The 448,115-nt window shown below is 56.3% G+C and carries 466 protein-coding genes, 5 tRNA genes, 2 pseudogenes and 1 other annotated feature (2 of these 474 only partly in view); of the genes and pseudogenes, 294 read left to right on the forward strand and 179 right to left on the reverse strand.

All coding sequences use genetic code 11. From position 1 onward, the window contains the following. Window positions 1-799, forward strand: the 3' portion of a protein-coding gene (locus SE15_RS01120) for a DUF4032 domain-containing protein (protein ID WP_054520266.1). Its footprint begins 170 nt before the window's first position; only the last 799 of its 969 coding nucleotides appear in the window; the start codon falls outside the window, past its left edge; its stop codon occupies window positions 797-799. A gap of 10 nt (window positions 800-809) precedes the next feature. Here the strand turns inward: SE15_RS01120 and SE15_RS01125 are convergent, their stop codons facing one another. Continuing rightward, the gene (locus SE15_RS01125) at window positions 810-1,064 is read right to left on the reverse strand and encodes a hypothetical protein (RefSeq protein WP_054520267.1); all 255 of its coding nucleotides are present in this window, start codon (window positions 1,062-1,064) and stop codon (window positions 810-812) included. Window positions 1,065-1,067: 3 nt separating this feature from the next. Then, window positions 1,068-1,868 (reverse strand): hypothetical protein, encoded by an 801-nt coding sequence (locus SE15_RS01130; protein WP_054520268.1) that lies wholly within the window; start codon window positions 1,866-1,868, stop codon window positions 1,068-1,070. A 176-nt stretch (window positions 1,869-2,044) separates the two neighbouring features. Here SE15_RS01130 and SE15_RS01135 point away from each other — a divergent pair, with 176 nt between their 5' ends. Next, the gene (locus SE15_RS01135) at window positions 2,045-2,953 is read left to right on the forward strand and encodes a lysophospholipid acyltransferase family protein (protein ID WP_054520269.1); all 909 of its coding nucleotides are present in this window, start codon (window positions 2,045-2,047) and stop codon (window positions 2,951-2,953) included. Window positions 2,954-3,101: 148 nt separating this feature from the next. Continuing rightward, window positions 3,102-3,887 carry a CDP-alcohol phosphatidyltransferase family protein gene (locus SE15_RS01140; protein ID WP_054520270.1) on the forward strand — a complete coding sequence of 262 codons (786 nt, stop codon included), beginning with the start codon at window positions 3,102-3,104 and terminating at the stop codon, window positions 3,885-3,887. On the opposite strand, the gene SE15_RS01145 is transcribed toward SE15_RS01140, so the two are convergent. After that, a complete protein-coding gene (locus tag SE15_RS01145) occupies window positions 3,866-5,056 on the reverse strand; it encodes an alpha/beta hydrolase (RefSeq protein WP_054520271.1) in 1,191 nt (396 codons plus the stop codon). The genes SE15_RS01140 and SE15_RS01145 overlap by 22 nt on opposite strands. 177 nt (window positions 5,057-5,233) lie before the next feature. On the opposite strand from SE15_RS01145, the gene rplS reads away from it, so the two are divergent. Together rplS and SE15_RS01155 are read left to right on the forward strand one after the other, a co-directional pair. Then, window positions 5,234-5,581 carry a 50S ribosomal protein L19 gene (rplS, locus tag SE15_RS01150; RefSeq protein ID WP_054520272.1) on the forward strand — a complete coding sequence of 116 codons (348 nt, stop codon included), beginning with the start codon at window positions 5,234-5,236 and terminating at the stop codon, window positions 5,579-5,581. Window positions 5,582-5,720: 139 nt separating this feature from the next. Beyond that, the gene (locus SE15_RS01155; protein ID WP_054520273.1) at window positions 5,721-6,713 is read left to right on the forward strand and encodes a prenyltransferase; all 993 of its coding nucleotides are present in this window, start codon (window positions 5,721-5,723) and stop codon (window positions 6,711-6,713) included. Window positions 6,714-6,832: 119 nt separating this feature from the next. Here the strand turns inward: SE15_RS01155 and SE15_RS01160 are convergent, their stop codons facing one another. After that, entirely contained in the window at window positions 6,833-7,630 is a 798-nt protein-coding gene (locus SE15_RS01160) for a hypothetical protein (RefSeq protein WP_152965499.1), read from the reverse strand. Window positions 7,631-7,639: 9 nt separating this feature from the next. Further along, window positions 7,640-9,889 (reverse strand): HD domain-containing phosphohydrolase, encoded by a 2,250-nt coding sequence (locus SE15_RS13960; protein ID WP_083461609.1) that lies wholly within the window; start codon window positions 9,887-9,889, stop codon window positions 7,640-7,642. 234 nt (window positions 9,890-10,123) lie between these two features. On the opposite strand from SE15_RS13960, the gene SE15_RS01170 reads away from it, so the two are divergent. Then, the gene (locus SE15_RS01170; protein ID WP_054520275.1) at window positions 10,124-11,050 is read left to right on the forward strand and encodes a YitT family protein; all 927 of its coding nucleotides are present in this window, start codon (window positions 10,124-10,126) and stop codon (window positions 11,048-11,050) included. 6 nt (window positions 11,051-11,056) lie between these two features. Here the strand turns inward: SE15_RS01170 and SE15_RS01175 are convergent, their stop codons facing one another. Genes SE15_RS01175 through SE15_RS01205 form a run of 7 tightly spaced genes read right to left on the reverse strand, consistent with a single transcriptional unit; the run spans window position 11,057 to window position 16,876 of the window. Beyond that, window positions 11,057-11,725 carry a lysoplasmalogenase gene (locus SE15_RS01175; RefSeq protein WP_054520276.1) on the reverse strand — a complete coding sequence of 223 codons (669 nt, stop codon included), beginning with the start codon at window positions 11,723-11,725 and terminating at the stop codon, window positions 11,057-11,059. Between the two features lie 19 nt (window positions 11,726-11,744). Further along, a complete protein-coding gene (gene era / locus SE15_RS01180) occupies window positions 11,745-12,665 on the reverse strand; it encodes a GTPase Era (RefSeq protein ID WP_054520277.1) in 921 nt (306 codons plus the stop codon). Window positions 12,666-12,667: 2 nt separating this feature from the next. Next, a complete protein-coding gene (locus SE15_RS01185) occupies window positions 12,668-13,573 on the reverse strand; it encodes a DMT family transporter (protein ID WP_054520278.1) in 906 nt (301 codons plus the stop codon). Beyond that, a complete protein-coding gene (locus SE15_RS01190) occupies window positions 13,551-14,111 on the reverse strand; it encodes a methylated-DNA--[protein]-cysteine S-methyltransferase (protein WP_054520279.1) in 561 nt (186 codons plus the stop codon). Before SE15_RS01190 ends, SE15_RS01185 begins: the two co-directional genes overlap by 23 nt. Window positions 14,112-14,133: 22 nt before the next feature. Then, on the reverse strand, window positions 14,134-14,988 hold the full coding sequence (locus tag SE15_RS01195) for an ABC transporter permease (protein WP_054520280.1): 855 nt from the start codon (window positions 14,986-14,988) through the stop codon (window positions 14,134-14,136). A gap of 24 nt (window positions 14,989-15,012) precedes the next feature. Then, on the reverse strand, window positions 15,013-15,864 hold the full coding sequence (locus SE15_RS01200; RefSeq protein ID WP_236689964.1) for an ABC transporter permease: 852 nt from the start codon (window positions 15,862-15,864) through the stop codon (window positions 15,013-15,015). Continuing rightward, on the reverse strand, window positions 15,824-16,876 hold the full coding sequence (locus tag SE15_RS01205) for an ABC transporter ATP-binding protein (RefSeq protein WP_054521301.1): 1,053 nt from the start codon (window positions 16,874-16,876) through the stop codon (window positions 15,824-15,826). The genes SE15_RS01200 and SE15_RS01205 overlap by 41 nt, the downstream gene beginning before the upstream one ends. A 404-nt stretch (window positions 16,877-17,280) precedes the next feature. Here SE15_RS01205 and SE15_RS01210 point away from each other — a divergent pair, with 404 nt between their 5' ends. Then, a complete protein-coding gene (locus SE15_RS01210) occupies window positions 17,281-19,275 on the forward strand; it encodes an ArnT family glycosyltransferase (protein WP_054520281.1) in 1,995 nt (664 codons plus the stop codon). 21 nt (window positions 19,276-19,296) lie between these two features. On the opposite strand, the gene recR is transcribed toward SE15_RS01210, so the two are convergent. The 5 genes from recR to SE15_RS01235 are packed head-to-tail and all read right to left on the reverse strand — an operon-like array spanning window position 19,297 to window position 22,982. Continuing rightward, window positions 19,297-19,905: a recombination mediator RecR gene (recR, locus tag SE15_RS01215; protein WP_054520282.1), complete on the reverse strand. Its 609-nt coding sequence runs from the start codon at window positions 19,903-19,905 to the stop codon at window positions 19,297-19,299. A gap of 27 nt (window positions 19,906-19,932) precedes the next feature. Continuing rightward, window positions 19,933-20,283 carry a YbaB/EbfC family nucleoid-associated protein gene (locus tag SE15_RS01220; RefSeq protein WP_054520283.1) on the reverse strand — a complete coding sequence of 117 codons (351 nt, stop codon included), beginning with the start codon at window positions 20,281-20,283 and terminating at the stop codon, window positions 19,933-19,935. Between the two features lie 7 nt (window positions 20,284-20,290). After that, window positions 20,291-22,009, reverse strand: a complete 1,719-nt coding sequence (dnaX, locus tag SE15_RS01225; protein WP_054520284.1) for a DNA polymerase III subunit gamma/tau — start codon at window positions 22,007-22,009, stop codon at window positions 20,291-20,293. Then, window positions 21,987-22,442: a DnaJ family domain-containing protein gene (locus tag SE15_RS01230; RefSeq protein ID WP_054520285.1), complete on the reverse strand. Its 456-nt coding sequence runs from the start codon at window positions 22,440-22,442 to the stop codon at window positions 21,987-21,989. The genes dnaX and SE15_RS01230 overlap by 23 nt, the downstream gene beginning before the upstream one ends. A gap of 12 nt (window positions 22,443-22,454) precedes the next feature. Next, window positions 22,455-22,982 carry a lamin tail domain-containing protein gene (locus SE15_RS01235; protein ID WP_054520286.1) on the reverse strand — a complete coding sequence of 176 codons (528 nt, stop codon included), beginning with the start codon at window positions 22,980-22,982 and terminating at the stop codon, window positions 22,455-22,457. 59 nt (window positions 22,983-23,041) lie between these two features. Here SE15_RS01235 and SE15_RS01240 point away from each other — a divergent pair, with 59 nt between their 5' ends. After that, entirely contained in the window at window positions 23,042-23,533 is a 492-nt protein-coding gene (locus SE15_RS01240) for an NYN domain-containing protein (protein ID WP_054520287.1), read from the forward strand. Window positions 23,534-23,617: 84 nt separating this feature from the next. Here SE15_RS01240 and SE15_RS01245 read toward each other — a convergent pair whose 3' ends face one another. The 6 genes from SE15_RS01245 to SE15_RS01270 form a co-directional block, all read right to left on the reverse strand. Next, on the reverse strand, window positions 23,618-24,010 hold the full coding sequence (locus SE15_RS01245; RefSeq protein ID WP_054520288.1) for a hypothetical protein: 393 nt from the start codon (window positions 24,008-24,010) through the stop codon (window positions 23,618-23,620). Between the two features lie 12 nt (window positions 24,011-24,022). Further along, window positions 24,023-24,532, reverse strand: coding sequence for a DUF4405 domain-containing protein (locus SE15_RS01250; protein WP_054520289.1), 510 nt, complete (start codon window positions 24,530-24,532; stop codon window positions 24,023-24,025). A gap of 176 nt (window positions 24,533-24,708) precedes the next feature. Continuing rightward, complete coding sequence (locus SE15_RS01255; protein WP_054520290.1) at window positions 24,709-25,419, reverse strand: hypothetical protein; 711 nt, start codon at window positions 25,417-25,419, stop codon at window positions 24,709-24,711. Window positions 25,420-25,451: 32 nt separating this feature from the next. Then, window positions 25,452-26,681: an ABC transporter permease gene (locus tag SE15_RS01260; protein WP_054520291.1), complete on the reverse strand. Its 1,230-nt coding sequence runs from the start codon at window positions 26,679-26,681 to the stop codon at window positions 25,452-25,454. Next, window positions 26,671-27,453 carry an ABC transporter ATP-binding protein gene (locus SE15_RS01265; protein WP_054520292.1) on the reverse strand — a complete coding sequence of 261 codons (783 nt, stop codon included), beginning with the start codon at window positions 27,451-27,453 and terminating at the stop codon, window positions 26,671-26,673. The genes SE15_RS01260 and SE15_RS01265 overlap by 11 nt, the downstream gene beginning before the upstream one ends. Then, window positions 27,453-28,877, reverse strand: coding sequence for an efflux RND transporter periplasmic adaptor subunit (locus SE15_RS01270; RefSeq protein ID WP_054520293.1), 1,425 nt, complete (start codon window positions 28,875-28,877; stop codon window positions 27,453-27,455). The genes SE15_RS01265 and SE15_RS01270 overlap by 1 nt, the downstream gene beginning before the upstream one ends. 190 nt (window positions 28,878-29,067) lie before the next feature. On the opposite strand from SE15_RS01270, the gene SE15_RS01275 reads away from it, so the two are divergent. The 6 genes from SE15_RS01275 to SE15_RS14570 all read left to right on the forward strand — a co-directional run bounded on the left by SE15_RS01275 (window position 29,068) and on the right by SE15_RS14570 (window position 35,873). Further along, entirely contained in the window at window positions 29,068-29,754 is a 687-nt protein-coding gene (locus SE15_RS01275; RefSeq protein ID WP_054520294.1) for a response regulator transcription factor, read from the forward strand. An 11-nt stretch (window positions 29,755-29,765) separates the two neighbouring features. Next, complete coding sequence (locus tag SE15_RS01280) at window positions 29,766-31,214, forward strand: sensor histidine kinase (RefSeq protein WP_054520295.1); 1,449 nt, start codon at window positions 29,766-29,768, stop codon at window positions 31,212-31,214. 446 nt (window positions 31,215-31,660) lie between these two features. After that, window positions 31,661-32,263, forward strand: a complete 603-nt coding sequence (locus tag SE15_RS01285; protein WP_054520296.1) for a bifunctional nuclease family protein — start codon at window positions 31,661-31,663, stop codon at window positions 32,261-32,263. Between the two features lie 151 nt (window positions 32,264-32,414). Beyond that, window positions 32,415-33,791: a replicative DNA helicase gene (gene dnaB / locus SE15_RS01290; RefSeq protein ID WP_054520297.1), complete on the forward strand. Its 1,377-nt coding sequence runs from the start codon at window positions 32,415-32,417 to the stop codon at window positions 33,789-33,791. Window positions 33,792-33,811: 20 nt separating this feature from the next. Next, on the forward strand, window positions 33,812-34,516 hold the full coding sequence (locus SE15_RS01295) for a DnaD domain-containing protein (RefSeq protein ID WP_054520298.1): 705 nt from the start codon (window positions 33,812-33,814) through the stop codon (window positions 34,514-34,516). Next, the gene (locus SE15_RS14570; RefSeq protein WP_201778034.1) at window positions 34,494-35,873 is read left to right on the forward strand and encodes an ATP-binding protein; all 1,380 of its coding nucleotides are present in this window, start codon (window positions 34,494-34,496) and stop codon (window positions 35,871-35,873) included. The genes SE15_RS01295 and SE15_RS14570 overlap by 23 nt, the downstream gene beginning before the upstream one ends. A gap of 73 nt (window positions 35,874-35,946) precedes the next feature. Here the strand turns inward: SE15_RS14570 and SE15_RS13965 are convergent, their stop codons facing one another. From SE15_RS13965 to dnaG, 5 genes are all read right to left on the reverse strand, one after another. Next, entirely contained in the window at window positions 35,947-36,120 is a 174-nt protein-coding gene (locus tag SE15_RS13965) for a 4Fe-4S binding protein (protein ID WP_083461614.1), read from the reverse strand. Window positions 36,121-36,258: 138 nt separating this feature from the next. After that, window positions 36,259-36,975, reverse strand: a complete 717-nt coding sequence (locus SE15_RS01305; protein WP_054520299.1) for a CPBP family intramembrane glutamic endopeptidase — start codon at window positions 36,973-36,975, stop codon at window positions 36,259-36,261. Beyond that, complete coding sequence (locus SE15_RS01310; protein WP_054520300.1) at window positions 36,972-37,418, reverse strand: bactofilin family protein; 447 nt, start codon at window positions 37,416-37,418, stop codon at window positions 36,972-36,974. Before SE15_RS01310 ends, SE15_RS01305 begins: the two co-directional genes overlap by 4 nt. 55 nt (window positions 37,419-37,473) lie before the next feature. Further along, window positions 37,474-38,484 carry a hypothetical protein gene (locus SE15_RS01315; RefSeq protein ID WP_054520301.1) on the reverse strand — a complete coding sequence of 337 codons (1,011 nt, stop codon included), beginning with the start codon at window positions 38,482-38,484 and terminating at the stop codon, window positions 37,474-37,476. A 5-nt stretch (window positions 38,485-38,489) separates the two neighbouring features. Next, on the reverse strand, window positions 38,490-40,394 hold the full coding sequence (gene dnaG / locus SE15_RS01320) for a DNA primase (RefSeq protein ID WP_054520302.1): 1,905 nt from the start codon (window positions 40,392-40,394) through the stop codon (window positions 38,490-38,492). Between the two features lie 102 nt (window positions 40,395-40,496). Between dnaG and SE15_RS01325 the strand changes: the two genes are divergently transcribed. Beyond that, on the forward strand, window positions 40,497-41,192 hold the full coding sequence (locus tag SE15_RS01325; RefSeq protein ID WP_054520303.1) for an acetyltransferase: 696 nt from the start codon (window positions 40,497-40,499) through the stop codon (window positions 41,190-41,192). A gap of 41 nt (window positions 41,193-41,233) precedes the next feature. On the opposite strand, the gene SE15_RS01330 is transcribed toward SE15_RS01325, so the two are convergent. Further along, window positions 41,234-42,541, reverse strand: coding sequence for a serpin family protein (locus SE15_RS01330; RefSeq protein WP_054520304.1), 1,308 nt, complete (start codon window positions 42,539-42,541; stop codon window positions 41,234-41,236). A 168-nt stretch (window positions 42,542-42,709) separates the two neighbouring features. On the opposite strand from SE15_RS01330, the gene SE15_RS01335 reads away from it, so the two are divergent. Continuing rightward, window positions 42,710-42,785 (forward strand) — tRNA-Glu (locus SE15_RS01335). A 53-nt stretch (window positions 42,786-42,838) separates the two neighbouring features. Here the strand turns inward: SE15_RS01335 and SE15_RS01340 are convergent. Next, the gene (locus SE15_RS01340; protein ID WP_054520305.1) at window positions 42,839-43,816 is read right to left on the reverse strand and encodes an inorganic phosphate transporter; all 978 of its coding nucleotides are present in this window, start codon (window positions 43,814-43,816) and stop codon (window positions 42,839-42,841) included. 7 nt (window positions 43,817-43,823) lie between these two features. Beyond that, a complete protein-coding gene (locus SE15_RS01345) occupies window positions 43,824-44,453 on the reverse strand; it encodes a DUF47 domain-containing protein (RefSeq protein ID WP_054520306.1) in 630 nt (209 codons plus the stop codon). A gap of 204 nt (window positions 44,454-44,657) precedes the next feature. On the opposite strand from SE15_RS01345, the gene SE15_RS01350 reads away from it, so the two are divergent. From SE15_RS01350 to SE15_RS01380, 7 genes are all read left to right on the forward strand, one after another. Further along, entirely contained in the window at window positions 44,658-45,698 is a 1,041-nt protein-coding gene (locus SE15_RS01350) for a LacI family DNA-binding transcriptional regulator (protein ID WP_054520307.1), read from the forward strand. A 109-nt stretch (window positions 45,699-45,807) separates the two neighbouring features. Further along, on the forward strand, window positions 45,808-47,175 hold the full coding sequence (locus SE15_RS01355; RefSeq protein WP_054520308.1) for an ABC transporter substrate-binding protein: 1,368 nt from the start codon (window positions 45,808-45,810) through the stop codon (window positions 47,173-47,175). Window positions 47,176-47,269: 94 nt separating this feature from the next. Then, on the forward strand, window positions 47,270-48,202 hold the full coding sequence (locus tag SE15_RS01360; RefSeq protein ID WP_054520309.1) for a carbohydrate ABC transporter permease: 933 nt from the start codon (window positions 47,270-47,272) through the stop codon (window positions 48,200-48,202). Beyond that, a complete protein-coding gene (locus tag SE15_RS01365; protein WP_054520310.1) occupies window positions 48,199-49,383 on the forward strand; it encodes an ABC transporter permease subunit in 1,185 nt (394 codons plus the stop codon). Before SE15_RS01360 ends, SE15_RS01365 begins: the two co-directional genes overlap by 4 nt. A gap of 25 nt (window positions 49,384-49,408) precedes the next feature. Further along, on the forward strand, window positions 49,409-51,037 hold the full coding sequence (gene treS, locus SE15_RS01370; protein ID WP_054520311.1) for a maltose alpha-D-glucosyltransferase: 1,629 nt from the start codon (window positions 49,409-49,411) through the stop codon (window positions 51,035-51,037). Window positions 51,038-51,247: 210 nt separating this feature from the next. Continuing rightward, on the forward strand, window positions 51,248-54,337 hold the full coding sequence (locus SE15_RS01375; RefSeq protein WP_054520312.1) for a PAS domain S-box protein: 3,090 nt from the start codon (window positions 51,248-51,250) through the stop codon (window positions 54,335-54,337). Window positions 54,338-54,456: 119 nt separating this feature from the next. Further along, window positions 54,457-55,296 carry a universal stress protein gene (locus SE15_RS01380; RefSeq protein ID WP_054520313.1) on the forward strand — a complete coding sequence of 280 codons (840 nt, stop codon included), beginning with the start codon at window positions 54,457-54,459 and terminating at the stop codon, window positions 55,294-55,296. Between the two features lie 4 nt (window positions 55,297-55,300). Here SE15_RS01380 and SE15_RS01385 read toward each other — a convergent pair whose 3' ends face one another. From SE15_RS01385 to rdgB, 3 genes are all read right to left on the reverse strand, one after another. After that, window positions 55,301-56,941: a ribonuclease J gene (locus SE15_RS01385; RefSeq protein ID WP_054520314.1), complete on the reverse strand. Its 1,641-nt coding sequence runs from the start codon at window positions 56,939-56,941 to the stop codon at window positions 55,301-55,303. Window positions 56,942-57,182: 241 nt separating this feature from the next. Beyond that, the gene (locus SE15_RS01390) at window positions 57,183-58,220 is read right to left on the reverse strand and encodes an NAD-dependent epimerase/dehydratase family protein (RefSeq protein WP_054520315.1); all 1,038 of its coding nucleotides are present in this window, start codon (window positions 58,218-58,220) and stop codon (window positions 57,183-57,185) included. Between the two features lie 20 nt (window positions 58,221-58,240). After that, window positions 58,241-58,897: an RdgB/HAM1 family non-canonical purine NTP pyrophosphatase gene (rdgB, locus tag SE15_RS01395; protein WP_054520316.1), complete on the reverse strand. Its 657-nt coding sequence runs from the start codon at window positions 58,895-58,897 to the stop codon at window positions 58,241-58,243. Between the two features lie 105 nt (window positions 58,898-59,002). Here rdgB and SE15_RS01400 point away from each other — a divergent pair, with 105 nt between their 5' ends. Continuing rightward, window positions 59,003-59,485 (forward strand): YceD family protein, encoded by a 483-nt coding sequence (locus SE15_RS01400; RefSeq protein WP_054520317.1) that lies wholly within the window; start codon window positions 59,003-59,005, stop codon window positions 59,483-59,485. Window positions 59,486-59,565: 80 nt separating this feature from the next. Further along, entirely contained in the window at window positions 59,566-60,744 is a 1,179-nt protein-coding gene (locus SE15_RS01405) for a sigma-70 family RNA polymerase sigma factor (RefSeq protein ID WP_054520318.1), read from the forward strand. Between the two features lie 4 nt (window positions 60,745-60,748). Here SE15_RS01405 and SE15_RS01410 read toward each other — a convergent pair whose 3' ends face one another. From SE15_RS01410 to SE15_RS01420, 3 genes are all read right to left on the reverse strand, one after another. Next, window positions 60,749-61,591 carry an alpha/beta fold hydrolase gene (locus SE15_RS01410; protein WP_054520319.1) on the reverse strand — a complete coding sequence of 281 codons (843 nt, stop codon included), beginning with the start codon at window positions 61,589-61,591 and terminating at the stop codon, window positions 60,749-60,751. Window positions 61,592-61,617: 26 nt separating this feature from the next. Further along, entirely contained in the window at window positions 61,618-63,411 is a 1,794-nt protein-coding gene (locus SE15_RS01415; RefSeq protein ID WP_054520320.1) for an ATP-binding protein, read from the reverse strand. A 78-nt stretch (window positions 63,412-63,489) separates the two neighbouring features. Continuing rightward, on the reverse strand, window positions 63,490-64,143 hold the full coding sequence (locus SE15_RS01420; RefSeq protein WP_054520321.1) for a CBS domain-containing protein: 654 nt from the start codon (window positions 64,141-64,143) through the stop codon (window positions 63,490-63,492). Between the two features lie 145 nt (window positions 64,144-64,288). Between SE15_RS01420 and SE15_RS01425 the strand changes: the two genes are divergently transcribed. Together SE15_RS01425 and SE15_RS01430 are read left to right on the forward strand one after the other, a co-directional pair. Next, window positions 64,289-65,527 carry a trans-sulfuration enzyme family protein gene (locus SE15_RS01425; RefSeq protein WP_054520322.1) on the forward strand — a complete coding sequence of 413 codons (1,239 nt, stop codon included), beginning with the start codon at window positions 64,289-64,291 and terminating at the stop codon, window positions 65,525-65,527. Between the two features lie 385 nt (window positions 65,528-65,912). After that, the gene (locus tag SE15_RS01430) at window positions 65,913-66,656 is read left to right on the forward strand and encodes a response regulator transcription factor (protein WP_160316638.1); all 744 of its coding nucleotides are present in this window, start codon (window positions 65,913-65,915) and stop codon (window positions 66,654-66,656) included. An 18-nt stretch (window positions 66,657-66,674) separates the two neighbouring features. Here the strand turns inward: SE15_RS01430 and SE15_RS01435 are convergent, their stop codons facing one another. The 11 genes and pseudogenes from SE15_RS01435 to SE15_RS01480 form a co-directional block, all read right to left on the reverse strand. Beyond that, window positions 66,675-67,796 (reverse strand): sodium ion-translocating decarboxylase subunit beta, encoded by a 1,122-nt coding sequence (locus tag SE15_RS01435; RefSeq protein WP_054520324.1) that lies wholly within the window; start codon window positions 67,794-67,796, stop codon window positions 66,675-66,677. Between the two features lie 10 nt (window positions 67,797-67,806). Beyond that, complete coding sequence (locus SE15_RS01440) at window positions 67,807-68,247, reverse strand: biotin/lipoyl-containing protein (protein WP_054520325.1); 441 nt, start codon at window positions 68,245-68,247, stop codon at window positions 67,807-67,809. Further along, complete coding sequence (locus SE15_RS01445; protein WP_054520326.1) at window positions 68,244-68,621, reverse strand: OadG family transporter subunit; 378 nt, start codon at window positions 68,619-68,621, stop codon at window positions 68,244-68,246. The genes SE15_RS01440 and SE15_RS01445 overlap by 4 nt, the downstream gene beginning before the upstream one ends. Window positions 68,622-68,642: 21 nt before the next feature. Continuing rightward, window positions 68,643-70,193: an acyl-CoA carboxylase subunit beta gene (locus SE15_RS01450; RefSeq protein ID WP_152965500.1), complete on the reverse strand. Its 1,551-nt coding sequence runs from the start codon at window positions 70,191-70,193 to the stop codon at window positions 68,643-68,645. Between the two features lie 181 nt (window positions 70,194-70,374). Beyond that, window positions 70,375-70,872: a YbhB/YbcL family Raf kinase inhibitor-like protein gene (locus tag SE15_RS13970; protein ID WP_330218233.1), complete on the reverse strand. Its 498-nt coding sequence runs from the start codon at window positions 70,870-70,872 to the stop codon at window positions 70,375-70,377. Window positions 70,873-70,924: 52 nt separating this feature from the next. Continuing rightward, window positions 70,925-71,719, reverse strand: a pseudogene (locus SE15_RS01455) (DUF92 domain-containing protein); the annotation flags it as partial. A gap of 74 nt (window positions 71,720-71,793) precedes the next feature. Continuing rightward, window positions 71,794-72,705: a PH domain-containing protein gene (locus SE15_RS01460; RefSeq protein ID WP_054520328.1), complete on the reverse strand. Its 912-nt coding sequence runs from the start codon at window positions 72,703-72,705 to the stop codon at window positions 71,794-71,796. Window positions 72,706-72,710: 5 nt separating this feature from the next. Then, the gene (locus SE15_RS01465; protein ID WP_236689965.1) at window positions 72,711-73,898 is read right to left on the reverse strand and encodes a DegT/DnrJ/EryC1/StrS family aminotransferase; all 1,188 of its coding nucleotides are present in this window, start codon (window positions 73,896-73,898) and stop codon (window positions 72,711-72,713) included. A gap of 70 nt (window positions 73,899-73,968) precedes the next feature. Continuing rightward, on the reverse strand, window positions 73,969-74,784 hold the full coding sequence (locus SE15_RS01470) for a vWA domain-containing protein (RefSeq protein ID WP_236689966.1): 816 nt from the start codon (window positions 74,782-74,784) through the stop codon (window positions 73,969-73,971). Between the two features lie 167 nt (window positions 74,785-74,951). Continuing rightward, on the reverse strand, window positions 74,952-76,052 hold the full coding sequence (locus tag SE15_RS01475; RefSeq protein WP_054520330.1) for an ATP-binding protein: 1,101 nt from the start codon (window positions 76,050-76,052) through the stop codon (window positions 74,952-74,954). 130 nt (window positions 76,053-76,182) lie between these two features. Further along, on the reverse strand, window positions 76,183-76,626 hold the full coding sequence (locus SE15_RS01480) for an arsenate reductase ArsC (RefSeq protein ID WP_201778038.1): 444 nt from the start codon (window positions 76,624-76,626) through the stop codon (window positions 76,183-76,185). Between the two features lie 361 nt (window positions 76,627-76,987). Between SE15_RS01480 and speD (SE15_RS01485) the strand changes: the two genes are divergently transcribed. The 4 genes from speD (SE15_RS01485) (at window position 76,988) to gyrA (ending at window position 81,219) form a co-directional block, all read left to right on the forward strand. Then, window positions 76,988-77,365 (forward strand): adenosylmethionine decarboxylase, encoded by a 378-nt coding sequence (speD, locus tag SE15_RS01485; protein ID WP_160316639.1) that lies wholly within the window; start codon window positions 76,988-76,990, stop codon window positions 77,363-77,365. Then, the gene (gene speD / locus SE15_RS01490; RefSeq protein WP_054520332.1) at window positions 77,362-77,787 is read left to right on the forward strand and encodes an S-adenosylmethionine decarboxylase; all 426 of its coding nucleotides are present in this window, start codon (window positions 77,362-77,364) and stop codon (window positions 77,785-77,787) included. The genes speD (SE15_RS01485) and speD (SE15_RS01490) overlap by 4 nt, the downstream gene beginning before the upstream one ends. Next, window positions 77,780-78,610 (forward strand): polyamine aminopropyltransferase, encoded by an 831-nt coding sequence (gene speE, locus SE15_RS01495; RefSeq protein WP_054520333.1) that lies wholly within the window; start codon window positions 77,780-77,782, stop codon window positions 78,608-78,610. The genes speD (SE15_RS01490) and speE overlap by 8 nt, the downstream gene beginning before the upstream one ends. 152 nt (window positions 78,611-78,762) lie before the next feature. Next, window positions 78,763-81,219, forward strand: a complete 2,457-nt coding sequence (gyrA, locus tag SE15_RS01500; RefSeq protein ID WP_054520334.1) for a DNA gyrase subunit A — start codon at window positions 78,763-78,765, stop codon at window positions 81,217-81,219. Here the strand turns inward: gyrA and SE15_RS01505 are convergent, their stop codons facing one another. Together SE15_RS01505 and SE15_RS01510 are read right to left on the reverse strand one after the other, a co-directional pair. Beyond that, window positions 81,220-81,429 (reverse strand): hypothetical protein, encoded by a 210-nt coding sequence (locus SE15_RS01505; protein WP_054520335.1) that lies wholly within the window; start codon window positions 81,427-81,429, stop codon window positions 81,220-81,222. After that, window positions 81,422-82,234, reverse strand: a complete 813-nt coding sequence (locus SE15_RS01510; RefSeq protein WP_054520336.1) for a biotin--[acetyl-CoA-carboxylase] ligase — start codon at window positions 82,232-82,234, stop codon at window positions 81,422-81,424. The genes SE15_RS01505 and SE15_RS01510 overlap by 8 nt, the downstream gene beginning before the upstream one ends. Before the next feature lie 131 nt (window positions 82,235-82,365). On the opposite strand from SE15_RS01510, the gene SE15_RS01515 reads away from it, so the two are divergent. Both SE15_RS01515 and SE15_RS01520 read left to right on the forward strand, forming a co-directional pair. After that, on the forward strand, window positions 82,366-82,965 hold the full coding sequence (locus SE15_RS01515) for a helix-turn-helix domain-containing protein (protein WP_054520337.1): 600 nt from the start codon (window positions 82,366-82,368) through the stop codon (window positions 82,963-82,965). Window positions 82,966-82,995: 30 nt separating this feature from the next. Beyond that, on the forward strand, window positions 82,996-84,249 hold the full coding sequence (locus tag SE15_RS01520; RefSeq protein WP_054520338.1) for a vWA domain-containing protein: 1,254 nt from the start codon (window positions 82,996-82,998) through the stop codon (window positions 84,247-84,249). A gap of 262 nt (window positions 84,250-84,511) precedes the next feature. On the opposite strand, the gene SE15_RS01525 is transcribed toward SE15_RS01520, so the two are convergent. The 5 genes from SE15_RS01525 to SE15_RS01545 all read right to left on the reverse strand — a co-directional run bounded on the left by SE15_RS01525 (window position 84,512) and on the right by SE15_RS01545 (window position 89,142). Continuing rightward, entirely contained in the window at window positions 84,512-84,931 is a 420-nt protein-coding gene (locus tag SE15_RS01525; RefSeq protein WP_054520339.1) for an Hsp20/alpha crystallin family protein, read from the reverse strand. 189 nt (window positions 84,932-85,120) lie between these two features. Beyond that, window positions 85,121-86,179 carry an ABC transporter ATP-binding protein gene (locus SE15_RS01530; protein ID WP_054520340.1) on the reverse strand — a complete coding sequence of 353 codons (1,059 nt, stop codon included), beginning with the start codon at window positions 86,177-86,179 and terminating at the stop codon, window positions 85,121-85,123. Between the two features lie 21 nt (window positions 86,180-86,200). Continuing rightward, on the reverse strand, window positions 86,201-87,019 hold the full coding sequence (locus tag SE15_RS01535; RefSeq protein WP_054520341.1) for an ABC transporter permease: 819 nt from the start codon (window positions 87,017-87,019) through the stop codon (window positions 86,201-86,203). Window positions 87,020-87,039: 20 nt separating this feature from the next. Beyond that, complete coding sequence (locus tag SE15_RS01540; RefSeq protein WP_054521305.1) at window positions 87,040-87,873, reverse strand: ABC transporter permease; 834 nt, start codon at window positions 87,871-87,873, stop codon at window positions 87,040-87,042. Between the two features lie 129 nt (window positions 87,874-88,002). Beyond that, window positions 88,003-89,142: an ABC transporter substrate-binding protein gene (locus tag SE15_RS01545; protein WP_083461765.1), complete on the reverse strand. Its 1,140-nt coding sequence runs from the start codon at window positions 89,140-89,142 to the stop codon at window positions 88,003-88,005. A gap of 295 nt (window positions 89,143-89,437) precedes the next feature. On the opposite strand from SE15_RS01545, the gene SE15_RS01550 reads away from it, so the two are divergent. Next, window positions 89,438-89,806 carry a DUF309 domain-containing protein gene (locus tag SE15_RS01550; RefSeq protein ID WP_054520343.1) on the forward strand — a complete coding sequence of 123 codons (369 nt, stop codon included), beginning with the start codon at window positions 89,438-89,440 and terminating at the stop codon, window positions 89,804-89,806. 14 nt (window positions 89,807-89,820) lie between these two features. After that, a complete protein-coding gene (gene fabL / locus SE15_RS01555; RefSeq protein ID WP_054520344.1) occupies window positions 89,821-90,600 on the forward strand; it encodes an enoyl-[acyl-carrier-protein] reductase FabL in 780 nt (259 codons plus the stop codon). A 3-nt stretch (window positions 90,601-90,603) separates the two neighbouring features. Here fabL and SE15_RS01560 read toward each other — a convergent pair whose 3' ends face one another. From SE15_RS01560 to SE15_RS01580, 5 genes are all read right to left on the reverse strand, one after another. Further along, a complete protein-coding gene (locus SE15_RS01560; RefSeq protein WP_054520345.1) occupies window positions 90,604-91,086 on the reverse strand; it encodes a hypothetical protein in 483 nt (160 codons plus the stop codon). Then, entirely contained in the window at window positions 91,079-91,630 is a 552-nt protein-coding gene (locus SE15_RS01565) for a helix-turn-helix transcriptional regulator (RefSeq protein ID WP_054520346.1), read from the reverse strand. The genes SE15_RS01560 and SE15_RS01565 overlap by 8 nt, the downstream gene beginning before the upstream one ends. 165 nt (window positions 91,631-91,795) lie before the next feature. Then, the gene (locus tag SE15_RS01570) at window positions 91,796-93,085 is read right to left on the reverse strand and encodes an MFS transporter (protein WP_054520347.1); all 1,290 of its coding nucleotides are present in this window, start codon (window positions 93,083-93,085) and stop codon (window positions 91,796-91,798) included. An 88-nt stretch (window positions 93,086-93,173) separates the two neighbouring features. Continuing rightward, window positions 93,174-93,569 (reverse strand): SHOCT-like domain-containing protein, encoded by a 396-nt coding sequence (locus SE15_RS01575; RefSeq protein WP_054520348.1) that lies wholly within the window; start codon window positions 93,567-93,569, stop codon window positions 93,174-93,176. Between the two features lie 12 nt (window positions 93,570-93,581). Then, window positions 93,582-93,983 carry a DUF2089 domain-containing protein gene (locus tag SE15_RS01580; protein ID WP_054520349.1) on the reverse strand — a complete coding sequence of 134 codons (402 nt, stop codon included), beginning with the start codon at window positions 93,981-93,983 and terminating at the stop codon, window positions 93,582-93,584. Between the two features lie 232 nt (window positions 93,984-94,215). Between SE15_RS01580 and SE15_RS01585 the strand changes: the two genes are divergently transcribed. Together SE15_RS01585 and SE15_RS01590 are read left to right on the forward strand one after the other, a co-directional pair. Further along, window positions 94,216-95,274 (forward strand): GNAT family N-acetyltransferase, encoded by a 1,059-nt coding sequence (locus SE15_RS01585; protein ID WP_160316640.1) that lies wholly within the window; start codon window positions 94,216-94,218, stop codon window positions 95,272-95,274. 7 nt (window positions 95,275-95,281) lie between these two features. Then, complete coding sequence (locus SE15_RS01590; protein WP_054520351.1) at window positions 95,282-96,349, forward strand: Mrp/NBP35 family ATP-binding protein; 1,068 nt, start codon at window positions 95,282-95,284, stop codon at window positions 96,347-96,349. 23 nt (window positions 96,350-96,372) lie between these two features. Here SE15_RS01590 and SE15_RS01595 read toward each other — a convergent pair whose 3' ends face one another. Then, a complete protein-coding gene (locus tag SE15_RS01595; protein ID WP_054520352.1) occupies window positions 96,373-96,711 on the reverse strand; it encodes a tRNA-binding protein in 339 nt (112 codons plus the stop codon). Window positions 96,712-96,735: 24 nt separating this feature from the next. Beyond that, complete coding sequence (locus SE15_RS01600; RefSeq protein WP_054520353.1) at window positions 96,736-97,398, reverse strand: NUDIX hydrolase; 663 nt, start codon at window positions 97,396-97,398, stop codon at window positions 96,736-96,738. Between the two features lie 205 nt (window positions 97,399-97,603). On the opposite strand from SE15_RS01600, the gene SE15_RS01605 reads away from it, so the two are divergent. Next, a complete protein-coding gene (locus SE15_RS01605) occupies window positions 97,604-98,533 on the forward strand; it encodes a sugar-binding protein (protein ID WP_054520354.1) in 930 nt (309 codons plus the stop codon). Window positions 98,534-98,598: 65 nt separating this feature from the next. Here SE15_RS01605 and SE15_RS01610 read toward each other — a convergent pair whose 3' ends face one another. The 6 genes from SE15_RS01610 to SE15_RS01635 all read right to left on the reverse strand — a co-directional run bounded on the left by SE15_RS01610 (window position 98,599) and on the right by SE15_RS01635 (window position 103,467). Continuing rightward, window positions 98,599-99,441, reverse strand: coding sequence for a tetratricopeptide repeat protein (locus tag SE15_RS01610; protein ID WP_054520355.1), 843 nt, complete (start codon window positions 99,439-99,441; stop codon window positions 98,599-98,601). Between the two features lie 96 nt (window positions 99,442-99,537). Beyond that, window positions 99,538-99,960 carry a hypothetical protein gene (locus SE15_RS01615; RefSeq protein WP_054520356.1) on the reverse strand — a complete coding sequence of 141 codons (423 nt, stop codon included), beginning with the start codon at window positions 99,958-99,960 and terminating at the stop codon, window positions 99,538-99,540. Window positions 99,961-99,977: 17 nt separating this feature from the next. Further along, window positions 99,978-100,559 (reverse strand): LURP-one-related/scramblase family protein, encoded by a 582-nt coding sequence (locus SE15_RS01620; RefSeq protein WP_054520357.1) that lies wholly within the window; start codon window positions 100,557-100,559, stop codon window positions 99,978-99,980. A gap of 27 nt (window positions 100,560-100,586) precedes the next feature. Further along, window positions 100,587-101,654 carry a L,D-transpeptidase gene (locus SE15_RS01625; protein WP_054520358.1) on the reverse strand — a complete coding sequence of 356 codons (1,068 nt, stop codon included), beginning with the start codon at window positions 101,652-101,654 and terminating at the stop codon, window positions 100,587-100,589. A gap of 5 nt (window positions 101,655-101,659) precedes the next feature. Further along, a complete protein-coding gene (locus SE15_RS01630) occupies window positions 101,660-102,685 on the reverse strand; it encodes a L,D-transpeptidase (protein WP_054520359.1) in 1,026 nt (341 codons plus the stop codon). Next, complete coding sequence (locus SE15_RS01635; RefSeq protein WP_054520360.1) at window positions 102,682-103,467, reverse strand: N-acetylmuramoyl-L-alanine amidase family protein; 786 nt, start codon at window positions 103,465-103,467, stop codon at window positions 102,682-102,684. Before SE15_RS01635 ends, SE15_RS01630 begins: the two co-directional genes overlap by 4 nt. Before the next feature lie 210 nt (window positions 103,468-103,677). On the opposite strand from SE15_RS01635, the gene SE15_RS01640 reads away from it, so the two are divergent. The 8 genes from SE15_RS01640 (at window position 103,678) to SE15_RS01675 (ending at window position 110,802) form a co-directional block, all read left to right on the forward strand. Then, window positions 103,678-104,163, forward strand: a complete 486-nt coding sequence (locus SE15_RS01640) for a flavin reductase family protein (RefSeq protein WP_054520361.1) — start codon at window positions 103,678-103,680, stop codon at window positions 104,161-104,163. Further along, the gene (gene amrA / locus SE15_RS01645) at window positions 104,160-104,732 is read left to right on the forward strand and encodes an AmmeMemoRadiSam system protein A (protein ID WP_054520362.1); all 573 of its coding nucleotides are present in this window, start codon (window positions 104,160-104,162) and stop codon (window positions 104,730-104,732) included. The genes SE15_RS01640 and amrA overlap by 4 nt, the downstream gene beginning before the upstream one ends. A 127-nt stretch (window positions 104,733-104,859) precedes the next feature. Further along, window positions 104,860-105,597, forward strand: a complete 738-nt coding sequence (locus tag SE15_RS01650) for a GntR family transcriptional regulator (protein ID WP_054520363.1) — start codon at window positions 104,860-104,862, stop codon at window positions 105,595-105,597. Between the two features lie 50 nt (window positions 105,598-105,647). Beyond that, entirely contained in the window at window positions 105,648-106,946 is a 1,299-nt protein-coding gene (locus tag SE15_RS01655) for an ABC transporter substrate-binding protein (protein WP_054520364.1), read from the forward strand. A 62-nt stretch (window positions 106,947-107,008) separates the two neighbouring features. Further along, window positions 107,009-107,938, forward strand: a complete 930-nt coding sequence (locus tag SE15_RS01660; RefSeq protein ID WP_201778039.1) for a carbohydrate ABC transporter permease — start codon at window positions 107,009-107,011, stop codon at window positions 107,936-107,938. Continuing rightward, window positions 107,935-108,795: a carbohydrate ABC transporter permease gene (locus tag SE15_RS01665; protein ID WP_054520366.1), complete on the forward strand. Its 861-nt coding sequence runs from the start codon at window positions 107,935-107,937 to the stop codon at window positions 108,793-108,795. The genes SE15_RS01660 and SE15_RS01665 overlap by 4 nt, the downstream gene beginning before the upstream one ends. Continuing rightward, complete coding sequence (locus tag SE15_RS01670; protein ID WP_054520367.1) at window positions 108,792-109,757, forward strand: ROK family protein; 966 nt, start codon at window positions 108,792-108,794, stop codon at window positions 109,755-109,757. The genes SE15_RS01665 and SE15_RS01670 overlap by 4 nt, the downstream gene beginning before the upstream one ends. Before the next feature lie 7 nt (window positions 109,758-109,764). Next, a complete protein-coding gene (locus SE15_RS01675; RefSeq protein WP_054520368.1) occupies window positions 109,765-110,802 on the forward strand; it encodes an SIS domain-containing protein in 1,038 nt (345 codons plus the stop codon). 11 nt (window positions 110,803-110,813) lie between these two features. On the opposite strand, the gene SE15_RS01680 is transcribed toward SE15_RS01675, so the two are convergent. Continuing rightward, a complete protein-coding gene (locus tag SE15_RS01680) occupies window positions 110,814-111,242 on the reverse strand; it encodes a GNAT family N-acetyltransferase (RefSeq protein ID WP_054520369.1) in 429 nt (142 codons plus the stop codon). 258 nt (window positions 111,243-111,500) lie between these two features. Here SE15_RS01680 and hisD point away from each other — a divergent pair, with 258 nt between their 5' ends. Continuing rightward, window positions 111,501-112,844: a histidinol dehydrogenase gene (hisD, locus tag SE15_RS01685; protein WP_054520370.1), complete on the forward strand. Its 1,344-nt coding sequence runs from the start codon at window positions 111,501-111,503 to the stop codon at window positions 112,842-112,844. Between the two features lie 22 nt (window positions 112,845-112,866). Here hisD and SE15_RS01690 read toward each other — a convergent pair whose 3' ends face one another. Together SE15_RS01690 and SE15_RS01695 are read right to left on the reverse strand one after the other, a co-directional pair. Then, window positions 112,867-113,826, reverse strand: a complete 960-nt coding sequence (locus SE15_RS01690; protein WP_054520371.1) for a hypothetical protein — start codon at window positions 113,824-113,826, stop codon at window positions 112,867-112,869. A gap of 98 nt (window positions 113,827-113,924) precedes the next feature. After that, the gene (locus SE15_RS01695) at window positions 113,925-115,037 is read right to left on the reverse strand and encodes a hypothetical protein (RefSeq protein WP_054520372.1); all 1,113 of its coding nucleotides are present in this window, start codon (window positions 115,035-115,037) and stop codon (window positions 113,925-113,927) included. Window positions 115,038-115,317: 280 nt separating this feature from the next. Between SE15_RS01695 and SE15_RS01700 the strand changes: the two genes are divergently transcribed. The 5 genes from SE15_RS01700 to SE15_RS01720 all read left to right on the forward strand — a co-directional run bounded on the left by SE15_RS01700 (window position 115,318) and on the right by SE15_RS01720 (window position 125,653). After that, window positions 115,318-116,220 carry a GGDEF domain-containing response regulator gene (locus SE15_RS01700; protein WP_054520373.1) on the forward strand — a complete coding sequence of 301 codons (903 nt, stop codon included), beginning with the start codon at window positions 115,318-115,320 and terminating at the stop codon, window positions 116,218-116,220. A gap of 15 nt (window positions 116,221-116,235) precedes the next feature. After that, window positions 116,236-123,081: a GAF domain-containing protein gene (locus SE15_RS01705; protein ID WP_054520374.1), complete on the forward strand. Its 6,846-nt coding sequence runs from the start codon at window positions 116,236-116,238 to the stop codon at window positions 123,079-123,081. 6 nt (window positions 123,082-123,087) lie between these two features. Then, on the forward strand, window positions 123,088-123,474 hold the full coding sequence (locus SE15_RS01710; RefSeq protein ID WP_054520375.1) for a response regulator transcription factor: 387 nt from the start codon (window positions 123,088-123,090) through the stop codon (window positions 123,472-123,474). After that, complete coding sequence (locus SE15_RS01715; RefSeq protein WP_054520376.1) at window positions 123,471-124,256, forward strand: alpha/beta fold hydrolase; 786 nt, start codon at window positions 123,471-123,473, stop codon at window positions 124,254-124,256. Before SE15_RS01710 ends, SE15_RS01715 begins: the two co-directional genes overlap by 4 nt. A gap of 71 nt (window positions 124,257-124,327) precedes the next feature. Further along, complete coding sequence (locus SE15_RS01720) at window positions 124,328-125,653, forward strand: MFS transporter (protein WP_054520377.1); 1,326 nt, start codon at window positions 124,328-124,330, stop codon at window positions 125,651-125,653. A gap of 2 nt (window positions 125,654-125,655) precedes the next feature. Here SE15_RS01720 and SE15_RS01725 read toward each other — a convergent pair whose 3' ends face one another. Continuing rightward, the gene (locus SE15_RS01725; protein WP_054520378.1) at window positions 125,656-126,558 is read right to left on the reverse strand and encodes a histone deacetylase family protein; all 903 of its coding nucleotides are present in this window, start codon (window positions 126,556-126,558) and stop codon (window positions 125,656-125,658) included. Window positions 126,559-126,642: 84 nt separating this feature from the next. Here SE15_RS01725 and SE15_RS01730 point away from each other — a divergent pair, with 84 nt between their 5' ends. Further along, window positions 126,643-126,960: a hypothetical protein gene (locus SE15_RS01730; protein WP_054520379.1), complete on the forward strand. Its 318-nt coding sequence runs from the start codon at window positions 126,643-126,645 to the stop codon at window positions 126,958-126,960. Window positions 126,961-127,009: 49 nt separating this feature from the next. Here the strand turns inward: SE15_RS01730 and SE15_RS01735 are convergent, their stop codons facing one another. The 4 genes from SE15_RS01735 to SE15_RS01750 all read right to left on the reverse strand — a co-directional run bounded on the left by SE15_RS01735 (window position 127,010) and on the right by SE15_RS01750 (window position 130,930). Continuing rightward, window positions 127,010-127,411 carry a bacteriohemerythrin gene (locus tag SE15_RS01735; RefSeq protein WP_054520380.1) on the reverse strand — a complete coding sequence of 134 codons (402 nt, stop codon included), beginning with the start codon at window positions 127,409-127,411 and terminating at the stop codon, window positions 127,010-127,012. Window positions 127,412-127,494: 83 nt separating this feature from the next. Beyond that, window positions 127,495-128,973: a glycerol-3-phosphate acyltransferase gene (locus SE15_RS01740; RefSeq protein ID WP_054520381.1), complete on the reverse strand. Its 1,479-nt coding sequence runs from the start codon at window positions 128,971-128,973 to the stop codon at window positions 127,495-127,497. Next, window positions 128,970-129,404, reverse strand: coding sequence for a hypothetical protein (locus tag SE15_RS01745; protein WP_054520382.1), 435 nt, complete (start codon window positions 129,402-129,404; stop codon window positions 128,970-128,972). The genes SE15_RS01740 and SE15_RS01745 overlap by 4 nt, the downstream gene beginning before the upstream one ends. Beyond that, a complete protein-coding gene (locus SE15_RS01750) occupies window positions 129,401-130,930 on the reverse strand; it encodes a radical SAM protein (RefSeq protein ID WP_054520383.1) in 1,530 nt (509 codons plus the stop codon). The genes SE15_RS01745 and SE15_RS01750 overlap by 4 nt, the downstream gene beginning before the upstream one ends. A 282-nt stretch (window positions 130,931-131,212) precedes the next feature. Here SE15_RS01750 and SE15_RS01755 point away from each other — a divergent pair, with 282 nt between their 5' ends. The 5 genes from SE15_RS01755 to SE15_RS01775 all read left to right on the forward strand — a co-directional run bounded on the left by SE15_RS01755 (window position 131,213) and on the right by SE15_RS01775 (window position 136,680). Continuing rightward, window positions 131,213-131,689, forward strand: a complete 477-nt coding sequence (locus SE15_RS01755; protein ID WP_054520384.1) for a Fur family transcriptional regulator — start codon at window positions 131,213-131,215, stop codon at window positions 131,687-131,689. After that, the gene (locus SE15_RS01760; protein WP_160316641.1) at window positions 131,664-134,066 is read left to right on the forward strand and encodes a heavy metal translocating P-type ATPase; all 2,403 of its coding nucleotides are present in this window, start codon (window positions 131,664-131,666) and stop codon (window positions 134,064-134,066) included. Before SE15_RS01755 ends, SE15_RS01760 begins: the two co-directional genes overlap by 26 nt. Before the next feature lie 162 nt (window positions 134,067-134,228). After that, on the forward strand, window positions 134,229-135,173 hold the full coding sequence (locus SE15_RS01765) for an ABC transporter substrate-binding protein (protein ID WP_054520385.1): 945 nt from the start codon (window positions 134,229-134,231) through the stop codon (window positions 135,171-135,173). Between the two features lie 2 nt (window positions 135,174-135,175). Continuing rightward, window positions 135,176-135,940: an ABC transporter ATP-binding protein gene (locus SE15_RS01770; protein ID WP_083461626.1), complete on the forward strand. Its 765-nt coding sequence runs from the start codon at window positions 135,176-135,178 to the stop codon at window positions 135,938-135,940. Beyond that, window positions 135,937-136,680, forward strand: a complete 744-nt coding sequence (locus SE15_RS01775) for an ABC transporter permease (protein ID WP_054520386.1) — start codon at window positions 135,937-135,939, stop codon at window positions 136,678-136,680. Before SE15_RS01770 ends, SE15_RS01775 begins: the two co-directional genes overlap by 4 nt. 29 nt (window positions 136,681-136,709) lie before the next feature. Here the strand turns inward: SE15_RS01775 and SE15_RS01780 are convergent, their stop codons facing one another. Continuing rightward, window positions 136,710-137,627, reverse strand: coding sequence for a 1,4-dihydroxy-2-naphthoate polyprenyltransferase (locus SE15_RS01780; protein ID WP_054520387.1), 918 nt, complete (start codon window positions 137,625-137,627; stop codon window positions 136,710-136,712). A 73-nt stretch (window positions 137,628-137,700) separates the two neighbouring features. Beyond that, window positions 137,701-139,641, reverse strand: a complete 1,941-nt coding sequence (locus SE15_RS01785; protein ID WP_054520388.1) for a glycosyltransferase family 2 protein — start codon at window positions 139,639-139,641, stop codon at window positions 137,701-137,703. A 443-nt stretch (window positions 139,642-140,084) separates the two neighbouring features. Here SE15_RS01785 and SE15_RS01790 point away from each other — a divergent pair, with 443 nt between their 5' ends. From SE15_RS01790 to SE15_RS01800, 3 genes are all read left to right on the forward strand, one after another. Next, complete coding sequence (locus tag SE15_RS01790) at window positions 140,085-142,892, forward strand: helicase C-terminal domain-containing protein (protein ID WP_083461627.1); 2,808 nt, start codon at window positions 140,085-140,087, stop codon at window positions 142,890-142,892. A 71-nt stretch (window positions 142,893-142,963) separates the two neighbouring features. After that, a complete protein-coding gene (locus SE15_RS01795; protein WP_054520390.1) occupies window positions 142,964-144,280 on the forward strand; it encodes an NYN domain-containing protein in 1,317 nt (438 codons plus the stop codon). Between the two features lie 107 nt (window positions 144,281-144,387). Further along, window positions 144,388-144,786 (forward strand): hypothetical protein, encoded by a 399-nt coding sequence (locus SE15_RS01800; RefSeq protein ID WP_054520391.1) that lies wholly within the window; start codon window positions 144,388-144,390, stop codon window positions 144,784-144,786. A 90-nt stretch (window positions 144,787-144,876) separates the two neighbouring features. Here the strand turns inward: SE15_RS01800 and SE15_RS01805 are convergent, their stop codons facing one another. After that, a complete protein-coding gene (locus SE15_RS01805) occupies window positions 144,877-145,650 on the reverse strand; it encodes a DUF72 domain-containing protein (protein WP_054520392.1) in 774 nt (257 codons plus the stop codon). Between the two features lie 130 nt (window positions 145,651-145,780). Between SE15_RS01805 and SE15_RS01810 the strand changes: the two genes are divergently transcribed. Beyond that, a tRNA-Met gene (locus SE15_RS01810) sits at window positions 145,781-145,852 on the forward strand. Window positions 145,853-145,921: 69 nt separating this feature from the next. Here SE15_RS01810 and SE15_RS01815 read toward each other — a convergent pair. Further along, on the reverse strand, window positions 145,922-146,551 hold the full coding sequence (locus SE15_RS01815; RefSeq protein WP_054520393.1) for an HAD family hydrolase: 630 nt from the start codon (window positions 146,549-146,551) through the stop codon (window positions 145,922-145,924). 259 nt (window positions 146,552-146,810) lie between these two features. Here SE15_RS01815 and SE15_RS01820 point away from each other — a divergent pair, with 259 nt between their 5' ends. The 4 genes from SE15_RS01820 (at window position 146,811) to cyaB (ending at window position 152,170) form a co-directional block, all read left to right on the forward strand. Next, window positions 146,811-148,457 (forward strand): FAD-dependent oxidoreductase, encoded by a 1,647-nt coding sequence (locus SE15_RS01820; RefSeq protein WP_054520394.1) that lies wholly within the window; start codon window positions 146,811-146,813, stop codon window positions 148,455-148,457. A 374-nt stretch (window positions 148,458-148,831) separates the two neighbouring features. After that, entirely contained in the window at window positions 148,832-151,135 is a 2,304-nt protein-coding gene (locus tag SE15_RS01825; protein ID WP_160316642.1) for a glycosyltransferase family 39 protein, read from the forward strand. After that, on the forward strand, window positions 151,132-151,578 hold the full coding sequence (locus tag SE15_RS14265; protein WP_054520395.1) for a hypothetical protein: 447 nt from the start codon (window positions 151,132-151,134) through the stop codon (window positions 151,576-151,578). Before SE15_RS01825 ends, SE15_RS14265 begins: the two co-directional genes overlap by 4 nt. Then, window positions 151,544-152,170 (forward strand): class IV adenylate cyclase, encoded by a 627-nt coding sequence (gene cyaB, locus SE15_RS01835; RefSeq protein ID WP_054520396.1) that lies wholly within the window; start codon window positions 151,544-151,546, stop codon window positions 152,168-152,170. The genes SE15_RS14265 and cyaB overlap by 35 nt, the downstream gene beginning before the upstream one ends. On the opposite strand, the gene SE15_RS01840 is transcribed toward cyaB, so the two are convergent. The 8 genes from SE15_RS01840 to SE15_RS01875 form a co-directional block, all read right to left on the reverse strand. Further along, window positions 152,167-153,027, reverse strand: coding sequence for an alpha/beta fold hydrolase (locus SE15_RS01840; RefSeq protein ID WP_054520397.1), 861 nt, complete (start codon window positions 153,025-153,027; stop codon window positions 152,167-152,169). The two genes, cyaB and SE15_RS01840, sit on opposite strands and share 4 nt — an antisense overlap. A gap of 25 nt (window positions 153,028-153,052) precedes the next feature. Next, the gene (locus SE15_RS01845) at window positions 153,053-154,945 is read right to left on the reverse strand and encodes a lysozyme family protein (RefSeq protein WP_054520398.1); all 1,893 of its coding nucleotides are present in this window, start codon (window positions 154,943-154,945) and stop codon (window positions 153,053-153,055) included. 70 nt (window positions 154,946-155,015) lie between these two features. Then, entirely contained in the window at window positions 155,016-156,512 is a 1,497-nt protein-coding gene (locus SE15_RS01850; protein ID WP_054520399.1) for a M20/M25/M40 family metallo-hydrolase, read from the reverse strand. A gap of 74 nt (window positions 156,513-156,586) precedes the next feature. Continuing rightward, a complete protein-coding gene (gene recO, locus SE15_RS01855; RefSeq protein ID WP_054520400.1) occupies window positions 156,587-157,405 on the reverse strand; it encodes a DNA repair protein RecO in 819 nt (272 codons plus the stop codon). Window positions 157,406-157,435: 30 nt separating this feature from the next. Next, window positions 157,436-157,843 carry a cytidine deaminase gene (cdd, locus tag SE15_RS01860; protein ID WP_054520401.1) on the reverse strand — a complete coding sequence of 136 codons (408 nt, stop codon included), beginning with the start codon at window positions 157,841-157,843 and terminating at the stop codon, window positions 157,436-157,438. Then, window positions 157,794-159,098 (reverse strand): transporter associated domain-containing protein, encoded by a 1,305-nt coding sequence (locus tag SE15_RS01865; protein ID WP_054520402.1) that lies wholly within the window; start codon window positions 159,096-159,098, stop codon window positions 157,794-157,796. Before SE15_RS01865 ends, cdd begins: the two co-directional genes overlap by 50 nt. After that, the gene (locus tag SE15_RS01870; protein WP_054520403.1) at window positions 159,091-160,167 is read right to left on the reverse strand and encodes a bifunctional UDP-N-acetylglucosamine diphosphorylase/glucosamine-1-phosphate N-acetyltransferase GlmU; all 1,077 of its coding nucleotides are present in this window, start codon (window positions 160,165-160,167) and stop codon (window positions 159,091-159,093) included. Before SE15_RS01870 ends, SE15_RS01865 begins: the two co-directional genes overlap by 8 nt. A 139-nt stretch (window positions 160,168-160,306) precedes the next feature. Further along, a tRNA-Gln gene (locus SE15_RS01875) sits at window positions 160,307-160,377 on the reverse strand. A 106-nt stretch (window positions 160,378-160,483) separates the two neighbouring features. Beyond that, window positions 160,484-160,792: a binding site (T-box leader), on the forward strand. A 41-nt stretch (window positions 160,793-160,833) separates the two neighbouring features. Between SE15_RS01875 and trpE the strand changes: the two genes are divergently transcribed. From trpE to SE15_RS01930, 12 genes and pseudogenes are all read left to right on the forward strand, one after another. After that, on the forward strand, window positions 160,834-162,309 hold the full coding sequence (gene trpE, locus SE15_RS01880; protein WP_054520404.1) for an anthranilate synthase component I: 1,476 nt from the start codon (window positions 160,834-160,836) through the stop codon (window positions 162,307-162,309). A 16-nt stretch (window positions 162,310-162,325) separates the two neighbouring features. After that, on the forward strand, window positions 162,326-162,895 hold the full coding sequence (locus SE15_RS01885; RefSeq protein ID WP_054520405.1) for an anthranilate synthase component II: 570 nt from the start codon (window positions 162,326-162,328) through the stop codon (window positions 162,893-162,895). Between the two features lie 19 nt (window positions 162,896-162,914). Continuing rightward, window positions 162,915-163,934 carry an anthranilate phosphoribosyltransferase gene (gene trpD / locus SE15_RS01890; protein ID WP_054520406.1) on the forward strand — a complete coding sequence of 340 codons (1,020 nt, stop codon included), beginning with the start codon at window positions 162,915-162,917 and terminating at the stop codon, window positions 163,932-163,934. Continuing rightward, window positions 163,931-164,731 carry an indole-3-glycerol phosphate synthase TrpC gene (trpC, locus tag SE15_RS01895; protein ID WP_054520407.1) on the forward strand — a complete coding sequence of 267 codons (801 nt, stop codon included), beginning with the start codon at window positions 163,931-163,933 and terminating at the stop codon, window positions 164,729-164,731. The genes trpD and trpC overlap by 4 nt, the downstream gene beginning before the upstream one ends. Beyond that, window positions 164,724-165,392, forward strand: a complete 669-nt coding sequence (locus SE15_RS01900) for a phosphoribosylanthranilate isomerase (protein ID WP_054520408.1) — start codon at window positions 164,724-164,726, stop codon at window positions 165,390-165,392. Before trpC ends, SE15_RS01900 begins: the two co-directional genes overlap by 8 nt. Further along, window positions 165,389-166,573 (forward strand): annotated as a pseudogene (trpB, locus tag SE15_RS14875) (tryptophan synthase subunit beta); the annotation flags it as partial. The gene SE15_RS01900 and the pseudogene trpB, both read left to right, overlap by 4 nt. Before the next feature lie 48 nt (window positions 166,574-166,621). Further along, entirely contained in the window at window positions 166,622-167,470 is an 849-nt protein-coding gene (trpA, locus tag SE15_RS14880; RefSeq protein WP_408033392.1) for a tryptophan synthase subunit alpha, read from the forward strand. A gap of 118 nt (window positions 167,471-167,588) precedes the next feature. Then, the gene (locus SE15_RS01910) at window positions 167,589-168,119 is read left to right on the forward strand and encodes a PadR family transcriptional regulator (protein WP_054520409.1); all 531 of its coding nucleotides are present in this window, start codon (window positions 167,589-167,591) and stop codon (window positions 168,117-168,119) included. Window positions 168,120-168,121: 2 nt separating this feature from the next. Next, window positions 168,122-169,288, forward strand: coding sequence for an ABC transporter substrate-binding protein (locus SE15_RS01915; protein ID WP_054520410.1), 1,167 nt, complete (start codon window positions 168,122-168,124; stop codon window positions 169,286-169,288). Beyond that, window positions 169,285-170,334, forward strand: coding sequence for a FecCD family ABC transporter permease (locus SE15_RS01920; RefSeq protein WP_201778040.1), 1,050 nt, complete (start codon window positions 169,285-169,287; stop codon window positions 170,332-170,334). Before SE15_RS01915 ends, SE15_RS01920 begins: the two co-directional genes overlap by 4 nt. A gap of 6 nt (window positions 170,335-170,340) precedes the next feature. Then, on the forward strand, window positions 170,341-171,117 hold the full coding sequence (locus SE15_RS01925) for an ABC transporter ATP-binding protein (RefSeq protein WP_054520412.1): 777 nt from the start codon (window positions 170,341-170,343) through the stop codon (window positions 171,115-171,117). Then, on the forward strand, window positions 171,089-171,649 hold the full coding sequence (locus tag SE15_RS01930; RefSeq protein ID WP_083461630.1) for a nucleoside-triphosphatase: 561 nt from the start codon (window positions 171,089-171,091) through the stop codon (window positions 171,647-171,649). The genes SE15_RS01925 and SE15_RS01930 overlap by 29 nt, the downstream gene beginning before the upstream one ends. Window positions 171,650-171,662: 13 nt before the next feature. Here the strand turns inward: SE15_RS01930 and SE15_RS01935 are convergent, their stop codons facing one another. Together SE15_RS01935 and SE15_RS01940 are read right to left on the reverse strand one after the other, a co-directional pair. Continuing rightward, on the reverse strand, window positions 171,663-173,381 hold the full coding sequence (locus SE15_RS01935) for a proline--tRNA ligase (protein ID WP_083461631.1): 1,719 nt from the start codon (window positions 173,379-173,381) through the stop codon (window positions 171,663-171,665). Window positions 173,382-173,419: 38 nt separating this feature from the next. Continuing rightward, window positions 173,420-174,319 (reverse strand): cation diffusion facilitator family transporter, encoded by a 900-nt coding sequence (locus SE15_RS01940; protein WP_054520415.1) that lies wholly within the window; start codon window positions 174,317-174,319, stop codon window positions 173,420-173,422. Between the two features lie 474 nt (window positions 174,320-174,793). Between SE15_RS01940 and thrS the strand changes: the two genes are divergently transcribed. Further along, on the forward strand, window positions 174,794-176,587 hold the full coding sequence (gene thrS, locus SE15_RS01945) for a threonine--tRNA ligase (RefSeq protein ID WP_054520416.1): 1,794 nt from the start codon (window positions 174,794-174,796) through the stop codon (window positions 176,585-176,587). A 102-nt stretch (window positions 176,588-176,689) separates the two neighbouring features. On the opposite strand, the gene SE15_RS01950 is transcribed toward thrS, so the two are convergent. The 7 genes from SE15_RS01950 to SE15_RS01980 form a co-directional block, all read right to left on the reverse strand. Beyond that, entirely contained in the window at window positions 176,690-177,892 is a 1,203-nt protein-coding gene (locus SE15_RS01950) for a M23 family metallopeptidase (RefSeq protein ID WP_083461632.1), read from the reverse strand. A 46-nt stretch (window positions 177,893-177,938) separates the two neighbouring features. Then, window positions 177,939-178,454: a hypothetical protein gene (locus tag SE15_RS01955; protein WP_054520418.1), complete on the reverse strand. Its 516-nt coding sequence runs from the start codon at window positions 178,452-178,454 to the stop codon at window positions 177,939-177,941. Window positions 178,455-178,462: 8 nt separating this feature from the next. After that, entirely contained in the window at window positions 178,463-179,593 is a 1,131-nt protein-coding gene (locus tag SE15_RS01960) for a dipeptidase (protein ID WP_054520419.1), read from the reverse strand. Window positions 179,594-179,628: 35 nt separating this feature from the next. Then, window positions 179,629-180,882: a 30S ribosomal protein S1 gene (locus SE15_RS01965; protein ID WP_054520420.1), complete on the reverse strand. Its 1,254-nt coding sequence runs from the start codon at window positions 180,880-180,882 to the stop codon at window positions 179,629-179,631. An 89-nt stretch (window positions 180,883-180,971) separates the two neighbouring features. Continuing rightward, complete coding sequence (locus SE15_RS01970; RefSeq protein ID WP_054520421.1) at window positions 180,972-185,075, reverse strand: preprotein translocase subunit SecA; 4,104 nt, start codon at window positions 185,073-185,075, stop codon at window positions 180,972-180,974. An 88-nt stretch (window positions 185,076-185,163) separates the two neighbouring features. Beyond that, a complete protein-coding gene (locus SE15_RS01975; RefSeq protein WP_054520422.1) occupies window positions 185,164-186,030 on the reverse strand; it encodes an alpha/beta hydrolase in 867 nt (288 codons plus the stop codon). Between the two features lie 47 nt (window positions 186,031-186,077). Further along, window positions 186,078-187,703: an HD domain-containing phosphohydrolase gene (locus tag SE15_RS01980; protein ID WP_236689991.1), complete on the reverse strand. Its 1,626-nt coding sequence runs from the start codon at window positions 187,701-187,703 to the stop codon at window positions 186,078-186,080. A gap of 336 nt (window positions 187,704-188,039) precedes the next feature. On the opposite strand from SE15_RS01980, the gene SE15_RS01985 reads away from it, so the two are divergent. Continuing rightward, window positions 188,040-189,437, forward strand: a complete 1,398-nt coding sequence (locus SE15_RS01985) for an AAA family ATPase (RefSeq protein ID WP_054520424.1) — start codon at window positions 188,040-188,042, stop codon at window positions 189,435-189,437. Further along, on the forward strand, window positions 189,397-190,035 hold the full coding sequence (locus SE15_RS01990) for a histidine phosphatase family protein (protein ID WP_054520425.1): 639 nt from the start codon (window positions 189,397-189,399) through the stop codon (window positions 190,033-190,035). The genes SE15_RS01985 and SE15_RS01990 overlap by 41 nt, the downstream gene beginning before the upstream one ends. Here the strand turns inward: SE15_RS01990 and SE15_RS01995 are convergent. After that, complete coding sequence (locus SE15_RS01995; RefSeq protein ID WP_054520426.1) at window positions 190,002-190,448, reverse strand: thioredoxin family protein; 447 nt, start codon at window positions 190,446-190,448, stop codon at window positions 190,002-190,004. The two genes, SE15_RS01990 and SE15_RS01995, sit on opposite strands and share 34 nt — an antisense overlap. After that, complete coding sequence (locus SE15_RS02000) at window positions 190,445-190,930, reverse strand: DUF4395 domain-containing protein (RefSeq protein WP_083461636.1); 486 nt, start codon at window positions 190,928-190,930, stop codon at window positions 190,445-190,447. The genes SE15_RS01995 and SE15_RS02000 overlap by 4 nt, the downstream gene beginning before the upstream one ends. A 393-nt stretch (window positions 190,931-191,323) precedes the next feature. Here SE15_RS02000 and SE15_RS02005 point away from each other — a divergent pair, with 393 nt between their 5' ends. The 13 genes from SE15_RS02005 (at window position 191,324) to SE15_RS02065 (ending at window position 205,132) form a co-directional block, all read left to right on the forward strand. Continuing rightward, entirely contained in the window at window positions 191,324-192,796 is a 1,473-nt protein-coding gene (locus SE15_RS02005; RefSeq protein WP_054520427.1) for a DUF6056 family protein, read from the forward strand. A gap of 348 nt (window positions 192,797-193,144) precedes the next feature. Then, window positions 193,145-193,633, forward strand: a complete 489-nt coding sequence (locus SE15_RS02010) for a winged helix-turn-helix domain-containing protein (RefSeq protein WP_054520428.1) — start codon at window positions 193,145-193,147, stop codon at window positions 193,631-193,633. Then, window positions 193,623-194,591, forward strand: coding sequence for a GDP-L-fucose synthase family protein (locus tag SE15_RS02015; RefSeq protein ID WP_054520429.1), 969 nt, complete (start codon window positions 193,623-193,625; stop codon window positions 194,589-194,591). The genes SE15_RS02010 and SE15_RS02015 overlap by 11 nt, the downstream gene beginning before the upstream one ends. Window positions 194,592-194,605: 14 nt before the next feature. Then, entirely contained in the window at window positions 194,606-195,445 is an 840-nt protein-coding gene (locus SE15_RS02020) for an ABC transporter permease (protein WP_054520430.1), read from the forward strand. A gap of 23 nt (window positions 195,446-195,468) precedes the next feature. Continuing rightward, window positions 195,469-196,725 carry an ABC transporter ATP-binding protein gene (locus tag SE15_RS02025; RefSeq protein WP_054520431.1) on the forward strand — a complete coding sequence of 419 codons (1,257 nt, stop codon included), beginning with the start codon at window positions 195,469-195,471 and terminating at the stop codon, window positions 196,723-196,725. Between the two features lies 1 nt (window position 196,726). Next, window positions 196,727-198,373: a capsular polysaccharide export protein, LipB/KpsS family gene (locus SE15_RS02030; protein ID WP_054520432.1), complete on the forward strand. Its 1,647-nt coding sequence runs from the start codon at window positions 196,727-196,729 to the stop codon at window positions 198,371-198,373. Beyond that, window positions 198,370-199,227: a class I SAM-dependent methyltransferase gene (locus SE15_RS02035; protein ID WP_054520433.1), complete on the forward strand. Its 858-nt coding sequence runs from the start codon at window positions 198,370-198,372 to the stop codon at window positions 199,225-199,227. The genes SE15_RS02030 and SE15_RS02035 overlap by 4 nt, the downstream gene beginning before the upstream one ends. A 9-nt stretch (window positions 199,228-199,236) precedes the next feature. Then, window positions 199,237-200,244 carry a UDP-N-acetylglucosamine 4,6-dehydratase (inverting) gene (gene pseB, locus SE15_RS02040; RefSeq protein ID WP_054520434.1) on the forward strand — a complete coding sequence of 336 codons (1,008 nt, stop codon included), beginning with the start codon at window positions 199,237-199,239 and terminating at the stop codon, window positions 200,242-200,244. After that, window positions 200,241-201,176: an SDR family oxidoreductase gene (locus tag SE15_RS02045; RefSeq protein WP_054520435.1), complete on the forward strand. Its 936-nt coding sequence runs from the start codon at window positions 200,241-200,243 to the stop codon at window positions 201,174-201,176. Before pseB ends, SE15_RS02045 begins: the two co-directional genes overlap by 4 nt. Before the next feature lie 25 nt (window positions 201,177-201,201). Further along, window positions 201,202-202,269: an N-acetylneuraminate synthase family protein gene (locus SE15_RS02050; RefSeq protein WP_054520436.1), complete on the forward strand. Its 1,068-nt coding sequence runs from the start codon at window positions 201,202-201,204 to the stop codon at window positions 202,267-202,269. Next, window positions 202,270-203,388: a glycosyltransferase family 4 protein gene (locus SE15_RS02055; RefSeq protein ID WP_054520437.1), complete on the forward strand. Its 1,119-nt coding sequence runs from the start codon at window positions 202,270-202,272 to the stop codon at window positions 203,386-203,388. It abuts the gene before it with no gap. Between the two features lie 2 nt (window positions 203,389-203,390). Next, window positions 203,391-204,200, forward strand: coding sequence for a cytidylyltransferase domain-containing protein (locus tag SE15_RS02060; RefSeq protein WP_054520438.1), 810 nt, complete (start codon window positions 203,391-203,393; stop codon window positions 204,198-204,200). Beyond that, window positions 204,197-205,132 carry a hypothetical protein gene (locus SE15_RS02065; protein WP_054520439.1) on the forward strand — a complete coding sequence of 312 codons (936 nt, stop codon included), beginning with the start codon at window positions 204,197-204,199 and terminating at the stop codon, window positions 205,130-205,132. Before SE15_RS02060 ends, SE15_RS02065 begins: the two co-directional genes overlap by 4 nt. A gap of 4 nt (window positions 205,133-205,136) precedes the next feature. Here SE15_RS02065 and SE15_RS02070 read toward each other — a convergent pair whose 3' ends face one another. Further along, window positions 205,137-205,958, reverse strand: a complete 822-nt coding sequence (locus SE15_RS02070; protein WP_054520440.1) for a hypothetical protein — start codon at window positions 205,956-205,958, stop codon at window positions 205,137-205,139. Continuing rightward, window positions 205,955-207,250, reverse strand: coding sequence for an adenylosuccinate synthase (locus SE15_RS02075; RefSeq protein ID WP_054520441.1), 1,296 nt, complete (start codon window positions 207,248-207,250; stop codon window positions 205,955-205,957). Before SE15_RS02075 ends, SE15_RS02070 begins: the two co-directional genes overlap by 4 nt. Before the next feature lie 117 nt (window positions 207,251-207,367). On the opposite strand from SE15_RS02075, the gene SE15_RS02080 reads away from it, so the two are divergent. Continuing rightward, the gene (locus SE15_RS02080; RefSeq protein ID WP_054520442.1) at window positions 207,368-208,141 is read left to right on the forward strand and encodes an SdrD B-like domain and LysM peptidoglycan-binding domain-containing protein; all 774 of its coding nucleotides are present in this window, start codon (window positions 207,368-207,370) and stop codon (window positions 208,139-208,141) included. Here the strand turns inward: SE15_RS02080 and SE15_RS02085 are convergent. After that, a complete protein-coding gene (locus SE15_RS02085) occupies window positions 208,085-209,083 on the reverse strand; it encodes a LysR family transcriptional regulator (protein ID WP_054520443.1) in 999 nt (332 codons plus the stop codon). The two genes, SE15_RS02080 and SE15_RS02085, sit on opposite strands and share 57 nt — an antisense overlap. Before the next feature lie 165 nt (window positions 209,084-209,248). Between SE15_RS02085 and SE15_RS02090 the strand changes: the two genes are divergently transcribed. The 3 genes from SE15_RS02090 to SE15_RS02100 are packed head-to-tail and all read left to right on the forward strand — an operon-like array spanning window position 209,249 to window position 212,359. After that, the gene (locus SE15_RS02090) at window positions 209,249-209,485 is read left to right on the forward strand and encodes a hypothetical protein (protein WP_054520444.1); all 237 of its coding nucleotides are present in this window, start codon (window positions 209,249-209,251) and stop codon (window positions 209,483-209,485) included. Between the two features lie 9 nt (window positions 209,486-209,494). Continuing rightward, window positions 209,495-210,598 (forward strand): multiheme c-type cytochrome, encoded by a 1,104-nt coding sequence (locus tag SE15_RS02095; RefSeq protein ID WP_054520445.1) that lies wholly within the window; start codon window positions 209,495-209,497, stop codon window positions 210,596-210,598. Window positions 210,599-210,625: 27 nt separating this feature from the next. Continuing rightward, entirely contained in the window at window positions 210,626-212,359 is a 1,734-nt protein-coding gene (locus SE15_RS02100; protein ID WP_054520446.1) for a rhodanese-like domain-containing protein, read from the forward strand. Between the two features lie 59 nt (window positions 212,360-212,418). Here the strand turns inward: SE15_RS02100 and SE15_RS02105 are convergent, their stop codons facing one another. Genes SE15_RS02105 through SE15_RS02115 form a run of 3 tightly spaced genes read right to left on the reverse strand, consistent with a single transcriptional unit; the run spans window position 212,419 to window position 219,348 of the window. Continuing rightward, window positions 212,419-214,770 (reverse strand): tetratricopeptide repeat protein, encoded by a 2,352-nt coding sequence (locus SE15_RS02105; protein WP_054520447.1) that lies wholly within the window; start codon window positions 214,768-214,770, stop codon window positions 212,419-212,421. A 42-nt stretch (window positions 214,771-214,812) separates the two neighbouring features. After that, on the reverse strand, window positions 214,813-217,596 hold the full coding sequence (gene polA, locus SE15_RS02110) for a DNA polymerase I (RefSeq protein ID WP_054520448.1): 2,784 nt from the start codon (window positions 217,594-217,596) through the stop codon (window positions 214,813-214,815). A gap of 12 nt (window positions 217,597-217,608) precedes the next feature. Beyond that, window positions 217,609-219,348, reverse strand: a complete 1,740-nt coding sequence (locus tag SE15_RS02115) for a DNA-binding transcriptional response regulator (protein ID WP_054520449.1) — start codon at window positions 219,346-219,348, stop codon at window positions 217,609-217,611. 137 nt (window positions 219,349-219,485) lie between these two features. Between SE15_RS02115 and SE15_RS02120 the strand changes: the two genes are divergently transcribed. The 3 genes from SE15_RS02120 to SE15_RS02130 are packed head-to-tail and all read left to right on the forward strand — an operon-like array spanning window position 219,486 to window position 222,955. Then, a complete protein-coding gene (locus tag SE15_RS02120; RefSeq protein ID WP_054520450.1) occupies window positions 219,486-220,769 on the forward strand; it encodes a nucleotide sugar dehydrogenase in 1,284 nt (427 codons plus the stop codon). Between the two features lie 4 nt (window positions 220,770-220,773). Further along, window positions 220,774-221,931: a non-hydrolyzing UDP-N-acetylglucosamine 2-epimerase gene (gene wecB, locus SE15_RS02125; protein ID WP_054521308.1), complete on the forward strand. Its 1,158-nt coding sequence runs from the start codon at window positions 220,774-220,776 to the stop codon at window positions 221,929-221,931. Then, complete coding sequence (locus tag SE15_RS02130) at window positions 221,924-222,955, forward strand: glycosyltransferase family 4 protein (RefSeq protein ID WP_160316645.1); 1,032 nt, start codon at window positions 221,924-221,926, stop codon at window positions 222,953-222,955. The genes wecB and SE15_RS02130 overlap by 8 nt, the downstream gene beginning before the upstream one ends. Before the next feature lie 13 nt (window positions 222,956-222,968). Here the strand turns inward: SE15_RS02130 and SE15_RS02135 are convergent, their stop codons facing one another. The 4 genes from SE15_RS02135 to hutU form a co-directional block, all read right to left on the reverse strand. Beyond that, on the reverse strand, window positions 222,969-223,490 hold the full coding sequence (locus SE15_RS02135) for a phosphoribosyltransferase (protein WP_054520452.1): 522 nt from the start codon (window positions 223,488-223,490) through the stop codon (window positions 222,969-222,971). Between the two features lie 66 nt (window positions 223,491-223,556). Then, window positions 223,557-224,453 (reverse strand): hypothetical protein, encoded by an 897-nt coding sequence (locus SE15_RS14770; protein WP_054520453.1) that lies wholly within the window; start codon window positions 224,451-224,453, stop codon window positions 223,557-223,559. Further along, complete coding sequence (locus SE15_RS02145) at window positions 224,450-224,809, reverse strand: hypothetical protein (protein WP_054520454.1); 360 nt, start codon at window positions 224,807-224,809, stop codon at window positions 224,450-224,452. The genes SE15_RS14770 and SE15_RS02145 overlap by 4 nt, the downstream gene beginning before the upstream one ends. A 2-nt stretch (window positions 224,810-224,811) precedes the next feature. Continuing rightward, the gene (gene hutU, locus SE15_RS02150) at window positions 224,812-226,473 is read right to left on the reverse strand and encodes a urocanate hydratase (protein WP_054520455.1); all 1,662 of its coding nucleotides are present in this window, start codon (window positions 226,471-226,473) and stop codon (window positions 224,812-224,814) included. Window positions 226,474-226,609: 136 nt separating this feature from the next. On the opposite strand from hutU, the gene SE15_RS02155 reads away from it, so the two are divergent. Genes SE15_RS02155 through SE15_RS02170 form a run of 4 tightly spaced genes read left to right on the forward strand, consistent with a single transcriptional unit; the run spans window position 226,610 to window position 230,862 of the window. Further along, on the forward strand, window positions 226,610-227,716 hold the full coding sequence (locus SE15_RS02155) for a tRNA-ribosyltransferase family protein (protein WP_054521309.1): 1,107 nt from the start codon (window positions 226,610-226,612) through the stop codon (window positions 227,714-227,716). Window position 227,717: 1 nt separating this feature from the next. Next, entirely contained in the window at window positions 227,718-228,542 is an 825-nt protein-coding gene (locus tag SE15_RS02160) for a 16S rRNA methyltransferase (RefSeq protein ID WP_054520456.1), read from the forward strand. Further along, a complete protein-coding gene (locus SE15_RS02165) occupies window positions 228,539-229,360 on the forward strand; it encodes a 16S rRNA methyltransferase (protein WP_054520457.1) in 822 nt (273 codons plus the stop codon). The genes SE15_RS02160 and SE15_RS02165 overlap by 4 nt, the downstream gene beginning before the upstream one ends. After that, window positions 229,357-230,862, forward strand: coding sequence for a hypothetical protein (locus tag SE15_RS02170; protein ID WP_054520458.1), 1,506 nt, complete (start codon window positions 229,357-229,359; stop codon window positions 230,860-230,862). Before SE15_RS02165 ends, SE15_RS02170 begins: the two co-directional genes overlap by 4 nt. Here SE15_RS02170 and SE15_RS02175 read toward each other — a convergent pair. After that, on the reverse strand, window positions 230,859-231,599 hold the full coding sequence (locus SE15_RS02175; RefSeq protein WP_083461641.1) for a 16S rRNA (uracil(1498)-N(3))-methyltransferase: 741 nt from the start codon (window positions 231,597-231,599) through the stop codon (window positions 230,859-230,861). The two genes, SE15_RS02170 and SE15_RS02175, sit on opposite strands and share 4 nt — an antisense overlap. Window positions 231,600-231,699: 100 nt before the next feature. On the opposite strand from SE15_RS02175, the gene SE15_RS02180 reads away from it, so the two are divergent. Then, window positions 231,700-232,428 (forward strand): queuosine precursor transporter, encoded by a 729-nt coding sequence (locus tag SE15_RS02180; protein WP_054520460.1) that lies wholly within the window; start codon window positions 231,700-231,702, stop codon window positions 232,426-232,428. A gap of 17 nt (window positions 232,429-232,445) precedes the next feature. Here SE15_RS02180 and rsmI read toward each other — a convergent pair whose 3' ends face one another. After that, window positions 232,446-233,153 (reverse strand): 16S rRNA (cytidine(1402)-2'-O)-methyltransferase, encoded by a 708-nt coding sequence (gene rsmI / locus SE15_RS02185; protein ID WP_054520461.1) that lies wholly within the window; start codon window positions 233,151-233,153, stop codon window positions 232,446-232,448. A 217-nt stretch (window positions 233,154-233,370) separates the two neighbouring features. Here rsmI and SE15_RS14575 point away from each other — a divergent pair, with 217 nt between their 5' ends. The 4 genes from SE15_RS14575 to SE15_RS02200 all read left to right on the forward strand — a co-directional run bounded on the left by SE15_RS14575 (window position 233,371) and on the right by SE15_RS02200 (window position 235,523). Beyond that, entirely contained in the window at window positions 233,371-233,670 is a 300-nt protein-coding gene (locus SE15_RS14575) for an AzlC family ABC transporter permease (RefSeq protein ID WP_201778043.1), read from the forward strand. Between the two features lie 3 nt (window positions 233,671-233,673). Beyond that, on the forward strand, window positions 233,674-233,976 hold the full coding sequence (locus SE15_RS14580; RefSeq protein WP_201778044.1) for a hypothetical protein: 303 nt from the start codon (window positions 233,674-233,676) through the stop codon (window positions 233,974-233,976). After that, window positions 233,973-234,296 carry an AzlD domain-containing protein gene (locus tag SE15_RS02195; protein WP_083461642.1) on the forward strand — a complete coding sequence of 108 codons (324 nt, stop codon included), beginning with the start codon at window positions 233,973-233,975 and terminating at the stop codon, window positions 234,294-234,296. Before SE15_RS14580 ends, SE15_RS02195 begins: the two co-directional genes overlap by 4 nt. 99 nt (window positions 234,297-234,395) lie before the next feature. Next, window positions 234,396-235,523 carry an aminotransferase class I/II-fold pyridoxal phosphate-dependent enzyme gene (locus SE15_RS02200; RefSeq protein WP_054520463.1) on the forward strand — a complete coding sequence of 376 codons (1,128 nt, stop codon included), beginning with the start codon at window positions 234,396-234,398 and terminating at the stop codon, window positions 235,521-235,523. Here the strand turns inward: SE15_RS02200 and SE15_RS02205 are convergent. After that, the gene (locus SE15_RS02205; protein ID WP_054520464.1) at window positions 235,520-236,896 is read right to left on the reverse strand and encodes a vWA domain-containing protein; all 1,377 of its coding nucleotides are present in this window, start codon (window positions 236,894-236,896) and stop codon (window positions 235,520-235,522) included. The genes SE15_RS02200 and SE15_RS02205 overlap by 4 nt on opposite strands. 38 nt (window positions 236,897-236,934) lie before the next feature. Continuing rightward, the gene (locus SE15_RS02210) at window positions 236,935-237,900 is read right to left on the reverse strand and encodes an AAA family ATPase (protein WP_054520465.1); all 966 of its coding nucleotides are present in this window, start codon (window positions 237,898-237,900) and stop codon (window positions 236,935-236,937) included. 266 nt (window positions 237,901-238,166) lie between these two features. Here SE15_RS02210 and SE15_RS02215 point away from each other — a divergent pair, with 266 nt between their 5' ends. Both SE15_RS02215 and SE15_RS02220 read left to right on the forward strand, forming a co-directional pair. After that, window positions 238,167-239,159: an N-acetylglucosamine kinase gene (locus tag SE15_RS02215; protein WP_054520466.1), complete on the forward strand. Its 993-nt coding sequence runs from the start codon at window positions 238,167-238,169 to the stop codon at window positions 239,157-239,159. Next, complete coding sequence (locus tag SE15_RS02220; RefSeq protein WP_054520467.1) at window positions 239,156-240,472, forward strand: family 4 glycosyl hydrolase; 1,317 nt, start codon at window positions 239,156-239,158, stop codon at window positions 240,470-240,472. The genes SE15_RS02215 and SE15_RS02220 overlap by 4 nt, the downstream gene beginning before the upstream one ends. Window positions 240,473-240,485: 13 nt before the next feature. Here the strand turns inward: SE15_RS02220 and SE15_RS02225 are convergent, their stop codons facing one another. Continuing rightward, window positions 240,486-240,755 carry a hypothetical protein gene (locus SE15_RS02225; RefSeq protein WP_054520468.1) on the reverse strand — a complete coding sequence of 90 codons (270 nt, stop codon included), beginning with the start codon at window positions 240,753-240,755 and terminating at the stop codon, window positions 240,486-240,488. A 188-nt stretch (window positions 240,756-240,943) separates the two neighbouring features. On the opposite strand from SE15_RS02225, the gene SE15_RS02230 reads away from it, so the two are divergent. Genes SE15_RS02230 through mnhG form a run of 7 tightly spaced genes read left to right on the forward strand, consistent with a single transcriptional unit; the run spans window position 240,944 to window position 246,746 of the window. Beyond that, a complete protein-coding gene (locus tag SE15_RS02230; RefSeq protein ID WP_054520469.1) occupies window positions 240,944-243,295 on the forward strand; it encodes a putative monovalent cation/H+ antiporter subunit A in 2,352 nt (783 codons plus the stop codon). Further along, window positions 243,279-243,692, forward strand: a complete 414-nt coding sequence (locus tag SE15_RS02235; protein WP_054520470.1) for a Na+/H+ antiporter subunit B — start codon at window positions 243,279-243,281, stop codon at window positions 243,690-243,692. Before SE15_RS02230 ends, SE15_RS02235 begins: the two co-directional genes overlap by 17 nt. A 1-nt stretch (window position 243,693) precedes the next feature. Further along, on the forward strand, window positions 243,694-244,095 hold the full coding sequence (locus SE15_RS02240; protein ID WP_054520471.1) for a Na+/H+ antiporter subunit C: 402 nt from the start codon (window positions 243,694-243,696) through the stop codon (window positions 244,093-244,095). Beyond that, a complete protein-coding gene (locus SE15_RS02245) occupies window positions 244,095-245,594 on the forward strand; it encodes a Na+/H+ antiporter subunit D (RefSeq protein ID WP_054520472.1) in 1,500 nt (499 codons plus the stop codon). Before SE15_RS02240 ends, SE15_RS02245 begins: the two co-directional genes overlap by 1 nt. Continuing rightward, window positions 245,591-246,070, forward strand: a complete 480-nt coding sequence (locus tag SE15_RS02250) for a Na+/H+ antiporter subunit E (RefSeq protein ID WP_054520473.1) — start codon at window positions 245,591-245,593, stop codon at window positions 246,068-246,070. Before SE15_RS02245 ends, SE15_RS02250 begins: the two co-directional genes overlap by 4 nt. Then, the gene (locus SE15_RS02255; protein WP_054520474.1) at window positions 246,067-246,330 is read left to right on the forward strand and encodes a monovalent cation/H+ antiporter complex subunit F; all 264 of its coding nucleotides are present in this window, start codon (window positions 246,067-246,069) and stop codon (window positions 246,328-246,330) included. The genes SE15_RS02250 and SE15_RS02255 overlap by 4 nt, the downstream gene beginning before the upstream one ends. Then, on the forward strand, window positions 246,330-246,746 hold the full coding sequence (gene mnhG, locus SE15_RS02260; protein ID WP_054520475.1) for a monovalent cation/H(+) antiporter subunit G: 417 nt from the start codon (window positions 246,330-246,332) through the stop codon (window positions 246,744-246,746). The genes SE15_RS02255 and mnhG overlap by 1 nt, the downstream gene beginning before the upstream one ends. A gap of 11 nt (window positions 246,747-246,757) precedes the next feature. Here the strand turns inward: mnhG and SE15_RS02265 are convergent, their stop codons facing one another. Both SE15_RS02265 and SE15_RS02270 read right to left on the reverse strand, forming a co-directional pair. After that, on the reverse strand, window positions 246,758-248,644 hold the full coding sequence (locus SE15_RS02265; RefSeq protein ID WP_054520476.1) for a S9 family peptidase: 1,887 nt from the start codon (window positions 248,642-248,644) through the stop codon (window positions 246,758-246,760). Between the two features lie 30 nt (window positions 248,645-248,674). Beyond that, window positions 248,675-249,004, reverse strand: coding sequence for a thioredoxin family protein (locus SE15_RS02270; protein ID WP_054520477.1), 330 nt, complete (start codon window positions 249,002-249,004; stop codon window positions 248,675-248,677). Window positions 249,005-249,149: 145 nt separating this feature from the next. Here SE15_RS02270 and SE15_RS02275 point away from each other — a divergent pair, with 145 nt between their 5' ends. Beyond that, window positions 249,150-250,103, forward strand: a complete 954-nt coding sequence (locus SE15_RS02275) for a class II fructose-bisphosphate aldolase (RefSeq protein ID WP_054520478.1) — start codon at window positions 249,150-249,152, stop codon at window positions 250,101-250,103. Window positions 250,104-250,196: 93 nt separating this feature from the next. Here SE15_RS02275 and SE15_RS02280 read toward each other — a convergent pair whose 3' ends face one another. Genes SE15_RS02280 through SE15_RS02290 form a run of 3 tightly spaced genes read right to left on the reverse strand, consistent with a single transcriptional unit; the run spans window position 250,197 to window position 253,247 of the window. Continuing rightward, window positions 250,197-251,027 (reverse strand): phosphoenolpyruvate hydrolase family protein, encoded by an 831-nt coding sequence (locus tag SE15_RS02280; protein ID WP_054520479.1) that lies wholly within the window; start codon window positions 251,025-251,027, stop codon window positions 250,197-250,199. A gap of 26 nt (window positions 251,028-251,053) precedes the next feature. Then, complete coding sequence (locus tag SE15_RS02285; protein ID WP_054520480.1) at window positions 251,054-252,277, reverse strand: Tm-1-like ATP-binding domain-containing protein; 1,224 nt, start codon at window positions 252,275-252,277, stop codon at window positions 251,054-251,056. Window positions 252,278-252,314: 37 nt separating this feature from the next. Then, the gene (locus SE15_RS02290) at window positions 252,315-253,247 is read right to left on the reverse strand and encodes a PAS domain-containing protein (RefSeq protein WP_054520481.1); all 933 of its coding nucleotides are present in this window, start codon (window positions 253,245-253,247) and stop codon (window positions 252,315-252,317) included. Window positions 253,248-253,477: 230 nt separating this feature from the next. Between SE15_RS02290 and SE15_RS02295 the strand changes: the two genes are divergently transcribed. From SE15_RS02295 to SE15_RS02360, 14 genes are read left to right on the forward strand one after another with little or no spacing between them, the layout of a single operon-like run. After that, window positions 253,478-253,999, forward strand: coding sequence for a zinc ribbon domain-containing protein (locus tag SE15_RS02295; protein WP_054520482.1), 522 nt, complete (start codon window positions 253,478-253,480; stop codon window positions 253,997-253,999). 36 nt (window positions 254,000-254,035) lie between these two features. Continuing rightward, entirely contained in the window at window positions 254,036-254,887 is an 852-nt protein-coding gene (locus SE15_RS02300) for a PfkB family carbohydrate kinase (protein WP_054520483.1), read from the forward strand. Window positions 254,888-254,904: 17 nt separating this feature from the next. Next, the gene (locus SE15_RS02305; protein ID WP_054520484.1) at window positions 254,905-255,711 is read left to right on the forward strand and encodes a ParA family protein; all 807 of its coding nucleotides are present in this window, start codon (window positions 254,905-254,907) and stop codon (window positions 255,709-255,711) included. Further along, window positions 255,708-256,556 (forward strand): ParB/RepB/Spo0J family partition protein, encoded by an 849-nt coding sequence (locus SE15_RS02310; protein WP_054520485.1) that lies wholly within the window; start codon window positions 255,708-255,710, stop codon window positions 256,554-256,556. The genes SE15_RS02305 and SE15_RS02310 overlap by 4 nt, the downstream gene beginning before the upstream one ends. A gap of 11 nt (window positions 256,557-256,567) precedes the next feature. Further along, window positions 256,568-258,160: an amidohydrolase gene (locus SE15_RS02315; RefSeq protein WP_083461643.1), complete on the forward strand. Its 1,593-nt coding sequence runs from the start codon at window positions 256,568-256,570 to the stop codon at window positions 258,158-258,160. After that, entirely contained in the window at window positions 258,136-259,218 is a 1,083-nt protein-coding gene (locus SE15_RS02320) for a sensor histidine kinase (protein WP_054520487.1), read from the forward strand. Before SE15_RS02315 ends, SE15_RS02320 begins: the two co-directional genes overlap by 25 nt. After that, the gene (locus tag SE15_RS02325; RefSeq protein WP_054520488.1) at window positions 259,205-260,407 is read left to right on the forward strand and encodes a sensor histidine kinase; all 1,203 of its coding nucleotides are present in this window, start codon (window positions 259,205-259,207) and stop codon (window positions 260,405-260,407) included. The genes SE15_RS02320 and SE15_RS02325 overlap by 14 nt, the downstream gene beginning before the upstream one ends. Before the next feature lie 23 nt (window positions 260,408-260,430). Next, window positions 260,431-261,138: a response regulator transcription factor gene (locus SE15_RS02330; RefSeq protein ID WP_054520489.1), complete on the forward strand. Its 708-nt coding sequence runs from the start codon at window positions 260,431-260,433 to the stop codon at window positions 261,136-261,138. Between the two features lie 16 nt (window positions 261,139-261,154). Next, window positions 261,155-261,466, forward strand: coding sequence for a DUF6812 domain-containing protein (locus SE15_RS02335; protein ID WP_054520490.1), 312 nt, complete (start codon window positions 261,155-261,157; stop codon window positions 261,464-261,466). 3 nt (window positions 261,467-261,469) lie between these two features. Further along, the gene (locus tag SE15_RS02340; RefSeq protein WP_054520491.1) at window positions 261,470-262,792 is read left to right on the forward strand and encodes a CpaF family protein; all 1,323 of its coding nucleotides are present in this window, start codon (window positions 261,470-261,472) and stop codon (window positions 262,790-262,792) included. A 28-nt stretch (window positions 262,793-262,820) separates the two neighbouring features. Beyond that, window positions 262,821-263,504 (forward strand): helix-turn-helix transcriptional regulator, encoded by a 684-nt coding sequence (locus SE15_RS02345; RefSeq protein ID WP_054520492.1) that lies wholly within the window; start codon window positions 262,821-262,823, stop codon window positions 263,502-263,504. Between the two features lie 15 nt (window positions 263,505-263,519). After that, the gene (locus SE15_RS02350) at window positions 263,520-264,065 is read left to right on the forward strand and encodes a tetratricopeptide repeat protein (RefSeq protein WP_054520493.1); all 546 of its coding nucleotides are present in this window, start codon (window positions 263,520-263,522) and stop codon (window positions 264,063-264,065) included. Then, entirely contained in the window at window positions 264,066-264,944 is an 879-nt protein-coding gene (locus SE15_RS02355) for a GNAT family N-acetyltransferase (protein ID WP_083461645.1), read from the forward strand. Between the two features lie 22 nt (window positions 264,945-264,966). Beyond that, window positions 264,967-265,674, forward strand: coding sequence for a DsbA family protein (locus tag SE15_RS02360; RefSeq protein WP_054520495.1), 708 nt, complete (start codon window positions 264,967-264,969; stop codon window positions 265,672-265,674). A gap of 20 nt (window positions 265,675-265,694) precedes the next feature. Here the strand turns inward: SE15_RS02360 and SE15_RS02365 are convergent, their stop codons facing one another. The 5 genes from SE15_RS02365 to secG all read right to left on the reverse strand — a co-directional run bounded on the left by SE15_RS02365 (window position 265,695) and on the right by secG (window position 269,687). Then, complete coding sequence (locus SE15_RS02365) at window positions 265,695-266,411, reverse strand: DUF554 domain-containing protein (RefSeq protein WP_054520496.1); 717 nt, start codon at window positions 266,409-266,411, stop codon at window positions 265,695-265,697. A 19-nt stretch (window positions 266,412-266,430) separates the two neighbouring features. Beyond that, window positions 266,431-266,979 carry a cob(I)yrinic acid a,c-diamide adenosyltransferase gene (locus SE15_RS02370; RefSeq protein ID WP_054520497.1) on the reverse strand — a complete coding sequence of 183 codons (549 nt, stop codon included), beginning with the start codon at window positions 266,977-266,979 and terminating at the stop codon, window positions 266,431-266,433. Window positions 266,980-267,003: 24 nt separating this feature from the next. Then, window positions 267,004-267,573: a hypothetical protein gene (locus SE15_RS02375; RefSeq protein WP_054520498.1), complete on the reverse strand. Its 570-nt coding sequence runs from the start codon at window positions 267,571-267,573 to the stop codon at window positions 267,004-267,006. An 89-nt stretch (window positions 267,574-267,662) separates the two neighbouring features. Continuing rightward, the gene (locus SE15_RS02380) at window positions 267,663-269,369 is read right to left on the reverse strand and encodes an ABC transporter substrate-binding protein (RefSeq protein ID WP_054520499.1); all 1,707 of its coding nucleotides are present in this window, start codon (window positions 269,367-269,369) and stop codon (window positions 267,663-267,665) included. Between the two features lie 96 nt (window positions 269,370-269,465). Next, the gene (gene secG / locus SE15_RS02385) at window positions 269,466-269,687 is read right to left on the reverse strand and encodes a preprotein translocase subunit SecG (protein WP_054520500.1); all 222 of its coding nucleotides are present in this window, start codon (window positions 269,685-269,687) and stop codon (window positions 269,466-269,468) included. Window positions 269,688-269,778: 91 nt separating this feature from the next. On the opposite strand from secG, the gene SE15_RS02390 reads away from it, so the two are divergent. Together SE15_RS02390 and SE15_RS02395 are read left to right on the forward strand one after the other, a co-directional pair. Beyond that, entirely contained in the window at window positions 269,779-270,825 is a 1,047-nt protein-coding gene (locus tag SE15_RS02390; RefSeq protein ID WP_236689969.1) for a CehA/McbA family metallohydrolase, read from the forward strand. Between the two features lie 5 nt (window positions 270,826-270,830). Next, a complete protein-coding gene (locus SE15_RS02395) occupies window positions 270,831-271,346 on the forward strand; it encodes a YbaK/EbsC family protein (protein ID WP_054520502.1) in 516 nt (171 codons plus the stop codon). Here SE15_RS02395 and SE15_RS02400 read toward each other — a convergent pair. Both SE15_RS02400 and SE15_RS02405 read right to left on the reverse strand, forming a co-directional pair. Continuing rightward, window positions 271,343-272,794, reverse strand: a complete 1,452-nt coding sequence (locus tag SE15_RS02400; protein ID WP_054520503.1) for an RtcB family protein — start codon at window positions 272,792-272,794, stop codon at window positions 271,343-271,345. The genes SE15_RS02395 and SE15_RS02400 overlap by 4 nt on opposite strands. Before the next feature lie 146 nt (window positions 272,795-272,940). Further along, window positions 272,941-273,357 carry an archease gene (locus SE15_RS02405; RefSeq protein WP_054520504.1) on the reverse strand — a complete coding sequence of 139 codons (417 nt, stop codon included), beginning with the start codon at window positions 273,355-273,357 and terminating at the stop codon, window positions 272,941-272,943. A 62-nt stretch (window positions 273,358-273,419) separates the two neighbouring features. Between SE15_RS02405 and SE15_RS02410 the strand changes: the two genes are divergently transcribed. Genes SE15_RS02410 through SE15_RS02425 form a run of 4 tightly spaced genes read left to right on the forward strand, consistent with a single transcriptional unit; the run spans window position 273,420 to window position 278,098 of the window. After that, the gene (locus SE15_RS02410; protein ID WP_054520505.1) at window positions 273,420-274,172 is read left to right on the forward strand and encodes an FHA domain-containing protein; all 753 of its coding nucleotides are present in this window, start codon (window positions 273,420-273,422) and stop codon (window positions 274,170-274,172) included. Further along, window positions 274,169-274,609 (forward strand): FHA domain-containing protein, encoded by a 441-nt coding sequence (locus SE15_RS02415; protein WP_054520506.1) that lies wholly within the window; start codon window positions 274,169-274,171, stop codon window positions 274,607-274,609. The genes SE15_RS02410 and SE15_RS02415 overlap by 4 nt, the downstream gene beginning before the upstream one ends. 4 nt (window positions 274,610-274,613) lie before the next feature. Further along, the gene (gene mtnP, locus SE15_RS02420) at window positions 274,614-275,483 is read left to right on the forward strand and encodes an S-methyl-5'-thioadenosine phosphorylase (RefSeq protein ID WP_054520507.1); all 870 of its coding nucleotides are present in this window, start codon (window positions 274,614-274,616) and stop codon (window positions 275,481-275,483) included. Then, complete coding sequence (locus tag SE15_RS02425; protein ID WP_054520508.1) at window positions 275,480-278,098, forward strand: FtsW/RodA/SpoVE family cell cycle protein; 2,619 nt, start codon at window positions 275,480-275,482, stop codon at window positions 278,096-278,098. Before mtnP ends, SE15_RS02425 begins: the two co-directional genes overlap by 4 nt. Here the strand turns inward: SE15_RS02425 and SE15_RS02430 are convergent. The 8 genes from SE15_RS02430 to SE15_RS02470 form a co-directional block, all read right to left on the reverse strand. Continuing rightward, window positions 278,095-278,745 carry a metallophosphoesterase family protein gene (locus SE15_RS02430; protein WP_054520509.1) on the reverse strand — a complete coding sequence of 217 codons (651 nt, stop codon included), beginning with the start codon at window positions 278,743-278,745 and terminating at the stop codon, window positions 278,095-278,097. The genes SE15_RS02425 and SE15_RS02430 overlap by 4 nt on opposite strands. A 21-nt stretch (window positions 278,746-278,766) precedes the next feature. Continuing rightward, window positions 278,767-279,387, reverse strand: a complete 621-nt coding sequence (locus tag SE15_RS02435) for an HAD family hydrolase (protein WP_054520510.1) — start codon at window positions 279,385-279,387, stop codon at window positions 278,767-278,769. A 114-nt stretch (window positions 279,388-279,501) separates the two neighbouring features. Continuing rightward, window positions 279,502-280,329 carry an ABC transporter permease gene (locus SE15_RS02440; RefSeq protein WP_054520511.1) on the reverse strand — a complete coding sequence of 276 codons (828 nt, stop codon included), beginning with the start codon at window positions 280,327-280,329 and terminating at the stop codon, window positions 279,502-279,504. After that, complete coding sequence (locus SE15_RS02445) at window positions 280,326-281,207, reverse strand: ABC transporter ATP-binding protein (RefSeq protein ID WP_054520512.1); 882 nt, start codon at window positions 281,205-281,207, stop codon at window positions 280,326-280,328. Before SE15_RS02445 ends, SE15_RS02440 begins: the two co-directional genes overlap by 4 nt. 48 nt (window positions 281,208-281,255) lie before the next feature. After that, entirely contained in the window at window positions 281,256-281,684 is a 429-nt protein-coding gene (locus SE15_RS02450) for a hypothetical protein (protein ID WP_054520513.1), read from the reverse strand. 348 nt (window positions 281,685-282,032) lie between these two features. After that, entirely contained in the window at window positions 282,033-283,220 is a 1,188-nt protein-coding gene (gene hemW, locus SE15_RS02460; RefSeq protein ID WP_054520515.1) for a radical SAM family heme chaperone HemW, read from the reverse strand. Window positions 283,221-283,860: 640 nt separating this feature from the next. Further along, window positions 283,861-284,769 carry a VOC family protein gene (locus SE15_RS02465; RefSeq protein WP_054520516.1) on the reverse strand — a complete coding sequence of 303 codons (909 nt, stop codon included), beginning with the start codon at window positions 284,767-284,769 and terminating at the stop codon, window positions 283,861-283,863. Window positions 284,770-284,838: 69 nt separating this feature from the next. Then, window positions 284,839-285,309 carry an iron chaperone gene (locus SE15_RS02470; protein ID WP_054520517.1) on the reverse strand — a complete coding sequence of 157 codons (471 nt, stop codon included), beginning with the start codon at window positions 285,307-285,309 and terminating at the stop codon, window positions 284,839-284,841. 338 nt (window positions 285,310-285,647) lie between these two features. On the opposite strand from SE15_RS02470, the gene rpoB reads away from it, so the two are divergent. The 40 genes from rpoB (at window position 285,648) to yabN (ending at window position 312,759) form a co-directional block, all read left to right on the forward strand. Next, the gene (rpoB, locus tag SE15_RS02475; RefSeq protein WP_054520518.1) at window positions 285,648-289,583 is read left to right on the forward strand and encodes a DNA-directed RNA polymerase subunit beta; all 3,936 of its coding nucleotides are present in this window, start codon (window positions 285,648-285,650) and stop codon (window positions 289,581-289,583) included. Beyond that, window positions 289,570-289,740, forward strand: coding sequence for a hypothetical protein (locus SE15_RS14435; protein ID WP_160316647.1), 171 nt, complete (start codon window positions 289,570-289,572; stop codon window positions 289,738-289,740). Before rpoB ends, SE15_RS14435 begins: the two co-directional genes overlap by 14 nt. Then, complete coding sequence (gene rpsL / locus SE15_RS02480) at window positions 289,727-290,155, forward strand: 30S ribosomal protein S12 (RefSeq protein WP_054520519.1); 429 nt, start codon at window positions 289,727-289,729, stop codon at window positions 290,153-290,155. The genes SE15_RS14435 and rpsL overlap by 14 nt, the downstream gene beginning before the upstream one ends. 29 nt (window positions 290,156-290,184) lie before the next feature. Further along, window positions 290,185-290,652 carry a 30S ribosomal protein S7 gene (gene rpsG / locus SE15_RS02485; protein WP_054520520.1) on the forward strand — a complete coding sequence of 156 codons (468 nt, stop codon included), beginning with the start codon at window positions 290,185-290,187 and terminating at the stop codon, window positions 290,650-290,652. Between the two features lie 36 nt (window positions 290,653-290,688). After that, entirely contained in the window at window positions 290,689-292,761 is a 2,073-nt protein-coding gene (gene fusA, locus SE15_RS02490; protein WP_054520521.1) for an elongation factor G, read from the forward strand. A 36-nt stretch (window positions 292,762-292,797) separates the two neighbouring features. Then, window positions 292,798-294,000 carry an elongation factor Tu gene (gene tuf / locus SE15_RS02495; RefSeq protein WP_054520123.1) on the forward strand — a complete coding sequence of 401 codons (1,203 nt, stop codon included), beginning with the start codon at window positions 292,798-292,800 and terminating at the stop codon, window positions 293,998-294,000. A gap of 13 nt (window positions 294,001-294,013) precedes the next feature. After that, window positions 294,014-294,322 (forward strand): 30S ribosomal protein S10, encoded by a 309-nt coding sequence (gene rpsJ / locus SE15_RS02500; protein ID WP_054521310.1) that lies wholly within the window; start codon window positions 294,014-294,016, stop codon window positions 294,320-294,322. Between the two features lie 209 nt (window positions 294,323-294,531). Further along, the gene (gene rplC / locus SE15_RS02505) at window positions 294,532-295,173 is read left to right on the forward strand and encodes a 50S ribosomal protein L3 (RefSeq protein WP_054520522.1); all 642 of its coding nucleotides are present in this window, start codon (window positions 294,532-294,534) and stop codon (window positions 295,171-295,173) included. Window positions 295,174-295,204: 31 nt separating this feature from the next. After that, on the forward strand, window positions 295,205-295,834 hold the full coding sequence (gene rplD / locus SE15_RS02510; protein WP_054520523.1) for a 50S ribosomal protein L4: 630 nt from the start codon (window positions 295,205-295,207) through the stop codon (window positions 295,832-295,834). Window positions 295,835-295,844: 10 nt separating this feature from the next. Then, a complete protein-coding gene (gene rplW, locus SE15_RS02515; protein WP_054520524.1) occupies window positions 295,845-296,147 on the forward strand; it encodes a 50S ribosomal protein L23 in 303 nt (100 codons plus the stop codon). Next, on the forward strand, window positions 296,147-296,971 hold the full coding sequence (gene rplB, locus SE15_RS02520; protein ID WP_054520525.1) for a 50S ribosomal protein L2: 825 nt from the start codon (window positions 296,147-296,149) through the stop codon (window positions 296,969-296,971). Before rplW ends, rplB begins: the two co-directional genes overlap by 1 nt. A gap of 43 nt (window positions 296,972-297,014) precedes the next feature. Beyond that, a complete protein-coding gene (gene rpsS, locus SE15_RS02525; RefSeq protein ID WP_054520526.1) occupies window positions 297,015-297,293 on the forward strand; it encodes a 30S ribosomal protein S19 in 279 nt (92 codons plus the stop codon). Window positions 297,294-297,298: 5 nt separating this feature from the next. Then, window positions 297,299-297,640 carry a 50S ribosomal protein L22 gene (rplV, locus tag SE15_RS02530; protein ID WP_054520527.1) on the forward strand — a complete coding sequence of 114 codons (342 nt, stop codon included), beginning with the start codon at window positions 297,299-297,301 and terminating at the stop codon, window positions 297,638-297,640. 60 nt (window positions 297,641-297,700) lie between these two features. Beyond that, window positions 297,701-298,378 (forward strand): 30S ribosomal protein S3, encoded by a 678-nt coding sequence (gene rpsC, locus SE15_RS02535; protein ID WP_054520528.1) that lies wholly within the window; start codon window positions 297,701-297,703, stop codon window positions 298,376-298,378. A gap of 54 nt (window positions 298,379-298,432) precedes the next feature. Beyond that, the gene (rplP, locus tag SE15_RS02540) at window positions 298,433-298,864 is read left to right on the forward strand and encodes a 50S ribosomal protein L16 (protein ID WP_054520529.1); all 432 of its coding nucleotides are present in this window, start codon (window positions 298,433-298,435) and stop codon (window positions 298,862-298,864) included. Beyond that, complete coding sequence (gene rpmC / locus SE15_RS02545) at window positions 298,861-299,088, forward strand: 50S ribosomal protein L29 (protein ID WP_054520530.1); 228 nt, start codon at window positions 298,861-298,863, stop codon at window positions 299,086-299,088. The genes rplP and rpmC overlap by 4 nt, the downstream gene beginning before the upstream one ends. After that, complete coding sequence (gene rpsQ, locus SE15_RS02550) at window positions 299,085-299,372, forward strand: 30S ribosomal protein S17 (RefSeq protein WP_054520531.1); 288 nt, start codon at window positions 299,085-299,087, stop codon at window positions 299,370-299,372. Before rpmC ends, rpsQ begins: the two co-directional genes overlap by 4 nt. A gap of 3 nt (window positions 299,373-299,375) precedes the next feature. Beyond that, on the forward strand, window positions 299,376-299,747 hold the full coding sequence (gene rplN, locus SE15_RS02555; RefSeq protein WP_054520532.1) for a 50S ribosomal protein L14: 372 nt from the start codon (window positions 299,376-299,378) through the stop codon (window positions 299,745-299,747). A gap of 23 nt (window positions 299,748-299,770) precedes the next feature. After that, entirely contained in the window at window positions 299,771-300,106 is a 336-nt protein-coding gene (gene rplX / locus SE15_RS02560; RefSeq protein WP_054520533.1) for a 50S ribosomal protein L24, read from the forward strand. A 19-nt stretch (window positions 300,107-300,125) separates the two neighbouring features. Further along, a complete protein-coding gene (gene rplE, locus SE15_RS02565) occupies window positions 300,126-300,668 on the forward strand; it encodes a 50S ribosomal protein L5 (RefSeq protein ID WP_054520534.1) in 543 nt (180 codons plus the stop codon). Between the two features lies 1 nt (window position 300,669). After that, window positions 300,670-300,852, forward strand: coding sequence for a type Z 30S ribosomal protein S14 (locus SE15_RS13975; protein WP_083461647.1), 183 nt, complete (start codon window positions 300,670-300,672; stop codon window positions 300,850-300,852). Window positions 300,853-300,872: 20 nt separating this feature from the next. Then, window positions 300,873-301,286, forward strand: a complete 414-nt coding sequence (gene rpsH, locus SE15_RS02570; RefSeq protein WP_054520535.1) for a 30S ribosomal protein S8 — start codon at window positions 300,873-300,875, stop codon at window positions 301,284-301,286. Between the two features lie 28 nt (window positions 301,287-301,314). Further along, the gene (rplF, locus tag SE15_RS02575; protein ID WP_054520536.1) at window positions 301,315-301,875 is read left to right on the forward strand and encodes a 50S ribosomal protein L6; all 561 of its coding nucleotides are present in this window, start codon (window positions 301,315-301,317) and stop codon (window positions 301,873-301,875) included. 11 nt (window positions 301,876-301,886) lie between these two features. Beyond that, a complete protein-coding gene (gene rplR, locus SE15_RS02580; RefSeq protein WP_054520537.1) occupies window positions 301,887-302,252 on the forward strand; it encodes a 50S ribosomal protein L18 in 366 nt (121 codons plus the stop codon). A 33-nt stretch (window positions 302,253-302,285) separates the two neighbouring features. Further along, on the forward strand, window positions 302,286-302,819 hold the full coding sequence (gene rpsE / locus SE15_RS02585; RefSeq protein WP_054521311.1) for a 30S ribosomal protein S5: 534 nt from the start codon (window positions 302,286-302,288) through the stop codon (window positions 302,817-302,819). Next, on the forward strand, window positions 302,803-303,015 hold the full coding sequence (gene rpmD, locus SE15_RS02590; protein ID WP_054520538.1) for a 50S ribosomal protein L30: 213 nt from the start codon (window positions 302,803-302,805) through the stop codon (window positions 303,013-303,015). Before rpsE ends, rpmD begins: the two co-directional genes overlap by 17 nt. Beyond that, a complete protein-coding gene (gene rplO / locus SE15_RS02595; RefSeq protein WP_054520539.1) occupies window positions 303,012-303,485 on the forward strand; it encodes a 50S ribosomal protein L15 in 474 nt (157 codons plus the stop codon). The genes rpmD and rplO overlap by 4 nt, the downstream gene beginning before the upstream one ends. Before the next feature lie 12 nt (window positions 303,486-303,497). Then, window positions 303,498-304,850 (forward strand): preprotein translocase subunit SecY, encoded by a 1,353-nt coding sequence (gene secY, locus SE15_RS02600; RefSeq protein WP_054520540.1) that lies wholly within the window; start codon window positions 303,498-303,500, stop codon window positions 304,848-304,850. 8 nt (window positions 304,851-304,858) lie between these two features. Beyond that, window positions 304,859-305,527, forward strand: a complete 669-nt coding sequence (locus tag SE15_RS02605) for an adenylate kinase (RefSeq protein WP_054520541.1) — start codon at window positions 304,859-304,861, stop codon at window positions 305,525-305,527. Then, window positions 305,527-306,339, forward strand: a complete 813-nt coding sequence (gene map / locus SE15_RS02610) for a type I methionyl aminopeptidase (protein WP_054521312.1) — start codon at window positions 305,527-305,529, stop codon at window positions 306,337-306,339. Before SE15_RS02605 ends, map begins: the two co-directional genes overlap by 1 nt. Before the next feature lie 52 nt (window positions 306,340-306,391). Beyond that, the gene (gene rpmJ / locus SE15_RS13980; RefSeq protein WP_083461648.1) at window positions 306,392-306,505 is read left to right on the forward strand and encodes a 50S ribosomal protein L36; all 114 of its coding nucleotides are present in this window, start codon (window positions 306,392-306,394) and stop codon (window positions 306,503-306,505) included. Between the two features lie 6 nt (window positions 306,506-306,511). Next, entirely contained in the window at window positions 306,512-306,901 is a 390-nt protein-coding gene (gene rpsM, locus SE15_RS02615; protein WP_054520542.1) for a 30S ribosomal protein S13, read from the forward strand. A 117-nt stretch (window positions 306,902-307,018) separates the two neighbouring features. Next, window positions 307,019-307,423: a 30S ribosomal protein S11 gene (rpsK, locus tag SE15_RS02620; RefSeq protein ID WP_054520543.1), complete on the forward strand. Its 405-nt coding sequence runs from the start codon at window positions 307,019-307,021 to the stop codon at window positions 307,421-307,423. A gap of 21 nt (window positions 307,424-307,444) precedes the next feature. Continuing rightward, the gene (gene rpsD, locus SE15_RS02625) at window positions 307,445-308,089 is read left to right on the forward strand and encodes a 30S ribosomal protein S4 (protein ID WP_054520544.1); all 645 of its coding nucleotides are present in this window, start codon (window positions 307,445-307,447) and stop codon (window positions 308,087-308,089) included. A 40-nt stretch (window positions 308,090-308,129) separates the two neighbouring features. Continuing rightward, entirely contained in the window at window positions 308,130-309,098 is a 969-nt protein-coding gene (locus SE15_RS02630) for a DNA-directed RNA polymerase subunit alpha (protein WP_152965505.1), read from the forward strand. Window positions 309,099-309,104: 6 nt separating this feature from the next. Continuing rightward, window positions 309,105-309,482: a 50S ribosomal protein L17 gene (gene rplQ / locus SE15_RS02635; RefSeq protein ID WP_054520546.1), complete on the forward strand. Its 378-nt coding sequence runs from the start codon at window positions 309,105-309,107 to the stop codon at window positions 309,480-309,482. 26 nt (window positions 309,483-309,508) lie between these two features. Further along, window positions 309,509-310,315: a tRNA pseudouridine(38-40) synthase TruA gene (gene truA / locus SE15_RS02640; protein ID WP_054520547.1), complete on the forward strand. Its 807-nt coding sequence runs from the start codon at window positions 309,509-309,511 to the stop codon at window positions 310,313-310,315. Beyond that, complete coding sequence (rplM, locus tag SE15_RS02645; RefSeq protein WP_054520548.1) at window positions 310,299-310,733, forward strand: 50S ribosomal protein L13; 435 nt, start codon at window positions 310,299-310,301, stop codon at window positions 310,731-310,733. The genes truA and rplM overlap by 17 nt, the downstream gene beginning before the upstream one ends. Window positions 310,734-310,747: 14 nt before the next feature. Further along, complete coding sequence (gene rpsI / locus SE15_RS02650; RefSeq protein ID WP_054520549.1) at window positions 310,748-311,146, forward strand: 30S ribosomal protein S9; 399 nt, start codon at window positions 310,748-310,750, stop codon at window positions 311,144-311,146. Between the two features lie 125 nt (window positions 311,147-311,271). Continuing rightward, complete coding sequence (gene yabN / locus SE15_RS02655) at window positions 311,272-312,759, forward strand: bifunctional methyltransferase/pyrophosphohydrolase YabN (protein ID WP_054520550.1); 1,488 nt, start codon at window positions 311,272-311,274, stop codon at window positions 312,757-312,759. A 6-nt stretch (window positions 312,760-312,765) separates the two neighbouring features. Here the strand turns inward: yabN and SE15_RS02660 are convergent, their stop codons facing one another. Both SE15_RS02660 and SE15_RS02665 read right to left on the reverse strand, forming a co-directional pair. Beyond that, window positions 312,766-313,203, reverse strand: coding sequence for a DUF3887 domain-containing protein (locus SE15_RS02660; protein WP_054520551.1), 438 nt, complete (start codon window positions 313,201-313,203; stop codon window positions 312,766-312,768). Between the two features lie 74 nt (window positions 313,204-313,277). Next, window positions 313,278-313,350: transfer RNA gene (locus tag SE15_RS02665), tRNA-Phe, on the reverse strand. A gap of 317 nt (window positions 313,351-313,667) precedes the next feature. Between SE15_RS02665 and SE15_RS02670 the strand changes: the two genes are divergently transcribed. The 22 genes from SE15_RS02670 to SE15_RS02775 all read left to right on the forward strand — a co-directional run bounded on the left by SE15_RS02670 (window position 313,668) and on the right by SE15_RS02775 (window position 335,139). Beyond that, the gene (locus tag SE15_RS02670) at window positions 313,668-315,770 is read left to right on the forward strand and encodes a methyl-accepting chemotaxis protein (protein ID WP_054520552.1); all 2,103 of its coding nucleotides are present in this window, start codon (window positions 313,668-313,670) and stop codon (window positions 315,768-315,770) included. 12 nt (window positions 315,771-315,782) lie between these two features. After that, window positions 315,783-316,247 (forward strand): chemotaxis protein CheW, encoded by a 465-nt coding sequence (locus SE15_RS02675; RefSeq protein ID WP_054520553.1) that lies wholly within the window; start codon window positions 315,783-315,785, stop codon window positions 316,245-316,247. Window positions 316,248-316,292: 45 nt separating this feature from the next. Then, complete coding sequence (locus SE15_RS02680; RefSeq protein WP_054520554.1) at window positions 316,293-318,722, forward strand: methyl-accepting chemotaxis protein; 2,430 nt, start codon at window positions 316,293-316,295, stop codon at window positions 318,720-318,722. 344 nt (window positions 318,723-319,066) lie between these two features. Further along, a complete protein-coding gene (locus tag SE15_RS02685; RefSeq protein WP_054520555.1) occupies window positions 319,067-319,948 on the forward strand; it encodes a flagellin in 882 nt (293 codons plus the stop codon). An 89-nt stretch (window positions 319,949-320,037) separates the two neighbouring features. Further along, on the forward strand, window positions 320,038-321,744 hold the full coding sequence (gene fliD, locus SE15_RS02690; protein ID WP_054520556.1) for a flagellar filament capping protein FliD: 1,707 nt from the start codon (window positions 320,038-320,040) through the stop codon (window positions 321,742-321,744). A gap of 64 nt (window positions 321,745-321,808) precedes the next feature. After that, window positions 321,809-322,141 carry a flagellar protein FlaG gene (locus SE15_RS02695; protein ID WP_054520557.1) on the forward strand — a complete coding sequence of 111 codons (333 nt, stop codon included), beginning with the start codon at window positions 321,809-321,811 and terminating at the stop codon, window positions 322,139-322,141. Between the two features lie 215 nt (window positions 322,142-322,356). Then, window positions 322,357-322,734: a flagellar export chaperone FliS gene (locus tag SE15_RS02700; protein ID WP_054520558.1), complete on the forward strand. Its 378-nt coding sequence runs from the start codon at window positions 322,357-322,359 to the stop codon at window positions 322,732-322,734. A gap of 191 nt (window positions 322,735-322,925) precedes the next feature. Next, the gene (gene flgC, locus SE15_RS02705; protein WP_054520559.1) at window positions 322,926-323,378 is read left to right on the forward strand and encodes a flagellar basal body rod protein FlgC; all 453 of its coding nucleotides are present in this window, start codon (window positions 322,926-322,928) and stop codon (window positions 323,376-323,378) included. A gap of 21 nt (window positions 323,379-323,399) precedes the next feature. Continuing rightward, window positions 323,400-323,705 (forward strand): flagellar hook-basal body complex protein FliE, encoded by a 306-nt coding sequence (gene fliE, locus SE15_RS02710; RefSeq protein ID WP_054520560.1) that lies wholly within the window; start codon window positions 323,400-323,402, stop codon window positions 323,703-323,705. A gap of 24 nt (window positions 323,706-323,729) precedes the next feature. Further along, complete coding sequence (gene fliF / locus SE15_RS02715) at window positions 323,730-325,406, forward strand: flagellar basal-body MS-ring/collar protein FliF (protein WP_054520561.1); 1,677 nt, start codon at window positions 323,730-323,732, stop codon at window positions 325,404-325,406. Window positions 325,407-325,408: 2 nt separating this feature from the next. After that, on the forward strand, window positions 325,409-326,431 hold the full coding sequence (gene fliG, locus SE15_RS02720; protein WP_054520562.1) for a flagellar motor switch protein FliG: 1,023 nt from the start codon (window positions 325,409-325,411) through the stop codon (window positions 326,429-326,431). After that, complete coding sequence (locus tag SE15_RS02725; RefSeq protein WP_083461651.1) at window positions 326,415-327,320, forward strand: FliH/SctL family protein; 906 nt, start codon at window positions 326,415-326,417, stop codon at window positions 327,318-327,320. Before fliG ends, SE15_RS02725 begins: the two co-directional genes overlap by 17 nt. Next, complete coding sequence (fliI, locus tag SE15_RS02730) at window positions 327,317-328,657, forward strand: flagellar protein export ATPase FliI (protein ID WP_054520564.1); 1,341 nt, start codon at window positions 327,317-327,319, stop codon at window positions 328,655-328,657. Before SE15_RS02725 ends, fliI begins: the two co-directional genes overlap by 4 nt. Further along, entirely contained in the window at window positions 328,647-329,096 is a 450-nt protein-coding gene (fliJ, locus tag SE15_RS02735; protein WP_054520565.1) for a flagellar export protein FliJ, read from the forward strand. The genes fliI and fliJ overlap by 11 nt, the downstream gene beginning before the upstream one ends. A gap of 3 nt (window positions 329,097-329,099) precedes the next feature. Next, window positions 329,100-329,630: a lytic transglycosylase domain-containing protein gene (locus SE15_RS02740; RefSeq protein WP_083461652.1), complete on the forward strand. Its 531-nt coding sequence runs from the start codon at window positions 329,100-329,102 to the stop codon at window positions 329,628-329,630. Window position 329,631: 1 nt separating this feature from the next. After that, the gene (gene flgB / locus SE15_RS02745) at window positions 329,632-330,039 is read left to right on the forward strand and encodes a flagellar basal body rod protein FlgB (protein WP_054520566.1); all 408 of its coding nucleotides are present in this window, start codon (window positions 329,632-329,634) and stop codon (window positions 330,037-330,039) included. 2 nt (window positions 330,040-330,041) lie between these two features. Then, complete coding sequence (locus SE15_RS02750; RefSeq protein ID WP_054520567.1) at window positions 330,042-331,214, forward strand: flagellar hook-length control protein FliK; 1,173 nt, start codon at window positions 330,042-330,044, stop codon at window positions 331,212-331,214. 10 nt (window positions 331,215-331,224) lie between these two features. After that, complete coding sequence (locus SE15_RS02755) at window positions 331,225-331,671, forward strand: flagellar hook capping FlgD N-terminal domain-containing protein (RefSeq protein WP_054520568.1); 447 nt, start codon at window positions 331,225-331,227, stop codon at window positions 331,669-331,671. Further along, entirely contained in the window at window positions 331,643-332,050 is a 408-nt protein-coding gene (locus SE15_RS02760) for a TIGR02530 family flagellar biosynthesis protein (protein ID WP_054520569.1), read from the forward strand. The genes SE15_RS02755 and SE15_RS02760 overlap by 29 nt, the downstream gene beginning before the upstream one ends. 96 nt (window positions 332,051-332,146) lie before the next feature. Continuing rightward, window positions 332,147-333,373, forward strand: a complete 1,227-nt coding sequence (locus tag SE15_RS02765; protein ID WP_054520570.1) for a flagellar hook protein FlgE — start codon at window positions 332,147-332,149, stop codon at window positions 333,371-333,373. Window positions 333,374-333,443: 70 nt separating this feature from the next. Further along, complete coding sequence (locus SE15_RS02770) at window positions 333,444-334,808, forward strand: hypothetical protein (protein ID WP_152965507.1); 1,365 nt, start codon at window positions 333,444-333,446, stop codon at window positions 334,806-334,808. Window positions 334,809-334,812: 4 nt separating this feature from the next. Next, window positions 334,813-335,139 (forward strand): EscU/YscU/HrcU family type III secretion system export apparatus switch protein, encoded by a 327-nt coding sequence (locus SE15_RS02775; RefSeq protein ID WP_054520572.1) that lies wholly within the window; start codon window positions 334,813-334,815, stop codon window positions 335,137-335,139. A gap of 35 nt (window positions 335,140-335,174) precedes the next feature. Here the strand turns inward: SE15_RS02775 and csrA are convergent, their stop codons facing one another. The 25 genes from csrA to SE15_RS02900 all read right to left on the reverse strand — a co-directional run bounded on the left by csrA (window position 335,175) and on the right by SE15_RS02900 (window position 353,902). Beyond that, window positions 335,175-335,477, reverse strand: coding sequence for a carbon storage regulator CsrA (csrA, locus tag SE15_RS02780; protein ID WP_083461653.1), 303 nt, complete (start codon window positions 335,475-335,477; stop codon window positions 335,175-335,177). 28 nt (window positions 335,478-335,505) lie between these two features. Continuing rightward, window positions 335,506-336,390: a flagellin N-terminal helical domain-containing protein gene (locus tag SE15_RS02785; protein ID WP_054520573.1), complete on the reverse strand. Its 885-nt coding sequence runs from the start codon at window positions 336,388-336,390 to the stop codon at window positions 335,506-335,508. A gap of 18 nt (window positions 336,391-336,408) precedes the next feature. Then, window positions 336,409-337,797, reverse strand: coding sequence for a flagellar hook-associated protein FlgK (gene flgK / locus SE15_RS02790; protein WP_054520574.1), 1,389 nt, complete (start codon window positions 337,795-337,797; stop codon window positions 336,409-336,411). 9 nt (window positions 337,798-337,806) lie between these two features. Then, a complete protein-coding gene (locus SE15_RS02795; RefSeq protein ID WP_054520575.1) occupies window positions 337,807-338,328 on the reverse strand; it encodes a flagellar protein FlgN in 522 nt (173 codons plus the stop codon). A 35-nt stretch (window positions 338,329-338,363) separates the two neighbouring features. Further along, window positions 338,364-338,654, reverse strand: a complete 291-nt coding sequence (flgM, locus tag SE15_RS02800; protein WP_054520576.1) for a flagellar biosynthesis anti-sigma factor FlgM — start codon at window positions 338,652-338,654, stop codon at window positions 338,364-338,366. Window positions 338,655-338,723: 69 nt separating this feature from the next. Beyond that, window positions 338,724-339,461, reverse strand: coding sequence for a flagellar hook-basal body protein (locus SE15_RS02805; protein WP_054520577.1), 738 nt, complete (start codon window positions 339,459-339,461; stop codon window positions 338,724-338,726). Window positions 339,462-339,480: 19 nt separating this feature from the next. Then, complete coding sequence (flgF, locus tag SE15_RS02810; protein ID WP_054520578.1) at window positions 339,481-340,251, reverse strand: flagellar basal-body rod protein FlgF; 771 nt, start codon at window positions 340,249-340,251, stop codon at window positions 339,481-339,483. Next, window positions 340,248-340,655, reverse strand: coding sequence for a hypothetical protein (locus tag SE15_RS02815; protein WP_054520579.1), 408 nt, complete (start codon window positions 340,653-340,655; stop codon window positions 340,248-340,250). Before SE15_RS02815 ends, flgF begins: the two co-directional genes overlap by 4 nt. Before the next feature lie 13 nt (window positions 340,656-340,668). Continuing rightward, window positions 340,669-341,499 (reverse strand): sigma-70 family RNA polymerase sigma factor, encoded by an 831-nt coding sequence (locus tag SE15_RS02820; protein ID WP_054520580.1) that lies wholly within the window; start codon window positions 341,497-341,499, stop codon window positions 340,669-340,671. 10 nt (window positions 341,500-341,509) lie between these two features. Continuing rightward, window positions 341,510-341,863, reverse strand: a complete 354-nt coding sequence (locus SE15_RS02825; protein WP_054520581.1) for a hypothetical protein — start codon at window positions 341,861-341,863, stop codon at window positions 341,510-341,512. Beyond that, window positions 341,860-343,068 carry a flagellar biosynthesis protein FlhF gene (locus tag SE15_RS02830; protein WP_054520582.1) on the reverse strand — a complete coding sequence of 403 codons (1,209 nt, stop codon included), beginning with the start codon at window positions 343,066-343,068 and terminating at the stop codon, window positions 341,860-341,862. The genes SE15_RS02825 and SE15_RS02830 overlap by 4 nt, the downstream gene beginning before the upstream one ends. 3 nt (window positions 343,069-343,071) lie before the next feature. Then, window positions 343,072-345,144 (reverse strand): flagellar biosynthesis protein FlhA, encoded by a 2,073-nt coding sequence (gene flhA, locus SE15_RS02835; protein ID WP_054520583.1) that lies wholly within the window; start codon window positions 345,142-345,144, stop codon window positions 343,072-343,074. Between the two features lie 25 nt (window positions 345,145-345,169). Then, entirely contained in the window at window positions 345,170-346,240 is a 1,071-nt protein-coding gene (gene flhB / locus SE15_RS02840) for a flagellar biosynthesis protein FlhB (RefSeq protein ID WP_054520584.1), read from the reverse strand. Between the two features lie 5 nt (window positions 346,241-346,245). Beyond that, the gene (fliR, locus tag SE15_RS02845) at window positions 346,246-347,010 is read right to left on the reverse strand and encodes a flagellar biosynthetic protein FliR (RefSeq protein ID WP_054520585.1); all 765 of its coding nucleotides are present in this window, start codon (window positions 347,008-347,010) and stop codon (window positions 346,246-346,248) included. 169 nt (window positions 347,011-347,179) lie between these two features. Next, window positions 347,180-347,578 (reverse strand): response regulator, encoded by a 399-nt coding sequence (locus SE15_RS02850; protein ID WP_054520586.1) that lies wholly within the window; start codon window positions 347,576-347,578, stop codon window positions 347,180-347,182. After that, on the reverse strand, window positions 347,575-348,414 hold the full coding sequence (locus SE15_RS02855) for an HDOD domain-containing protein (RefSeq protein WP_054520587.1): 840 nt from the start codon (window positions 348,412-348,414) through the stop codon (window positions 347,575-347,577). Before SE15_RS02855 ends, SE15_RS02850 begins: the two co-directional genes overlap by 4 nt. A 16-nt stretch (window positions 348,415-348,430) precedes the next feature. After that, the gene (gene fliQ, locus SE15_RS02860) at window positions 348,431-348,700 is read right to left on the reverse strand and encodes a flagellar biosynthesis protein FliQ (RefSeq protein ID WP_054520588.1); all 270 of its coding nucleotides are present in this window, start codon (window positions 348,698-348,700) and stop codon (window positions 348,431-348,433) included. 13 nt (window positions 348,701-348,713) lie between these two features. Continuing rightward, window positions 348,714-349,481: a flagellar type III secretion system pore protein FliP gene (gene fliP / locus SE15_RS02865; RefSeq protein WP_054520589.1), complete on the reverse strand. Its 768-nt coding sequence runs from the start codon at window positions 349,479-349,481 to the stop codon at window positions 348,714-348,716. After that, entirely contained in the window at window positions 349,478-350,008 is a 531-nt protein-coding gene (locus SE15_RS02870) for a FliO/MopB family protein (RefSeq protein WP_054520590.1), read from the reverse strand. Before SE15_RS02870 ends, fliP begins: the two co-directional genes overlap by 4 nt. Window positions 350,009-350,010: 2 nt before the next feature. Beyond that, window positions 350,011-350,391: a flagellar motor switch protein FliN gene (gene fliN / locus SE15_RS02875; RefSeq protein WP_054520591.1), complete on the reverse strand. Its 381-nt coding sequence runs from the start codon at window positions 350,389-350,391 to the stop codon at window positions 350,011-350,013. Between the two features lie 33 nt (window positions 350,392-350,424). Beyond that, entirely contained in the window at window positions 350,425-351,453 is a 1,029-nt protein-coding gene (fliM, locus tag SE15_RS02880; protein ID WP_054520592.1) for a flagellar motor switch protein FliM, read from the reverse strand. 10 nt (window positions 351,454-351,463) lie between these two features. After that, the gene (locus SE15_RS02885) at window positions 351,464-352,069 is read right to left on the reverse strand and encodes a flagellar basal body-associated FliL family protein (RefSeq protein WP_054520593.1); all 606 of its coding nucleotides are present in this window, start codon (window positions 352,067-352,069) and stop codon (window positions 351,464-351,466) included. A gap of 9 nt (window positions 352,070-352,078) precedes the next feature. Then, window positions 352,079-352,867 (reverse strand): OmpA family protein, encoded by a 789-nt coding sequence (locus tag SE15_RS02890; RefSeq protein WP_054520594.1) that lies wholly within the window; start codon window positions 352,865-352,867, stop codon window positions 352,079-352,081. Beyond that, on the reverse strand, window positions 352,864-353,688 hold the full coding sequence (locus SE15_RS02895) for a motility protein A (RefSeq protein ID WP_054520595.1): 825 nt from the start codon (window positions 353,686-353,688) through the stop codon (window positions 352,864-352,866). Before SE15_RS02895 ends, SE15_RS02890 begins: the two co-directional genes overlap by 4 nt. Window position 353,689: 1 nt before the next feature. Next, window positions 353,690-353,902, reverse strand: coding sequence for a flagellar FlbD family protein (locus SE15_RS02900; protein WP_054520596.1), 213 nt, complete (start codon window positions 353,900-353,902; stop codon window positions 353,690-353,692). A gap of 253 nt (window positions 353,903-354,155) precedes the next feature. On the opposite strand from SE15_RS02900, the gene SE15_RS02905 reads away from it, so the two are divergent. From SE15_RS02905 to SE15_RS02915, 3 genes are read left to right on the forward strand one after another with little or no spacing between them, the layout of a single operon-like run. Beyond that, the gene (locus SE15_RS02905; RefSeq protein WP_054520597.1) at window positions 354,156-356,963 is read left to right on the forward strand and encodes a PAS domain S-box protein; all 2,808 of its coding nucleotides are present in this window, start codon (window positions 354,156-354,158) and stop codon (window positions 356,961-356,963) included. A gap of 17 nt (window positions 356,964-356,980) precedes the next feature. Then, window positions 356,981-357,790, forward strand: coding sequence for a response regulator transcription factor (locus tag SE15_RS02910; protein ID WP_054520598.1), 810 nt, complete (start codon window positions 356,981-356,983; stop codon window positions 357,788-357,790). A gap of 2 nt (window positions 357,791-357,792) precedes the next feature. Further along, complete coding sequence (locus SE15_RS02915; RefSeq protein WP_054520599.1) at window positions 357,793-359,889, forward strand: ATP-binding protein; 2,097 nt, start codon at window positions 357,793-357,795, stop codon at window positions 359,887-359,889. Window positions 359,890-359,891: 2 nt separating this feature from the next. Here SE15_RS02915 and SE15_RS02920 read toward each other — a convergent pair whose 3' ends face one another. From SE15_RS02920 to SE15_RS02935, 4 genes are all read right to left on the reverse strand, one after another. After that, on the reverse strand, window positions 359,892-360,710 hold the full coding sequence (locus tag SE15_RS02920; RefSeq protein ID WP_054520600.1) for a formylglycine-generating enzyme family protein: 819 nt from the start codon (window positions 360,708-360,710) through the stop codon (window positions 359,892-359,894). Between the two features lie 2 nt (window positions 360,711-360,712). Next, entirely contained in the window at window positions 360,713-361,804 is a 1,092-nt protein-coding gene (locus SE15_RS02925; RefSeq protein WP_054520601.1) for a glycosyltransferase, read from the reverse strand. Beyond that, window positions 361,801-363,477, reverse strand: a complete 1,677-nt coding sequence (locus SE15_RS02930) for a glycosyltransferase (RefSeq protein ID WP_054520602.1) — start codon at window positions 363,475-363,477, stop codon at window positions 361,801-361,803. Before SE15_RS02930 ends, SE15_RS02925 begins: the two co-directional genes overlap by 4 nt. 115 nt (window positions 363,478-363,592) lie before the next feature. Next, window positions 363,593-365,191 carry a tetratricopeptide repeat protein gene (locus tag SE15_RS02935; protein ID WP_160316649.1) on the reverse strand — a complete coding sequence of 533 codons (1,599 nt, stop codon included), beginning with the start codon at window positions 365,189-365,191 and terminating at the stop codon, window positions 363,593-363,595. A 248-nt stretch (window positions 365,192-365,439) separates the two neighbouring features. Here SE15_RS02935 and SE15_RS02940 point away from each other — a divergent pair, with 248 nt between their 5' ends. Genes SE15_RS02940 through SE15_RS02995 form a run of 12 tightly spaced genes read left to right on the forward strand, consistent with a single transcriptional unit; the run spans window position 365,440 to window position 375,377 of the window. Continuing rightward, complete coding sequence (locus SE15_RS02940; protein ID WP_054520604.1) at window positions 365,440-366,090, forward strand: M23 family metallopeptidase; 651 nt, start codon at window positions 365,440-365,442, stop codon at window positions 366,088-366,090. Window positions 366,091-366,120: 30 nt separating this feature from the next. After that, on the forward strand, window positions 366,121-368,361 hold the full coding sequence (locus SE15_RS02945) for a chemotaxis protein CheA (protein ID WP_054520605.1): 2,241 nt from the start codon (window positions 366,121-366,123) through the stop codon (window positions 368,359-368,361). A gap of 12 nt (window positions 368,362-368,373) precedes the next feature. Further along, on the forward strand, window positions 368,374-369,003 hold the full coding sequence (locus SE15_RS02950) for a chemotaxis protein CheC (RefSeq protein ID WP_054520606.1): 630 nt from the start codon (window positions 368,374-368,376) through the stop codon (window positions 369,001-369,003). Further along, window positions 369,000-369,485 carry a chemotaxis protein CheD gene (locus SE15_RS02955; RefSeq protein WP_054520607.1) on the forward strand — a complete coding sequence of 162 codons (486 nt, stop codon included), beginning with the start codon at window positions 369,000-369,002 and terminating at the stop codon, window positions 369,483-369,485. Before SE15_RS02950 ends, SE15_RS02955 begins: the two co-directional genes overlap by 4 nt. A 34-nt stretch (window positions 369,486-369,519) precedes the next feature. Further along, window positions 369,520-369,876, forward strand: coding sequence for a response regulator (locus SE15_RS02960; protein ID WP_054520608.1), 357 nt, complete (start codon window positions 369,520-369,522; stop codon window positions 369,874-369,876). Window positions 369,877-369,889: 13 nt separating this feature from the next. Then, on the forward strand, window positions 369,890-370,996 hold the full coding sequence (locus tag SE15_RS02965; RefSeq protein ID WP_054520609.1) for a protein-glutamate methylesterase/protein-glutamine glutaminase: 1,107 nt from the start codon (window positions 369,890-369,892) through the stop codon (window positions 370,994-370,996). Further along, window positions 370,983-371,783 carry a CheR family methyltransferase gene (locus SE15_RS02970; protein ID WP_054520610.1) on the forward strand — a complete coding sequence of 267 codons (801 nt, stop codon included), beginning with the start codon at window positions 370,983-370,985 and terminating at the stop codon, window positions 371,781-371,783. Before SE15_RS02965 ends, SE15_RS02970 begins: the two co-directional genes overlap by 14 nt. Continuing rightward, complete coding sequence (locus SE15_RS02975) at window positions 371,780-372,640, forward strand: HDOD domain-containing protein (RefSeq protein ID WP_054520611.1); 861 nt, start codon at window positions 371,780-371,782, stop codon at window positions 372,638-372,640. The genes SE15_RS02970 and SE15_RS02975 overlap by 4 nt, the downstream gene beginning before the upstream one ends. 27 nt (window positions 372,641-372,667) lie before the next feature. Next, complete coding sequence (locus SE15_RS02980; protein ID WP_054520612.1) at window positions 372,668-373,186, forward strand: chemotaxis protein CheX; 519 nt, start codon at window positions 372,668-372,670, stop codon at window positions 373,184-373,186. A gap of 21 nt (window positions 373,187-373,207) precedes the next feature. Beyond that, window positions 373,208-373,723 carry a chemotaxis protein CheX gene (locus tag SE15_RS02985; RefSeq protein WP_054520613.1) on the forward strand — a complete coding sequence of 172 codons (516 nt, stop codon included), beginning with the start codon at window positions 373,208-373,210 and terminating at the stop codon, window positions 373,721-373,723. A gap of 20 nt (window positions 373,724-373,743) precedes the next feature. After that, the gene (locus tag SE15_RS02990; protein ID WP_054520614.1) at window positions 373,744-374,529 is read left to right on the forward strand and encodes a ParA family protein; all 786 of its coding nucleotides are present in this window, start codon (window positions 373,744-373,746) and stop codon (window positions 374,527-374,529) included. 11 nt (window positions 374,530-374,540) lie between these two features. Next, window positions 374,541-375,377, forward strand: coding sequence for a chemotaxis protein CheW (locus tag SE15_RS02995; RefSeq protein ID WP_054520615.1), 837 nt, complete (start codon window positions 374,541-374,543; stop codon window positions 375,375-375,377). Here SE15_RS02995 and SE15_RS14270 read toward each other — a convergent pair. Continuing rightward, a complete protein-coding gene (locus SE15_RS14270) occupies window positions 375,323-375,715 on the reverse strand; it encodes a hypothetical protein (RefSeq protein ID WP_152965509.1) in 393 nt (130 codons plus the stop codon). The two genes, SE15_RS02995 and SE15_RS14270, sit on opposite strands and share 55 nt — an antisense overlap. 138 nt (window positions 375,716-375,853) lie before the next feature. Between SE15_RS14270 and SE15_RS03000 the strand changes: the two genes are divergently transcribed. The 63 genes from SE15_RS03000 to SE15_RS03295 all read left to right on the forward strand — a co-directional run bounded on the left by SE15_RS03000 (window position 375,854) and on the right by SE15_RS03295 (window position 419,060). Continuing rightward, window positions 375,854-376,981: a Rossmann-fold NAD(P)-binding domain-containing protein gene (locus SE15_RS03000; protein ID WP_054520616.1), complete on the forward strand. Its 1,128-nt coding sequence runs from the start codon at window positions 375,854-375,856 to the stop codon at window positions 376,979-376,981. A gap of 21 nt (window positions 376,982-377,002) precedes the next feature. Beyond that, window positions 377,003-378,133, forward strand: a complete 1,131-nt coding sequence (locus SE15_RS03005; RefSeq protein WP_054520617.1) for a Rossmann-fold NAD(P)-binding domain-containing protein — start codon at window positions 377,003-377,005, stop codon at window positions 378,131-378,133. A gap of 61 nt (window positions 378,134-378,194) precedes the next feature. After that, window positions 378,195-378,267: transfer RNA gene (locus SE15_RS03010), tRNA-Lys, on the forward strand. Between the two features lie 121 nt (window positions 378,268-378,388). Beyond that, a complete protein-coding gene (locus SE15_RS03015) occupies window positions 378,389-378,568 on the forward strand; it encodes a hypothetical protein (protein ID WP_054520618.1) in 180 nt (59 codons plus the stop codon). Between the two features lie 290 nt (window positions 378,569-378,858). Continuing rightward, window positions 378,859-379,407, forward strand: a complete 549-nt coding sequence (locus SE15_RS14275; protein WP_152965510.1) for a hypothetical protein — start codon at window positions 378,859-378,861, stop codon at window positions 379,405-379,407. A gap of 22 nt (window positions 379,408-379,429) precedes the next feature. Beyond that, window positions 379,430-379,921 (forward strand): ParB N-terminal domain-containing protein, encoded by a 492-nt coding sequence (locus SE15_RS03025; protein ID WP_152965511.1) that lies wholly within the window; start codon window positions 379,430-379,432, stop codon window positions 379,919-379,921. A 1-nt stretch (window position 379,922) separates the two neighbouring features. After that, window positions 379,923-380,396: a hypothetical protein gene (locus SE15_RS03030; RefSeq protein WP_054520621.1), complete on the forward strand. Its 474-nt coding sequence runs from the start codon at window positions 379,923-379,925 to the stop codon at window positions 380,394-380,396. Window positions 380,397-381,287: 891 nt separating this feature from the next. Then, window positions 381,288-381,422, forward strand: coding sequence for a hypothetical protein (locus tag SE15_RS14775; protein ID WP_269082257.1), 135 nt, complete (start codon window positions 381,288-381,290; stop codon window positions 381,420-381,422). A gap of 27 nt (window positions 381,423-381,449) precedes the next feature. Continuing rightward, window positions 381,450-381,833, forward strand: a complete 384-nt coding sequence (locus tag SE15_RS03040; protein ID WP_054520623.1) for a single-stranded DNA-binding protein — start codon at window positions 381,450-381,452, stop codon at window positions 381,831-381,833. 101 nt (window positions 381,834-381,934) lie between these two features. Further along, complete coding sequence (locus SE15_RS14440; protein WP_160316650.1) at window positions 381,935-382,096, forward strand: hypothetical protein; 162 nt, start codon at window positions 381,935-381,937, stop codon at window positions 382,094-382,096. Between the two features lie 3 nt (window positions 382,097-382,099). Then, window positions 382,100-382,372 carry a hypothetical protein gene (locus tag SE15_RS03045; RefSeq protein WP_054520624.1) on the forward strand — a complete coding sequence of 91 codons (273 nt, stop codon included), beginning with the start codon at window positions 382,100-382,102 and terminating at the stop codon, window positions 382,370-382,372. Beyond that, the gene (locus SE15_RS14280; RefSeq protein WP_054520625.1) at window positions 382,353-383,033 is read left to right on the forward strand and encodes a hypothetical protein; all 681 of its coding nucleotides are present in this window, start codon (window positions 382,353-382,355) and stop codon (window positions 383,031-383,033) included. The genes SE15_RS03045 and SE15_RS14280 overlap by 20 nt, the downstream gene beginning before the upstream one ends. Continuing rightward, complete coding sequence (locus SE15_RS03055; RefSeq protein WP_054520626.1) at window positions 383,006-383,989, forward strand: hypothetical protein; 984 nt, start codon at window positions 383,006-383,008, stop codon at window positions 383,987-383,989. Before SE15_RS14280 ends, SE15_RS03055 begins: the two co-directional genes overlap by 28 nt. Next, a complete protein-coding gene (locus tag SE15_RS03060; RefSeq protein ID WP_054520627.1) occupies window positions 383,990-384,343 on the forward strand; it encodes a hypothetical protein in 354 nt (117 codons plus the stop codon). Then, window positions 384,324-384,620, forward strand: coding sequence for a hypothetical protein (locus SE15_RS03065; RefSeq protein ID WP_201778045.1), 297 nt, complete (start codon window positions 384,324-384,326; stop codon window positions 384,618-384,620). The genes SE15_RS03060 and SE15_RS03065 overlap by 20 nt, the downstream gene beginning before the upstream one ends. Then, a complete protein-coding gene (locus SE15_RS14285) occupies window positions 384,580-384,846 on the forward strand; it encodes a hypothetical protein (RefSeq protein WP_054520628.1) in 267 nt (88 codons plus the stop codon). The genes SE15_RS03065 and SE15_RS14285 overlap by 41 nt, the downstream gene beginning before the upstream one ends. Continuing rightward, window positions 384,843-385,619: a ParA family protein gene (locus tag SE15_RS03075; RefSeq protein WP_054520629.1), complete on the forward strand. Its 777-nt coding sequence runs from the start codon at window positions 384,843-384,845 to the stop codon at window positions 385,617-385,619. Before SE15_RS14285 ends, SE15_RS03075 begins: the two co-directional genes overlap by 4 nt. An 11-nt stretch (window positions 385,620-385,630) precedes the next feature. Next, window positions 385,631-386,290: a hypothetical protein gene (locus tag SE15_RS03080; protein ID WP_054520630.1), complete on the forward strand. Its 660-nt coding sequence runs from the start codon at window positions 385,631-385,633 to the stop codon at window positions 386,288-386,290. Window positions 386,291-386,542: 252 nt separating this feature from the next. Continuing rightward, a complete protein-coding gene (locus SE15_RS03090) occupies window positions 386,543-387,598 on the forward strand; it encodes a hypothetical protein (RefSeq protein WP_054520632.1) in 1,056 nt (351 codons plus the stop codon). Then, complete coding sequence (locus SE15_RS03095) at window positions 387,576-388,025, forward strand: GxxExxY protein (RefSeq protein WP_054520633.1); 450 nt, start codon at window positions 387,576-387,578, stop codon at window positions 388,023-388,025. Before SE15_RS03090 ends, SE15_RS03095 begins: the two co-directional genes overlap by 23 nt. Beyond that, entirely contained in the window at window positions 388,022-388,450 is a 429-nt protein-coding gene (locus SE15_RS03100; RefSeq protein WP_054520634.1) for a hypothetical protein, read from the forward strand. Before SE15_RS03095 ends, SE15_RS03100 begins: the two co-directional genes overlap by 4 nt. A 183-nt stretch (window positions 388,451-388,633) precedes the next feature. Continuing rightward, window positions 388,634-389,212, forward strand: a complete 579-nt coding sequence (locus SE15_RS03105) for a hypothetical protein (RefSeq protein WP_054520635.1) — start codon at window positions 388,634-388,636, stop codon at window positions 389,210-389,212. 4 nt (window positions 389,213-389,216) lie between these two features. Further along, window positions 389,217-389,516, forward strand: a complete 300-nt coding sequence (locus tag SE15_RS03110; protein WP_054520636.1) for a hypothetical protein — start codon at window positions 389,217-389,219, stop codon at window positions 389,514-389,516. Window positions 389,517-389,532: 16 nt separating this feature from the next. Next, window positions 389,533-390,405 carry a tyrosine-type recombinase/integrase gene (locus SE15_RS03115; protein WP_054520637.1) on the forward strand — a complete coding sequence of 291 codons (873 nt, stop codon included), beginning with the start codon at window positions 389,533-389,535 and terminating at the stop codon, window positions 390,403-390,405. Between the two features lies 1 nt (window position 390,406). Beyond that, complete coding sequence (locus SE15_RS03120) at window positions 390,407-390,871, forward strand: hypothetical protein (RefSeq protein WP_054520638.1); 465 nt, start codon at window positions 390,407-390,409, stop codon at window positions 390,869-390,871. Between the two features lie 16 nt (window positions 390,872-390,887). Continuing rightward, complete coding sequence (locus SE15_RS03125) at window positions 390,888-391,112, forward strand: WGR domain-containing protein (protein ID WP_054520639.1); 225 nt, start codon at window positions 390,888-390,890, stop codon at window positions 391,110-391,112. A 102-nt stretch (window positions 391,113-391,214) separates the two neighbouring features. Continuing rightward, window positions 391,215-391,949: a hypothetical protein gene (locus tag SE15_RS03130; RefSeq protein ID WP_152965513.1), complete on the forward strand. Its 735-nt coding sequence runs from the start codon at window positions 391,215-391,217 to the stop codon at window positions 391,947-391,949. Window positions 391,950-391,991: 42 nt separating this feature from the next. Beyond that, complete coding sequence (locus tag SE15_RS03135) at window positions 391,992-392,276, forward strand: type II toxin-antitoxin system VapB family antitoxin (RefSeq protein WP_054520641.1); 285 nt, start codon at window positions 391,992-391,994, stop codon at window positions 392,274-392,276. Further along, on the forward strand, window positions 392,258-392,692 hold the full coding sequence (locus tag SE15_RS03140) for a type II toxin-antitoxin system VapC family toxin (RefSeq protein ID WP_054520642.1): 435 nt from the start codon (window positions 392,258-392,260) through the stop codon (window positions 392,690-392,692). Before SE15_RS03135 ends, SE15_RS03140 begins: the two co-directional genes overlap by 19 nt. 1 nt (window position 392,693) lies before the next feature. Beyond that, window positions 392,694-393,278: a hypothetical protein gene (locus tag SE15_RS03145; protein ID WP_054520643.1), complete on the forward strand. Its 585-nt coding sequence runs from the start codon at window positions 392,694-392,696 to the stop codon at window positions 393,276-393,278. Window positions 393,279-393,457: 179 nt separating this feature from the next. Continuing rightward, window positions 393,458-393,988 (forward strand): hypothetical protein, encoded by a 531-nt coding sequence (locus SE15_RS03150; protein WP_054520644.1) that lies wholly within the window; start codon window positions 393,458-393,460, stop codon window positions 393,986-393,988. Further along, window positions 393,985-395,244 carry a hypothetical protein gene (locus tag SE15_RS03155; RefSeq protein WP_054520645.1) on the forward strand — a complete coding sequence of 420 codons (1,260 nt, stop codon included), beginning with the start codon at window positions 393,985-393,987 and terminating at the stop codon, window positions 395,242-395,244. Before SE15_RS03150 ends, SE15_RS03155 begins: the two co-directional genes overlap by 4 nt. Then, complete coding sequence (locus SE15_RS03160; RefSeq protein ID WP_054520646.1) at window positions 395,241-395,453, forward strand: hypothetical protein; 213 nt, start codon at window positions 395,241-395,243, stop codon at window positions 395,451-395,453. Before SE15_RS03155 ends, SE15_RS03160 begins: the two co-directional genes overlap by 4 nt. Continuing rightward, complete coding sequence (locus tag SE15_RS03165; protein ID WP_054520647.1) at window positions 395,450-396,016, forward strand: hypothetical protein; 567 nt, start codon at window positions 395,450-395,452, stop codon at window positions 396,014-396,016. Before SE15_RS03160 ends, SE15_RS03165 begins: the two co-directional genes overlap by 4 nt. 1 nt (window position 396,017) lies before the next feature. Then, a complete protein-coding gene (locus SE15_RS03170; protein ID WP_054520648.1) occupies window positions 396,018-399,302 on the forward strand; it encodes a serine-rich protein in 3,285 nt (1,094 codons plus the stop codon). Continuing rightward, a complete protein-coding gene (locus SE15_RS14445; protein ID WP_160316651.1) occupies window positions 399,299-399,454 on the forward strand; it encodes a hypothetical protein in 156 nt (51 codons plus the stop codon). The genes SE15_RS03170 and SE15_RS14445 overlap by 4 nt, the downstream gene beginning before the upstream one ends. Next, the gene (locus tag SE15_RS03175) at window positions 399,451-399,711 is read left to right on the forward strand and encodes a hypothetical protein (protein ID WP_054520649.1); all 261 of its coding nucleotides are present in this window, start codon (window positions 399,451-399,453) and stop codon (window positions 399,709-399,711) included. The genes SE15_RS14445 and SE15_RS03175 overlap by 4 nt, the downstream gene beginning before the upstream one ends. Window positions 399,712-399,728: 17 nt before the next feature. Further along, entirely contained in the window at window positions 399,729-399,923 is a 195-nt protein-coding gene (locus SE15_RS03180; protein WP_152965514.1) for a hypothetical protein, read from the forward strand. Next, a complete protein-coding gene (gene cpaB / locus SE15_RS03185; protein WP_054520651.1) occupies window positions 399,920-400,759 on the forward strand; it encodes a Flp pilus assembly protein CpaB in 840 nt (279 codons plus the stop codon). The genes SE15_RS03180 and cpaB overlap by 4 nt, the downstream gene beginning before the upstream one ends. Continuing rightward, window positions 400,756-402,057, forward strand: coding sequence for a nucleotide-binding protein (locus SE15_RS03190; protein ID WP_054520652.1), 1,302 nt, complete (start codon window positions 400,756-400,758; stop codon window positions 402,055-402,057). Before cpaB ends, SE15_RS03190 begins: the two co-directional genes overlap by 4 nt. Before the next feature lie 3 nt (window positions 402,058-402,060). Beyond that, window positions 402,061-403,308, forward strand: coding sequence for a type II/IV secretion system ATPase subunit (locus tag SE15_RS03195; protein WP_054520653.1), 1,248 nt, complete (start codon window positions 402,061-402,063; stop codon window positions 403,306-403,308). Window positions 403,309-403,310: 2 nt separating this feature from the next. After that, window positions 403,311-404,255 carry a hypothetical protein gene (locus tag SE15_RS03200; RefSeq protein ID WP_054520654.1) on the forward strand — a complete coding sequence of 315 codons (945 nt, stop codon included), beginning with the start codon at window positions 403,311-403,313 and terminating at the stop codon, window positions 404,253-404,255. 1 nt (window position 404,256) lies between these two features. Further along, entirely contained in the window at window positions 404,257-405,123 is an 867-nt protein-coding gene (locus tag SE15_RS03205) for a type II secretion system F family protein (RefSeq protein ID WP_054520655.1), read from the forward strand. Between the two features lie 18 nt (window positions 405,124-405,141). Further along, window positions 405,142-405,423 (forward strand): hypothetical protein, encoded by a 282-nt coding sequence (locus SE15_RS03210; protein WP_054520656.1) that lies wholly within the window; start codon window positions 405,142-405,144, stop codon window positions 405,421-405,423. Between the two features lie 3 nt (window positions 405,424-405,426). Then, window positions 405,427-405,999, forward strand: coding sequence for a methyltransferase family protein (locus SE15_RS03215; RefSeq protein ID WP_054520657.1), 573 nt, complete (start codon window positions 405,427-405,429; stop codon window positions 405,997-405,999). Window positions 406,000-406,272: 273 nt separating this feature from the next. Further along, complete coding sequence (locus tag SE15_RS03220) at window positions 406,273-406,461, forward strand: hypothetical protein (RefSeq protein ID WP_054520658.1); 189 nt, start codon at window positions 406,273-406,275, stop codon at window positions 406,459-406,461. Further along, complete coding sequence (locus SE15_RS14585) at window positions 406,458-407,786, forward strand: hypothetical protein (RefSeq protein WP_201778046.1); 1,329 nt, start codon at window positions 406,458-406,460, stop codon at window positions 407,784-407,786. Before SE15_RS03220 ends, SE15_RS14585 begins: the two co-directional genes overlap by 4 nt. Then, entirely contained in the window at window positions 407,783-408,334 is a 552-nt protein-coding gene (locus SE15_RS03230; RefSeq protein WP_054520659.1) for a hypothetical protein, read from the forward strand. The genes SE15_RS14585 and SE15_RS03230 overlap by 4 nt, the downstream gene beginning before the upstream one ends. Next, entirely contained in the window at window positions 408,331-408,735 is a 405-nt protein-coding gene (locus SE15_RS03235; protein ID WP_054520660.1) for a prepilin peptidase, read from the forward strand. The genes SE15_RS03230 and SE15_RS03235 overlap by 4 nt, the downstream gene beginning before the upstream one ends. A gap of 2 nt (window positions 408,736-408,737) precedes the next feature. Continuing rightward, window positions 408,738-408,887, forward strand: coding sequence for a Flp family type IVb pilin (locus SE15_RS14450; protein ID WP_160316652.1), 150 nt, complete (start codon window positions 408,738-408,740; stop codon window positions 408,885-408,887). 10 nt (window positions 408,888-408,897) lie between these two features. Continuing rightward, on the forward strand, window positions 408,898-409,302 hold the full coding sequence (locus SE15_RS03240; RefSeq protein ID WP_054520661.1) for a TadE/TadG family type IV pilus assembly protein: 405 nt from the start codon (window positions 408,898-408,900) through the stop codon (window positions 409,300-409,302). Further along, window positions 409,302-409,739 carry a pilus assembly protein TadG-related protein gene (locus SE15_RS03245; protein WP_054520662.1) on the forward strand — a complete coding sequence of 146 codons (438 nt, stop codon included), beginning with the start codon at window positions 409,302-409,304 and terminating at the stop codon, window positions 409,737-409,739. The genes SE15_RS03240 and SE15_RS03245 overlap by 1 nt, the downstream gene beginning before the upstream one ends. Before the next feature lie 83 nt (window positions 409,740-409,822). Then, window positions 409,823-409,957 carry a hypothetical protein gene (locus tag SE15_RS14780; protein WP_269082258.1) on the forward strand — a complete coding sequence of 45 codons (135 nt, stop codon included), beginning with the start codon at window positions 409,823-409,825 and terminating at the stop codon, window positions 409,955-409,957. A gap of 71 nt (window positions 409,958-410,028) precedes the next feature. Next, window positions 410,029-410,472: a hypothetical protein gene (locus SE15_RS03250; protein ID WP_054520663.1), complete on the forward strand. Its 444-nt coding sequence runs from the start codon at window positions 410,029-410,031 to the stop codon at window positions 410,470-410,472. Then, a complete protein-coding gene (locus SE15_RS03255; protein WP_054520664.1) occupies window positions 410,469-411,749 on the forward strand; it encodes a hypothetical protein in 1,281 nt (426 codons plus the stop codon). The genes SE15_RS03250 and SE15_RS03255 overlap by 4 nt, the downstream gene beginning before the upstream one ends. Before the next feature lie 218 nt (window positions 411,750-411,967). Beyond that, window positions 411,968-412,189: a hypothetical protein gene (locus SE15_RS03260; protein ID WP_054520665.1), complete on the forward strand. Its 222-nt coding sequence runs from the start codon at window positions 411,968-411,970 to the stop codon at window positions 412,187-412,189. A gap of 593 nt (window positions 412,190-412,782) precedes the next feature. Continuing rightward, window positions 412,783-413,559, forward strand: coding sequence for a Rad52/Rad22 family DNA repair protein (locus SE15_RS03265; RefSeq protein WP_054520666.1), 777 nt, complete (start codon window positions 412,783-412,785; stop codon window positions 413,557-413,559). 384 nt (window positions 413,560-413,943) lie between these two features. Then, window positions 413,944-414,810 carry a tyrosine-type recombinase/integrase gene (locus tag SE15_RS03270; RefSeq protein ID WP_054520667.1) on the forward strand — a complete coding sequence of 289 codons (867 nt, stop codon included), beginning with the start codon at window positions 413,944-413,946 and terminating at the stop codon, window positions 414,808-414,810. Between the two features lie 1,250 nt (window positions 414,811-416,060). Next, complete coding sequence (locus SE15_RS03280; RefSeq protein ID WP_054520669.1) at window positions 416,061-416,369, forward strand: hypothetical protein; 309 nt, start codon at window positions 416,061-416,063, stop codon at window positions 416,367-416,369. A gap of 9 nt (window positions 416,370-416,378) precedes the next feature. Continuing rightward, the gene (locus SE15_RS14690) at window positions 416,379-416,552 is read left to right on the forward strand and encodes a hypothetical protein (protein ID WP_236689971.1); all 174 of its coding nucleotides are present in this window, start codon (window positions 416,379-416,381) and stop codon (window positions 416,550-416,552) included. A gap of 50 nt (window positions 416,553-416,602) precedes the next feature. Next, window positions 416,603-417,223: a hypothetical protein gene (locus tag SE15_RS03285; protein WP_152965516.1), complete on the forward strand. Its 621-nt coding sequence runs from the start codon at window positions 416,603-416,605 to the stop codon at window positions 417,221-417,223. A gap of 92 nt (window positions 417,224-417,315) precedes the next feature. Beyond that, window positions 417,316-418,011, forward strand: a complete 696-nt coding sequence (locus tag SE15_RS03290; protein WP_054520671.1) for a response regulator — start codon at window positions 417,316-417,318, stop codon at window positions 418,009-418,011. After that, window positions 418,008-419,060 (forward strand): sensor histidine kinase, encoded by a 1,053-nt coding sequence (locus tag SE15_RS03295; protein WP_054520672.1) that lies wholly within the window; start codon window positions 418,008-418,010, stop codon window positions 419,058-419,060. Before SE15_RS03290 ends, SE15_RS03295 begins: the two co-directional genes overlap by 4 nt. 15 nt (window positions 419,061-419,075) lie before the next feature. On the opposite strand, the gene SE15_RS03300 is transcribed toward SE15_RS03295, so the two are convergent. The 4 genes from SE15_RS03300 to SE15_RS14000 are packed head-to-tail and all read right to left on the reverse strand — an operon-like array spanning window position 419,076 to window position 422,404. Next, the gene (locus SE15_RS03300; protein ID WP_160316653.1) at window positions 419,076-420,098 is read right to left on the reverse strand and encodes a c-type cytochrome; all 1,023 of its coding nucleotides are present in this window, start codon (window positions 420,096-420,098) and stop codon (window positions 419,076-419,078) included. A gap of 5 nt (window positions 420,099-420,103) precedes the next feature. Then, window positions 420,104-421,429 (reverse strand): 4Fe-4S binding protein, encoded by a 1,326-nt coding sequence (locus tag SE15_RS03305; protein ID WP_054520674.1) that lies wholly within the window; start codon window positions 421,427-421,429, stop codon window positions 420,104-420,106. Continuing rightward, window positions 421,416-421,928, reverse strand: coding sequence for a cupredoxin domain-containing protein (locus SE15_RS03310; protein WP_054520675.1), 513 nt, complete (start codon window positions 421,926-421,928; stop codon window positions 421,416-421,418). The genes SE15_RS03305 and SE15_RS03310 overlap by 14 nt, the downstream gene beginning before the upstream one ends. A gap of 5 nt (window positions 421,929-421,933) precedes the next feature. Further along, the gene (locus tag SE15_RS14000) at window positions 421,934-422,404 is read right to left on the reverse strand and encodes a PCYCGC motif-containing (lipo)protein (RefSeq protein WP_083461662.1); all 471 of its coding nucleotides are present in this window, start codon (window positions 422,402-422,404) and stop codon (window positions 421,934-421,936) included. 224 nt (window positions 422,405-422,628) lie between these two features. On the opposite strand from SE15_RS14000, the gene SE15_RS03315 reads away from it, so the two are divergent. From SE15_RS03315 to SE15_RS03355, 9 genes are all read left to right on the forward strand, one after another. Then, window positions 422,629-423,417, forward strand: coding sequence for a DeoR/GlpR family DNA-binding transcription regulator (locus SE15_RS03315; protein ID WP_054520676.1), 789 nt, complete (start codon window positions 422,629-422,631; stop codon window positions 423,415-423,417). 94 nt (window positions 423,418-423,511) lie between these two features. Beyond that, complete coding sequence (locus SE15_RS03320) at window positions 423,512-424,471, forward strand: tagatose 1,6-diphosphate aldolase (RefSeq protein ID WP_054520677.1); 960 nt, start codon at window positions 423,512-423,514, stop codon at window positions 424,469-424,471. Window positions 424,472-424,518: 47 nt separating this feature from the next. Then, window positions 424,519-425,649 (forward strand): MFS transporter, encoded by a 1,131-nt coding sequence (locus SE15_RS03325; RefSeq protein WP_054520678.1) that lies wholly within the window; start codon window positions 424,519-424,521, stop codon window positions 425,647-425,649. Then, window positions 425,627-426,577 (forward strand): carbohydrate kinase family protein, encoded by a 951-nt coding sequence (locus tag SE15_RS03330; protein ID WP_054520679.1) that lies wholly within the window; start codon window positions 425,627-425,629, stop codon window positions 426,575-426,577. Before SE15_RS03325 ends, SE15_RS03330 begins: the two co-directional genes overlap by 23 nt. Before the next feature lie 17 nt (window positions 426,578-426,594). Further along, window positions 426,595-427,875: a D-tagatose-bisphosphate aldolase, class II, non-catalytic subunit gene (locus SE15_RS03335; RefSeq protein WP_054520680.1), complete on the forward strand. Its 1,281-nt coding sequence runs from the start codon at window positions 426,595-426,597 to the stop codon at window positions 427,873-427,875. Between the two features lie 249 nt (window positions 427,876-428,124). Continuing rightward, window positions 428,125-429,192 (forward strand): amidohydrolase family protein, encoded by a 1,068-nt coding sequence (locus SE15_RS03340; protein WP_054520681.1) that lies wholly within the window; start codon window positions 428,125-428,127, stop codon window positions 429,190-429,192. A gap of 54 nt (window positions 429,193-429,246) precedes the next feature. Further along, window positions 429,247-430,236 (forward strand): aspartate carbamoyltransferase, encoded by a 990-nt coding sequence (gene pyrB / locus SE15_RS03345; protein WP_083461664.1) that lies wholly within the window; start codon window positions 429,247-429,249, stop codon window positions 430,234-430,236. Beyond that, window positions 430,236-431,663, forward strand: coding sequence for an orotidine-5'-phosphate decarboxylase (gene pyrF, locus SE15_RS03350; RefSeq protein WP_054520682.1), 1,428 nt, complete (start codon window positions 430,236-430,238; stop codon window positions 431,661-431,663). Before pyrB ends, pyrF begins: the two co-directional genes overlap by 1 nt. Beyond that, on the forward strand, window positions 431,660-432,706 hold the full coding sequence (locus tag SE15_RS03355) for a quinone-dependent dihydroorotate dehydrogenase (RefSeq protein WP_054520683.1): 1,047 nt from the start codon (window positions 431,660-431,662) through the stop codon (window positions 432,704-432,706). The genes pyrF and SE15_RS03355 overlap by 4 nt, the downstream gene beginning before the upstream one ends. Window positions 432,707-432,733: 27 nt before the next feature. Here the strand turns inward: SE15_RS03355 and SE15_RS03360 are convergent, their stop codons facing one another. From SE15_RS03360 to SE15_RS03385, 6 genes are all read right to left on the reverse strand, one after another. Next, window positions 432,734-433,738: an ABC transporter ATP-binding protein gene (locus SE15_RS03360; RefSeq protein WP_083461665.1), complete on the reverse strand. Its 1,005-nt coding sequence runs from the start codon at window positions 433,736-433,738 to the stop codon at window positions 432,734-432,736. Next, on the reverse strand, window positions 433,731-434,693 hold the full coding sequence (locus SE15_RS03365; RefSeq protein ID WP_054520684.1) for an ABC transporter ATP-binding protein: 963 nt from the start codon (window positions 434,691-434,693) through the stop codon (window positions 433,731-433,733). Before SE15_RS03365 ends, SE15_RS03360 begins: the two co-directional genes overlap by 8 nt. Window positions 434,694-434,696: 3 nt before the next feature. After that, a complete protein-coding gene (locus SE15_RS03370; RefSeq protein ID WP_054520685.1) occupies window positions 434,697-435,548 on the reverse strand; it encodes an ABC transporter permease in 852 nt (283 codons plus the stop codon). After that, on the reverse strand, window positions 435,545-436,543 hold the full coding sequence (locus SE15_RS03375; protein WP_054520686.1) for an ABC transporter permease: 999 nt from the start codon (window positions 436,541-436,543) through the stop codon (window positions 435,545-435,547). The genes SE15_RS03370 and SE15_RS03375 overlap by 4 nt, the downstream gene beginning before the upstream one ends. 112 nt (window positions 436,544-436,655) lie before the next feature. Next, the gene (locus SE15_RS03380; RefSeq protein WP_083461666.1) at window positions 436,656-438,458 is read right to left on the reverse strand and encodes an ABC transporter substrate-binding protein; all 1,803 of its coding nucleotides are present in this window, start codon (window positions 438,456-438,458) and stop codon (window positions 436,656-436,658) included. Window positions 438,459-438,651: 193 nt separating this feature from the next. After that, window positions 438,652-439,680 (reverse strand): LacI family DNA-binding transcriptional regulator, encoded by a 1,029-nt coding sequence (locus SE15_RS03385; RefSeq protein WP_054520687.1) that lies wholly within the window; start codon window positions 439,678-439,680, stop codon window positions 438,652-438,654. A 426-nt stretch (window positions 439,681-440,106) separates the two neighbouring features. Between SE15_RS03385 and SE15_RS03390 the strand changes: the two genes are divergently transcribed. From SE15_RS03390 to SE15_RS03410, 5 genes are all read left to right on the forward strand, one after another. Further along, on the forward strand, window positions 440,107-441,159 hold the full coding sequence (locus SE15_RS03390) for a LacI family DNA-binding transcriptional regulator (RefSeq protein WP_054520688.1): 1,053 nt from the start codon (window positions 440,107-440,109) through the stop codon (window positions 441,157-441,159). Continuing rightward, window positions 441,156-442,127, forward strand: a complete 972-nt coding sequence (locus tag SE15_RS03395) for a glycoside hydrolase family 130 protein (protein ID WP_054520689.1) — start codon at window positions 441,156-441,158, stop codon at window positions 442,125-442,127. Before SE15_RS03390 ends, SE15_RS03395 begins: the two co-directional genes overlap by 4 nt. A 159-nt stretch (window positions 442,128-442,286) precedes the next feature. Continuing rightward, window positions 442,287-443,222, forward strand: a complete 936-nt coding sequence (locus tag SE15_RS03400; protein WP_054520690.1) for an ATP-binding cassette domain-containing protein — start codon at window positions 442,287-442,289, stop codon at window positions 443,220-443,222. Window positions 443,223-443,233: 11 nt separating this feature from the next. Next, window positions 443,234-444,514, forward strand: a complete 1,281-nt coding sequence (locus SE15_RS03405; protein WP_054520691.1) for an ABC transporter permease — start codon at window positions 443,234-443,236, stop codon at window positions 444,512-444,514. A gap of 13 nt (window positions 444,515-444,527) precedes the next feature. After that, on the forward strand, window positions 444,528-445,724 hold the full coding sequence (locus tag SE15_RS03410) for an ABC transporter permease (RefSeq protein WP_054520692.1): 1,197 nt from the start codon (window positions 444,528-444,530) through the stop codon (window positions 445,722-445,724). A 57-nt stretch (window positions 445,725-445,781) separates the two neighbouring features. Here SE15_RS03410 and SE15_RS03415 read toward each other — a convergent pair whose 3' ends face one another. The 3 genes in view from SE15_RS03415 to ccmA are tightly spaced (at most 19 nt apart) and all read right to left on the reverse strand, a layout consistent with a single transcriptional unit that may run on beyond the window. Further along, window positions 445,782-446,798 (reverse strand): ABC transporter substrate-binding protein, encoded by a 1,017-nt coding sequence (locus tag SE15_RS03415; RefSeq protein ID WP_054520693.1) that lies wholly within the window; start codon window positions 446,796-446,798, stop codon window positions 445,782-445,784. Between the two features lie 19 nt (window positions 446,799-446,817). Next, window positions 446,818-447,576 carry an ABC transporter permease gene (locus SE15_RS03420; RefSeq protein ID WP_054520694.1) on the reverse strand — a complete coding sequence of 253 codons (759 nt, stop codon included), beginning with the start codon at window positions 447,574-447,576 and terminating at the stop codon, window positions 446,818-446,820. Continuing rightward, on the reverse strand, window positions 447,554-448,115 hold the 3' portion of the coding sequence (gene ccmA / locus SE15_RS03425) for a heme ABC exporter ATP-binding protein CcmA (RefSeq protein ID WP_054520695.1). The gene runs 221 nt beyond the window's last position; the window shows 562 of its 783 coding nt (coding positions 222-783); its start codon lies off the right edge, out of view — the gene reads right to left on this strand; its stop codon occupies window positions 447,554-447,556. The genes SE15_RS03420 and ccmA overlap by 23 nt, the downstream gene beginning before the upstream one ends.

The following is a 448,115-nucleotide window of genomic DNA, read 5'->3' on the forward strand; positions in this document are numbered from 1 at the left end:
CCAGCGTTACATCGGTCTGAGAGAAGTCCCCATTGAAAAGATCATCGGCAGTGTGGGGCGTTATCAGGATTTTGACCGGGCTTTTCTGCCACGTCATTCTCGCACAGCCTCGCGCTGGATCAGTATTGACGCGGCTCATCTCCAGGAGATTGACCTCCCGCCAGTGGAACTCTATAAAATTGGCGAGGCGTATTTTGTGAAGGACGGCAATCATCGCGTTTCTGTGGCGCGGGAACGGGGCCAGAAATTCATTGATGCCTACGTCATTGAAATTGACACACCGGTTCCCATTGATGAGCATACCGACATTGATGAGTTGATCACCCTGCATGAGAAGGGAGAATTTTATGCGAAAACCCAATTGGATCAACTCCGTCCCGGCGCTAAAATTGATCTGACACTGCCCGGCCAGTATGCCAAATTATTGGAACACATAGATGTACACCGCTACTTTATGGGCTTAGAGCGTGGGCAGGAAGTGCCGTATGAAGAAGCGGTGACGTCCTGGTATGATGAAGTTTACCTGCCTCTGGCGCGGGTCATTGAGGAGGCCGATTTGCTGAAAGAATTTCCCGGCCGGACGGTGAGTGACCTGTACTTATGGATCATCGAACACTTGTGGTATTTGCGGGAGCAATACCGCCGTGAGGTGACTCCTGAAGAGGCGGCCAATCACTTTCGTGAGCAGTTCGGAGGGGCGAAGTCAGCCACGCCCCTTGGGGTGTTGCGCCGCCTCTTTCAGGGTTTAGCGGTCCATTCGGATCCATCTCCTTCTTCGAAGGGAGATCCAGCGGACTGACCGAGCGCGGCTATCCTTGCATAGATGGAGCAGGGTCACCCAGTTCGAGCAGGCCCAGCCAGAGGTGATTACGGAGCACGCGCCGGTTGGTGCGTACCTCGATTTCGTTGACTTGCATTCGTTCTTGTCCAAGCATGCTGGGATGAACGTAGCACAGGTTGGGGCGAATGCCGTATTTCTTTTGGTAATAGTCCGCCGCGCGGTGGACTTTGGTGCGCAAATCGGCTTTGGGATCATCGTCATACCAGAGCATTCCCATTTTCATGCTTCACCTCATTCGTGCAATTTCGGGCAGCCAGAGATGGATCCATTGGCCCTGGCTGCGTAAACTGAAACAACGTGTTTGGGGTAGAAATTGGCTCAGTGGGTTCTCAGGAACACTAAAATGCTTTTTTTGCGCGGAGCTCAAATCGGCTCCCCAGATGAGGGTTCGAAAGCGACGCAACCATCGCAACAAGTGAGTCTCCGTTTCGGTCGTTGTTGCCACAATGGGCCAGATTTTCTGCGCCGGCCCATAATGGAGCAGGTGCTCAAAGGCCCATATGGCTTCGTGATCGATTTGAAGAATCCATTCTAACTTGTCAATCATGAGGACGACTGAGGGGCCATTCCATCGCCCGTGTTGGCGAGAATCGGAAAGATCGGCGAGTTCGAGTAGCCGGGTTTCTAAATCCCGCTCAAATGGATTTATCACGCGTTCCAGAGGATGAAGCGAGGGGGTTTTAGTATCAGTTGCCCGGAATATCTGCAATGAAAAGGGAGCATTCGCCACCTGTAAAGATTGGCAGATGACGTCTAGCATCTCAGATGAAGTGGAGGTCTGAGCGGCAATGACTAATAATGCCCCCGGTGATGGATTGCGAAGATCAAGCAACAACGGGATACCGTCCTCACATACTCCCAGGAGAGCCGTTTCGTGACTTATAAAGGGCAACCCGGCAAGCACCTCGTGCAGGTTGGGTAGTTGCGCCTGAATCCGATCGGAGGTGAAGGATTGAGGGGGAAGTGGAATCTCTCCGGTTGCAACCATGGAAGAGCCAATTTGATATTTCTGGGTCAGGACGGTCATGGTTTTCTCCTTTTGTCGTATCGAAGCCATTTCTTTATAAAGGGCTATTTCAGTATAACAGAACATTTGTTCTAATACAAGGGGAAAACTGGGTGATTTCTGAAACAAATTTCAATTCACCACAACGAAAAGCGGGTATCATAACCGGGTAAAATCAAAGCGGGAGGCATTGCGGCATGAACCTATTACAATCCTTGCTGTACAGCCGTTTGGCCGTTGTGCTTGGGCTGGGGATCAGCCAGAGCCTGCCCCCGTCGTTGGGATATCGAATTGCCGATTTGGGGGCTGCGTTGGTGGCTGCGCGCTCGCAATCTGCCATTGTGCGGGCGATTTACGTTAACCAGTGGGTTGTGCGTGGGGGGAACCTAACGCATTCGGAAATGCGCAAACTGACGCGCAAAATATTGCGCCTCCACGCCCGGAATTTGTATATTTACTTCCATACTCTTAATCGCCCTCAGGAGGTTCTGGAAAGGGTTTCGTTTTCGCCTGAGTTTCAGGTCCTTTTTGATCGTTTATTGCAGGAAGGGGGACCTGCCCTCATTGTCACTCCCCACCTGAGTAATTTCGATCTGGCAGGACGTGCGTTAGCGTTGCGGGGCTTGCGGTTTCAGGTGCTTTCTTACCCTCAACCTCCTGGAGCATACCGCTGGCAGAATCGCTTGCGTCGCGAAAGCGGTATTGAGGTCACCCCCATTTCGATGAGCGCCCTACAACAAGCCCGCGCACGCTTGCAAAATGGGGGGGTGGTGCTGACGGGGATTGACCGTCCGGTAAGTGAGACGCGCTACTTTCCCCGTTTTTTCGGGCGCCCCGCACCTCTACCGGTTTTTCACGTGCGCCTGGCTTTGCAACTCAATCTGCCCATTATCCTCGTGGCATGTGTGGGTGTCGGAGATGGACGCTATGCGGTTGTTGCACGGCCCCCGGTGCCCATGCAACCGGCAGAAACCCTGGAACGTTCCCTGCTCCAAAATGCCGAGGCTGTTTTGCACGAAGCCGAGGTCTTAATCCGTCAGGTGCCCGATCAGTGGGCCATGTTTTACCCGGTCTGGCCTGAGGTGGCATCCGTGCTACCTTTCTAATGGAGTGGGGTTATATTTTGTGCCGGTTCTCTCCGCTCCGGTTTCAAAATGAGAAGAATGGTTTCATCAGATCTTCAAAATTAGGGGCTGGTTTTTGCCTCGCATTCGTTCTATAATGGGGTTAAACCACCTATCCAGGAGTATGCTTATGGACCAACCCAACTTGAAAGAGCATCAACGTATTAACGATATCCTGCTGGGGCCGCTTGAACGCCCGGCGTTAGCCTGGTTAGCCCGCATCATGCCCGCCTGGGTCACTCCCGATTTATTAACGGCGATTGGGTTTCTTTCCAGTGTGTTGGTTGCTGTGAGTTACGGATTGACCTCCGTGCATCCGGCGTTTCTATGGTTGGCCTCGCTGGGATTTGTTTTGAACTGGTTTGGCGATAGCCTGGATGGAACATTGGCCCGCTACCGCAAGATTGAACGTCCGCATTACGGGTTCTTTATTGACCATTTGGTGGATACGGCCAGTGTGGTCCTGATCTTTATTGGGCTGGGGCTGTCGCCGTATGTGAATCTCACCGTTGCCCTGCTGGGAGCCATCAGTTATCTGCAAACTTCCATTGTCGTGTATCTACTGATGATCACCAAGGGGGTTTTCCGCATCTCGTTCGCTAAAATTGGGCCCACGGAAGTGCGTGCCATGGCCATTCTTGCCAATGCCATCATCTTCTTCATCGGTAATCCGACTTTTACCACTTCCCTGGGCGTAGTGGCCCTTTATGACATCATCGTCGTTTTTGTAGCCACCTTGTTACTGGTGTTCTCGATCATTGTGGCCGTCCAGACAGGCGCCGAACTGGCTCGTCAGGACGATCTGGCGCGCGAGAAGAAGGCCACCGTGCGTAAGGAGCGCCGCCGGACCAAGGTCAAAACGACACGACGTTCAAGCACGGCGCGAGGGGCCATTCACGGCATGCCGCCTGCCTGATCGCCTCCAGGTAATATTTGAGCACCTTTGCGTGGACGTCCGCGCCGTGGTTTTACCGGCGCGGACGTCTCTTTATCTGGGGCTTCCGGGGGGGTAGAGGGCAACACCCCTGAAGCAGGGGGGGTTTGTGCCGGGTGCGGAGGCTCTACTATAGCCGGGTTGGCGAGAGAGAACGCTATTGACTCCGCATGTCTCTTTTGAGCGGTACGTCGCCGCCGAGGGGGTGGGGGTGCTTCTCCAACCGGGGCAGGCTCAATGAGATTGAAAGAGCGCAGAAACGTTTCAATCCGTTCGAAGTAGGCGGCCGGATTTAGCGTGTAGGCCTCTACGTGACCGGCCCCTTCAACAACATGAAGCAGGCATTGTCCTTCAGGGGCAGCATGCCATAATTGCTGAGCGGCTTCCAGCGGAATCAGATCATCGGCACTGCCGTGAATGATCAGGACCGGCGCGTGCAATACAGGCATAACTTCTACAGGGGCCACCTGACGCGGGGAAAATCTGCCGAAGATCCGACACATAACACTGGTCAGGGGATAAAAGGGGAAAAGGGGGAGATGGTAGTCTTTTTGGAGAACCCGCTGAAAGACTTCTTCCAGGCGGGCGTAGGGACTATCGGCAATGACAAAGGACACCCGCGGATCCAGGGCTGCATGCAGCAAACAGGTGGCTGCCCCCAGAGATTCGCCCATCGTCCCGACCTTCCCATTGGGGCCCAGGCGTTCCAGCGCCCAGGTGGTGAGGGCTTTCAGATCATGACGTTCGAAATAGCCATAGGTGCAGGTTGTACCGCCACTGAGTCCGTGCCCTCGTTGATCGAACAGCAGGACATTGAAGCCGAGGCGATGAAAGAAGGGCACAAGTCTGATTCCCCCGAAACGACTGTAGCCGTGCCCGTGAGCGTAAATGAGAGTGTGCCTGGCGTCGGGCTGGGGAAAATAGGTTGCGGCCAGGTAGTAGCCCAGCGGAGAGCGAATTTTAACCTCTTCCTTAGGCCAGGCGCGATACGCCTTCTCATCGAGCCGACCGTGCTCGACTTCAATCTGGTAGGTCTTGAGTAAAGGAATGACGCGCGGATGCAGCGCGCGCCAGCACAGGTAGGCACTGAAAAGCACCAGCGCAAGCAGAAGTGCACTCGCAATTGTTGCCACAACCAAAACAATTGTCAACCCAGCCTCCGTTGGGCGTATCCGAGAAAGGCCGTGCCTCTATTGTACTCGATTTGACCCTACTGCGAGATAAAAAATTTGCACCTTCCCGTGTGCGAAGGTTGTGGTATAATTTGCCTTCGCCTTGACCAGGGGCAACCGGGCACCTGGCAGAGCCTGTGAACTGAGGGTGTTGCGATGAATGATTTGATTAAAGCCATTGAACCCGCGCCTAATCCCAACATTCCGCCTTTGCGGCCGGGCGATCAGGTTTCGGTGCACGTGAAAATCGTGGAAGGTGGGCGCGAACGCATCCAGGAATTTAAGGGTACGGTGCTGGCTGTTCACAATAATGGGGCCGGTTCAACCTTCACCGTGCGCCGTATCGCTAGTAACGGGATTGGGGTAGAGCGCACTTTTCTTTTCACTTCTCCGCGCATTGAAAAGGTGGTTGTGGAGCGCCACAGCAAAGTACGACGCGCCCGTTTGTATTACCTGCGCTCGCGCACCGGCAAGAGCGCGCGGCTCAAGCAGAAGTTTGATTGATACCCAGATAGTGGGTCTTCTTCTCCCCTAAAGGCGCAGATGCGAGGTGGGCTGCGCCTTTTTTTCGTTAACCCAGCCGGATGGAGTATAATACGCGTTGCTTTACCCGAACACTCTGAATTTATGGAGGCGTAGTTCAATGAATGTGCGAATGTGGATACAAGCTTTGCGCGTGATCCCGCGAATCAGCCGTGAAGAATGGCAACGGCTGGATATCATTTCGCGCTGGTTGATATCTACCCGGGCGGCGGTATTGATTATGACCTTTACCTCGGCCGGGATTGCCGGTCTTTTGGCCGCCCACGCCGGAAAGTTTGATCTCCTGCGCTGGTTCTTGCTCACTATTGGGTTGATCTTTGCCCACGCCACTAACAACCTGCTCAATGATTACACCGATTACGCCCGCGGGGTGGATGCCAACAACTACTTCCGCACCCAGTACGGCCCGCAGCCCTTGGAGCAAGGGCTGATGACCAAACGTGAGCATCTGACCTACGCAGCCGTGACCGGCCTGATTGCCCTGGCGGCCGGGGCGTACCTGGTGGCCGTCAACGGCCCGCTGGCGCTGGGGTTGTTGCTGATTGGCGCCTTCTTTGTGCTTTTTTACACCTACCCCCTGAAATACGTGGGTTTGGGCGAACTGGCGGTTCTGCTGGTTTGGGGACCTCTGATGATCGGGGGGGGTTATTATGTCATTACAGGACAGTGGGATTGGAATGTGGCCCTGGCGGGCCTGGTCTATGCCCTGGGACCAACAACCGTGATTTTCGGCAAGCACATTGATAAGCGGGCCGAAGATGCGGCCAAAGGTATCCGCACCCTGCCTGTGATCCTGGGTGAAACAGCCTCGCGCTATGTGGTTCTGGCGATGATGGCGCTGGAGTACCTGGGAGTGATCGCCCTGGTGTTGATGGGGTATTTCTCGCCGGTGATGCTGGTGGTGCTGGGAGCCCTTTACTGGTTGCGCCCGGCGCTGACGGTGTATCGTCGGCCTCGCCCTAGCGAGCCCCCGCGGGAAGAACCGGCGCGCAGTGCCTGGCCGCTCTATTTTGTGGCCGCCTCGTTTTACCAGAGCCGGGCTTACGGCCTGTTCTTCATGCTGGGGTTGATTTTGCAACTGATTGTGCGATAGGTCGCTCGCTTGCCTTCTCGACGCCGGGGTTTGCTCTCTGCGGACCCTGGCGTTTCTTTGGCTGCCTGGCAGGCCAGAGAATACGGATACCAGGTCAATTTCTGTCGGTTTGCGCTTGTTTACATCCTCTCACTCTGCACGCGCACTTCCCGAATCTCCAGCCAGGCCGGTGGGGTGGCTTCTAACCCGAAGCGCAACTCGCCCTGGGGAGTGAAGGCTGCATACTGATTGTCAATCCACATCACCAGCCCCAATCGCCCGCGGGGCGTCACGGAGGTTTCACAAACCGTTATCCCATCAACACTGAAGCGGCTTCTCTCTGCCTGCCAGTATAGAGTGTAATGGTGCCATTCGGTCACGTCTATCTCAAGATGGAGGGCGTCCTGGTGAATCCACAAGCGCAGCAGACGGCGCAGGAGGCGCGCGGTTGGCGGCCAGAGCAAAGCTGGCAGGGCAATGAGAGCGGGAGCAAGCCATGCGGCTGACCAGGTGGGGGCGGAAAACACAGCGGCCAGGAAGCCGTTGGCCGGTTGATCATCTTGCAGACTGAGAAAGTTCCGGGGAGAGGCGTGAAAAAACCAGAGGGCCTGCGGCCATGTGGGCAGATGGCGGGCCGTGCCACGCACCCCTAATGGCATGGCAAACGGATCATTCCACAACCCAAAGCCCCAAGTGCCCGGTAGGGTAGAGGAGGAAACCCGCGCCGCAAGGTCCAGGCGCAGTGGGGGCTGCCAGGGAAAGTAAGAGCGCGGTAAGAGCAGATAGTCATCCAACTGGGCCAGAGCATACGTAGTGGGTGAGGTTGCGGGTAGTTGTAGTAACCAGCCCTCAGGCGCCATTGGTAAGACCTGTCCCCCGCCTGTCTGGCGTGCTTCCAGGTGCAGGGGCCGGGAGCAAGAGAAATGCGGTGTGGACATGCTGGAATCTTATTGTACCTGCGAACCGCCGGCCTGCGCGAGAGGCAGTGCTTCGCCTTCTTCATCCAGTAACTCAAGAAAGGCTTCCACAATCCGGGGGTCGAAGAGAACACCCGCCTGCTCTTGCAGGTAGGCCCGAGCCCGCTCCGGTGACCACGCCGGGCGATAAGGTCGTTCGCTGGTTAGTGCATCCCAGACATCTACCACCGCGAAGATGCGGGCGCCCAGCGGAATTTCCTCGCCCTTCAATCCACGTGGGTAACCACTGCCATCCCAGCGCTCGTGGTGGGCGTAGAGAATCTCCACGGCTCGTTTCAAGAAGGGGATATCCTTGAGCAAGTCGTAGGCAGTTTGTGGGTGCTGGCGCATGATCTGCCATTCCGCTTCGGTTAGGGGTCCGGGCTTGAGCAGGATGTTATCGGGAATGCCGATCTTGCCGATATCGTGCAGCAAGGCCCCATAGCGCAAATCGTCCAAATCCGACCCCTGAATGCCCAGGCGGCGCGCCAGCGCCAGGGTGAGGCGCACCACGCGTTCAGAATGGCCCTGTGTCTCGCGGTCACGCAGTTCTAGGGCGCGTGACCAACCCGAAAGGGTGGCTTCAATGGCCCCTTTCAATTCGCGGTTTAACTGCTCGGTGGTCAAAAGCAGTTGTGCATTTTCCAGGGCAATGGCCGTTTGGAGTGCCAAGGCCTCAAAAAAGGCCCTCCACTCCTCATTGGCAAGCGGGGGAGGGGTTTCACGAATAACCAGCACCAGCATCAGGCCGTAGTCGTGGTCATATGTCCGCAGGGGAGCCAGCCCCACTAGGCGGATGGGCGGAGCGCTTCCATTGCCCAGAAGGGTCGCCAGAACCTCGGGCGAAAACACTTTGGCATGCCCGCGCCTCTGAGCAGCCTGGAGCAAGTCGGTCGGTAACTGCCGGAGCAGGGGTAACACCTCATGCGAGAGACCCTCTGAGAGCACCGGGCCGGGCAATGCCAAGGAGCAGGTCTCCAGAGGAAGCAGAACCACTCCATCCACCGCCAGTGCCTGGCGTATGAGGTTCAAGATGGTGTGCAGTTTGTCCCTCAGGCGAATATCGCTGGCAATGGTTTGGTCAATCTGGTGCAGTACGCTGAGTCGCTCCAGGCTGGCCTGAGTGATTGCCAGGCTGCGCTGCAGGCTGCGGTTACTTTCCTGCAGGGAAAAGTGGGATACGGCTAAATCGCGGGTGAGATCATTGATGGTGCTGGCTAGGATGCCAATTTCATCCTGGCCATTAACTTCCAGCTGCCGGTTGAGGTTCCCCTCGTGCCGAATAGCGGCGACGCCTTCCATTAGTCGCTGTAAGCGTCGGCCGTAGCGCATCTGGAGCAAGGCCAGGATTGCCCCACCCAGGAGAGCCTCGAAAAGCACCAACAATCCCCCCAGAACACGCAGGCTGGAAACGCCTTGCAGATAAACCTGGCGGGGGTGAATGACTTTGAGCACCAGGATCGGTTGTTCCCACACATCCTTTAGGATCAAGTAGCCCCACAATTCTGCCGGGGGGTGAAGCAGACCTCTTGAGGGAGCCAGATGAACGTGGGGTTGGTCGGAAACCTCCGGATCGGTCAGCATGGTGCGCACATCGGCAGGGAGGGGATCGTAGACCGACCAATGGTCAAAATGCTGACCGCTCCATACGGCGATGCGTTCCCATTCGCGGTCATCCAGCCAGAGCCCGGTAATGTAAGTGCCCGCCACTGGCCCCGTGCGGTCGCTACGTAAAATGTGGCGCGCCGAGATGATGAGCGCACCCGCTTCGGTGAGCACAATTCCTTGCACTTCCGAGAGGGGGTCGTGGGGGGAAAGGCGGTAACGCACACTGCCGATGCGTTCCAGGGCATTTGCGCTTAATGGGACTTCAGTCCCTGGCTCTAAATCCACTGCGCGTGCCAGAACCAGGCGGTCCTGAGCGTCGTAGAAGAGCATGAGGTTGATCTGAAGACCTTGGAACGATTCGGGGGCCAGGTTTGCTTCAACGTACTCGGGAAATTCCCCCCGAACAAAGGCATACGTGTCGTTCCAGTAAGCCCAGTCGGCCGTGGAGGCGTTGAGGCGGTTCTGCTCAGCGGCCAATGCCCCCACCACCCGATCCAGGCGTTGGTGAAGATATTCATGATCGAGCCGGTCAAATTGGGGTAGAAAAACGGCATAAGAAAGACCGAAAGCCGTGCCTGCGGTGAGAATCAGAACTGCCAGGAGGATGTGGAAAACACGTCGGCTCAGAGTCACAGGGGCTCTTCCCGGAGAGTCAAAGCCTTTGCATGCACCCGGTTAGTCTACTTGAAAAGTCGGTTTTGCGGGTTTAGAGTTACTTAACAATTTTGTAAGAAAATCGTTAGAGAAATTGTTGGGGTTGAAGATACCCGGGTTACAAACTCCCATGGGGTTGTTGAGTGGCTACCCAATCCCCCATGAGTTCCGTATAATTGGCTGGCATTGTCATTTTTTGCAGGAGGTTATGGGATGAATACCCAACGATCACCCTGGTTACCCCTTCCGCCGGGTTGGACGCTGCAGACCTGGGTAAGGGGTCTGGATTTTTCTTGGAAGACGATTCAGGAACATGCCTTTATCATTCTAGGTGGGCTGGTGCAGGCTTTCGCCATGCGCCTCTTTTTAGTTCCTGCGCAATTGGTTAGCGGTGGGGTTAGCGGCGCCGCGCAGATCATTAACCACTTCACCCAATGGCCGATTGGCTTGATGGTCTTTATAGGCAATGTTCCTTTGTTCATCCTAGGCTGGCGCTATCTGGGCGGGATGCGCTTTGCCTGGCGCACGGCGCTGGCCATCGTGTCTTTTTCGTTCTTCACCGATTTTCTGGTCCTTTTCATCCCCCCCGAAGGCGTCACCCAGGACCTGGTGCTGGATTCCCTGTATGGGGGAATTCTGTTGGGGATCGGTCTGGGCATGGTCTACCGTGGGCAGGGCACCAGTGGGGGAAGTGACATTCTGGGGCGCATTCTCAACCATCGGTTGGGCATTTCGATTTCCCAGGCTTACTTAATCACCGATACTCTGGTTGTGCTGGGGGGTGGCCTGGCCTTCAATTGGGAACGGGCTTTATACGGCTTGCTGGTTATCTACGTCAGTGGGCTGGCCGCCGAGGCGGTTTCGGAAGGCTCGGGGGTCTTCCGCATGGCGCTCATTGTCACCAATCAGCCAGAGGCAATCACGCAGCGCATTATGACCGTCCTGGAGCGTGGGGTGACCATTCTGCCCGGCACGGGTGGGTATACGGGTGCGCCGCGCCCAGTCCTCTATTGTGTCATCACCCGCTCGGAAGTGAACCAGTTAAAGGAATTGGTGCGGGAGGTAGATCCGCGCGCCTTCATGGTTATTGGGCAGGCCCATGATGCTCTGGGGGAGGGTTTTCGCCCGTTGGTGCAATGAGGGGGTTCAGAGCAGGCCGGCCTGGCGAAGCACGCCTGCGATGAACAGCGCCTGGCCGAGGTGGTAAGTGACGATGACAATGATCCCCCCATGTCTGACCGGGGCGATCAGGCGGTGATTGGCGAGGGTGAAGTCGGAGATGAAAAAGAGGGTGGCCCCCAGGCCCACCAGCAAGGCGGCCGGGGACGGCCAGTTGGGACGCCAGAGCGTCAGCCACGCGGAGAGGGTCATGATACCGATGGCCAGGGTGTACACAAGAACCGCCGGCAGTAGTAGGGTGGTTTCGGGACGCTGGCTCAGCCGACGGGAGAGGTGGCGGAAGCCCAGCGCGGTGATGGCGGCCAGGGCGGCAGTGGTCATCAGCGTTTCGGCCTGCGCCGGGGGTGGGGTGGGGTTGAGTCCGATTATATAGGCAATGTGAGTTAGCAGGAAAGCCAGCAAACCCATCAGGAAGTAACGGCGCGGTAGAAGCAGCGCAACATCCCCGATCAGTGAGAATAGCAGGCCAATCCCAAACCAGCGGGTGTCGGCCTTCCAACCTCCCAGCGTGCTGAATGCCAGGATCAGCGCCAGCAGAGCGCCGGGTTTGGCAAAGTAGCGCACCTTCAGACGCTCGTGGCTGACTGCCCACCAATCCATAACGGCCAGTACGGCCATCACGCCAAACCAGATCATTGCCTACCCTCCTTTCGGCTCAGCGTCGCCCCAGGGAATAACCCAGCCAGCGCAGTGCCTCGGGTTGGTTGCGCCAATTTTTGTTGACTTTGACGTGCAGATCCAGGAAGACCTTGCGCCCGCTCATGGCCTCGATTTCCATGCGCGCGGTTGTGCCGATCTTCTTAAGCATCTCGCCTCCCTTGCCGATGACGATGGGCTTCTGGCTCTCTTTTTCCACGAACAGGGTGGCGTGAATGTAGGCTGTGTTCTCGTCGCGCTCTTCATACTCATCAATACGAACTGCAACAGCGTGGGGCACTTCGTCGCGCAAGTGCAGCAGGGCTGCCTCGCGGATCAATTCAGCGGCAATATCGCGCTCGTAATAATCGGTGATCTGGTCGGGGTCGTAATAGGGCGGGTGCGCGGGCAGAAAATCCAGAATGGCCTGGAGTAAGTCCTCGCGCCCCTGGCCGGTGGTGGCCGAAAGCAAGATCGTCCGCGCCGCCTGCGGCGCCAGTTCGGCGTAGGCGGCTTGCTGACCCGGTAACGCTTTGGCGCTGACCAGGTCAACTTTGTTGAGCGCCAAAATCAGGGGGGGAGCATTGCGCAATTGCTGCAGGCGCTGGGCGATGAGACGGTCTTCTTCGCCGGGTAGGCGGTGGGCCTCGACCAGCCAGACCAGAACGTCGGCGTCTTCCAGGGTTTCTTCGGCCACGCGATTCATGTACTCGCCCAGTTTGTGCACCGGGATGTGAAGGCCGGGCGTGTCCATGAAGATGATCTGTGCATTTTCCAGGGTGAGGATGCCCAATTGCCTTCTGCGGGTGGTCTGGGGTTTGGGCGAGACGGCGGCAATCTTTTGCCCCAGGTAGGCGTTCATTAAGGTAGATTTACCCACGTTGGGGCGCCCGATTAAAGCGACGAAACCGGCTTTGTAGGAGGATGGGTCTGGTTTCATTTTCAGGTCTTCTCTCCGATTTCTGCAAGGTTACGCGTGTTGGGGCGCAGCAGGTTGACCACGGCTACACCGCTGATAATCAGTGCTCCTCCAACCAGGAGGTGCCAATCCGGGCGTTCGTGCAAAAAGAGGACTCCCAGGATCACCCCAACGAGCGGAAAAATGTAGGTGACCAGGGTGGTGCGGGTGGGGCCGATGGACTGCAACAGAGAATAATAAAGCAGGGTTGCCACGCAAGAACCCATCAGACCCAACCAGAGGACGGAGACCCATGTGAGGGGATGTTGGGGGAATGTGAAGGGGCTTTCCAGGCCGAACGCCAAAGGGAGCATGACCAGGGTTGCCATCAGGGATTGTCCCAACGACTGTACCTCAGGAGTCAGGCCGCGTACCTTGCGGCGAGCGTACACGGCCGCCGCGGCGTACGAGATGGCAGCCAACAGCATAGTGAATTGCCCAATTTTGAGGCGGGTCAAATCCCCCTGTACCTGGTTTGACATGAGCACCACCACCCCCAGGAAGCCGACTAGCAGTCCCATTCCCTTGGGCAAGGTCCAGGGGTCATCCGATAAAAAGAGTGGGGCCATTAAGAGGGTAAACAGCGGTACGGTGCTGTTGAGAATGGCGGCCATACCGGAGGAGATGTATTGCTCGCTCCAGGAAATAAGGACGAAAGGCAGGGCCATGTTGAGTACTCCCAAGACGATGAAAGCAGGGAGGACCTGCCGCCAGGGCATGGAGGCCCGGCGCAAGCGTGCAATGAGCCATAAACCCAACGTGGCAAAGAAGACGCGCAGAGTCACCAAGGTGAAGGGACCCAGTTCCTGCACACCAATTTTGATCCACAGGAAGGACGAGCCCCAGATCAGCCCGAGCAGAATAAACTTAAGCCACTCTCTGATTGACAATTTGATGTCCCTCTAATTGTAAGAGCCAGACTTTGGTGGGAAGTCCCTCGCCCGCACCATAACCGTGCAGTGTGCGGTCACTACCGATCACACGGTGGCAGGGAATAATCAGAGGAATAGGGTTGTGCGCCATGGCACTGCCGACTGCCCGCGCTGCTTTGGGCCTGCCCAGGTGGGCGGCAATCTCGCCGTAGGTACGTACTTCCCCAAAGGGAATTGTGTAGGTGTATTCCAAAATGGGGCGCGAGGATGGGGAAACTACCAGCCAGTCCAGAGGCACCCGAAATTGACGCAATTGGCCGGCCAGGTAGGCGGCCACCTCATCCAGGGCCTGGTGGAGGATGCTGCGAGCTTTTTTGAGGCCAGTGCCCTCAGAAGAGATCTCGATAATTGAACCCCCAATGGTCAGACGGATGACACCATTTGGGGTCGCCCAGATGCTAATTGGCCCGATGGGAGAGTTTGGGAGATGCCCCACGACCAGGGCCATTTTGGGATCCGCTAGAATGGGCATGGGCTTCCACGAATCTTTTGACATTTTGCGCGCTCCTCTTTTGGAATCAGTAATTTGAGGTGTAGTCAATGAGCCCACGCTCGCGAGCCAGCCGCTCACACCAGCGAAAGACGACCAGACTGATGATTCCCAATGCCAGGGTCATCAAGGCCAGCAGTGCCAGCAGTTGCCCGTCGCTCAGGGCACTGAAAGTGGGGAAAGCCTGAGCCACCCGTCCTACCAGGGCGCGTCGCATCAATTCCAACCAGTAAGTAATGGGCAGGGCATAGCCAATCGGGCGCAGGTAGGCCGGCAGAACCTCTAATGGGAAAATGGCGCCGGTAAAGAGGAATAGCGCGCCGGCAACGGCATCTCCAATGTAGTAAGAATGGCGGGCGGTAAGCAGGGTGATCCCCGCCAGGATCAACCCCACCAGTCCGAGCATCAAGGTACCCAGGACCAGGCTGACGATCAACAAAGGCCATTGGATGGTGGAGAGGGCCAGGGGCATCTTCAGGAACCCAACCCCGAAGAGGATAATGATCAGCACGGCAAAGGAAGTGGTGAGGAAGCGTGCTACCCCACGCCCGAAAAGATAGAGGGGAATGTTCAACGGCGCCACGTAGATGTACTTGAGGGTGCGGTAGTGTTCACGATCATCAATGACCGCCCAGGAGACCCCGGTGGTGACGGCGCTAACATATTGATAAAAGGCATTCCCTAGGTAAAGGTAGGCAAACATGGGGGTATCAAAGGCTTGCTGGGTGACCACACGGTACATTACGACCAGGATGCCTGCTGCGGCCAGGGGTTTAATGATGGAGTAGATGGCAAACAGGAACGGGTCCGTCCAGTTGGACTCGATTTGCCAGCCCAACCAGGCAGCCATGCGGAACGAGCGAAATGCGGGAGATCGGAGCATGCGAGGTTTCCCTAATCAAGGAGGTTAGCGTCGGTTTTCGGTCAGGCGGGCTTCTTCGCGCGCCAGACGTTCCAGCGTCTTGAGCAGCCAGCGGGCCGCTACCAAAAAAACAACCGAGAGAACGGATAGGATGCCGATTTCGAGCGGGACGCTCAAGAAGCCCAGACTGGGGCCACTGCGAAAAGCCAGCTGGCGCATGGCGTCCAGCCCCAGGGAGAGGGGGATGATTGAGGCCCCCAGGGCTACCCAGAAGCCCAGATTCTTGAGCGGGAAGTAGAACCCCGAAAGCAGGTAAACCGGTTCCATGGCCAGGTTGACGTAATGCCATGCTTCTCGGCTAAAGAGCAGAAAGACCGAGGCGGTCATCATTCCCAAACCATAAAGGGCAACCATGGTCAGCACAAAGACAGCCAGCAATTGCCATGGGTTCATCACAACATACTGGACATTGAAAAGCCATGTGCCCAGGGCGATGATAGCACCGGCACGGAGCAAGGTGGCAATCATGCCGCCAACGGCCATGCCCAGTAAAATGGCCATGAGGGGTGCTGGAGAGATGATATATAACGCCAGATTGCCCTGCTCCTTCTCCCAGTAGAGCTGGCTGGACATGCTCCACAGCACATTCATCCAGAAGGCGATCATAGCGCCGCCAATCACCACAAACCCCACATAGTCTTCCGGCGCGCCAATGGCCCGATAAACGTAAACATAGGCGGCCACGTTGATCAGAGGCAACAGCACCTCGAAAAACATCCATGATTTCTCCCGCTGCTGTCCGATCACGCGCGGATAGGCGCGACCGATGACGGTTTGCAGGAAGAGGCGCCAGCCGCTATTCTTGCGTATTGGGGTGGTAGCCGTTACCACGCTCACGTTCGACCTCCTCCATGCGCAAGCCCACCAGTTGCACAAAGACATCCTCCAACGAGGGCTGGCGTTTTTGCAGGCTGCGCAAGTGCGCCTGCTGGCGTTCCAGTTCCCCGATCACCAGGGGTAGGACCCCCTCTTCGGCCAGGGAGATTTCGAGTTGCAACCCGCCGTTCATCCATTGGTGATGCAAGCGCAGCACCCCCGGCAGATTTTCAAGCGCAAGTGAGTTGAGAGGTTGCTCGGTTTCAACCAGGAGCTGGAAAATGGCCTCGTGCTGGACCTCCTGCTTCAGATGGTCGGGGGTGTCGCAGGCCAGGATGCGCCCCTCGTGGATGATGGCAACACGGTCGCACAGTTCTTCTGCTTCCTGCATGTAATGGGTGGTCAGCAGGATGGTGCGGCTGGGATTCTCGTCCATCCAGCGACGAATGAAAGCGCGCACCTCACGGGCGGCTTGTACATCCAGCCCCAGGGTGGGTTCATCCAAGAAGAGCACCTCCGGGTCGGTCATAAACCCCCGTACAATGTTCATTTTCTGGCGCAAGCCAGTGGAAAGATCGGAGGATTTCGTATTGGCACGGTCGGCCAGGCCAATCATTTCCAGGAGTGTTTGAATGCGCTGATGAGCCTGGCGACTGGGAATGCCGTAGAATTGAGCGAACATCCACAGATTTTCGCGGACAGTCAGCAATCCATAGCCAGAAGTTTCACCGCCTGATACCATGTTGATCCGCGGGCGCACCTTATCACTTTCGCGCACCACGTCAAAACCGGCCACCCAGGCACGGCCACGGGTGGGGGAGAGCAGGGTGGTCAGAATTTTGATCAGGGTGGTTTTGCCGGCGCCATTGGGCCCAAGCAAGCCAAACAATTCGCCGCGTGGGATGCTGAGGTTTATGTCTTCCAGGGCCACGCGCTCGCGCATTTCGCCTTTCTTAGCGCCGCGAATCTTGTAAATGCGACTCAGGGCTTCAGTTTTGATGGCCAGATCATCGAGATGGGTTTCAGTGGTCACAGCAATCAAAGCCTCCGCGGTTGATTGTAGAAGGAATGTTCAATATCGTCAATGCCCAATTGAGAACTCCAGGCAACCAGGTTTGTTAGATGATGGGTATAGTAAAGTTGCCTCTTCTGTGCGAAGATCCGTGCACTGTCAGGCGATTGTAAGGTGAGCGTAGGGTAAGCGTAGGTTTTGCGTCAAGAAAGGCGATCTGATTTGTGCTAATATACAGGCAAGGGCGACTTCTCTTCTTCTCCTCCTTAAATAGCGAGCCGGGGTCGGCGTCTCCGGCTCGCTACGATTTAACTCCCGTTTTCCCCTTCTTCCAAAAGTCCGAATCCACGGTCCAATCTCAACCCGGTTTTGGGAAGTATCCCCTATAATTATGGCGTTGCACTGACCCCTTGGGGGAAGGGAGCATGTCCACACGCCAGCGACAGATCCTTGGGCTTGTTGTCATTGTAATATGGGTGCTGATGGGGTTGGGGTTATATTACCTGACTCACAAGCCAATCACCCCCCCGATGGCGGCCAGCCTGCTTCTGGCACTGGGACGGCTGAGCGGCGTAACTCTCTTGGTGGCCTGGCTGGGTGGGCTGGGGCGACGCTTCTTCAACCCGGTTGAAGTCTCACCACTCGAACGACTTGCCTTACAGGTGGCCGTGGGAGGCGGTGTTCTGGCGCTGGCAACATTGGCAGTAGGGGCAACACTGGGGTTGAAGGGCGGCTTTCTGGTAGCGGTGGGTCTGGGGCTTGGATTGGTTTTACACCGGGAGATCATCGCTTGGTTACGGGATTGGAAGGCCCTGTATGGGCTTTGGGCGCAGGCCACGCGACCCGGTCAGGCACTGGCTTTGGCCAGCGCGTTGTTGTTGATTCTGGCGCTGTTCATGGCCCTGGCTCCACCGCTCAAGTGGGATGCGCTGGTTTATCACCTGCTACTACCTCGGGTGTACCTGGCAGAGGGGCGTATTGGCGATCTGGCCTGGCTGGTGCGCAGTGGTCACCCGCAAAACGGTGAGATGCTTTACATTTGGGCCATGGCCTGGGGAGGAGCGGAAGCCGCCACAACCCTGGGCTGGGCATTGAGCCTCGTAGCCGTGGTGGGACTGCTCGGCTGGCTGAGTCGCACTTTAGATGCTCGTGCGGCCTGGATCGGGGTCAGTGCACTGCTGGTGGGCCAAAGCGTGTGGGAAGCTACAGCCTGGGGATATGTGGATTGGCTAACGCTTTTCTATGGGGTGGCTTTCTTGATCGCCCTTTATACCTGGCAGGAAGAAAACGATCCCAAATGGCTCGGGCTGGCAGGGCTCATGGTAGGGCTGGGTTTTGGCGTTAAGTACACGGCGGGCATTCTGGGAATTAGTGGAGGGGTGCTTATTCTGGTTCATGCGCGCCGCCGTGGAAATTCGCCCTGGCCGGCACTGGGACGCTTTGTGGGGCCAGCGTTTTTGGCGGGTTTGCCGTGGCTGCTTAAAAACTACCTTCTGGTAGGCAATCCGGTTTATCCATTGCTCTTCCCCTCCGGAGCCATGACATCGTTTCGCCTGCGCCTTTTCCAGTATGGTCCCATTTTCGGCCATCCGGTATTAGATACTTTGTTCATGCCGCTCCGGGCAACGTACCTAGGTTTGGAAGGCGCAGAGGGTTACGGAGCCGATATCGGTCCGCTGTTGCTGCTATTAAGCGGGCTGGCTGGGCTGGCCTGGCGCCGGGGTTCTCCCGCAATCCGAAGGCTGTTAACAACCCTGGGACTCACGTTTTTGAGTGGCTGGCTGGTTTGGGCTGTGGGTGGGCGTCTCTCGGGCTTGTTACAGCAAACGCGTCTTTATTTCTGCCTGCTCCCGGCCTGGGCTGGACTGGCGGCTCTGGGGGAGTGGGGTAGTCGTTCGGAGGTGTGGTTGGGGGTGCGTCTGCGCCGCCTTGTGATGGCTGGATTGGGCGTGGGCATGGGTCTGGGGCTCTTTCAGGCACTCTCTACGGCTTTGGAGAGCCGGGTGATGGAGGCCCTTTCAGGTCAAATCCCCGAAGCGGCCTACCTTGTTCATCATCTGGGGGGCTTTGGGGAAGCCATGCAGGCAGTGTGGGTTTTGCCGGAAGAGAGCCAGGTTTTGATGATTTACGAACCACGTGGCCTCTATTGCTGGCCACGCTGCCTGCCTGATGAGGCCATTGACCGTTGGCCGGTAGATTGGCAAACCTACGGCAGCCCAGAGGCGGTACTACGCGCCTGGCGCGCCGCTGGCTTCACGCATGTGCTTGTCAACCAGGACGGCGTTGCCTTCTTGCACCAGGACGGCGTGCGGCCTTATCCGTTAACGGTTTTGGAGGGGTTGGAGCAGACGCTGGCCGATTTGGTCCTGGTGCAGGATTTTGGCACCCATGCCCTTTACTATTTGCCGGCCCAACCGTAGGAGTTTTTCAAAGGCTGTCGGTCAGTCCATTTCCTGGCGGCCTGCCAGGGCGCGTAATAAGGTGTTTTGATCGGCGTATTCCAGGTCGCCACCTACCGGCAACCCCCGGGCCAGTCGTGTCACCCGCACCCCGAGCGGCAAGAGTTGCTGGCGCAAATAAAGGGCAGTGGCGTCCCCTTCCAGACTGGGATTGGTGGCCAGGATGATCTCGCGTACCCCGCCCCGCCGCACGCGATCCAGGAGCGGCCGAATTTTCAGGTCCTCTGGGCCGATACCTTCGATGGGTGAAAGCACCCCATGCAGCACGTGATACCGCCCCTTGAACGCCGCCGTGCGCTCAATAGCCAAAGCATCCAGAGGCTCCTCGACGACGCAGATCAGGCTCTCATCGCGCTCGGGATCGGAGCAGATCTCACAAAGGGATTGGCCGGCACGGGTGATGTTGAAACAATTTTCGCACAAGGCCGTTTGGCTCTTAAGGGCCAGTAACGCCTCGGCTAACTGGCGTGAGACCTCTTCGGGTGCGCGTAGCAGGTAAAAGGTGAGACGCGCGGCTGTTTTAGGGCCAATTCCCGGCAGACGTTCAAATGCTACGGCCAGGTTTTGTACCGGTTCGGGCAGAACTGCCATGAAAAACCTTCCATTTGCGAGGATTTCTTAAAGCCCTAAGTTACCCAGGGCGGCGCTCAAAGGCCCCAGGCGCTCTTCAGCCAGTTTGCGCGATTGTTCCAGTGCCAGGTTGATCCCGCTGACCAGCAGGTCTTGTAACATCTCCACATCGGCTTCCTTGAGCAGGTCGGGGTCAATCTCGATTCCCCGGCATACCTGGGCGCCCGTCATGGTGACCTTGACCGCGCCCCCACCCACCGAGGCTGTCACCGTCTCTTCGGCCAGTTGGGCCTGAAGGGCTTCCATTTGCTCCTGTAAACGCTTGATTTGGGCCATCATGCTGCCTCCTTGGGAGGGGAGGCCGCTAATGCCGCGCGGGATGCCTTTACCTTTTGCCATGCTTCATTCACTCCTGATCATGAGTGGGGTTTATTTCTTTCTTGACAATTTTTGCCCCCAGGCTGAGGGCTGTGCTGACCATGCCATCGGGTTCGATTCCGAAATCCTCAGGTAAGGCAGTGGCCTTACTGCCCACCACGGTACATATAACGGGCAAATCGACTCCCAAGACTTGCCGAACGGCGGCACGGGTAAGAGATATGTTTTCCCCGGCTTCCATTTTGGATTTGAGTAACTCCGTGGCAAATCCCAGTACCAGCATCCCATTGTGCACCTGAACCACCTTGCAGGAATTCAGCAGGGCCTCAGTCTGGGTGCGACGGCTCTTGACCAGCGCGCGGATCCGCGCCCAATTTTGCAGTACCTTGCGCGTATCCGGCAGGTTCTCTGCCGGGGGGGCCGGGGAGGTCGAGTCTGAGGGGGGAGCCTCAGAGGAGGCTGCAGTAGGAGCCGGGGCGGGGGTCGCAGGTGCACGGGTTGGTTGGGAGGAGGCGACGCTGGGACCGCCAGGGGGAGTTGGGGCGGCGGTCATCTGCTCCGCTGCTCGTCTGGGGCTGGGAGCAGGGGATGGGGAGGATGCGGTTGGGGTTGCCCCAAGGGGCGTGGGGCTGACTGAGCCCGGGAGTGGGGTGGTGGAATGTCCCTGGGGTTCAAACGCCAGGGTTTGAGCCAGAGCCAGTTCCAAAAGCAAGGTCGGGTGCCAGGTCGAGCGCGCCTCGGTGGCTGCCTGATTGAACCGCTGTATGGCTTCCATCAAGTAGGGTAGCGTGAACCGGCGCGCGTGGTTGGCCATCTGACTGCGTTGCTCTGGGGTGGCTTCGATCTGGTCGGCACTGCCCATGGCGATCAGCATCAAGTTGCGCAAATAGTCTACAACCTGGCGGGCAAACTGTCGGGCGTCCACGCCGCTCTCCAGGGCCTGGTGGATGCATTGGAGACCGCGGGCAGATTCGCGCTGTAAAAGGGCTTCGATCAAATCCATGACGCGCTGATCCGTGGCGGTTCCTAGCAGGGCTTGCGCTGCGGCCAGGGTGAGGGCCTGACCGCTGGCTGCCAGTTGATCAAAAAGCGAAATGGCATCTCGCAAACTGCCGGTTGCCTGGCGGGCGATCAGAGAGAGAGCTTCGTCTTCGGCCTCAACGCCTTCTTGCTGTGCCAGTGATTTAAGGTGATTCACAATTTGGGGCAGGGGAATACGGCGAAACTCAAAGCGCTGGCAGCGCGAGAGCACAGTAGGCGGGATCTTGTGGATCTCGGTAGTCGCCAGGATGAAGATGGCATGGGGTGGGGGCTCTTCCAGTGTCTTGAGCAGGGCGTTGAAGGCAGCGGTTGAAAGCATGTGCACTTCGTCGATGATATAGACCTTATAGCGCCCTTCTCCTGGTGCCAGGTTGATCTTGTCTCGCAGGTCACGCACATCATCCACGCTCGTATTGGAGGCCGCGTCTATTTCAATCAGATCTAGAAAGCGCCCTTCATTCACTGCCTGGCACGGGCCACACTGATCGCAGGGACGTTGAGCCGGATCGGGATGCAGACAGTTGAGGGCTTTGGCCAGCAGTCGCGCGGTAGTGGTTTTGCCGGTGCCGCGTGGACCAGCGAAAAGGTAGGCGTGGGCGATGCGCTCGCTGCGTACGGCATTGCGCAGGGTTTGCACGACGTGTTCTTGCCCAATCACCTGTTCCCACAGGCGGGGCCGCCATTTACGGTAAAGTGCTTGGGCCATGTTTTTCCTCATCCGGCGGGTTCGGAAGATGGGCTAGCCGGCGTATCCGCTCAATTTCCTCGTCAGGGTTCAGGAGCGGACGCTGAAACCGATCCACCGGGACTTGTAAATTGTAATTGAAAATGCGCTTGTTCAAGGTGGTTAAGCGCGTTGAAAATTTATGTTGTGCTACCTCCCAATGGGGCTGACCCACAGCCTGTGCCAGTTCTGCCCGGGCCGCATTAAGTTCGGTTTCGATTTCGCGACGGAGTTCAAGCCAGGGCAGGGTCAACCCATTGGAACGCAAGAGGTGAAACGCCAGGCGCCACTCGTCCGGTTCGTGAGGATTTTCAGGCAGGTGAAGAGGCTGACCGCGTCCGGGCAGGTTATCAAAAGCCCCCGCCTCTATGGCGGCACGGATCTTCTCTTCGGCCAGGCGTTCCAGGATATCCATAAGTAACCTCTCTCAAGGAATCACATATTCGGCCCGTAAATTGCCCTCGGGGTCTAGCAAGCGCACCTTATCACCGCGGCGCCATGCCGCTGTTTCCAGACCCCAGTAAAGTTCGATTACCGTGTTGTTGCCGCGCCGGGTGTAGATACGAATGGAGCCGTTCTTACTCAGGGTTAAGTTGGGAAACTCAAAACTCTGCCCGCGCGGGGTGAGCAGGCGCCAGCCCATTAGCCACAGGTCGCCATCTCCCAGGCGTTTGAGCAAGATGGCTTCGTGCTCCAGGTCGCCGGGGGCCAGCACCTCGGCAATGGTAATCCAGGCCCGGTCTAGGGATGGGAGCGTCGGCGTAGCAGAAGGGAGCATAGCCATGGAAGTTTGGAGTTCCAGCACGGCCTCCGGGGTTGCCGAGGCCAAAGAAGCCGGGTTCTGGCCGATGAGAGCCGGGCGTTGGGCCCGATCCCACAGGCTGAGCACAATCAGAGTGGTCAGTGCCGAGACCAGAATATTGAGGAGGATGTAGGGTAATAAGCGCTTGAGCATAGAGTCTTCTGTGCTGAATAATAGCATAAATTGGGCTAAAATGCAGAGGGGAGGGTCATATGGCATATTTAATTGATGGTCACAATTTGATCCCCAAGATCCCCGGCTTGAGCCTCTCGGCGCCGGACGATGAAGAGCGCTTGATCGAAATGATCCAGCGCTTCTGTCAGCGTCAGCGCAAGAAAGCCGAGGTGTTTTTCGATCAGGCGCCCCCGGGCTTTGCTGGCGCTCGACATATTGGCCTGGTATTGGTGCATTTTGTCCGTCAGGGGTTGACCGCAGATGAGGCGATTGCGCGTCGGTTGGAGTCTTTGGGAGGCGAAGCGCGGAATTGGACGGTGGTGACCTCCGATCATCGGGTTCAGCACGAGGCGCGCGTTCGCCGGGCGCGAGTGGTGTCCTCCGAAACATTTGCCCGGTGGTTGCAGGAGATCAACCAATCGCGTACTTCCGAGCCATCGCCTCGGGAGACTCCCCTTTCCCCCGAAGAGGTGGATTACTGGCTGCAAGTGTTTAAGAAAGGGAAACGCGACCGGAACTCTCCGAAGTAGGAAAAAGTAGCCCTCCTCGGCGTACGTTATGACAGGGGAGGACTAAGGAGGAGAGAGACATTTATCAGCAGTGAGGCAGGGGGCTCAAGCCCGCTGGCGATGAAGGTGACGTGAAGCCACTCGTATCAGCAACTGAAACATCACGACTGCGGCTGTGATTAGGAGGATCCAGACGAGGCTACGTCCCATTTCATCCACCCCTCGGGCTAAGGAGATTCGGCCGCGAAACTCACGTCCTTCAAAAGCCTCTGGATCCCCGAACTCACGCGTGAACGGGGCTGTGCTGGTCTCTGAGCCCCGAAAGCGGGACGCATCAAAGCGCCTTTCAAATCCAGATTCACCCTCGCGATTCACTGTAATCACCGAACGAAAGGCCAGTGGGGACAACCAGCCTGCGTTCACGGCATGATAGAAGAGTAAGGCGATGCTGGTCGCCGTGGCTAGAATAAGCAGTGTGCGCCAGAGAATTTTGACCATGGCAGAACCTCTTCATTGGGGTGTGGAAGAGCGGGGATTCTCTTTGATTGCGGCGGCTTTGCTTGTCTGAAAGGCCCGTATGATGGGGTTTAGGGCATACCTTCGGAACATACCAACCACCCATTCCCAGTTGAGGGCAAAATGTAGCCCTACCAGGGACAGGGTCAGGTTGGCTGTGAGGTCATGCAAACCTCGCCAGAGTGGACTTCGGGTACTTTGAATCCCCAGGGTTGGAAGAACACTTCGAGAAATCAGCAGACCGCTCGTCATTGTAAGGGTAAAGGCAACGAACAGCAGCACATCTACAACAAATTTCAGCCGGGAGTGATGGAAAATCTTCCTGAAGAAGGTTGCTCCAATCCGCACGATCCATTCCCAATGGAGGAGGAGATGGAGGATAATTGCGGCCGTAAGGCCTATGGCCAGCCATTCGTGCCACGGAACACCGGTCAAGGAGGGGGACATAATCATTAGAAAGGTGATCAACAGCATGAAATCGAGTAGCAAATTTCTTTTATGCATAGGCGTTTCCTCTCGATTTGTACGTTTCAAGATGAGATATTTTTACAAGACGACCATTAATATTCAATTTAGAAGGTGTGAGTTTATTAAGAATTCTGCGGGTTAGAGGTGCTTAAACCAATCCGGAAGGCAAAGATCACTGCCTCCCGGCGGAATATATTGGGATCGGATGGAATTTATTGGGCTGCTTTCTTTTCCAGCATTTGGATCAGAGGATCCAGGAAGAGGCGACTCAACCCCAGGTTACGACGCACAGCCATTTGGGTGGGATCGGGGGTACGCTGGGTAGTGGTGTCCTCAACCGGAGGTGCAAAACCCGGTTCCCCTCCGGGTCCTCCACCGGGCGCCATTCCTGGTCCACCAGCGGGCACCCCCTCGGCAGAACGTTGCGCCTGGAATTGAGCGATGCGTGTGGCACGTTCTGATTCGGAGAGATTCTGCCCGCTGCCGTTTCTCTCACCAAAAGAGTCCTGAATACCCAAAGATTGCATCATATCTTGCAGGTCGGTACCCGTCATTTGCAATTCCTCAATGTACTTGCGCTGGTCGGCAGTAAGTGTCTCTTCGATTTGACGGTAAAGGGCACTTAGTTCCTCGGCTGAGGCCGTTGTGCTGGTAGATAGTGTTTTGACAGCTTTCCACAGCGGCAGCAAGGCTTTGGCTTGTTCCGAAGTGATGGCCAGGGAAGTCTCCTCCATTTTCAAGATTCCGATGGCTAATTTGCTTTCCGGGGACTGGTTGGCAAAGTTGAAAAGTTGGGGCGTGCCTTGGGATGCGGCGACCCGACCATTGGCTGCATTCGCAGTGGTATTGCCGCCAGTACAAGCACTTAACATCCAGACAGCCATGGTTAGAACCAAGAAAAGCCAAAAGATGGGCTTTTTCATCATTGTTCTCCTTCCTGTTCGTTGTGATAAATTTATTCGTAACGCAGAGCCACGATTGGATCCAGACGGGCGGCCCGCCGCGCAGGTAAATAGCCAAAGAGAATCCCCACCAATGCGGCCGACGTGAAGGAGATTCCGATGGCGGAGGGCACGATGACGGTGCGCATTCCACTAAGGGTGCCAAAGAGATGGGAGCCCGCAATACCCACGCCAATGCCTATGACACCGCCCAGCAGGCTGAGTACAAGCGCTTCGACCAGAAATTGGATCTGGATATCTTCGGGGGTGGCGCCGACGGCCTGGCGCAACCCAATTTCTCGTGTGCGCTCGGTAACGCTCACCAGCATGATGTTCATGATCCCGATACCGCCTACCAGTAGAGAGACACTTGCTACCCAGATGAGCAGGTTGCGAAAAGTGGCTGTGGTGGATTCGCGAGCCTTGATGATATCGGCCTGGGTGCGGATGCTGAAATCCGGACTATCCAGACTGACGTTGTGACGATTGGCCAGGAGAAGGGAAATTTGCTCTACCACCGTGTCAATGTTGGCCTTGGGATCAACGGCGACCGTGATTTGACGCACCCGATCCCCCATGAAACGGGCAAATTGCGAAGGGGTAAACTTTTGGAAGACAACTTTGATGGGAGTGTAAATGAGTTGATCAAAGTCGGTGCCAGCAACCAGGCCTTTCTCCGCTAAAACGCCGATGACGGTTAACTGGGTTTTATTGACGGTAATGGTTTGCCCGATAGGGTCCTCTTCTCCGAAGAGTTTTTCGGCGATTGTTTTCCCCAAGACGGCCACTTTCTGCGCCCGCTCAACCTCGGTCGAAGTGAAGTAACGGCCTGTAGCGACGCTCAGTCCGCGCACAATAGGGTAGTCGGGCGTGGTTCCCATGAGCATGACGCCGTCAAGGGTGATGTCTCCACGGCGCACTGTGACACTGGCTTGTTGATCCACGGTGACCCCAGTGACCCCCTTGATTTTTTCGCGGATGGCTGCCACGTCGTCATAAACCAATCCACCTGCATTTTGAGGACGTTCGCCCGGGCCAACCCGGCTGAAGGTGGATGAAATGAAGATAAGATTTGAACCCAGGCTGTAAATCGATTCAGAGATGGCTGCCTCGGTACCGGCGCTGATGGCCATCATGACGATGACGGCAGCAACGCCAATGATGACTCCCAGAGTGGTGAGTAGAGAGCGCAATTTGTTGGCGCGCAGGCTGCGCCAGGCTTCCTTGGCTATCTCAGTGATCATGGTGCACCTCCAGGGTTGTGCTGGCAGGCGAAGATGAGAGCGCATTGGAAGGGGGCGTTGAACGGGTGCGTCCGTTCGACTGGTCTGAGATCAGGTGTCCATCGCGAATTAACAAGATGCGCTCCGTATGCGCAGCGACCTCGGGGTCGTGAGTGACCAGAACAATGGTGCGCCCTTGCGCGTGGAGGCGTTGTAAGAGGTCCAGGATTTCCTGCGAGGCGTGGGAGTCCAGGTTTCCGGTGGGTTCATCGGCCAAGATGATCGCCGGGTCATTCACCAGGGCGCGGGCAATCGCCACACGCTGTTGCTGCCCACCGGAGAGCTGATTGGGGTAGTGATGCGCGCGGTCGCCCAGTCCCACACTTTCTAGCGCCGCAAGGGCGTGCTGACGGGCGGCTTCAGCAGGAAGGCGCTGTTCACGGCGGTAGAAGATGGGCAGTAGCACGTTTTCCAGCGCGGTCAGTCGGGGTAGCAGGTTGTAAGACTGAAACACCATGCCAATTTTGCGTCCGCGGATCAGAGCCAGATCGCGGCGTTGGTACTGACTCACGTCAATGCCATCCAGGTAATAACTGCCCTCGCTTGGGCGGTCCAGGCAAGCCAGGATGTTGAGTAAGGTGCTTTTTCCTGAGCCACTTGGTCCCATGATAGCGACAAACTCTCCTTGTCGGATGGTCAGGTTGATTCCTGCCAGAGCGATGACCTGGGCTTCCCCTGAGCCGTACACCTTCTTTAAGTTTTCGGTGCGGATGATGATGGGTTCGTTTTCCATTATTGCGTCTCCACATTACCGGTAGTTACCACATCACCCGGGTTGAGGCCCGACTTAATCTCGGCGTAGGTGCTATCTTTCAGTCCCACTTCGACCACCGTCAGGCGGGGCTGACCGTCGGCCCCAACCACGAAGACACCGTATTGTCCATCGCCAAGATCCCGCAGGGCTTCGATGGGCACGATCAGTACGTTCTCGGCTCGTCCGGCAATGAGCGTGACAGTAGCGCTCAACCCCTCTAGGAGCGTTTCGTTCTCATGGCCGCTCATATCCAACTGGATGGCGCCTTTGAGCACGGAATAGCCATTGGCTGTTTCCAGGCTTGGGTTCAAGCGAATGACGATACCTTTGAAAGTGCGATCTGGGATGGCGTCAAAAGTGATTTCGGCTTCAGCCCCAATGACGGCCTTGTCTATGTCGGTCTCATCAATGGCAAATTCCACGATGGGATGGAAAAGGTCTGCCAGCGTTATAAATGTGGCCCCTGCGTTCACCGAATCACCTGCCTGACCATTGATAGCCGTCACTACGCCAGTGAACGGAGCCTTAATTACCGCCCCTTCCAGGTTCTGCCTGGCTTTTTCCAGGGCTAGTTTGGCGTTTTGTAGTTTGCTCTGGGCCTGGGCCAGGGCGACCGGATCTATCCCATTGTTTTTCTCCAACAAATCTACCTTGGCCTGAGCCTGCTTAAGGGTGGCTTCCGCTACGGCCAGGTTGGCTTGTGAAGTTTCAATCTCGTACTCGGTGTACCCCAGGCAATAGGCGTAGTTGGCGTAGGCAGTGGCGACTTGATTTTTTAGCGGCAGAATGCGGGTGAGGTAAAAGTCGGAATCGTACTGACCACTGAACGAATCGAGTTTTTCTTTCAGGCGGGTGTATTGGTCATAATAGGCCTGAATGGTATCCTTGTCGCAGCGTGTCCAACCCTGCTGCTTGAGTTGGGATTTCGCGGTGTCATAAGCCTTCTGAGCATTGGCCAGGGCCAATTTGGCGTCAGCAAGGCTGGCTGCCGCGTTATCATAAAGGGCTTGTAATTCATTTTCTGCCACGGTCACCTGTAACTCGGCATCGGCAACAGCGACCTGGAGCGAGGTTGTATCCGCCAGTTCGGCCAGGCTCTGCCCTTCAGTTACTTTGTCTCCCACCTGCACCAGGACCTTAGCTACCTTTCCGGAAACCGGAAAGGATAACTGGACTTTCTGTCCGGCGGTCAGGGTGCCGCTACCGGTAGCCGAAAGCACAATGTTGCCGCGGCGCACAATGGCGGTTTTGTACCCGGCTTCAGAGGTGGCAGTAGGGCGAGCGGCCTGACTTCGCATCACAAAACCAAGGCCGATGATCAGGATCAGCGCCAGGGCAAGGATGGGAAGGTGGATTTTTCTGGAGAATTTGATTTTGGAGAAGAATTTTGATTTTGTATCCATGGGGCACTCCTTACAAGTGACGGTTGATCCATTGCTTAATCCTAGCCCGGTGGTATTTAGTTTTGATTTAGAGGGCATAAATTTTGCTCTAATCCGTTTTCCGCCCTTGAAGGAATTTGGCACCTTGCTAAATCAGATTTAAATCATTCTGTGTTACGCTATAAGCAGCCACGTGTGGAGGAAAACTGGAATGACAACGACCATTCTGGTAGTAGATGATCAGGCCAGTGTGCGCCAGTTATTGCGTGAGTATTTGAGCGAGCATGGATTCAAGGTTATTACGGCAGCAGATGGTCAGAGTGCGCTTTACACCGCGCGTCATGAAAACCCCGACCTGATTTTGCTCGATCTGATGATGCCGCGCATGGATGGATACCAGTTTATCAAGCAATTTCGCCAGGAACGTCAGACCCCGATCATTATCATCACCGCACGTGAGGAGGAGTCTGATGCAGTTCTGGGGCTTGAGTTGGGGGCGGATGATTATGTGGTTAAGCCCTTCCGTCTGCGTGAACTGGTGGCGCGTATTCGGGCCACTTTGCGTCGGATTTCGGGGGCGGATCAGCGCATGGAAATTCTGCATGTTGGAGATGTGTGGGTGGATTTGCAATCCCGTGTGGTTAAGGTACGTGGAAAGGAGGTCTATTTGACCCCATTGGAATTTGATCTCCTGGTAACCCTCATGCGGGCGCCTGGACGGGTTTTCAGGCGTGAGGAACTGGCCAACCATCTGGCAGAGAGTGGTTTTGCGGGGCTCAACAGCACATTGAACGTGCATGTCCGCAACTTGCGCTGTAAGATCGAGAAAGATCCCGCCCATCCAGAATGGATTGAAACGGTATTTGGAGTGGGGTATCGTTTTCACAGGTTAGAGTGAGGGGGAGATCCATGCGTCAATCTTTGTACTGGAAAATTACCTTTGCATTCATCCTGGTGGCGTTCACCTCTGCGGCCCTGGTCACTCTGGTTATTCGCGCCAGCAGTCCCGACCGCTTAAGCCGTTTGATCATTGATCAACAGAAAGAGACCCTCAAGCAGCTCTTAGTGGATTACTATGAAAGCCATGGCTCCTGGGCGGGGATCGAACAGGCCTGGTGGCGTTTGGAGGGTCGAATGGTGGCAACTCCTGGGGTTTCGGTTACCCCTTCGTTTCCCCTGCCCCTTGGCGAGCCCGGTGAGGGGATGGGGTTTGAGCGTGATCGGCGCAATCTCTTTGGGTTAACGGATGCGCAGGGTCGTGTGCTGGTGAGCGCAGATCCCATCTATCCGGTCAACAGTGTGGTTCCCCCCGATGTTCTTCAGCGTGATGGTACGGCGTTAAGCGTGAACGGTACACCGGTAGGTTATTTAATCAGAGTTCCCCGCGCTCCTAATTTCAATCCTGCTGAGATGCTCTTCCTGCGGCGCACTTACCAGGCGTTGGCAATGGCGTTAGGAGGGGCTTTAATCGTGGCAGTTTTAATAGGGCTGTGGTTGGCACGGCGATTGACGCTTCCGTTGCAGGCCTTGACGGAAGCAGCGAAGAGGATCGCCCAGGGGAACCTGGAACAGGAGGTTGCCGTGGTGTCGGGGGATGAACTTGGGCAGTTAGCGCGGGCGTTCAACCAGATGAGCCGTGCTGTAGCGCAGGCCAACCAGATGCGACGCCAGATGACGGCGGATATTGCCCACGATCTCCGTACCCCCCTGACCGTCATTGCTGGCTATATCGAGTCTATGCGGGATGGGATCCTGAGCCCCACACCGGAGCGTTTTACCATGATCTACACCGAGATCGAACGCTTACAGAAGATGGTGGAGGACTTGCGCATCCTCTCTCAGGCGGATGCGGGCGAGTTGCCGCTTAACTGCCAGGCTGTACCTCCCGCAGCCATCCTGGAACGAACCGCGGCCATCTTCCAGCACCGCGCCGAGCAAAAAGGGGTGATCTTGCGGGTGCAAAAAGAGGAGAATCTGCCGCCAGTATGGATGGATGAAGATCGCATGATGCAGGTCATGGATAATTTGTTGAGCAATGCCCTGCGCTACACCCCGCCGGGAGGCGAGGTCTTCCTACAGGTCCGCTCCTCCGAGGCGGGAATTGAATTTGTGGTCCGTGATACCGGGGAGGGTATTCCCCCGGAGGAGATTCCCAAAATTTTCGAACGCTTTTACCGGGCCGACAAATCGCGCCATGCAGAAGCGGGTGAGAGCGGATTGGGTTTGACCATTGTAAAGGCCATTGTAGAAGCCCATGGGGGTCGGGTTTGGGCGGTTTCGGCGCCGGGTGATGGCTTGGCCGTCCACATCCAAATGCCGGCTGTTCCCGAAGAGCAGAAAAAGACGGAAAATTCTTAGGCAATTTTAATGCAATCTTGACAAAAATGGTGTATATTATCCATAGACACCGCAAAAGAATTTACTGGTAGTTGGTGTCCCACCAGAACTGCAAGCCAGCGTGTCCCCCCCACGCTGGGAAAAAAAGGTAGATGGTGGCATTCCCTCCCTGAAGGGCGTCAGGCATGTCCCCCCCATGCCTGACTGCTCTTTTTAATGGCGTTTGCGTTGACTGGGGTGATCATACATGGTCTGGCTGTTTTTGCTGGGGTGATCGCCTGGGTGTAGAAATCTGCGCAACCTCCGGCATGAGTGGTCGCGGGTTGGGTCTGTGCGTCTGATCAGCCTGGGAATATGCGCGCGGAAATAAACCCAAAAGCAGCATAGCATTTGCATCCTCCTGATCACCGTGTTAAAATAGGTACAACGGTGGTTCATCCGGGTTACCCAACGTGTAGAGGTCTGGTATGCCCAAAATGGTAGAAGTTGTTATTGATAGCGTTCGCGTCAGCCTGACCAACCAACAGCGCATTGTGGTGTTACGTGAGATTAACGCAGAGCGCTATTTACCCATCTGGATTGGTCCGTACGAAGCTGAAGCAATCACCATTGCCCTGCAGGAAATTGAAGTAGCGCGCCCTCAGACTCATGATCTGCTCAAAAATGTGTTGAGTTCTCTTAACGCGCGACTCTTACGAGTTGAGGTGGTGGCTCTGCGCGATGATGTGTTCTACGGCAATCTGGTCGTGGAGCACAATGGGGAAGTCCTCAACATTGATTCCCGGCCCTCCGATGCACTGGCTTTGGCCGTGCGCGCCCATGTGCCGATCCTGGTTGCTCGTGAGGTCATGGATGCTGCCAGCATCACTCCGGAGAAAGACCTGCAAACCCCTGAAGAGCCTCGCGAGGCAGTGTCCAAGCCGGAGGTGCTTGATGAAGAGGCGGATGAACGGCTTTCCGTCTTTGAGGACTTTCTGCAAAAATTGAACATCGGCGATTTGGATGAATCCGAGGGTGGCGAAGAGGGTGATGAAGAGAACCCCGACGAAGAACCTCCCAAGAAACGCTAAAAAGAAAGAAAGGGACCTGCCCGGGGTCATTGAGACCCCGGTTTTTTATCCAAAATCTCGTTAGGTGCACCCGTTGTTGTGCGGGGACGATTCGGAGTATCATTATTACGAGCGTGGCTTTTAATGGCGGTTTCAGGAGTGTAGCAGGACGATGAGCGAATTACCCCCGGTAATTGAAACAAGCACTTCCTCATTTGAGCAGGTTCATCCCCATAACCGAGAAGCCGAGGAGGCGGTGCTGGGGGCTGTGCTGATCAATCCGGAGGTGTATTTTGACCTGGCGCAGATCCTGCGCCCGGAGGATTTTTACATTGCGCGTAACCGTTGGGTATGGGAGGCGTTCGTTCACCTGACCGAGCACCGCATTCCGATAGATTACCTCACCGTAAGTCAGGTGTTAGAGGAAAAAGGGCATCTAACCGAGATAGGGGGGCAGGCTTACCTGCTGGCGCTGATCAACCAAACCCCGACCTCGCTTCATGCGGAAGCCTACGCCCGCCTGGTGCAGGAAAGCGCCATCCGCCGGCGGATGCTGGCGGCGGCCAATGAACTGGCGCGCCTGGCTTATGATCCCCGTCGTTCAGTAGATGTCATCATTGACGAGGCCGAGAAAACGGTCTTCAGTTTGAGTGAGCGCCGTCTGCAACGTGATATTCAACACATTCAGACGGTACTCAGCAGTTACTACGACCGCATTGATCAGCTTTCCCAACGCAGTGATGAAATTTACGGCGTGCCCACCGGCCTGATTGACCTGGATCGTCTGCTGGGTGGGATGCAGCGCTCCGATTTGTTAATCGTGGCCGGGCGCCCTGGCTCTGGTAAAACTGGTTTTCTGCTTTCGGTGGCAAAAAATGCTGCTCAGCGTCATCGCAAGCACGTGGCCATCTTTTCGCTGGAAATGTCGGCTGAGCAATTGGTGCAGCGCTTGATCGCCCAGGAAACAGGTATTGACACACAGCGACTACGCACAGGCAAACTGACCGATGAGGAATGGCCCCTCTTCACCCACGCCATTGAGGTGCTTAGCGATACCCAGATCTGGTTAGATGATACCCCGGCCATTACCCCACTTCAACTGCGCACAAAATGCCGTCGTCTGCACCTGGAATACCCCCTCGACCTGATCATCGTGGACTATTTGCAGTTGATGGCGGGGGATACCCGGGCGGAAAACCGGGTTCAGGAGGTTTCTTACATTTCGCGTAATCTCAAAATTCTGGCCCGCGAGTTGAATGTGCCGGTCCTGGCGGCAGCGCAACTTTCGCGTGCGGTTGAACAGCGCGCCGATAAGCGGCCCATGCTCTCCGATTTGCGGGAGTCGGGCAGCCTGGAGCAGGATGCCGATGTGGTGATGTTCATCCATCGTCCCGAAGGTCTGGAGAAGGATAGCCCCCGCCGTAACCTGGCTGAGATCATCGTGGCTAAGCATCGTAACGGCCCCACCCATGGGGGGATTGAGGTGGTCTTCCTCAACAATCTGGCTCGTTTTGACAATGCGGCAACTGTGCGCACGTCGGGTTACTAAAGGGGGCAGGAGTGACTAAAATGGCAAGTTTTGCGGGTTTTCCGGCGGGCAAGGTTGGGATGACACGCATCCCCAATCCCTTCTTTACCGATTTGCTGCCCGAAATTGACCACCTTGGCGAACTAAAAGTGACTCTCTATGCCTTCTGGTTTCTGGAGCACCTGGAAGGGACGATCCGCTATCTTTCGTATGAGGATTTCGCAGGAGACCGGCGATTGCTTGAGGGCCTGGGCGAAGATGACGAACGTGCCCGTGAGGCACTCCGGGAGGCTCTGGAACGAGCCGTGCAGCGGGGTACCTTTCTGCAGGTACGTTATAAGGATCGCGAACGGGAGACTACGCTGTATTTCCTGAATACACCGCGCGGGCGAGCCGCTGTTGAAGCCTTGCAACGTGGGGAGTGGCAACCGGAGCATCTCAGCCATCCGGAAGTAGCACTGGATCTAGAGCGCCCTAATATCTTTCGCTTGTATGAACAGAACATCGGCCCTTTGACGCCGATGCTGGCCGAGGCGCTACGTGACGCTGAACGGACCTACCCAATGGCGTGGATTGAAGAAGCCATCCGGATTGCGGTTGAGAACAACGTGCGTCGCTGGCGTTATGTTGAAGCCATTCTACGAGCGCGTATGGAGCGGGAAGGTTATGGAGCCAATCGGAGAGACGCTGAAACGAATCGCCGCAAATATATCGAAGGCGAGTATGGACAATACGTCCAGCACTGAAAGCCCGGCACCGCGGCAATCCGGGTTCCCGGGCGACCCAAACTGCCCCATTTGTCACGGTGTGGGGTTTGTGCGCCAGGATTTGCCGGTTGGACATCCGGATTTCGGTAAGTTGCAATTGTGCGTGTGTCGGCAGAAAGAGGCCTTGCGTAGCGAGCGCGAAGCCCTCTATCGCTTGAGCAATCTGGAAGCCTTCCGCAACATGCGTTTTGAGACTTTTCAGACCCAAGGGCGATATGGATTGGGGGATCGTCAAGTGCGGTCCCTGGAGCAGGCCTACAACCTCAGCCTCCATTTTGCCCAGACCTTGCAGGGGTGGCTGCTGTTGATGGGCGGTTATGGCTGTGGCAAAACCCACCTGGCTGCGGCAGTGGCGAATTTTGCGGTTGAGCAAGGGGTGCCCGTGCTCTTCTTGACCGTGCCCGATCTCCTGGACTGGTTGCGTTTTGCCTTTGAAAGCCCAGATGAGAACTTCGAAGCGCGGTTTGACGAAATTCGCAACATTCGTTTGCTGGTTTTGGATGACCTGGGCACCCAGAACACAACCCCCTGGGCGGCAGAAAAACTCTATCAGATCATCAATTACCGTTATACCCTGCGCCTGCCTACTGTGATCACGACCAACCTGGGTCTGGACGATCTGGATGGACGCATTCGCTCGCGCTTGCTGGATGCCGAGCTGGTCACCCGGGTGGAGATACAAGCGCCGGACTACCGCGTCCCACTAAGCGAGGAGACGCTTTCCCCGCTTTCTTCACTGGATGTGCTGGCTGATCGCACGTTTGGTAATTTCAGCCTGCGCGAAAATGAGGCCCTTTCCCCGGAGGCGCTGGAAAGTCTGCAAAAAGCCTACGAAGCCGCCATGGAATTTGCCGAAGCACCCCAGGGCTGGCTGGTGTTAATGGGGGATTATGGGTGCGGCAAAACCCATCTGGCCGCCGCTATCGGTAATTATCGCAAGGGCTTGGGAGAGGATCCTCTCTTCGTGGTCGTACCCGATTTGCTGGATCACCTGCGGGCAACCTTTGGCCCCTCCAGCACAATTTCATACGACCGGCTGTTTGAGCAGGTGCGCAATGCTCCCTTGCTGATCCTGGATGACCTGGGCACTCAGAGTGCGACGCCCTGGGCACGGGAGAAACTCTACCAGATCTTCAACCACCGTTACAATGCTCGTCTGCCCACGGTTATCACCACTTCCAGCACCTTGGACGACCTCGATCCCCGGATTCGTAGCCGCATGCTGGATCTGCGCTTATGCCGTATTCACGCCATTCTGGCACCGGCCTATCGAGTGGTACCGGCAGCGCCTCCCTCAAAGAGTGGGAAGGCCCAGCGACGCCCTCGCCACACTTGAGAACCCTGTCCAAAGCGCTTAAAGACACTCGCCCCCATTACGGGGGCGAGAACTTTGGTTTCAGCTACACAAATTAGCCCTGGTGAATGGCGCCGTTGGGGCACACCTCAGCGCAGTTGCCGCAATCCTGGCATTTGGCAGGATCAATCACGTACACGCCGTCTTTCTCGAAAATTGCGCCGTGTTCGCACTCGGTTTCGCATGCCCCACAGGCAATGCAATCATCTGCGTTGATCACGTAAGCCATGGCACAGTCTCCTTCAAATTGGGATTAATCCGATTAATTTTCGCAATCACTGTGTGAAGGATAGCACAAAGACGAAGCCCTTGTCAATCAGGAGACATGGGCCAATTGTCATAAAAATCAACCTGAAAATGTCACCATTTAGAGCAGGCGTAACCAATCTGAGAATCCCCGATAAAGCGCTGGGGCCAGGACGTGATCACTCTTCTGCATGATCCATCCCAGGAGAAGACCCTGGAGAAGGGCAACCCCGAGTGCAGGCCAGAGCACATTAGGCGCAGTGTTGAGCACCCACGGCAACCGCCAGAGGGCAAAGGCCAATCCATTGATCAACCACCCCGTCCGCGGACCCAACCACGCCGACCAGCGGGGGAGCAGGTAACCTCGAAAGATGCTTTCTTCCCCTGAGGCCAGGAGTAGACTCAGCAGCAGGGCCTGGCCTTGCTCGGGTGGAATGCCTGCCAGCAGGCGCGAAAACTGACCGCGCAAGAATAGCGTGATGAAAATCAACCCCAGACCCAGTTGAAGGGCGGGAAAGAGCGTGGCCCGTCCCCACCCCGCACTACGCAGAGGCTGCCCACGCGCGACCAAAGCCCCCAGGTAAAGCAACAGCGCCATGCCCATCAGGTTGATTTGCCCGGTGAGCGGTGCTGAGACCGCTACCCTGGTGGTATGCAGGTACAGAAACGATCCGATCAGGGTCAAACCGAAAAGTGAAAGAGCGATTCCACCCTCACGGCGTGGGTAGCGAAAGACCAACGGGGCATGGCGGAATCGCGGACTGAGGGTGAGCAGCAGCGTGACTGCTACCACCCCCATGACCTCAATGAGCAGAAGTAAAGCGTCCCGGAGGCTCATGCCGAGGAGGGACTTCTCTCCTCAGGGGGATTTTCAGCCGCAGTTGGAGATTCGGGCGCCTCTAGTTGCAGGTCCACTTTTTCTTCCATGCGTACCTGTCCACGGAGAAAGGCCCCTTCTTCAGTGGTGAACGTTACCACGGTCACATCTCCCCAAACCCTGCCGGTGCTGCGAATCTCCAATTTTTCGGCCAGGATGTTGCCATAAAGGGTTCCGGCGACAACCACCGTATTGGCCCGCAGGGTTTCACAGGTGACTCGACCGCTTTCGCCAATGACGACCAGGCCGCGCACGTGAATCTCACCTTCAAAAATACCTTCAATGCGCACACCGCCGCTGCCGCGCAGGCTCCCCGACCAGGTCAGGCCGGGACCGAGCACCGAGGTGACGCGTTCGGTGGGGGTGATCCCCGTTGTGGGAGGGGGAGAGGGTTTGCGAAACATGGCTTTCGACCTCCGTCTTTACCAGCACGATGAGCCGGATAAACGCATTATACCCTTAAGGAACCTGGTTGGGGTCGGCAACGTACTGCCACCAGTTATAAGCGATTCCATCCCGCTGGCCAGTGATATGGGGGAACAGGCTTAACCACCACAGATGATGAAGACGCATGTCGCCATTTCCCCATTCGCTGCAATCCACCCATTGAGGTGGGCCGGAGAGGTCGGGGAAGTTGCGCCAATTGCGGCAACGGCTGAGCACGGGGGTGGGATTGCCCCAGTCGTAGTCAGTGCGGCTGTTGGGTGCATAGTGAACGGTTCCGCATTCTGCCTGGCCAGGGTGGGCCTTTTCGTAGCGGGTGAAGCGCTCCCATAGATTGGCTTCTCCATAGGTGCGCTGGAAGACGCGCGAGAGGATGAACTCGGCACGGTGGGCAAAGGCTTCCAGCATTTCGCCAACGCCACGTTGATAATTGAACCCCATGATCAAAAAGCGCCGGCCTGCCTCCTGAGTGTTCGGCAGGGGCGGGGCATTGCAGAAGAAGGCGTTGGGACCGGCCATGACGGACTCATAAAACCCAAAGTAGGGCCCACCAAAACACCACACTTCGTCAATCTGTCGGCCGCGCACTTTATCCAGAATGCGGAATGTGGTGAGCAGGCGGGTATAGTCCACCGTATCTGGTTGGTGACCCTGACCACGCTGGAGAGCCTCCAGGTAGGCTTCGGGGGTGTAGATAAACCCATCTATCTTGGCAGGCAAACCATCCACCACAATTCGTTCAGCGATTTGATAAGTGAGATAACCGTAACTGACAGATTGAATGTCGCTGATAAAGGCGCTGGCCAGGTTTTCGGGTGGGTTCCAATTGAGTAACTCGGTAAGGCGCTGTCCGCCCTGGGCTGGAAACTGGGGGTTGAAGGTGATCATTAGGACACGCCGGCGCACTGGCGCTGGAATGCCTCCCACAGGTTCAGGGGGCGTCGGAGGCAGCGGGGGAGTCGGTGGCGGTGCCGAGGGGCGGAAAAGGGTACGCAGGAGTTCGAGAAGGGCTCTGAAGAAATCCATGGCGATTAATCCGGTTGCAAGGGTTGGGCCAGGGCCTTTTCCAGCCGAGCGCGCAGTTGGATGTACTGGGGGATGAGAGCCGCAATCTCATCGGCTGGACCGCTGGCTTCGTTTTGGGTCTGCTCGTGTAAAAAGCGGTATTGTTGAAGTGTGGCGTTGACGCGGGCCAGGCGAATTTTTATCAAGGTCCGTGCAATATCTTCCAATTGTTGTTCGGGAGTGGGTTCCCCGTGAGGGAGAGGGGCAAGAAGCGCTTGAAGCAGGTCTTGGAGGGCTTCATCGGCATGGTGTTGAAGGTACTGTAAGGGCTCCATATCGTCCTGCTCCAGCGCCTGAAGCAGCCATTGTATCAGCGCCTGGTGTGAACCCTGTTCAAAATCTTGGGGCGTCAGGCGGGTAAGGTTGGCTTGCTGCAAGATGCGGTTGAGCAGATAGAGATTTTCGGGGTGACGCAGGAGCAGGCGCAGGCAGTGCGTTTCCATTTCGTGTAGGGGGGGCTGGTTGCTCAGCAACGTGGGGGTTGCTTGTGCCGGGGGCGTTGCCGGCCTACGGCCCGGCCGCGGACGCGGCCGGGCGGGAGTGGTCTGGAGCAGTGCCCGTTCATCCACACGCAGCAGGCGCGCCAGACGCTGGCGGTAATCTTCACGCTCGACGGCATCAGGCACTTCTTCAATCAGGGGCAGTACCTGGGCCGCAATTTCCCGCTTAACCTTGGGGTCGTTCAGGTCTCGCTCGGCGGCGAGTGTTTCCATGACGTGGACTACAATCGGTTTAGCCGCCGCAATCAGGTTGGCCCAGCGTTGAGGATCGGCCAATACCACTTCGTCCGGATCCTGGCCCGGAGGGAGAGTGGTCACACGCAGATCGGCTTGCAAGCGAGCCTCGAAATGCAGCAGGCCGCGGGCATCAAAAACGAGTTCCTCAGTGTGGTCCATGGCCTGGCGGGCAACCTCCAGGCCGCGCAGGGTGGCCTTTTGTCCAGCAGCATCTGCATCGAGCGCCAGCACGATGTGACGGGTGAAGCGCTTGAGCAGGCGCAATTGTTCTTCGGTAAGAGCGGTGCCCATTGGCGAGACCACATTAGTGAACCCGGCCTGGTGCAAGGCAATGACATCCAGGTAACCTTCCACGATAACCACCTGGTCCTGGGCACGGATGGCCTTGCGTGCCTGATCCAGGGCATACAAGAGTTTCCCTTTGTCAAAGAGGGGGGTCTGTGGGGTGTTGATGAATTTGGGGAGGTCTTCTGGGTTGAGCACTCGCGCGCCAAAGCCGGCCATGCGCCCCTGGGGATCGCGAATGGGAAAGGTGATGCGATGGCGGAAGCGATCGTAAAACCCCTGCCCGTCCTCGCGCTGAACGACCAGGCCGGCTTGCAATAAGTCGTCGGGGCTATAGCCCTTGTCCAGGAAGTAATTTAAGAGCGCATCCCAGCGGTTGGGAGCATAGCCTAGCCCAAACTGCAAGATGGCCTCATCGCGTAATCCCCGCTTATGCAGGTAATCCAGGGCCTGGCGGCCTTCTGGGGTTTGGGTGAGATAATGCTGATAAAAAGTGACGGCGTTTTCAAGCAGATCGCGCAGTCGTTCCAGTGCCTGCTCTTTCTCAGGCGGGGTGGTTTCGATCGCGCGCAGGGTGACGCCAGCGCGTTCGGCCAGGTAACGCAGGGCCTCGTTGAAATCCCAGTTTTCTTTCTTCATCACGAAACGGAAGATGTCACCCCCCTCGTTGCACTGCCCAAAGCAGCGCCAGGTGCCCGTTTCGGGAAAGACGACAAAGGAAGGTGTGCGGGTGTTGGGGTGGAATGGGCAAAAACCGATGTAGTTTTTACCCGTGCGGCGCAGTTTGACCGTCTCGCCGACCAGATCAACGATATCAAGGCGTGCTTTAATTTCATCAATGACTGACATACGTCTTTACCCCCGCGAGTGAGCCCTGGGGTGAAAGAGGGATTTTTCTCTGTGCCTCAAATATAACATACCGATTTGGCTTTTGTGATATAAAAAAGTAGCATGGATTACGCGAATCTGCCCGACTTGAACTGGGAATTTGATCCCACAGCCATCATTCTTTACGGTGGGGGAGGGCACGGCAAGGTGCTGATTGAATTGATCCGAGCCTTGGGGTCTTATCACCTGGCAGGTGTGGTGGATGACGGCCTGGCGGTGGGTGGGGAGGTGTTGGGTTTGCCGGTGCTGGGGGGCGCAGAGATCCTGCCTGAACTTTATCGTCGGGGGGTGCGGCTGGCGGTCAATGGCGTGGGAGGTATCGGTCGGCCAGAAACGCGCTGGCGGGTCTTTGAGGTTCTGGCTCGGGCGGGTTTTCTATGCCCGGCGCTGGTTCACCCTGCGGCTTATGTGGAGCGCAGCGCGCATCTGGAGGGCGGTGTGCAGGTCCTTCCCCAGGCGTACATCAGCAGTGCGGTTAAGGTGGGGTTTGGTACGGTCATCAATGCGGGCGTGGTTGTCTCGCATGATTGTGTGCTGGGGCGCTGTGTCAACCTTTCGCCTGGGGCGCTACTGGCCGGAGGTGTGCGGGTGGAGGATTTTGCTCAAATCGGCATGGGGGCTACCATCAACATTGGCATTACCATAGGACGCGGAGCGCGGGTTGGCAATGGGGCTACCGTCAAAGCCGATGTACCACCCGGTGGTGTGGTGCGTGCGGGGACCATCTGGCCGCCCCCCGCGCTCTCGCAGGGAGGGTAAGGGCCAACCCTCCCTGCGCGTATTGCGGTGAGGAACAAAACTCAGGGCTGCAGCACCCGTCCGATGAAGAGGATACTTCCGCTCTGGTGATCGCGGATGAGGAAGATGAATGGGCGATCAACCCGTAGGGTGGCGGATTGTGCCGGTAATGAGGTACGTTCCATGATCACGGCGGTTGCGGCGGCGGCCTCCGTTCCGGCCTCGTCCACCGCCACAAAGCCCTTGTGCAGGACATTACCGATATACAGGCCGGGCATCTCGCTCATGGCGGTGAAGTCGGCGCGTTCCGGATCAAAGGCAATTTCCATGCCCATTTTAGGGAGCGCCTCTTTGAGGCTCAGGCGTGCCTCATAACGGAAGCGGGGCAAAGTGAGATCTAGGTGGACCGGTGTGAGCCGCTCCAGGATTTCATTCAGACGTTGCAGGCTCAGATTTTGCTCAAAACTCGCGAACTGCCCGGCGTTTGGCACCAACAATACCATTTCATAGTCGCCACCGGCGTAGGGCAGTGCTGCCGCCTGGTAGCCCTCACCCTCGGCATAAGCCAGTTCTCGGTTGAGGTGCATCATTGGTACACGCACCTTTTGCCCGTTCAGCAGGATGAAATCTCCCTCCCGGGTCTCCTCGACTTTGAATGGATAGCGCCAGGCGGCTTTGAAGTAGATAGCATTGGTCAGCACCAGGCGGGTTTGGCGAGTAATATCCCCTTTTTGCAGCAGATCACGGATTTTCTCCCGCGTTTGTTCTGCAACCCAGGCATTGATGCGCTGGCGCGCCCTTTCAGGGTCGCTGTGGAAGTCCAGGGTCTGCATGCCAGCCGCATAATTTTCGGCCAGCACGTCCAGGAAGGCGGAACGAAAGGGCTCGCCTTTCTGTCCCCACAGGGCATTGGCGATATGGAGTTCGAAGGGAGGTTCCTCGGGGTTGGCAGGAGCACCGGGGGTGGTCAGGCGCTGGCTCAGCCCGTTGAGTGCCGGGTGAAGGCGTTCGGGGGGCAGGGTGAAATGAAGGGTTTTGGCCATTGCCTCGGCGGTTGACCCAGCAGCGCCGGCATAGGTCATGGCCAGGGCTAGTGAGATGCTGTAAGGTGAAAAGAACAGATTACCTTCTTCCCCCCGAATGTGTTGGTAGAGGTCGAGAGCGAAGGCTGTGTTGCCTTCCACCAAGCTCTGCAAATCGGCTTCGGGAATGCTAATCGGAGTACGATAGGGCTTATTTGAGCGTACGGGGATGATGTCTCCAGATGCCGGTGGGATTGTGGGTGTGGGTCGGGGCGTTTCCGGCGCACAGGCACTTAATAACAGGGTGAGCATGATCAACCCAAGCAAGCCTGTTTTCCAGACGGACATGGCGATTCCTCCTTGAAGGGGTAATTTGACATTGTGTTATCCTTAAGACGTCCACCGATAAAAGAGGGTTCCTCTTTGAGGTAAGTCTCCGAACCGCAAGGTCGTTTTCGTTGACAAACCCCTCGCACACATGATAAAATTTGAAGCGCTTTAGCGCGAAATGCACAGGCCCCCATCGTCTAGCGGCCTAGGACGTGGCCCTCTCAAGGCCAAAACGGGGATTCGAATTCCCCTGGGGGCACCAGATGGATAAGCCGCCGTCAGAAAAGACGGCGGCTTATTATTTGAGACCTCGCTTCAGAGGTGCATGAAGCCCAGGTAGAGCCCGGCGGCCAGCAGCGCTGTGACCGGGATCGTTAACACCCAGGCTAGGGCGATTTGTCCGGCCACGTTCCAGCGCACTTTGCTCACCCGGTGAGCCGAGCCCACGCCCAGGATGGTTGCGCTCACCACCTGGGTGGTGCTCAGGGGCCCCCCTAGCAGGGCGGCCCCGAGGATTACGATCGTTGAAGCAACCTGAGCGCAGAAGCCATCTACGGGACGGATCTTGTAAAAGCGTCGTCCCAGGGTGCGGATCAGACGCCATCCGCCGATGGAGGTGCCTAGCGCCATAACGCCTGCACTGGCTGCCACCACCCACAAAGGCACTTCAAAGCGGGTTAGGCTACCATGAGCCAGTAATCCCAGGACGATGACCCCCATGGTCTTTTGCGCATCGTTGGTGCCATGACTAAGTGCCAATCCAACGCCGGTCAGGATTTGGGCATTCTTAAAGAGCCAGTTGATGCGCAGAGGAGCGTTGCGTGCCAGGAAGAAGACCAGGCGGGTAATCAGGTATCCGCCTACCAGCCCGATTATTGGAGCAAGGAAGAGTGCCAAAAGGATCTTGATCAGACCGGCATTGCGAATGGCATACACCCCAGCTGCCACGAGCGTGGCCCCAACCAGACCGCCGATTAGAGCGTGAGAAGAACTGCTGGGAATGCCGAAATACCAGGTAATTAGATTCCACAGAATGCCGGCCAGCAGTGCGGCGGCGAGTACCTGAGGATTTATTGCCTCAGCCTGAATGACATCGGCGCCGATGGTCCTGGCAACCGCAACCCCAAACAGAAAGGGACCGCTGAATTCCGCCAATGCGGTTAGCAAGAGCACCCAGCGCGGCCCCATTACCCGCGAAAAGATGATGGTCGCCACGACATTGCTTGAGTCGTGGAAGCCGTTAAGAAAGCCGAAGATCAACGCTAAGACGATAAGAAGGGTTAGCCAGTCCATAGGCAGGTCAGGAGATCTTCATGATCACATCGGCGATGACGTTGGCTGCAGCATCTTCACGGTCAGCAGCATTACTCAGGTGACGGTAAATTTCGCGTACCTTTAGGATGGTCATCATTTGTTTGAGGTTTTTGGGTTCGCGGAACAGGCTAGCGAGAGCCTCACGATAAACGGTCTCTACCCGGTTTTCTAATGCCTTGGCCCGCTGGGCATGATCGCTGGCTACGCCGTAGTGACGCGTGCTCAGGCGCTGCATAGCAAGGTCAATCTCCTGGGCTGCGTCGTGGAGCAGGGAGACCATACGGATCATGTAAGGCGTGGTGGGCACATCCAGGATTTCCATTTCGTCCACGGTGGTATAGGCGTAGTCCAGGACATCGTCAATTTCACGCGAGAGGGCAAAGATGTCCTCCCGGTCAAGGGGAGTGATGAAGGTACGCATCAGTTCCTCAATGAGGATGCGGCGCACCTCGTCGGCTTCTTTCTCCACTTCAGCAACCTTGCGGGCCAGTTCGGTATTCCGTTTTTCCATGTAATTGCGGAGAAACAACAACCCCTTGACCGTGAGTTCGGTTTGGGTCATCAGCAGTTGTAAAAATTTATCGGGTTTGGGGGTGAAAATTTTACGCAGATTCATGCTCTCATGATCCTGGCAGAAGGTGTTTTATGCGCTGATGATGCGAACGAGGTGGCTTGATTATAGCAGAGTTTAACAAATGGTTAACACGCCCCTTTGCTACGAATTCGGCAAACTTTGTTTCCGAAAGTGGCTCTTGACTTTGGGATGAAATTTTTGTATTATCAAACTGCTAACACGTGTTAGCAACCATTTGGAGGCGCAATGGCCACGCGAAAACGGGTGACGGCGCAAGATGTAGCCAGGTTGGCGGGGGTTTCACGGACCACAGTTTCCTTTGTGTTGAACAATATCACCGATATGCGCATCAGTGAGGAAACGCGCCAGAAGGTGCTTGAGGCCGCCCGTCAGTTGAACTACCATCCCGATGTCGTGGCGCGGCGTATGGTCACGGGGAGGACCCGCGTGCTTGGATTTGTGTTGCGCCAAAGCCCCGAACAAGCCTTTGCAGATCTTTTCTTGCCCCAAGTGCTCAATGGCCTGAGCCAGGCGGCGGCCCGTCAGGGGTATCAGGTGCTATTTGAACCCATTGCACCGGGTCATCCCAACACCATGTATGCGCGCCTGGTTAACGAGCGGCATGTAGACGGCATCATCCTCTCGGGTCCGCGGTTTGATGACGAAGACCTGCTGCGTCTGCATCGCGAGGGCGCGGCAGTGGTGTTAATTGGACGCCTACCAGATGTGGAGATCCCCTATGTGGACGTGGATAACGTCGGGGGGGCTCGCATGGCCACAGAGTATCTCATTGGCCTTGGGCACCGTCGAATTGGTTTGGTCACCAATGCGCCACTTTTTTACACTGCCAGTGCGGAGCGTCTGTCTGGTTATCGGCAGGCCCTGGAGGCGGCCGGCCTTTCGTTTGAGGAGGGCTTGGTGCGTTACGGCGATTTCACGCCTCAAAGTGGGTACCAGGCGATGATGAGCCTGCTTCAGGTGCGCCCGTTGCCCACGGCAGTTTTTGTGGCCTCGGATACGGTGGCGTTGGGAGCCTTACAGGCGATTCGTCATGCTGGCTTGCGTATTCCTGATGATATTTCGCTGATTGGCTTTGATGATATCCCTCTGGCCGGCTTTCTCGACCCGCCCCTGACCACCATCCACCTGCCCGCCTTTAACCTGGGATGGGAAGCGGCTGAAATGCTTTTAAGTCGCTTGCACGGTGAGGAAATTCCCTCACCGGCGGCCCGGTTGCTGGCTACGCACCTGGTCGAGCGCGAGTCGTGTGCGCACGCTAGGAGATGACCTGTGGTTTCCCATGAAAGGAGGTGGTGTTTAGGCCATTTTTTGTCGTTCCCTTTCTTTATTACCCAACTACCACTCTTAAGTTCCCCAAAACCACTAGGAGGAAGAGATGTCTAAGCGTTTGTGGAAAGTCATTGTCGTGTTGGCAGGGCTGGCGCTGTTGATCGCCGCCTGTGCCCCGGCGGCAACCCCCACGCAGGCGCCCACTCAACCACCCGCCGAGCCGACCCAACCGCCTGCCCAACCCACTCAACCGCCTGCGGAACCGACTCAGCCCCCGGCGAGTGGGATTGACTGCATGGGTGCCAAGCCGGGCGATGAACTGACCATGCTTTACCAATGGTCGGGCCAGGAAGAAGCGCGCCTGAATGAGATCCTCAAGCCCCTTGTGGATGCCTGTGGGATTGTGATCAAACCCGAATCCACACGAGATCAGGCATTGCTGGATACCAAGGTGCAGGCAGGCACGCCACCGGATATTGCTTTCTGGAATGTGGCTCAGTTGGTGCAGTACCAGGATAAACTGGTGCCCATGGATGTGCTGGGTGCTCATCGCGAGAACTATGCGGATTTCTTTGTCCAACCCGGCACCATCAACGGCAAGTGGCTGGGCCTACCGGTCAAGGCCGATATCAAGACCATCATCTGGTACAGTCCGGCTGTCTTCAAGGCCAAGGGCTACACCGTTCCGACCACCTGGGAGGAACTGGATGCCCTGGTGGAGAAAATGGTGGCCAACGGCGATGTGCCCTGGAGCATGGGCTTTGAATCGGGCGATGCCACCGGTTGGACCGGCTCCGACTTCATCCAGGACATCTTGCTGGTCAAGCAGGGACCCCAGTACGTCCTGGACATCATTGATGGCAAGGTGCCCTACAACGATGCTGGCGTGAAGGAAGCCTACGAGATTTACGGCAAGTGGGCAAAGGATCCCAAATACACTGTCGGTGGTGCCCAGGGCACGCTCTCCACGGGCTTCCTGGATGCCATTTACAAGGTCTTCTCCGATCCGCCCGAGGCGATGATGGTGCGCCAGTCTGGCTTCGCGGGTGGCGAGATTGCCCGCAAGTACCCGGATCTGGTTTACGGCGAAGATTATGACTTCTTCATGGTGCCGGGAGCCAAAGGCCTGCAGGGTGGTGCGGACTGGATGATGGCCTTCCGCGATACTCCGGCTGTGCGTGCGCTGGTGGCCTACCTCTCCTCGGATCTGGGTGGGGCAAATTGGGCCAAAGCCGGCTTTGACCTCTCCCCCAACAAGGGCGCGACCGGCAACTACACCGATCCTTCATTGCTCAAGAAGGGTGAAATGCTGGCCAACACTCAGGGCTTCACTCCTGACATTGGCGATACCATCCCCGGCGGTTTTGGTAAGGCCGAGTGGACGGGTATCATCGAATTCATCAACGGCACCAAGGACCTGGATACCGTCCTGGCGGAGATTGCCAGAGTTCAGGCAGAGGCTTTGGGTAAGTAAACCCGGTGGCAACATAACAATCGGATGAGTTTGAGATCCCCGTGGCCCCTCACACCTGTGGGGGGCCCGGGGAGGTTGCCAGAGCGAGGTGGACATGGCAAAAGAGGCGGCGTATGTCCCCAATATTCTTCGGCAGGGGCGTTGGGTGCCCTGGCTCTACCTGGGACCGGCCCTCATCTTGATGAGCATTTTCATCCTTTATCCCGGTCTCAATACGCTTTATCTTAGTTTTCGCAATCAGAACGGGAGCGATTGGGCTTATACCACCTGTCTGGCCGGACAACCATGCTGGGGGATTTTCGAAAACTATCGCTACGCTCTGACTTCCTCCATCATGCGTACGGCCTTTGGCAATAATCTCAAGTGGATTCTTTTCATGGTCAGTGGTACGGTCTTGCTGGGGTTGCTCATTGCAACCTTGGCGGATCGGGTGCGTTACGAAGCCCTGGCCAAGGCCATCATCTTCATGCCCATGGCCATTTCGTTTGTCGGCGCTGGTGTCATCTGGAAGTTTGTCTATGATTACGGTTCCAGCCAGGTGCAAATTGGTTTGCTCAATGCCTTGATCACCTCGTTAGGGGGGCGGCCGGTTTCCTGGCTTACCGAGCCCCAAATTAACACGCTGGCATTGATCGTGGTGGGGATCTGGATGTGGACGGGGTTCTGTATGACCGTGCTCTCAGCGGCCATTAAGGGCGTGCCAGCGGAATTGCTGGAGGCGGCACGCGTGGATGGTGCCAACGAGTGGACGGTTTTCTGGCAGATCCGGGTGCCGCTGATTTTACCCACCATTGCGGTGGTCATTACCACCATGATTATCAATGTACTAAAAATCTTCGATATTGTGTATGTGATGACGGGTGGCAATTACGGCACGGAGGTCATTGCCAACCGCTTGTATATCGAAATGTACACCAGTTACAACACCGGCCGCGCGGCTGCCATTGCGATGGTGCTCACAGTGATCATCATCCCGGCCATTATCTTCAACATCCGCCGCTTTCGGGCTCAGGAGGCGATGCGATGAATCTGGAACATTTCAAACGTTGGCTGGGAAATCTGCCCGTCCATGTGGTCTTGTTGGGCCTGTGTTTCATCTGGCTCCTGCCCACACTGGGTTTATTAGTGACCTCCTTTCGACCCTTTCAAGATGTCAATGAAACTGGCTGGTGGCAGGTGCTTGATCCCCCCAGGGGGGCCAGGGAATATCAGCAGTTTTGCGCCGCCTGCCATGGGGGGAGAGGGGATGCAATCCCGAACGCGGATTTGAGCAACCCTGACCTGGTCCAGCGCTATCGGCGCTCGTTCACCCTGATGGCCGCCCTGACCCAAGAGTTCAATGGGCAGCCCCATATGGGAGAGGTGCCCCTTCCCAATGAGAATCAGGCGGCTTTGATTGCCACTTACCTGCGTCGCCTTTCGGGTCTGGAGGTGCGCCCACGTTTCACACTGGACAATTACATTGACGCAATCGTGGGCTACCGCGGCACCCGCAACTACCGTACCGATTGTGCCGAAGGGGTGCAATCGGTGGATCTTTTCTGCGATTGGCGCGATCTGGGCAACCCACGGGGAATGGGACGGGCCTTGATCAACAGCCTCATTGTGACCATCCCGGCAACGATTTTCCCCATCCTGGTGGCCGCCTTTGCGGCCTATGCGTTCTCGTGGATGGAGTTTCCTGGCCGGCAGTGGCTTTTTGCATTGCTGGTCGGTGTGCAGATTGTGCCTTTGCAGATGGCACTCATCCCCGTTTCGCGTCTTTATGCTCAGGTGGGCTTAAACGGCACGTTCCCGGGTATCTGGATGTTCCATACCGGCTTCGGACTGCCTTACGCGATCTTCCTGACGCGTAACTTTATGGGCTCCCTGCCGCGCGAGTTGTTTGAATCAGCGTTTCTGGAAGGGGCTTCGCACTGGACGGCTTTCACCCGTTTGGCCATTCCATTGACAGTGCCGGCCATTGCCTCACTGGCGATTTTCCAGTTTCTGTGGGTTTGGAACGACCTGTTGGTGGCGCTGGTTTTCCTGGGCGGGACCAAGCCGGTGCTGACCTACCAAATCAGCAACCTGGTGACCTCACTGGGGGGCGGCTGGCACTTGCTTACGGCAGCGGCTTTCATCTCAATGATTTTGCCCATGATGGTCTTCTTTGCCTTCCAGCGTTACTTCATCCGCGGACTGCTGGCGGGCTCCATCAAAGGTTAATCCTATTCATTTCATTGAGGACTACATGACGGCGACCTACTGGTATAAAAATGCGATTTTCTACGAGGTATATATTCGTGCGTTTGCCGATGGTAATGGCGATGGTCATGGTGATTTCATCGGCCTGACCCAACGGCTTGATTATTTCCATGAATTGGGAGTGGATTGCCTGTGGCTTTTGCCGATGTATCCTTCGCCACTCAAAGACGATGGATACGACATTGCGGATTATTACAACATCCATCCCGATTACGGCACCCTGGAGGATCTTAAGGTTTTTCTGCGTGAGGCTCACGCACGGGGGCTACGCGTTATCGCTGATCTGGTGGTCAACCATACTTCTGATCAGCATCCCTGGTTCCAGGCTGCTCGCGCAGATCGCAATTCGCCCTATCGTGATTACTACGTTTGGAGCGATACCGATCAAAAATACCAGGGCACGCGCATTATCTTCCTGGATACCGAGCGTTCAAACTGGACCTGGGATGAGCAGGCCGGGCAATACTATTGGCATCGCTTTTATGCGCATCAGCCCGATTTGAACTATGATAACCCCGCCGTCCAGGAGGAAATGCTCAATGTCATGCGCTTCTGGCTGGACCTGGGGCTGGATGGCTTCCGGGTGGATGCAGTGCCCTACTTGTTTGAGCGCGAAGGCACCAACTGCGAAAACTTGCCGGAGACGCATGCTTACCTCAAGCGAATGCGCCGCTTTGTTGAGGAACATTATCCGGATGCAATACTCCTGGCGGAAGCCAACCAGTGGCCGCACGATTTGCGCCCCTATTTCGGCGATGGGGATGAGTTTCACCTGGCGTTTCACTTTCCGCTCATGCCTCGCCTCTACCTGGCGCTGGCCCGACGCGAAGCAGCCCCCATTGTGAACATCCTGGCGCAAACACCTCCCATCCCCGAAAACTGTCAGTGGTGCACCTTCTTGCGTAATCACGACGAACTGACCCTGGAAATGGTGACCGAGGAGGAACGTGAATTTTTGTGGAATTACTACGCTCCGCATCCTCGCATGCGCCTGAACCTGGGCATTCGCCGTCGCCTGGCGCCTTTACTGGATGGCGATACCCGGAAAATCGCCTTGCTTCATTCTTTGCTGTTCAGCCTGCCGGGCTCACCCGTGCTTTATTACGGTGATGAAATTGGAATGGGGGATAATATCTGGTTGCCTGACCGCAACGGCGTGCGCACGCCCATGCAGTGGGATGCCAGTCCAGGGGCTGGCTTCTCGTCGGCGCCTCCGGAGCGATTTTATGCGCCGTTGATCCAGGAAGGTGAGTTTGATTATCGGAGGGTCAACCTGGCGGCCCAGAAAGCCGACCCAAATTCTCTCTGGCATACCTTGCGCCACATGATTGCCATTCGAAAGGCACACCCTGCTTTGGGTGCGGGAGACTACCGGCTGCTATATCTGGACAGACTGCCGGCATTCCTGGGGGTGCTGCGCCAGGATGGCCAGGAAACGCTATTGGCCCTGCATAACCTTAGCGAGCATTCCCTGGAATTTGATCTGCCGCTCCCGGGGTTGAGTGGACGGCAGTGGGTGGGCTTGCTCGGCGCAGGGGAAAGTAGGCAGGTGGAAGGGGGTTCTTTGCGGGTTTGTCTGGGGCCCTACCAGTATTGTTGGCTAAAATTGATGTAAGCCGAACCCTGGGGAGATGCCTGAGTGGCATCTTGCAATATCATCTTACAAGAACCTTACAGATTTGCAAGCTGTCGAGTTTTCAAGAGGGTTTCCCGCCCCAATCATGTACAATCAAGCATGTACTGGTGGGCTTTACTGAGGATTTAAGGGTGCTAAAAGGAAAAATTAGGGGTGAGGTTGAACAAACGATCCGTGATTGAGGCGGACATGACCCAGATATTACCGGGGTGGACACAGGCACTGTGGGAAGCATCGCCGTTAGCGGTAGTGGTCTGGCAAGAGGGGGATGGGATGGGCCGGGTTGTGGCATGGAACCGGGCGGCGGAGCATCTTTTTGGCTGGGAGCGCGAGGCTGTACAAGGACAGTCGGTATATGCTCATCTGCTGGCCTCGGAAGACGATGCCACCCGCCTGCGCGAGGCCGTTCAGCACCTGGCAGAGGGCCCGGGCACAACCCTTGCGCTGGCCTGCCGGAGTAAACTCGGACGCACCTTGTGGACGAACTGGTCCCTGAGCCTGCTGCCCGCGGCAGGTTCATCTGCGCCGCTCTTATGTCTGGCTTATATCGAGGAGAAAACGGAGCCCCATGTGCTGGCTGAGGCACTACAGCACAGTGAGGCCACGTTTGAAAGCCTTCTGGCTAATCTGGAAGATGGGGTGACCATCTTGCGTTATGGGCGGATTATTGTGGCCAACCCGGCCATGGCCAGGTTGCTGGGAGTTTCTACGTCGCAAGCCCTGCTCGGTAAGGACTGGCTGGCATATCTGACTCCCGATTCGCGCGCGCAGGTTGAGCGCGAACTTCCCCGCTGGCGCGAAGCCACTCGCACCAGCCACCGCCTCGAACTAACCTTCCAGCGCGCTGATGGACAGCAAGTAGTCACTGAAAGTACCTTCCTTAACGTGCCCTTTGCCGGGCGTCCTCACACCATTGCCATTCATCGGGATATCACCGAGCGTAAGCAGTGGGAAACGCAACTGCGAGCCAGTGAAGCGCGTTATCGCACCCTTTTTGAGTCAATGCTGGATGGTTTTGCTCTGCACGAGATCATCCTGAATGAGCAGGGTGAGCCGGTGGATTACCGCTTCCTCCAGGTCAACCCGGCCTTTGAACGGTTGACCGGTTTGCAGGCGGACCAGGTCATCGGGCGCACGGTGCGGGAGGTCTTTCCGCATCTGGAACCCCACTGGCTGCAGGTTTACGGGCGGGTGGCATTGAGCGGCCAGCCAGCCCATTTTGAAGAGCACAGCCGTGACCTGGGACGCTGGTTTGAAGTCACGGCTATTAGCCCGCGCCATGGCCAGTTTGCGACCTTTTTCAACGACATTACCGCCCGGGTGCAGGGAGAGGCCATGCAGCGCCTGCTTAACCGGGCCTTAGAACAGGCCGACGTGGTGCTGATGCTTGCAGACCTGGAAGGCAATTTGGCCTGGGCGAACCCGGCATTCACCCGTCTAACGGGGTACAGCCTTGAGGAGGCACTGGGCACCCCGCTTCTGCGCTACTGCGGTCAGCCCGCGCAGATGGAGGCGATTTTCAATCAGGTAAAGCAGACGGGGGAAGCCTGGGATGGAGAGTGCAGTGGATTACGCAAAGGGGGAGAGCCTTTTGTGGCCCGGATAAGCGTTTCGCCAGTGGATGAACCCCGTGGCGACCTGACCCATCTGGCCATTGTGGCCTGGGAGATCACCGAGCAGAAGCAACATGAACAACAGCGCGAGGCCTTGTTGGCTCTGGCCGAGGCCCTGAGGGGCACTGAAGTATTGGAAACCATGCTCCCCGTCATCGGTGAGACCATTGGCCGTGCCATGGATGCCTCTGCGCTGACCATTTCCCTGTATGACTCTGAACAGGATGCTTTGGTGGTGCAGTATGCCCACGGGTTGTGGAGTAACCTGGCGGGTCAGGCCATTCGGGCAAGCCAGGGAATCACTGGTTATGCTTTCAGCCAGGGCAAGCCTTACGTACAAAATCAGGTGTTAGAAGACCCTAACCGGTTATGGGATGGGCGGGTGCGCTACCCCTCCTGTATGGTGGTAGTGCCCCTGGTGGTGGGCGAACGTCGCCTGGGCGCAATTACCCTCGGGCGCGAGCGCCCCATTCGCCCCCCGGATACCATGATGCTGATCAGCCTGAGCGAGTTTGCGGCCAATGCGTTGCATCGGGCCATCCATTATCGGGCGCTGCAGCAGGCGCTGGGGCGCCTGAATGCCCTGCGCCAAATTGACCTGGCCATTTTGAAACAAGGCCTCAACCCCGAGTCCATGCACGTCCTGGCACGCGAAACTCGTGAGCACCTGGAGGTAGATGCTGTCAGCATCTGGATTTACTGGCCAACCGAGGGAGTCCTGCGTTTGAGTGCGGGAAGCGGTTTTCGTTCTATGCTACCGCTGGGCCTGGTTTGCCGCCCGGGTGAAGGTCTGGCGGGGGCAGTGGTTGAACAACGTGCTCCTTTGTGGATTCGTGAAGGCTTGCATAAGAAGCCGTACGCTGTAGATTATCCCTTCCCTGAACGCGAGGAGGGGTTTGAAGCCTATTATGCATTACCTCTGTTGGTGCAGGGAGAGCCCAAAGGCGTGCTCGAGATTTTTCAGCGCGCTCCGCTGACGTTGAATGCTGATCAGGCTGAATTCTTGTTCATGCTGGGCCAGCAGGGGGCCATTGCAATTGAAAACGTGCATATTCTGCGCGAATTGCACGGGGTGAATCAGCAACTACGTCAGGCTTACGATCAGACGTTGGAGAGCCTGATCGGTTTGCTCGAACTACGCGATGATGAAACCGAAGGGCATAGTCGCCGGGTAGCTGAGTTTACTTTGCGTATCGCGCGCGAGATGGGCTTGAGCGAAGAAAGCCTGGTGCACATCCGACGCGGGGCGCTGCTGCATGATATCGGTAAAGTGGGGGTTCCGGATGCCATCTTGCTCAAAAAAGGACCCCTCACGGCCGAAGAATGGGCGATCATGCAGCGCCATCCGGTCATGGCGTTTGAGATTCTCTCGAAAATTCCCTTCTTGCGTCCGGCATTAGATATTCCCTATTGCCATCATGAGCGCTGGGATGGGAGTGGCTATCCACGAGGGCTCAGAGGGGAGCAGATTCCACTGGCGGCACGCATCTTTGCGGTCGTGGATGTGTGGGATGCTTTACTTTCTCAGCGCCCTTACCGTCCCCCTTGGGAACGCGAACGGGTACGCGCCTACATCCGTGAGCAGGCCGGCAAACTTTTTGATCCTGCGGTGGTGGAGGTTTTTCTGCGTCTTGAAGCAGAATTTGCTCATCCTCAGGGAGCATGACTCTTTTTGAGATTGGAGTCTCAAAAAATTTTTCCATCCGGTCGGGGCGTTGGGAGCGTTGCGCGATTGCGCTACGGGGTGCGCTATGATAGGATTTAACTCAGGAAGCCCGAGGCCCCATGGAAAAGGCTCGTCTGCTGATTGCCGTGGAAAGCCAGGCGCCGACCTACCCGGCGCTGGAATTAGGTCTCCTGCTGGCCGAACTTCTACGTTGGCCGGTAGATCTGCTGGGTGTGGGTCGGGCATCGGTGGATGCGACTTTAGCCCGACGGATCGAGGAAGCCACCGAGCAGTTGGGGGCAGCAGGGCTGATGGGAGATGTCCTCTGGGAACGTGGACCGTTCGTACCGGCCGTTTTGCGTCACCCCCGGGCTCGGCCAGATACGTTGCTGGTATTCAGCGATGCCCATCGCCCACGCTGGCGACGCCTGGCGCACTCGGGACGTTTTCGGCAATTACAAGCCGCGTGGCCAGGGCCATTGCTGAGAGTACGAACCCTACGCTGGCCTTTGCGGCGCCTGCTGGTATGTAGTGGCGGGCTTGATTACACCCTCCCTCTTGAAGCCTTCATGCTGGATTTGAGCCAGATCACAGGGGCACACCTGACCGTTCTCCATGTGATTGAACCGGTTACCCTGGATTATCCTCTGGCGTATAATGTGCAGCGTCACTGGTCGCACCTGCTTGAAACAGACACTCCCCAAGCGCAGCATTTTCGGGCCTTGCTGGCACGGGCTGAGCACACCGGGGTGCCTTGTGAATTAAAGGTGCGCCATGGGCCTGTAGTGCATGAGATACTGACTGAGGTGCGCACAGGCGGGTATGATTTGATTGGCATGGGATCTCCATTTAGTGCGCATAGTTTACGACGGCTCTTCCGCCCTGAAGTCACCACTCTGGTGAGTGCCGGGGCAGAAGAGCCGCTCTTGATTCTACGTTACATGCCAGATCCGCCGTAGGCGCTTACTCGCGCGCCGAGGTCACGTAGATCAAGGGACGGCGGCGGGTTTCGTTGAAGAGGAAGTTGCTTAGCGCTTGTTCAACATCGCGATTGAGGTTGCCGTTGGCGCGGGCAGCTACCTCGGCCACCCGTTTGCGAGCGCGCGCCAGCACTTCGTCTGCGTCCCCTGCAGTCAAGAAACCGCGGCTGGTGATCACTGGCTCACGGCGCAAACTGCCGCTATAGCGGTCCAGCACCAGGTGCACCATCACGATGCCATCTCGGGCCAGCGCTTCGCGTTCGCGCAGCACTTCTTCGTCTACCTCGCCCACGCCCGAGCCATCCACAAAGACATAGGAGGTGGGGACTCGTTCACCCAGGCGCATTTGCCCGTTGATGAATTCCAGTACCTGGCCGTTTTCCAGGATGGCTACGTTCTCGCGCGGGATGCCCATCTGCTGGGCGAGGATGGCATGCCGGTAAAGATGGCGCGGTTCACCGTGGATGGGAACGAGGTACTTGGGCCGGGTCAGGTGGATCAGCAACTTCATCTCTTCCTGGCTGGCGTGCCCCGAGACGTGAACTGGGGCAATGGCTTCGTAAATCACATTGGCGCCGAGCTGGAAGAGTCGGTTGATGGTTTCATAGACATTCTCTTCATTCCCGGGGATGGGGTGGGAGGAAAGCACAACCGTATCGCCTGGGATGATATCAAACTGGCGGTTGGTGCCGCGTGAGAGTCGGCCCATGATCGAGGTGGGTTCTCCCTGCGAACCGGTGCACATGATAACTACTCGCTCCGGGGGCAGTGCCAGCGCCTGTTCCAGGCTGATCACAAGGTCATCCGGCAGGTTCAGGTAGCCCAGTTTGCGCGCCATGCGCATGTTATCCACCATGCTGGTGCCCACAAAGGTCAGTTTGCGGTTGTGGCGCTGGGCAGCATTGGCGACCTGCTGCATGCGTGAGATAAGCGAGGCAAAACTGGCGAGAATGATGCGCCCGGGGGCTTCTGCGAATACCTGGTCCAGAGCCGCGTCCACAACCCGTTCAGAGGGGGTCCAGCCGGGGCGCTCCACGTTAGTGGAGTCGGCCAGTAACGCCAGCACGCCGCGCTGAGAAAACTCGGCAAGCGTGGCGTAATCGGTTGGCCAGTTATCCACGGGCGTCTGATCAAATTTGTAATCGCTGGCGTGTACAATTAGCCCGACCGGTGTCTCGATTCCCAGTCCCACGGCATCGGGGATCGAGTGACAAACATGGTAGAACTTGACCTTGAAGGGGCCAATTTGCACCGTTTCGCCTGCCTGGACGGTGTGCAGTTCACTGCGCTGCAACAGCCCTCCCTTGGCCAATTTGACCTCAAGCAGGCCGCGGGTCAGGGGGGTGGCATAAACGGGGGCCTGAATGTTTTCCAGGACATGGCGGATGGCGCCGGTGTGGTCCTCATGGCCGTGGGTGATGATGATGCCCTTGACCCAGTCTCGCTTATCGAGCAAGTAGGTGATATCAGGAATGATGTAATCAATCCCCAACATATCGTCGTTAGGGAACATCAAGCCTGTGTCCACGATGAGGATCGAGCGTTCGTACTCGTAAACCATCATATTCCGCCCGACCTCACCGAGACCGCCGAGGGGAATGATACGCAACTTAGAATGTTTCATTGCTAAACCGTACTCCAATTTCTTTCCAAAAGATTTTTTCAAAACGCCAAAAGAGCGTCTTAGATTCAAACGAAAACCCCGGCAACCGTTTCACCGGGGCCCAATGAGGGTGGGCTGTGCTGCTGCAGGGCAGCCTGACCTCCGCACACCCCCATGTGTGGCCGGAAGACCGGCGAATTCCTCAAAATTCATTGATTGAATTTTAGCATAACCTCCCGGATTTGTCAAAACAAATGGGTGTTCAAAAAAGCCACTTTACCCAGCCGAGGGCTTTTTGCTGCCAGGGTACGCGGTGGGTCACTCCGGCTTTTCCACTGAAGCGTTCTTTGTTGGCCAGGTACCAGCGAAAGTTGCGCACCAAAGCCTCGCGGTTAGAGTAGCGAGGTTGGAATCCCAGGCGTTGTTGGGCTTTTTCGATGGAGACAAACGAATCCCGTGCCGCGGTTTCGTAAATCCAGGGGTACAGCGGGGAAAGGCGGAGCGCTTCCAGGACTTTAAGCGCCAGGATGGCTGGACCGGCTGGGAAGGGGATGATGCGCTTACCAAAGCCCGCTTCATCCATTACGGCCTGAAAATCCTCGCGCATGGTGCTGAACTCAGCCGCCCCGATATTGAACGTATCGTTCACCCTTTCTTTATCCAGGGTCATACACGCCAGGATGGCCTGGCATAGGTCTTCAACATCCAGTAACTGGTAGCGGTTTTTCCCCGAACCAATCATTGGGAAGTTGCGGCCCTCACTGGCCCACTCATAGAGGATGGCAAAGACCCCTAGGCGCTCGGGCCCCACAAAAGATTTGGGGCGTAAAATGGGTACGCACATGCCGCGCTGGCGGAATTCTTGACAAACCGCCTCGGCCTGTACCTTGGCCTGTCCGTAAGGGCCCACGCCATTCAGGGGATCATCTTCATAAATGGGATGGTGGTCAGGGACTCCGTAGACCGCTGTGCTGGAAATATGGATGAAGCGTTCCACTCCGAGGGCTTGTGCTTCTTCCAGGAGCAAGCGGGTACCCACTACATCGGTACTGAAAATATCCTCGGGGGAATAAAGCGGGAGGGCTGCGGCGGTATGGACCACGATGTGAGCGCCTTCCATGCTCCGCCGCACGGCCTCGGGATCACGAATATCTCCCTGGAAAAATTGGACCTGGGGCCGTTCGGGATAGGTAAAATCCACCAGGTCTATCCCGGCTATGTCGGTATAGCCGTGCTGAAGCAGGTAACGCACCAGGTTGATACCCAGAAAGCCGCTTATTCCGGTGATGTAGATGCGCATGATTCACCTCGGAGTGCGGATCAGGTATGTTCAAGATGGGAGGAGGGAGGATCTCCCGAGGGCGACCCCAGGAGACGCTGGAGCAGGGGGCGCGCAGCCTGCAGGGCCCGGGCGCGATGACTGATGCGGTTTTTGACCTCAGGAGGCAATTCGGCCATGGTTTGGTCGTACTCAGGCAGGTAGAAAATGGGATCGTAACCGAACCCGTGCTGGCCGCGTTCCTGCGTGATAATGTAGCCGGGGCAGGTACCTTCGGTCAGGTAGATCTCGCCGGTGGGTAGTGCCAGGGCTACCACGCAACGAAAACGAGCTGGCCATCCCGGCATTCCATCGGGAATGGGGTGTGAACGCAGGCGTTCGAGCAAGTAGGCTCGGCGGTCGGCATCGGTGGCGTTGGGTATTGGTGCGTAGCGGGCTGAACGTACCCCGGGTTCTCCACCCAGGGCTTCTACTTCCAGCCCTGAATCATCCGCCAGGCTGGGCAGCCCGCTGGCGCGGCTGAAAGCCAGGGCTTTAAGCACTGCATTTTCCTGGTAGGAACCTCCAGTTTCTTCAACCTCGAGATTTAACCCCGCCTCCGCGGGGAGCACCAGGGTGAGCGGTAAATCGGCCAGGATAGCCTGGATTTCAATACGCTTGCCAGGATTGTTGGTGGCGATGAGAAGAGAGGTCGGCATGGGTTTTTATCAATTTTATCATATTAATGAAGATAACTTGACTTGCCTGTATGAGGGTGCTATAATCAATTTGTCCTAAAATTATAGCATTATTAAGCAGCCACCGTGACCTACCCACGCTTCCCTCTCCGCATTAATGTTGGTTTTCTCATTCACCAGTCGGTTGGGACAAATCGTGATTTTACGTTCGATTTCCCGCTGATTCAATTGGGCGCGGATTTTGAGCTGACCACCTTTCAGGGGACGGCGCACATCAGCCGTACCCAGCAGGGACTCCTGGTTGAATCGGAATTTAGCGGGTTTGTGGCATTAGAGTGTGTGCGTTGTCTGGAGATCTATCCCCAGCCGCTATCCACGCACTTCTCGGAACTCTATTCATTCCGTCATCGGCGCAATGCCCCGACGGATCTCTTTGTTCCCGATGATGGTTACATTGATCTCACGCCCCTGGTTCGGGATTACCTGATTCTGGAATTGCCGATCAAGCCAATCTGCCGCCCGGACTGTCGTGGGTTGTGCATGTATTGTGGGACTAATCTTAACCTGGCTACCTGTGAGCATCAAATGCAGGTCATGTTGGATGGATAGGCGTCATCTGTTGGAAGGGGGCGTTTGAGATCCGCTTTTTGGATTCACCCCAAGCCCATACAAAGGCAGGAGGGAAACGAGTGTTAAACACGGGCAGGCCAAAGCACAGCGTAGAAATTTTGGATTTGCTATTGGAAAAGGCCGAAGTCCAGGGATTTTTGACCACCGAAGATCTGCTTGAGGTATGTCCGGAACTGGAACAGGATGCTGATCGGTTTGAAAATTTGCTAACCCTGCTCCGCCGTCAAGGTATCGAATTCTTTGATCGAGAGAACGAAGCCCTGGAGGGGGAGATGCTCTTCGATGGTGAGGCAGAAAGCGAACTCCCTCTGGAGATGGATTGGATTACCAACGACGATACGGTGGGGCTTTACCTCAAGGAAATGGCTCGCGTACCGTTGCTGACGGCGGAAGAAGAGCGTGAATTGGCCCAGCGGATCGAGCGTGGGCGACAGGCGCGCCGCATCCTCGAACACCTTAACGGGCAGGCTACCCCCCAACAACGGCAGGAACTGGAACAGCAGGTGCTGGAGGGGCTGCAGGCGCGTGAGCACTTGATCAAAGCCAACACACGCCTGGTGGTTTCAATTGCCAAGCGCTATATCGGGCGTGGAGTGCCCTTCCTTGACCTTATCCAGGAGGGCAACCTGGGGCTGATGAAGGCTGTGGAGAAGTACGAGTATCAGCGAGGTTTCCGCTTCTCCACATACGCGACGTGGTGGATTCGCCAGACTATCACCCGCGCCATTGCCGATCAGGGGCGGACGATTCGCGTGCCAGTGCATATGGTGGATCGGATTCGTAATTTGTACCGGGTGGCCCACGAATTGGAACAGCGCCTTGGACGTGCCCCCACCCAGGCCGAACTGGCTGAAGCACTCAACGTTTCGCCAGACAAGGTGGATTGGATGCTGCGAGTCTCATGGTTGCCGCTATCCCTGGATAGTCCGGTGGAAGAGGACGAGGAAGATACCGAACTGGCGATGTTCGTGGAGGACCAGAGCACGCCCTCCCCCATGCAGAGCGCTTATGATAAGCTCCTGCGCGAAAAGGTGGAAGCCGTGTTGGATACGCTGCCCCCACGTGAGGCGCGTATCTTGCGCCTGCGTTTTGGTCTGGAAAACGGCCACACCTACACACTGGAAGAGGTGGGGCAGAAGTTTGGTCTGACCCGCGAACGCATTCGCCAGATCGAGAGCAAAGCCCTGCACCGCCTGCGTCATCCCCGGCGATCACGTCAGTTGAAAGAGTATTTGTAGCCGCTCACGTGCTTTCTTCACGAGAATCGAGCGCTTCAGCGTCCTTAGGATAAGGTAGCCACGTGGGCGTCTCAGATGGGGTCATGGCCCGAGCCAGAAAAGCGCGTAAACGGCGACTGACCATCCCTGGCTGTTCCAGCCACACCCAGTGGCCAGAATCGGGCACAATTTCCACCTGTAGCCAGCCAGGTGCGCTACGACGAAGTTGCCGTACCAGAGCAGAGGGGACCAGAGGGTCATGGGCGCCGAAGATGGCCCATGTGGGTACACGGAGAGTGCTCAAGCGCTCACGTACGTCAAAACGTGCCAGGGCTTTCCAATCGGCACTTCGCACCTCCGGGCGTTGATGCGCCAGGGTCTGGAGAACCAGGTGGGCGATTGAGCGGGGCGTCGTGGCGAGCAAGAGATGACCCTCCAGGCTGCGCAGAGCTTCGGCCCGCAGCAGGGGGCTTTCAAGCGCTTCAAGCCATGGGGCGGGCAGTGAAACACAAGGGCCGCTGCTGATGAGCCCTACGGCTCGAACCAGGCCCGGATACTCTAACCCCAGGTATAGAGCGACGGCACCGCCCAATGAGGTGCCCACCAGGCAGGCGCGAGATAGCCTCATGGTAGCCATAAATTCCGTGATGACTTGCGCATAAGTCTCTACGGAGTGCAGTCCTGTGCCGGGTGAACGCCCATGGCCGGGCAGATCCACAGCAAAGACTCTGTACCCCTCTAAACGACGCAACATAGGTGGCCAGAGGCTGGCTTCCTGGCCATTGCCGTGAATCAGGATCACCGGTATGGGATGGATGGGATTGCCCCCTTCAAAGTACAAGTAGTGAAGTGAACTTTGCAGGGGCATGCCTCCTTCCGTGTGAAAAGGGGATCTCAGGCGCGCTCGCGAGTGCCGATCAGGCCGCGGTGGAGTCGCTCGGCTGCCGAATCGGTCAGCGGGATCACAATATATACCCGGGTGCCCTTACCGGGGGCAGAATCAATGTAAAGCAAGCCGTTGAGAAGTTCCGTCCGCTCGCGCAGGTTGACCATGCCCAGGCTGCCGCGGTGTTCGTAGTTCGTCTCAACTTCCTTGGGATCAAATCCCTTACCGTTGTCAGCGACCTCGACAAAGGCGATTTCCTGCTCGCGGGGCAGGAAGCGAATGCGCACTCGAATTTCACTTGCTTCAGCGTGTTTGCGGGCATTATTGACGGCTTCTTCAATAATGTAGAAGATGACCGTTTGGCGATTGGGGTCCAGGCGCTTGACAACATCAGGGTCGGCATCCAGGGTCACTTTTTGCTGGTACAACGCCCACATTTTCTCGCACATAACCTGCAGGGCAGGGATCAGGCCCTCCGATTCCAGGATCAACGGGCGCAGGGTAAAGAGCATGTGCCGGATTTCCTCGGTGGTGCGCCGGGCCAGGGCTTCGATTTGCTTGAGCTCCTCGGTAACCTGGCCGTTGGTGGCGCCGCTCTCCAGCCGCTTGCGTAGAATGCTTAGCCGCATGGCAATTGCCGAGATGGATTGTGTGGGACCGTCGTGGAGGTCACGGGCCAGTTTTTTGTGCGCTTCCTCGGTCGTTTCGATGAGGCGTTGACGCTCCTCTTCAAGTTGCTGGAACAGGCGGGCATTCTGAAGGGCTATGGTGACCTGGTGGCCAATGATCTCGAGCAGTTCACAGCGGTCGGGGGTGAAAAAGTCGGGGTCGGGATGGGCAAATAGCATGGCACCGAAAATCTGCATTCCGCGTACCAGGGGCAGGCAATATGCCGAACGGCAGTTTTGCAGGGCTACCAGACGATTTAATTCGGGGTCCTGCCCCAACTGTGTCAGGATCTGGGGCTCACCGCGCTGGAGGATCTCGGCCAAGACACCCTCGCGAGCCCGTAAGATGACTCCCTGATCAGCAGGGGGCAGGCCGCGCGCTGTCCCGATGACCAGCCCTTCTTCGCGGAAAACCAACACCAGGCTGACTAGGGGTTGGATATCGGCCTCTTCGCTCAATGCGGCCAGGCTCAGATCCAGCGCAGCATCCAGGACAACCTGATGGTTGAGGGTGCCGCCCAACGTTTCGACCATGTCGTAGAAAGTTTGAATGCGCCGCCGCTCCCTTTGCTGGGCCTTACGCTCGGCCTCGCGGCGCAGTGCCAGTTGGGCTTGATACCGCTTGCGCACTGCACCGATCAGACGGGTGCTCAATGCGCCCAACAAGCCCCCTGTGAGCAGATTGAAGGCGAGGGTGCGCCCTAAGGGCAGAAATGATTCCAAGACAAGCGTGCCCCCCGTGCGGGTATAGAATGCTCCCCCTTGCAGCAGACTCAGAGCCAGTGCAACGCCCAGGCTGCCTCGCCACTCATAGTAGATGGCGCCGGAGAGCAGGGCCAGCAGACCAATCCAGAATAGCGGCCCGCTTTCACTCCCGCTAGCCAGGAACATGCCTATACTGATCAGGAAGTCTATCAGCACATTTATGGGGCGGTGGAAGACTAAGCGGCGATTGTTGATCGCCAGCGAGGAGGAAGCCAGATTCCACCCAGCACCAAGTGCAAGAAGAAAAATGAAAGGCCAGGTGGCACCTGTGCTCAAGGCCAGCACCAGGGTGGCAGTGATCAGCATCACCCACCGCAGCAGGATGGCAATCCAATCGGCCAGGTAAGGAAACTCAGATTGACGCACCACCTGAAAATATACCCCAAAAATGGGATTTCGCCCGGCACCTGTAAGGTAACTGCAAGGCGCCGGGCGGGAAGGACAGCACTAGACCCCTTTCATCTCGCGAATATCCACCACCTTCTCAACAACAGGCTGGACGGCTTTTTGCAGGTCGTCCAGGCTGACACCACTGACTTTGACCGTCACGCGGCGGGTCTCAGTAGATTCACCCAGAAATGTGCCCAGGGCAATAATATTGCCACCAGTGCTCTGGATGGCGCCGGTCAGCTCATGCAGTTTGCCCGGCATTTCCCTTAGTTCCACCGTTAGGCGCACACCGGGCATGCGCGCTCCCAGCATCTCCAGGAAGATGCGGAAAAGATCCGTCTCGGTGATGATCCCTACCAACCGGTCGCCGCGCATCACGGGTAGCCCACCAATTTTATTATCGGCCATAATGCGCGCCGCTTCTTCCAGCGGCGTATCCTCGGTTATGGTAATTACATTGGTGGTCATGACCTGTTCAACGGTGATTTTGCTGAGCAGGTAGTTGATCTCCCAGACGCTCAAGGTGGTGGCTTTCGAAGGAGAAGCGTTCATCAGGTCCAGTTTGGAGACGATGCCTACCAGTTTGCCCCGTGAATTGACCACCGGATAGCGGCTGACACGATCACGGCGCATTTGAGCCAGGGCATCCTGAACGGGCATGTTGGGCGGAACGGTAATGACCGGGTGGGACATGCGTTCACCGACTAACATCGCCATACCTCCTCATCAATTTTCCTAATTGTACAACAGGCCTTGTAAACTCATTTTAGCGAGGTTATGTCAATTTTGTGTTTGAGACCTACAGGTAGGTCAAATGTGTTTATAATCGAGATAACTTTCACAAAGAGGAGCAATCATGACGAGTCGGGCGCAGTACTTGGGGATCAACACGTTGGTCAATCATCTTGGCGAACACGCGGATGGCTGGGGAGCACATGTGCTTCCCATTTATCAAACATCCACTTTCCGTTTTCCAGATGTGGATACCGGCGCGGCCTTGTTTAAGGGTGAGACCCGAGGGCACATCTACACGCGGTTGAGCAACCCCAACCACGACCTTTTGGCTCAGAAGTACGCCGCCCTGGAGGGACTCGATTTGCTCCGGGCTGCCCCTGAGCACCCGCTTGAGGAGACGGTTGCGGCGCAGGTCTTTTCCTCGGGAATGGCCGCGGTTACCACGGCCATTTTGGCATGTGCCCGGCAGGGAGATGTGGTAATTGCCCAGAGGACGCTCTACTCGGCGACTTATACATTTTTACAGCAATTTGCTCCGCAGTGGGGGATTGAGGTCGTATGGATAGAAGATCCGCGCCCTGAGGGCTGGGAAGCCGCTTTCCGTGCTCATCCTCATGCCCGCCTGGCTTATGCCGAAACCCCCGCTAACCCCACCCTCTTGCTGGTGGATTTGCGGGCTGTGGCCGAAATTGCTCATCGTTATGGGGCCTGGCTGTTGGTGGATAACACCTTTGCAACACCCTACTGCCAGCGGCCACTGACCCTGGGGGCCGATGTGGTTATTCACTCCACGACCAAGTATCTGGGTGGACACGGGGTCGTTGTAGGGGGTACGGTGATCAGCCCCCATGTGGACTGGGTGCGGGGTGATTTGCATCGCCTCTACACCTGGTTGGGAGCAGTGCCTTCGCCTTTTGATGCCTGGTTAGCCGATTTGGGATTGCGCACCTTTGCCCTGCGCATGGAGCGCCATTGCCAAAACGCCATGACCCTGGCCCGCTACCTGGAACAGCATCCCAAAGTGGCCCGGGTGTACTACCCGGGCTTACCCTCGCATCCGGATCATGCATTGGCGCAGAAGCAGATGTCGGCTTTTGGGGGGATGATCGCCTTTGAACTGGCAGGCGGATTCGAGGCCGGCAAGACCCTGATGAACAACCTGCGGGTGATGACCCTGGCAGTGAGTCTGGGAAGTGTGGACACGCTGATCCAGCATCCTGCTAGCATGACTCACGCAGCCATGTCACCGGAAGATCGCCGAAAGAGCGGTATCAGTGATGGTCTGGTGCGGCTTTCAGTGGGCATTGAAGAAGTAGAAGACCTCATGGCCGACCTGGATCAGGCATTGGCTTTGCTTTAAGTCCCGAAACTCAGGGTCTTAAAAAGTAGCGCGATTCTTGACTCTTGGTATAATAAACCCGCACCGATTGTTAAAAAGCCCACCCACACTGCCTTAAGGATGATATAGAAAGAACAGCATGACGTAAGGGGTGGGACTTTCCGGGTAACGCCGGTTGAAAGGCATACGACTCATATTGGAGTTAAGGCCTGGAACACGATGAGGCGCTTTACCAAGGATTTATTTTTTATTCTGTTGATCGGTCGGCAGGCTGGTTTCCAAAGGTGGGGAAGCCATGTGGATGACATCGGCAAGGAACCCCAGTTTTACCCAAATCACCAGCCTGGGCAATTGTTGCTTTCATCGGTAGCGTAAGTCATCCAACGCTTGAGAGATGATGGTGGTGATGTCGTCAAGCGAAGTCAGGATTTTGTTAATAGAAGGAAAACGCTCGGATCGAGCTTCTTTTGCGGGTGGATTGACCAGGAAGAAGTTCCTGGTTGATTGCGTGGCCAATGGCTCGGCGGCGCTTTCGTATCTGGCGAAAAATTTACCGCACCTGATCATTGTGGATGCGGCCTCTATGCGCACCAGCGGGCGGCGAATCTGCGCTACCCTGCGCAAGAATGCTCCGGAAGTCCCGATTGTGCTAATTGTAGAAGAGAAGGCTTCTGACAACCCCGTTCCCGAAGCCAACGTCATTCTTAAGTTGCCCTTTACCTTGCAAAAACTGATCAATCGTATCCGGCCTTTTTTGCCCCATGAACCCCGCAAAGTTTTACAGGCCGGGCCGATCATGCTCGATTTGGAAAAGCGTCTGGTACGATGTGAAGATCGTCAGGCTTCCTTGACCCCGCGCCTGGTCACATTATTGCGTTTGCTCATGGAGCATCCGGGGCAGGTGGTAGATCGGGAGACCCTGTTCACTCAAGCCTGGGAGACCCAGTACATGGGAGATACGCGCACCCTAGATGTGCACATTTCCTGGCTGCGCCGCGCCATCGAAACCGATCCACGCCACCCACGGTACCTGAAGACGATTCGGGGGATCGGGTACCGGCTGGATATTGAGCCGGATACGCGCCCGCTGGATGTAATGGGTGTCATTCAGGCGGATGGCCAAGTTTCTGGCCAGCGCAATGCGGCTTGAGGAAGGCAAACCGCCCGTTTAGTGCAGAATTCCCAATGTCAATGCCAGGAGCAGGCCGCCAGCGATGACACTACCCAGCTGTCCGGCGGTATTGGCCCCCATGGCATGCATTAGAATAAAATTGTCAAAGTCCTCTTCTTTTGCCACCTGAGCCGCCAGTCGGCCGGCCATTGGAAAAGCGCTGATACCGCAGGCACCGATTAATGGATTGATTTTGCCACGGGTGATCAGGGCCATCAGTTTTCCAAAAAACAAACCTGCCACGGTATCCAGCACAAACGCCAGGAAACCCAGTCCGAGGATCATCAATGTGCGAATGTTAAGGAAAGATTGGGCCGTCATCGTGGCGCCAATGGTCAACCCCAGAAAGAGAGTGGCTATGTTGATGATTTCATTCTGGGCGGCTTTACTCAATCGTTCAACCACTCCGCTTTCGCGGAGCAGATTGCCTAGCATTAACGTGGCAATGAGAGGGGCTGCATCCGGGGCAATCAGGCTGATGGCGATGGTCACCGCAATAGGAAAGGCAATGACCACACTGCGCGGGACCGGCCGAGGGGCATATTCCATGCGGATCAAGCGTTCCCGGCGGGTGGTGAGCAGTTTCATTACCGGCACCTGGATAATGGGTATCAGGCTCATGTAAGAATAGGCAGCCACTGCCACTGGAGCGAGAATCTCCGGGGCCAGTTTCGTGGTCACAAAGATTGCTGTTGGACCGTCAATGGCACCGATCACCCCAATAGAGGCCGCCTGATTGAGGGGAAAGCCCAGAAGCAGCGCCAGGAGCAGGGTGCCATAGATGCCGAATTGCCCGGCGGCCCCCAGCAGGGCCATTTGGGGCATGGCCAGCAATGGGCGAAAATCAATCATCGCCCCGACCCCGATGAAAATTAAGAGGGGAAAAAGTTCTGAGGCGATGCCAGCCTCATAAAGCACTTTGAAAATGCCGTGCTGGGTGGACATGCCCACATTGGCCAGTACACACCCAAACCCAATCGGCAGTAACAAAACTGGCTCGTATTCCTTTATGACCGCCAGTGCCATCAGGCCAAGGCCGGCCAGGATCATAATGGCGTTACCCCAGGTAAAGCCGGCAAAGCCGCGCGTGATTTGGGTGACCAGTTCGCTGAAATCCATGGTTATCCTCTCAGTCGGCGAATTCCAGCAAGACCTGTCCGTGCTGGACTTGCTCACCCACCTGAACATGCACGGCCGCGATGGTACCGGCACGCGTGGCGCGGATGGCGTTTTTCATTTTCATGGCTTCAAGGGTAAGTAGTTCTTGTCCGTATTGGACCTGGTCACCTGCGCGTACGGCAACGGCGGTAATCACGCCCGGCAAAGGTGCCTTGACGCAGTGTTTACCAGCCTGGTTAGAGGGGGCGGGTGTCGGTGAGGGGGCGCAAGGTGCCGTAATGGGGGGCGGTGGGGGAACGGGAAGGGAGACGGACGTCGGGATGTTTTCAGTTTCTTCTTCGGGCCAGACTTCAAAGACCTCACCGTCTACCGTCACGCGAATGGGGCGAGCGGTAAGGTCTCCCACCTCTACCGTGAAGATTTGATCGTCTATTTTGATGCGCAGTTTCATCGGGCAGTACCTCGGGGTTTGCGTAAATGGGGTTGTCCGGTCGGAGCGCAGCGGCTCAAGCGATCCGCCAATTGCCAGGGGCTGGGAGTGGATGAATAGGGGGAAAGGGGTGCGCGTGCACGTTGGTGGGGCTGGAGGCTCAGGGCAACGCTCACGGCAGCTACTGCCGCTCGACGGCGGCGCTCTCTGAGAACTTCCGCAGTTTCAAGTGGTGTGGCTTCCGTTTGGACCTCTTCTGGTGCGGATGTTTGCTTTGACCTAGAGAACATGCGTACCATAACATCCATAAGCAGCCACATTAAGAGCAAGGCCAGAAAGACTAAGCCCATGCCCACCAGGGTAATCAACAAGCCTTGAGTTATCGGCGTTTCCATACGCACAACCTATTCTCGTGTTTAAAGTGGCAGGTTGCCGTGCTTGCGCACCGGGGTGGTGCTTTTCTCACGCAAGGCGTGCAGGGCTGCGATCAGTTTAGGACGTGTCTCGCGCGGTTCGATCACATCGTCAATGTAGCCGGCGCTGGCAGCAGCATAGGGGGTCAGGAAGCGTTTCCGGTACTCCTCGACCAGGCGCACTCGCTCCTGTGCAGGGTCTTCAGCCCCTTCGATTTGCTTACGGAAGAGGATATTGACCGCCCCTTCCGGGCCCATAACAGCGATCTCGGCGCTTGGCCAGGCGAAAGCCAGGTCGCCGCCCATGAACTTGCTGCTTAAGACCACGTAGGCGCCGCCGTAGGCCTTGCGGGTGATGACGCTGATCTTGGGTACAGTGGCGACGGAGTAAGCATAGAGCACCTTAGCACCATGGCGGATGACCCCGCGATGCTCCTGGTCTGTGCCGGGCAGGAAACCCGGCGAATCCACAAACGTGATCAGGGGAATGTTAAACGCATCGCAGAAGCGCACAAAGCGGGCAATTTTATCTGAGGAGTCAATATCCAGCACGCCCGCCATGATGGAGGGCTCCTGCGCCACTATTCCGACTACGTACCCGCCCAGGCGCGCCAGGCCGATGATGGCGTTTTGGGCAAAGGTGGGTTGCAACTCAATAAAGGTACCCCGGTCCATAACACGCGCGATCACTTCGTGCATGCTGTAAGGCACCGTGGGATCCAACGGCACCAGCGCATTGAGGGCTTCGTCCATGCGTTCCGGATCATCTTCCGGTTGGGTGTAAGGTGGATTTTCCATGCTGTTGGCGGGCAAGTAAGTGAGCAGGCGGCGGCAGAGGGCAATGGCTTCCTGGTCATTAGGGGCCTTGAGGTGTGCCAGTCCGCTAATACCAAGATGAACGTCAGCGCCACCCAGGGTTTCAAAGTCTACCACCTCGCCCGTTACTGCCTTAATCACGTCCGGGCCGGTGAGGAACATGTAGGACTGCTTTTCAACCATGATGATCAAGTCGGTTACGGCGGGAGAGTACGAGGCACCACCCGCACAAGGTCCCATTATCAGGCTAATTTGCGGGATCACCCCCGAATAGCGAGCATTGCGCAGAAAGACCTGCGCGTAGCCGCCGAGACTGCGCACGCCCTCCTGAATGCGGGCGCCGCCGGAGTCAATCAGACCCACAATGGGCGCGCCACTGGCTACCGCCAGATCCATCACGCGGGCAATCTTTTGCCCGTGCATTTCGCCCAATGAGCCGCCCTGGACGGTGAAATCCTGGGCGTAGGCATAGACCACGCGCCCCTCTATCTGGCCGAAACCGGTGATCACTCCATCACCAAATGTTTTATCGGCCTGTCCTGTCAGCACATCATCGCGCTGCTGGACGTAGGGCTCCAGTTCGTGAAATGTGCCGGGATCGAAGAGCAATTCAATTCGCTCGCGCGCAGTTAGCTTGCCGCGGGCATGCTGGCGGGCGATGCGCTCTTCGCCGCCAGCCAGGCGCACCTTCTCGCGCATGGCGCGCAGTTCGAGAATTCGAGGATCTTCTTCGGGCATCGCAGTCCTCTCAACCGGAAATGGGGATGGCAAGATTATTATACGGGGGGTTGTCTCTCCCCGTTAGTGAAGAAGATAGAGGGATAATCCCTGAACGGGGTGACGTTTATAAGGAATCTGAGCCGGGTATGAAGTGACAAATAACCTGTAGTGGTATGATGTTTGTCATGTCAGCAGAACGCTACCTGCCGTATTGCCCCTCCAGGGTCGCTGAAAACAGAATGCGATCCTTGATGGCACGGAGCAGGGAGGTTCTGTCCAGCCCCTTGGGTAAGGTAGCGGGGAGATTCAGCCCGTAGAGGATAAAGCGATAGCGATGGGGTGGCCCTGGGGGTGGGCATGGGCCGCCGTAGCCGAATCGGCCAAAGTCGTTGCGTCCCTGCACACCGATCCCGGGCAGGGTTTCCTGCGCGGGGAGTCCTTCTGGCAATGACTGACGCTCAGGGGGAATGTTGTAGAGCACCCAGTGAGTGAACGTGCCCAGCGGCGCATCGGGATCCTCCATGATCAGAGCGTAACTGGTTACCTCTGGCACTGCATCCCAGGATAACGCGGGTGAGAGATCTTTGCCATCGCAGGTGTAGCGAACGGGAATGGTATTCCCCTGAGCAAAGGCAGGGCTGCTCAGAAGGAGGCCGCCGGGTTTGAGGGGGATGAGCGCTCCTGAAGGGTAACGCAGGAGTTACGTGCAGAGAGAGTCCGATTACCCCTGCCAGCAACGCTGCGCTGAGAGTGCACATTGCGTTGACGCCATCATTGCTCAGCCAGCGCCAACCGCGCAGGTAGGTGGTCTGCTCACCGCAGCCATGATGTGGATGGCGCTCAGTTTCCTTGCGGCAGGCGGGGCAATAGTACATGGCTTGCACGCTGGCGCCGAGCAGTGAGTCCACCAGACTGCCGAACAGGCCGCTCAGCGTGATGAGGAACAGCGTTACCGGGGTGGGGAGTTGAAATTTCAAAAGGGGTGGGGGAAAGAGAACCGCCAGCAATGCAATCCACATGGCACCGCCCAAAGCAGCCAATGTGCCCAGCAGGGTGATGCCGCCAGCACTGCCCGGTTCAACGCGCTGTCCACCCAGAATGCGGCGGGGAGGCGCGGACGAAAGTACGCCTAACTCTGTGGCCCAGGTATCCGCATTAGCGGCTGCCAGGGCGGCTGCACCCGCCAGCCAGGGCCAGAGTGATGCGGGTTGCCAGGCGTGGAGGATCACGGCCAGCCCGGCGATCCCGCCATTCGCCAGCACCTGCCAGGCATCTCGTCGGTCACCTTTGGCATATTTTTCCCCCAAGGTGGCTTTGCGGGCGCGGGCCAGGCGCGAGAAGAAGGTGGAGGTAGTGAAGAACCCCAGGAGCAATACGGCCCATGACAGGCCTCCCAGGCCAAAATTGAGCCCCCCGAGCAATGTGGCCGCAAGGGCGCCGCTTCCGCTGAGTGCGCGAAGACGGTAGGCCAGCAGGCTGATGATCAAGGCCAGGCCGAGTCCCAGGCCTATTTGTAAGGGGTTGAATATAAACATCTTGGGCATAGGGACGTTCTTTCGGAATTCATTTTCTCGTATGGTATGGCAGGCGGATATTTGGTAAATTGGCGCAAAATATCTTATGCCCAAATGGTCAGGGCACAGGTGATCAGCAAAAGAGTCAGGGTCACGATTCCACCCCCCCACAACAGATAGGCTTTAGCCCGTCCCTCTTCCTGGCGGTAGAAGTAAAGCCCCAGGGCAAAGCCGCTGCCATAAGTGAGGGCGCCCAAGATGGGCAGCAGCATCAGGCGTTGGGCAGGCACCGGAGGTAGGGGTTGGCCTTGAGGGGTGTATCCCAAGCTGATGGTGAGGCGAGAGGCGGCCAATAAACTGGCAAGGGTGAGCAACCCCACGAGGAGCATGAGACCTGCGATGATGAGCAGACGTGCTCGGGCATCTTGCCACAAATGTCCGAGAAAGGCAGCCGGGCGGGCAGAATAAGGGGCTAAGGGGCTAAGGCTACCCATTTCCAGAGCCTGGCGGAAGGCACGCATAAAAGCCCGCGGGTCGGCAGGAGAGATGGCCAGCACCCGCTGAGGGGTTGCAATGAGCAATAAGGTGTCTGTTTCGGAGGCCAGAAATTCTACTTCCCCCAGTTCAGGTACCTTTCGACTGCCAAGGATGGCCCCGGGCCAGGCAAAGAATGGCAAGGGCAGGGCAAAGCCCAGTTCGCTACCAGGGCGAATCCACTCCACCTCTTCGAGGGGAAGGTGCTCAACACGCAATCCCCACCGCAGGCGGAGACCATCGCGTTCAATGTGGTAGGTGGCTCGCCAGAGGGCTCCTAAGCGGTAGCCGAACCACAGGCTTCCCAGTCCCCCCGTCGTGGCCAGGATCAGCCAAACCAACCAGCGTGGGCCAGGGCGTTGCTCCACCAACTGGCTGAGGGCAAGGCCCACGAGCACGAGGCTGAGCACGAATGCCAGGCCGTGGATCCAGGTACCACGCTGACGGGGAGGATGAAAAACCCAGAAGTCGCTTTCGTTCATGGCGCCTATAACACTTGTCGTAATGCATCACAGACATAATCCACCTGGTCTTCCGACATTACGCCGGAGAAGGGCAGCGCCAGGCCGCGTTCGCCCAGGTCTTCGGTCACCGGAAAATCTCCCTGCCGGTAGCCAAAACGGGTCTGCATGTAAGGCTGCAGGTGGATGGGCAGGAAATAGGGACGCACCGGTATACCTCGTTCGGCCAGACGGCTGGCTACCCCGGCGCGGTCAATGCCGGGAGCCAAGCGGATCACATAAACAAACCAGGACATGCGAGTCGTCTGGGAGGCAATATAGGGGATTTCAACGCCCGGGATGTTTTGCAGGCGCTGGTTATACCAGGCAGCCACCTGCTCGCGCCTGCGAAGAAGTTCTTCCAGACGTTGCATTTGAGCCAATCCCAGGGCGGCGCTGAGTTCATCCAGGCGGTAGTTGTATCCCAGATAAGTGTGCTGCAACCAGGTGTCGCCAGGAGCACGCCCCTGGTTGCGCAGTGCGCGCATCAGCGAGGCTCCTTCGTCGTCGTTGGTCACAATCATTCCGCCTTCACCGGTGGTGATTTGCTTATTGGGGTAGAAGCCAAAAGTGCCGTAATCACCTAACAGCCCGACTTTCCGCCCCTTATACTCGGCTCCCAAGGCTTCACAAGAATCTTCGATCAATTTAAGCCCGTAAGGAGCAGCCAAAGCCCGTAAGGTGTCCCAATCGGCGGGTTGCCCGAACACATCAATCCCCAAAATGGCTTTCAACTGCCCTTTTCGTCGTCCCACTCCCCGGCGAGGTAGCCAACGTCGGGCTGCGGTTCCCCCTTCGATGAGATCTTGGATGGCCTGAGCGGCTTGCGTGAGATCAATGTTACCAGTGGTTGGCTCTACATCCACGAATATAGGGAGGGCGTTGACATAAAGGATTACGTTTGTGGAAGCCACGAAGGAGAAAGGTGTGGTGAGCACCCAATCGTCGGGACCAATGCCGGCTGCTAAGAGGCACAAGTGGAGCGCGGCGGTGCCGGAATTGACTCCGATGGCATGTTTGGCCCCCAAGTAGCGACAAAACGCTGCTTCGAAGGCCTCAATTTGTTCCCCCATGCTCAAGGTGGGGGTATGCAGCACCTGCATGACGGCCTGTCGTTCCAGGTCGCTCAAGTCAGGTGAGGACATGGGAACGCGAATCATGGGAGAGGTCTTCATACTCCCAATTCTACCCCGAATGGGCCGCCGTTGATTCTACTACGGGCTTGGAAGGGCCAAAAAACTCTCCTTAGCGTCGGTCTTCCAGGGTGGCGGGAGGGGTGCGGGCGTTTAGTTCCTGCCGTACGGTGTAGTAGAGGTTTTCGGCGCGCATCTCCCCGGCAGTGTAGCAGGGGGCTTTGAGGTGATCGGCCAGGGCTTGTGCCAGCCCCTGGTCGAAGGCCATGTGTTCCATGTTGATCACAATGCTGTGCACACCTTCTCGGGCGATCTCATCGGCGTATAAATAGGCTTCCTCAAGCGGCGGAAGGTGGCTGATGGAGACGTTACCCGCACCATCGGTCAGGACAATTAACAGGGGCATCACATCGGGGTGGCGCAAGCGCTCGCGCTGGAGCACTTCCAGGGCCAGTTTCAAGCCGGCGGAGAGGGGGGTTTTTCCACCCACCGGGATATCGGCCAGCGCGGTTTGCGCCAGCGTCACGGAGTTGGTAGGGGGGAGAACCAAAGTTGCGCGGTCCTTCTGAAAGACAATTAAGCCCACACGGTCACGCCGTTGGTAGGCATCATTAAGCAGGGAAAGGATCGCGCCTTTGGTGGCTTGCATACGCTCAGCCACTGCCATGGACCACGAGGCATCTACCACAAAAAGGATCAGGTTGGCAGCGCGGCGCACGCGAATTTTGCGCATCAGATCACTGCGGTGGATCGAGAAGGCCACCTGCTTGCGTTCCTCACTACGTTCTTTCTGAAAAGGGGCGGCGGCGCGGAGCGTGGCATCAAATGCCAGGTCATCGATGGGGCCATTAGCGGGGCGGGCTTGAATGTAACGCCCACGCTTGCGTTCGGTGCGGGTGCGCGAACGGCGTCCGGCGAAGCGACGCATCATCTTATCCAGTGGGGTATCCAGACGCCGTGGTTCAAAGGGTTGCGCGGCCCGGACGACCTGGCCGCCATCCCACCATATGGCGCTATCCTGACGAAAGATATCCTCTCGTTGCGTCGGTTGCGGTGGGGCCTGTTCCTGCGTTTCTTGCCCCAGGGTCTGGTCAGTTAAGTTTTTTTTTGCCGGGCAGCCTCTTCTTCACGCGTGGGCATTGGCTCGGTGTGTTTGCCGGTGCTGCTCGCGCCTTGCAGTTGCTCGATGCGATCTTGCAATTCTTCCATGGTCATTTCGGCTTGCTGGAAGGGCGCTCGCTTGAGGCGATGCGGCAGGGCCAGTTCGGCGGCTAAGGCAATATCGCGGCCGCTCACGCTGGTGCGGCCCTCGAAGGCAGCATGAGCCCGGGCGGCTTTGAGAATGACCATATCGGCGCGATGACCATCCACGTTGAGAGAGGCCGTGAGGGAGGCAATGGCCAGCAGGTCACGCGACGTGTAGGTGACTCGATTAAGCAGTTGCCTGGCTTGCTCAATCTGGCGTGAGAGTTCCTGTTCTTTGGGTAACCACTCCTGGCGGAAGCCCTCCGGGTTGGCTTCGAAAGCCAGATTGCGTTCGATGATCAACACCCGCTCGCGGGGGTCACGGATACCACGGATTTCGACCGAAAGTGCAAAGCGATCCAGTAACTGCGGGCGCAGTTCTCCCTCTTCCGGGTTCATCGTTCCCACCAGGATAAAACGCGCGGGGTGACTGAAGGAAATCCCCTCACGTTCGATAATGTTGACCCCCATGGCCGCCGAATCGAGCAGGATATCCACTACGTGGTCATCAAGCAGATTGACTTCGTCAATATAGAGCAAGCCGCGATTGGCGGCAGCCAGCACCCCCGGTTCGAAATGTCGTTCCCCTTTCTGAATGGCTTTCTCGATATCAAGCGTTCCCACCACACGGTCTTCCGTGGCCGAAATGGGCAGATTCACGAAAGGAATGGGCCGTGTAGTTACCGGAAGTTCCTCGCCTCGGGCGGCGCGTTCGCGGCATTCCGTGCACCAGGTGGCGGGGGTGTCCGGATCACAGCCAAAGCGGCAGTCTGCGATCACTTTGATGTGCGGGAGCAATGCCGCCAGTGCACGCGCGGCAGTGGACTTGGCCGTGCCACGCTCACCCCGGATGAGAACGCCCCCAATGCGCGGATCAATGGCGTTTAGGATCAGGGCGCGTTTCATTTGCTCCTGACCCACAATGGCAGTAAACGGATAAATCACGGGCATGGGTGATCGCCTCTCTTGCTACCAGTAGACTTCAGCAGAGTAAGTTTACCACGTTTTGGCAGCCTGAGGCGAGCCTGTCCATTCTTCCTAAGGGTATTGGAGCGGGCACGAAACGCAGAGAGAAAAAACTTTATCCGGGTGTGTTGGTCAAAAGGCCCAGTTCATCCAGCCAGGCGCGGATACGTGCCGCAATCTGGTCTCGGACCTGGCGAAATTTCTGTAGTCGGACCTCTTCACTGCCCTCGCACGCGGCTGGGTCTTCAAACGGCCAGTGCAGGCGCACCCCCTGGCCGGGAAAATACGGGCAATTCCTCTCAGCATCTGCACAGACGGTGATCAGGTAATCGAAGGCTAATTTCCCTTGATATACTTGCAAGGATTTGGAGGTCTGCTGGCTGGCGTCAATGCCCAATTCAGCCAGGACTTTCAAAGTCATGGGGTGGATGCCCTTGGGCTCAATCCCGGCGCTGTAAACCTCGAACCAGTCCCCAGCATAATGGCGCAGCAGGGCTTCTGCCATCTGACTGCGGGCAGAATTGCCGGTGCACAAAAATAGAACGCGTTTCACGCTCATGGGGCAAATCTCATTGGAATTTTTTTTGATTTTAACGATTTCTGGTTAAGAAAAATCAAATAAAAGGTTAGGGTCAGGTTAATTCCGTGAAAAAATGGCCCCAAAATATTGACATTTTAGGCAATATCGTTGAAAATAAACCTCCGACTGCAGACGATAAGGGGTGATTTCACCTCACTGCTGCCCACTCCCCGCTCGGGCAGCGGCGGGGCAAGGGGAAGGGGTTTTGGTGGGTTTCCTACCTGCTGAGGCCCCCTCTATCTTTTATCCGCCTTCCTGAGCGAGCGGGAGGAAGCCTGCTGGCTGACCACCCCGGACGTTGCAGCCAATCTATTCCAAAAAGAAGGAGGTTTATGGACAGTTGGACGGGCAGCTGCGCTTGGGGGAACACTATATTTGTGATCTCTCAAACTGCAACCGAGAACTGCTCTACGATAGCGAGCGTTCCCGCGATTTGTTCTTCCAGGCAGTGAGAGATAGTGGGTTAACCATTATCAGCGAGGGCTACTATCCTTTCAGCCCGCATGGTTTCACGTGTTTTCTCTTGTTGGCCGAGTCCCATGCGAGTTTGCATGCGTGGCCGGAATATGGTTACTGCGCTATCGACCTGTTCACCTGTAACCTGGACCTTGATGTCAAGCCGTTGGTGGACAAACTGATTAGCCTGTTCGGTGCTCAAGACGCTCAGATCAAAGTGGTCAGCCGCTCTGCGGTCTGCCGGGAGGAGTGCCCAGCATGAACGCCTCGCTGGAATCCCCAATCCTGGTCCGCTACATCATGGAAGAGCCGGGGGTGCCGGCTACGGGCGAAAAGCCGTGGGGATGGCACCTGGTGCTTAACCTCTACGAATGCGATCCAGAGCGCATCACCTCAGCGGAGGTCATCCGTCAGTTCGTCATTGACCTTTGCGACTTGATTCACATGCGCCGTTTTGGCGAGCCGTTGATTGTTAATTTTGGTGAAGACCCGCGTGTGACCGGGTATTCCCTGGTTCAACTCATTGAAACCAGCAATATCACTGGGCACTTCGCCAATCAGTCCAATGCTGCTTACCTTGATATCTTCTCGTGCAAAGAGTTCGATCCCGAAGTGGCCACACGCTTCTGTGTGGAGACCTTCCGAGCCAGAAAATTCAGCGGAGTGTTCATCAACCGTGGCTGAGACCTGGATTACCGAGCAACTCCATTCCTTCTACCGCCAGTCGTTGCATGTGAAGAAGGTGCTGGTGGACGAGCAAACGCCCTACCAGCACCTCCAACTGGTGGAAGCCGAATTCTTTGGCAAGGTGCTGATCCTGGATGGGATCATTCAGCTCACCGAGTATGACAACGCTGGCTACCACGAGATGATCACGCACGTACCCATGCTGGCGGTTGAGGATCCGCGCACGGTGTTGATCGTCGGCGGTGGAGATGGCGGCAGCCTGCAGCAGGTTTTGCGTTACCCTTCGGTGGAGCGCGCGGTCGTGTGTGAATTGGACCGGCGGGTGGTGGAGGTCTCACGTGAGCACTTCCCTGGCTTTGGCGATCCCTTCAGTGATCCGCGGGCAGAGGTGGTCTTTCAGGATGCCTTCACCTACCTGGAGAATCCCCCTCACACATTTGATGTGATCGTCTCAGATACCACCGACCCGATCGGACCTGCGGAGAGGCTCTTTAGCCCGGATTTCTTCCGTCGGCTGGCGGCAGCACTTAATCCGGGCGGGGCGATTGCCATTCAAAGCGAGCAAATGTTTTTCGACCAGGCGCTGATCCGCGATATTTACCGCTTTGCCAAGACGTTATTCCGCTCCCCCGCCTACTACTACACCCTGGTGCCCACCTACCCGGGTGGTGGGATTGGGTTTATGTATATGTCGGATGTGCCCTGGACGAACGGGCTCAACAAACCCTACCCGCCTGGCCAGATGAACTATCTCAATCCGGAGGTGCACCGCGCGGCCTTTGCTTTACCCGAGTTTTTCCGGCGGATTCTGGAGGGCTAGGCACGGTTCACATTGAGGGTGGCCCTTTCGGTGGTAAGGAACGCGTCTCTCGCAGGTGCCCCCTGCGAGAGATTTTTTCTCTCGCGCACCGGGTGCGGTATAATCCTAATGTTGCCTAAAAACAGGTTTATTTTTTGGAATGAGAGAAAACGATGGAAGTAGGCACGGTTTTCCCGGTAGATATTGATGAACAGATGCGCTCGGCGTATCTGGATTATGCAATGAGCGTGATCGTAGCCCGGGCATTGCCCGATGCGCGCGATGGTCTCAAGCCGGTGCATCGGCGCATTCTTTATGCCATGCACGAATTGGGTTTGCGCTCGAACGCTCCCTATAAGAAGTCTGCGCGTATTGTGGGTGAGGTATTGGGTAAGTATCACCCCCACGGGGACATGGCCGTCTATGATGCCATGGCGCGCATGGCACAGGATTTTTCCATGCGCTACCCGCTGGTGGATGGGCAGGGCAACTTCGGTTCGGTTGATGGCGACGCCCCTGCAGCCATGCGTTACACGGAAGCCCGCCTGAATGCCCTGGCTGAGGAGATGCTGGCGGACATTGACAAAGACACTGTGGATTTTACCGATAACTTTGATGGCTCACTCAAAGAGCCGGTTGTTCTGCCTGCCCGCTTGCCCAATCTGCTGCTCAATGGTGCTTCGGGAATTGCGGTTGGAATGGCAACGAACATCCCGCCGCATAACCTGAACGAACTCAGCGCCGCCATTGCGTATGTCATTGATCACTACGATCAGATTGATGAGATAACCGTAGATGACCTGATGAAATTCCTGCCCGGCCCGGATTTTCCCACCGGGGGGGTGATTGTGGGGCAAGAGGCCATTCGTCAGATGTATTCCACCGGGCGAGCCCGTCTGACGGTGCGCGGGCAAGCGCACATTGAAGAGATCCGAGGTGGGCGCTTTGCCATTATCATCACCGAAATACCCTTCCAGGTCAATAAGGCCAGTTTGATTGAGCGGATTGCCGAGCTGGTGCGTGAAGGACGCATTGACACCATCTCCGATTTGCGAGACGAATCGGATCGGCGCGGTATGAGCATTGTGATCGAACTTAAGCGCGGCGCGCAACCGCGGAAAGTGCTCAACCAGTTATATAAATTCACACCCTTGCAGATCACCTTCGGGGCGCATTTGCTGGCCCTGGTGGAGAATGAACCGCGCGTACTCTCGCTAAAACGTGCTCTGCAAATCTACATCGAGCACCGGCGCGAAGTCATTGTCCGCCGCTCACGCTTTGAACTGGAAAAGGCGCGTCAGCGTGCGCATATCCTTGAGGGTTTGCTCATTGCTCTGGCCAATCTGGATGAGGTGATTCAACTCATTCGCCAATCCTCGGATGCGGATGTGGCGCGCAAGCGTTTGATGGCGCGATTTAAACTCAGCGAAGCCCAGGCACAGGCTATCCTCGAAATGCCCTTGCGCCGCCTGGCGGCCCTGGAGCGCAAGAAGATTGAGGAGGAGCACAAAGCCCTGCTTAAGCAGATTGCTACGCTGGAGGAATTGCTGGCCTCACCCAAGAAGGTGCTCAAAGCGATCAAAGCCGATTTGCAGGAATTAACGGAGAAATACGGCGATCAGCGCCGTACGCGCATCGTGGTCGGTGAGAAAGAGGATTTTGAAGAGGAAGATTTGGTCCAGGATGAGCCTGTGTTGATCATCCTGACGCAGAAGAACTACATAAAGCGCGTCTCTCCCCTGGCCTTCCGTACTCAAAATCGGGGTGGGCGAGGCGTTACCGGCCAGGCCCTGAAGGAAGAAGATGAAACCCTGATGCTTCTAGCGGCCCGCACGTTGCACACCGTGCTTTTCTTCTCCGATCGGGGCAAGGTGTATGCTGAAAAGGTGTACCAGATCCCAGATGCCGGGCGTACCGACCGCGGTTTGCCAATTACCAACGTGCTTTCGCTGGAGAGCGGTGAGCGCATCACCGCTGCTGTGGCGGTGCCGGACTTCTCGGCTGCTCAGTACTGCACAATGACCACGGTGCGCGGCAAGATCAAGCGGGTAGCGCTGGATGAATTTACCAATGTGAGGGCTTCTGGGTTGATTGCCATTACGCTGGAAGAGGGGGATGAACTGGGGTGGGTCCATCTGACCAGCGGGAAGGACGAACTCATCATCCTCACGGCTCAGGGGCAGGCTCTGCGTTTTCGAGAGGAAGAAGTGCGTCCGATGGGTCGTCCGGCGGCGGGCGTGATTGCCATGAAACTGCAACCCGGGGATCGCGTGGCCTCTATGGACGTGGTACGCCCGGATGCTGACCTGCTCATTGTGACCGAAAAGGGCTTTGGAAAGCGCACTGCACTCAAGGATTTTCCGCGTCACTCGCGAGCCAAATCGGGGGTGGCTGCATTGCCTTCAGCCTCAATGAAAACCAGTGGTCCTGTGGCTGCTGCCCGGGTGGTGCAGGAAGAGGATGAAGTTACCTTGATCTCTGCTGGCGGGGTGATGCTGCGGTTGAAGGTCAAGGACATCCGCCGAATGACGCGTACCGCGCGCGGGGTGCGTCTGATGGAGCTGGATAAAGGCGATACTGTGGCCTCCCTGGCCCGAATTGCGGCTGCCGATTTGCGCGCGGGCGGATGATCAGAATAACATCATCCGCCCGGTGACCACCAGACACAGCATGCCCAGCACTACGGTCATCAGGAAAAGCAGGAGCGAAAGGACAAAGCGCTGGGCAGCCGTCATTCCTAAGAACTGGCCTCTGCGCCGCCGGCGGCGCGTTGAAGGGGGAGTGGGTTCCTCTTCTTCAGAAAACGAAAAGTCAATCGAACTGCGTAAATCGTCAAGCATCCTCACCTCCTGAGGATTCGGCGAATGATGACTCGAGTGGACGAATCTCACCGGCGGTCACCCAGTGATCACGCCCATCTTCCAGGTGCAGGTGCAGGTGTCCAGCGGGGCTCAATCCTACCAGGCGCCCGATCAGCGGTGGGTTCAGCCCATCTTCAATCTGCACCCACTCATTCCGAAATGCCAACCGGTTTTCCCAGGCGCTCATAAATTCGGGGGAAGCCAGATGTGCGCGCCAGGCAAGGTAAGCCTCGAGTACCTGGCGCAGTACCTCCCAGCGCGAAATCGGACGCCCCAGGGCTTCTTCCAGGCTGGTGGCAGGGTAGCGGAGCAAATGGCTAGGCGGGACGGCGGCACGTCCTACATTAATCCCAATCCCCAAAACGGCCCCCTGCAAGCGATCATCGGCCCAGGCCAGTTCAACCAGAATGCCGCAGACCTTACGTCCGGTAATCAGGACGTCGTTGGGCCATTTGATTTGTGCATTCAAGCCGTACCCCCTTTCAAGGGCTTGGACCACTGCCAGGGTCCCCAATGCCGTCAGACGCTCCGGTGGCAGGGGAGATCCTGCGTCAGGGCGTAAGATCAAGGTGAAAGCCAGCCCTGCTTCAGGAACGGTGACCCAGGTACGCCCCAGCCGGCCACGTCCCTGCGTCTGAGAACCCGCGATCACCAATGCCCCATCCGGCGCACCGCCTTCCAACCAGGCCAGAGCAACATCATTGGTGGATCCTACTTCCTCATAGTAATGCCAGGCGGGCAGGTTGAGATCCGCAAGCATTTGCTGAATTATGGGATCTTCCATGCAAGTAATTATATACCCTTTGCGTTTGAGATCGGCCTTGCTGGCTGAGCAGGAGAGTGTATTAGCGGTTTATTGGGATAACCAGGAGACACCTTTACATTATTACGTAATACTGATATAATATAATTGATATGGAAAACCCGTCTCTCACTTCCAAAAAGCGCTATTTGATTCACGAACTGGCGGAAATTAGTGGGGTGACTCCGCGCACCATTCGTTACTACACCGATGTGGGGTTATTGCCTCCACCCTATACAACAGAAGGACGTTATGCCCTCTATGGCGAAGAACATCTGGAACGTTTGGAGGTGATACGGCGGTTAAAGGAGGCCTTTCTTCCACTGCGCGAAATTCACGTACTGCTCAATACCCTCAACGCCGAGCAACTGCGTGAATTTCTTGACCAGATTGAACAAACTCGACAGGAGACTCCATCAAAGCCAGGAGAGAGCGCACTTCGCTACATTGATGCGATTCGAAAGGGGGAGGTGCCTATCGAAGAGCCTGCAGAAGAACCATTTTATGACCCAAGAGACAAGATTCGTGTCCAACGCCTGCTATACCGTCTGCGGGAGGAGACCAGCGACCCCGATACAGCCTCGCCGAATTGTTGGGAGCGCATTGTGGTGACCCCCGATGTCGAGGTCCACATTCGGGTAGGGAGTGATCCCCTGCTAAGGAGCAAGGTTAATCGGCTGATCGAGTTCATTCACCGTTTGTTCAGGTCCTAAGTCTTGTAAATTTTCATAAGGAGGTGTCGCATGAGTGCTTCTGCGCTGCACCTGCGCGTAGCAGGTGATGGGTATCGAATTGCCCGTGAGGCCCCTACTCAACGCATCCTTGAAATCGAGATCACGGCCCCTGCATCATCAGCCGCAAAGGACGAACGTCCAGCGCTCAATTTGACCCTGGTTATTGACCGCAGCGGTTCGATGAGCGGTGGGAAGTTAGCATATGTCAAACGTACGGTTATCAATCTGCTGGATTTGCTAAAGCCTACAGATCGTCTCGGGCTGGTGATTTACGATGACGAGGTTGAGACTCTTAGCAAGAACGAATTCCTCACCAGTCGCCACCGCCTTTTCCTGGGCGAGCAGATCCGCAGAATCACGAGCGGGGGAATGACCAATCTGGCTGGTGGATGGCTGACGGGGTGCGAGCGTGTCGCCGAGGCAGCCAGTGACAATGCCATCAATCGCGTGCTGCTGTTGACCGATGGTCTGGCCAATGTGGGGATGACCGATCCTGAGGAACTTGCCCATCACGCGGCTCAGTTGGCGCAACGGGGGGTATCCACGTCTACCTTTGGAGTTGGCGAGGATTTTAACGAGCACCTCCTGGAACGCATGGCCACACAAGGGGATGGGAACTTTTATTACATTGACTCCCCCGAAAATACTCAGAAGATATTTGAACAAGAATTTGGTGAGTTGCTGACCATCACAGCCAAGAACCTCGCCCTTCAGATGACTTTGCCCAAAGAGGTTACCTTTAAGGTCTTTGGAGGATGGCGTCTTTACGAAGAACAAGGCGGCTATCGGCTTGCCTTGGGGAATCTAGCGGCAGGGCGCTCACTGCGGTTGTATGTGCAATTGCAATTTCCACCGGCTGGGAATGAAACTGCACTTGCGATGTCGTTTAAAGTGCATGCCGCCTCCTGGGACGATCGGCCCCTCGAATCAGCAGCGGGTTTAACGTTCTACTATGCGAGCCAGGCGGAGGTGGTGGCAGACCCGATTAATCGGGGGGTGATGGAGCGCTATGCCCGTGTCCGATTGGCAGATGTCAGTCTGGAGGCGTTAGCACTGGAACGAGATGGCAGGTATGAAGAAGCGAGCCGCTTACTAACAGGAGTGTATCGTGAACTGGCGAAATATTTGCCGGCTGAGGAGAGATCCCACTACGAACACCTTATCCAGCGCATGTCTCACGGAATGCAGGCGATGGAACGAAAAGTGCTTGCCCGCGGAGCCAATCTCCTACGCCGCTCTCGTGAAGACCTTTTCGACAAATGATAGATGGTTTAGAGGTGCTTGTTTTCTTGTCTGATATCCGCTGTGCCGGCGTTTAGGGGGAAGCCGTTGCATTGTACCCGACGGGGTAAGGTTCAGGCAATGACCTTGCCCCGTCGGGCGATTTTGTCTCTGCGAGTCCGGTGTTACTTTGTCATCAAGACCGGTGGCTTGTCTCCATTGTGAGTTGGAACCTTTCCGCGTCGCAAGCCTCAATAATAAAAAATACAACTCCCACACTTAGGTGGGAGTCAGGAGGGGAGGGTTATCGGCTCACAACTTTAATCGTACGTGGGCGGGCAGCCGCGGCTTTGGGCACGCGTAGTGTCAGCACCCCGTCTTTGAGGCTGGCTTCAGCAGAGGCAGCATCCAGTTCATCCGGCAGGTGGATCACTCGCATGAAGCGACCTTGAGGGCGTTCCCGCAGGATGTAAGTTGCCTTTTCGTCGGCTTCGGTCTTGAGCTCACCCTGTAATGTGACCGTATTATCCTGAATCTGGATTTGGATGTCTTCGGCTTTCACGCCGGGTAGGAGAGCGGTGATCTCATAGCCGTTATCATCTGCACGCACATCCACCGGCACCCATACCGTTGGGGATTCCTCAGGCCATTCCTCGTTCAGAGCACGATCCAGCCAGCGCCGCATCATCCAGCGACCATAAGGCATGCGCATGTACATCATCATAATCTACCTCCTTTACTTTTTCCCATTGACTTATTGGGCTTGTTCCTTTGCCCAATCTTGCTCTGATCATAGGGGAGAACTGTTGGAATTTGGCTAATGAAACATAAACGTTCTATATGAATCTTCTAGATAAACGAAAACGCCCGGTTGGGCTACCAGGCGTTCGGCAGTTTGGATTTTATGTGGGGATCAAGCCTCGCTAATAATCCAGCAGGCATGTGGAGGAAAGTTGATTATGACCTGGTCACCGGGGCGAGGCAAAGCCAATTGGCGCTCATTGAATAAATCGGCCAAAACCTCGCGTCCTTGCAGGTCTACGCGTACCCGCACAATGGCACCCAGGAACATGACATCCAACACCCGGCCCTCAACGTGATTACGCCCCTCGATATGTCCCAGGTTCATCTCTTCTGGGCGCAGTGCCAGGGTCACGGTTTGCCCGCGATTCAGGTGGGGGGCGGGATCAACCTGGAGGAGCGAATTGCCAAAGCGAACCAGTCCGCGCTTGGGATCTTCGACAGTAACCGGGATGAGGTTGAGTTGCCCGATAAACGAGGCCACAAAGCGGGTCTGGGGGTAGTTATAGACCTCAAAGGGTGTTCCCACCTGCTCAATTTTGCCTTCGTACATGACGACAACGCGATCCGAAAGCGAGAGAGCCTCTTCTTGGTCGTGGGTCACGTAAATGGCAGTGATTCCCAGCGTCTGTTGAATGCGACGGATCTCCGAGCGCAATTCCACCCGGATTTTGGCATCCAGGGCCGAAAGCGGCTCATCCAGCAGTAGCACCCGTGGCTGGATGGCTAGCGCCCGCGCCAGCGCCACCCGTTGCTGTTGCCCACCCGAAAGCTGGTAGGGATAGCGATTTTCAAAGCCGCTCAAGCGAATCAGGTCGAGCATCTCCCCCACCGTTTTGCGGATCTCCTCCGGGGGGCGTTTGGCGACCTTAAGCCCAAAGGCGATGTTATCGGCTACGGTCAGGTTGGGGAAAAGTGCATAGGATTGAAAGACCATGCCGATGTGGCGGCGGTTCGGGGGTAAGAAAGTGATGTCCACGCCATCCAGAATGATGCTGCCACTGCTGGGGGTTTCAAAACCGGCAATCATCCGCAAGGTGGTGGTCTTACCGCAACCGCTGGGGCCGAGGAATGAGACAAATTCTCCCCGCTCGACCTCCAGGTTGAAATCCCGGACGGCCAGGGTTTGACCGAAGCGTTTGGAGAGATTGCGAATGCTCAGATATGCCATATCCCCTTCACCGAAAAGGATTTAACGTGCGCCAAAGGCCTGGTCGCCACCCAGGGCACGCCGGCCCACGAACTGGAAAAGCATGGTAAACGCCCAGGTGAGGGCGAAACTGATCACTGCCAGCGCTGCGCCTTCGTAGGCGCGATTTTGCCCAACCTGAGACATATATGGCCCAAAGGCTCTTAACCCAACCAGGAAACTGGCCATGGTTAATTCGCCCATCACAATGGTAATGGTCAGGAAGGCGCCGCTGAGGATGGCGCTGCGCAGGTTGGGGAAGATAATCTGGGTGATGATCACCCACCAGCCGGCACCCAGGCTCTGCGCGGCTTCGGTCAGGGTGCGGATGTCAATGGCTTGCAGGCCCGTATCCACAGCCCGGTAGAGATAAGGCAGCACCAGCACCACGTACCCGGCTACCAGCAAAATCTGTGTGCCGGTGAAGGAGTTGGTGAGCAGCAGAGGGGGGCGGCTAAAGACACGTATCAAGCCGAAGACCAGCACAATCGCCGGCACGACAAACGGCATCAGGGTAATAAATTCCACTACCGGGCGCAGTTGGGGGAGGCGCAGGCGAATCCAATACGCAGTGGGTACCACGAGGATCACACCCACCACCACCGTTAGCAATGCCATTTCCAGCGAGAACGTAAATGCGCTGGCAAAGCGGGGATCACTGAGCACGCGCTGGTAGGCCAGGGCACTGAGCACGCCTTTGCGTGCTCGCAATGAGAAATCAATGGTGGCAATGAGCGGTACAAAGAAGTAAAGACCACCTAAGAAGAGGATGAACCATGAAACCAGGCGCTGGCGCAAGGGGGCACGCTGATTTTGATCCATAGAAGCCTCCTAATCCCTCATCAGCGGCGCAGCCAGCGCTCGCTTCGCCGACGTAAGACGTAATAAATGGCCATGTTGATCGCCATGATCACAATCATTCCGAAGGACAACGCATAGCCCAGCCCAGGGTTGTAGAGCACATCTCCCATGATTTGCGCACCAATGAGGATGGTGATCAAGTTAATTAGACCGCCAGTCAATGAGAGGGCTGTGGCATAAGCACCAAATGCATTACCGAAGAGCAGAATGATAGCTCCAAGGATGGAGGGGGTGAGGATGGGCAGGGCGACCATACGCCAGTAATCCCAGGTGCTGGCTCCCAGGTTCTCTGCCGCTTCGCGCCATTCGCGTTTTAGCCCTTCCAGGGCAGGGGCAATGATGAGCACCATAAGCGGAAATTGAAAGTACATGTAGGTAAGGCTTAGGCCCCAGAAGGAGTACAGATTGAAACCAATCTCATAGATATCCACTCCCAGCGTTTTGAGCAGTACGGTGACCATTCCCAGGCGGCCCAGCGTAGCCACAAACGCAAAAGCCAGGGGCACGCCGGCGAAGTTTGAAGCCACCCCGGAAAAGGTGAGCAGGGCATCACGTGCCCAACGGGGTAGCCCGCCCAGAGTAACCGCATAGGCCAGGAGAAAACCAAATAGCCCGCCCCCCAGCGCGGTAGTCAGGCTAATGCGAATGCTGATCGAGTAGGCGCTCAAAATGGAGGGGGTGAACAGACTGCGGATGTTATCCAGGGTGAAGTGTCCCTGGGTGTCGCGGAAAGAGCCTACCAGGAGCGAGAAAGAGGGCAGTAGCATGAACAGGGCGGCGAAGATGAAGAAAGGGGCTACCCCTATCCACACCATTAGCCCGCTGCCGGGGCGGGGGCGGGGTGGAGAGAATTCTGGGGAGGGCTGCACAGTGGCAGCCCTCCCTCCGGAAGACGTTGGGACGGCAGGGGATGAAGGCGAGAGACCACTCATGGTGGTTTAATTTTACTTCACTTCGGCTCCAACGACCTTGTCCCAATTTTCAGCAATGTAGGTCTTTGCCGCATTCAGTTGCTCGATGGTGGGGAATACGGCTTTGGCATATAACTCGGCAGGTGGGAGCTCCGCTAGAAGGTCCGCCGGGATGACATTGCGCTTGAGCATGTCGTCAAAGCGGATGGGGTGGCAGCCGCCTTTGAGCCAGATCAATTGACCCTCATCTGAGTAGAGGAACTCCATCCACAATTTCGCGGCATTCGGATGCGGGGCGTAAGCGCTGATGGCCTGGATGTAAACCCCTGCAATGACACCGCTCTGAGGAATGACGACCTCAATTTCGGGGTTGCCTTCCAGAGCTTTCTTATCGGCCAAGGCGTTGTAATCCCAGCGGAAGACCACCGGGGTCTCGCCTTTGGCGATGGTGGACTGTTTGGCAATCACCGGGACAAAGTTGCCCACCTCGTTTAACTTCTTGAAATATTCCAAACCGGGCTGAACGTTATCCAGTGAACCCCCATTGGCCAGGGCGGCGGCATAAACGCTCATCTGCGCCTGAGCCGAGAGACGCGGATCCCCTGCCAGCGCCACCTGATTCTTGTACTCTGGCTTCAACAGGTCTGCCCAATCCTGGGGGACATTCTTGACCACATCTTTGTTGACCTCGAAAGCCATCACGCCGTAGTAATCGCCGTACCAGTAACCATCGGGGTGCTTGAGATTCTCGGGGATGGTGTCCCAGGTTGAGACCTTGTAGGGCATGGCCAGTTGTTCGTCCACTAACTGGGGGCCGAAGGCATAACCGACATCAATGACATCTGGGGCTTGAGGGCCTTTGCTCTCTTTATTGGCCTTAATGGCTTCAATTTCCTCGGCCGAACTGGCATCGGGGTTCAGTTCGTTTACTTGAATGCCGTACTTGCTCTTGAAGGTTTCGATGGCTTCGCCGTAGTTGCACCAATCGTGCGGCAGGGCAATGGTGGTGAGCATGCCTTCCTTTTTCGCTGCAGCGACCAAGTCGGCCAGGGGACCGCTCTCACCACCGGTGGTTGGGGGTTGGGTTGGAGCGGCGGTCGGCGTACCCGCGCAGGCGGCCAGGAAGGCCACCAAGACAAGCAGGCTCACCCAGCGGAAGAGACGAGACAGCATGGGGGCTTTCATATTCTTTTCCTCCTTTTTGGGGGTTTGGGTATGGGGAATACATTCATTTTATACCAGATTGTGCGGCTGGATTTTAGATATACCTGGTCAAATCTCGGTTAAGATTGGTTAAAAGAGCGGTTGTTAGGTTGTTAAAGTTCCTGAAATCCAGGTTTGGAATAGCCTGCATACTGCCTGAGAGGCTGTGCTATAATCGCCTCGATCTCAATTCTGGGATTTGGTCATGTGCTTTGACTTTTCTTCCTTCTCCCTACCCTCTGAACCCGACCCATGTCGGGGGGACATGCACCCTCAAGCCCGGTTGGGGCTAGACTACTTTGATGCGGGGCAGTACTTTGAGGCTCATGAGGCTTTAGAGACAGCCTGGCGCGAAACGCCAGGCCCACAGCGCGCCCTTTACCAGGGAATTTTGCAGGTGGGAGTGGCTTATTACCACATCTTGAATGGGAATTTTCCTGGAGCGCTCAAAATGCTGGCCCGCGCCCAGGAAAACCTGGAGCCTTTTAGTGGTCCCTGCCTGGGCATTGACGTGCCCCAATTACGGGAAGATGCCCGGCGGGTCGAGCAACTGGTGCGTGCCCTGGGCGAAACTCGCTTGCATGAGTTCAACCGGGCGTGGTTAAAGCCCATCCCCTATCATTCTCGTTCTTGATGAGGTGGCTAGCGATGGTGGTACAAACGCCGTTTGAAGATAAAGTGGTTCTGGTGACCGGGGCTGGACGGGGAATTGGGCGGGCTATTGCCCTTTATTTCGCTGCCCGGGGCGCGGATGTGGTGATCAACTATGTACGCAACCAGGGTCCGGCTGAAGAGGTAGCGGCCCAGGTGGAGGCTCTGGGACGGCGAGCACTGCTCGTCCGGGCTAATGTGGGATACCTGGAAGAGATTGAAAAACTTTTTACCCGCATTGCCGAGACCTTTGGTGGTCTGGATATTTTTATAAGTAATGCTGCTACCGGCTTCAATCGGCCTGCCTTGCAGCAGAAGGTAAGCGGTTGGGACTACACAATGAATGTCAACGCCCGTGCCTTTCTTTTTGCGGCGCAGCAGGCGGTGCCCCTGATGGAAAAGCGCGGAGGCGGTCATATGGTGGCCATCACCAGCCCGGGGTCTCAGCGCGTTTTGCCGGATTACGTTGCCGTAGGCGCGAGCAAGGCTGCTTTGGAAGCCCTCACACGCTACCTGGCTGTGGAACTGGCACCCAAAAATATTATTGTCAATGCCGTGGCTCCCGGAATTGTGCTGACAGATGCACTTAAGCATTTTTCGGCGCTCAGCGACCCGCGTGTGATCGAGCGCGCCATTGCCAATACCCCTGCCGGGCGTCTGGTGACACCCGAGGATGTGGCCGGAGTGGTGGGTTTTCTTTGTTCGCCAGAGGCGGCGATGATCCGCGGTCAGGTGATCACGGTGGATGGGGGGTACACCCTGATCACGCCTGCCTGAGGGTTAAAACTGCAAACCGAAGAGACGCAACCACGGGCGCCCATGGGCAAAGAAGGGCCATGGGATGGCTGCCAGGGTGAGGAGTAGTGCCAACCCAAATCCCAATGCAGCACGGCGGTGTTTCTGGAGCGACGTGGGCGCTTTTCGACTCAGAGTGCGTCCCATGTGGGCAATGCCGAGTGCAACCAACATAAGAAAAATGTGCTCTAAGGCAAAGAAGCGGAGGGCGGGTTCGCGCATGGCGGCACCAAAATCACCGAGTAGTACCCCGCCCCAGCCGCGGGTCAGGTATAAGATCAGCCCAAGCAGAATCTGCACATCAAATGCAATTGTAAAGAGCGCCCCGATGCGGGCATCGGCGGGGGTGAAATCGGTTTGCTTCACCCAGCCGCGGGCAGCGCGTATTAACGCCACCCCTCCCAAAAGCAACACGACCCAGCGGGTCAGGTTGTGCAGGGTGAGTAGAACCAGATTGAAACTAGCCATGGGATTCCTCCGTGAGACAAAATTGGGTGGATAGGCGTTCCAGTAGATGTTCTAACCATTGTGCCTCAGCAGCCAGATGGTAGCGTTGATGCTCCAAGGCCAATGCCGCTGTGCCTGGATGCACAGGGGCATTTTGCAACGCCCGTTGCCTGGCCCTTACCTGTTCCAGGCGACTTTGGAGCAGAGAGCGCGCCTCATCCGGTGAGAGAACATCTAGAAAACTTAAGCCCACATCACCAGCAAAGTAAACGGGCTGGTGGGTGCTCAGGTTTTTTCGCAACAGATGCCAAAAGGCTATCTCGCCTTCCGGCGTCAGGTGGTAAATGCGTCGCTGGGGGCCGCGGCTTCTTTGATCTTCATCCCAAGTAACCCAGCCCCGATGTGTCATTTTGTTTAGTAAATAGTATGCAGTGGGCTTCTTCAACGCGGTGCAGGCTTCCCAATTGTGGGCGATCCAGGTGTTCAGCGCATAACCATGCATTGGCCCATGGCGCAGGATCCCGAGTAAGAGCAATTCATGGGCTTCATCTTCAGGCAGGGGCATGCAAGATCCTCTCACTTTTATTGGATTAGTCAAAATTGACTATTGGAATTGTACAAGAACGAAAAAGTATGTACCAGTATGATTCCGGCCTCACCCCGGATGAATGCGGGGTCATCCGGGGTGAGGAATGGAGATACAGGGATGCGGTAATTGGTGTGTAGGGGCTCAAGCCGAGGAGTCGGCTGAGACCATGTGGGGAGTGGACTGTGTTTCCAGGTTGGCGGTGAGCGGCCAGCTCAGGGCAATGATACTCATCAGGACACATCCCGCGCCGCCAATAATGTACCAGGTCTGTAATCCCAACCACTCGGCGACTGGCCCGGCAATAAGCATTCCCACCGGGGTCATGGCGGCGGCCAGGCTATGGATCACGGTGAAGACGCGTCCTTGTATCTCCGGGGCTACCCGCGATTGCACCAGAGCGAAGAGAGGCCCATTCGTTATTGGATTTGCCACACCCAACCCAAACATCAGTCCCAGGGCGAGAGGGTAAGCCGAGGAGGGTAATAGCCCCATACCGATAGCGCTGGTTCCCAGGAGGAATAGGCCACTCATGGAAGTCCACAATTTGCGTCGGAAACCGCCCCAGATGCTTAAAATCACCCCTCCCAGGACTACACCGATCCCGTAACCTGACTCTAGCCATCCCAGATGGAGGGCCCCTCCGTGGAAGTGGCGGGTCACCAGCAGGGGTAAGAGGGCAAAGGCAGGGTTAAGCAAGAAGTTAATCAGCGTGGCCATGAGCAGGATGGCCAGCATACCCGGCCAGCCCACCAGATAACGTAGCCCCTCATGCACATCTTGGAAAACTACCCGGGGGGTTAGTGTTGTCTGCGTATCGGTGCGCTTGGGCTGAGGAATTTGAACCAGTCCAAGCAGGCCCACTGCAATGAGGGCGGTGACAATATCAATGGCAAGGACGCTTTGGAGCGGAAGCACGTCTAAAAGGAGTGCCCCAACTGGTGGTGCTGCGATGTTGATCAAGCCATTGAGGGCTTGGTTGGCGCCTGCCACACGTGCAAGGTGGCGTTCGGGCACCAGCAAGGTAGTGGAAGCCTGCAGAGCGGGCCAGTGGAACGCGCCTCCCAGACTGCGCAGGAAGAGGATGAGATAAACGTGCCAGGGCTGTGCCAGGCCTAGCGCGAAAAGAAGCACCAGCCCCAGCGTAGCCAGCGCGATCCCGCTGTCGGACAGCATCATCACCCGGCGGCGATTCCAGCGATCTACCAGCGCACCTGCAAATGGACCCAGGACGACCTGAGGCAGAAACCCAACCAGGGAGGCGGTTGCCAACACCACTGCCGAGCCCGTTGTTTGAGTCAGCCACCAGATGAGGGAAAAGTGGACCAGTCCACTGCCAAAAAGGGAGAAAACCTGTCCGATCCAGATGGGAGCAAAGCGACGCAACCAGCGGGGATCTTCTGCAGGGGTAAGCGGTGGGGGAGTGGGATTCATAGGAGACCTCGAAAAGGCAAAAAAATCCTCTCCCAGGCTCACAATGAGCCGGGCGTTTGTCGGAGAAGCGGATAAGGAAGATCAGGCGCTACTCGATAAATACTTCGACGTGTTCGCCGTCTTCTTCGTCAAAAACATCCACCAGGGTGCCGGTCTCACCGGAGCGAATGAAGTCCATCAGGCGGTTTACGTCTAACCCCTCGACCTCTGGGGTGAAGCGCATGCCCATTTTGATGCCGGCAGAGACCAGGTTCAGGGGCAGGCGGATGTTGGCGCGCACTTTTCCGGTATCGGTATCGGTGATGCGCACGCGCAACCAACGTCCGCTCCCGCCTGGCGGGGAGGTGGGTGGCGGTGGTGGGGGCGGTGTCTTAGGGCCGGGAGCAGCCTCCAGCGCTTCCAATAAACGGGCCGCTTCCTCAGCCGTTATCTTGCCCTCTTGCAGCATTTCTAAAACTTTTAGCCGTTCTTCCCGCGAGATCATACAAATCTGCTCCTAAGTTGTTTCTTCACGTTTGCCCAACAGGCGGCGGCGCGCCTCCTCGGGTGTGATGAGCCCCTGGGCCAGTTCATCCAGGATGCGCAGGCGCTCTTCGCTTCCGGGGCGGGGTGGGGGCTCCTCGCGCCCGGGCTCAAAGCCCAGGGCTCGAATGACTTCGTTGAGGCGATTGCGCAGAGTGGGATAAGAAAGGTTGAGCTCTTCCTCCATGCGCGTGAAGCGTCCCTCACAGCGGATGAACGTAAGCAGAAATTGAATCTGCTCTGGGGTTAATGCAGCAAAGGGATTGCTGGTGGGGTAAAAGCTTCCCTCAATGGTGGTTTGACAATTGGGACAATGTAAGCGGGTGACGACCAACTCGCTGCGACAGACCGGGCAGCGTTCCAAAGTGGGGTTCATAATGCGCTCCTGCGGACGCACATCCGAGCCATGGTGGCCAGGATGATCAGTCTATCTTGTAACTATATTGTAATAAAACTTTTAATTTTGTCAAGTGGTTGTTTAATAAATCAAAAGTACAATTAAGAAATATTGAAATGTCTGGCGTTGTAGAGTCGTGTAGGGCAGGTATGACAAAAAGTGCTTTGCCTCTGACTTGTGGAGTATAATGCGCAAGGTTGAGGTATTGGCGATGAAGTGGATATTGCACACACAATTTCCCGAATATCTTAAAGATGCCTGGAACACGCTTCTGGAAGAAGCGATCACCAATGTGCCGTTTCTGCGCTATGAATATCTGGCTGCCTGGTGGGAGACGCGGGGAGGGGGCGAATGGCCACGGGCGCAACTGGCGTTGGTAACCGCCCACGAGCAGGAGCGTTTGATTGGGGTGGCCCCTCTGTTTTTTGTCCCCGAGCCTCAGGGACGCCCGACTTTGCTATTTTTAGGCAGTGTCGAGATCTCAGATTATCTGGATTTCATTGTGCGGCCAGCCGATTTAGAGCGCTTTGTGGATGGACTCTGGGTTTTCTTGACGCAGGAATTGCCCTTTGAGTGGCAAGCCCTGGATCTTTACAACCTCATTGAAACTTCGCCCACCCTTTCGGTTTTGAATACGTGGAGCCCACAACATCATTTGACCCTGCAAGTCGAGCGCCTGCAGCCTTCGCCTTATATTCCCTTGCCAGGAGACTGGGAGGCTTACCTGGCCAGCCTGGATAAAAAGCAGCGTCACGAGATTCGTCGGAAGCTGCGCCGTGCCGAAGGACATACTTCGATGGTGTGCTGGTACTGTGCCGGGGAGAACGTGGAAGCGGAAGTAGAGGCTTTCCTGGACCTGATGGCACAGGATGAGGACAAGGCGGCTTTTCTAACTCCTGTGATGCGCCAGACGCTGCGCCGAATTGCGCTGGCCGCGGCGGCTCATGGCTACTTGCAACTGGCTTTCTTGGAGATTGGAAAAGAGAAGGCTGCCGCCTATTTCAATTTTGATTACCACGGTCGCGTTTACGTCTATAATACCGGTTTTAATCGTCGCTTCAACGATCTTTCTCCCGGTTGGGTGCTCCTCTCCTACCTCTTGCAATGGGCAAATCAGAACGGACGGAAAGAATTTGATTTTATGCGCGGGGACGAGGCGTACAAATATCGCTTTGGGGCCATTAATCGGTATGTGGTGCGGGTAACTTTGTTGCGCCAGCCCGCTTCTGCCAGCGCCCTTGGTGCGGCTTCTACCTCTGTCCAGGAGTGATACCGGAATGCTGAATGAAACCATTTTGCGCGAGGTTCTACGCCAGGTTATTGACCCTGAACTGGATCGCAATATTGTGGATTTGGGTATGGTGCGTGATTTAACCTGGGAGGCAGCCAGTGGGCGGGTGCGCTTTACCCTGGCCTTAACTACGGCAGCATGCCCACTGCGTCACCGCCTGGCCGATGAAGCACGCACAGCCCTTCTGCGCCTGCCGGGGGTTAGCGAGGTGGAGGTGGTGCTGGGGGTAATGAGTGACGAAGAGCGGCAGGCGATGTTGGGAGGATCTCATGCCCAGGCACCGAAACTGGCCGGATTCAACCGCATCGGTCAGGTGATTGCAGTGGTGAGTGGTAAAGGGGGCGTGGGCAAGTCGTCGCTGACAGCCCTGTTGGCCGTTGCTCTCGGCCGCCAGGGGCAGAAAGTGGGTGTGTTGGATGCCGATATTACCGGTCCAAGCATTCCTAAGTTATTCGGACTGCCTGCGGGTGGGCTGCGCGGCAATGAGGCGGGGATTCTGCCTGCCATCACCCGCACCGGGATTCGCGTGGTCTCTGCCAACCTGATGCTTCCCGAGGAGGATGCAGCCGTTGCCTGGCGAGGGCCGCTCATCACCGGTTTGATTCAGCAATTCTGGGGGCAGGTCCTGTGGGGTAAACTGGATACCCTGTTGGTGGACCTTCCCCCCGGGACTTCTGACCCGTTATTAACGGTAGTGCGTCAAATGCCGCTAAGAGGGGCCGTGCTGGTCACTTCTCCTCAGCAATTGGCGGCACTGGTGGTGCGTAAGGCGGTCAATTTACTGAAGACCCTGAACGTCCCCGTATTGGGTGTGGTTGAGAATCTGGCGTATTATCCCTGTCCCCAGAGCGGAGAACACCATGAGGTGTTCGGGCCCAGCCATGCCTACGAGGTAGCAGTGGCGGCGGGGTGTGACCTGCTGGTACGTCTGCCAATTGATCCTTCCCTGACCCAATTGGGAGATGCAGGGCGGATCGAAGAGGCCGAATTGCCCGAACTGGCGCCTCTGGTCGCGCGATTATTGGGAGTTGTCACCCAGCGCGCACAGGCGTGAGATTTAGGGAAGTGTCATCATATTCAACCGATTGGCCAGCCGAGGGGGACGGGTTGGTCGGGTTGTAGCAAGACCACATCGTTGTCGGGGCCCATGGCACCCAGGACGAGCACCTCGGAGACGAAATCAGCAATTTGGCGTGGGGGGAAGTTGACCACGGCAACCACGAGGCGCCCCTCCAGGTCTTCTTTGCGGTAGCGCCGGGTCAGTTGGGCGCTGGAGGTCTTGATCCCCAGCGGTCCAAAGTCTATCCACAACTTATAAGCGGGTTTACGGGCTTTGGGGTGGTCCTCTACGCGGATAACTTTCCCGATACGCATGTCCACTTTGGCGAAATCATCGTAGGTGATTGAGGGGCTCATTGCATATCTCCGTAGGGGTGGCATTTAGGGAAATAAGCGGCGTGCTTTGATCTCGGCGATTGCATCCGGGCGGTAGCGGTAGAGGCGTGCAGGGCGCCCTTCGCCACTGCGCACATGTGGTGTGGGTTCAATCACGCCCGCCTGGAGCAGTCGGCGACGGAAGTTCCGTTTATCCAGGCGCTCCCCCAGGATGAGTTCGTAGGTGTGCTGTATCTCGCTGAGAGTGAATAATTCGGGCAGTAATTCGAATCCCACGGCGGTATATTCCAGTTTGTAGCGCAAGCGGCGCAGGGCATAGGCCAGGATGCTGGCATGATCCAGGATGAGCGGGGGCAAGCGGGTGAGGGGGAACCAGGCGCCAGTTGGGGTGGTGGGAGCAAGGCGGGCAATTGCGTCCATGGCAATCAGAGCAAAGTAGGCTACCGAAATCAGACAATCATGAGGATGTCGGTCGGGCTCACCGTAGGTGTATAGTTGCTCTAAATAGGCTTCGCGCAGTCCCAAGCAGGTTTCCAGGCATTGGTAAGCGGTTTGCTCCAGCGAGCACCCGCCCTCGAACGGTTTTGCGGGTAGCGCCCACTGGCCCTCTGCATGCGCTTCATGACAGGGTTGCAGCCAGACTTGTAGAGCCTCATCTTTGAGGGTGAAGATGACCAGCAGGACTTCTAGATTGATGGTATGGCTCATTTGTTTGTAACCTTGCTTACCGCCTCAGGTTAGGCACCGGCATCTTATGATATTATATATTTGGAGCCTGAAGCGCGGCTTGGGACATGTGATTTGTAGGGGTTTGCCGTGGTGAGGGGGAACTTCGATGGCAAGTGCAGCGTCTATTACCCAGGCCACCTGATTGGGCTTATGCAGTGGAATTCCGAGTGAGGAGGAGAAACCGATGAACCGCAAGCGTTCCCTCTATGTGGGTTTTATCATCATTGGGTTGGTGGCATTGGCGTGTAATCTGCCCGTAGGCGGAGGGGGACCCACCGCTGTACCCACCCCCAATGCAACTTTGACCGCCCTGTTTGCACTGCTGACGCCTCAGGCCACTACGCCCCCGCCGGTGATCGCCAGTCCCACATTACCGCCCCCCACAGCCGTTCCGCCCACCCCGACGACCGCGGCGGCCTCACCCACAGCAGTGCTGCCCACACCTACTCTGACTGCCACACCCCTTTTGCGCACCGGGGGCAGTTTTAAGGCCGTCTATTTCAGCCAGCCCCCCAAACTGGATGGCATTTGGGATGAGTGGCCGGGCAGTGCATATTCCTGCGAAAACGTGGTCTTTGGCGCCAAAGAACGCAAGAATCGAGAGGACCTCGGGTGTTCATTCCGTGTGGGTTGGGATGGCAATTACCTCTACGTGGCTTATAAGATTTATGATGATGTCTACGTGCAGAATGCCAGTGGCGCGGATCTTTATAAGGGGGACAGTGTGGAGATCCTTTTCGATGCCGATCTTTATGGCGACTGGGGTTCACAGGTGCTCAGCGGGGATGATTACCAATTGGGCATCTCGTTGGGTCGTCCTGACCCGGAAGGCGCCAAGGATGTCTATCTGTGGTTCCCGCGCAGTAAAGCCGGTGCACGGGATGATGTGAAGGTAGCCGTGGCCGCCCAGGATGGCCTTTATCGCGTTGAGGTGGCGGTACCGTGGAGCCTGTTTGGCATCAAGCCGGCTTCAGGACAGCAGTACGGGTTTGCCGTTTCTGTATCGGATAATGATAAGCCGGGGGAAAACGTCCAGCAAAGTATGGTCTCCAGCGCGCCGTTCCGCCGCCTGACCGATCCAACCACCTGGGGCATTCTGACCCTGACGCGCTAAGTAAGTAAAAAAGGGCAACGGGGGCCTGGGTGCCTCCCGTTGCCCTTGACACTCCTCTCTGACTTTCAGAACAGGATCAGCGCCAGTTCATTGCGGTACTGGCGGGTGAGCGGGTTTTCTTCACCCAGGATTTCCAACAGGCTTAAAACGACCTGGCGCGCCTGATCGTCGCGGTAGCGCTTGTCCTGGCGCAAGATATCCAACAGACCATCCAGCGCAGCCAGGATGTTGCCTCGGCTGGCAAGGCGAATGGCATTCCAGTAGGCAGCGGCCAATTCGTCCTCTTCCTCATCTACACGGTGCTGGCGTAGTTCGACCAGGGCATGGGCGTAGGGCTTGAGTAGCATTGCCCGAGTAAACTCGCGGCTGGCGGGGAATGCCTCCAGGATGGCCAGGGCCTCATAGCCTTTACCCTGTGCCAGCAGAGACTTGACCAATCCCAGCAGCGCGCGCGGATCTTCGCCTTCTTCCCCCAGCACCTCACGGAAGAGGGTCTCAGCCTCTGCCCATTCGCCATCTGTCAGCAGGCTTTCAGCCTTCTCCAGTTTCAGCGCAGTAGGGCTGGGGGGTTGCAGGCGTTCCAGAAACTCGCGCAGGCGGGCTTCAGGGATGGCACCAACGAATTCTGCTACCACCTGACCATTGACAAAAGCCTTTACTGTGGGAAGGCTGCGCACTCCGTATCGCAGAGCAAGGTTGGGGTTTTCATCTACATTCACCCGTGCCAGACGAAAGCGTCCTTGTGCTTCACCCGCTAAACGCACCAATAGGGCTCCCAGGTCGCGGCAAGGCCGGCACCACGCGGCCCAGAAGTCCACCACGACCGGAATATTCTGCGAGTAAGCCAGTACCTCGTATTCAAAATCGGCTTCACTTACATCGACAATGTAATCCGGGCTCATCATCATTAACTCCTCATCACCCAGTGACTCAAACGCATCGTCGTTTTTACTGTATTGTACCCGTGCTTTGTTAATTTTTTGTCGGAACGCGGGGGTGTAGTCTCACTCTTCGTCTTCATCACTGACCACCCCCGGTTGCTCTACGCGGAGTACCTCCCCGTGCAGGTTAATCACGACCCGAAAGCCCATCATACCCAGGTAGGCACGTCCTTCTTCGGGTATACCGGTTTGCAAGAGTTGTTCAAATTGTTTATCCAGGTTGCGCAGTTGTGTGTAAATTATGGCGCGGGAGAAGGGATCTTCCTGCCCCAGCATTTTGGCGGTTTGTTCACTCAATAGGTCTTCGTGCCCTTCAATCTGCTGGCGCATGATTTCTAAGACCTGGCGATCAACCTGCTCAGAAGGAATGTGGCGTCGAAATCCCCGGTCATTGACCACATAGCAGGGTTCATCGCCCACGTAAGCCACTTCAACGGGTTGTTCATTCTCATCTACGACTAAACCAGCAAACAGAGGTTGGCGCATTGCGAATCTCCTCACACCTAACTGCTTTGTTTACCTTTGATGATGGCGAAAAGGATGGCGGCAGCCAGCCCCAGGCGGCGATCCAATTGTCGGTTGGGGTCTGCTGAAAAGTCAATTTCCATTTCATAACGGAACAGGTGAAAACGCTGACGAAAGTCGGCCACTTTTACGGTGCCGAGAGTGGCCTCGTAGTGCTGGGGCAGCCATGCTCCCAGCAGAAAGCGGCGCAACAGAGCGCGTCCCAATGTGTCTTCCTGAATGAGGCCGATCGGTGTGTCATCTGCGGAGAGAATCTGCCACTCATCACGTGCCAGGGATTGCCATCCGCGGCGACGTAGTGCTCCTACCTTGTGACCGCTGAGGCTATCTACCACGTCATAGGCGGCTGAGAAATCCAGGACTTGCCGGGCACGAATTTGCAAGATTTCCTGGCTCATTTCTTCATCCCGATAGACGCGGATATCCTTTTTCAGGCGGAACATGCGCTGGCGGGAATAAAGCAACATTTCGCCCTGGGGATTGTAAATCCGCACAATTCCTGTCAGGGCCAGAATCTGACGTTTGAGGCGGTATTGAGAGTAACCGAAAAGCGGATTCATGCGGGCTCCTTGATTTTGTCTCTACTGTTATTCTACAACGATCACGAGGGTTCCGGTATCAGCAACAAAATAGGGGAAGTCTAACGGCACAGTGGGATGGGTCCAGCGGTAGATCCACAGGGCATCTTGTGGGCTCAGGTTGATGCAACCGTGGCTGCGCGGGCGCCCGAAATCGTTGTGCCAGTAGGTGCCGTGGAAGGAAATGCCGTTGTCCATCAGATAACTGACCCAGGGCACGCCGGGTAAATCATAGGAATTAGGGGCTGCGCGATCACCCGCTGCCATATGCCGCGAAGGGCGCTTTCGGTGAGTCTGGTAGCGACCTGGCGGGGTGCGGTAATCGCCATCATGGAAGCGCGCCCCGGTTGCAGCACGCGCAGCAAACACAGGGCGTTCTCCTTCCCAGGCAATTACCACCTGATCTGCCAGGCGGACCTCAATGCGTTTTTGCTCTGCTGGGACCTGAGGTGAAAGCGGTGCTACGGCTTCAGGCGATACGGCGCGCAGGTGAGGGGCTCGCACGAAATAAGATACGGGCCATTTGTCGTCGGCAATGCGGTACCACCATTGCCCTTTGTCATCCTGCAGTACCTGGGTGACCCAAAATGTGCAGCCGTAGTAAAGGCGGTAGGCCAGACTCCAGGTCAGGCGAGGATTCCACAGAGCATCGGTATAGGGAACGCTGACCTCAAACAGGCGCCCCTGAGGGGGGATCTCCGTTTCTACGGGCTGGGGCATTAACGCCACGGGCTGGACTTCTCCTGAATGCACGTAGGCTTCGTCATTAAGCAGGTACCAGATGCGATTGTGGCTGGAGGTATCATCTCCCAGGGTAACGCCCGTGATGGGAAGGACCAAGTCGCGCCAGTAGGTTTTGCGGATGTTGCCGGAGAATGAAGGTCGGTCAAACCCCTCGGTTTTTGGGGGGATGATGCGGCCAAGGGAAAGGTTGAAATCCTGGGGGGCGAAGACCTTTCCCGGATGGGCTGGCAAGCGCCACCAGGGCCAACTCACCAGTGCCAGCAGCCCTCCTGCGCACCAACGCAGGAATTCGCGACGTGTGAGTGGAGGCAAGTCGAGGCCGGGCATGAACATAGCAGTTAATCATGAATGTTGACCAGTGTACCCACTGAGGCCCAGTTAAACAACCAGGCGGCGTCCTCGGTGCGCAGATTGATGCAGCCGTGGCTCATGGGCGTGCCAAAATTGTTGTGCCAGTAGGTGCCGTGCAAACCATAGCCCTTGTAAAAGTACATCACGTAGGGCACGTCGGGGAGGTAGTAACCCGGACCGCGCATATCGGCGTAGCGGTATTTGACGTAGATCCGATATTGCCCGGTCACTGTTGGGTAGCGCCAGGTGCCGGTGGAGACCAGGAATTGGTTCACCAGCGTTTGCCCCTCATAAGCGTAAACCATTTGCTCACTGAGGTCCACATCAATCCAGCGCTCGTCACCCTCCACCTCGGGCCAGGTAAAGACATCTGCGCGAGGTGGCGTGGTGGGAGTGTGGGTTGGAAGGGGAGTGGGCGTCTCAGTCGGTGAGGGTGTCGGGCTGGGGGTGAGGGTGGGTTTGAGCAGAGCATTCGCCGGGCGCGCCAATGAGGGACTACGGGCAAAGGCAATCTGCCATTCGGGTACCAGGAACCAGGCCGTTAGAGCCAGCCCTGCCATCAGGGAAAGCAAAATCGGCACCCAAAGCCAGGCGTGGAGCTGTGTAGTACGGCGGGCCGAAGCCGTTGTTGTGATGGATGAGGCCGTGGTCGTGGGGCGAGGCTGGCGGATTGGTACAGGCTGGGTCTGGGCTAATGCCTCAGCCCTTTGTAGGTCAAGCGCGTGTGGTGCTTTGGGAGCGGCCTGGCTCTGGCGCAAACGGCGCACAGCCCAGTGCATCCCGCGGCGGGCAGCGCGGCTCTGGGGATTGATGGCTAAAGCACGTTCCAGGTAGGCGATGCTCTGACGGGGTTCCGCTAGAGCCGCCAAAACCAACCATGGGGTTTCCTGATCAGGGTGCTCCCGAGTTGCGGCTTCGGCCAGGTGCCGCGCTTCATCAAGACGCCCTTGTTGCAGTGCCTGGCGGATGTGGCTCAACCAATTGGGGGGGAGACCCTGTACGACTGAGGTCATGGTGCGTTTTCGCTTTGGCCAATAGGTTCATTACGCAAGAAGCACACAATGCCGTCGGCCACCCCTTGTGCGACGCGATCCGGTTCTTCGGTGAGAATACGGCGGTCTAAGTTTAGAAAGCCGGTTTCAATGATGGCAGCTGTGGTTTCACTATTGATCTCGCTAAATGTGTGGTATTCGGTCATGTCGCGGGTAATGGTGTTGGGGTGATAGCGCAGTCCGGTGGCTTTCGCATAACGATCTACCAGGCAGGCGGTAAGACGTTCGGCTTTTTCGGGGAAGCGGCTGGAGGAGGCGGCGGCGACTTTGAAGCCAGTAGCCTCGTCGTTGATAAAATTGCACGAGTCATTATGAATGGAAACCAGGACCTGTGCCTGATAACCCGCCAAACGTTCATCAAATTCGTTCAGTAAATCCACCTGGTAGCCCAGCGCAAGCAGGCGCTGTTGCACTCGCAGGGCAATTTCCAGGTTGACCTGGGCTTCGGTGAGGCCGTCCGGGCAAACCGCCCCCGAGTCGTTACCGGCATGCCCTGCGACAATGCCCACCCGTGGCATGGGACGGGGCGTGGGAGTTGGGTAAGTGAGTGCCGGATTGGACTGAAGCGCTCGAAACATGGCTTCTAGTGAGCGATTGGAAAACAGACTGGTAGGTGTGAACAGCGTCAGCAGGGTGGCCATGATCAGGCCCACGCTGATCACGGTCCAGATCATTGAAAGCGGAGCGGGCAACGGGGAAGGCGTAGAGGTTTCGGGGGTCTCGTCAAATGCGTTCTCATCCATAGAGAGCCAAGTGCCTTATCCAGAGTTAAAAAGATTATATCCGTAAAAGGGGCATTTTATCTCCTGATTGGAGAAGGAAGTTCATTCCCAGCGATTGTAGAATGCCTCAAACCGAAATCCATCTTGACGTCGTTTCCGCAAACAGGTATAACCGGGGCTGCCAACATGGGTTGGCCTATTTTACGGGTTGGTGCGGAGGTTGCAACAAAGATGCCAGTCTCAGCCGAAATGCTTCGTCAGGCCATGCGCAATTGGACCACGGGTGTGAGTGTAGTAACTAGTTGTGCTAATGGCGTGTGCCATGGGATGACGGTGAATTCCTTTACTTCAGTTTCGCTGGATCCCCCGCTGGTCACTGTGACGTTAAATCGGAATACACGCACCCAGGCGCTGGTCGCCCAATCTGGGGTGTTTGGTGTTACAATATTACGAGAAGGGCAGGAAGCCATCTCCAAGCGATTTGCCGGCCACTCTACCGAGGCGGTGGATCGGTTGGCAGGGTTGGAGACTTTTCATCTGGTAACCGGGGTGCCATTGCTTAAAGATGGGTTGGTGGCGCTGGATTGCCGGGTGGTTTATGAGTATCCTCTGCCGAATTCAGTGCTGTATATCGCCGAAGTGCTGGCCATTCAATCGGGGGAACCAGGGCAGCCCCTGGTGTATCATAATCGGACGTATCATAAATTGGTGCGATGACCGACGAGAGATTGAGTGAGGAAGAGAAGCGCATTCTACTGCGCCTGGCACGTGAAGCCATTGAGGCGGCAGTGAATCGCCGTCCGTTGCCTCCTCTGAATTGGGAAGCATTGCCACCGCGTTTGCGGGAGCCGGGAGCCACATTTGTCACGTTGACGCGACGGGGACAGTTGCGTGGTTGCATTGGTGCGCTGGAGGCCTATCAACCCTTAGCGGAGGATGTGCGCGAACATGCTGTGGCCGCTGCCCTAGAAGATTATCGCTTCCCACCTGTGCGCCCCGAAGAACTACCTGAATTGAAGATTGAAATCTCTTACCTGACCCCTTTGCAACCACTGGAGTATGAAACCCCGGAGGACCTTCTGCGTAAGTTGCGCCCGGGCGTGGATGGAGTGGTCATCCGAGATGGATTCCGGCGGGCCACTTTTTTGCCCCAGGTGTGGGAGAAACTCCCCGATCCGGCGCGTTTCCTGGACAATTTGTGCATGAAGATGGGTGCGCCGCGCAATTTGTGGCGCACCAAGCCCCTGGGTGTCTTTACCTACCAAGTGGAAGAGTTTCACGAATAAGGGTTATGTCCCATTGGGGGAGAACTTGAAGAAAATCCCGTAGGCGGGTAAAAAACGCTTCGGGGTGTTGTAATTCGCTTGTTATGTTGTTATAATGATTGCAAGACTTCTTATATCGAGGGCGACGATGGTCATTCCGCATCCTCAACCTTTTACTCCCCTTTATTACCAGATCGAGCAACAAATTCTTGAGGAAATTCATCAGGGGCGGCTGAAACCGGGTGACCGTTTGCCATCGGAGCCCGAGTTATCACGTCGTTTTGGGGTGAGTCGTATCACGATTCGGCGTGCGCTCAAAGATTTAAGCCAGCAAGGGATCATTTACTCGCGCCAGGGCAAGGGTACCTTTGTGGCACAAGCCCGCATCCGTGAAATTTCGGGATTTCGCTCGTTCAGCGATGATATTCGCGCGCGCGGCCTGACCCCGAGTTCCAAGGTGGTGGAGTTCACCCGGCTGTCGGCAGATGAGGTAGTAGCGCAGCGCCTGAATGTGGAGGTGGGTGAACCGGTGTACTGTCTTCAGCGGGTGCGTCTGGCGAACGACCAGCCTGTGGCCTTTGAAATTGCCTACCTGCCGGTGCGGTTGTGCCCCGATTTGGAGCGTTTTGATTTCAACACCACCTCGCTGTATGCGGTGTTGCGCGAGCACTATCGTGTTTTCCCCACCTGGGCTGAGGCAGAGATTGAAGCCAGCGCGGCTTCACCAGAAGTTGCCCACCATTTGGGAATGAAGATTGGTGAGCCAGTGCTGACGGCTTACCGTCAGACCTATACCGAGCGTTTCGAGGTCATTGAATTCGTAAAATCCATTTATTGCGGGAAGCGCTTCACTTTCTATGTGGGTCGCCAGTACATTGGCAATTGATCTTGTGTCTCATCAACCCTATCCCAAATTTCAGTTCCTGGAGGTGTTGTATGCGTGGCTTGAGTCGTCTTCTCGTATTTGTGGTGTTGGTAGCACTGCTGCTAGCGGGCTGTGGGGGGCAGGCTGCGGCGGGTCCTAAGGTAGTCAAGGTACTGGCGATGCAGCAGGCTGGCCCGACCCCCGAAGAAATGAACGCCATTGTGGCCGAATTCAACGAAAAGAATCCAAACGTCAAAGTAGAAATTGAATACGTTTCCTATGATGCGTTGCACGATAAGATCGTTACCGCCATGGCCACGACCCCGCCTTCATACGACGTGATCCTGGTGGATGACATCTGGTACGCCGAGTTTGCTAAGGCGGGTTATCTGTGGGATGTCACGGATCGGGTGGATGCCCAGACCAAGGAGAAGGTCTTTGCAGCAGCCTGGGATATCACCACGGTCAACGGACGCATCTACGGCATGCCATGGTTGCTAGATGCCAAGTACTTCTACTATAACGAGAAGATCCTCAAAGAGGCCGGTTTTGATCACCCGCCTGCTACCTGGGAGGAACTGGTGGAACAGGCACGTGTGATCAAGGAAAAGGGGCTGGTTGAATACCCGATTGCCTGGTCGTGGGCACAAGCCGAAGCCGCCATCTGCGATTTCGTGGCCCTGCTGTATGGCAACGGTGGTCGCTTTGTGGATGATCAAGGCAAGCCAGCGTTCAATGACGAGAAAGGCGTCCAGGTGTTGGAGTGGATGGTCAAAACCATTGATGAGGGGATCTCCAACCCGGCTTCGGTCTCCTACGTTGAAGAGGATGTGCGGAATGTCTTCTCCCAGGGGAAGGCGGCTTTTGCACTCAACTGGCTCTACATGTATGACCTGGCCGCGCTCGATGAGAAAGAATCTCAGGTTGTGGGGCAGGTCAAGATGAGCCTGGTGCCGGTTTTCGAAGCCATGGCCAAGCAAGGGCTCAAGAGTGCGACCATCAATGGTTCGATGGGCTTCTCGGTGGTGGACAAATCACCCAATCGCGAAGCCGCCTGGGAGTACGTCAAATACCTGACGAGCGAGGACGTACAGAAACGCTATGCGGCCCACCTGTTGCCGATCTGGAGCGCCAATTACGAGGGAGAGGCGCTGGAAGCCCTAAAGGCGCTCAACCCGGCCACGCCGGTCACGGTGCCGATGTTCAAAGAGCAGTTCCCCTATGCGCATGTACGTCCTAAGGTGCCGTACTACCTGGAAGGCTCTAAGGCGCTTCAATTGGCTCTTCAGGAAGCCCTGACCAAGCAGAAAACGCCGGCGCAGGCTCTTAATGATGCCGCGGCCAAGTGGGTGGAACTACAGTCCAAGTGATGGGTTTATGCTCATTTTAGCCTGGCAGGGGGGTCTCCCCCTGCCAGGGTTTATAAGGTTGTGTGATTGCCATAACTCAAGCGACTATGCGCTCGCCCAAAACGATTTCGCTTTTACAGCATGAGATTCGCGAGGGGGTGCTATTTCTGCTACCGGCAATGGTGCTCATCTTCGGGATCACGCTATTCCCGATCTTATTCACGTTCGTGCTCAGTTTTACCGATACGCCGCTTTCAAATCCTTCGCCACAGAATTTTGTGGGGTTGAGCAATTATCTGAGTTTTCTGCGTAGCACGCAGTTCTGGCAAGCCATTTGGCGTACGCTTTATTTCACAGTAGTTTCGGTGGGGGTAGAACTGTTATTGGGGCTTGGAATTGCCCTGCTTATTCACGCTCGTCCGCCAGGTTGGGCTTTTTTGCGTACCAGTCTGATCATTCCCTGGGCCGTTCCGACCATTGTCAACGGCGCGCTGTGGCGCTGGATTTATAACGCCGATTACGGGGCTTTGAATGGCTTGTTGTATAGCCTGGGGATAATAGATAAGTATCGCCCCTGGCTCACTGAACCCATGCGAGCGCTCAATTTAGTCATCGTCGCGGATATCTGGCACAGCGTTCCCTTTATTGCTTTGATTCTGCAGGCAGCTCTGGCCACTCTACCGCTGGAACTGGATGAGGCCGCTGCGGTGGACGGGGCGAATGCCTGGCAACGCTTCTGGCTCATCCGGTTGCCATTGCTCCGTCCGGCAATCCTGGTGGCACTGGTCATCCGCACGGTGGAGGCGTTCCGCGTGTTCGATATTATCTACGTGATTACCCAGGGGGGACCGGCGTTTGGTACTGTCACCATTTCTTATCTTACCTACCTAGAGTCGTTTTCATATGGGCATCTGGGCAGCGGTGCAGCGCTTTCGTTCTTGATCACCCTCTTCACACTGGCGATGGCGCTGATTTATGTACGTTTACTTTATCGGCCGGAGGTGCAAGGATGAAGCACTGGCGGCGTCGTTTGTCCACCCTGCTGATGATGGGGTTAATGGGATTGGTGTTGCTCTTTATCTATGCACCAATTGTCTGGCTGGTCCTTTCCTCGATCTCCACGCGGGCCGAGTTGCTGGCGGTGCCTCCTCACTGGATTCCTCAGCATCCCACCTTGAAAAACTATCGCGATATCCTGGTCCCGGGTACCGCGGTTTCGGAAGTGGCGCGCACCTTCAAGGTGACCTTGCGCAACTCTTTCATCGTGGCTGCCTCGACAACACTGATTTGCCTGGTGGCCGGATCGCTGGCGGGGTATGCGCTGGCGCGCTTGCGATTACCGTTTCGCAATGCTCTCTTCATGAGCATTCTGGGGGTACGTATGGTGCCCGAGATCTCGTTGGTGGTGCCTCTGTATATCCTAGCGGCGCGACTGGCACTGCTCAACAAACCCATTGTTCTGATCATCACTTATCTGTCTTTTGCGCTTCCCTTTGCCATCTGGATGTTAAGCACCTTCTTTGAAAGTGTGCCACGCGAATTAGAGGACGCAGCGCTGATTGATGGTAGTTCGCGCCTGGGGACGTTGTTCCGGGTGGTGCTTCCAGTAGCCGCACCGGGGATTGTATCAACGGCCCTGTTTACCTTCTTGCTGGCCTGGGACGAATTTTTCTTTGCTCTGATTTTTACCAGCACCATTGCGGCCAAGACGGTGCCGGTGGCTATTGCCGAGTTCACCGGACGTTACGCGGTGGACATTACGGCAATGATGACCGGCGGTGTGCTGGCGGCCCTGCCGCCCGTTCTTTTGGCTCTGGTGTTCCAGCGCTATATTGTCAGTGGGTTGTCAGCGGGAGCAATCAAAGGATGAGCGCGAGTGTGCTGGTTGGCATTGATCTGGGGGGAACCAATGTGCGCGTAGGGGCGGTTGATTGCCAGGGGCAAGTGCTGGCCTGGGCAGAGGCCCCCATTGAAGCCTCGCGCGGTCCGCAGGCCGGATTGGAGCGTATCGTCGGGTTGATTGAGCAGGTGCTGGCAAAGACGGAGGGAAAGCCCCTCAAGGCAATTGGGATGGGAGCGACCGGACCCGTTGATCGTCAGCGGGGGAGCATTCAAAACCCCTATACCCTGCCAACTTGGGAGGATGTTCCCATTGTCCAACCTTTGCGTGAGCGGTTTGGTGTGCCAGTTGCTCTTGAAAACGATGCCGACGCGGCGGCCCTGGGAGAAGCCTGGGTGGGAGCCGGATGTGGACGTGAGCGTGTGCTCATGGTGACGGTAGGCACGGGGATCGGGAGTGCTTTTATCTACCGGGGCGAGGTGTATCGCGGAATCGGCGGTGCGCACCCTGAGGCAGGACACCTGGTCCTCGATGTGAACGGTCCCCCATGCTACTGTGGCGCACGGGGCTGTTGGGAAAGCCTGGCAGCAGGTCCTGCGATTGCTCGGCGCGCCCAAGCCCTGGCCCAGGGAGCGCATACCCGGATGCTGGATCTGGCCCAGGGTGATTTGAGGGCCATTGACGCGCGGATCGTCGTAGCCGCTGCCCAGGCCGGTGATGCGCTAGCCCAGCACGTGGTTGAGGAGACGGCTACTTACCTGGCTTTGGGGCTGGTGAACCTGCTCATCGCCTTTCTCCCCGATGTGGTGATCCTGGGGGGAGGAGTGATGCGAGCCTATCCGGTTTTTGCTCCTTACCTCCACGCTTTCATCCAGCAGCACAGTGTGGTGGCTCCCCTTGGCGCAGTGCCCCTGGAAGTGGCTCGTCTAGGCACTCAAGCGGGTGTGGTGGGCGCGGCTTATGCGGCCTTAAAACTTATTGAGGGAGGATGATTCTCAAATGCCGGTGCCATATATTGACGACATTCTTTCTCAAGCCGAGGGCCTTAAGGAGGCTCTGGAGGAATTTGATCCCCAGCCTCTGGAAACAGTTTGTCGCTTCATCGAGATGGGAAAGTATGACCGGGTGATTCTAACTGGCATGGGAGCGTCCTTTTACGGTGCCTACCCTGCCTGGTTGAAGTTGTGCGGGCTCGGCCTGCCGGTCATTTTGTGGGATACAGCAGAACTACTTCATTATGCCCTGCCCCAAGTCGGTTCTCGCACCTTACTCTGGGTGATCTCCCAGTCGGGAGAAAGTGCCGAAATTCACCGCCTCCTGGAACGATTAACGGCGCCCCGTCCGGGGTTGTTGCTCGGCGTTACCAACAATCCCACCAGCACCCTGGCACGCGCCGCGGAGGTCGTTTTGCCCCTCCATGCCGGAAATGAGCACATGGTCTCAACGCGCACTTACATCAACACGATTGCGGTGACACTGCTGGCAGCAGCAGCACTATCGGGGGAGTCCGTCTCGGCCTGGAAGGAAATCCTCTGGCAGGGTCAGGCGGGGATGGAAGCCTACCTGAACGCCTGGCCGCAGCATTTGGCGGCGTTGCGTGAACAGGCTGGAAAATTGAACCGCCTCTTTCTTCTAGGGCGCGGACCTTCCCTTGCCAGTGCGCAGGAAGGGGCGCTCGTGCTTAAGGAAGCCGCCAAGTTCCCCGCAGAGGGGATGGGGGCGGCACAGTTCCGGCATGGCCCGTTGGAGATTGTTGAACCGGGTATTGCGGTGTGGCTTTTCGGCGGCGCCCAGGCTACCTACGAGTTGAACCGTGGGCTTGGCCTGGAGATTCAGGGCTATGGTGGGCAGGTCACCTGGCTCAGCCCCACCTCTGTGGAAGGGTTGCCCTGGTTGTCGTTGCCAGCAGTACCTGAAGCCGCTCTGCCGTTAGTAGAGATTCTGCCGGTTCAAGCCCTTTCGGTTGCACTGGCGGAAGCAAGTGCGCGTGAACCGGGTCAGTTTCGGTATATAGGCAAGATCACCGACCAAGAGTGAGAGGTAAGCGGTCAGAGCGTGTAGCGGTACAGGTTGGTCTCGCGGCGCACAAAGCCAATTTTCTGGTAAAGGCGGTTTGCGGCTTCACGCGAAGGGCGTGAAGTCAGATCTACTGTCTTGACGCCCAACCGGGCAGCATGGTCGAGGGCGGCGCGCGTCAGGGCTTCGCCGATGCCGCGCCCGCGTGCGGCTTCATCCACTACCACATCCTCGATCCACGCGCGGAGACCTGTGGGAATGCGAAAGACCACCAGAGTCAGAGTACCCACGATTTGTCCATCATCATCTCGCGCCAGAAAGAGAATGCTGGCATCGGAATTGACCATCTCTTGCAGTTCTTCGTGTGTGGGGGGCAGGCTGGAATTGGAAAGCTGGGGAATAAGGCGGGCAAAGGCTTCCACTATTTCCTTAGTGACAGTCCGAGCAATTTCAATCTGCATATTTCTCTCCCAAGATCAGAGTGTGACTCTGCTTGAATTTTACCTCAGAGCCGTCAAAAACTTGACGTTCGGAATTTGCCGTGCTAGACTTGGGCCATGCCGTTCAAAATGTTCTTTCACCGCCATCATGCTCATCATGAACCGGCCCGTAAGTTGCGGGTGGCGGCGCCAGGCATTCTCTGACGGCAGGTGAACTTCCCCAAACTTTTAGCCCCCGCAACGCGAGGGGCTTTTTATTAATTTTCTCTGGGAGGACCTATGAATCTGCGAATTTATGACCCTGATGCGGCGCGCCAAACCCTTTTATGTCGGCAGCCCCCAGATGTGCAAACCGTTCCCCCAAGTGTGAGGGAGCGCATTCAGGTGCTCTTTGGCGAGCCGCTGACCCCGGCGCAAGCAGTGGCACGCATCCTTGCCGAAGTGCGGGAGCGGGGAGACGCAGCATTGCGCCAGTGGAGCCAGCGGCTGGATGGATGGTCGGCTGAATCCTTTCGCCTGCCCCCAGAGGCATTGCAGAATGCGTTTGAACGCCTGCCTGTGGATCTTCGTCAGGCCCTTCAGGTGGCTGCCAGCCGCATTGAGGCTTTTCACCGGCGCCAGCCCTTGACTTCGTGGATTGCTCAGGATTTGGGCGGAACGCTTGGGCAGTTAGTGCGTCCCATTCGCAGGGTGGGGATTTATGTGCCAGGAGGCTCAGCACCACTGCCCTCGACTGTGCTGATGAGCGCGATTCCCGCGCGAGTGGCCGGGGTGCGTGAAATTGCGCTGGTGACACCACCTCAGCGCGAGAGTGCTCTCCCAGCGGATGTGATCCTGGCGGCGGCAGCCATCGCGGGCGTGGATGAGGTTTACGTTCTGGGTGGGGCTCAGGCGATCGCGGCGCTGGCATACGGCACGGAGACCATCCCACGCGTGGATAAAATTGTGGGTCCCGGTAATCTGTTTGTGACGCTGGCCAAGCAGCAGGTGTATGGGGTGGTGGGCATTGACGGATTGGCTGGCCCCACCGAAACGGTCATCATCGCAGATGACACGGCCCGACCCGAGTGGGTGGCAGCAGATTTACTGGCTCAGGCCGAGCATGATGTGCTGGCAGCCGCGATCTTGCTAACCCCCAGCCCCACCCTGGCGCACCAGGTGCAACAGGCGGTGGCCCGTCAGGCAGAAACGCTGCCACGGCGTGAGATTTTGGCGCTTTCGCTGGTTGAGCGTTCGGGCATTGTGCTGACCCGTGATCTGGAAGAAGCGATAACCCTTTCTAATGCGTATGCCCCCGAACATCTGAATCTGGTGGTGGCTGACCCGTGGCGCTGGGTAGAGAAGATCGAATCCGCTGGCGGGATTTTTGTTGGTGAGCGCTCCTACGAAGTGTTGGGGGATTACGCGGCGGGCCCCAGTCACGTCATGCCGACCGGTGGTTCAGCCCGTTTTGCTTCCCCCTTGAACGTTTGGGATTTTGTGCGCTTGATCAGTCTGGTGGCGCTGGATCCGCAGACGGCTGAGGAGGTGGGGCGAGTTTCGGCCTGCCTGGCGCGCGCCGAGGGCCTGGAAGCCCATGCTCGGGCAGCCGATTTGCGTTCGAGCGAGGTATGTGCTGGATAAAAGATCGTCAGCCGCAGGATTTTCAGTACCAGATACGGTACCAGGTCTGAGCCTCGGCTTCCTGGCCCAGCACCTGAACCTTAACTTTCAGGGTGATGACGGTTTGGGGGGCAAAGCGCCCGGCAAAGAAAGATAAATGCGTGATCCCGTCTGTGTTTGTCTCGGTAGCGCGGTAGGTAAGGCGTAGCCCCTCAGGCCCAAGCAGGGTCACTGAGACACTGGCGTTAGAGATGGGGCGACCGTATTGATCCCGCACGATCACATACAAGGTTTGCTGGTCACCCGATGGAATGAGCGCTTGAGCGACGAAGGCCTGGGCTTGGGGAATGATCTGAGCGATGATGGCGTTGGGTGGGACCTCAGGGCGGGTCAATTCGGGATCGCGCACGACTAGGTCAAAGTGGCGCTTGCCCAGGTCTGTCAGCACAACGCGCTCACCCGGTGGGTTTTCGGGCCACCACTCGAAGCGCGCTCGCTCAAAATACTGCACGTAGCGCCGTTCGGCTATCTCTAGATCGGAGATAGGCAGGCCAAAGTTGGTCAATCCATCATTGGCTTCGTAAAACTGACGAAAGGCGTAACAAACCGCCTTGCCATTCTCAAAGCGGCGGCAGGCCAGTGGGTCAGTAGGGACGGGCGCCAGCGGGCCAGGTCCTGGGTACAGCAGGCTGCCCAAGTTAGCGATTTCGATCCGCTCGCGCCCGCTGGGGTCAGTAACCAGATCAAAACGTGCGCGCTGGAAGTACTGCACCGTTACCCACCCGTGTTCGGTGAGCATTTGAAATTCGCCGGTAATGGGATATCCGTACAGACGCAGGGGATCTGCCACGCTGTGATACTGTTCTAGAAAAGCACCACGTACCCCATGGCCGTTGATATACTCAAACCCCGGAGTGGGGGCCTGGGCATACCCGCTGCTGATGAATACTGTCAGGCAGAGCAGAAAGATCAGGGCAGTGGCGTAGCGTGAAACTCCCCGCATACTTTACATTATAGTGAATTTAACGATAGGTGCAACCCCCAACCGACCGGCTTTTACGCAGTTTTTACAGCATTTTTAGCCCCAGGTTGGCAAAAATCCTACCAAATTTGCCAACGGATATCGGTTATCCAGCGCAGGATTGGCTGGTAGGTCAGCGGATCGGCATTTAATGCGTTGCGAAGTTGCGTCCAGCCTGCCTCGGGTGTGTTGTTGATGCCATTGCACCCTCCCCGTTGCTGGCAGGCCTGGTACTGGGTCATTACCCCGGCAAATTCCATGGGCCAGCCCAGGTAGAGGGCACCGTAGCGGCTGATGGCCTGCCACTGTTGGGCATTGACACCGCTGGTGGCGTAGATTTCCGGCAGCGGCCAGGCAGGCTGGACCCCATAGGAGACCCTATACACGTCATACTGTGTCCATGGGTTAGCAGAAGAATAAACCCAACCGGGATTAGGACTGGTGGGACAGCCCACGCAGGCGCCAAAGTTGTAGTAGATGGCCTGATTGTTATCCCAATCGTTAAAGCCGTTGACCCACCCGTAGGTGACATAGGGGGTGTTCCAACCCGTTAGCTGCGCATCCCATTCAATATCAATAGCCCCCGCCACGCTGACCTGACGGCCGTAACCGTTACTCCACACCCACTGCAAAAGACGCACGACCATTTGCGCCCAGGCTTTGCCATGGGCATAAGCATAGGTACGTCGCGTGTCCTGATTGGTGGAATTTGAACCATAACTTCCATAGTTGTTGGTGCCCACGGCTACCATGACCTGAGACGTTTGATCCTCGGCACTGCAGACCCAATACCCCTGGATATAGGCTTTGACCGCCGTTTCAATGGCGCTGATGGGCATGTAGTGCCAGTAAGGGCTAAAAGCGCCAGCGCCGGGTCGGGAAAGATCACCGCCTTCGAACCAGCCCTGGCCAAAGTTAAGCACCACCAGGCTATCTTGCGCGCCGGGGTTCTGACGGTCGCGTGTGCCCAGGGCACACCCTAAATCATACAGGCGGGCAGGAGTCTCATCTTGAATGTAATAACTGGTGGCATACAGTGGGAGAGGTTGGTAATCGCGGTAGATCACGGGCAAAAAAAGCCGCTGCGAGGCGCTAGCGCTTTGGGCCCACGAGGGAGGTGGTTGCACCAGAATCAGAGACCCCCACCAAGCGATCAGGAATAGAAGCAGGGCCAGCCTCTGAATTCGTTTCATCGTGTCCTAGGAGAGAGGAAATGGCGCATTTGAAAATTTGAGGTTGCAAGAAGAAGGCCAGGGTGCTGGGCAGGGATCGCTTTGGGGTGGGAGCATTATAACACGGTTGGCTTACCATTTTGTAAACTCAAGCGGGCCTCTCAAGGGCAGAATACCTATTGCCAGAATGCCTCCTTTCACATAAGATTTAAGCAACCGGTTCAGGCACTGTGAACGGCAGGTGGGAGAGGGCGTCCACAGTGTGGTTGTGACTGGGAGCATGCACCCTTAAGGAGGCCGAATGAGCAAAGCCCGTTTACTTATTGTGGAAGATGATGTGGATATTGCTAATATGCTCCGGCTCTTTTTCAAGAGCCAGGGATACGAGGTAGAGGTGGCCATGCGCGGGAGCGAAGCCCTGGAAAAAACGCGCCAGGGGCTGCCTCATCTGCTCGTGCTGGATATCATGCTACCGGACATTGATGGGTATGAAGTGTGCCGTGCTTTGCGCACCAACACCCGCACCAGTCACATCCCTATTCTCTTTTTGACCCAGAAGGACGAGCGCAGTGATAAACTCAAGGGGTTGGAACTGGGGGCTGACGATTACATTACCAAGCCCTTTGATATCGAAGAACTCAAATTGCGCGTCCAAAATGCTCTGGCCCGGGCAGAGCGCGAGAGTCTGACCGATCCCCAATCTGGCCTGCCATCTGGGCGCCTGATTGAGGACCAATTACGCAAGATCATTCGCCAGTCAGACTGGGCTTTTATGGATATTCGGATAAATTATTTTGATGCCTTCCGCGATGTTTATGGGTTAATTGCGGCGAATGATGTGGTGCGGTTCACGGCCATGCTGCTGAGCGAAGTTGTGGATGAAGTTGGTACACCCTCTGATTTTATCGGGCACGCAGGCGGGGATAATTTTGTCATTTTCACTACCAGCCAGGCTGCTCCGCGTCTAAAAGAACGCCTTAAACAACGTTTCGCTGAAGCAGTGCTCAGCCATTACAATTTCATTGACCGTCAGCAGGGCTTCATTCTGGCGCCGGGGCGCGGTGGAGAAATGATTAAAACACCGTTTATGAGTCTGGCCATCGGTTATGTCACCCCGGCCATGCAGCCCTTTACCGATATTCGGGAGATCACAGAAGTCGCGGCTGAAGAGCGTCGTCGCGATGCTCTGCTTGCCGCCGGGTAGGCGGTTAGGCGGGTTATGTCGCTTGTGCCTTTCGTGTGGGGTTTGCTCTTTATCCTCCTGGGTGGTGTCGCCTGGATAGCGGCGCGCTGGTTGTTACGAGCCTTTCCGCGCACCCGCGTGGCGGAAGTTTCGATGTGGGCGCCGGAAAACGGCCCCATGCACTCTGAGGCTGTTCTCGTCATCCACCCGGGCGGACGTGTAGTCTGGTTGAATGAGCGCGCGCGGGCGCTTTTTGAACTCCCACGCGAGGCTACCGCGAATCTTGAGGCTTTGGCGCGCAAAGTGCGTCCTTCCGAGCTCTTCCTGGGGCTGTGTGCCAGCGGTGGGCAGGATTTGCTGACCCTGGGGGGGCGTACAGTGGAGGTACGCGTATTTCCGACGCCTTTGGATGGCCAGGTGTACCGTTTGCTCTGGCTGCGCGAAGCCAACCTGGCTGGGGAACTGACCCATGAGGCGGCCATGCCAGCCCAAACCCTGCAGACATTCTTGCAACTTACCCAGGCAATAGCCGCCAGCCTGGACCTCAATGAGACGCTCCAGGCTGTGCTGGATAGCCTGGAGCGTTTATTGCCTGCGGATATCTGGGAAGTGACGATTTGGGATGCCGAAGCCGGGGTGCTGTGGCCTTATCGGCGATTGGCGGGGCACCGCCTAGAACGGGTCCCGCGGGGGTATGCGCTGGATGAAGGTTATTCGGGCTATCTGGCACGCACGCGGCGGCCTCTCCTGCTCGCGCGTGTGGAAGAGCGCTCGGATCTCCATCAGGCTATTGACCGCCAGACGTATCCCCTGCGCTCATACATGGGGGTGCCGTTAATGGTTGGGAAGGAATTGATTGGAACGCTGGAAGTGGGTTCGCTGACGGCGGATCATTTCCAGGCTTCTGATTTGGAACTCTTGCGCCTGATTTCGGGGCAGGCGGCCATTGCCATTCATCATGCCCTGCTTTATCGCCAGGAACAGCGACGAGCCATGGAACTGGCCGGCCTGGCGCAACTGGCGCAGGCGTTCAGTTCGGTGCGTGATTCGCGGGAGCTTTATGATCGTCTGGTCAACAGCATTTTGCCCTTGGTCCAGGTCAATGTGCTGGGGTTCCTGATTTTCAACGAGAACACGCGCCGACTGGAGGCTCAGGCTCCATTTATCGGATTGCCTCCTGAATTTTTGGAGATGTATCGCGTGCCAGTGGGAGCGAATTCCCCTCTGGAACGCGCACTGCTGGAACAGGATGTGTTAATCACCGAAAACGCTGCCGAGGATGTCCGTTGGCGTGAATTGGGCTTGCATAATCTGGCTGTTGCAGCCGGCCTTCGCGAGACCGTACTGGTGCCACTGGCTTCGGTCGGGCGGGTGCTGGGTTACATGCAGGTTTCCAATCGGATTAACGGGGGGACGTTCACCCAGGACGAAATTCGCCTGCTAATGATCATTGCTAATCAGGCAGCGCCGATCATTGAGAATGCAACCCTGGTGCAGCAAACCCGACAGCGTGCTCAACGAGCCGAGGCCTTGCGCCGCATTGCCAGCCTGGCCGGTTCGGCGGCCACACTGGATGAGATCCTGAAGTATTCATTGCAGGAATTGGTACGGCTTCTACATGCCGATTGTGCGGCCGTTTTTCTGCTGAATTCCAGCCGTACCGCTCTGGAGCTTCATCCCCCCTCTTATTTTGGCGAGAAAATCCAGGAAACCGGCTTTACCCCACGTTTGCTGGTGGATGATCCCCAATTTCCTTTTACCGTAACGGGCGGCCAGGATGCTTTATACAGTGGTCAGTTATCGCTTGAAACTGCACTGATTCCCTTTTACCAGCAATTACGGCAAGCCTGGGGGGTGGAGTCGGCCATTGCAGTGCCTCTGGTGGTGCGCAATGAGGGAATTGGCGAGATTTGGGTGGGAAGCCGGCGCAGCGATCAGTTTGATCATGCCGACTTACAACTGATGTTCACGGCTGCCGGACAGCTGGCCGGAGTCGTTGAGCAGGCCTCTCTGGCTGCTCAAACCGATGAAACGTTGCGCCAGAGGCTGGAACAATTGACGGCGCTCAACCGAATCACGCGTGAACTGAGCGCCTCTCTTGATCTTGAACATTTGATGGAAATTGTGTATGAGGAGGCGTTGCGCATTACACGCGCGGAGTGTGGCAGCCTGTTGCTCTTTGATTTGCAGCACATGTCCCGTCCTGGCACGGCGCCGGTGCGACTGATTTTGGGCGAGCCGATGCCCACCGAATTGAATGCGCTTGAGCAACGGGTGCTGCAGAGCGGTGTGCCTGCAAATATTGCCGAAGTACCTCCAGATCTTGCGACTACGCTTCACGAAGGGGTGGGCTCGCTCCTGATCGTGCCAATATTCTATCGCCAGTATCCGGCGGGACTGATCCACCTACATGCACGTCACCCCAATCACTTTGGGCCAACGGTTGTTGAAATCGTGCAGTCCCTGGCGGCGCAGGCCAGTGTGGTGCTGGGCAATGCATTACAGTACGAGGAACAGGTCCAGCGCAGTGAATTGGTGCGGCGGCAACTGGAAACTTTTGCCGAGCTTTATCGGGTTTCGTCCTTCCTGTGGCCCGATCAGTCCCTCGAAGAGGCGCTGGCAGCCATTGCCCGTGCAATTACTCAGGCGACCCCGTTCCGGGCTGTGTTGATCAGCGTGTATGATCCCCAAACGGAGTGTCTGATTCGCACTGTGAGCCGTGGCTTGACGCCGGAGCAATGGGAAGAGTTGCGTCAGCGCTCACTCCCCTGGTCAGCGCTGGAGACCTTGCTGCGGCCCGAGTTTCGTCTGGATTCTCTTTATTACATTCCGGCAGATCGCACACCGGTGTTGCCTGAGTCCCTGCACTCGGTCAACGTATTGCATTCTGAGGATGAATTACCCGCCGAAGGAGACCTCTGGCACCCTGATGATTTGCTGCTGGCGCCCCTTTATGATGCTTCGGGGCGTCCGTTGGGGCTGATTAGTGTGGATGATCCGAGCGATGGTCGGCGCCCGGATCGGGCTACCCTGGATTCCTTGGGACTTTTTGCATCTCAGGCTGCGCTGGCGATAGCCCGTCATCGCTACCTGCAATCTCTGCAACAGCGTTTGGCTCACTTTGAATCTTTGCAGAGTGAAGCGAATCGTCAGCGCGAGGCCTTGCGGTGGCAACGTGTGCGCGAGGGTTTTGCTATTGTGGAGCAGGCTTCGCAACAGCAGGATGTCATGGGGGTATTGCGAAGTGTAGCCACGCAATGGTTGGAGCGGTTAGGTGGACGGGCGGCGCTAATTGCAGAGCAGAGTCCGCAGGGGCCTCGCCTGTTGGAGATTGTTGGTGTGCTCCCTTCGGATCTCAACCCACAAGCGTTGCTGGGACAACGGAATCCCCTGCTGCAGGCTCTTAATGAAGGTGCGCCCCTCGCGGTTGCGGATCTTCGAGAGACACCTGTTTGGCAGAATAATCCGCTTTTGCAGGGCTGGGAGGCGCAAGCATTCATGGCTCTGGTGTTTGAGCGCGCCGCCGGGCAGCGGGTTGGAGTATTGGTCCTGGTGGATCATCCTCTACCACCTTTTGATGCTGAAGATCTGGTTTTCTACGCTCAGCTCTCGCGGCAGATCAGTATTAGCCTGCAAAACCTCGATCTGTTGGAGACAACGCGTCGCCGCTTGCGAGAGGTCAACCTGCTCCTGGAGTACAGCCGCAAGTTGGGCAGCCTGAGTGAAGTGGATTTGTTGCGTGCCTTATGTGAGACCGTCCTTGAGGTCATTCCAGAAGCAGAAGCCGCCTGGGTCGCACTTTTGGATCCGCGCGAAGGAAAGTTGGTACCCCGTGCTGCGCGGGGATACTCCGATTGGGCGTCTCTGGTTGCGGTGCGCTTTGCCGTTGACCCGGAGGTTCAGTCCATTCCAGCGCGGGTTTTCCACCAGGGGCAGGTGGTGAATATAGCCGAGGTCAACTTCGTGCGGGATTATGCCCTGATGGGTGAGGATTTGCTTCACTATCGCCGCGCGCAGCAAGGGCGACTGCCATTAGCGGCACTGGCTGTGCCGCTGGGAGGCGGCGAGCGAATCTCGGGAGTCTTGGTGGTTGAAAATTTCAGCCAGAGCGGTGTCTTCGGTCCTGAGCATCAGCGTCTGGCTCATTCGCTGGCTCAGCAGACGGTACTGGCTCTGGAGAATGCGCGCTTGTTCCATGCTGCTGGTCAACGGTTGGCGCAACTGCAGGCACTCACGCAAGCATCCGCACGTTTGGCGGCAGGTCTAACACGTGAGGACGTTCTCTCAACGCTGATGCATGCATTAGGCGAGGTCATTTCATTTGATACTGCCGTGCTTTGGTTGCGTGACGGCGAAACGTTGCGCCTGACAGCCGCCCAGGGGTTTGCGGATAGCGATCAGCGGGTGGGCCTGGAGGTTCACCTGGAGGATAGTCGCCTCTTCCAGGCCATGCGTGAGCATGGGCAGCCCATTCTGGTTGCGGATGTGCGCCAGGATGAGCGCTTCCCTACCTTCATAGAACCGGAACGCTTGTGCTGGTTAGGCTTACCGCTGATGGTGCAGGCGGACTTAATCGGCGTGCTGGCGCTGGAGAAAACCGAAGCAGGCTATTACACCTCAGAGGATGTACAGGTGGCGGCAACATTTGCCAGCCAGGCAGCCCTGGCGCTGGAGAAGGCTCGCCTCCTGGAAGATAGTCAACAACGCGCGGTTGAACTTGACCAGCGCTCGGAGCGCCTGGCTTTGCTCTATAACCTCTCCAATGAGTTAGGAGCCTCGTTAGATACCCAATATATTCTGGATCTTACCTTGCGGCGTTTACAAGAAGCGCTGAAGGGCAATGCAGTTGCCCTGCTGATGTGGGAGGAGGGCCAAGCAAGATTGGCACGGGTTTCACCAGAAGGGGAGGCGACCTTACCTCAGGCGTTGCCGGACTTCCCCCTTTTGGATCGCTTGCAGGAAACGCAGGGCGTCTATATTGCCGGGGATCTCCGGGGCGATGCAGAGATGGCCCCACTGGTTCAGGTCTGGCCGTTTTTGATAACGATGCGCTCGCTCTTGTTGGTTCCGCTGGCCAGCGCACAGACACTGCATGGATGGATAGCCCTGGCATACGCCGATGAGCGCCGCCTGGCATCTGCCGAGATTGAACTGGCCCGGACGATCTGTAACCAGGCTGCTACGGCGCTTCAGAATGCGCGCTTGTATGCCGAAACACATGCGCTAAAGGAAGACCTCGAGCAACGTGTGGCCTTGCGCACGGCTGAATTGCGTCAGGCCAACCTGGAGACGCAAACGCTTTTGCGGGTGATCACGGAACTCTCGGCTAGCCTGGATCTCCATCAGGTGTTAACCCGGGCACTTGAGGTGCTCAACCAAGCGCTTGATGTGGAAGCCAGTCTGGTGCTTTTGACCCAGGGAGAGAGTTACCTGCGCACGGTTTCCGGTTTTGAGGTGGACGCGAAAGCATTAATCGAAGCGGCTGTACCGCTTCACCGTCAGGTCATGGCGCAACGTGCTCCGGTCGTGGTCGGGATGAATGCACAGGATGCGGGTAAAGAGACAGAGGCCTTGCTTGCCCATGGGGTCAGAACAATTCTGGCGGTGCCGCTTATCCTTGGGGAGGAAGTCCTGGGCTCGCTCGTATTGCTGCATCGTCAACCCGGGCATTTCCAATCCACCCATGTCAACCTGGCCCAGGCCGTTGCCCGTCAAATGAGCATAACCCTGAGCAATGCCGAGTTCTTTGGATTGATTCGCGATCAGGCTGAGAGCCTGGGGCAGATGGTGCGTGAACAGCAGATCGAAGCCAGTCGCTCGCGGGCCATCCTCGAGGCAGTTGCCGAAGGGGTTATGGTAACGGATGCGGATCTCCGCATCACCCTGTTCAATGCCTCAGCAGAGCGAATTTTGGGTCTGCGGGCTGATTTGGTGCTTAATCAATCCCTGGAGCGTTTCAGCGGCCTCTTCGGTGAGGCTGGCCATGCCTGGGTGCAAACCATCCAACGCTGGTCGGAGCAGGCTGAGGCGGCGGATGCCAGTGAGACCTTTGCGGGTCAGATGGTCTTAGAGGATCAGCGGGTTGTGGCCATCCATGTGGCACCTGTATTCTGGCGCGATCACTTCCTGGGCACGGTCTCGATCTTCCGAGATGTGACCTATCAGGTGCAGGTGGATCGTTTAAAATCGGAATTCCTGGCGAACGTCAGTCATGAACTGCGAACCCCTCTCACGGCGATCAAAGGTTATGTAGACGTGATACTGATGGGCGCCGCCGGCACGATCACCGAATCTCAGCAGCGCTTCTTGCGCATCGTTAAGGAAAATGCCGAACGTCTGATTCGCCTGGTGAATGACTTACTGGATGTCTCGCGCATTGAGGCCGGACGAGTGGAACTCAATCGTGTAGCGTTCGATCTCGCCGAGGTGGCACGCGAAGGCATGAAGGACCTGCAGACGCGCGCACGCGAGGAGGCTCGTAGTTTGGAGTTTCGGCTTGATCTTGTGCCGGATCTACCCTTGGTTTACGGGGATCGTGAACGTGTACGGCAAATTGTGGATAGTCTGCTCTCGAACAGTTATCATTACACACCCGATCAAGGGTGCATCACTCTGAGCGTGCATCCCTCAGGCGAAGGTGAGGTGCAGGTGGATGTTCGGGACACAGGGATTGGTATTCCCCTGGAAGATCAGCCACGCATTTTTGAGCGTTTTTATCGCGGGAACAATCCCCTGGTCATGGCAAAGGCTGGCACGGGGTTGGGGCTGGCGCTGGCCAAGATTTTGGTGGAGATGCAGGGCGGTCGCATCTGGTTCCAGAGCAGTGGCATCCCTGGGGAAGGAAGCGTTTTCTCGTTCACATTACCTATTGCGGAGCGTTGAAAGCCCATGACTCATATCCTGATCGCTGAAGATGAACGTGATATTCGTGAGTTGATTGCTTTTACCCTGCGTTTTGCGGGTTACGAGGTTACGATGGTTAGCAACGGTGAGGAGGCGGTTCAAGTGGCTTCGCAGATTCGCCCCGCGCTGATCCTGATGGACGTACGCATGCCGCGCATGGATGGCTATCAGGCTTGCCAGGCTCTCAAAGCGAACCCTGATCTGAAGGACATCCCGGTTGTTTTCCTATCGGCAAAGGGGCAGGAATCTGAAATTCAGGCTGGTTTGGCGGCGGGAGCCACGGATTATCTGCTTAAGCCGTTTGCACCGGATGAACTTACCCGGCGAGTGCGCGAACTTCTGGAGAAACATTCTTCAGCGCCTGAGACATGAGTGCCGTTTTACTGGAAGATGCCATTGTTCATTATGAGGTACTGGGGAGGGGCCGCCCGGTAATCTTCTTGCATGGCTGGGTGGGCTCATGGCGCTATTGGATTCCGATGATGCAGGCGATTTCCTTGAATTACCGTGCCTATGCATTGGATTTGTGGGGATTTGGAGATACGGCAAAGAACCGGCGCTACCGCCTGGATGACCAGGTGGCCCTGTTGGCTGCCTTTATAGAAAAGATTGGTATTCTCAAAATGGCGCTCATTGGGCACGGACTGGGCGCGCTGGTTGGCTTGCGCTTTGCCACCCGTTACCCAGAGGCGGTAGATCGGTTGATGGCAGTGAGCCTACCGCTTGGCCGCGATCAGGTTAGCGGTCGTCTGCGCACCGCCAGCCCCGATGACCTGGCACATGGGTTACTTAGCGGCTCGCCACTCACCGAGCCAGTGCTAACAGATGCCATTAAAACCGATCCTCAGGCCGTGTTGGCCTCACTGGAGGATCTGCGAGAGCTAAATTTGACGGCTTTGTGGCAAGTATTCAATTTGCCTTGCTTGCTGGTCTATGGTCTGGATGACCCTCTGATTGAACCGGCTTCTGCCGAGCAGGTCTCCAACATGCCTGAGAGCATGCACCTAATTTACTTTGAGGAGGCAGGGCACTTTCCAATGCTGGATGACAGCAGCAAATTCAATCGCCTGATGCACGATTTTCTAGCGCTCCCGTCCGGGGAGAGCCCACGTCAGTTACAACTTAAGGAGGAGTGGAAGCGCCGGGTGCGCTGAAGCCGAATTTTTTGTTGATGGGTGGGTCATCCTATAATCCGCAAGCATGTCATCACAAGTAGGAAGCCACCATGTCCATTACGGCTTTGCAAGGGCGCAAGTATTTGAGGTGGTTTCTTAATCGCACTTTCCGGGCATTACGCCATCGAAACTATCGCCTCTGGTTCGTGGGCCAATCCATCTCCCTGATCGGTACCTGGATGCAGGCGGTGGCTCAGCAGGTCCTGGTCTACCGGCTGACTGGCTCGGCGGCTGCATTGGGGATGGTCAATTTTGTGGCACTGATCCCGCTGATGCCGTTTTCTCTGTGGGGTGGAGCCGTTGCGGATCGTTTGCCCAAGCGTCAGGTGGTGTTGATGGCTCAGGTGGTCATGATGGTTCAGGCGTTTGTGCTGGCCGGATTGACCTGGAGTGGCCAGGTGCGCATAGGGCATATCTATGTACTCGCTTTTATCCTGGGGGCTGCCAATGCAGTGGATATGCCCGCACGTCAGGCCATGACGGTTGAACTGGTAGAGGGCAAAGAGGATCTGACTAATGCCATTGGGTTGAATTCTGCCATGTTCAACCTGGCGCGGGCTGTTGGGCCTGCGGTGGCTGGTGGGTTGGTGGCAACGGTGGGTGAGGCTGTGGCTTTTTTCATCAATGCGCTGACCTTTCTGGCTGTCATTGCCAGCCTGCTGGCCATGCGTAATCTGCCTTATGTTTATAACGGCTCGATAGAAACCCGGGATGGCGCTTATCTTTGGCAAGGATTACGCTTTGCTCTGGGGCAGGAAATCCCGCGGCTTCTTGTTGCTCTGGTGGCTTTGAGCGCTTTGTTATCTATGCCCTATTCCACCTTGATGCCGGTATTTGCACAGGATATTTTGCTGAAGAGCGCACGTCCGGTTGTGGCAGCATTGTGTGAAGGCCCTTTGGAGGTGTTCTCTTGCCGTGCGCCAGAAGCCCTTCCGCTCGGATTGCTCTTGACTGCTGTCGGGGTGGGTGCGGTGCTGGCCGCCCTGACGGTTTCGTCTTTCTCTTCCCGTACACAGCGGGGTGCCTGGCTCACGTTAGGTAGCCTGGGGTTTCCGGCCACACTGATCGCTTTTGCGTTTTCGCGCTCGTTTCTACTTTCGCTGGGTTTGATGTTCTTGGTGGGGTGGTTCTTTGTGTTGCAGAATGCCCTGGCAAACACGCTCTTGCAGTTGCACACCCCGGATGCATTTCGGGGGCGCGTCATGGCGGTCTACACAATGACCGTTCAGGGGATGATGCGTTTAGGCGGCTTGCAGGCCGGACTGATGGCAGATTGGCTGGGAGCCCCGCTGGCCATTGGATTGGGGGCTTTGGTATCGTTGACTTTTAGTGCACTTGTTGCGTTCCGACGCCCTGTTCTGCGGTCTTTAGGGTGATCCTACGGGCTTCCCAGGATTTCACGTGCCAGCATGTAGGTCTGAAGATGGGCTTCTACCGTGAGTTCAATGGGTTTGGCGTAACCGCCGGCCATGACCAGCACGATGGGAATATCATGGGCGGCGCAGGCTTTCAGCACCATGCGGTCGCGTTGCTCCAGGCCCGCCAGGCTTAGGTCCAGGCGTCCCAGGCGATCGGCTGCCAGAGGATCGGCTCCGGCAAGATAAAGCACCATCTGCGGGCGGAAGGCCAGGACGGCGGTCAGGGCCTCTCTCAGGGCCGCCAGATAGGTTTCGTCGTCGCAGTGATCGGGCAGGCCAATATCAAGGGTGGAAGGAACTTTACGGAATGGGTAATTCTTCTCACCGTGCAGGCTAAGGGTGAAGACTTCGGGGCGTGCCGCCAGGATCGCGGCTGTGCCATTTCCCTGGTGTACGTCCAAATCCACAATGGCGAGGCGTTGCACCCACCCAGCTTCAAGCAAGGCGAGCGCAGTCACTGCAACATCGTTAAAAATGCAAAACCCCATTCCCTGATCGGCTAAGGCATGATGCGTTCCGCCGGCCAGATTGCCGCCAATGCCCTCACGCAGAGCCACCTGGGCGGCCTGCCAGGTGCCCCCTACACTCAACAGAGAACGCCGGGCTAATTCTGGGCTCCACGGCAATCCGATCTGCCGTTCGATCTGAGGGGGGAGATGCCCATCCAGAACGGCTTGTATATAAGCACGTGTGTGGGCCAGGGCAAGCACTTCCAGAGGCACAGGATCGGCCGGGTGGAGTTCATAAGGGGCAAGCACTCCACGATGCAACAATGCCTCGCGCAGGAGGCGGTATTTCTCCGCTGGAAAGCGATGCCCTGGAGGCAGAGGAAAGGGACAGTGATCGGAGTAGAAAACTTGCATCGGGACTCTTGGCAAATTGGGCTGAGAAGGATTATAGTTAATCCCGGAAAGCCTGTCTATCCCTAAAATGGAGGTGTAAAACCCTTGGAAAAGCGCTTTGGGGCTTTACGCGTAATTGGCATCATCTTCAAAGTTTTGGGAGTCATTGTGTTCTTTGGTGCGCTGATTGTGGCCGTAGCCATGTTTGTGGGGGGAGCAGCGCGAATGTTCGGTCCGGGAGAGTGGCGCTTTATGATGCGTGGTTTGGGGGTGCTCAGTGGCTTATGGGTGCTCCTATGGGGAGCGATTAGCGCTGTTTTTCTTTACGGCGCAGGGGAAGTTTTAGATCTCTTGATTGCTGTGGAAGAGAATACCCGCGCCACTCGTCTATTGCTGGAACGCGAACGTGGGGATAGGTCATAATCCCTGTCGGGTGAGTTGAAAAGGAGGGAAAAATAAAGGTGTGCGTTTCTTACCGCACACCTTTTTGATTTAAGTATTGGCCGTAACGTTTATCGCTCTCGTAAATGTGGTTGCGCAGCCAGTCTTTGAGAAAATTCATGACCGGGATGGATAGAGCAATTTGCCCATTGTGGTACTTATCACGTAACTCGAGGACTTGCCGGGTCAGGTCCTCATGCTGTAAACGATGAGCCTCGTAATCCGGGTAGGCATAGCGCACCATGAGTGCTTCCTCGGAAGCAAAATGGGTGCGGGTGTATTCAATCAGTTCGTCAAAAATTTCGTTCAGTACCGCCCGTCCCTGGCCAGCACTCATGGCATCGTAGAGTTTCTGGGCAATGGCAAATAGGCGCTTATGTTGCTCATCGTATTGTTCTACACCGATGCTATAGATGGGACTCCACGCAAACACGGGAACACCCCTGGCTCAGAATTTCTATAATAGAGTGTGCCACAGAAAGCCTTCCCGTGCTATAAAACGGGCGTTAATTTGGCTCATTCGTCGCTCAACCACCAGGCAGCGCCCAAAACACCCGGCCCGGCATGGGCACCGATGACGGGGGTCAGTTCGGTTAAGTAGTGTTCACGGGGTTGAAGCAACTCCACCAGGCGCTGATAAAGGGCTTGACCTTCTTCAGGGGCGTCGGCGTGGAAGCAAATCAGAGCGGTGATCTTCCCGCCCAGGTGTTTTTGCAGCCACTCAACCATACGCTCAACGGCTTTCCTGCGTGTCCGTTCGACGCCTTCCAGGCGGATATGGCCCTGGTGGAGCGAGAGAACAGGGTGCAGACGTAGCGCAGACCCCAGGAGTGAATTGATGGCATTGACGCGTCCGCTATGAGCAATGAAACTTAGGGTGTCCAACACCCCCACAATTCCAATACGAGGAATCAGTGCCGGAAGTGCCTCAATGATTTGCTCAGCACTGGCACCGCCTGCCGCCAGACGAGCCACCGCCAATGCCAGCAATCCCTGGGCTGGTCCGGCCAGACGCGTATCTACTACGCGGGCCTGGAGACCCTCTTCGGCTGCCATTTGAGCGGCCAGGTTGGCGCTGAAGAAGCACTGGGTCAGTTCCGCCGGGGGGGTTAGAATAAGTGCTACCTGGTCGGGTGCCACCAATCGGCGAATGGCTTGCAGGTATTCGCCTGGTGCGGGAGCGGAGGTTTTGGGCAATAATCCATCGCTGCGCAAGCGTTGATAGTACTCGCGGGTGTCAATGCCCATCCCATCCTGCACCACGCCTTGGGGCAGAATCAGGGCCATGGGGAGCAAGTGAATACCTTCGCGCTGGCACAGTTCTGGGGGCAAGGAGGCAACGCTGTCGGTTATGACCACGGTGGTCACCTTGGGTACGGCGGTCACCCGGGGGTGAAGCAGATCAAAGAGCAAGCGCCGGGCATCGCGCGTTTTCTGCCAGCGCGCCAAAACTTCGGGTAGGGAGCATACAGCGGTGGTGAACGCCAGAATGAGCGGTGCGGCGACAATCCAGGCATCGTAGCCATCCCAGTAGATGAGTAGCATCAACACCGGAAAGGCGAGCAGAGTGGCCAGGATGCCACTTCCCCCGCTCCCCAGGTAGATCATTCCGTACAAGGGTAAGGCCATGAGCATCTGCCGTGGGACCAGGGCCAGCAGAGCCCCCAAGGTTGTGGCCAGCCCCCGTCCTCCGCGGAAGCGGAAGTAAAGGGGGAAGCGGTGTCCCAGCATCGCCGCCATGCCGGCCAGCACCATGCAGGCTTCGGGGGCTGAGAGTGCGCGGGCAACCAGAATGGCGATCCCGCCTTTGGCGATATCTACAATGGCTACCAGAGCCGCTGGTTTGATGCCCAGGTGGCGGGCCACATTTGCAGTGCCGGCGTTCGCGTCTCCCAACGTGCGGATATCGCGTCCGCTCCACCAACGGCTGATCGGGATAGCAGCAGAAAGCGAGCCGATCAGATAACCAGCAAGGATTACCCACACGCAGGTCATGGCCCCTCTCCTTCTGATGCAGGTGGGATGGAACCAGGCTTTAGCCGCACTCCAATTCTACTGCGGGGGTGATACCACAGATCGCCTCCCGCATCCCTTTCTAAATTATAGCCGTTGAGGCGCAAGTGCGATTGAACCCGTGCCAGGTCAGTCACCTCAAAGGTTAATTCTATTTCTGGGAATGATGGATTAGGCTCAGAAAGACTGGCTTCTTGTAAGGTAAGGTACAGATTATCACCAAGACAAAAGGTGACTTGCTTCTCCTTAAGTGGGGGTAGCAAGGGTAGTCCCAGGGCTTCGTGAAAGAGGGCGCGTTGCAACGGCAGGTTTTCCACCCGCAGGCAGATTTGGCGCAACTGCCCACGGGTGGGGTTTGCCGAATTTCCGAGTAAGCGACGCAACCAACGGTAGCCCAGAAAACCGGGTGTCATGGGGCCGATTTCACCTCCGATGAGGCGAATTCAGGGGTCAGGTTGTCTGAAACCTCGGCAGGACCCCCTTCCACGTAGGTGCGCTGCCAGACGACATCTGCCAGGCGTTGGAAGGACTGGGCGTAGTTTATCAATCCCTCGGCGTAGGAAGGGTCCAGCAACGCAGCGCGGGCGTTTTCGTCACTGGGTTCGGGCTCGTGCTCCTTGATGAGTGTGCGTAGCACATCGTGGTGGTCACGGATCAGACACGGGGCGAGCAGGTTCTGATGCTGATAACTCGTTTGCCAGCGCCGGATTCCCGCGAAGAAAGGCTCGCGATAGACATCGTTGAGATTGCCCCCGCGGGCATAGACCTCTTTGATGTTGATGGCGGTGTAGGGCACAAACACACAAGGACTGACGTTTCCATTCCAGTCAATGTAGAAATAACCTCCCTTGCCATAACCGCCCGCCGAGATACATCCGCCTACCAGCGTTCCGTGGTTCCAGAAGTCGGCCAGAATGATCCGCTTCTGGCGAATGAGGTACCATGACTGTCGCCACATCCACAGGCGCTGTTGAGGCGTGGGCATCAGATCCAGGGTGAAGGCACGCCCGATGGGCATGTACTGGAAAATCCAACCATACAGGGCATGTCGTTCAAAGAACAGAAAGTCAATGAATTCCTCTGAGAGAATGGTCTGGACGTTATGACGCGTGGCGGTGAGGGAAACGCCAAAAGGTACACCTGCCTGATAAAGGCGATCCATGGCCGCCATCACCTTGTCAAAGACTCCAGGGCCGCGGCGCTGATCGGTCTGCTCGCGCCATCCTTCCAGGGAGATGGCTGGCGTGAGGTTGCCCAATTCGCTTAAGCGTTGGGCCACAGCCTCTGTGATCAGGGTGCCGTTGGTGTACATCAGGAAGAATGTATTGGGATGATTGGCCGCCAGATCCAGGATGGTCTTGCCCTGGGAACGATAGGCCAGGGGTTCACCACCGCTGATCACCATGAACTGAGCGCCCCATAAAGTTTCTGCCTCAGTGACCAGGCGATCTACAATGTCCCAATCCAGTTTCTGGGTATTGGCTCCGGAGTCGGCGTAGCACCCAATGCAGCGCAGGTTGCACCCTTTGAAGGGACTGATGGTGAGAAAAGAGGGTTGATCGTATCCGTATTGGGCGCGAAAGGTTTCGGCGGCTTCGCGACGACGTTTCTTTTCGATAAACAGGTCGCGCATTAGAATGGAAAACAACCCGCGCAGCCAGGGTTTGGACAGATGATATTCGGTTAGGGCGCGTTCACCCACGCGGAGCAGGGCCAGGGCAAAAGCCTCTTGATCGGCGATTAGACCGGGGAGTTCCTGGCCTGCTTTACGCTGTAATTCAGCCTGCTCGTGGATGCGATGTTCCAGAGTATGCACAATCCAGCGGCGCGTGTTCTGGCTGCGGGCCAGGAGCGGGGCCAGTTCGACCATGCGTTCCACCAACAGTGTCAAATAGCGTGGGGAATTTGCTGGCAAAGCCGGTTGGGCGTTGGTTATCATAGAGCACCTCCAAGGCTGAGTAGAATGGCAACGGTTGTGTAATCTGCTACATAAAAAGATACTCTTGATGAAGTGAGGCGTCTTGCATCGAAAGTGTTATTTGGGTGTTAAGTCGGACTGACCTTGGAAGGCTGAATTTATTAGCCAAGGAAGTTGTTGGAGAGGAGCGCGGATACCCAACGTAAAGATTCATCAGAAGGGGGCTTGACAATCTTCCCGATTTGTTTAAAATGATTACAAGGTAATAATTGATATAAAATTAGAATGATTACAGGGAAGAAGATGACCGAGAAAGCAATTTTGTTAGATTCGTTACGCAAGGCAGGCCTGCGACTCACACCACAGCGACAGGCCATTTGTGAATTGTTGGCAGAGAGTCGTGAGCATCCCACCGCAGCGATGATTTATGAAACTCTAAAGCCGCGCTTCCCATCATTGAGCCTGGCTACGGTGTATAACACACTCGAAGTGCTGGTGCGCTTAGGAGCGGTTAACGTTTTGGGTAATGCCGGGGATGGGATGGCCCATTATGACGCCGATACCGATCCTCACATTAACCTGGCCTGCGTTTCGTGTCATAAAATTGTAGATTTTCCCAGCCAGTACGTGCAGTTCCTGGATGAGGAAATCAGCGCTACCTCAGGGTACCGCGTCTTGGGAGCGCGGGTGTTGTATTACGGGTTATGCCCCGAATGTCAGCAGAAGACATCCATTGCACGGAAGGAGCCTGATTATGACCACCGCGGAAACAACGCCTGAACGATCCTTTCCCAATCTGCCTGTTTCGGGCTTACGATGCACCGATGTCTTTGCCGATACCCTGCAAGGGTATGCCGGAATTAAAGCCGTTCACTACGATTATCATGCAGAACGCCTGCGCCTGGTGTACGATCCTGAGATCATTTCCCCCGAACGGGCTCTTCTGCTTGTGAACGAAGCGGGCAAAGTGGCGGCTGGACGAAGCGCACAATGTGCAGCCCGCCGTGAAATGGGAGGCGCTGCCTGTGCAATTTGCGCGCTGCAATTGGGCCAGGCTTTGGGGCTGGATCCCTCACGGGTGACCTTTCAGGGAGACGCTCTTGAAATAGGATGGGGTGAGGTTACGCGGCCCGCTGCTGATGTCGAGGAAGTTTCGGCACCTCCTGCCGGTCTTGAATCTCCAACTTCTCCTCGATACGATGAGCAAAAGGTTCAAATTCTCTTTACCATTCTCACGGCTTTCTTCACACTGGCAGCGTTGTTGCTCGAACGCTTAGGGGCTGCACCGATGGTGAGCGCGGGGTTGTTTGCTCTGGCGTATGTTACCGGTGGATGGTTTGGGGTGCAAGCCAGTCTGGAAGCATTACGCGAGAAAACCCTCAATGTGGATTTGTTGATGATCCTGGCGGCGCTGGGAGCGGCCGTCATTGGTTCGCCCGCAGAAGGGGCGGCCTTGCTTTTCCTGTTTTCTCTTTCGAACACGCTCCAAGCCTACGCCATGGATCGTAGCCGTAAAGCCATTGAAAAATTGCTAGACCTGCGCCCCAAGGTGGCCACAGTGCGACGGGGATCGCGTCTGGTGACCGTGCCGGTGGAAAAGTTGATCCCGGGGGATATCATCGTGGTGCGTCCGGGGGAGCGTTTCCCCATTGATGGGGAGGTGATCAGCGGAACCTCGGAGGTCAATCAGGCCACAATCACTGGGGAGTCCATGCCGGTAAGCAAACAAGTGGGTGATGCGGTTTTTGCGGGCACCGTCAACGGCAATGGCAGTTTGGAAGTACGGGTGACGCGCCTGGCAAAGGACACTACCCTGGCACGCATTGTTCAAATGGTGGAGGAAGCCCAGGCCAGTAAAGCGAAAACCCAGCGTATGCTGGATACATTTGAGCAGTATTATGCCTTTTTTGTCCTGGGGATGGCGGTTTTGCTCATCCTTATCCCCTATTTTGTCTTGGGTCAGCCTTTCTATCCCACCTTTTATCGTGCGATGACGTGGCTGGTGGTGGCTTCTCCATGTGCTCTGGTCATTTCAACCCCTGCCAGCATTCTCTCGGCGATCGCAAATGGAGCGCGTAATGGCGTGCTTTTTAAGGGTGGGGTGCACCTTGAGAAAGCCGCTGCGCTCAAGGTGGTGGCTTTTGATAAGACCGGTACTTTAACCCATGGCGTGCCTCAATTAACTGGCATTTACCCCCTGGCCGATCTGGATGAGACCACCCTCCTGCAACAAGTGGCGGCTGTGGAAGCGCGTTCTGAGCATCCGATTGGGGCGGCCATTGTGCGCGCGGCTCAGGAACGTGGCCTGGTTCTGCCAAGTGCGCGGGAATTCCGGGCCTACCCGGGGCATGGGATTGAGGCGCAAGTAGATGGATACCGTTGGCTGGTTGGGAATGTGCGCCTGTTCGCCGAGCGAAATATGGCTCTCCCCGAGTCGCTCCAGGTGCGGATTCGGCAATTGGAAGATGAGGGCCAGACTGTGATGCTGGCCTACGCTGAGCCACTGGATGGTCATGAGGCGGGGCAGGGGCATTTTGTGGGCTTGCTGGCGGTGGCGGATGCTCTGCGGCCTGAAGCCGCTCTTGTAGTTAAGGCGCTCAAGCGAGTTGGGGTTGAGCGTGTGGTCATGCTAACCGGCGATAACGAGCGTGTAGCAGCGCGCATTGCTGCCCACACGGGTGTGGACGCGTACTATGCCAATCTGCTGCCCCAGGACAAGGTTCGTGTTTTGCGTGAGTTGCGTGAAACTTACGGGGCGGTTGCTATGGTAGGCGATGGAGTTAACGATGCGCCCTCTCTGGCCGCGGCCGACCTGGGGATTGCGATGGGAGGCGCCGGTACCGATGTGGCCATTGAAACAGCGGACGTAATTTTGATGTCGGATGATTTGCAAAAAATTCCTTTTGCGTTGGGTTTGGCGCGACAAGCGCGTCGGGTCGTATGGCAGAATCTAACCTTTGCCCTGGCGATGATTGTTGTGCTGGTTGTTACAACCTTTGGGGCAACTCTCCCCCTGCCATTGGGAGTATTGGGACATGAGGGGAGCACCGTCATTGTTGTGCTGAATGGACTGCGCTTGTTGGGATATCGTGGGTTTTCCGGGGTGGCGCTTCACCCCAAGGTTCCTTCGCGGTTACTTCGTCAATTTTCTTCCTGATCCACAACCAGTTTCTCCCGGGGTAATCAATCGCCTGCCGAATTGATGAATGGCAGGCGATTGATTCTGCCATGGGGGTTATAATCTTGCCATTCTTCCTTGTTCACCTGCGTTATACTTACACCATACTCAACCCAGTTTCGTTTTTTGGAGATGCGACTGATGAAAAAACATCTCGCTTTTTGGTGGCTTGCTTTGATTCTCGTTACTGGTTGTACACTGGCAACCCCCGCCGAGAAAATAACCATTCGGGTGGCGCTGCTTCCCATTCTGGATGGTTTGCCTATTGTGGTGGCTCAGCAGGAGGGCTTGTTTAAGAAGTACAATGTGCAGGTGGAGTTGATCCCGGTGGGCTCAGCCCCAGAGCGCGATCAGTTAATTGCCGCCGGCCAGGCAGATGCAATGATTAATGAATTGACTTCCGTCATGTTTCTCAATAAGGAGACTCCTCAGGTGCAGGCGGTGCGTTTTGCGAGAACGGCTACGACGGATCAGGCGCTTTTTCGGATTTTGGCTGCTAAAGGAGCGGGCATTCAGGGGGTCAGTGATTTGAAAGGTATCGCCGTCGGTGTTTCTCAGGCTACGGTGATTGAATACCTGACCCAACGTCTATTGGAGCAACAGGGCTTCCAGGCGGGGGAGATCCAGATGGTCTCAGTTCCCAAGATCCCTGACCGCATGGCCCTGTTGGCAAGTGGGGAACTCAAAGCCGCCATGCTTCCGGAGCCATTTTCCACCCTGGCGGAACAACAGGGCGCCATTCCGATTCTGGATGACACTGTAGCACCGGAATATTCTTTCAGCCTCATCTCTTTTCGTAAAGCCGTGATTGATCAGCACCCCCAGGTGGTCAAGGGCTTTCTGGCGGCGGTAGAAGAGGCTACCCAGCGAATTAATGCCGACCCCCAAAAATACAGCACACTGATGGTGGATCAGAAAATGGTTCCCGCGCCACTGGCGGAGAGTTTTCGTGTACCCACTTACCCCTTGAAGGGTGTGCCTACTGCCGACCAGTTTGCCGATGCTCTGGCGTGGGCCCAATCTAAAGGGTACTTAAAAGTGGACCTGGTTTATAGTGATTGCGTAAACCCCAATCTGCTGCCCTGAGGATGATGATTGAGGTTGAGGGGATCACCTTTGCTTATACGCCCGGCAAGCCCATTTTTGAGGATTTTACCTGGACCGCCGGGCGCAACGAAGCCTGGGTTATCTTGGGGCCCTCGGGCTGTGGCAAAAGCACCTTGCTCTCGCTTCTGGCGGGGTTGGTGCGCCCCCAGCGCGGGGTGATTCGGGTTGACGGCCAGCTTCTGACGCGCCCCCGCCCGCAGACGGGATTGATCATTCAGGATTATGGACTGCTACCCTGGGCCACAGTGCGCGAGAACGTGCGTCTGGGCTTGCGCATCCGCAATTTCTATGGTGCAGATGGCATCCATGCTCCGCGTGACTATCAGCCCACGTTGGAGGTCGAGCCCTGGCTTGAGCGTTTGGGCTTGTTATCAGTAGCCGAGCACTTCCCAGGGCAAATCTCCGGCGGCCAGCGTCAACGCACAGCCATTGCCCGCACGCTGGTTTTGAACCCGGATATTTTGCTCATGGATGAGCCGTTTGCTTCGTTAGATGCGCCTACCCGCGATAGCCTGCAACGTCTGGTGCTGGATTTGTGGGTGGAACGGGGGCTGACCCTGATTATCGTCACACATGTCATTGAAGAGGCGGCCCTGCTGGGGCAAAAGATCCTGCTCTTGGGGCATCCACCTAATCAGACGGCCCATGTCATTGAAAATCCTGATTTTTTGCACCCTGAGTACCGGGATTCACCGGCCTACCGGGACTTGTGCCGTGAGTTGCGTTCGCGCCTGGAGGCGTTATGAGTCGCCGAAACCTGCTTCTGGCCGGATTGGCGTTATTACTCTTCTGGCAGGGCATTGCTATGATAATCCGGCAGCCCATTCTGCCCCCGCCCTCAAGAGTGGGAGTGGTATTGTGGGAGGAGATCACGCGGGGGGCGCTGGGGGTGCATTTTCTGGCCAGCCTGTGGCGGGTGGTGGCGAGCACGCTGTTGGCCATTTTAACCGCCGCACCGGCTGGTTTGGTGCTGGGTCAATCCAAGCGCTTAAACGCCCTTTTCTCTCCGCTGATTTACCTGCTCTACCCCATTCCCAAGGTGGTTTTTGTGCCGGTTGTGTTGCTGTTTCTCGGCATCGGCGACCTTTCGAAAATCACCGTGATCTTCTTGATCCTCTTTTTCCAGATTCTGGTCCTGGTACGGGATCAGGCCATGGGGCTTCGCCCTGAATTGGTGCTCAGTGTGCGCAGTTTAGGGGCCGGACGTCTGGCATTATTTCGTTTTGTGTATCTCCCGGCGAGTTTGCCGGCTGTTCTCACCGCTCTGCGTCAGTCCATCGGGACGGCTGTGGCAGTGCTTTATGTGGCTGAGCTCTTTGCAACGCAGAAGGGGCTGGGATATTACATCTACCTCAATGGGAGCGCGTTGTTTAACTACCCCGCCATGTACGCAGGTGTTGTGGCGATGAGCCTGCTGGGACTTGGGCTGTATTTTCTGGTGGATGGGTTGGAAAAGCGGTGGTGCCGTTGGCAGATAGTTTCTTGAGGCAATGTCGAGTTGGACCGGAACGAGGCTCACCCGAACAGCCACTTTTCGATCACGATCCCAAGTGAGAACAACAGGCTGAAGGCCAGCGCCAGTTGGGCGCTGCCTGCTAAGCAGCGATTCAACGCACGGCCTTGGAGGTGCCAGATCTCCTGGGTTAATCGAATGGCCAGAGGCAAGGAGAGCATAGATAAAAGCCCTCCTTTAGGTAACCAGCCAAGGAGAACCGTCCCCAGAGTGATCAAGTAGGTCAGGACTGCAAGGACCAGGTACTCGCGCCGCGCCCAGGCTTCGCCAAAGCGGGCAGCCAGAGTGTACTTGCCGGAAGCACGGTCGGTGGGAATATCTCGCAAATTGTTGACTACCAGGATGTTGACGATCAGCAGACCAATGGGGATGGCAGTGACCACCGCTGAGAGGCTGATCTGCCGGGCCTGAACGTAATATGTGCCAACCACTGCCGCCAGGCCAAAGAACAGGAACACGGCTACCTCGCCCCATCCGCGGTAGCCATAGGGGCGCGGTCCCCCGGTGTAGGCGAGCGCTGCGAGGATGGAAGCCAGGCCGATTAGCGCTACCGGCCAGCCGGCAATGGTTAACAGGTAGAATCCCAGCAAGCCGGCCAGGCCGAAGACAACCCCCGCGCCAGTAAGCACCTGGCGCGGGGTCAACAATCCGGCCTGAGTGACCCGCAAAGGCCCCAAGCGCTCAGGGGTATCGGCTCCCTTTTGATAGTCAAAGTAATCATTGGCTAGGTTAGCGCCAATTTGCAGCAGAAGGGCGCCCAGCAGAGCCGCCAGCGCAGCATCTAAACGGAACACCCTTTCGGCCCAGGCCAGCGCAGTTGCCATGATAACTGGCGAAGCGGCGGCTGGAAGCGTCCTTGGACGTGCGGCCAGCACCCAGGCCTGCCAGGTGGAAACTTGTGGGGGGTGATTGCCTTCCATCGTAAATCGGGCTGAATTATAACCCGATCGTTTCTCCCGTTGCCAGTGTTGTGCTGGATATAGAAGGCCAGCTTCATGGAGCTTCTTTTGAGGAGGCGGCCATGTTTTGCAAGGGTACGCCGGAAACCGCCTGCGGGGCTGATTGGAGAAGCATGTTGGCGAAAATTTCTCCCGGGCGGTATACAAACAAGTATTCTAAAAGTCGGTCGCGCTCGGCCAATTCTAACTCATCAAAGGCAGCCCCTCCCTCCAGCCAGCCTTTTGCGTCGGCGCGCCGGAACACAATGGACTTGAGGGGCACCCGAATGCAAGGATGATAAGGGGTGCTGAAAGTCAACCAACTGCCTGTGAGTCTGGTGTTCGCTTGCAGAGAGATGGGTGCCCGTAAACCCGCTCCACTGAGGGAGAGATTTTCAATTTGGACCGGGAAGGTCTGTTCACCTGTTGCCAAGTAACCGCTGAGATTCACCGGGAAGCGGTAATGACGGCGCTCATGGCGGCGGCTGAGTACTTCCCGCACACCCATGTAGATCACACTGGCGTTATACAGCCCCCAGAACAAAACAATCCAGAAGGCTTCGCGGCTTAAACCGGCCGCTCCCCATACCAGGAGGCGAAAACTACCGAACAACAGCGCCCCGATCATTGCACCCAGCAGAGCAAAATGCAGACGCAAAGCACTACGTTCTTTCTCGTAAACCGAGCGATCCACAGACTTGGGGGTGACCCGGAATTTGAGAGGCTTGTTGATCGCCAGCACCAGCAGGGATTGGATGAAGACCACCATGCGCAGGAAAGCGTAGATCTCGCTTTTGAAGTAGCGAAAGTACCCACGCCCTCCAAACTGGTTGGCCAGGATATTCAAGATAAAGTAGGGGGTCCAGAAGAACAGGAAGCGTGGCAGCTCAACCCGCATGGGTAATACATTCAGCAGAAGTATCGCTACCGGCATCATCAGAAAGATGAATTTCTGCACCGACTCTATGTAGGCCAGAAAACTCGCCAAGTAAGAAAGCCGCTGAGAGAGAGTCAGCCCCCGAATCCAGAGCGGGCTTTCCTTACTGCGATAGAGTTGCATGGTTCCCTGGGCCCAACGCAGACGCTGCAATAAATATGCGGTGATGGTCTGGGGGGCAATGCCAAAAGCCAGGGATTCATTGACAAAGAGCGATTTCCACCCCCGGCTATGCAAACGCACCGAGGTGTGGATGTCCTCAGTGATCGTTTCGGTGGCGACACCTCCCACTTCTTCCAGGGCTTTACGTCGTATCACGGAGGGACTTCCACACCAGAAAGCGCTGTTGCTGTAATTTTTACCCGGCTGAATAACGTGGAAGAAAAGAGATTGCTCGTGCCAGGTGGGTTTGCTCTGGTCGTGTTGCACAGAATCCAGGTTGTAAAATTCTTGGGGTAATTGAACGAAAGCCAGCCGCTCATCTTCGAAATAGCCCAGCGTGCGCTCCAGGAAATTGGGCTGGGGAACCATGTCGGCATCCAGGACCACAATAAACTCTCCGTTGGTCTGCTTCAGTGCGTGGTTGAGGTTACCGGCCTTGGCATGACGGTTATTCGGGCGGGTGATATAGCCTACCCCAAAACGCTCGGCCAGTTTGCGTACTTCTTCGCGTCGCCCATCGTCCAGCAAGTAGGTGCGGTGCGGGTAGGTCATTAAGCGGCAGCCGGTCAGCGTGGCTTCCAGAATCTCAATGTCTTCGTTATAGGTCGGGATGAAAACATCTACATTCAGCCCGGGGCGCGGTGGTCGGTAGGGTACGGGTGGATCAATGCGGCGGGTCATCCACGAGAAAAGGAGGTAATTGACCACGCTGAAGGCTTCGGCTCCCCACAGCAGCCAGGAGAGGACGGGCACCTGTGGGTTAATGGTCTCAAGCGCGCGCCAGATCAGATAGAACACCATGTAGGCGCTGACCAGCGAGGGGATCCACACATGCCAGTCAATCCGTTGTGCAAAGCGTCTTAGGTGCGTAAGCCATTCACTAGAAAAGCCCAACATAACTTGATACTTATCTCCCGCTGAATTTAACTGTAAATGTAATAGTTGAGGCTCATAATAAAAAAGGAGTTAGAGAGTTATAAATATAATATAAAATTTTCGAATTACGGTCAAAATACGGTATTGAACTGGTTGTTGATTAGTGTGCCCTTTGAGTCGTTGGTTGGGCTATATTTTTCAATTGAGGGGCAAACCCGGTAGAATCCCTTGGTCATACATGCGCTGAAACAATGGGCCGTTCACGGATGGTGGGTCAGGGTGGATTGAGGTGACACCTTGGTGGGTTTTGCGCTTTCGTTAGAATGTAATGTTGTAAAAGGGTGCGCCGGCTTTTTTAGTAACGAGCCATCCCACGCCCCGGACATATGTGGGACCTGGTAGTCTGTGGACGGCGCACCTATTCTCTCGCCCTGATCAAGGAGCCCAAGATGGTATAATCATCAATGATGACCTCGCTTGTTGCTCTTGATCTGGAGACTACCGGAACTGATCCAACGCGCGACGCAATCATAGAGATTGGCGTCGTGCGTTTTAATGGTCCTCGGGTGGAGGAAACGTGGAGCACGTTGGTCAATCCGGGGCGTCCCATTCCGCCTGCGATTACCCAGTTGACCGGGATTAACGATTTAATGGTGCGCGATGCGCCTCCCATTCATGCGGTCTTGCCGCGCCTGGAAAGTTTTGTGGGGGACTCTGTGGTCGTCGGCCACAACATTGGCTTTGATCTCGGCTTCCTGCGTCGTCAGCGGGCACTGACCCTGGTAGAAGCCGTGGATACCTACGAACTGGCGGCAATCCTGATGCCCTCGGCCAGCCGTTATAACCTGGGATCGTTGGGACAATTGTTGGGTATTCCTTTGCCCAATTCCCATCGCGCCTTAGATGACGCTCGTCTGACGCATGCGGTTTATCACCGGCTTTACGAGAAAGCCCTGAGTCTGCCTATTGAAATTGTTCAGGAACTGGTGGGCTTGAGCGAGTCTTTGGATTGGATGGGGTATTGGTTTTTCAGCGAGGTCCTCCGTCAGCGGGCTCGGGAAGGCATCCAGGCTCGTCAAGTCCCCCGCCCATCACGCGGGTGGTTTCAGACCGCGGACTCGGAATGGATGGCCCGCCCGTTGGAGCTACGCACTCCTGCGCCCGTGGCACTGGATATTGACGAGGCGGCGGCGTTGTTGGAACCCGGTGGCGTCTTCTCGCAGTACATGAGCGGCTTTGAATATCGTTCTGAGCAAGTGGCGATGCTTCGCGCCGTGGCACAGGCCCTTTCAGAGGGTTACCACCTGTTGGTTGAGGCAGGCACCGGCACAGGGAAGTCTTTTGCCTACCTAATCCCCGCGGCCTTGTGGGCATGGAAGAATGGTCGTCGTGTGGTAATCTCGACGAACACGATTACCCTGCAGGAACAGTTGATCAAAAAAGACATTCCCGATCTGCTGGCGGCGCTGGGTTTGGAGATTCGCGCTACGGTAATGAAAGGGCGAGGTAATTATTTGTGCCCACGCCGTCTGGAGGCTCTGCGTCAACGTGGACCTCAGAGTGTGGAAGAGTTGCGCATTTTGGGCAAGATTTTAGTCTGGCTGTGGGAAGGGGGGAGCGGTGACCGCAACGAGATCACTTTGCACGGACCAGTGGAACGTGAGGTGTGGCAGCGGCTTTCCGCAGAAGACGAGGAGTGCAAAGCGGAAACCTGTCTCAAACGAACCGGAGGTGCTTGTCCTTTTTATCGTTCTCGTCAGGCTGCTCTGGCTTCGCATTTAGTGGTGGTCAATCATGCTCTGCTCCTGGCCGATGTCGTTGCTGGGAATCGGGTGATTCCCGATTACGAGGCTTTGATTGTGGATGAGGCGCATCACCTGGAAGAAGCTACCACCAATGCCCTCAGTTATCGGGTTACACGCGAGGACCTGGCGCGTATGCTGCGGGAATTGGGAGGGACATCCAGCGGAATTTTGGGGCATTTGCTGGTGCAGTTGCGCGGCATATTGCGCCCTTCCGATTTTGCGGCAGTGAATCGAGAAATGCAAGTGCTCACCGACCTGGCGTTTCAGGTTGAGCAGGGGTTGGTACAGTTTTTCAATGCCCTGGAAATGTTCCTAGAATATGAACGGGAAGGGCAGCCGGTGGGGATGTACGGACAGCAGGTGCGTTTGTTGCCGGCCAATCGCCATCAACCTGCCTGGGAGGCGGTCGAACTGGCCTGGGGAGCCGTGCATGAACGACTGGTCGCCTTGCTGGCGCGGAGCGAGCAACTTACCCGGGCACTGGGTGAGGTGTTGGGGTTAACCCCCGAAGAACTGGAAGATGCGCTGGGAACACTCAATGGCGTATTGCGGCGTTTAAATGAGGCTGATCATTACCTCACCACCCTGGTTAGTCAGCCCGACCCCGCCTACGTCTATTGGGTAGAGACTACGGGGAGCAATATTAGCCGTGTAGCCCTACAGATTGCCCCAATTCATATTGGGACGTTGATGGAGAAATATTTGTGGAATGAGAAGCGCAGTGTGGTGCTCACCTCTGCAACGCTGACCACGCAGGGTAATTTTGACTATCTGCGCAGTCGTTTGAATGCCTACACCGCGGATGAACTGGCGCTCGATTCGCCCTTTGATTACCAGAACTCGACTTTACTCTATGTGGTTAATGATATTCCCGAACCCAACGGGGGTGGGGATTATCAGCGCAAGGTGGAGCAAACCCTGGTGCGATTGGCCAAGGCCACGGGTGGGCGTATGCTGGTGCTTTTCACATCCTACGCTCAGTTGCGCCGCACCTCCGAAGCCATCACCGCGCGCCTGCTAGAAGCCGATATTCAGGTTTATGAGCAGGGAGAGGGTGCTTCGTCCAACCTGCTCTTAGAATCGTTCCGCGAGAGCGAGCGTGCGGTTTTACTGGGCACACGAGCCTTTTGGGAAGGAGTGGACATCCCCGGGGAAGCGCTCTCGGTATTGGTGATCGTGCGCCTGCCTTTTGATGTTCCTTCCGACCCTATCGTGGCGGCGCGGGCAGAAACGTTTGATGATCCCTTTAACGAGTATCAACTGCCCGAGGCTATCCTGCGCTTTCGGCAGGGATTTGGCCGGCTAATCCGGACCCAAACGGATCGCGGGGCGGTAGTCATTTTGGATCGGCGCGTTATCACGAAAGGGTATGGAAAGGCATTCCTGGATTCCTTGCCGCAATGCACCATGCGGATAGCGTCCATGCAGGAACTGCCGGCGGCAGTAGTGCGCTGGTTGAATTTGTAAAAATGAAGGGGGCTTGAGCACAAGATGTGCTTTTGCCTTTTTCGAAGTGATTGGAGGATTTTGTGAACAACATGGGGTTTAATACGGCCGTTTTTTACGACATTGAAAATCTGCTTAAGGGGTATAGCTTCTCTCAGCAGATGGTGGCGAACCTGTCTCTGAAGGATATTTTGGAGACTGTACGCCAAACTGGCAAAATTGGGCAGATAGCCTTGCAACGGGCTTATGCAAATTGGAGTGATCCACGCCTGGCGATCATGCGTGGCGAGATTAATGAACTGGGGATTGATCCGATTCAGGTCTTTGGTTTCTCGCGAGATCAGAAAAAGAATGCGGCTGACATTCAACTGGCGATTGATGCTATTGATCTGGCTCACGTGCGCCCTTCTCTGGAGGTCTTTGTGATTGTTTCCGGGGATGGGGGATTTGCAGCCCTGGCGAAGAAACTCCATGAGTATGGTAAAGTGGTAGTGGGGTGCGCGTATCGCACAGCCACAAACAAGACTTTTCAGGCGGTGTGTGACGCCTTTGTCTGGATTAATGACCCGGACGAGGGTGAAGAGGAACGGCCGCAACGGGCAGCCGCCTCCGCTCCCTCTGGGGTTTCTTCTATGGTAGAAGTCTATGACCCCCGTAATGTACGGCTGGCCCAGCGGATCAAGCCGCTAAAGACGCTTACACCGGATGGAATTGTGGCCAAGACCCGTGAAATCCTGGAGTGGTACGCGCGCGATCCTACCTCACAGACGGATCTGACGCGAAGCGGGATTTACCTTTCGGTCATCCAGGAAGCGATCAAATACGCGGTGCCCGGCTTTCAGCCAATTCGCCTGGGCTTCGCCAAGTTCATCGAGTACATGCAGTATGTCTGCAAGGGGACCGATTTTTGCATAGCGCGTCCTCTGAATTCGCAGGCCGTGCTTGCCCTGCGCAGTGCAGTGCAGAAGGGCGTGGAAATCCTGCCTGATGTGGACAGGCGTGAGGTTCACACTCCGGAGACCTATCGCAGTATCTTGGCCACGGGGAGCCCCATCTTTCGACTGCCGTCGGCAAGTGACTTTTACGCCGTCGTTTCCTGGCTGGCCCAGCATCCTGTGCAGCAGAGTGATATTGGTTCGGCCATTGAAGCCATTGTGGCAGGCCTGGATGGTGAGATTTCTTCAGAGGCGGTTAAACTCGCCTTGCTAAGCCTGGTTTCGGCTAACGTGTTCCTGCGCGAGCCGGAGGGAGTTTCTCTCTCCGAGCAACGGCTGTCTCTGCCGTTGGAGAATCGCTCGGCTGCCGTCATCCTGGATAAGGTGCGCAAAGCGGCGCGTCAAAAATTGACCGGTGTGCTGGGCGAGGTTCGGGAGGAGGTTCTACAAGGCCTTATTCCTGAAATAGGTTGAGATTGGGGGGAGTTTCGGGCGATACTTACCTCCCTTATATGATATGATAAAGACAAAAGGGGGATCATTCTTTCATCCCTGGAGCGAATCCTAGAAAAGGAGAACCTATGTTCGCCACAACCCTAATGGACCAAATTGCTGCCCACCTAGACTTCTTGGGCTACGAAACGTCGTGGGGTGAGGACCGGGTGCTTTTCGCTCGCCATCCTCGTCACTTTAACCTGATTGTGAAAGATTATGCGTTTGGGGTGTTGTTTACTACGTTCTTCAAGGTCAATGACAAGGGATTTACACATCGCAATGAGGTTCATCAGGCCGTCAACACCTATAACCGGCTGGCCCGAGTTTGTCGGGGGTATCTGGATAAGGACTTTGATTTGGTAGTGGAGGCGTACTTTCCCAATTACTACGATAAGGGTGTTTTCGGCTCATTCATGGATACTTTGAATGAGGATCTACGTGCGCTGGCTGATGAAGGGGTGGGATTGCGTCAGTTTGTGCTTTAACTCCTTGGAAAATTTTGTAGCCTCTTGGGCAACCCCCGAAGATTTTGGTGATTAGGATTGGACTGGAGGCAGAACAAAGGTACAGCGCGGTTACTGGACCAGGTTGGGTGCTATCTCAGCCTCGCCCAGGATTCTTCTCAGAGCGAGTGCGTTATAAGGAGCAAATGCCTCGAAATCGTTATTGAAGAACACATAGACGGTTTGTGCTCCCTGCTGGATGGCGCGACGGATCCAGTCAGCGATTTCGCTTAATTCCTCTTGCGTATAGTTGTGGTAGTACCAGTGACTGCGTCCGTGGAGGCGGAAGTAAGCCACAGGGGCTGTTACCCAGCCCAGAGGACGGCTCTTGGGTGAATCTGCCTCACAAAATGCAGCCCCCAGGTCGGCGAGTAGAGCCCGTGTCTCCTCGGTGAGCCAGCGGGGATGGCGAAACTCAACGGCAACCCGGGAAGGATTGCCAAACGCCAGCAAGGCGCGGTGCAGGCGGGGCGGATCGTAGGGGGTGCCGGGAGCCAGCTGAAGCAGGATAACTCCCAGTTTATCTTCGAGATGCCTGGCGGAAGCACAGAATGCCCGAATATCTTCTTCTACGTCTTCAAGGTATTTGCGGTGGGTGATGGTTTTAGGGGCTTTGACCACATAGCGAAAGCCCCCAGGGGCTTGGGCGGCCCATTTCATATAAGTTGGCTCTTTAAATGCGCGGTAGAATGTGGCGTTGATCTCCACCGCGTTGAAGTGCCGGGCATAAAAGGCAAAGCGCTGGCTGGAAGGCAAGTCGGGAGGGTAAAAACGTCCTCGCCAGTGGGGGTAGGCCCAGCCAGAAGTGCCGATATAAAATTGAGGTGCACACGCAGGCAAGGTCATCTGAGGATTCAGGGAACCAGACGGTTAAACTTAGTATAGCCCTTAACCGGTCTTTATGTACATGGTCATGTCGCGATGTCGCGCGAACGCTTGACGAACCGACAAGTCCTCATTATAATAATGGTCGCGCTGCGGGGTAGAGCAGTGGCAGCTCGTCGGGCTCATAACCCGGAGGTCGGTGGTTCGAATCCACCCCCCGCTACCTGAACAAAAAAGAACCAGGGTGTTGAGATGCCCTGGTTCTTTGGCTTAATTCGGTGAGAGGATTGTTTCATTCTAACCCTATGCCCATCCGACGCAGGGTTTTCTTCAACTGTTCGGGTGACCTGAAAAGGACGACCCGGAAACCCAATCCTCTGGCCACGGCGATATTCTCTTCGTTATCATCAATATACACACACTCTTGGGCAGGACGTCCGATCCGCTTCAATAGCAATTCAAAGATGGCGTGCTCGGGTTTGATCAATCTCACCTCTCCGGAAATGACCAGATCGTCGAACCAGGCAAAAAACGGATATATTTGGCGTACAATTGCAAATTTCTCCGCCGGCCAGTTGCTCAGTCCGTAGAGCGGATAGCCCTGCTCCTTCAGCGCTCGCAGAATCTCCACCACCGGCTGTATAGGCCCACCGATGGTCTCCAGGTAGCGTTGGTCATAAGCCAGGATCAAATCACGGTATTCTGGGAAGCGGTTTGCCAGTTCGGCTGTGCCCTGTGCCAGCGTGCGCCCCCGGTCGTTTTCCCGATTCCACTCGGCAAAATTCACTGCCTGCAAGAACCGTCGGGTTGCCTCCGGATCTTCTCCCAGAAAGTGGCGGTAAAGATAATACGGATTCCAGTCTATTAACACCCCACCAAAGTCAAAAACAATGGCTGGTTTTTTGCTTTCGTTTGTGTTCATAAGCCCGTCTGAATTTTTGGGTAGTTTTTACATGCCGGGAGGCATTTTATCATAAACGGGCGTTTGCCATTGGATTCTGGGGGCATAGCGTGGAAGGGACTTCTCAATGGTTCCCACTGGCCCATTTCTCCGTGCTGGGGGAAGAAATGGGTAAGGTGTTGGCTGAATCGAGGATACAAGTAGTGCGGAGTAAATTGACATCTCTTGTGTTGTTTGTAATATATAATCAGTTGTACAAAACCCAGACACAGGTGAAACCATGATAAGCGATTCCTCAAAAACTGTGGTCGTTGTAGGTTCCGGGGCTGCTGGGTTGACCGCTGCACTGGCGGCCAAAGAAGCGGGCCTGGAACCGCTGGTGGTAGAGAGCATGGACCGGGTAGGGGGCTCCTCGGGCATGTCGGGTGGGGGCATGTGGATCCCCAATAACCCGCTAATGCTCAGGGCGGGTGTGCATGATTCCTTCGAAGAAGCGCGCCTCTACATGGATACTGTGATTGGGGATGTCGGGCCGGCCAGTTCACCAGAGAGGCGGGAGACTTATCTTCGTGAAGGCCCCCGCATGGTTGAATGGTTGGCGCATCTCGGTTTTCGCTTTTACTACGCTCCGGGCTATGCGGATTATTATCCTGAACTTCCTGGGGGAAGCGTGCAGGGACGTTGCGTCGAACCGGACTTCTTCGATCTCAACAAATTGGGCACATGGAAAGACCGGGTGAACGGAGCTCTTCCCCTTGCCATGCACACCCTGGATGGTGCGCGGATTGCTCTCTCCATGCGCACCTTGCCCACTTTTCTCCACACGGCCAACTTGATCGGCATCCGGAGTATCGGAAGCCGGTTGCTCGGAAAATCGCTCACGGGTCTGGGAGGCGCACTGATTGGTCAGTTACTTCTGCTGGTTTTGCAGCGCGCCATCCCCATATGGCTCGACAGCCCGATGGTTGAACTCATTTACAATGCGGGCAAGGTCCAGGGGGTAGTGGTTGAGAAAGAGGGTCGGCGGACTGTGGTTGCGGCCAAAGCAGTCATCCTGGCGGCGGGGGGTTTTGCCCATAACCATGAGATGCGGCAAAAGTATCATCCTCACCCCATCACAACCGATTGGACGGTGGCCAGTCCCGGTGATTTGGGTGGTGCCATCCAGGCGGGAATGGCAATTGGAGCAGCAACGGCGCTTATGGATGACGCCTGGTGGGGACCGGTGTTCATTGATCATCAGGGAAGATCGCGGTTCATGCTCTGGGAGCGTTCGTTCCCATTCGGGTTCATCGTGGATAGTTCGGGCAAGCGCTTTATGAACGAGTCCGCCTCCTATGTGGATTGTGGGCACTGGCAATACGAGCGCAATAAAGTGGTGCCCGCGATCCCGGCTTTTCTCATCATTGATGCACGCCACCGCAAATATTACCCATTTGGGACCTTGTTGCCAGGTGTTACCCCCAAAGCAGTCTTTGAGTCGGGAATGATGGTTAGGGCAAACTCCTTGCCGGAACTGGCCCGTGCTTGTGGCATAGACGCCGAGAATCTGGTGGAAACTGCCCGACGATTCAACCACTTTGCACAGACCGGCAAGGACCTGGATTTTCACCGCGGCGAAAGTGCGTACGATCGGGTTTACAGCGACCCAAAGGTTAAGCCAAATCCGAATCTCGGCCCAGTTGAGCAACCGCCGTTTTATGCTGTCCGTGTGTGGCCGGGTGACCTGGGGACCAAAGGTGGTCTATTAACGGATCAGTTTGCCCGTGTTTTGCGAGAAAATGGCGAGCCAATTGAAGGGCTGTACGCGGCTGGAAATACCACGGCTTCGGTGATGGGGCGCACGTACCCGGGTCCAGGCTCTACCCTTGGCCCTGCGATGGTATTTGGAATGATTGCCGGGCGCCATGCTGCTACTCTGGGATGAACCTTTCTGTGGTGCTCAAATCCATTGAGATTGAAAGGAATTCAGAAATTGGTGAGAGAGATTGAAGCGCGAAGAAAGTGTCTCCTCATAATGGCGCGTGATGAAAGTTGAATCGGGTAAACCGGGCGCGAAAGATGGGTCCTAATCGCCTGTACGGTGGCTTTGCCAGGCCCCTCAGTTGGGTCTCGCTCATACCCAGAGGTGCTTAGAGACTACTTGGGCGGGTCTGGTCAGGGTTTTCAGGTAAGGGCCCTTGCGTTGGCGTGGATTCAGACGCAGGTAAAGACGTTTTGGTGAGCATGGGCTGGTGGTGGTCACCTGTGGTGTGGCATTGTGTTCATCGTCCAGCCCCGTGCTATAATCAGCCCAGAGCCATGGCTGACACCGAACCTCTGCCTGAGGCTTCTCCATCTTTACGGGGGCGCTCGACCCTGCGTGAGGTCAATCTGCGCCTGGTTCTTCGCCCGGGTGAGCACTATTATCTTCACATCACAACCCTCACTCCGGAAGGCGAGCCCCTTGAGACGCGAACTCTCTCGCTGAGCAACCCGCCCGCAGAAGCAGAGGCGCTTCCCCTTCCAACCTGGCTGGAAGAAACCGAGCCCCGGCCGCTCATCCGTTTCTGGCAGCGCCTGAGAGTGCGCTGGCAAACTTACCCCTGGGTCGGGATCTTGACCGCCCTGGCTCTTCTGTTTTACGCCCTGACCCGCCTGATCGGGTTGGCGCAGTTCCCTATTTATTTTTTCAGTGATGAAGCAGTCCAAACGCTTTTGGCGGCTGACTTTCTGCGCGATGGTTTGCGGAACTACGATGGGGAGTTCCTGCCCACATACTTTGAGAACGGTGGCCAATATAACCTGAGCCTCTCCGTGTACCTCCAGGTGGTGCCTTACTTGCTCTTTGGTCGCTCGGTAGTGGTGACCCGGGCAACTTCGGTGTTAATCACCAGTCTGTCGGCCTTGTGGGTTGCCCTACTTCTACGCCGCGCTTTCGGGAGTCGCTTTCCCTGGCTGGCTACGCTTGTCCTGATGGTCACCCCTACCTGGTTTCTGCATTCTCGAACCGCGTTCGAAACGGCTTTGGCAACCAGTTTCTATGCGGGTTTTCTCTACTACTACCTGCGTTATCGCTTGGAGCAACCCCACTATTTGTTTCATGCGGTCTTGTTAGCCGCGTTCACTTTTTACAGTTATAGCCCGGCCCAAATGATCATTGCGGTGAGTGTTATTCTTTTGGCAGCGGTAGATGCTCCTTACCACTGGCAACAGCGTCGTACGGTGATGCGCGCTTTAGGATTGGGGCTCCTGTGTCTCTTACCGTATATCCGCTTTCAACTCACTTATCCGGGGGAAACGCTACGCCATCTGGAGATCTTGCGTTCGTACTGGCTGCAGCCCATGCCGCTGAGTGAAAAACTCGGCTTGTTTTTCCAGGAGTACCTGCGCGGTCTCAATCTCCTTTATTGGTTCCGCCCTGATCCCCCCGATTTGATTCGACATGTGATGAAGAATTACGGGCATCTCTGGCGCCCCGGCCTTTTGTTTACGCTACTTGGGGTGGCTTTGGCGCTACGGCATATTCGGCAGCCGAGTTATCGCACGATGCTGATTGCAGTATTGGCCGCACCGAGTGGGGCCGCGCTGGTGGGGTTAGGCGTGACACGCGCACTGGTGATGGTGATTCCCGCGACTCTTCTGACAGCGTTGGGTCTGGAATGGGCAATGACCCGCCTGAGCCAGGTGCTGGCGGGTTGGATTCCTTCGCGCATTTCTCTCAACGCACTAGGGGCGCTTGCTTTTGCCGGCCTGAGTCTTCAAGGAGGGACGATGCTTCAAGATGCGTTGCAAAACGCGCCCCTTTGGTATCGCAATTACGGGCTGAACGGGATGCAGTATGGGGCTCGAGAGATCTTTGAGGCGGTTCAGACCTACCTGCAAGCCCATCCCGAGGCCAAAATCCTGGTCTCGCCAACGTGGGCCAACGGTACAGACAATCTAGCGCGCTTTTTCGCTGGAGATCCGGTTCCCTTTGCATTAGGCAATATAGACGCTTTCATGGATGAATATCATCCCGAATTGGAAAACCTGGTGCTGGTCATGACGCCTGAGGAGTATGAGCGGGCGCGCAATAGTCCCAAGTTCACCGACATCCACGTGGAGCAAACGCTGCCCTATCCGGACGGTCGCCCGGGGTTCTACTTTGTGCGCCTGCGCTATGTGGAGAACATTGAGGCGATTCTGGAGGCTGAGCGCCAGCAGCGGCGTGCCCTGGTTCAAGGCCAGATAACCCTACCCGATGGTACTCTGGCGCAGGTGGCTTACTCTTATTTGGACATGGGCGAAATCCAGCATGCTTTCGATGGTGATCCCACCACACTGATCCGCACATATGAAGCCAACCCGTTGCGTGTCAACTTATTCCTTGCTACCCCTAAGGTGGTGAGCCGGCTGATTCTACGTGTGGGCGGCACACCGACACGGGTCACGGCGCGCTTGTGGTCACCAGAGGCAACCGAGCCAATGGAGGTCAGTCAGGAGGTGGGTGAGACCCCCTTGCCCCGCGATGTCACGCTGGATCTTCCGGCTCCGTTAGAGGTCGTGCGCATGGAGATCGAAGTGTTCAGCATGCGTGATGGCGAGCCGGCGCACGTCCACTTGTGGGAGGTGCGTTGGCAGTGAGTTCCTCGATTGTGCGTTCGCGGCGCGGCAGGTGGGGATGGGTGTTGCTTCTGGGGCTATTCTGGTTGACTTTAACCCAGGTGTTGCGCTTTCTTCAAGCAATCATATTATGGGATTGGTTAGCGCGAATTGGGGTGTGGCCTGGGCCGGCTTATCTGGCGCTGACCGGGTTGGTGTTTGCCTTATTAGGTGGTGTTGCCGTGCTGGGGGTATGGCGACGGCGTGTCTGGGGATTGTATCTAAGCGGAATCACCCTGGTGGGTTGGAGTGCATGGAATTGGGCAGATCGCCTCTGGGTGGCGGTATCTCCAACTGCCCTGGAAAACTGGCCTTTTTCACTGGGGCTTAATGGGTTATTGCTGGTGGCCTTTTTCTTCATCCTTCACCATGAGAGTGCATCAGGTGCTTATGAAAAACACACTTCATCTCGAAGAAGAAATTGAAGTTAAGTTTTACCTAAGTCGGCCTGCGCGCCTGCATCAACGGCTTCAGGCTTTGGGGGCTCGGCAGGTTGAACCCCGTCAATATGAACTCAACCTGCGTTTCGATTTTCCAGATCGGCATCTGACCCGTGAGCATCGGGTGTTGCGGTTGCGCCAGGCCCATCAGGCTACGCTGACTTATAAGGGGCCGACCCAACCCGATGCGCCGGTTAGTATGCGCCAGGAAATTGAGGTGGGGGTCAGCGATTTTGAAACCACGCGCCATTTATTAGAAGCGCTGGGTCTGGAGGTTAGCATCATTTACGAAAAATGGCGCACTACTTATCAACTGGGGCAGGTGGAGATTGTGGTGGACGAGATGCCCTATGGCGTTTTTTGCGAAATCGAAGGTCCGGATGCGGCTACCATTGAAACAACGGCTCATCAACTGGGTCTCGACTGGACCGCGCGAGTGCGTCAAAGTTATCTGGCATTGTTTGAGACCCTCAAACAACGCCTGGGCTTGAGTGCCCCTCACCTGACGTTTGAGGCTTTAGGCGGGGTTTGTGTTAGTGCTGCCGATCTGGGGGTACGTCCGGCCGATGTTGACTAGTTCGATTGAGATTCTGCCAAAAACATGCCCAACACCCGGCAAAAGGTGACCGGCTCTTCACGCTGGGGCCAATGCCCACAACGGGGTATGATCGCCAGGCGAGATCCGGGCAGGCGCTGGTGAGCTTCGCGTGCCGCCGCCAGCGGCACCAGGGGATCGTGCTCGCCGTGGATGAACAGGGTGGGCACGGAAATCTCCCCCAAACGCTCCAGGTAAACTGTTCGCAGACCTGTTTTGAGCACTTCGTGGCGCTGAAACGAACGAAAGGCCCGGCCAGCATGGGGTTTACGAACTTCCTGCAAAACGGCCTCTAGCAGGGCATGGTCTATTTTATGGGGATCGTAAAAAATCTGCTGGAGAGATACTCGCACTAAGAAGCGGCTACGTGCCATCAGCCACCAGGTGAAGCGATTTAACGTTTCCAGACGCACAAACCAGTAGGACCAGCGATGGCCCGGAGCCTGGCGTTGCAACCCGTAAGAATCCACGGGCACCAGGCGCTGCACACGCTCGGGATGAGCCAGGGTCAACCCAATGGCAATCCCGCCGCCCATGGAGATACCCACCAGGGAAGCCCGTTCCAGGCCAAGCGCATCCAGGAGTTTGGCCACGAAGTTAATGTAAAACTCCATAGTGTAGGGGATGTCTGGACGGGCGCTTTCGCCGTACCCGGGCAGATCTGGGGCCAAAACATGGTGCCTTTCGGCCAGGTCAAGGAGGATGGGCTGCCACGAGAGCCAGGCTGAGTCGGTACCTCCGCCATGTAATAGCAGGATAGTGTCTTTGCCCGATCCAGCGCGGAGCGTGTGAATGGGCAAACCTTCTACTTCGACCCACTGATGCGTTAGTTCGATCATGAAGCCCTCCTGGTGGGCTCGGAGTTCACGGTCCCGGGTACCCTGAACCGGGAGTACTTGTGAAGCCGGGTTCGGGATATCCGCCTGGCTGAGTGGGTCCCGGGATGATGGGAGGATAGTAACCTGGTGCAGGGGTTGTTGTAGGACCGCCGGGTGTGGGAGTGCGATCTGGGGTGGGTGCTGAGATAGCCGTTGGGGCAACCACCAGTGGGGGTGAGGGAGGCGTCTGACCGGGATAGACCCATGAAGTGGGGGTGGGCTGGATCCCGCTCAGGCGTTCGCTAATGTCGCGAACATAGTCAATGGCGCCCTGACAAGCCGGCTCAAGGTGGGCAGCCACATGCTCCCAGTCAAGTGGATCACCTGCGCTGTAGGCCCCACGCAAGGCGCGCAACAGGCAGCCCGGTCCGGCATTGTAATTGACCAGGGTGAAGCGCCAAAGGTCGGTATAGGAACTGACCTCGCCGGCCATGCGTCCGGTCAAGTTGCTGATCAGCCGCCCCACCTGCTCACAATTTGCTTTTAGCCCCTCGGCAAAAACGTGTACACTGTACCGGGTTTGGGTTAGATCAATCCCGGCAGGACAGTCTGGGCAACTGGCGTTGACCTGGCGCACCAATGCTCCTCGTAACATGGCCTGTTCCTCGGCCTTGAGATTGCCAAACCCCAGGTCACAGCGGGACTGATGAAGCACCAGCGGGCAAAATTGGGCAAAGAAGGTGGGATTCCACAGCAAGAGCGTATCGGCGCCGTTCTCGGTCAACTGTCCCAATCCGGCCTCACGGTAGGTACGGTAAATGCCGGGCCAGAACTGGCTTTCACGGGTGAAGATGTTCTTGAGCAACTGGGCCGGAACGCCACTTTCCTGGGCGACACGCCAGATCTCCTCATCAAAGCGATTTTGCCACTCCAGAACAAGATCATAGGCACGCTGCATCCCACAGGTGTTTGCCACCAGTGGTTCTTGCAGCCCTCCAGCGGGACAATCGCTGGCGTCCACTTCCCCCCGGCTGATTAGAATGCCCGCCAGGTAGTAAAGGGTCAGGGAGGAGTACAATCCCTGAGGATCATTGGGGGTGCTTAGCCAGGGGGGTGGGCCGCCCGGTTCAGGAAACGATTGCCATGTCTCGGCACAACTGGCCTGCGTGCCCCCGCGCCACTGCGAACTCAGAATGTCAACATAATAGTAGGGGGTTTGGTCTGTGCGCCCTTCTGGCGCCATAAAATCGCCTCGTGGGAGTACACGCACCAGGGCTGTGTAGCGAGGGCTGGAATCCCCATAAGAAGAGTCTGCCCAAAACTCCAGTGTTTCCCCTTGCAGGCCGGTTGGGCGCAAGGGTACGATGCAGGTGGAACCGCGGCAGGCAAAGGGCTCGTCCCCCAAAATGCCGTTGATGGCGATGATCATTTCATTGGGTAAGGGTTCCTCGGCCTCCAGGCGCAGTAGAGGCAAACGGTCACACTGGCCGGGTGGCAGATCCGCAGTGCAGCCATCCAGGCTTAGCCACACGCTGGGAAGGGGCAGTTCCACCTCTACCTCGCGGCTGGCCTGCCACTGCTCGGCCAGGTGCAGGTAGTAACCCGGGCAGGTTGTCAACGGCTGATCGGGGGTGGCAAGGACGCAGGGCTGAGTATTGCGCCAGAGATTGTACACGTGGGATGCGCACCAGGTCCGTATCTCGTCGGGGAAAGGCAACCCCTCATGCTCGATCACCAGTTCACAGGCGATCCAATTGGTGCGCCATTCGACGACCCACCAGCGGTAAGCGGTGTAATCGTAGGTCAGTGTAGTGCGGCGGGCATACGGTTCCGGGGTAGGGGTGGGATCCTCAGCCTGGACGGCTCTGAGGGGCAGTATAATCAGCCATATTAGCGCTATTAACCCTATTCCCCCGCTCCAGGTTAATTTGCGTATCATGTCCAACCTTGCCCTTCTAATCCGTCTCTCCAGGCCTCCCATGGGTAAAGTTTACCATATCACTGGGATATCAAGGGACGTCCCCTTCCTCCCCCGACTCAAGCCTGGCCTGTCCCCATGTGCGCATAAGAGCCGCGTAGAATTGGATCATTTTTCCCAGCGTTTCAATAGAGAGGTGTTCATTGACACCATGGATGCCCTCGATTTCCAACGGGGTCAGGTAATAGGGGGCAAAACGGTAAACGTGGGGACATATCTGGGCGTAGTAACGTGAATCCGAAGCCATCACCATGAGATAGGGGGCAACGAGGGCCTGAGGGTAAACACTGGTGATAATTCGCTGTAAAGTGGCGTAGGCCGGGGTGCGAATTGAGGCCAGCGGGGAGGGGGCCCAAGCGGCTCCCGGTACAATCTCCACTTGTACTCGCGGATCTCCCAGCACCTGGCGGATATGTTCCAGTACCTCCGTCAGGCTTTCGCCTGGCAAGATGCGCACATTAAGCCAGGCTTCAGCCCTGGGCGGCAGCACGTTTTCTTTCAGGCCGCCGCGGATCAGCGTGGGGGTGATGGTGGTGCGAATGAGAGCATTGGTACGCGGATCGGCGCTCAGTCGGCGGGCAATCCAACCACCGAAGAGCCAGCTATTGGCAAGCACAAACTGTAGCCCGGGGCGGGCCGCGCTCCCCACTGCCGCATACAGGTTTTGCACATGCTCAAGATGGGCCGGCAGAGGATGGGCAGCCAAGCGGGTCAGGGCACGCGCCAGAATCGAGATAGCGTTTTCCTGAGGGGGTAGGGCGGCATGACCTTCGTCCCCCTCGACGCTCACATGGAGGACCGCAAAGCCTTTTTCGGCAATCCCCACCAATGCAAGGGGTCCTTGGATTCCACGAATCATTCCCTCTACGACGGCCCCTCCCTCATCGAGCACGGCCATGGGCTGGATGCCCTGCTCGGCTAACCAGGTTGCAATTCGAGCCGCACCCTGGTGTCCCCCACTCTCTTCATCCTCACCCAAGGCCACCAAAATCGAACGTTGGGGGTGATACCCCTCACGCAAGAGCATTTCCATGGCTTCAAAAATGGCAATCAGGGGTCCTTTCATGTCCAGGGCGCCACGTCCCCATATGGCTCCCTCGGCAATGAGGCCATCAAAGGGCGGGAAGCGCCAGCCACCGGATGATCCTTCTTCGGCTGGTACAACATCCTGATGGGCTGAAAATAAAACTGGAGCAGGATTCGGATTGCTCCCGTGCCAAATGTAGAGCAGACTGTGATTTCCAAAGCGCAGGCATTCCAGTTTGGCGTGCACCCTGGGGTAATGGCGTTCCAGCAACCCGTGTAGCGCAATAAATGCAGCCGGATCGGGGCTTGCTTGCCCCGCCAGGGTAAGTGTACGGCAACGCAGAGCCTCGGCCAGATGCTCCGTGGCCACTTCCGGCTCACATTCGGGCAGGGGAAGGGGAGGGTGAATGGCTGGTGGGCGCATGAACAGCGCGGTACGCACCAGCATTACCGCCACGATCAGGAGCAGAACGGCCAGCACCAGCGCTAGGGGTAGCGGCATGATTTAGCCCCCGGTCATCATAAGGAGGTTCAGATGAAATTATTATAGATCACCCATATAGAGAGTGGGCACGTCTAAAGGGGGGATTCTGAGGAAGAGGTGGGAGGAAGATGATTTGCGGGATTGAGGGGCTGACGCACCTGACGCAAGAATTCGGGGCTGTTGAGACGTGTTTCCAAAATGTAACTCAGGTAGTCCTGAAGCAGGCGTTCCATCTCACCAGCGACGGTGGGAGCCGGGCGAGCGCGACGAGCCTCTGCGTAAGTGCTGCGCTGCAGATGACGCAGATAACGCAAAGCGTTCATGGAAACCGGACGCGCGGAGGGTTCCAACTTGCCGCAGGTTGGGCAGAGCACACCCCCCAGTGCGGACGAGAAATATTGATCTTCGGGCTGGATCGGCCGACGACAGGTAACGCACTCCTTCAATTCAGGGCGAAACCCGGCCAGGTCAAGCAGATGGAGTTCAAAATAGCGCAAGATCAGGGCAGGTGGGTCAAGGTTTTCATCCAGGTGGCGCAGGGTTTCGACCAGTAAGCGGTAAAGATCCGGATTGGGCCCCTCCTCATAGGTCAATCGCTCCAGGAGTTCAACCACATAACTGGCGTAGCCGATACCTTCCAGGTCGCCGTGCAGGGCCAGGTTGGCTTCCAGGGTTTCGGCCTGGGTAACAATCCACAGATCGCGCCCTCGGGCTAACACCAGTGCCACACGGGTAAAGGGTTCCAAGTGGCCGGCTTTGCGCGAGCGGATACGGCGCACCCCCTTGGCCACGGCTCGCAATCGTCCGTGCTCACGGGTGAAAAGGGAGAGCAAGCGATCTGCCTCTCCCCATTCATGGTGCTCTAGCACCACGGCTTCAACTTTGAGAATGCGCTCCTGAGTCAAGTTCATGGCCGTGGCGTTCCAGTCGTAAGCATCCCCTTAATCCAGCAGGTGTTTGGGCCCGAAGGGGCGGGGGAGTAGGTCCTCTACGCTGGCTTCTTGGAGGATTTCGCCGTCGGTATTGGCGATGATCACTCGGGTGTCCAGACCAAATTCGCTGAGCACCTGACGGCAGGAGCCGCACGGAAACCCTCCGTTTTGGCTGACCACTGCGATGGCGACAAACTCACGCTCCCCTTCAGAGATCGCCTTGAAGACGGCCACCCGTTCGGCGCATATGCCATCGGGATATGCGGCGTTCTCCACATTGACGCCATCGTAAATCTTGCCTGAAGCCGTGAGCAGAGCGGCTCCGACAGCGTAGCCGGAGTAAGGGACGTAAGCCCACTGCCGGGCTTCAAGCGCTGCGGCTACCAACTGCTGGCGTGTCGTGTCGTCGAGTGTCATTCACATCCTCCTCGGTATTGGCTTGCGGGGCTCGGCGGATGGCGCGAACGCGCCGAATGCGCCTTCCGCTAACCTGTTCTACAATAAGTTCCCAATCGCCCACCTGGATCTGTTCACCTTCCACCGGCACTTTGCCCACTACGCTGAAAATATACCCCCCTAATGTATCCGCAACATCGGTATTCAGGTTCAAGTCGAGCAAGTCGTTGACGTCATCCAGCGAAAGGCGGCCATGGAGTATGTACTCATCTGGGCCGATTTTCTGATAAGGCAGTTCCTCACTCTGGTCGTATTCGTCCCGTATCTCACCAACGATTTCCTCGACAATGTCTTCTAGCGTGACCAGACCTGCTGTGCCCCCGTATTCATCCACTACAATTGCCATGTGAATGCTTCGCATCTGCATTTCTCGCAGCAGGTCGTCCACCTTCTTGGATTCGGGGACGAAGTAAGCCGGGCGCAGGAAGGGGCGAATATCGGGGGGGATTTCGGCATCCAGTTGAATGCGCAACAGATCTTTAGCATAGAGCAAGCCGATGATGTTATCAATGGTTTCTTCATACACCGGCACCCGGGAGTGCCCGGATTGGGTGAAAGCGCGGATGGCTTCTTCTACCGTTGTGCTGGCTTCCAGAGCCAGGATGTCAATCCGTGGCACCATGATTTCACGAGCCAGAGTGTCTCCGAACTGAAAAATCGAGTAGATCATCTCACGCTCGCCCTTTTCCAGGCTGCCGGGGGTGTCCTCATTTTTGACCCAGGCGCGTAATTCATCTTCGGTGACCGGATGAGGCGAGGTCTCCAAAGCAACCCGCCCACCCCGCAGGGCAATAAGTAGGGCGGCCAGGGGATGGAGCAGGAAGGCTAATAGACGATACAAGCCATAAAGACTCAGCACCCAGGATTCGGCGTGGGCAACCACGGCGCCCTCAAGAGCATGCTCCAGTGCCAGCACCAATCCCCCGGCCAAAAGGATCCACAGCCAGTTGGCGGCTGAGGAGGGACTTAAGGCAAATAGCACCTGCCAGAGTACCCAGCCCAGGATCAGGTGCAGTAGAGACAAGGCAAAGCGCAGCCCCACCCGCAGGTGGGTGTCCTCTAGCAGACGCACGGCGCGCTCAGTTTCTCGCTCGCGCCCTTCGGCGCGCAGTAACAAACGCCCTCGCTGGGCATTGAGTAAGGCGGCACGTAGCAGGGCAATGCCCCCATCCAAAAGCAGTAAGCCAGCGAGTCCAATCCCGAGGGCGCTACTCATAGTGGGGGGATAAATCTTCAGATGGCGGGGTGGCAGAGGAGGGGCTGGCTGCACTTATCGGCCAGGTGAACATGGCTCCCCCCGCAGGCAAAAAGGAGGTTCCGGGCTCCAGGTGCATACCTTGCAGAGCGCACCCGACCAGATGACAATCGGGTCCTGCGGTTACGTCCTGGAGCAGGGTGAAGGGACCAATGCGGCAGTTCGGCCCAATGCGAGTTGTCCCGCGCAAGGAGGTGAAGGGGTAAATAACGGTATCAGGCCCGATTTGCACATCAATTTCAATGTAAGTGCTGGCAGGATCTACGATGGTCACCCCATTTTCCATCCAGGTTGTGGTAATGCGGTGGCGCATCACGGCTTCGGCTTCGGCCAGATGAACGCGGGTGTTGATCCCCAGGGCTTCTTGTGGATCATCCAGCACCAGAGCCTGCACGTTCTGCCCCTCTTGGACGGCAAGGCCGACGACGTCGGTCAGGTAGTACTCCCCTTTCGGGGATAGGGGAACACGCCGCAAAGCTCCCCATATCCAGTTAGCATCGAAGCAGTAGACGCTGGCATTGAGCTCCCGGATGGCTAATTGTTCGGGTGTTGCCTGGGCTTCTTCCACAATGCCCTGGACGTTGCCGTCGGGCCCGCGCAGGATGCGCCCAAAGCCATATGAATTTTCACTGATCAGGGTAACGAGACTCAGGGGGCCCGGGTTAGCGGCTTGCAGGGCGATTAACCGGCGAAAAGTGGTTGGCGTTAGCAAGGGCATATCCCCTGTGACAACCAGTATCAAGTCGGTTTGACCAGCCAGCAGGGGCTCTGCCATTTGCAGGGCGTGCGCGGTACCCAGCTGCTCGGCCTGATAGGCGAAGCGTACCCCGTCACTAATCGCCCGGCGCACCTGTTCTGCGCCGTGACCGATCACCACCACAGGCGGTTCGGTGGAAACGGCCCGCACGGCGCGCAGCACATGATGAATGATGGGCAGGCCGGCCAGGGGATGAAGCACCTTAGGCAGGCTGGATTTCATTCGCTTGCCATGGCCGGCGGCTAAGATGACAGGGGTCAGACGTACGTCCATCAATGCAACGAACCTCCTGAAAACAAACGAGTCTTGCCAGGCGTTGCCCTAGCGGCAAGACTCATGAAATAAGCGGAGACGCGGTCTACTGGGAAATAAAAAGGCGGGTCTTGGGCTTCGTTCATTGCCGACCAATAGGCTGGGGCGCCTGGATTCGAACCAAGATCCACGGATCCAAAGTCCGGTGTGCTGCCATTGCACCACGCCCCAGAGTTTTTACGCGAGCGCTCTCTATTTTAATCGCAAATTGGAGCGCTGGCAATGCCCTTGACAGAATCAGCGTTCGTTGTAGAATTACCCCCAATCTGCTCAATGTGTAAAGGCGTTGAGGGGAAAGAGTAAGCATCAAAACGGCAGTCCAGAGAGCAGGGGAAAGGTGCGAGCCCTGTCTGTACGCTGGTGCTGAATGGTTCCCGGAGCCGCAGGGCGAACGGCAAAAAGCCCAGTAGCCCGTGCCGGAGGTGCCACCGTTATCAGGGCAAAGAGTATATCCGGTTGAATCCGGCGTACTCGCAAGAGTGAGGCTGGCCTTTTCTATCCCGTCGCATCACCGACGGGATTTTTGATAAATGGGCCTGCCTAAGCAGGGTGGCACCACGGGAAACAGTCCCCTCCCGTCCCTGAGGCGGAGGGGACTGCGCGTTTTATCTAAACGGAGGTGTACCGATGGTCTCCCTGCGTCATTTCCCGTTGGTGATCCTTGCCGATGGCACTCGGATATGTGAGTTGCCGGCTGATATCGAGACCCCAGTCTCGGCCTTTCTTAAAGTCGCTCACCAAGGTCCGGCGTTTTTGCTGGAAAGCGTTGTTGGGGGCGAGCGTATAGGGCGCTACTCGTTCATCGGTGTGTTACCGGACCGAATCTGGTCCTTGCACTCGGCGGAGTGGAAGGTGCATGTAGCGGGTGGTTTGTCGCAACGGCTTTCCCTGGCCGATGGTGACCCGTTGGCCGTTTTGCATCCCTATCTTCAAGCCAGACACTCTAACCCCCTCACTCCTCTTAACTTACCCCGCTTTACCGGGGGATGGGTGGGTTATCTGGGTTATGAACTGGCGCGCTACTTTGAGCCTACCCTTGATCTGACTCCTGATCCTGCCTTGCCCGAGGCCATTCTGTTGGAAACGAGTACATTGATCGTTTTTGACCATGCGTACAACAAAATGCTTTTAATTTCTCGCCCCGGGATATTGGGAGAGAGCGAGGCAGAGGAACGGTTGAGTGAGATCATCGCCCGCTTGCACCAGCCCTGTGCGGTTTCGTTGCCTTCTTCCACCGATCATGGTGTAAGTGCGGAGGTGCGTTCTACGTTCCCACGTGCTGAGTTCCTCGCTGCCGTGGTCCAGACCAAAGAAGCGATTGCAGCCGGGGAAATCTTCCAGGCAGTACTTTCGCAGCGTTTGCTTCGTCCGGCTCGAGTGCATCCTTTTCAGATCTATCGTGCATTACGCCGGCTCAACCCATCTCCCTACATGTTTTACTTTGATTTCGGCGAAGTGGCTGGTGAGCCATTCTATCTCATAGGGGCTTCGCCAGAACTGCATGTGCGGTTGGAGGGTGGAAAGGCTATGATGCGTCCCATTGCTGGGACGCGGCCACGTGGCACCACTCCGGATATGGACCATGCCTATGAAGCCGACTTGTTGCACGATCCCAAAGAGTGTGCTGAACACATTATGCTGGTGGACCTGGCAAGGAATGATCTGGGACGCGTGTGCAAGTACGGGAGCGTAGAGGTGACCGAACGGTTGGTGGTTGAGCGTTACTCTCATGTCATGCACATTGTTTCTCAGGTTGAGGGGCTTCTGCAGCCGGACGTGAATGCGTTGGACTTGCTGCGCGCCACCTTCCCAGCTGGCACAGTCAGTGGTGCCCCAAAAATCCGCGCCATGCAGATCATCCATGAACTGGAACCTCATCCTCGTGGTCCCTATGCAGGAGTCACTGGTTATGTGGGTTGGGATGGGAACATGGATACATGTATCACTATTCGTACGCTGTTTTATCGCGGAGATCAGTTGATCGTTCAGGCCGGAGCAGGGATTGTGGCGGATTCCCAGCCAGAGCGGGAATATGAGGAAACCCTGAACAAGGCTCGAGCGTTGTTAGTAGCGGTGGATATGGCAGAAACGCAATTTCAATAGATACGGAGGATGGATGATGATTGTGGTGATTGATAACTACGATTCATTCACTTATAACCTGGTGCAATATCTGGGGGCATTAGGGTCGGAGATCCTGGTCTTGCGCAATGACGCCGTAACCTGTGCCGATTTACAGGAACTTTCGCCTTCTCATATTGTGATCTCGCCGGGTCCGGGTTCGCCAGAGGACGCAGGGATTTCGGTGGCGCTGATCCGTGAATTAGGACCGCACGTGCCGGTATTGGGGGTGTGTTTGGGGCATCAATGTATTGCAGCGGCTTTTGGGGGTCAGGTCGTGCGAGCCGGGCGTTTGATGCATGGGAAGACCTCGCTTATCCATCACGATGGTAGCCACCTTTATATAGGATTGCCTAATCCATTTGAGGCTACCCGCTACCATTCTTTGATAGTTGATCCGCTCTTACCCCCGGAGATCGAGATTACAGCCTGGACAGAGGAGGGAGAAATAATGGGCATTCGCCATCGAAATTTTCCCATCTTTGGCGTGCAATTTCATCCCGAATCCATTCTTACGCAAGAAGGAAAGCGGTTGTTACAAAATTTTCTGAGCATCCGTCCAAGATGAGGTAGTAAGGAGGTACGAAATGCTTAAACCCTATATTGCCCAACTGGTCAAATTTCAAAGTCTGAGCGAAACCCAAGCGGAGGAGGCCATGAACCTGATCATGCAGGGCGAGGCCACCCCCGCCCAGATCGGGGCTTATCTGATTGCCCTGCGCATGAAGGGTGAAACCCCTGAAGAAATTTTGGGTAGTGCGCGGGCGATGCGTGCTCACGCAACCCCAGTACCCCTGACTCAATCAGGCCCACTGCTGGATACCGCCGGCACAGGTGGTGATGGGCGTCACACCTTTAACATCTCCACCGCAGCCGCCTTTGTCGTGGCTGGAACTGGGCGGCGGGTTGCCAAGCATGGGAACCGGGCTGCTTCTTCGCAATGTGGAAGCGCAGATGTTCTGGCGGCCTTGGGGGTGAACCTGGATTTGACCCCCGAGCAGGTAGCGCGCTGCATTGAAGAGGTGGGGATTGGATTTCTTTTTGCACCCCGCTTCCATCCAGCGATGAAACATGCGGTGGGTCCACGCCGAGAAATTGGACAGCGCACGGTATTCAATTTGCTGGGACCCCTAACCAACCCTGCAGGGGCCACCCATCAGTTAATTGGAGTGGCGGAAGCCCAATGGACCCAGGTTCTCGCGGAAGTATTGGCAGCCCTGGGGGGCAAGTCGGCGCTGGTGGTTCATGGATACGGAGGTGTGGATGAGTTGACCACCCTGGGCCCAAACCGAGTCAGTCACTTGAAGAATGGGCGGGTGGAGACCTACGATCTGGATGCACGTGATCTTGGATTGCGCCCGGCGAGCCTGGCCGACCTGCGGGGTGGTTCTCCGGAAGAAAATGCGCGGTTACTACGGGCAATCCTGGTGGGCGAGGATCGTTCTCCTCGCCGGGACGTGGTTCTGCTCAATGCGGCGGCCGCACTAGCAACAGAGAACGGTGATCTGGCAGCAGCATTGCACGAGGCCGAGGAAGCCCTAGAAAGCGGAGCCGCGTTACACCGACTGGAGGCTTTGGTTGCTTACTCTCATGAGGTGGTGGTATGAGTCGCCTGCATGAAATTTTTGCTACTCGAGCCCGAGATCTGGAGATTGTAAAACTCCAACGTCCACTTGCTGTGGTGCGCCGGGAGGCAGAAGAGGCGCCCTTGCCTCGTGATTTTTTGGCCGCGCTGCGCTCGACGCAAAACAAACCAGCCATCATTGCCGAGATCAAACGTGCCTCACCTTCGCGTGGGGTTCTATATGCAGACTTGGATGCCTTAACCCAGGCGCGGCGGTATATGGAGGGCGGTGCTGTAGCGCTGAGTGTACTTACCGAGCCGCGCTTTTTCCAGGGCAACCTAGCCGATCTGCTCGCCGTAGCAGGAACAATTCCTTTACCAGTACTGCGAAAAGATTTTATCCTGGACCCATATCAGATTTATGAGGCACGTGCTGCTGGTGCAGATGCGGTGCTTCTAATTGCGTCATACCTGGAGGAGCCCCGGCTTCGTGATCTCATGGCATTGACCGATACCTTAGGCATGGTGGCTCTGGTAGAGGTGCATACACTCGAAGATCTGGAACGAGCATGGCGGGCCGGTTCACCCCGGCTCATTGGGATTAATAACCGTGATTTGCACGATTTCTCGGTAGATCTGAAAGTTACACTAACGCTGCGCCCTTGTATCCCCCCGGAGATTCAAGTAGTAGCCGAAAGCGGTATTCATACATCTCAAGACCTACGACGCCTGCGTGCGGCGGGAATTACCGCCTTTCTGATTGGGGAAGCACTGGTGCGTGCCGAGGATCCGATTGCTCTGTTGCGCGATTTGTGCTCAGGAGGACCGGAAAATGATTAAGATCTGCGGGATCACAACGTTAGAAGATGCGCTTGAAGCCTTGGCGGCGGGGGCAGACATTTTGGGTTTCAACTTTTACCCCCATAGCCCGCGCTACATCTCTCCAACGGTGTGCCAGGCTGTTGTGCGTGCAGTCCGTGAAGCCCATCCTTGGGCGATATTGGTGGGGGTGTTTGTGAATGCCCCGGCTGCGCAAGTTCTCGACACACTGGATACGTGCGGGCTTGATCTGGCTCAATTGAGCGGGGATGAACCTCCTGAAATATTGGAGCAGTTGGGTGAGCGTGCTTTCAAGGCCTTCCGGCCGCGCTCGCAAGACGAATTGGAGTCGCTACTTCGCGTCTATCCCTTACGCCGCGAAGGGCCAGCCGCTCTGGTGGACGCGATGAAACCCGGGCTTTACGGGGGCAGTGGACAGATGGCGGATTGGCGAGCGGCAGCCTGGTTGGCCCAGCGTGCCCCTATCTTGTTGGCTGGGGGCTTAACGCCCGAAAACGTGGCCATGGCAATTGCTCAGGTTCAGCCTTGGGGAGTAGATGTGGCTTCAGGGGTGGAAGCGGCTCCGGGGCGCAAGGATAAAATACGCCTGCGGGCGTTTGTGCAGCAGGTTCGTAAGGCTTATGTGGCACTTTCCACCATCAATCAGGGAGATGAATTATGACCGTATCGTCGTTATCACCCCGTTTTGGTCCCTTTGGTGGTCAGTACGTTCCCGAAACCCTCATTCCACCGCTCCGGGAATTGGAACTTGCTTTCGAGGAGGCGCTTCGGGATCCTGGATTTCAGCGTACGTTGAGGTATTGGTTGGAAACGTATGTGGGTCGCCCGACGCCGTTGACGCACGTCCGCCGTCTGAGCGAGGCCTTAGGTGGGGCTCAGATTTACCTAAAGCGTGAGGATTTGGCACACTCCGGAGCGCATAAGATCAACAACGCATTAGGACAGGCGTTGTTGGCTCAGCGGATGGGTAAACGGCGGGTGGTGGCCGAAACCGGTGCCGGTCAGCATGGGGTGGCTACGGCGACAGCATGTGCTCTGCTGGGATTGAAGTGCGTGATTTACATGGGAGAGGTGGATATGGCGCGCCAGCAGCCTAATGTCCTGCGCATGCAGTTGTTGGGTGCTGAGGTGCGTCCGGTAGCGAGTGGCAGTCGTACCCTGAAAGACGCAGTCAATGAAGCGATCCGGGATTGGGGCACGCATGTCAGGGACACCTATTATTTAATGGGATCGGCTCTGGGACCGCACCCTTACCCACATATTGTGCGGGAGTTCCAGGCAGTCATTGGCCGAGAAGCCCGCGCACAGGTGTTGGAGCGGTGTGGGCGCTTGCCGGATGTGGCCATTGCTTGTGTTGGGGGTGGATCTAATGCTATTGGCTTGTTTTCTGCTTTTCTAGAGGACCCTGATGTACGCCTGATTGGGGTGGAGGCCGGTGGCTTAGGGTTGGCTAGCGGGCAACATGCCGCCCGGTTAGCGAGTGGAGCAGGAGCACGCCCTGGCGTGTTACATGGTAATCTCACTTATCTACTTCAGGATGGGGATGGACAGGTATTGGAAACCCATTCAATCTCGGCAGGACTGGATTATCCCGCAGTAGGACCAGAACATGCTTGGCTACGTCAGCAAGGACGCGTGGAGTATACCATAGCGACTGATGAGGAAGCATTGAGGGCTTTTCAGGATTTAGCACGCCTGGAAGGCATCTTGCCGGCATTGGAATCCGCCCATGCTTTGGCCGAGGCCATCCGCCTAGCCCCTCGTTACCCGCGAGAGGCTATCTTCCTGGTCAATCTCTCTGGGCGGGGAGACAAGGACCTTGAAAACGTGACCAGGGCTCTTACTACCCAGGATCGGGGTGTAGAAGAAGCAGCCTCCTCAACCCTCTTTGTGCCTCCCCCTCATTTAGCATTCCCTGAGCAACGCGAAATACCTCCTGGCCGGGAGCGCATCGCCGCAGCTTTTGCACAGGCTCGGGCCGCTCAGCGTCCGGCGTTTATTCCCTATTTCCCTCTGGGATACCCCACTCTTGCAGATTCGCTGGCGGTGATCAAGGCATTGGCGCAGGTTGGGGCGGATCTTATCGAGCTGGGTATTCCGTTTTCGGATCCCCTCGCGGATGGGCCAACCATTCAACAGGCCACTCAGGTGGCCCTGGCTCAAGGGATGAATGTCCCCAAGGCCCTGGAGATGGCTTGGGCGTTACGTCGCCAGGGGGTCACTCAACCGTGTCTCTTCATGGGGTATCTCAACCCGTTGCTCGCTTATGGCCTGGAAACCTTTGTGCGTGATGCGAGTCGGGTAGGCGTGGATGGATTGATTGTGCCAGATTTGCCGTTTGAGGAAGCCACATATTTACGGCATATGTGTCGCGAACAAGGACTGGCTCTGATCCCATTGATTCCACCCAACCTCCCCCTTGAGCGAATCACCCAAATTGCACAAGAGGCCGAGGGCTTTCTTTACCTGGTCTCGGTCACAGGAGTAACAGGGGTGCGGGATTCTTTTCCTGAAGAGACCGAGACATTTATCCGCTGTGTGCGTCAAATTACTCACTTGCCCCTCGCAATTGGCTTTGGCATTGCTTCGCCCCAACAGGTTCGGGCTCTTTATCCTCTGGCAGATGGGGTGATTGTGGGCTCGGCGCTGATTCGAGTCGTGGCCCAGGCCAGCGAACCGGCTGAGGCAGCGGCGGTTTTTCTGCGAGCACTGGGGCAGCCGTTTGCGGTAAGCCCTTAAGACCGTCTTTGGATCGGGGCAGAGAGGTGTGACAAATGTCACTTGCCTTTTTGCAGGGTTCACAAGTATAATACTCACCGAGTGAGTATTGAGTTCCGATCTTCTGGCTCGGGCCCCTATGCGCCGATCACCTTCCCCTGAATATCCTCTGCTAGCACTTTTGTTAGCACGCCCAATGCATGGTTATGAAGTACACCGCGTTTTCAGCCAGGATTTGGGGCAAATCTGGCACATCAGCCAGAGCCAGTTATACGCCTCACTGGCACGCCTGGAAGCCCGTGGATGGGTGCAAGGGGTGGAAGAGCCGGCGGAGCGGGGTTTGTCACGTCGAGTTTTTGCCTTAACGCCTCAAGGGCGGGTCGAGGCAGAAACCTGGTTGCAAACTCCCAGCCGTTGTAGTGTGCAGATCATTCGCCTGGAATTGCCCACTCGACTCTATCTCTTAGAGCAGGTAGCCCCCCGGGCAATTCCGGAGTTTCTCACCCGCCAGCGCGCCGAGATAGTCCGAGGGTTAGCCCGTTTGCGCGCCCAGTGCGAGACCATTCCACCCAACCAGGTTTACAACCGCATGGCCTGTACCCTGCGCATTCACCAGGTAGCGTCCCTGTTGGAGTGGTTTGATCAAACCTTTACCAGTCTTGGAGGCTAAGCATGAAAATCCGTCTCAACCTTACTGCTCTGTTCTTTTGTTTCACTTTGGTGCTGGCATCCTGTGCAGCCCCCATGTCGGTTCCGACTTCGGTTTTACCTTCCGCCACCCCTGATACTTCGGCGGTCACGGCAACGCTCGTAGAACTTCCTACACCTACCTCAACCTATGCCCCCATAACTTTTACCGATGCCCTGGGGCGCAAGGTCATTTTACCCGCGATCCCCCAGCGTGTGGTCATTGCCGGGCGCGCTGTATCTATGCTGGCGGATGCCGCCTACCTTTTCCCTGAGGCTGTCGAGAGGGTGGTGGGGCTTTCGAGCACCAATCAGGGGCAGGGAGATTTTCTGACCCTTGTGGATGCCGCTTTGGAACAGAAGATCGCCTTTGAGACGAATGTGGGAGCCGAGCAAGTGGTTACCACCCAGCCTGATGTGGTTATTATGAAGACATATATGGCCGAGTCGCTGGGAAAACCCCTTGAAATCCTGGGCATTCCGGTGGTCTATCTTTCCCTGGAGACCCCCGAAGAATATCAGCGAGATATTCGCATTTTGGGGCAAATTTTCCAGAATCCCCAGCGCGCCGAAGAGGTGGCGAATTTCTTTGTCGAACAGGTGCAGGCAATCACCCAACCTCTTCAAGACCTTACGCCTGAGCAAAAACCGCGAGCACTGCTGCTCTATTACTCTGAGCGAGATGGTCAGGTTGCGTTTAACGTGGCGCCCCAAACCTGGATTCAAACGATGATGACGGAAATGGCCGGTGGTCGCCCCGTCTGGACGGATATTGATCTGGGTAATGGATGGACTCGCGTCAACCTGGAGCAAGTTGCGGCCTGGGATGCAGATGTTATTGCGATTATTGCTTATACGGCTGATCCCGAAGCGGTGGTAGCACGGCTCCAGGATGATCCTCAGTGGCAGGCCATGCGAGCCGTACGCGAGGGTCGCCTGTATGCATTCCCCAAAGATTTCTACTCCTGGGATCAACCCGATGTCCGTTGGGTGCTAGGACTGCGCTGGCTGGCCTGGCGCTTGCATCCTGAGGTTTATCCTGAGCTAAATATGGTAGCCGAGGCACAGTCCTTCTTTGAACGCTTATATGGGATTGACGCGGCGACTTTCGAATCCCGCCTGCTACCACTTCTGAAAGGGGATCTGCGGTGAGTGTAGCACCGTGCACCCGCTCCATGGATCTGACAGCGCAGGTGCCCATCTGGCTTGAAAACCGGGTGCGGGCTCGGCGGCGCCTGCTCTGGATGAGCGTGCTGTTGGTTGCTGTGGTTGGGGTTTCGGTATTTCTGGGGCGGTATCCCCAGGTAGGGTTGATCTCACCCACCCAGGTGCTGGAGGACCCTCTGGCCCAGCGCCTGATTCTGAATTTGCGTCTGCCACGCCTCCTGGCTGCCGTGCTGGTAGGGATGAGCCTGGCAGTGGCGGGCCTGGTGCTTCAAATGGTTTTCAGCAATCCCCTGGTCGAGCCGGGCTTTCTGGGTGTTTCGCAAGCGGCTGCTTTCGGCGCCGCTTTGGCGATTGTCCTCTTCGGCGGCATAGCCTGGCGAGTTCAAATAAGTGCGATTCTTTTTGGAATGGGCGGATTGGCACTTTCTTATCTTTTGGCGCGGAGGGTGCGTTATGGTGGCTGGGTGCTGCGTCTCCTGCTTTCTGGAATTGCCGTCTCGGCCTTTTTTGCTGCGGGGGTAGGATTGATCAAGTACCTGGCCGATCCCCTGCGTCAATTGCCAGAAATCACGTTTTGGCTATTGGGTGGGTTGTGGAGCGTAACCTGGAAGCCCTTGCTTTCGGCCTTGCCCTTAATAATAGGGGGGTTGTTGATCCTGTTCCTGATGCGCTGGCGGTTAAATCTGCTCGGGCTGGAAGATGAAGTGGCCTTTTCATTGGGCGTAGCGGTTTGGCGTGAGCGTTTGCTAGCGCTCTTTGCGGCTGTCATGGTCACGGCGGCTTCGATCTCCATCGGGGGGCTGATCGGCTGGGTGGGATTAATCATTCCCCAACTGGCGCGCCGATTGAGTGGGGCTGATGCGCGCGATACTCTGCCCACCACCCTGCTTTTGGGAGGAGCATTTGGGGTGGTTTGTGATGACCTGGCACGCGTGGTGAGCGCAGGCGAAATCCCGCTTGGCGTGCTGACCTCCATTTTAGGTGCGGTAGGCTTTCTGGTTTTAATGACTCGGCCCACGATCAGGGTGTAGAGAGAGATGGATGCGCCGATTCTCCGCTTTGAAGCTGTGGCGTTTCGCTACCCCGAAACCCCTGCAGACGCCTTGCAAGGACTGACGCTGGAGGTGCCTCGTGGGCAGGTCACGGCCATCCTTGGACCAAATGGTGCCGGGAAAACCACCTTGCTTCGTCTGGCCTACGGGCGCTATCTTCCGCGGCGAGGACAGGTTTGGCTGGATGGACGTTTGTTAACATCATATACCCGCCAAGAAATCGGTCGCATTGTAGCGCTGGTACCTCAGCGGGAGGCCAATCCTTTTGCCTACTCCTTGCTCGAATATGTGCTTCTGGGGCGCGCGCCTTACCTGCCGCCCTTACAGATGCCCACCCCTTCGGATGTAGCCATTGCCTGGGAGGCCCTGGAACGGGTGGGCCTACAGCACTTAGCCCGACGTTCGGTGCAGGCGTTGAGCGGAGGGGAGTACCAGTTGCTCCTGGTGGCGCGAGCACTGGCTCAACAGCCGCGGCTATTGCTTTTGGATGAACCCACCTCCCACCTTGATCTGGCCAATAAAAAACATCTGATCGAATGTTTACGAGGTCTGCTCGCGGAAGGGGTCACCATTTTGATGACCTCCCACGAGCCCGAGGTGGTTGCAAGGCTGGCTCAGCAAGTGGTGCTCATGCGTGAAGGGCGGGTGTTGAATCAGGGGTCGCTAGAGGCGCTGTGGAAGGCCGAGATCTTGAGCGCAACCTATAATATTCCCTTGAGGGTGTGGGAATTTGATGGACACCGACTTGTGGCTTGGGAGTAAGGTTAGGAAGCGCCAGATTCCACGCTTGTGGGTGTTCACCGGGGAGGTAGGTGCCGGCAAAACTCTGACTTGTCAGCATCTGGTGGAGGAGGCGCGTGAGCAGGGATGGAATGTGGCGGGGATTCTCAGCCCAGGGGTTTATCAGGAAGGATATAAGGTTGCAATTGAGGCCGTGGATCTGCGCCGTGGTGAACGCCGCCTGCTGGCTCGGCGGCGCAAAACCGGCGAAGTCGCTGGCGTGCATACCCGTGAGTGGTGGTTCGATCCTGCCGCCCTGGCTTGGGGAAATACAGTTTTTGAAACGGCTGTGCCCTGCGACCTTCTGGTAGTGGATGAGGTTGGTCCTCTGGAACTGGAATACGGCCAGGGCTGGGTAGCGGCACTGGCGGCGCTGGCTTCTCGCGCTTATCGCCTTGGGGTGGTCGTCCTGCGTCCGTCGCTGCTACCGTTGGCAGCGCGTTGGGCACCAGTGCACGTCCTGGCGATCCGCCAACCCAACCCCGCCCTGAGGTTGCCGGATTTAATGGGGTGATTCCAAGGAGTACTCAGCCGGTGAACTCGTGGGGCTGGGGCAGGGTGCTGCGTTCGGCCAACCCGCGGCGCACCCATTCAAGCACTGTGGCCAGAGGAAGGGTCTGGCTTTCGGCTTCCTCGCGCCATTTTACTTCGACGGCTGCGGCCTCTAACGTGCGAGGGCTCAGGGTAAGGCGTAGGGGCAGACCGATCAGGTCGGCATCGTTGAATTTGACCCCGGGGCTGACATCGCGATCATCGTAGAGCACGCTCACTCCCGCGGCTTGCAGCAACCCGTAGAGCCGCTCGCCTTCTTCGAGCACCTGCGGTGCCTTGCGTCCGCCCAAAACGATTAGATGGATGGCGTAAGGGGCAAGCACGACAGGCCATTTTAAGCCGTGGGCATTGTGATGTTGTTCAGCCAGCGCCAACAAGGCAGCATCCAGGCTCAGGCGCGAGTAAACCCCGTAGGAGGTGTGAGACCGACCCTCCTCATCCAGGAAAGTTATCATTTCCAGCGCGCCTAGCGCGGCCACCCATGCTATGGCGAACCCCATCTGTCTCTCCAGTGGGGCCTGGCAGTACGGGCACGGATCACCTGCCTCGGCCAGGCTCAAATCGGTCACCTGATCGGCACTAAAATCGCGTCCAAAATTGACATGGCGCATATGCGTATCGAGACGGTTAGCGCCAGCAACCAGGTTGGGAGAGCGCGGAATCCAATCATCTACGAGGATACGTACCCCTTCCTTCAGACCGATGGGTGAGGCGTAGCCGGGTACAGCGCCAATGGCCGTGATGGCTTCAGGGGGTGCGGGGCGCAGGTGGTGTGCCCCCAATGCCGTCGCCAATTTGGCTTCACTGAGGGCGCGATCACCCCGCACCAAAGCCAGAACAAGGATTTCTTCTCCCTCTATCTGGGCCAGGTAGAAAAGGGCTTTGGCGAGGCGCGCTTCCGGGAGTTTAAGGAAGTCGGCCAGATCGCGGATGGTCTGTACGCCAGGGGTCGGGATGGGTTCCAGGGGGAGCGGCGGTTCTGGGGTCGGCTCGGACTTGGTGAAGGTCGCAAAGGCTTCCAGGGCAGCGTAATCGCTGTGTGGGCACGAAAGAACGGCCAGATCTCCTTGGGGATGGGGTACCCACAACATTTGCGGCGCGGGCGGCGTTGGGGGGCCCGCCAGGGCCACACGCACAGGTACGCCCAGGCGGTGAAGCACGTTCCAGAGCGCCTGGAGATGGCGGCGATGTGCGCCCTCCAGGGCTGCGGGGGCACCGGCTAGCGTGAAAGATTCCAGCACAAGGCCTTGGGTAAGGCGTAGCGGAGCCAGGCGTTCCCAGGGGGTGGTTGTCAGGTATGCGTAGGTATAAAGCGTGCAAGGCAATTGGCGATAAGTCTGGAGATCGCGCTGGGCAAGTGTCTGAATGGTCTTGAAGTGGGTCGGCGCAAGAGAGGTCTCATTCTCGGTTGAGTTCCAAGCGCAAGTCAGTCCTTTCCAAGGAATGAGGGGAGCGCTCAAGGAGACATCGGCCCCAAGTGGGGGAAGAATGACCTGTTGGGCTCCCAAGCGGCCCATCTCTTCGTCCACAAGGCGCTGGAAAGATGCCAGGACGCGTTGCCCCAGCGGGAGATAGGCCGTTTTGCCTTCCACAGAGCGCAGGTATCCGGCACGGACCAGCCAGGCCTGGCCAGTTGAGATGGTGTTGGCCGGCATCTCACGTCCGGTGGGAGGGAAGAGGTTCGATAGACGCATGGTGTCCGGGGTGATTTAGAAAGTTGAAAGATAAGGTTTCAGTCCGTCCAGTCGTCGGGCTCGATGTGCACGTAGGCGCGGTCCACCTCAGGGATGGCCTCGACGCGGGCGATGACCTCATCGCAAATGCGATGGCTTTCCACCAGGGGTGTGGAGCCATCTACGTTGATATGCAGATCGGCCACCAGGCGAGGCCCGGCGTAATCGGTCATCAGGTGATGGACGCGCAGAACGCCCGGTACGGACTGAGCGGCTTCAACGATTCTGTGGCGCAGTTCTTCGGAGGCTCCTGCGCCAGTGAGATAGTTCAGATTCTCGCGCCCAGCGCGGAAGGCAGCCCGAAAGATCCACAATGCAACCAAAAAGCCGGCAATTGGGTCAAGGAGTGGGTGAACTAACTTAGATCCCGCCGCCCCCACAAATGCGGCGGTGGAAGTGAGGACGTCGCTAAGATTATCTTGCGCGGTGGTCTGCAAGGTGGGGCTATGGAGTTTAACCGCCAGGTGTGTAATGGCCAGGTACATTCCGGCTTTGACCCCAGCACTAAAAAGGAGTACCAGGGTGGGCAGACCGGGTTCAATCGCCAAACCACCGATCAGGAAGCGCTGCAAAGAAGCGCGTGCGGCTTCAAAACCAGCGAAGGTCATAGAGAGGGTGACCATCAGCCCCACCAGGGGTTCAAAGCGACTGTGTCCTTGTGGATGCGTGAGATCAGGAGGTCGTTGGGCTAACCACAAGCCGAAGACCATAAGTAATGAATAAACCACGTCTGAAGCGGAGTTGGCTGCATCGGCGTAAAGAGCCACGCTCCCCGAAAGATAGGCTGCCAGGGCCTTGATGGTGACCAGAAAAATATTTCCCCCCAGCGTGATCCAGAGCGCTTGACGGTACCACGCCTGCACTTGGGGTTGAGGTTTATAATCGCGTACCCATCGCATCAGGTTTATGTTGCTCCAAATCAGAATCCTTTCAGCGCATAGTTTACCATAAAGCATTGTCAGTGCAGACGGATGTTGAACCTTAGCCAGCGGCGAGGAGAAACTGATGATTCGAGATAGGTTTTTCTCTTGCTTTTCTGCGCTTTCGCCTATATAATTTGTGACACTTCATATCCAAAACGCGCTGACCAGGACGAGTAGCCGCAGTGCGTGCCGACAGAGAAGGGGCATCATGGGCTGAGAGTGCCCTGCGGACAGGCAGCGGTGAAAACCCCCTGCGAGCGGAAGCCTGAACGGGAACGACTCCCCAGTAAGGTGAACGGTTGACCCCGTTATCGGTCGTAATGAGATGGTCGGTGATGACACCGGCTAATCTGGGTGGAACCGCGAGCGCCGAACGCTTGCCCCAGAAGGGGCAGGCGTTCTTCGTTCTAAGGGTTTTGAGAACCAAGCCGATAAAAAAGGAGGTTGATCATGGCGCAGGAGAAAGTGAAAGAGCGTTACGAGGATTCATGGCTTTACCGGATTCGCCACTCAGCGGCGCACATCATGGCGCAGGCCGTATTGGAGATGTTTCCTAATGGGAAGATCGCCATTGGGCCGCCTATTGAGGATGGGTTCTATTACGATTTTGATCTGCCGCGCCCTCTGACCCCTGAGGATCTTGAAAAAATTGAGCAACGTATGCGTGAGATCATCCGGGGTGATTATCCGTTTATCAAGAAAGTGGTGACGGCTGAGGAGGCGCGCCAGATTTTCCGTGATCAGCCCTATAAACTGGAGTTAATTGACGGGCTGGAGGCTGGCGGGATGGATGAAGACGGAAACCCGCTCACTGAAAAGCCGGAAATCTCCATCTATGCCCATGATAAGTTTGTGGATTTGTGCCGTGGGCCGCATGTTGAGCGTACCGGTCAGATCAATCCGGAGGCCATTAAACTTCTCAACGTGGCAGGAGCCTACTGGCGTGGCGATGAGCGGCGCCCCATGCTTCAACGCATCTACGGCACGGCCTGGGAAACACCCGAACAACTTCAGCAATACCTGTGGAAACTTGAAGAAGCCAAGAAACGAGATCACCGTAAACTGGGAAGAGATCTGGACCTCTTCAGCATCAATCCAGATGTTGGGGCTGGGTTGATCCTCTGGCACCCCAAGGGGGGAATGATCCGCCACCTGGCCGAACAGTATTGTAAAGAGGAACATCTCAAGCACGGTTATGTGCCGGTTTACACCCCGCATATTGGGCGCAGTACGTTATGGGAAATCAGTGGCCACTTGCACTGGTACCGTGAGAACATGTATCCGGCCATGCAGGTGGAGAATGAAGAGTATCTCCTTAAACCCATGAACTGCCCCTTCCACATCATGGTTTACAAGAGCCAGATTCGGAGTTACCGCGATCTGCCGATCCGCATGGCGGAATGGGGTACGGTCTATCGTTACGAGCGCAGTGGGGTCTTGCACGGCTTATTGCGGGTGCGGGGTTTCACTCAGGACGATGCGCACATTTTCTGTCGCCCGGACCAAATGCCGCAGGAGATTGACAATACCCTGCAGTTCTGCCTGCACATTTTACGCCGCTTTGGTATGGCTAACTTTCACGCCTATCTCTCCACCCGCGATCCAGAGAAGTTTGCCGGGCAGGTTGAGGATTGGGACAAAGCCACCGCGGCGCTGCGTCAGGCCCTGGAGCGTGCCGGCCTGGATTACGACATTGATGAGGGTGGGGCAGCTTTCTATGGTCCCAAAATTGATCTAAAGATGATTGATGCGCTTGGACGGGAGTGGCAGTTAAGCACCATTCAATTCGATTTCAATCTGCCGGAGCGCTTTGAATTGGAGTACATCGGCGAAGATGGCCAGCCGCACCGTCCCCTCATGATTCACCGGGCGTTGTTAGGTTCCATGGAGCGTTTCATGGGGGTCTTGATTGAGCACTATGCAGGGGCTTTCCCTGTCTGGCTTGCGCCAGTTCAGGCTGTGCTCATTCCGATTGCCGATCGCCATCTTCCCTATGCGCGCGAAGTGGCCGAGAAACTGCGTGCCCAGGGACTGCGAGTAGAGGTGGACGAACGCCCTGAACGCATGAATGCCAAAATTCGGGATGCACAATTGCAGAAGGTGCCTTACATGCTGGTTGTAGGGGATAAAGAGGCAGCGGATGGGAAAGTGGCGCTGCGCCTGCGCAACGGCGAGAACCCGGGCCCCATGCCGCTGGAAACCTTCATTGCGCGCGCACAGCAAGACATCGCGGAAGGGGCTTAGCCTGCTTTTGGCTCCTGGTGGGGGGTATTAAACCGGTCAGGCGCCTTGGGTCATGCGACTCAGGCGCCTGACGGCTTCTCCTCCTCGCTATAAGCCAGGCGTTTAGGGTAAGAAGTCGTGAGGATTGACTTTCCCGTAAACGTCGTGGCGCATTTCAAAGTGCAAATGGGGGCCGCTGGAGCGCCCAGTGCTACCCATTAACCCGATCAGGTCACCCTGGTAAACACTTTGTCCACATACGACATTGATCTGGCTGAGGTGGGCATAGAGGGTTTGCCAGCCGTTGCCGTGATCAATCACAATGACGTTTCCGTATCCCCAGTCATTCCATCCGGCATAGACAATGACCCCATTATCGGCTGCGTAGATGGCTACCCCAATGGCTCCCCCAATGTCAATCCCATAATGGTTGGTTGAAGGCGAGTAATCGTAGCCCGAAATCCATTTAGAGGGGGTTGGCCAAATGAAGGCCCCGGTTCCCACGGCTCCCTCGGTAATCACCCCACAAGCGCCTGGCCCCATGATCTTTGCTACCCCCGGGTTTTGGCGGGTGATGCGAGGAGCGCTCCAGGTCACGAATTCACGCCGACCGCCGGGCACAAAGATGCGGGTGCCGGCCTGGATGTTGGGGCGCGAGTAATCACCCAAGGTAGCGGGATCCAGATGATTCCCTGGCCAGTTGACAATGTCCTCGGGCTTGACCTTGAAGAACTCCGCCACTTTGTTGAGGCTGTCTCCCTCATGCCAGGTGTAGAGCAGTCCGTCGGTGGGTAGGATGTTGAGCACCTGACCGGGTTGCAGAAAATGGGGGTTATCGAATAGCGTATCGTAGTTGCCCCAGAGAATGGTTTCAGGCTTAAGGCCAAACTTCTCGGCGATTCCAAAAATGGTATCGCCCTTCTGAACTTCGTACTGGGTGATTTCAAAGCGAGGACGGCTGGGCAGAAGGGTCTTCAATTGTGCATGACGTACCACCCCTGTAATGGCCGCAGCGGGTTCGGGGAGAGTAAATGCAGGCATGGCCACGGTTGGGGTGGCGGTTGGCAAAGCAGCCGCCTGGGCAGCCACGCCAACTGCAGGGCTTGCCGTCTGGATGGACAGGTTGCCCATCAGTGCCACGACGATCAGGATTAAAACGAGTGAGGCCATCCCGGAGGCTACTCGCAGGGTCACCTCGCCCAGTCCCATCTGGGTCAGGCGGTCCCACCAATCAGGCAATGATCTATGTGAAGTTGAGGGTTTCGGGGTATTCTCCCCGTCTATGTCCGAATCTGAAATGTCAGGTTTGTCGGGTAAAGGATGCATGCCATGCACCTCGCAGTGTCAATATAACACAAAAATTGGAGGGTCGTCAAGCGCCACCCTCGTGGGCTGACTCCTCCTTCGATTTGCCATAGGGGATCAGCAGTAGAAATCCCAAGGCGATGATGGCTTGTCCGATTTCCACACCACGAGCCTGCCAGGGGCCAAAGTAGGGCACTCCCGGTAGAGGATGACTCCCAATGCCGAAGACATCTGCCATTCCGGCGAAGACGGCAATCACATAGCCAGTGCTGACCAGGCGCACACCAATATCGGCGGCGATGCTGGGCTGTCGCTTCTTCCACAGCGCCATCAGGGCGATGTAGCCACCCAGGCAAACAATGGCTAACCCGATCAGGAAGACAGCGATCTGCACGAAGCCGATCACCGGGCTGCGATCCAGACCGAACAAACTCGGACGCGCACCGATCAGGAAGATCAGGAAGCCGATCAGAGTCAGCGAGAGTCCCAAGCGAATCCGCCGCCGCGAGTAAGGAAGTGGACCGGTCGGGGGCTCCTGACCAGCGGCTAAACCATCACGAGGGGTAAGAAGCGATTCGGACATGTGCAAGATCACTCCGGCAAGACCTTCTCAAGGATGCGCTGCCAATTGGCGTGGAAGATTGCAGCGATGTCCGCAGGGGTGTAGCCACGCTGGTGCAGACCCTCGGCTAACCGGGGTAAATCGGCAATGGTGTTGATCTCCAGAGGGACCGCCGGATAGCCGAATCCCCCATCAAAGTCGGTACCCAGGGCCACGTGGCGGGCATTGCCCGCCACTTGACAAATTGTGTCAATGTGGGCAATTAAATGCTCAAGGCGCACCTGTTCGCGCGGATCGCTATTTTTCCATTCAGGGCGTAGGTAGCGATTGAAAGGCAGCACGCCGATCAAGCCATCTCGCTCGATCAACAGACGGATTTGGAGCGGAGAGAGGTGACGCTCGTGGGGGTCTTCGGAAAGCAGCGTGCGCACATTGCTATGGGATGCTACCACTACTCCCTCGTAGCGTTCTAGCGCCACCAGTGCGGCGGCCTCGCTCATGTGGGTAATGTCTAGAATGAAGCCTGTCTCCGCCAGGGCTGCGAGCCAACCCTGGCCTTCACGGCTCAAACCATTGCGCTGGTACATCCCACCGCATCGCTCATCACCCGCCCAGACCATCCCCACCAGACGCACCCCCGCCTCGTACCATGCGGGCAGTTGGGCCGGGTCGGTCATCCACTCGATGCCTTCCAGAGTCAGCACCAGCCCAACCGGGTGAGTGACTTCGGGGTAGATGGCAGGTTGCTGGAACCAGGGAGTCAGCACGGCATCAAGGTCCTTGCGTGTGGATACCGGTCGGAAAAGATCCGGATCGCGCTCAAATAATTGACGGTACCAGGCCAGTTGTGCTTCCGCAAGGCGATGCCCTTCTTCCGGCATGGTGTAAGCCTGAGTTTCCCATTCCCCCGCTTTGTACCGGGCGGGGGTGAGGAAGATCGTAGCAAAGATCAATCCTACCTGGGCTTGCTGATACTCAGGCCAGCCCAGCAGGGTCTCACCGGTCACCCGTGGGATCCAGGTATTGGCCTCGCGCTGGCGAGTTTCCAGCACCGAACGGCGCACATCTCGACCGAACGTCAGGGCGTTATAGGCGATATCTTGATGACCATCTATGATTAATGTCATGGGGAATTGTGCCTGGATGTGAGGAGCGCACATACGCCGTGTGCGCTCCTCCATTTTGGCGGAATTCTTCAGGCCTCAGCGGTTTCGTCGTGAGCCTGGTCTTCGCTTTCGGTGTCCACTTCCTCAATGACTTCTTCCAGAGCCGACCAATCCATGTCAGCGTAGGCCAGCGAATCCACGCGGCGCAGGCTCAGGCCAATACGATGGTTCTCGGGATCAATGCGGATGATGCGCAAGGTCACAACCTCGCCCTCTTTCAGCACCTCTTTGGGATGCTCCACCCGCTTCTCACTCAGTTCAGAGATGTGGATTAACCCTTCCAAGTCTTCCTGATCCTCAATCTGGGCAAAAGCACCAAATTTGGTCAGGCGGGTGATCTTTGCTTCGACCAATTGTCCTACTTTATACTTGGAGACGCGCTGCAACCAGGGATCCTCCTGGAGTTGGCGGATCGAAAGGCCAATGCGCTTCTTCTCACGGTCAATGGAGATGACCTTAACCTGAACCTCATCTCCCACTTTGAGCACTTCGCTGGGGTGGTTAATCTTCTCCCAGGAGATTTCCGAGAGGTGGACCAATCCATCTGCACCGCTGATGTTAACGAAGGCACCAAAATCGGCCAGGCTGGTCACCCGACCAGTGACAACTTGCCCTTCCTCCAGTTCCTCGATCACGCGTTCTTTGATAGATTCGCGGGTCTCGGTGCTGGCGGCGCGTTCTGAGACGATCAAACGGCGGCGCTCACGATCTACCTCGATCACGACCACATCAATTTCCTGGCCAATCATCTTGCTCCAACGCTCTTCAGGTGTATCCCCGGCCGCCATTGCGCGACGGGAAAGGCTGACCTGAGAAGCAGGCAGAAAACCACGCAAGCCACTCACCGGAACGATCAGACCGCCTTTGTTGTACCCCACAATTTTGGAGCGAACCGGCTTTTTAGAACGCAGCAATTCCTCAGCCTCACGCCAGGCGACCTCGTCACGGGCGCGGGTGTAAGAAAGGACGACATTCCCATTCTGATCTTCCGGATCGAGGACATAGACGGGAATGCGTTGGCCCACCTGGAGCTGTGCCAGTTCATCATGGGGGATTTGCTCGAATTCGCGCCCGCTGATGACACCCTCGGATTTGGTGCCAACGCTGACCAGAATCTGCTTCTGCTCTGGGTTAATGCTGGCTATGATGCCTTCGCGAATCTCCCCGCGTTTGGGAAAATCTATTGCCAGGCCTTGCTCAAGGAGGGAGGCCATATTGTTATTTTCGTTTGAAGGGGTCTCGGGGTTTACCCCCTGCTCCGGTGAGGTCTCATGGTAGTTCATACGATTCCAATACTCCGCCTGAAAAGATTGCATCCATTATAAAGGTGAATAACGTGATTGGCAACCCTCGCAATGCGATTTTAGCCGCATTAATGGCGGCGGCGCTTCTTGCGTGGGATGGCGTTCTCGGCCCTTGAATCCGTTTGGCCGGGAGCATTGGGCAGCGCCGCCTCGGCCCGTTCGCGCTCTACAGTGGCCGTCATGTTGCGGGTGGGTTGGGCGGTGAACATGCGTGTGACCACACCAGCGCGAATCTCGCCAAGCAGTTCTTCAAACATCTCCGAAGCCCGGCTCTTGTACTGCACCAGCGGATCACGCTGAGCGTAAGCCTCCAGTCCGATGGAGACGCGTAAGGCTTCGATGCGCGTCAGGTAATCCACCCACATCTGGGAGATAACGCTGAGCAGGAGCTCCCGGTAAATTTCGTTTTGCAAGCGCCATCCCAATGCTTCGATGACAGCCTCGCGCTCTTCCTCGCTCAAAGCCTCCAGGGGCTGGTCGCGCAGTTGTTCCAGATACGCATCTCCCTGCCGGTCACCCAAGCGCCGCAGCACACGTTCATCGAGTTGCCCAACCGTGGCGCCACTTTGTGCCAGGCGGTTGAATTCGAAGCGTCCCCAAATCCGTCGCAAGACCTCTTGAGCGGTTTCCAAGTGGTGCAGGATTTTCTCGGTAAGTTCCTGAGGGGATTGGTCGGTTAGCAGCCGGGCGGCATAGTAAATGTAAGTAAAGCGCAGGTAGCGCATCTGTCCGCGGCGGTGCGTGCGTCGGTCGAACGCCAGCCGAGTGCCCTGCATCATGAAAAGCAGCAAGCCCATCAGGCTGCGCTCGTCTAGGATAATATTGCCATCCACTTTTTCAAAAGCCGCGTTCAAATCGCGCAGAATTTGCCCATCTTCCCCCACCAGCAGGTTCAGACGCTGATCGAAGGCCGCCTCAAGTGCTTCCAACACCTGATGGCGAATCTCGTCCCAGGTCAGGCCCAGCACGTCGGGGGTGCGCAGATTCCAGTTCTCTACGCGCTGCTGCAACGCTCCCAGCAAGCGGTTCAGGGCAGTACTCTGCAGGTGGGTTTCGATTTGTTCACGCAGAACGATTTCAATGTCTTCGCGTCCATCTTCTCCGGTAATCAGGCGGCGTTGCTGCTCGGGGCTTAGGCGCAGGGGGGTACGCACCAGGGCTTGCAACTCGTCCAATAGAGCCTGAGGGCGGAGAGGGGCTTCACTCTCGGCCAAACGATCTTCCAGCCCTTCCAGATAAGTCTCCAGGGTTTCGAGGCGCTCGCGAAGTTGTGCGTCAAAGGTCTCCTCCGCCCGTTCTAAGAGCGTTTCCACAATGCGGCGCAGGTGATCGTGCTCAGCCTCCAACGCCCGGCGCGCTACACCCAATAACTCGGTGATGAGTTGATCGCGGCTCACTGCCCCTTCGGGCAGGCGTTGACGTAGATCATCCAGCACGAGGCGTAAGGTGTAAGAGGGGTGATACAAACCATCCACATCAATAGGGGGTTGTATCTCTTCCAAGTAGGCCAGCAAACGCCAAGGGCCCTCTTCATCACGCAAGGCGGCTGGAACCCGAGCCTGGATCTCATTACGTAGCATGTCGGTGACATCATCGCTCAGGTCTTCTTTGCTGAAAACGCGGTCTCGCTGCGCGTAGATGCGTTTGCGCTGCAGGTTCAGCACATCATCGTATTCCAGCAGGTGCTTGCGCACATCAAAGTTCATCCCCTCGACGCGCGTCTGAGATTGCTCCACAATGCGCGAGACCAGGCCGTGCTCAATGGGCAGGCTCTCGTCAAAATTGAAACGGCGCAGCATGGCCTCTACCTGCTCACCTCCGAAAAGGCGCATCAATTCATCTTCCAGAGAGAGGTAAAACCGCGAGGAGCCAGGGTCACCCTGACGGGCAGCGCGCCCGCGTAACTGGTTGTCAATGCGGCGCGCTTCGTGCCGTTCAGATCCGATCACGTGGAGACCGCCCAAAGCGCGCACCTTTTCCATTTCATCCATATACTTCAAAAAGGTGTGCACTGCTTCGGCATAGATGCCGTATTGCTCTTCGCGCAGGCTCTGCAGCGCCTGGCGGCGTTCTTCATTGCTCATTTCATAAGCGTTGGTAAAACCATTGCGTCGCAGCACGCGCACCACGTCACGAATGATCTCCTCGCGCAATTCACCGCCCAGTTTGATGTCTACGCCGCGCCCTGCCATGTTGGTGGCAATGGTCACGGCGCCGTAGGCCCCCGCACGGGCAATGATCTGAGATTCCTCGTCGTGCTTGCGGGCATTGAGAACCTGGTGCGGTACTCCGCCTTGTAAAGCGCGGATCAGACGGGGGCGATCTTCTTCACGCACTTCCAGCAACTGCATCAGGCGTTCTAAGTTGGCGCCCTCTTCCGGATTAAGGGAGGTCACACCCACACCCCGTGCAAACTGGCGCAGTTCGCTAACGTTCAATTCGGGCAATGGCTTATTGAGGAACTGCAACTCGGGAATGGCAGTCTCACCCTCCTGACGATTGTGCTTTTCCAGCCACGCCTGACGCACCAGCAGTACTTGCATCAGGCGGCGCAAAAGTTCCGGCTGCAGGCGCTGAGAGAGGCGTTCGGAATGTTCTACCGAGGTTGTGCCCACCAGAAGAGGGCGTCCTAGCACATGATAGCGCAAGATCTCCAGCGTAATGGCACGGAGTTTGGCCTCCTCTGTGCGATAAACGATATCTGGATAATCTTTGCGCTTCCAATAGACAGGCTGCTTGAGAGGGTCATCCCGGCGCGCGTAGTAGGTGTATTTGTACCCATCTGCGTCTTTCGCCGTCACCTCCACGAGCGGGGAGTCGGGTTGCATGGCCTGATACTCCAGGTTCGTGGGAATGGGTACAACTTCCAGTTTGTAGATCTTGCTGAATTCTTCGGCTTCCGTCAGCGCCGTGCCGCTCATTCCCGCCAGTTTCTGATACATGCGGAAGTAGTTCTGAATGGTGATAGTGGCGTAGGTGACGTTCTCGGGTTCAACACGGACCCCCTCTTTGGCCTCCACGGCCTGGTGCAAGCCCTCTGACCAGCGTCGTCCGGGCATCAGCCGCCCGGTGAACTCATCCACAATAATAACCTTGCCGCCCTGAACAATGTAGTCTTTGTTGCGCTTGAAAAGGAATTGGGCCTTGAGAGCCTGTTCCAGGTAACCCAGGATGCGCGCTTGTTCGGGTGTGATGTCCTCAGGGCGGTCGGGATCACCCAGAGCCATATCCAGAAGCGCCTCCACATGGGCTTTACCCACCTCCGTCAGGGTGACTGTACGATCGCGCTCGTTGATTTCGTAGTCCTCTTCGCGCAACTGACGCACCACCTGTGCCATGCGAACGTACCATTCGGTTTCTTCAGCCGCCGGCCCGGAGATAATGAGCGGGGTACGGGCTTCGTCAATAAGGATGTTATCCACCTCATCCACAATGGCGTAATAGTGCCCGCGCTGCACCCGATCTTCCAGGCGCATCGCCAGGTTGTCGCGCAGGTAGTCAAATCCAAACTCGCTGTTGGTACCGTAAACAATGTCTGCGCGGTAAGCCTCTGCGCGATCAACCATGCGCAGTTGATGCTGGTCCTCAAACGGCGAGGATTTCTCCAGGTCTACCAGAAAGGCTTTTTTGCCATTCTCGGTGCGGGCGGCCATTTGTAGCACACCCACCTTGAGCCCCAGCAGATCATAGATGGGAGCCATCCAGCGGGCATCGCGCCGCGCCAGGTAGTCATTGACGGTTACCAAATGCACGCCACGGCCGGTGAGAGCGTTGAGGTAAAGCGGAAGCGTGGCCACCAATGTCTTGCCCTCGCCCGTGCGCATCTCGGCGATTTTGCCCTCATGGAGCACAATTCCACCCATGAGTTGTACATCGTAGGGGCGCAACCCCAGGGTGCGTTTGGCGGCTTCGCGTACCACGGCAAAGGCTTCGGGCAGGAGTTCATTCAACGCCACCTGCTCGGCCTGGTAACGCTCCTGCTCATCTTCAATCCCGGCGGTGGCTTCACGCAGCCGCTGACGGAATTCCTCGGTCTTGTCGCGTAGCGCCTCGTCGCTGTAGGTTTCGAAAGTTTTTTCCAGTTCGTTAATGCGCTCCACCAGACGCATCAACCGATTAAGTTCGCGCCGGGTTGGATCGCCACTTAGCACACGAATAAGATTCTTAAACATACGCCCTCAGTTCTTTTCTTAAAAGACTTTCTGAGGGGAGATTATAGCACATACTGAAATTGGCTTCTGGCACCAGCCGAAGACTGCGTCAAGGGGGTGAGGTTTGCCATTGAGCCGCGTACCACCTCAAGTAATCTTCGAGGTGTGCCTGCCAATAAGCCGCATTATGCTCGCCATCGTTAAGGTGCCATTCGTAGGGGAGCCCCAGGCTCTCCAGGCGATCCACAAATGCCTGAGCGGCCTTGAGATAGCGGTCATACTTTCCACTATCCAGGTAAAAGCGCGGCCATTGGTCGGAGGGGATCTCAGATGCCCGGTAATACAGGCGCAAGTCGTCACCCCAGAAAGGCGCCGGACTGTGGGCGCCGATGGCAATGAACTGATCGCTATGCTGTATGCCCAGATGGAGCGCCCATCCGGCACCACGCGAGATGCCCCCAAGCGCCCGACATCCTCGTTCGCGGCAGACGGGGAAATATTCTTCGATCCAGGGGATGAGAACTTCCATCAGCGTTTGCCCGAAGGCCGATTCCTGAGGGTCGCGGAGAGCGTATTCCTCATAAGGCATGACGACCAGGAAGGGCTTCACCTGACCGGTTTGTATGAGTCTATCCAGCAGGCTGGGTAAACCCAGGGTGAGCCACAGACTTTCATCACTGCCCTGGCCGTGCAGGAGGAAGAGGACGGGGTAACCCGGCTTGGCTTGAGGATTGTAGCAGGGGGGCAGATAGACCTGGAAGCGCAGGGGTTTACCAATGGGAGTGGGTTCGATAATGTGGGACTCCACTTGCGCGGCCCCACAGGGAGTGGGGGTAGGAGTGGGAGGAGATGTGGGGGTTAAAGGAGGTTGATGGGATGTGGCTGTAAGTGTGGCGGAGGGCATTATCTGTGTGGGGAGCACTGAGGAAGTCTGCGGGTTGCAAGCGACCAACATTCCGATCAGCCCCAGGCTCATCCAACCCCAAAGCGACCGGTGTGGAAATCCCCTAGTACCCTTTTCCCTCATAATTCTGATTTCGAAGTGAACAGAATACCTTTGGCTTTGAGCAGATCAAGGAAAACGCTCACCACATGCGGGTCGAATAAACGACCACTTTCGCGGCGCAGATACTCGGCAATGGAATGATCATCCCAGGCCGGACGGTAGACACGCGGGGTTTGCAAAGCATCCCATACGTCTACCACCGCAAAGATGCGTGCGGCCAGGGGGATCTGCTCGCCCTTTAACCCTTCCGGATAACCGCTACCATCCCAGCGCTCGTGATGGTAGTAGGGGATATCCAGCGCAGGTTTGAGAAAATCCACCGCTTCTAGAAATTGCCTGGCATATTCGGGATGGCGTTTCATGATCTCCCACTCCTCGGAGGAGAGATCATCTTCTTTCTGAAGGATGGGGTCCGGGATGGCCATTTTGCCAATATCGTGGAGCAAGGCGCCGTAACGGATATATGTTAACTCTTCGTCTTTAAGTCCCAATGCCCTGGCAAGTTCGACGCTCAACTCGGCTACCCGGCGGGAGTGCCCGCTCAGGCTGCCATCCCGTAATTCCAGTGCCGCCGCCCAACCTTCAATGGTGGCCTGGTAAGCCTGAGTGAGGCGAAGATTAGCCTGTTCGAGTGCCTGAAACAGGCGAACGTGCTCCATGGCCACCGCAGTTTGAGTACTCAGGTTTTCGAAAAAAGAGAGCCAGTCAGGGGGAGTTGGTAATGGAGCACGATGGTAGAGTTCAAATACACCATGGGTCTCTCCCCGCGCAACCAGAGGGGCTACCAAGTAGGCCTGAAATCCCTCGGCGGTACATAGCGCGTAGGTTTCAGGGGAAAGCGAGGCCTGATCGAGGCTTGAGCGTTGCACAACCCGACGGGTCAGGATGGCCTCATATGCACACTCTTCCGGCGTGAGGAGGCGCCGAGGAGATGGAAAAGCATGTTGGAAGCCCTCAGTAGCGATCAGATTCAGGGATTGGCGGCTTTCATCCAGAAGCCAGACAGCGGCTGCATCTACCGGGATAGCGTTGCGAGTCTGCTCCACGATTATTTCCAGGAGGGTTGCCGTTTCCGAGTTGTTGATAATGGCCGCATCAATTGCACGCAGGGCAGCCATCTGGCGTAGTTTCTCGTTGATATAGATCTCGGCTTCCTGGCGTTCGGTGATATCGGAGAACATCACCAGAATTGCGGGTTGAGCCTCCCAGGTAATACGTTCGGCATGCAGGAGGAGCCAACGGGTGGCGCCGCGCATTGTGATCACCCGTAACGTATAACGCGGGGGTGGATTCTCACCGCGCAAACGGGCAGCATAGCGTGCCATGACCTGAGCGCGATCTTCCGGGTGGATCAAGGTTGCAACAGGGATACCTTCCAACGTGACCAGAGGCTGACCCAAAATTTCTGCCGCCATGGGATTGGCAAAAACGATGCGTCCCTCTTGACCTGCGATGACCAGAATGCCCTCAGTGGCGTTTTCCACCAGGGTACGGTAGCGGGCTTCGCTATTACGCAGCGCAGCCGTTTGTTGCCGCAGGCGATGCCGTAACCCGAGCAGCGCGACCAGACTAATTGCTAAAAGTACGGCCAGTAGACCGGCCGCATAAATGTAGGGCTTTAGAGTCTCCCAATTGGATAACACCAGTTCCAATCTGGAGTAATCCTGTAGGAATACCTGGAAGAATGCACTTCTACTTTCCCCCGCAAAAAGTAAACTCCTCAGCAGATGTGTGCTGTGTAACAGGGCAGTAAAAAGGGGAGAAGTATCCATCGAGTAACCCGTCACCACTGCTAAAATCATCATGTAGCCGCAAAGGTGTGCTTATACTCCCTCTGTCTAAATTTGAATGAAATTTTTGAACAAGCCCGTCCGTTTCAATGGCTGCCTGTTAAGATATCGTTTCACGCGACTCTTCTATTTTATACCCGTATCTCTTAAGTGCTCTCTATTACGCATATGTTAAAATGGAAGGTAGGTATGGATTTATTCGAACACGCCATGGAGCAGGAAATGGCCTCAGAGGCGCCTTTGGCAATGCGCATGCGCCCGCGCACCCTGGATGAGATTGTGGGGCAGGACCACATCATCGGCCCGGGCCGCCTGTTGCGCCGGGCTATCGAGGCTGATCATCTGATGACCTCTATCATCCTGTATGGGCCGCCGGGAAGTGGTAAGACCACTCTGGCACAAGTGATAGCCCATCACACAAAAGCGCATTTCGAGCGCATCTCGGCGGTGCTGGCTGGGGTGGCGGATCTGCGACGGATCATTGAAGAGGCCACTGAACGGCGAAAACTTTACCGTCAGCGCACCATTCTCTTTATTGACGAAGTGCATCGCTGGAACAAAGCTCAGCAGGATGCTTTGCTCCCCCATGTGGAGAGTGGATTAATCACCCTAATCGGGGCAACCACTCAGAATCCTTATTTTGATGTGATCCCGGCATTAGTGTCACGCTCACGTATCTTTGAATTGCGCCCATTGAGCGAGGACGATTTGAACGTGGTGCTGGAACGTGCGTTGCGCGATCCAGAGCGCGGATATGGGCAGCGTGCTGTTCTGATTGAACCAGAAGCCCGCGCTTTGTGGTTGCGTGCGGCGGGGGGCGATGCGCGCAACCTGCTTAATGCGCTGGAACTGGCCGTTGAAACCACTCCTGCAGATGCAGAAGGAGTGATTCGCATCACCCGTGAGATTGCCGAAGAGGCTATTCAGCAACGTGCCATTCATTATGGGCGTCAGGGGGATGCCCATTACGATACGATTTCTGCCTTCATCAAATCAGTGCGCGGCTCTGATCCGGATGCCGCCCTCTACTGGCTGGCCACCATGCTTACTGCCGGCGAGGACCCTCGCTTCATTCTGCGGCGTCTGATTATCCTGGCTGGTGAAGACATTGGCCTGGCCGATCCGCGCGGATTGTTGGTAGCCACAGCAGCGGCGTATGCCTTTGAGTACATCGGAATGCCCGAAGGAATTTACCCGATTGTCGAAGCCACCCTCTACCTGGCGACTGCGCCAAAATCAAACACCGCAACCACCTTCTTTGAAGTGCAGCGCCTGGTGGAGACGGAAGGCCCCGGTGCTGTGCCGCGCCATCTTATGGATAGCAGTCGCGATGCTAAGGGATTTGGACACGGGCAGGGATATCAGTATCCCCACGGCTTTCCTGAGCATTTCATTCCCCAGCAATATCTGCCTGATCACCTGTTGGGGCGGGTATTTTACCATCCTTCGGATCAGGGATACGAAGCGGAAATTGCGGCTCGCCTGGCGCAGTGGCGGGCGGCTCAGGCCGCGGGTCTTCAATCCCAACCGGACACCGGAGACACCGATGCCCAAGGTACTACTTCTGATACGCCACGCCGAGAATGATGTCATGTACCGTCGTTTGGCGGGTCGACTGCCGGGTGTCCATTTAAATCGCCGTGGGCAACAGCAGGCATTGGCGGTAGCCCGAATGTTGTTGGGTGCTCCCGTGCAGGCACTTTATAGTAGTCCCCTGGAACGTGCTCTGGAAACCGCCGAGCCTCTGGCACGCGCTTTGGGTTTGCAGATCGAGGTTCGTTCGGGTTTGAATGAAGTGGACTTTGGGCGCTGGCAGGGACGCTCTTACAGGCAACTGCAACGTACTCGGCTCTGGAAACTGCTGCAAACGGCGCCCGCGCAGGTGCGTTTCCCGGATGGGGAATCGCTGGCAGAGGCGCAGCAGCGTGTGGTGAGTGAACTGGAAAACCTGGCGCTGGAGGGCATGATCGCCTGCGTGACCCATGCCGACGTGATTCGTCTGGCGTTGCTCCATTACCTCAACATGTGCCTCGATGATCTTCACCGCTTGGTGATTACACCGGCATCTATCTCCATAGTTATGCTGGGGGAAAGACCGCAGGTGCTCACCATTAATCGGACGTGTGAGTTTGAATGGGGTGGGTTATCGGCTCAGGGGGCTGCGCCGGGTAGTCCCTCCGCTTGACCCTGATACACCTGTGCAATCTGTGCTAGGAGTTGCTCCGCATGTGCCACTCCCCGATTGACAAAGCGCGGATACCCCTTTACATCCAGGATGAAGGTGGTGGGAATGCTAAAGACACCCCACTGATCGGCGAGTTGGGGGTGTTCGTAAGCGTTGATCTCGATGATTTGGAGAGCCTCTCCCGCCTGCTCCCGCACGCGTCGTAGCGCCGGACCTTGCAATGTCTTGCAGGGCACGCATTCCGGCGTAGTGAAGTAGAGGATGGCAGGACGACCGGGGCGGAAGCCCGGAGGCAAGGACTGGCTACGTCCGGCCCGCCACAATAGCCAGCGATTGACCAGGGTGAAGGCGATACCCCCCATCCCCAGGATAAGCAACGCCAGCAACAAACGGGTCAGAACATCGGAGGTCATAGAGCCTGCCGCGGAGGACGGAAACCAGGGCGTGTACCCGGCGGGGGAGCCTGATTGAAGCCAGGTACTCCCAGGCGATTGAGGAGATAATAGACTGCGCATCCCGCGCAGAAACCAAGAAACAGGTTAAGTGCGGCCAGCCCAACTACCAGCCAGGCCAATACCCATCCCAGGGTTGGAGCACCAGCCAGGAGAGCCAGGGTGGCGGCGGCAACGACCGTACCACCAAATCCCTGGGCGAAGCGGTGGGGGGTGGGATTGTCATGCAAGATTTCGGGCTTGAGCCAACCCAGGGGTTTGAGAATTTTATGATACAGCCAACCAAAGCCCGGTTGCCCAACCAGGGTGCCGCCGAGCATAAATAGGGCGACGACGCCAACCAGAAGGGGCTGGTCGAAGACAAATCCCAAAACCAGCAACAAGATGATGACGGCTTGGTTGGTGCGTAAAGCAGTGTGATCAACAGGTTTCAGTGCAGTCATGGATACAAAACCTCCAGAGAAGGAATCAAACGAGCGGTTGCTTTTATTTAGGTTAGGTAGCAACCGCTCGTAGCAGGCCCATGGAACGTCCAAATACTAAACCGGCGGTTGCCACCTCCACGGCTTACACAAACACATATTCCCCATTTGCTTCTGCGATCTTATCATGATAAAAATTATATAATATGTCGCTATAAATGCAAGGGGTGATTTCGGGGGAAAATAAATTTTGAAATCTGAAAGTTTCGGCTTGACGAAACTTAATGAGCATGCTAATGTTTTCTCTAGCCTAAGGTTTGGTTTGTTCAGCCCATTTGATTGTCGCCGGAAGGTGGTCATTCCGAAAGTAGAGTTTGTATAGTATCTTTTCACTGATTAAGGTTGGGAAAGGATGTGAAAAAAGTTCATCTATACACTCTCTCCATTGGACTGGGAGTTCTTGCATTTTCGATTCCCCTAATTGCGTATGGGGTTAATGGGGCATTTATGCGTTATAGCGGAGATGATTATTGCTATGCTGCCGTGCTCTCTGAGTATGGCTTCTGGGAGGCTCAGCGGCGCTCTTACTTTGAAGTGACCACATATCATGGGAATCGTTATTCCCTGACCCTCTTCTCCCACCTTGCCGACTTATTTGGTCCTAAAGCCAATGGTTGGTTGCCAGGTCTAGCGCTAATCCTTTGGGTGGGTTCCTTGTATTTCGTGTTTCGCAAAGCTGCTCAACTGTTGAATCGGCCTATTAGGGCTATTGAGGCCATGTTGCTTGCCGAGGCCGTTGTGTTTCTGGTGCTACATAGAACACCGGATATTGCTCAATCTCTATATTGGCGATCTGGTATGTTGCCTTATTTGATGCCTTTGGTGTTCAATGCTATCCTCCTGGGAGCGTTTCTCTCGATTTGTGGGCAAAGTGGGCGCCCATTATTACTTTATGGGGGGATATTATTCTCTCTTGCTGTTTTGGGGGGCGGGTTTTCGGAAACAGGGGTGGCTTTTCAGGGAGGGTTCTGGACTTTGATAGTATTGGGTTCTTATATCTTTGCCCATAGAAGTTCCTGGCGCTTTCGTGCTCCTCTATTCTTAAGCGCTGTGATTTGGTTGGGAACCCTCGTGGCTCTGGTTTTATTGGCTTTTTCACCAGTAGTAAAAGCAAGATTGATGGATCTCCCTTCCCCTCCTAATCTCTTGGCTTTGCTCGAAATGTGTTTTCGTTATGCTGCGATATTTACATTAAAGACGATGAAGCAGGTATATGAAAACGTAGTGATTTTAGCATTTTTCTTCTTTTTTGGTTTTTATAGTGCTACTCATCACCCCTTAAGAGTTACAACTTTGCGCTTGCTACCTTGGAAATTATTTCTCGTTGTAGGAAGTGGAATATTACTATTGCTTTGCTGTATGGCTCCCTCTGCTTATGCTGAGTCAAGTTATCCAGAGTTAAGGGCTCTCATTTTGGCTCGATTTGTTGTTGTGGTTATTATGGGGATTGCGGCTTGGGTTGTGGGGGAGATGGTTGGGTCGTTATCGGTACGCTTGTCGCAACCCTCTCGCTTTTCTGCGATGGCTCTTTTATTTCTTAGCATATTGTATGTGTATCCTATATTTCATATTACTGAAATACGGACTAACACTCCCTTGTATCAGAAATGGGCTCGGTTTTGGGATGCACGAGATCAGAGGATTAGAGAACTTAAGCAGCAGGGTTTTTCAGAGATCCATGTCATGGAGATAGATCACGTTATTCCTAATGTTATGGAACTTTCCCGAGACGCAGCACATTGGTATACCAACTGTGCGGAAGTCTACTATGGTGTTCGTGCCATCTATGCTGATCAGCCTGGCTGGGATGAGAAGGTACCACCCTAGAAAATAAAAGGAGTCCTGCTTGCTGGAGTAAATGATTCCTGTAACCAGGGTAACTTCGTTTAGATATGGCAAACATAATGAGATACTACGGCTAAAACATTGCCAACCTTGCACCAAATGCACTGCTAAGAAAAATTAACCAGATTTCCTGGGGTTTTGGTTGTGCTTAGTGGGTTTGCCTTCCATCTTGGCAACTCTATGCACTTGGTGCCCTCGGCTCTCTGCTAATAGGTAATAGGAATCTATATAAGGCAGCCCCAACCTCACGCTAACTTGGTACGAAAAGCCGGGCTTGACCGATCTGGGGGGCTGTTTTATAATTCAGCCGTTGAATATTAGCAGGTGTTTATGCCGCTTTCTTCTGAATCTACGCGTGATCTGATCATCCTGGAGCAAATTGAGCAAGACCCGGATGCTACCCAGGCCTCACTGGCAACGCGGCTGGGCGTGGCGGTGGGGACGGTAAACTGGCACCTCAAGCGTCTGATAGCCAAGGGCTATATTAAAGTGCGGCGTGTAGAGCGCCGCAAACTGCGTTATCTGATCACCCCTGAGGGGGTGGCTTTGCGCACTCGCCTCACCCTGGATTATATCCGCGATTCCTTCCACCTTTACCGTAAGGTGCGTGCTCAGGCACTGGGGATTATCGAAAAGGTGCGACAAGATGGTTATCAGGCGGTGCGCCTGGAAGGCGAGGGCGAGGTGGCAGAAGTTTGTCGTTTAACGTGCCTGGAACAAGGGTTAACGCTGGTGGATAACGGTCGTGCGCCGGTGATCCACGTGCGGCATCTCACCATTCAACTCGAATTCCCGAACGAGGCTGCTGATGAACACTGATTCGTTTTGGAAGAAGCGTTTTTGCGTCACAGGTGGCGCGGGTTTTCTGGGCTCATTCGTGGTGGAGAAATTGCGCCAGCGCGGCGCCACCGATATCTTTGTCCCTCGTAAACGCGATTATGATCTGGTGGATCCTCAGGCGATCCGCCGGATGCTGGAAGATGCCCGTCCGGATATCATCATCCACTTGGCGGCGCATGTGGGGGGCATTGGCGCCAACCGGATGCACCCGGCTGAATTCTTTTATGACAACCTGATGATGGGCGTCCAACTCATGCATCAGGCCTGGCAGCGTGGGGTGGAAAAGTTTGTCGCCATCGGCACCGTCTGCGCATATCCAAAATACACGCCGGTGCCGTTTAAAGAGGATGACCTGTGGAATGGCTATCCTGAGGAGACAAATGCGCCTTATGGTCTGGCCAAGAAGATGTTGTTGGTACAGGCGCAGGCTTATCGTCAGCAATACGGTTTCAATGCCATTTACCTGCTGCCGGTTAACCTCTATGGACCACGGGACAACTTTGATCTGGAAACATCTCATGTCATTCCGGCCCTGATCCGTAAGTGCATTGAGGCTCAAGAGCAGGGCTTACCAGAGGTCGTGGTGTGGGGAGATGGCTCGCCCACGCGCGAGTTCCTGTATGTGGAGGACGCGGCTGAGGGCATTGTCCTGGCTACGGAAAAATACAACGGTCCCGAACCTGTCAACTTGGGCTCTGGCATGGAGATCCGCATTCGGGATCTGGCTGAGATGATCCGTCGCCTGACGGGTTTCAAGGGGCGCCTGGTGTGGGATACGTCGCGACCCAACGGCCAACCACGGCGCGCCCTGGATACGACGCGGGCTGAGCGCTACTTCGGCTTTAAAGCCCAAACGCCTTTTGAGGAAGGGCTGAGGCGAACGATTGCCTGGTACCGCGAAAATCGTCAGGCGGCGCGAGGTGTGGCATCGGCCTGAAATGGGATGAGCCTATGGCATTACGTGAACAAACCGCTGTCACCATCATTCGCCCCTCCCGCGGGTGGGCTGCATTAGACCTGCGCGATCTGTGGCTTTATCGCGAACTGGTTTATTTTCTCACCTGGCGTGATCTGAAAGTTCGCTACAAACAAACTCTTCTGGGGGCTGCGTGGGCTATCTTGCAGCCTTTTCTAACCATGGTGGTTTTTACCATTTTCTTTGGCAATTTTGCCAAAGTCTCTTCCGAAGGCCTGCCTTACCCGGTTTTTTCTTACACGGCTTTGCTCCCTTGGGGGTTGTTCGCCAAAGCGCTAAATGATGCCAGCCGTTCACTGGTGGGTAACAGCCACATGCTCACCAAAATCTATTTCCCGCGGTTAATTCTCCCTCTGGCATCCGTGCTCAGCGGTGTGGTGGATTTTGGAATCGCATTTCTCTTCCTCTTGGGAATGATGGCCTACTATGGCATTTACCCCACCTGGGGCATTCTGATCTTGCCTGTGCTTTTATTGCTGGCGCTGGTAACGGCGCTTGGGGTGGGGTTGTGGCTCTCGGCTTTGAATGTTCTCTACCGGGATGTGGGATATGCCCTTCCTTTTCTAACCCAATTGTGGATGTTCGTCTCGCCGATCATTTATTCCATCAATACGGTCCCTGAGCAGTGGCGGTTGCTTTATGCCCTTAACCCTATGACGGGTGTGGTCCAGGGTTTTCGTTGGGCGCTCTTGGGCAGCCAGACGGAGCAGTTGGGTCTGATTCTCGCCATCTCTAGTGGAATGGCGCTGTTCATTTTGATCAGCGGGTTGTTCTATTTTCGGCGCATGGAGCGCCTGTTTGCAGATCGTGTCTAATTTAGGTTGGTGGAAAAACCAGCATGAGCCGTTACGCTATACAAGTCCGAGACCTAGGTAAGCAATATCGTATTGGGGCTGTTGTGACCCGTTATCCCACATTGCGCGAGGCCATGGCAGATCGGGTGCAGTCCATCTTTCGCCGCAACCATCATCCGGCTGAAACCATCTGGGCACTGAGGCATGTTTCCTTCGAGGTGGAACACGGGAAAGTACTGGGAGTGATTGGGCGTAACGGGGCCGGGAAGAGCACGCTGCTCAAAATATTATCCCGCGTTACCGAACCCACCGAGGGAGAGGCGGAAATCCGCGGACGGGTGGGTTCGCTGTTGGAGGTGGGCACGGGCTTTCATCCCGAGTTGACCGGGCGCGAAAACATCTACCTCAACGGAGCCATTCTAGGGATGAAGCGGGCAGAAATTGACCGCAAATTTGATGAGATTGTGGCTTTTGCCGAGGTAGAACCCTTCATTGATACGCCAGTGAAACGGTATTCCAGTGGGATGTATTTGCGCCTGGCATTTGCTGTGGCGGCGCACCTTGAGCCTGAGATTTTGGTGGTGGATGAAGTGCTGGCAGTGGGCGATGCCGAGTTTCAGCGCAAATGCCTGGGCAAGATGGGTGAGGTTGCGCGTGAAGGACGCACGGTGCTATTTGTCAGCCACAACATGTCTGCCATTCTGCGTCTGACCGAGGAGACGTTGGTGCTGGACAAAGGGCGCCTGGTTATGCGAGCCCCAACCCCAGAGGCAGTGGATTTCTACCTCTCGCAGGGGTTTTCGCAGACTGGTGAACGGATCTGGCACCCAGATGAAGTGCCCGCCTCAGCGGTACCTTTCCGCCCGATTGCCCTGCGCATCCGCAATGCACAGGGACAGGTGGTGGATACCATTCGCTCGGTAGAACCCAGTGCGATCGAGATCGAATATGAGCTGAGCGCGCCCATTCCCGGATTGCGAGTTGGCCTTTACCTAATGAGCACACGCGGCGAGTACGTCTTCACCTCATTCGATACGGACGATCCAGAGCGCTATGAGCAGTTTGCGGTGCGTCCGGCTGGACGTTATGTGAGCCGCTGTTTGTTGCCGGCTAACCTCTTGAACGAAGGCCGCTTCGTGGTGGGTGTGAATGCCAGTGCTTATCGCGTGCGACGTTACTTCCAGGATGAGCAAGCATTGACCTTTACGGTGGACGCCACCGGTGCGCCGGGCACCCAATGGCCCGAGCCGCGCTTAGGCGCTGTGCGTCCCCGTTTGGAATGGCAAGTTGAGGTTGCTTGAGATGAAAACCAATGGCAAAGAACTGTTAAAAGAGGTATTGGGGAGTCTGCCTTTTGCGGCAGAGCTGTACTGGATGGTGCGCCAAGGGGGGAACAAACCGATCCAGAGCCGTTTTGTGCTACGCAACTTGCAGAATGCCTTGCCCCAAATGGTGGCACAGGCTCAGGTACTGCGCGAAAAGGCGTCTCCGGGGCGGGAGGTCTTCATCTTTGCTACCCTGCATTACTGGATTGAGCATGCGGCTTTGCTGGCCATTTCGTTAGCCGCGCAGGGGCATCGAGTTACTCTGGCTTTTCTGCCCTACGGGGACTGGTACACGCCGATTAACCGGTTTGACCTGCGTCGTCAGAACGCCTATGCACGCAAGGTTCTTTCGGGTGCAGAGGGGCTAATTAATGTGGTCTCCTTTGTGTCCCTGCGTGCGCCCTATACGCATCTTCCCCCTGAACTTGAGGAGGCCGTGCGCCAGGTCTCGGTCTTTGATACGCAGTACACTCTCCAGGTTGAGGAAGTAGATCTGGAGAGCGATCTTTACCGTTTGCGTTACCTGCGTAATAAGGATGCTGCGCAGGCTGCGCTGGCCTGGTTGAAGCAGCATCGTCCGGATGTGGCCATCATTCCGAACGGCACGATCCAGGAACTGGGGGTCGTTTACCGGGTTGCACGCTATTTGAAGATCCCTACCGTGACCTATGAATTTGGCGATCAGCGTCAGCGCATCTGGCTGGCACAGAATGCCGAGGTCATGCGCCAGGAAACGGATGCACTGTGGCAAGCGCGTAAGGATATTCCTCTGACCGATGATGAACTGGAACGTATGCGTGCGCTCCTGATGGCACGTCGCCGTGCAACGCGTTGGGAGAACTTTGCCCGCTTGTGGCAGGGTGTGCCGGCTCAAGGCGGGATGCAGGCGCGGGCAGCGCTTGGGTTGGATGAGCGTCCGGTGGTCTTGCTGGCCACAAACGTCTTGGGTGATAGCCTGACCCTGGGGCGCCAGATTTTTAGCAAGACCATGACAGAATGGATTAGCCGTACGGTGCAGTACTTCATCGGCCGCCCGGATGTCCAGCTGGTCATTCGGGTACATCCCGGTGAGGTGCTGACCCGGGGGCAGTCCATGGCGGATATCATTCACCATCTCCTACCCCGCCTTCCTGAGCACATTCGGCTCATCCGCCCCAAGGATCCCATTAATACATATGATCTGGTAGAAGTGGCAGATTTGGGGCTGGTCTACACCACTACGGTGGGGCTGGAGATGGCCATGCATGGCTTACCGGTCATTGTGACTGGCCAGACGCACTATCGGCAACGCGGCTTTACCTATGATCCCGATTCGTGGGTCAGTTATTTCAAATTGCTGGGGCAGATCCTGGAAAACCCGGCTGCCTACCGTCTAAACCGCGAGCAGATTCAGCTTGCCTGGCAGTATGCCTACCGGTTTTTCTTTGAATATCCCCAGCCCTTCCCCTGGCACTTGGTGCGCATGTGGGAAGATTATCAGACGCGGCCCCTGGCCAGCGTGTTAGAGGGTGAAGAATATGACCTCTATGCGCCAACCTTCCGCTACCTAATCGGTGAACCGATTGAGTGGACCGTCTCGCCTCAGATGGTGGCTTACAACGCGCGTGAGGGTGCCAATGCATGAACGTGCCTGACTCGGTTAAGCAGCAGGTACAGCAATTCTACGATCAGATAGGTTGGCAGCAGGTAGCCGAGGGGGTCTATCAAAACATGCGCTACGAAGACCTGCGGCCAGTTTCGGCCGAGTACCGGCGGCGCTGTCACCTGCGTGTCGGGCGCCATCTGGCGCCACGGGGGCGCTTTTTGCTTGATGCGGGGTCGGGTCCAGTCCAGTATCCAGAGTATTTGACTTACTCCCAAGGCTATACCTTTCGGGTGTGTGCCGATATTTCGTTGGTGGCGCTCAAAGAGGCTCGACGGCGCCTGGGTGAGCATGGGCTGTATGTGGTGGCGGATGTGGCCGACCTGCCCTTCTGCGCCAGTGCATTTGAAGGAGCTGTGTCTCTGCACACCTTTCATCACCTCCCCCTGGATGAGCAGGAGAAGGCTTACCACGAACTCTACCGCGTCTTGAAACCGGGTGCCAGTGGGGTGGTTGTCAATGGATGGACTGAATCCCCCCTGATGCGACGGCTTGAAGGGGTAATGCGGTTAGCAGAAACCTTGAAAGGCCGTTTGCGGCGTTCTTTGTCTCCATCGGTTACTCAGTCCCCTTCGGCGCAGGAGGATGTTACTCCCGCGGGTACCTATGTGGAGAAGATGACCCCCGAGTGGCTGAAAGCCCGCATTGGTACGCAAATACCCCTGGAAATTCGGGTCTGGCGCAGTGTGAGCGTGCGGTTTCTCCGCGCGGTGATTCACGAACGTTTGCTGGGGCGCTTCTGGTTGCGGCTGTTATACGCGCTGGAAGAGCGTTTTCCACGTTACTTTGGTGAAAAAGGACAATATCCTTTAATCATCCTACGTAAACCCTATTGAGGAGCCTGCATGAACTGGTCGGATAAAGTGGTGTTGGTTACCGGAGGAACGGGATCCTTTGGACGCAAATTTGTCCAGGTGATGCTGGAGGAGTACCATCCAGCCAAAATCATCGTTTTCAGCCGGGATGAACTCAAGCAGCATGAAATGCGTGTGAGCGGATTTGATCACCCCTCACTGCGCTATTTTATTGGCGATGTGCGCGATTTACAGCGTTTGCGCCGTGCCTTTGAGGGTGTGCACATTGTAGTACATGCCGCGGCGCTTAAGCAGGTGCCAGCGTGTGAATACAACCCGATGGAGGCGATCAAGACCAATATCCTGGGGAGCAGCAATGTCATTGAGGCGGCCCTGGATGCTGGTGTGGAGCGCGTGATTGCTCTGAGCACAGATAAGGCCGTCAACCCGGTTAATCTCTATGGGGCTACCAAACTGGCGGCAGAGAAACTATTCGTGCAGAGCAATGCTTATGCGGGTGGAAAAGCAACCCGCTTTAGTTGCGTGCGCTATGGGAATGTGGTGGGCAGCCGTGGTAGCGTGGTGCCGGTGTTCTTGCGCCAGCGTGAGAGCGGTGTGCTCACCATTACCGATGAGCGCATGACGCGCTTCTGGATTTCGCTGGATCAGGGTGTTCGCTTCGTCATCCATTGCCTGGAACAGATGATGGGTGGTGAGGTGTTTGTGCCCAAAATCCCAAGCATGCGGGTGATGGACCTGGCACGGGCCATTGCTCCTGAAGCGCGACTGGAAATCATCGGAATTCGGCCCGGCGAGAAATTGCACGAGGTGCTGATTTCAGAAGATGAAGCCCGTTCGACGGTCGAACTTGAGCACATGTATGTGGTGCAGCCCGTAGAGGCTTTCTGGTTTGGTCGCAAATGGGAAGGGCGGGGTAAGTCCTTACCGGATGGCTTTCGTTACGCCAGCAATACCAATGAGGCATGGCTGACGATTGAGGAATTGCGGCAGATGATTGCCCCCATTGAGGCGGAATACTTGCAGGGTAAACTGCTATGAAACACTGGTTGGTCACCGGGGCGAGTGGGTTATTGGGCTTGAACTTTGCCCTGCATTTTGCCTCGCGCTTTCATATCACTGGTGTGGTCAATCACCATCCCTTACGTCATCCCCCTTTTGAGGTGGTTTCGGCGGATTTGACTCGCCCGGAGGCGGTAGAACGTTTGATTGAAGAAACCAAACCCGAAGTTGTGTTGCACACAGCTGCGCTGGCTAATCTGGATGTATGCGAGCAGCATCCCGAACTGGCCTGGCGCCTGAATGCCGAAGTGCCAGCCGAACTGGCGCGGGTTTGCGCTCAAAAGGGGATTCGGTTGGTGCATATATCAACCGATGCGGTCTTTGATGGGCAACGGGGCAACTACACCGAAGAGGATGTGCCTAATCCGCTGAGCACTTATGCGCGGAGCAAATTGGCCGCCGAGCAGTATGTGCTGCAAACCTATCCCCAAGCCCTGGTTGCGCGGGTAAATTTTTACGGGTGGAGTCTGCAGGGACGTCGGAGCCTGGCTGAGTTTTTCTTTTATAATTTGAGTCAGGGACACCGTGTAAACGGATTTGTAGATGTGATTTTCTGCCCACTGGAAGCAACCCAACTAAGCGAAATTCTGGTAACCCTGGTGGAACGCGATTGTCAGGGGCTGTATCACGTAGTCAGTCGTGAGTGTTTGAGCAAATATGCTTTTGGTTGTGCCCTGGCAGAGCGTTTTGGGCTGGATGCCAGCCTGATTACCCCCATCTCGGTTAATGACAGTCAACTCCGTGCACCACGCGCTCCGAATCTGACCCTTTCCACCGCCAAGTTGCAGGCAGTGGTGGGCGAAGTGCCAGGGCAGCGTGAGGGCCTGGAGCGGTTTTATCAGCATTATCGAGAGGGACGCGCCGCCTATCTAAGGGCGATGGCGCTTGATTTGGAACACCCACAGGCTTGATCCCTTTATGAAAGGAGTTGCTGCTATGGATATTCGGATTGGTCAGCGTTGGATCGGGGATAATCATCCCACCTACTTTGTGGCGGATATTGCTGCTAACCATGATGGAAGCCTTGAGCGCGCCAAGGATCTGATTCGCCTGGCAAAAGAAGCCGGTGCCGATGCAGCGAAGTTTCAAAACTTCCATGCTCCTAAGATTGTCTCGGATTATGGCTTCCGCGCGTTGGGTTCTCAGCGATCCCATCAGGCGAAGTGGAAGAAATCCGTCTTTGAGGTCTATCAAGATGCTTCCATTCCACTGGAATGGACATACGAGTTAAAAGCCGTCTGCGATGAGGTGGGGATTGATTATTTCTCCGCCCCCTATGACTTTGAGTCAATTGACTTCCTGGAGCCCTTTATGCCGGTGTACAAAATTGGTTCCGGCGAGATTGATTGGCTGGAGGCGCTTGAACGGATTGCCAAAAAGGGGAAACCGGTCATGCTAGCAACAGGTGCAGCCAATATTGGGGAAGTCCAACGGGCGGTGCATACCATTCTGAAATACAATTCGCAATTGGTGTTAATGCAGTGTAATACGAACTATACCGGTAGCCGCGAGAATTTCAAGTACGTTAATTTGAATGTCTTGAAGACCTATCGGGTGATGTTCCCAGAGGTGGTTTTGGGGCTTTCTGATCACACGCCGGGCCATGCGGCCGTATTGGGCGCAGTAGCGTTGGGGGCACGGGTGATTGAGAAGCATTTTACTGATGATAATACCCGCGAGGGCCCAGACCATCCGTTCTCATTGACTCCCGCAACTTGGCGTGAGATGGTGGAGCGCACGCGTGAACTGGAGTGGGCACTGGGATCAGCGGATAAGGTGGTCACCGAAAACGAACGCGAGACGGTCATCCTGCAGCGCCGCTGCCTGCGTGCCGCTCGCGACATCAAAGCCGGCGAAGTCATCACCCGCGAAATGATTGATGTGCTACGGCCGGCTACGCCGGGTGCTATTCTGCCTCCGGAGATTGATCGCGTGATTGGAACGCGCGCGCTGGTGGATATTCCTTACGGTAAAGAACTGCGCTGGACGGATCTGGGAAGTTAAGTGGCTCGCGTTCTCTACTTTAGCCGTGATTATACGCCGCACGACCATCGCTTCCTCTCGGCGCTGGCTTCCACTTCCCATCAAATTTACTACCTGCGTCTGGAGCGGGGGCCGCGCCAGTTGGAGGAACGGCCATTGCCGGAGGGTGTTACCTATGTTCAGTGGGCGGGTGGGCTGCAGCCTTTCACCTGGATGAGTCTACCCCGGCTTCTACGTGAGTTCCGGCGTGTCCTAGACGAGGTTAAGCCGGATCTGGTTCATGCTGGTCCTATACAATCTGCGGCTTTCCTGGCGGCGCTGAGCGGTTTCCAGCCTCTGGTAATAATGTCGTGGGGCTCTGATTTGCTGCGGGATGCCAACCGCAATCGTTGGTGGCGCTGGGTCACGGCAGCTGCGCTGCGCCGTGCTACCGTTCTGGTGGGAGATTGCCGTGCCGTTCAGGTAGCGGCTCAGGCTTTTGGCGTGCCTGCCGAACGCATCATCCTTTTTCCCTGGGGGGTGGACTTAACCCATTTTAGTCCCGGGGAGGATGGTGGGCTGCGTGCACGCCGTGGCTGGCAAGAGGCTTTCACCTTGCTTTCGTTGCGCTCCTGGGAACCCATTTACGGGGTGGATGTTGTGGTGCGGGCTTTTGCGGAAGCCGCACGAGAACTGCCCGACCTGCGCCTCTTTCTACTGGGCGGGGGTTCGCAGGCTCCATTGATCCAAAAACTGCTTTATGAGAATGATCTTCTGGATCGAGTTTACCTGGGAGGCCAGGTGGGATACGAGCGCCTGCCGTCCTTCTATCGGGCAGCGGATGTGTATATCAGCGCTTCACACAGCGATGGTTCTTCGGTTTCGCTGTTAGAGGCCCTGGCCTGCGGTCTGCCCGCGCTGGTTTCAGATATTCCAGGTAACCGTGAGTGGATCGTGCCTGGGGTGCATGGGTGGCTCTTCCCAGATGGAGATGTGCATGCGCTAGCCGAAACCATCCGTCAGGTGTATGCCCAACGGGAGGCCCTGGCGGAAATTCGCCGTCAGGCACGTTTTCTGGCCGAGGAGCGGGCCAATTGGAATAAAAACTTTGCCCGATTGCTCCAGGCTTATGATCTGGCCTGGCAGATTGCAGCGAGGTGAGAATGTCGGATGAGGCGGCTTTCAACGTTGTGGCCATCCTTCAGGCGCGCATGAGCTCCAGCCGCCTGCCGGGTAAAGTGTTGATGGATCTGGTTGGGCGGCCAATATTGGTCTGGGGGGTGGAACGCACCCGACGGGCGCGCCGGGTCAACCAAGTCGTTGTAGCCACCACGGTGGACCCTGCGGATGAACCGATCGTCTTTTTATGCCAGGAACGGGGCTATCCGTGGTGGCGCGGGCATCCTTACGATGTGCTGGATCGTTTCTACCAGGCGGCACGTCATTTTAAGGCGGATATCGTTGTGCGGGTGACGGCGGATTGCCCATTAATTGATCCGGGTTTGATTGATGCGACAGTAGAGGCCTTGCTGCGGGAAAAGGCAGACTTCGCGGCTAATCGCCTGCCCCCGCCGTGGCAGCGTACCTATCCGATTGGTTTGGATGTAGAAGTTTGCACCTTTGCTGTCCTGGAGCGCGCCTGGCGCGAAGCTCAGGCACCACATCATCGTGAACATGTCATGCCTTACCTCTATGAGGTCCCTGGACGTTTCCGTACGGTGGTCCTGGATGCGGACGCCGATTATGGCCAGGTGCGCTGGACAGTAGATACCCCCCAGGACCTGGAAGCGGTGCGCCAATTGGTGATATTACTGGGTGGGCGGGATGATTTCACCTGGCGCGAAGCCCTGGCCGTCTGGCAGGCTCACCCCGAATTAGCAGCACTGAATGCGCGGGTCAACCACCATTCTTACAAGGATGTAGATGCTCGCTTTAATTCCGGACGTGCGTCCCAGGGGGACAATTCGCTGTGACTTACCTCACCCTTTTCACTACCCCCAAACCATTCACAGACCCGCACATTGCTCGGATTCAGCGCAATGCAATTCGTTCCTGGATGGCGCTGGGGGATGAGGTGGACGTGATTCTGGTCGGAGATGAGGTTGGAGTGGCAGAGGTTGCTCGTGAACTCGGGGTGAGGCATGTTCCAGAGGTTGCGCGTAATTCCTACGGCACGCCCTTAATTCCGGCCATTTTTGAGCAGGCGCGCCTTCACAGCCACTCCCCGGTGCTGGCGTATGTTAATGCGGATATTCTGCTTACCCCCAGTTTTCTGCAAGGGGCGCGTGTTGTGCACAACGTCATGCCGCGATTTCTTATCGTGGGACAGCGCTGGGATCTGGAAGTCCAGGATGATCTTGTGATTGAGGCGGGGTGGGAAGAAGCTCTGCGCCAGCAAGTGCAAATGCACGGGCGGCGACACCCGCCAGGGGGAAGTGATTATTTTATCTTCCCACGCGAGTGCTTTCAAAACTTGCCCCCTATGGCAGTTGGTCGTGCTGGCTGGGATAACTGGATGATCTACTTTGCCCGCCAGCAGGGTTGGCCTGTGGTGGATGCATCACGCTCAATCTTTATCGTTCACCAGAATCATGACTATCGGCATCTTCCGGGGGGTCAGCCCCACTATCGCCTTCCGGAGACGGAGGAAAATGTTCGCCTGGGAGGTGGGCGGCGCACGATTTTTACTCTCCTGGATGCTACGCACGTGCTATGTGAAGAGGGCCTGCGGCGTGCGCCGCTTACCTGGAAAAAATTCTGGCGCGAGGTTGAAATTTTTCCATTAATCAGCCTGCACTCACGTGTGCTGGGGTGGTTGACCTTTGCTCTTTTTCATCCCCGCAAGGCCTATTATGAGACCTATGCCTGGTTGGCGGCTGTCACACGCCCCTGGCGGAGGCGCTGAGCATTTAGCGGCCTGGTGTAAGCGTGGGCGAAGGGGTTGGCGTGGAAGTGGGCAATAAGGCTGGGTCAATTGCGTAGATTCTCAATCGGCGGAAGCTGACCGAGAGAGCGGAGTCACCAGCGGCACGTGCAAAAACACCCACCCGACCGCTGGCGAAAACCGGGTCGCGCAGGCTGAGTTCTTCGAACCCATTGACGAACAAGCGCAGACGGTCTTGATACATCCAGACCCCCAATCGTGTTTCCACCAAAGGGTTAACTTGAACCTCACCCAGGGTAATCCACTCGCTCAGAGGCAGGCTGCGCCCGTCCTGGAGGCGCTCCAGGCGCATTTGCCCCTGGCAAGTTATGACCCAGCGATAAGCGTTTTGCTCATTGAGGGCACGCAATAGCAACCCAAAAGCATCCTGTCCCTGACACAGGTTGGGTTGGAGGGCTAAATCCAGAAAGGCATTGTCTATTTCGGGAGTGCTTCGCAGGCTGGTTAGGTACCCTTTGGAAGCAATGACTGCCAGGGTTAATTGGTTTTGCTCGTAAGCCGCACTGCCGGTGGGGTTGCGGTAGATTTGCCACGCACCTGGGGTATCGAAATCTTCGCGTAGTAATTCACTCCCTAACCCCAGGGCAGGAGTTGGTGTGGGGGAGATGGCCTGGGTGGGCAACGGTGTGGGAGTGGCGGTAGGAGGAAACCACACTGGCGAGGGGGTAAAGGTGGCCGTTGGGGGTGAGAGGGTAGGGGTTTCCGCCACCGGGGTTATAGAGGGGACGCATCCAGCCCATAAGACGACAAGGGCTGTGAATAGCAGAGCATAACCCCAGCCCTTCATGGAGCCACTTGGACCACCTGGCTACGCTCTGGGCCAACCGAAACGCGGCGCACAGGCACGCCGCACAGGTCTTCAATTCGGCGCACGTAGTCACGCGCGGCAGTGGGTAAATCCTCCCAACGACGTACCGAAGTCACATCTTCCATCCAGCCGGGCAGTTCTTCATAAATCGGTTCAAAGGGCTCCAAGTGCGCTGGACCTAGCGGTAAATCCTGAAGCGTTTGCCCGTTGTAACGATAGGCCACACACAAACGCAGTGTAGAAAGCCCACTGAGGATGTCCATTTTGGTGATCATTAACTCGGTGACCCCGTTGACCCGCACCGCGTAACGCAGGAGAACTCCATCCAACCACCCTACCCGGCGTGGGCGTCCGGTGGTCGTGCCAAACTCGTCCCAGGGGTTCTTGCCTGTGCCCCGCAGCCGTTCAGCGGTTTTGCCAAAGACCTCGGTTGGGAAGGGGCCAGCACCTACTCGGGTTTGGAAGGCTTTGGTGACCCCAATAACGGCGCGGACAGGAACGATGCCCAGCCCCAACCCTAATAAGGCGCCGGCGGCGGTAGGAGTGGAACTGGTTACATAAGGATAGGTGCCCAGGTCAAGATCGAGGAGGGTGCCTTGTGCGCCTTCCGCCAACACTTGCTTGCCCAGGAGCAGTGCCTGATGAAGTTCTTTGCCCACGTCGGCGATGAAAGGTTGGAGCAAGGTGGCGTAATGGGTGTATTCACGAACCACGGCCTGGACGTCCAGAGGATCGGCTTCGTAGATGCGTGTCAGCCAGTTATTGACCGTGTGGACATGGTGTTCGAGTTTCTCGCGAAAGGTGTCCAGGTCAAGCATGTCTTCCATGCGCAGTCCGTGACGTGCTGCCTTATCGGTATAAGCCGGGCCAATTCCACGGCCGGTGGTGCCAATTTGTCCGCTACCTCGGGCGCGTTCCTGGGCTTGATCCAATGCCCGGTGGGCGGGGGTGATCAGATGCGCTGCGTAAGAGATGCGCAGTCGTTCTGGCGTAACGCTGACTCCCGCGGCTTTCAGGTTCTCAATCTCCTGAATCAGCGTGGCGGGGTTAATGACCATGCCATTGCCCAATACCCCAATCGTGTGGGGATGAATAATGCCCGAAGGGATAAGATGAAGGCGAAATGTGTGCCCTCCTACATTGACGGTGTGCCCGGCATTATCGCCTCCATTGTAGCGAGCCACCAGATCGGCTTGTGCAGCCAGCAAATCCACAATACGTCCTTTGCCTTCATCCCCCCATTGGGTTCCAATGACGATATCCAAAGGCATCTCCCAGCCCTCCTCAAAAGCGAGAAGACCATCCCCCGCTTTTTGTTTAATTATACCCTGCCCAGCTCTTGGTAAGGCAGGTGGATGGCATATGTTATAATTTGCCTGAGTTCATCTATGAAGCGTCTTGCCTGGTTATTTCTCAGTGTTGTTTCGTTTTTTCTAATGGCGGCACTCTGGCCGTTGCCCTCGGCACGCCCATGGGCACAGGTGAGTTACGCTACCCCGACGGCTTTGCCCGATGGGCGTATTTTGTATGTTGTTCAACCTCAGGATACTTGCATTCGAATTTCACTGCTCACCGGGGTATCTATTGATGATCTGCGTTTGTTAAACGGGTTGGATGCGAACTGCACCCTGCGCGAGGGGCAAAGCCTTTTGCTGGGTACGGTTGCGCCCACCCCCACACCCTTTGGGCCCACAGAAACGCCCACACCCCTTTTGCCTTCTCCTACTCCTTTCCAGGGGAATGGACGGATTTGTGTTTTCCTTTTCAATGACATTAACGGGAACGCCTTGGTGGAGGAGGGGGAGTCGGGAATTGCCGGGGGGGCAATTAGCGTCACCGATCGCCTGGGAAGGATCTCCCGTGAGGGGGTTAGCCAGAGCGGAACCGACCCGGTGTGTTTCGAGGATCTTCCCGAGGGAGACTACAATATCAGCGTGGCCGTGCCGGAAGACTATAACCCAACGACCCGCATGAACTACGCTCTGACCTTGCGTGCAGGTGATACCTCTACTCTGGACTTCGGGGCCCAGTTGAGCTCGCGTGCGCAACCCTCAGATGTTGCGGGGACGCAGCGCTCCCCGCTCCTTGCCATCCTAGGGGCCGTGCTACTGCTTTTCGGGGTAGGACTGGGGCTCTACGCGCGTTTCATAATGCGCCGTTGAACGTTCCTCACACAACCCTCTTGCGGGAATTTGATCGTTTAGCATTTCGGGAGTGATTTGGGCCAGGAAATTCCAGAAAGCCTCCTGAGCGCTGCCAAGAGGATGGAGACGGTGGCGGCAGAAGAAAATCTCTTCCACTAAATCCACGTCGCGGATACGTACAATAGCGACTTTTCCTTTTCCGACGTGGTCCACTGCAGATTGGGGGACAAAGCCCACACCAATTCCTTTCTCCACCGCAATCACAATGGCTTCAGAATTCCCCAGGGTCAGTACGATTCGGAGGTCATGGATGTTAAGCCCTCGCTTCGCCAGAGCATTGTGGACAACCCGGTAGGTACCTGCACTTTCTTCGCGCATGATAAAACACTCGCCCAGCAGGTCGTCCAGGGAAACCTCACGTTGTGCTGCCCAGGGATGATCAAGGGGGGCAATAAGTAGCACGGGTTCGTGGTAGAACGGGCGAAATTCGATATGGCGGTCCAATTCATCAAAACTGCTTGAAAAGGAAAAATCCACCTCGCCTTTGCGTAGCATTTCCAGCGCCATGGCACGAGGAGTAACGTGAACAGTGGCTTGAACGCGGGGATGCTGAGCCATGAAACGCCCCAGGATTATGGGCAACATGTATTTACCTGGGGTAGTACTGCATCCAATGGTCAGGTGGCCAATAATCTCGCCGCGCAGGCTTTGCATGAGTTCCTCGGCGCGCGAGTGGACGAGCAGAATTTGCCGTGCCAGTGGCACCAAGGCCATCCCGGCTTCGCTCAGGGCCATTTTGCGCCCTTTACGGATAAACAGGGGAACCCCCAGTCGGCTTTCGAGTTGGTGGATGTGTTGGGTAATTGAAGGCTGGGAAAGTCCGAGTTTCTCAGCAGCGCGCGAGAAGTTAAGAGTCTCGGCAGCGGTCAGAAAAACCTGAAGTTGATAGGGATTCAGCATTGGCTTGCCTCCATATCGTATTTTCTTCTCAATAATTTTTTCTAATTATAAACCATAACCAAGTCGTTGGCGTATTTGTGATAAAAGGCACTAATTGTTTCGAGGATGATTCCCTAAAATAGGGAGAGTGGAAATGAGAATTTGATTGAACCAGGAGAATAGATTATGCGGCGGGTAGGGATGCTTTTGCTTATCCTTGGTGTGGGTGTGTTCCTGGGAGCGTGTGCTTCGCAGGGGATATCCACGCCCACCCCGGTGCCGACGGCACCTTTGCCAGAGGCGGTGCTAACGCCTTTGAGTCAAACTGATTACTGCGTCCAATGCCATACAGACAAGGAGGCGCTCATTGAAACGGCAAAACCAGAGGAGAAAGCTCCTAGTGAATCTGAAGGGGTGGGTTGAGGGGGCGAGGTGGCTCCGTTGGAGCCTTGGGAGAAAGTGCTGATCAGTGCTGATTTCACTCAGAGCATTCATGGGCGTGCCGGCTGTGTTGCCTGTCATCGCGGCCAGCAATCCCCTGATAAGGACACGGCGCATGTAGGATTGATCCCTGATCCCAGCCAGGATGCACAGCGCGTTTGTGGAGTTTGCCACGGCGAAATTGTGGATGGGTTTGGCACCAGTCTGCATGCCTCATTGCAGGGCTATCGCACGATTGTGTACTCACGCAGTGTCCCCGAAAATCATCCGGCATTGGACACCGCCATGCAGAATCACTGTTTGTCGTGTCATACCACATGTGGTGATTGCCATATCAGTCAGCCCAAGCCAGTGGGTGGGGGGTTGTTAAACGGCCATAACGTGGAGAAGACGCCCTCAATGACGCGAGTTTGTACGGCGTGTCATGGTAGCCGTGTTGGTGCGGAGTACTTGGGTAAGCATGAGGGAATCCCTGGAGATGTGCATTTCCGGGAAGGGCGCATGAATTGTATGGCTTGCCATGCGGGTACCGATTTACATGCAGCCGAGGGGGATGCGGCAAAGCATCGCTACTGGGGGGATCAGCAGCCTGCTTGCAAGGATTGCCATGCTCAGGTTGGGCGGGCGGATGACCCTATTCCACAGCATACCATCCACGGAAATAAACTGGCCTGCCAGGTCTGTCACGCCGTGGAATACACCAGTTGTGATGGGTGTCATGTTGCCATCAGCGAGAAGACAGGCAATCCATTCTTCAAGACTGAAGCCACTTACCTCTCGTTTGTAATTGGTCATAATCCCTGGCCGAGTCGTGAACGTCCATATGAGTATGTGGTTTTACGCCACGCGCCGGTTGCTCCTACCACGTTTGAGTATTATGGTGAAAATTTGTTGCCCAATTTTGGGCTTTTGCCGACCTGGACCTATGCCACCCCGCACAACATCCAACGCCAAACGCCTCAAAACCGTTCTTGCAATACCTGTCATGGTAATGCAGCCCTCTTCCTGACCGCCGATAAGGTCAAATCTGAAGAATTGGAGGCCAATCGCCGAGTGATTGTTGAGAACATTCCTGCTGCAATTCCAATTCCCTAAAACTCTTAAAGTCACGGAGGAAAAGAAATGGTACAAAGTAAGCGAACACAATTCCTGATCCTGTTGGTTCTTCTCAGCCTGTTGCTGAATGCGTGTGCCACCGCCGCGCCCACGCTTGCGCCAACAAACGAACCTGCTACAGCGCCAACACAGGTGCCTACAGCACTGCCTTCACCGACGGTTGAAGCCCAACCAGATGTTGTAAGCCTGTGGACTCAGTTAATTGCCGATTTACCGGCCGAAAAGGGTTTTGGCACGGTCAGCGCTGCCAAATTGAATGAGGAACTGGCTGACAAACCCCCTTTCTTGCTGGATGTGCGTGAAGCCGCAGAGATCGAGAAGGATGGTTATATTGAAGATGCGGTGCATATCCCGGTACGTGACGTTCTCAAGAACCTGGACAAACTTCCGGCACAGGACCAGCCCATTGTGATTTATTGTGCCTCGGGTCATCGGGGGGCGCTGGTTCAGGCTGCGCTGAAATTGCTAGGTTATTCCAATGTGCGTAACCTGGGAGGCGGTTTGGGGGCATGGAAGAAAGCCAATTTGCCTGTGGTTACCGGAAGCATGCCACCAGCACCAGCGGCTGGTACAGCCCCTGAGATTAAGGACCAGGCTCTCTACACTCTACTGGACGGCTTTCTAAGCAACCTGCCCGAGGGGTTCTATGCCATCAAGGCGGATAAATTGAACACCGACCTGATTGAAGGCAAAAAACTGGTGCTGGTAGATGTGCGCACGGCTAAAGAGTACGAAAATGACGGGCGTATTGCTGGTGCCATTAACCTGCCATTCAATGAGTTTATGTCCCATTTGGGAGAATTGCCCAAAGATGTGCCACTAGTCATTTATTGCGCATCAGGCCATCGGGGCGCCATCCTCATGATGGGCCTGCGTTTGTTGGGCTATGATGCGCTCAATCTGGCAGGCGGTTTGAATGCGTGGAAAGCTGCTCAATTGCCAGTTGAAGGCTGGGTGGATTGGAACGCCACCTGGAAAGATTTTCTGAGCAATTTGCCCAAGGATTTCTACACCATCTCGGCTGCCGATCTTAATGCGGCTTTGGCTGACAAACCGCCTTTCTTACTGGATGTACGCGAGACTGCAGAGTTAGAGAAAGAAGGGTATATCAAGGGGGCAGTTCATATTCCGGTGCGTGAGGTGCTCAAAAATCTGGACAAACTCCCAGCCCAAAATCAGCCCATTGTGATTTACTGCGCTTCCGGGCATCGCGGGGCTTTGGTGATGGCTGCGCTGCGTCTGTTGGGTTACAGTGAGGTGCGTAATCTTGGGGGTGGTCTGGGGGCGTGGAAGAAGGCAAATCTACCGGTGGAAACAGGCAGCCTGCCCGAACCACCCGTGCCCGGCACGGCTCCAGAGATCAAGAATCAGACTCTCTTCAAGGGATTGGATGACTTCTTGAGTAATCTGCCCGACAACTTCTATACCATCAAGGCCGCTGATTTGCAGGTGGCTCTGGGTGAAGCCAGTAAACCTTTCCTCTTGGATGTGCGCACAGCCGAGGAGTTGAAGACAGATGGTTACATCGAGGGCTCAGTCCATATCCCGGTCAACGAGCTTTTCACCCGCCTGAATGAGTTGCCTCAGGATAAGGCCACACCCATTGTTGTGCTGTGCAAATCAGGACACCGCGGCGCTCTGGCGCTCATGGCTCTGCGCATGATTGGTTACAGCAATGTATCCAATCTGGCTGGCGGATTGAATGCCTGGGTGGCTGCGCAATTCCCCGTCGTCAAGTAATGACTCATAAAATAGCGTAGAGGTGGCCGGGTGGGAGGTGATCCTCACCCGGCCAATTTTTAAGAGGATGTGGGGGGAGGCAGTTCTCGTAACAGCTTTTGTAGGGCTAACTCGTATTCGGCTTTGTTGGGAGGATTGAGGGCAATGATTTCACGAACCATTCGAATGGCCTGAGGGGTTTCACCAAGTTCGATGTAGGTATCTGCAAGTGCATCAAGTTCTGCCACAGCGTGCTCAATTTGTTGAAGCTGGCGATACAGGTGAGCCAGGCGATAGCGTAGCAGTAACTTTTTCTGGGGATGTTCAAGAATCAGGTCGTGCAGGAATTGAACTGCTTCGTCAATACGATTAGCGCTGATCAGAAAGTGGATGTAGTTGTCTATTTCATTAAGGGCGGCTGTTTCCTGACCCAGGCGGAAGTGAAGTTCGATAATGCGTCCGCGCAGGTCACGGTCGTCCGGTTGTAATGTGCGCATTTGCTCGTACGTGCTCACGGCTTGTCGCCAGTCCAGGCGCTGCTGATCAATGTCTGCTACTTTGCCTAAAATGAGCAGCGCCCAGCGTCGGTACTCGCGAGAAGACTGGGCAATGTGGAGCGCTTCTAAATACGTTTGGCGAGCCTTGTCCAATTCGGCTAGGTGGTAGTGCGTATCGGCCAGGGCGATGCTTTCCTGGACGGCCTCGTCGGTGCGTCCCTGGTTTAGTAACAGTTCAATTAATTGATGGCGAATAGGGAGTTCCATCGGCGCCATTTGAGCACTACGCTGTAACAGGTTTACAGCTTGGCTCGTTTCGCCTCGCAAGTGATACAGTTGAGCCACCAGGCGGTACTTATTAACCGCTTCCTGGGTCATGCCCTTCTGCATCATCAGGTCGCCAATTTGGATGTGCAAAGGCAGGTAAGTAGGTGCGAAACTCAGGGCGCGAAAGGCTTCTTCCATGGCCGAGTAGAGCATGTGGCGGGCAGCCAGTTGCCGAACCTGCTCAAGGGCTTCAATCACCCGCGCACTGCGGGTCTCAAGCAGCATTTCGGCCAGCAAGGGTGGGGGGGTGTTCTCGCTCACTTGCTGCTGCAATTGCTGGCGCGCCTTTCTCAGAAGGTCTCGCCAGTTGGGTTGGGCAATTTGGTGTTCGATGCTCTCACAGAGGGCCTGCAACTTTTGAGGATCTTTTTCATTACGCTGAGCCTCGATAATTGACTCATAGGCCTGATTAATTCCCTCTACCTGAGGCGGAGGAACAGTCTGGGCGTCGGCCAGGCGCAAGGCCTGGAGGTAAGCCGTGGCTGCTTCGCCGTAGTTGCCTAATCGGGCAGCGATGCGCCCAATCAAAAGGAAGGCAGCCAGGGCAAAATCGGGGTGAGCCGCCGCCCGGTAGAGGTACTGTAAGGCGCGGGCCGGATCTCGCTCGGCGAGTAACAATCCCAGATTGTAGGAGAGCGCGGGGTGAACGAGTCCCAGTTTTTCTGCGCGTTCCAGTTCCTGCAGCGCCTGAGTGTCATCGCCGTGGGTTTGGGATTCAATGGCCTGGTTGAGATGAAGTAGCAACCGGGTTAAATCGGCCTGGTTTGTGGGCAGGAGCGTTCCTGTGCCGCGGGCCAGGGCGCTCAATCCCCGGCGTGAGGAGGAAGGTGCTGAGGGATTGGCGACGTGCTCGGCCTGATCAAAGAGCAAAGTGGCCAGTTGCACCAGCGCCTGCTGGCGCGCCTCAGCGATGGGATCAAGGGGCTGACGATCTTGGTCTTCGGTGTCGGTTTGGAGAATTTCGGCCAGGCGCACTGGACCAGTGCCGCCACGTGGTCGGGTGGGTTTAGGTAGGGGGGTGCCGTTGCGCAGAGCCTGTAAAGCCTGGGTGGCTTCGGCGCTTCCGGGCAAGAGTTCCAATGCATGCTGGACCGTCTGGATGGCTTTGGAAACCTGGTTGTTTTGTTGCAAAAGGCTGGCTACGGCCAGATAGGCTTCTACGGCTTCGGCTTTACGTCCCAAACGTTCGTAGATAAGGGCCAGCCGGCTGTGGGCCGTCAGGTTTTCGGGTTGCAGACTCAGGACCCGCATGAGACTGGCAATTGTTTTCTCAACATCACGGTTCTTGAGGTACAGATCAGCCGCCTGTAGTCCAAGCCGGACGGCATCTTTTAGCCGCCCCAGCCGTTCGTAAATGCGTGCCATCTTCTCATATGCCAGGGGATCCTCCGGCTGTAAAGCAGCCAGGCGCTGATAGATTGAAAGGGCTTCGTTAAACTGCTGTAACTCAAATAGGGCCAAACCAAGGTTACTTAGTGCCTGCGGATCATCCGGAAACTCTTCTAGAGCGCGCCGATAATGTTGCGCAGCCAGTTCCCAGTTCTGATCCCAGGCCGCCGAATGTCCCTCGTTCATGGCTTGTTGATAGAGCTCGCGATTCCCGGCCACGTTTCCCTCGTTCTATCCTGGAGTGGGCATACCTTGAAAAAGTTAGGAGGAGGTTTCATCAAAGGGGGTCATTTCACCCCAATTCAAGCCCCAACGGGCCTCAGTCAGGAGGGGCACGACCAGTTGGTAAGCATTCTCCATCACATTCTTTACCACTTGGGCGGTGGCGACTTTCTCTGCTTCCGGGCATTCCAGGACCAGTTCGTCATGCACCTGAAGCAGCAGGCGGGCCGAAAGACCTGCTGATTCCAGCGCTGTTGGCAGACGCACCATGGCAATTTTCATAATATCCGCCGCTGTGCCCTGGATGGGGGCATTTATGGCTTCGCGCTCTTCGCGTTGGCGAACGGCAGGGTTGGGGGGATTCTTGAGGTTGGGGAAGTAACGTCGGCGCCCTAACAGGGTTTCCACGTATCCCTGGCGAGCAGCCAGGGCGCGGGTATTCTCAATGTAATCCTTGACACGAGGAAACTGACGGAAATAAGCCTGCACAAAATTCTCTGCCTCAGCCAGGGTTAAATCGGTGGTGCGAGTAAGCCCAAATGGGCTCATGCCGTAGATCAGGCCGAAGTTGATGGCTTTGGCGTGTCGGCGTTGTTCTTTGGTGACCTGCTCGAGAGGTACGCCGTAAATGGCCGCGGCCGTAGCGGCGTGAATGTCCTGGCCTGCCAGGAAAGCGTTGATCATGGCTTCATCGCCAGAGATGTGAGCCACGATGCGCAGTTCAATCTGAGAATAATCCACCGAAATGAGCACCATTTCGGGTGCGGCAATAAAGGCGCGCCGCACCAGGCGGCCTGTTTCAGTGCGGGTGGGAATGTTCTGCAAGTTGGGGTCCGAGGAAGCCAGACGCCCGGTAACTGAGCCGGTTTGATTGAACGATGTGTGTACCCGCCCTGTCTTGGGATTGACCTGCTCGGGCAGTGCGTCTACATAGGTGGATTTGAGTTTGGAGAGCTCCCGGTATTCCAGAATCATCTCAATAATGGGGTGTGCAGAGCGCATTTCTTCCAGCACTTCGGCTGAAGTGGAGTAGTGCCCGCTACTGGTGCGCTTGCGCCGATCCGGGGGTTCTAAACGCAGGGTTTCGAAGAGGGCTTTTGAAAGTTGCTGAGTTGAGTTGAGGTTAAAGGGATACCCCACTATCTCAAAGATCTTAGATTCAATCTCGGCCAGCCGCTGGCTCAATTCACGTGACATTTGGCGTAAGAAGGGTACATCTAATGCGATACCGGCTTGCTCCATGCGTGCCAAAACCGGCACCAGTGGCATCTCCACCTCATTAAATAAGCGCAGGGCGTTGACTTCTCTCAGACGTTCTTCGAGTAGGGGCTTTAAGCGCAAACAAATCTCCGCATCGGCGGCTGCATACGCAGCAACAGTTTCAATCGGCACCTCAGCCATGGAGCGCTGTTTTTTACCTTTGCCGATGAGTTCTTCGATGTGGGTCATCTGGACGCCCAGGTAGGCCTCGGCCAATCCTTTGAGGTTGAGGTTGTAGCCTTCAGGATTAAGCAGCCAGGCAGCGATCATGGTATCAAAACTTAAGGGAGAAACCCAGATTCCCTGCTCGGCCAGGACCAGCAGGTCGTACTTGAGGTTATGGCCTACCTTGCGCCGTTGAGGGTGGTTCAGGTAGGGTTGCAGACGTTCACGCACCAGTGCCCAGGGCAATTGGGTTTCCCCGGTGGTGTGTCCAAGTGGGATGTAGTACCCCTCACCTGGTTCAACAGCCAGGGAAATACCCACCAGGTCGGCTCGAAGAGGATCCAGGCTGGTTGTTTCGGTATCGAGCGCAAACTCGTCTGCGCGCTCCAGCCGTTCGCAGAGTTCATCGAGCGCCTGGGAGGTGTTCACAATATGATAGCGGGTTTCAGGTGCTTCGGGACTACCCACTTGAGTGAACGGCAACCCAAAGAGGGGAAGTTGTGTGGTCGCCGGGGGCGTTTTCTGTTGCAGGGCTTTGAGGCGTGGGATCAAACTGCGGAATTCGAGTTCCTGGAAAAAACGTTCTGCCGCATCAAAATTCAGGTTACGGGTGCGTGCCCGTTCCAGGTCAAGGGTGATTGGAACGTCGGTGCGAATGCGTGCCAGATCACGGCTAAGGTAAGCCGACTCGCGCCCCTTCTCCAGCAATGTGCGCAGGCGTGGGGGCAATTCATCCAAATGCGCATAGATTTCATCCAGGGTGGGGTATTGGCTTAGCAATGTAACAGCAGTTTTCTCGCCGATACCTGGCACACCTGGAATGTTGTCAGAAGTATCACCCACCAGAGCCTTGTAATCCACAATTTGCCACGGGCGAATCCCCAGCAGGGCGACCACATCTTGAGGGCCATAGTCTTTGGCCTCAGAGAGTTTGTTACCAGCCAGGTTTACGATCACACGCTCGTTTACCAGTTGAAGCAAATCGCGATCCCCAGTGATGATCTTAACCCCCAGCCCATTCTCAAGGGCTTGGTGAGTAATGCTGCCCAGAACGTCATCGGCCTCGTAGCCCTCTTTTTCCAAAATTGGCAAGCCAAAGGCCTCCACCATTTCGTGCAGACGATCAATTTGGGGGCGCAGTTCATCCGGCATTTTGGCCCGTGTGGCTTTGTAATCTGCAAACAAATCGTTACGAAAAGTTCGCCCGGTATCAAATGCCACTGCCAGGAATTCGGGCTGTTCTTGATCCAGCAGGCGCAACAACACACTGGTAAAACCGTAAATGCCCGTGGTAATCTCGCCCTTCGTGGTCATCAGGTGCTGACCACCCTTAAGGATGGCAAAGTAGGTACGGTAAGCCAGGGCATGACCATCAATCAGATATAACGTTGGAGGCATGGACGGTTAACCTCAGGAAGCGGCACGATTTTGAGCGATCAGGGCTTCGATTTCTGCATTGCTTGGAGGAGTCTCATCGGCGATCGCCAGATGCATGGGGGCCCAAAAAGAATCTGGGGCCAGGTCGGCCAGGGCCTCAGGTACTCGATGAAAGAGCCTCCAGGCGCTGTGATGTCGTACAATGTGCACCATGTGGCGAGGGGTAACAGAGGAAGGAATGGCAATTGTCCATAGGAGATAGTTCGAGGTGACGACCAGGCGCTTAAGCGTCCATCCCAGGCGCTGGCACCAGTGCGGCATCCAACGTGTCAGTTCCATGGTCACCTTGGGGTTTTGCAGGGCTTCCGGGAGCGTGGTGACCAGGACGGCTGTGTAGGTGAGATAAAGGGGTTTCTCCGCGGCAGGCTGGTTGAGGGCGTCCAGGGTCAACGGTTGGGTGTCTTCTACAGAAAGAGTAGGTGAAGAACTTTCAAGGTCTACAGGGTGTTCAGAAGGAAACCCTCCGGTGGCCACTGCTAAGGCCTCAAAGAAATCCGGGGGTGGCTCAAACGCACCCTCATGTGCTTCTTCGGGAGGCTGAACATCTACCTCGCCGGGTTCAAACGTCCAGACTTCCGACCGGATTTCTCCCCTCTCAGATGGACCTGCCTCGGCCATCAAAGTTTCCTCTAACGCAGGGGGTTCAGAAGAAGACACTTCGGGAGTAAACGCTACTTCGGGCAACCAGTCCGCCTGAAAATCCGGCATTTCCGCACGAACGGACTGTTCCGGATCAGGAGGTGGGGCTTCGGCCAGCCATTGTTCCAGTAGACTCAGATCCGGAAGGGAAATGCTTTCGTCTTCCCCCTCATCCTCGGGGGTTTTCCATCCATCTGCTTCCATCATCCAGACCAGGGACTCCGCTTCCGGGGTCGGGGGTTCGGTTTCGCCAGTGCTTTCTTCAGGGGGGCTGGCCGGGGAGGTGGCGGATGCTTCGGCGAGCAAGAGTTCGGAAGTCAGCCAGGGGGAGGCTTCGAGAGATTCTGCTAATGCTCGACCTTGTTGCCGTGCCCGGCTCAGGAGTGTGGAAGCAGCGAAGAAGACCAACAATAGCGTATGGGAAGCGAGGGGGTGGGCGTAGAGCAGAATTGGCTTGCTTTGTCCCAAAGGTGTCACATATCGCAGCCATTCACCGTCTCTCAAAAGGCGCTGCTCGCGCTGTTGCACCCAGGCTTCCAGGTACTCATGAAGCGAGGTTTCGAGGTCTCCGGTTTGGACAAGCACGCGTCCGGCGCTGTAAATCCAGGTCGCTTGTGCGTCGCTTTGACTCAGGAAGGTAGTCAAGTGCTGGTGAAGTGCTTCCAAGGGCTGAGGCATTTGGGGCGGGGGCGGGAGGATCTTTTCGCCTCGACAAAGGGTCTCCACGGCGAGTAACAAATCGGGCAGGTAAAAAGGTTTGGACAGATAGGCCCAGGCAAGGATCGCAGAGGCTTCAGGATGATAAGGGTCGTTCTCCGGTGGAAAGAGTAGGAGGGGAACATGAGGAAACTGATGTGAAAAAGCCTCCAGGTGTTCCCGCAGCAGGGTATCACCGGTAGGAAAATCTGCGATCAGCAGGTCAACCGGTTCTTGGGCAAGGCGGTCAAAGATATCCGCCGGAGAGGCACATAGGATGACCCGGTAGCGTCCGGTTTCCTCCAGGCTGAGACGCAGCCATTCGGCAAATTGGGCTTGAGGGCTGAAAACCAGGAGATTCTTCACGTCGTTGACCATGTTTTTAAGTCTATCACGGCTAATAAGGCTGAGCAAGCACAATGGTGGCTAAGTTCGCTTGAAGTCTTGGCAACCCTTGGCGGATATGGGATAATTCTGGGCTGGCTCGGCATTTTTCGAAGGTGAGGGAAAACTGCGTGAAATTCAAAAAAGTATGTGTTTTGGGTTTGGGCTATATTGGTCTACCTACCGCCAGCACACTGGCCACGCATGGATTACAGGTCGTGGGGGTGGATGTAAACCCCCACATTGTGCATGGCTTGCAAAACGGCAGGCTTCACCTTTATGAGCCTGGACTGCGCACACTGGTCCAGGCGGCTTTGCGCTCGGGTAATCTCGTGGTGCGCAGCGAACCGGAGCCTGCAGATGCGTTTATCATTGCCGTACAGACCCCCTTCCTGGAAGATAAACGAGCAGATTTGCGATATGTACGGGCAGCCAGTGAAGCCGTTGTTCCTCATTTGAGGACGGGAAACCTGGTCATCCTTGAATCCACTTCTCCGCCCTTGACCACCCGAGAGGTGGTAGCACCCATCCTGGAACGTTCAGGATTGAAGGCTGGAAAGGATTTTCATCTGGTTTATTCACCGGAACGCGTTTTACCGGGGCAAATACTGCGTGAATTGATCGAAAATGCACGCGTCGTTGGGGGCATTGATCGGGCTTCGGCCGAGGCTGCTCGTGATCTGTATGCCACGTTTGTGCGGGGTGAGATTGTGCTGACCGATTGCACCACCGCCGAGATGGTCAAGTTGATGGAAAACACCTTCCGCGATGTTAACATTGCGCTGGCAAACGAATTTGCCCGATTGGCAGACCGTCTGGGCATTGATGTGTGGGAGGCCATTGCGCTGGCGAATCGCCATCCTCGGGTCAATATTCTGCGCCCTGGTCCTGGGGTGGGGGGCCATTGTATCAGCGTGGATCCCTGGTTCCTGGTTGAAGCGGCGCCTGATCTGACACGCCTGATTCGTTCTGCCCGCGATGTCAATGACTCTCAGCCCGATTTTGTGGTGGAATGGGTGGAGCGCAACCTGGGGCGCCTGGAAGGACGGCGTCTAGCCGTTTTGGGCCTGGCTTATAAGCCCGACGTGGATGACTTGCGCGAAAGCCCGGCCATTGAGGTGGTTCATCGCCTGGTCCAAGCCGGAGCGCACGTGTGCGCTTACGAACCGTTCAAACCTGAAGCCCAGATTTCAGGCGTGCCGACCGTAACCACGTTGTCGGAGGCGCTTAAGGATGCTGAGGCGTTGGTGCTGCTGGTGGGCCATTCCAGCCTGCGCGAGATTAATCCACATGAGATTCAGACCCAGACCCCGGCGCGCCTGGCTTTTGACGCGGTAAATGGTTGGGATAAGACAGCCTGGCAGGCGGCTGGTTTTCGGGTCCTGCGATTGGGGGATGGACGCGGGGATGCCTGAACGGTTGCGCGTGGTTTCTATCTTCGGCACTCGCCCGGAAGCAGTAAAGATGGCGCCCGTGGTGCAGGCGCTGGCGGCTTGTCCGGACATCGAATCACGAGTTGTGGTAACCGCCCAGCACCGCCAGATGTTGGATCAGGTGCTTGCCGTTTTCAATATCCAGCCAGATTTCGATTTAAATCTTATGCAGCCCGACCAGTCCCTGGCCTCGCTGACGGCTAACATCTTAATCCATCTTGATCCGGTGTTGGAAAAGTTGCGTCCGGATTGGGTGTTGGTCCAGGGAGATACCACCACTGTCATGGCCACGGCATTATTGTGTTATTACCACCGTATCCGTGTGGGTCATGTGGAGGCGGGTTTACGTACGGGGGATAAGTGGCAGCCCTTCCCGGAAGAGGTCAACCGACGTATTGCAGGGGTGGTGGCCGATTTACATTTTGCTCCCACCGAGCACAGCCGACGCAATTTACTGGCAGAGGGGGTGCCAGATTGGCGGATCGTTGTCACCGGGAATCCGGTCATTGATGCTCTTCATCAAATTGTGCGTCAGCCGATGCCGGAAGAGGTCAAGGCTTTGCTGGCGCGTCATGGCATTGGGCCAGGCGGCAAGCGCTTGATCCTGGTGACCGCCCATCGGCGTGAAAATTTTGGACGTCCTCTTGAAACCATCTGTCAGGCATTGCGCCAGATTGCCGAGGCGTTTGCCGATTCGGTGCACCTAATCTACCCGGTACACCTTAATCCCAACGTGCAAAAACCCGTATATGCCCATCTTTCTGGTGTTCCGAACATTACCCTCATTCCTCCTTTGGACTATTTGCCGATGGTACACTTGATGCGTCAGGCTACGCTGGTGCTCACCGATTCGGGGGGCATACAAGAGGAAGCCAGCAGTTTGGGCATTCCCACACTAGTGCTTCGGGAAGTGACCGAGCGCCCTGAAGGCGTAGAAGCGGGCATTTTGAAACTGGTGGGCACCGATGCCGAGGTAATCGTGAGGGAGACGGTGCGTCTGTTGGAAGATGAGCAGGCTTATGCTGCCATGGCTCAGGCAGCAAACCCCTTTGGGGATGGACATGCAGCCGAACGTATCGTGGGGGCTTTACTGGCTTTTCGCGAGCCCGGCATGGGCCGGACCGATGGGGGAAAGCGTGGTTAGGAACATTTGCATCTGGCCGAAACTGGACAACCTGGGAGGACCGACTTCGTTTCAGCGTCGCCTGATGGCGGGTTTGCGGGCTCAGGGCGTGGTTGTGCATCACGATCCTGAGGATCCGGGTTGCCAGGCGATTCTGCTCATTGGAGGGACGCGCCATGTGGGTGTGTTGTGGCGAGCCCGCCAGCGGGGTCTCCGTATTCTGCAGCGGCTGGATGGAATGAACTGGATCCATCGGCGACGTTTTCAAGGGCTGCGTCATGCTCTACGCGCCGAGTATGCCAATCTAAATCTGGCCTTCATTCGTCGTTTCTTGGCCGATGGGGTGGTGTATCAGAGCCGGTTTGCCCGTACCTGGTGGCAACGGGTTTACGGGCAGGGGGAGAAGTGGGAAACTGTAATTTACAACGGCGTGGACCTGGATCAGTTTGCTCCCTTTGGTATGCATGAGCGTCCCGCCGAACGCTGGCGGGTTCTGGTGGTTGAAGGCCACTTGCGCGGTGGAAGTGTGCTGGGCCTGGAAAGTGCTGTGCGCCTGACGCGTGCCCTACAGGAGAAGGCCCCCCGTCCGGTGGAGTTATGGGTGGTGGGAGAAGTCCCGGCAGCGGAGCAGGCCTTCATTTCATCCTTGGCCAAAGATGTGACGCTAAACTGGGTCGGAGTAGTTTCACCGGAACGGATTGCCTATCTGGATCGTTCGTCGCACTTGCTCTTTTCGGCGGAATTGCATCCCGCCTGCCCAAATGCCGTGATCGAGGCCCTGGCGTGCGGTCTACCGGTTGCAGGTTTTGATACCGGAGCACTGGGTGAAATTGTGACCCCGCTGGCCGGGCGGGTGGTTCCATATGGCGCTGACCCCTGGCGCTTGCAACCCCCGCAAATCGAGCCGCTGGTAGATGCCAGCCTGGAAATCCTGGCTAATTGGGATGCCTTCTCGCAGGGGGCGCGGCAGCGCGCAGAAGCAGCCTTTGGGCTGGAGAGGATGACGGCTCAATATCTTGAAGCGCTCCGGGCGATCCTGGGTTAACCTGCCAGAGACCTCATAGCCCACCCAGGATTAGCCCTTGAGTGCCGCGACTGATCTCCCACGGGTAGACAATGTACGCATCGGTAATAGCGGCGTAGTAATCCGGACGCGCTGTACCGAAGAGATTGCGGTAGGGGTTGAAGTGCAAGACGCAGGTATAGGGGATTCCCCCTGCGCCGGTGATGCGATTTTTTACCGCAGTGATGGTGCGTCCAGACCCCCAAACATCATCTACAACCAAAATACGGCGGTTGCGCAACAGGTGATCTTCCGGGAATTGCAGAAATTTGGGCCAGGCCAGCAAGCGGGATTTATCTTTCTCTTTTTCCTTGAGGCTCTCGTATTCTAACTCGGCGGGGAAATCCACCGAAGCCGTAAGGATAATGCTCATTTTCAACGCTTCGGCCAGCAGACCCCCAGGAATAATGCCGCCATGGGTGATCATCACCATGGCGTCAAACTCTACTTCGAACTGAGGAATAAGGTGGTCAATTAACTGTTCAACATCATTCCAGGTCAAAACCTCACGCCGCATGCCTGGCTCCTGGTCCGTATTTAAGGTTGGTCATTTCTCAATTATACTCGCCGCCATCTTTCCCGGCTAAGGCTGGGCGAATTCCAATCGCCATCCGCCGATAAAAGTTTGACCGTCCGGCGCCTTGCATTGAGGGGGTTGGAGACCTCGCACGGTTTCACCCACATCGCCAGGTCGAACATCGTAGGTGAGATTGGGATCCAGCAGGGCATCCGCATAACCGGGACTGATGGCGGGGTAAAGCCCAGTGTAGAAGACGTTTTGCCCACCGCTCCAAAACAATGTAATTGGAACTCCGGCCAGGGGCTGCCCGGCGTTATCGGTCAGGTAAATCTGGAGCAGGCCTGCGGGTACTCCATTTTCGCATAATGGACGTTGGTCAACCAGTTTAAAGGGTGCTTGTAGCGCCGGGCGCTGAGTAGGTGAAGGCCGGGGGGTAAACGTAGGCCAGGGAGTTAGCGTGGGGGTGGGGGAGGGTGTGGAGGTGGGTGTGGCAATGGCCTGGCCGAGACCGAGGGTTGGTAAGGAGACTGTAGAAACCAGAGATCCGGAAGCCGGCGTAGGGGGTGCCGGTGATGAAGACGGTGGGGTGGGCTGGGCGAGAGCGGCTACCAATTCGGCCAATGCCCGCGCCGCCTCGAGGTTATTCCCTTCGGCCAGCCATTGCTGAGCCTGACTGGCCAGGGCTTGTGGCGCGAGGTCACCATCAAGCAGGTGCAAGCGCAGGCGGGCGCGTTCGAGATTGCCGTTGGACTGGTAGGCCTGGGCGATTAACAGGCGGTAGGTCGCCTTGTAAGATTCGCTCAGCATGGCGGGAGCGGTATCCATATAGCGTAGAGGGCTGAGCACCCGTGCAATGAACAACCCAAGCAGGAGCCCCAGTACCAGGCCGGTGAGCAGGTACAAAGGCGGTTGCGAAGAGGATGCTTCGTCAGGATAGTTGTCCAGGTCGTCGGGAGTCATGGCGCTACTGTGGGTTGAATTTGAGGCTGGGTCTGGAGGGCCTGGAAAAGACGCGCCAGGGTTTCAACATCCTCGCGTGCGTATCCCAGTTGCTGGGCGGTTAAGATGGCTTCCTGCACTTTACGCAAAGGCGATTCTCCGAGCAAGGCCAGGCGCTGGGCGGCGGCGTTCACATCCCCTTCATGTTGATAAATCTCGGCCACCATCAGGACATAATCGGCCTGGTAGTCGGCCCGCAGGGTGTCGGGCGTTGTGTTTTGGGGTTGGGCAGCCATGATGCCCCATCCCAGGTAGAGTCCCAGCCCCAGTCCTACTGCCAGGGTGAAGAGGAACCCCAAAATGCGCCAGAGCCGCACGGCTAGGGTGTCTCCTTAAGCATGGGGATACGTAGGCCGTGGCGACGGGCCGCAGCAATGGCTTCTGGGTAGCCTGCGTCAGCGTGGCGCACAATGCCCATGCCGGGGTCGGCGGTGAGAACACGTTCCAATCGTCGGGCCGCCTCGGGTGTGCCGTCGGCCACAACCACCATTCCGGCGTGCTGGCTAAAGCCAATCCCAACGCCACCCCCATGGTGAAAAGCAACCCAGGTTGCGCCAGCGGCTGTATTAACCAAGGCGTTCAAAATGGGCCAGTCAGAGATAGCATCGCTCCCGTCGCGCATTCCTTCCGTCTCGCGGTTGGGGGAGGCAACTGAACCGGCATCCAGGTGATCCCGTCCAATGACAATGGGGGCTTTAAGGATGCCCTGAGCCACCATCTCGTTGAATTTCAGCCCGGCTTTTGCACGCTCGCCGTAACCCAGCCAGCAAATGCGGGCGGGTAACCCCTGGAAGGGGACTTTCTCGCGTGCCATGCGCAGCCAGCGATGTAAGTGCTCGTCTTCGGGGAAGAGTTCCATGATGGCTTCATCGGTGCGATAAATGTCCTCGGGGTCGCCTGAAAGGGCCACCCAGCGGAAGGGGCCTTTACCCTCGCAGAAGAGGGGGCGGATGTAGGCAGGTACGAAGCCGGGGAAGTTAAAAGCATCTTTGACGCCAGCATCGTAGGCGCGCTGGCGCAGATTATTTCCATAATCGAAGACCTCGGCCCCGCGGCGCTGAAATTCGAGCATGGCTTGCACGTGCCGGGCCATGGACGCCATGGCGCGGTGCTCGTACTCAGCGGGGTCTGTAGTGCGCAGGACGGCCGCTTCTTCAACGCTTAGCCCGCTAGGGATGTACATAAGCACATCGTGTGCGGGCGTTTGATCAGTGACCACGTCGGGGGTAATCCCACGTATCACCAATTCCGGGTAGATGTCTGCTGCATTGGCGATTAGCCCGATTGAGCGTGGAATGCCTTTATCCAGGCATTCTTCCACCCGTACCATCGCCTCTTCAAGGTCGTTCACCACTTCATCAACATATCCAATTTCCAGGCGGCGGCGAGCGCGTGCGGGATCCACTTCTACGATCAACCCCACGCCTTCATTCATGGTGATCGCAAGGGGCTGGGCACCTCCCATCCCGCCCAGGCCTGCCGTGAGTACGAACTTCCCTTTCAACGACGGCCAGCCGCGTTTGCGCGCCACGGCTGCCAGGGTTTCATAAGTGCCTTGAAGGATGCCCTGGGTGCCTATGTAAATCCACGAACCGGCGGTCATCTGGCCAAACATCATTAAGCCCTTAGCGACCAGTTCATCAAAGTGCTTCTGGGTTGCCCAGTGTGGTACAAGATTGGAATTGGCAATCAGGACACGCGGTGCATCCGGATGGGTCTTGAAGATGGCCACCGGCTTGCCCGATTGCACCAGCAACGTTTCATCATTTTCCAGTTCACGCAGGCACTCTAGAATCGCCTCAAACGCTTCCCAATTACGGGCTGCTTGGCCGCGCCCGCCATATACTACCAGATCTTGGGGGCGTTCGGCAACTTCAGGGTCCAGGTTGTTCTGAATCATGCGATAGGCGGCTTCGGTCTGCCACGATTTGCAGGTGAGTTGGTTGCCGCGAGGGGCGCGAACAACGCGCAGTTGAGCCATAACCTTCCCTCCAGAATCTAGCCAAGAAATTACCCGCGGTGGAATCACCAGGACATTTTTCATTTTACATCAGAAATGGACAATGAAGATGGAGTGAACCTTGCTCTTTGGCGGCTCTCAGGGCATAATCCAGACAATGAACACTGCATGTTCCCAAGCCCTGAACCTTCCTCATGGGCACCTGACCTTTCCTGCCTTTCTCCCCGATGCCACGTGGGGTGTGGTGCGCAGCGTGGATGCGACCGACTTGTTAGCCATTGAGATACCAGCGCTGATGATGAATACATTTCATCTGGTGCAGAAGCCCGGCGCCATGGTGGTGGAGGCGCTAGGTGGGTTGCATCGAATGAGCGGGTGGCAGCGCCCCATTTTTACCGATTCGGGGGGCTTCCAGGCTTATTCGCTCATCCAGCAACAACCTCAGCGGGGGAAAATTAACCCACAGGGCATTCACTACCAGCCCGAAGGACGGCAGCGGAAGTTTCTTCTTACTCCCGAAAAGGTCATTGAATGGCAATTGCGGTTTGACAGTGACGTGCTCTTTTGCCTGGACGTGTGCACCCATGTGGATGCGCCTCTGGCTGCTCAGCGCGAGGCGGTGGATTTGACAATTGCCTGGGCCCGCCGCAGCAAAGTGGCTTACCTGCGCTGGCTCGATCAACATCCGCCGGAGGATGGCAGGCGCCCGCTGATTTTTGCGGTCATTCAGGGAGGCGGATCTTTGGAATTGCGCCGCCTGTGTGCTGAGGCACTACTGGAGATTGGATTTGATGGCTTTGGCTTCGGGGGCTGGCCGTTAGATCGTCAGGGACATTTGCTCACCGACATTCTGGCATGGGTGCGCGAATGTGTTCCACCGGAATACCCGCTGCATGCTTTGGGGATCGGTCATCCGCAGAACTTGGTCAGCGGTTATCACCTGGGGTATGGGCTTTTTGATTGCGCCATGCCCACCCGAGATGCCCGGCATGGGCGGCTTTACCGGTTCACCACCTGGCCGCCCCGCCCTCAACCCGAGGACGAATCCTGGTGGGAATTTGTGCATATGGAGAGTGAACGCCTGACTCGCCAGGAGGCACCCATTTCTCCCTATTGTGATGCAATTTGCTGTCGCCACTACAGCGCAGGTTACCTGCGTCATCTCTATTTGCTGGGGGATAGTCTCTACCTGCGACTGGCGACACTGCATAACCTGCGCTTTATGCAGCAACTGAGTATGTCCTTACGCCATGGGGGAGTATAGCGTGAACGAAGAAATGCATTTAGAAGCAGTGGTTCGTCAGGTTTTGGCCCATCCTCGCTATCAGCATCTGGAGCGAGGGTTGGTACAGGCGTTGGCACGACAGGAACTGGCAAAAGGACGCACTTCCCGCGAGGCTGTTAAGGCCGTGCGTAGCAAACTGCACCAGGTAGCCGCCTCCTATCTTGAACGTCCCATTGACTATTCAGCCTGGCTGGAACGTTTGCACACGTTACCTCGAGATCGGCAGCACCCGCAGGTCAAAGCATTTTGCCTGGAGATGATGCGTTTGCACACTTCGACGCGCGAACGCCTGCCTTACCTGGAGGCTTTCTACCAGCAGGCTTTGACGCCGGTGGGTCCGATTCATTCGCTGTTGGACCTGGCCAGCGGATTGAATCCCCTGGCGATTCCCTGGCTGCCCCTGGCACCCGATGCACAGATAGTGGCCTGGGAAATTTTTGCCGATATGGTAGATTTTCTCAACCACTTTTTCACGCATCTGGAAATAACGGGACAGGCGGAACTACGTGACTTAAGCACGACCCTGCCCACGCAACCGTTTCAAGTGGTCTTTTTGCTGAAGACCCTTCCCTGCCTGGAGCAACTCGACAAAACGCTCAGTCGCCGACTGGTGGAATCTATTCCGGCAGATTACCTTCTTGTTTCGTTTCCCACTTATAGCCTGGGGGGACGAGGGAAGGGTATGCGTGTTAACTATGCCCAGCGCTTTGAACAACTGGTTGCCGATAAGCCCTGGACCATCTGGCGCTTTGATTTTCCGACTGAACTGGCCTTCCTGGTGCATAAAGGGGGATGCGGAGGATGAAGCCCGGAGCCGGAGAAAATCCTTGGGTGGAGCGGTTTATTTACCAGGTGCGTCAGTCTGCCAAATACCGCCATCTGGATCTGCCGGAGCCCCTGTTGCGCGATGTGATCATTCGCGCCCTGGCCCGTTATGAAAAACCGGCCCAGGCCATGGCAGCCGCGCGGCGGGTGTTGCATCAGGTTGTTGCCCCTTACCTGGGGGATCCAGATTACACCTGGGCCCTTCAGGCGCTGGAGGCTTCGGCTAATAAGGGGTTGGATGCAGTACGCCAAGTGTGTCTTGAGTTGCTTCGTTCGCATGCCTCTACCCGCGAGCGTTTACCCTTCCTTGAGACCTTCTTCCAGCGTTTATTTGAGATAACCGGGACACCGAGTACCGTTCTGGATCTGGCGTGTGGGCTTAACCCTCTGGCCTGGCCCTGGATGGGCTTACCGCCGACGACGCGCTACCTGGCTTTTGATATTCACCGCCCTCGCGTTGCTTTGATCAATGCATTCTTTCAGCGGTTGGGAATTGAGGGAGAGGCTTTTCACCAGGACATTTTGGTACAACCTCCCCAAACTCCGGCAGAGGTGGCTTTCTTTTTCAAAGAAATTCATCGCTTTGAAGAACGGCAACCCGGTTGTGCCCGCCCGTTCCTGGAAGCCATACCGGCACGCTGGGTGATGATCTCGCTCCCCACACGGAGTCTGAGCCAGCGGCGCGATCTTTTATCCCTCCATCAGCGTCTCATGACCAGGATTCTGGAAGGCCTGGAATGGGAAGTGAGGGAGATCGGCTTTGAGAACGAAGTGGTCTTTTGTGTGCGTAAGACATGAGTCGTGTTCGGTCGTCTTCCCCGTCTGCCGCAGAGCGTGCCCTAGAAGAGGCGCTGGCACGCTTTCGCCCGTTGCTTTCGGCTGAGGAGTGGCAGGCGCTGCTGGAGGAATTGAAGCGCCCACTTGCGCCTGCCCTGCGTCTGAATCCCCTTAAGGCGAGTCCCTCCGATGTGCAGACCTGGGCAGAGTGGTATGGTTGGCGCCTGCAGCCGGTACCTTTCTGCCCAACCGGTTGGTGGGTTTGTGAAGCAACTTACCCGGTCAGTCAGACGATTGAACATCGTCTGGGGTATTACTATATCCAGGAAGCGGCCTCCATGTTGCCAGTGGAGTTGTTTGATTTCTCTCCCAACGCACGTCCATTGATCCTGGATATGGCTGCTTCACCCGGGGGTAAAACCACGCACTTGGTAGCGCGTACCAGCGACCGGGGGTTGATCATTGCCAACGACTCTTCGCGTGAACGGCTCACCGCCCTACGCTTGGTTTTACAAACCTGGGGGGCCATCAACCTGGCTGTAACGGGATTCCCGGGTGAACGGTGGGGCGGATGGTATCCAGAAACATTTGATGCTGTCCTGTTAGATGCCCCTTGCAGCATGCAATCCTTGCGGCCACTGGAAAGCCACCCGATGCGCCCGATTAGTCCTGGGGAGCAGCAGCGACTGGCACAGCGCCAGGTGGCGCTGTTGATCAGCGGACTGCGCGCGCTCAAGGTGGGGGGGCAAATGGTTTATGCCACCTGCACCCTGGCACCAGAGGAAAACGAGGCCGTGCTGGAAGCGGCTTTACAGCGCTATCCCGGAGTATTTGAGATTGAACCGGTAGACGACCGCTTGCCTGCTCCTGCCCCGGCTTTGGAAGCAACTCCCGACCACTCCTTCCCCCCACAGGTGCGTCATGCAGTCCGCCTCTGGCCTCATCGTTTCCACACGGCAGGATTTTTTGCCGCCCGCTTGCGTAAGGTGGCCTCGTTCCCCTCGGAGTTGGTCACTACCCCACCGCCTAAGGTAAGGATGCCCCTGGCCTGGTTGAAGCCAACCGAGGTACGAGAGTTGTATGAAGCCTTAAAGCGTGACTATGGGTTGGATTTGCAGCCCCTGCTCGAAATTCAAGCCGCGGGGTTGCTTCGGCGGCAGAGTTATCTTTACGCCATCCCTCGGGCTTTTGAAATCCATTTTGGTAATTTACCGGTTGTGACGTTGGGGTTGGCTCTTCTGGAGTCCACTCCTGAGGGCTGGACGCTGACCCATGAGGGTATGGCGCGTTTTGGGCGGCATTGCGAACGGGGGCGGGTGGTGCTCCCGGAGGAAATGGTGCCCGCATGGCTGCGGGGGGAGGATGTGCCTCTGGTTGTCCCGCCCCCCTGGCCGGCATCGCGGGTGGTGGTGGTCACCGATGCGCGTGGGCGCATCCTGGGACGGGGGCGCGTGCAGCGGGCTCAATTGAAAAACCTGCTCCCGCGGCGGGTTGTGCTGCAGCGCGCGCCTTTGACATCCTAGAAATCATTCAACTCATAAAGGATGAATGCAGCGCCAAGAATGGCAGCGGTTTCCATGCGCAAGATGCGTGCCCCCAGGGAACAGGTTAGCCATCCGGCTTGCTGTGCCCGAGCAACTTCTTCTGGGCTTAACCCTCCTTCTGGCCCAATTATCAGAGCCACCTGGTGCGGAGGTGTACTCAGGTTGTGGATGGCCTCTCGCAAGGAGCGCTGATTTTCACCTTCCCAGGCCATGAGACAAAGGGAGCCAGTGGCTTGGGCGTGCTCGAGTGCCTGCCCCAGTTCGAGAGGAAAATGAATGTCGGGGATGCGCCCTCGGCCGCATTGTTCGGCGGCTTCCTGGACAATGCGCTGCCAGCGGGGGTGCTTTTCTCGAGCAAGGGTGGCATCCCGGACCAGGGTGCGCTGGGTGATTAGAGGGACAAAGGCGGTTATCCCCACTTCGGTTCCTTTTTGCAAGACCCATTCGAATTTTTCCCGCTGGGTCAAGCCCAAATAAAGCGTCAGGCGGGTGCGGGGTTCGCTGGTGATGGGCAGGGTTTCCAGAATGACTCCCGTAACTGCGGAGGGGCGGATGTTTTCCAAACGCACCCGAAAAGCCATCCCGGTATTGTCGAGGACGATAACTTCCTGGCCGATTCTCATCCGCAGGACCGCGTGGATTTGATGGGCGGTTTCGGGCGGAAAATTCACTTGTGTGCCGTGTATACAATCCGGGGAAACAAAAAATCGGTGCATGGGTATGGGGTGAGAAAAGGCGTTGTGGAATTTGCGTTAATTGGATTATACTTGGGGCGCGGTTTTTGGAGGCCGCCTCTGAGCCTTGTGGGAATAAAGGATGAATCAGCAACGGACTTCGGAACGTTCCTACCGCTATCTCGACCTCATTACGGCGCTTTTTGTCACCGTACTGATCGTGAGCAATATTGCTTCCTCTGCCAAGATTGTAGATTGGGGAGTTTCTATTTTAGGAGTTCGTCTGGCATTTGACGCCGGTACTTTGCTTTTTCCCATCAGTTACATTTTTGGCGATGTGCTGACCGAGGTTTACGGCTTTCGCCGTTCGCGCCGTGTCATCTGGACGGGCTTTGCCATGCTGGGGCTGAGCGCGCTGATTTTTTGGGTAGTGCGTGGCTTGCCGGGAGAGGCTACTTGGCAGCAATATGCTGGTCAGCAGGCCTATGATGCCATCCTGGGTGGCATGTTTACCGGGGGGATCGTCATTGCCAGCCTGGTGGCTTACCTGGCAGGTGAGTTCAGCAATTCTATTGTGTTGGCGCGAATGAAAGTCTTGACGCGCGGGCGCTGGTTGTGGACGCGTACCATTGGGAGTACACTGGTAGGTGAGGGGGTGGATACGGCTGTGTTTATTCTGGTCGCCTCACTGACGGGGGTTTTCCCCTGGTCTCTCTTCGGCACGTTGGTACTGACAAACTACCTCTTTAAGGTTGGGGTGGAAGTGGTCATGACACCGTTGACCTACCAGGTGGTTTATGCCCTCAAGCGGGCCGAAAACGAAGATTACTACGACGTCCATACACGCTTTAACCCCTTTGCCCTAACCTGAGGTTGAGGGAAGGGGACTTAATCCGCTTCCTCGCTCAAAGCAGAGTCGGTAGCCCCCGTGTAGCCCTTACCGGCGATCACCACTACGTATTCCCCTCTTAGGGGTTCGCTTTCAAAGCGTGCTCTTAATTCGGCGAGGCTGCCGCGGTAAATGGTTTCGAACATCTTGGTCAGGTCGTTGGCAATAGCAGCGGGGCGGTCGCCATAGACTTCGAGGGCATCTGCAAGAAACTCGCGAAGGCGATAGGGGCTCTCATAAAAAATCAAGGTATGGGGACTTTCGCGATCCACTTCCAAAAAGCGGCGGCGTGCGCCAGGTTTGCGGGGCGGGAAGCCGCGGAAGGTGAAAGAATGTACGGGCAGACCGGAGAGGATGAGAGCCGGGATAAGCGCGGTTGGGCCAGGAATGGCGGTTAATGGGATTCCGGCGGCGATGGCGGCGCGCACCAGCACATAGCCAGGATCGGAAATGCCCGGAGTGCCCGCATCGGTCACCAGCGCCAGGGACTTGCCCTCCTGAAGCAGTCGTATCAAGCGCGGTAGTACTTTCCTCTCGTTCTCCTCACGGAACGAAATTTGGGGTTTATGAATATCGTAGTGCTTCAGGAGAATCCCCGTATGGCGGGTATCCTCGCTGACAACGTAATTCACCTGGCGCAAGATCTCCAGGGCTCGCTGAGAAATATCACCCAGATTACCAATGGGGGTAGAAACCAGATAGAGCATTCTGAACCTTTGATTAAGAATTGGCGCTTCTAATTGTATCCCAAACGCCTGAGCCTGCTGGAAGGCAATGGTTATATAATACACGCCAATATGGGCTTTGCCCCTATGAGCAAGCCGGAGAGAGCAGCATAATGAGCAAAAAGGGTTCCTGGAAACGTTTTTGGGAAGGGGTTCGGAATGAGGTGCCATTTTGCTAATGGGAGTGGCACCTTTTGGCATGATCTACGGTGTTATTGCCCTGGAAGCCGGGTTATCTCCGCTCCGGGCACAGGCGATGTCGGCGATTGTGTTTACCGGATCGGCGCAGTTTTTGACTGTTCAGCTCCTGGCAAACCTGACCCCGGCTCTAGTAGTGATCTTGACAGGTTTTGTGGTCAATTTGCGTCATTTGCTTTACAGCGCGTCGGTAGCGCCGTGGTTGCAGGGGCTCTCCGGCCCCTGGAAAGCGCTCCTCTCATACCTGTTAACGGATGAGGCCTATGCTGTGACCATTATCAATTATCGGCAAAATGGCTAGCGGGTGGGTGAACATTGGTTCTTTCTTGGTGCTGGCCTGGCGCTGTGGACGACCTGGCAGGTCAGTACGGCGGTTGGCATCCTGCTGAGGACACTGGTACCAGCCTCGTGGGGACTGGATTTTGCTTTACCACTCACTTTTATTGCCTTGGTGGTTCCCAGCCTGCGCCATGCGGCAGATGGGGTAACGGCTATAGTGGCAGGTGGGCTGGCCATTGTGTTGGCGGGATTGCCTTACAAACTCGGCCTGATACTGGCCAGCCTGGTAGCCATTGCAGTCGGTCTGGGATGGGAGAGGCGGCGATGACAACCTGGTGGATCATCCTGGGATTAGGCGGGTTGACTTATCTTATTCGCCTGTCTTTCATTGCATTGTGGAAATACCTGCACATGCCCGATTGGGTACAGCGGGCTCTCTATTTTGTCCCCGTGGCGGTTCTCAGCGCCATTATTGGGCCTGAACTGGTAATGGTGGATCAACGCATCAACCTTACCCTGGCGAACCCACGCCTGCTGGTGGGCGTTGTGGCCATTGGGGTGGCTTACCGCACACGTAACGTTTTCATCACCATTCTGGTAGGGCTGGCGACATTTTGGCTACTCCGTTTTAACCTGGCGGGAATGTAAAAAACGGCCGTAATCAGAGGGTGATGTGTAGACCTATCAAGAAGGCTTATACTTATCAGTGGAGCAAAGTACTGAGCTATTTGTTCATCGAGGATGCTTATGAAATTATCGCCTTTCAAACTCGAACGCTTTTTTGCTCGCTATGAATTCAATGTGCGCCATGTGTTGTGCGCCTCGGACTGCGAAACGTTTAGCGTGCGAGATCTTCTGGCGTTGGAGCCCGAGGCTGAAGCCCGTTTGCTAGACCTGCGTCTGGGCTATACCGAATCCGCAGGTGCACCGAGTTTGCGTCAGGCCATTGCCGGGCTCTATTCCACGATAGAACCGGATGAGGTCCTGGTGCACAGTGGCGCAGAAGAGGCTATTTTCGCCTTCATGACAGCCGTTCTCAAACCCGGCGATCACGTCATTGTCCACAGTCCGTGTTATCAATCGCTGGCCGAGGTAGCACGCGCGCTGGGCTGTCAGGTTTCTTTGTGGCAAGCCGATGAATCTCAGGGGTGGGGATTGGATCCTCAGGACCTGCGACGTCTGATTCGACCCTACACACGGGTGGTGGTGATCAATGTTCCTCATAATCCCACCGGCTATCTGATGCCTCGCGAGGTGTTCGATGAAATTCATCGCCTCACCCAAAAACATGGCCTGATTTTATTCTCCGATGAAGTTTATCGCGAACTCGAATACGATCCGGCACAGCGTCTGCCGGCCGCCTGTGATGTGAGTCCGAATGCCGTGTCATTGGGTGTCATGTCAAAGGCTTACGGCTTGCCGGGCCTGCGGATTGGGTGGGTTGCCACGCACCGTCAAGACCTCCTGCAAGCGATGGCAGTGGTCAAGGATTACCTCACAATTTGTAACAGCGCTCCTGCGGAAGTGCTCGCTGAGGTGGCCTTGAGGCATCGGGAGACGTTGCTGGAGCGCAACCGGGCCATCCTGAGTCAGAATCTGGAGCATTTGCATCAGTTCTTTCAGCGTCACTCCGAACACCTAACCTGGGTGCTGCCTCGGGCTGGTTCGGTGGCTTTTCCGCGTTTGTTGGAGGGAGATGTGGAAGCGTTTTGCGAGGCGCTGGTGGTTAAGACCGGCGTTTTACTGGCACCTGGGCCGCTCTTTGACGACCCGGGGAATCATTTTCGCCTTGGGTTGGGGAGGCGAAATCTACCTGAGGCGCTGGGCCTGTTGGATGCTTTTCTGGAGGAATGGCGGGCATTACCCACCCTTTAGGGCATAAGCAGGCGGTCCACGGCTGCTGCGAGTTGGGCCAGGCTGGCAACTTGAAAGATGTGGGTGCAGAGGGGTGCATAGAGCAGCATATCTGAATCACCACTGCCCCATAACCAAGGCGGTTCGGGGTTGAGCCAGATCACCTTGCGAGCGCGGCGCGCGAACGCTTCCAGCAGGTCGGTACGCGGGTCGTTGTAATTGTTGCGCCCATCCCCCACCAGAATCAGGGTCGTGCGCCGATCTAAGGTGCTCAGGTAACGCTGTTGAAACTCGGCTAGGGCCCGACCAAGATTCGTGTTGTAGTAACCAGGGGGCATGCGTTGCAAAACCTGGTGAATGGCTGCTTCTACTGAGAGATGCTCAAAATCCGGCGATATGTATTCCAGGTGGTCAATGAAGGCAAATGCATGAGTATGCCCGAGTTGATCCTGAAGAGCGTAGAGCAGGCTCAGCATGAGTTCAGAGCAAAAGCGCATGGAGGTGCTGATGTCGCAGATTGCTACCAGTTTGGGCTTTAGGGTGTGGTCTTTGCGACGCAGTTCAAGCGGTATCAGCCCGTATTTAAGACTGGCGCGCAAGGTGGCTTTAGGGTCGAGTTGCCCATTGCGGGCGCGATGCATGCGGAGGGCAAGGCGGGTACGTAACGCTGCTGCCAGACGGCGCACCTCGCGACGCAGCCGATGCATTTCATCGGGGGTGAGGTGCTGCAGGGGGCGCTGAAGCAAGCCGTCTGCTGTGGGTGAACGCGGGGCTTCGGCCATGGCCTGAAGAATGCGCTCACCAGCATGCTGGCGGAGTTGCTCTTGCCAGGCACTTAAGTTCTCCTGAAGGGTACGGCGCACCTGGGCGATTTTATGGCGATTAAGCCCCATCTCCTGCAGGTGTTGAAACAGGGCTTCAAGAGCCTCGCGGACTTCGCGGAAGCGCAAGGCTTGCTCAAACTGCCGTGTCAACCAGTTTTGCAAACGCGGGTCGAGCGGGGTCGCTTGATTAAAAAGGTCATCCAGGTAGGCTAGTTCCTCAGGAGACAAAGGCTGCCCTTCCAGCAATTTTTTAAGCATTTCTTGCAGATATTGCGAGAACTGGCGTAGGGCTTCGGCTAATTGGCGGGCTTCCTGAGGGGTTAGCCCAGACAGCGCGTTTTGTAAAGGAGGGGGTTCCTGAGCCTGGAAGAAGAGCGGGAAGAGCCTTTCAAAAATCGGGATGTCGCGGGCATCTTTGATCAACGTGGCACGGAGGCTCAACCGGAAGCGTTCACGGTCTTGCACCCCCAGGCGCTCAATGGCCTGAAATGCATCAGCGCTTTCAGCCAGGCTAATGCGCACGCCACTGGTACGCAAAGCGGAGATAAACTGAGCAATTCGCCGTTCCATCAGATACCCTCAACTGAAAAAGTCCGAACGAAGGGAGATTAGTTCTGCCAGCGGGGACGGGGCGCCGGGGGATGTGTGGGGTGAGTGGTGTCGTCATCGTCAGGATGGAGAAGCATTCGGCGGGCACGCTGGAGATCAGCCTCGTGCTTGAGCAGGACGCTTAGCGTGGTTTCCAGGGTGTGCGCGTCCAGCGCTGTGGCGTTGAGCGAAACCAGGGCTTTGGCCCAGTCTAGCGTCTCACTGATGCTGGGAGATTTACGCAGGTCGAGATGGCGCAGACGCTGTACCAGTTCCACTGCCTGGCGAGCCAGTTTGGGCGCCAGTTCAGGGACTTTGAGGCGTACCACGGCTAATTCCTGTTCCAGGCTTGGGTAATCAATGAAAAGGTACAGGCAGCGCCGCTTAAGGGCTTCGCTCAACTCACGGGTATTATTGCTGGTCAGCACGACCAGGGGATGGTGACGGGCTGTCAGGGTGCCGATTTCGGGGATGCTGACCTGAAAATCGCTCAGGATTTCAAGGAGGAAGGCCTCAAATTCGGCGTCAGCGCGATCAATTTCATCAATAAGGAGAACGGTGGGGGTTTCAGATAGAATGGCTTTGAGCAAGGGACGGGGCAGCAGGAAACGTAAGGAGAAAAAGACGTCTTCTTCCTGGGCCAGTCGGTCGGCGGCCTCGCGCAGACTTTCGCTGGCTGCCAGAAGGTCCTGCAATTTATCCCGCAGCAACTGGGTGTAGAGCATCTGTTTAGCATACTCCCACTCGTAGAGGGCCTTTGTTTCATCCAGGCCCTCGTAACATTGCAGGCGGATGAGTGGGTAGCCAGTGGCACCGGCCAGGGCCTTTGCCAGTTCAGTTTTACCAACACCAGCGGGCCCTTCTGTGAGAATGGGTTTTCCGAGCGCCTGGCTGAGGTAGAGAACAGTGGCAATCTCGTCGCTGGCAATGTAATTCTGGGCGCGTAACGCTTCTTTCAGGGTTTGTGGGGAGTCGAAGAGGGACATGGGGTTACCTCTAAAAGCACGAACCAAACGGAACCACACCGGTTAACAGGGGCTTTAATGATTGTTTGTGGGCACGTGAGTGTAGGGGCCGAGATGATGAGGCAGTTCAAAGATGTCTAAATCATACCATATTCCACCAAATATATCTTTATTTGTAAAGGGGTAGCCGCGAGCAGCTGGAGAGAGTGGAATGCCGACTGCAAGGGCAAAATCGAAACCAACCACAATGGTGAAGATTTGTTACAATCCACACGGAGCAAAAGGTTATGGAAGATTATTTCCTGGGCGTAGATGTGGGGAGCAGTAAAACCCATGCCCTGATTGCAGATGGGGAAGGTCATATTTTGGCCCTTGGGCGGGCGGGAGGCGGCAACCCTGATGTGGTTGGTTACGCTGAACTTCGGCATGTGGTAAGTCGAGCAGTTCACCAGGCGTTGGAAGCCGCCTCTCTATCTGTTGGTCACCTGCGGGCGGCTGGTTTTGGCGTGGCTGGCTATGACTGGCCCTCACAACGCGAGGGGTTGCTCAGTGTGCTCAAAGAGACCCTGCAACAAGAGTTGCCAATGGAGGCCGTGAACGATGCCGTGCTGGGATTGCTGGCCAGCCCACGCGGCTGGGGCATTTCTCTGGTTTCAGGCACTGGTTGTAATTGCTGGGGACGCAGCCCCCAGGGGGAATATGCCCATATGACCGGTTACGGGGCTCTGATGGGGGAATACGCTGGGGCTACGGAATTGGTTGAGCGCGCTGTTCATTGCGTGGCTTACGAGTGGACAGGACGGGGACAACCGACTGCACTCAGTCGTGTTTTCATTCAGAAGGTGAAGGCCAAAGGGTTGGAAGATTTGATTGAGGGCTTGTGCCGGGGCTACTACACCTTGGGCCCGGAGGCGGCGCCTCTGGTCTTTGAATGTGCAGCACAAGGAGACAAGGTGGCGCTGGACCTGCTGGCCTGGGCGGGTAGTGAACTGGGGGCCATGGTCAAAACGATAGCACGACGGTTGCGGATTATGCATCTGGCGCCGGATATCATTTTGATAGGAAGCCTGTTCCGAGGACATCCCTCTCTTCAGAAATGGGTGGAGGAGGCGGTCTTGCCGGAGATTCCGGGGGCGCGCTTTGTGCCGATTCAGACCTTGCCGGTCATCGGTGCTGTGGTGCTGGCCATGGAACAACTCCACTGGCCGCGTGAGCGCATCCGGCAGGCTTTGGAAAGAATGAATTCTCAAGCAGCAGTTTGGCAGGAGGGTGAGCGATGAAAATCACGATTATTGGTGGTGGGTCAACTTACACCCCGGAACTGGTCAGTGGTTTCCTGGAGCGGTTGGATGTATTGCCGTTGCGCGAATTGTGGTTGATGGACATTGACGCGGAACGCCTGGCCATTGTGGGTGGTTTCGTCCAGCGTATGGTGGAAGCGCGTGGCCGACCCTTTCGGGTTATTCTGTCCACCCACCAGCGCGAAGCGATTGGCGGCGCTTCATATGTCTGTACGCAACTGCGGGTGGGTCAAATGCAAGCCCGCCGTGAGGATGAATATCTGGGCTGGCGGCATGGTCTTATTGGACAGGAAACTACGGGAGTTGGCGGCATGGCAAAGGCTCTCCGCACCATCCCGGTTTTGCTGAATATCGCTAAGGACATGCGCGAAACCGCTCCCGGGGCTTTGCTGATCAACTTTACTAACCCTGCCGGGCTGATTGTAGAAGCGCTGAGCCGTTACGCGCCGGATGTGCCCGCGGTAGGGGTGTGTAATGTGCCCATCACCACCAAAATGCGCTTTCTGGAATGGCTAAAGGAAAGCACTGGGCAGGCGATTGCGCCAGAGCGGGCAGAGTTGAAAACCCTGGGTTTAAATCATCTTTCCTGGCACTATGGGCTTACGGTGGATGGGAAAGATGTATGGCCACAGGTGCTGGCGATGGCTATTCGGCAGGCAAAACAGCAAGCGCATCCTGATTGGGAACCGCGTTTTCTGGAAAGCACGCGAATGATTCCCAATTATTACTTGCAGTACTATTACTACACTGAGGAGAAATTGCGCGAGCAGCGCCAATGGCCACCCTCACGTGCCGAGCAAGTGATGCGGATTGAGGCAGAACTTTTGCGCCAGTATGCCGACCCCGCCTTGGTAGATTTGCCTGTGGGGCTCATGCAACGTGGGGGAGCGTATTATTCCACAGTAGCGACTCAGTTGATAACGGCACATTACAACGATCTGGGAGAGACTCACATCGTTAATATCCCCCATGGTGGGGCGGTAAAGTCGTGGGATGCACGGTGGGTTCTGGAAATGCCAGCACGGGTATCGCGCCACGGAATCACCCCGCTTCCGGCGGATCCCCTGCCACCATTTGCGTTTGGTCTGCTGGCTGCGGTCAAGTCTTACGAAATACTCACCGCTCGTGCAGCGGCTGAGGGGGATTTAGAAGCGGCTTATCAAGCCCTTCTGGTTCATCCGCTGGGACCTGGCCTGAGGAAGGTGCAGGCCGTTCTGGAGGATATGCTGGCCACTAACTGGCCGTATCTCCCCCAGTTCCATGGGTGGGTCTCTCCGCCAAAAGCCAGGTGAATGGACGTACTAACTAAGGGGCGTGGGAACACGGGGTTGAGAAAGGGGTATCAAAGTGGTACAGGTTGGCGATCAGGTAAACCGGCCAGTACACCATGGTGAAGGCAAGGGAAATTGCGGGTGAGAAAACCTCCGGTTCAACCCATTCACCTTGAGCAAGGCGCGCCTCCCGGCAGGCGGTGGCCTCTATTTTCCACCCCGCATAGAAGCCTATTCCCAGGGTTGCGTAGATCAGCCCGCCGATGAGAAGCAGGCGAAGGAAGGTAGAAAACAATTTTGGCACGGGCACCTCACTAAATGTGCTAACCGCTCAGGTCTCATTTTACATTAAATTTTATGCCTGGGATGCAATTTCCCCCCTGAAACATTCTTAATAGAAAACCGAGCAATGTCCTTGACAGGGTGGCAATCTTCCTGTAATTTTATGCAACCCGTTGCGTGTAGAAAAACATTGAACGGAAAGGAGGGAGAATGCTGGTCATTATCCTGTCGGGGTTCATCTTTGCTGTTTTCATCCCGTGGCTTTATCGGCGCTTTGGCGCCCGCAGTGGGTGGTTGTTTGCATTGCTACCCTTAGGCTGGCTGTTCTATTTAGCCGGCCAGGCGCCTCTCGTCTTGGGGCAGGGGCAAGCGATTGAGGAGCATATCCCCTGGGTGCCTTCGTTGGGTGTGGAATTGGCTTTTCGCCTGGATGGGTTGGGGATGCTCTTTGCCCTTCTTGTTACCGGAATTGGGGCGTTGGTCATCATTTATGGGGGCGGATATCTGTCCGGGCACCCTTATCAGGGGCGCTTCTTCCTCCTCATCACTCTGTTCATGGTGGCTATGCTGGGGGTGGTGCTCAGTGATCACCTGCTTCTGCTCTTCGTTTTCTGGGAATTGACCAGCATTACCTCATTCCTCCTGATCGGTTTTGAGCATCAGCGTTACGGTGCACGTGCTGCTGCCTGGCAGGCTCTGTTAGTCACCGCGGGGGGCGGTCTGGCCCTTCTGGCAGGATTGGTGCTTCTCAGCCAGGTGGCGGGGAGCGGGCTGATCAGCGTCATCAATCAGAACGGGGCGGCGATTCGTAGCAGTTCGCTTTACACAGCCGCTTTACTTCTGATCCTGATCGGCGCTTTCACCAAGTCGGCTCAGTTTCCGTTCCATTTCTGGTTGCCCAATGCGATGGTCGCACCTACGCCGGTGAGCGCCTATCTGCACTCGGCAACCATGGTGAAGGCGGGGGTATTCTTGCTGGCCCGGCTGACCCCGGCTCTGGCTGGAACTTCGCTGTGGCAGGCACTGGTGAGTAGTGTGGGTTTTATGACGCTGTTGGTCGGGGCTCTGTTGGCACTGGGGCAACGGGATTTGAAGCGTCTGCTGGCCTACACCACCGTTGGAGCCCTGGGCACGATGACCTTTCTGCTGGGGCTGGGGGGAGATCTGGCTATCAAGGCTGCGGTAGTGTATATTCTGGCCCACGCGTTTTATAAGGGAGCCCTGTTCCTGGTGGCCGGGGCGGTTGATCACAGCACCGGAACCCGAGATATCGAACGATTGGGAAATCTGGCCTCCATTTTGCCTTGGGTTACCCTGGCAGCACTACTGGCCGGGATCTCAATGGCCGGTTTACCGCCGGCGTTGGGGTTCCTGGCTAAGGAACTCTTCTTTGAGAGCCTGATGGAAAGCACCTGGCCGCATTACCTCAGCCTGGGGGGCGCTATCCTTGCTGGGGCCATCACCTTTGTTGTGGCGGCGCTGGTCGCGTTCAAGCCGTTCTGGGGGCGCACGCAGGATGTTCCTCATCCTCCCCACCCGGTTTCAGTTGAATTCTGGCTGGGGCCCGTGATCTTAAGCGGTTTGGGGCTGGTGGTCGGTATTATGCCCGCTCTGGCAACTCCGCTTATTCAGGGCGCCGTCCAGAGCATTCTCCAATCTTCTCTCAAGGTCAAACTGGCGCTCTGGCATGGGATCACGCCGGTATTAGGGTTTAGCCTTCTAACTTTGGGATTAGGTGGACTGGGTTGGGCCTTTTATCGGAGGCTGTGGCAAGGAGGAGAGATCTGGCGCAAATTGGCTCCTTGGGGTCCGGCTCGTTTGTATGAGGTGGGACTTAATGGACTGCGCCGTTTTGCGGCCTGGCAGACGCGCGTTCTGCAGAATGGGTACTTACGTTTTTATGTAATGACCATTGTCCTGACCACAGTCCTGCTGACCGGCTTCACCCTGCTTAGCCGCCTGGCTTGGTTGGGAGTGGGAGGATGGGGCGATATACGCTTTTACGAATTTGTGGTGGTCGTACTTATGATTGCGGCGGCGGTTGTCATCCCGCGCTTGCGCTCGCGCCTGGCAACAGTGGCAACGATGGGCATGATTGGTTATGGCCTGGTGCTGATCTATCTAATATATAGCGCACCTGATCTGGCCATGGTGCAATTTGCGATTGAGACCCTGACGGTCATCCTATTTGTGCTGGCGGTTTATCGCCTGCCTAAATTTACGCGTCTGACCCCCTCACCGACACGCTTTCTTGACCTGCTGGTTGCCATTGGAGGGGGAATGTTAATGACTGCGCTGGTGCTGATCGTAACGGCACGACCGCTTGTACCGCATATCTCTGATTATTTTGCACAAAACAGTCTGCTCCTGGCTAATGGGCGCAACGTGGTAAATGTCATTCTTGTGGATTTCCGTGGGCTGGATACCCTGGGCGAGATCACAGTGCTTGCCCTGGCTGGGATTGGGGTCTATGCTCTGGTGCGTCTGACGCTGGGCCGTTTGATGGTTTACTTCGAAGGATTAGAGGAAGAAGAGGAGGCAGAACATGAGAGGGCGCTCTGAGATCCTGGCTACGGCGGCACGTTACCTGATGCCACTGCTGATTGTTTTTTCTGTTTTCCTCCTTTTGCGAGGTCACAATGAGATTGGGGGGGGCTTTGTGGGTGGTTTGGTGGCTTCGGTGGCGGTTGTGCTCTACATGATCGCGGAAGGGGTACAAGCCGCTCGCGACCTGCTCAAAATTGAACCTCGTCTTTTGATTGCCACGGGGCTTCTGATTGCACTTAGCAGTGCTGTATTTGCCTGGGTGGTCAATCGGCCGTTTATGACCGGCTTATGGTGGAAGTATCCTCTGCCGGTGTTGGGAAAAGTCGGTACTCCCCTGCTTTTTGATGTGGGAGTTTACCTGGCTGTCATGGGAACAACATTGATGATTCTTTTTACGTTAGCGGAGGATTGAGATGACACTGGCTTTAGCCCTTTTGATTGGGGTGCTGTTTACCGTTGCTTTATATCTAATGATGCGCCGCAATCTGGTCAAAGTGCTCATCGGGCTGATTATCCTGAGCAATGCCATCAATCTCTTCATCTTCACATTGGGGCGTCTGGTACGCGGGCGCCCGCCGTTGATTCCAGCAGGAGAAACGGCCCTGCAGCCTCCCTATGCCGATCCCTTACCCCAGGCGCTCATCCTGACTGCGATTGTTATTAGTTTTGGGGTCACAGCATTTGCCGTTGCGCTGATGCGTCAGGCTTATCAGGTTCTGGGTACAAGTGATTTGAACGAATTACGAGATACCGACATTCAGCCGCGCTATCATCCTGATCATTACCATGCCGAAGACGAAGCGGAGGGTCATTAATGGGCGATTATCTGGTGTTGTTTCCCCTCATCGTGCCGCTTTTCTTTGCGATTCTTTCGCTGTTTGCCTGGCGGGCGATTACCTGGCAGCGGGGATTGGCCGTGGTGGGGACTCTGATCCTCTTTTCCAGCGGCATTGCCCTGCTGGATGTTGTTATCCATGAGGGGATTCGCACCGTCCAGATTGGCAATTGGCCGCCTCCCTATGGCATTTCGCTGGTGGTGGATGCATTTAGTGCGTTTATGGTCGTTATTGCGGGAGGATTGGCTTTTCTCATCGCTGTGTTCTCCCTTGGCAGTATGGATGAAGCCCGCTTACGGTACGGGTTTTATCCGCTCTTTTTTGTACTACTGATGGGTGTGTGCGGGGCGTTCATCACTGGCGATATCTTCAACCTCTATGTGTGGTTTGAGGTGATGCTGATGGCCTCGTTCGTGCTGATGGCTCTGGGAGGCGAACGCGCCCAATTAGAAGGGGCGTTGAAATATGTGATATTAAACCTCCTATCCTCGGCTCTGTTTCTCTCGGCTACTGCGGTCCTTTACAGCCTGACCGGTACGCTCAACATGGCGGATTTGTCTATTCGTCTGCGCACCACAATCGCACCTGATCTGGTCACCACGGTTGCGGTCATGTATTTGATCGCATTTAGCATTAAGGCCGCGGTATTCCCCTTGTTCTTCTGGTTGCCGGCCTCGTATCATACCCCACCCGTGACAGTAACGGCGTTGTTTTCGGGTTTGCTGACCAAGGTTGGGGTGTATGCGCTCATCCGGGTTTTTACACTGCTTTTCCTAGCAGATGTGGCCTTCACGCACACTCTTATCCTGGCGTTGGGGGGCTTCACCATGGTAACCGGTGTGTTGGGGGCGGCTGCCCAGTATGATATCCGGCGCTTGCTTTCCTTCCACATCATTAGCCAGATTGGCTACTTACTCATGGGGCTTGGCCTTTTTACCCAGTCGGCTCTAGCCGCAACGCTCTATTTCATGGTCCACGTGATCATTGCCAAGGCTGTTTTATTCCTGATTGCCGAGCTCTTGTATCGCATGGGGGGCTCGTTTGACCTGCGCCATTTGGGTGGGTTTTATCGTGCATACCCCTGGTTGGCTTTGGGTTTTCTGCTGCCGGCTCTTTCGCTGGCGGGTGTTCCACCGCTCTCAGGCTTTTTTGGAAAACTGGCTTTAGTACAGGCGGGTTTGGTGGAGGGACAGTTCGTAATTGTGGGCGTTTCGTTGGCGGTCAGCCTGCTCACGCTGTTTTCAATGACCAAGATTTGGAATGAAGCGTTCTGGAAGCCGGCTTCAAAAGAATTGCGATCCCTGTCTGGTTCGACTGGACAGCGTATGGCGCTGATTCTACCGATTGTCCTGATGGGGCTAATTACGCTGGGTTTGGGGTTGGGGGCGGAGCCGGTTTACGCCCTGGCCCAGCAAGCAGCAGCCCAGTTGTTGGATCCCGGTGCTTATGTGGCGGCGGTCTTTGGAGGGTTGCCATGAACCTGCTCTTGTTGAACGTATTGCTAGCCCTGGCCTGGGCTGCCCTCATGGGGCAATTTGACCTTTCCAATCTGATCTTCGGGTTTGTGTTGGGGTACTTTGCACTGTGGCTGACGGCCCGGCACATTGGTCCCAATTATTTTCGCAAAGTGCCTTTAGCCCTGTTGTTCCTGGGGTTTTATCTACGGGAACTGGTGTTGGCAAACCTGCGAGTGGCGCGAATGATCCTTTCACGGGATCTCAAGCGGCTTTTACGCCCGGCCATTGTGGCGGTGCCTCTGGATTTACACAACCGTTCTGCGGTGGTGTTTCTTGCGAACATGCTTACCCTGACGCCGGGGACCCTTTCTGTGGATGTCTCCAATGATTTGAGAACCCTTTTTCTGCACACACTGGCCCTTGAAAGCCCCGAGATTACACGTCGCGAGATTAAAGAGGGGTATGAACGCCGTATCAAGGAGTTATTTGAGTCATGAGCCTGACACTGGTTGCACTGATTATCCTCTCGGTTTTGACCGCTGGCATGATCTTTACCTTCATCCGTCTGCTGCGCGGCCCCAGTCTTCCAGATCGCATTGTGGCTCTGGACCTGCTGGTGACGCTTCTTATCGGCGTCATTGCCACCTACGCCATTCTCAATGATCAGTCAGCCTTTCTAGATGTGGCAATCATCCTGGCGCTGGTTTCGTTTTTAGGAACGGTGGCCTTTGCCTATTACATTGAGCGGAGGGTGTGATGGCGCGTGAGGTTCTTGTTGATGTGCTAATGGTGGGGGGAGCGGTGTTCATGTTTCTGGCCAGCCTGGGGATTCTACGCATGCCTGACCTCTACACGCGTATGTCAGCCACCTCTAAGGCTGCCACTTTGGGCAGTGGCCTGGTCATGTTGGCCGCTGCCGTTTACTTCAATGAATTCAGCATCACAGTGCGAGTGCTGGCTATCATCGTTTTTCTGCTTCTCACTGTGCCGGTGGCGGCACACATGATTGCCCGCGCCGCCTATTTTGACGGTGTGCCCTTGTGGGAAGGCACGGTGATGGACGAACTGCGCGGGCACTACAGCCGGGTGGATCACCGTTTGGAAAGTGAAGTGGTGCCCTCGACCGAAGCAGTTGTCCCCGAAGGGGAAGAAGGGGATGATTTTACCGCTTGAGGAGCGCTTGATCAGGCACTGAAGAGGACATGCTCTTTGAGAAAGGCTTCTACGGTTTGTAGATAATCGCTCAGCGTTTCGGCTTTTCGAAAACCGTGTCCCTCGCCTGGATAGAGGCGATAAATGCAGGGCACCCCACGACGCCGTAGCGCTTCGACAATGGTTTCAGATTGATTAGGAGGCACAACGCGATCTTCAGCCCCCTGGAAGACGGCCAGCGGGCGTTTTATTTGATCGGCGTAGTAGATGGGGGAACGCTCGCGGTAGGCCTGCGCGGCCTGAGGCAGGGGGCCAACCAGGCCATCCGTGTAGCGGGATTCGAACTTGTGAGTTTCCATGGCCAGCGTGAAAAGGTTGCTTACACCGTACAGGCAAATCCCTGCGCGGTAGCATTCGGGGTAACGGGCCAGGACGTTGAGCACGGTGTACCCTCCGGCACTCCCGCCGCGAATCACCAGGCGCTGGCCATCCGCCAGCCCTTCTTCGTCAAGCCGTTGGGCCAGTGCCACGGCATCCTCGACATCGCTCACGCCCCATTTGCCGTTTAGCGCAGATTGATACGTACGGCCAAAGCCGCTACTTCCTCGGTAATTGAGTTCCACCCAGGCATAACCGCGCGAGGTGAAGTAGGCGATCTCAGGATTGTAACGGACGTAGGCCACTGAGGTTGGGCCTCCGTGAACATTGACAATAGCAGGAGGCCGACCTTCGCCCCGGACTTGCGGATGAGTAGGAGGGTAGTACCATGCGTGCACGGTCAAGCCATCTTCGGCCTGCCAGGTCAGGGGCTGGGGTCGCGCCAGGTAGAAAGGAGGCAGGTGCTCACTGTCGCTGTGGGCTACGATGTGCCATGATTCCCCATCCCAGCGGAGGATGCGATCGGGAGTATCGGGGGCGGAAGCCAGCACAGCAACTTCCTCACGAGAAGGGGAGACCGCAAGTTGTGCCAGCCAGGTGTAGGGGGAGGTCTCTACAAGGTGAGCGTGTCCGCTGGGTACCTCTACCCACCATAAAGTTGCCTGACCGCCATAATTGCGCAGATAGTACACGCGCTGCCCGCCAGGGCTCCACCCCACCGAGCGCATACCCTGAACCCAGGCCGGGTAACGCAGGAGCACCCCCTCGCCTTCGACCAGTACTCGGCGCTGGTGCGTTTCCAGGTCCAGAAGAATTAATTGATCCCAATCTCCTTGATTGGTGATATAAGTCAGAAAGCGCCCGTCTGGCGAGAATTGTGGATGAGTCACGGTCACCTGGCCGTCGCCTGCCAAGATCTCCTCGCGTTTCAATTGGGGAGGGTTGCCTTCCAGAGTGCCGATTTTCAGCCAGGTGGCTTCCCAGGGCATGTTGGGATGATACCATTCCACCCAGGCCAGCATTTGACCACTGGGGTGCCAGGTGGGCTGCATATAAAAATCAGCCCCCTGGATTAGTTTTATTGGCCACAGATTGCCTTTCAAGTCAACCAGGGCGAGAAGATCGGTTTGGTGATCTGTCCACACATAGACAACCCACTGCCCATCGGGGGAGATGGCTGGTGCAGCCGCATACCCAAAAGCAGGGGTAAGGGGTTGTGGAGCCTGATGATGCAGACCACAGCGATAGAGGCGTCCTTGTTTTTCTGCAAAGACAATCTGGTCTTTCCAGGTGGTGAACTCGCCTCCGCCATAGCCCACCCCGCCACGTACCCACTGTTCCGTGGTCAAATCGCGTCTGGCTCCTCCCGGGGTGGTGGTCACCAAAACACCCTGGCCGTTGGGGCGTCCTTCCAGCCAGATCAGGTGCTCTCCATCCCCGCTCCATTGCACATCGTCCAGGCGTAAGCGGTGGGCAAGAAAAGAGCCGGTTACCGGGCTGGGCCATAATCCGAAAGGTAGGATGGGCGATGTTTCGGTCATATTGCCTCCACAAAGAATGGGGAGTTGGGATCAGCTGTCGAAGTAGGGTGAGAAAATCTCCAGTAATCTGGGATAGGGCTGATACCCGTTGATGCGGCCCCGCGGTTCGCCATTTTGAAAGAGAATTACCGTGGGCACGCTAAGAATCTGGTAGCGGAAGGCCAGGTCGGGGTTATCATCTACGTCCACTTTATAGCACTGCACGCGATTACCAAGCATTTTGGCAAGTTTATCCAGTTCGGGCTCCAGGCGTCGGCATGGCCCACACCAGACGGCGCTGAATTCAACTAGCACTGGCAGTGAGGCGTTTAGGACTTTCTCGTCAAAGTCGGCCTCAGAAAGAGGGGGGAACTCACTCATAACGGGTAGACTCCACGCATAAAGAATAAGAGATATTAAGTATAGCGCATTCCTCGGATTGTGCGCAGATTGGATATAATTAGAGCAATTCCTTGTCAATACAATTTTTGATCCTCAAATTTTCGCTCAGGAAGGAGAGAAAAACATGATCGTCACAACCAAGAAATTGTTTGAGGCCGCTTATGGCAAATATGCAATTGGTGCTTACAACATTAATAACCTTGAACAAGCCATGGGACTTTTCCGCGGGAATGTTGAGAGCCAGGCTCCGTTTATTATTCAGATCAGCAAGGGGGCACGGTCTTACACCCACAAGTCCATGTTGGAAGCCATTATTCGCGCCGCTGATGCGCTCTTCCCAGAAGCCGTATTTGCTGTGCACCTGGATCATGGGGATGAAGAAACCTGCTACGATGCGATCAACAGCGGTTTTTACTCCTCGGTGATGATTGATGCCAGCCATGAGGATTTTGAAACCAACGTGGCCATTACCCGCCGTGTAGTGGAAGCCGCACATGCCAAGGGGGTGGTGGTCGAGGCGGAGTTGGGCCAGTTGGGAGGCGTGGAGGAGCATGTGGCCGTGGATGAGGCCGGTGCCAAACTGACCGATCCCGATAAGGCAAAAGAATTTGTGGAGCGCACCGGATGCGATTCCCTGGCCGTGGCCATCGGAACCAGTCATGGGGCGTATAAATTCTCGGGAGCACAAACGTTGCGCCTGGATGTGCTGGCCGAAATTCAGAAACGCTTGCCGGGCTTCCCGCTGGTGCTCCATGGCGCCAGTTCGATCCCTCAGGAGGAGGTGGAGCGGATCAACGCTGCGGGTGGTAACCTCAAGGGCGCCAAGGGTGTGGATGAGAATCTCTTCAAGCGAGCCGCTGAGTTGGGGGTGACCAAAGTTAATATCGACACCGATGGGCGTTTGGTGTGGGTGCGTGTGCATCGCGAATACTTGAAAGAGCATCCCGAGGTGGTGGATTTCCGCCCGATTGGGAAGATCTTCATGGCGGAATACGCGAAAATGATCGCCCATAAGAACGAGAAACTGGGCAGTGCCGGACGGCTACCGGAAATTCGCAAATTGTTGGGTCTGGATTGACCTCCGGGCAAGCCGCAGTATACGCCAAGAATGAGCCATGGCAGGCATTATTGCCTGCCATGGCTCATCGCTATTTTGGGACTAAGGGGCACTTCAGGCCAGGCTAAGCGATTTGAAGGCTTCGACCTGAGAGCGGATGGCGCGTTCGACCGGCAGGCGCTCAATGCTGGAAGCACCGAAGAAGCCAACCACGCCGGGCATGCGCTTGAGAGCCACCCCGACGTTGTCGGGTTCATCGAACGGGCCGCCGTGGCAGATCACCATGATGTCCTTGCGCACTTTGCGCCCGGCCTCGGCCATGCGCATGGTGCGGTCAATGGCTTCATCCAGGCTTAGCGCCACACCAGCCCCAATGCTGCCCGAGGTGGTCAATCCTACGTGGGCTACCAAAATATCCGCACCAACTTCGGCCATGGCTTTGGCCTGGTCTTCGTCAAAAACGTACGGTGAGGTGAAGAGATCCATCTCATGGGCCAGTTTAATCATCGCAATTTCTTTGTCGTAGCCCATGCCGGTAGCCTCCAGGTTGGCGCGGAAGTTGCCGTCAATCAGACCCACGGTGGGGAAGTTCTGCACGCCCGAAAAACCAATTTCCTTCAACTGCTTAAGGAAGACCGGCATCAGGCGGAAGGGATCGGTGCCACAAACGCCGGCCAGGACGGGCGTGTTCTTGACCACCGGGAGCACTTCTGAGGCCATCTCCACGACAATGGCGTTGGCGTCCCCGTAGGGCATCAGGCCAGCCAGCGAACCCCGCCCTGCCATGCGGTAGCGCCCTGAGTTGTAGATGATGATCAGGTCGGCACCTCCCGCCTCGGCAAATTTGGCGGAGATGCCAGTGCCGGCACCGCACCCCACAATGGGGCGCCCCGCTTTGACCTGGGCTTCCAGACGATTCAGAATTTCCTGACGTGTGAATGCCATAAACCACAACCCTCCCTTCTTTGGAATTATTGAGATGATTGTTTGCGCAGCATCTCCAGCAGAGTTTCTGCAACTTTACCGGAGAATTCAGGATCGTTAATGTTGTAATCAAGTTCTAGGTAGGGGATGTCGGGGCGCAGATTGCGTTTGATGGCGTCAAAGCAAGCGCGATCGGCTTCCGGATCCCAGAATGCACCGCCAGGGCTATCCAGCATGGAAACGCCCTTGAGCGGAACTAATACTGCCACCGGCCCTTTGGATTCATTAGCCGCGCGAGCGATCATTTCGCCTATCTTGATGTTTTCCTCCACGTTGGTCCGCAGTAGAGTGACATTGGGGTTCCACTGGTAGAGTTTGCGGTTGCGGTATTTTTCGGGCACGGTGTCCATGCCCCAGAAATTGGCCATATCTACACAGCCGGGCACCAGAACCGTCGGAATGCCGGCGCGTGCTGCTGCCAGGCAGCGCTCCGGCCCAGCACTCAATACGCCGCCGCAGACCTCATCAGCCAGTTCAGTGGTGGTAATATCCAGCGACCCTACGGCGTAACCATCGGTGATCAGGGATTCCATCACCCGTCCACCTGTGCCGGTCGCATGGAAGACTAGAACCTCATATCCCTCTGCTTCCAAGATGCTCTTGGCATGGTTGACAGCAGGGGTGGTATTGCCAAACATGGAAGCCACGATGATGGGCTTGGCCTCGGCCGCTGAAGGTCGCTCCATTTTGACCATTCCGGCGATAGCGCCAGCGGCATTTGCATAGATGACACGGCTGATGCGGTTTAGACCGGCAACGTCTACAATTGAGGGCATGAAGGTAATATCTTTCGTGCCGGCATAGGCCGAGACATCTCCACCTCCGACCGTGGAGACCATGACCTTGGGGACCCCAATGGGCAGTGCACGCATGGCTGTTGTGGCGATGGAGGTGCCACCACTCCCCCCCATGCTGATGATGCCATCCAATTTGCCTTCGTCGTAGAGACGACGCACCACCACTGCCAACCCCTCAGCCATGATGCGCATGGCTTCGTCTTTATGTTCGCCCGTGGCAAGGTAGGCAATGTCGCCTCCACCGGCTTTGGCGACCTCGGCCCGGGTGATGTCAGGCGGGAAGGCGGGTTCGCCCATGACCCCGAAATCAACTACCAGGGTGTTAACACCCTCTCGTTCAATTAATTCTTTCAAATAGGCAAAGTCTGCCCCTTTGGTATCCAGGGCACCGGCAATAACAACGGTTTTGGCCATAAACACCTCCTTCCTGTTTTCTGTTTTTGTGGGTGGGTTACGACGGGCTTTTTGCTAATGCCCGTTGTGTTTGATCGGGTTTAAGGTAACTCACCAGGTGGCAAGATACGGCAATCAGGAAGTTCGCGAAGGGCAATTTCAGGACAATGATAAGAGGTGATTTCGTCTGAAGCAACGTTATCAGGTTTGAGTATTTGGTTAGATCAAACCACTCTCCTTCATTTTCAATGCTTCCTGCAGGTTGGGCGCGGACAACACAGCCCTGCTGCCCTCGAACTAAGATGATAGTGGCCATCTGATGAGGAACAATTCGTTGGATTTCGGCCAAAATACGATCCAGTACCTCATTCAGGTTAAGGGTGCTGTTCAGAGTAGCCGAAATGTCTCTCAAGGCTTCAGCGAAGGCGCGCTGTTCGCGTTCGGCAGCCGTTCGTTCTTGGACGCGAATCTCTAGTTCTTCGCGTGCTTTTCGTAACTCTTCTTCTTTCAATTTGAGTTCGGTAATATCCTCGTACGTTCCCAGAACTCCTACGACATTTCCTTCGGGGTCATGGAGCGGGATTTTGTTAGTGACAACCCAGGTGAGTTGACCGTCCGCATGTGTTTGCGTCTCATAGAGTTGGTAAATAGGAGTGTCGGTTTCCATGACCTGTTGGTCAATTTTGCGATACCATTCCGCTTCTTCACGTGTCCAAGGCAGGTCAAAATCTGTTTTCCCAGACACTTCTTCCGGATCCTCGTAACCGGCATCATTCGCGAAATTGCGATTGCACCATACATAAACAGAATTCCGATCCTTCCAAAATATGGCCTGTGGGATGTTATCCATGATGAGACGTAAAAGTTGGACAGCGGGATGTGCCAATCCATCCTGCCAATCAATGTCTTGCATCATCAATCCCAAAGCCACAGGGTCAATGGATGAATGGGGTCTACCAGAGCGTCGTTCAAGGATTGCCTTGCGTGCCATCGCCTTGGCCTCCTGCTCTTTTTTACGCTGGACAAGGGGGTTAGGGGTGAACGAGTAAGATAACTTCCTTAGGGTCGCTCCTCTAATTCGCCTTTCGCCCTCCTTTTATGATTATAGGCAAATTCTAAGCCGGTTCAATTCAAATTCATTATGCGCTACAATTTTCACACGATCATCTTTCTGTAGATCGCTTTGTCCCATGCTATAATCATCCCAAGGGAGTCCCTCTTATGCTAGAGCCAGGTATTTTGAGCAACCTTGTCCTGATTCTGACCGGCTTTGCAGCGGCGTTTGTGGCCGCTCTCTGGCTCAGCCTGATTTTTTGGACCTACCGCGATATTCGCCAACGCACGCGTGATCCCCTGGTGCACATTCTGGCAACGTTGGTGGCGGCGGTTCTATTTCTGCCGGGCGTGCTGATTTACCTGATTTTGCGTCCCACCCGTACTCTGGAAGAGGAGTATCAGCGCAGTCTGGAGGAAGAGGCTCTGCTCCAAACCCTCGAAGAGGTTCCCCAGTGCCCGGGGTGCGGGCGCAAAGTGGCTGCCGATTGGTTGGTCTGCCCGAGTTGCTATACCCGTCTGCGCAAACGGTGCCACCAGTGTGGGCGCCTGATGGAATTGGCCTGGAACATCTGCCCCTATTGCGGGACAGCGGTTCCCGGCGCGCGCCGGGAGAACATAACCCTGGACGAGGCTTTGCAGACCTCAATGGCGAGTGATGAGGCCTCCTCGATTGAGTCGTCCCTTTAGAACCTTCTTTTCATTATAATCGTTATAATTACCGCCATGCGTTATACCCTTTTTGTTCAACCCGTTGATTATCTGGTTATTGGGCACGTGACCCAGGATCTCAGCCCGGCAGGGCCGGTTTTGGGTGGAACGGCGGCTTATGCCGCGCTTACCGCACGGGCAATGGGCCTGCGTGTAGGGGTGGTAACGGCTTGCCATCCGGAGACTGATCTAAGCCCCCTGAGTGAGGTTCAGGTATTGGCCTGGCCTGCGGACTACACGACGACGTTTGAGAACCTCTCGCTCCCGGAGGGGCGGGTGCAATATTTGCATCGTGTAGCGGCACCGTTGCAATTGAACATGATCCCGGAGGCTTGGCGTAAGGCCCCTATTGTGCACCTGGCACCGGTCGCGCAGGAGGTAGATCCCAAGCTGGTGCGCGCATTTCCCGATTCGTTCGTTGGGTTGACTCCTCAGGGCTGGTTGCGGGGTTGGGATGCTCAAGGCCGGGTGCATTTCACCGAATGGCCTGAGGCTCGTTATGTGCTTGAGGCAGCCAATGCCGCCGTGCTGAGCGTGGAGGATGTGGGTGGGAACGAGGCCATCATTGAGGAGATGCTGGCTTCCATCCGCGTTCTGGTGGTGACCGAAGGGGCGGCAGGTGCGCGCCTGTACTGGAACGGGGATCTGCGGTATTTCCGCCCTCCCGCAGTGCAAGAAGTGGATGCCACCGGCGCTGGAGATGTGTTTGCAGCAGCGTTTTTCATCCGCCTGCACCAGACCCGTGATCCCTGGGAGGCGGCACGGTACGCTACTCAACTGGCGGCCATTTCGGTGACGCGGCCGGGATTGGCGGGGGTGCCCACAGCGGCCGAAGCCCGGGAAAAACTGGTCGAAATTATTCCCTGAGTCGGGGTGGTTGAAAGATGGGTCGAATTTATACGTTTGTTAATCAGAAAGGTGGGGTGGGTAAAACAACCTCTGCAATTTCCCTGGGGGCTTACCTGGGTTACTACGGGCAGCGTGTCTTGCTGGTGGATCTGGACCCACAAGCCAATGCTACTTCATCGCTTGGGATTGATAAACGTTCCGTGCGCAGTGGCACTTATGAAGTGCTGTTGGGACTCCAGCCAGCCGGGGCAAACATCCTGCACAATCCGCGCTTTAAGCTCTCAATATTACCCTCTTCACCAGCGCTGGCTGGGGCTGAGGTTGAATTGATCGAAGTCAACAAACGCGAGCACCGATTGAGCCAGGCTTTACAGCCTCTGGTGGAGCGTTATGATTACATTCTGATTGACTGTCCGCCCTCCCTGGGGCTACTCACTGTGAATGGAATTGTAGCGGCACGGGATGGCGTGATTATCCCGGTACAATGTGAATACCTTGCACTGGAGGGACTGGGGCAATTGATGCAAACCATCCAGCGTGTGCGCGCTTCAATTTTTCCTGATTTGAGTGTGCGCGGGGTTATCCTCACCATGTTTGATGGACGCACCCGCTTGGCATTAGATGTGGTCAATGAAGTGCGACGCTTTTTCCCCACCCAGGTTTTTCAGACCCTCATTCCACGCAGTATTCGTCTGGCCGAGGCCCCTTCCTACGGAATGCCCATTTCGGTCTATGCACCCGATTCCACGGCTGCCAGGGCGTATGCGGCACTGGCACGGGAATTGCTCCAGGGAGATGGGATCACAATTCCGATTTTTGAGACGCAACAAGGAGCAGCATGACGCGTAAGGGCGGCTTGGGCAAAGGGTTGGAAGCACTCATCCCCGGCGGACCAGGGACGTCCCCCGAGGGTGGCATCCTGTATGTGCCGATTGATCAAATTGTGCCTAATCCGCTTCAGCCCCGTGGTAGCCTGGATGCTGAGGGACTGGATGAATTGGCGGCCTCGATTCGCGAGCATGGGGTTTTACAACCGCTTCTGGTTAGCCCGGAGGGGGAAGGACGGTATGTGCTGATTGCCGGGGAACGGCGCTGGCGTGCTGCACGCCAGGCGGGTTTAGAAATGGTACCAGTGCTGATTCGACCAGCCAGTGACGTGCAACGTCTGGCATTGGCGCTTATTGAAAATCTGCAGCGCGCTGATCTCACCCCTTTGGAAATGGCCGAGGCCTACCATCAGTTGCACGAGTATTTTGGTCTCTCGCATGAGGAGATTGCGCGCCAGGTGGGGAAGAGCCGTGTTGCTGTGACCAACACCTTGCGTTTGCTCAAATTACCGCCTCCGGTGCGCGAAGCGCTGGCGGCGGGAAAGATCAGTGAAGGACATGCGCGGGCACTTTTGGGCCTGCCAACCGCGCAGGCGCAGGTGGCGGTTTTGAGAGTTGTACTTGGTCAAAACCTTAGCGTTCGCCAAACTGAGATGCTGGTGCAGCGCTATCAGGGGCAGCGCCCGGTTGCTAAGGAACGGAGCCCATCGCCACCGGAGGTACGCGAACTGGAAGCCCGTCTGGAAGAACGCCTTGGCACGCGCGTGATGCTGCGCCGGGGTCGGAAAGGGGGTAGCCTGGTGATCCGCTTTTACTCGGATGAAGAGTTGGAAACTTTGCTGAAAGTACTTTTGGGTTGAGAGAGGAGACGGTGCTGATTCTACACAACGCCCGCATCTACACATTGGATCCTCAGCAGCCAATCGCGACGGCGCTGGCTATCGAGCAGGATCGTATTATTGCAGTTGGTGAGACCCCTGATATCATGGCGTTAGCGCGTTCTGGATCCGTCATTCAGGACATGGCAGGAAAGGTCATCTTGCCGGGGTTGGTAGATGCTCACATTCACCTGCAGCATTTTGCCCTCAACCTTCAGCGAGTAGATTGTGAAACACCTACGCGGGCAGAGTGTTTGCGGCGGGTGGCAGAACGTGTCGCCCAAACGCCGCCAGGCCAATGGATTCTGGGGCATGGCTGGAACCAAAACGAATGGCCTGAGGGCTTTGGCTCTGCGCAAGATCTGGATGCGCTGACCTCAGCTCACCCAATTTTTCTTACGGCCAAATCACTGCACGCGGCCTGGGTGAATTCCACCGCCTTACATCTGGCTGGGATTGATGCTCATACACCTGATCCCCCGGATGGTCGGATCCAACGCGATGCGCGCGGTCAGCCAACCGGCATTCTTTTTGAAGCGGCAGTGGAGTTGGTGCAACGCTGTATCCCCCAGCCAGGGGTTCAGGAGGTGGCACAGGCGATCCAACAGGCTCAATCTACCTTGTGGCGTATGGGCTTAACCGGGGTGCATGATTTCGATCAGCGCACGTGTTTCCTGGCCTTGCAAGCCCTGCGCCGCGAAGGTCGTCTCATGCTTCGGGTGCTCAAAAGCATTCCTGCTGAGTTGTTGGACGAAGCAATTGCTCTGGGGCTGGGCAGTGACTTCGGAGATGCCTGGTTGCGTATTGGCGGAGTGAAATTGTTTTCGGATGGCGCGCTGGGGCCCCAAACCGCCGCCATGTTTGAGCCGTATCTGGGACGCGAAGACCGGGGGGTGCTCTTCCTGGATGCGGATCAAATTTATGAGATGGGATGCAAGGCGGGTGAGGTGGGATTGAGCCTGGCCATCCATGCCATCGGGGATCGCGCGAATGCGGAGGTGCTGACAGGGCTGGAACGCTTACGAGCCTGGGAAACCTCTTTGGGTAAGCCTCACCTGCGTCATCGAATTGAGCATGTTCAACTTCTGCGCCACCAGGATTTAGGGCGCCTCGCGCAGGCGGAAATCATTGCCTCTGTTCAACCCATTCATGCCACATCGGATATGTACATGGCCGATCGCCACTGGGGGGAACGAGCCCGTTATGCTTATGCATATCAATCGCTGTTAGCCCACGGAACTCGTCTGGCGTTTGGTTCAGATGCGCCTGTGGAGTCCCCTAACCCATTCTGGGGCATTCATGCTGCCGTGACGCGGCAGCGCCCGGATGGCCAGCCGGGGCCGGAAGGGTGGTACCCTCAGGAACGGCTCACCCTACAGCAGGCACTAGAAGGCTACACCCTTGGCCCGGCTTATGCAGCGGGTTTAGAGTGTTGTCTAGGGCGCTTACGTGAGGGCTATTATGCTGACCTCATCGTCCTGGAAGAGGATCCGTGGAAGATGCTGGCTGACTTGCTCTATCAACTTCAGCCATGGGCTACCATGGTGGGAGGAAAGTGGGTATGGATCGAGGGGGAAACCGCGTGAATGTAGCGCCTACGCCGCTTACACCGGAAATCCTGGTCCCCCGTTTGGGGGATTACCTGGTTGAACGGGGATTTCTCTCTCCCGAAGACCTGGAGGCGGTGCTTAACTATCAGGCTGTTTTGCGTGAGCAGGGGCAGGAGGTGCCACTGTTGGGGCAGCTCCTGGTCCGGCTGGGCAAAATCAGCCAAAGCCTGTTGGATCATGCGATCACGGAGTATGTGCTTCAATTGCGCACGGCCCTGGAGGAGAGCAACCAGCAGCTAGAGCAACGGGTGCAGCAACGTACGGCGGAACTGGAGCGGGCGCTACAAAAACTGTCCGAACTTAACCAGTTAAAAGCTAATTTTGTGGCCAACATCTCACATGAACTGCGCACTCCCTTAACTCATTTGAAGGGATATCACGAGCTCTTGATGTCGGGGGATTTAGGCGCACTGAACGAGACGCAACTGCATGCCTTGCGCACCATGCAAAGAGCCATTGAGCGTTTGGAGCGTCTAATTGAAGATTTGATCCTCTTCTCCACTACCGAACGGGGCAATCTGCCGGTTACGATTCAGCCGATTGATTTATGTGTGCTATGTCGCAATCTGGTCGAACAGGTTTCCCCGCGAGCCCGTGATCAACGTTTATACCTAGAACTGCGTTGCCCGATAGAAAGTGAGCTGTTTGTATATGGGGACTGGGAAAAAATTGGCTGGGTGATTCATCAGTTATTAGATAACGCGATCAAATTTACCCCGGCGGGAGGGCAAATCGTCCTTGCGATAGATCTCATGAACGAGCACGTAGAAGTGAGTGTGACCGATACGGGCATCGGCATTCCGGCAAATCGTATCCAAGAACTATTTGAACCCTTTCACCAGTTGGATGGTTCTTCCAAGCGTCGTTACGGAGGTACGGGCTTGGGGCTTTCGCTGGCACAGAAGATCATTGAGGCCCATAACTCGGTGATTTCAGTGACCTCGGAATTGGGGCGCGGCAGCCGTTTTTCCTTCTTGCTGCGGCGCGTTCTCCCTCAGGATAGACCGGAATGGGGTGGGCATGCCAACCAGTGAGTCATCCTCCTCATGGCTTCCCATTGAGGTCATTTTCACCCTTAGCCGTCTGTTTTGGCAGGCTTCTTCCTGGCGCCAGGCGATGGATGAGGTAATCCAGGTCGTGCGCCCTCATTTTGTGTTCGATAATCTGGTGGTGTATGGGCTGGATCCCGATACCCTTAACCTGGAGGTCGGTTATGCGCGAGCGACCGGGCGCGGGAAATCCGCTGAGGCCGATGTGGCCTGGGGAGAGGCGTTGAGCAATCAGGTCGTGGAACAGCGGCGGCTGATGCTTCAGGAACCGCCGCAGACGGAAGAAGATCGGCTACAGCGGCCCTATATGTTAGGAATTCCGCTCCAGATGGGGGAGACCCTGTTGGGAGCGATGATTTTTATCCGCTTTGGGGGGCCGCCTTTTGATCCGGAAACTTTCCCTTTTGTGGAATTTCTGAGCCAGCAACTTGCCCAGGCCATTTTGCGGGAGCGACTGGCTCATGAGGTCTCACGGTTAGAAGTCCAGTACAGCGGACTGCAAGCACAAGAAGATTTCATTTCAGCCCTATCTCACGAATTCCGTACTCCGTTGGGATTTATCAAAGGTTATACCACCACCTTGCTTCGCCCAGACACTCATTGGGATGCAGCCACACAGCGCGAGTTTCTGAACATTATTGACCAGGAAACCGACCGCATGCAGGAATTAATTGATAACCTGCTAGATTCAGCGCGATTACAGACCGGGCGAATTAAGATGAATTTTCAGCCGGTGCGACTGGACTCCTTACTCAATGATGTGGTTGCGCGCATGCAATTGCGTCATCCCGAGTTGGAAGTAAACCTTCAACTTGATCAGCCACTCAACCCTTTGCTAGCCGATCCCCAACGTCTGGCGCAAGTATTTGAAAACCTGCTCTCCAACGCAGTGAAATATGCACCGAATTCTCCGGTTTCCATTACAATAGCCCCAGATGCCGAGGGTGTCCATTTGATGTTTGCGGACCGTGGTCCCGGCATTCCAGAGAAATATCGTCAGAAGATTTTTGAGCGATTCTTCCGCGTGCCGGATGTTCAACCCTCCATTCATGGGACCGGACTGGGACTGTTTATTTGCAAGCAGATTATTCAGGCGCATCAGGGCCAGATTTGGGTGGAATCGCAACTGGGACAGGGGACAACCTTTCACATCCGTTTGCCCTGGAAACCTTGAGAAAGGAGGGCGGCGTCTCAGATATGGGTACAAAAATCCTAGTGGTGGATGATGAACAGCGCTACCGTCATCTTCTGCGCGTCAATCTGGAGTCTGAGGGTTATGAGGTGTATGTCGCGCGGGATGGCATGGAGGCCATTGAGCAGGTGGCGAGCAAACAACCTGACCTGGTCATTATGGATGTCATGATGCCAGGCATGGATGGATTCACAACTTGTGAGCGCATCCGCCAGTTTTCGGATGTGCCGATAATTATTCTGACGGCACGTGGGGAGGAACAGGACCGCGTCAAAGGGTTAAATGTGGGGGCGGATGACTACGTGGTGAAGCCCTTTTCGGCGATGGAGTTAGTTGCGCGGGTGCGTGCGGTCTTGCGCCGGGCAAAGACCTCCCAACAGGGCGTGAGCAAACGCTATTTTGTGCACGGAGACCTTAAGATTGACCTGGCCCGGGCGGAGGTGTGGAAAGGGGATCGTCCGATATTTCTTTCGGCGACCGAGTACCGGCTGTTGATCCATTTTGCTCAGCATGCCGGGGTTGTGCTCAGTGCGGAAGAACTACTGGCCGCAGTGTGGGGTGATTCCTATCGGGAGGACAAGGAAATCCTATGGGTCAGTATTGCGCGTTTGCGTCAAAAACTGGAAGATGATCCGCATAACCCCCAGCATATTATTACCCGCCCGGGGCTGGGTTATCTGATGCCGGCTGAAGAAGCGGGTGCCTCGGGGTAAAATAGGGAGCAATGGCATGGTGACCCAATTTGATGAGAAGGGCAAGTTTTTTACCCGCGTTATCACCAAACGCCCGGTGAGCGTGGTTATTCAGACGCCAACGCACCGTATTTGCGGGCAGGTGCATGTCCGTCCAGATGAGCGTCTTAAGGATGAACTGGATCAAACCAGTGCGTTTCTGGCAGTTACCGAAGCCACTGTTTATGACGTAACGGGTAGCGAAGTGCTCCTGCATACCCATTTCCTGGCTGTGCAGGCTCAGCAGATTGTGTGGATTACTCCCTTAGAGGAAATAACCGAATCTCTTGCCGAGTCGAAGAGCGATTAAGTTATGGCAGTCGGTGGAAACGTGTCACCCTCCTCCTTGCATCCTGATCTGCTTCGGCTCAAAAGCCATCTGGTCAACGCCGTCGCGCGAGAGTTGGAGGGCAAAGACTATATTCAGGGGGAGCAGCGCCGGGAAGCGGTTCTCCAGGCGCTACAGCAGATTTATAACGGTTTGAGGATTAACCTGGCAACTCCGGTGCGTGAGCAACTCTTCCGAGATGTTCTGGATGAGTTGCTTGGGTTTGGGCCGCTACAACCCTTAATTGATGACCCCGAGATCAGTGAGATCATGGTCAATGGCCCGAAAAAGGTGTATATTGAGCGACAAGGTAAAATTATCAGGACCAATATCACTTTTGCCAATGACGAGCAGGTTATTCGTTTGATTGAAAAAATTGTATTGCCACTAGGCCGGCGCATTGATGCGGATAGCCCAACCGTAGATGCACGGTTGCCCGATGGTTCGCGAGTCAATGCGGTCATCCCGCCGGTAGCTATTGACGGTCCTACGATCACAATTCGTAAGTTTCAAAAGGATAAACTGACGGTAGACCAATTGATCGCCTTGGGTTCGCTGACACCGGGAATGGCCGAATTCATTCGCGCCTGCGTGGTTGCCCGTTTCAATATCATCATTTCTGGCGGGACGGGCTCTGGCAAAACCACCTTGCTCAACGTGCTTTCGTCCTTCATTCCCGCAGATGAGCGGATCATAACCATTGAGGATGCTGCCGAATTAAAACTGCAGCAAGAACATGTGGTGCGTTTGGAGACCAAGCCCCCCGATTCTGAGGGAAAGGGGGCCATTACCGTGCGCGATTTGGTGCGCAACGCTCTGCGCATGCGCCCCGACCGGATTGTGGTGGGCGAAGTGCGTGGAGGTGAGGCATTGGACATGCTGCAAGCGATGAATACCGGGCATGACGGTTCCCTGACGACGCTACATGCAAATTCTCCTCGCGATGCCATCTCACGCCTGGAAACGATGTGTTTAATGGCTGGAATGGATTTGCCGATCCGAGTGATCCGCCAGCAAATTGCCTCGGCCATTGATTTGATCATCCATCAATCCCGATTGAAAGATGGAAGCCGAAAAGTCACTTCGATTACCGAGGTGGTGGGGATGGAGGGTGACACGGTGGTGATGAACGAGATCTTTCGTTTTGAGCAGACCGGCATCAATGCGGATGGGCGTGTGTTGGGAGAGATCAAACCCACCGGCATTCGCCCGATGTTCACGCCACGCCTGGAAGCGGCAGGTTTTAAATTAGGCCCTGAAGTATTTGGGGCAAACCTGAGTGAGATGCTCTCGAGTCGCAGGCGGTAGCAGATGAGGATGCGGTCCTGGAGGAGCCATGAATACGCTTTTTGAACAGAGAACACGTCTGCGTACAAAGAAATTGGGCTTGCTCTTAAAAGATGCCCGCTTGGCGCGGCATCGTTCAACGAGTTCGTGTGCCCAGGCAATGGGATGTTCGGTGGAAGAATATGAGGCCATGGAGGCTGGGCAACAGGCACCCTCGTTGCCCCAATTAGAAGCACTGGCCTACTATCTGGATGTACCGTTGGAGCATTTCTGGGAAAGCCGGGCCCTTTCTGAAACAGAACCTCCGATGCCGCTTGAGAATGTGCAGACCCTTTTAGGGTTGCGCCAGCGCATGATCGGCACTCATCTGCGCTTGGCCCGCCAGCAGCGCAACTTAACCCAAAGCGAATTAGCGCGTCGGGTTGGGCTGGATGAGAGCACGCTTGAACAGTACGAGACGGGGATGCGCCCAATTCCCTTGCCTGAGTTGGAATTGCTTGCCAATGCCCTGGATCTGCGATTGGAAGATCTCTTTGATCAGCGCGGGCCGGTAGGCGAGTGGCGCTTGCGTCATCAGGCGATACAGCAATTCCTGGAGTTGCCGGAAGAACTGCAGGCGTTTATTCGCAAGCCGGTTAATCGTCCTTACCTCGAACTGGCCATGCGCCTGAGCGAACTTTCGGCGGATAAATTACGAGCGGTGGCGGAGTCTTTGTTGGAAATCACCTATTGATTGAGGTGAACCGATATGGCAGCAACAACCGATCCTGTGCGCTGGGAAAAAGAAGCTCAAACCGCCTATGCCCAGGGGGCATATGAGGCCGCCGCTCAGGCATTTGAGAATGCGGCGTTGGCTTATGAGGAGAGCGGAGAGACACTAAAAGCGGCTGAAATGCGTAACAATGCCAGTGTGGCCTGGTTGCAGGCCGAACATCCTGAGGCGGCTTTGCGCTGCGTGGAAGGCACGCCGGAACTCTTTGCACGGGCCGGCGATGAGCGGCGGCAGGCGCTGGCGCTAGGAAACCAGGCTGCTGCGCTGGAGGCTTTGGGGCAGGCAGAGACGGCTTTGAATCTCTACCGTCAGGCTGCAGATGGTTTGAAAGCAGTGGGGGAGATGGAGAATTATGCGTTGGTCATGCGGCGGATCTCCGCATTGCAGGTACAAACTGGGCGGCGGGTAGATGCACTGCTCAGCATGCAGGCAGCACTGGAACACCAGCCCCGTTTATCTCCACGGGAACGAGTGTTAAAATCGCTTATTGGTACGGTTCAGCGTCTTATGGGTATCAAGTAGATGAGCAGCCTAAACCCCGGTTCAGCCATGATCATTGAGCATCAACTCCGCCAGGCTATCCCAGAAGATTTGGCACGTTTGCGACAACTGCTTCGGGATGGAAAGTATGTCCACCGTCATCTGGATTGGCGTTCCCCTCTGGATTGGTTGGGGTACCAGCCGTTTTGGTTGCTGCTGAGCGGTGAGCGGGTGGAAGCCGCTCTGGCCTGTCCGCCTGATCCTCCGGGAGTAGCCTGGGTGCGCCTCTTCGCCTGCTCAGAGCAAGAACGCCCAAGTGATGCGTGGCATGCGCTTTTCCCGCATGTGTTGGATGGGCTGGGGCATACTGGCGTGGTAGCGGCGATTGCCTTGCGCCCCTGGTTTGCCAATCTGCTGGAGCATGAGCATTTCACTCTGCATCAACGTGTTGTCACCCTGTGGCGCAGTCTGGATCTACCACCCGGTGAATTCCTGGCATCAGGCCGAGCAGGGGAATTGATCCGTCCGATGCAGTTGGATGATCTGGAGGCTGTGGAGCAGGTAGATGCCAGAGCATTTGGGTGGCTCTGGCACAATAGTAGAGGGGATATTCACCGTTCATGGCAACAAGCCGCCTACGCTAGTGTGGCGGTGGTTGGCAGTGAAATTGTGGGCTTTCAATTCAGCACGCTGAGCCCCACCAATGCTCATCTGGCCCGCCTGGCGGTTCACCCTTCCTGGCAACAGCGGGGCATTGGGTGGGCTTTGCTCAACGACGTTATTCGCTATTTCCGCGCTCATCGCGTTTCACAACTGACCGTCAATACCCAACACGATAATCATGCCTCACTTGCCCTTTACCGAAAGGCGGGCTTCCGTTTGACTGGTGAGGACTATCTGGTTTACCTGTATACCCATTAATGTCGTCTCTAAGGAGGTCTTAATGTCAACATCCCAGAATCCTTCAAAGTCTCCAAAAAGCAAGAAAATTTCCTATCGTGAATTACAGCAGCAACGCCAGCGCCGCAAACGGATTACGTTGGCGGTTCTGATTGCTTTGGCGGCCATCGCTGTGGTTGTCGTCCTGATCTTGAGCAACCGCCCAGTGGAGTTTACGCGCCCAGAGCCACTCCCTCGCTCATTGGTGAGCGGCAATTCCGTGGGTGATCCCAATGCCCCTGTCAAGGTGGAAGAGTTTTCGGATTTTCGTTGTGTGCATTGTGCGGCTTTCTGGCGCGAGTCGGAGCCACGCTTGATTAAAGATTACGTGGCTACCGGGAAGGTTTACTTTACATACACGCCCTTCTCGTTTATCAGTGATGAATCCTTCCTGGCGGCTGAGGCGGCTTATTGTGCAATGGATCAGGGCAAGTTCTGGGAGTTTCATGACTACATCTTTGCTAATTACGACTTGCCCATCACCCAGAAATTACTGCGGGCCTTTGCTCAGGATTTGAAACTTGACCTGAATCAGTATGATAATTGTATGGCCAGCGGAAAATATCGGCAGAAAACCCAGGAAGATGGCCAGTATGCGCGCAGCAAAGGTGTGACGGGCACGCCAACTTTTGATGTCAACGGCACACTGGTAGGGCAAACAGATCTTTTTGCCACGATTGACAAGGCGCTGGCTGGGAGCACACAGCCCTGAAGACTGGTTGATGAGCCACCTTAGTACAGACCGAAGCGGCTCATCAACCATACCAACGGGGGAGCGACAAAGAGGGCGGGGAGCAGGTTACCTGCCCGGATGGGGCGAATTTCCAGCAGTGAGCCGATGGCAATTGCCATCAAAATGACCCCGCCAGTGGCGTTCATTTCGGTCATCATCGGAGCACTGATGATCTGCTGTATTTGAGCAGCCAATAGTGTCAGACTGCCCTGGTAAACCAGAATCACCAGGGAGGAGAAAAGAACGCCCACGCCCAGACTAGAAGCAAATGCCAGGGAGGCAAACCCATCCAGCACCGACTTAATGGCCAGGGTCTGATAATTGCCGCTCAAACCATCTTGAATTGAGCCCAAAATCGTCATAGGACCTACACAAAACACCAGCGAGGCCGTCAAAAAACCGCGCACAAAGCGCTGGCTTCCGGCGGGGCTTTCCTGACGTGCAAAACGGCTTTCCAGCCACCGACCCAGGCCTTGCAAGCCATCTTCTACTCGCCACCATTCTCCCAATAGGGCCCCAATTAAAACGCTCCCAAGCGCTACCAGGGAGTTTTGGGTGGTAAGGAACATTTTTAACGCGTAGGCCAGGGTAAATAATCCCAGGCCAGCCACAACGGTCTGGCGCAGGCGTTCAGGCAGCCGCCCACCCAGCCAAAGTCCGAGCGATCCACCAATCAGTACAGTGGCCACATTAAGCAGTGTTCCGACACCTACCATAATTTTCCCTCACAAGGTCTTACGTGGTTTTAGCCAGTGTGGGTTTATCCAGCCCGCTTGCCTGATAGGCATACAATTCCAGAACGAAGCAGAGCGAAGAAAGGCGGTTGAGATAACGCAGTAGTGCGTCGTTTTCCAGAGCCTTTTGGTGAAACAAAGCGGCTACGCGTCGTTCGGCCCGACGAATGATCGTTCGGGCCAGGGATAGGGCGGCCCCGGCCGGTGTATCACCGGGGAGGATGAACTCTCCGGGCAGAGTTATATGCTGGCCGAATGCATCGGTTCGTGCCTCGAGCCAGGCGACCGAAGCCGAATTAATCTGACGAAAACGAGCGGCGTTTTCAGGGGTGGCTGCCACTTCAGCCATGAGCAGATAAAGATCGCGCTGAATCTGTAAGATAGTTTGTTTGATATCCTCATTTTGAAGAAGACTACGGGCCAACCCCAAAGCGGCAGTGGCCTCGTCCAGCGTGCCCAAGGCTTCAATGCGGGCTTCCTCCTTGGGGACACGTCCCTCACCAAGGAGACCGGTGAATCCATCGTCGCCGTTGCGGGTATAAAAAGTCATTGGGCGCTCCTCTGTTATTATGTATTAGGGCAGAACGTAAAGGAACCAAAAGGTTTCTGGGGGAAAGGCCACCTGGATCTCTGCTTCCCACAGGAATCCGTTCAAGGGGCGCGCTGAGCGCAGGCGCTGATCCAGCGCTGCCAGAGCCTCGGTGTAAGGAGTGGCATTTGCCGGTACCTCACCAAAGAGGAAGTGTAGGATGGCACGGTGTCGTACCTGGTAGGCCCAGGTGGATGGTGAAAGGTTAGTCGGAGCTTCCAGAATCTCCTCCACGGCATGTTTCCACAGGTTCAAGCGGCTTGGAATTTCCTGAGTGGCTTTCTTTTGCCAATTTGCCCGCCAGCGTTCGCGTACCTGTTGAATCTCCCGAGTGAGGTTGGATAAAGTGACCTGTTGGGCTTCCGGCCAGGGAAACGCCTTCAGGCGGGCCTGGGTCAGGAGCAAATTACCCAATGTCAGGCGGGTAAGGTCCTCGGGAATGGGGTAGCCCGTACGCAGGTTAAGGGGCCAGAAAAGCACGGGGGATAGCAAATAATCCTCAAGTTCGGGGACAGCGGCTTGTAAAAAGACCCAATCTTTTTCCAAAGCGTTCACATTAGCCTCACGAGAAAACATCCATATTTACGACAACCCGTCGGGCGCATAGGCCGACGGGTTGCCCATTTTACGAAAGGATACGAAAGTTAGGGTGCGGCAGGAGTTGGTGTGGCATCGGTGCGTTGTAGGCGCGCGGTCAAAAGATGCCACTCCAGGATGGTGGCAAACCGGTCTGCGGTATCAAAGAGGGGGCCAATGCGCACACCCTGGATTAGCCGACTTACACCGTAATTATAAACCGGATAGAAAAGCGGTAGGGCGGGTAGTTCCTCGGCAAAGATGACCTGAAAGTTGCGATAGAGCCGCGTGCGCTCGGCAATATCTGGGGTAATGCGGGCTTTCTCCAGATATTCACTGGCTAGTTTGTGGTCCCATTGGGTGTAGTTCTGTCCACCCGTTGCCTGTACTTGGTCCCAGAACGGATAGGGGTCAGGATCGGGTGAACGGGAGAGATTCAGGTCCACCAGGGCCGCCTGGTAGGCGCGGTCGGCCAAACGTTGTTGCACCAGGACATCGTACGGTACCGCTTCGATTTGAACGGCAATGTTGAGTTTTGACCAATCTGCCTGGATGGCTTCGGCCAGAGCGCGGTGTTGGGGGGTATCGGGGTAAAGGAGGGTGAAACGCAATGCTAGCCCGTCTTTGTTGGTGCGGATGGGTTCCCCTTCGGCTGGTAAGGTGTACCCGGCTTCTCGGAGGAGGTTCTGGGCTTCATCTAGGTTGTAATCCATGTGGGGGGTCCCTTCGTAGTATGCCCAGGTGCCGGGAAAGATGGGACCATCTGCCAGGATGGCTTGGCCTTGGAGGAGGCGGTCCACCAGGTATTGGCGATTAATCGCTGCATAAAGGGCGCGACGGACAGTAGCATCCTGGAAGAAGGGCACGTCCGGATTTTTGAGGTTGAATAAAATCAGGCTGAGTTCAGGACGGCGCGCTGTGTAGAGGGCCAAATTGGGTTCGGCCAGGGCCTCGGGCAACACATCCGCAGTAATCTGGCTGATACCTTGCACCTGCCCATCCCGAAACGCCTGCAGGGCCGAACCCGAATCGGGGTAGTATCGGAAGATAATCTGCTCAATGTAGGGTGGGTGAATGTAGTAATCTGGGTTGGCGTTTAACACAACGCCTGTAATTTGCCCGTTTTCTACAATCAGGCGGTCAAAACGGTAAGGCCCGGTGCCCACGGGTCGGAGATTGAAATCGGCGTTTACTATCTCATCGAAGGTTTTACCTTCAAGGAGATGTTTGGGCACTACTCCAAATGTCAGATAATCCAGGAAGGGAGCGAAAGGTTCGGGTAAACGGAACTGGATGGCCGTATCGCTGAGCGCTTTAACCTCAACGGCTTTCCAAAATTCTTGTAAATCGGTTGGGATGGCGGAGCCCCCTTCGCGAAGTTTTTCAATAGTGAATACCACATCCGCGCTGGTCAATGGCTTCCCATCATGCCACTTGATATTAGAGCGCAGTGTGAAATTGTAAACAGTGCCATCCTGCGAAATTCCCCAAGATTCGGCTAAATCGGCTTGGGGGAGGCCGCGCTCATCAAAGCGCAGCAGGGCACTATAAAGCAAACGATCCACATCGCGATCAGCCGGGTTATAGAAATCCAAGAGGGGGTTAAGGCGTTTGAACTGGCCGATGAGTGCCTCTGTGTAGGCCCCTCCACGGCGTGGCTCGGGTGTCTGAAAGATTGAGGATGGAGTGGGACGTTCGCTCAGTAGCAGAATACCGACCACCAGGCCGGTGAGAAAGATAATGAGAAGTTGCCAGCGAAAATTTTTCATGGGCATACAAAAGCAAGCAGGGGCACTTCCCGTCTAGCGGGTGGTTTGCCCCCGAATTTTAATTTCTGGGTTCTATCCTTTGCGGGCACGGTAGCCGGATATTTACCGCAAAGCAATGGTCAGGATGGTAAGGATGAAAAAGATGACGCTCAGGGCAATGGTAATGTTAAAGAGCGTTTTTTCAAGGCCACGGCGCGCGCTGAAAACCTGCGTGCTGTCGGCCCCGGTCAGTCCACCCAGGCCTACCCCTTTGTTTTGCAGGATAACGCTAGCGGTCAGTGCAAGCGAGATTATAATCAATGCGATGTCAAGGTAAGTGGTCACGTTTTCCTCCTTTTGGAAGCAACGCCAGGATTATAACGTCTAAATTCGGGAATCGTCAACCGCCATGGAAGAAGTGGTCATAAATCTCCATATGCACACGCGTTATTCGGATGGAAGTGGGTTGCATCGAGATATTGTCGAGGCTGCGGCGCGAGCCGGCCTGGACGGGGTCATAGTCACTGATCATAATGTGTGGGTACAAGGGCTGGAAGGATATCGGGAAGCCCATGGTCGGCGCATCTTATTACTGGTGGGCGAAGAGATTCACGACCGCATGCGTAATCCCCAGAAAAATCATTTGCTGGTGATTGGGGCTAATCGTGAACTAGCACCGTTGGCAGACTCTCCTCAGAAGGTGATTGATGTAGCGCGCCAGGCGGGTGCACTCACGTTTATCGCCCACCCGGTGGATCCCGCTTTGCCCCTGTTTGGTGAGGAGGATATTTCATGGGAAGATTGGAAGGTGTATGGGTTTACCGGATTGGAACTCTGGAATGGGTTTAGCGAACTAAAAAACGTCATTCGTTCACGCCTTCAGGCTTTCTTCTTTGCATTCTTTCCCCAGTTTGTTGCTCACGCACCGTTGCCAGCCGCCTTGCGACGGTGGGATGCCCTGCTCCGTGGGGGCGCCCCAGTGGTCGCTGTGGGGGGCTCTGATGCGCATGCTCTGAATTTGCGCGCTGGTCCTCTTCGCAGGACGGTTTTCCCCTATGAGTTTCACTTTCGCGCCATTAATACCCACCTTTTGCTCCCTGAGGGGTTGAGCGGGGAATTCATGGCCGACAGGCAGCAGGTACTGGCGGCGCTCCGCGCGGGTCATTGCTTTATCGGATACGATTTACCTGCTCCTACCCGGGGCTTTCGCTTTACTGCGCAGGGGCGTAATCGTACGGTCATCATGGGAGATTCTCTGGAGGTTAATGGCGGTGTGACGCTTCAGATTCGTTTGCCCCGACCTGCGGAATGTCGTCTGATTAAAGATGGGCAGGTGATCAAAATATGGAGGCGGCAGGAAGTCTGTGCCTGGATCACTCAAGAGCCGGGGGTCTATCGGGTAGAGTGCTATTTGCCATACCTGGGGCAGCAAAGAGGGTGGATTTTCAGCAATCCGATTTATTTGAAGGCCGCGCAGGGGTAAAAAGAATGGCTGCAACCAATAACGTGATTCGGTTGCTCAAATCTCGTAAGATCCCCTTTGAGGCGTATGAACTGCCTCCCCAGAAATTAGGGGCTTTAGAAACAGCACGTCGTTTAGGGGTTCCACCCGAGCGGGTTTTCAAGACCATTGTGGTAGTGCGAGAGCAGGGTGGCAAACCCATTCTGGCGGTTGTTCCAGGGACCTGTGCAGTGGATTTGAAAGCCCTGGCAACTTACCTGGGTGAGAAAAAACTACGCCTGCCCACACAACGCGAAGCAGAGCAGTTAACCGGCTTGCAGGCCGGTGGCATTTCTGCACTGGCGCTACTCAACCGGGGCTTTCAGGTCGTTGTGGATGAAAGTGCTTTGCATGAGCCCATGTTTCATGTTTCGGGAGGACAGCGCGGTCTTAATATTCGCTTGCCCGTGCAGGCTTTCCTAGCGCTTACAAATGCGCGTACGGCTGCCATTGGCAGACCCCTGGCCGAAGGCGAGGACACGGAAGCCGATACTGACTTTTAGCCCTTGATCACCGCCACAGGGCGCAAGCGGGCTACTTTGCGCGCAATTCCCGCGCCGGCGACTGTCTCCACTACCTCATCTACGTCCTTATATGCCTGGGGGGCTTCTTCGGCCAGGCCCGACATTGATCCTGCGCGCACATGGATACCACGCCGTTCTAATTCATCCCGCAGCCGTTCGCCGCGAATTTCTTTTTTGGCCTTATGACGGCTGAGCACCCTTCCTGCCCCATGGCAGGTGGAACCCCATGAGCGTTGCATGCTGGTCTCAGTGCCGATGAGCACCCAGGAGGCTGTACCCATACTGCCGGGAACCAGAACTGGCTGACCCAGGGGGCGGTACTCTTCCGGCAATTCGGTGAACCCGGGTCCAAAGGCGCGGGTGGCTCCTTTGCGATGTACACAAACCTTGAGCGGTTTGCCGTTAACCAAGTGGGTCTCTATCTTCCCCATGTTATGGGCGATGTCGTACACCTGGTGTAAGTGCCAGTTACGCACCTTGCCGGCGAAGACCTCTTCGAATGCACGGCGGGCGGCATGGGCGAGAAGTTGGCGATTGCAGAATGCGTAGTTGGCAGCTGCACGCATGGCGGCAAGGTAGTTGCGCCCTTCGGGTGAGTCTATAGGCGCGCAGACCAGCTCGCGATCGGGGAGACGAATGCCGTATTTCTTAACCGCGCTTTGCAGGTCTTGGACGTAATCGGTGCAGATCTGATGCCCAAAACCACGGGAACCACAATGGATCAAAAGAGCCAGATTCCCTTCCTGTAAGCCCATCGCTTGTGCGGCTTCGGGATCAAATATCTGTTCGATGAGATCTACCTCCAGGAAGTGGTTACCAGCCCCTAAGGTGCCCAGTTGGGTGCGCCCGCGTTCTTTGGCTTTGTGACTCACCCTGGTAGGATCTGCATCTTCCAGACATCCTCCTTCTTCTGTGCGGCGCAAATCCTCCTCACTGGCCAATCCGCGCTTGAGCGCCCAGCGTGCCCCCAACCGGCAGACCTGGTCCAATTCCTCATGACTCAAGCGGTATTCACCCTCAGTGCCCACGCCGCTAGGACAATAACGATTTAATGCAGTCGCCAAGTCATCCAGGTAAGGTTCGGCCTGTTCATAAGGAATTTGCGAGGCCAGCAAACGTACCCCACAGTTAATGTCGTAGCCGATAGCCCCAGGCGAGACAACGCCATCCGAGACGCGCGTGGCTGCCACCCCACCGATTGGGAACCCGTACCCCTGATGCATGTCAGGCATTACTACCACGGGGTCCACCACACCAGGCAAGGTGGCGGCATTGATCGCCTGCTCCAGGGAAAGGTCTTCCAGGGAAGCTTCCAGCAAGCGGCGGGTGACAAAGAGGCGTACTGAGGCGCGCATATCCTCCCGGTACGTTGCGGGGATTTCCCACTCGTAATCATTAATCTTGCGAATATCCTGCAGGCGAACCATACGAATACCTCCATTAGTAGTTAATCCCGGGGTGACAATGGCTGCGAGGGCGAGAGAAGGGCTGAGAGGGTGGAACTCACAGCACCGGCAGAAGAAAATTGGGCGACGGGACGAAATTGCTGGTGGTTTTTAGCGGTGAAGCCTCGCTAGACATCGAACGTGAGTGTTGTCTCAAGGCCTTGCGAGGTGGTGCGAATGCTCAGATTGTGAAAAGTGACGGCTTTAATTGCCTTATTAAGGTGATTAATGGGCCCTCCCTGTGCTTTGACGTCCAACGAATGATCCTTGATTACGCACTGGAAGGTGTCAAATGCCAGCCGCTCAGTCTCCTGCAGGTAAAGCAACTCATTTAAGAAGGCCACCAGCAGACTTTCTGCATCCTCACCATTGACGCTGATCTGGCGCTCAACACGAGGCGTTGGGGCAATTTCTACGCCTTCGAGCCGGTACATCCCCTGGGCGGCCTGGGTAAAAAGGGTAGATAAATCAGGCGCCCATACACGCAGGGCCCAATCGGCTGTGTGACGTATCTCTTCAAACCCGGACAAAGATTTTTCATTCATGAGAGGTTGCTTCTGATGGCTTCCCTATGGGCCAGACGTTGTGCCTTATAATATTATAACGTATGGGTTTTCGCCTTGAGAAACTGGAAAGCCGCTTGCGCGCCCTGGTCGAGGATTACCTGGGGCGTGTACCCTGGCGCGGGCGCGAAGAAGATTGGTCGCGACGTCTGTACGTGGCTTTGCAAACGGCTTTGTTAAACCAACCTACCGGCCGACCTCTGCCAGACCTTTGTGTAATTGAGGTGTCTCCTTCACTTTACGCGACCTGGCATCAGCAGACGGATTGGCAGGCGCCTTTGATACAGGCTCTGAAGGATGTAGCCAATGAGGTGGGGTTCACTTTCTTGGGAAATCCTCAAATTCTATTGCGCGCCTGCGCAGACCTGGGTGAGGACGAAATCCGGGTCCATTGGAAGTGGGGGGAGGAGATAATGGGCGAAACCGCGGTGTTGGACTTCAACGAGCCGAGTCATGCCCACGCGCAGCCTCCAAGACGCGCTTTCCTCATTGTGCAGGGAAAAGATGTCTTTCCACTGGAACAAAGTGTGATCAGTATCGGGCGACACAGTGATAACATGCTGGTCCTGCCCGATCTCAGGGTCTCGCGCCACCATGCCCAGATTCGTTGTGTGGGCGAGCGGTATGTTCTTTTTGATCTTAATTCTACGGGTGGTACCTACGTCAATGGTGAGCGAGTGACGCGATGGGAGTTGCAACCGGGGGATGTCATCTCACTGGCTGGTGTTTCTCTCATCTATGGTGAGGAAAACCAACCGGATGCGGCTGCCGAAACCCGTCCAATGGACAGCGAATGATCACTGGAATTCTTGTTCTCGTTTTGCGCATTCTCCTGGCCGTTGCCCTTTATGCCTTTCTAGGCTGGGCATTATGGGTTCTCTGGCGCGAGTTGAATTTGCATCTACAGCAGGTTTCTCGCGAGCAGGTGCCCCCGATTGTGTTGGAAGTGGTGTCTGAACAAGAGAGTGAAGAGCGGCGCTACCAATTTAACGAACGGGAGGTTCTGCTCGGTAGGCACCCTTCATGTCAGATTGTGCTGAATGATGAGACTGTCTCAACGCGACATGCTCGTTTACGTTATCGTGATCATCAGTGGTGGGTTGAAGATCTGCATTCAACAAACGGTACCTTTCTGAATGACGAGCGGGTGATGACCCCAACCGTTGTGGTCTCTGGGGATATAGTGCGCTGCGGTCAAGCCCTGCTGCGCATTCAAATCCAATCTCAGGAGTGAAACCATGAGCGAAAAACCCATTCTCGGTGTCATAGGTGGCTCGGGGTTGTATCGGTTTGGTGCCCTGAAGGACGTGGAAACCCTGGAGGTTGATACGCCTTTTGGCCCGCCCAGTTCACCGATTGTGTTGGGGACGTTGGAGGGAAAGCGGATTGCCTTCCTGGCGCGGCATGGTCTGGGACATTTCATCCTCCCCAGCGAAGTCAACTATCGGGCTAACATCTACGCGCTGAAACAGCTGGGAGTGGAATACGTCGTTGGGGTGAGTGCGTGCGGTTCACTTCGCGATGACTACCGCCCAGGTCATTTTGTGGTTCCGGATCAACTTTTTGATTTCACCCGTTCCCGCCAGCGCTCGTTTTTCGGTGAGGGGTTAGTTGCCCACATTGGGGTTGCCGACCCGTTTTGTCCCAACCTCTCTGGCCTGCTCTATCGCGCTGCCACCAGTAGCGGGGCTACAGTCCACCATGGGGGGACGTTTATCACCATTGAAGGGCCGCGCTTTTCTACTCGGGCTGAATCCAACCTCTATCGAGCCTGGGGCATGTCCATCATCGGGATGACGACTTGCCCAGAGGCGTTTCTGGCGCGCGAAGCCGAATTATGCTATGCAGTGCTGGCCCATGTGACCGACTACGATGTCTGGCATACCAGTGAGGAGCCGGTCAGTGTAGAGATGGTCATTCGCACACTGAGCGAGAATGTTCAGGCAGCGCAGGAGGTCATTCGCCACCTGGTAGGATTGCTGGATGGCGTGCGCACCTGCGAGTGCCCTCAGGCACTTTCCAAAGCCCTGATCACAGCGCCGGAGCGCATTCCTCCGGAGACGCGACGCAAGTTAAGCCTGTTGGTGGATAAGTATCTTCCTTCGTGAAGCGTTTTTTGGGTGCTCATTCCCTTCCTAATACTATCAAGGAAAGCCGCTTGCTATATCTGGCGGCGGCTTTCCTTTTCTTCTACGCGCTGATCCTGACTCTGGCACCAGCGGTGCGGGTGCATTCTTTCGAGACGACACTCAACTGGCAGCACTGGGTGGGGGTTGGGGTATGGGCTGTGGGGGTAGTGTGGGTGCGTCGCACCCTCCAGGTGTGGCTTGGGGAGCATGATCCCTATTTTTTGCCAGTAGCGGCGTTATTGAGCGGCTGGGGTTTGCTGACCATATGGCGGTTGGATACGGTGTTGGGGTGGCGGCAGACGTTCTGGCTGGGGCTGGGATGGTTGATTCTAGGCCTGGGAGCACGTTGGCCAGAGGTGTTGTTGTGGCTGCGGCGCTATAAATACCTGTGGCTAGTACTGGGATTGTTGCTGGTGGCACTGACGCTCTTCTTTGGCACCTATCCAGGAGGCGAGGGACCGGGATTGTGGTTGGGCTGTTGTGGCCTTTACTTTCAACCCGCTGAACCGCTTAAGATCCTTTTACTGATCTACTTGGCTGCATACCTGGCCGAACGTATTCCCTTCTCGCTTAGCCTGGCATCTTTGATTGCACCCACTCTGGTTGTTATCGGGGTGACAATTGCATTACTGGTAATCCAACGGGATTTGGGCACTGCCTCTTTACTCTTTATGCTCTACGCTCTGGTGCTTTACCTGGCTACAGGGCGGCGCAGAGTGTTGCTTTTGACTGCGGGCGGTTTACTGCTAGCGGCCTGGATCGGGAATACTATGTTCATCCTGATCCACCAGCGCCTTCTGGCCTGGTGGCAACCCTGGTCACAGGCGGATGGGGTGGGGTATCAAATCATCCAATCCCTGATTGCCATTGCCGAAGGGGGCCTCTTTGGAACGGGGCCCGGCCTGGGTAGTCCGGGTTTGGTGCCGGTTGCCCACTCCGACTTCATTACCGTGGCGATTGCGGAAGAAACTGGCCTGGTGGGGCTAGGGGGGCTTCTGGGATTGGTTGGCGTGCTGTTTCTTCGCAGTATGATTGTGGCGATTCGCGCCCCTAATCTGTATCGGCGTCTGCTGGCTGCCGGTCTGGGGATTTATCTGGGTGGACAATCGGTATTAATCATTGGAGGGAACTTGCGTTTGTTCCCATTAACCGGGGTAACACTGCCTTTTGTCTCTTACGGTGGCTCCTCGCTGGTGGTTTCGTTTGCGGCTCTTCTGCTTTTACTTCGGATGAGCGCTTCGGAGGAGACCCCCCCCGTCTCTTTAGCAAATGAAGCGCCTTTCCAGGTGCTGGGAGGGGGGTTCTTAGCCGTTCTGGCTTTGCTGGCTGGGTTGGGAGGATGGTGGGGGATTGTTCGGAGCGAGGCATTGCGCAGCCGCCCTGACAATTTACGTTGGGTAGTGGCCGAACGGTTTGTGCAGCGCGGGCGTCTGCTCGACCGTCAGGAGCAGGTGCTGGTTCAAAGTGAGGGGAGGCCGGGGAGTTACCGTCGGGTTACCCTCTACCCGCCCCTGGCATCCACGCTGGGTTTTATCCATCCCCGGTTTGGCAAGGCCGGTTTGGAGGCTGGGCTGGATAGTTATCTGCGTGGATTAGCGGGACAGCCCGCATGGGAGATTCTTCTGGCTCGCCTGCTCTTCGCACAGCCTCCGCAGGGTCTGGATGTGCGCCTGACGCTGAGTCTAGATATCCAGCGTGTGGCAGATGCAGCCATGGAAGGGGAGCAGGGGGCGCTGATTTTGCTCAATGCCCAGAATGGGGAAATTCTAGCGATGGCCTCGCAGCCAACTTTTGATCCTAATCGCCTGGATGAGGCGTGGGAGGAGTGGAAGACCGATCCACATTCTCCATTGCTTAATCGGGTAACTCAGGGACAATACCCACCCGGGACGGCACTCACGCCTTTTCTATGGGCTACTCAGTCCATGCCGACGGAACAGTGGGGGCATTTCCCTCAGAGTCTGGTTTTGCAGACTGCTGGCGGGCGGCTACCTTGTGCCAATGTCCCTTCCTTGCCGATAACCTGGGAAAGCGCGGCTCAGGCGGGATGCCCCTGGGTGACTGTAGCGCTGGCCCAGAATCTTGGGAAAGAGCGCCTGGAAGCCCTTTGGCCGGCGTTGGGGTTTGGAACCCTGGTTAATCTGCCCTTGCCCATGGGGGGCATCGCCGTACCCCCACCCGAGGCAAGCCTGGAAACTCTGCTTACCGGAGAAAGCACGTGGTATCTTTCGCCCCTGCAAATGGCACAGGCAATAGCCATTTTGCAGCAGGGGCAGCGTCCTGATATCCACCTGGTCAATGCCATTAGAGTCCCTGTTCAGGGTTGGGTTGTTTTGTCAGTTGATCCTCCAGCAGAGGTTGAGATCGCAGGGCGCACGCCAGACCGCCTGGCGGATTGGGCACGCGGTGATTTACCCATCTGGATGGCGTTTGGGCGGGGGCAGAACGGCCAAAAGACGGTCTTGTGGGTTTTGGCTGGTACGGTACCCGATTGGCAAGGTTCCCCTTTGGTGTTAGTGCTCGCGCTAGAGTCCGGAACGGCTGAGCAGGGAGAGCAGATCGCGCGCGCGGTACTGCAGGCAGCCTTGCGCTAAGGAACGCTCAGGGTTGCCCATTGGCGTCCTTTGCGCGGTACTGTGGGAAGATGGTGGATTGTCGCGCGGACTTGAGCAGGACCATCGATTTGAAGAACGCCGAAGGAGGGTGATTGATCAGGCTGCACTCCCGAACTGGCGGAGCCGGGGTTTAAGAACAAGCGACCCTGGTGCCATTCCACAGCGGGCCGATGGGTGTGCCCGAAAATTACCACCTGGGCTTCTGGAGCGAGATCAAGTACGCGTTGGCGGTAACGTTCGAGTTGATAGCCGTTGAGGAGATACTGCCATTTGTCCAGAAGGTAGGCTGGCCATGAACCGTGACCATGCAACAGGGCAATTCTTACTCCCCCTAGAATGAAATCCCGCTTCCAGGGCAGGGAGCCCCGAAATGCCCAATCCCGATTTCCCCGCACAGCCACGACGGGCGCAAGGGTTGCCAGTCTGTTTAGCACATCGGGGACACAGATGTCGCCAGCATGTAAGATGAGATCGGGGGTATGACTCTCCAATGCGGATAGAAGCATGGGGTGGAGGCGCTCAAAGCGATCGGGTACGTGTGTGTCAGCCAACACGACCACACTGAGCGGCACACGGTGAGTAAATTCTTCGGGGGGTGACCACGCAAAAGAGGGGGTGGATGACATAAGGAAAGCAGGGCGAAGGTGTTAGGCCATCTCTACTTTGTGGTGTGCCAGGATTTCCTGGAGCGTATTCAGCACGGTCTTGGGATCCCTGAAGAGAATGGCATGGATCCCCAGGGCCCGTGCGGCTTCTACATTGGGCAGTAAATCATCCACGAAAATGGCTTCTTGCGGCTTGACCTCCAGGCGGCTCAGAATGTGGTGGAAGATGCCCGCTTCCGGCTTACGCATACCCACTTCCGCCGAGAAAATGACCACATCGAAAACATCCAGAAAGTCATAACGTTGAAGGACCACATGGCGGGTATTCGACCAGGCGTTACTTAGCAGAGCGGTTTTGAGACGGGGGCGCAAGGAGCGTAGGAAGGCAATCAAATGGGTGTCCAGGCGGTCACCTGCCCAAAATTGATCTTGAAATTGCTGGCAGGCTGAGGGGGGAAGTCCCAGATGAGCACAGACCCAAGCCCAATGCGCTTCTTCGGGAATCTGGCCGCGTTCAGCCAAGATAGAGGATTCACTACTGAAAACCAGGTGTTCGAGTTCCCTGAGTGTTACCCCCAATTGGGCCGCCAATCTGGCACGTGGCGTAAGGTCTTCGGTGCGAAGTAACACCCCCCCCATATCAAAGATCACGGCTTTAATCACTTTGAGCCCTCCTGCGGGAATGTGATTCAAAGTATAACACGAACGCCTTGGGTTGATCCGAAAAACGGCACCGAGGGTACCCTCAGTGCCGTTCGAAGTGGGTGGTAAATACTTTTAGCCATTGCGGTGCAACTTTCCGGTGCGCTTGGCATAATACTCGGCTTGCTGGAAGATCCACAGCCCCAGGGGAATAAGGAAAGCTCCCATGAGGAGCGCTGGCCAGATTTGCGGCCAAAGCATGGGCACCGAAGCCCCTTCCAGGACCGCCATCCGTGCGCCACGCAGGACGTAGGTAGCGGGGCTATAAACTGCTAGCATCCGCAAGAAACCGGGGAGCACCTCTACCGGGTAGTACACGCCGGAGATCAGCAGCATCAGAGCGATGAACACATGGGTCATTTGCGAACCGCGTTCAGGGAAAAGCAACGGGAGCACAGAGGCCATCACGCCGATACCCACGAAAGAGACGCTGCCTGCCAGAAGCATCACCGTGGCGCTAAACAGGTTGGCGTGGCTCAGGTCAATATCAAAGACCAGTGAGATTACCACGAGGATGACGCCAGTGAAGATCAGGCTGTAGACCAGCGAGAAGGCGGTTTGACCGGCCATGTGAGTGAGGCGCCGAATGGGAGCCATCAGGGTGTATTCAATGGTGCCTTCCCAGCGCTCGATGCTGATCAGGTCGGTGATCCAGTAGAAAATGGTGGAAAGGAAGCGCCACACCAGTGTGCCGATGAGCAAGTAAAGCACAAGGTATTGGGTGTTAACAGACGCTGCGCCGCCGATACGTTCCATTCCCAGACCGATGAACGAGACGGCCATGCTGTCGGTAATGGAGTACACCAGCCAGACCAGTTCCCAGGACCAGTAACGCTTAATCAGGTTGAAGTTGCGCTCCACAAATGCAAAAGAAGCACGCATTTGGTAACTCAATGTACTCATAACGATTCGTCCTCCTCTTCTTCGGGGTTGCGAAGTTGTTTACCGGTCAACTCCAGGAAGACCTCTTCAAGGGTGGGTTGGCGTTCCGTGGTACCACGGACCCGATTTTTCAACCCTTCGGGTGTATCCAGGGCTACCACCCGTCCACTGTCCATGATGGCAATGCGATCGCACAGGGTCTCGGCCTCAATCATGTCATGGGTGGTGAGCAATATGGTTGTGCCGTGAACCTCGCGCAGTTCGCGCACTACGGCCTGCACCTCTCGTTTGGAACGCGGATCCAGCCCTGTGGTCGGCTCATCCAGCAGGAGCAGGCGTGGGCGGGAGAGCAGAGCGCGGGCAATAGCGACCTTTTGCTGCATGCCGCGCGACATCTCCTCCATGGGGTGATAGATATCGCGCTCTTTAAGCCCCAACCGCAAGAGAATCTCAACCACTTGCTTGCGGGTCTGTTTAGCCGAAAGGCCGTACAGGCGCGCCCCGTACATGAGGTTTTCCATGGGGGAGAGTTTCTTGAAGAACGAAGCCTCCACGCTTACCCGGTTGATCAACTGCTGCACCTGTAAGGGTTGACGCACGACATCGTAGCCGAAGACACTGATTTTGCCCTTATCCGGGAGCAAGAGGGTGGCAATCAGGCGAATGAGGGTGGACTTTCCACCGCCATTGGGTCCAAGGATGCCGAAAATCTCCCCTTCTTCGACTGTGAAAGAAACGTGATCAACTGCCACGATGATTTGGACAGAGCCTTGCGGCGAATGGGCGGTGTGCTTTCCATTGCCGTTATTCGAGCGCGGGTTGAAAAGCGCTTTCCAGAATGGTCCCTCGTTTTTGCCAAATTGTTTATATACATCATTGACAACAACCGCGTACGACATAAATCAAACCTCCATGACGTGGAATTACTTTGGCACACGTGAGGAATCTCAGGAAAAGAGGAGCACCTGTGCCAGGTTGTGAGCAGGAACATACCACTCAATGTGGGCATGTCGGCGTTGAAAGGCTTGCCAGTCCTCAAGGAGTGCTGTTCTGTCCCGGAAAAAGCGCGGATTGGCGACCAGGATGCGCTGGATGAAACCGCGAGCCAGATCCTGTTTCATTTGAGTGTAAGCGGGTGGCAACTCGGTTTGCCGAGGGGTGACATCCACATACACAACGGCCAGGTGGTTGACCGGCCAGGCGCGCAAGATCAGACACAGGCCCACCATGAGCGCTTGTTTGGCTTCCCGGCTGTAAGGTTGGCGAGGGTGCAATGTGCCGCTTACGTAGAGCCCAACTCCCTCGGGGAGAGGAAAGCGTGGATCGGCAAAATAATCAATGCGGAATGTATTCAGTTGGGTCAAGATTTCAAACATCGCGCATGCCTCCAAAAAAGAATCGGCCACCTGGGAACTCCCGTGGCCGTGGGGCACAATAGCGTGTTTAAAGAATTCGGCCACGGGATCGGAGTGCACCCGTGGCCGTTGCTGACGCGCTAACCGAATTCTATCCGCAAACAGGCGCACTCCGAGAAGGTGCGGCAACCCCGCCGCTGCTCTCGCGCAGGGCGGTGGTGCTGAGGGTGATGCTCGTGAACTCTACCATCTCTGAGTGCGTCCTTTCCTTGAAACTGATTATAATCCAGTCTATCCGCCTTGTTTTGTTCTGTCAAGGAGTTCGCGGCTCTTTTAGAATTTTTTAAGGTTGGGGACGGCATTGGGCAATCAAGGTGCAGAAATGTCCACAAATTCCATGAAAACGCGGTTTCCCAAAAGCCGTCCGCGTTGGGTAAGACACAAGCGTTCTCCGCGCCATTCCAACAATCCCAGATTCACCAGAGAAGCAATGGTGGGTCCAAATACTTCTTCAATTGAGCGGTGAAAGCGCTGCTCAAAACGTTGGCGAGAGACTCCCTCTTGCGTCAGACGTAAACCCATCATCATGGTTTCTTGCATCTCGGTCAGTGGATCAATGGTCTGAGTCTGTTCAGTGGCTGGGGTAAGCGGAAAGGGGAGTTGCGCAGGAGTTTGCAGGCGCTCAATATAAGCCCTGATGCTGCGAACATTTGCGGTACGCAGGTGTTCGACGAAGCCATGGGCACCGGCTCCAAATCCCAGATATGGTTCGTTGAGCCAGTATTGCAGATTGTGCTGACAAACCCATAATCTTCCCTCCCGTCGAATCGCCCAGTTGGAGATCTCGTATTGGAGGTAGCCGCTCTGAGTCAGCATGGCGTCGGCTTTTTCGTACATCTCGGCTGCCACATCATCATCTGGTGGGGGCAGCAAGCCGCGTGCCACCCAATGGTAGAACGGGGTAGCATGCTCGATGCTTAGCGCATAGAGCGAGAGGTGTTCGGGGAACATGCCCAATGCTCGTTCCAACGTGGCTTCCCAGCGGGCCAATGTTTGGAAGGGGATGCCATAGATCAAATCAAGATTGATGTTTTCGAAGCCGGCTCGACGCGCCCAACGGACCGTCTGACTCACGTCAAAGAAATCATGCTGGCGTTCCAATAGACGTAAATCCTCCGGGTGTGCCGATTGCATCCCCAGGCTAAGCCGATTGACCCCCAGGCGGCGAATGGTTTGCAGCCATTCCAGGGTCAGCGTGCCGGGATTGGCTTCCAGGCTAATCTCGGCATCAGGAAGGACCTCAAAGGAAGCACGACAGGTTTCCAGAATGAGCCCAATGGCTTCGGCTGGCAGGAGTGAGGGGGTTCCGCCCCCGAAGTAGAGGGTATGCACGGGCAAGCGGTTGGGGGCTGTCCGGCCTACCTGACGGATTTCGTTGCACAAGGCCTCTACGTAAGCGGGGATCAGGTCTTCCTGGCCGCTGTACGTGTTGAAATCGCAGTAGGCGCAACGGTGGCGGCAGAACGGGATATGCAGGTAGAGGCTAAAAACGGTCATCCTGGGTCTAGGGGTGGAGGGTATCGAAGATGCCTGCCTCTACATAATACCATTGTTCACCCCGCTGTGCGAAAAAGGCGACCATGGCAAATGCCCGGCGAGGGTTTAGTTTGGCTGCACTACAGCAGTTGTAGTGAGGCACTTCATTATAACCCAAAGCAATTTCTTGGTCCTGGTAAGAAATTCCGATCTTACCTGACTTGCTGAAAAAAATAAAAAGGCTGGTTATTCAACCACTCATGGCTTGCTCAAAGTCGCGAAATTCCTGTGGTCAGCGGGGCAAAAGCCCGGTTGAGATGACCGTCGAACCATCTGCCAGCCCGAGCAGTGTTTCGAAAACCAGCCCTCTTGATCAAGGCGAGGATTACGTTATGAGGGGAAGGAATCGGGGGGTAACAGGCACTCACCCCAATGATTAGGCTGCCCAAGGGGGCTAGAGCGAAAAATCGGGGCGTAGACTTTCGCCTCAATTTCGATTTTAACACAGTGAGGTGTGGGGTAATCCAAAGAATAATCCTCCTGCCTCTGGAACGACCAAAGGCAGGAGGCGGATGGGAGAGAGGACGGCAGGCTAGAAGACGTTAATCAAGACCTCGGTGGCTACATTGGAAACACCCCCTAACCTTGTTGGCGCGGAAATTTACCCTGTACCCTCATAAGCGCTGTGTAATGTGGCAATGTCCAGTTTTTTCATCTGAAGGATGGCTTGTGTTACGCGCGCCTGTCCTTCAAGATGGGGACTTTGCATGATCGTATCCATGAGCGCAGGTACAATTTGCCAGGAGAGACCGTAGCGGTCCTTGAGCCAGCCGCATTGCTCCGCTTCTGGCTCAGCAGAAAGCCTCTCCCAGTAGCCATCAATCTCTGCTTGCGTCTCGCATTTGACCGTAAAAGACATGGCCTCGTTAAAGCCAAAACCGTGATCCAGTGCACTATCCATGGCGGCGATCCAGGTTTCTCCGAGGCGGAAGTCAGAAAACATCACCATTTTTCCGCAGTTGGGCTCTGTGTGCTCCGGGTAGAAGCGGAGTTGCCCGGCTTGCGAGTCGGCAAATACCGAACGGTAGAACGCCCCCGCTTCTTCGGCCTTACCGCAAACCCGTCCTGTGAAAAGTAATGCCGGGGTGATGAACGGCCGTGGATCGCCCTCTGGGTTGGAGAGGATCAGTTGCCAGGAGAGGCCATAGCGATCCTGGACCCACCCATAACGCTGACTGAAAAAGTATTCCTCCAGTGGCATCAGCACCTGGCCGCCTTCGCTTAACGCATGCCATAAAGCATCCAGATGCTCTCGAGCCCGAGGATCTTGAGCAGGATCAAAGTTGACAATGAAGGAAATTGATGGGTTGAATTTGAACGGAGACCCTGCACTAAAAGCCTGGAAAGGCTGCCCGGCCAATTGGAAACTCACGATATCTACCACGCCAGAGGGGGTATCGTGCAGCATAGCCGTATATCGAATGCCCGAGTTGGGGAATAATGCGGTATAGAATTCAACCGCCGCACGGGCTTCTGTGTCAAACCACAGGGTGGGCACAATCTTGGTCATGTTGTGTCTCCTGATAACCGACATTGTTGAGGTCTTTATGCGCAATATTTTGATTGAGGCCGGAGGAGTTTAGACCGTGCTTGCTGCCCTCTTCACCAGCGCACTGATCCTTGACTCTTCAACGGGGCCCAATTCCTTCAGCGCAAAGGCAACCGGCCACATGGCTTCCTCATCGAGTTTGGCCGCATCCGTAAAGCCTAACGTAGCATAGCGGGTACCGAACTTCTGTGCCGCCTGGAAAAAGCAAACAACCTTGCCCTCCTGATTAGCATAGGCGGGCATTCCATACCATGTTTTGGGTGAAAGGGTGGGAGCGCTGGCTTTGATAATCGCATGTAGCCGTTCAGCCATGGAACGGTCAGGTTCCTGCATCTCAGCAATCTTTTTTAGTACGGTGCTTTCACCGTCTGTTTTGTCCATGCGTGAGCCTCGCCGTGTTGCCTTAAGTTCGCGGGCACGTTCCCGCATGGCAGCGCGTTCTGCATCCGTGAATCCCTCGGTTGTCTGGTCACTCTTGGAAGGGTTTTGGCTTTTGCTCATCGGGTCTCCTTGGGAATTGCTAGAAATTGGGGGGACCTAAAAGGCGAAATGCGCCATTCGCCAAATTTTCCCCTCAAAGATAACAAGGTGGGTTGAATATATCCATAATAGATTAGAACATCTGTTCCGTCAAGGGTGATTCGAGGTAAGAAACTCAGCCTTGATATAGATTTTGTTTCGGGGTATACTATGGCCGATCGCTGGGGACTTTGAAAATCAAGCAAAAATTTAGCAGGCTTTTCCTTGACGATACTTAATAGTGCGGCTTATAATAAACCTTTGCGTATTCCGCTTTTACGGCAAACGGTTTGGTCAGGTATTTAAGTCAGGAGTGAGTGATGCTTTCGATTCCAACGGTTAAATCTTACGCCCGCATCCCGGTTGTTTTTGATTTGCCCAATCTGATTGAGGTACAAATCGAGTCCTTTAAGCGCCTCAAAAGCGAAGGATTGGCCGAACTGTTCGACGAAATCACCCCCATCGAGTCCTACAACAAGGGAATGAAACTTTACTTCCCCAGCCGGACTCCTGAAGCACAACAGTGGGGGTTGAAGTATTGGTTCGGCGAGCCCAAGCATAGCATTGAGGAATGCGTTGAGCGCGATTTAACCTACGCGCGCCCGCTTTACGTCTCGGTGCTTTTGGCAGGTCCGGATGTGCCCGAACCCATAAAGCAGGACATCTTCTTGGGGGATTTCCCCGAGATGACCGAAAAGGGCACTTTCATTATTAACGGTACTGAGCGGGTGGTGGTATCGCAGCTGATCCGTTCGCCGGGTGTGTATTTCGAGGCGCCAGTGGATCGTGCTACCGGGCACCGCATGGCAATGGCCAAATTGATCCCGGACCGCGGCGCCTGGATGGAATTTGAGACGCGCAAAAATGACTATATTATCCTCAAGTTTAACCGTAAGCGCACCGTCCCCATAACCATCTTCCTGCGTGCCCTGGCGGCAGTCAATGATGGTCTGCCCGACTCACCCATTAAAGAGGGGACTGACGAGGAATTGATCGCGCTCTTCCGTGATGTGGATAACAATCCGGAGCGTCTCTTTATTGCTTCCTCTTTCCATCAGGAGCCCCAGTGGGATCTTTCGGGTGGCCTGACCATTGCCGAGGCGGCTCTGATCGAGTTCTTCAAGCGGATGCGCCCGGGCGATCCGGCCACTTTGGAGAACGCTCGACAGTTCTTGGAAGAGCAACTATTTGATCAGCGCCATTACGACCTGGAACGGGTGGGGCGCTATAAACTAAACCAGAAGCTGGATCTGATGGAGCATGTTCCCATCACGCACCGCACGGTGACGCGTTGGGATATTGTGGCGATCATCCGCCGCATGATCCTGATCAATAATGAGCGCGAAGACAAGGACGACATTGACCACCTAGGTAATCGGCGGGTCAAGACGGTAGGGGAGTTGATTCAGAACAAACTGCGCATCGGGTTGCGCCGGATGGAGCGTGTGATCAAAGAGCGCATGTCCATTCGGGACCAGGATCAGCTCTCGCCAGTGAGCCTGGTCAATATTCGACCGGTGGTGGCGGCGTTGCGAGAATTTTTCGGTTCCAGCCAGCTCTCCCAGTTTATGGATCAGACCAACCCGCTGGCCGAACTGCGTCATAAGCGTACACTCTCGGCTTTGGGGCCGGGTGGGTTGCGGCGCGAGCGTGCGGGCTTTGATGTGCGCGATGTGCATCACTCCCACTATGGGCGTATTTGCCCCATTGAAACCCCTGAAGGTCCCAATATTGGTCTGATCGGGCGTCTGGCAACTTATGCGCGGGTTAACGAATACGGGTTCATCGAAACCCCTTACCGCCGTGTGATTAAGGTTATGTCCACGGATGACCCGAACCTGGTGGGGCGGGCAGTTAACGAAACCTTGACCGATCCAGATACGGGGGAAGTCTTCCTCAAGCCGGGTGAGCGCATTCAGGCCGAGCATCTGCCCCTTATTAAGAAACTGGATCGGCGCACAATCTTTGTGGTGCCGTTTGTGTCCAATGAGGTGGAATATCTCTCGGCGGATGCGGAAGATAAATTCGTCATTGCGCAGGCTAACACCCCGCTGAATGAGTACAACGAATTCGCTTCGAACCGGGTCACCTGCCGTTTCCATTCCGACTTCCGGGTAGTGGCGCCGGATAGTGTCAACTACATGGATGTGGCCCCACACCAGGTTGTGGGTATCAGCGCTTCGTTGATCCCCTTCCTGGAGCATGATGATGCGAACCGCGCGCTGATGGGTTCAAACATGCAGGTGCAGGCGGTACCGTTGGTGCGCCCGGATGTACCTATTGTCTCGACTGGCATGGAGGCCCATGCGGCCATTGATTCGGGCCAGGTGCTTGTTGCCGAAGAGGATGGCGAGGTGGTCTCGGTGACCGGGCGTGAGATTGTGGTGCGCGGCGCCAATGGATTGCGTCGCTATGCACTCAAGAAGTATCAGCGTTCCAATCAGTCCACCTGCATTGACCAACGCCCGGCGGTCTTTAAAGGCCAGCGTGTGCGTAAGGGCGATGTATTGGCGGATTCGTCATCTACCGTCAATGGCAACCTGGCGCTGGGTCAGAATGTGGTGGTGGCTTTCCTCTCTTGGGAAGGCGGTAACTTTGAGGATGCGATTCTCATCTCTGAGCGTCTGGTGCGGGACGATTACTACACCTCAGTGCACATTGAGCAGTACGAGGTGGAAGCCCGCGATACCAAACTGGGACCAGAAGAAATCACCCGCGACATTCCAAACGTGGGCGAAGACGCCATCAAAGATCTGGATGAGCGTGGGATCATTCGTATCGGCGCTGAGGTGGGTCCCAATGACATTCTGGTTGGTAAGATTACGCCCAAGGGTGAGAAGGAGTTGACCCCTGAAGAGCGCTTGTTGCGCGCTATCTTTGGTGAGAAATCCCGCGATGTCAAAGACACCTCGCTCCGTATGCCCCACGGTGAGCGCGGGAAAGTGGTGGATGTCAAGGTCTTCACCCGCGAGGACAACAGCGATCTCCCGGCGGGTGTGGATATGATGGTGCGCGTCTTTGTTGCCCAGCGCCGCAAGATCACTGCGGGCGATAAAATGGCCGGGCGCCATGGGAATAAAGGCGTGGTCTCTCGCGTGGTGCCCATCGAGGATATGCCTTTCCTGGAGGATGGGACACCAGTGGATATCATTCTTAATCCGCTCGGTGTGCCGGGCCGTATGAACATTGGGCAGGTTTTGGAGACCCATTTAGGCTGGGCGGCGCATCGCCTGGGTTTCCGGGCCATCACGCCGGTCTTTGATGGGGCTTCGGAGCGCGAGATTGAGGCTGAACTGGCGCGGGCCTGGCTGATGGATGAGGCCTGGAAGGACGCTATGAAGGCGGCCTGGGCCTGGATCAAAGAGCAGCCCGATTATGACCCTGAGTACTTCCGGGATGATGATGAGGTGCGGCTGGTTTATCTGGAACACTGGTTGGCGGATAAGGGCTATGATGTTTCGCGTCTGGCTTATGACTATAACTATGCCCGCTATGCCAATCTAGAGGCCTGGTTGCGAGAGCAGGGTTATGACCCGAATGATCTCATGGTCTATGAAAGCGTGATTGCCAACGACAAGCGTCAGCCGGAGAAAGACCAGCGTGCCATTGAAGCCTGTCTGCGTTTGTGGCTTGCCCGGCAGGGTGAGGATGTAACTCAGGTCTCGGATGAACAGATTCGCCAGACTGCAGAAGACTACATGGCGCGGACGGGTTTGCCAATGCCTATCATCGGCAAACAAATCCTGCGCGACGGCAAGACCGGCATGCCTTATGATCAACCGGTAACGGTGGGTGTGATGAGTGTGATGAAATTACACCACCTGGTGGAGGACAAAGTCCACGCACGCTCGACGGGTCCGTACTCGCTGGTCACCCAGCAACCTTTGGGTGGTAAAGCCCAGTTTGGTGGTCAGCGCTTTGGTGAAATGGAAGTGTGGGCTCTGGAGGCCTATGGAGCGGCTTACACCTTGCAGGAGATGCTGACGGTCAAGTCTGATGATGTGCAAGGGCGTGTAGCGACCTATGAGGCCATTGTCAAGGGTGAACCCATTGAAGAGCCCGGTTTACCGGCTTCATTCCGGGTGTTGGTCAAGGAATTGCAGAGCCTGGGGCTGGCGGTAGAGGCCTACATGGATAACGGCGAGGTCATTCGCTTCGGTAAAGATGAAGAGCGTGTGCGACCGCCGCGTTTGGAGACCGGCCTGTTAAGCATTGGTGAAATACCAGAGGAGACCTCTCAACTTGACGGTTCATAACCCCCATGATATAATCAGCCGCCGTGCCCTTGCCCACTGCACTGCTGTGGACGCGGGCGAAGGCGAGGCCATCGGCCTGCTAGCGATGGCCTCGGTTGTTGAGATGAGCATTCAAAGTACTACGATTTTTTGGAGGCGAGGACGTGCCAACGATTAATCAACTAGTTCGTAAGGGACGCGAGGTCAAAAAGGAAAAGAGTAAAGCGCCGGCCTTGCAATTTATTTTGAACACGATGCGCCAGCGGCGTATCCGCGTTGATAAGGGCGCGCCCCAGAAGCGCGGCGTATGCACAGTGGTGCGTACCATGACGCCGAAAAAGCCAAACTCGGCGCTGCGTAAAATTGCCCGTGTGCGCTTGACCAATGGCATTGAGGTAACGGCCTACATCCCGGGCGAGGGGCACCAGTTGCAGGAGCACTCGGTGGTGCTGGTGCGCGGTGGCCGTGTGAAAGACCTGCCGGGTGTGCGTTACCACATTGTGCGTGGTACGCTGGACGCTACTGGTGTGGCCAAGCGGATGCAAGGGCGTTCGAAATACGGCACGAAGAAGCCCAAAGAGGCGAAGAAATAATCAGGTCCTGAGGACGGAGAGGATAAAGCATGCGGCGCGGAAAACCTGAACGACGCGAATTACCTCCGGACGTGCGTTACGGCAACGTCCTGGTGCAGAAGTTCATCAACCACGTGATGCGACGGGGTAAGAAAAGCCTGGCGATGCGGATCGTTTACGATTCCTTTGAGGTGATCCGTGAGAAGACCGGACGGAATCCCGTGGAGGTCTTTGAGCAGGCTATTCGCAACGTGGGTCCCATCATGGAAGTGCGCCCACGACGTGTAGGTGGTGCCACTTATCAGGTACCTATGGAGGTGCCGGACTATCGCCGCACGACGCTGGCTATGCGGTGGATCTTAGAGGCCGCAAAGGCGCGAGCGGGCAAATCTATGGTGGAAAAACTCTCGGCAGAATTGCTGGATGCGGCCAGTGGTCAGGGCGCGGCAATTCGTAAGCGCGATGAGACCCACAAGATGGCCGAAGCCAACCGGGCTTTCTCCCACTATCGCGTCTAAACGGCCGGGCGAAAGGGTGATTAGAGGTAAGCGGTTATGCCACGCAATTTTCCGTTGGAGAAGTGTCGCAATATCGGGATCATTGCCCACATTGATGCGGGCAAGACCACCACTACTGAGCGCATCCTGTTCTACACCGGGCGCACGTATCGCCTGGGGTCGGTGGATGAGGGCACAACCGTCACCGACTGGATGGAGCAGGAGCGCGAGCGTGGCATAACCATTGTCTCGGCAGCGGTGACCGCGGAGTGGAAGGGCTATCAAATCAACCTGATTGACACGCCCGGTCACATTGACTTCACCGCCGAGGTGCAGCGTTCGTTGCGTGTGTTGGATGGGGGGATTGTGGTTTTTGATGCGGTTCAGGGGGTGGAGCCGCAGAGTGAAACGGTTTGGCGCCAGGCGGATCGTTACAATGTGCCGCGGATTTGCTTCGCTAATAAAATGGACCGGGTGGGAGCGTCCTTTGAGCGCACGATTGAATCCATCCGCCAGCGTCTAGGTGCCAATCCCATCCCCATGCAGTTGCCAATTGGTAGCGAGGCGTCTTTCCGGGGGGTCATTGATCTGCTCACCATGCAGGCCATTTACTGGGAAGATGAACTGGGGCGTGAGCCGGTTTATGCGCCCATCCCGGATGATATGCGCGCGCAGGCCGAGGAGTGGCGTGCGGCTATTGTTGAGCGCATTGCTGAGTTTGAGGATGAACTGATCATCAAGTACCTGGATGGGGAAGAGATCAGCGTTGAGGAGCTTAAGAGCGCGCTGCGTAAGGCGGTCATTGCCAACAAGGCGACCCCAGTCTTCTGTGGCTCGGCGCTGCGCAATCGGGGAATCCAACCGTTACTAGACGCTGTCATTGATTATCTGCCTTCGCCGGTTGATATCCCGCCTGTGAAAGGTACTGACCCGGATAACCCGGATGTGATTATTGAGCGTCGCCCCTCGGATGATGAGCCAATGTGCGCGCTGGTCTTTAAGATTGTGGCCGATCCCTATGTGGGGCGGCTGGCTTATTTTCGGGTTTATTCCGGTAAGGTAACACAGGGGGAGATGGTGCTCAATTCCTCGCGGCGGCGCAAGGAGCGCATTGGGCGAATTGTGCGGATGTACGCTGACCGCCGAGAAGATGTAAGCGAGATTTGTGCTGGTGATATTGGCGCTGTTTTGGGGTTAAAGGAGACATTTACTGGCGACACATTGTGCGATATCAGGCACCCCATTCTCCTGGAAAGCATTACTTTCCCCGAACCGGTTATTTCGGTGGCTGTTGAGCCGAAAACCACGGCCGATCAGGATCGTATGGCAGAGGCGTTACGCCGCCTAGCCGAAGAAGACCCCACCTTTAAGGTGCGCTTCGATGAGAATACTGGGCAGACGATTATTTCGGGCATGGGGGAACTGCACCTGGATATTATCGTGGATCGCATGATGCGCGAATTTCGGGTTCAGGCGAATGTGGGGCGCCCGCGAGTCTCCTACCGCGAGACGATCAGCCGCCCAGTGCCCGAGGTCAATTATCGCTATGTCAAGCAGACAGGCGGTCGTGGGCAATATGGCCATGTCATTATCTCTCTTGAACCCCTGGAGCGGGGGAATGGGATTAAATTTATTGATAAAACCGTTGGGGGCGTGATCCCCAAAGAGTACATCCCGGCCATTGAGAAGGGCATCCTCGAAGCCGCCGAAGCGGGTGTGCTGGCGGGCTACCCGGTAACGGATGTACAGGTGACCTTGCTGGGTGGTTCTTATCATGAAGTGGATTCCAGCGACATGGCGTTCAAGGTCGCTGCCTCGTTCGCTTTCAAAGAGGGCGTACAACGAGGAGCGCCGGTCCTTCTCGAACCCATTATGAAAGTGGAGGTGTTGGTACCGGAGGTTAATCTTGGGGATGTCTTAGGTCAGTTGAATGCTCGGCGCGCGGAAATTCAGGGCATGGAACCGCGTCCGGGTGGAATGCAGGCTGTTCGGGCCTTGGTGCCCCTGGCAGAAATGTTTGGGTACGCAACCGAACTGCGCTCGGCAACGCAAGGGCGTGGCATTTATACGATGGAATTTGATCACTATGCCCCGGTGCCCGAGTCGGTTCGCGTCAAAATTCTTGGATAAATCTAAACTGCCATTTGATCAGGAGGAATGTGATACATGGCTAAGCAAAAGTTTGAGCGGACGAAGCCGCACATGAATGTAGGGACGATGGGTCACATTGACCATGGGAAGACGACCCTGACGGCGGCGATCACGAAGTACTGCAACTTGTTAGGGCGAGCGGAATTCAAGGCGTACGATCAGATTGACAATGCGCCGGAAGAGAAAGCGCGTGGGATCACGATCAACATAGCGCATGTTGAGTATGAGAGTGAAAAGCGGCACTACGCGCATGTAGACATGCCGGGGCATCGTGACTACATCAAGAACATGATTACGGGGGCGGCGCAGGTAGACGGAGCGATCCTGGTGGTAGCGGCGCCGGAGGGGCCGATGCCGCAGACGCGGGAGCACGTGCTACTGGCGCGGCAGGTAGAAGTGCCGTATATCATTGTGTTTTTGAACAAGATCGATCAGATGGATGACCCGGAGTTATTGGAGTTGGTGGAATTAGAGTTGCGGGAGATGCTGAAGGAGTACGGGTATCCTGGGGATGAGACGCCGATTATACGCGGGAGTGCGCTGAAGGCGTTGGAGAGTCCGTCGAAGGATCCGAACGCGCCGGAGTATGCGTGCATCAAGGAATTGTTGGAGACGATGGACAGTTACTTCCCGGAGCCGCAGCGGGATGTAGACAAGCCGTTCATGATGCCGATTGAGGATGTGTTCTCGATCAAAGGGCGTGGGACGGTGGTGACGGGGCGGATTGAGCGTGGCCGGGTGAAGGTAGGGGATCCGGTGGAGATTGTAGGGTTGCGGGATCGCAGCCTGAGTTCGGTGGTGACCGGGGTAGAGATGTTCCACAAGACGCTGGATGAAGGGATTGCGGGGGACAACGTTGGGTTGTTGCTGCGCGGGATTGAGCGGACGGATGTGGAACGTGGGATGGTGGTAGCGAAACCCGGGAGCATCACGCCGCACAAGCGGTTCATGGCGGAAGTGTACGTGTTGCGGAAAGAAGAGGGGGGGCGGCACAAGCCGTTCTTCAGTGGGTATCGGCCGCAGTTTTACATTCGGACGATGGACGTGACGGGGACGATCAAGTTACCGGAAGGGGTGGAGATGGTGATGCCGGGCGACAACGTGAACATGGAAGTGGAGTTGATCGTACCGGTAGCGTTGGAGCAGGGGTCGAAGTTTGCGATCCGCGAAGGTGGCTTGACCGTGGGTGCCGGCGTCATCACCAAGATTCTGGATTAGGTGGCTGATTATGGTGGCGAAACAACGCATTCGCATCCGTCTTAAAGCGTACGATCATCGTGTATTGGATCAATCAGCGCGACGCATTGTCGAGACTGCGGAGCGAAGCGGTGCGCGGGTGGTAGGGCCTGTGCCCCTACCCACCCGCATCGAGCGCTTCACGGTTCGCCGTTCAACCTTCATTGACAAGGATTCACACGAGCACTTTGAAATTCGTACGCATAAGCGCTTGATTGATATTCTGGACCCGGACTCTAAAACGATTGACATGCTCATGCGCCTGAATTTACCGGCGGGCGTAGACATCGAAATCAAGATTTAGGGTCTGGTCAAAAGCGCAAAGTTGCGGTAAAATAGAGCGGTTTTTCGGGGAAGACCCGAGAAGGCGATGCAAGAGTAGCCGGGTGGGCGCCCGCACAGACGAGATGAGGTGACGCAGCCCGCTACTGACTGCACCGCGGTCAGAGATGATGCGGCCTAGCCCAGGCTGACAGTCTCGGAAAAACTAAAACGGTAAGGAGAACAACAGAGATGTTCAAGGGGCTGATTGGTAAGAAAATCGGCATGACCCAGATTTTCGATGAGCAGGGTGCGGCCATCCCGGTTACTGTCATCGAGGCTGGGCCATGCTATGTTACCCAGGTGCGTTTGCCGGATCGAGATGGTTACTCGGCGGTGCAACTGGGTTACCAGGAAGTCAAGCCCAAGCGCCTGACGGCGGGTGAACTCGGGCACCTGAAACGCAATGGTCTGAATCTTCCTCCATTGCGCTTTTTGCGTGAGTTTCGGGTGAAAACGCCGGAGGTCAACGAGGGCGATAAGGTCACTGTTGAGGTTTTCTCGGTGGGCGAGCGAGTGGATGTGATTGGCACCAGCAAGGGGCGTGGCTTCCAGGGTGGTGTCAAGCGTTACCACTTCCGGGGTGGCCCCAAGACCCATGGTCAATCAGATCGGCATCGCGCGCCGGGTTCACGCAGTTCCGGTACCACGCCGGGACGCGTCTATAAGGGATCGCGTGGGCCAGGGCACATGGGCAACCAGCGTGTCACGGCTCAGAATCTCAAAGTTGTCCTGGTAGATGCTGAGCGCAATCTGATTGGTGTTTGTGGTTCGGTTCCGGGTCCGCGTGGTGGCCTGGTAATGATCCGCGAAGCGCGGAAACAAAAGCGGTGAGTATGACCGGGACTGAGGGAGCAGTGGAACTATGTTAGCCGATGTTTACAATCTCTCGGGCCAGAAGGTAGGACAGGTGGATCTGCCTGATTCCATCTTCAATGCCCCCATTAATGTGAGTTTGATGCATCAGGCGTATGTGCGTCAGATGGCGAATGCACGCCTGGGCACCCATGATACCAAGACGCGTCATGAGGTCTCTGGCGGTGGGCGTAAGCCCTGGCGGCAAAAGGGCACGGGGCGAGCACGTCAGGGGTCCATCCGCGCTGCCCAATGGAAGGGTGGTGGCCGGGTGCACACACCGCATCCGCATAAATACACGCTGGCCATGCCGCGCAAAATGCGCCGGGCGGCTTTGCGGTCGGCCCTCTCGGTAAAGGCGGCGGAGCAGGCGATTGTGTTGGTGGATGAGTTGGCGCTGCCTGAGCCGCGCACACGGCTGATGGCGCAAGCCCTGAACGCTCTGGTGGGTGATGCCAGTACCCTGATTCTCTTGCCGCAGAAGGCCTCTTACGAGAACGTTATTCTCTCAACGCGTAATTTGCCAGATACCAAGACTCTGCTGGCGAGCTATCTAAACATCCGCGACTTGCTCACCTTTGATAAGGTAATCATGCCGGTGGCGGCGCTGGATGTCATTACCAGTTACCTGGGAAGGTAGGAGGACGAGAATGTTGACGATTTACGATATTCTCCGCCGCCCCATTATCACTGAAAAGTCGCATTTTCAGATGGCGAAACTGCATCAGTACGTCTTTGAGGTGGCTGAAGAGGCTAACAAAGACATGGTGAAAAAAGCCGTTGAGGAGCTGTTCAATGTCCGTGTGTTGCGGGTGAACATCGTCAACGTGCCAGCCAAGCGAACGCGTCGGGCGCGCAGCCGCCGCTGGGTGGTTCGCAATCCGGGCTACAAGAAGGCGATTGTCACGCTGGCGCCCGAGGATCGCATACCACTGTTGGAAGGGGTTGAGTGATGGGCATCAAGGTTTATAAACCGGTAACCCCCGGTCTGCGCGGCATGACCGGATATACCTTTGAAGAGATCACCAAGACCGAGCCGGAACGCTCGCTCATCGTTGTGCGCAAAGTGCATGCCGGTCGCAACATGTACGGGCGTGTCACGGTGCGCCATCGTGGGGGTGGGGTGCGCCGCTACATTCGCCTGGTGGATTTCAAGCGCGATAAGCGGGGCATTCCGGCCAAAGTAGCGGCGATTGAATACGACCCCAACCGCACGGCGCGTCTGGCGCTATTGCACTACGCAGATGGTGAAAAGCGCTACATCATTGCTCCGCTGGGGCTCAAGGTTGGGGATACAGTGATGGCGGGCCCGAGTGTGGATATTCGCCCCGGGAATGCACTGCCCATCGCCAATATTCCGGTCGGCACCATGATCCACAACATCGAGCTCTATGAGGGCCGGGGTGGGCAGTTGGTGCGTTCGGCGGGTGCGGCGGCGCAGTTGCTGGCCAAGGAAGGTGATTACGCTCAAATCCGCCTTCCCTCGGGCGAGGTGCGCCTGGTGCGGCAGACCTGCTATGCCACGATTGGTCAGGTAGGGAATCTGGAGCACAGCAACATCAAACTTGGAAAGGCCGGACGCAAGCGCTACCTGGGAATTCGCCCGACCGTGCGTGGCACAGCGATGTCACCGCGTGATCACCCGCATGGAGGTGGTGAGGGGCGCCAGCCCATTGGCATGCCCGGTCCGAAGTCGCCGTGGGGCAAACCTACTCGTGGCTACAAGACCCGTCGCAATAAACAGACGGACAAGTACATTGTCAAGCGGCGAAAGTAGTCGCTGTGAGCATGATGGTTGAACGAAGAAGAGGGACGAGCGTATGTCACGTTCATTGAAAAAAGGACCTTATGTTGACCCGAAGTTGCTCAAACGCATCGAGGAGATGAATCTCCGCGGTGAAAAGAAGGTGATCCGGACATGGAGCCGCGCGAGCGTCATCTTCCCGCAGATGGTTGGGCACACCATTGCTGTGCATGATGGCCGCCGCCATGTGCCAATCTACATCACCGAAAACATGGTGGGGCATCGTCTGGGTGAGTTTGCGCCGACGCGCACTTTCCGCGGCCACGTGGCTGAAAAATCCTCGAAGAAGAGGTGAGCGCTATGGCTACCGATGTTCGTGCGCAGTTGCGTTATTGTCCGATCTCTGCCCAGAAAGTGCGCCTGGTGATTGACCTGGTGCGCGGAAAGCCAGCCGTCGAGGCGCTGGATATCCTTAAGTTTGTCCCGAAGGGTGCGGCACGCCCGGTGCGCAAACTGCTGGCTTCGGCAGTGGCAAACGCGGAAGAGAACTTTGGCATTAGCCGCGAGAACCTGTATATCTACCGCATCACGGCCGATGAGGCCCCGACGCGGAAGTGGCGCCGTTTTGGTGCCCGGGGACGTTTTCGACCGATCCTGCGCCGTTCGTCGCATGTGACGGTCGTCCTGCGGGAACGCGAGTAGGAGAGCATCCAGGTGGTTGGAATCAACCTTCTGGCGAGAGATTGGTAATCAGGAGCGTATATGGGTCGCAAAGTTCATCCGATTGGATTTCGCTTAGGTATCATCAAGCCCTGGCAGGCGCGTTGGTATGCTGAGGGGCAGGAATACACTGAGCAGTTGCACCAGGATTTTGAGATTCGCCGCCTGATCATGGCAGAGGCTGAAAAGGCGGGTGTGGCGAAGGTGGAGGTGGAACGCTTCCCGGGCAAGCTTAAAGTCATCGTCCACACCGCCAAGCCAGGGATCTTGATTGGGCGCAAGGGCGAATCGGTCAAAAAGATCCGCCAGGACCTGGAGGCATTGACCGGTAAGAAGATTGATCTGGAGATCAAGGAGGTCAAAAACCCAGACCTGGATGCTTATCTGGTAGCAACAAATATTGCCAGCCAAATTGAACGCCGGGTGGCCTACCGCCGCGCTATGAAACGTGCCATTCAGCAGGCCATGCGTCAGGGCGCACAGGGAATCAAAATTGAAGTGGCTGGGCGCTTGAGCGGTGCCGAAATGGCCCGCAGTGTCTGGCTGCGAGAAGGTCGTGTGCCCCTGCAGACCATTCGCGCAGATGTTGACTTTGCGCGAGCCACTGCTCAGACCACTTATGGTGTGATCGGTGTCAAGGTTTGGGTCTACAAGGGTGATGTGTTGCCTGGCGCGGAAGAGAAGGTGGAAGCCACCGAAGGTGTTTACGTCAGCGAATAAGATTCGCGGTTGGATTGAGTGTAGGACCATCCGCAGAGAGAGAGGTAGTGAATTATGTTGATGCCGAAACGTGTCAAGTGGCGCAAACAGCAGCGTGGTCGCATGAAGGGGAAGGCCACTCGCGGCGCAGAACTGGTGTACGGTGAGTTTGGGTTGCAGGCGTTGGAGCCGGCCTGGATCACGGCGCGCCAGATTGAAGCTGCCCGCCGCACCATTGTGCGGGCAATGCGTCGCCGTGGCAAGATGTGGATTCGTATTTTCCCGGATAAGCCCTACACGCGCAAACCCCCTGAGACCCGCATGGGCAAAGGGAAGGGCAATGTGGAATATTGGGTGGCCGTTGTACGCCCAGGACGTATCATGTTTGAGGTGAGCGGTTTGCCGGCCGATGTGGCCGTAGAAGCCTTACGTCAGGCTGCGTACAAGCTACCCATTAAGACCAAGATTGTGGCGTACGAAGAAGTGGTAGCAGGAGAATCGGCATGAAACCGGAACAGATTCGACTGATGACTACCGAAGAAATAAAGGCCAGGCTCGCTGATGCGCGGCAGGAATTGATGAATCTGCGTTTTCAGTTGACAACCGGGCAATTGACCGACACCAGTCGGCTCAAGCAGACCCGTCGTCTGATTGCGCGTTATCTGACTATCCTGCGCGAGCGTGAGCTGGCTGAGGCCAAAGAGAAAGGTGCAGGGAAGGGTGCCCGATGAACAAGCGACGACGTTTAACCGGTGTGGTCACCAGTAACAAAATGATGAAGACCGTGGTGGTCGAAATCTCGCGCACCTATCGTCACCCCTTGTATAAGAAGGTGGTGCATTCCTCCAAGCGCGTCAAAGCGCACGATACGCTGGGGTGCCAGATAGGCGACGAGGTCGTGATTGTGGAAAGTCGCCCGCTTTCCCGTGAAAAGCGCTGGGTGGTGGAAGCCATCCTCAAGCGTGAGGGAAAGCCGGTGGTTGAGATTCAGGATGCCGCTGGTGAAGGAGTGTAAGCCATGATCCAGCATGAATCGCGGTTAAAAGTAGCCGATAACACAGGGGCCAAGGAGTTGCTTGTCATCCATGTGATGGGTGGCTCAACCCGCAAATATGGCCATGTGGGGGATGTGGTTGTGGCAACGGTGAAGTCGGCCAGCCCTCAAGGGGCGGTGAAGAAGAGCGAGATCGTCAAGGCCGTCATTGTGCGCTGTGCCAAGGAATGGCGCCGCGAGGATGGTTCGACCATTCGTTTTGATGATAATGCGGCCGTGATTCTCGACACCGATGGGCACAACCCGAAGGGAACACGCATCTTTGGGCCGGTGGCGCGCGAATTGCGCGAGAAGGGCTTCATGAAGATCGTTTCCCTGGCCCCTGAGGTCATCTAAATCGGGTGTGCAGGAGTGATGCCATGAAGGTCAAGATTCGCAAAGGGGACACGGTTGAAGTCATCAGCGGGCGCCGAGAAGACAAGGGAAAGCGCGGTGAGGTGATCCGCGTGCTGCCCAAAGAGGCCCGCGTGGTGGTTCAGGGTGTCAACATCCGCACTAAACATCAGCGGCAAGTTCAGGCACAGGGCCGCACCATTTCACCCGGCCGGGTGCGCTTTGAGGCCCCCGTGCACATTTCGAACGTGATGCTGGTTTGCCCGAAATGCGGCAAGGCCACACGGGTGGGTATCTCGCGCGGCGAAGATGGCAAAGCGCGCCGGGTGTGCAAGAAGTGCCAGGCTCTCATTGATGAATAGGCCGCGGAGGAACGTGAGCATGAATGTGTTAAGAGAACGTTATCAAAAAGAAGTGGTGCCGGCCTTGATGAAGGAGTTCAGTTTCACGAACCCCTTGCAGGTGCCGCGCATTCGCAAGGTTGTGATCAATATTGGGTTGGGTGAAGCCTTGGATAACCCCAAGGCGCTGGAGGCGGCTGCATCGGACTTGAGCAAGATCACCGGGCAGAAGCCGGTCATCACCAAGGCGCGCAAGAGCATTGCCGCATTCAAACTGCGTGAAGGTCGCCAGATTGGCGTCATGGTCACTCTGCGGGGCGAGCGCATGTGGGCCTTCCTGGATCGTCTGATCAACATTGCGCTGCCTCGTGTGCGCGATTTCCGAGGCGTTTCGCGCAATTCTTTTGATGGCCGCGGCAATTACACCCTGGGCTTGCGCGAGCAGATCATCTTCCCGGAGATTGAGTACGATAAGATCGATAAGGTGCGAGGGATGGAAGTGACCATCGTCACCGATGCCGGGAGCGATGACAAGGCGGCGAAATTGTTGGAACTTTTAGGAATGCCTTTCAGGAAGGGTTGATATGACCAGAAAGTGCTTAGTTTACCGAGAACTCCGGCGGAAATACCCGGTCCAGGTGCGCAATCGCTGCCGTATTTGCGGACGACCGCGCGGATACATCCGTCGCTTTGGGCTGTGCCGTATTTGCTTCCGCGAACTGGCGCTAGAGGGGAAAATCCCCGGCGTTAAGAAAGCCTCCTGGTAAGGCCAGGTTGGAGGTCAAGCATGAGTGTTAATGATCCGATTGCCGATATGTTAACCCGCATTCGCAATGCCATTATGGCCGGACACGCGAGTGTGAGCATGCCCAGTTCCAAAATCAAGGTGGAGATTGCTCGCATCTTGAAGGAAGAGGGCTATATTGAAGGCTATGAGGTGGTTGAGGGCGCCAAGCCCCATGAGCGTGTTCTGCGCATTCAGTTGAAGTACGTGGGAGAGCGCCGTCATCGCCGCCCGGTTATCAGCGGGTTGGAGCGTGTCAGCCGGCCGGGACGCCGCATTTATACGCGCAAGCGTGATATTCCGTGGGTACTCTCCGGAATGGGGATTACCATTCTTTCCACCCCCAAAGGGATTATGACCGGACAGCGCGCTCGCCAACTCAACGTGGGTGGTGAGATCTTGTGCAAAGTCTGGTGAGCGAATCATCGGTTGAAGGAGGTTGAGCGTGTCGCGTATAGGTCGTTTACCGGTGGTTGTTCCGGCAGGGGTGCAGGTGAATATCCAGGGAACCCGGGTGCACGTCAAGGGGCCAAAGGGTGAGCTTTCCTGGGAGTTTTCGCCGCGGCTGGCGGTTTCGTTTGAGAACGGGCAGATCATTGTGACTCGGTCTTCCGACGAGCCCCAGGTGCGGGCCCTGCATGGTACAACCCGTGCTTTGATCCAGAATATGGTCACCGGGGTGAGCCAGGGCTTTACCAAGGTGCTGGAAATTGAAGGTGTGGGTTACCGCGCCGAGATGGAAGGCAGCAATCTGAAGCTGTTTCTGGGCTACTCTCACCCCATTGTAGTGACTCCGCCAGCGGGTATTACATTTGATGTGGATGCCCGCGCGCGGCAAATCAAGGTGATGGGTTATGATAAGGCGCTGGTGGGGCAGGTGGCTGCCAACATCCGTGAATTGCGTCCGCCAGAGCCCTATCATGGCAAAGGCATTCACTATCTGGGTGAGAAAATCCGCCGCAAAGCCGGTAAAGGTGGTAAGGCCGGCAAGGGCGGCAAGAAGTAGGTGGAGCGCATATGAGCAGATTATCGCGAGCAGAAGCCCGAATTCGTCGGCATCGTCGTGTGCGGAAAAAGGTCTTCGGTACCCCCGAACGGCCGCGCCTGTGTGTCTTTCGTAGCCTGAAGGAGATTTACGCGCAGGTGATTGATGATGAGGCGGGCCATACCCTGGCTGCAGCATCTTCGATTGATCATGAATTGCGTGAGAAGCTCCAGGGGCTTTCAAAGACGGAGAAGGCGCGCCTGGTGGGCGAGCTGGTGGGCCGTCGGGCCGTTGAAAAGGGTATTCGACAGGTCGTGTTTGACCGCGGCGGCTTTAAATATATTGGCCGGGTAAAAGCCTTAGCCGATGGCGCCCGAGCCGCCGGCCTGGAATTCTAGGCCAATCATAACGTGAGGGCCTGAACTATGGATATGATGGATTATCAACCGATTGAACAGCAATACGATGAACGGGTGATTGAGATTCGCCGCGTCGCCAAGGTGGTGAAGGGAGGTCGGCGTTTCCAGTTCCGTGTCACCGTGGTGGCTGGAGATAACCGTGGCAATGTGGGCCTGGGCGTTGGTAAGGCCAATGCCGTACCGGATGCAATGCGCAAGGCCTCAGACCGTGCTCATAAGAACATGCGGCCCATTGTGATGGTGGGAACGACCATCCCGCACGAGGTCAAGGCACGCGTGGGCGGCTCTGAAGTCTTGCTGAAACCCGCCTCTCCGGGAACCGGGGTCATTGCCGCAGGTGGTGTGCGCGCTGTGCTGGAAGCCGCTGGCATTCATGATATTTTGACCAAATCTCTGGGCAGTTCCAACGTTCTAAACGTGGTAAAAGCCACCTTCAAGGCGTTAGAGCAACTCAAATCCCCAGAGGAAGAGGCGAAGCGGCGCGGCAAACCCCTGCAAGAGGTGTTACCTTTCTGGGAGCGGAGGAAACATGGCCGCGAATCCTGAGAAACCCAAGGTCTTACGGATCACCTGGGTTAAGAGCGCCATTGGGTATTCCGAGCGCCAAAAGGCAACCATCCGTGCGCTGGGACTGCGGCGCCTGAACCAGACTGTGATCCATGAAGATACTCCCGCTATTCGTGGAATGCTGCGGAAGGTTAATCATCTGGTCAAAGTTGAGGAAGAGCAGGTAGAGCCATGAAGTTGCATGATCTTGTACCGGATGAAGGTGCGAAAAAGAAACGCAAACGCGTGGGTCGTGGTATTGCGGCAGGTCAGGGTAAAACGGCCGGTCGCGGTACTAAGGGCCAGGGCGCGCGCTCGGGCGAAGAGGGGCATCTCTATCGCCAGGGTGGTAACTTGCCGTTCTACCGCCGCTTGCCTTTCATGCGTGGTGTGGGCTTTACCCCGCCCAACCGGGTAGAGTATAACGAGGTCAATATTCGCCAGTTGGTAGAAAAGTTTGCCCCCAACAGTGAGGTTACCCCCGAGGCGCTGGCGGAGAAGAATCTTCTCCATAAGCCTAAGAATCCGGTGGTTGTCCTGGGCAAGGGCGAGATTGACTTCCCGCTGGTGGTGCGCGTGCACCGGATCAGCGCAGGGGCTAAAGCCAAAATTGAAGCGGCAGGCGGCCGTGTGGAGTTAATTGCGGCCGAGAATGTGGAATCCTAAGGAGACCTGTTTATGAAGCGGTCACCCTGGCGTTACCTTTGGAAGTCGGAAGACATTCGCCGCAAATTGCTAATCACCTTCCTGATTCTAGCGATCTACCGCCTGGCTGCGCATGTGCCCGTGCCAGGCGTAGATCGTGAGGTGATCCGCAACATCGTCCAAACCCCAGGTGCTGCCGGGACCCTCTTTGGACTGCTGGATTTGCTTTCCGGTGGTACGATCACTAACTTCTCCATTCTGGCGATGGGGGTGTACCCCTACATTACGGCACAGATTGTCTTGCAATTGCTGGTGCCGATTATCCCGGCGCTGGAGCGAAAACTCAAAGAGAATCCGCGCGAAGGCCAGCGTTGGATGGAGAAGTGGACGATCATCCTGGCTGTGCCCATGGCCTTTCTCTCCGCCATTGGACAGATTAACATCTTTAACCAGTATGCCCGTAATATTGGGGCTTCAATTCTGACGTACCAATTTGGGTTTAGCGGAGCCGATTTGCTGCCCACGCTGACTACTCTGTTCAGCATGATGGCGGGGACCATGTTTGGCATCTGGCTGGGACAGTTGATATCGGAATATGGTATCCCCAACCAGGGCCTTTCGTTGATCATCTTTGCGGGTATTGTCTCCCGTATTCCGGCCAACTTGATCTCTCTGTGGAGTGACCGCCAGAACGCCTGGTGGATGACTTTGCTGATCCTGGTCATCCTCGTTCTGGTCATCTTTGCGATTGTCTTCGTCCAACAGGGGCGCCGTAATGTGCCGGTGCTTTTCCCGGGGCGACGGGTAGGCAACCGTATGTCCATGCCGGTGCGCAGCAACCTGCCGTTGATGGTCAATATGGCCGGGATGATCCCGCTGATCTTCGCCCAGTCCATTCTGCTCTTGCCGGCATTGGTGGCGGGGCTGTTCTTAAATGTGCAAACCGAGTGGGTGCGCAACCTGGCGACCGGGATTTATAATACCTTTAGCGGAAACTCGGGGTTATATGCGCTATTCTACTTCTTGATGGTGGTGCTGTTCACCTTCTTCTATACCGATGTGCTCTTCACCCAGCAGAACTACGGGGAAGCACTTAAGCGCCAGGGGGCCCAAATTCCCGGTGTGCTGCGGGGTGAACCTACCCAGAAGTACCTGACCAAGGTGCAGCGCCGTATTACCCTGCCGGGAGCCCTCTTCTTGGGGTTGGTGGCCGTGCTTCCTTATATCCTGAATGTTTTCCTGCCGACTTCGGCACGCCAGGCTGGGCTTTTCCTGGTTTCTTCGGCGGGCTTGCTGATCGTAGTGGGTGTGGTACGCGACACCTTCACGATCATTGAAACCGAATTGAAACTGCACGGCTACGAAGAACGATTGATTAAAGGGTAGGCCTGCCTATGGGTGATTTCATCGTTCTGCTCGGTCCTCCCGGTGCCGGAAAAGGCACGCAAGCCCAGCGCCTGGCGCAGTCTCTGGGCATGGCGCACATTTCCTCGGGCGATTTGTTCCGCGAGCATCTTAAAGCACAAACGGAACTGGGAAAGTTGGCTCAATCTTACATGAACCGCGGGGAATTGGTGCCGGATGACGTGACCATCGCTATGGTGCGCGAGCGGGTCGGCCGCCCAGATTGTGCCCGTGGGGCTATTCTGGATGGTTTCCCGCGCACACCGGCTCAGGCTGCGGCTCTGGATGAGATGCTGGCGGAACTGAGTGGTCGAGTTGTCAGCGTGCCTCTGATCCAGGTGCCGGCAGAGGTTTTGATTGAGCGATTAGGAGGACGTTGGACTTGCCGGGCGCAGGGACACGTGTACCATGCGAAGTACAACCCGCCGCGTGTGCCGGGTGTATGTGATATAGATGGCTCTGAACTTTACCAGCGTGAGGACGACTTGCCGGCGACGGTAGCCCGGCGCATTCAGGTCTACTTAGAGCAGACGGCCCCCCTGGTGGATTATTATCGTCAGAAGGGGCTGCTGGTGGAGATTGATGGTACCCAGCCCATTGAAGAAGTGAGTGCCAGGTTGCTGGAAGCCGTGGAAAAGGCCAGGAAAGCGCAGTCATGATGAGTTGGGAGCGTCACATCACGATCAAGAGCCCCAAAGAGATTGAGATCATGCGCATTGCCGGGCGCATCAACGCCGAAGCGCTGCAGGCGGCCTGCGATATTGCCCGCCCAGGCGTTACCACGGCGGATTTGAACGCAGCAGCAGAAGAGGTGCTTAAGAAATACGGGGTTTATTCACCGTTCAAGAATTATCCTGGGCCCTACCCGTATCCTGCCAGCACGACGGTAAGCGTCAATGACGAACTGGTGCATGGCATCCCTGGAAGCCGTAAGTTGAAAGAAGGCGATATTGTCTCGATTGACTGCGGCACGGTATATGAAGGTTTTGTGGCCGATTCGGCAGTAACCATTGCAATTGGCGAGGTCTCACCCGAAATTCAGCGTTTGCTTGAAGTAACCGAGCAGGCACTCTATGCAGGGATTGCCAAAATGCTGCCCGGGAATCGGGTGGGTGATGTATCCGCCGCCATTCAGCAATTTGTGGAAAGTCGAGGCTTTTTTGTCACCCGCGAGTATACCGGGCACGGCGTTGGTCGCCAGATGCACGAGGGGCCGCAGGTTCCCAATTACGGTGTGCCGGGGCGGGGGATGGTGCTCCGTCCGGGGATGACGATTGCGCTGGAGCCGATGGTGCTCATTGGTTCGCCGTACACGCGCGTGCTCGAGGATCAGTGGACTGTGGCATCGCAAAATGGTTTGCCCACGGCTCATTTTGAGCACACGGTTGCTGTTACCGAGCACGGGCCGCTCATCCTGACTTTGCTTGAGGATGGCAGTACGCCTGGACGAAATCATCGGAAGCCGGTATAATTTTAAATTCGGCTGCTAAGATGAAGTTATCTTGTGACAGGAGAACGCGATCATGAAAGTATCACCTTCTATTCGTAAACGATGTGCGAAGTGCAAAATCGTGCGGCGCAGGGGACGCCTGTACGTGATTTGTGAGAATCCAAAGCATAAACAGCGACAGGGGTAAAACGGCATGGCGAGAATTGAAGGTGTTGATCTTCCGCGCAACAAGCGGGTTGAAGTAGCCCTGACCTACATTTACGGAATTGGGCCGAGCCGCGCTAAAGAGATCCTTGCGGCGACGAAAGTGAACCCTGATACGCGGGTTAAGGACCTGACCGAGGCTGAGGTTAACGCTCTGCGCGATTACATTGCTCAGCACTACAAGGTCGAGGGTGATCTGCGCCGCGAGGTGCAGATGAATATCAAGCGTCTGATTGAGATTGGTTGCTACCGGGGTTTGCGCCATCGCCGTGGCTTGCCGGTGCGGGGTCAGCGCACGCGTACCAATGCCCGCACGCGCAAGGGCCCGCGCAAGACGGTGGCTGGGCGGGGTCGCCGCCGAGGTGCAGCGAAGAAATAGGCCTGGGCATCGCTGGCTCAGTGTTGGGAGCGCCTTCCCTCCCCTGCGGCTGCCTGAGCGGCGATTGGCCGGGATCTATGTGGAAAATGCATTCTTATGGAGTGAGAGCGAGGAAACATGGCTCAAAGTGTACGATCTGCGCGCCGGTCTGGCGCTACGCGAAAAGTCAAGCGCACGTTATCATCTGCGAAGGTGTACATCAACGCGTCGTTTAATAATACGATCGTGACCGTCACCGATCAGCAGGGAAATGTGGTCTGCTGGGCCAGTTCGGGGTCGGCCGGATTTAAGGGTTCGCGCAAGAGCACCCCGTTTGCGGCGCGCCTGGCTGCCGAACAGGCAATCAAGGCGGCGCAGGCAATGGGCGTTCAGGAAGTGGACCTGATTGTCAAGGGCCCGGGCCCTGGGCGCGAATCGGCGATTCGAGCAATTCAGGCGATGGGCGTCACCGTGCGCTCCATTGCGGATGCAACGCCGATTCCCCACAATGGGTGTCGGCCGCCCAAGAAGCGCCGTGTCTAATCGGATGAAGTGAGGGACGATATGGCGAGATATACCGGACCGGTTTGTAAATTGTGTCGGCGTGAAGGGATGAAACTGTTCCTCAAAGGGGAACGCTGTTTCTCTCCCAAATGCGCCTTTGAACGTCGAGGTTATGCCCCTGGTGAGCACGGTCGTATGGGGAGTGCCCGTGGGGGCATGGAGCGCCTCTCAGACTATGCCAAGCAGTTGCGGGCCAAGCAACGCGCGCGCCGCATTTACGGTGTGCTGGAGCGTCAGTTCCGCCGTTATTTCACAGTGGCGCTGCGCAAGCGCGGTCTGACGGGTCTCAACCTGTTGCAGACCCTTGAGATGCGCCTGGATAATGTGATTTACCGTTTGGGGTTTGCTGCCAATCGTGCGCAGGCACGCCAATTGGTCACCCACGGTCATTTCACTGTGAACGGCCGCAAGACGGATGTGCCTTCAATGTTGCTGCGACCTGGCGATGTAGTGGCCGTGCGCGAGGGTTCACGGCGGCGCACATTCTTCCGCGAGTTGCCCGATATTGCCGAAAAGCGTCCATGCAGCCCGTGGTTGGAGCGCGATTTGCAACAGCTTTCGGGGCGCGTGCTGCGCCTGCCCGAACGGGCGGAGATTGATGGCGCTTTGAACGAACAGTTGATTGTCGAGTACTACTCGCGCTAATGAATGAGATCCGGGTTCGTTCAGCGGAAAGAGGTGGACCTTGAGTGCTGTAAGTAGCATGGTTAAACCCAGAATAGAGCAAGATGTCCAGGCGCGTAATTATGGGCGCTTTGTGATCAGCCCGTTGGAGCGTGGTTACGGGGTCACCCTGGGCAATGCTCTGCGGCGTGTGTTGCTCTCCTCGCTGGAAGGTGCGGCCGTGACTTCTATCCGGATCACGGATGTGCTGCACGAGTTCAGCGATATTCCCGGCGTCCGCGAGGATGTGATCCAGGTGATGTTGCAGATCAAGCAGTTGCGCCTGATTCTGCACGATGTGGATACTGCCACCTTGCAGTTGGAGGTGCGAGGTGAGGGGCCGGTCACCGCGGCAGATATTCAAACCCCTGCCGAGGTAGAAATTGTCAACCCGGAACTTTACCTCTTCACCGTGGATGATCCCAACACTCGCCTGGATATCGAGATGGTGGTGGAGCGAGGCCGCGGGTATTCTCCAGCCAGTGACCGTAGTGGGCGGCTTCCCATCGGTGAGTTACCCGTGGATGCCATTTTTAGCCCGGTTAAGCGGGTCAACTACAACGTGGAAGCCACGCGCGTGGGGCAGAGCACGAATTACGAGCGCCTGACGTTGGAAATCTGGACGGATGGTACCATGTCGCCTGAAAAGGCACTGGTTGAGGCTTCGCGGATCCTCATTGATCACTTCCGCCTGGTAGCGGGGGTGGGTGAGGAGGCGATGGCATTGGCGGCTGAGAAAGAGCCGACCGGCATTCGCCTGAGCAGTGAAGCCGCCGATACCCCAATTGAAAATCTGGATCTTTCGGTGCGCGTATTCAATTCCTTGAAGCGCACTGGGATCACCACGGTTGGGGATGTGCTGGAACTGCTGGAGAAGGGCAATGACGCGGTGATGTCCATCCGGAATTTTGGCGAGAAGAGCCTTGAGGAATTGCGCCAGAAGATGCGCGAGAAGGGGTTCTTGCCACCCGAAACAAAGGAGGCGGAGTAAGGACCTATGCGACACAAGGTTGCAGGTTATAAATTAGGGCGATCCACCGGGCAGCGGAATGCCTTGCGCCGCACGCTTTTGCGCCAGTTTTTTGCTCACGAGCGGATTCGCACGACGCGTGCCAAGGCAATGGCAATTCGTGGCGAAGCCGAGCGTATCATCACGATTGCCCGCAACAGTCAGCAAGGGAGTGATGTGGATAAAGTAAATGCACGGCGACTGGTGGCGGCGCGGTTGGGAGACCCCCAACTGGTCAAGAAGCTGTTCGATGAGATCGGACCTCGTTACGCTAATCGCAATGGCGGTTATACGCGCATGTTCAAGCTAGGCCCTCGGTTGGGCGATGCCGCCGAGATGGTCTTGCTGGAACTGGTTGAGTCGTAAGCCATCCGGACCTTTGCCGGATTGGAATGGCACGTTACCAGGTGATCATAGCCTACGACGGCACCTGCTTCCAGGGGTTTCAACGGCAGGGAGGCCGGGCGCGGACGGTGCAGGCAGAGGTGGAGGCGGCGTTGAGTCGCCTGGGCTGGCAAGGGTCGGCCATCCTCTATGCTGGCCGGACGGATGCGGGCGTCCACGCAGCAGGCCAGGTGGTCGCGTTTGATCTGGAGTGGCCTCACTCCCCCGAAGCCCTGGGCCGGGCGTTGAACGCGTACCTGCCCGAGGACATCGCGGTCAAGGCAGTGCGTGAGGTTGCGCCGGATTTTCATCCTCGCTATCATGCCGTGGGTCGGGCCTACACTTACCGTCTCTACGTTGCTCAGGAACGAGATCCACTGCGTGACCGCTTTGCCTGGCGCGTCTGGCCTGAGGTGGACTTGGCCCGCATGATGGCGGCGGCAGGTTGGATCGAGGGTTGCCATGACTTTGCGGCTTTCGGTACGCCGATGAAGCCCGGACGTTCCACCATCCGTCACGTGTACCATGCCTCCTGGGAAGTCCTGGAAGATGCCTCGCTTCGCTTTCGCATCCTCGCCAATGCATTTCTTTACCACATGGTGCGCAGGCTGGTTTACGTTCAGGTGCTGGTTGGTCAGGCAAAACTCGAGCCGGAAGCCATTGGGGCCGCCCTGCAGGGGCAAGGTAACCTTCCTCCCGGTTTGGCGGCGGCACGAGGCCTGGTGCTCGAGCGGGTATACTACCCTGAAGATGGGCAAGGATTTGAACCTCTGGGAGAATCCTTAATAGCAAGTGGAGATGAGGACTGTGGATAAGACATACGTAATCAAAGGAAAACCCGAAACACAATGGCTGCTGGTTGACGCCACAGACCAGAATTTAGGGCGCCTGGCTACGAAGATTGCGGCCTACCTTTTGGGTAAGCACAAGCCCACTTACACCCCGGGAGTACCAATGGGGGATTATGTGGTGGTCATTAATGCCAGCCGCGTTCGTGTTCACGAATCGCGCCCTGAGACCAAGATTTACTACCGACATTCAATGTATCCCGGGGGTCTGAAAGCAATTTCCTTGCGGGATATGCTTCAAAAACACCCCGATCGGGTGATCCGGCAAGCAGTGTGGGGCATGCTTCCTAAGAACAAACTCGGACGGCGTTTGATCAAGCGCCTCAAGATATATGCCGGGCAGGAGCATCCTCACCAGGCTCAAAATCCGCAACCGGTAGCCTAAAGGAGTAAGGGTATATGATGGCTGTGCAATATTACGAAGGTGTTGGGCGCCGCAAAGAGGCGACAGCGCGTGTGCGCGTGATGAGTGGATCCGGGCGCTTTGTGATCAACGAAAAGCCCCTCGAGGTGTATTTCCCGCGCTTAGGGGATGTGGATTCCATTCTGCGCCCACTGGCCGTGACCGGTTATGACCGGGCTGGTTTTGACATCACGGTTAAGGTGGAAGGTGGTGGCGTGACCGGGCAGGCTGACGCTGTGCGCTTGGGCTTGGCGCGGGCACTGGCTAAGATGAACCCCGAGTTGGTTCAGATGTTGCGCCGCGAGGGCCTGCTGACCCGAGATCCACGGGTTAAGGAACGCAAGAAGCCCGGACTTAAGCGCGCGCGCAAGGCGCCTACTTACACCAAGCGTTAAGTCGCTTTTTACTGGGCAGTTGTTTGGCCGTATGATGGGCCTGAGGGAGGATTTCGCATCCTCCCCTCAGGCTTTTTGCTAAAACAAAGGCAGGTCAGCTCCAAGCGTGTTGTAGAGGTGATGCCATGACAGAAGCCGGTGGTGTGGTGCTCTTAGGGTTAGGACCAGGTGAAGGGCGTCTGTTGACCCGTGAAGCCTGGGAATGGTTGCAAGCGGTGCCCGAAATCTATGTGCGCACCGAGTTGCACCCGGTGGTGCAGGAATTGCCCCCGAGTGTACGAGTTCACGCCTTCGATTGGCTTTACCGCCAGGGAAGTTCATTTGAGCAGGTCTATGCCACTATTGTGGAAAAGATCCTCGATCTGGCTCGGCGTCCGGAAGGTGTGACCTACGCGGTGCCGGGTCATCCATTGGTAGCCGAAGCAACAGGTCCTGAAATCCTACGCCGGGCCCGCGCTGAAGGTCTGCCCGTGCGTGTTATCGAGGGGGTCTCCTTTCTGGAGCCCACTTTTACCGCGCTGGGGATTGACCCTTTCCCGCGCTTGGTCTTGGTGGATGCGTTGGAATTGGGTACCTGGCACGTTCCCTCTTTTCCGCCGGATGCACCGGTGCTGATCGCCCAGATTTACGACCGGATGAGCGCCTCTGAGGTCAAACTAACCTTGAACGCTTTTTATCCGGATGAGCATCCGGTTGTACTGGTGCATGCCGCGGGTACTTCCCGCCAGCAGGTAGAGCACCTCCACCTTTATGAGATAGATCGCAGTCCCCACCTGGGGCTGATGAGTGCGCTGTATGTGCCTCCGTTGGGCCCCGCCACATCCATGGAGGCGTTTCTGGAAATCGTGGCGCACCTGCGGGCACCAGATGGCTGTCCCTGGGATCGGCAACAGACCCATCAGTCATTGCGCAGTCATCTTTTGGAAGAGGCGTACGAGGTGCTTGCGGCGATTGATGCCAATGATGCGGCGGCCCTCCAGGAGGAATTGGGGGATCTGCTGCTCCAGGTGGCTTTACATGCCCAGATTGCCAATGAAGAGGGTACATTTAACTTCACCGATGTTGTGCACGGGATTCATCAGAAAATTGTGCGCCGTCATCCGCACGTTTTTGGCGCTCTTCAGGTGGAAGGGGTTGAGGGAGTACTCCGCAATTGGGAGCGGTTGAAGCAGGCGGAGCGCGAAGCCAATGGGCAGGAAACCCGCAGTTTGCTGGCGGGCGTGCCTCTGGCTCTGCCGGCTCTAACGCAGGCCCAAGAGTTGCAAGACCGTGCCGCGCGAGTGGGCTTTGACTGGCCGGAAATTGCACCGGTGTGGGAAAAAGTGCGCGAGGAGCTTGAGGAAGTGCGGACTGCCCCGGATGATGAGGCGCGGGAGAAAGAACTGGGGGATTTACTGTTTGCGGTGGTTAACCTGGCGCGCTGGTACAAGGTAGATGCAGAGAGTGCGCTGCGTGCGACGAATCATCGCTTCCGGCAGCGCTTTGCCCATATCGAACGGCGTGCCCGGGAGGCAGGACGAGTGCTGGGTGAGATGAGTCTGGCTGAAATGGATGCGCTGTGGGAAGAGGCCAAAGACAACGAAAAGGGGAATCCATCCGCTGCCGAAGCGTGATCCCCTTTAGCGCTTGCGCAGTTCTTTGGAGTCAAACCACAGGCCGCTTACCAGATGGGGCTCAGTCTTGGTCAGCACCAGACGCATGGTGACATTATCGTCCTTCTCAAAGCGCAGGCGGTATACCACGATGAAGTAATTGCCACTTTCAAGCACGGCATTGATCTCACGGGACTGGAAAGCCCCCAGGTGCGTTTCCAAGGTGCTACGCAGGTCGGCGAAAGCCTTCTCATCCAGCCCTTTGCGCATGGACTCATCAAAGTCCGTGGCAAAAGCGGTGTAATCTCCGGCTAACAGGCCATCCAGCAGGGTAGTCGTCATGGGCTCGGCATAAGCCAGCACTGCATCTTTTTCACTGCCTGCCAGCGTACGTGCGCCGCTACTACAGGCGCTCAGCATGATGCCAATGCTCAAGAGAATGATCAACCATTTGGATGTTTGCATGATGCCCTCCCGCGAGCATCATACCATAAGGGGTAGGGTTAAAGCAAGGCGCCCTTCCAAAGAAGGGCGCCGTGTGCCGAGAGCCAGAATCGAACTGGCGACACCGCAGTTTTCAGCCGCGTGCTCTACCAACTGAGCTATCTCGGCGCAATCAGAATTTTAACGGCAGGCAGGGGGATTGTCAAGCGCGAGCAGCCCATTTTTCATCTTTCTGGGGCCTCAGGCACAAACTCATTTCTTTTTTATTGTGTTTTTATCTGTCTTTTATGTGCCTGGGCTGCCGGTATCCGTAAATTGAGAAGGAAAATGCGGTTCTATCCTGCGGTACTTCCAACAACAGAAGCGGAAGGCGTTATTGTATCGGGCAGCCACGCCCGGTGGAGAATTATGTACTTCCTTCCGCCCCGGGTGGTTTTTGTGAGCTTTACTATTTCCCAATCCATCCCATTTGCAAGGAGAGCCCAATGAGAGTAAACCCCCTTAATCGTCTGCGCATTCTGACCAAACTAAGCCTGGGCTTTGCCCTAATTGGATTGTTCTCTCTGATACTGGCCTTGGTCGCCTACTGGAGCCTGGATCGTCTTAATCGCCAATCCAACCAGCTTTATGCGCAGAATTTGACGCCAGCGTTGGAGGTCGGGCGAGCGCGTACGATGTTGTATCAAATTCGGGGTTCCCTCTTCAATATCTTTCTGTTGCCCGATGATACGCTGAAACTGGAATCGGAGATTAACCAGAACATTGCCGGGATCACGGCAATTGTGCGTAAGGTCCGCGAAGCCAACATTCAGGATGCGGAGGCGGCGTTGGTGGCTTTTGAGACCGCCTGGCAAGATTATGTTAGCAAGTTAGATGACACATTACAGCAAATTCGTGCCGGGAATCGCAGCGCGGCCATGGCGCGTGCCACCGTGGGGGATCTGGCGATGGCGCGCCAGACCGCCGATGCCACCATGGAATCTTTGCTTACCATCGTGCAGCGCGCCGCAGATCAGGCCCACGCCCAGAGCGAGGCTACTTTCGAGCGAATGCGTTGGATCCTCATGCTCATTACCTGCCTGGCACTGGTCATCTCGGGCGGACTCTCTGTGCTCATCACCCGCAACTTGAACCAGCCTATTCAAGTCATGGTTGGTGCGCTGAGCAATCTCTCTCAGGGGGATCTCAACCGCCACATCCCTATCGAGGTCAAAGAGTCCATTGCCAGTCGAGAGGATGAATTAGGGGCTCTAGGGCGGGCGCTTAAGGCTGCGGAAGACTATATCGTTGCAATGGCCGAATTGGCGGATCGCATTGCGGGTGGGGACCTCAGCCTGATGGTAACACCACGCAGCGAGAAGGACGAACTCGGCCAGGCGTTTGCGCGTATGGTGGCAGGGTTGCGCCACCAGGTGCAGGAAATTACTGAAGCGGCGGGGCGACTGAATGTGATTGCCCAGGAGATTCGCCATGCCGCTGCCCAGAGTGGCGAGGCCAGTCAGCAGATGGCACAGACGTTGCAGCAGGTGGCTCGAGGCATTACCGAGCAATCTGAAAGTGTCAATCGCACGGCGGCCTCGATCAACGAGGTGGCCCGCGCCATTGAGGGGATTGCTCGCGGTGCGCAGGAGCAATCGCAGGCGGTAGCAAATGCTTCACGGCTGACGGCAACAATCAGCGACCACGTAGCGCAGATGGCCGAGAACGTGCAAACCGTCTTCCGCGATGCTTCGGGGGCGGCCCAACTGGCCCAGCAGGGGGTGCAGGCGGTTCAGCAGACCATCGAAGGCATTGAAAACATTCGCACACGCTTTGGTTTTTCGGCCACGCGTGTGGAGGAAATGGGGGTGCGTTCGCGCGAGATTGGAGCCATTCTGGAAACCATCCAGGATATTGCCTCGCAAACCAATTTGCTGGCGCTCAATGCGGCTATTGAAGCCGCGCGGGCTGGCGAGCACGGCAAAGGCTTTGCTGTGGTGGCCGATGAAGTGCGCAAACTGGCCGAGCGCGCCGCAGCCGCAACTAAAGAAATCGGCCATTTGGTGCGCGGCATCCAGCAAACTGTGGAAGAGGCCGTCAATGCCATGCGCGCCGGGAATGACGATGTCCAGCGGGGCGTGGAACTGGCGAATCAGGCCGGTCAGGCCCTGGCTTTCATTCATGAGGTGAGCGAGGCCGTTCGGCAGCAGGCTGAGTTGACGGCAAACGCTGCGGTGCGAGTGCGTGATGCGGTGGATCAACTGGTCGGAGCGGTGGACAGCGTTTCTGCCGTGGTGGAAGAGAATACGGCTTCAACTGAGGAAATGACGGCTAGTGTGGGTGAAGTTAATCAGGCCATTGAAACAATAGCCAGCGTTTCGGAGGAAAACAGCGCGGCCATTGAAGAAGTGAGTGCCTCGGCAGAGGAGGTTAGCGCGCAGGTTGCCGAGGTGGCTTCTGCGGTGGGCGGGCTGGCCCAAATGGCACATACCCTGGAGGCGCTGGTGGCCCATTTCAAACTGGCGCAGGAGGCTGCCCCGGTAGCGGCGCCCTCCCCCGCGCAGGAGGCCCTTCCCCAACTGGCTGAAACCACAATCCCCGGTTCATGAAAGGAGCGTTTTATGGAGCAACAGTTTGTGGTTTTTCAGGTGGCCGGTGAACAATATGGGGTCACCATCGAGCAGGTCGAGAGCATTGTTAAGATGCAGCCGATCACCGTGGTTCCCCAGGCACCGGCCTTTGTTGAGGGCATCACCAACCTTCGCGGCATGGTGCTCCCCGTACTGTCGCTGCGCAGGCGCTTTGGGTTGCCCTCGGTGGAGGCGGATCGCGAGACCCGCATTGTGGTCGTGATGCACGGTGCCCACCCCATTGGGATCATTGTGGACAGTGTATTGGAGGTGTTGCGTCTGCCTGAGGAAACCATTGAACCGCCACCTCCCATGGTCACTAGCGAACGCACGCGTTTCATCACCGGCATTGCCAAGGTGGGCGAGCGATTGATCCTGCTGCTTGACCTGGCGCGGGTACTTTCGATTGAAGAAGAGGCCCAACTGACGACCCTACGCGAGGCAGTAGGAGCGTGAATGAAACAACAACCCAATCCGCTTTTCTTTTGGAGGACAAGATTCATGAACAATTTCTTCAATAACGTATTCCGGAAAGGACAGGGTTCAGGGGGGAGAGGGCGACGTTCCATTCGAACACAACTGTTAGCCTACTCGTTAGCCCTGGCGCTGGTCCCATTGATGGTGCTGTTTGCGTTGAGTTATGTACAGGCCCGGGGGGCATTAAGCCAAAGCACGCGGGAGACTCTGAGCAACTTGGCCGATATGACGGTAGATCAGGTTCAGGAGTGGCTGGCGGCTCGCCAAACCGAAATTGAAATCATGGCCAACGCGGCTGAAATTGTTTCCATGGAACCGGTGCGGGCCATGCGGGCTTTGACGTTTTACCGTGAAAAGTGGGGCGATCATTACGAGACACTGGTAGTGATCCAGCCAGATGGGGTGGCGCTGGCTTCTACCGACGGCCAGCGCAATAATATGAGTGATCGAGAGTACTTCAAGCAGGCCATGGCGGGTCGAACGGTGATCTCTGAGCCTCTCATCTCAAAGGGTAGCCTCCATGTGGTTGTGGTCATAGCAACCCCCATTCGGTCGCTGGGACAGGTTGTGGGGGTGATGGCGGCGGTGGTGCCCACCACTGCTATTGAAGGTGTGCTGGCGAAAGCCCGACTGGGTAACACTGGCGATGCGTATCTGATTGACCAGCGGGGGGTGTTCATCACTCCTTCGCGGTTTGAAAATCAACTCAAGGCCGAAAACCGCATTAGGGAACGCAGTGCGCTGGAGTTGCGCATTGACACCGAGGCTGCACGTGCGGTGCTCTCTGGGCAGGACGGCGTGGGGGAGTACCAGGGCTATCGCTTCAAGCCAGTGGTGGGCGCGTATCGCCATTTGGCGGGTATGAACTGGGGGCTCATTGTCGAGCAAGATGCCAGCGAAGCACTGGCTGCCGTAAACGGGCTGGCACGGATTTTGATCATCGGCGCGCTTGTGATGGCGGGGCTGGTGGTCCTGGCGGCTTATGCTTTCTCCGGGCAAATTGCTGCTCCGATCCTACTTGTTTCGGCGGCGCTGAATCGCCTGGCGCAGGGCGACTTGTTGAGAGATGCTGAAGAAATTAGGGAGAAGTCTATACTGAACCGGCGAGATGAGATCGGGCAGATGGGGCAGGCCTTGCAAAGTGTGGTGGGTTATATGTCGGAGATGGCGATGACCGCCGAAGCCATCGCTGCCGGTGATCTCACTCGTGAGGTTAAGCCGCGTTCGGAGCAGGATGTTCTGGGCCACGCCTTTGCGCGGATGATTAGCGGCCTGCGCCAGATTGTGCAGGGGGTTGCGCAGAATGCCCAAGCCCTGGAAGCCGCGGCCACCGAACTGGCCGAGGCGGCCGGCCAGGCGGGCCAGGTAACCGGGCAGATTGCCACCACCATCCAGCAGGTGGCAAAAGGTGCTTCGCAACAGTCTGAGGCGGCCAGCCGCACGGCGGCATCGGTTGAGCAGATGACCCGTGCCATCCAGGGGGTGGCCAAAGGAGCGCAGGAGCAGGCAGTGGCGGTGAACAAGATGTCGGCACTGATCAACCAGCTCTCGGCGGCCATCCAGCAGGTGCAGACGGGCGCGCAAGGTGCGGCTCAGGTGGCTCACTCGGCGGTTGAGACGGCCCGCCAGGGATCCCATACTGTGGAATCCACCCTGAAAGGCATGGTGACCATCCGCGAGAAAGTGGGGTTCTCGGCAGAAAAGGTTCAGGCCATGGGGCAGCGTTCCGCGCAGATCGGCGCTATCGTGGAAACCATCCAGGACATTGCCTCGCAAACCAATTTGCTGGCGCTCAATGCGGCTATTGAAGCCGCGCGGGCTGGCGAGCACGGTAAGGGCTTCGCCGTGGTGGCCGATGAGGTGCGCAAACTGGCCGAACGTTCGGCGGCGGCAACGCGAGAGATTGGCGGTCTGGTGCGCGAGATACAGCAAACCGTGGAAGAGGCCGTGCACGCCATGCAGGAGAGCGCCGCCGAAGTGGAGAGAGGCGTCCAGCAGGCTAATCTGTCGGGTGGTGCGTTGTCGGATATCATGGACGGGATCAAGGCCATGCGCGAGGGGGCAGAAGAGAGCCTCCGCGCGGCCCAGCACATGGCAACACTGGCCGAATCACTGGTGGCGGCGGCGGATGAAGTCTCTGCCATTGCTGAGGAGAACACGGCGGCCACGGAGGAGATGAGTGCCGGTGCGCAGGAAATTGCCCAGGCGGTTGAGGCCATTGCCAGCGTGAGCGAGGAAAACAGCGCCGCGGTGGAAGAAGTTTCGGCTTCAGCAGAGGAGATGTCGGCTGAGGTGGAAGAGGTGGCGGCCTCGGCGCAGTTCGTACAGGGCACGGCCCAGGCGCTCAAGGAGGCCGTGGCGCAGTTCCGCTGGAGCGAAGCCGAGGTGGTCGGCGAACGCTCTGGTGTTGCGTCCTCAGGCAATGGACGGGGGGTCTTGCTCAAAGTTCATTAGTTTGCTCGTCATTTCAAGCGTTGAATCGGGCGCCCCGTTTTTCACAACGGGGCGCCAGCGTCTAGGAAGGAGGAAATTTATGCCGAATTTACGCGCTGGGGCTAAGGTTTGCCGGGAGGTGGTCGTTAAGGAAGATAGAACACCATCCCAAAAGACCCGATGAGGAGGTTAGGAGAAACCGGAACCCATCAACAACATTCAATTCCAGTGTCCACCACTCGGGGAACGGGGCTTGACCCCGAGTGGCTCCCACAGAAGAAAGCCCGCTCCTTTTTCAGTTGTTCATTTCAAAATCTAAATTCTCAGGGGAAGGATCCCCGCCAAAATTCACAAGGAGGTGTGAAATGCCTACAGTAGATTACACTCGAATTGCTGGTAACATCGGTGCGCTCAATGCGCTCAACTCGTTGCAACTGATCAACAATGAACTGGCCATTCATCAGACCCGCCTGGCGACTGGTAAGCGCATCAACGAGGCGGCTGATGATCCGGCGGGCTTGAGCCTGGCGACTACCTTTGATATCCGCCGCCAGGGGCTGAAGACGGTGCTCAACGGCATTGGCGACGCCAAGAACCTGCTCTCCACGGCGGAAGGTGGTCTGCGCAAAATCCAGGATATTCTGGTCAAGATGAAGAACAAGGCCCTGGAAGCCCAGAGCGGCACCATCGGGGATAAAGAGAAGGAAGCCATTGCGGCTCAGTTAAATGCCTACGCGGCAGAAATTGACTCGATCGTGGAACAGACCCAGTGGAACGGCAACATGCTGATCGGTCAGAGCGGTTCGGCAGGAGGCGCCTCGGCCACGCAGAACTTCTTGACCTCCCTGGGTACCGCGGCTGATCCTACCGCTGTCACCTCAGAATTCAAGTTCTCCGGTAATCAGGGTTTTGGCGCCTACGGCACGGATACGGATGGTCTGGGGTTGAGCTCGGAATACACCACGGCGAATTTGAGCACTGCGCTTTCGGATATTGACGCGGCCATTGAGAAAGTCAAGAAAGGCATCAGCGAAGTGGGTGCGTTCAGTGCCCGTCTATCCTTCAAGGAAGAGGCGATTACCGTTCAGTACACCAACACCGAAGCGGCTTATAACCGGATCATGAACGCCAACATGGCTGAAGAGCAGGTCAATGCCAGCAAGTTGCTCATCCTGCAGCAGACGGCAACCGCCATGCTGGCTCAGGCCAACACTGCACCACAGTTCCTGCTCACCCTCTTCCGTTAATCGTCAACTCCTCATCGGTATCGGGATAGCGGGGAGCGCTCAGGGCGCTCCCCGTCCAACCATCCCCCCAGAGGTTTTGTGAGGTTTCCATGGTTGATGCGTTGAACACCACCCTCTCCAGTTATTTTACCAACCTGGTCAGCAACCTGATGAGCCTTGAACGGCAGCCTCTGAGCCGCTTGACACAGCAGCGGGATACACTCACGGTTCAGCGTGGGGTTTATCTGGACCTGCGATCGCACTTAAATGACCTCAAGGAACAGGTTCAGGCACTAATGAGCAGCAGCCCGTTTTTCGCCCTGGAGAGCGGACGAGCCATTACGGTCACCGATCCATCGGTGAGCGGGGCAACGGTGTTGAGCGCCACAGCCAGCAGCACGGCCATGGTGGGGGAGTACCGGGTGCAGGTAAGTCAACTGGCGCGGGCCGAGCAGTGGGTTTCGGCAGAGCAGTCTTCCACCGATCGCCCTTTGGGTAAGCGCGGGGTTTTCTACCTGGGAGGGATGGGAACGGCGGCGGCTTCTTTGCCGGCGAGCAGTCCCGGTGTGAATGCGGTGAGCGTGGGAATGGTAGGAAGTGGACTGCGCGAGTTGGGCACGGGCACTCAGGCCGAGGGGACGGCTTATGTACTGGAGATACGCCAGTCTGAGGCAGGGTATGAATTCCGCCTGCGTGCCGCAGATGGTTTAGCAGTGGCAATTTACGACAAAGCCAGGGCAGATGGCAGCCTGACCAGTGATTGGCAATCCCTCACGCCGGGCGAGACCTATGATACCCATCGGGGATTGGTCATTACGTTTAGTGATACTCCGCAAGCGGGTGCGGTTGCAATTGACTACCAGGCTGCGGGTGTAACGGTTGATGTGGTCGAGAGTGATAGCCTGGCGGATGTGGTGACCAAGATCAACGCGGCCCTCCAACCCGAAGGGCGTGATCTAACAGCTTCCATGGTGGGGGCTCATCTGGTTTTCACCGCGCGCCAAACTGGGGTTGTCCATCGTATGGTGGTGCAGTATGTCGCTGAGGTGGGGGGGGACTGGGGAAGTACACCGCCGCCCGAAGCCGGTGCCTGGGACGCCCAGGATGCCCAATTCACGGTTAACGGGATTCCCTTTACCCGTGCGCACAATACGAACCTGAGGGATGTGATTTACGGGGTTTCTCTAAACCTAGCCGGTGACGCGGTGGGAAAATCTGCAACCCTTAAGGTCGAGGCCGATTACAGCCGGGCACGTAGCGCGGTTGAGGCCTTTGCCAAAAAGTTTAACGAGGTGGTAGAGTACCTTGAAGATAAAACTGCCATTACCAAACAGGGAGATACCTACACCCGGGGAGCACTGGCGAACGATACGGTGTTCGGTGAATTGCGTTATAAATTACTTTCCCTGGTGATGCAGCGCCATGAGAGCCTCAGCGGTTATAAAAGCCTTAGCGAGGTGGGGGTGACCCTGGATAGCAACCTGCGTCTCTCGCTGACGGATCCATCCCGCTTTGAGACGGCCATGCGCCAGAATCCCCAGGCGGTGAGGGAAGTGTTCGATGCCGTCATGGGGGCCGTTTCTGCAGAACTGGACCGCTTCAACGGAAGCAGTGGCTACCTGACCCAAAGCCTGAGCCTGCTGGATCGCCAAATCGGAGATCTTGGCAGTGACATTACCCGCTTTCAAACCTATCTGGCTGATCGGGAGGCCATGCTGAACCAGCAGTATGCTGAAATCCAGGCACAGTTGATTAGTCTGGCGTATGCCCAGCAAACCTGGGCAAGCATTTATGGGAGTGTAAACCGCCTGTTCTAGGGGGGCGAATAGGTAGAGAATGGTCCGCAATAGGGAGGTTGGCGGAACGGAAAGGATGGAACCTATGCAAGGGGAAGCCAAACTTCAAGTCGTGGGACCGGTTACGGCCGAAATTGGGGGCCGTGTCCCGGTGGAGAGCGGGGCTAGCCCGCAGAAGCCGCTTACGGTGGAAGCACACAACGAGGCGCGTTCCGAGGATGTGCCGGCTCGTGGCTCGGGTACCTTTTCTCCGGCCCGGAGTAGCGCCGAAATTGCTCTGCGTTTTCAGGTGGATCCGCAGACGCGCCAGGTGACCGTATTCGTCCTCGATAAAACTCATCGCCACGTGATTCGCACCATTCCTCCGGAGGAGATGGCCCGGTTGCGCGCCGGCGAGATCATTGATCTTTTTGTCTAGGGCAAGGTTGCGGATATAAAAAGTCTCACCTGGCTATCCACCCGGGTAGGTGGGCTTTTTGCGTTTTAGGGCATTCCCGGGGCGGTGGGTAATGGGAGGAAAAGTCGAGATTTACGAGATTTTTATCCCCAGGGGCTTAAGTTCCCGAGGTTTCATCCGAAGATAGAAGCAGAACACGGAACCCAGACCTGAATGCAACCGAGAAGGAGGACGAGGTGTACCAGAGCCATTATTTTACCCAGGAGTATCGCACGCAGGATGTGATGAGTGCCAGTCCGGTTCGTCTGGTCATCATGGCCTATGATGTGGCAATCCGCGCTTGCCAGCAACAGGATTTTGAGCGTGCCACGCGAGCCATCACCCTTCTGCGTGATGCCCTAAATTTTGATTACGCTGAGGTTGCCACAGGCTTGTTCCGTCTTTACCAGTGGTGCCTGGAGTGCCTGCGGGCTGGGGATTATCAATCGGCGCTCAATGTGCTGGTAGAACTGCGCGAGGCTTGGGCCGAGGCTGAGAAGAAGATGAGCGCGGCCCCTGCGCCGGGAGATCCGCTCATGGTGCGTACGATGGTGCCCCAATACGCCAGCGCCTGATCTTTTTTCTTCAATAGCCCATAACCTGTTCCTCTGGCTTGCCGGTGAGAGGCTCGCTTCTCACCGGCTTTATTTTAATTCACGCAATTTTTATCCCTCCTTCATTTAGGGTTTATAGCCATGCGAGGGGGAGAGGATTAAGATGCAATTGTAACTTCCACACGCACATCCTCTGCCGGAGGAGGTTGGTTATGGGATTTTGGAACGTCTTGCGAATAGGTGCCTCAGGGTTAGCGGCACAACGCTTGCGCCTGGATGTCATTGCTCACAATATCGCCAATGCTGAGACCACACGCACCCCAGAGGGTGGCCCCTACAAGCGCAAGGATGTGGTATTCATGCCTGAGGGACAATCTCCGTTTTTACCCCCTTTTCTGGCTGTACGTCAGGGGGCGGGGCGTTTTCAGGGCGCGCTGAAGGGAGTGCAGGTCACCCAAATTTTGACCGACAATACACCCGGCACACGAGTCTACGATCCTACCCACCCGGATGCAGATGCAGAGGGCTATGTCGAGTATCCCAATGTGAATCCGGTGGTCGAGATGACCAATATGCTTTCTGCCAGTCGCTCCTATGAGGCCAATTTGGCGGTGATTGATACGGCAAAGCAGATGGCACTGCGGGCTCTGGATATCGGTAAGTAAGCGAAATAGGGAGGTCGAGAAATGGAAGTGAACCCATCCTCACTTAATCGTGTTCTGGGCACTCAATCTCCCCTTTCTAGCGCCTCAGCGGAACGCAAGCAGGCCACGGAGGGGGTGGGAAAGTCCTTTGCCGAGGTGCTAAATGCGTTGAGCCGATCTGAAAATCAAAGCAATGCTTTGATCCAGCAACTGGCAGCAGGCGAAGATGTGGAAATTCACCAGGTTATGATGGCGGTGGAGGAGACGGACATCAACTTCCGCATCGCCATGGCCATTCGAGATCGCCTGGTGGATGCTTATCGCGAAGTCATGCGCATGTCGGTGTAACCGAGATAAGCGAGGGTCAATACAATGCTGGCTAACCTGGGTCAACAATTGGGGTCATTCTGGCAACACCAATCGCGCTCACGGCGCATCTCGCTGGTGGTGATCAGCCTGGCGGTGATCGTGGTGGTTGTTGTCTTCTTAGTGTGGGCCAGCACGCCCACGTATGCCGTGGCCTATCGCGGGCTGAGCGAAAGTGACGCGGGGGAGATTGTTCAGAAACTGGAGGAAGCCAAAATCCCCTATCGGCTCAAAGATACCGGCACCATCCTGGTGCCGAGTGATAAGGTGTACGAAGTGCGCTTGAAAATGGCGCGCGAGGGCCTTCCAAAGACCAGTCAGGTGGGGTTTGAACTGTTCAGCAACAACACTCTGGGTATGACCGAATTCACCCAGCGGGTCAACTACCAGCGCGCTTTGGAGGGAGAACTGGAGCGCACCATCAGCAACCTGGAGGCGGTGGAGATGGTACGTGTCCATCTGGTGCTCCCCGAGAAATCTCTGCTGGCGCGGGATCAGGTACCTCCCACGGCTTCGGTGGTGATCAAGGAAAAACCGGGCAAATACCTGGATAAGGCACAGGTGCGTGCCATTACGCATCTGGTGGCTAGCAGTGTGGAAGGCCTAACGCCGGAGAACGTGGTGATTGTAGATGCGGAAGGCAACCTGTTGGCCTCGGGCAGTCAGGATGAAACTACAACTGCCGTGCAGGCAGACACCTTCCGTAATGCCGAGCAAGCGGCTGCGGCGGAAATTCAGCGCAGTGTCCAGAATTTGCTTAACTCCGTTCTTGGCCCTAACCGATCTGTGGTCCAGGCGCAGGTGGTGATGGACTGGACGCAGCGTGAATTAACTTCGCAAACGTTCAATCCCACGCCCGCGGCCATTCGCTCTTCCCAAAAAATTACCGAGAGTTACACCGGTGGTGCTGAGGCAATGGGGGGAGTGCCCGGAGCAGCCAGTAATTTACCCACCCCAGTGCCGGTGACTCAGGGGGGAACTCAGACGGTTACTTATCAGCGCACTGAAGAAACTGTCAATTATGAGATCACCCAGGTGCAGACGCATGAGATTCAAGCGCCTGGACAAATCAAGCGTATCTCGCTTTCAGTGCTGGTAGATGGAGTGGACTCGCCCGAGCAACTCCAGGTGTTGCGGAGCGCTATTGCTGCCGCTGCCGGGATTGATGAAACGCGGGGTGACATGCTGGCAGTGGAGTCCATGGCCTTTGATCGCACTTATTATGAAGAACAGGCCAAGGAGATGCAGAAGAGCCAGCAGACAGATCTTTACTTCCGCATTGGTGAAATTGTTCTGGCCGTGTTATTAGTGGTCGGTCTGGCGATTTATTTGCAGCGTGTCTTCAGAAATCTGCGTTTGGCATCCGGTGAAGCCTGGATTACGATCATGAAGCCGGTTTCTGAGGCTGCATTGCCGACGGGGGCTGGGGCAGGGGCTATGGCCGGTGCTGGGGCTCGTCCGAGCCTGAGTGAAAATCTGGCCAGTGTGATGGGAATGTTAGAGCAGAATCAGCAGGCGGCGCTTCAAGCCGGGGCGGCGCCCGAAGGTGTGCCGGGACGCCCCAAGGCGCGTACCTCACAGGAGGATGAACAGTTGCAGAGGGCCCTGGCCCGTCTGGCAGAGGAATCGCCAGCCACAGTGGCTGAGGTAATCCAAATCTGGCTCAACGAGAGTGGGAAGTAGCCATGACGGACGATTTCGCCTCCAAGATCAGCGGACTGGAGAAAGCATCAGTGCTTCTGATGTGTCTGGGCGTGGATGTATCGTCCAAGGTCTTGCAATATCTGAGCGAGAGCGAGATCGAACGTGTTTTGCTGGCGCTGAGTCGTACCACCGTTGTGCCCCCAGAAGTGCGCCATGTGGTGCTGGAAGAGGCTCACGAACTAACCAGCGAGGGGGTGGGGGTTGTGGCAAATGGTATTGATTACAGCCGTCAGTTACTTTCCCGCGCGGTTGGGCCACGACGGGGCGCCGAGATTCTGGAGCGCATTTCAGCGCATCAGCAGCTCTCATCGTTTGAGATGCTTAAGAATGCAGATCCAGCGCAGGTGGCCAATCTACTTCAGGATGAATTGCCCCAGACCATTGCTCTGGTGCTGTCTTACCTGGAAGCCAAGGTTGCGGCAGATATTCTGACCAACTTTCCCAAGGAATTGCAGATTGAGGTGACGTTACGCCTGGCCACCATGGACCGGGTTTCGCCTCAGGTGGTACAAGTCGTCGAACGCGATCTGAAAAACAAACTTTCGGGTGTGTTGAGCGAGGCCGACTTCCGCGCCACGGGTGGGGTCTCGTTCCTGGTCAAGATGCTCAATCAAGTGGATCGTGGCGTGCAGAAGACCATCCTGGAGGCGCTCGAAGCCACTAACCCCAAACTAGTGGAAGAAATTCGCGCCAACATGTTCACCTTTGATGATTTGATCAAGTTGGATGACCGTACCATGCAGCGTGTGTTGCGTGATGTTAATAAATCCGACCTGGCACTGGCGCTCAAGGCGGCTCCAGAGCGCCTCAAAGAAGCGGTCTTCCGCAACCTTTCCGAGCGGGCACGCGAGAACCTCAAGGAGGAGATCGAGATTTTGGGTCCGCAACTGGCCAAAAACGTTTATGCGGCTCAGCGGCGCATTGTAGAAGCGGTGCGTGCGCTGGAAGAAGCCGGTGAGATTGTCATCGCGGGTGGTGGAGCGGAGTATGAGATTATCCAGTAGTCCCGGTCAGCCTCAGATGCGGAATGAGGTTCATCCCTGGCAGCCCCCTGTTTTGATCGCCGAGGAAACCCCGGTTCAGGTGGATAAACTCGCCAAGCAGGTCTTATCCATCTTTACCCCCACAACAGTTCCGGATGCTACCTATCAGCTGCGTACTAACGGTCATCGTTTGCGGGCGAAAGTACAGGCCTGGGCACCTGCTGATCTGTTGGTACCTCCTGAAATCAGTCCCCGCTCGAATGAGATGTCAGATCAAGAGGAGGAGCCCTCTGCTTCTTCTGAGTCGGTTGACATGGTTGTGGATCTGGAAGCCGTCCAAGCGCAGGCTACTGCGCTTCTGGCTGAGGCAGAGGCTCAGGCCGAGGCGCTACTTCGGCAAGCCCGTGAAGAGGCTGAGCAAGTTCGGCAACAGGCTTATCTGACCGGGCGGGCACAGGCTGAGTCTGAATTGCGTGACCTGATTGAGACCGTAAAAACCATTGTCCAGGACATTCAGGCCTGGCGTGAGAGACTATTTTCGCAGAGCGAGTCATTTGTCCTGGAGATGGTAGCTGCCATTGCACGTGCCCTTTTCACGGAGGGATTTGTCCTAGATGCTGAAACCTTACAGCAGACTTATAACCGGGTCTTGGAGCATTCTCAAGCCCTGGGTGACCTGCGAATTTACGTCAACCCAGAGGACGCGCAGTTGCTGGATCCATATTGGAAGGAAGCCCAGGCTGCTCTGCGTGATCAGCAGATCAAACTCATTCCCAGTGATGCCATTCGGCGGGGTGGTTGCTATGTCGAAGGCCGGTACGGATCCGTAGATGGACGGATTGAGGTTCGCTTAGAGCGGTTGTTGAGTAGCCTGCTCTCGGAAACCGGTGGAGAAGGGGGGAGTGTATGAGCGCGGCGACCACCTTACCCAACCCACAACGCTACCTTGAGGCTTTGCGACGCACCAACCCTTTCCAGGTTTCTGGACGCATTGTGCAGGTAGTCGGTCTTACCATTGAGGCGGTAGGCATTGATTGCCAAATTGGGGAAATCTGTGAAATGCGGGCTCAAGGGACTGAGCCGGTTCTGGCGGAGGTGGTGGGTTTTCGGGATGAACGCATCCTGCTTATGCCCCTGGGGACAATGGAGGGGATTCAGCCAGGAAGTGAAGTGTATCCCGTTTCAAAGTCATTCCGTGTTCCAGTGGGCATGGCGCTTTTGGGGCGGGTGCTAGATGGATTGGGACGTCCCATTGATGGCGGACCGGCGCTTACCCTTACGGAGACAATGCCCACCAATCGAGCAGCGCCTAACCCGATGCAGCGTCGCCCCATTACCGAGCCTCTGGTCACGGGTGTGCGTGCCATTGATGGTTTGCTGACCATGGGCAAGGGTCAGCGTATGGGCATTTTTGCGGGGAGCGGTGTCGGCAAGAGCACGTTGCTGGGAACGCTAGCGCGCCGTGCACGAGCGGATGTGAGCGTAATTGCGTTGGTGGGCGAGCGTGGGCGCGAAGTGCGTGAATTTCTGGATCGTGATTTGGGGCCAGAGGGTTTGCAGCGGGCGGTAGTGGTGGTTTCGACTTCTGATCAGCCAGCCCTGGTACGTCTCAAGGCCGCGTTTGTGGCCATGACCATTGCCGAATTTTTCCGTGATCTGGGCCTGGATGTTATTTTCTTGATGGACTCGGTGACGCGTTTTGCCATGGCTCAACGTGAGGTAGGGTTGGCGATTGGCGAACCGCCAACAAGCAAGGGGTACACGCCCTCGGTGTTTGCTCTCTTACCTCGCCTGCTAGAACGAGCAGGGTGCGGCGATCGGGGCACGATCACCGGGTTTTTCACGGTGCTGGTAGAAGGTGATGATTTTAACGAGCCCATTTGTGATGCGGTGCGTGGCATCCTGGATGGGCACATCATTCTCAGCCGTGTTCTGGCGGCGCGCAACCACTATCCCGCCATTGATGTCTTGAACTCGATCAGCAGGCTCATGCCCTCGATCACAACGCCTGAGCACCGAGCCTTTGCGGCCCAAATGCGTAAGCACCTGGCGGTGTATGAAAAAGCGCGTGATTTGATCAACATCGGCGCCTATGTGCAGGGCTCTGACCCGGAAATAGATGCGGCTATCGCCGTGATGCCGATATTGGAACGTTTCCTCCAGCAAGAGGTGGAGGAGTTTACTCCCTTTGAAGCAACCTTGAACCAGATGGCACTCATGGTGCAGGGGGTGAACCATGCCGCCTAAGTTCTCCTTGCAGACCGTTCTGGATGTGCGCCAGAGGCGCGTGGAAGCCCTGGAGATTGAATTGGGGCGCTTGCTTCAGGAACAACGCAAGGGGGAAGAATTGCTGGAGCAATTGCAGGGACTCGAAACCTTCCTCTTCGCTCGCATTGAACGCCAGCAGGTCGGCGAGGTGGATGTGTTTGCCCTGGAACGACTTCATCATGAGTTGATGCGCGTGCAGGATCGTATTGAGCAGGCTCGTGAAGCCTTGGAGATATGGCGGCAACGCGTGGCCGCCAAGCGTCAGGAACTTGTGCAGGCCCGTCAGGATGTGGAGGTTCTAGAAGCGTTGCGTGAAAAAGAACTGGCGCGTTACCGGGAGGAGATGGCTCAGGTCGAGAGTCGCCTATTGGATGATCTTTACATCAGCCGGGCATTCCGTCGGCAAAGGGAGTGGTGATTCATGGATATGAGTTTTCTAAGCGCTGCCTTTGAGAGCACTCTCTATCGTTTGCTCTTCCAGTTGCTGGGTCAAGATGGCATTACCACGGTATCCGAAGCGACAAAACCCGCGAATGAAGGTTCTCAGGATAATGCTTCAACTTCATTTGAGACCTTCATTCAGCAAGCAGCCCAACGCTATGGGGTTGACCCGGCGCTGGTACGCTCAGTAATTCGAGCCGAATCGAATTACAACCCACAGGCTGTTTCACGGGCAGGTGCGATGGGGCTAATGCAACTGATGCCGGGAACAGCACGCAGTCTGGGGGTTGAGGATCCTTTCGACCCGGCCCAAAACATTGAGGGGGGAGTGCGCTTGTTGCGCCGCTTGTTGGATCGCTATGATGGCAATGTGGCGTTGGCACTGGCGGCTTACAACGCCGGACCTGGAGCGGTGGATCGCTATCAGGGTATCCCTCCTTACCGTGAAACTCAGGTCTATGTGAATCGCGTCCTGGATTATTACCGCCAGGAAAGCGGATGGAGGGCTTAGGATGAGTGAAAACCCGATGATTAACGACCCAACGTTCAACATCCTGCGTATGGCGCTGGATGGTCTCTCCCTGCGGCAGCAAATGATTGGACGTAATATTGCCAATGTGGACACGCCCGGCTATCAGGCGCAAAGTGTGGATTTTGAAACCGCGGTAAAGCGGGCCCTGGCGCGCCAGAAAACGGTGAGTCTGCAGCGTACTCAACCCGGGCATCTGTCCGCCCCGGCGGAAAGTTCCTCGTTCACGGTTTTACAACGCCCGGGAGGAAGCACACGCGCTGATCAGAACAATGTAGACATTGATGTTGAGTTGATGGATATGACGGAGACGGCTTTGCGCTTTCAAGCGCTTAGTCAGGCGGCTAGCAAGAAATTGCTGCTGCTTAAAAATCTTGCATCCGGGAGGTAACTATGAACTCTGAGTTGTTCTCGGGGCTCCAAATGAACGCCCCACCGCTAGACCAAGTTCCGCGTACCTCGACTCCGACGAAAGGAAAGGCAATAGGCGCGGAGAATGAGGCGGTGAAGACTGCGCCCTCTTTTCAGTCCGTTCTGGCTGAGCAGCATAACCGAAGTGGGGAAACCCAGGCGCAAGATCAGTCAGGAGAGTCGGTGATTGAAGAGGAAATTTCTGAGCCAGTGACAGCGCAAGCCCCTGGTTCCTCCGAGATTGCTGCAGTGGAAACACTTTCTCCTCTCTCGGTGCTGCTTCCACTTCTTTTCCAGCCAGATCAGACAAACCTGCCTGGGAAACTTCCTGGAGAGGTAGGTGGAGAGGCGGGAGAACATGTGACGCAGGATCTCTCTGTGATCACGCCAGGAGCAGGGATCAACTGGGCAGCGCTCAATCTGCCCGGCACGGGAAAATCTCAACCGCTCCCCACAGAAGCCGGGACGGGAATTGCTGCGAACCTGCCACTAAATACAGGGCCGCTGGGTACCGAGCCTCCCCGCGATTCCGGGGTGTCTGTTCAGGCCCCCCTAAGGTTAAAGGCTTCTCAAGGATTACCTGCTGAGGGGCTACAGTCTGAAGAAACCAGCCAACCCCAGATGACAAAGTCGGCAGATCTTTCTCCAATCCCTCTAGAGATGGGGACGTCCCGATCGGTTTCTTTTGGAGCCCTCGTGGAGCGGGCACTAAGCCTGGCAAGAACTGCCTCAGGCACTGCTCTGAGCCATCCGGTTCATCAAGTCGTGCGGGCTGTGGATTTGATGGTGCGTTTGGATCAATCAAACCTGAACCTGCAACTTTACCCCGAATCGCTGGGACGCATTGAGATTCGCATCGCGCATGGGGCCGAAGGCACCCGTGTGTGGATGGTGGCGGATCATCCCCAGACCGAGCGGTTACTCCAGGCAGGATTGAACGATCTGCGCCAGTCTTTGACCCAATCGGGTATCCAGCTGGCTGATGTGGCCGTGGGACAGCAAAATGCTCAGGAGCATCTCTTTCGCCAATCTCATGGTAGCCCGGTGCGGTTTCATCTGCCACTTGAAACTCTCTTGCCAGGAGATAGCCCCCAAGAGGTGGTGAGCCTGAAAGTTTGGAGGGGCGATTCTTATGTAGTTGATTGCCGGATCTAAGGAGGCTGGTATGACAGCGGTCAATTCGGTGATGAACTATCCCTCATTGGCTTCGAGTGGCGAGGCTCTCAATCGCCTGAGCGGGCTCTCCGCAGATGATTTTGTAACCCTGCTCATGGCTCAATTGCGCAATCAGAACCCTCTAGAGCCGCTTCAAGACAAAGATCTGATGGCGCAATTTGCTCAATTGAATTCTCTCGAAACCCTCAAACAGATCAAGGAGAACATGGAAGCCCTCTTACAAGTCAACCTCTCAAACCTGGCTTCTTCTCTGATTGGAAAGCAGGTGATGACCACACAAGCCGATGGGCAGGTCTTGCAAGGGGTGGTTAAGGGGTATGAGATTCGCGGCAGTGTGTACTACGTGCAGGTAGGGGACGCATGGTGGCCTCTCCGCGAGATTACTCAGGTTTATGAAGGAGGTGAACATGAGTCTCTCAGCCAGGCCAGTCTCTGAATCTCTAAATCATTCAACGACCCCTGCTTCGCGTGCACCGGAAGCGTGCAATGGAGAAGATTTTGCCGTCTGTCTGGCGCAGAACCTGCGCTTTTCGAATCACGCACAAAAACGCCTGCAGAGCCGTCAGATAGATTTGAGCCCCGATGACCTGCTGCGCCTCTCTCAGGCGGTAGAAAAAGCCGCTCAACGTGGAGGTCGTGAATCCTTAGTGCTGGTAGATGATCTGGCTTTCCTGGTCAACGTACGCGAGCGTGTGGTGATTACCGCCATTGATCCCGAACACCGCGGCGAGGGTGTTTTCACCCAGGTGGATAGTGTGGTGTTTGCTGCTCCTTACTCATCCGCACCTCTAAGCACTCTGGAGACAAAGATTTAGTAATCACGGGCTGGCCCTCTCGGAGGAGGCCTGTGAACATCTAACCCATATTTGTGAACATCTAACCCATATTTAGATTAGAAAGGAGAACAACCCATGTTACGTTCAATGTTCACAGCCATTAGTGCCCTCAACGCCAATCAAGCGTTTCTGGATGTGGTTGCAGATAACTTGGCTAACGCGAATACCCCAGGCTTTAAAGCCAGCAAGGTGTTGTTCCAGGACCAGTTTTCTCAGTTATTGAGCCCTGGCTCTGCACCCACCAACGAGTTGGGTGGGATCAATCCTACTCAAATTGGCTTGGGCATCAAAATCGGTTATATCACCCCCATTTTTTCACAAGGAATGCTCCAGGCAACCGGGCGCAATTCCGATTTGGCCTTGCAAGGTGATGGCTTCTTCATCTACCGCAAGGGTGGTGAGCTCTTTTACTCACGAGAAGCCTCCTTGCACATTGACGCTCAGGGTTACCTGGTCAATAGCTCCACGGGTCATCGCATTCAGGGCTGGCAAAACCCGATTGGCAGTCAGGGTCCCATCAACACCAACAACCCAATTGGCGATCTTTCGGTGCCGCTAGACCTTACTCTGGCCAAGGCGACTTCAAGCATGATCATTGGCGGTAACCTGAGTTCAGATCTGAGCATCGGTCAGAGTTATCCGGTGACATTGGGGGTGTACGACTCACTGGGGCAATCTCACAGCCTGACCGTAACATTCACCCGTACCGGGGATAACACTTGGTCGTGGCAGGTGAGTAGCCCGGCGACGGCTCAAGGCAATGGCACCATCACTTTTGACACGAACGGGAATGTGACCAATGCGCAGGTACTCAATAATATCCGTATTCCCGGAACCAACGGCGCAGCGGACGTGGTGATTACAAATCTGGATATGACGCAGGTTACTATGCTGGCTACGGAAAGCAGTATCGCCGTGACCAGTCAGGATGGCCTGGCAGCGGGGAATGTGACCGATGTAAGCATTGAACCGAATTCGGGGCGCATCCACGTTCTATTCTCCAACGGCCTTAAGCAATTGATCGGTCAACTGGCTATTGCCAAATTCACTAACCCCTCGGGCTTAATCCGCGATGGTCAAAACCTGTACCGGGCGGGGTTGAATTCGGGTGAACCGAACATCGGCACTGCAGGGTCAGGAGGCCGTGGGGTCATTGCCTCGGGGTATCTGGAGGCTTCCAATGTGGACATGGCCACCGAATTCACCAATTTGATTATTGCCCAGCGGGGATTTCAGGCTTCGTCTCGCCTCATCTCGGCTTCGGATGAGATCCTTGCCGAACTGGTCAACCTGAAGCGTTAGTGCTCTGCTAAAGGGGTAGCCCGACGTTGTTAAGGTCGGGCTACCCCTACTACTTTTAGGATCGTCGGTGATGAACGTTAGTGGTCCACTCCCGGCTGCTCCACTGCCACGTCCAGATGAGAACGCTGGTCTCATGTTGCGTTTAAACCAGCGTTTCAACGCTGAAGTGCTGCAGGTTTCCGGTGAAACGGTGGTTCTCTCGATCCAGGGGGTGCGTGTGGTGGCACGATTGGTCTCACCAGAGCAAGGCATGGCTCTGATGAATCAGCGTCAGGCCCAATTTGTGGTGCGTGAGATTACCTCTCATGCAGTTTTGATACAACACTTAGGCGCAGAAACCGGCCTGACAGAGGTTGCGAGCCATCAGCCGGATGCCGTGAGTGTCTTACTGGAGGGAGCCGCATTACCTTCTACACCTGCAAATCAGGAGGTTGTGCGATTACTTCTGGCTCGTGGTGTGGTGGTCACCCCGGACTTGCTCCAGACATTGGCCCAATTACGGTCACAGGGCATTTCGGCTCGGCGTTTAGAGCGCATCCTGGACTTGATCGCCCAGGGGGTCCCGCTCTCTCCCTCTGTTCTGAACCTGGTGGGAGAAGAGGCGCCGCCGGGTTTGGTTTTGTGGGAGGCTTTACGTCGGGGATTACGAGAGTGGTTGGCTCAAGATGACCTGGAAGAGACCCTCCGTGCCCAGGGGCAGTATTTGTTAAGTCTGTTAGAGGGGCTGTGGGTGACTGAGAAAGGGGATGAAAAGGCTGCACTATCTGAACGCCTGATGCAATGGGTCAATTGGTTCGGGCGCTCCCTGGAAAGGGCCCTGAGCCTGTTAAATCGGCACGCTCCTCAGGAGGAGTTGGATTCAGCCTTGGAGACCAGTTTGGTGGGTTGGTTGTGGCGATTTCAACGGGCGGCTGGGGAGCACATGCCGGCTGAACTGCGCGACGTAATAAACCGGCTTATGACCCAGATCCGATATGAGCACATGCTTAGTGGACCTTCTCCAGAAGGAGCAGGATGGGGGGAATGGTTATCCTTTTCGTTCCCGGTCACCTTTGCGTCGGGGGAAGGTGGGCAGCCTGAATGGCAGATGGCTCACTTGCGGGTAGCCACGCGTCATACTTCACAGGAGCGGCGGGTGGACCCCGCCTATACTCGTCTGGTGCTGGATGTTGTTTTGACGCCAGGTTACATAGTTCGAGTGGATGTTTCGATTGTACGACAGGTGGTAGGAACGCGCGTTGAGGTTTCTACACCAGATCTGGCTCGGGCGGCTGAGACCGAGTTACCGGGCTTGCGCAGGCAACTGGAAGCGTTGGGCTATGTCCTGCAACGGGCGGAGGTGCGTGTCATCCCCCCGGCTAATTCGGAGGCGCAGGAGCGTTCAATGGTGGCCTGGCACCTGAAAACCGAGGTACCGTTTAACGTGGAGGTGTAGAGCGATGACGCCCTATCGTATTTGGGCAGCAGAGAGGGAGCGGGGAAGAACAGAACGACCCGTAGCAGCGGCGCTGGGATATGACCCGGAGCAGGATGTTGCTCCGCGGGTGCTGGCAATTGGAGAGGGCAAGGTGGCAGAACAAATTCTTGCCCTGGCGCAAGAGTACGAAATTCCAGTGGTGGAAGACAAAGCCTTGGCAGCGGCTCTAGCCACTTTGGATATTGGAGCCATGATCCCAGTTGAGCTCTACGCCGTGGTGGCAGAGATACTGGTTTACGTATATCGTCTGCGGGGGCATCTGCCTGAGGCGCTCAAATCACGGGATTAGCGTTCATCTGGCAGAGGTCGGTTAGCCAAATGATCTCAGACCTCTGCCTCGGATGAAGTAGAGTGGGAAGATGGAGCAGATTTTTCCTCGGGTACATCCAGCTCCATGATCAATCGTCGCAAGGCTTCGATCGTCTCTGGGGAAGGGGATTTGCTTAGTTCGCTGGCCAGTTGCTCTTGCTCACGTATGGCATCCTGTAGTTCCTTACGCAAGATGGGCACTTCGCGGGGTGCCTCAATCCCCAGTTTGACTTTATCTCCCTCAATGCTCAAAATGGTGATCACAATGTTTTCTGCGATCACCACACTTTCGTCAACTTTACGGGTCAAAACAAGCATTGGTTCTCTCAGAAGATAAGAAATCGACTCAGCGCAACAAGTCAAACAGGCTTGTCACCGAGATGGCACGTCGGGTTACCTCCAGGGTGGCCTGGTAGGTAGCTTCCTGATTGCGCAACAAACTGATTGCTTCTGCTATATTAGCATCTTCTTTTTGAGAAAGCAATGCTTTAAGTTCGTTCTGGGCCCGGGTTAAAAAATTCATTTGTGCTCGTACCTCACGTTGCCGTGCACCATTAACCGAACGGGCCGTTTTGATGTTGTCGAGTTGGGTTGAAAGGTTACCGATAGCATTCGTCAGTCGAATTCGATCAAAGGGCTCACTCTGCAAGGCATTCCTGAGTTCAATCAGGGCTTCCATAAACGGTTTCAAAGCCCCCCCATCAATGTTCAGGGTCAGACTGGTATCGGGTGAAGTTTTGACCTGGATTTTCTCCTCATCTCCATTGTAGACGATCGTATTGGCATCCACCAGAATGAAGGGCCGCGTAAGGATGCGATGGCCGCTGAACAGGTAGTTATCTTTGTGGCTGGAGTTGCCCAGATCCACTGCCTCCTGTATCAAGGCATTGACTTCATCTGCGAAAGTGCGGCGCTCTTGATCCCCTTGGGTGTCTGAAATGCCATTGTACCCCAGAGTAAGGGCTCGACTACCTAATGAAATCAATTGGGAGAGAGCCAACTCATTTGCGGAAAGCCAATCATCTGCCGCCTGAGTGATTTCCAGGTAGGTTTGGGTCATGCTTGTTTGAGAGCGGAGCAACATGGATTGCGTGGCTGCACTGGGATTGTCTGAAACAACCTGATATTGCTTACCAGAAGCGATTTGGGTTTGAAGGTCCGCCATTCGTTCGCGGTTGGCGTTTAGATGACGGATAGCATTTTGGGTCATCATCTGATTGGTAATGCGCATTGAGGTATTCCCTCCTCATTAACGACCCGCATAACCCAGGCCGTTGATAATTCGGTCTAGCATTTCATCTGCCACGTTCATCAGCCGGGCTGCAGCCTGAAAGGCGCGCTGAAAGCGCACCAGATTGGCTGCTTCTTCGTCCAAAGAAACCCCTGAGACGGATTCGCGCTGAGTGTTCAGGGATTCGGCAACGGTAGCGTAATCTTTAGCACGTGTCTGAGCCGTTTGGATAGAGAGCCCCAAACTGGCAACTTGGGCGGTGTAGAACTGACCATAAGTGGCACTTCCATTGCTCATGCGCATAGCCGAGTAACCTGCCGCAATCTGCAGGGCGGCGGTATTATCACCGGGGGCGTCAGGCCGACCGGCAACGCCCAGGAACGCCGGATCGGTGATAGTGGGGTTAAGGGCAATGGTGTGTGCATCTTGCCCAACAAACAGAGGACGCCCAGTCTGACTGTCTAACCCGTAAGCATGGGTGTGAATGGCATTGACAAAATTGATGATGTCGCTTGCAAGGGTGTTCAATCCGTCAATAAGTGTCTGTATATCCCCATCCCGTACTGAAAGAATGCCTTGAATCTCACCATCTGCGGCGTTGTAGGGTTGGCCGTCTTCCCAGATAGGGGTTTTAGTACTTGGGTCTAATGTCAGACGGTAGGAGGTGGGCCCAAAGACCAACACATGCCCGCCCACCGAAACAGTCACTTCGCCGTTCTCTCGGCGGTAGGAAATTGCACCACTGAGTTCGGCCAGCCGGTCTAGAATGCGGTCGCGCTCATCCAGGAGATCGTTGGGCTGGTCGCCTACTGAGTAAATACGGGTTATCTCCTGGTTCAATTTTGCAATACGCGAGGCCAGGGCGTTAATTTCATCGACTTTTTGTTGGAGCGCAGTTTCTTGGTCGGCGCGCACGGTTTCCAAGCGATTAATACGGCGATTGAAAGCCTCGGCCAGGTTGCGCGTACGTTCAAGCAAGTCGGCACGCAGAGCCATATTCGTAGGATCACTGCTGAGCAGAAGCCATCCGTTCCAGAAGGCATCCAGTCGGTTCAAAAGACTGTTATCTGAGGTTTCTCCGAGGGCGATTTCGACCTGTTTCAGAAGGTCGCTCCGAGTCTCCCAGGTTTTGGCGCGCGCAATTTCGTTGCGATAGCGTTTATCGAAAAAATCCAGGCTATAGCGGCGAATCATTTCCACTTGTACGCCGCTTCCTACCTGACCGCTTCCTCCACCAAACTTGAAGAGGTTAGGGCTGGTGGGAGTGGCAGCGCTGAGTACGGCCTCTTGTCGGCGGTAACCGGGCGTGTTTGCGTTGGCCACGTTGTGTTCAATGACTTCAATCGCCCGTTGATGACTTAGCAAGGCGCTCAGTGCAATGCTCAGATTTGAAAACAACGTGGACATACAGCACCTCTAAACGGCTCTCTCAACGTCGCCTTTCAAAGGCTCAGAAGCAGCCCGCTGACCCGTTGGGGAATACCCCTCGGGTTGGGTGTAAAGACTGAGGACGAATTCTTGGGTGGCGTTCACCCATTCGATTGCATTAGTGATCAGCAAAGCATTATGCTCGTTGGTTTGACGCACCTGAGTCGCAAGGGAGAGAATTCCCTCACTCAGGCGCTGAAGTCGTTCGGCACGGGGTGAGGGGACATGAGGGAGTATTTGATGCAAAGAGGGTGCGTCACCAATCCCCGTCTGGAGGTACTGGCTCAAACGTTCGGTGTGCATGCGGCGCTGATCCTCGAGCAGGACAATCTGATCGAGCAGGGCTTCTTTGCGTTCAACCAGCGGCATTAGAAGCACAGCGTCGTTGCGGTAAAGCGCATCTCGTTCGGCTTGGGTCAGGCCAAGCAATTCCTGGAGCAGGTTAAACTGACGTACCATAACTTGTTCGAGGGTCTCAAGTGCGGCTTGAAATTGAGGGTTGGTGTCCATGGCTCACTCGCGGCATCAGGAAGGAAGTATGGAGGTTACTTGAGGCGTTTCAACAATTGATTGGCCAGGGCTTCGAGAGGGATTTTATAGGTGCCATCCTCGATTTGCTGACGCAGTTGCTCAATGCGTTCATTGCGAACCGCTGGTGCCTCGTTTAAGGCATTGCGCGCTTTCGCCAGCATGCGCGCCTGTTCTGAGAGCTCTGCACGGTCTCTAGTTGTGGATGGGGGGGTAGCTTCGTTCGAATGTGCGGTATGACCTGCAGCGGAGGTGTTTTGTGCCCTTGAGGATGCCAGCGAGTGGATGGAATTGTTTTCGATCTTCATGCGCCTACTCCTTAATTTGCTCGAGATGCTCTGACCTTACCTTTAGTATCGGTCGGGTGGAGCAAAACTTTAGGCCTTGCGCAGGTGAATTGCCTGACTGATCATTTGATCGGTTTGCTGGAAGGCGCGTACCGACATTTGGAAGTTGCGTTGCAGGGAGATGAGGTGTGCCATTTCTTCAGCCAGGTTGACGTTAGATTGTTCTAGGGCCCGGGACACAATTTGCCCAAAACGTGCATTCCCTGCCGTGCCGTTCTGGGCCGGCCCAGAAGTGGGTGTTTCCAGCCACACGTTGCTGCCGAATTCCTGCAGGGCACTCGGGTTGATAAACCGGCTCAGTCCAATTCGACCGGCCACATTCCAGGCTTGACCCTGTTGAATGCGCACGGTGCCGTCACGGTCAATCTCGATGGCGGTGGCGTCAGTGGGGATTTGCCCTTCCCAGATGAGAGGGTAACCGGCTGCTGTGACCAAACGTCCTTGAGCATCCAGGCTAAACTGTCCATCACGGGTGTAGCCGGTTCGTCCATCCGGTAAACGTACGGCGAAAAAGCCCTCGCCTTGAATGGCCAGATCGAGCACGCGCCCGGTTTGTTTGAGGGCTCCTTGGGCGTTTAGAATCTGGGTTGCGGCGATCCAGGCACCGCTCTTGGTAGCGTTCTCCAGCAATTCCTGGAAGTTGGTACGTGAGCGCTTAAACCCGATGGTATTAATATTGGCCAGATTGTGGCTGGTGAGATCCAAATCGTCCAGGCGTGCCATCATGTCCTGACGAGAGATGTGGAGCACGTGATAGAGAGAGGCCATGGTTTTGTCCTCCGGTAAATTAGATACGTCCCAAGGTGCGGATTACCTGGCCCAGCAGTTCATCTTGCAGTTGGGCCATTTGCTGGGCTGCCTCGTAAGAGCGTGCAATCATGACCATTTGGGCCATAAGTTGCGAGGGATTGACATTCGACATTTCCAGGGCGCCTTGATGGATAAGCCCACGCGAGGCCTGGGGATTATTCGAAGGGGGGACCAGCGCCCGGAAAGTGTTGTATGAATCGCGTTCAAGCTGGTTTTGGGGATCATCGAAGAGGGCTAGGCCAATCTGGGCGATTACCTGCCCATTCGCGCGTAGGGTTCCGTCGGTACTAACCTCAGGAGTGACGTCTTCGGGCAGAACGATTGGCTGACCGTTCTGATCCAGCACCTTAAAGCCATTTACATTGACTAAGTTGCCTTGCGCGTCGAGCAAGAAGCGTCCATCACGGGTGTAGCGTTCGCCCTCAGGGGTCTGAAGGCGAAAGAATCCCTCACCCTGAATGGCGAAATCGAGTTTGTTTCCGGTGGTTTTGAGTGCCCCTGCTGCGAAATTGGTCACCTCAGGATTGAGTTCGACACCTAAGCCCAAATTGCCCACAGCACGGAGGGTGGATGACCGGGTGATGTTGCCAGGCGAGAAAACCACCGGGGTGTGGGTGAATTCATCCAGCGAATTCAGGATCTGCTTAAAGCCCGGGGTATCCAGATTAGCGAGGTTGTGGGCCAGGGTTTCCTGCCGGGCAGCACCCGCCACCATGGCCGAGATAGCAGCATAAAATCCTTTGATCATTGGGCTCCCTCCGCAGGATAAGATGGGCGGCGCTGTGCAATTTGGATCAGGGTGCGCACTTCCTCAAGGGTCATCCCCAGGTGTCGGGCGATCTCAGTTTCGCTTGTGTTGGCTGCTGCCATGGCTAGTACCATCTGATATCGTTCCTGAGGGCCTCCTCCGGCATTTAGAGCAGGAGCGGTGCGCGTGGCAACAGACAAAAGTGTTTGAAAATCCTGCCCAGCCAGGGCTCCGGTGGGTTGGGCAGAGCCGGGTTCACGGCTCTGGATGACCAGATTGCGCAGCTCGTTGACCACCGGAGAGAGACGTTCGGCCCGCTCTGCATGCCCTTGAGCCAGTGCAGTTTCTCGCGCCAGTTGAAGCAGGTGGTAGGTATCCAGAAGGAGGTTTTCGCTGATTTTCATACCTTCTCCTCCTTTAGATCTGAAGAGTTCTGTTGGCTAGGGTCTGGGTGGAATCGAGTCCCTGTGCGGTTATTGGGGAGACCAGATGCCCAGCCGCTGAAAGCGCAGCACGCAGGCTAAATATCGCTCTGGCGTGAATTTGGCATACTCGTGACTCTGAAATGCCAAGTACAGCCCCAATCTCTTTGAGCGTCAGACCCTCGTAATAATACAGAGCCAGAATTTGCTGTTCCCGAGGTGGGAGATGCTGCAATGCTTCAATCAAGCAGGCGTGCAGTTCCTCTTCATCCACCTTTTCAGTGGGTGAGAGCTGATTCTCATCGCTCAGAATCTCATGGAGCGATTGCACCTCACTTTCGCTTTCGTTTTCGAGGGGGCTATCTAGGGAAAGGATCAGGCGGCTCGAGTCCACCAGTGCTTGCTGAACCTGAGACACACTCAAGTTGAGGTAGTCAGCCAGTTCCTCCTCGCTGGGCATGCGCTGGAGTTTGCCCCACAGGTCGGAGATGGCTTTTTGAACCAATCGTGCACGTTGCCGCCCTACCCGGCTCAGCCAATCCTGGCTGCGCAGGTAGTCCAAAATCTTGCCCCGAATGCGCAGCACAGCGTAAGTGCTGAACTGCGCTCCGTGTTGTGGAGAATAACGATCTATTGCATCAATTAACCCCAACAGTCCCTGGCTAACAAGGTCCTCGTAATCGGCGCCGATATCGGCAAATATCCCCATGCGTCCCAGGGTGTAATGTACCAGCGAAACATGGCGCAAAATCAACGTCTCACGCAGGGCCGGATCGCGAGTCCTCAAATATTCTTCCAAGAGATGCCGATTCTCTGAAGCATCCATAACTTATAACTCAGGCGTTGATCTCTCGAGTGCTCTGGGGTGGTTCAGACGGAGTGACCTGGCACTTCTGGAGGGCAATCTGGGCTTCCAGCAGTGCACGAACAAGATTATCAGAAAGGTACCATACCAGGAAGCCCAGAATTAACATGACCCCAGCAGTGCGAGCAAGGGCAAGTAACCAGGGCGCGTGATTAAGCAGAGAGACGACCAAGACAAGAACCCCGCTCAGACTAATCCACAGCCATCCAAGGCTTAATGTCAGTTCCACCAGAGGCGGTGTGGCCGTGAGGCGAGGTGGTTGGGCAGTTGTTGTAGAGGGGGGTCGAGGGGTTGATGGTTCGGTTGGGGTTTTCTTGGGGCTCATAAGCGTACCTCCCCAATCAGGGATTTGACCAGGCGGCTGGCAATTGCAGGATGCAGATCATCAAGCACGCGCCGCCCCTGCATGAAAAAGGCAATTGGAATCTGGGTCTTCCAGGCAAGGTTGTAGAGATTTCCGAGGGTGAGCGTTTCATCTAATTTCGTGAAAACCAGGCCCTGCACGCGAAACGGGGTAAGAACATTAATCAGATGATGCAGGTCGCTTTCCTTAGCCGTGGCTGGCAAGGTCAGATACAGCTTGCGTCTGGGAGCCTCACTTAGGAAAGATGCCAGCCAGAGCAACCCTTCCTCGCTTTGGGGATTGAGCGCGGGGGTATCTACCAGGAGCAGGTCATAATTGCCTGTATCGCCTTGAAGGTGCTGGCGAAACTCCTCTGGGGTATACGCAATTTGCAGGGGAACGCCCAGCAACTCGGCAAAGGTGCGGGCTTCGTTCAGCGCGGCGGTGCGTACGGTATCAAGGGTGACCCAGGCAACCCGGCGCTGAAGCACCCGCATGGCGTAGGCAGCCAGACGTGCGCACAGGCTGGTTTTTCCGCTACCACTGAGTCCGCTGATAAAAATGAGCCCTTGTAATTGCTCAAGGGGCGGAGGAGCCACCCGGATGCCTCCTTCTAAATGGCGCAAAATGAAAAAACGCACTTTGGCTTCATCTTCCAAAGCCTCTGGTGGCAGGCCGAGACGTGCTGCATTTAGAGACCACTGGATGATGGCTTCGTCTATCCCCTGATCCTCCAAGTGCTGGCGGATTTTGGAGAGGGCAGTGGGCAGGGTTTCGGTCTGGGTAAGGGGTTTTGTGTGAGTTTGTGAAGAAGGTGGAGGGGCTTCACGGCTGATTTGAAGAAGGATATCGAGCGGGCTTGCCCCGGGTGCTTTCTGGGGAACGTGGGATGGTGGGAAGTCATTCCCTTCTGCCGCGGTGGAGCTTTCTGCTCTTTCGACCACTTGCCTTTCGCGCTGGGGTGGGGCCGCTTGATTGGGAATTGCATCATTGAGGGAGGTGGCAGATGGGTTCTTCATAGCCACCACCTCAAAGATGGGTTTACGCCAGATTTGCCAGGGGGCACCTCCCGGAACTTCGCGCATGGAAACCACAATGGCATCTGCCCCAAATTCCCGTTGAACCTGTTGCAGGGCGCTCAGCATGTCGTGTCCGCGGAATGTCTTGGTGATCGGAGGGTTTCTCATGGGTTACTCCACCATGCCGTGGGACTGCACGCGCGTACCTGGGCTAACCTCAGAAAACGCCAGGACGATCAGGTTGGGCAACACTGGATGGACCAAACGGCGAAAAGCCAGACGCAACTCGCGGGGACAGAGCAGGATGGGGTAGTGTCCGGCCTGCGCCAGTTTTTCCATTTGCTCTGCAGTGCCTTTGAGGATGCGCTGGGCCAGAGCGGCATCAATCTGAAAGTTGAGGCCATTGGTTGAATTATTCAATGCCTCGCGAAGTGTTGTTTCTAACTGCGGGGAAAGGGTAAAAACATGTAAGCAGTTGTTCTCATCCCGATAAGGGCTGGAGATAGCACCAGCCATTGCCTGGCGGATTGCTTCGGCCAGGATGTCTGGATCTCGGGTGGTGTTGATGTGGGTGGTGATCACTTCTAGAATACCGGCTAGGTTGCGGATGGGAACGCGCTCGCTGAGCAGGTTGCGGAGCACGGCCTGTAACTCGCCCAGGCTAATGAGATCCGGCACAACCCCTTCCACGGCGGCTGGTGAGCGGGCTTTGAGATGGTTGATCATCTCCTGCACCATTTGGCGATCCAGTAATTCGGGAGCGTGTTGTCGGAAGAGTTCGGCTAAATGGGTGCTCAATACGGAGAGCGGTGTGACGACGGTGTAACCAAGCAGTTCGGCGCGTCCGCTCTCTGCCTCGCTGATCCAGACAGCCGGCAACCCAAACGCGGGTTCGGTGGTAGGAATGCCCTTGAGGGTTTCGGTGCTGGTGGAGGTGGGGATGGCTAACATGTGATCCAACAACAGTTCACCTCGTGCAACCTCCTGCCCGCGAATTTTGACCCGGTAGGCCTGTGGCGGAAGGCGCAGATTATCCCGAATGCGCACAATTGGGAGAATAAGTCCGAGTTCTGTGGCCAGTTGACGACGCAAGGTGGTAATACGTCTAAGCAAGTTATCTGGGGCGGCCTCATCAATCAAGGGGATCAAGCCGTAGCCAATCTCCAGTTCCACCGGATCTACCACCACAACTTCCAGCATGTCGGAGGGGCTTTCGGCTTCAGGTTTGGGAGCAGTGGCTTCCTCAATGACGGTCGTGGCGGCTTTCTGCTGAGCCTGATGGACCCAGTAGGCGGCTCCTCCCAATGAACCTGCCAGCAAGAGGAAAGGTAGTTTAGGAAAACCAGGAATGAGGGCAATTAGCCCCATTATGGCAGCACCAGCCACAAGGGCATTGAAATTGGAAAATTGACCCAAGATCTCATGGCCCAAGGAGCGCTCAGAAGCATTGCGCGTGACAACCAGGCCCGAGGCGGAAGAAATGAGCAGAGCGGGTACCTGGATGGCAAGGCCGGCCCCGATGGTGAGTAGTGTGTAAGATTGGAGGGCGTCCATGAGGGATAAGCCGCGCTGAAGCACCCCAATGGCAAAACCGCCCAGGATGTTAACCACCATGATGATCAGCGCGGCTATCGAGTCGCCTTTGACAAACTTACTGGCACCGTCCATCGAACCGTAGAAGTCGGCTTCCAATTCGATCAGACGACGGCGTCGGCGGGCCTCTTCTTCATCAATCAGTCCTGCGTTAAGGTCGGCATCAATGGCCAGTTGTTTACCGGGCATGGCGTCAAGGGTAAACCGGGCGGCTACCTCTGCCACGCGTCCAGCACCGTTGTTGATAACCACAAACTGGATGATCATCAGCATCAGGAAGATCACCACGCCGACCACATAGTTGTTGCCCAGGATGAGATTGCCGAAAGTTTCCACCATTTTCCCGGCGTGACCCTGAACCAGAATAAGCCGGCTAATGGCAATGTTGATACCCAAACGGAAGAGAGTGACCAATAAGAGCAGCGTTGGAAATACTGAGAAGTCCATTGGCTGGCCAATGTAAAGGGTGAGGAGCAAAATGCCGATGGAGAGAGCCAGGTTCGCTGCTAACAAGACATCCACAACGACCGGGGGCAGTGGTAGAAGTAACAGTAAGACGATGACCACGACCCCCACAGCCAGTGCATAATCGCTGGAGCCCAGAAGGTGTGAGATTTTGAGGGTTGGGAAGGGACGCGTCTCTGTGGTCATACGTTCAAATCCTGGAAGTAAAATCTCATGTTGCCACGGGCTGGGAAAGACTTCCATTCAAGCGGTAAACGTAAGCTAGTACTTCGGCAACGGCGGTGTAAAGCTCGGGGGGGATCTCCTGATCCAGGTCTACCGTCTGGTAGAGGACACGTGCTAATGGTGGATTTTCAACAATTGTGATACGGTTGGCACGGGCGATCTCCTTAATGCGCTGGGCCAGCAGATTGGTGCCTTTGGCGATTACCTTGGGAGCCCGCATGGTGGCCGGTTGGTATTCGAGGGCCACTGCTACGTGAGTCGGGTTGGTAATCACGACAGTGGCCTTAGGGACATTTGCCATCATGCGGGTACGGGCAAGGCGTTGCTGGTAGGAGCGGATGCGACTGCGCAGGAGAGGATCTCCTTCGGTCTGTTTCAGTTCCTCTTTTACTTCTTCGCGCGTCATGCGCAGTGAGCGCATATAATTCCAACGCTGATAGCCATAATCAAGGATCGCCAGGATCAGATAGAGAATGGCAATCTGGAAAGCCAGACCCAGCGCCAAATCGAACCACAGGGTAATACCGCTGACAAAGTCGTTCTGATTCAACCCCAGGAGAATGGGTAGGCGAGGTCGTAGATAGGCATAGCCTACTCCCCCGATTAACCCCAGTTTGAGTAGGGCTTTACCCAGTTCAATCAGACCGTGCAGGGAAAATAGGCGTTTTAATCCTTTGAGTGGATTCAGTCGATCCAGGTGAAAACCCAGACGCTTGGTAGACCACAGAAAGCCGGTCTGGGCCAGATTAGCGGCGATGGCAGTGAGCAGCAACCCACCGAGGTTTACTCCCAGCCATGGCATCCATAAACTTGCATGGATGGTAAGGTTACTGGGAAGGTGGCCTGGGGTGGCCGGAAAGTTTTCGGGTAACGCGATGATCAGGGCTTTGATCCATTCTCCCATGCCATTGACCAGCTGGCGTCCCACCGTCCGCACGAGCAAAAGCCCCACTAGCAGGATAGCGGCGGCGCTCAGTTCGTGGCTGCGCGCCACATTGCCTTCCAGGCGGGCTTCACGGATGCGTTTGGGTGTGGGTTGCTCAGTACGCTCGCTCATTGGGGTTATCCTCCAAGTAGACGAAGCATACGGGGCCCCGCCTGTTCCAGAAGGGAGATCAGACCAGGTAAGGTGTAAGCGAGGCTCATTCCCAACACCAAAAGCCCGGCGCCGATTTTGAGGGGCAGACCCAGGAAGAAGACCTGAATCTGGGGCGCTGTGCGAGCCAATAACCCCAGTCCAAGATCAGCAAGCAGGAGAGCGCCGTAGACGGGCAAAGCAATCTGAATGCCGTTGAGGATGAGGATGGCGCTCGTGTGAAGAATCTCTTCCAGAGACAGACTGCTCAAACTGGTGTTGAGGGGGAGCACTTCAAAGGTCTGAGCGAGAGCAGCAATCACCTTAAGATGCCCGTTGATGATCAGGAAGATCAGCATAGCCAGCATGACGAAGAACTGATCCAGCACGGATCCGGAATCCCCCATTAGTGGGTTTAGATAGCGTCCGGCAGCAAACCCACTACCCAGGCCGATCAATTCCCCGGCGGCTTGTAGTGCCCCAAAGGTGAGATCCAGGGCTAAACCAGCAGTTAGACCAATAATGAGTTCGCGTAAGATGGCAACGGTAAAAGGAAACAGCGAAAGTGCCGGGGCATCTTTGGCAATGGACTGCCAGGGGAAAATCAGGGTGGTGAGGAGAATGCCTAGGCCGATGCGCACCGAGGTGGGGATGGTTTGCCCCCCCAGTACCGGAAGGCGGGCGAGCAGAGCCAGGACCCGCGTGAGGGCCAGAAAGAAAAATTGGGCCTGGGCAACCGAAACCATAATCATAGTGAGGATTACCTCCGCTTCTGAGCATACCTCAAGCCCATGAAGGCTGCAGTAAAGCCAGGATGAAGCAGGGATAAAGTTTGCGTAAATTCCTGGGTGGGGCCTAAATATGGGGTATAACCGGGCGTTAATGAAAGTTTTGCAGGCGATGAATTTTTGCCCTTCGTTTCTACCCAAGCCGACGTTGCACGCGTGCCAGCAATTCCTCGGTATCCACAGGCTTGATCAGGAAGTCTTGTACTCCCAATGCCGCTGCTTCAGCCACGACTTCAGGAAAGCCTAGCGAGGTAATGATAATCACCTGCGTGTGTATCAGCCGATCTTCTTGCTTCAACCGTCGAATCAAGTCCAATCCATTGAGATGGGGCAGCCATATATCGGTGATCAAGAGATCGGGAGGTTGCTGATAGCACAGAGTGAGGGCTTCATCCCCTTCGGCAGCGGTTACAACCTTCAGGTTTAGTCGTTTCAGGGCAGTTGCCAGCAGGTCGCGCACCAAAGCATCCCGTTCAGCCAGGATAACCACGGGACGACGAGAAGCAGATGAAAATTCGGCGGTTTCGTTCATGGCGAGGACTGGTTGACCAGATAACGATAGGCTTGCTCGCGGAGGCGCTCAAATCCCTCTGCGGTCAAATGCAGGGTTGCCAGGGCTTCGGGGTGAGGGACGTCCCCATAGGGGTCGGTAACTCCGATTGCGTCGCGGGTGGCAATAGCACTGGCCAGGTTGACAATGGAAGCTAGGCGAGGATGCTCAAACGAAAGTGAGGGGGCATGGTGATAACGAATGGCTTCCACCAGTACCGGGGGGAACGACCACTTCTCTGCCATGAGACCTCCCACTTGGGCATGATTTAGGCCGATTAATGCCTCTTCGGCTTGCCAGAGCAGGCTCTTTTTGTTTTGTATCATTTCAAGGAAGGTCTGATAATCCAGAAGCAGATACTGGTCCAGGAGTAACTTTCCTATGTCATGCAGCAATCCCCCAATGTAAGCCTCTTCAGGATTGGGGTAGCCAAAGTGGTGAGCCAGCCACTGAGCGACGGTTGCCGAGGCAACGGCGTGGTTCCAGAGTTGACCCGGCCCGAGGCGGTAGCCTGGTAGTCCTCGGCTTAGTTGGTTGGAAACCGCCGCTCCCATGATTAGGGTCTTGATACGTTTGAAACCCAGGCGCATAATAGCGGTGCTGAGGGTTGTGCACTCGGGTCCATATCCGAGGGAGGCTGCATTGGCCATGTGGAGGATTTGTGAGGCCAGCGCTTGGTCTAACCCGATCAGTTCTGCCAGTAATGCAGCCGTGGTGTCCGGCTCATCCAGGGCGCGTAGTATACGAGTCACATTCCCCGGCAGTGGGTGAAGCCGATCAATGGCTTGAAGCAGTTGGGTGAGTCGCGCTGAGCGCATAGGTGGCCTTGGGGTCTTAGTGGATAAGATTGGGGAGACCTTGGAAGAGATTAACCGTAAACTGGACCAGTTGTTGTAACATCCACGCACCAAGGAGGAGAAAGACCAGGGCAATGCCAATGATTTTGGGAATGAATGTCAGGGTGACCTCGTTGATTTGTGTGGCAGCCTGAATCAGACTAACCAGGCTCCCGATGATCAGGCTGATGATGAGCACGGGACCGGCCAATATTAGAGCAATCATCAGAGCGTTTTGGGCCAGAGATAGCACAAAAGTTTCGCTCATAAGGACTCCTCGCTTACTGAATGAAACTCAGGGTCAGGGAACGAGTGATGAGATACCAGCCGTCTACCATGACAAAAAGCAGCAACTTAAACGGTAGGGAAACTAGTGAGGGTGGCAGCATCATCATTCCCATTGAGAGCAAAATACTGGAAACAACCATGTCAATCACCAGGAAGGGAATATACAGTACAAATCCCATGGTGAAGGCGGTCCGCAATTCACTGATCACGAATGCGGGTAGGAGCACAGCAGTGGGAATGTCATCCAGCGAGTTGGGCTGAGGACTGCCGTTAATTTCGAGAAATAATTGGAGGTCTTTCTCGCGCGTCTGTTTGAACATGAACTGGCGTAGTGGTTCAACGCCACGCTGGAAAGCCGTTTTCTGATCAATCTCCTGCTTCAGGTAGGGCTGAATGGCTTGTTGGTCAATCTGAGCGTAGACCGGTGTCATGATAAAGAAAGTAAGCACCAGTGACAACCCAATGATGACCTGGTTAGGGGGAATGGTAGGAGTGCCGATGGCATTGCGCAACATAGAGAGAACGATGACAATGCGCGTGAAGGAAGTGGCCAGGACTAGGATTGAGGGTGCCAGGCTCAGCACGGTTAGGAGCACAAGCAGTTGTACTCCTGCACTCATTTGCTGGGGGGAGGTAGCAGGCTCCACGCTCAGGGTCACACCCGGGGCATTGATTTCCGAACCGCTCATACACCCACTGAGAAGGAGAGTGGTTCCCAGTGCAATCAACCCCAAAAGCAGAAAACGTCGTGTTCTGATCATCGCCCGACCTCACCAAATCGAGATCTTGAAAAGGGGGCAGGTGAGTCGAAAGAGCCATTGAGGTGCTCGGCCAGAAGGTTAGTGAAGGAGGGAGGGACTGCTTTGTCCGTATCGGCGGGTTGTTGGGAGGAGAGTATTGTGTCGGGGGGTAAGACACTGATCAGGGTGATCTGGTGCTCGGTAGCCCCAATGAGATACTGTTGCTCGCCAATGCGTATCAGGTGCAGAGCGCGGCGCGGCCCAAGTGAGAGGGTTTCTTGAATAGTCATCTGGTGGGTAGAAGCCCGGGAGAAAATCCCTTTCCAGCGTTTCAACCCCTGCACGCTCAAATAGAGTACTCCCAGGATGACAGTTAGAGCAAGCAGGGTGCGCCCGAGCAGGTAGGCGGTGCTATCCCGAGAAGCAGCGGATTCACTGCCCAGGGCAGTGCCAATCAGAAAAAGCAATCCTGCTCCCAGCCAAGGCCAGGTGGACCGCTTTTGTAGAAGGGCTGACAAGCGGCTCAAGATTTGCTGCGGTTTGAGCATGGCTAGCCCTCTTTATCCCGTTTCTGTGAGATCAACTCACTAATTCGCACGCCGAATTTATCATCCACAACGACTACCTCGCCCCGTGCGAACAGGCGGTCATTAACGTAAATGTCCACCAAGTCGCCAGCCAGGCGATCCAGTTCGACAACCGAACCGTTTTGCAAGTCCAACACCTGTCGTAGAGACATCTGCGTGCGCCCCAGTTCCACCGTGACCCGGAGCAAGATATCATACAGCATGTCCAGGTTGGCTTTGCCATCTGTTGCCCCGACGCTTTTGGGGGGGACGGAGGATGGCACACGCTCAATGGGTGGAGTGACCTCGGATGGGCGTTCTTCGGGCTTCCGTTCGGGGATGGCGTTAGAGATATTTTCTTCCATGACTCGGGTTCCTCTGGCTCTAAATAGTATGGGTCAGGCAGGCTCATTGATCTTTCCAGTGATTTGAACGGCCAAGTGTTTACCTACTTTGCCGATGCGGGCATAGAACTTATCTTTATGGGCTACTTGGACGGTCAGATCTTGTTGAATGTTGGTATCCAGGACAATCACGTCCCCCACTTGTAGGTTGAGTACTTCACGTAAGCGCATTTGACAACTTCCCAGCCACACGTTGACCGGCAGGTAGACCTTATGCAGGTTCTCCAGAGCGATTTGTCGTGCAATCGGGTCAATTTGCTTTTCCTTGCGTCCTGAAATCCAAACGTGGGGATTGAGATCGTTGGCAATGGGTTTGAGGGTGCTAAATGGGATGTAAATGCTCATGGTGCCGGTGGTGTTCTGGATTGTCATTTCAAATGTGAGGCACATTACCCGCTCATTGCCCATGAACATTTGCACCCAGTGCTGATTAATCGTGCTGTCTTCCAGGGTAGGTTCGATTGAGACCACTTTGCTCCAAGCGGCTTTGATGTCGTTGAGCATGTTTTCTACCAGGTCGCGAAGGAGCGATTGGTCAATATCGGTGAGGGGGCGGTCTTTGCGATTCAAGTTGGAAAGTTTTCCGCCCAACAACTGTTCTAGCATGATTCGATCAATGTTCGGGCTGAAGGTCAGGACGATGCGTCCGGGCAGAGGCGCCAGGATAATCATGTGATACAGACTGTTGGGGGGCATGTCCTTAAGAAAATCATGGAAGCGCCCCTGCTCGGTGTGGACCATGCGGGGTTTCAGGTTGGTGCGCAGGATGGTAGGCAGAGAGGTCGCCAGGCGTTCGGCTAAGTCCTCGTGCACCAGTTCCACCGCTCGCATTTGCTCTTTCGAGAAGCGGTCCGGTGACCAGAAGTTGTAGGTGCTGATATTGCGCCCTTTCTCAGTTTTCTCGCGCGGCGCTGCAGGAGTCTGGCCCATTAACTCGGCGAGGTTGATGCTTCCCCCGTCCCCGGACTTTTCCAGTTCGATGGCACCGCTTAGCAAGGCGTCAATCTCAGCCTGCGTGAGCATGGCTCAATCCTCACTCAACAACGAATTCTGAAAAATAAACGGCAATGACCTGATGTTCGGGAATGCGGGTGTTGATGCCGTTCATGATGTCCTGGCGCAGTTGTTCTTTGCCCTCGGCGGTATAAAGCATGTCAAAAGTCTTCGTAGAGATGAGAGTGATGATAACATCGTTGATCAGGGGCAGTTTCTGATTAATGTCGTCTTTAAGGCTCTGATTGGGGTCGGTTGGTTGGGATTCACCTTTGGCCTTGGTGCTTTGGGTCTCGGGTAAAGCCTCTGGGCGGAATTCCAACACCACGTTAATGCGGATATAGCGCCTTCCGGTGGGGTCTGCCAGATTGATGATCTTGGCACCTGTATCTATCATGACCCCTTGCCCTGGCAGGATGTGGGGGGTGGGGGTGGGTAGAGCAAGGGTGGGGGCTTCGCTGGCGATGGGAGCACCATCGTTGCGCGCCTGACCAGGGTAGGAGTAGCTGAGGTAAAAGGGCTTAGGAAGATCGTCTGGAGCAAAGACGATGTAAGCGACTGCCAGGCTCAACAAATTACCAGTCAGGAGGGTCAACACAACAGCGACTTTCAAAACAATACTCAGAATGTTTGTGACCTTGGCCATAGGCGCTCCTCAATTGCCAGAAGATGAACTTAACCCCGTTTCAGAGCCTAAGAGCGGCGTGATGATGTTGGATTCAACACGGTAAATAATGATGATATCGGCGCGGCTGTTAAGGGCACGGTGTTCAGGGGTGTCATTGGGAAAGATGGGTTGGAACTCACCACGCCCAGCAACGGTGATGCGTTTAGGATCTATCCCGGCATTTAAGAGGTAATTTGCGATGACCATGGCTCGCGCGATCGAAAGCTCCCAATTGTTGGTATAGCGGGGATCCAGTGGCGGGCTATTATCGGTATGCCCGACAATGCGGATGTTATTGTCAATGGGTTTAAGCATTTGGGCAATTACGTCCAGTACTGGATAGGCAGTGGGTTGCAGTTCGGCGGTACCTGGGGTGAACAGCAGTTGCTGGCTAAGTGAGATCAGGACTCCTTCAATGTTATTCTGGACGCTTACTTCGCGTCCCATGTTGTATTGAGATAATAACTGAGTCAGTTGTCCTGCAACTTCCTGTGACTCAGGAGGTTTGCGAGGAATACCGGGGATGATGATGGGATTGGGGGAACCATCTGGGTTTTTGCCCCCACCCTGATTGATGGTAGGGTCAACAATGCGTACCGCCCCACCCAAGGAAAAGGCTGCTCGCAGGCTCTCGGCCAGTTGCTTGTATTTCTCAACATCAATCTGGCCCATGGAGTAGAGCACTACGAAAAGCACCATGAGCAGGGTGATGAAATCGGCGTAACTAACCAACCAGCGCTCGCTGCCGCCATCACCCTCGCCGCCACCGTGACTCATGCTTCTGCCCTCGCTTTCTTGGATTCTGCTGGCGCATTAGCGCCCTGAGGCTGTTTTTCAGCACTTGCCGCGTATTTAGGGGGTAAGAAAGCCATCAGTTTCTCACGCACAATCCGCGGGTTTTCCCCCGCTTGAATGGCTAAAATCCCTTCCATGATCATGTAACGGTATTGCACCTCTTCCTCGCTGCGCGATTTTAGTTTCGCGGCAATTGGGAGGTAGATAAGGTTCGCCATCAGCAATCCCCAGAGGGTGGCCAGGAAGGCCGAGGCGATGGAACGTGCCAATTGGTTGGGGTCATCCAGTTGTTTGAGCACGCTGATCAACCCCATGACGGTACCGATAATACCGAATGTGGGCGAGAAGCCACCTGCCGCGGCGAACAGTCCGGCTCCTCGGCGGTGACGGTTCTCCATGTGGTGGATACTGCTTTCTAGAATCTCACGCACCTGATGGGGGTCAACGCCATCAACGACCATCATGATCCCTTTTTGTAAAAAGGGTTCTTTTATCTTCTTGGCTTCATCCTCCAGGGCTAGCAGTCCTTCACGGCGGGCTTTGTCAGCCATGCGGGTGATTAGTTCGATGATTTCAAGTGGCTCGAAGTGGTTCTGGGTGATGGCCAAGATGATGAGTTTGGGCAGTTTGAGCACTTCTCTAAGCGGTGAAGAGATTGTGGTTGCTGCTAATGACCCTCCGACGATGAGCAGAATAGGAGCGGGGTGAGCAATAAGTTCAACCGGTGAACCCCCGTCCAGGATCAAGACGGTAATCAAAATCACCACACCTGCAATAAAACCAACGATTGTGGCCAGATCCATACTATGCTCCTGCGGAGTGAGGTTCGTAACGCCCTGCCAGCAAGGCGCGGCGATATTCAATAACCCGGCGGGCAACTTCCTGGGGTGTTTCTTGCACCATGACCTTGGACTCGTCTACCAGGGTAATAACGGTATCGGGCGTGGCCTCTACGCTTTTGATTAATTCAGCGTTGAGGTAAAAGGGGGTGCCTTTGAAATGGGTCAAACAGATCACTGCAAACCTCATTCGGTCTCGGGTAAACGCTTGGTAAGCCATATGTCGCGCGCTTTCTTTTTAGCACACCTGGGGGTGAAGAGCCGTAAATTGGCCGTGAAGGTGAAGTTAACCTTCCCTAAAAAATGGCTAAATCTATAAATTGAGATTTTTGTAAGGATAGTGTTAATTCCATGAGGCCTCACGCGGCTTATAATCTGCTACAGACCTGTGCAATTTGTGCGTGAATATCCGGATGAATGGAGGCAAGTTGGTGCAAACCTATCGGTTGATCGTGCTGGATGACGATCTTGCCCAGGGGGAAATGATCAAGGCCTATCTTGAACTCGTCAGCCAATATCAGGTGGATATCACCACCCACACGGAGGCTTTCTGGGAGCAGATCAACCGAACGCCCTACGATCTGGTCTTGCTGGATTACAAGTTGGAAGAAACCAATGGCCTGGAAGTATTGTCTCAAATGAAACAACGCGGGGTGCGCCTCCCGGTTATCATGATCACCGGTGAGGGAGATGAGCGCGTTGCTGTGCGGGCTATCCAGGAGGGCGCCAGCGATTACTTGGTTAAAGGCAGTGATTACCTCCCCTCTCTTCCCGGCCTGATTCAGCGAGCGGTACGTATGTTTGAGTTACAGACACTGGCAGAGCGCTCCATGGAGGAGGCGCGCTACCAGGCGCTGATGCTTGACAACATACGTGATGCCGTAGTGGTTTGGGACCTGGAAGGGAAAATCACCTATTGGAATTTTGCGGCTGAGAAGTTGTTTGGTTGGAAGGCCGTTGAGCGGTTAGGGGAATCGGCAGAAGAATGCTATTTCAATTTATTTGATCCCCCCATCCGTATGCCTGGCCCTGAGGATACAGCGGGGTTGGAGGTCGAGCGCGCCTGTGTTAACCGTCATGGTCGGCATTTGTGGATCAGTTCGCGGGTTATGCCGCTAAGGCAGTATTCACCTGAGGCTCGTTTGCTGGGCTTTATGGATGTTTCGCGTGACGTGACGCGGCGTCGCCAGGAACGTGAGATGTTGCGCCAGAGCCAGCATTTCATTACGCGCATCTTGGAGACCTCGCCGAGTATGTTATATCTTTATGACCTGAGCGAGGATCGGCTTGTTTATGTCAATCATCGCATTAAGGATGTGCTTGGAGTGCCCGCGGGTTCCTGGCTGGGTAAAGAGGGGGATCTCCTTTTCAGAACTATTCACCCGGAGGATGCCCCGCTGCTACAACAATTCCGTCAGACGCTCAAGCAGGCACGCGATGGCGAAGTGTTGGAAGCCGAGTTTCGGATTCGCGACGGGGGTGGGGGGTGGCGCTGGGTTTACACCCGGGAGACAATTTTTCAGCGAAGCGCGGAGGGCGAACCGGTACAGATTCTGGGTGCCGCGCAAGATATCTCAGCACGACGGCGAATCGAGGAAGACTTAAAGCGACGCATTAAGAATGAGCGGTTGTTGGCTGAGATTTCCTCTCGTTTTATCCATCTTGACCAAATCCATTTAGAAAGTGAGATCAGCGCAAGCCTGCGTCTCCTGGGTGATACAATCGGTGCTAGCCGCGTATATCTCTATCTATTGCCCCCTGGTGAGGAAGCCCTCCACTTGTATGTGTTCTGGGAAAGCGCGGAGGTCTTTCGTCGTTTTTCTCACGGATTAAACAAACAGGTGGTTCTAGAGGATATTCCGGAGCTGTGGGGGATGCTTCAAAGTGGACGCAGTGTGCGCTGGATTGAGCAAGATGAACAGGGTGCTGTGGCTCTGTGGCAAGAATATCAATCCTTACAGCCCGAGAGGGTGGGGGCATTCTTGCTGCTCCCATTACTCCATAATCAGCGTATTTACGGGGTGCTGGGGTGTGAGAGTCTTTCGGATAGGCTATCAGGCCACGAAGGTGATTTATCGCTCGTTCAAGAGGTTGGACGTATCCTGACCAATGTCATAGTGCAGGCGGATTTCAATCGAGCCCTGCGGGAGAGTGAAGCACGCTACCGCGCCATTGTAGAGGACCATCAGACCGAACTCATTTGTCGTTTCGACCCCCATGGAAACCTGACATTCGTCAATGAAACTTTCTGTCGTTATTTTGGACGTGAGCGGGAGGCCCTTTTGGGGGTTTCTATTCTGGAACTGGTGCATTCCTCTGACCGGATGGATGTGGAGGAGGGCATTGCCAAACTTACTCCCTCTGCCCCGGTCAGTACTTATGAAGCCCGCCTTTTTGGTGGGGACGAACAAGAGATATGGATTGAGTGGACCAGCCGTGCGATTTTTGAGCAAGGGGGAGATTGCCTTATTGAAGTTCAATCCATTGGTCGTGATATTACCGAACGGAAGCGTCTTGAAGCCCAGGTAGAAGCCACCCGCGTACAATTGGCTGAGGCCAACCGTCTGGCCTCAATTGGGTTGCTGGCTGCCAGCGTGGCTCATCTCATCAACAACCCGTTGACTGCTATTATTGCAGAGGCTCAATTGCTGCTGCATCAGTCCGGTCATCAGGCGCGCATCCGCGAATCGGCAGAGGCCATTGAAAAAGCCGGCTGGCGGGCGCAGCAGGTGGTACAAAAATTGCTCGGTTTCTCCAGCCGTGCTTCCGAGCCCCATACGCTGGTGGACGTCAATCAGACAGTGCGCCAGGCATTGGAACTGTTGAGTGACCCTCTGAACGAGGCTTCATTGCATCTGGAGTTATCTCTTCAGGAACCCTTACCTGGGGTGTGGGGAAATGCTGGTCAACTGGTTGATCTGTGGTTAAATCTGCTTTGGTTGGCTCTGGATGGAATTGCTTTAACTAGACCCGCACATCCTCGTATAGTCCTCAGGACCCGCAGTCTGGGTGGGCAAGTGATGGTTGAGATTATGGATAATGGCAAAGTTATTCCACCCGAGGCGATGAGAGTCATATTTGAGCCACAGGTGGTTTCGCCAAGTGAGGGGCGAGGGACGGGAATTGAGTTTACCCTGTGCCGTGAACTGGCACGCCAGAATCAGGGCGTGATCGAGGTGGAGAGTCAACCTGATCAAACGTGTTTTCGAGTCTTATTTCCTGGAATCAATCATAATTAGAAAGAGGTAAGAGGGGTATGGAACCGGCTAACATTTTAGTTATTGAAGACGATACCATCGTAGCGCGCACTATTGAACGTTGTTTGCGGGGTGAAGAATTTCGTGTGACGGTTGCCAATAGCGGCATTGAGGGCTTAAAAGCGGCCCGTCGGCATGTCCCAGATCTGGTGATTCTGGACGTCATTATGCCAGGAATGGATGGGTATACTGTCTGCAAGGAAATGCGTAATGATCCTCTCTTGGCGGATGTCCCCATTCTTTTTCTTACCGCCAAGGTAAAGGATGAGGATCGGATTGCGGGTTTTCGTGCCGGAGCAGATGACTATCTAGGTAAGCCGTTCAATTTGGATGAGTTGATTTTGCGAGTACGCGCTATTCTTAAGCGTACACGATATCGTACAAAAAGCGGCAGCGAGGAAGAAACTTCTGGGCGGGCTTCTCCATTAGGACAGTTGATTCCAGGGATTTTTCAGAGCAAACGAAGCACGGAAAAGACACCCGAGTCAACGCGTCTTATCTCGTTACGGGGGTACACTCTGGATACGCAGACCTTTGAGGTCATTACGCCTCACGCAGGACGCATTCGTCTTACCCCGGTGCAATATGATCTCTTATATCATCTGATGACCCATCCGGGAGAAATCTTTTCCCCTCAGCGCCTGCTGGATGAGGTTTGGGACTATCCCTCAGATGCCGGAAGTCCGGATTTGGTCCGGGTGCATATTAAAAACTTGCGAGAACGCATCGAGCGTGACCCCAAAGCGCCAAGTTTCATTGAAACTGTGCCAGGCTATGGCTATACCATCCGCAAAGAAGAGACTGCCTGAGCATGGATGCCCGTTCGTTGTTGCCCCTTTCTCCTTCACTCCCTCTTGGGCTTGAGGTGGTTGAACGCCTCAATGATCTGCTTTGGATGCATGCCAATCTGGCTGAAGCACTGAGGGGGGCGCTGGAATTCATTTGTTCGGCTCTGAAATTCAAGGGGGGCGAGATCTTTGTGCAAAACCGACAGGAGGAGCAACCCTACCTTCACCTGAACCTGCGCGGTCCTGAGGCGTGGGCTCAGCCAAAGGGGCGTGAGCACTTGAACGCACTGGTAAGGCAAATTATTCTGGAAGAGCGGATGCTCCATGGCCAGCCTGATCTGGAGGTGGGGGTTGCCCTGCCGCTGGTCTCGCCCCAGGGTGTGCAGGGAGCATTGGTGCTGGCCGGAGAGCCTTTGAGTAACACCGATGCAGAAGCAATCACTTGGTTAGGCCGAAGCATAGGACGACGGATCGCGGTTGAGCGCACCTGGACCGGTTTGGCAGGGGGACGGCGGGGCTTACAGAAGGCCTTGACGGCTATCAACGCGGCTCACTCGGCGTTTCATGACCTGGAAACCGTTGAAACCCTGCTGGCCCAGGCAGTGAGTGAATTGCTGGGGGCTCAGCAAGTGGTCCTTTATCTTTTAGAGGATACGGGAAGTAACCTGGCCATTCGCAAGACCATGGGGCGTTTGGGGGAGTGGCGCTCTATCACTTCCTTGCGTTTAGAGCGTGGTTTAGTGGCCGAGAGTGCACGCCTGAAAATTCCCGTTATGATTTCCTGTGTTTCCGAGGACGCGCGTTTTGACCCGCAATACGACGGTGCACCCGGAGGGACGGATGCTGCCATGGTTGTTTTCCCCGCCATTGCCGATCAGCGTGTGCAGGGAATTATCGTGGTATATCACCCGGTAGGGCGCATGGTATCGGATGAAGAAAAGCGTTGGTTAAGCGTGCTGGGCGGGGCGTGGGCCTATGCCATTCACAACACCCGCTTGATCAACTCTTTGCGAGTCCTCAATGCCAATCTAGAAGTAAGCCGTTGGCAGTTGATTAATTCACGGAATACGTTACGTGCCCTTTTTGATAGCCTACCAAACAGCATTTACATTGTGGATCGCCAATACACTCTGATGGCGGTGAATAAGAGTCGTGTCTCGCGTTTGGGTCTGCACCCCAGTCAGGTAGTGGGAAAGGCATGTTTTGCTGCGCTTTACGGATACACCCAACCATGCGCTGGCTGTAAAGTCATGGAAACCTTTATGAGTGCTCAGGTCCTGGTCCGTTCCCTGAGCGAGCAGGCTGAAGATGGCTCACTTCGAGAGTGGGAGATCACCACTTATCCTATTCAAGGGGAAGAGGGGGCGACTTTGCAGGTGATTGTCATCGAGAATGATGTCACCGAGCGTCGGCGCATGGAGGCGCGGGTCATCCAATCCGAAAAACTGGCTGCAGTGGGGCAGCTGGCAGCCGGCGTTGCCCATGAGATCAACAATCCACTATCGGCCATTCTGGCGAATGCGCAGTTGCTGCGGCGGGATTTACGTAGCGAAGATGAAGAGGTCGAAGAGTCTCTACGATTGATCGAGATTGCTTCAACTCGCGCTGTGCGAGTGGTGCAGAATCTGCTCTCATTTGCCCGAAAGGATAATGGTGAACTGGCCTGGGTCTCCCTGAACCAAATTTTGGAAAAAGCCCTGGCTCTGCTCAATCACGAGATTGTGGCCCGAGGTGTACGTATTGAGACGCACCTGGCCGAGGATTTACCAGAAATCTTTGGTAGTCCTGAAAACCTGGAAAGTGTGTGGATCAACCTGATCTTGAACGCGATGGATGCCATGCCCCCTGGGGAAGGATATTTGATTATCCGCTCCTGGAAGGAGAATGATGAGACGCTTTGTGTGAGCATACGCGATAACGGACATGGGATTAGCCCGGAGCACCTCCCCCATATTTTTGAGCCATTCTTTACTACAAAGGGGCCCGGAAAGGGCACAGGGTTAGGGTTGTCCCTGTGTTACCAGATTGTGCGTCAGCACGGGGGTGACATTCAGGTCAGTAGCCAACCGGGTGATGGTACCGAGTTTATAATCAGGTTGCCCCTAAAATTGGCGCGCTGAGCTCAGGGAGAAAGGGCCAGTCGAAAGCCCAGAGCCGGGGACGTGTAGGTAGCGATGACGCCTTCGCGCACCGTACAACGCGCCAGTTTACGGCTGTAATACCACGAACCGCCCCGAACCACGTACTTCTCGTTGTCGTTAGGAACTTCTCGTCCATCTATAGCCGAGTACGGATAGGGGCGGAAGAGGCTGCTGGTCCACTCCCATACATTTCCAACCATATCGGCAACACCGTAAGGGCTGTCTCCTGAGGGTGAGTAACTCCCCACCGGGGTGGTGGAAAACTTGCCTCCCTCTTTGGTGTTGCACCGCCAGAGCCCAAACTCATCTCCCCATGGGTAAATTCGGGCGTCCATGTCCCCGCGGGCTGCCTTTTCCCATTCGGCTTCTGTGGGGAGGCGGTACTTTAGTCCAGTCTGTTGGTTTAACCACTCAATGTAAGCCAGCACATCATGACGTGAGACCCCTGTCACGGGATGATCATCGGTGCCGTCGGGGTAATAAAATCCATTCCAGGTGCGTGGCATACGATAGCCAGTTTGCCAGACGAAGGCAAAATAATCGGCGTTGGTCACGGGGTATTGGGCAATATAGAATTCTGGCACATATACAATGTGTTGGGGTTGTTCAACCATGAAGAGGTCGTTGTCGTACCATTCCTGCCATTCCTCGGCCCAATCCTCACTGCGCAACAAGAATAGCACCTGCTCGTCGCTCAGACCCATGGTGAAAGGCCCCTCCGGAATACGAATCATCCGGAAGGAGCGAACCTGATAACTTTTACTGCGCGTTAGAAAGGAGGTGTGACCTTTTTTAGGCATAATCAACCCTGTAGGAAATGAGTGCTCCGAATGTGAGCATAGGTATTCAAAATGGTGTTCACATTTTCTTGAATTCCCTGGCTCAGAGCGAACAGGTAAGGCTCCCGTTCTGCGTGTTCTTTATAATCCCCAAGGTGGTCAATCAATTCCAACAAAGCGTTTTCCCATGCATAGGGATCATTGCGAACCAGCGTTCCGAAATCCTTGAGGTCTTCGTAAGGAGCACCCTGGCTGGCAACCCAAGGTACTTTCATAATCATATATTCGAGTACCTTAATCCAGGAACGACGCTGGTCATAGGCTCCCTGCAAGGGGGCGATGCCGATATCGAACATGCTCAGGTATTGAGGCCACTTGTCCGGATCTGTCCAGGGAAGGAAAAATTTTTGCGATTGAGAGACATTGAGGGCTTGAAAAATGCGTTCGTCGCCGCAGATCAAAATGCGTACTTGAGGGCGGCGAAGGCAGACGCGCCGTAAGGCCTTGAGAACCCCGCTTTCGGTAAACGAGTGGAGGTGCGAGAGGCTGCCACCCCACCCGATGACAATTCCCTCATGGGGGGTGGGGCGCAGGTTCAAATAGCGGGGCAGGTCGAGGTAGTTGGGGACATAGTGGATGGGGGTGTGAGTTTGCCAATCCGATGCCAACAAACGGGAAGGGACGGTGGCGGCATGGGCCAGTTGGAGCCCCCATTGGAATTGGGTCAGTGGCGGTGGCTGGATGGTGGTGTGGAAAGGCTTACCATTAGGATCGGTCTGGGTGAGGCGTCCTTCCGCCCAGAAGGTGTAGTTTTTGGCCTGTGGTGGAATTAAGTGATAGGCATCATCAAAATCGAGGATGATGGTCTTATCGCGGGCTTTCCAGTATTGCATTGCCTGCAGAACTGGCCCGAAAGCATTGCGTTGCACCACAATCACCTCGGCTTCTTCGCAGGCGGATTGCACTTCAGGTGTATGATAGGCAAAGTGGTCAATGCGTATCAAGGTAGCACTATGGCGCCCAGTGGCTTGAATGGCACGGGCTGGGATGACACACCGCCATTCGGCGGAGTTCCATTCTTCGGTAGAATCAGCCACTACATACACGATCTTCATGTTAATCCCAATGCAACCGGATTGGGTGTAGCGGGCAAGGAGGTTTTTGTGCGATTTGGGGCCAGAAGTAGATTTCCGATCAGGGCTTTCCATAAAACAGCAAGGTGCCGACTCTCACGCAGGGCGGCCTGAGCCGCGCCAGCGCGTCCCAACTGGCGTCGTACTTCGGCTTCGACAATGAGTTGACGGAGATAAGTATGCCATTCCTCCGCGGTTGAAGCGATAAACCCACCTGCACCCCACTCCAGGTAAGCGGGGAGGGGAGAAGCGACCCATGGGATGCCTCTAACCCCGGCGTGAATCAACAGGCGCTCTGAGAGGGATTGGTTGAAGGGAATATTTCGATGCGGAAGGAGCAGGATATCTACCAACCCCAATTGATACGGTAGATCTTCTACAGAAGTAGCGGGTAGATACAGGCAGCGTTCAGGCGGTAACCCACTGAAAAGGGTGTAGGCTTCGGGGTTATCAATCAAGACCAGGCGCGTCTGAGGGAATTCGCGCAAAACTCTGAGGACAATGCGACGGATGGTGGCTAGATCTTCCACATCCGAACAACTGCCCACCCATCCCAAATGAATGGTAGGGCGTGGAAGGGGCTTTTTCTTCCACATCGGATTTTGATCGGACCAGCCTTCCGGCATCACTTCGATGCGCCGCCCCGTTCCCTCCAGGGCCATGGCATGCGCCTCAGATGTTACAGTAATGACATCGGCCAGCCACAGACTGGCGTTATACGCGCGCGCCGCTTCCAACGTACCTAATCCCAGAGTTGTGTAGTATGGATGTTTTAAGGGGATCTGCTCTACGTTGCAGGTCAGGTCGAGTACCACCGGACGCCGGGCACCTGCGCAAAGGGCGAGGTTGACCATGGCGGATGTAGAAGTGTAGGGGTTTATGGCGATCACGGCATCAATGCTCTCAAGGTTGGCTGCAGAGATCTCACCATTGACCTGGATCTGGAATCCTCCGGCTTCCAGAGCGCTCCGAATTACCTGGGCACGCTCCTGGGTCGGTGGGTTTGCAGAGGCCAGCAGCAGAATGCGCACTTGCGAAGAGAATGGGGGATCGGCCTCGGCTCCGGTTGGGGCAATGAGCGAAGTCACGTTCTGGCGCAAACCTTCAAGCGCATTCGCCAGTTCGATTTTCCCTTCCTGGCGCGCTTGCTGCAGATTCAACTCAATCAGTGCTGGAAGTAATTGCTCGATTTCATCTAAATGCTCGGCAACGGTTTTGGCCGGTTGCTCGCTTTGCAGCACCGCACGGAGCAGGCCTGCAGCCTTCTGAGCAGTGGGTTCGTCCACGGGGTGAGGTTTGCCGGTAAGGCGGTTAAGCAGCCGGCGCAATGTGGCCGGATGGGTGGGGGGATCAGCGGGAAAATTTGGGGCAGAGTCTGGTTCGTTCTGCACCAACTGAAGGCGACGAAGAATCTCAGGATGATCTGGTTGTACTTTTTCAGCTCGTTGATAGAGATGGTAAGCGACATTCACCTCTTCAGCGGCCAGGTACAAATCGCCCAGAATGAGCAGCGATTCCCAATCCTCGGGATGGTTTTGCACGATTTCGGCCAGCAGGCTCACACCTTCCTCAAGACGGTTAGCGCTGAGGTAGGCGCGAGCCATGCTCTTTTGGATATTTAGCGGGCTGGGGAAGCGATTGGAAACCGTGTCCATCCGTAGACGTCCGACTTCGTGCGGGTTTTGTATTAAGCATAAAAAGAAAGTTTGTTAGTACGCGTAAAAGGGCAATGAAAGCCCCGTAAAAGGCGGCTTAATGTGAGCAGCGAATTTAGAGTGTTTCCAGCAGCGTTTTCCAGAGTCCGATCACCTCCCGATTGCGTTCTTCACTCTTCTTGTGACCGACGGTTCCCAGTTGCTGACGTAAGGCGGGATCCTGAATCAGGGTGCTAATTGCATCGGCCCAGGATGAGGGTGTTTCAGCGAAGATCCCGCCACTTTCCCAGGCGCAATAAGCAGGTAAAGGAGAGGCCACCCACGGCAAACGACGGGCTCCGGCCTCTACCAATTTGATATCAGACTTGGCCTGGTTAAAGCGCGTATTGGCAAGCGGGGCAAGCAAGATGTCAAATTGAGCCAGGAGAAGCGGATATTCCGCATGGGCACAGAATGGTAGAAACCATCTTTGTCGTTCGGGTAGCGATCTAAACATCTCGAGGATCTGCGGGTCACCCCCGATGACCAAAGTAACCTCTGGGTGGTGACGAAGAAAATAGAGCAGTTCGTTTCGAATAAAGTGAAGATCTTCCCAGTGAGTGCTTGTTCCTGCCCACCCCAGGTGGATGCCGGTGTGGGGGGGAGCGGGCTTTTCCCAGTTGGGGTTTTCATCGTCCCAGCCGTTGGGTATGACTTGTACCCGGCGTGCAAGAGGAGCGTAACGCTCACCCAGGATGGGCGTTGATACCACCAGCACTGAGGCGGCACCAATTGCCAGTTCAAGTGCCCGCAGGATGTTAGGATTCCCAGGCCCGCAGAGGTAATAGCCGGGATGATGGACCGGGAGGTTATGAAAGTCATCATCAATGTCTACAATGATTGTTTTTCCCTGGCGCACACATTCAGCCAGGGCTTGCATGTTCTCACGGCGAATGTGAGGGCGAAGAAAGATCACGATGTCGGCGCCGGATAGATCATGCGGGCTCGGATTAAGAACGTAAGTGGTGTTCGCTCCGGCTTTTCTTAACCAGCGCGCGGGCAGGTACATACGGAAATCGGAGACCTCGCCACTTCCACAGAAGAGAATTTGTTTTGGGATAGGTGGCAATGATTGGGGCTTTTGGGGGGCGGGGGGCGAGGATGTTGGCATTTTGTCCAGTGAGCGCAAGGCATCTCTGGTCTGAGGGTGATCGGGGTAGTTGCGAAGGATCTCGGTGTATAAGCGCCTTGCAGCCTGCGGGTTGCCAAGTTTCGTGTAGCATTGTCCCAACCAGAGGCGTAGTTCGACCTCGTCTGGAAGTTCAAGGAGCAATGCATCCAGTATCTGGGCGGCATGGGTATAGTCCCCGGTTTGCAAAAAGATTAGCGCCAGGTGCTTTCGTGCCAGGAGGTTTTCATGATCAAGTGCAATGGCCTGCTCAAAAGCAGCTTGCGCTTCCTCGAGGGCGCCATCCATGAGCAAGGCTACTCCCAGGTTGTTGTAAGCCTCAGCGGAGGCGGGTTGAGATTTCACCAGCGTCTCCAGGGTTTCGCGGGCTTCTTTTGCCATCCCCAGTTGTAGAAAACACACGCCCAATATGGAGAGTATGGCGGGGTGATCGGGTTGAACTTGCTGCGCCTGTTGTAGCGCCTCCAGCGCTTCGGCCCAGTTTTGGGCCTGGAGGGCTTCCTCGGCCTGGTGCAACCAGGCATCCACTAGAATTACCTCACCCATAGAAAACCCCTTGAGCAGAATAGAGCCACCGAATTGGATTATAGGGAAAGGATGGTAAATTCCCATAAAGGGAGGTTGAAAAGGCCGTAAATTCTGCATGAAGGGTTTTCTGACCCAATAGAATGCTCACGCTCTCCTTACCTATAAGGGAGTGAAAGATTTTTATGCCGCTTATATCCCGGTCAGGCCTAAGATTTATAAAGGATTTATGGCAGGTTGGTGATCCCCTCACTAAAATGGGGATGCCTATGATTATCAACGATTTCTTCCCATTGCTGATTCAGCGCCTGTTCCAATCCGCGGGGGCCGTATCTGCTCTTTCCTCACGGGAGGAGGGCAACGAATTTGCCCAGGTGCTGCAGGGCTGGTTAGCCTCTTCCCTTTTAACCCTCCCATCAGTCTCCGGGCAGAGTGTTGGCTTTCGGTCGCTGGTGTCGTGGAGCACATTGTTAGAAATGGTGATTCGCCAGAACATGAATCGCGGGGTGGAAGAGGAAGCCCCGGCCTTTACTGCTTTTACTGATGGGGGGGTGCCATGGTCCACTGCCCGGCCAGTGCAGGGCCGCCTGACCCAGGACTTTCACCCAGGGCACCGCGGGATAGATATTGGGGTGCCAGTAGGAACGCCGGTCAGGACAACGCTGAGCGGGCAGGTGGTCTATGCGGGTTGGAATACACAGGGGTATGGCAATCTGGTGATTGTGGAAAACGGTCGCTGGCGCACCTACTATGCTCACCTTTCGGAGATCCCGGTTCAGGTAGGGCAGTGGGTGCAGGCCGGTGACATTATCGGCCTTTCCGGTAATACAGGTAATTCTACAGGCCCTCACTTGCATTATGAGGTGCGGCGCAATGGTGTACCCGTCCATCCAGACGAACTGCACGTTCTTCAATCATAGGTCCACGCAGTGCGAGGCGGTTGATCCTCTATGAGCCTTCAATTTGATCTGAGCCCCGATGAATTGCCGATTTTTCTTGCCGAGACGGATGAGCACCTTCAAGTTTTAGATGAGGGTTTGGTGCGCCTTGAGCGAAACGATTATGATGAAGGCTTAATCCAGGCGCTCTTTCGGGCCGCCCACACCCTTAAGGGATCGGCAGGCCTGATCGGACATCGCCGTTTGGTGGATTTAACTCATGCCCTGGAGACGGTGTTTGATGCATTGCGAAAACACACCCTTCAGGTGACCCCTGGGCTCATTGATTTGTGCTTGCAAGGGGTGGATGCATTGCGCTGGCTACGGGATGAAGTGGTGTCACTGCAACCCAGTCCAGTTGATGTTGTCCCTTTAGTTCAGCAGTTTCTGGCCCAGATTTCATCTTCGCCCGGGGGCGTTGTCTCTCCGGTTGTTTCTTCGCAGGTGGAGCCTGCACCGGTTCGTCCCGAAGAGCCCGTCTCAGGGCAAGGTGAGTTGCAGGTGTGGGTGCAAATCTCATCTGAGAGCGTGGCTTCTGCGGCGCGAGCGTTACAAGTACTGCTGGTACTGCAAGAATTGGGTGAGTTGCTCGAGTCCCGCCCCACCCAGGCTGAGATTGAAACTGCAGCCCCAGTCCATCAACTAACGGTGAGGGTGCGCACTACACAACCAGTTTCGGAGGTGAGGCGTCGCCTGGAGCAAATCAGCGAATTGGAGCGGGTAGAAGTCCAAGCACCTTCAGCGGAAATCTCCCCGTCTACTTCTGCTTTTTCCCAGGCGGAAACACCAGAAACTGAGGGAGAGGAGCCGGAGCGGCTGGGGGATTATCTGATTCGTAAAGGATGGATCACGGCGACCCAGTTGAAGCTGGCGCTGGAGGAGCAAAAACGTCGTCCGCGTGGGACTTTATTGGGCAGCGTGCTGGTTCAAATGGGGTTCATCTCGCAAGCCACATTGGATCGGGCACTGGCAGATTTACTACAGGAGCATCGCCGAGCGCTGGCAGCCATGCAGGCTACAATGGCGGAGCAGCGGGCGCGTGAGACGGGGGTAGATAAAACCGTACGCACCAGTGTCGAACGTCTAGATGCGCTCATGAATTTGATCGGGGAATTGATTACCGATCGAAATCGGCTTTACCAGATCCGCAATCAGTTTCAGTCCACCTTTCAGGGGCATGAACATGTGATGGCCCTGGCCGATACGATTATGCACCTGAGCCGTATCACGGATCAATTGCAAGAAGAGGTGATGCGGATTCGCATGGTGCCGATTTCGAGCGTGTTTAGCAAGTTTCCACGCATGATGCGTGATTTAGCGCGTAAAGCCAACAAGGAGGTTGATCTGATCATTCATGGCGAGGATACCGAACTTGACCGCTCGGTGATTGACGAGATCCACGATCCGCTCATTCATTTGGTGCGCAATGCGATTGATCACGGCATTGAGCCGCCAGCAGAGCGGATGAGAGTTGGAAAACCTTCACGTGGACAGGTGGTTTTGACCGCACGCCACGAGCAAGGACGGATTGTCCTGACCGTAGAGGACGATGGGCGGGGAATTGATGTTGAGCGATTGAAAGCAGCTGCGGTCCAGAAAGGGCTGCTCCGCGAAAGCGAGGCGGCGACCTTGCCGCGCGAAAAAGCCATTGAGTTGATCTTCGCTTCCGGCCTCTCAACGGCCAAGCAGGTAACCGAGATCTCTGGCCGGGGGGTGGGAATGGATATTGTTCGCAATAACATTGAGCGCATTAACGGTTCTATTCTGGTTGAAACCACCCCGGGGCAAGGGACGCGCTTTCAGATCATTTTACCGTTGACACTGGCGATTGTGCCGACCTTGCTGGTACGTGTAGAGGACACCGTGTTTGCCCTTCCTCTCACCGCTGTGACGGAGGTTTTGAGGATCACTCCGCAGGAAATTCGCTCGGTAGGCCAGCGCCCGGTTTTTGTTTTACGCGATCAGGTACTCCCTTTGCTGCGCCTTCGCCATGTCTTTGATTTTGCGCCTGCGCCGGCCACTAATGGTTATGAACATGTGGTCGTTGTGCGGGCTAATCAAAGAAGTGCAGGGCTCATTATTGACGAATTAATCGGGGAGGAGGAGGTTGTTGTCAAGTCACTGGGTGGGCTGATCGGAGAAGTACCAGGTATTGCCAGTGCCGCAATTCTGGGTGATGGACGGGTCAGTCTTATTGTGGATGTGGCCGGCTTGCTCGGCTTGGTAGAGGCGGAGATGGCAATTTCAGGGTAAGGGAGTAAAGCGATGAGCAAATTCCAACCAGACGCGCATTTTGATGAACAGTTGTTAAAAGCGATGCGTCGAATCGCGGATGAGGGCGTGGCGCATGCCGCCCGTGGTTTTTCGGATATGGTGGGGGAAACGCTAAGCATGATCCGCCCTCATGCGCTGCTCGTACCGGTTTCGCAACTTCCTCATATCTTTGGTTCTCCCGAGGATGAGGCGGTTGGAATTTACTTGCGCACTGAAGGCACCCTGGCTTGCCAGATTATGTTAGTTGTCCCGCTCAACAAAGCGCTGGAATTAGTGGATATGGTCATGGGGTTGCCTGCTGGGACAACTCGGGTTTTGGACCGATTGGAGCGCTCGGCGCTGGCCGAGGTCGGTAACTTGACGGCTTCTTTCTTCATTAATCGGGTGGCTGAACTAACTGGACACGAGGCGCGTCCCACCCCACCTGCGGTGATTGTGGATATGTTAGGAGCGATTGTGGATATTGTGGTGGCAACCACAGGTGGTTTTGGTGAACATTTGTTATTGATCCGAGCGGGTTTCACATGTGGTCAGCGAACGGTGAACGCCGATTTCTGGGTGGTTCCAGACCCGGCAACCCTGAATATATTCCATTGGAATGAATCCTCGTTGCCGTTATGAGCCAGATACTGAGCGTTGGATTGGGTGAGGCGGTTGTGTGCAAAGACCCTCGAGCGGTCCTGGTGGCTTATGGTCTGGGCTCATGTTTGGGAGTCGCCATGTACGATCCGGTGAATCGTCTGGCGGGTTTATTGCACGCCGTCTTACCAACCAGCGGAAACGGCTACCAGGATAATCCTTACAAATATGTGGATAGTGGAATTCAAGCCTTGGTGCAAGCCATGGAAGCGGCCGGTGCACAGCGTCGCTATTTGATTGTGAAATTGGTGGGCGGAGCAAATATGCTTTTGAGTTCGGCGCTCTCGCATACATTTGAGATTGGAACGCGCAATGTTCAAGCAGCCTATTCTATCTTGGAGGCCATGGGTTTGAAGGTTGCAGGTGTTGAGGTAGGAGGTAACGTCGGTCGAACGGTTAAGTTGTTTGTCGAATCGGGAAAACTGGTTGTACGTCGCATTGGAGGCGTGGAACAGACGCTTTGACAGCAAATCACTTTCTGATCAAAGAGGAGTGGCTATGGCAACTGTGCTTGTGGTGGATGATGCTGAATTTCTCAGGGTACGCATCTCAAAGATGCTGGTGGCCGAAGGCTATCAGGTCATCGAAGCCGAGAATGGGGCGGCAGCCGTTGAGAAATACAAGGCGGAACGGCCAGATGTGGTGTTAATGGATATCACCATGCCAGAGATGGATGGCCTCACCGCGCTCAAAAACATTCGGGCTTTTGATCCGCAGGCGAAAGTGGTGATGCTAACTGCCCTGGGGCAAGAGTCGGTGGTGTTGGAGGCCGTGAAATCGGGAGCACGTGATTTTGTTGTTAAACCCTTTAACCAGGAACGGGTGCTAAGTGCATTGCAAAAACTCCTAGGGTGATCTCGAGGGGTCTATGGCATCTGGGGCGGAAGCAAATAGCCCAATTCGGGTTCTGGTGGTGGATGATTCGGCCTATATGCGCTTCACCATCACCCGCTATCTGAGTGAAGTGCCAGATATTCAGGTGGTGGGGGTGGCGCGAGACGGTGAAGAGGCGCTGGAGATGATTCCCCGCTTGAACCCGCAGGTGGTCACCCTGGATGTCGAGATGCCGCGCATGGACGGTCTGAGCACTTTGCAGGAGATCATGCGCACTCAACCTCGACCGGTAATCATGCTGAGCAGTTTGACAAAGGAGGGGGCGCAGGAAACGGTACGGGCTTTGACGTTGGGGGCTGTGGATTTTGTTGCTAAACCGGAGAGCAAAGCCAATATCCAGACAGTACTGGATGAGGTGGTGCAAAAAATTCGACGCGCGGCCCAGGTGCAAGTGCGTGCCCTCCCGTGGGCTACTCGGCAGGAGGTCACCGCAAGTGGGCATAGCGCCGTTGTTAAAGAAACGCGCCCCTGGCGAGATGAGGATGTTCTTGTTGTTATTGGGGCCTCAACGGGCGGCCCGCGGGCACTCAACGAGCTGGTGCCAGCCCTGCCTGCAGATATGCGTGCGGCGCTTCTGATCGTGCAGCACATGCCTGCGGGATTCACACGCTCGCTGGCACAACGTCTGGATGCCCTCTCCAATTTCAAGATCAAAGAAGCGGCCCCGGGTGATCGCCTGGAGGTGGGGTTAGGACTGGTAGCACCAGGTGGCTTTCACCTCACTCTGGATGCAAACGGGGTCGTTAATTTGAACCAGAATCCGCCAGTCCACGGGGTACGGCCGGCCGTGGATGTCACTCTGCTCTCGGTAGCGCAGAATTTTGCTTCTCGGACGTTGGGGGTGATTCTGACCGGGATGGGCAATGACGGCGCAAACGGTGCTGCTTTAATCCATGCTTCGGGTGGATATGTGATCGCTGAGGACGAATCCACAGCAGTGGTATGGGGGATGCCGCGCAGTGTCATCGAGGCACGGGCAGCAGATGCGGTATTACCTCTGCATGCCATCCCTGCTGCAATCGAACAGCTGGTTCGCCAGCGCAGGAATGGGTGGAGAGGGGGGATCCATGGAACGGCTTGAGTACGAACGGGTTAAAGTCTCAATCAAGACCCTGCTGGGGATTGACCTCTCGTACTACAAGGACGAGCAGATGCGTCGCCGTCTGGATTCGTGGCTGGCGCGTTCTAATAAGGCATCCTGGGATGAGTATTTTGCCTGGATAAGACGAGATGAGCAGGAACGGCAGCGGTTGCGTGATTACCTTACGATCAATGTAAGCGAATTTTTCCGTGATCCCGAACGCTGGCAACTCCTGCGCACAAACATTATGCCGCGTTTGCTTCAGGAACAACGTCAGGCCCGACGCCCTCGCCTGCGTATCTGGAGTGCGGGTTGCTCTACGGGTCAGGAAGCCTACTCGCTGGCAATGTTGTGTGATGAGATGGGAATACGTCCGACGCCTTACATACTGGCTACTGATCTGGATCGGGGAGCTCTAAAGAAGGCCGTTGCGCGTGGCCCTTACATCGCGGAGGAAGTTCGGCACGTTTCTCCTCCTTTACTGCAACGCTACTTTGAGCCTGGCGGTCCTCCCTATTTTGTGCGTGAAGGCCTGGCGCAGAAGGTGCTCTTTCATGAGCAAAATTTGTTGGCAGATCCATTTGAGGAGGATTTCGATCTAATCATCTGCCGCAACGTGGTTATTTATTTCACCAATGAAGCCAAGGAGACTCTCTATAAGAAATTCAATCAAGCGTTGCGTCCGGGAGGATTTTTGTTCCTGGGCGGAACGGAAATCATTTCTCATCCTCAGGCCTATGGATTCACCAGTTTTCAGATCTCTTTTTACATGAAGAAGGTGGTATGACCTCACCCCGATTCAATCTCGAGGTTCTTTTACGACGCATTGGCGACCTGCCTCCTCTTTCGCAGGCGGTCAATAAGGCTCTGGAATTAATCCGCAATCCCAAGTCCAATCTGGCCGAGGTCGCGAATGTGTTAGCACTGGATCAATCTATGGCCAGTTTGATCTTGCGCTGGGCGAATTCGGCTTATTACAGCCCTCTCCAGCCCATTAAGACGGTGCATCAGGCGGTGGCCTACCTGGGGCAAAATGCAGTGCAAAGCCTGATTCTTACTGCCTCAGTCGCTGCATTGATGGACCGCCCGGTACCGGGATATCGTCTGGATCGCGGGGAGTTGTGGAAACACGCTGTGGGTGTGGCCGGAGGGGCGCGTCTGGCAGTGCAGCATTTGGGTCCTCGGGTTGCTGAGGAAGCTTATCACGCTGGCTTGCTGTGTGATATTGGGAAACTAGCCTTTGAGGTGCTATTGCGGACGTTAGATCCTTTTGAGGGCACTTGGGAGCAGATGCCGTTTGACTACTTGGAGCGTCATTACTTTGGTGTTGATCATGCAACCTTAGGCGGCGAACTGGCACGGCGCTGGAATTTGCCCTCCCCATTGCCAGAGGCAATTGCGTTTCACCATCGGCCCAGCCTGGCCGGAGATGGGGTTGTCCTGGCGGCCGCGGTGCATGTTGCGGATGCCGCCATGATGATGTTTGGGATTGGCCTAGGATGTGATGGTTTGCAATATCAGTTGGATTTGCGTGCGTTCCAGATTTTAGGTTTGGATGAGGGGTTCTTTGAATATATGCTCCCGCGTGTAAGTGCTTTGATCGAAGAGGCGGAGCATTATATCGGTTTAATGCGGCGGGGCTAAGTTTCATCTTCAGAAAGGAATCTGGTTATGAATGTTAACTTCCTAAATCCTTTCGTAGAAGCCGCAAACGAGGTGTTAATGGCAGAGATGAACGTGAGCACCTCGCGAGGGCCGCTTTCTTTGCACAAATCTGCTTTGACCACCGATGATGTGACGGTACTCATCAGTCTGGTAGATCAACTGCAAGGGGTGGTTCTCTACGGCCTTTCGTATGATACGGCGCTCAAATTCGTTTCGCTCATGATGGGGCAGGAGTTTCGGGAATTTGACAATCTTGCCCAAAGCGGTATTGCGGAATTGGGCAATGTGATTACGGGTCGGGCTACGATCAAACTGGCTGAGGCGGGGTATCGGACGAACATTTCACCGCCTACCCTGGTCTCTGGGCGAGGGGTTCAAATCTCCACACTGGACTTTCCACGTTTGGTTGTTCCCTTACAAACAAGCCTGGGCGATTTAACCGTGCATCTGGCGGTGCGTGAAGCCTCGCCGGATACGCGAGGGGGAAACTTTATTCCTCTGGCTGTCAACGGCGCTGGCCAGTGATTAGCGAAAGGAAGGATGATGATGAATGTTAAATTTCTCAATCCATTCGTTGAGGCTGCCTTTGAAGTGTTGAAGGCGGAGACCGGCTTTAGCCTGAGGCGGGGGGATTTAGGGCTGGAAAAGGGCGTTTATGTTACCGAGGATTTGACGGTCATCCTCTCCCTGGTGGGCCAGGTGGAGGGGACTGTGTTTTATTCCATGGGGATGCCGACAGCATTGGCTTTGGTCTCACAAATGATGGCTTCTGAAGTCGCATCCCTGGATCCTTTGGCCCAAAGTGCGGTGGCAGAACTGGGAAATGTCATCACCGGACGAGCCAGCGTGAAACTCTCCCACGCAGGGTATGAGTCGGTGATTTCGCCGCCGACCTTGCTTCTGGGGGCCGGTGCGCGTATCTCGACCCTGGACTTTCCGCGTCTAATCGTGCCGCTAGAGTTTGGGGGCGGGCAGGTGACGATTCATCTTGCTTTACGCGAGGGGAGGGGCAATGTTGTGCGAAGCGGGCAATTGCCTACTCCACCACGCCCAGAAGTTTGAAATTGGGGAGAGCCGAATCAATGGGCCGCACTATAGCGATTGTCAACCAAAAAGGTGGCGTTGCAAAAACAACCACATGTCTTTCGCTTGGCGCGTGTCTGGCAGAACAAGGACACCGGGTATTGCTGATAGACTTAGACCCACAAATGAACTTGAGCGTTTGCGCGGGTGTACGGGATCCTTTGGAAGATGGGAGCGTCGTGGATTGGCTGGCACATGGGCTGGATCCTCATGATGATAATTCCCGTTTCACCGTGATTGCTTTGCCGCCGGATGGGTTGACCTTACTTCCTGGCGATCCTGGTTTGGTAAGCCTTGAGCGACGGCTTGTTGAAGTGCCCGGTTATGAATTTGGATTGCGGAATGCAATAAATTCGGTTGCCAGTGATTATGAGTACATCCTAATTGACTGTTCACCTTCTCTGGGACCGCTGACACTAATGGCGCTAACGGCAGCCCAGCATGTTGTTGTCCCTGTGCCTGCGGATTACCTGGCGGCTTGGGGGCTCATGCAACTCATTACTACCATTGAAGCGGTCAAAGAGCGCACAAACCCTGTTTTGGATTACTCCTTGTTGTGCGTGATGTTTGACCGTCGAAATAGTATTAGCCATTCGATGCTGGAGCGTCTGCGGGCCTCCTTCGCGGACCGACTGTGGCAGACAGTGATCGGGTTAGATACTCGCCTGCGTGAGGCAGCCGCAGCGGGGGAGCCCATCCTGCGCTATGCGCCTAAATCGCGAGCGGCTCAGCACTACCGACAATGGGCACGAGAAATATTGGCGTTCTTTGAGGAACTGAAATAGGAGGACCGATTATGGGACGACGGGATAAACTCAGCCAGGCTCTGGATCAGCTTTTCTCCGCTGGGTTAAAGAAAGTCCCCAAGGTAGACACTGGAGACGTTGTTCTATTCCCAGATGTTGCCCAATCAGATAGCCTGAAAGGAAATGATAGGGGTGATGGGGACCTGCCAGGATTGGAGCAAAAGGTCACGGAGGTTTCTGAGGTATCTTGCTCTGAACCCCCTTTGCCTTCTCAAGATAGAGGTGCTGTTGAAACTGGTCCTGCTGGGGCGGGTATGCTTGAAGTGCAGGTGAAACCCGCGGTGGGCGAGCAAGCGCATGCCTCTCAGGTTGAATCTGCTCCTCAGGCAGATGAGCAAATGGTGATTTTTGCTCTTGGCGAAGTGGCTTATGGGTTGCGGGTGGAGGCGGTGGAGGCCATTATTAAGATGCAGCCAATTACCCGAGTGCCCAAGACCCCTGCATATATTCGGGGGGTTACCAATCTGCGTGGGGCTGTTTTGCCGGTTGTTGATCTGAACCGACGGCTGGGGCGATCTCAGGCCCCGGAAAATTCAGAGACACGGATCATTGTGGTGCGTAGCCCGATTGGGTTGGCTGGGCTGGTGGTAGATCGCGTAGATTCGGTACGCCAGGTACCTGCCAGCCTGATTGAGCCACCCCCACCAATAGCGCGAACCGATAATACGGCTTACTTAAGAGGCGTGGCACGGCTTGAGGAGGGGCTGGTGCTTTTGCTGGATTTAGAACGCCTGCTGCAAAATCTAGGAGCGCGGGCCCAGGGGAAGTCGTTTTACGGCACAATACCCGCACAGGCTACCTTATCGGCCGGGAACTCTGCGCGCTGAGATTTCCACACCCGCCCATTGAGGACGATCTGGCATTCCAAATCTCCGTAGCCGGAGGGGTTAGCGGCGGTCAGGAATACCTCGTCCCCTTGGGAGAAGGTAGTTTCTAGTTTCCAGGGGGTTGCCACAGAGTGCTGTTTGTAAATCATTTTGTCCCCAATGCGATAGTCAATCTGAGCGAAGCCCCCTGAGGCCCTGATAAGCAACGTAGCTCGTCGTTCGGTTTGAGGGGGGGTGAAGACCCCTAATGAATAGAGCAACCAGAAAGTTCCAAGGCATAGACTCAACACGATTAAGACTTCGAGAATCATGCGGAGGCGTCGTGTGCGTTTTTCCACAATCCCATCTCTGGCATGAAGAAGGTTTATCAAAAGTTTAGCATACTCGGGCGAGAATTCAAAGTCGGGGAGATTTTGAGTTCAGGGCAACACTTGATAAACTATACAGAGATGCAATCTATTGGGAGGTAAAAACGGGTGAAAAAACCGACCTTTGGATTACCGCGCATGTATGCCGAGCGGGGGGAGGTACGTGCTTTTCTACCCGAACTGGTCGCTCACATTGAACGCTGGGGTGGTGAGGTGGTGTTAGAGCACGGGTATGGCTCGGGCATGGGCTTAAGCGAATCTGATTATCTTCGGGCAGCACCGGGGATTCGCTTTGCGGATTTGCGAACCGTATATGCTCAGGATTATGTGCTGGTGTTGCGTTATCCACAAGAGGAGTTTCTGCAATGGATGCGTCGGGGAGCATGTCTGATCTCGATGATCCATTATCCGACCCGACCGGCGCGGGTGCAATTCTTACGCAATCTGGGGCTTGAGGCCATTTCTTTAGACTCACTCAAAGACGATACTGGGCGACGCCTGGTTGAAAATCTGCGCATGGTGGCATGGAACGGAGTGCGAACGGCGTTTGAGGTCTTGCGGCGCATTTATCCAGACCCGCCCGGTTTTGAACATCCGCGTCGTCCCCCTATTTATGTCAGCGTGTTAGGGGCAGGAATGGTGGGAATGCATGTGCTGCCGGCGGCCGTTCGCTATGGGGATGAAACTTACTGGCGGCGGTTGGCATCTGCGGGTGTGCTGGGTGTTCAGGCAACGGTGTTGGATTATGATCTCACGTCCCATCAGGCGGTGATGATCGAACTATTACGGCGCACGGATATTCTGGTGGATGCTACTCAGCGATCTGATCCTTCTAAGCCGGTGGTCCCGAATGAGTGGCTGGCCTTCCTACCGCTCCATGCTGTGGTTCTGGATCTTTCAGTTGACCCCTATGAACGTGAGGGGCAGAACATCAGTGTTAAGGCGATTGAGGGGATTCCTCATGGTAATTTGGATCAGTATGTGTTTGCTCCCGATGATCCGGCATTTGAGCGATTGCCTGAGTGGGTCAATACGAAGAACCGACGCCACGTGGTCTCGTGCTATTCGTGGCCGGGGCTGACGCCGGTTGAGTGTATGGACGTTTATGGTAAACAATTAGCACCTATTTTACGGACTTTGATACAGGCTGGGAGCGTACACCAAATTGATCCCAAAGGGACATTCTTTGAACGGGCCATTTCCAGAGCCATGCTCTCTCGCTGGCAATCACACTGAAAGAAAGGAGAGGTTTTTAAGATGAAGATCCACAGTGTTGGGTTTCCCCGAATGCGAAAGGAAGCCGGTGAGCGACGAGTCTTTCTACCTGAATTTATCCAATTTCTGGCTGATATGGGGTTGAAGATAGTGCTTGAGGATGGATATGGCTCACGTTCGGGTTTCACTTTCGATGATTATCAACAAGGGCATATCAATGTGACGCGGGGGAGCCGGGAAGAAGCATTTCAGCAGGATTTGGTAATTGTATTGCGTTCTCCTAAAGAGGAAGAATTCCCTCTTATCCGGCGAGGAGCGATTTTACTCTCAATGCTTCATTACCCCACCCGCCCCAATCGGGTAAAAATCTTGCATGAACTGGGGATACGAGCCATCTCGATGGATGGCATTGTAGATGATAACAATGAGCGTTTGGTCGAGAATATGCGTGCAGTGGCCTGGAATGGTCTGGAAGTAGCGTTTGATGTTCTTGAAAAGCGTTGGCCCGGCTTGCAAAAACCCGATGGGGTCCCTATTCGGGTGCTCATTTTAGGTGCGGGAGCCGTGGGAAAGCATGCTGTCGAAGCAGCCACCAAACTTGGGAATATCGAACGCAACGAGGAACATATCCAAGCCGGGGGGCCGGGTGCAGTGGCCTGGGTGGTGGGGCGGAACGTAACCCGTCAGCCCGGGCAGATGCAGCAATTGATGCAAGAAGCGGACATGTTGGTGGATGCCACCCAACGACGTGATACCAGCCGTCCGGTAGTTCCCAATGCGTGGATCGGGTGGTTGCCTGAACACGCTGTGGTAGTGGATTTGGCGGTAGATCCTTATTTGCCAAATGCGGTTCCCCCGGTTGTGCGGGGAATTGAAGGGATTCCGCAGGGGAATCTGGATAAATATGTGTTTTATCCTGAAGACCCTGACTGGACATTAACCATCCCAGAGGGTATCCCTACCCAACAGCGACGGGTGACCGTGACCTGCTATTCATGGCCAGGGATCCATCCTGAGGCCTGTATGCGGCATTATGCCAAGCAATTGCAACCGCTGCTTGAGGTTCTGGTTGAGAAGGGATATGAAGGGCTTTCGCCCCATGGGGGGTACTTTGAGCGCGCACTATATCGAGCGACACTGGATGGCTGGCTTCAGGCGACGGGCAGTGTTTAAAGGTGCGAACGCGGAGCGTTGACGCATCCGCTCTGCCGTGATAGAATTTGAAGTGCAGAAAGGGCGTGTAGCTCAACAGGCAGAGCAGTGGCCTTTTAAGCCATTGGTTCAGGGTTCGAATCCCTGCACGCTCACTCCCGCAGGGATTCCATCCCTGTCCCCCGCAAAGCGCCTGATGGATCCCCTGGGCGCTTTGCGTGTATCTGGATTAAAGATTCAGTCCCGGGCGGTTACCGGGACTGAAGAAAGGAAATTATGAAAATCGAAAATCTTGCAACGGTTGCAATTGTAATAGCAGGTGCAGTAATTGGTCAAGCTTTTTTGGATCGTTTTCCGGTTCTTTCCCAGTCGCCGTTGATTGCTTTGGCGATTGGGATTGGAGTTTCAGCCGTTTTAGGCGTTGTCCTGTCTTTTTTGCTGAAAAGCAAATCGTAGCACATTAAAAAGCAACCCGGAGACCCACCCGGTCTCCGGTTGCCAAAGCCTGATCGTGCAGACTACCCGTCTGCCGTCCGTGTCCTCCCTCAGCCTACCCCGGCTGATGCTGCTTGGGGACGTCAGGCCCGCGCGGCAGATTGTTTTGAGGCAACCCGGGACCGGGGGATGACCTGTCGAGGATCCGCCCCGACTACCCGTTGGGGCTGCGCGCCGACCGGTGATCCTCGCCCGCGGAGAGGGTCGTTGTTCCCCGGCTCCGGGATACCTCGCATGAGAAGGTGCATATCATGATTGCTCTTTCCACATTTTTACCACTATCCGAAGCCGCCCGCAAGTCATTTTTGGCTGCTTTCGGTGAAGTCCCGGCGGTAGCGCTGATAGATGTCAAGAACGTCATCGGGTATGGCGGGCCAAAAAAGAAAGAGGGCGCGGTCTATGTCGTCGGGAATGGGAGCGATGATTTCAGAGAGCTGCTGCCGAAACGGATCGGTATCCTTGCTTTGCCACCAGAACCACAGGACGAAGCCAACCCCGTAATCGCGTCCGTATTTCCAGCGGGGGTCGTCTGGCGGAAAGGGGAGGTGGTTGAAGAAGAAATCCCGATTCAGCAACAAATTGCGAACGGAAGAAAAGGTGAGCGGAAGGCCGAGCTGTGCGGCGGCACAGTAGGCAAAAGAGAGCAAATCTCTGGGATTGACGCTGCCGCGATCGGAGGTATCGAAGTAGCGGGCACGCCAAAACCAGTCCCTGATGGAAGGGAAGTTCGCCAAAGTCAAATCAAGCCACAAATGTCCAATCATGTAAAGGTAGTGGACCATCTTGAGACGGTCAAGTGATTCTTCAGAAGATTCAGGTGTCATGACAAATCTCCAACGAGGATGGAATTGGGTTTCGGTAGATTGGTTGTATCGCTGGATGATCAGGACGCACCCGATCAACAATCGCTGTGTGCGATTGAATGGCAACGACGGAAACTGTCTGAACTGCCCGGCGGCATATCGGCGAGGGGACATGATCATCTGGCTGGTGGATGGCCTGAAACGGGCGCTGGTATCGGAGGAGAACACCTTTCGAGTGGAGCTGACGAAATTCGAGAAACAAGCGGGCTTTGAGCGCTTGCGAGATTATGTGATACGTTATCCTGCGGAGCAGGTGACCACACTCTTGGACGGAACGAAAGTGGACGAAAAAGATGTTGCTTGCTTGCAGCCAATTGACGTGCTGATGAGAATGGAACCGATCAAGGTTGTGGTAGAAGATGGGCGACCGTACATCACCGATGGCCGTCACAGGGTATGTGCGGCCTATCAGTTTGGTGTTGCTGATTTGCCGGTGTGGGTTGAGGTGTAGCATGGTCACTCTACCTGTTTTTATACCTCTTTCCGAAGCCGCCCGCAAGTACGGGCTGGATGAAGCCCGCTTGCGTGACCTGGTTGAGAAGGGTAAAATCAGGGCAGGTGTACTCCCCGGTTCGGATGAGGTGCTCGTGAGCGAGGATGAGGTACAAAAACGGGCTGAGAAGGAACAGGACTCTGGCGTGCGCAAAGAGGATTTGCCGGAGTATCAGAAGCATGCACATTTGAAGGGGATAGGTATTGGAATAGCCGAAGCATCTAGAAAGTATAAAATCCCTTTTTCCACTGTCCACCGATGGGTAAAGTTGGGTTATGTAAAGCAAATTGGAGTTAATGGTCAAAAGTCTCTTATTGATGAAGCGGACATCGCATATTGCAACGAGGTTTATAAAAAGCGCAAGGGATCAAGGGGAAAATGGTTATTCAAAAGGGATGGAACGCCATATAATCCAAAAAAGCTTGTCGCATAATCTGGCAAAACTCTCAAGAGTATAAAGCGGCCAAAAAGGCCGTTTTTCGTTTCGACAACATATCAAAGTTTATATTGACAAAACTTTGATATGTTGCTAAAATGTGATCAAGCACCTTTCCAAGCCGCCTGCTAACTGCCCCGACAAAACAACGCCCCGCCGGGCGTTGTGCGCCCGACAGGGCGCTCCGTGAGCCGTGTGGTCAGCACGCTCACGGTCGAGGCAAGCAGTGTGCGCTGCTCACCTCATCTGCGATTGTAGCATGAGATGACCGCCCTCTGCAAGCCTCACAACGATAGGTAGATGCGCAGAGGGCTTTGTGTTTCCAAGCGGCGCATGACGCACCTCCGTTCAGGCGGCAGGCGCTTTTGGCGGGTTCGAGTCCCGCCCGCCTGAATTCCGGAATTGCCGCGCTAACGTCGGCCGAGTAGGGAGGTGGGTGCGGGGCTGAGTCATCAGCACCTGGCGGGGTAGGGGGAGAGGCCCCTGCCTGACGGGCGGACGGCGCGACCACAGGAAGCCGTCCGGGGGACGTGACAGCCGGGAGAGACCGGCGCGCTCAGCACCTTACCAGGTGATTAGCGGTAGTTCGATCCGGTCGCACAGGGGCGGAAGGGCTGTGCCACTTCCGCGGTGGGTGCAAGTCCCACCCGGCCGGACCGGGGCGCAGGCGCTGCGGTTGCCGATACGCCGCCCGCGGGCAGGCCACCCGCATGGTGATGGCGGGGTCTCGCCGTGGCGAGATCGCAAGACCGGCAGGCCAGGGAAATGCCGAGAGGGCAACAGTGGCGGTCAGAGCGGGACGGCGGCCCTGCGCCCACCATGAGCAGGTGGATTGGGATGAACTACCCGGCGAAGGCGAGGCAGACCCTCATCTCGCTGAGGTGAAAGATGAGAGATACCTTCTTCAGTCTCAAAGAAAAGACGTTTCAAATCAAACTCGGTCGTTTTCTTCTTGTTGTCTGGAAGACCAATTCCCGCTGGCGCTTTGCGTTCTACATCGGCCACCGCCGATGGGCTAACTAATCCTCATTTTCTCCCAAGGAGTGAAGCATGCTCGAAGTGCAACTGATCGGGAATTTAGGGCAAGACCCTGAAGCGCGCTACACGGCAGAGGGGACGTTGGTGGTGTCGTTCCCGGTGGCGGCGACACGGCGCTGGACGGATCGGGACGGGCAGAAGCACGAAGAGACGACCTGGGTGGACGTGACGACCTGGGGCGGGCTGGCGGAAGTGTGCCACCAGCACCTCACGAAGGGGCGGCAGGTGTTCGTGCGCGGGCGTCCCGACGTGCGTGCGTTCACGCGCAAGAACGGCGAGGTGGGCGCGGCGCTGCGGGTGACGGCGGAGGAGGTGATCTTCCTGGGCGGCAAGCCCGGGGAGAAGGCGGCGCAGGTAGAAGCCGCCGGTGGGAGCGAGGACGATATTCCCTTCTAGGGCTTTCATCCGGGCAGGCCGATCCGCTTGCGGCCTGCCCGTTTCACATTCGGCTACTATGACGGACTCTGACGTGATGTCGGAAGGGCGGAGCGTGGGCGATGGACGAATTGACGCCTGAGGAACTGGATGCCTTGATCGTGTTTGAGGCGGAGAAGCGCGAGCAGGAAGAGCGCAAGTGGGAAATTCTCTACCGGCTGGAAGGGCTGCCGGCCGATGATCCGCTGTGGGTGGAACTGGCGGAGCGGTTGGGGGTGAGGTGAGGCATGGCCGTGCGCCAATGGCAGCCGCCGCCGGGATATTACTGGAAGGTAGTGGTGGATCCGACCCGCACAGGGGAAGAGCCGGGCATGTTCTACGGGGGGCACTTTCGCTGGAGCGACATTGTGCTGCCGAGCGGGTGTCATCGGGAGGCGCGGCGGATTCCTTGTCCCTGGCCGCATGGGACGGTGTTCGAGAACGTCAAGACGGGTGAGCGGGTGGTGATCAAGCGTGGGAAGGTGGTGAGGGAGAAACGCCATGGACAGCGTGCGTCATGAGACTGCCGTCCGGGTGCCGCGTCTAAAAGAGGTCATCGGGGCCTTGCCGGTGCTGACCCATGAGACCGCGGTGCTGGGGCTAGATGAGGACGGCGTGCCTGTGTTGTGGAATCTGCAAGACCCGGCGGTTGGTGCGCTGCTGGTGGTCGGCGAGACATTGGGTCAGGCGCAACAGCCGCTTTGGGTGATGCGGGAGTCGCTTTTGGCGGGGAACACACCGGCGACCGTGCGCATGCTCTGGGTGGGCGAGGGGCAGGGCGATGCCCTGACCGAGGTGATCTCACCCTACACGCGGGCGCTGGAAGAGACGATCAAGCGTCTGGGTGATCTGGTGGAGAGTCGGGCGCACGGCAGACTGCGGGGTGAGTCGGTGGTGCTGTATCTGAGCGACCTGGTGCAGGCGCTTCAGGTGGATTGGGACGCCTACTACCTGTTGGAGTATCTGGTGCAGCGGGGTGCAGGGCAGAAGGTGTGGGTCGTGGCGGCGCTGGAGGCCGGGCGCGCCGATGAGCGGGTGTGGCGCTGGGTGGGGCGGTTTCGCACGCACCTGGTGGGGCCGCTGAGAGACACGGCCGTGCGCCGGCGTTTGGGTGTTCCCGAAAGCGAATTCTGGCAGGTGAGGACAAAGGGACGATGGGTCTCGCTCGTGTTGCCGCGGTGATGATGCTGGGACTGGTGCCGGTGGCCTGTGCGCCGTCGGGCTACTACGCGCCGGCGGATCCGGCGGCCTTGCGCTTGACCGCCCAAGCAGCCGAAGCGCTGGCCGGGCGGGTGGAAGAGAGCCTGGCGTCCACCCGCGCGGCGCAGGAAGAGCTCTTGCGGCAGACGGCAGAGGCGGTGGCGCTCCAGGCCACCCAGCGCTACGAAGCCGAACAGCAGTTCTTCTCGACCGCCACGGCCAAGGCGGTGCAGGAGTCCATGCGCCTGACCGAGATGGCGCGGAGCGCACAGGCGTTTCAGGGCACGGCGACCGCACAGGCGGTCATCCAGGAGCAGGAGCGGAGCGAGCGGCAGAAGCGTCTGGATGAAATCACGGCGATTGTGGTGCGGATACTGGGGGTGCTGGCGCTGATGAGCATGCTGGGAGTGTTGATCGGGCTGATGTGGCAGGCGGGTAAAGAGTGGGTCCGCTGGCAGAGTCAGCGCTGGCGTCTGGTGGAGAGCCGGGCGGGGACGCTGGTGATCCTGCCCGAGGGAGCGCCGCGGGTGCAGGTAGCGGTGGTGCGGGCAGATATGCTGCCGCCGCAAGGGGATGAAGATGAATTCGGCACGGAGTTGGCGGAGATCCCGTATTCGGTGAACGGTGAGGTGGTGGGCGCAATCCGCGCCGACTGGCGGGAAGAGCCACAGCGGCGGCTGGTCTTGCGGCTGCTGCGGGAAGCGATGCGGGTAGCCGGGCCGGGGAGCACACGGCTACCGGGCTGGCGGGAACTGGGCTGGAGCGCAGAGATGTGGAGTCGGGCCGTGGAGACGATCCGACCCTACGTGGAGACCAGCAGCGGGCGCTATGGGGGCACGTATCTGGTGGGGGGCTACACCTTGCATCGTCTGTATCAGGATGTTGGAGCGCGTAAGATTGCCCTCACCCCCTCCCCTGCCCCGAATGAGGAGGCGTAAATGTTCTGTCGAACGAACGAAGAACGAACCGGAACAAAGCAGAACGTTGGCGAACGAAAGGAAAGCGGTGGCATGAACGAAAACAACTTGACCCAAGACATTCGCTTCAACCCGTATCGGGTGCGGCGGTTTGGGCTGTCGAGCACACAGGAAGCCAAGGCACTGTTGTATTTGGAACGCCATGGCGACACACCGCGGAAGGCTCTGTCGCGGGTATTCGACCTGCGCCTGGTGGAACGCCTGGCGGCGCTGGGACTGGTGGCTCAACGCGGCGATACCTACTGCCTTACCGAGAGTGGGAAAGCCGTGCTCCAAGGCTGCCTGGGAGAGGAACATGGGCGGGGTGTGGCGTAGGCGGATGCGGTTGTTTTTGCTCATCCGAAACGAAGACGTGTCGGGCGTCTCGGGTACCGGGATTGTGGCCGAGGGGGTGGAGTTTTCGGATGGGACGGTGGCGATGCGCTGGCTGCGGCGTCCGTTCAGCGTGGCGTTTTACGGGTCAATCCGCGATGTTGTCGCGGTGCACGGACATGGCGGGCGGACGCAGGTGAAGTGGTTGGGTGAAAATCATCACGAGCGAGGCGCGTGCTATGGACAGGAAGAAGCTCACATGGCGCGTCTATCGGATTGAGAGTGAGGAGGATCTCAAGCGGGCTCTGGCACAATACCACACGGTTACCGGGACGAACCCCGTGCGAGTGCGGATAAGTGAGCGGGTGTCGGGTGACCTGTTGAAGTGGGTAGAGCGGTTGGGGATTGAGGTCGTCAGAGCGAAGGATGTCCTACCGTGGGACGTATGGCTGACGGACGGGGCGGTGGTGACGGAGCAGTTGGCGTTGTTTGGAGGGATGCGATGACGAAAGTGATCACGATAGCCAACCAGAAAGGCGGTGCGGGCAAGACAACCACCGTGCTCAACCTGGCGCATGGATTGGCGTTGAAGGGCAAGGAAGTGCTGATCCTCGATTTTGACCCGCAGGGTCAGAGTGCGAGTTACCTGGGACTGAAGCAGGAACCCGGGATTTTCTTTCTGCTGATGTCCTCGATCAAGCCGCTGGAAAAGAACGAGTTGATCCTGCTGCGCCAGCAAGTGCGTAGCACGGGCCGCCCACGCTTGTGGATCATCCCGGGCAGTCAAGAAACAGCAGTGGCACAGAATTCCCTGGCAGCGCTAGACAAGCCGGTTTCATACATTCGGGACGCGATCCAGATTTTTATGCGCAACGGGTTGGACTACATCGTGATGGATACCAGTCCCTCGCTGGGTGGACTGCAAGAGCGGGCAATCTGGGCAGCCGATTTTGTCATTGTGCCGGTTGCAATGGAATTCGGCTCACTGGAAGGACTAGACAAGACCTTAGGCATTATGAGGAATTTGAAAGAGAACAAGGGCTGGCGTGGGTCGCTGGCGGGGGTGTTGCCTACGTTCTATGATGACGTAACACGCGAAACGAAGAAGATCGAAGAAGATCTCAAGGCCGGGTTTGGTGATTTGGTGCTTTCACCGATTCATCGTGCCACGCTGTTTCGAGAGTGTATTGCAGAAGGACAAACGATATTTGAGAAAGCACCTGGAAGTCGCGCGGCTCAGGAATATGCGCGGCTAGTGGATCAAGTCTTGAAATGGTAGGGAGAACACCCATGGCAGAGCGGAGAACGTTCTGGGCTGGAAAAGAGAGTGCACATCCCGAAACGAGTGACCAGGCTGCGCTTGAAGTGTCCATACCGCGGATCAACATGGTTGATCTGATGAGGGGGCCGAAAAAACGGCGCAATCGCACCTGGGAAAAGGCACATCGAGCCAAGACCTTTCGCAGTGTGCCCGAGGAGGTGAGCGTCAAGGTAGTGGCGATTGCCGACCAATTGGGTGTGACGGCGGATGAGGTTGCGCGGGCGTTTCTGGAATACGGGCTCTACTGCATGGAGCGGGAGACCTTGACGTTGCAGCCCAAGATCAAAGGGACGCGCATGACGCTTTACCCGCTGGACAGCGGGTGGACGAAGCAGCATGGTTGGTTAGAAGAAGGATGGAACCCAGTCCCGAAGGTAGTGTCGAGCGAGAAACGCAAGCGCAAGCAGAAGGGGGAAGAGCCGCGGTTGTGGGATTCTCGGGTAGCCTATCGGTTGCCCGATGAGTTAGTCAAGCGGCTGAAAGAGAAAGCCGACAGGCACAATGTTCCTGTTGGGGAACTGGTTGGATTGCTGCTCAAACACAGCGCAAACCGCTACGAACAGGGTATTCTACGGTTGATTCCCTATCCCAAGCAGGATGCACAGGCAAGGTGGGAGGAGAGGCAGTAAAACATGGTCGAGAAAATTGCAATGAATTTTAGAGCCTCAAAAAGCAACGTCAGCGGTTTTGCTGACGTTCCGCTGACTTCCCGCTTACGTTCCGCTGACGTTGACGCTGACAATGACGCTGACGTAGGCTTGCGTAGAAGCGCTACAAGCCCTCTGTTTTGGATGGGTGGCTATGTTTATATCCCCCTGGGAAAAAGCCCGCTCAGAATGCGTCTAGAGCGGTTGTTATAACAAGTCATGAGGAGGTGGATTGTGAACCCTGAAACCAACCCGCACGATGACTTTGGCCCGATCCTGGATGGGGTCAGCATACCCGACACGATCATCCTGCCGCCGGAGGTGGTGCAGTTGCTGCCCTGGATGAGCCTGGCCGAACTGAAAGTGGTCATTGCCGCCATTGCCCGCCTGATGCAGGTGGGAGCCGGGGAACCGATCACCCTATCGGAGTTTCAGCAGATGACCGGGCTGGATCGCAAATCCGTGCTGTCCGGCATTGAGCGGGCGATGAGGCGTGGGCTGCTCATCCGCTACGAGATCACCGGCTACCGCGGCCACATCATGCATGTTTACGAACTCAAGCCGCGGTTTATCGGTGGAAAAACTCCCGATTTTATCGGTGGAATTTTTCCACCGATTGCGCCTATTAAAGCAAAGCAAAGCAAAGATGATGTTGTTGTTAATCTAGATTCAGAATCAACAACAAGCTTTGCTTTGCTTAACTTAAGCGCGGGCGCAAAAAATTCGCAAAAAACGCCCGAAAATGCGTCAAAAAACGGGCTTTTTTTGCGTTTGCGCAAAATCGGAATTTACACCAAAACGGCGCAGTTTTTGTTAGAGCACTATCCCGCGGAGCGGATTGAAAAGTTTCTCGAAATCTACCCGTTGGCCGTGCGGGTAGGGCGGGCCGACGGCGTGGGTTGGTTGGTCAAGGCAATCAGCGATCCGACCTGGGACCCGGACCTGGAGCGTGAAGACCTGGAACAGCGACAGGCACAGCGTGACGGCGATTCTGAGCAGCATGAACCTGAATTACGGGCAAACAACAAGCACCCACTGCCCAAGCGTGTGCTGGATGCCTTACGGGAGATCGGCTGGAACGGGAGCACGGCAGAGTTGGAGGGGTATTACCGCACCAACCGGCGGCAGTTCAACGCCTGGCTGGCCTGGGCGAAGCAACAGCCCCGCGAGTATGCCGCGGCGCGTTTGCTCAACGGCTTGCGCTCCGGGATGAACGCACCCAAGACGCAGGGAGATGGCGATCCACATCGCTACCTGGAGGGGCCGTATGGCGAATTCATTCAGCACTAGTCCTGACCTGACCTCTGCCGAACGCAAACTGCTGGATCGGCTGATCCTGGTGGCGCGGATCGTCCTGCGGCACTTGGGGCCGGGACATCCCGAAAGCGCCTATCACCTGGCGCTGGTGCAAGCGCTCCAGCGGGGCAAGTTTCGCTTTCGAAGCAAACCCGAACTGCACCTGCGTTACCAAGGGCAGGTGGTGGCCACCTACGTGCCCGACTTCATCGTGTGGCAGGGCGAGGCGGCGGTGATCGTGGAGTGCAAGGCGGCCGAGGACTTTGCCCAGGCCGACTTTGACCAGGTGCGCAACTATCTCTCGCTCTACCACGGGCGGGCGGTGGGCTTGCTACTGGGCTTTGGCGGCAAACGCCTGGCCTTTCGGCGGGTAACAATGGCGCGTAAGCGGCAGATGATCAAGCGTGAGGAGGTGGGATGAGATACGGCAATCAGGTGATCCTGGACGGGCAGGTGAGCCTGAGGCGGGTGTATGGCCTGGAAGGGGCGATAGCCCTGGAACTGACGATCACCACCGACCTGGCGGCGCTGGGGGGTGTGCACCGGGTGGTGGTGACACAGGAGCGGCTGGCGCTGGAAGCGCTGGCGTTCCTGCTGGTGGCATATGCCCACGGCGAGGGACTGCACGCCACGATCTACGGCTGGCTGTATTCGGGCGTAGATCAGGCGCACGTGGTGGCCTCGCAGATGGCGTTTCATGTGACGCCGCCGCACAGAGAGCAGGCGGTGAGCGTCCTGCGGGCGTTGGAGACGGGGTACCGGGCGCAGGGCGTGCTCCCGGCGGTGGTGGCGGTGAACGGGTACCGGGTGCGGGTGAGCGAGGTGGTGGGGGATGCGGCGGCCTAGCGGCCTTGGGGATGGCCTAGCGGCCCGGCGCGGCGGCACAGAGCGCCTTGCGCCCCGTCACCGCTTGACGCCTAGCGGCGTCTGCGCTCTTGGCCTAGCGGCCGGCGTTCGGGGGCGCTGCGGCGCAGGGGTGCCTTGGAGCGGGCGTAGCCGCCCGCAGAAACTTGGACTGCGGAGGTGAGAATGCCTGAGTGGTGGGAAGGCTTGCGGTTTGACGACCTGGAAGACGAGTTAGACCTGGTGCGGATGACGCGGGAAGAGGTGCTGAAGCGCTACGGCGTCCTGGAAATGCACTACCGCGCCAAACTCATCCGCGAACGGGTGCTGACGCCGGAGGTGCTGAAAGACATGATTACCCGGCTCTTGGCCATGCCTGACGGCGTAAGAGGCGGGCGGTTGGTGTGGGACAAACTGGTGGCGCTGGTGCCGTTTGAAGGGCATGGGTTTGATCGCTTTGACGTGCAGAACGCGGCGTTGGAAAACCTGCGGGACGAGACGTGGCGGTATGAGTTTATGAGTTCGGCCTGGTGGTGGCGTCTGCGCTGTGTGCACGGGATCGAGGATCCGACGGCGTGGATCGCGGCGCAGAAAGCACGGGGCGAAAGGGGCTGGGGCAGGCGGGTGCTGACGATGGCGTTCGGCAGGACGGATCTGCCGTTGGTGAATGCGTATCGGCTTGCGGCCAAGTGTGAGCGGGTACTGCAAGAGCGGGAGCGGCAGAAACTTGGACGAGATCGTGATACTGAACAAACCGAGGAGTGAGATCATGAGCGAAACCGGTATGACGACCACAACCAACCGCGCCGGCGTTGTGAGCCTGATCCTGGCGGCGCTGGCGGGTGCATTTGTTTGCTTGACGAGTGTTGCGATAGGCCCGGGCATGGTGCTGCTGCTTGACCTGCCCGCCCTGCTGATGAGCCTGGGAGCGGTGATCGCAGGGGTCTTGGGCTTGCGCCAACCCACACGCCGCTGGATGGCGATTGTCGGTCTGATCTTGGGCGGCCTGTTGTTCCTGGGCGCTCTGTGCACGGCAGCCGCCGTGCCGCTGGTGTTGACACAAAGTTGACATGGGGAGGTGAAGCATGTTTGACGCATTTGCGGCATGGCTACGGGAACAGGATCGCAGTGCGGTGACGATCCGCGGGTACCTGAGCGACCTGGCGCGGTTTGCGGCGTGGTTTCGGCTGACGCACGGGCAAGACCTCGCGCCGGGGGAGATCACGCCGGCGGATGTGCGGGAGTATCGGGGATGGCTGCAGGCGGTGCAGAAGGCAAGCGCGGCCACGGTGCGGCGCCGCCTGATGGCGCTGCGCGCCTACTGCCGCTGGGCGGTGCAGGCGGGGTATCTGGCCGCCGACCCGACCGCGGCGGTCAAGGCGCCGCGGGAGACCGAACTTTCGCCGCGCTGGCTGACGAAGCAGGAGCAGTGGCGGCTGGTGCGGGAAGCCGAGCGCGGGATGAACGCGGCGGATACACCGACCCGGCGCTACCAGGCGGTGCGGGACTGGGCGCTGCTGGTTATGCTTCTGCACACGGGACTGCGGGTGAGCGAGGCGGCGGCGTTGGAGGTGGGGGACGTGCAGATGGGGGAGCGATCGGGGTGGTTGCTGGTGCGTGGGGGGAAGGGGAGCAAGAACCGCAAAGTGCCGTTGAACGCCGAGGCGCGGCAGGCGCTGACGGCCTGGCTGGGCGTGCGCGGGGAGCAGGGGGGCGCGCTGTTTGGGCTGTCGGCGCGGCGGATGCAGGGGGTGATGGCGGCGCTGGGACGGCGGGCGGGGGTGGCGGTGCACCCGCATACCCTGCGGCACACACTGGCGAAGAACCTGGTGGACGCGGGGGTGGGCTTGCATGAGGTGGCGGCGCTGTTAGGGCACAGCAGTCTGAACACCACGCGGGTGTATGTGACGCCCGGCGAGCGGGATTTGGAGCAGGCGGTGAAGCGGTTGGAGGGGTGAGATGATCATGGCGTTTCGCAAACACGACTACGATCTGGACGACTTTGAGCGGTGTGAAGAGCACGGTTGTCCGCTGGTGCAGGTGGCGGAGAATGTCGAACCGGAGTGCCTGGTCGAATGGGTGGCCGAACGGGTGGCGGGGCGGCGGGTGGTGGACGTGGTTCCGCCGAGCACAGATCCTGCCGATTACCCGCACCCGGCGCTGGTGCTGGAAGGGGGGATGATCTTACCGGTGGTCAAGGCGCTGGACACGGGGACGGGCAAGGCGGCGGAGATGAATTTGTCCCTCACGGGTTGGGCGGTGAACGAGGTGGCTTACGTGGTGAGCGAGGGGCCGGGCGGGCGTATGGAATACGTCACGGTGGTGATTGCAGATGGTCAGCATGCGCCGATCCTGGCCGGGCTGAACCTGGACATCCTGATCTACCTGCTGGAAGATGCGCAGTTTCGGCGCATTGAGCCGTGAGGGGTGATAGCAGGGTATGCGGCTTATTCGCGTTGATCCTGCCCGAAACATCCACCGCTGGTATGTGGTGGGGGTGCAGGCGACCCTGCTGGACACGTGGGCGGTGGTGTGCGGATGGGGCAGTTTGCGCACGCGCTACGAACGCTGGCGGATCATCCCGTGCGCGGATGAACATCACGCGCGGCGGTTGGCAGAGCAGATCACGGCCCGCAAAAGGCGGCGCGGGTACCGGGTGGGATAGGACGAAAAAATTTATGCGTAATATTGTGCCTGCGGTGAATAAATAGGGTTGCACAAGAATATTACGGATAAGATTTTGTGAAATTAGCTGCATGGCGTGCTTATGGAGCGGGTAAGGGCGATTCGGATCGAGTTATGGCGGCGGATGGAAACCGCCGTGCAAATTTTGGCGGAGGGGGTTTGTCTGAGAGCAGAACTGCAATACCGAATGGGAATCTACGGCGGAGCAATTCAGCGGTTGCTGGACATACTGCTCGAACAAGACCTGATCGAGCAGCGTTTTTTCGGCAGCGGTCAAACTCGCTACGCCGTCTTGCGCTTGACGGATCGCGGGATGGTGTTTGCCGCCGAGTTGGGCTGTCCCATTTGTCCGTCAGAGTGGGACATACTTGTTCAGCGTCATAACGCCGAAGAACACCCGAAACACGCCTTTGCCATTTTGCTGTTTGCCTTTCAGGCCCGCAGACGAGGCTGGCAGGTGGAGGTGTGCCCGCAGGTGGACAATCCGCTGGTTGAGCCGGATGTCCTGGTCGAGAAGGACGGTGAGCGGATTTACGTTGAGGTGGAAACCCTGCGAAACCCCCGCAAGCGCCGGGACGGGGCCGACAACACTTGGGTGCGCAAGTGGAACAACCAGTATGCCTTTCAGCGGCAGGTGGCCGTGTGCACCTTGACGCCTAAACGGATGCAGGGCATTCTGCGCTATCTCAAAGCCTATTTCCCCGGCGTGGCCACCGAACTCACGACCCTGGCCAAGCACCCGGAAAGCGACCTGTGGCTGGAGCGCTGGACATGGCCGAATGAGATTTCAAGGCGCGGGTATGCAATGGGGTATTGACACAGTGGTGTAATTGTGTTACGCTGTGGTTGGAGGTGAACCATGAAGCGCAGTCAGGTGATTCTGGACGATGACAATGATCGGCGCTTGCGGGAATTGGCGTCACGCGAGGGTAAGAGCATCTCCGAGATCGTGCGCCAAATCCTGGATGAATACTTTGCCGAGCGGGAACGTAAGGCACGTGAAAAAGCGCTTGAGGTGTTGCGTGCCCTGGATCAAATCCGCGAGCAGACTGCCCGCTGCGGTGTTTACGAAGGCGATCCGGTCAACGAAGCCCGTGATGAGCGGGATGCCGAGATCGAGGACGTATGGCGGCAGTGGTCATAGATGCTAACCTTGCCATAGGGCTGGTGCGGCAAATGCCTTTTTCGGACGCTTTTCGCCGTCTGCTGGCACGGTGGATCGTTGACGGGGTAGAGGTTGCCGCACCGGGATTGTGGGATTACGAGGTGGCAACGGCCATGCGCAAACTTTGGCAACAGCAAGCCCTCAGTCGCGAGCAAGCCTTTGCCGGTTTGGAGCAGATCATGGCGTTGCCCATCGTGCGCTATCCCGCGGAACGCAAGTTGCTCCTTTCTGCCCTGCGCTGGGCGGAGCGGCTGGGGCAGAGCAAGGCGTATGACGCGCAGTACGTGGCACTGGCCGAGAGTCTGAACGCCGACCTGTGGAGTGCCGATGAGCGCTTAGTCAATGCCCTCAGGGCGCAGGGAGCAACCTGGGCGCACTGGATCGGGGAGGTGTGAGATGTCGGTGGTGACAGCCAAAGGACTGAAAAAAGCCGCCAGCAATCTCTTCTGGCTGCCCTTTCGGGCCGCCTTGGTGTTTTTCGAGTGGCTGACCAAAATCCTGGTCGCGGCGGTGCTGGTGGGTCTGGTGGGTGTGCTGGCGCTGGGTGCGTATTTTTATTTCGTCAAATCCAACCAGCCCATGCAGATTGACCCGCGCTATGCCCGCAGTCTGCCGCCCGAAGGCTTGACCTTCCGCGAACTGTGGCAGGATCGGTTTGCGGGGTGGACGAAGTTGGAGGAGCAGAACTACCAATCGGGGAAATGGAAACTCAGGTATGCTTGCCGACTTGGAGTGCTCTATTGGTTTGTGCCCTATCAGATTGTTGCACCGACTCTGCGTATTTACTATGCACGTTTTAGACCAGGCACACCAATGGCGGAGATTGCTGTCCATGGTTTCAAGGGAATGATTGCCCCTGACAATCTGAACTTGATAGATGCGCTGTGGTGGCAATTCGAAAACGAGACTTGGTATTACTGGGTTGAAGATCCGCTCTGTGATCTCCCACCGCCCAAGCGTCCGGCGCAGGCCTCACCCTGACCTAACAGCGGCCTAACAATTTTGCAAGGTGGCTTGACAGGCGAATCGCGACTTGATTAAACTCATACGCGAGCGGGGCAGGTGGCCCCCGGGCGAAAGCCCAAAGCGTGAGAGCGCTGTTGGCATTTAACCGGCTCTCCCAAGCGGGAGAGCCGATTTTGTTTAACCGGAGGTGTCGCGTGGAGATCAAACTCTCAACCCTGGGCAAAATCCTCGGCGTTTTGGCGGTGATCGTCCTCGTCCTCGGCGGCGGCTGGTGGGGCGTGCGCACGTTCCTGACGCTGCCCACACCCACGCCCACACCCACGCCGATCCCGGACGGACGGGAGACGGCGGTGGCCGCCCTGACCGCCTTCCTGTCCATGGACGTGAGCGAGGGACAGGACGCCTGGGTGGCGCGGCTGTGCGACCTGGCGGGCGGCGAGGACACCAACGGCTGCGCCTATGCCCACCTCATGGCCGAGGTGTATTGGCCGAACGTCCTGCGGGACAAGAAGCGCCTGGGCTATGAGGCGCAGGAAGCCGTCCTGGTGCGCGACTTCGGGGATGGGCGGCAGGTGTGGAAGGTGAGCGGGACGGCCAAAGACCTGAACACGGGCGAGACCAAACCCGGCGAGTTTCACGTAGCCGTGGTGCGCGAGGGCGACGCCTGGCGCTTTGACCACGTGCTTCTGCCGCAGGAAGTCGAGGCGTTGGAGGCGAACCCATGAGAAAGGCGCTGTTTGTTTTGATCCTGATGGTTGTGCTGTGCGTTGGGCTGGTCAAGCCGGCCCAAGCCGGTTGGGGCGATTTCTTTGACGAGAACGGCAATCTAAAGCCCGGCGTGGTGGACTTGGGCGTCCAGAAGGTACCGGTGGACTGGATGCCCGATCTGCCGTTTGTGGACGGGACGGCCACGTATCACATGTATGCCCTGCCGAACGGGGAGACCGTGCTGATGCCGAGCGCCACCACGCTGTTTTTCATGGCGGTCAATCCCTATGAGTCGGGCTTGTTGGATGCGTCCAGCCGCTTGTCGCTGATGGAAGGCGACAAGTTAGTCGTCTTGGGCGGTATGGCGGGCGGACACATTACGCCGGCGGAGTTTATCGGCACGATTTTTCGCGGTTTGGGACTGGAGAAATACTTCACCACGGAGATCGCCGATGCCATTCTGAAGGGCGACAAAAGCGCTATCGGATCGGTGTTAGCGGGTGGCGATGCCTTTCGCATTTTCCAAATCCTCTGGAACGCGATGAAGAACGACAAAGCGCTCTATCTGACGTTCCTGCTCTACGGCAACTGCGCCAATTCCCCGGTGGGCTGTCCGCCGGAGTTGCTGGCGCTGACGCGTCCCACGCCGCAGCCGCCGGGCAGTCCGTCCTGTGCGGCGCCCACGGTTACCCGCGGCGCGATCAGCGCCAAAGCCGCGCTGGTAGCGCCGGCCAAGGTGCTGGTGGTGGGACAAGACCCGGAGAAGCGCGGCGCGGACTTGCGCTTTGAACTGACGATTGGGCCGACCATTGTGACCTACGAGGAACTCGAACAGACGGGCACAGAGCAATACTGCGACCTCAAAGGCTACACCACCCGCAACTGCCCGAAGGGACACCTCAAAGAGCGCCCGATCTACGAGTGCGTGCAGCACACGCTCTCATACTGCGAACCGCCGACCTGGGTGATGGCGGAGGCGACCCTGCGGCAGTCCTCGCGGGACTGGATTTTGGGCGACTTGCAGTGGTATTACCCCGGCGCCTACCTGCACAAACCCGACTGGTCATGGCGCGGCGGGAGCGGCGGGTGCGATGGCTCGAACACCTACCGCTGGACGCTGAATGTCCAGAAGGCGCAGATCGAGGATCCGGGCTGGTATGACCTGAAAGTGCGCGGGGCAACGGCGGGAACGCCGGTGACCGGCGGGCGTTCGTTTGTCGAGACCGGCGGCGCGTTCGATGCCTGGCTGATGATGACCACGGTGATCCGATGAGCGAGAGCGAGAGCGAAGTCCTGCACATTCCACACGTTGGGCGCTGGCTGGCGGTATGTCAGTCCTGCTGGGCGCTGGTACCGGTGGGCGTGATGCTCCCGGACGTCTGCCCGCAGTGCGGCGGGAGCGGTGCGCACCTCTACGTCCTGCCGGAGGGCCTGCGGGATGACCTCATGAACCGCCTGCGCGAACGGGAGGGATCGGCATGAACGTCCTGGATGCGCTGCTTCTGCCGTTCGTGTGGGTGCTCAACGGGTTTTTAGCGGTGGTGTATGTGGCGGTGGAGCACCTGGCGGTGGTGGCGCTGGTGCCGCTTTTGGCGCTGCTCTACGGGCAGATGGGAGCGCTGGCGTCCGCGCAGGCGCAGCGCCTGCGGGCGGTGCTGGTGGGTGCGGGTGTGCTGGCGCTGATGGCGGCGCTTCTTGCGCCTCAGCCTGTGCCCTACCTCACGGCGGCGCTGGCCGGGGTGGGGGTGGTGGCGGTGCGCCTGGAGCGCTACCGCCCGGACGAGACGGCCTGGGAGGTGATCCAGAATCTGATCCTGTATGCGCTGGTGGGACTGGGCGCGCGGGTCTTGACCTGGGTGCTGGAACACCAGGCCGATGGGCTGTTTGCGGGCGGGGTGAACTACCTGGCGGTGCTGGTGGGGTTTGCGCTGTGGGGGATGCCGGTGGCGCAGGGAGCGCTTCTGCTCAAGAACCTGCTGGCGCATGCCCCCACGGGCGGCGATCCGCGCACGATCCTGACGCGTGCGCGGGAGCGGAGGTTGTGAGATGCGCATTCTGGACAACGGGCTGACCACGGTGAACGGACACTTTCACGCCGCCTGGTGCGAGGTGGAGGATCAAGGGCGGCGCTACTACCGCGCGGCGGTGCTGCGGGAGTTGGCGGTGCTGACGGATGACCCGCAGAGCCGGGTGCGGGGAAGCGAGGACGGGATTCTGGGCAAGATGTGGGGAGCGGTGAGCGGGCTGTATAACGCCGGGGTGAACCTGGTGTATGCTGCCTGCGGGATTTACCGCCCGGAACATATCGGCGTGGTGCAGTTATACGGCGCGGCGGCCACGGCGGAGACCAAGGCGCAGGCGATAGCGCGGGCGGAGCGGGACTTTGCGGCGGTGGCGGCGACCCTGGCCGGGTTTGCACAGTCGAAGCTAGAACCGCCGGCGCTGGACGTGGTGCGCTGGTATGTGGAGTTTCTCTCGGCGGCGCGCAAACCGCTGTTGCTGTTGGGTCATCCCGACCCGCGGGTGAAGCGGCGGGCGCACGGGCGGGACGGGGCGCTGCCGGAAGAGGCCGATGACCTTTCGGCGGAGCAGAACGAGATATTGTTCCGCGGTTTGGCGAAACTGCGGGAGAACTTTGTCTTCCAGGTGGTGAGCGACCACGTGCCGCGGGGGGAACTGGTGCGGTACCTGGAAGACATGGCGCGGCTGGCGAGCAATTTCGCCTCGCGCCGGCGGGGGAGCAAGAGCGTGGGCTTGTCGGTGAGTTTGCCGGTGTTCAACGCCCTGGCGCACGGGTATTCGGGCGGGGGCGGGCAGGCGGTAACGCGGGCGCACGGGACGGCGGACGGCGTAACGCAGGGCTGGGGCGAATCCGAGACGCACTCACGCGCGCATTCGGTAACGAACGGCACGTCCGTGAGCGATGGCGTAACCGAGGTGCAGAGCGCGGCGCAAACCCTGTCGCGGGCGCATACCGAGAGCGCGGCGCAGACGATCAGCTACGCGGTGAGCGACGGCACGAGCACGACCAGGTCGAGCGGCGGGAGCACGACCGAAAGTTTCGGCCACGGCGTCAATCAATCCCTGACGCAGGGCGGATCGGCGGGGCTGGATTTCTCCGCCGGGATCGGGATCATCAACGCCGGGGCGAAGTTCGGCGCAAACCGCGCCATGACCACGGGCGAGAGCACGAATTGGGGCGTGGCTAACACCAGCAGTTGGGGTGTCGCCAATTCCGTCAGCCACGTTGAGACCCACGGCGAGGCGACCACGCACGGCCAGGCCGACACCACCGGCGAGGCGACCACCAGCGGGACGAGCGTAGCCCACAGCCGCGTGGTGACGAGCATGCACGCCGAGACCGAGAGCACGGGCTACGCGCGCAGTCAGTCGCAGTCCTGGGGACGCGGGCATACCGAGAGCGAGGTGCAGGGTAGCGGGCGGAGCGTGATGGGCGGCGAGACGCTGGGCGCGGGGCTGACCCTGGGGGTAGCGCCGGGGATCAGCGTCAACCGCACCTACCAGGTGGAGGACGACCTGGCGGATCGGCTGACGGAGGTGATGCGCGGATTTGAGGGCCTGCTCAACGCCGCGAGCCACGGCGGGGGCTTCATCACCAGCGCCTACCTGATCACGGAGAGCGAACCGGGCGCGCAGGCCGCGGCGGCGCTGGTGAGCGAGGCGTTCTACGGCGAAGCCACGCCGACGCCGGTGATGACGGTGGTACCAGCGGAGGACGAGCAAGAGGCGGTGATGGAGGCGGCGCGGGCGCTGGTGCCGTATGCCCAACCCGCGGGCGACCCTGCCGATCCCTTTGACGGATGGCTGTTCTGGAAGGGGGCGACTTTGCTTCCGGCCGACAAGGTGGCGGGGTATGTCGCGCCGGCGGTCATGCGCGAGGGGACGCTGAAGGTGATCGCGCCGATCCCGGAGGGGATGGGCTTCTACCCGCAGATGCCGGGCGAGGCAGTGCTGGGGCACCAATACAGCCCGGAGACGGGCGACCTGACCACGGCCCCGGTGCGGCTGGACAAGCCGCGGCTGATGCACACGCTCTTTGCGGGCGATACCGGGTGGGGCAAGAGCGTGGGAACGATGCGGATGGTGTATGAGATGGCGGTGAAGTGGGGGATGCGGGTGGTGGTGCTGGACTTTGGCTTTGCCTGGCGCATGCTGCTCAACGCGCCGGGGCTGGAAGGGCGGGTGGACATCCGCCAGTTGCGCCCGGACGGGGTGCGGCCACTGCGCTGGAATCCCTTGCAGATCGGGCGCTACATCAACCCGGAGACGCAGCTCAAGGCGTTCGTGGACATATTCGGCGCGGTGGCGCAGTTAGGGCAGAAGCAACAACAGCACCGGTTGCTGGACGCCCTGCGGCAGGTGTATGTCAAGGCGGGGGTGATGGTGGACGATCCCGAAGTGCGCGCCTCGCCGCAGTGGGGGCGCGTCACGGCGCTGGAAGCGCACGCCTTGGGCTTGGCGGCGGACACGCCATTGGGCAATTTGAGCGCGGACGAGAGGCAGAGGTTAGCGGTGCACCGCAGCCGCGCGGTAGGTCTGGACGATCTGTATCGGGAGATCGAGCGGCAGTATGAAGCGCTGCCGCCGCGCGACCAGGTGGGGCGGAGCGTGCTGGAAGGTATCTTGTGGCGCTTGAAGAGCCTGGTGCGCGGCGCGCCGGCGGCGCAGTTTGCCGCCGGGCCGGATGCCGAGGTGGTGGAAGACCTGGGGCGTCCCAACGGCGTGGTGGTGCTGGAAGGCGGGAAGTTCCTGGACAACTTTGCCAAGGCGTGGCTGTTGGGCTGGGCGGGGTGGCTGATCTACTCGGACATGGTGGCGCGGCGGGAGCGGCAGATCAACCGCGGCGAAGCGGATTTGTTCATGGTGTTCGAAGAGGCGAACATCATCTTCACCGGGCTGGACGGCGGCGATCCCGAAGCACGGCTGGGGCCGAGCGTGAGCGAGCAGTATGCCAACATGTTCAGGGACTCGCGCAAATACGGGGCGTATTTCGGCGTGGTGACGCAGAGTCCCTCACTCATTCCGGCGGGCATTATTTCATCCTGCAACAACCTGATGGTGGGGTTTTTGAAGACGCCGAAGGACAAAGACCTGGTGATCTCGGCGCTGGCGCGGAGCGAAAAGGGCTTTGTGGACGAACCCTGGCGGCGGTTTCTGGACGACCAGCCGATTGGGATGGTGATCGGGCGCTTCCCGTATGTGCACAAGCGCGAGTTGCAGTTGCCGTTTCTGTTCCGTCCGCTGATGCTGGACGTGCCGGAGCCGAGCGATGAGGAAATCGAAGCCAAACTGGGGAGGATCACGCTGTGAAACGCAGGACGATCCGCGATGAGAGCAAGACGATCCCACTGCGAGAGTGGGAAGTGGGTGAGCCGGCGAGCTTGACCTGGGCGTTCCTGGGCGGCGTGCTGGTGATCACCCTGCTGGTGGTGGCATTGTCGTTCCTGGGAGGCGGCGGATGAAAGGGCTGGGTGTGGGCGTGGTGGTGTTTGGGCTGGTGATGCTGGTCATCCTGGCCGGGTGGCTGGTGGGCGGCCTGCAAGCGGCGCAGGCCACGCCGACGCCGTGGGCGCAGCCGACCCTGGCGGCGGCCACCGCGACCGCGACGGCTGAACCGGGCTGGTGGGCGACTCTGCCCACGCCGCTGGTGCTACCGACCTTGACGCCGACCTTGACCCCCAAGATCACTCCAACCCCAACGAACGGAGGGCGCAAGTGAACGACCCGGAGACCCTGGTGCACGCGTTGAACCATGCCCTGGCGCAAGCGCAGCCGCGCTATGTGCTGGTGATCGTAACCGAGCGTCAGGGCGATCAGGCGCAGGTGGTGTATGCCGAATGGCGCGAATATGCCGAGGCGCTGGCGCTGTATGACGGCGCGCGGCGCTTGGCGGAGAAAACTAACCTTGCTCACGGAGAGGACAAGGCATGATCAAGAAAGTGCTTCCGTATCTACTGGCCGTATTGGTGTTTTTCGTGGCGCTGGCGCTTTTGCGCCCGGCCCCGCAAACGCAGGTGGTGGTGGCCGCCGCCGACCTGCCCGCCGGCCACACGCTGGCGGAGGGCGACCTAGCGCTCAAGCCAATGCCGCAAGACCTGCTCCCGACCGAGGGCGTCTTGACGGACGTGGCGCAGGCCGTGGGTCAGACCCTGCGGGTGGAGCGCACGGCGGGCGATGTGATCTTGCAGTCGCACCTGGGCGGCGAGGCGGTCAACCTGGCTTCGGACGAGCGGGCGGTGGCGGTGGAGGTGAACGACAGCGCCGGCCTGGCGGGCTTGCTCAAGCCCGGCGACCGCGTGGGCGTGACGGCGATCCTGACCGCGGGCGACCTCACCACGCAGGGCGTGTTCAGCAAGGCGGTGGTGGAAAACCTGCGCGTGCTCTACATCCAGCCCTCGTTTGTGGCCGAAGAGCCGGGATCAAGCGCCGCGGTGGTAACGCCCGACCCGCTGACGGGGATCGCCTTGCAGCGTCAGCGCGAGAAGCAGGGCGTGGTGATCCTGGCCGTGCCGGTGAAGGCGCAGGCGGTGGTGTATGACTTCCCGTCCGTGGGCAGTCCGGCCACGGCGGCGGTGCGCCTGGTGAACGCCGTGGAACTGCTCACGGCGCTGGATCAGGCGGATAACGTGAAGTTGTCCCTGTATCTCATGCCCAAAGACCCACAACCGATGACATCCAGCGGTTTGTGGTTGCCCGATCTCGTGGTGCGGGACGTGACGCCGACGCCGACACCCACACCCATTGGCATGGTGGGAGGTGGGCGATGATGTGGGGCAGTCCTCAACCACAGGGCAACCAGGATGCGGTAACCCTGCTTTTGGCCGGTCCCCCGGCGCGGCTGACGGCCTGGTCGCAGGCGTTCCAGATGGACAGCCGTTTCCGGGTGGTGACGCTGGCGACCGACCCGCAGGACTTGCAGGCGAAACTGTCGTATAACCCGGAGGCGATCCTGCTGGACGCGGCGATCTTCAGCGGGCCGGAGCCGCTGGTGCAGTTCCTGACCCGCGTGCAGGGCGCGGCGTATATCGTGCTTCCGCCGGGGGTGCCCGACGAGGTAGCGCGACCGATCCGCGAGTTGACCAGCGTCAAGGGCGTGTATATCGGGGACGTGAACCTGCCCGATCTCACGGCGCGGATGCTCGGCGACATCCAGGCGCTGCGCCTGCAAGCGCCGGCGGCGGTGGGACGCCCGGCCTGGGCGCAGAGCCAAACGGCCATCGGCGGACTGCGGGTGGTGGCGGTGTGGAGCCGTCAGGGTGGGAGCGGTAAGAGCACCCTGGCGGCGGCGTTGGCGCTGGACGCAGCCCAGCGCGGCTACAAGACCTTGCTGGTGGGTCTCTCCACACCCGACATCAGTTTGCCCACCTTCCTGAACCTGAAAACCACGCCCAACCTGTCGCTGTGGCTCTCCCGTCCGACCTTTGCGGACGGCATTCAGCCGGCGGTGCAGTCAGTTGGCAACCTGGACGTGCTGGTGGGCTTGCAGGATAGTTTGCGCGAGAAAGACCTGCTCTTGCGGCCCGAAGAGCAGGCGAGCGTGAACAACCTGGCGATTGCCGCGACCTACGGCGGCTACGCCGTGATCGTGTTCGATGCGCCGGTGAGCGGGTGCTACCCGGCGGCGATCAGCGCGAGCAACACGCTGGTCTTGGTGGCAACGCCCACGGTGGACGGCGCGGTGCTGACGGCCGAAGCCTACCGCGTGGTGTTCCAGAAACTTGCCGGCCAACATCGGGTGGGCGCAAGCAATGTGTTCATCGCCCTCAACCGCAGTCGAAGCGGGCTACTCGGCATGAACGAGTGGCACGAGGCGGCGCGGACGTTTGCGCAGTCGGTGGGCGTGCAGGGCTTCCCGCCGGTGGCGGCGGTGATCCCGGAGGTGCCCGAGGTGGCGCTGGCGGCCAACGCCGGGCGGAGCGTGCTGACGGCGGGCGAGGCGTTTGCGCGCCCGGTGCACAAACTGGGCGACATGCTCTTTGGGCAGGGTGTGGGCAGCGCCGACGGGTTCAAATCCGCCGAGGGCAGCGTGCTCAAACTCGGCCCGATCCGCATTCGCAAAGGGTAGCCTATGGCGTGGGACTTCTTTGAGCAGGCGGCGCTGTCCGCCGAAGAGCAGGAACAGATCGTGAGCGATGCCGCCGAACGGCTGGCGAATTCGCTGTCCTTCCGCCAAATGGTGGACATGGACGGGCTGGCGGCGCGGGCATTGGGCGCGGTGGGCGAGGTGCTGGCGCAGCGGCGGCTGGACGTAGCCCGCGACCAGATGCTGGCGCTGGCCGAGCGGGTCACGGGACGTGTCAACGGCCTGGGCGTGCTCTTGCCATTACTGCGCCGGGATGACCTTTCGGAGATCACGATCACGCCGGAAGGGCGGGTGTTTGTGCTCAAGAAGGGCGCGGTGAACTTCACGCCGGTGGACGGGATGAACCTGGATGCGCAGGGCTGTCAGCGCATGGTAGAAGCACTCCTGCGTCCCACCGGACGCGGGATCAGCGAGGCGATGCCGACCGTGAGCGCCAAACTGCCGCGGATTGAATCGCTCCCTGGGCTGAAGGGCGGGGCGCGTGTTCACATCCTGCACCCGGCGATTGTGCCCTCGCGGGCGGGCATGTATTCGATCAACATCCGCCTGTTTGAACCCGCGCCGGTGAAACCGGAGAAACTCATCGAGTGGCAGATGGCACCGGAGAACGTCATCGCCGACCTGCTCGCGGCAGTGAGCCGTGGTGTGCGTCTGCTGGTGATCGGTGGAACCGCCAGCGGCAAGACCACGTTCCTCTCGGCCATGTGCACGGCGATCCCGAAGGACGCGCGGGTGGTGAAGATCGAAGACCCGGAGGAAATCTGGATGGATCATCCGCACGTGGTAACGATTGAGGCGCGCAAAGCGCCGCTGGGGTCAACCAGCGTGCAGGACTACACCCTGCGCCACGGGGTAGATGACGCCATGCGCATGTCGCCGAAGTGGCTGATCGTGGGCGAGGTGCGCACGGGGGACGCGGCGGCGGCGCTCTTCCGGGCGCAGATGAGCGATCACCCTGGTTTGAGCACTTTCCACGCCGAGGGGCCGGACGCGGCGGTGAAGCGCATGGCGCTGATCATGGGCGTGGATGCCAAGATTGACCGCATGAACGCCAAAGAGTTGTTCGCCGCGGGCGTGGAGGTGGTGGCGCAGGTGGGCGTGCCCAAGAGCGGCGACAAGCGCCGCCTGATCGGGGTGTGGGAAGTCCAGCCCGACCTCAAAGGCGGAGACGTGGTCTTTGAACGGCTCTACGCCTACGGCGAAAGCAACATGAAGACGATCAGTCGGAGGTGAGGATGGAACTGACGGGCGTGCTGAACCAGGTCTTACCGCTAGTAGGCGCGGGAGCGCTGGGCTACGTGGGCTACCGCCTGGGCTTGACCCTAGCCAATGCCCGCGTGGGTGCGTCCAGGCGCGTGGCGGAACTGGCCGGGCTGGACGCGGCCAAAGCCGCCACCGGCGAGGGCGTGGAATTCGGTTCGGAGGCGCACAAAGTGCGATTGGCGTTCCAGCGCCTGGGGTTGAACGTGGCCGGGTGGGAAGGCGCAGCGGTCACCCTGGCGCGGGTGGTGAGCGCCGTGGTCATCTTCCTGCTCTTGCGTATCCTCGGCATGCCGCCGCTGACGGCGGTGCTGGGGCTTGTGGCCGGCCCGATCCTGGTCAGCGGCTTTCTCACGGACGCCTGGAACAACGTGCAGAAGGACATCGAGCGGGAGATACCGCTGTTTTTGAGCGGTCTCTCGTCCACGGTGCAGGTCACGCCCAACGTCCTGCAAGCGGTGGAGGATGAGGCGCAGGCGCTGCGCGCCGGCAGTCCCTTGCAGACGTGGCTTCTCAAAGTCTTTCTCCCGCGCTGTCAGCGCGAGGGCTTTGAGGCGTTAGAGGCGCTGACGCGGGAAGCGGCGGCCTTGTCCTCGTCCCTGGGGATCGTGGTCTTCCTGATTGGGCGCATGTGGCAGACCGGCGGGGCGGAGTGGCGCAAGGCGTTCGAGACCGCCGCGGGCAACCTGGAAGGGGTGCTGGATGCGCGGGTGCTGGGACAGAGCATCGGCACCACGGCCAAGGGCAGCGTGAAACTGATTGCGGTGATCACGCTGGGGATCATTGTCATGATCGTGCGCACGCCGGCGCTGGCTAAGGTGGTGCAGCAGCCGGTGGTGCAGATCGCCTACGCGGCGATTGTGATCGCCATGGTGTTCGGCTTGCAGTTCATGAACAAACTGATTGACGAGGCATTCTGACATGGATGCGTATCAGATCCGGCAGATTGGGGCACTGATCTTTGCGCTGGTGGTGGCATTCCTGACCTATCGCCTGGCGCGCACGATTCGCATTGAGCGCGGCGCGGCGGCGCGGGTGAGCGGGATGATCGCCGGCGAGGAAAAGTCGCTTTTCGACCGCTACGGCGAAGCGTATATCAAGGCGCGTCCGGTGAGCCTGGCGGACAACCTGCGCCTGGCGCAGTTAGCAGGGCGCTACGTGGGCTGGACGGTGGGCGGGATCCTTGCCCGCAGTCTGGTTTACGGCGGTGTAGCGCTGGCCTACCTGCTTCTCACCCGTCCCGGTTTGGTCTTTTGGCTACTCGTGCCCTTGGCGGCGTATTACCCGCTCATGCGCGTCAACGGCGCGGCGGATGACGCGCGGCGGATGATCCAGCGCTCGCTACCCGAGGCGGCTACGGTGCTGGCCTCGGAGATGGCGGCAGGCGCAAGCCCGGAGCAGGCGCTGGTGCGGGCGGCGCAGATACCGGGGCCGCTGGGCACGATCCTGAGCCATGCGGTAGCCGAAACGCGCCGTTCGGCGCGTCCTGCCTTCAGCCGCGGGACGGCGGAGGGCGTGGTGCTGGACGTGCTCTCGCAATACAACCTGCCCTCGCTCACCCGTTTTGCCTTGCAGTTAGATCGCGTAGCAGGTAAGGGCGTGGAAGCGCCGCGGGTGATCGGCGAGGTGGCGCGGGGCTTTGCGCGGGAGTATCGGGCGCAGGTGCAGCAGGCGGCGGCAAGTTTGGACAACCAGTTGCTTGCGCCGATGACGCTGTTTTTCTTCTTCCCGTTCCTGGTAGCCATGCTTCTGCCGCTGATGCTGGCGCTGTTCGGAGCCTTTCAGTAGTGCAAAGGGGAGGATGCGATGAATCGGATTGAACGGACGGGTAGAAACGCAGAACGTATCGAGGAATTACGCCGCCTGTCGCCGCTGGGGTTCTGCCCGAACTGCCACATGGTGATGGGGATCGAAGAAGCGTTTGTGAGTAATTCTCATCTCCGCTGTGGTAATTGCGGCAACGTAGAGAATATTCGCCGCGTGACGCCCGAAGAGGCCTACGTCATCCTGGATACCGACCTGCTGGCCATGTTTTCGACCAGCCTTAAGATCCAGGAGATCGGGGAACCGCCTTACATGTGGGAGTAGCCGATGATGGGACGCTGGCGCGTGGGTGATGTGATCGGTGCGGTAGTCTTTGGGCTTTTGGCGGGGGCGCGCCTGCGGCAGGCGCTGGCCGGTGAGGCGGCGCTGGTGGTGCTGGTGGCGCAGGCCGGGCTGGCGGCGTTCCTGATGCTGGCTCGGCGTCCCGAAAAGAGCACGGCGTCCCTCTCACAGCGGCTAACCGCCTGGGGCGCGGTGCTACTGCCTTTTGGTCTGCAGATCGCGGACGTGCCGCCGGCGGCGCTGTGGCTGTCCGTCCTGGGCGTGGCGTTCTCGGTGTGGGGACTTTTGAGCCTGGGGCGGAGTTTCGGCATTGCGCCGGCGGATCGCGGGCTGGTGACCCGCGGAGCCTACCGGATCGTGCGTCATCCCATGTATCTGGGCGAGATGGCGTCTTACCTTGCGCTGGGACTGGCGCGGGTAAGCCTGTGGAACGTCCTCTTGCTGGCGCTGATCCTGGCGCTGTTTGTGGTGCGGATACGCTGGGAAGAGGCGCTGATCGCGGGCTACGAGACCTACCGATCACAGGTGCGCTGGCGTCTTTTGCCCGGCGTGTGGTGAGGGAGGTGGTGTGTGATTCAGTTGTGCGTCATGTTTTTTGGGGCTTACGGGGCCGAAAATGCGCAGTTGTGCGTCAAAAACGGGGTGTTTATGACGCACAAGAGTAGTTGTGCGTCATGTTTGGGAGGGCAAAAATGACCGCTTTCGCCGCCTTCGTTCAGGGCATTCTTCTGATCCTCGGCGGCTTGACCCTCATTGACTTGGCCCACCGGTGTCCCGTGTGGGCTTATCAGCGTGCCCGGAAACGACAAAAAACGCGTAGGAGGTAGCCGTATGATGGCGTTCATGATCGGCCCGTGTGGCGAGGAATTACCGCTGGCCGCTGGAATACTGGTGATCTTGCTTGCCTTGACCCAACTCCCGCTGCCCACGATCTGGAAGATTGTGATTGTCATCCTGCTGACCGTGATCGCCGCGGTTGGCATTGTCATCTCGACCAGACCTGATCGGGATAAATCATGAACCTGCGGCTTTTTCGTCTGCTCTTATCCCTGCTTCTTGCGCTGATCCTGATCCTGGTCTGGCCGGGCGGTGTGCGTTCGGCAGCGCCGCTTCCGCCCGGGCGCACGCTCAGCGTGGACGGGCACAACAACGGCTACATTGACTGGGCGGGGCCGGTCAGCGTTCAGAGCCACTACCATGCGGACGCGATCTGTCCCACGGGATGCACGGAGACGGTGACCCGCCTGGAGCCGGGCGGGGTGGTCAGCGGCGCGCTTGCACCTTATCCCATTGCCATGTTCCGCGTGGGTGTGTCGCAGTCCTACGATCCCGGCGTAGGGATCGCCACGCTCACGGCGTGCACGGCCACGGCCAGCATGGATTTGTTCCTGCCCGGCGGCGGTGGTTCGGACGGGTATATCAACATCTATCTGCCCGTGCCCGCCGGGTGCACCACCTGGACGCTCACGGCCAGCCGCGGCTACGTTTACTTTCGCCATGTGGACGTGACCTATGCGCCGACCCCCACGCCGGCAGCACCGACCCCGACGTTCACCTTCACACCGGTTCCACCCACGCCCACGTTTACGCCGACCTTCACACCCACGTTCACGGCAACCTACACACCGACCTTCACGCCTACGTTCACGGCAACTTTCACGCCCACGTTTACGCCGACGTACACACCTACGTTTACCCCAACCCCCACGGACACCCCGACCCCAACGCCAACCGATACCCCTACGCCAACACCGACCGACACGCCGACACCAACGCCTACGGACACCCCGACGCCGACCCCCACGGACACCCCCACGCCAACGCCGACCGATACACCCACGCCCACAGCGACCTTCACGGCCACGCCAACAGATACGCCGACACCCACGGCGACTTTCACGGCTACCCCGACTGCCACGGCAACGGCGACCTTTACGGCTACGCCGACTGCCGCGGCAACGGCGACCTTCACACCGACTGCTATGGCCACGGCGGTGGTTGCGCCGCCCGCGCCGCTGAGGCGTGCAGTGACCACGGCCACAACCTCGGCCACTCCAACGGCAACCGCTACGGATACCTCAACGCCGACCTCAACGGCTACGAGGGTTGCGGTCACACCAACACCCGTCCAGCCCACGCCCACGTTTTCACCCACGCCCACACCGGTCAGGGTGCAGGTGCAGCAGATCGTGCGCTCGGCGCGCTTGTTCTGGCAGTTCCTGACCCTGCTGGGCCTGGCGCTGGCGCTGGGCGTAGCGGCGGTGCGGGATCAGCGTCCGAAGATCATCCGCCGCCTGGCACGGCGGTTTGACGAGATCATTCGTTTGGAGAAGGAGGACAGATGATTGACGTTTTGGGCATTGCGACACTGGCCGCGGTCTTGCTGTTGGGCGCAATCCTGACCCTGTATAACTCGCGCCAAGCCTCTGCCCTGCGCGAAATGGAGCAGGTGCTTTCGGATTGGTATCTCATGCAGGTGGCCGAACGGCGCGAGAGGAAGCGACAGGCGATCCACGTGGATGACCCGCTGGCCTGGCTGAGCCAACAGGCCGGGGTCAAGGTGGTCTCTGCCGAGCGGCGGCTGGATCAACCGCCGGCGGCGGCGTTCCTGACCGAGAGCGCCGTGCGCCTGGTGGTCTCGCCGCTCCCGCCGGAGCGCCTCAAAGCGGCCTTGAAGCCGCTGGAAGCCAAAAACGGCAAGGTGGCTCATCTGGTGGATCCGCTTTTGGGTCGGAACATGCGGCGGGTCGAGGTGATCGAGCGCTCGATCCTGAACGCGGGCGAGTGGTTTGACGTGGAAGCCGGGCAGGCGCTCCAAGGGCTGGATTTGCCCTGGGGTGAACCCAAGCGCCTGTATTTCTACCGGGTACCACTGGTGGAGAAGAAGGCATGATCCTACCCGGGCTGATCGTCCTGTGGCTGGTGGGGTGCGCCTGGTCAGACCTGCGTCGCCGGCAGGTCGGCAACCCCCTCACCCTGCCCGTCCTGGGCGCGGCGCTGGTGGCCGCGGTTGTGCAGGGCGGTGAGGCGCTCTTGCGCCTGGGACTGGTCGGTCTGGTGCTGGGCGTGCTGTGGCAGAAAGGAGGGATGGGCGGCGCAGATGTCAAAATCCTGCTGGCGCTGGCGGGCTTGTGGCCGGCGGGCCTGCTGGGGGCGCTCGCGGCTCTGCTGATCGCCGGCCTGGTGCGGATGCTCCGCCGTCAGGGACGGGTGCGCTACGCGGCGGTACCCGCCATGGCGGTGGGCAGTTTGCTGACCCTTTCAATCCAAATTCTGGTTCAAGGAGGTTTTTAGCCATGTTCAAGTTCTTGCGCGATACCGAAGGTTCCAACATGGGTGAGTATGTCGTGATCGGCGCGCTGGTGCTCTTGGTGGCGCTGGTGGGCTTTCAAGCCCTGGGTGTGAACATCCTGGGCACGGTGCTCAAAGTGGCCGGTTCGATCTAGGGAGGTGGGTATGCGCTTTGCCCGGCGTGAACGCGGGAATGCGATGGCCGAGACCGCGGTGGTGCTGCCGGTGGTGCTGGTGCTCACCTTTGCCCTGGTCAACTTTGCCATTGCCGGGTATGCGTCCGTGGCGGCGGCGAACGCCGCCAACTACGGCGCGCGGGCCGGCTCGGTGGCGCAGCAGGGGGCGGCAGGGGTGGCGGCCTCTGCCGCCAACGCCGCGCTGGCCAAGACGATGATCGGGGAGTATGCGGTGGCCGCCTACGGCGGCGGGCGTCCCGGCGCGCAGGTCGTGGTGGTGGTCAACTGGCGTGCGCCCAACTTCATCGGCTCGATGCTGTCGCTACTCGGCGGCGGTGGGAACGTGGAGTTCAAGGGACAGGCGCGGAGCACCTTCCGACAGGAGGGCTGGTGATGACGCACAGGCGACTGGAACGCGGTCAGGTCTTGCCGTATGTGGCGGTGTTCCTGGCGCTGGTGGTGGTGCCGCTGGCGGTTTTGGCGGTGGACGTGGTGCGGGCGCTGTATGTGCGCACACACCTGCAAACCGCCACCGATGCCGCCTGTGAAGCCGCGGCGCAGGCGATTGACGCCGCGGCGTTCCGTAGCAGTGGCGCGGAGCGGATCAACCTGGGCTTGGGAGCCGGCTACGCCCAACGCGAGTTTGCCGCCACGGTGGCCGACCAGGGCATTGTCGGCTACGGCCCGGCGCTGACGGCGATCTGGCTTCAGTCGCCCACGGTGGTGGCGTGCCGTGCTACGGCTTCGGTGCACCTGCTCATCCCGGCCTCGCCGGTGGCGCTGAACGTCAGCGCCGTGTCGGTGTCGGAGATGCGGGTGCGGCGGCGCTAGGACTGGCCGATGGCGCGCGGGTCGGTCAGGCGCACCGGCGCACGGAGACCGCCCCAATCCGAGCGAAAGGAGGTCTCCCCGCCATGCGCAGCGCCGTAGCCACCCTGTGGCTCTACCTGATCCAGGTCGGAGCCGCCCTGGTGGTGGGCAACCTGCTGGCGAAGCGGTTGGCGCTGTCCCTGAACTTGCTTCTGTGGCAGTTGAACCGCTTCTTCTAGGCCGCGGGCACGGCGGCGGTGGCACTGGCTACCTGCCGCCGCCCACCCACGGGTGACGCGAAAGGAGGCTCATGGAGATCGAGGTTGACCTGAACGGACTGAAAATATCCAATCTGGCAGTCATAGCGCTGGTGGTAGTGCTGGTGATCCTGGGTATGGTGGGCTACCGGGTCACGCCGGAGGGCAACCGCATCCTGACCTGGGAGGACTGGCAGGTGCAGAAGGCGCACCTGGCATACCGCCGCGAGGTCGGCGTGTTGCAGAGCGCGCTTGACCGCCTGGCGCAGGTGATGAACCGCACGCCGGATCCTCTGCGGGCGCAGATGACGGCGGATCGCGTCCTGCGCGATCTGGACGAGGTGCGCCTGGCGGTGCTGGAGCCGGCCAAGGGTGCGGTGAGCGAGGCGGCGCTGGCGGTGCGCGCCTGGGCGCTGGGCGGCGAACGGGACGCGGCGGTGCAGGCCGTTGCCCGCGCCGTGGAGGTTGTTCAGCAGGTCGCGGAGGAGGTGAAGTGAGCGAGGTCTATCGCGAGCGAGCGCTTGCCGATCTCATTGCCGCCGAGCGCGACCTGCGGGAGAGCGCCGAGCGCCTGGCGCGGGACTACCGCGCGCTGGTGCTGGAACTGGCGCAGCGCCTGGCCGGTGAGGCGCTGGAAGCGCGGCGGCGGGAAGACCCTTCTGTGCCGCAGGGCTGGACGCCGGCGGAGTGGCGGGCGTTTTTCCTGACTGCTCTGCCCGGTACCGGCCAAAGCGGTTGGACAGCGTCCAACAACGGCCACCATGCGGCGCTGGAACGCAAGATCGAGCAGTTGGAGAAAGAGGTGGCGGGACTGCGCGAACGGCTGAACCAGGCGCAGATGGCGCTGACCAGGGTCGAGCGCGAGCGGGATCATGCCCAACGGGAAGCCGAGCGCTGGAAGGCCAAGGCAGAAGAGAAGCCCAAGGCGCAAGGCTCCGAGACGGCGGTGCAGCGCCGCCTGCCCACGCTGGATGACCTGCCCGACCTCTACCGAACGCTGGCGCGCGATTTGGAGCAGATGATCATCCCGCAAGCGCCTGGGCGTTTTGAGCAGGCGCTGCGGCCCGAAGACGGCATCCGCTACCGCCGCAAGGTGCTGATCTTGAAGGCGATCTCGGCCATGGGCTTGTGCGCGCGGTTGGAGATTGACCGCGTGATCAGCGTGGTGGAAGGGATTTCGCCGCGCACCAACTCCGTGCGCCGCCCGGCGGAGGAACTGGTGGAGAGCGGCCTCTTGATCGGGGATAGTTTGCGCATCGAGCATCCGATCACCACGGGGCTGGCGGTGTATCGGCTGAGCGAGGACGGCAGGGCGCTGTGCCGAGAGTGGGGTTGGGCGGTGGTGGAAAACGAATGGGAGCGGGTGCTGCGCCTGCACCAGGGCGAGGCGCAGGAAGCGCACACGGTGATGATCTTGGCGTTTGCGCTGCATGCGCGCCTGCGGGGGTGGAACGCGGTGGTCTTGCCGGAGGTCGAGGGCACGAACGCTGCGCCGGATGTGCTGGTGGAGCGGGGCGAGGAACGCTGGTATGTGGAGGTGGAGCGCGGCGATGGCAGCCGCAGGAAGTGGAAGAACCTGGCCGGGCTGAACGGCGGGCAGGTGGCGCTGTGTGCGGCGGACGGCATGGGACGGGCGCGGCTGGTGCGCGACTGCAAGGCGGAAGGGTTGAGCGGCGTGGCTACGGACTTGGAAGGCTTGATCTTTGAGGATGGTGCGCCGCGCGACCTGGTGGAGATCACGCCGTCCGAACCGCTGTGGATCGAGCGCTGGTAGCCTGGCCGGGGTGGTGAACGGGTGTTCACGATCCCGGTCAGGGGATCAGCCCGATCCTGATCCTCTGACGGCACCTTACCACGGCGTGGTGCAGCTCTCTGACCCGTTGGGTGGGCGCCGGCTGCCTTCACTCCGCAAGGGCGTGTGGGGGACATGCCTTTGCGGAGGGCAGCCGGCTAGGCTACCCGCCGAAACCCACTCACGAAAGGAGAGCCGCCATGAAACGAACGCTGATTGCGCTGATCGCCGGGGCACTGCTGTATGTCTTGTTTGGGGTTGACCTCGAAACGCTGTTCAACCTCAACGGGGACGCGGTGCTGTTGGGGGTGGCCGGGGCACTTGCCCTGGGCTTCCTCGGGTACCTCGTCTGGGCAGCGATCTACCTGGTGCGGGACTATCCGATTGATCGGCGCTTGAACGAGTATGTGCGCCGTGGCTAGGGCCGGCCAAAGCCCGCCTGTTACCCCCCGCAGGCGGGCTTTGCAATTTTGAAAGGTGGCTTGCGTGTTGGGCAAAACGCGCATACAATACGCATAGACGACCTACCCGGTTGTCGGAGTGATTGTGGCAACGCGTAGGCTGACCCGCCGAGGCTATCGGCGGGTTTTTGTATTTTGGCGGCTGTCGGTGAAAGCCGGCGGTGCGGTGCAAGTCCCACCGGTCGCAGTGAGAGCGTAGGCTGACCCGCCGAGGCTCTTGGAACCTTGACAGATGAGGCTGAAGCCACTGGGCGGACGCCGCGGATGGGTTCCCTTGTCCTCTCCGTGAGACAGGCCTACCCGGTCTGTCTCAATCCGCCACCCCGCAGAGTGCTTGAGGCGGTGCAAGTCCGCCGGGGTGATGTCCCGCAAGGGCAGAACTTTAACAACCGCATAGGCGGAAAGGGACGGGTACACCTCCTGGTCTCACGGTCTCCCTCTGCTGCTTACCGCTCGGTAGGCGGTAGAGCGAGACCGTGAGGCTCACCCTGCCGTACCAGGGCAATACACCCAATATTGCCCCGGGTACGGACGGGGCAAAAAGGAGGTTTACCATGTCTCAGTTTGATTTCTCTCAAATCCTGGAGGCGCTCTCTGAGCCGTTCCCCTCACACGAGGTGGAGTTCAAGCCAGGCGCGACCAACCGTGAGAAGACCAAAGCGCTTGCGCTGGCCTACGTAGACAGCAGGCCATATATCCAACGGCTAAACCTGGTGTGTCCTGACTGGCAGGACGAGTACCAGGTGATGATGCTGCCGGATCGGGTGGTGGTGCTGTGCCGCTTGACCATCGCCGGGGTGACCCGTACGGGAGACGGTGAGTGCCTGCTGAGCGGCGGCGAGGAAGGCGAGCGGACAGAGCCCAATGCGGTTACGACCGCATCGGCGCAGGCCTTTAAGCGCGCGTGCGTGAAGTTTGGCTTGGGAGCGTACTTGTATGCTCTGCCGCAGGTGTGGTGTGACTACGATGCCCAAAAGCGCAAGATCGTCAACCCGCCGCAACTGCCCGAATGGGCGCTGCCGCCTGCGGAACGTCTGGAGAAAGCCACCAGCCGCGCCATCGAGCGCGAGGTGGAGGAGCACGGTGCCCAGCCACCTGAACCTGAGCCTGCCGCAGAGGAACTGCCGGAGCCCGGGGCATACAAACTGCCCTTCGGCAAACATAGCGGACGCACTCTGGCGGAACTATGGCAGAGCAAGGACGGGCAAGGCTATGTGCGCTGGCTGGCTGCGATGGATGGCAAGGGCTTTCAGCCCCGTAATCCCACTGACCAACATGCTCAGCGCATGGCGCGCGCCTTCCTGACCTTGCAATCCGCCTATGCGGGCTAACCCCCTGCGGGAACAGAGCCGGACTACCCAGTCCGGCTCTTTCCTTTCCTGTCAAGAGCGCCCAGTTGCCGAAAAAGAGGGCTTACCCAGCCCTCTTTTCTTTTTTTGCGCAAAACTTGATTTTTTCCGAGATAACTGCTATGATAAAAGCGCTTCGACAGAGCATCCGTGAACTACGGAACACAAGAGAGGGCAGAAAAGCCCTCTCTTGTGTTTTTGCCGCAACGCGCCTTCACCGCGTTGCCTTCTCAGTCCCGCCGGTCTCCGCGGCGGGGCTGATTTGTCTTTGGGTATTAGTATAGCAAATTTTTTAACTTTCAGAGCCGTTTTGAGGTGGGAGAATCGCTCCTCGATACCAAAACTTACATCGTCGAGGAGGTAAATATGATTACAAACAAAACCCCCACTGTCAAAGAATTGGTTGACGTATTTTTGGAGTCACAAAAGGGTTTTATTTCAGATTCTACGCTGAGATGGTATGTCTTCTATCTGCGTCCCCTTGTGGCTCATCTTGGAGACAGAGAAACAAATTCTATAACTACAAGCGACCTTATCAATCTGTTTCATTTGATGAGAACAGATGATCGTGAGCCTTATACCCTTTTTAATTTTATTAGAGGATGGAAAAGGCTGTTTCGCTGGGCAGTTGATGAGGGATACATTGCTATGAATCCAGCAAAAAAATTGAGGCGTCCGCCTCTTCCCCAGAAATCCCCGGCAGGAATTCAAGCAGAGGATTTATCAAAAATGTTAGATGCGGCATCAAAAACAGGAACGCCGGAAAGGGATTTAGCGTTGGTTTTATTTGTAGCAGACACGGGTGTAAGATTAGGCGGTGTAGCCGGTCTCACCGTAGATCGCTTGGATATAAATAAGCGGCGTGCTATCGTGTTAGAAAAAGGGAGGGGAGGGCAAAAAGAGCGTGTGGTTTTCTTTTCTTCTCGCACTGCGATTGCCCTGGAGAACTGGTTAGAAAAGAGAGGGGAAACGGAAGATCAACGTGTCTTCTTGTTGAAGCCAAACGGAATTTACCAGTTGTTCAAACGATTGGCTCGCAAATCGGAAATAACTGGAAAATGGAACCCGCATTCTTTTCGTCACGCCTATGCCCGCAAATTGCTTAAGCAAGGTGTCAGTATCGGCGTGGTGAGTCATCTCATGGGACATTCCAATGTTCAGGTTACGATTGACTTCTACGGACGTTTTTCTCACGATGAACTTCAGGAAATCTACGATAAGATCATGAACTAACCGATTTTATCAAGCTGCCTCTTCCTTTACTGGAAGAGGCGGCCTTTTAAGCCATTGGTTCAGGGTTCGAGTCCCTGCACGCTCACAATTTTTCCCCGGCATAGGCCGGTTTTTTTTATTCTTACATGGAATGGGGGATTAGGGATGAGTGCACGCGGGGCTTTTACTGGCATAGGCTGAAATGCTTATAACCAATGGGGAGTTTTATCGCTTGAGCCTTGGTTCTCACCCGACTATATTAGGAAATGGTCAGAAATCATGAGTTCTCTAACCCCTTTTTTAATTTTGCATCTTCCTTACTCCCAGGTGCGTGCATGGGTAGCGGAGTGTTTAAGTGCAGCGGGTCTGAATTTGGTCAGAACTTTTGATCTTCAAATGGCCCGTCGGGATTCAATCCATTGTCTTTGTTCTCACGGCAAAACCCAAGATTGTGATTGTCAAATGGCGGTTTTCCTCGTTTGGCAAGGGAGTAATCCAGGAATAACTTTGATCATTCATGGTTGGAGCAATTGTGCTTTTCTATCCCTGGCTTATCCAGGCCGGGAAAATGAAAACCCTTATTTGGCTTCCTTTATCCAGGATCTTCTAAGGCACCGTCTCACATCTTACCTTGAAGTGAGTTGATTTGGAATTAACTAATCGTTGATAATGAGTTCAGTATGTCGAAAGGAGGTATTCAATGAGAAATAATTTGAAGTGGGTGATTGCAATAGGAACTGTAATTGCCTTCATCGTGCTGATGTTTGGATTGACGGTGTATTGGGGGTGGAGGTCATGGGGTTGTTGTGGCTGGGGAGGATGGGGGCCATGGGGAATCATGGGTCATGGCATGATGATGACCTGGGGTTGGTGGGTAATGTTTCTGGTTTTAGGGCTTCCTTTGTTGATAGCGATTGGAGGAGCTCTATTGATACAGCGATTAATCAGCACACCTGGTTCCGCTAAAGCAATCCATTGCCCTAATTGTCAACGATCAGTACAGGTGGATTGGAGACACTGTCCTCATTGTGGGACGATTCTAAGGCAGTAAGCCTTTGAGATGGGCAGGTGGGCTGTGTGAACCATGATGGATATTTTGGCAGGGTTATATAAATTCATGAGCCCTAGCCCGTCAAAGGTGTTTCTGATGGGGAAAGCCTGTAAGTAGCTGATGCCAGAATCATGCCATCGGGCCTTTGTTTGCCCAATCGTTGATGAAATGTCCTGGAACTCAGTTTGCCCATTTGAGTTAAAGCTCGTGAGGAACCCCTATGAGCCCAAGACAACACAAACGGAAATACCCGCAACATGGAAAGGGAAGGAATAAACCAAGTTACGTTTATCTTATTATCGTCGGAGGAGGGATCATCCTTCTTTTGGCGATTGCTGGGTGGTTTGTTCAGAATGCATCGGTAAAAATAGAGGGGACTCCTTCCATTGCCGTAGATCCATCCCAAATCAATTTTGGGGATGTGAAATTAGGCACCCCCTTGAGTTTTACTATCAAGGTGACTAATAGGGGCAACGGGATTTTAAAGTTCGAGGAAAAACCTTACATTGAGGTTTTGGAGGGATGTTGACCGCCCGGATTGACCATCGGTTCGATGGTCCTTAAGCCAGGCGAAAGCACCACGATTCGCTCTGCCGTGTTCATGATGCATGAAGGGATGGCAGGTCCGCATGACTTTGCTGTTCACTTGATCACGAACGATCCTCAGCAGCCTAAACTTGTTGTCCATGTCCTCTCGAACTGGGTGCCCTAGATTGACTCTCTGGGAATCGGCTCTGGTGCGTTAGAGGATATGAAACACGTATGATGAGACAATGGCGTCATTGGATTCCTTGGCTGCTTATGATGGGCTATAGTGTATGGGTCTTTGCCCCATTCCTGGCTCCGGTATTCATCGGGATTGACTGGTTAACGGCAGCTAGAGGGATTTACTTCGTTTATTCTTTTTTCTGCCACCAATTGCCTGAACGCTCCTTTTTTCTTTTTGGTGAGAAGGCAATGTATTCACTGGCTGAGACTCAGGCTGTTTGGGAGTATACAACCGATTCCCTTGGACTGCGTCAATTTTTGGGAACCCCCATGGGATGGAAAGCGGCCTGGTCAGATCGGATGGTGGCTTTCTATGCCAGCGTCTGGTTCTTTATGCTCTGGCGTTGGGGGGTGCGTAACAGAAAGACTTTGCGGGTTAATCCTAAAATGCTGATATTCTTATTGCCAATGGCGCTGGATGGAGCCTCCCATTTGCTCAGTGATCTGGAAAGTTTTGAACAGGGGTTTCGGGAGACCAACCAGCGGTTGGTCTTTTTAACCGGAAACACCTTGCCCTTCTGGTTTTATGAGGGAAACGCTTTGGGCTCGTTTAACTCGTGGATGCGCCTTGGTGAGTGGTGTAGCCAGCAGCCTGGGGAGTTGTGGAATTCTTAAGGTCTTACCGGTTCTCTCTGAGTCAAACTTTCTTTTCAAAAGATTCCGAATTGGGTCTAGATGGACTATAATCAAAACATGGGTTTGTCGTTATGGTAGCACGAATTTCTAAGCAGACCAGAATCCAAGTGCTCTTGGCGGATGATCATCGTGTTGTGCGAGCCGGTATTCGCCAAATATTGGAAAGAGAAGCAGATATTCGGGTGATTGCTGAGGCCGAAGATGGTGAAGAGGCCCTGACGCTGATCGAAAAGCATAAACCCGATGTGGTCGTACTGGATATTCAGATGCCCAAGATAAGCGGGATTGAGGTGACACATCGGGCGCGCATTCGTTTCCCAGAAGTGGGAATTCTGATCCTGACCGCTTATGATGATACTCCCTATATCTTGGCCGTGCTACAAGCGGGGGCTAATGGCTACGTGCTGAAGACTGCCGATGCAAAAGAACTTGTTCAGGCTGTTCGAGATGTGTATGAAGGAAAGTCGGTGTTGGATCCGACCATTGCTCGAAAAATTATGCCTGCCCTTTTTCAGCGTAGTGAACGTTTGATTGCTCCTCTGACCGAGAGGGAACTAGAGGTTTTACGACTTGCGGCCAAGGGCTTTACCAATAAAGCCATCGGTGTGCAGTTGGGGATCAGCGACCGCACAGTGCAGGGACATTTGGGGCATATCTTTGCCAAATTACAAGTCAATAGTCGGACTGAAGCCGTCATGCGTGCCATTGCATTAGGATTAATTCCCCAGCCGGCAGGTTTCCTGGGAGAAGACACCCCTTCATCATGAAAAAGAGCACCACACTTCTCAGTGCTTCAAGTTTCCAGGCTCTGTTTTGGTTGGTATTGCCGATAACTCTGGTCTTGGTTTTGGTAGTTATTGGTAGCCTGGCTCTACACGAACAAGCAATGCGGCAACGTCTGCCTGAAGAGACCTGGGAGGCTGCCACGGATCCTGCTCTTGAACTCACATTAGTGGCACCATTGCTCCTGCTTGTGCCTTTAGCAGTGGCAGGGGCAGCCTTTTGGTTTGGTACCAAGCAGATTATTCGCCCCTTGCAGGCTTTGGAAAAACAGGCAACTGCTTTGGCTTGGGGGGATTTTGAATCAATCCGGCAACCGGTAGGGGGGATTGTGGAGATTCAGAACCTTCAGCAAGGGCTGGCTGAAATGGCCCGTAAAGTTCAGGCGTCGCAAGAAGGGTTACGTGATTACATTAACGCAATCACTACTGCCCAGGAGGAGGAACGTCGTCGCCTGGCCCGTGAACTCCACGATGATACTATTCAGTCTCTAATTGCGCTCAAACATCGCGTTCAGTTTGCTCTTGATTCGGTCCGCGATCCGAGGAGCAGAAGGGTGCTCCAGGAACTTGGGGAGTTAGCGGAGAACACCATTGAAAACTTGCGTCGTTTGACGCGTGCCCTCCGCCCCATTTATCTTGAAGATTTGGGGCTTGTGACAGCGTTGGAAATGTTATCTCGTGAAATTGAGCATGCCAGTGGTATTCGGGTTGGGTTTCAATGCATTGGGACGGAAAAACGCCTTGATCCACGCATCGAACTGTCCCTTTACCGCATCGCTCAGGAGGCTTTGAACAATGTGCTGCGGCATTCGCGGGCGCAAGAAGCCCTCTTGACGATTGAATTTGGCGATCAGATCTGCCTGGAGATTCGAGATAATGGGGTTGGCTTTCAGTTGCCTGCCAGCCTGACCGATTTTGCCACACGGGGACATTTTGGCCTTCTTGGCATGCGCGAACGCGCTGAACTAATTGGCGCCCGGCTTGAGGTGTTTTCGGCCCCGGGTGAAGGCACCCGAGTGCGGGTGAGGATATAACCCTTAATTTCAGAACTAATGAGAGGAGGGGACAGTGGGGGGATGGAATGAACTGTTCCACGCGAAGTGATAAATATAGGCGATTAAAGCCTCAATCTGTTCTTGGGTAAAAATGGGGCCCCAATAAGGCATGCCTGTCCCCATACCGCCACGAATGATTTTTCCTTCGAGAAGGGCTGGGCTTGCCCCCAGCAGATAGCGGGGATTGCTAAAATCGGGCGGTCTGGTCCTCGTGCCAGAGAGGTGACTCTCGTGGGTGTACGCCGGAAGGCCACGCATCATCACACCATCCCCTTTGCCGGTTTCTCCGTGGCAGGCAGCGCAATTGGCCGAATATAGTTGTTGCCCCTCTGTCCAGGCCTGGGCAGAAGATAAGTGCTGCCAGAGCCAGGCTACAACATCCCACAATTCATCGTCACTCAGAGAGGCCAGGGTGGGTTCAGCGCGCAATTGCATCCAGAGCCTGGCTGGGCTGGTGGTCAGGTGGGTCTTTCGATCCAGCGCGTAAGCCGGCAGCTGATTAGCATACTGCGCACCACGCTCTGGCATTGTAATCCGTGCGGGAATGACTTCTGCCAGATGAGGGGCATCGAGATCAAGCCCCAGCTCGAGGTACAGCGGTTGAGGTTCAGGTGTGGGGGCGGCGCTTTCACCGGTGACTTCGAGAATGCCTCGCATGCGCCAGTGGTTGGGACCGCACCAGCGGGTGCAGTAGAACGTATAGGTGCCGGGGTGGTCGAAGATGAGGGTGATTTCTGTAACCTCACCTGGATGGATTTCCACTGAGGGCTGATTTAGTTTACCAATGGCGAATCCATGGACGACATCTTCACTGGTGAAGCGTAGTTTCAAGGATTCGCCGACATGGATTGAAATATGATCGGGGTCCCAACCTCCACTTTCTGGCATGCGCGCATGAACTTCTAATATCCGGGACGGCTCCACGACCCTCGGGTAAAATTTGCCTATTAAGGGTATCGAAAAGGCCAGTGCAACCCCCAAAACCAGGATACTGCGAGCAAGAACTTCGTGTTTCATTGGTTTCATCCAACTAATAACCACATCATGGAGATACCAACCCCTCCAATAAAGAAGAGCAATGGAACGACGGATCGGAGGGTTTCACCCTGGCGACAAGCAATGTTTGTGGACCAAAACATCCCAATTGCCAGGATGACTATTTGAAGAAGTGAGCCAAGGAATGGAACTTCACCTGGCCCAGGAGAGGTGCTGAGCCCTAGCAGGTTCCATCCCCATCCCAGCGGGTCAGAGATTACAGATGGAATATAAGTGAATTTGGTAAAGGCAAAATTAATGGTAAAAGCGATCCAGGCGGTCAGACCGAGCGGCAGCAGAATGGGACTGTAGTGGTTAAGGGCCCGTGGAAGGGATTGTGTGCTTCTCTGCAAGTTCAACGCAATGCTTACAGCGAGAGCGTAAAATCCTGGGATGAGGAAGATGGCAGTAACGAGGAAGGCAGTGGCAAATAACCACCAAGCAGGACTGCCAAGTGCATAGGCTGCAGATTTTAACGCTCCCCAAGGTCCTAGAAAAATAGCCGCATCTACCAGTGCCGTGGTGATCATTACCAACCCCAAGAAGGTTTCATCCAGATGCACCCTGCTGTTCAGGGTCATTTCGGCTCCCCAGGGACGTAGATTAACAGCGATGTTGTTGTAAGGACAGACGCGCAGGCATTCCATACATAGCCCACAATTAGCGCTGGATTTTAGGGCTAATGGATACTGTCCCCAAGGACAGGCATGATAGCAGGTCTTTTCCGTATGAGTTGCACAAAGATATGTTTCTTTAACGCCGATCTTTGGGGGTGTTAGTTTGGCGTATAGTCCGGTGAACCCACCGATAGGACATAGGTAAAGACAGAAAGCCCGTCTTTCAAAAATTAGGCTGAGGATGGTAGCAAGGATAAATAATCCCACCAGGATTAAGGCAGTGGCGTTAGGAGAGGTTAGGATTATGGCCCCAAACAAGCCAATCAGCAAAAAAGTGCCCACTTGCAACCAGTGACCTCGCAGGGCTTTGGGCCACGCCCTTCCCCTCAAAGTTTGTGGTCCCCGGGGGGATAAAATGCCCCGATTTTGCAACCACTCACCGGGTAGGGGAATGGGACATATACTGCACCAGGAACGCCCTCCCAATGGGATAAAAAAGAGCTTGAGGGCACTCCACCAGGCTATCCATACAAAGATGGTGGCAAAGTTATGGCTGCCTACCCGGGTGCCGAATAAACCGGCAAGAATGGTAAAGATCAGGCCAGCCAGAGCAATGGCACGGATGAGAAACTGTGGCCAACGATAGTGAAACAAGATGTTAAGGAGACGATACTGGGTTAAATCAATTCGGTTCATGGGCTGACCGCGTGGAAGTGCGGATGGGTTGGAAAAATCTACTCAGGGCGAGCAGGATTCCTAAACCTCCAAGTGCAGTGCCGCGCAGCAACGACATATTTGGACCCACCTGAAGCTTCCCAATCATGAAGGGGTGAAGGTTGCCACAAGTGATGGAACATCGAAAGCGGAAAACGCCGACCCGGTTAGCAGTAAAGGTGATCCTGGCGGGTTGTCCGGGTTCTGCTTTCAAGTTGATTGAATATCCATCCAGAGAGAGACCGTGGACAACATCTGTGGATATCAGTTCAAGGGTGACACGATCACCGGGATTGAGGCGAATCTCCCCGGGTGTGAATTGGAAAGTCTGTGCCTCCACACGAATATGGCGATCCGTGGGAGGCGGTGTGGGAAAAGGCAGAGGAAGCCAGAGAATTGCTCCAATGGTGATCATCAGGCTGCAATATTGTAAAAGCCCAAAGATTTTTTGGCGCCTGTTGATGCCTATTTGCGTAGCCATGGCTTTCAGCGCGGGGGAGTGTTAGGCGGACCGTACTGGGAGTAGATTCGATCAATGGTTGTTTGGATTTCTGATAACGATTTGCCCTCCCGCATTAGTCGCATGACATCCCGGGTAATGTCCACGCAGATGGAGCACCCCAATGCGTGGGAATCAAAAATAACTTCCCCTGATGAGGAGTTGATGGTTTCTACATAGCACGCGTAGTTTGAGGTATGCCCTATGGCATTGCATCCGCAGTAGCAGGGAATGTGTTGAAGAACTTCAGGATTAGCCAGGGCAAAACGGTAAGCCTCTTGGACGGATATCGGCGCTTTTTGCACAGTTGGGGGCATAGCAGAGAGAGGTGCCATATCTAGATCGGCCCTAGAGGCGCCAGTCCCAGTACAGGCGCTCAGTGGGATTGAGATCATGGAGAGCAAAAGCGCCAGCAAGCCGGCAAACTTGGCATGAGACGAAGAATGATGTTGAGGCATGCTGTTGGGGATCCTCCCTCCCCATTAAAAATCTTTCTGCCATGAGTATAAAGAGAGATACGCTGATCTTTAAGCGCTGTATCACTTGGGATGGAATGCGCAAAATGGCTTAGGAAGCGTTTTTACGAGGCACAAATGATGTTGCACTTTCAATCAAAATATCGTACAATCGGTCATAATCATTCATCTGACCGGGTGTTTTGCAAAACCAAGAGGGTGAGAAGATGAGAACGAACGCACAAAAAACGGCTTTCCCCGGTCCCGATCGTCAGGGGCTGATTCTGGATTTGATTAACCGCCGTCAGCGTGTTAGTATTGCGGAGATCTGTGAGGCGTTTGGCATCAGCGAGGCGACTGCTCGCCGAGATTTAGAGGCCCTGGATCAGCGAGGGTTAATTTGTAAAGTGCGCGGTGGCGCGATCCCTGCCCGACGGGCCCCGGCGGAGCCGCCTATCCTCCAGCGTTCCAATCAGCATTTGGAGGAGAAGCAGCGGATTGCACGAGCGGCGGCTGCTCTGATCCAGGAAGGGGAGACGGTTTTTCTGGGTTCTGGTTCGACAGTCCTGGAATTAGCCCGTTTATTACGCTCTTACAACAATTTGACGGTGATCACCAATTCTCTCCCGGTCATTAACGAACTGGCTTCTTCGGGAGGGATTACGTTGGTGGGGTTGGGTGGGGTATTGCGCTCCACTGAACTTTCCTTTATCGGCCATATCACAGAACAGGCATTGAGTGAGGTGCGAGCGGATAAAGTCTTCATTGGGATTCATGCCGTTGATGTTGGCGAAGGTTTAACCAATGCCTACTTGCCCGAAACACTCACCGATCGGGCTATCTTGAAAATTGGGCGTGAAATCATCGTGCTGGCCGACCACTCCAAGTGTGGTCGCGTTTCGACTGCCCGGGTGGCCCCCATTAACGCCGTTCACACCCTGATCACTGATACGGGCGCGCCCCAGGAATTCGTGGAGGCCTTGCGCCAGGTTGGCGTCCGGGTGATCCTGGCTTGAATGATTATGAGGCGGCCGATCCCCATTGGGGGATACTAGATGGGTGTTTTGTAGTCATAAGTTACTCTTATTCGACTTTGTGAGGACTCGTTTTATGGAAAAGCGCTCAATTGGTAAATTACGTGGCTTACAACAATGCAGCAGCCCCCGGCATACTTTTACGGTTTTGGCGCTTGATCATCGTCAGAACTTACGACGTGCGCTCAATCCGCAAGATCCCAGTGCAGTGAGTGATGCTGAACTGTCCCGGTTTAAACTGGAGGTGCTAAGCGCACTGGCTGATACAGCAACTGCGGTGCTACTGGATCCTGAGGTTTCGGCAGCACAAGCCATTGCGACTCGGGCTTTGCCTGGTCGGGTGGGGTTAGTGGTAGCAGTGGAAGCCACTGGATATACCGGTGAACCGGGTGCCCGGCGCTCTCAAATTCTACCGGGGTGGAGTGTGGAAAAGGCGCGGCGTATGGGAGCCAATATGATCAAGTTGCTGGTTTATTATCATCCTCAAGCTCCCACCGCTGGCGAGATTGAAGCGTTTGTGGCTCAGGTAGGGGAGGAGAGCCTGAAATATGATCTCCCCCTTATGTTAGAACCCCTCTCCTATCCCTTGCAGGGCACTGCACTGAGCGATGAAGAAAAGCGCTGGGTGGTGGTAGAGACGGCCCGTCGCTTAAGCCCCATTCCCGGCGTTGACGTGCTTAAAGCCGAATTCCCGCTGACCGCCCATAATCAGGATGAACAAGTATGGCGTGAGGCATTGGAGGAACTCCATGCTGCCTTGGCGGTCCCCTGGATATTGCTCTCGGCGGCAGTGAGTTTTGAAACCTATTTGCGTCAGGTGGCCCTGGCGTGCCAGAGTGGGGCGAGTGGAATCGCCGTGGGGCGGGCTGTGTGGCAGGAAGCCGTCGGCATGAATCCAACCGCTCGAAGCACGTTTTTGCACACGGTTGCCCGGGAGCGTCTGGAACGTCTGGCGGCTTTGTGTTATGCCCTGGCACGCCCCTGGACGGAAATTTTTACGTGTGAGGCTCCCCTGGATTGGTATAAGACCTATTAAGGTGCTCACTGTTCTGAGGCAAGCGTAAAGACTCTCTGGCATCTTACATGTACTGGCCCGTTCTGTATTTTATTTACTATGCCGCGATGGCGGCCTTGTATCCTTACCTGCCGGTGTACTATCGTCAATTGGGGCTGGGTGGGGAGCAAATTGGGATATTGACGGCAGCGGTGCCACTGATCAACCTGGTCAGCGGGCCGCTATGGGGTTGGCTGGCGGACTCGCGCCAGCGGCATAAACAGGTGTTGATAATATCGCTGGTCAGCGTGGCCATTTTCGGGGTGCTCCTGGCATTACCACGCTCATTTTTGGGCCTTTTGGTTGTGATTGTTCCTTTGGCGCTGTTTTTGTCTCCCATTGTGCCGATTCTGGATAGTTCAGTGCTGCAATCTCTGGGAGAACACCGCGATCGTTATGGGCGCATTCGCTTGTGGGGGGCTATTGGGTGGGGCATTTGTGCTCCGTTAGCCGGACGATTGGCAGAAAAAGTAGGGTTGCAGGGGTTGTTTATCGTCTTTGGGGCCCTGATGGGACTGAGCGCGCTGTTGGCTGCACGCCAACCCGTGCGTTCCACCTTGATGCGCCCCTTGGGAGCAGGAGCACTCTCGCTTTTCTGGGCCGATCCACGCTGGCGCGCATTCTTGTTTACGGCATTCAGTGGTGGGGTTGTCCTCTCCGTGATCAGTAATTTTCTATTCCTTTTCCTTCAGGATTTGGGGGCTTCTCAATCGCTTCTCGGTTTTAGCCTGACCGTAGCGACTGTTTCCGAGGTGTCTTTGCTCTATGTCTCCAGTGGATTACTCAAACGTTGGTCCCCCCAATGGCTGATGATAGCAGGATTGATCCTTTTTGCTGTGCGGGCTTTACTTTACTCGTTTATCTCGCAGCCCTGGATGGCAATGCCGATTCAATTGATGCATGGGTTGACTTATGCCTTGATGTGGGTCTCGGGTGTCTCGTATGCGGGGATGATGGCTCCCCCTGGCCTCAATGCAACGGCTCAGGGGTTGTTTTCCAGTGCTATTATGGGGGTGGGCATGGTGGTGGGTTCTCTACTGGGAGGGTTTCTGCTGGCTCATGTGGGCGCCATATGGATGTTTCGCATCACCAGTGGTGTGGGAGTGCTTGGAGCGCTAATCTTGTGGAGCACGAGAAATGAACACACAAAAAGCATTTGATCTTCTGGTCGTGGGTGAAATCAACCCGGATCTCATCCTGGCGGGTGATGTCGAACCGGTTTTTGGACAGGTAGAGAAATTGGTAGATAGCGCCACGTTGACAGTGGGTTCATCGTCGGCCATTTTTGCCTGTGGTGCGGCGCGTTTGGGGCTGAAGACCGCCTTTGTAGGCCTATGTGGAGCCGATGTATTCGGCCATTTCATGTTGGAGCAAATGCGTTTACGCAATATAAATACTGACTATGTGCAGGTGCGGGCTGAGGGAACTACCGGGCTAAGCGTCATTCTGGCACGGGGAGCAGACCGGGCCATTTTGACCTATCCAGGGCTGATCCCGATGCTGCGGGCTGAGGATGTCCCTTGGGAAGTTCTGGAACAGGCAAGGCATATCCATGTGGCTTCCTATTTTCTGCAGACCAATCTTCAACCCGGCTTGCCCGATCTGTTCCGGCAGGCGCGCGCTCGGGGAGCGACTACCTCGTTGGATACTAACTATGACCCCAGCGGACAATGGCAGGGCTTTGAGACCTTGCTGGCCGAAACCGATGTTCTCTTTCTGAATGAGGTTGAGGCTTGTTCATTGAGCCGTGAAGGGGATATTGAAACAGCGGCGCGAAAACTGGCAATGCAAGTCGAAACCGTGGCAATCAAACTGGGTGCACGGGGAGCCCTGGCCGTGCAAGGGCAACGCATGGTATATGCTCCGGGTTTATCTGTGGACGTTGTGGATACGGTAGGCGCAGGTGATAGCTTTGATGCCGGCTTTATTTATGGCTATCTTAACACCTGGGACCTGGAGCGAACTCTGCGCTTGGCCGTCATCTGCGGCTCACTTTCAACTCGGGCTGCAGGGGGTACTGCGGCTCAGCCCACGCTTGCGGAGGCAATAGCGATTTTAACGCGCTGGGAGCAGGTGGGACTTCCGTAATCCCCGGGAGGAGGACAATGGTTACCTATTTGGATTTTGTGGTGCTTTCTCATCGTTTTAGGCGCCCCCTGGGCATTACCTCAGTGTGTTCGGCGCATCCGTATGTCATTGAGGCGGCGCTGCGTAATGGGATGATGACCCATACACCGGTCCTAATCGAGGCCACTTGCAATCAAGTCAATCAGTATGGGGGATATACGGGGATGACCCCGGCAGATTTCGTGCGGTATGTGGAGAATATTGCTGCACGGGTAGGCTCTCCACGTGAAAACCTCCTTTTGGGTGGCGATCATTTGGGACCCCTGGTCTGGGCTCATGAACCTGCTGAGAGTGCCATGGAAAAAGCTCGAGCTCTGGTCAAAGCCTATGTAGAGGCTGGTTTTCGCAAAATTCATCTGGATTGCTCAATGCCCTGTGCGGATGATCGCGATTTTTCTCCAAAGGTCATTGCTGAGCGGGCAGCCGAATTGGCTCAGGTGGCAGAGTCAACTTGTGATGTTATGGGCTTGCCCTTGCCCAACTACGTCATTGGAACCGAGGTGCCCCCAGCAGGTGGCGCCAAGGCTGAAGCCGAAACTTTGAGGGTAACCCGTCCGGAGGATGCAGCGGAGACCATTGCACTGACCAGAGCGGCTTTTTTCAAGCGAGGTTTAGAGTCTGCCTGGGAACGTGTAGTGGCGTTAGTAGTGCAACCCGGTGTTGAATTCGGAGATCATCAGATTCATGTTTACCGCCGTGAGGAAGCGCAGGCTCTTTCCCGCTTCATTGAAAGCCAGCCCGGCTTAGTCTATGAGGCTCACTCCACCGACTATCAGCCCCGTGATGCGCTGCGGGCTTTGGTTGAGGATCATTTCGCAATCCTGAAGGTGGGTCCGGCGCTAACCTTTGCTTTTCGTGAGGCAGTTTTTGCCCTGGCCAGTATCGAGGATTGGGTATGCGATTCACCCAGTCGCATCCTGGAAGTTTTGGAAACAACCATGCTGGCCAACCCGGTCTACTGGCAAAAGTATTACTTGGGCGATGAGCGAGCGCGTCGGATTGCCAGAGGGTATAGTTTCAGCGATCGCATTCGTTATTATTGGAGTGCACCAGCGGTTGAACAGGCCTTTGAACGCTTGCGGGCAAATCTGAATCGTGTTTCGATCCCCCTTGTCCTTCTCAGTCAGTATTTGCCGGATCAATATCGCAAAGTGCGGGATGGACGGCTGCCTAACCAGTTTGATGCTTTGATTCTGGATAAAATCCAAGCCGTACTGGAAGACTACAATGTGGCGTGTGGTGTGAGGATAGGGGAGTGAAAAGGGACGCTTCCGTGGTTTTCTGGAAAATTAGCCCTTGACAAACTGGCATTCCTGTATAGAATTGCCCCGAAATGAGCGTACAAACCCTAACCAGAGACTTCGTGATGGAACGGCGGAACCCCTTCCGCGTTCCTGGGGTTTTTAGGGAGAGAGCCTTAAAAGGCTCTTTCTTTTTACTTCTTGATTTGTCGTTGCCCTGGGAAAGAGAGCCGTTTTCAGGCTCTCTTTCTCTGTATGGAGGTGGAAATGCTATTGCGACTTCCTGGCCTGATTGACCCTCACGTGCACTTACGCGAGCCCGGGGCCACCCATAAAGAAGACTGGCAGAGCGGCACCTCTGCTGCGCTGGCCGGTGGAGTAACCCTGGTGCTGGCCATGCCAAACACCCAGCCGCCCATTACTGACACCGATACCCTGAATCTTGTATTACAGGCTGCCCGTCGCAAGGCGCTCTGCGATTATGCCCAGTACCTGGGGGCTACCCCTGAGAACGTGCACCTGGCCCCTGGATTAGCATCGCGGGTTGCGGGACTAAAGATGTATCTGGATCACACCTATGGACCTTTGCGCCTGGCGGACATGATGACTTGGATGGGACATCTCGCGCACTGGCCGGCTGAAGTCCCTTTGGCGGTGCACGCCGAGGGACGTACTCTGGCAGCGGTCATCCTTTTAGCGTCCTTTTATAGTCGTCCGGTTCATCTCTGTCATGTCTCGCGGCGCGAGGAAATCGTCATTATTCGGGCGGCTAAAGAGCGTGGGTTAAAGGTAACCTGTGAAGTAACTCCTCATCATCTGTTCTTGAGTGAAGAGGATATTCCAGCCATTGGGCAGGGGCGGGCAGAGGTTCGTCCTGTGTTGGCCAGCCCGGTAGATCGTCAGGCGCTATGGGACAATTTGGAAGTCATTGATTGTTTTGCCACCGATCACGCCCCCCATACCCTGGCCGAGAAAGACGGCCCTACGCCCCCGCCGGGTTTTCCCGGACTGGAGACGGCTTTGCCGCTCTTGCTGACCGCGGTGTCCGAAGGGCGTTTGACCCTGGATGATATTGTTCAACGCTACTATGTTAATCCTCAACGCATCTTTCGTTTACCCTCACAACCGGAGACATGGGTCGAGGTAGATGCTGAGGCTGCTTGGGAGATCCAGGGCGCCAATCTGCTGACCCGCGCGGGCTGGACGCCTTTTGAGGGCTGGCGCGTACGGGGACGGATCGTACGTGTTGTCGTACGCGGAACCGAGGCATTTCGGGATGGAAAGGTCCTGGTTTCGCCGGGATTTGGTCGCAATGTGCGCGAAGAATTAGCGTAAGTCCTAGTGGGCTGAATGCTCGCTATAACAAATCTTTTACCAGAGGAGTGAGAAATGGCAACTTATACCCCGTATCAAGAAAAAAGTCCTTACCTGCCGTTTGGTGAAAATAAAAATGCTTCCTGGTACGGCAAGGACATTCTCTCAGTCAAACAATTTGATCGCAGTGATTTGGAATATATCTTTGGGGTTGCCCACGAAATGGCCGAAATGGTGCGCCGTATCGGCACCTTTGATCTGCTGAAAGGCAAAATTTTAGCCAACCTCTTCTATGAACCTTCGACCCGCACCTCGGCCTCGTTTACCGCGGCCATGGAGCGTTTGGGAGGTAGCGTGATCCCCATCAACGAAGTGCGCTATTCCTCAGTAGCAAAGGGGGAATCGCTACCGGATACGGTACGTACCCTGGAAGCCTATGCCGACGTGATCGTTTTGCGCCATCCGGAAGTAGGGGCGGCGGCGCTGGCGGCCAAATACGCTCGCAAGCCGATTATCAATGCTGGTGATGGTGTGGGAGAGCATCCTACCCAGGCCCTTCTGGACCTCTTTACCATCCAGGAGGAACTGGGGCGGGTGGATCATATCACGGTGACCATGTTGGGGGATTTGAAATACGGTCGCACGGTCCACTCGCTGGCCCGTTTGCTCTCCCTTTATAATGTCAAACTCAATTATGTGTCCCCCGATATCTTGCGTATGCCGCGAGAGATTATTACCGAGATTCAAGCGACCGGGACGCCACAGTTTGAATATACCTCCTTAGAACCCGTACTGGCAGAGACCGATGTGCTCTATGTGACCCGTGTACAAAAGGAGCGTTTCGAAGATCCTGAACAGTATGAATCGGTCAAGGATGCCTATGTGATCACACCGGAAATCATGCAGGCGGCCAAGAAAACCATGATCCTGATGCATCCGCTTCCACGCGTGGGTGAGATTGCCATGGAAGTAGATCAGGATCCACGGGCGGCTTATTTCCGCCAGGTGGAGTATGGACTCTACGTGCGTATGGCACTTCTGGCAATGGTATTAGGGAAAGCCTGATGAGTGGTAATTTTTTCACTAGACTGGAAACTCGTGCACGGCAAATTGATTCGTTGCTCTGCGTAGGATTGGATCCGCATTTGCAGGACCTACCTGAACCTACCCCAGCGGCCGCAGGTGCGTTTTGCCAGCGCCTGATTGAGGCCACGCTTGATCTGGCGCTGGCTTACAAACCCAATGCGGCCTTCTTCGAGGCTTTTGGGCCGGAGGGCTGGCAGGTGCTCAAAGATGTGATTGCCAGCATCCCAAAGGATATTCCGGTAATCCTGGATGCCAAACGGGGAGATATTGCTTCCACGGCCGAGGCTTATGCGCGCTCCGCTTTTGAAACCCTGGGAGTGGATGCTATTACCCTGAACCCCTATCTCGGCCAGGATAGCATACAGCCTTTCCTGCGCGATCCCGGGCATGGGGTGTTCCTGCTGTGCAAGACTTCTAATCCGGGTGCGGGGGACTTTCAGGATCTTCCCCTGGGAGGGGCAGATGCAGACCTGCTGCTTTACGAGAAGGTGGCGCTCAAAGCCCAGGCCTGGAATGCCCAGGGTAATATCGGACTGGTAGTGGGGGCGACTTACCCCGAGGCGCTGGCGCGCTTGCGCAGTCTGGTGCCGGATATGTGGTTTTTGGCGCCGGGGGTAGGGGCGCAGGGGGGTGACCTGGCGGCCGCGCTTCAGGCTGGCCTGCGCGCAGATGGAATGGGGCTGTTGCTGCCGGTTTCGCGTGCTATCTCGCGCGCCGAGTCACCTCGTCAGGCGGCCCTAGATTGGGTTGCGAACCTGCGCCGTGAGCGTGCGATTGCCATGGCCGCGCGGAATTCAATGCCAACGTTTCCGCCTGGGTTAGCCATTCTGGCCGAGGCGCTGTTACAAGCCGGTTGCGTGCGTTTCGGCAGTTTTACCTTGAAATCGGGGTTGCAATCTCCTATTTACATTGATTTGCGTCAACTCGTTTCGCATCCCAGGTTGCTGGCTCAGGTCAGCCGGGCTTATCTGGGGGTGTTGCGAAACCTCTCGTTTGATCGTCTGGCCGCGTTGCCCTATGCGGCGCTTCCGATTGCCACCACACTCAGCCTCCTGGGAGATTGGCCTCTTATCTACCCACGGAAGGAAGTCAAAGAATACGGTACGCGTGCTGAGATCGAGGGTGAATACCATCCGGGGGAGCGGGTGGTGGTGATTGATGATTTGGCTACAACGGGCGGAAGTAAGTTTGAGGCAATTGAACGGCTGACCCAGGCCGGTTTGCTTGTGCAGGATGTGGTGGTGCTCATAGACCGGCAATCTGGTGCGGCGGAAGCGCTGGCGGCTGCCGGGTACCGTCTGCACGCTGTATTGAGCTTGAGCCAATTACTGGATTATTGGGAAGCCACTGACCGCATCGCGCGTGAAAAAATTGCCGAGGTACGAGCGTTTCTGAAAAGCACATGAACCTTTACGCATTTTTACGTCCGCTCATCTTTCGTCTTACCCCTGAAGCGGCGCACCATTGGGTGATTGCCTTGCTACGTTTGGGGGGGGACAACCCTGTTACACGGGCTGTGCTCAGAGCCTGGTTTGAGCCGAAGATTCAGGGGCCGCCTGTGCAGGTGTTTGGGCTTTCTTTTCGTAACCCGTTGGGTTTAGCCGCTGGTTTTGATAAGGACGGCCTGGGATGGCGTGGATTGGCCTGCCTGGGGTTTGGCCACCTGGAACTGGGCACGGTGACTCCCCGCCCCCAGCCGGGCAACCCACCCCCGCGCGTCTTTCGCCTGGTGGAGGATCAGGCGATCATCAACCGAATGGGCTTTCCAAGCCGTGGGGCTGAATTTCTGGCGCGGCGTTTACGGGGAAAGCGGCCCCAGGGGATCATATTAGGAGTCAACATCGGTAAGAATCGCCAAACGCCACTGGAAGAAGCCGCACAGGACTATCTCAGCCTGCTTCAGGTTTTTGCTCCTCTTTGCGACTATCTCGCGATCAATGTCAGTTCACCAAACACGCCGGGGTTGCGCCAATTGCAACAACGACAACTGCTGGAAGATCTGCTTAATCCTCTGGCAGAAGCACGCAAGGCGCAAGAGCAGTCTCTGAGGCGACGAATTCCCCTATTGGTAAAGATTGCCCCCGACCTGGATGACGAAGGGTTAGATGCGGCGCTAGAAGCGATCCTTCGTTGTGGGATGGACGGCGTCATTGTTAGTAATACGACCGTTCGGCGGGAGGGGCTGCGCTCCCCCTTGGCCGCCGAGACAGGCGGGTTAAGCGGGTTGCCCCTGAATGATCTCAACACACGTTTGGTGGCTGAAGTGGTCCGACGCACTGGTGGTAAACTGCCCGTCGTGGCAAGCGGCGGAGTCATGGGGCCTGCCCAGGCCCAGGAAAAACTGGATGCGGGCGCGGTGTTGGTGCAATTATATAGCGGCCTGATTTACGAAGGGCCAGCACTGGTCAAGCGCATCCTGGAGAGCGGTTTGAGAATTCCGCGAGCATAAAAAGCCCCGCCTGTCGTGTGGGGACGGCTAGCCGGGGTTCCCCTGCCGTGTGCGCTGTTCGGTATAGGCAAGGGGGTTCAGGGGGGTGGCAGATGGTTCGTAGTGGACACAGGCGACGAGATGATCGGCATCTACCTCTGCTAGCGGAGGGCGGTAAGCAGCACAAATTTTCTCCGCAACTGGGCAGCGTTCGTAATAAGGGCATCCGCCCTGAAACGCTTCGGCCTGGCGCTCCAGGAGGGTGGTGCCTTTTTCCCATTTGCGATCTAGACGGGGAACGGATTCCATGAGCATGCGCGTATAGGGATGGAGTGGGGTGTGGAAAATTTTTTCAGCGGCACCCCGTTCAACCACATAACCCTTATAGAGAATGATGGCACGGTCGCTGATGTAATAAGCCAACGAGAGATCGTGGGTGATGAAGAGGATTGAAAGTCCACGTGATTTAAGGTCCGCCAAAAGATTGAGTACATCAATGCGGGTTGAGGCGTCTAGCATGCTGATAATCTCATCGGCGACCAGGAATTGAATATCTAACAGTAAGGCGCGCGCGATCAAAAAACGCTGTAATTGCCCACCACTTAACTGGTGGGGATACTTGTTGAGGACGTGGGCCGGATTGAGCCCCACTGAAAAGAGGGCGTTTTCGACCCGATGCTGCCATTCAGTGGCAGATAGGCCGGGAAAAAATTCCTCATGGAGCACTTCAAAGATCCGATCGGCCTTGAAAATGGGATTGTAGGAACTGAATGGATCTTGAAAAACGCCCTGCACTTGACGGTAGTAGTTTTTTAGGGTTTCACCCTTAAAAACGGAAATATCCTCGCCGTTATAAGTGATTTTCCCTTCGGTGACCTCGAGCAAACGCAGGATCATTTTGCCAATGGTGCTCTTGCCGCTCCCGCTTTCTCCAATCAGAGCAACCACTTCGCCTTTCTGTACCTCAAAACTTACGTTGTTAACGGCGTGTAGGGCCTTTCCTCCGAATGCACCAATCCGGTAGACCTTAGAAACGTTATCCAATCTAAGCATGATTTTCGAACTCCCTCCAACAAGCCACGTAATGATCTTTTGCTACTTCTATGAAGGGCGGCTCTTCAAGGCATCGCTCAAAAGCCAGCGGGCAGCGATCCCTGAAACGACAACCAATGGGTGGGTCCAAAAGCAGGGGGGGATTACCGGGGATACCACTCAGACGCTTATCGGCAAAGCGCACCCCAACTTCAGGCAATGAGGAAATCAACAAGCGTGTATAGGGATGACGTGGGGACTCAATAATGGATTGGGTGGGGGCTTTTTCAGCCAGCACGCCAGCATACATGATGAGAATGCTATCGGCAACCTGATAAAGGATGGAAATATCATGGGTGATAACAATCATGGATTTAACAAACTGGCGGTCGCGGAATTCGACCAGCATTTCGGCCACAGCTTTTTGAGTGGCTACGTCCAGGGCCGAGGTGATCTCATCGGCGATTAACAGGGAGGGATTAAGCAGGGAGGAGATCACCATCACCATGCGCTGCTTCATCCCTCCTGAGAGTTCAATGGGATACATTTGCAAGACATCATGAGGTAATGCGACCAGATCTAGACGCCGTTTCAGTTCTGGCAATACCTCTTTGTAATCCACTTTACGTGATTCGAGCAGTTCCTGGATCATTTTCCCGATCTTGCGAATCGGGTTCATGGCGTTCATGGCGTATTGTGGGATGAGCGATACTTTATGAAAGCGATAGGCATTCATCCGTTCGCTGTCCCAAATGGGCAGCTCTTCGTTGTCCAACCATACCTGGCCGCCTATATATTTCATTGGGGGGAAGAGCACAATTAGACTGTGTCCCAGCGTGGTTTTACCGCATCCCGATTCGCCAGCCAGACCCATGATCTCACCATCTGCGATTTGAAAGGTGGCATGTTCCAGCGCGTGGACGTCTCCCCGCAAGGTTTGATAGTAAACTGTCAGGTTTTCTACCTTCAAGGCCATGGTTTATATCTCGCGCAATTTGGGGTTAAAGATTTCATCCAGTCCCACATTCATGCTATAAAGGGCACCTACGATGGCGGTGATGGCCAGGCCGGGGGGAACAAACCACCACCACATTCCGAGAGGGAGTGCTCCCCATAAGACGGCGTATTGCATCATCAAGCCAAGAGAGATGGTGTTGGTAGGACCCAGACCGATAAAATCCAGGGTGGCGGCCGTGAGAATGGCGCCACCGAACTGCAAGATGAAAACCAGCACCAGGTACGACATCATATTAGGGGCGATCTCTTTGCGCACGATTTTGAAAGGCTTCATGCCGCTAAGCCTGGCCAGGTCGACAAAGTCGCGCGTGCGCAGGGAGAAAGTCTGTGCACGAATGGCGCGGGCTGCCCAGGGCCAGGCGGTCAATCCGATGAACAGACATTCCATCAACAGGCTACGTACCTGTAAATAAGCCGCGATAATCAACAAAACCGCTAATGTTGGGATGACCAGCACAATATTCGTAAAAGCGTTCAGAATCTCATCTAAAATGCCACCGCGGTAGCCGGCAGTAAAACCGATGAGCATTCCCACTAATGTTCCCAGACCACCCCCCAAGAGACCCACGATGAAGGTGGCTCGTAAGCCGTTAACAAACTGTGAGAAAACATCTTGTCCAAAAAAGGTGGTTCCAAACCAGTATTTTGCCGAAGGGGGTTCAGCACCGAGGGGGCTGGCATAATCGAAGGGCTTGTATTTGGCAAGGGTTGGGCCAACTAACGCCAGGATAAGGAAAACCAGAATGATGCCGCTACCAATGAGCAGTTTATTGTTACGCAAGGCGAAGTAAAGCACCTCGTTTCGCTTTTTCATGCCGACTCTCCCACCATGCCTCTTCGGGTTCGTGGGTCTACCACAATATAGACCAGGTCAATTACGAAGTTAGCGATCAAGACGCCGAGAATGATGAAGAGGAAGCAGCCCTGGATAAGGAAGTAGTCCTGATTCTGAATGGCTGCCAGAAGCAAATAACCAATGCCAGGGTAGGAGAAAACCACCTCAGTGACTAACGCTCCAGCAACGATAACCCCTAATTTAAGGGCTAGCCCGGTGATTTGGGGCAAAATGGCGTTGTTGAAAGCGTATCTTCGAATAAGGTGCTGAGGGGCTCCCAGGGCTGTCAGATAGCGGGAGTATTCCGCTTCCAATTCGTAGATGATCATGTTGCGCATCCCGATGGCCCAGCCGCCGAAGTCGATAATAAAGAGGGAGGCAAAAGGGAGAAACCAATGATGAAGCAGGTCAAGCAGGAAGGTCCATGACCAGGTAGGACGCAGAGAAAAACTATAGGCCCCAGCAATGGGAAAGAGACCCAGGACGATGCCGAAAAACCAGGCCAACAAAATTCCCAGCCACATGTAGGGCGTTGCCGTTAGCACGTAACTGAGGGGAAGAACGAAATTATCCAATCGCTTTGAGCGGGCTGCAAAGGCCCCAAAATTATTGCCGGCGTACCAGGCTAAGAGGATGGAGGGAACGAGTAAGAACACATCATAGGGCACCGCGCGCTTTAGAACCTCGATGACCGGGGTGGGAAAGAGGTAGGTGCTGATGCCCAGGTTTCCCTGGAAAAGGGCTTTCCAGAAGTTGAGATACTGCTGCCAGAGGGGCAGATCGAGGCCGAAGAGACGTGCGTAGTAGTCGTACATCATTTGAATGGCAGATGCATTGGAAGCCACCGAGACACGCGCCAGCATATTGCGTATTGGGTCACCAGGCATAAAGCGCGGGATTAACCAGTCAATTGTGACTGCGAGAAAGAAAGTAAGTAAGTAGATGAGGATTTTCCTTGTCAGGTAACGCCGCATGAGGGAAACTCCTGGGCTTTTGATCTATTGTAGTCTGGAAAACCACGGATAAACAATGAGGGGATGCCGCCTCTCCCCATACGGGAGAGGCGGCATCTTGAGACCGTTGCGGTTATGGCTGAGCCACCGGCTTCAGGTTGATCAGAGTTTGCAGACCGCCCATCTGCCAGTAACCCGACCAAGTGGTAGGTAGGGACACGGGATTCTTTTCGTTGGGCCAGTTTGTCCAGGTGGTCTCGGTCCATTGTGCCCACAAGCCGTTGTACCACAGCGGGATCACGGGCATTTCGGTGAGCATGAGTTCCTGAATCTTGCTGACAGCAGCCTTCATCCCGGCCTCGTCGGTGGTGGGCACACGGGCCAGAGCATCTACCAGGTCAAACATTTGCTGGTTAACATAGCGCCCGAAGTTGCCCGATTGCATCTGCTCCTGAATGGGGTGCCGGAAGAGCAGGTTGTAGAGCGTCCAGGGGGTATTGCTCATTTGAGCCCAGTTATTGAGGGTCATGTCAAAGGTGCCCCCTTGCAAGGCAGTGTTCCAGGCGCCGTAGTCAGGGTATGCGGCTTTAATGTTGATTCCTGCGGCCTGGGCGCTGGAGGCGATAATGTCAATGGCTGCCATCCAGTCTGTCCACCCATTCGGGCAGGTCACCTGGAGCTCGATCTTGGAGCCATCCGGTGCTTCGACAAAACCGTCCCCGTTCACGTCCCTGTAACCGGCATCTGCCAGCATTTGCTTGGCTTTCTGGGTGTCGAAGGTGTAGCCCAGGCGGGCAATGACTTCCTGGTCATCGTACTTGCTCATTGTTGGCAGTAAGCCCGATGGGCTGGCGGCCTTAACCAGATTGGCATATGCCACATTGACAATGGAGGGCACATCAATGGCGAAGGCCAGGGCACGGCGGAACTTGGCATCATCCATGGGTTTCTTGGTGGTGTTCAAGAAGAGGACGGCGGTGTTGGCCGAGAGCATGTAAGGGGCCTTCTCGTAGAAGGTCTTCACATACCCCTTTTCAGCCAGCGTGGCGATGCCAGGCAGGAAGTTGTTGCTCAGGTCCAACTCTCCCTTAACCACCATACCCAAAGCAACATTGTTGCTGGAAGTGCGGATGTCAACGATGTATTTGGGCGCGGGCTTCCCGAAAATTGAGATGCCCCACCAATTCTCATTACGCACCCAGACATTGCGGTCCTCGGCGTGAGTGAGGTACAGGTATGCGCCAGAACCGACCGGATTCTCATTGGCACCAGTGGTAATCTCTTCCTCGCTTCGATTCTCCCACAAGTGTTTAGGAACAATGGGCAGATTGAAGAGATAGTTTTCCCATTCCTGGTACAGTGGATCCTTAAAGGTCAGCGTTAGATGGGTCTCGTCTTCCACGACCACGTCGGTCAAACCGGTGTTGGTCCAGACGGGCGAGAACCACAGGGCGGGGTACTTTTTGCCCAGTTCAAGCGTGAACTTGACATCCTCGGCGGTCAGGGGCTGACCATCACTCCAGGTTAATCCTTTGCGCAGAGTGACCGCGTAGGTGGTGGGATCGGTCCACTCTCCCTTTTCAGCCAGCCAGGGGATGAATTTATCGGTCAGCGGGTCATAGAAGAAGAGGAATTCATAGAGCAGGCCGATGGTACCGGTGGTGTTGGCGAGCATCCCCGGCTGGAAGGGGTTCCAGGTTGAGGCGGGGCCCCAGGCGGCACCACTGATGTAGAGGGTCTCGTTGCGCGGGTAGGCGGTGGGTGCTGCTTGACCGGTTGGGGTGACCTCTACAATTTGGGTCTCGACAACCTTTTTCTCCACCTCCACGGTTTGAATGATGGTTTCGGGGGTGGGGGTGGCGGCTGGACCACAGGCCGCCAAAAGCAGGCTAGCCAGGATCAGCACTGTGAAGACAGATAGGGCAAGTTTACGCATGGTTCCTTTCTCCTTTCTTCCTTTCACAAGTTACAAATGTGAGACGACATGGTTTTGGATTAGGCGGTGAAGGGTTTATTGGTGCGCTTCTCGTGGGGTACCTCCTCCGAACTGATCACCTCCTCATCTAAAAATTTTTGAAATCTCAACATTCATTGGGAGCGCTCCCAATCTAGAGCAAAAAATTTCATCTCTAAGGACTGCGGCGCTTAAGCGCACCGCAGGAATCGCGGACAATGAGCTCGGTGTCCATAATGATGCGTCGAGGAGGTTGTACTCCGTTTTCGATCAGATCGAGCAGTACCTCGACTGCTTTGAACCCCAAGGGGGCGATGGGCTGACGCACGGTAGTAAGGGGTGGCATAGCCGTTGCTGCAAAGGGGAGATCATCAAAGCCGACCACGGCGATGTCTTCGGGGATGCGCAACCCCGCTTCACGGATGGCGCGCATGGCGCCTAGGGCCATGGCGTCGGAGGCTGCAAAGACGGCATCGGGTCGGATGGGAAGCAGGGCTTGCATGGCATAGTATCCCCCTGCTTCGGTGAAGTCTCCCTCAACGATCAGGGAGGGGTCAATTTTCCGACCGCGCTCGAGGAGGGCGCGCGTGTAACCTTCCTTTCGATCTATGCTGACGGTAGAGTTGTTGGGACCGGCAATGGTGGCGATGCGCTGATAGCCCAGGCGCACCAGGTGGCTGACAGCGTTGTAAGCCGCATTGACGTTGTCTACATCCACGTAGCTTACCCCCTCCGGGTTGAAAGGGCGGCCAATCACAACCAAAGGAATGTTGGAAGCCAGTAGTCGGTCCATGAGTTGGTCGCCAATCTGGCCCGATTGAAGCAGAACGCCATCCAGCAGGCCGCGCCGCGAGATTCGCGGGTAGATTTTCGTTTCGTCCTCGGCGCTACTGACCAGGAAAAGTGCCAGGGTGTAGTTGTAGTGGTTGCATGCCTGGGCAATTCCTTGGGTCAGGCGGGGAAAGTAGGGGTCGCTAAAGAAGGAGCTGACGCTGCGCGGTAGAACCAACCCCAGCATTAGCGAGCGCTGTGAAGCAAGGGTGCGGGCAGCGGCGTTGGGGTGGTAGCCGGTTTGGCGGATCACCTCCAGAACACGCCGCCTCACTTCCTCGCGCACGTTGGGGTGGTCGTTGAGGACACGTGAAACGGTGGATCGAGAGACGCCTGCCTGTCGAGCGATATCTTCCAGGGTAAGATTGGACATGGTAATCCCGGTGGGCGGTGGTATAGGGAGCGGGAGGGACTTTTTGGAAGCGCTCCCAACCAATTTCATTATAGAGAGATTGGATGCAAAAGTCAATCGGGTTAAGCCTAAAATCAACCAAGTAAAATTTTAAAAAACGCTTTTTGGGGTATTCATTCCCGTTTTAGAGAAATGCAATCCCACAAGATGATAGGGGGAGAGGAAACAGGTGAAAAAAGAAGCCACCAAGCGGGAACTTCCACGCAAGATCTATGTGTGGGTAGAGCAAAGCCTTTTGTGGTTTACTTCACTTTTGTGAAAAAACTGCACTCCAAAGCGTTTGCATAAAATTTTAAGAAAAATTTTTCTGTTTCTCGCTTGACTTTGGCAGTTGAGAGTATACAATTACTAAAAATACTTGAAATATTTCATGGATGGTGGGCCGGGATGACCAAAAAAGTTAAGATTGCCGAGATTGCACGTCGCTGTGGCGTTTCGGTTTCGACGGTTTCTTTGGTTCTGAATAACCGCCCTGGTGTAGCGCGTGAAACGCGTGAGCGTGTGTTGGCGGTTGCTACGGCCCTGGGCTATTCTCTGCCCGTTCCTACTATTGAAGATCAAACTCCCCGGCTTTCCACCATTCGCATGCTGGTCAAACTCGATCCCGGATTGCCACCTCAGGCTAATCCCTTTTATTCCAAGGTGATTTTAGGCATTGAAGAGGCTTGCCGTCGCAAGGGTATTAACTTGTTGTTTAATTCTTTGCCTGTTGACGAGAACAACCAGCCGTTAGAGATCCCCCCGGGGCTGAGCAATAGCAACGTGGACGGAATGTTACTGGTGGGGGTCTACGTAGATGAGAGATTAATGGATGCGCTGGCGCAGTATGGCGGTCCGGTGGTTCTGGTGGACGGTTATGCCGCTCGCGAGGGCTACGATGCCGTGCTTTCAGACAACTTTCGGGCTGCCTTTCAGGCAATGGAGTATTTATTGGCAAAAGGGCACCGCCATATCGGATTGATCGGAGGGGGTGAGCATTGCTATCCCAGCCTGCGTGACCGTCGTAACGGCTATCTGCGAGCGCTTAAAGAGCATGGGATCTCCCAGGTTTATACTGCCAATTTCAACATTAGCCGTTCACGGGGTTTTGAAGAAACCCTGGATTTACTGAAAACCCATCCACAGATTACAGCACTCTTTTGCATGAACGATGGGATAGCCAGTGTTGCCATGCAGGCGGCCCAGAGTCTGGGGCGGCGAGTACCGGATGACCTTTCCATTGTGGGCTTTGATGATACTTACATTGCAGTTAATACTCATCCTGCTCTTACCACTCTGCATGTGGATACCCTGGCCATGGGACGTGCAGCGGTGGAGTTGTTGGATTTGCGGCGACAGAACCCCGAGTCTGCGCGTATGACCCTACTCATTCACCCAATTCTGATTGAACGTGAATCGGTAGCGTCCCCACTTCCCCAACAGGAGGCTTTCACCCCATGAATTCTTCAGCTCTACCCAATATCCCCTGGGAGGATCGTCCTCACGGCTGCTCCGAGGTGGTGTGGCGATACAGTCGGAATCCAATCATTCCCCGCAATTTGATCCCTTCTTCCAATAGCATTTTCAACAGTGCTGTTGTGCCCTTCAATGGGCGTTTTGCGGGGGTCTTTCGCTGTGATAATAAAAAACGCGAGATGAACTTGCACCGTGGTTTTAGTGAGGATGGCATTCAATGGCACCTGGATGATACACCGATTACTTGGCAGTGTAAGGACCCGGAACTGGCGCGCTTTGAATATCGGTACGATCCCCGTGTGGTATGGTTGGAGGATCGCTATTACATCACCTGGTGCAATGGGTATCATGGCCCTACCATTGGCATTGGCTATACCTTTGATTTTGAAACTTTTTACTTCCTGGAGAACGCCTTTCTCCCTTATAACCGCAATGGGGTGCTCTTCCCACGCAAAATCAATGGGCATTATATGATGCTCAGCCGACCCAGTGACCGCGGCCATACACCCTTCGGGGATATTTTTCTCAGTCAGAGCCCGGATCTTATTCACTGGGGACAACATCGTTTTGTGATGCGCCCAAAGGAAGGCTGGCAAAGTACCAAAATTGGGGCTGGCCCGATCCCAATCGAGACTTCTGAAGGATGGTTGCTTTTTTACCATGGTGTTCTAACCTCATGCAACGGGTTCGTGTACTCCTTCGGAGCCGCTCTCCTTGATCTCGATCAACCTTGGAAGGTGATTGCCCGTGGAGGCCCATACTTAATGTCTCCGCAAACCCTGTATGAGTGCGTGGGAGATGTGCCAAATGTGGTCTTTCCCTGTGCCACTCTTTACGATCCGCCTACCGGCCGGCTGGCGATCTATTATGGTGCTGCGGATACGGTCGTCGCGCTGGCTTTCGCCTACATTGACGAGGTGGTGGATTTTGTCAAATCCACCAACGACCTCTAGCCCAAATTCCTTGGGGGATGGGAAGAACTGGTTGCCGAAGCGATGAACGACGCCTCATCGCTTTGAGTTTTATTTTCGGGAGAAGCGCGCTGCAACTTTTACGGGCCCTCTACGTATTTAAGAATGGCATTTTTTCGAGAAAGGGGCGCAGTGATTCCTATGATACGGGTGCAGAATCTGACCAAGTGTTTTGGAAGCCTGGTAGCGGTTGATAACTTGAGTTTTGAGGTCAATGAGGGGGAAATCTTCAGCCTTCTGGGGCCCAATGGTGCCGGAAAGACCACAACCATTTCCATTTTGTCCACGCTTCTCCTTCCGAGTTCTGGTGAAGCCTGGATTGGTGCATATTCCGTCACCCGGCAGCCCCTGGAAGTTCGCCGTCTGATTGGGGTGGTACCTCAAGAGATCGCGCTTTATCAGGACCTGAGCGGCTATGAGAATCTATGGTTTTGGGGTCAGATGTATGGGCTGAGCGGTGCTGAATTGCGTCGGCGAATTGTGGAAACCCTGGAGCAAGTGGGGTTAAGCGAAAAAGCCGGGCAGAAAGTGCGCACGTATTCGGGTGGGATGAAGCGCCGTCTCAACCTGGCGGCAGGGCTCCTACACCGTCCACGGGTGCTCTTTTTAGATGAGCCAACGGTGGGCATTGATCCTCAATCACGGCGTGCCATCTTGGATTTCATCAAAGTCCTGAATCGCGAAGGGATGACCATCCTCTACACCACTCACTATATGGAAGAGGCCCAGGAACTTTCGCACCGTGTGGGAATTTTGGATTATGGGCATTTGATTGCAATCGGGAAGCAGGCTGAACTCCTACAGCAGGTAGGTGAGCATGATACCGTCGTTCTAAGCTTTGAAGATGAGGTGGATACCGCGCCGCTTTTGGAGGTTTTGCAGCGCTTACCGGGGGTGGTGCAGGTGGGGCGCGAAGATCAGTCTCTAAAGGTGCTTGCCACAACCTCGGAACAGATCTTGCCCTTGGTGGTTGCAAGATGCCTTGAGCATCAACTCCGCCTTCGCAGCGTTGAGATCATTGAGCCCAATCTGGAAACCGTCTTTTTGAAACTGACCGGGCGCGCGCTGAGAGACTAGGGAGAGCGAGTATGAGGCCGATTCTGCTGATTGCGCTCAAGGACTTAATTTTGATTTTTCGCGACCGGGCCATGCTTTTGATGATTGTGATCGGTCCATTTCTTTTGACCCTTGGCATGGGCCTGGTGGGTGGAAGGTTCGGTGGCAGTGGGGGCAGTTCCAGCGGGCCTACGGATATTCCGGTTGTAGTGGTCAATCAGGATGGCGAAGAACTGGGAAATGCGCTGGTCAAAGTGCTGGACTCACCCGAATTGGATGACCTGTTGGCTCCCACTTTTATTTCTGATCCCGATATGGCAAAGCAATGGGTAAATGAAGATCAAATGGCGGCAGCCGTCATTATCCCTCCGGGCTTCACCCGTAGTGTGTTCCCGTCTGCGGGGGAGGCGGGGGCATGGGGGTTAGTTCCATCCTCGGAGGTTTCGATTTTGTTATATGCCAACCCGCAGCGCCCCAATAGTGTTGCAATTGTCGAGAGCATTTTACGGGCGTTCCTCTTTCGAGTCGAAAAGGGGCGCATCTTGGGCTGGACGACAGTTGCCTCGCTGGTTTTACATGGCGAGATCCAACCAGAGCAAGCAGAGGTCGTTGGGCGCGCATTGGGTGAATCGCTAGCGCGTGTGGACAACCCCCAGGACCTTATCCGGGTGGTGGCCTTAGAAGCCGGGAAATCAGAAGCAACGCGGGTGGACATTATGACCGCTCTTGCACCAGGCATGGCTTTACTCTTTCTCATGTTCACGGCTACCTATGGAGCGCGTTCGCTTCTTGCTGAACGGCGTCAGCAGACTCTCCAACGATTGATGATCACGCCCATCACTCCCGCCCAAATCCTGATAGGCAAAGGAATTGGCGTTTATTTGAGTGGGGTGATCCAGCAGGTTTTGCTGATCGGGGCATCTACTTTGCTTTTCACCCTGCGTTGGGGGGATTTTTGGGGGGTTCTGGTCTTGATTCTCTGTGCCTCGTTTGCGGCGGTAGGTTGGGGATTGCTCATCGCGGCACTTGCGCGAACCCCGGGGCAAGTGGCCTCGATGGGGTCAGCACTCATGTTGGTCTTTGGTCTGCTGGGAGGGAGTTTTGTGGATTTACAAAATTTATCTCCAGCAATTTACTGGTTAAGTCGCATCACCCCTAATGCCTGGGGGATGGACGGGTTTTCAATCCTGGCTGGAGGTGGCTCGCTTGCTCAAATTATCCGTCCCCTTCTGGCGCTCATCTTCATGGGGGGCGGTTTGACCGCGGTGGCGGGATGGTTGCTGGCACGGTCTCGTCATCTTCTACAGGCCTGAGAGGGAGAAACCCATGCGCGCAATTTGGGCAATCGTTCGTAAAGATGTGATATTGCGTTTTGCCTCTCCTGGTGAATGGTTGTTCTTTATCGTCTTGCCCATCCTTTTTACATTTGTTTTGGGTACGGCAAACTTCGGCTCTGATGGGAGGGTGTCTTTACCGGTGGTGGACGAGGCAGGAAGTGATTTGGCGCTCCGAGTCATTCGGGCTTTGGAAGCCGCCCCTGGCTTACGACCGGAAAAACTCAGTCGCGTAGAAGCCGAAGAGCGCTTTCAGGCACGGAAGGTAGATTTCTGGCTCTACTTACCGCCGGAACTAGAGGAAGAACGCTTACTGGAAGGGGAGCCGGTGCAGGTCGTGCTCTATCAACGTCCCAATAATTTGCGCGCCTTGGCCGTGCAACGTGCCGTTGAGGCGGCGGTGGGCAAGGAAAGTTTGACCATTGAGGCTGCCCAGATCGCTGTTCGCATGGCTGAGTACTACACCCGTTTTGATACCGATGCCGAGCGTCAACAGTATTTTGATGAATCTGCTCAGTTAGCACAAACGCTTATAGCCCAGAGCCCTGAGCGGTTGGAAGTGGTTCGCCCACCCAGTGCTCCAGTTTATGATCCTCGGGCAAGTGCATCGGCTGGTCAGCTCATCTCCTGGGTATTCATTCCCTTGTTTGGGATCTCTGCGCTTTTTGCCTATGAACGAAATACTGGCACCCTGGCACGGATCTTGACCACACCCACTTCTCGGGCCATTTTTCTGATAGGGACAATCGGTGGGCAGGTACTGGTAGCGCTGGGTCAGATGCTTCTTCTGATAGGTTTTGGTATTCTGGTCCTGAAATTGCCCTGGGGCCGTGATCCCTTGAGCCTGGCCCTTTTGCTTCTTACCTCGGCACTGGCTGCAGCGGCTATTGGGGTCTTTATGGGAACGTGGATCAAGAATGAGGCTCAGGCTAACAACCTCAGCATTCTGATGGGAATGGTTATGGCCCTTTTGGGCGGTTGCTGGTATCCGCTGGAATTCTTCCCCGAACCAGTCAAGGTTGTTGTTCATGTGCTCCCGACCACCTGGGCGTTGGAAGGCATGCTCAACTACCTGTTGCGCGGGAGCACGGGGGTGGTGCTGTTCCCCTATCTGGGAGCGCTCCTGACCTTCGCCGTTCTCTTTTTTACGCTTGGGGTTTGGCGATTACGTCGCGAGCAACAGGTCTGATTTTGAGACAGGATGAGGGGACTGCAAGCAGATAGCAGCCCCTCATCCTTGGAGCGATTATCGGGTTTGGGCCATTTCCAGAATTTGGGTTGTGAAGGCCCCCTTTACTTCGGTCGTGGGAAGCACGTCATACTGGTGGAGCATATCGGCCAGTGCCTGCCATTGTTCCTGCGTTTGCCAACCCCATCCATGCGCGCGGGTTACATCGCTTTGCGCGTCTTTGAGTTCAGTTTCTAGCATGTAACGCATGTGTTCTGGATTGGTCTCAGGGCCGGTGTACTTCAGGACGGATTGGACGGCTTCGTCAGGATGTTGTGCGGCATAGTCAATGCCTCGTAGGGCGGCGCGTAAGAAGCGCGCCAGCACTTCGGGGTGCTCCTGAAGGTAGGACTCACTAGTCGCATAAGTCAGGCCGAGGGTGGGCACCCCGTAATCCGCAGCATCCCATAGGATGATTTCGTACCCCCAGGAGCGGAGTAGAAACGGCTCGTTGGACTTAAAGAGAGGGTAAACATCTACCTTACCCTCAACCAGTAGCCGGGGATCAAACCCAACGTTGACCAGATTAACTTTATTGACATCTGCGCCCGCTGCATGGAGTAGCGCAAAAAGGTCAGGCGGTGGGGTGCCCTTGTAACCAACCAGATGGCCTTCCCAATCCTTTGGGGTCACCATTCCGGAATCTTTGAGGGCGGCAAAGGCTTGCTGGCCGCGTTGCCCGATCAGGGCAATGGCAACTAAGGGCAAGCCGGGGTCTGCCCGACGCTGGAGCAGGACGGCGGCATCCTGGGTGGTTACCTGGATTTTGCCAGCGGCGAGCAATTGAAGGTGCTGGCCTTGACCGGGGGAGTGCTCGATGGTGACATCCAGTCCTTCGGCTTCGAAATAGCCCTTTTCCTGTGCTACGTAGACTCCTACAAAGGGCAGATTGGCCTGGGGTTTGTAACCTGCCATAAAGGTTAGAGCAACTCGGGGCGGCGTGGGAGAAGATTGGACGGGTTGACAAGCCACCAGGAGATTAGAGATGAAGGTGAGTGAGAGCACAAGCAATAATGAGAAGGAACGGTGCTTCATGGTTGGAGAACCTCCAGGATCATTGGGATGAAAGGTACCAGAACGCCAGGCGCTGTTCGACCTGGGTGGTTAACCAATATAAGAGAATTCCCGCTGCTGCCAGGATGAAAATGGCGGCAAAGAGGTGGGGTAAATTTAGATTGGTGTAGGCCAGCCACATCTGACGTCCCAACCCACCTGAGGCGCCGGTCCATTCCGCTACAATGGCACCAATTAATGCCAGAGGAGTGCTGACTTTCAGGGCGGCGAAGATGTAGGGCAGGCTGTGGGGGAGTCTCAGGTGCCACAAGAATTCCCATCGGCTGGCCCGCCATGAGCGGAACAGATCCAGTAGGCTAGCATCAATGGTTTGCAGACCAACCAGGACGTTTATTAGAACCGGGAAAAAGGTGACCAAAGCCGTGATCACCACTTTGGGTTGCCAGCCAAACCCCAACCAGATGGTGAGTAGAGGAGCAATGGCCACCAGTGGCGTGGACTTAACCAGAATCGCCAGGCTCATGACCCCGTGCTCCAAAGTAGGCCAAAAGGTGACCAGCACGGCGATGCATATGCCTATGCAGGTACCCAGGCAGAGACCTAGCAGAGCCTCGCCGAAAGTCACCAGCGAGGCGTGGAGGTATACTGGGGCATTTTGAATCAGGGTGCGCAGAATTAAACTGGGAGGTGGAAGCAGATAGACGGGGACATGCCAGAAGTACACCCCGGCTTCCCAGGCTGCCAATGTGCCGAGCATAAAGGCCCAGGTTATGCGTCTACTGTTGGCTGATCCCGGCATGAGCGAGATCTCCTGAAGGGGATGCAGAGAAGAGCGTATTTCGTAGTTGGGTCACATAAGCATTGAAACCGCGAGAATTTTCATGGCGTGGGCGCGGTAGGGCTACCGTGATATCTTCGATTACCTGAGCAGGCTGGGGCGAAAGCACCAAAATGCGGTCGGCAAGCCGGACTGCCTCGTAAATGTGATGGGTCACCCAAATTACGGTGGGGTGTAACCATTGCCAGAGGTCCAGGAGTGTATTGCTGAGGTGCTCGCGGGTTAATTCATCCAACGCAGCAAAGGGCTCGTCCATGAGCCAGATTGCAGCCCCCTGAACCAGCAGGCGGGCCAGGGCAACTCGCTGTTGCATTCCCCCTGAAAGATGGTGAGGATACTCGTCGCTGTATGCAGCCAGACCCACCCGCTCAAGCGCCTCTTCTGGTTCCAACAGGGCGGTGGAGCCGTTTCTTTGAAACCGCAAGGGCAGGGCCACGTTCTGGCGCGCAGTCAGCCAGGGCAGTAACGCAGGGGATTGTGCCATCCAGGCAACGGCTGGG

The sequence above is a fragment of the Thermanaerothrix daxensis genome (assembly GCF_001306145.1).
GTDB lineage: Bacteria > Chloroflexota > Anaerolineae > Anaerolineales > Anaerolineaceae > Thermanaerothrix > Thermanaerothrix daxensis.

Excerpts from the sequence above, each read along its gene's own strand:
- pseB (WP_054520434.1), top strand. The coding sequence starts at position 199,237 with ATGAACTGGTCGGATAAAGTGGTGTTGGTTACCGGAGGAACGGGATCC.
- fliQ (WP_054520588.1), bottom strand. The coding sequence starts at position 348,700 with ATGAGCGAAACTTTTGTGCTATCTCTGGCCCAAAACGCTCTGATGATT.
- SE15_RS02770 (WP_152965507.1), top strand. The coding sequence starts at position 333,444 with ATGAACGTTAGTGGTCCACTCCCGGCTGCTCCACTGCCACGTCCAGAT.
- SE15_RS02025 (WP_054520431.1), top strand. The coding sequence starts at position 195,469 with ATGAGCCGTTACGCTATACAAGTCCGAGACCTAGGTAAGCAATATCGT.
- SE15_RS02925 (WP_054520601.1), bottom strand. The coding sequence starts at position 361,804 with ATGAAGATCGTGTATGTAGTGGCTGATTCTACCGAAGAATGGAACTCC.
- SE15_RS01260 (WP_054520291.1), bottom strand. The coding sequence starts at position 26,681 with ATGATCACTGAGATAGCCAAGGAAGCCTGGCGCAGCCTGCGCGCCAAC.
- SE15_RS03380 (WP_083461666.1), bottom strand. The coding sequence starts at position 438,458 with ATGCGTAAACTTGCCCTATCTGTCTTCACAGTGCTGATCCTGGCTAGC.
- SE15_RS01825 (WP_160316642.1), top strand. The coding sequence starts at position 148,832 with ATGGCTGACACCGAACCTCTGCCTGAGGCTTCTCCATCTTTACGGGGG.
- SE15_RS02820 (WP_054520580.1), bottom strand. The coding sequence starts at position 341,499 with ATGGATGCTTCAGAGAATCGGCATCTCTTGGAAGAATATTTGAGGACT.
- SE15_RS01440 (WP_054520325.1), bottom strand. The coding sequence starts at position 68,247 with ATGAAACTGCGCATCAAAATAGACGATCAAATCTTCACGGTAGAGGTG.
- SE15_RS02305 (WP_054520484.1), top strand. The coding sequence starts at position 254,905 with ATGGGTCGAATTTATACGTTTGTTAATCAGAAAGGTGGGGTGGGTAAA.
- SE15_RS01585 (WP_160316640.1), top strand. The coding sequence starts at position 94,216 with ATGAAGTGGATATTGCACACACAATTTCCCGAATATCTTAAAGATGCC.
- SE15_RS02350 (WP_054520493.1), top strand. The coding sequence starts at position 263,520 with ATGGCAGCAACAACCGATCCTGTGCGCTGGGAAAAAGAAGCTCAAACC.
- SE15_RS01935 (WP_083461631.1), bottom strand. The coding sequence starts at position 173,381 with ATGCGTCTATCGAACCTCTTCCCTCCCACCGGACGTGAGATGCCGGCC.
- SE15_RS01615 (WP_054520356.1), bottom strand. The coding sequence starts at position 99,960 with ATGCGCCAACCTCTGTTTGCTGGTTTAGTCGTAGATGAGAATGAACAA.
- SE15_RS03370 (WP_054520685.1), bottom strand. The coding sequence starts at position 435,548 with ATGAAAAAGCGAAACGAGGTGCTTTACTTCGCCTTGCGTAACAATAAA.
- SE15_RS02310 (WP_054520485.1), top strand. The coding sequence starts at position 255,708 with ATGACGCGTAAGGGCGGCTTGGGCAAAGGGTTGGAAGCACTCATCCCC.
- SE15_RS01465 (WP_236689965.1), bottom strand. The coding sequence starts at position 73,898 with ATGAAGACCTCTCCCATGATTCGCGTTCCCATGTCCTCACCTGACTTG.
- SE15_RS01845 (WP_054520398.1), bottom strand. The coding sequence starts at position 154,945 with ATGATACGCAAATTAACCTGGAGCGGGGGAATAGGGTTAATAGCGCTA.
- SE15_RS01515 (WP_054520337.1), top strand. The coding sequence starts at position 82,366 with ATGGAAAACCCGTCTCTCACTTCCAAAAAGCGCTATTTGATTCACGAA.
- SE15_RS02250 (WP_054520473.1), top strand. The coding sequence starts at position 245,591 with ATGAACCTGCTCTTGTTGAACGTATTGCTAGCCCTGGCCTGGGCTGCC.
- SE15_RS03390 (WP_054520688.1), top strand. The coding sequence starts at position 440,107 with ATGACCAAAAAAGTTAAGATTGCCGAGATTGCACGTCGCTGTGGCGTT.
- SE15_RS03190 (WP_054520652.1), top strand. The coding sequence starts at position 400,756 with ATGATGTGGGGCAGTCCTCAACCACAGGGCAACCAGGATGCGGTAACC.
- SE15_RS02175 (WP_083461641.1), bottom strand. The coding sequence starts at position 231,599 with ATGCACCGATTTTTTGTTTCCCCGGATTGTATACACGGCACACAAGTG.
- rplW (WP_054520524.1), top strand. The coding sequence starts at position 295,845 with ATGTTGACGATTTACGATATTCTCCGCCGCCCCATTATCACTGAAAAG.
- yabN (WP_054520550.1), top strand. The coding sequence starts at position 311,272 with ATGACAGAAGCCGGTGGTGTGGTGCTCTTAGGGTTAGGACCAGGTGAA.
- SE15_RS01140 (WP_054520270.1), top strand. The coding sequence starts at position 3,102 with ATGGACCAACCCAACTTGAAAGAGCATCAACGTATTAACGATATCCTG.
- fliM (WP_054520592.1), bottom strand. The coding sequence starts at position 351,453 with ATGCTCACGCAGGCTGAGATTGACGCCTTGCTAAGCGGTGCCATCGAA.
- rpsC (WP_054520528.1), top strand. The coding sequence starts at position 297,701 with ATGGGTCGCAAAGTTCATCCGATTGGATTTCGCTTAGGTATCATCAAG.
- SE15_RS03075 (WP_054520629.1), top strand. The coding sequence starts at position 384,843 with ATGACGAAAGTGATCACGATAGCCAACCAGAAAGGCGGTGCGGGCAAG.
- SE15_RS03320 (WP_054520677.1), top strand. The coding sequence starts at position 423,512 with ATGGAAAAGCGCTCAATTGGTAAATTACGTGGCTTACAACAATGCAGC.
- SE15_RS02070 (WP_054520440.1), bottom strand. The coding sequence starts at position 205,958 with ATGAAGGGCTGGGGTTATGCTCTGCTATTCACAGCCCTTGTCGTCTTA.
- flhB (WP_054520584.1), bottom strand. The coding sequence starts at position 346,240 with ATGAGCGAGCGTACTGAGCAACCCACACCCAAACGCATCCGTGAAGCC.
- fliJ (WP_054520565.1), top strand. The coding sequence starts at position 328,647 with ATGCCGCCTAAGTTCTCCTTGCAGACCGTTCTGGATGTGCGCCAGAGG.
- speD (WP_054520332.1), top strand. The coding sequence starts at position 77,362 with ATGAACGCCTCGCTGGAATCCCCAATCCTGGTCCGCTACATCATGGAA.
- SE15_RS03305 (WP_054520674.1), bottom strand. The coding sequence starts at position 421,429 with ATGAACCGAATTGATTTAACCCAGTATCGTCTCCTTAACATCTTGTTT.
- SE15_RS01570 (WP_054520347.1), bottom strand. The coding sequence starts at position 93,085 with ATGAATCCCACTCCCCCACCGCTTACCCCTGCAGAAGATCCCCGCTGG.
- hisD (WP_054520370.1), top strand. The coding sequence starts at position 111,501 with ATGAATCTGCGAATTTATGACCCTGATGCGGCGCGCCAAACCCTTTTA.
- SE15_RS01975 (WP_054520422.1), bottom strand. The coding sequence starts at position 186,030 with ATGAGCCTGGGGCTGATCGGAATGTTGGTCGCTTGCAACCCGCAGACT.
- truA (WP_054520547.1), top strand. The coding sequence starts at position 309,509 with ATGGCACGTTACCAGGTGATCATAGCCTACGACGGCACCTGCTTCCAG.
- SE15_RS01575 (WP_054520348.1), bottom strand. The coding sequence starts at position 93,569 with ATGATCTCGCGGGAAGAACGGCTAAAAGTTTTAGAAATGCTGCAAGAG.
- SE15_RS03240 (WP_054520661.1), top strand. The coding sequence starts at position 408,898 with ATGCGCTTTGCCCGGCGTGAACGCGGGAATGCGATGGCCGAGACCGCG.
- SE15_RS03230 (WP_054520659.1), top strand. The coding sequence starts at position 407,783 with ATGATTGACGTTTTGGGCATTGCGACACTGGCCGCGGTCTTGCTGTTG.
- SE15_RS03395 (WP_054520689.1), top strand. The coding sequence starts at position 441,156 with ATGAATTCTTCAGCTCTACCCAATATCCCCTGGGAGGATCGTCCTCAC.
- SE15_RS01240 (WP_054520287.1), top strand. The coding sequence starts at position 23,042 with ATGGCATATTTAATTGATGGTCACAATTTGATCCCCAAGATCCCCGGC.
- SE15_RS01160 (WP_152965499.1), bottom strand. The coding sequence starts at position 7,630 with ATGTCCACACCGCATTTCTCTTGCTCCCGGCCCCTGCACCTGGAAGCA.
- SE15_RS02265 (WP_054520476.1), bottom strand. The coding sequence starts at position 248,644 with ATGACCGAAACATCGCCCATCCTACCTTTCGGATTATGGCCCAGCCCG.
- rdgB (WP_054520316.1), bottom strand. The coding sequence starts at position 58,897 with ATGCCGACCTCTCTTCTCATCGCCACCAACAATCCTGGCAAGCGTATT.
- SE15_RS01505 (WP_054520335.1), bottom strand. The coding sequence starts at position 81,429 with ATGCTTGACGATTTACGCAGTTCGATTGACTTTTCGTTTTCTGAAGAA.
- SE15_RS02240 (WP_054520471.1), top strand. The coding sequence starts at position 243,694 with ATGACACTGGCTTTAGCCCTTTTGATTGGGGTGCTGTTTACCGTTGCT.
- SE15_RS02400 (WP_054520503.1), bottom strand. The coding sequence starts at position 272,794 with ATGGTTCGCCTGCAGGATATTCGCAAGATTAATGATTACGAGTGGGAA.
- SE15_RS02985 (WP_054520613.1), top strand. The coding sequence starts at position 373,208 with ATGAATGTTAAATTTCTCAATCCATTCGTTGAGGCTGCCTTTGAAGTG.
- SE15_RS01765 (WP_054520385.1), top strand. The coding sequence starts at position 134,229 with ATGAAAAAACATCTCGCTTTTTGGTGGCTTGCTTTGATTCTCGTTACT.
- SE15_RS03110 (WP_054520636.1), top strand. The coding sequence starts at position 389,217 with ATGAGCGAAACCGGTATGACGACCACAACCAACCGCGCCGGCGTTGTG.
- SE15_RS14280 (WP_054520625.1), top strand. The coding sequence starts at position 382,353 with ATGGACAGCGTGCGTCATGAGACTGCCGTCCGGGTGCCGCGTCTAAAA.
- SE15_RS01540 (WP_054521305.1), bottom strand. The coding sequence starts at position 87,873 with ATGGTGTGGATAGGGGTAGCCCCTTTCTTCATCTTCGCCGCCCTGTTC.
- SE15_RS01305 (WP_054520299.1), bottom strand. The coding sequence starts at position 36,975 with ATGAGCCTCCGGGACGCTTTACTTCTGCTCATTGAGGTCATGGGGGTG.
- SE15_RS01900 (WP_054520408.1), top strand. The coding sequence starts at position 164,724 with ATGATTAAGATCTGCGGGATCACAACGTTAGAAGATGCGCTTGAAGCC.
- SE15_RS02695 (WP_054520557.1), top strand. The coding sequence starts at position 321,809 with ATGCAAGGGGAAGCCAAACTTCAAGTCGTGGGACCGGTTACGGCCGAA.
- SE15_RS02765 (WP_054520570.1), top strand. The coding sequence starts at position 332,147 with ATGTTACGTTCAATGTTCACAGCCATTAGTGCCCTCAACGCCAATCAA.
- SE15_RS01580 (WP_054520349.1), bottom strand. The coding sequence starts at position 93,983 with ATGAACCCCACTTTGGAACGCTGCCCGGTCTGTCGCAGCGAGTTGGTC.
- SE15_RS01985 (WP_054520424.1), top strand. The coding sequence starts at position 188,040 with ATGGATTTATTCGAACACGCCATGGAGCAGGAAATGGCCTCAGAGGCG.
- SE15_RS01725 (WP_054520378.1), bottom strand. The coding sequence starts at position 126,558 with ATGCAAGTTTTCTACTCCGATCACTGTCCCTTTCCTCTGCCTCCAGGG.
- SE15_RS01915 (WP_054520410.1), top strand. The coding sequence starts at position 168,122 with ATGAAAATCCGTCTCAACCTTACTGCTCTGTTCTTTTGTTTCACTTTG.
- SE15_RS03415 (WP_054520693.1), bottom strand. The coding sequence starts at position 446,798 with ATGAAGCACCGTTCCTTCTCATTATTGCTTGTGCTCTCACTCACCTTC.
- SE15_RS03175 (WP_054520649.1), top strand. The coding sequence starts at position 399,451 with ATGAAAGGGCTGGGTGTGGGCGTGGTGGTGTTTGGGCTGGTGATGCTG.
- SE15_RS03210 (WP_054520656.1), top strand. The coding sequence starts at position 405,142 with ATGAATCGGATTGAACGGACGGGTAGAAACGCAGAACGTATCGAGGAA.
- SE15_RS14000 (WP_083461662.1), bottom strand. The coding sequence starts at position 422,404 with ATGCCTCAACATCATTCTTCGTCTCATGCCAAGTTTGCCGGCTTGCTG.
- SE15_RS02410 (WP_054520505.1), top strand. The coding sequence starts at position 273,420 with ATGGGTTTTCGCCTTGAGAAACTGGAAAGCCGCTTGCGCGCCCTGGTC.
- SE15_RS02445 (WP_054520512.1), bottom strand. The coding sequence starts at position 281,207 with ATGTCGTACGCGGTTGTTGTCAATGATGTATATAAACAATTTGGCAAA.
- rpmJ (WP_083461648.1), top strand. The coding sequence starts at position 306,392 with ATGAAAGTATCACCTTCTATTCGTAAACGATGTGCGAAGTGCAAAATC.
- SE15_RS02210 (WP_054520465.1), bottom strand. The coding sequence starts at position 237,900 with ATGTCCCTCTTCGACTCCCCACAAACCCTGAAAGAAGCGTTACGCGCC.
- SE15_RS01805 (WP_054520392.1), bottom strand. The coding sequence starts at position 145,650 with ATGACCTTGCCTGCGTGTGCACCTCAATTTTATATCGGCACTTCTGGC.
- SE15_RS01190 (WP_054520279.1), bottom strand. The coding sequence starts at position 14,111 with ATGTCAAAAGATTCGTGGAAGCCCATGCCCATTCTAGCGGATCCCAAA.
- SE15_RS03105 (WP_054520635.1), top strand. The coding sequence starts at position 388,634 with ATGCCTGAGTGGTGGGAAGGCTTGCGGTTTGACGACCTGGAAGACGAG.
- SE15_RS02170 (WP_054520458.1), top strand. The coding sequence starts at position 229,357 with ATGAGTCGTGTTCGGTCGTCTTCCCCGTCTGCCGCAGAGCGTGCCCTA.
- gyrA (WP_054520334.1), top strand. The coding sequence starts at position 78,763 with ATGGAAGTAGGCACGGTTTTCCCGGTAGATATTGATGAACAGATGCGC.
- SE15_RS03080 (WP_054520630.1), top strand. The coding sequence starts at position 385,631 with ATGGCAGAGCGGAGAACGTTCTGGGCTGGAAAAGAGAGTGCACATCCC.
- amrA (WP_054520362.1), top strand. The coding sequence starts at position 104,160 with ATGACCGACGAGAGATTGAGTGAGGAAGAGAAGCGCATTCTACTGCGC.
- SE15_RS03375 (WP_054520686.1), bottom strand. The coding sequence starts at position 436,543 with ATGCGGCGTTACCTGACAAGGAAAATCCTCATCTACTTACTTACTTTC.
- SE15_RS01670 (WP_054520367.1), top strand. The coding sequence starts at position 108,792 with ATGAGCGCGAGTGTGCTGGTTGGCATTGATCTGGGGGGAACCAATGTG.
- SE15_RS01325 (WP_054520303.1), top strand. The coding sequence starts at position 40,497 with ATGGATTACGCGAATCTGCCCGACTTGAACTGGGAATTTGATCCCACA.
- SE15_RS02320 (WP_054520487.1), top strand. The coding sequence starts at position 258,136 with ATGGATCGAGGGGGAAACCGCGTGAATGTAGCGCCTACGCCGCTTACA.
- SE15_RS02335 (WP_054520490.1), top strand. The coding sequence starts at position 261,155 with ATGGTGACCCAATTTGATGAGAAGGGCAAGTTTTTTACCCGCGTTATC.
- SE15_RS01925 (WP_054520412.1), top strand. The coding sequence starts at position 170,341 with ATGGATGCGCCGATTCTCCGCTTTGAAGCTGTGGCGTTTCGCTACCCC.
- SE15_RS01610 (WP_054520355.1), bottom strand. The coding sequence starts at position 99,441 with ATGATGATGAGCCCGGATTACATTGTCGATGTAAGTGAAGCCGATTTT.
- SE15_RS02935 (WP_160316649.1), bottom strand. The coding sequence starts at position 365,191 with ATGGGTGAGGTAATTCTAGTGGATGCCTGGTTGCACCAGGCCGAGGAA.
- flhA (WP_054520583.1), bottom strand. The coding sequence starts at position 345,144 with ATGACCACAGAGACGCGTCCCTTCCCAACCCTCAAAATCTCACACCTT.
- SE15_RS02670 (WP_054520552.1), top strand. The coding sequence starts at position 313,668 with ATGAGAGTAAACCCCCTTAATCGTCTGCGCATTCTGACCAAACTAAGC.
- SE15_RS01795 (WP_054520390.1), top strand. The coding sequence starts at position 142,964 with ATGGGGTTTAATACGGCCGTTTTTTACGACATTGAAAATCTGCTTAAG.
- SE15_RS02080 (WP_054520442.1), top strand. The coding sequence starts at position 207,368 with ATGAAGCGTCTTGCCTGGTTATTTCTCAGTGTTGTTTCGTTTTTTCTA.
- trpE (WP_054520404.1), top strand. The coding sequence starts at position 160,834 with ATGGTCTCCCTGCGTCATTTCCCGTTGGTGATCCTTGCCGATGGCACT.
- rpsG (WP_054520520.1), top strand. The coding sequence starts at position 290,185 with ATGCGGCGCGGAAAACCTGAACGACGCGAATTACCTCCGGACGTGCGT.
- SE15_RS02470 (WP_054520517.1), bottom strand. The coding sequence starts at position 285,309 with ATGAGCAAAAGCCAAAACCCTTCCAAGAGTGACCAGACAACCGAGGGA.
- SE15_RS01910 (WP_054520409.1), top strand. The coding sequence starts at position 167,589 with ATGCGCCGATCACCTTCCCCTGAATATCCTCTGCTAGCACTTTTGTTA.
- SE15_RS02355 (WP_083461645.1), top strand. The coding sequence starts at position 264,066 with ATGAGCAGCCTAAACCCCGGTTCAGCCATGATCATTGAGCATCAACTC.
- SE15_RS02245 (WP_054520472.1), top strand. The coding sequence starts at position 244,095 with ATGGGCGATTATCTGGTGTTGTTTCCCCTCATCGTGCCGCTTTTCTTT.
- SE15_RS02675 (WP_054520553.1), top strand. The coding sequence starts at position 315,783 with ATGGAGCAACAGTTTGTGGTTTTTCAGGTGGCCGGTGAACAATATGGG.
- dnaB (WP_054520297.1), top strand. The coding sequence starts at position 32,415 with ATGAGCGAATTACCCCCGGTAATTGAAACAAGCACTTCCTCATTTGAG.
- SE15_RS03095 (WP_054520633.1), top strand. The coding sequence starts at position 387,576 with ATGGCGAATTCATTCAGCACTAGTCCTGACCTGACCTCTGCCGAACGC.
- SE15_RS03205 (WP_054520655.1), top strand. The coding sequence starts at position 404,257 with ATGGATGCGTATCAGATCCGGCAGATTGGGGCACTGATCTTTGCGCTG.
- rplC (WP_054520522.1), top strand. The coding sequence starts at position 294,532 with ATGTTCAAGGGGCTGATTGGTAAGAAAATCGGCATGACCCAGATTTTC.
- rplO (WP_054520539.1), top strand. The coding sequence starts at position 303,012 with ATGAAGTTGCATGATCTTGTACCGGATGAAGGTGCGAAAAAGAAACGC.
- SE15_RS02760 (WP_054520569.1), top strand. The coding sequence starts at position 331,643 with ATGAGTCTCTCAGCCAGGCCAGTCTCTGAATCTCTAAATCATTCAACG.
- SE15_RS03145 (WP_054520643.1), top strand. The coding sequence starts at position 392,694 with ATGTCGGTGGTGACAGCCAAAGGACTGAAAAAAGCCGCCAGCAATCTC.
- SE15_RS01955 (WP_054520418.1), bottom strand. The coding sequence starts at position 178,454 with ATGTCCGAATCGCTTCTTACCCCTCGTGATGGTTTAGCCGCTGGTCAG.
- SE15_RS02725 (WP_083461651.1), top strand. The coding sequence starts at position 326,415 with ATGAGATTATCCAGTAGTCCCGGTCAGCCTCAGATGCGGAATGAGGTT.
- SE15_RS02990 (WP_054520614.1), top strand. The coding sequence starts at position 373,744 with ATGGGCCGCACTATAGCGATTGTCAACCAAAAAGGTGGCGTTGCAAAA.
- SE15_RS02785 (WP_054520573.1), bottom strand. The coding sequence starts at position 336,390 with ATGCGCATTACCAATCAGATGATGACCCAAAATGCTATCCGTCATCTA.
- pyrF (WP_054520682.1), top strand. The coding sequence starts at position 430,236 with ATGAGTGGTAATTTTTTCACTAGACTGGAAACTCGTGCACGGCAAATT.
- SE15_RS01535 (WP_054520341.1), bottom strand. The coding sequence starts at position 87,019 with ATGGATCAAAATCAGCGTGCCCCCTTGCGCCAGCGCCTGGTTTCATGG.
- SE15_RS02380 (WP_054520499.1), bottom strand. The coding sequence starts at position 269,369 with ATGCCCATGAAAAATTTTCGCTGGCAACTTCTCATTATCTTTCTCACC.
- SE15_RS02465 (WP_054520516.1), bottom strand. The coding sequence starts at position 284,769 with ATGACCAAGATTGTGCCCACCCTGTGGTTTGACACAGAAGCCCGTGCG.
- SE15_RS03135 (WP_054520641.1), top strand. The coding sequence starts at position 391,992 with ATGAAGCGCAGTCAGGTGATTCTGGACGATGACAATGATCGGCGCTTG.
- SE15_RS03030 (WP_054520621.1), top strand. The coding sequence starts at position 379,923 with ATGGTCACTCTACCTGTTTTTATACCTCTTTCCGAAGCCGCCCGCAAG.
- SE15_RS02290 (WP_054520481.1), bottom strand. The coding sequence starts at position 253,247 with ATGGCACGCAAGGCAATCCTTGAACGACGCTCTGGTAGACCCCATTCA.
- SE15_RS03160 (WP_054520646.1), top strand. The coding sequence starts at position 395,241 with ATGAGCGAGAGCGAGAGCGAAGTCCTGCACATTCCACACGTTGGGCGC.
- SE15_RS01360 (WP_054520309.1), top strand. The coding sequence starts at position 47,270 with ATGGCAAAAGAGGCGGCGTATGTCCCCAATATTCTTCGGCAGGGGCGT.
- SE15_RS14775 (WP_269082257.1), top strand. The coding sequence starts at position 381,288 with ATGAGAGATACCTTCTTCAGTCTCAAAGAAAAGACGTTTCAAATCAAA.
- SE15_RS02415 (WP_054520506.1), top strand. The coding sequence starts at position 274,169 with ATGATCACTGGAATTCTTGTTCTCGTTTTGCGCATTCTCCTGGCCGTT.
- SE15_RS01175 (WP_054520276.1), bottom strand. The coding sequence starts at position 11,725 with ATGATCTGGTTTGGCGTGATGGCCGTACTGGCCGTTATGGATTGGTGG.
- SE15_RS02180 (WP_054520460.1), top strand. The coding sequence starts at position 231,700 with ATGAATCAGCAACGGACTTCGGAACGTTCCTACCGCTATCTCGACCTC.
- rpmC (WP_054520530.1), top strand. The coding sequence starts at position 298,861 with ATGAAACCGGAACAGATTCGACTGATGACTACCGAAGAAATAAAGGCC.
- SE15_RS01655 (WP_054520364.1), top strand. The coding sequence starts at position 105,648 with ATGCGTGGCTTGAGTCGTCTTCTCGTATTTGTGGTGTTGGTAGCACTG.
- SE15_RS03195 (WP_054520653.1), top strand. The coding sequence starts at position 402,061 with ATGGCGTGGGACTTCTTTGAGCAGGCGGCGCTGTCCGCCGAAGAGCAG.
- treS (WP_054520311.1), top strand. The coding sequence starts at position 49,409 with ATGACGGCGACCTACTGGTATAAAAATGCGATTTTCTACGAGGTATAT.
- SE15_RS03060 (WP_054520627.1), top strand. The coding sequence starts at position 383,990 with ATGTTCTGTCGAACGAACGAAGAACGAACCGGAACAAAGCAGAACGTT.
- SE15_RS01675 (WP_054520368.1), top strand. The coding sequence starts at position 109,765 with ATGCCGGTGCCATATATTGACGACATTCTTTCTCAAGCCGAGGGCCTT.
- SE15_RS03315 (WP_054520676.1), top strand. The coding sequence starts at position 422,629 with ATGAGAACGAACGCACAAAAAACGGCTTTCCCCGGTCCCGATCGTCAG.
- SE15_RS01785 (WP_054520388.1), bottom strand. The coding sequence starts at position 139,641 with ATGTTGGGCTTTTCTAGTGAATGGCTTACGCACCTAAGACGCTTTGCA.
- SE15_RS02685 (WP_054520555.1), top strand. The coding sequence starts at position 319,067 with ATGCCTACAGTAGATTACACTCGAATTGCTGGTAACATCGGTGCGCTC.
- SE15_RS03170 (WP_054520648.1), top strand. The coding sequence starts at position 396,018 with ATGCGCATTCTGGACAACGGGCTGACCACGGTGAACGGACACTTTCAC.
- cdd (WP_054520401.1), bottom strand. The coding sequence starts at position 157,843 with ATGACACTCGACGACACGACACGCCAGCAGTTGGTAGCCGCAGCGCTT.
- SE15_RS02235 (WP_054520470.1), top strand. The coding sequence starts at position 243,279 with ATGAGAGGGCGCTCTGAGATCCTGGCTACGGCGGCACGTTACCTGATG.
- SE15_RS01425 (WP_054520322.1), top strand. The coding sequence starts at position 64,289 with ATGACGAGTCGGGCGCAGTACTTGGGGATCAACACGTTGGTCAATCAT.
- SE15_RS01770 (WP_083461626.1), top strand. The coding sequence starts at position 135,176 with ATGATGATTGAGGTTGAGGGGATCACCTTTGCTTATACGCCCGGCAAG.
- SE15_RS01635 (WP_054520360.1), bottom strand. The coding sequence starts at position 103,467 with ATGGATGAGAACGCATTTGACGAGACCCCCGAAACCTCTACGCCTTCC.
- SE15_RS03310 (WP_054520675.1), bottom strand. The coding sequence starts at position 421,928 with ATGGCTACGCAAATAGGCATCAACAGGCGCCAAAAAATCTTTGGGCTT.
- SE15_RS01525 (WP_054520339.1), bottom strand. The coding sequence starts at position 84,931 with ATGATGATGTACATGCGCATGCCTTATGGTCGCTGGATGATGCGGCGC.
- SE15_RS02920 (WP_054520600.1), bottom strand. The coding sequence starts at position 360,710 with ATGCCTAAAAAAGGTCACACCTCCTTTCTAACGCGCAGTAAAAGTTAT.
- SE15_RS02895 (WP_054520595.1), bottom strand. The coding sequence starts at position 353,688 with ATGGATCTGGCCACAATCGTTGGTTTTATTGCAGGTGTGGTGATTTTG.
- SE15_RS02370 (WP_054520497.1), bottom strand. The coding sequence starts at position 266,979 with ATGACTTTTTATACCCGCAACGGCGACGATGGATTCACCGGTCTCCTT.
- SE15_RS02285 (WP_054520480.1), bottom strand. The coding sequence starts at position 252,277 with ATGGCCAAAACCGTTGTTATTGCCGGTGCCCTGGATACCAAAGGGGCA.
- SE15_RS14285 (WP_054520628.1), top strand. The coding sequence starts at position 384,580 with ATGGACAGGAAGAAGCTCACATGGCGCGTCTATCGGATTGAGAGTGAG.
- rpsE (WP_054521311.1), top strand. The coding sequence starts at position 302,286 with ATGATGGATTATCAACCGATTGAACAGCAATACGATGAACGGGTGATT.
- rpmD (WP_054520538.1), top strand. The coding sequence starts at position 302,803 with ATGGCCGCGAATCCTGAGAAACCCAAGGTCTTACGGATCACCTGGGTT.
- SE15_RS01625 (WP_054520358.1), bottom strand. The coding sequence starts at position 101,654 with ATGTTCATGCCCGGCCTCGACTTGCCTCCACTCACACGTCGCGAATTC.
- rpsH (WP_054520535.1), top strand. The coding sequence starts at position 300,873 with ATGAGTGTTAATGATCCGATTGCCGATATGTTAACCCGCATTCGCAAT.
- SE15_RS14570 (WP_201778034.1), top strand. The coding sequence starts at position 34,494 with ATGGACAATACGTCCAGCACTGAAAGCCCGGCACCGCGGCAATCCGGG.
- SE15_RS01420 (WP_054520321.1), bottom strand. The coding sequence starts at position 64,143 with ATGTTAGTCGGTGAACGCATGTCCCACCCGGTCATTACCGTTCCGCCC.
- SE15_RS01280 (WP_054520295.1), top strand. The coding sequence starts at position 29,766 with ATGCGTCAATCTTTGTACTGGAAAATTACCTTTGCATTCATCCTGGTG.
- SE15_RS02330 (WP_054520489.1), top strand. The coding sequence starts at position 260,431 with ATGGGTACAAAAATCCTAGTGGTGGATGATGAACAGCGCTACCGTCAT.
- SE15_RS02390 (WP_236689969.1), top strand. The coding sequence starts at position 269,779 with ATGCACACGCGTTATTCGGATGGAAGTGGGTTGCATCGAGATATTGTC.
- SE15_RS02325 (WP_054520488.1), top strand. The coding sequence starts at position 259,205 with ATGCCAACCAGTGAGTCATCCTCCTCATGGCTTCCCATTGAGGTCATT.
- SE15_RS02750 (WP_054520567.1), top strand. The coding sequence starts at position 330,042 with ATGAACTCTGAGTTGTTCTCGGGGCTCCAAATGAACGCCCCACCGCTA.
- polA (WP_054520448.1), bottom strand. The coding sequence starts at position 217,596 with ATGCCTCCAACGTTATATCTGATTGATGGTCATGCCCTGGCTTACCGT.
- SE15_RS02020 (WP_054520430.1), top strand. The coding sequence starts at position 194,606 with ATGGCATTACGTGAACAAACCGCTGTCACCATCATTCGCCCCTCCCGC.
- SE15_RS01475 (WP_054520330.1), bottom strand. The coding sequence starts at position 76,052 with ATGCCCGTGATTTATCCGTTTACTGCCATTGTGGGTCAGGAGCAAATG.
- SE15_RS02815 (WP_054520579.1), bottom strand. The coding sequence starts at position 340,655 with ATGAAAATCAGCGAAAACCTCCTTCTGGATACCTACCACCTGCTTCAA.
- fabL (WP_054520344.1), top strand. The coding sequence starts at position 89,821 with ATGGTGGTACAAACGCCGTTTGAAGATAAAGTGGTTCTGGTGACCGGG.
- SE15_RS02135 (WP_054520452.1), bottom strand. The coding sequence starts at position 223,490 with ATGCGGCGTGAGGTTTTGACCTGGAATGATGTTGAACAGTTAATTGAC.
- SE15_RS01345 (WP_054520306.1), bottom strand. The coding sequence starts at position 44,453 with ATGAATCTGCGTAAAATTTTCACCCCCAAACCCGATAAATTTTTACAA.
- SE15_RS02975 (WP_054520611.1), top strand. The coding sequence starts at position 371,780 with ATGACCTCACCCCGATTCAATCTCGAGGTTCTTTTACGACGCATTGGC.
- rplE (WP_054520534.1), top strand. The coding sequence starts at position 300,126 with ATGAATGTGTTAAGAGAACGTTATCAAAAAGAAGTGGTGCCGGCCTTG.
- SE15_RS02200 (WP_054520463.1), top strand. The coding sequence starts at position 234,396 with ATGAAATTATCGCCTTTCAAACTCGAACGCTTTTTTGCTCGCTATGAA.
- SE15_RS02805 (WP_054520577.1), bottom strand. The coding sequence starts at position 339,461 with ATGGCCTCTCTCTATCACGTGCTCCACATCTCTCGTCAGGACATGATG.
- rplB (WP_054520525.1), top strand. The coding sequence starts at position 296,147 with ATGGGCATCAAGGTTTATAAACCGGTAACCCCCGGTCTGCGCGGCATG.
- SE15_RS01270 (WP_054520293.1), bottom strand. The coding sequence starts at position 28,877 with ATGGATACAAAATCAAAATTCTTCTCCAAAATCAAATTCTCCAGAAAA.
- rpoB (WP_054520518.1), top strand. The coding sequence starts at position 285,648 with ATGCTTTCGATTCCAACGGTTAAATCTTACGCCCGCATCCCGGTTGTT.
- SE15_RS02755 (WP_054520568.1), top strand. The coding sequence starts at position 331,225 with ATGACAGCGGTCAATTCGGTGATGAACTATCCCTCATTGGCTTCGAGT.
- SE15_RS01850 (WP_054520399.1), bottom strand. The coding sequence starts at position 156,512 with ATGCCGCTACCCCTAGCGCTGGTGCTGGCCGTTCTGCTCCTGATCGTG.
- SE15_RS02960 (WP_054520608.1), top strand. The coding sequence starts at position 369,520 with ATGGCAACTGTGCTTGTGGTGGATGATGCTGAATTTCTCAGGGTACGC.
- SE15_RS02980 (WP_054520612.1), top strand. The coding sequence starts at position 372,668 with ATGAATGTTAACTTCCTAAATCCTTTCGTAGAAGCCGCAAACGAGGTG.
- fliI (WP_054520564.1), top strand. The coding sequence starts at position 327,317 with ATGAGCGCGGCGACCACCTTACCCAACCCACAACGCTACCTTGAGGCT.
- SE15_RS02660 (WP_054520551.1), bottom strand. The coding sequence starts at position 313,203 with ATGCAAACATCCAAATGGTTGATCATTCTCTTGAGCATTGGCATCATG.
- SE15_RS01285 (WP_054520296.1), top strand. The coding sequence starts at position 31,661 with ATGCCCAAAATGGTAGAAGTTGTTATTGATAGCGTTCGCGTCAGCCTG.
- SE15_RS02300 (WP_054520483.1), top strand. The coding sequence starts at position 254,036 with ATGCGTTATACCCTTTTTGTTCAACCCGTTGATTATCTGGTTATTGGG.
- SE15_RS01385 (WP_054520314.1), bottom strand. The coding sequence starts at position 56,941 with ATGAAACATTCTAAGTTGCGTATCATTCCCCTCGGCGGTCTCGGTGAG.
- SE15_RS03420 (WP_054520694.1), bottom strand. The coding sequence starts at position 447,576 with ATGCCGGGATCAGCCAACAGTAGACGCATAACCTGGGCCTTTATGCTC.
- SE15_RS03330 (WP_054520679.1), top strand. The coding sequence starts at position 425,627 with ATGAACACACAAAAAGCATTTGATCTTCTGGTCGTGGGTGAAATCAAC.
- SE15_RS01970 (WP_054520421.1), bottom strand. The coding sequence starts at position 185,075 with ATGTTTAAGAATCTTATTCGTGTGCTAAGTGGCGATCCAACCCGGCGC.
- SE15_RS02605 (WP_054520541.1), top strand. The coding sequence starts at position 304,859 with ATGGGTGATTTCATCGTTCTGCTCGGTCCTCCCGGTGCCGGAAAAGGC.
- SE15_RS01750 (WP_054520383.1), bottom strand. The coding sequence starts at position 130,930 with ATGATAACCAACGCCCAACCGGCTTTGCCAGCAAATTCCCCACGCTAT.
- SE15_RS02995 (WP_054520615.1), top strand. The coding sequence starts at position 374,541 with ATGGGACGACGGGATAAACTCAGCCAGGCTCTGGATCAGCTTTTCTCC.
- cyaB (WP_054520396.1), top strand. The coding sequence starts at position 151,544 with ATGAAAAACACACTTCATCTCGAAGAAGAAATTGAAGTTAAGTTTTAC.
- SE15_RS03115 (WP_054520637.1), top strand. The coding sequence starts at position 389,533 with ATGTTTGACGCATTTGCGGCATGGCTACGGGAACAGGATCGCAGTGCG.
- SE15_RS02850 (WP_054520586.1), bottom strand. The coding sequence starts at position 347,578 with ATGAACGAAACCGCCGAATTTTCATCTGCTTCTCGTCGTCCCGTGGTT.
- SE15_RS01800 (WP_054520391.1), top strand. The coding sequence starts at position 144,388 with ATGTTCGCCACAACCCTAATGGACCAAATTGCTGCCCACCTAGACTTC.
- trpD (WP_054520406.1), top strand. The coding sequence starts at position 162,915 with ATGCTTAAACCCTATATTGCCCAACTGGTCAAATTTCAAAGTCTGAGC.
- rplR (WP_054520537.1), top strand. The coding sequence starts at position 301,887 with ATGAGCAGATTATCGCGAGCAGAAGCCCGAATTCGTCGGCATCGTCGT.
- SE15_RS03360 (WP_083461665.1), bottom strand. The coding sequence starts at position 433,738 with ATGCTTAGATTGGATAACGTTTCTAAGGTCTACCGGATTGGTGCATTC.
- SE15_RS02045 (WP_054520435.1), top strand. The coding sequence starts at position 200,241 with ATGAAACACTGGTTGGTCACCGGGGCGAGTGGGTTATTGGGCTTGAAC.
- SE15_RS02100 (WP_054520446.1), top strand. The coding sequence starts at position 210,626 with ATGGTACAAAGTAAGCGAACACAATTCCTGATCCTGTTGGTTCTTCTC.
- rplS (WP_054520272.1), top strand. The coding sequence starts at position 5,234 with ATGAATGATTTGATTAAAGCCATTGAACCCGCGCCTAATCCCAACATT.
- SE15_RS03265 (WP_054520666.1), top strand. The coding sequence starts at position 412,783 with ATGTCTCAGTTTGATTTCTCTCAAATCCTGGAGGCGCTCTCTGAGCCG.
- SE15_RS01705 (WP_054520374.1), top strand. The coding sequence starts at position 116,236 with ATGTCGCTTGTGCCTTTCGTGTGGGGTTTGCTCTTTATCCTCCTGGGT.
- SE15_RS02155 (WP_054521309.1), top strand. The coding sequence starts at position 226,610 with ATGAACACTGCATGTTCCCAAGCCCTGAACCTTCCTCATGGGCACCTG.
- SE15_RS02830 (WP_054520582.1), bottom strand. The coding sequence starts at position 343,068 with ATGAGAAACCCTCCGATCACCAAGACATTCCGCGGACACGACATGCTG.
- mnhG (WP_054520475.1), top strand. The coding sequence starts at position 246,330 with ATGGCGCGTGAGGTTCTTGTTGATGTGCTAATGGTGGGGGGAGCGGTG.
- hutU (WP_054520455.1), bottom strand. The coding sequence starts at position 226,473 with ATGGCTCAACTGCGCGTTGTTCGCGCCCCTCGCGGCAACCAACTCACC.
- SE15_RS01710 (WP_054520375.1), top strand. The coding sequence starts at position 123,088 with ATGACTCATATCCTGATCGCTGAAGATGAACGTGATATTCGTGAGTTG.
- SE15_RS03260 (WP_054520665.1), top strand. The coding sequence starts at position 411,968 with ATGAAACGAACGCTGATTGCGCTGATCGCCGGGGCACTGCTGTATGTC.
- SE15_RS14275 (WP_152965510.1), top strand. The coding sequence starts at position 378,859 with ATGATTGCTCTTTCCACATTTTTACCACTATCCGAAGCCGCCCGCAAG.
- SE15_RS01265 (WP_054520292.1), bottom strand. The coding sequence starts at position 27,453 with ATGGAAAACGAACCCATCATCATCCGCACCGAAAACTTAAAGAAGGTG.
- SE15_RS03400 (WP_054520690.1), top strand. The coding sequence starts at position 442,287 with ATGATACGGGTGCAGAATCTGACCAAGTGTTTTGGAAGCCTGGTAGCG.
- SE15_RS03200 (WP_054520654.1), top strand. The coding sequence starts at position 403,311 with ATGGAACTGACGGGCGTGCTGAACCAGGTCTTACCGCTAGTAGGCGCG.
- SE15_RS01590 (WP_054520351.1), top strand. The coding sequence starts at position 95,282 with ATGCTGAATGAAACCATTTTGCGCGAGGTTCTACGCCAGGTTATTGAC.
- SE15_RS01680 (WP_054520369.1), bottom strand. The coding sequence starts at position 111,242 with ATGCAGATTGAAATTGCTCGGACTGTCACTAAGGAAATAGTGGAAGCC.
- SE15_RS01780 (WP_054520387.1), bottom strand. The coding sequence starts at position 137,627 with ATGGAAGGCAATCACCCCCCACAAGTTTCCACCTGGCAGGCCTGGGTG.
- flgK (WP_054520574.1), bottom strand. The coding sequence starts at position 337,797 with ATGTCCACGTTGTTTTCAAATCTGAGCATTGCACTGAGCGCCTTGCTA.
- SE15_RS03015 (WP_054520618.1), top strand. The coding sequence starts at position 378,389 with ATGAAAATCGAAAATCTTGCAACGGTTGCAATTGTAATAGCAGGTGCA.
- rplM (WP_054520548.1), top strand. The coding sequence starts at position 310,299 with ATGAGGACTGTGGATAAGACATACGTAATCAAAGGAAAACCCGAAACA.
- SE15_RS03270 (WP_054520667.1), top strand. The coding sequence starts at position 413,944 with ATGATTACAAACAAAACCCCCACTGTCAAAGAATTGGTTGACGTATTT.
- SE15_RS02215 (WP_054520466.1), top strand. The coding sequence starts at position 238,167 with ATGGAAGATTATTTCCTGGGCGTAGATGTGGGGAGCAGTAAAACCCAT.
- SE15_RS03335 (WP_054520680.1), top strand. The coding sequence starts at position 426,595 with ATGGTTACCTATTTGGATTTTGTGGTGCTTTCTCATCGTTTTAGGCGC.
- SE15_RS01690 (WP_054520371.1), bottom strand. The coding sequence starts at position 113,826 with ATGCGGGGAGTTTCACGCTACGCCACTGCCCTGATCTTTCTGCTCTGC.
- SE15_RS02085 (WP_054520443.1), bottom strand. The coding sequence starts at position 209,083 with ATGCTGAATCCCTATCAACTTCAGGTTTTTCTGACCGCTGCCGAGACT.
- SE15_RS01340 (WP_054520305.1), bottom strand. The coding sequence starts at position 43,816 with ATGGACTGGCTAACCCTTCTTATCGTCTTAGCGTTGATCTTCGGCTTT.
- SE15_RS02885 (WP_054520593.1), bottom strand. The coding sequence starts at position 352,069 with ATGGCCAAGGTCACAAACATTCTGAGTATTGTTTTGAAAGTCGCTGTT.
- SE15_RS14585 (WP_201778046.1), top strand. The coding sequence starts at position 406,458 with ATGAACCTGCGGCTTTTTCGTCTGCTCTTATCCCTGCTTCTTGCGCTG.
- dnaX (WP_054520284.1), bottom strand. The coding sequence starts at position 22,009 with ATGGCCCAAGCACTTTACCGTAAATGGCGGCCCCGCCTGTGGGAACAG.
- SE15_RS01295 (WP_054520298.1), top strand. The coding sequence starts at position 33,812 with ATGGCAAGTTTTGCGGGTTTTCCGGCGGGCAAGGTTGGGATGACACGC.
- SE15_RS02680 (WP_054520554.1), top strand. The coding sequence starts at position 316,293 with ATGAACAATTTCTTCAATAACGTATTCCGGAAAGGACAGGGTTCAGGG.
- secY (WP_054520540.1), top strand. The coding sequence starts at position 303,498 with ATGAAGCGGTCACCCTGGCGTTACCTTTGGAAGTCGGAAGACATTCGC.
- SE15_RS03385 (WP_054520687.1), bottom strand. The coding sequence starts at position 439,680 with ATGTCCAATCTTACCCTGGAAGATATCGCTCGACAGGCAGGCGTCTCT.
- SE15_RS03245 (WP_054520662.1), top strand. The coding sequence starts at position 409,302 with ATGACGCACAGGCGACTGGAACGCGGTCAGGTCTTGCCGTATGTGGCG.
- SE15_RS03295 (WP_054520672.1), top strand. The coding sequence starts at position 418,008 with ATGAAAAAGAGCACCACACTTCTCAGTGCTTCAAGTTTCCAGGCTCTG.
- SE15_RS03045 (WP_054520624.1), top strand. The coding sequence starts at position 382,100 with ATGGCCGTGCGCCAATGGCAGCCGCCGCCGGGATATTACTGGAAGGTA.
- SE15_RS01125 (WP_054520267.1), bottom strand. The coding sequence starts at position 1,064 with ATGAAAATGGGAATGCTCTGGTATGACGATGATCCCAAAGCCGATTTG.
- fliF (WP_054520561.1), top strand. The coding sequence starts at position 323,730 with ATGCTGGCTAACCTGGGTCAACAATTGGGGTCATTCTGGCAACACCAA.
- recR (WP_054520282.1), bottom strand. The coding sequence starts at position 19,905 with ATGGCAGTTCTGCCCGAACCGGTACAAAACCTGGCCGTAGCATTTGAA.
- SE15_RS03290 (WP_054520671.1), top strand. The coding sequence starts at position 417,316 with ATGGTAGCACGAATTTCTAAGCAGACCAGAATCCAAGTGCTCTTGGCG.
- SE15_RS03355 (WP_054520683.1), top strand. The coding sequence starts at position 431,660 with ATGAACCTTTACGCATTTTTACGTCCGCTCATCTTTCGTCTTACCCCT.
- SE15_RS01605 (WP_054520354.1), top strand. The coding sequence starts at position 97,604 with ATGAACCGCAAGCGTTCCCTCTATGTGGGTTTTATCATCATTGGGTTG.
- SE15_RS02000 (WP_083461636.1), bottom strand. The coding sequence starts at position 190,930 with ATGACTGCACTGAAACCTGTTGATCACACTGCTTTACGCACCAACCAA.
- SE15_RS03405 (WP_054520691.1), top strand. The coding sequence starts at position 443,234 with ATGAGGCCGATTCTGCTGATTGCGCTCAAGGACTTAATTTTGATTTTT.
- SE15_RS02450 (WP_054520513.1), bottom strand. The coding sequence starts at position 281,684 with ATGTTTGAAATCTTGACCCAACTGAATACATTCCGCATTGATTATTTT.
- SE15_RS01130 (WP_054520268.1), bottom strand. The coding sequence starts at position 1,868 with ATGACCGTCCTGACCCAGAAATATCAAATTGGCTCTTCCATGGTTGCA.
- SE15_RS01740 (WP_054520381.1), bottom strand. The coding sequence starts at position 128,973 with ATGACCTGCGTGTGGGTAATCCTTGCTGGTTATCTGATCGGCTCGCTT.
- SE15_RS01255 (WP_054520290.1), bottom strand. The coding sequence starts at position 25,419 with ATGAAAAAGCCCATCTTTTGGCTTTTCTTGGTTCTAACCATGGCTGTC.
- SE15_RS01695 (WP_054520372.1), bottom strand. The coding sequence starts at position 115,037 with ATGAAACGAATTCAGAGGCTGGCCCTGCTTCTATTCCTGATCGCTTGG.
- fliD (WP_054520556.1), top strand. The coding sequence starts at position 320,038 with ATGGTTGATGCGTTGAACACCACCCTCTCCAGTTATTTTACCAACCTG.
- SE15_RS01135 (WP_054520269.1), top strand. The coding sequence starts at position 2,045 with ATGAACCTATTACAATCCTTGCTGTACAGCCGTTTGGCCGTTGTGCTT.
- cpaB (WP_054520651.1), top strand. The coding sequence starts at position 399,920 with ATGATCAAGAAAGTGCTTCCGTATCTACTGGCCGTATTGGTGTTTTTC.
- SE15_RS02740 (WP_083461652.1), top strand. The coding sequence starts at position 329,100 with ATGGATATGAGTTTTCTAAGCGCTGCCTTTGAGAGCACTCTCTATCGT.
- SE15_RS02050 (WP_054520436.1), top strand. The coding sequence starts at position 201,202 with ATGGATATTCGGATTGGTCAGCGTTGGATCGGGGATAATCATCCCACC.
- hemW (WP_054520515.1), bottom strand. The coding sequence starts at position 283,220 with ATGACCGTTTTTAGCCTCTACCTGCATATCCCGTTCTGCCGCCACCGT.
- SE15_RS01665 (WP_054520366.1), top strand. The coding sequence starts at position 107,935 with ATGAAGCACTGGCGGCGTCGTTTGTCCACCCTGCTGATGATGGGGTTA.
- map (WP_054521312.1), top strand. The coding sequence starts at position 305,527 with ATGAGTTGGGAGCGTCACATCACGATCAAGAGCCCCAAAGAGATTGAG.
- rpsQ (WP_054520531.1), top strand. The coding sequence starts at position 299,085 with ATGAACAAGCGACGACGTTTAACCGGTGTGGTCACCAGTAACAAAATG.
- SE15_RS02015 (WP_054520429.1), top strand. The coding sequence starts at position 193,623 with ATGAACACTGATTCGTTTTGGAAGAAGCGTTTTTGCGTCACAGGTGGC.
- SE15_RS03250 (WP_054520663.1), top strand. The coding sequence starts at position 410,029 with ATGGAGATCGAGGTTGACCTGAACGGACTGAAAATATCCAATCTGGCA.
- rplV (WP_054520527.1), top strand. The coding sequence starts at position 297,299 with ATGGCTACCGATGTTCGTGCGCAGTTGCGTTATTGTCCGATCTCTGCC.
- SE15_RS01550 (WP_054520343.1), top strand. The coding sequence starts at position 89,438 with ATGCACCCTCAAGCCCGGTTGGGGCTAGACTACTTTGATGCGGGGCAG.
- SE15_RS01315 (WP_054520301.1), bottom strand. The coding sequence starts at position 38,484 with ATGGATTTCTTCAGAGCCCTTCTCGAACTCCTGCGTACCCTTTTCCGC.
- SE15_RS02115 (WP_054520449.1), bottom strand. The coding sequence starts at position 219,348 with ATGGTCAACGACGTGAAGAATCTCCTGGTTTTCAGCCCTCAAGCCCAA.
- SE15_RS02195 (WP_083461642.1), top strand. The coding sequence starts at position 233,973 with ATGACAACCTGGTGGATCATCCTGGGATTAGGCGGGTTGACTTATCTT.
- SE15_RS01560 (WP_054520345.1), bottom strand. The coding sequence starts at position 91,086 with ATGGCTAGTTTCAATCTGGTTCTACTCACCCTGCACAACCTGACCCGC.
- thrS (WP_054520416.1), top strand. The coding sequence starts at position 174,794 with ATGGCGCAGGAGAAAGTGAAAGAGCGTTACGAGGATTCATGGCTTTAC.
- SE15_RS01960 (WP_054520419.1), bottom strand. The coding sequence starts at position 179,593 with ATGTGCGCTCCTCACATCCAGGCACAATTCCCCATGACATTAATCATA.
- SE15_RS02440 (WP_054520511.1), bottom strand. The coding sequence starts at position 280,329 with ATGAGTACATTGAGTTACCAAATGCGTGCTTCTTTTGCATTTGTGGAG.
- SE15_RS01450 (WP_152965500.1), bottom strand. The coding sequence starts at position 70,193 with ATGCCCGAAGAAGATCCTCGAATTCTCGAACTGCGCGCCATGCGCGAG.
- SE15_RS03340 (WP_054520681.1), top strand. The coding sequence starts at position 428,125 with ATGCTATTGCGACTTCCTGGCCTGATTGACCCTCACGTGCACTTACGC.
- SE15_RS03365 (WP_054520684.1), bottom strand. The coding sequence starts at position 434,693 with ATGGCCTTGAAGGTAGAAAACCTGACAGTTTACTATCAAACCTTGCGG.
- SE15_RS03410 (WP_054520692.1), top strand. The coding sequence starts at position 444,528 with ATGCGCGCAATTTGGGCAATCGTTCGTAAAGATGTGATATTGCGTTTT.
- SE15_RS01745 (WP_054520382.1), bottom strand. The coding sequence starts at position 129,404 with ATGACACCCGGTTTTCTGGGCTACCGTTGGTTGCGTCGCTTACTCGGA.
- SE15_RS13965 (WP_083461614.1), bottom strand. The coding sequence starts at position 36,120 with ATGGCTTACGTGATCAACGCAGATGATTGCATTGCCTGTGGGGCATGC.
- SE15_RS01990 (WP_054520425.1), top strand. The coding sequence starts at position 189,397 with ATGCCCAAGGTACTACTTCTGATACGCCACGCCGAGAATGATGTCATG.
- SE15_RS03280 (WP_054520669.1), top strand. The coding sequence starts at position 416,061 with ATGAGCCCAAGACAACACAAACGGAAATACCCGCAACATGGAAAGGGA.
- SE15_RS01620 (WP_054520357.1), bottom strand. The coding sequence starts at position 100,559 with ATGAATCCGCTTTTCGGTTACTCTCAATACCGCCTCAAACGTCAGATT.
- SE15_RS02890 (WP_054520594.1), bottom strand. The coding sequence starts at position 352,867 with ATGAGTCACGGTGGCGGCGAGGGTGATGGCGGCAGCGAGCGCTGGTTG.
- SE15_RS01245 (WP_054520288.1), bottom strand. The coding sequence starts at position 24,010 with ATGGTCAAAATTCTCTGGCGCACACTGCTTATTCTAGCCACGGCGACC.
- SE15_RS02365 (WP_054520496.1), bottom strand. The coding sequence starts at position 266,411 with ATGGTAGGTGTCGGAACACTGCTTAATGTGGCCACTGTACTGATTGGT.
- SE15_RS14780 (WP_269082258.1), top strand. The coding sequence starts at position 409,823 with ATGCGCAGCGCCGTAGCCACCCTGTGGCTCTACCTGATCCAGGTCGGA.
- SE15_RS02030 (WP_054520432.1), top strand. The coding sequence starts at position 196,727 with ATGAAAACCAATGGCAAAGAACTGTTAAAAGAGGTATTGGGGAGTCTG.
- SE15_RS03140 (WP_054520642.1), top strand. The coding sequence starts at position 392,258 with ATGGCGGCAGTGGTCATAGATGCTAACCTTGCCATAGGGCTGGTGCGG.
- fliG (WP_054520562.1), top strand. The coding sequence starts at position 325,409 with ATGACGGACGATTTCGCCTCCAAGATCAGCGGACTGGAGAAAGCATCA.
- SE15_RS01220 (WP_054520283.1), bottom strand. The coding sequence starts at position 20,283 with ATGGCAAAAGGTAAAGGCATCCCGCGCGGCATTAGCGGCCTCCCCTCC.
- fliN (WP_054520591.1), bottom strand. The coding sequence starts at position 350,391 with ATGGAAGAAAATATCTCTAACGCCATCCCCGAACGGAAGCCCGAAGAA.
- SE15_RS02075 (WP_054520441.1), bottom strand. The coding sequence starts at position 207,250 with ATGCCTTTGGATATCGTCATTGGAACCCAATGGGGGGATGAAGGCAAA.
- SE15_RS03285 (WP_152965516.1), top strand. The coding sequence starts at position 416,603 with ATGATGAGACAATGGCGTCATTGGATTCCTTGGCTGCTTATGATGGGC.
- SE15_RS01640 (WP_054520361.1), top strand. The coding sequence starts at position 103,678 with ATGCCAGTCTCAGCCGAAATGCTTCGTCAGGCCATGCGCAATTGGACC.
- SE15_RS02915 (WP_054520599.1), top strand. The coding sequence starts at position 357,793 with ATGGATGCCCGTTCGTTGTTGCCCCTTTCTCCTTCACTCCCTCTTGGG.
- SE15_RS01170 (WP_054520275.1), top strand. The coding sequence starts at position 10,124 with ATGAATACCCAACGATCACCCTGGTTACCCCTTCCGCCGGGTTGGACG.
- SE15_RS03325 (WP_054520678.1), top strand. The coding sequence starts at position 424,519 with ATGTACTGGCCCGTTCTGTATTTTATTTACTATGCCGCGATGGCGGCC.
- flgB (WP_054520566.1), top strand. The coding sequence starts at position 329,632 with ATGAGTGAAAACCCGATGATTAACGACCCAACGTTCAACATCCTGCGT.
- tuf (WP_054520123.1), top strand. The coding sequence starts at position 292,798 with ATGGCTAAGCAAAAGTTTGAGCGGACGAAGCCGCACATGAATGTAGGG.
- SE15_RS01815 (WP_054520393.1), bottom strand. The coding sequence starts at position 146,551 with ATGAACACAAACGAAAGCAAAAAACCAGCCATTGTTTTTGACTTTGGT.
- SE15_RS01330 (WP_054520304.1), bottom strand. The coding sequence starts at position 42,541 with ATGTCCGTCTGGAAAACAGGCTTGCTTGGGTTGATCATGCTCACCCTG.
- SE15_RS03025 (WP_152965511.1), top strand. The coding sequence starts at position 379,430 with ATGACAAATCTCCAACGAGGATGGAATTGGGTTTCGGTAGATTGGTTG.
- SE15_RS01840 (WP_054520397.1), bottom strand. The coding sequence starts at position 153,027 with ATGATCGAACTAACGCATCAGTGGGTCGAAGTAGAAGGTTTGCCCATT.
- SE15_RS01275 (WP_054520294.1), top strand. The coding sequence starts at position 29,068 with ATGACAACGACCATTCTGGTAGTAGATGATCAGGCCAGTGTGCGCCAG.
- SE15_RS01820 (WP_054520394.1), top strand. The coding sequence starts at position 146,811 with ATGATAAGCGATTCCTCAAAAACTGTGGTCGTTGTAGGTTCCGGGGCT.
- rsmI (WP_054520461.1), bottom strand. The coding sequence starts at position 233,153 with ATGCTCTATCTGGTTTCTACCCCCATTGGTAATCTGGGTGATATTTCT.
- SE15_RS02395 (WP_054520502.1), top strand. The coding sequence starts at position 270,831 with ATGGCTGCAACCAATAACGTGATTCGGTTGCTCAAATCTCGTAAGATC.
- SE15_RS01375 (WP_054520312.1), top strand. The coding sequence starts at position 51,248 with ATGACCCAGATATTACCGGGGTGGACACAGGCACTGTGGGAAGCATCG.
- rplX (WP_054520533.1), top strand. The coding sequence starts at position 299,771 with ATGAAGGTCAAGATTCGCAAAGGGGACACGGTTGAAGTCATCAGCGGG.
- SE15_RS01755 (WP_054520384.1), top strand. The coding sequence starts at position 131,213 with ATGACCGAGAAAGCAATTTTGTTAGATTCGTTACGCAAGGCAGGCCTG.
- rpsM (WP_054520542.1), top strand. The coding sequence starts at position 306,512 with ATGGCGAGAATTGAAGGTGTTGATCTTCCGCGCAACAAGCGGGTTGAA.
- pyrB (WP_083461664.1), top strand. The coding sequence starts at position 429,247 with ATGGCAACTTATACCCCGTATCAAGAAAAAAGTCCTTACCTGCCGTTT.
- era (WP_054520277.1), bottom strand. The coding sequence starts at position 12,665 with ATGAAACCAGACCCATCCTCCTACAAAGCCGGTTTCGTCGCTTTAATC.
- SE15_RS02795 (WP_054520575.1), bottom strand. The coding sequence starts at position 338,328 with ATGGACACCAACCCTCAATTTCAAGCCGCACTTGAGACCCTCGAACAA.
- SE15_RS01435 (WP_054520324.1), bottom strand. The coding sequence starts at position 67,796 with ATGGATTTCAGCGAACTGGTCACCCAAATCACGCGCGGCTTTGCCGGC.
- flgF (WP_054520578.1), bottom strand. The coding sequence starts at position 340,251 with ATGATCAAAGGATTTTATGCTGCTATCTCGGCCATGGTGGCGGGTGCT.
- SE15_RS01355 (WP_054520308.1), top strand. The coding sequence starts at position 45,808 with ATGTCTAAGCGTTTGTGGAAAGTCATTGTCGTGTTGGCAGGGCTGGCG.
- SE15_RS02090 (WP_054520444.1), top strand. The coding sequence starts at position 209,249 with ATGCGGCGGGTAGGGATGCTTTTGCTTATCCTTGGTGTGGGTGTGTTC.
- SE15_RS02950 (WP_054520606.1), top strand. The coding sequence starts at position 368,374 with ATGAGCAAATTCCAACCAGACGCGCATTTTGATGAACAGTTGTTAAAA.
- SE15_RS03215 (WP_054520657.1), top strand. The coding sequence starts at position 405,427 with ATGATGGGACGCTGGCGCGTGGGTGATGTGATCGGTGCGGTAGTCTTT.
- SE15_RS14575 (WP_201778043.1), top strand. The coding sequence starts at position 233,371 with ATGATCTACGGTGTTATTGCCCTGGAAGCCGGGTTATCTCCGCTCCGG.
- SE15_RS02945 (WP_054520605.1), top strand. The coding sequence starts at position 366,121 with ATGAGCCTTCAATTTGATCTGAGCCCCGATGAATTGCCGATTTTTCTT.
- SE15_RS01210 (WP_054520281.1), top strand. The coding sequence starts at position 17,281 with ATGTCCACACGCCAGCGACAGATCCTTGGGCTTGTTGTCATTGTAATA.
- SE15_RS01365 (WP_054520310.1), top strand. The coding sequence starts at position 48,199 with ATGAATCTGGAACATTTCAAACGTTGGCTGGGAAATCTGCCCGTCCAT.
- SE15_RS01230 (WP_054520285.1), bottom strand. The coding sequence starts at position 22,442 with ATGGATATCCTGGAACGCCTGGCCGAAGAGAAGATCCGTGCCGCCATA.
- rpsK (WP_054520543.1), top strand. The coding sequence starts at position 307,019 with ATGGCTCAAAGTGTACGATCTGCGCGCCGGTCTGGCGCTACGCGAAAA.
- SE15_RS02870 (WP_054520590.1), bottom strand. The coding sequence starts at position 350,008 with ATGCTCAAACCGCAGCAAATCTTGAGCCGCTTGTCAGCCCTTCTACAA.
- SE15_RS01565 (WP_054520346.1), bottom strand. The coding sequence starts at position 91,630 with ATGCCCCTGCCTGAAGATGAAGCCCATGAATTGCTCTTACTCGGGATC.
- fliP (WP_054520589.1), bottom strand. The coding sequence starts at position 349,481 with ATGATCAGAACACGACGTTTTCTGCTTTTGGGGTTGATTGCACTGGGA.
- SE15_RS01445 (WP_054520326.1), bottom strand. The coding sequence starts at position 68,621 with ATGGAAACGCCGATAACTCAAGGCTTGTTGATTACCCTGGTGGGCATG.
- SE15_RS01865 (WP_054520402.1), bottom strand. The coding sequence starts at position 159,098 with ATGAGTAGCGCCCTCGGGATTGGACTCGCTGGCTTACTGCTTTTGGAT.
- SE15_RS01995 (WP_054520426.1), bottom strand. The coding sequence starts at position 190,448 with ATGACCTCCGATGTTCTGACCCGTTTGTTGCTGGCGTTGCTTATCCTG.
- SE15_RS01410 (WP_054520319.1), bottom strand. The coding sequence starts at position 61,591 with ATGCCCCTGCAAAGTTCACTTCACTACTTGTACTTTGAAGGGGGCAAT.
- SE15_RS02010 (WP_054520428.1), top strand. The coding sequence starts at position 193,145 with ATGCCGCTTTCTTCTGAATCTACGCGTGATCTGATCATCCTGGAGCAA.
- SE15_RS03065 (WP_201778045.1), top strand. The coding sequence starts at position 384,324 with ATGGGCGGGGTGTGGCGTAGGCGGATGCGGTTGTTTTTGCTCATCCGA.
- SE15_RS02295 (WP_054520482.1), top strand. The coding sequence starts at position 253,478 with ATGCTAGAGCCAGGTATTTTGAGCAACCTTGTCCTGATTCTGACCGGC.
- SE15_RS02165 (WP_054520457.1), top strand. The coding sequence starts at position 228,539 with ATGAAGCCCGGAGCCGGAGAAAATCCTTGGGTGGAGCGGTTTATTTAC.
- SE15_RS03235 (WP_054520660.1), top strand. The coding sequence starts at position 408,331 with ATGATCCTACCCGGGCTGATCGTCCTGTGGCTGGTGGGGTGCGCCTGG.
- SE15_RS02360 (WP_054520495.1), top strand. The coding sequence starts at position 264,967 with ATGTCAACATCCCAGAATCCTTCAAAGTCTCCAAAAAGCAAGAAAATT.
- rpsD (WP_054520544.1), top strand. The coding sequence starts at position 307,445 with ATGGCGAGATATACCGGACCGGTTTGTAAATTGTGTCGGCGTGAAGGG.
- SE15_RS01460 (WP_054520328.1), bottom strand. The coding sequence starts at position 72,705 with ATGAACGAAAGCGACTTCTGGGTTTTTCATCCTCCCCGTCAGCGTGGT.
- flgM (WP_054520576.1), bottom strand. The coding sequence starts at position 338,654 with ATGAAGATCGAAAACAATTCCATCCACTCGCTGGCATCCTCAAGGGCA.
- SE15_RS01595 (WP_054520352.1), bottom strand. The coding sequence starts at position 96,711 with ATGAGCCCCTCAATCACCTACGATGATTTCGCCAAAGTGGACATGCGT.
- SE15_RS01790 (WP_083461627.1), top strand. The coding sequence starts at position 140,085 with ATGATGACCTCGCTTGTTGCTCTTGATCTGGAGACTACCGGAACTGAT.
- SE15_RS14770 (WP_054520453.1), bottom strand. The coding sequence starts at position 224,453 with ATGACTCCCGACGACCTGGACAACTATCCTGACGAAGCATCCTCTTCG.
- SE15_RS01885 (WP_054520405.1), top strand. The coding sequence starts at position 162,326 with ATGATTGTGGTGATTGATAACTACGATTCATTCACTTATAACCTGGTG.
- SE15_RS03220 (WP_054520658.1), top strand. The coding sequence starts at position 406,273 with ATGATGGCGTTCATGATCGGCCCGTGTGGCGAGGAATTACCGCTGGCC.
- fliR (WP_054520585.1), bottom strand. The coding sequence starts at position 347,010 with ATGATTATGGTTTCGGTTGCCCAGGCCCAATTTTTCTTTCTGGCCCTC.
- rplD (WP_054520523.1), top strand. The coding sequence starts at position 295,205 with ATGTTAGCCGATGTTTACAATCTCTCGGGCCAGAAGGTAGGACAGGTG.
- SE15_RS03055 (WP_054520626.1), top strand. The coding sequence starts at position 383,006 with ATGGGTCTCGCTCGTGTTGCCGCGGTGATGATGCTGGGACTGGTGCCG.
- SE15_RS02855 (WP_054520587.1), bottom strand. The coding sequence starts at position 348,414 with ATGCGCTCAGCGCGACTCACCCAACTGCTTCAAGCCATTGATCGGCTT.
- SE15_RS01930 (WP_083461630.1), top strand. The coding sequence starts at position 171,089 with ATGGACACCGACTTGTGGCTTGGGAGTAAGGTTAGGAAGCGCCAGATT.
- SE15_RS14450 (WP_160316652.1), top strand. The coding sequence starts at position 408,738 with ATGTTCAAGTTCTTGCGCGATACCGAAGGTTCCAACATGGGTGAGTAT.
- SE15_RS03120 (WP_054520638.1), top strand. The coding sequence starts at position 390,407 with ATGATCATGGCGTTTCGCAAACACGACTACGATCTGGACGACTTTGAG.
- SE15_RS01720 (WP_054520377.1), top strand. The coding sequence starts at position 124,328 with ATGTCCATTACGGCTTTGCAAGGGCGCAAGTATTTGAGGTGGTTTCTT.
- SE15_RS01965 (WP_054520420.1), bottom strand. The coding sequence starts at position 180,882 with ATGAACTACCATGAGACCTCACCGGAGCAGGGGGTAAACCCCGAGACC.
- SE15_RS02825 (WP_054520581.1), bottom strand. The coding sequence starts at position 341,863 with ATGAGCCCCAAGAAAACCCCAACCGAACCATCAACCCCTCGACCCCCC.
- trpC (WP_054520407.1), top strand. The coding sequence starts at position 163,931 with ATGAGTCGCCTGCATGAAATTTTTGCTACTCGAGCCCGAGATCTGGAG.
- SE15_RS01390 (WP_054520315.1), bottom strand. The coding sequence starts at position 58,220 with ATGCGCATCTACATCACCGGAATAAGCGGCTTTCTGGGTATCAACCTG.
- rpsI (WP_054520549.1), top strand. The coding sequence starts at position 310,748 with ATGATGGCTGTGCAATATTACGAAGGTGTTGGGCGCCGCAAAGAGGCG.
- SE15_RS02230 (WP_054520469.1), top strand. The coding sequence starts at position 240,944 with ATGCTGGTCATTATCCTGTCGGGGTTCATCTTTGCTGTTTTCATCCCG.
- SE15_RS01480 (WP_201778038.1), bottom strand. The coding sequence starts at position 76,626 with ATGAGCGTGAAACGCGTTCTATTTTTGTGCACCGGCAATTCTGCCCGC.
- SE15_RS03130 (WP_152965513.1), top strand. The coding sequence starts at position 391,215 with ATGGAGCGGGTAAGGGCGATTCGGATCGAGTTATGGCGGCGGATGGAA.
- rpsS (WP_054520526.1), top strand. The coding sequence starts at position 297,015 with ATGTCACGTTCATTGAAAAAAGGACCTTATGTTGACCCGAAGTTGCTC.
- SE15_RS03300 (WP_160316653.1), bottom strand. The coding sequence starts at position 420,098 with ATGAAACACGAAGTTCTTGCTCGCAGTATCCTGGTTTTGGGGGTTGCA.
- SE15_RS02930 (WP_054520602.1), bottom strand. The coding sequence starts at position 363,477 with ATGGACACGGTTTCCAATCGCTTCCCCAGCCCGCTAAATATCCAAAAG.
- recO (WP_054520400.1), bottom strand. The coding sequence starts at position 157,405 with ATGAACTTGACTCAGGAGCGCATTCTCAAAGTTGAAGCCGTGGTGCTA.
- SE15_RS02220 (WP_054520467.1), top strand. The coding sequence starts at position 239,156 with ATGAAAATCACGATTATTGGTGGTGGGTCAACTTACACCCCGGAACTG.
- rplQ (WP_054520546.1), top strand. The coding sequence starts at position 309,105 with ATGCGACACAAGGTTGCAGGTTATAAATTAGGGCGATCCACCGGGCAG.
- fusA (WP_054520521.1), top strand. The coding sequence starts at position 290,689 with ATGCCACGCAATTTTCCGTTGGAGAAGTGTCGCAATATCGGGATCATT.
- SE15_RS02060 (WP_054520438.1), top strand. The coding sequence starts at position 203,391 with ATGTCGGATGAGGCGGCTTTCAACGTTGTGGCCATCCTTCAGGCGCGC.
- rplN (WP_054520532.1), top strand. The coding sequence starts at position 299,376 with ATGATCCAGCATGAATCGCGGTTAAAAGTAGCCGATAACACAGGGGCC.
- SE15_RS03040 (WP_054520623.1), top strand. The coding sequence starts at position 381,450 with ATGCTCGAAGTGCAACTGATCGGGAATTTAGGGCAAGACCCTGAAGCG.
- SE15_RS02255 (WP_054520474.1), top strand. The coding sequence starts at position 246,067 with ATGAGCCTGACACTGGTTGCACTGATTATCCTCTCGGTTTTGACCGCT.
- SE15_RS01760 (WP_160316641.1), top strand. The coding sequence starts at position 131,664 with ATGACCACCGCGGAAACAACGCCTGAACGATCCTTTCCCAATCTGCCT.
- SE15_RS03005 (WP_054520617.1), top strand. The coding sequence starts at position 377,003 with ATGAAGATCCACAGTGTTGGGTTTCCCCGAATGCGAAAGGAAGCCGGT.
- SE15_RS14440 (WP_160316650.1), top strand. The coding sequence starts at position 381,935 with ATGGACGAATTGACGCCTGAGGAACTGGATGCCTTGATCGTGTTTGAG.
- SE15_RS03155 (WP_054520645.1), top strand. The coding sequence starts at position 393,985 with ATGAGAAAGGCGCTGTTTGTTTTGATCCTGATGGTTGTGCTGTGCGTT.
- SE15_RS01430 (WP_160316638.1), top strand. The coding sequence starts at position 65,913 with ATGTCGTCAAGCGAAGTCAGGATTTTGTTAATAGAAGGAAAACGCTCG.
- SE15_RS01700 (WP_054520373.1), top strand. The coding sequence starts at position 115,318 with ATGAGCAAAGCCCGTTTACTTATTGTGGAAGATGATGTGGATATTGCT.
- SE15_RS02965 (WP_054520609.1), top strand. The coding sequence starts at position 369,890 with ATGGCATCTGGGGCGGAAGCAAATAGCCCAATTCGGGTTCTGGTGGTG.
- SE15_RS01510 (WP_054520336.1), bottom strand. The coding sequence starts at position 82,234 with ATGGAAGATCCCATAATTCAGCAAATGCTTGCGGATCTCAACCTGCCC.
- SE15_RS01530 (WP_054520340.1), bottom strand. The coding sequence starts at position 86,179 with ATGGCATATCTGAGCATTCGCAATCTCTCCAAACGCTTCGGTCAAACC.
- flgC (WP_054520559.1), top strand. The coding sequence starts at position 322,926 with ATGGGATTTTGGAACGTCTTGCGAATAGGTGCCTCAGGGTTAGCGGCA.
- SE15_RS01380 (WP_054520313.1), top strand. The coding sequence starts at position 54,457 with ATGGAAAAGGCTCGTCTGCTGATTGCCGTGGAAAGCCAGGCGCCGACC.
- SE15_RS01250 (WP_054520289.1), bottom strand. The coding sequence starts at position 24,532 with ATGCATAAAAGAAATTTGCTACTCGATTTCATGCTGTTGATCACCTTT.
- SE15_RS01520 (WP_054520338.1), top strand. The coding sequence starts at position 82,996 with ATGAGTGCTTCTGCGCTGCACCTGCGCGTAGCAGGTGATGGGTATCGA.
- SE15_RS02280 (WP_054520479.1), bottom strand. The coding sequence starts at position 251,027 with ATGGCATTCACACGTCAGGAAATTCTGAATCGTCTGGAAGCCCAGGTC.
- SE15_RS03100 (WP_054520634.1), top strand. The coding sequence starts at position 388,022 with ATGAGATACGGCAATCAGGTGATCCTGGACGGGCAGGTGAGCCTGAGG.
- SE15_RS01310 (WP_054520300.1), bottom strand. The coding sequence starts at position 37,418 with ATGTTTCGCAAACCCTCTCCCCCTCCCACAACGGGGATCACCCCCACC.
- dnaG (WP_054520302.1), bottom strand. The coding sequence starts at position 40,394 with ATGTCAGTCATTGATGAAATTAAAGCACGCCTTGATATCGTTGATCTG.
- SE15_RS02430 (WP_054520509.1), bottom strand. The coding sequence starts at position 278,745 with ATGTCATCCACCCCCTCTTTTGCGTGGTCACCCCCCGAAGAATTTACT.
- SE15_RS03125 (WP_054520639.1), top strand. The coding sequence starts at position 390,888 with ATGCGGCTTATTCGCGTTGATCCTGCCCGAAACATCCACCGCTGGTAT.
- SE15_RS01350 (WP_054520307.1), top strand. The coding sequence starts at position 44,658 with ATGGCCACGCGAAAACGGGTGACGGCGCAAGATGTAGCCAGGTTGGCG.
- SE15_RS01940 (WP_054520415.1), bottom strand. The coding sequence starts at position 174,319 with ATGCGATGGGTACGCGATTATAAACCTCAACCCCAAGTGCAGGCGTGG.
- SE15_RS13975 (WP_083461647.1), top strand. The coding sequence starts at position 300,670 with ATGACCAGAAAGTGCTTAGTTTACCGAGAACTCCGGCGGAAATACCCG.
- SE15_RS02910 (WP_054520598.1), top strand. The coding sequence starts at position 356,981 with ATGGAACCGGCTAACATTTTAGTTATTGAAGACGATACCATCGTAGCG.
- SE15_RS02405 (WP_054520504.1), bottom strand. The coding sequence starts at position 273,357 with ATGAATGAAAAATCTTTGTCCGGGTTTGAAGAGATACGTCACACAGCC.
- csrA (WP_083461653.1), bottom strand. The coding sequence starts at position 335,477 with ATGCTTGTTTTGACCCGTAAAGTTGACGAAAGTGTGGTGATCGCAGAA.
- SE15_RS01600 (WP_054520353.1), bottom strand. The coding sequence starts at position 97,398 with ATGAGCCATACCATCAATCTAGAAGTCCTGCTGGTCATCTTCACCCTC.
- SE15_RS02775 (WP_054520572.1), top strand. The coding sequence starts at position 334,813 with ATGACGCCCTATCGTATTTGGGCAGCAGAGAGGGAGCGGGGAAGAACA.
- SE15_RS02955 (WP_054520607.1), top strand. The coding sequence starts at position 369,000 with ATGAGCCAGATACTGAGCGTTGGATTGGGTGAGGCGGTTGTGTGCAAA.
- SE15_RS02275 (WP_054520478.1), top strand. The coding sequence starts at position 249,150 with ATGATCGTCACAACCAAGAAATTGTTTGAGGCCGCTTATGGCAAATAT.
- SE15_RS03165 (WP_054520647.1), top strand. The coding sequence starts at position 395,450 with ATGAACGTCCTGGATGCGCTGCTTCTGCCGTTCGTGTGGGTGCTCAAC.
- fliE (WP_054520560.1), top strand. The coding sequence starts at position 323,400 with ATGGAAGTGAACCCATCCTCACTTAATCGTGTTCTGGGCACTCAATCT.
- SE15_RS02970 (WP_054520610.1), top strand. The coding sequence starts at position 370,983 with ATGGAACGGCTTGAGTACGAACGGGTTAAAGTCTCAATCAAGACCCTG.
- SE15_RS01775 (WP_054520386.1), top strand. The coding sequence starts at position 135,937 with ATGAGTCGCCGAAACCTGCTTCTGGCCGGATTGGCGTTATTACTCTTC.
- SE15_RS01630 (WP_054520359.1), bottom strand. The coding sequence starts at position 102,685 with ATGACCTCAGTCGTACAGGGTCTCCCCCCCAATTGGTTGAGCCACATC.
- SE15_RS01650 (WP_054520363.1), top strand. The coding sequence starts at position 104,860 with ATGGTCATTCCGCATCCTCAACCTTTTACTCCCCTTTATTACCAGATC.
- SE15_RS02340 (WP_054520491.1), top strand. The coding sequence starts at position 261,470 with ATGGCAGTCGGTGGAAACGTGTCACCCTCCTCCTTGCATCCTGATCTG.
- SE15_RS02035 (WP_054520433.1), top strand. The coding sequence starts at position 198,370 with ATGAACGTGCCTGACTCGGTTAAGCAGCAGGTACAGCAATTCTACGAT.
- mtnP (WP_054520507.1), top strand. The coding sequence starts at position 274,614 with ATGAGCGAAAAACCCATTCTCGGTGTCATAGGTGGCTCGGGGTTGTAT.
- SE15_RS01715 (WP_054520376.1), top strand. The coding sequence starts at position 123,471 with ATGAGTGCCGTTTTACTGGAAGATGCCATTGTTCATTATGAGGTACTG.
- SE15_RS02345 (WP_054520492.1), top strand. The coding sequence starts at position 262,821 with ATGAATACGCTTTTTGAACAGAGAACACGTCTGCGTACAAAGAAATTG.
- SE15_RS02940 (WP_054520604.1), top strand. The coding sequence starts at position 365,440 with ATGATTATCAACGATTTCTTCCCATTGCTGATTCAGCGCCTGTTCCAA.
- SE15_RS01870 (WP_054520403.1), bottom strand. The coding sequence starts at position 160,167 with ATGGACGTACGTCTGACCCCTGTCATCTTAGCCGCCGGCCATGGCAAG.
- rplP (WP_054520529.1), top strand. The coding sequence starts at position 298,433 with ATGTTGATGCCGAAACGTGTCAAGTGGCGCAAACAGCAGCGTGGTCGC.
- SE15_RS02270 (WP_054520477.1), bottom strand. The coding sequence starts at position 249,004 with ATGAGTGAGTTCCCCCCTCTTTCTGAGGCCGACTTTGACGAGAAAGTC.
- SE15_RS01950 (WP_083461632.1), bottom strand. The coding sequence starts at position 177,892 with ATGCATCCTTTACCCGACAAACCTGACATTTCAGATTCGGACATAGAC.
- SE15_RS01155 (WP_054520273.1), top strand. The coding sequence starts at position 5,721 with ATGAATGTGCGAATGTGGATACAAGCTTTGCGCGTGATCCCGCGAATC.
- SE15_RS01545 (WP_083461765.1), bottom strand. The coding sequence starts at position 89,142 with ATGCTGTCTCGTCTCTTCCGCTGGGTGAGCCTGCTTGTCTTGGTGGCC.
- SE15_RS02205 (WP_054520464.1), bottom strand. The coding sequence starts at position 236,896 with ATGGAACGGCGAATTGCTCAGTTTATCTCCGCTTTGCGTACCAGTGGC.
- SE15_RS01195 (WP_054520280.1), bottom strand. The coding sequence starts at position 14,988 with ATGCTCCGATCTCCCGCATTTCGCTCGTTCCGCATGGCTGCCTGGTTG.
- SE15_RS01470 (WP_236689966.1), bottom strand. The coding sequence starts at position 74,784 with ATGCGTCGCTTCGCCGGACGCCGTTCGCGCACCCGCACCGAACGCAAG.
- SE15_RS01235 (WP_054520286.1), bottom strand. The coding sequence starts at position 22,982 with ATGCTCAAGCGCTTATTACCCTACATCCTCCTCAATATTCTGGTCTCG.